The 326457-nt window shown below is 62.4% G+C and carries 298 protein-coding genes, 7 tRNA genes, 3 rRNA genes, 2 pseudogenes and 3 riboswitches (1 of these 313 cut by a window edge); of the genes and pseudogenes, 207 read left to right on the top strand and 103 right to left on the bottom strand.

Features of this window, described 5'->3' with window-relative positions:
• The first annotated feature begins 384 nt into the window (after positions 1 to 384).
• The 4 genes from rpmH to yidC all read left to right on the top strand — a co-directional run bounded on the left by rpmH (position 385) and on the right by yidC (position 3041).
• Complete coding sequence (rpmH, locus tag QEN71_RS29680; RefSeq protein WP_004198824.1) at positions 385 to 519, top strand: 50S ribosomal protein L34; 135 nt, start codon at positions 385 to 387, stop codon at positions 517 to 519.
• Between the two features lie 25 nt (positions 520 to 544).
• Positions 545 to 1054 (top strand): ribonuclease P protein component, encoded by a 510-nt coding sequence (rnpA, locus tag QEN71_RS29675; protein WP_201648771.1) that lies wholly within the window; start codon positions 545 to 547, stop codon positions 1052 to 1054.
• A gap of 73 nt (positions 1055 to 1127) precedes the next feature.
• Positions 1128 to 1358 (top strand): membrane protein insertion efficiency factor YidD, encoded by a 231-nt coding sequence (yidD, locus tag QEN71_RS29670; RefSeq protein ID WP_007581797.1) that lies wholly within the window; start codon positions 1128 to 1130, stop codon positions 1356 to 1358.
• 30 nt (positions 1359 to 1388) lie between these two features.
• Complete coding sequence (gene yidC, locus QEN71_RS29665; RefSeq protein ID WP_201648772.1) at positions 1389 to 3041, top strand: membrane protein insertase YidC; 1653 nt, start codon at positions 1389 to 1391, stop codon at positions 3039 to 3041.
• A 101-nt stretch (positions 3042 to 3142) separates the two neighbouring features.
• On the opposite strand, the gene QEN71_RS29660 is transcribed toward yidC, so the two are convergent.
• Positions 3143 to 3565, bottom strand: a complete 423-nt coding sequence (locus tag QEN71_RS29660; protein ID WP_201648773.1) for a transcriptional regulator — start codon at positions 3563 to 3565, stop codon at positions 3143 to 3145.
• 348 nt (positions 3566 to 3913) lie between these two features.
• On the opposite strand from QEN71_RS29660, the gene mnmE reads away from it, so the two are divergent.
• Both mnmE and QEN71_RS29650 read left to right on the top strand, forming a co-directional pair.
• On the top strand, positions 3914 to 5314 hold the full coding sequence (mnmE, locus tag QEN71_RS29655; protein ID WP_201648774.1) for a tRNA uridine-5-carboxymethylaminomethyl(34) synthesis GTPase MnmE: 1401 nt from the start codon (positions 3914 to 3916) through the stop codon (positions 5312 to 5314).
• A 114-nt stretch (positions 5315 to 5428) separates the two neighbouring features.
• Entirely contained in the window at positions 5429 to 6607 is a 1179-nt protein-coding gene (locus QEN71_RS29650) for a tyrosine-type recombinase/integrase (protein ID WP_201648775.1), read from the top strand.
• A gap of 236 nt (positions 6608 to 6843) precedes the next feature.
• Here the strand turns inward: QEN71_RS29650 and QEN71_RS29645 are convergent, their stop codons facing one another.
• The 4 genes from QEN71_RS29645 to QEN71_RS29630 all read right to left on the bottom strand — a co-directional run bounded on the left by QEN71_RS29645 (position 6844) and on the right by QEN71_RS29630 (position 8496).
• Positions 6844 to 7122 carry a hypothetical protein gene (locus tag QEN71_RS29645; RefSeq protein ID WP_201648776.1) on the bottom strand — a complete coding sequence of 93 codons (279 nt, stop codon included), beginning with the start codon at positions 7120 to 7122 and terminating at the stop codon, positions 6844 to 6846.
• A 260-nt stretch (positions 7123 to 7382) separates the two neighbouring features.
• Positions 7383 to 7514 (bottom strand): hypothetical protein, encoded by a 132-nt coding sequence (locus QEN71_RS29640; protein WP_267909476.1) that lies wholly within the window; start codon positions 7512 to 7514, stop codon positions 7383 to 7385.
• Positions 7515 to 7550: 36 nt separating this feature from the next.
• Positions 7551 to 7718 carry a hypothetical protein gene (locus tag QEN71_RS29635; RefSeq protein ID WP_028363935.1) on the bottom strand — a complete coding sequence of 56 codons (168 nt, stop codon included), beginning with the start codon at positions 7716 to 7718 and terminating at the stop codon, positions 7551 to 7553.
• A gap of 151 nt (positions 7719 to 7869) precedes the next feature.
• Positions 7870 to 8496: a LysE family translocator gene (locus tag QEN71_RS29630; protein ID WP_201648777.1), complete on the bottom strand. Its 627-nt coding sequence runs from the start codon at positions 8494 to 8496 to the stop codon at positions 7870 to 7872.
• A 540-nt stretch (positions 8497 to 9036) separates the two neighbouring features.
• Between QEN71_RS29630 and sap1 the strand changes: the two genes are divergently transcribed.
• Positions 9037 to 9378 (top strand): surface attachment protein Sap1, encoded by a 342-nt coding sequence (gene sap1, locus QEN71_RS29625; RefSeq protein WP_201648778.1) that lies wholly within the window; start codon positions 9037 to 9039, stop codon positions 9376 to 9378.
• Positions 9379 to 9898: 520 nt separating this feature from the next.
• A complete protein-coding gene (locus QEN71_RS29620; RefSeq protein ID WP_201648779.1) occupies positions 9899 to 10477 on the top strand; it encodes a YaeQ family protein in 579 nt (192 codons plus the stop codon).
• Positions 10478 to 10532: 55 nt separating this feature from the next.
• Here the strand turns inward: QEN71_RS29620 and QEN71_RS29615 are convergent, their stop codons facing one another.
• Entirely contained in the window at positions 10533 to 10946 is a 414-nt protein-coding gene (locus QEN71_RS29615; protein WP_201648780.1) for a VOC family protein, read from the bottom strand.
• 367 nt (positions 10947 to 11313) lie between these two features.
• On the opposite strand from QEN71_RS29615, the gene ada reads away from it, so the two are divergent.
• The 5 genes from ada (at position 11314) to QEN71_RS29590 (ending at position 16852) form a co-directional block, all read left to right on the top strand.
• A complete protein-coding gene (gene ada / locus QEN71_RS29610; RefSeq protein ID WP_201648781.1) occupies positions 11314 to 12444 on the top strand; it encodes a bifunctional DNA-binding transcriptional regulator/O6-methylguanine-DNA methyltransferase Ada in 1131 nt (376 codons plus the stop codon).
• Positions 12441 to 13364, top strand: coding sequence for a DNA-3-methyladenine glycosylase family protein (locus QEN71_RS29605; RefSeq protein WP_201648782.1), 924 nt, complete (start codon positions 12441 to 12443; stop codon positions 13362 to 13364). The genes ada and QEN71_RS29605 overlap by 4 nt, the downstream gene beginning before the upstream one ends.
• 332 nt (positions 13365 to 13696) lie before the next feature.
• Positions 13697 to 15310: a glutamate--cysteine ligase gene (gshA, locus tag QEN71_RS29600; RefSeq protein WP_201648783.1), complete on the top strand. Its 1614-nt coding sequence runs from the start codon at positions 13697 to 13699 to the stop codon at positions 15308 to 15310.
• Between the two features lie 236 nt (positions 15311 to 15546).
• Positions 15547 to 16023, top strand: a complete 477-nt coding sequence (locus tag QEN71_RS29595) for a hypothetical protein (protein WP_201648784.1) — start codon at positions 15547 to 15549, stop codon at positions 16021 to 16023.
• Positions 16024 to 16126: 103 nt separating this feature from the next.
• The gene (locus QEN71_RS29590; protein ID WP_201648785.1) at positions 16127 to 16852 is read left to right on the top strand and encodes an OmpA family protein; all 726 of its coding nucleotides are present in this window, start codon (positions 16127 to 16129) and stop codon (positions 16850 to 16852) included.
• 33 nt (positions 16853 to 16885) lie between these two features.
• Here the strand turns inward: QEN71_RS29590 and QEN71_RS29585 are convergent.
• Both QEN71_RS29585 and QEN71_RS29580 read right to left on the bottom strand, forming a co-directional pair.
• Positions 16886 to 18448, bottom strand: a pseudogene (locus QEN71_RS29585) (DHA2 family efflux MFS transporter permease subunit).
• Between the two features lie 200 nt (positions 18449 to 18648).
• A pseudogene (locus QEN71_RS29580) lies at positions 18649 to 19099 on the bottom strand (MarR family winged helix-turn-helix transcriptional regulator).
• Positions 19100 to 19349: 250 nt separating this feature from the next.
• Between QEN71_RS29580 and QEN71_RS29575 the strand changes: the two are divergent.
• Both QEN71_RS29575 and QEN71_RS29570 read left to right on the top strand, forming a co-directional pair.
• Complete coding sequence (locus tag QEN71_RS29575) at positions 19350 to 19715, top strand: hypothetical protein (RefSeq protein ID WP_201648786.1); 366 nt, start codon at positions 19350 to 19352, stop codon at positions 19713 to 19715.
• Positions 19716 to 20011: 296 nt separating this feature from the next.
• The gene (locus QEN71_RS29570; RefSeq protein WP_201648787.1) at positions 20012 to 21613 is read left to right on the top strand and encodes an efflux transporter outer membrane subunit; all 1602 of its coding nucleotides are present in this window, start codon (positions 20012 to 20014) and stop codon (positions 21611 to 21613) included.
• 100 nt (positions 21614 to 21713) lie between these two features.
• Here QEN71_RS29570 and QEN71_RS29565 read toward each other — a convergent pair whose 3' ends face one another.
• The 8 genes from QEN71_RS29565 to gspG form a co-directional block, all read right to left on the bottom strand.
• Positions 21714 to 22493 carry a type II secretion system protein N gene (locus QEN71_RS29565; protein ID WP_201648788.1) on the bottom strand — a complete coding sequence of 260 codons (780 nt, stop codon included), beginning with the start codon at positions 22491 to 22493 and terminating at the stop codon, positions 21714 to 21716.
• 22 nt (positions 22494 to 22515) lie between these two features.
• Positions 22516 to 23019, bottom strand: a complete 504-nt coding sequence (gene gspM, locus QEN71_RS29560; RefSeq protein WP_201648789.1) for a type II secretion system protein GspM — start codon at positions 23017 to 23019, stop codon at positions 22516 to 22518.
• Positions 23016 to 24404, bottom strand: coding sequence for a type II secretion system protein GspL (gene gspL / locus QEN71_RS29555; RefSeq protein ID WP_201648790.1), 1389 nt, complete (start codon positions 24402 to 24404; stop codon positions 23016 to 23018). Before gspL ends, gspM begins: the two co-directional genes overlap by 4 nt.
• 28 nt (positions 24405 to 24432) lie before the next feature.
• Positions 24433 to 25536 carry a type II secretion system minor pseudopilin GspK gene (gene gspK / locus QEN71_RS29550; protein WP_223964355.1) on the bottom strand — a complete coding sequence of 368 codons (1104 nt, stop codon included), beginning with the start codon at positions 25534 to 25536 and terminating at the stop codon, positions 24433 to 24435.
• A 9-nt stretch (positions 25537 to 25545) separates the two neighbouring features.
• On the bottom strand, positions 25546 to 26250 hold the full coding sequence (locus QEN71_RS29545; protein ID WP_201648791.1) for a PulJ/GspJ family protein: 705 nt from the start codon (positions 26248 to 26250) through the stop codon (positions 25546 to 25548).
• Positions 26228 to 26581, bottom strand: coding sequence for a type II secretion system minor pseudopilin GspI (gspI, locus tag QEN71_RS29540; protein WP_407675474.1), 354 nt, complete (start codon positions 26579 to 26581; stop codon positions 26228 to 26230). The genes QEN71_RS29545 and gspI overlap by 23 nt, the downstream gene beginning before the upstream one ends.
• A gap of 77 nt (positions 26582 to 26658) precedes the next feature.
• Entirely contained in the window at positions 26659 to 27267 is a 609-nt protein-coding gene (locus QEN71_RS29535) for a GspH/FimT family pseudopilin (RefSeq protein ID WP_201648793.1), read from the bottom strand.
• On the bottom strand, positions 27242 to 27718 hold the full coding sequence (gene gspG, locus QEN71_RS29530; RefSeq protein WP_290370882.1) for a type II secretion system major pseudopilin GspG: 477 nt from the start codon (positions 27716 to 27718) through the stop codon (positions 27242 to 27244). Before gspG ends, QEN71_RS29535 begins: the two co-directional genes overlap by 26 nt.
• 169 nt (positions 27719 to 27887) lie before the next feature.
• On the opposite strand from gspG, the gene QEN71_RS29525 reads away from it, so the two are divergent.
• Complete coding sequence (locus tag QEN71_RS29525; protein ID WP_201648794.1) at positions 27888 to 28301, top strand: type II secretion system protein N; 414 nt, start codon at positions 27888 to 27890, stop codon at positions 28299 to 28301.
• A 90-nt stretch (positions 28302 to 28391) separates the two neighbouring features.
• On the opposite strand, the gene gspF is transcribed toward QEN71_RS29525, so the two are convergent.
• From gspF to gspD, 3 genes are read right to left on the bottom strand one after another with little or no spacing between them, the layout of a single operon-like run.
• On the bottom strand, positions 28392 to 29609 hold the full coding sequence (gene gspF / locus QEN71_RS29520; RefSeq protein ID WP_201648795.1) for a type II secretion system inner membrane protein GspF: 1218 nt from the start codon (positions 29607 to 29609) through the stop codon (positions 28392 to 28394).
• 4 nt (positions 29610 to 29613) lie between these two features.
• Positions 29614 to 31185 (bottom strand): type II secretion system ATPase GspE, encoded by a 1572-nt coding sequence (gspE, locus tag QEN71_RS29515; RefSeq protein WP_201648796.1) that lies wholly within the window; start codon positions 31183 to 31185, stop codon positions 29614 to 29616.
• Complete coding sequence (gene gspD / locus QEN71_RS29510) at positions 31182 to 33560, bottom strand: type II secretion system secretin GspD (RefSeq protein ID WP_233471712.1); 2379 nt, start codon at positions 33558 to 33560, stop codon at positions 31182 to 31184. The genes gspE and gspD overlap by 4 nt, the downstream gene beginning before the upstream one ends.
• A gap of 517 nt (positions 33561 to 34077) precedes the next feature.
• On the opposite strand from gspD, the gene QEN71_RS29505 reads away from it, so the two are divergent.
• Complete coding sequence (locus tag QEN71_RS29505; RefSeq protein WP_201648797.1) at positions 34078 to 34533, top strand: lytic transglycosylase domain-containing protein; 456 nt, start codon at positions 34078 to 34080, stop codon at positions 34531 to 34533.
• Between the two features lie 137 nt (positions 34534 to 34670).
• Complete coding sequence (locus QEN71_RS29500) at positions 34671 to 35948, top strand: GTP-binding protein (RefSeq protein WP_201648798.1); 1278 nt, start codon at positions 34671 to 34673, stop codon at positions 35946 to 35948.
• 107 nt (positions 35949 to 36055) lie between these two features.
• Here the strand turns inward: QEN71_RS29500 and QEN71_RS29495 are convergent, their stop codons facing one another.
• On the bottom strand, positions 36056 to 36334 hold the full coding sequence (locus tag QEN71_RS29495) for an HU family DNA-binding protein (RefSeq protein ID WP_007581741.1): 279 nt from the start codon (positions 36332 to 36334) through the stop codon (positions 36056 to 36058).
• A gap of 164 nt (positions 36335 to 36498) precedes the next feature.
• Positions 36499 to 36804 carry a hypothetical protein gene (locus QEN71_RS29490; RefSeq protein WP_201648799.1) on the bottom strand — a complete coding sequence of 102 codons (306 nt, stop codon included), beginning with the start codon at positions 36802 to 36804 and terminating at the stop codon, positions 36499 to 36501.
• Here QEN71_RS29490 and mnmC point away from each other — a divergent pair.
• The 8 genes from mnmC to QEN71_RS29450 all read left to right on the top strand — a co-directional run bounded on the left by mnmC (position 36803) and on the right by QEN71_RS29450 (position 46951).
• Positions 36803 to 38770: a bifunctional tRNA (5-methylaminomethyl-2-thiouridine)(34)-methyltransferase MnmD/FAD-dependent 5-carboxymethylaminomethyl-2-thiouridine(34) oxidoreductase MnmC gene (mnmC, locus tag QEN71_RS29485; protein WP_201648800.1), complete on the top strand. Its 1968-nt coding sequence runs from the start codon at positions 36803 to 36805 to the stop codon at positions 38768 to 38770. The genes QEN71_RS29490 and mnmC overlap by 2 nt on opposite strands.
• Positions 38771 to 39663: 893 nt before the next feature.
• Positions 39664 to 40866: a cation:proton antiporter gene (locus tag QEN71_RS29480; protein WP_201648801.1), complete on the top strand. Its 1203-nt coding sequence runs from the start codon at positions 39664 to 39666 to the stop codon at positions 40864 to 40866.
• Positions 40867 to 40995: 129 nt separating this feature from the next.
• Positions 40996 to 42111 carry a YbdK family carboxylate-amine ligase gene (locus QEN71_RS29475; protein ID WP_201648802.1) on the top strand — a complete coding sequence of 372 codons (1116 nt, stop codon included), beginning with the start codon at positions 40996 to 40998 and terminating at the stop codon, positions 42109 to 42111.
• 664 nt (positions 42112 to 42775) lie between these two features.
• Complete coding sequence (locus QEN71_RS29470; protein WP_028363966.1) at positions 42776 to 43420, top strand: MarR family winged helix-turn-helix transcriptional regulator; 645 nt, start codon at positions 42776 to 42778, stop codon at positions 43418 to 43420.
• Positions 43421 to 43565: 145 nt separating this feature from the next.
• Positions 43566 to 44279 carry a glutamine amidotransferase gene (locus tag QEN71_RS29465; protein ID WP_201648803.1) on the top strand — a complete coding sequence of 238 codons (714 nt, stop codon included), beginning with the start codon at positions 43566 to 43568 and terminating at the stop codon, positions 44277 to 44279.
• A gap of 9 nt (positions 44280 to 44288) precedes the next feature.
• Positions 44289 to 45020 carry an MOSC domain-containing protein gene (locus tag QEN71_RS29460; RefSeq protein ID WP_201648804.1) on the top strand — a complete coding sequence of 244 codons (732 nt, stop codon included), beginning with the start codon at positions 44289 to 44291 and terminating at the stop codon, positions 45018 to 45020.
• A 94-nt stretch (positions 45021 to 45114) separates the two neighbouring features.
• Positions 45115 to 46227: an NADH:flavin oxidoreductase/NADH oxidase gene (locus QEN71_RS29455; protein WP_201648805.1), complete on the top strand. Its 1113-nt coding sequence runs from the start codon at positions 45115 to 45117 to the stop codon at positions 46225 to 46227.
• 241 nt (positions 46228 to 46468) lie between these two features.
• Positions 46469 to 46951, top strand: a complete 483-nt coding sequence (locus tag QEN71_RS29450) for an SET domain-containing protein (RefSeq protein ID WP_028363969.1) — start codon at positions 46469 to 46471, stop codon at positions 46949 to 46951.
• A gap of 50 nt (positions 46952 to 47001) precedes the next feature.
• Here QEN71_RS29450 and QEN71_RS29445 read toward each other — a convergent pair whose 3' ends face one another.
• Positions 47002 to 48501 (bottom strand): sensor histidine kinase, encoded by a 1500-nt coding sequence (locus QEN71_RS29445; RefSeq protein WP_201648806.1) that lies wholly within the window; start codon positions 48499 to 48501, stop codon positions 47002 to 47004.
• A gap of 203 nt (positions 48502 to 48704) precedes the next feature.
• Positions 48705 to 49391 carry a response regulator transcription factor gene (locus tag QEN71_RS29440; protein ID WP_007581727.1) on the bottom strand — a complete coding sequence of 229 codons (687 nt, stop codon included), beginning with the start codon at positions 49389 to 49391 and terminating at the stop codon, positions 48705 to 48707.
• Positions 49392 to 49508: 117 nt separating this feature from the next.
• Here QEN71_RS29440 and QEN71_RS29435 point away from each other — a divergent pair, with 117 nt between their 5' ends.
• Positions 49509 to 49739 (top strand): DUF3717 domain-containing protein, encoded by a 231-nt coding sequence (locus tag QEN71_RS29435; RefSeq protein WP_028363971.1) that lies wholly within the window; start codon positions 49509 to 49511, stop codon positions 49737 to 49739.
• 95 nt (positions 49740 to 49834) lie between these two features.
• Here QEN71_RS29435 and QEN71_RS29430 read toward each other — a convergent pair whose 3' ends face one another.
• On the bottom strand, positions 49835 to 50131 hold the full coding sequence (locus QEN71_RS29430) for a 4a-hydroxytetrahydrobiopterin dehydratase (RefSeq protein ID WP_201648807.1): 297 nt from the start codon (positions 50129 to 50131) through the stop codon (positions 49835 to 49837).
• A gap of 116 nt (positions 50132 to 50247) precedes the next feature.
• The gene (phhA, locus tag QEN71_RS29425; protein WP_201648808.1) at positions 50248 to 51138 is read right to left on the bottom strand and encodes a phenylalanine 4-monooxygenase; all 891 of its coding nucleotides are present in this window, start codon (positions 51136 to 51138) and stop codon (positions 50248 to 50250) included.
• Positions 51139 to 51270: 132 nt separating this feature from the next.
• On the opposite strand from phhA, the gene QEN71_RS29420 reads away from it, so the two are divergent.
• Positions 51271 to 51762, top strand: coding sequence for an Lrp/AsnC family transcriptional regulator (locus tag QEN71_RS29420; RefSeq protein ID WP_201648809.1), 492 nt, complete (start codon positions 51271 to 51273; stop codon positions 51760 to 51762).
• 19 nt (positions 51763 to 51781) lie between these two features.
• Here QEN71_RS29420 and QEN71_RS29415 read toward each other — a convergent pair whose 3' ends face one another.
• Positions 51782 to 52312: a class IV adenylate cyclase gene (locus QEN71_RS29415; RefSeq protein ID WP_201648810.1), complete on the bottom strand. Its 531-nt coding sequence runs from the start codon at positions 52310 to 52312 to the stop codon at positions 51782 to 51784.
• A gap of 259 nt (positions 52313 to 52571) precedes the next feature.
• Positions 52572 to 53471: a LysR family transcriptional regulator gene (locus QEN71_RS29410; protein WP_201648811.1), complete on the bottom strand. Its 900-nt coding sequence runs from the start codon at positions 53469 to 53471 to the stop codon at positions 52572 to 52574.
• A 159-nt stretch (positions 53472 to 53630) separates the two neighbouring features.
• Between QEN71_RS29410 and QEN71_RS29405 the strand changes: the two genes are divergently transcribed.
• The 27 genes from QEN71_RS29405 to QEN71_RS29275 all read left to right on the top strand — a co-directional run bounded on the left by QEN71_RS29405 (position 53631) and on the right by QEN71_RS29275 (position 84368).
• Positions 53631 to 55148, top strand: a complete 1518-nt coding sequence (locus tag QEN71_RS29405) for a CoA-acylating methylmalonate-semialdehyde dehydrogenase (RefSeq protein WP_201648812.1) — start codon at positions 53631 to 53633, stop codon at positions 55146 to 55148.
• Positions 55149 to 55190: 42 nt separating this feature from the next.
• Positions 55191 to 56885: a GMC family oxidoreductase gene (locus QEN71_RS29400; protein ID WP_201648813.1), complete on the top strand. Its 1695-nt coding sequence runs from the start codon at positions 55191 to 55193 to the stop codon at positions 56883 to 56885.
• A gap of 243 nt (positions 56886 to 57128) precedes the next feature.
• The gene (locus QEN71_RS29395) at positions 57129 to 57908 is read left to right on the top strand and encodes an ABC transporter ATP-binding protein (RefSeq protein ID WP_201648814.1); all 780 of its coding nucleotides are present in this window, start codon (positions 57129 to 57131) and stop codon (positions 57906 to 57908) included.
• A complete protein-coding gene (locus tag QEN71_RS29390; protein WP_201648815.1) occupies positions 57905 to 58660 on the top strand; it encodes an ABC transporter ATP-binding protein in 756 nt (251 codons plus the stop codon). Before QEN71_RS29395 ends, QEN71_RS29390 begins: the two co-directional genes overlap by 4 nt.
• A 60-nt stretch (positions 58661 to 58720) precedes the next feature.
• On the top strand, positions 58721 to 59935 hold the full coding sequence (locus tag QEN71_RS29385) for an ABC transporter substrate-binding protein (RefSeq protein ID WP_201648816.1): 1215 nt from the start codon (positions 58721 to 58723) through the stop codon (positions 59933 to 59935).
• A 138-nt stretch (positions 59936 to 60073) separates the two neighbouring features.
• A complete protein-coding gene (locus tag QEN71_RS29380; protein WP_201648817.1) occupies positions 60074 to 60958 on the top strand; it encodes a branched-chain amino acid ABC transporter permease in 885 nt (294 codons plus the stop codon).
• Complete coding sequence (locus QEN71_RS29375; RefSeq protein ID WP_201649001.1) at positions 60958 to 61929, top strand: branched-chain amino acid ABC transporter permease; 972 nt, start codon at positions 60958 to 60960, stop codon at positions 61927 to 61929. The genes QEN71_RS29380 and QEN71_RS29375 overlap by 1 nt, the downstream gene beginning before the upstream one ends.
• 491 nt (positions 61930 to 62420) lie before the next feature.
• Entirely contained in the window at positions 62421 to 63587 is a 1167-nt protein-coding gene (locus QEN71_RS29370; protein ID WP_201648818.1) for an ABC transporter substrate-binding protein, read from the top strand.
• Between the two features lie 249 nt (positions 63588 to 63836).
• Positions 63837 to 64997, top strand: a complete 1161-nt coding sequence (locus QEN71_RS29365) for an ABC transporter substrate-binding protein (protein WP_201648819.1) — start codon at positions 63837 to 63839, stop codon at positions 64995 to 64997.
• Positions 64998 to 65217: 220 nt separating this feature from the next.
• On the top strand, positions 65218 to 66273 hold the full coding sequence (locus QEN71_RS29360) for a branched-chain amino acid ABC transporter permease (protein WP_201648820.1): 1056 nt from the start codon (positions 65218 to 65220) through the stop codon (positions 66271 to 66273).
• A gap of 4 nt (positions 66274 to 66277) precedes the next feature.
• On the top strand, positions 66278 to 68062 hold the full coding sequence (locus QEN71_RS29355; protein ID WP_201648821.1) for a branched-chain amino acid ABC transporter ATP-binding protein/permease: 1785 nt from the start codon (positions 66278 to 66280) through the stop codon (positions 68060 to 68062).
• The gene (locus QEN71_RS29350) at positions 68062 to 68823 is read left to right on the top strand and encodes an ABC transporter ATP-binding protein (RefSeq protein ID WP_201648822.1); all 762 of its coding nucleotides are present in this window, start codon (positions 68062 to 68064) and stop codon (positions 68821 to 68823) included. The genes QEN71_RS29355 and QEN71_RS29350 overlap by 1 nt, the downstream gene beginning before the upstream one ends.
• A 176-nt stretch (positions 68824 to 68999) precedes the next feature.
• Positions 69000 to 70958, top strand: a complete 1959-nt coding sequence (gene mnmG, locus QEN71_RS29345) for a tRNA uridine-5-carboxymethylaminomethyl(34) synthesis enzyme MnmG (protein WP_201648823.1) — start codon at positions 69000 to 69002, stop codon at positions 70956 to 70958.
• Positions 70955 to 71632, top strand: a complete 678-nt coding sequence (gene rsmG, locus QEN71_RS29340; RefSeq protein WP_201648824.1) for a 16S rRNA (guanine(527)-N(7))-methyltransferase RsmG — start codon at positions 70955 to 70957, stop codon at positions 71630 to 71632. The genes mnmG and rsmG overlap by 4 nt, the downstream gene beginning before the upstream one ends.
• Positions 71633 to 71680: 48 nt before the next feature.
• Positions 71681 to 72451 (top strand): ParA family protein, encoded by a 771-nt coding sequence (locus tag QEN71_RS29335; protein ID WP_147234165.1) that lies wholly within the window; start codon positions 71681 to 71683, stop codon positions 72449 to 72451.
• Between the two features lie 38 nt (positions 72452 to 72489).
• The gene (locus QEN71_RS29330; protein WP_201648825.1) at positions 72490 to 73380 is read left to right on the top strand and encodes a ParB/RepB/Spo0J family partition protein; all 891 of its coding nucleotides are present in this window, start codon (positions 72490 to 72492) and stop codon (positions 73378 to 73380) included.
• An 11-nt stretch (positions 73381 to 73391) separates the two neighbouring features.
• Positions 73392 to 74540, top strand: a complete 1149-nt coding sequence (locus QEN71_RS29325; protein WP_201648826.1) for a sodium:proton antiporter — start codon at positions 73392 to 73394, stop codon at positions 74538 to 74540.
• 282 nt (positions 74541 to 74822) lie between these two features.
• On the top strand, positions 74823 to 75368 hold the full coding sequence (locus QEN71_RS29320) for an ATP synthase subunit I (RefSeq protein WP_201648827.1): 546 nt from the start codon (positions 74823 to 74825) through the stop codon (positions 75366 to 75368).
• 145 nt (positions 75369 to 75513) lie between these two features.
• Positions 75514 to 76365, top strand: a complete 852-nt coding sequence (gene atpB, locus QEN71_RS29315; RefSeq protein WP_201648828.1) for a F0F1 ATP synthase subunit A — start codon at positions 75514 to 75516, stop codon at positions 76363 to 76365.
• A gap of 87 nt (positions 76366 to 76452) precedes the next feature.
• Positions 76453 to 76722 (top strand): F0F1 ATP synthase subunit C, encoded by a 270-nt coding sequence (gene atpE, locus QEN71_RS29310; RefSeq protein ID WP_007180033.1) that lies wholly within the window; start codon positions 76453 to 76455, stop codon positions 76720 to 76722.
• Between the two features lie 136 nt (positions 76723 to 76858).
• A complete protein-coding gene (locus QEN71_RS29305; protein ID WP_012402379.1) occupies positions 76859 to 77329 on the top strand; it encodes a F0F1 ATP synthase subunit B in 471 nt (156 codons plus the stop codon).
• Between the two features lie 2 nt (positions 77330 to 77331).
• The gene (locus tag QEN71_RS29300; protein ID WP_201648829.1) at positions 77332 to 77871 is read left to right on the top strand and encodes a F0F1 ATP synthase subunit delta; all 540 of its coding nucleotides are present in this window, start codon (positions 77332 to 77334) and stop codon (positions 77869 to 77871) included.
• Positions 77872 to 77929: 58 nt separating this feature from the next.
• Complete coding sequence (gene atpA / locus QEN71_RS29295) at positions 77930 to 79471, top strand: F0F1 ATP synthase subunit alpha (protein WP_201648830.1); 1542 nt, start codon at positions 77930 to 77932, stop codon at positions 79469 to 79471.
• Positions 79472 to 79561: 90 nt separating this feature from the next.
• Positions 79562 to 80449: a F0F1 ATP synthase subunit gamma gene (gene atpG / locus QEN71_RS29290; protein ID WP_201648831.1), complete on the top strand. Its 888-nt coding sequence runs from the start codon at positions 79562 to 79564 to the stop codon at positions 80447 to 80449.
• 91 nt (positions 80450 to 80540) lie between these two features.
• On the top strand, positions 80541 to 81935 hold the full coding sequence (gene atpD, locus QEN71_RS29285) for a F0F1 ATP synthase subunit beta (protein ID WP_201648832.1): 1395 nt from the start codon (positions 80541 to 80543) through the stop codon (positions 81933 to 81935).
• A gap of 77 nt (positions 81936 to 82012) precedes the next feature.
• Entirely contained in the window at positions 82013 to 82438 is a 426-nt protein-coding gene (locus tag QEN71_RS29280; protein WP_028364002.1) for a F0F1 ATP synthase subunit epsilon, read from the top strand.
• Positions 82439 to 82637: 199 nt separating this feature from the next.
• On the top strand, positions 82638 to 84368 hold the full coding sequence (locus QEN71_RS29275) for an AMP-binding protein (protein ID WP_201648833.1): 1731 nt from the start codon (positions 82638 to 82640) through the stop codon (positions 84366 to 84368).
• A 788-nt stretch (positions 84369 to 85156) separates the two neighbouring features.
• Here the strand turns inward: QEN71_RS29275 and QEN71_RS29270 are convergent.
• Positions 85157 to 85969 (bottom strand): transporter substrate-binding domain-containing protein, encoded by an 813-nt coding sequence (locus QEN71_RS29270; protein WP_201648834.1) that lies wholly within the window; start codon positions 85967 to 85969, stop codon positions 85157 to 85159.
• Positions 85970 to 86144: 175 nt separating this feature from the next.
• Here QEN71_RS29270 and hemE point away from each other — a divergent pair, with 175 nt between their 5' ends.
• From hemE to QEN71_RS29250, 4 genes are all read left to right on the top strand, one after another.
• A complete protein-coding gene (hemE, locus tag QEN71_RS29265; protein WP_201648835.1) occupies positions 86145 to 87248 on the top strand; it encodes a uroporphyrinogen decarboxylase in 1104 nt (367 codons plus the stop codon).
• A 442-nt stretch (positions 87249 to 87690) separates the two neighbouring features.
• On the top strand, positions 87691 to 89949 hold the full coding sequence (locus tag QEN71_RS29260; protein WP_201648836.1) for a primosomal protein N': 2259 nt from the start codon (positions 87691 to 87693) through the stop codon (positions 89947 to 89949).
• Between the two features lie 174 nt (positions 89950 to 90123).
• Complete coding sequence (locus tag QEN71_RS29255) at positions 90124 to 91548, top strand: YeiH family protein (protein WP_201648837.1); 1425 nt, start codon at positions 90124 to 90126, stop codon at positions 91546 to 91548.
• Positions 91545 to 91784 (top strand): hypothetical protein, encoded by a 240-nt coding sequence (locus QEN71_RS29250; RefSeq protein ID WP_201648838.1) that lies wholly within the window; start codon positions 91545 to 91547, stop codon positions 91782 to 91784. Before QEN71_RS29255 ends, QEN71_RS29250 begins: the two co-directional genes overlap by 4 nt.
• Before the next feature lie 54 nt (positions 91785 to 91838).
• Here QEN71_RS29250 and QEN71_RS29245 read toward each other — a convergent pair whose 3' ends face one another.
• A complete protein-coding gene (locus QEN71_RS29245; RefSeq protein WP_201648839.1) occupies positions 91839 to 91997 on the bottom strand; it encodes a hypothetical protein in 159 nt (52 codons plus the stop codon).
• Between the two features lie 307 nt (positions 91998 to 92304).
• Here QEN71_RS29245 and putA point away from each other — a divergent pair, with 307 nt between their 5' ends.
• Both putA and QEN71_RS29235 read left to right on the top strand, forming a co-directional pair.
• Positions 92305 to 96246: a trifunctional transcriptional regulator/proline dehydrogenase/L-glutamate gamma-semialdehyde dehydrogenase gene (putA, locus tag QEN71_RS29240; protein ID WP_201648840.1), complete on the top strand. Its 3942-nt coding sequence runs from the start codon at positions 92305 to 92307 to the stop codon at positions 96244 to 96246.
• 88 nt (positions 96247 to 96334) lie between these two features.
• Positions 96335 to 97483, top strand: coding sequence for a branched-chain amino acid ABC transporter substrate-binding protein (locus QEN71_RS29235; protein WP_201648841.1), 1149 nt, complete (start codon positions 96335 to 96337; stop codon positions 97481 to 97483).
• Between the two features lie 774 nt (positions 97484 to 98257).
• Here the strand turns inward: QEN71_RS29235 and QEN71_RS29230 are convergent.
• From QEN71_RS29230 to gcvT, 6 genes are all read right to left on the bottom strand, one after another.
• Positions 98258 to 99958: a thiamine pyrophosphate-binding protein gene (locus QEN71_RS29230; RefSeq protein ID WP_201648842.1), complete on the bottom strand. Its 1701-nt coding sequence runs from the start codon at positions 99956 to 99958 to the stop codon at positions 98258 to 98260.
• A 74-nt stretch (positions 99959 to 100032) separates the two neighbouring features.
• Entirely contained in the window at positions 100033 to 101421 is a 1389-nt protein-coding gene (locus tag QEN71_RS29225) for an L-serine ammonia-lyase (RefSeq protein ID WP_201648843.1), read from the bottom strand.
• Positions 101422 to 101542: 121 nt separating this feature from the next.
• Entirely contained in the window at positions 101543 to 102679 is a 1137-nt protein-coding gene (locus QEN71_RS29220; protein WP_201648844.1) for an alginate lyase family protein, read from the bottom strand.
• Between the two features lie 136 nt (positions 102680 to 102815).
• Positions 102816 to 105746 carry an aminomethyl-transferring glycine dehydrogenase gene (gene gcvP, locus QEN71_RS29215; protein WP_201648845.1) on the bottom strand — a complete coding sequence of 977 codons (2931 nt, stop codon included), beginning with the start codon at positions 105744 to 105746 and terminating at the stop codon, positions 102816 to 102818.
• A gap of 64 nt (positions 105747 to 105810) precedes the next feature.
• On the bottom strand, positions 105811 to 106191 hold the full coding sequence (gene gcvH / locus QEN71_RS29210; RefSeq protein ID WP_201648846.1) for a glycine cleavage system protein GcvH: 381 nt from the start codon (positions 106189 to 106191) through the stop codon (positions 105811 to 105813).
• 114 nt (positions 106192 to 106305) lie between these two features.
• Entirely contained in the window at positions 106306 to 107424 is a 1119-nt protein-coding gene (gene gcvT, locus QEN71_RS29205) for a glycine cleavage system aminomethyltransferase GcvT (RefSeq protein WP_201648847.1), read from the bottom strand.
• A gap of 83 nt (positions 107425 to 107507) precedes the next feature.
• Positions 107508 to 107647: riboswitch (glycine riboswitch) on the bottom strand.
• Positions 107648 to 107698: 51 nt separating this feature from the next.
• Positions 107699 to 107808, bottom strand: a riboswitch (glycine riboswitch).
• A 235-nt stretch (positions 107809 to 108043) separates the two neighbouring features.
• On the opposite strand from gcvT, the gene QEN71_RS29200 reads away from it, so the two are divergent.
• The gene (locus QEN71_RS29200) at positions 108044 to 108862 is read left to right on the top strand and encodes a hypothetical protein (RefSeq protein WP_201648848.1); all 819 of its coding nucleotides are present in this window, start codon (positions 108044 to 108046) and stop codon (positions 108860 to 108862) included.
• A gap of 18 nt (positions 108863 to 108880) precedes the next feature.
• Here the strand turns inward: QEN71_RS29200 and QEN71_RS29195 are convergent, their stop codons facing one another.
• Positions 108881 to 109240, bottom strand: a complete 360-nt coding sequence (locus tag QEN71_RS29195) for a hypothetical protein (protein WP_201648849.1) — start codon at positions 109238 to 109240, stop codon at positions 108881 to 108883.
• Between the two features lie 212 nt (positions 109241 to 109452).
• Positions 109453 to 110502, bottom strand: a complete 1050-nt coding sequence (locus QEN71_RS29190) for an oxidoreductase (protein WP_201648850.1) — start codon at positions 110500 to 110502, stop codon at positions 109453 to 109455.
• 341 nt (positions 110503 to 110843) lie between these two features.
• On the opposite strand from QEN71_RS29190, the gene QEN71_RS29185 reads away from it, so the two are divergent.
• On the top strand, positions 110844 to 112931 hold the full coding sequence (locus tag QEN71_RS29185; protein ID WP_201648851.1) for a UvrD-helicase domain-containing protein: 2088 nt from the start codon (positions 110844 to 110846) through the stop codon (positions 112929 to 112931).
• An 82-nt stretch (positions 112932 to 113013) separates the two neighbouring features.
• Here QEN71_RS29185 and QEN71_RS29180 read toward each other — a convergent pair whose 3' ends face one another.
• Positions 113014 to 113973, bottom strand: coding sequence for a c-type cytochrome (locus QEN71_RS29180; RefSeq protein WP_201648852.1), 960 nt, complete (start codon positions 113971 to 113973; stop codon positions 113014 to 113016).
• A 353-nt stretch (positions 113974 to 114326) separates the two neighbouring features.
• On the opposite strand from QEN71_RS29180, the gene QEN71_RS29175 reads away from it, so the two are divergent.
• The 5 genes from QEN71_RS29175 to QEN71_RS29155 all read left to right on the top strand — a co-directional run bounded on the left by QEN71_RS29175 (position 114327) and on the right by QEN71_RS29155 (position 118595).
• Positions 114327 to 114402, top strand: a tRNA-Arg gene (locus tag QEN71_RS29175).
• Positions 114403 to 114784: 382 nt separating this feature from the next.
• Positions 114785 to 115477 carry a class I SAM-dependent methyltransferase gene (locus QEN71_RS29170; protein WP_201648853.1) on the top strand — a complete coding sequence of 231 codons (693 nt, stop codon included), beginning with the start codon at positions 114785 to 114787 and terminating at the stop codon, positions 115475 to 115477.
• A 22-nt stretch (positions 115478 to 115499) separates the two neighbouring features.
• Positions 115500 to 116696 carry an aminotransferase class I/II-fold pyridoxal phosphate-dependent enzyme gene (locus QEN71_RS29165; protein WP_201648854.1) on the top strand — a complete coding sequence of 399 codons (1197 nt, stop codon included), beginning with the start codon at positions 115500 to 115502 and terminating at the stop codon, positions 116694 to 116696.
• Positions 116693 to 117874: a DegT/DnrJ/EryC1/StrS family aminotransferase gene (locus QEN71_RS29160; protein ID WP_201648855.1), complete on the top strand. Its 1182-nt coding sequence runs from the start codon at positions 116693 to 116695 to the stop codon at positions 117872 to 117874. Before QEN71_RS29165 ends, QEN71_RS29160 begins: the two co-directional genes overlap by 4 nt.
• A 1-nt stretch (position 117875) precedes the next feature.
• On the top strand, positions 117876 to 118595 hold the full coding sequence (locus QEN71_RS29155; protein WP_201648856.1) for a WbqC family protein: 720 nt from the start codon (positions 117876 to 117878) through the stop codon (positions 118593 to 118595).
• Between the two features lie 8 nt (positions 118596 to 118603).
• Here the strand turns inward: QEN71_RS29155 and QEN71_RS29150 are convergent, their stop codons facing one another.
• The 3 genes from QEN71_RS29150 to QEN71_RS29140 form a co-directional block, all read right to left on the bottom strand.
• Positions 118604 to 119590, bottom strand: coding sequence for an aspartate aminotransferase family protein (locus QEN71_RS29150; RefSeq protein ID WP_201648857.1), 987 nt, complete (start codon positions 119588 to 119590; stop codon positions 118604 to 118606).
• 62 nt (positions 119591 to 119652) lie between these two features.
• Positions 119653 to 120729 (bottom strand): DegT/DnrJ/EryC1/StrS family aminotransferase, encoded by a 1077-nt coding sequence (locus QEN71_RS29145; RefSeq protein ID WP_233471719.1) that lies wholly within the window; start codon positions 120727 to 120729, stop codon positions 119653 to 119655.
• 367 nt (positions 120730 to 121096) lie between these two features.
• Positions 121097 to 122800 carry a glycosyltransferase gene (locus QEN71_RS29140; protein WP_201648859.1) on the bottom strand — a complete coding sequence of 568 codons (1704 nt, stop codon included), beginning with the start codon at positions 122798 to 122800 and terminating at the stop codon, positions 121097 to 121099.
• A 445-nt stretch (positions 122801 to 123245) separates the two neighbouring features.
• Here QEN71_RS29140 and QEN71_RS29135 point away from each other — a divergent pair, with 445 nt between their 5' ends.
• The 7 genes from QEN71_RS29135 to QEN71_RS29105 are packed head-to-tail and all read left to right on the top strand — an operon-like array spanning position 123246 to position 134962.
• Positions 123246 to 123935, top strand: a complete 690-nt coding sequence (locus QEN71_RS29135; protein WP_201648860.1) for a glycosyltransferase family 2 protein — start codon at positions 123246 to 123248, stop codon at positions 123933 to 123935.
• Positions 123936 to 123969: 34 nt separating this feature from the next.
• Complete coding sequence (locus QEN71_RS29130) at positions 123970 to 126096, top strand: O-linked N-acetylglucosamine transferase, SPINDLY family protein (RefSeq protein ID WP_201648861.1); 2127 nt, start codon at positions 123970 to 123972, stop codon at positions 126094 to 126096.
• A complete protein-coding gene (locus QEN71_RS29125) occupies positions 126093 to 127973 on the top strand; it encodes an O-linked N-acetylglucosamine transferase, SPINDLY family protein (protein WP_201648862.1) in 1881 nt (626 codons plus the stop codon). Before QEN71_RS29130 ends, QEN71_RS29125 begins: the two co-directional genes overlap by 4 nt.
• Complete coding sequence (locus QEN71_RS29120) at positions 127970 to 128911, top strand: UDP-glucuronic acid decarboxylase family protein (RefSeq protein ID WP_147234191.1); 942 nt, start codon at positions 127970 to 127972, stop codon at positions 128909 to 128911. The genes QEN71_RS29125 and QEN71_RS29120 overlap by 4 nt, the downstream gene beginning before the upstream one ends.
• Positions 128908 to 130113, top strand: coding sequence for a class I SAM-dependent methyltransferase (locus tag QEN71_RS29115; RefSeq protein ID WP_201648863.1), 1206 nt, complete (start codon positions 128908 to 128910; stop codon positions 130111 to 130113). The genes QEN71_RS29120 and QEN71_RS29115 overlap by 4 nt, the downstream gene beginning before the upstream one ends.
• Positions 130114 to 130132: 19 nt before the next feature.
• Positions 130133 to 132505 carry a tetratricopeptide repeat protein gene (locus QEN71_RS29110; RefSeq protein ID WP_201648864.1) on the top strand — a complete coding sequence of 791 codons (2373 nt, stop codon included), beginning with the start codon at positions 130133 to 130135 and terminating at the stop codon, positions 132503 to 132505.
• Between the two features lie 15 nt (positions 132506 to 132520).
• Positions 132521 to 134962 (top strand): tetratricopeptide repeat protein, encoded by a 2442-nt coding sequence (locus tag QEN71_RS29105; protein WP_201648865.1) that lies wholly within the window; start codon positions 132521 to 132523, stop codon positions 134960 to 134962.
• 149 nt (positions 134963 to 135111) lie between these two features.
• Here QEN71_RS29105 and QEN71_RS29100 read toward each other — a convergent pair whose 3' ends face one another.
• The 3 genes from QEN71_RS29100 to QEN71_RS29090 all read right to left on the bottom strand — a co-directional run bounded on the left by QEN71_RS29100 (position 135112) and on the right by QEN71_RS29090 (position 137849).
• Entirely contained in the window at positions 135112 to 135408 is a 297-nt protein-coding gene (locus QEN71_RS29100; RefSeq protein ID WP_223961299.1) for a flagellar protein FliT, read from the bottom strand.
• Positions 135409 to 135433: 25 nt separating this feature from the next.
• Positions 135434 to 136861, bottom strand: coding sequence for a flagellar filament capping protein FliD (gene fliD, locus QEN71_RS29095; protein ID WP_201648866.1), 1428 nt, complete (start codon positions 136859 to 136861; stop codon positions 135434 to 135436).
• Between the two features lie 169 nt (positions 136862 to 137030).
• Positions 137031 to 137849, bottom strand: a complete 819-nt coding sequence (locus QEN71_RS29090; RefSeq protein WP_201648867.1) for a flagellin domain-containing protein — start codon at positions 137847 to 137849, stop codon at positions 137031 to 137033.
• Between the two features lie 244 nt (positions 137850 to 138093).
• Between QEN71_RS29090 and QEN71_RS29085 the strand changes: the two genes are divergently transcribed.
• Both QEN71_RS29085 and rpsU read left to right on the top strand, forming a co-directional pair.
• Entirely contained in the window at positions 138094 to 139035 is a 942-nt protein-coding gene (locus QEN71_RS29085; protein WP_201648868.1) for an aldo/keto reductase, read from the top strand.
• Positions 139036 to 139334: 299 nt separating this feature from the next.
• The gene (gene rpsU / locus QEN71_RS29080) at positions 139335 to 139547 is read left to right on the top strand and encodes a 30S ribosomal protein S21 (RefSeq protein ID WP_007581560.1); all 213 of its coding nucleotides are present in this window, start codon (positions 139335 to 139337) and stop codon (positions 139545 to 139547) included.
• A gap of 145 nt (positions 139548 to 139692) precedes the next feature.
• Here rpsU and QEN71_RS29075 read toward each other — a convergent pair whose 3' ends face one another.
• Both QEN71_RS29075 and QEN71_RS29070 read right to left on the bottom strand, forming a co-directional pair.
• Positions 139693 to 140118, bottom strand: a complete 426-nt coding sequence (locus QEN71_RS29075) for a hypothetical protein (RefSeq protein ID WP_201648869.1) — start codon at positions 140116 to 140118, stop codon at positions 139693 to 139695.
• Positions 140119 to 140568: 450 nt separating this feature from the next.
• A complete protein-coding gene (locus tag QEN71_RS29070; RefSeq protein WP_201648870.1) occupies positions 140569 to 141222 on the bottom strand; it encodes a DNA-3-methyladenine glycosylase I in 654 nt (217 codons plus the stop codon).
• A 97-nt stretch (positions 141223 to 141319) separates the two neighbouring features.
• On the opposite strand from QEN71_RS29070, the gene QEN71_RS29065 reads away from it, so the two are divergent.
• Together QEN71_RS29065 and QEN71_RS29060 are read left to right on the top strand one after the other, a co-directional pair.
• Complete coding sequence (locus tag QEN71_RS29065) at positions 141320 to 142204, top strand: BadF/BadG/BcrA/BcrD ATPase family protein (protein ID WP_201648871.1); 885 nt, start codon at positions 141320 to 141322, stop codon at positions 142202 to 142204.
• Between the two features lie 113 nt (positions 142205 to 142317).
• The gene (locus tag QEN71_RS29060; protein WP_201648872.1) at positions 142318 to 143139 is read left to right on the top strand and encodes a Cof-type HAD-IIB family hydrolase; all 822 of its coding nucleotides are present in this window, start codon (positions 142318 to 142320) and stop codon (positions 143137 to 143139) included.
• An 88-nt stretch (positions 143140 to 143227) separates the two neighbouring features.
• Here QEN71_RS29060 and QEN71_RS29055 read toward each other — a convergent pair whose 3' ends face one another.
• A complete protein-coding gene (locus QEN71_RS29055) occupies positions 143228 to 143530 on the bottom strand; it encodes a hypothetical protein (RefSeq protein WP_201648873.1) in 303 nt (100 codons plus the stop codon).
• A gap of 369 nt (positions 143531 to 143899) precedes the next feature.
• Positions 143900 to 144649, bottom strand: coding sequence for an aquaporin Z (gene aqpZ, locus QEN71_RS29050; protein ID WP_201648874.1), 750 nt, complete (start codon positions 144647 to 144649; stop codon positions 143900 to 143902).
• Positions 144650 to 144938: 289 nt separating this feature from the next.
• Between aqpZ and QEN71_RS29045 the strand changes: the two genes are divergently transcribed.
• The gene (locus QEN71_RS29045; protein WP_201648875.1) at positions 144939 to 145241 is read left to right on the top strand and encodes an H-NS histone family protein; all 303 of its coding nucleotides are present in this window, start codon (positions 144939 to 144941) and stop codon (positions 145239 to 145241) included.
• A 302-nt stretch (positions 145242 to 145543) separates the two neighbouring features.
• Here QEN71_RS29045 and QEN71_RS29040 read toward each other — a convergent pair whose 3' ends face one another.
• The gene (locus QEN71_RS29040) at positions 145544 to 146608 is read right to left on the bottom strand and encodes a glycosyltransferase family 4 protein (protein WP_201648876.1); all 1065 of its coding nucleotides are present in this window, start codon (positions 146606 to 146608) and stop codon (positions 145544 to 145546) included.
• A 675-nt stretch (positions 146609 to 147283) separates the two neighbouring features.
• On the opposite strand from QEN71_RS29040, the gene flhD reads away from it, so the two are divergent.
• The 20 genes from flhD (at position 147284) to QEN71_RS28940 (ending at position 169489) form a co-directional block, all read left to right on the top strand.
• Entirely contained in the window at positions 147284 to 147604 is a 321-nt protein-coding gene (gene flhD, locus QEN71_RS29035; protein WP_201648877.1) for a flagellar transcriptional regulator FlhD, read from the top strand.
• A 129-nt stretch (positions 147605 to 147733) separates the two neighbouring features.
• Positions 147734 to 148345 carry a flagellar transcriptional regulator FlhC gene (gene flhC / locus QEN71_RS29030; protein WP_201648878.1) on the top strand — a complete coding sequence of 204 codons (612 nt, stop codon included), beginning with the start codon at positions 147734 to 147736 and terminating at the stop codon, positions 148343 to 148345.
• A 171-nt stretch (positions 148346 to 148516) separates the two neighbouring features.
• On the top strand, positions 148517 to 149377 hold the full coding sequence (gene motA, locus QEN71_RS29025; RefSeq protein WP_201648879.1) for a flagellar motor stator protein MotA: 861 nt from the start codon (positions 148517 to 148519) through the stop codon (positions 149375 to 149377).
• Between the two features lie 12 nt (positions 149378 to 149389).
• Positions 149390 to 150502 carry a flagellar motor protein MotB gene (motB, locus tag QEN71_RS29020; RefSeq protein WP_201648880.1) on the top strand — a complete coding sequence of 371 codons (1113 nt, stop codon included), beginning with the start codon at positions 149390 to 149392 and terminating at the stop codon, positions 150500 to 150502.
• Positions 150503 to 150571: 69 nt separating this feature from the next.
• Positions 150572 to 150934: a response regulator gene (locus QEN71_RS29015; RefSeq protein ID WP_201648881.1), complete on the top strand. Its 363-nt coding sequence runs from the start codon at positions 150572 to 150574 to the stop codon at positions 150932 to 150934.
• A gap of 73 nt (positions 150935 to 151007) precedes the next feature.
• Positions 151008 to 153323 carry a chemotaxis protein CheA gene (cheA, locus tag QEN71_RS29010; RefSeq protein WP_201648882.1) on the top strand — a complete coding sequence of 772 codons (2316 nt, stop codon included), beginning with the start codon at positions 151008 to 151010 and terminating at the stop codon, positions 153321 to 153323.
• A 40-nt stretch (positions 153324 to 153363) separates the two neighbouring features.
• Positions 153364 to 153891: a chemotaxis protein CheW gene (locus QEN71_RS29005; RefSeq protein ID WP_201648883.1), complete on the top strand. Its 528-nt coding sequence runs from the start codon at positions 153364 to 153366 to the stop codon at positions 153889 to 153891.
• 76 nt (positions 153892 to 153967) lie between these two features.
• Positions 153968 to 155767 carry a methyl-accepting chemotaxis protein gene (locus tag QEN71_RS29000; protein ID WP_201648884.1) on the top strand — a complete coding sequence of 600 codons (1800 nt, stop codon included), beginning with the start codon at positions 153968 to 153970 and terminating at the stop codon, positions 155765 to 155767.
• Positions 155768 to 156015: 248 nt separating this feature from the next.
• A complete protein-coding gene (locus tag QEN71_RS28995; protein WP_201648885.1) occupies positions 156016 to 156957 on the top strand; it encodes a CheR family methyltransferase in 942 nt (313 codons plus the stop codon).
• Positions 156954 to 157730 carry a chemoreceptor glutamine deamidase CheD gene (gene cheD / locus QEN71_RS28990; protein WP_201648886.1) on the top strand — a complete coding sequence of 259 codons (777 nt, stop codon included), beginning with the start codon at positions 156954 to 156956 and terminating at the stop codon, positions 157728 to 157730. Before QEN71_RS28995 ends, cheD begins: the two co-directional genes overlap by 4 nt.
• Positions 157731 to 157735: 5 nt before the next feature.
• Positions 157736 to 158836 (top strand): protein-glutamate methylesterase/protein-glutamine glutaminase, encoded by a 1101-nt coding sequence (locus QEN71_RS28985; RefSeq protein WP_201648887.1) that lies wholly within the window; start codon positions 157736 to 157738, stop codon positions 158834 to 158836.
• Positions 158837 to 158909: 73 nt separating this feature from the next.
• The gene (cheY, locus tag QEN71_RS28980) at positions 158910 to 159305 is read left to right on the top strand and encodes a chemotaxis response regulator CheY (RefSeq protein ID WP_028364056.1); all 396 of its coding nucleotides are present in this window, start codon (positions 158910 to 158912) and stop codon (positions 159303 to 159305) included.
• A gap of 1 nt (position 159306) precedes the next feature.
• Positions 159307 to 160026 carry a protein phosphatase CheZ gene (gene cheZ / locus QEN71_RS28975; RefSeq protein WP_201648888.1) on the top strand — a complete coding sequence of 240 codons (720 nt, stop codon included), beginning with the start codon at positions 159307 to 159309 and terminating at the stop codon, positions 160024 to 160026.
• A gap of 287 nt (positions 160027 to 160313) precedes the next feature.
• The gene (locus QEN71_RS28970; protein WP_201648889.1) at positions 160314 to 160871 is read left to right on the top strand and encodes a DUF2844 domain-containing protein; all 558 of its coding nucleotides are present in this window, start codon (positions 160314 to 160316) and stop codon (positions 160869 to 160871) included.
• Between the two features lie 16 nt (positions 160872 to 160887).
• Entirely contained in the window at positions 160888 to 162150 is a 1263-nt protein-coding gene (locus tag QEN71_RS28965; protein WP_201648890.1) for a DUF3443 domain-containing protein, read from the top strand.
• 200 nt (positions 162151 to 162350) lie between these two features.
• Positions 162351 to 163559, top strand: coding sequence for a flagellar biosynthesis protein FlhB (flhB, locus tag QEN71_RS28960; protein WP_201649003.1), 1209 nt, complete (start codon positions 162351 to 162353; stop codon positions 163557 to 163559).
• Positions 163556 to 165655 (top strand): flagellar biosynthesis protein FlhA, encoded by a 2100-nt coding sequence (gene flhA / locus QEN71_RS28955; protein WP_201648891.1) that lies wholly within the window; start codon positions 163556 to 163558, stop codon positions 165653 to 165655. Before flhB ends, flhA begins: the two co-directional genes overlap by 4 nt.
• A gap of 331 nt (positions 165656 to 165986) precedes the next feature.
• Complete coding sequence (gene flhF, locus QEN71_RS28950; RefSeq protein ID WP_201648892.1) at positions 165987 to 167870, top strand: flagellar biosynthesis protein FlhF; 1884 nt, start codon at positions 165987 to 165989, stop codon at positions 167868 to 167870.
• Positions 167863 to 168732, top strand: a complete 870-nt coding sequence (locus QEN71_RS28945) for a MinD/ParA family ATP-binding protein (protein ID WP_201648893.1) — start codon at positions 167863 to 167865, stop codon at positions 168730 to 168732. Before flhF ends, QEN71_RS28945 begins: the two co-directional genes overlap by 8 nt.
• Positions 168733 to 168754: 22 nt before the next feature.
• Entirely contained in the window at positions 168755 to 169489 is a 735-nt protein-coding gene (locus tag QEN71_RS28940; RefSeq protein WP_201648894.1) for an RNA polymerase sigma factor FliA, read from the top strand.
• Between the two features lie 790 nt (positions 169490 to 170279).
• On the opposite strand, the gene QEN71_RS28935 is transcribed toward QEN71_RS28940, so the two are convergent.
• From QEN71_RS28935 to flgA, 3 genes are all read right to left on the bottom strand, one after another.
• A complete protein-coding gene (locus tag QEN71_RS28935) occupies positions 170280 to 170726 on the bottom strand; it encodes a flagella synthesis protein FlgN (RefSeq protein ID WP_201648895.1) in 447 nt (148 codons plus the stop codon).
• 97 nt (positions 170727 to 170823) lie between these two features.
• A complete protein-coding gene (flgM, locus tag QEN71_RS28930; protein ID WP_201648896.1) occupies positions 170824 to 171162 on the bottom strand; it encodes a flagellar biosynthesis anti-sigma factor FlgM in 339 nt (112 codons plus the stop codon).
• A gap of 106 nt (positions 171163 to 171268) precedes the next feature.
• Complete coding sequence (flgA, locus tag QEN71_RS28925) at positions 171269 to 172573, bottom strand: flagellar basal body P-ring formation chaperone FlgA (protein ID WP_201648897.1); 1305 nt, start codon at positions 172571 to 172573, stop codon at positions 171269 to 171271.
• Between the two features lie 239 nt (positions 172574 to 172812).
• On the opposite strand from flgA, the gene flgB reads away from it, so the two are divergent.
• The 10 genes from flgB (at position 172813) to QEN71_RS28875 (ending at position 181717) form a co-directional block, all read left to right on the top strand.
• A complete protein-coding gene (gene flgB / locus QEN71_RS28920; protein WP_201648898.1) occupies positions 172813 to 173304 on the top strand; it encodes a flagellar basal body rod protein FlgB in 492 nt (163 codons plus the stop codon).
• 107 nt (positions 173305 to 173411) lie between these two features.
• Positions 173412 to 173837, top strand: a complete 426-nt coding sequence (flgC, locus tag QEN71_RS28915) for a flagellar basal body rod protein FlgC (protein WP_012402298.1) — start codon at positions 173412 to 173414, stop codon at positions 173835 to 173837.
• 11 nt (positions 173838 to 173848) lie between these two features.
• Entirely contained in the window at positions 173849 to 174559 is a 711-nt protein-coding gene (locus tag QEN71_RS28910; RefSeq protein WP_201648899.1) for a flagellar hook assembly protein FlgD, read from the top strand.
• A 33-nt stretch (positions 174560 to 174592) separates the two neighbouring features.
• Positions 174593 to 176101, top strand: coding sequence for a flagellar hook protein FlgE (locus QEN71_RS28905; RefSeq protein ID WP_201648900.1), 1509 nt, complete (start codon positions 174593 to 174595; stop codon positions 176099 to 176101).
• 22 nt (positions 176102 to 176123) lie between these two features.
• The gene (flgF, locus tag QEN71_RS28900; protein ID WP_201648901.1) at positions 176124 to 176882 is read left to right on the top strand and encodes a flagellar basal-body rod protein FlgF; all 759 of its coding nucleotides are present in this window, start codon (positions 176124 to 176126) and stop codon (positions 176880 to 176882) included.
• 51 nt (positions 176883 to 176933) lie between these two features.
• The gene (gene flgG, locus QEN71_RS28895) at positions 176934 to 177722 is read left to right on the top strand and encodes a flagellar basal-body rod protein FlgG (protein WP_201648902.1); all 789 of its coding nucleotides are present in this window, start codon (positions 176934 to 176936) and stop codon (positions 177720 to 177722) included.
• A 35-nt stretch (positions 177723 to 177757) separates the two neighbouring features.
• Positions 177758 to 178468: a flagellar basal body L-ring protein FlgH gene (gene flgH, locus QEN71_RS28890; protein WP_201648903.1), complete on the top strand. Its 711-nt coding sequence runs from the start codon at positions 177758 to 177760 to the stop codon at positions 178466 to 178468.
• Positions 178469 to 178470: 2 nt separating this feature from the next.
• The gene (locus tag QEN71_RS28885; RefSeq protein WP_233471714.1) at positions 178471 to 179652 is read left to right on the top strand and encodes a flagellar basal body P-ring protein FlgI; all 1182 of its coding nucleotides are present in this window, start codon (positions 178471 to 178473) and stop codon (positions 179650 to 179652) included.
• A gap of 12 nt (positions 179653 to 179664) precedes the next feature.
• A complete protein-coding gene (flgJ, locus tag QEN71_RS28880) occupies positions 179665 to 180597 on the top strand; it encodes a flagellar assembly peptidoglycan hydrolase FlgJ (RefSeq protein WP_201648904.1) in 933 nt (310 codons plus the stop codon).
• A gap of 370 nt (positions 180598 to 180967) precedes the next feature.
• The gene (locus QEN71_RS28875) at positions 180968 to 181717 is read left to right on the top strand and encodes a flagellar brake protein (protein WP_201648905.1); all 750 of its coding nucleotides are present in this window, start codon (positions 180968 to 180970) and stop codon (positions 181715 to 181717) included.
• A 486-nt stretch (positions 181718 to 182203) separates the two neighbouring features.
• Here the strand turns inward: QEN71_RS28875 and QEN71_RS28870 are convergent, their stop codons facing one another.
• Positions 182204 to 182428 carry a hypothetical protein gene (locus QEN71_RS28870; RefSeq protein ID WP_290468228.1) on the bottom strand — a complete coding sequence of 75 codons (225 nt, stop codon included), beginning with the start codon at positions 182426 to 182428 and terminating at the stop codon, positions 182204 to 182206.
• A gap of 62 nt (positions 182429 to 182490) precedes the next feature.
• On the opposite strand from QEN71_RS28870, the gene flgK reads away from it, so the two are divergent.
• A complete protein-coding gene (gene flgK / locus QEN71_RS28865; RefSeq protein ID WP_201648906.1) occupies positions 182491 to 184464 on the top strand; it encodes a flagellar hook-associated protein FlgK in 1974 nt (657 codons plus the stop codon).
• Between the two features lie 14 nt (positions 184465 to 184478).
• Positions 184479 to 185699, top strand: coding sequence for a flagellar hook-associated protein FlgL (gene flgL / locus QEN71_RS28860; protein ID WP_201648907.1), 1221 nt, complete (start codon positions 184479 to 184481; stop codon positions 185697 to 185699).
• A gap of 640 nt (positions 185700 to 186339) precedes the next feature.
• Here the strand turns inward: flgL and fliR are convergent.
• The 13 genes from fliR to fliF all read right to left on the bottom strand — a co-directional run bounded on the left by fliR (position 186340) and on the right by fliF (position 198779).
• Positions 186340 to 187122, bottom strand: coding sequence for a flagellar biosynthetic protein FliR (fliR, locus tag QEN71_RS28855; protein ID WP_201648908.1), 783 nt, complete (start codon positions 187120 to 187122; stop codon positions 186340 to 186342).
• Between the two features lie 25 nt (positions 187123 to 187147).
• A complete protein-coding gene (fliQ, locus tag QEN71_RS28850) occupies positions 187148 to 187417 on the bottom strand; it encodes a flagellar biosynthesis protein FliQ (protein WP_012402292.1) in 270 nt (89 codons plus the stop codon).
• 27 nt (positions 187418 to 187444) lie between these two features.
• Positions 187445 to 188215, bottom strand: a complete 771-nt coding sequence (gene fliP, locus QEN71_RS28845) for a flagellar type III secretion system pore protein FliP (protein ID WP_223961269.1) — start codon at positions 188213 to 188215, stop codon at positions 187445 to 187447.
• A gap of 110 nt (positions 188216 to 188325) precedes the next feature.
• Positions 188326 to 188952 (bottom strand): flagellar biosynthetic protein FliO, encoded by a 627-nt coding sequence (gene fliO, locus QEN71_RS28840; RefSeq protein WP_201648910.1) that lies wholly within the window; start codon positions 188950 to 188952, stop codon positions 188326 to 188328.
• On the bottom strand, positions 188949 to 189413 hold the full coding sequence (gene fliN, locus QEN71_RS28835) for a flagellar motor switch protein FliN (RefSeq protein ID WP_201648911.1): 465 nt from the start codon (positions 189411 to 189413) through the stop codon (positions 188949 to 188951). The genes fliO and fliN overlap by 4 nt, the downstream gene beginning before the upstream one ends.
• The gene (fliM, locus tag QEN71_RS28830) at positions 189406 to 190404 is read right to left on the bottom strand and encodes a flagellar motor switch protein FliM (protein WP_201648912.1); all 999 of its coding nucleotides are present in this window, start codon (positions 190402 to 190404) and stop codon (positions 189406 to 189408) included. The genes fliN and fliM overlap by 8 nt, the downstream gene beginning before the upstream one ends.
• 65 nt (positions 190405 to 190469) lie before the next feature.
• A complete protein-coding gene (gene fliL / locus QEN71_RS28825; protein ID WP_028367379.1) occupies positions 190470 to 190973 on the bottom strand; it encodes a flagellar basal body-associated protein FliL in 504 nt (167 codons plus the stop codon).
• A gap of 686 nt (positions 190974 to 191659) precedes the next feature.
• Complete coding sequence (locus QEN71_RS28820; protein ID WP_201648913.1) at positions 191660 to 193177, bottom strand: flagellar hook-length control protein FliK; 1518 nt, start codon at positions 193175 to 193177, stop codon at positions 191660 to 191662.
• A 64-nt stretch (positions 193178 to 193241) separates the two neighbouring features.
• Positions 193242 to 193691: a flagellar export protein FliJ gene (gene fliJ / locus QEN71_RS28815; protein WP_201648914.1), complete on the bottom strand. Its 450-nt coding sequence runs from the start codon at positions 193689 to 193691 to the stop codon at positions 193242 to 193244.
• A gap of 14 nt (positions 193692 to 193705) precedes the next feature.
• Positions 193706 to 195349, bottom strand: coding sequence for a flagellar protein export ATPase FliI (gene fliI / locus QEN71_RS28810; RefSeq protein ID WP_201648915.1), 1644 nt, complete (start codon positions 195347 to 195349; stop codon positions 193706 to 193708).
• On the bottom strand, positions 195343 to 196023 hold the full coding sequence (gene fliH, locus QEN71_RS28805) for a flagellar assembly protein FliH (RefSeq protein WP_201648916.1): 681 nt from the start codon (positions 196021 to 196023) through the stop codon (positions 195343 to 195345). The genes fliI and fliH overlap by 7 nt, the downstream gene beginning before the upstream one ends.
• Entirely contained in the window at positions 196010 to 197005 is a 996-nt protein-coding gene (fliG, locus tag QEN71_RS28800) for a flagellar motor switch protein FliG (RefSeq protein ID WP_201648917.1), read from the bottom strand. Before fliG ends, fliH begins: the two co-directional genes overlap by 14 nt.
• Complete coding sequence (fliF, locus tag QEN71_RS28795; protein WP_201648918.1) at positions 196995 to 198779, bottom strand: flagellar basal-body MS-ring/collar protein FliF; 1785 nt, start codon at positions 198777 to 198779, stop codon at positions 196995 to 196997. The genes fliG and fliF overlap by 11 nt, the downstream gene beginning before the upstream one ends.
• A 237-nt stretch (positions 198780 to 199016) precedes the next feature.
• Here fliF and fliE point away from each other — a divergent pair, with 237 nt between their 5' ends.
• The 5 genes from fliE (at position 199017) to QEN71_RS28770 (ending at position 202242) form a co-directional block, all read left to right on the top strand.
• Positions 199017 to 199352, top strand: coding sequence for a flagellar hook-basal body complex protein FliE (fliE, locus tag QEN71_RS28790; protein ID WP_201648919.1), 336 nt, complete (start codon positions 199017 to 199019; stop codon positions 199350 to 199352).
• Positions 199353 to 199698: 346 nt separating this feature from the next.
• A complete protein-coding gene (gene fliS / locus QEN71_RS28785) occupies positions 199699 to 200133 on the top strand; it encodes a flagellar export chaperone FliS (protein WP_201649005.1) in 435 nt (144 codons plus the stop codon).
• Positions 200130 to 200459 (top strand): flagellar protein FliT, encoded by a 330-nt coding sequence (locus QEN71_RS28780; protein WP_201648920.1) that lies wholly within the window; start codon positions 200130 to 200132, stop codon positions 200457 to 200459. The genes fliS and QEN71_RS28780 overlap by 4 nt, the downstream gene beginning before the upstream one ends.
• 68 nt (positions 200460 to 200527) lie before the next feature.
• A complete protein-coding gene (gene fliK / locus QEN71_RS28775; RefSeq protein WP_201648921.1) occupies positions 200528 to 201910 on the top strand; it encodes a flagellar hook-length control protein FliK in 1383 nt (460 codons plus the stop codon).
• Positions 201907 to 202242 carry an EscU/YscU/HrcU family type III secretion system export apparatus switch protein gene (locus QEN71_RS28770; RefSeq protein WP_201648922.1) on the top strand — a complete coding sequence of 112 codons (336 nt, stop codon included), beginning with the start codon at positions 201907 to 201909 and terminating at the stop codon, positions 202240 to 202242. Before fliK ends, QEN71_RS28770 begins: the two co-directional genes overlap by 4 nt.
• 9 nt (positions 202243 to 202251) lie before the next feature.
• Here the strand turns inward: QEN71_RS28770 and QEN71_RS28765 are convergent, their stop codons facing one another.
• Positions 202252 to 203670, bottom strand: coding sequence for a coniferyl aldehyde dehydrogenase (locus tag QEN71_RS28765; protein ID WP_201648923.1), 1419 nt, complete (start codon positions 203668 to 203670; stop codon positions 202252 to 202254).
• Between the two features lie 46 nt (positions 203671 to 203716).
• On the bottom strand, positions 203717 to 205390 hold the full coding sequence (locus tag QEN71_RS28760) for an isovaleryl-CoA dehydrogenase (RefSeq protein ID WP_201648924.1): 1674 nt from the start codon (positions 205388 to 205390) through the stop codon (positions 203717 to 203719).
• Positions 205391 to 205708: 318 nt separating this feature from the next.
• On the opposite strand from QEN71_RS28760, the gene QEN71_RS28755 reads away from it, so the two are divergent.
• Together QEN71_RS28755 and QEN71_RS28750 are read left to right on the top strand one after the other, a co-directional pair.
• Positions 205709 to 207388, top strand: coding sequence for a GMC family oxidoreductase (locus tag QEN71_RS28755; RefSeq protein ID WP_233471715.1), 1680 nt, complete (start codon positions 205709 to 205711; stop codon positions 207386 to 207388).
• A gap of 121 nt (positions 207389 to 207509) precedes the next feature.
• On the top strand, positions 207510 to 209282 hold the full coding sequence (locus tag QEN71_RS28750) for an OmpA family protein (RefSeq protein WP_201648925.1): 1773 nt from the start codon (positions 207510 to 207512) through the stop codon (positions 209280 to 209282).
• A 62-nt stretch (positions 209283 to 209344) separates the two neighbouring features.
• Here QEN71_RS28750 and QEN71_RS28745 read toward each other — a convergent pair whose 3' ends face one another.
• Positions 209345 to 210304, bottom strand: coding sequence for a LysR family transcriptional regulator (locus QEN71_RS28745; protein ID WP_201648926.1), 960 nt, complete (start codon positions 210302 to 210304; stop codon positions 209345 to 209347).
• Positions 210305 to 210428: 124 nt separating this feature from the next.
• On the opposite strand from QEN71_RS28745, the gene QEN71_RS28740 reads away from it, so the two are divergent.
• The 13 genes from QEN71_RS28740 to QEN71_RS28680 all read left to right on the top strand — a co-directional run bounded on the left by QEN71_RS28740 (position 210429) and on the right by QEN71_RS28680 (position 224485).
• Complete coding sequence (locus QEN71_RS28740) at positions 210429 to 210920, top strand: CidA/LrgA family protein (RefSeq protein ID WP_201648927.1); 492 nt, start codon at positions 210429 to 210431, stop codon at positions 210918 to 210920.
• Between the two features lie 24 nt (positions 210921 to 210944).
• A complete protein-coding gene (locus QEN71_RS28735) occupies positions 210945 to 211667 on the top strand; it encodes an LrgB family protein (RefSeq protein WP_201648928.1) in 723 nt (240 codons plus the stop codon).
• Positions 211668 to 211758: 91 nt separating this feature from the next.
• Positions 211759 to 212574 carry a glycosyltransferase family 2 protein gene (locus tag QEN71_RS28730; protein ID WP_201648929.1) on the top strand — a complete coding sequence of 272 codons (816 nt, stop codon included), beginning with the start codon at positions 211759 to 211761 and terminating at the stop codon, positions 212572 to 212574.
• 50 nt (positions 212575 to 212624) lie between these two features.
• Positions 212625 to 212739, top strand: a riboswitch (S-adenosyl-L-homocysteine riboswitch).
• 32 nt (positions 212740 to 212771) lie between these two features.
• Positions 212772 to 214184, top strand: a complete 1413-nt coding sequence (ahcY, locus tag QEN71_RS28725; RefSeq protein ID WP_201648930.1) for an adenosylhomocysteinase — start codon at positions 212772 to 212774, stop codon at positions 214182 to 214184.
• Positions 214185 to 214334: 150 nt separating this feature from the next.
• A complete protein-coding gene (locus QEN71_RS28720; RefSeq protein ID WP_201649006.1) occupies positions 214335 to 214688 on the top strand; it encodes a phage holin family protein in 354 nt (117 codons plus the stop codon).
• A 20-nt stretch (positions 214689 to 214708) separates the two neighbouring features.
• Complete coding sequence (gene metF, locus QEN71_RS28715) at positions 214709 to 215539, top strand: methylenetetrahydrofolate reductase [NAD(P)H] (protein WP_201648931.1); 831 nt, start codon at positions 214709 to 214711, stop codon at positions 215537 to 215539.
• Between the two features lie 180 nt (positions 215540 to 215719).
• Positions 215720 to 217363: an ABC transporter substrate-binding protein gene (locus QEN71_RS28710; protein ID WP_201648932.1), complete on the top strand. Its 1644-nt coding sequence runs from the start codon at positions 215720 to 215722 to the stop codon at positions 217361 to 217363.
• Positions 217364 to 217548: 185 nt separating this feature from the next.
• The gene (locus tag QEN71_RS28705; protein WP_201648933.1) at positions 217549 to 219180 is read left to right on the top strand and encodes an ABC transporter substrate-binding protein; all 1632 of its coding nucleotides are present in this window, start codon (positions 217549 to 217551) and stop codon (positions 219178 to 219180) included.
• A gap of 154 nt (positions 219181 to 219334) precedes the next feature.
• A complete protein-coding gene (locus QEN71_RS28700) occupies positions 219335 to 220348 on the top strand; it encodes an ABC transporter permease subunit (RefSeq protein WP_028367403.1) in 1014 nt (337 codons plus the stop codon).
• Between the two features lie 5 nt (positions 220349 to 220353).
• On the top strand, positions 220354 to 221271 hold the full coding sequence (locus QEN71_RS28695) for an ABC transporter permease subunit (protein WP_201648934.1): 918 nt from the start codon (positions 220354 to 220356) through the stop codon (positions 221269 to 221271).
• A 1-nt stretch (position 221272) separates the two neighbouring features.
• Positions 221273 to 222277, top strand: coding sequence for an ABC transporter ATP-binding protein (locus tag QEN71_RS28690; protein WP_201648935.1), 1005 nt, complete (start codon positions 221273 to 221275; stop codon positions 222275 to 222277).
• Positions 222274 to 223299, top strand: a complete 1026-nt coding sequence (locus tag QEN71_RS28685; RefSeq protein WP_201648936.1) for a peptide ABC transporter ATP-binding protein — start codon at positions 222274 to 222276, stop codon at positions 223297 to 223299. The genes QEN71_RS28690 and QEN71_RS28685 overlap by 4 nt, the downstream gene beginning before the upstream one ends.
• Complete coding sequence (locus QEN71_RS28680; RefSeq protein ID WP_201648937.1) at positions 223292 to 224485, top strand: TraB/GumN family protein; 1194 nt, start codon at positions 223292 to 223294, stop codon at positions 224483 to 224485. Before QEN71_RS28685 ends, QEN71_RS28680 begins: the two co-directional genes overlap by 8 nt.
• Here QEN71_RS28680 and QEN71_RS28675 read toward each other — a convergent pair.
• The 6 genes from QEN71_RS28675 to pxpB all read right to left on the bottom strand — a co-directional run bounded on the left by QEN71_RS28675 (position 224479) and on the right by pxpB (position 229741).
• Entirely contained in the window at positions 224479 to 225081 is a 603-nt protein-coding gene (locus tag QEN71_RS28675) for a tetratricopeptide repeat protein (protein ID WP_201648938.1), read from the bottom strand. The genes QEN71_RS28680 and QEN71_RS28675 overlap by 7 nt on opposite strands.
• Before the next feature lie 214 nt (positions 225082 to 225295).
• Positions 225296 to 226252, bottom strand: coding sequence for a DUF979 domain-containing protein (locus QEN71_RS28670; protein ID WP_201648939.1), 957 nt, complete (start codon positions 226250 to 226252; stop codon positions 225296 to 225298).
• Complete coding sequence (locus QEN71_RS28665; RefSeq protein WP_201648940.1) at positions 226249 to 227004, bottom strand: DUF969 domain-containing protein; 756 nt, start codon at positions 227002 to 227004, stop codon at positions 226249 to 226251. The genes QEN71_RS28670 and QEN71_RS28665 overlap by 4 nt, the downstream gene beginning before the upstream one ends.
• A 265-nt stretch (positions 227005 to 227269) precedes the next feature.
• Positions 227270 to 228022 carry a 5-oxoprolinase subunit PxpA gene (pxpA, locus tag QEN71_RS28660; protein WP_201648941.1) on the bottom strand — a complete coding sequence of 251 codons (753 nt, stop codon included), beginning with the start codon at positions 228020 to 228022 and terminating at the stop codon, positions 227270 to 227272.
• 16 nt (positions 228023 to 228038) lie between these two features.
• Entirely contained in the window at positions 228039 to 229091 is a 1053-nt protein-coding gene (locus QEN71_RS28655; protein ID WP_201648942.1) for a 5-oxoprolinase subunit C family protein, read from the bottom strand.
• Positions 229088 to 229741, bottom strand: a complete 654-nt coding sequence (gene pxpB / locus QEN71_RS28650) for a 5-oxoprolinase subunit PxpB (RefSeq protein ID WP_201648943.1) — start codon at positions 229739 to 229741, stop codon at positions 229088 to 229090. Before pxpB ends, QEN71_RS28655 begins: the two co-directional genes overlap by 4 nt.
• A gap of 200 nt (positions 229742 to 229941) precedes the next feature.
• Here pxpB and QEN71_RS28645 point away from each other — a divergent pair, with 200 nt between their 5' ends.
• Positions 229942 to 230454: a winged helix DNA-binding protein gene (locus QEN71_RS28645; RefSeq protein ID WP_201648944.1), complete on the top strand. Its 513-nt coding sequence runs from the start codon at positions 229942 to 229944 to the stop codon at positions 230452 to 230454.
• 156 nt (positions 230455 to 230610) lie between these two features.
• On the opposite strand, the gene QEN71_RS28640 is transcribed toward QEN71_RS28645, so the two are convergent.
• Entirely contained in the window at positions 230611 to 231216 is a 606-nt protein-coding gene (locus QEN71_RS28640; protein WP_201649007.1) for a 5-formyltetrahydrofolate cyclo-ligase, read from the bottom strand.
• Positions 231217 to 231247: 31 nt separating this feature from the next.
• On the opposite strand from QEN71_RS28640, the gene QEN71_RS28635 reads away from it, so the two are divergent.
• From QEN71_RS28635 to QEN71_RS28620, 4 genes are all read left to right on the top strand, one after another.
• On the top strand, positions 231248 to 233221 hold the full coding sequence (locus QEN71_RS28635; protein WP_201648945.1) for a lytic transglycosylase domain-containing protein: 1974 nt from the start codon (positions 231248 to 231250) through the stop codon (positions 233219 to 233221).
• 95 nt (positions 233222 to 233316) lie between these two features.
• Positions 233317 to 234273 carry a complex I NDUFA9 subunit family protein gene (locus QEN71_RS28630; protein WP_201648946.1) on the top strand — a complete coding sequence of 319 codons (957 nt, stop codon included), beginning with the start codon at positions 233317 to 233319 and terminating at the stop codon, positions 234271 to 234273.
• Between the two features lie 33 nt (positions 234274 to 234306).
• On the top strand, positions 234307 to 234954 hold the full coding sequence (locus QEN71_RS28625; RefSeq protein WP_201648947.1) for a glutathione S-transferase family protein: 648 nt from the start codon (positions 234307 to 234309) through the stop codon (positions 234952 to 234954).
• Positions 234951 to 236210 carry a multifunctional CCA addition/repair protein gene (locus tag QEN71_RS28620; RefSeq protein ID WP_201648948.1) on the top strand — a complete coding sequence of 420 codons (1260 nt, stop codon included), beginning with the start codon at positions 234951 to 234953 and terminating at the stop codon, positions 236208 to 236210. The genes QEN71_RS28625 and QEN71_RS28620 overlap by 4 nt, the downstream gene beginning before the upstream one ends.
• A gap of 15 nt (positions 236211 to 236225) precedes the next feature.
• Here the strand turns inward: QEN71_RS28620 and QEN71_RS28615 are convergent, their stop codons facing one another.
• Positions 236226 to 236420 (bottom strand): DUF2905 domain-containing protein, encoded by a 195-nt coding sequence (locus QEN71_RS28615; protein ID WP_012402247.1) that lies wholly within the window; start codon positions 236418 to 236420, stop codon positions 236226 to 236228.
• A gap of 15 nt (positions 236421 to 236435) precedes the next feature.
• Positions 236436 to 237629 (bottom strand): class I SAM-dependent methyltransferase, encoded by a 1194-nt coding sequence (locus QEN71_RS28610; protein WP_201648949.1) that lies wholly within the window; start codon positions 237627 to 237629, stop codon positions 236436 to 236438.
• Positions 237630 to 237642: 13 nt separating this feature from the next.
• Between QEN71_RS28610 and QEN71_RS28605 the strand changes: the two genes are divergently transcribed.
• The 5 genes from QEN71_RS28605 to glmS all read left to right on the top strand — a co-directional run bounded on the left by QEN71_RS28605 (position 237643) and on the right by glmS (position 243319).
• Positions 237643 to 238473 (top strand): SDR family oxidoreductase, encoded by an 831-nt coding sequence (locus QEN71_RS28605; RefSeq protein ID WP_201648950.1) that lies wholly within the window; start codon positions 237643 to 237645, stop codon positions 238471 to 238473.
• A gap of 50 nt (positions 238474 to 238523) precedes the next feature.
• Positions 238524 to 238916 carry a dihydroneopterin aldolase gene (locus QEN71_RS28600; RefSeq protein ID WP_201648951.1) on the top strand — a complete coding sequence of 131 codons (393 nt, stop codon included), beginning with the start codon at positions 238524 to 238526 and terminating at the stop codon, positions 238914 to 238916.
• Positions 238917 to 238919: 3 nt separating this feature from the next.
• On the top strand, positions 238920 to 239948 hold the full coding sequence (ttcA, locus tag QEN71_RS28595; RefSeq protein WP_201648952.1) for a tRNA 2-thiocytidine(32) synthetase TtcA: 1029 nt from the start codon (positions 238920 to 238922) through the stop codon (positions 239946 to 239948).
• Between the two features lie 131 nt (positions 239949 to 240079).
• A complete protein-coding gene (glmU, locus tag QEN71_RS28590; RefSeq protein WP_201648953.1) occupies positions 240080 to 241441 on the top strand; it encodes a bifunctional UDP-N-acetylglucosamine diphosphorylase/glucosamine-1-phosphate N-acetyltransferase GlmU in 1362 nt (453 codons plus the stop codon).
• A gap of 60 nt (positions 241442 to 241501) precedes the next feature.
• Positions 241502 to 243319, top strand: a complete 1818-nt coding sequence (gene glmS, locus QEN71_RS28585; RefSeq protein ID WP_201648954.1) for a glutamine--fructose-6-phosphate transaminase (isomerizing) — start codon at positions 241502 to 241504, stop codon at positions 243317 to 243319.
• 125 nt (positions 243320 to 243444) lie between these two features.
• On the opposite strand, the gene QEN71_RS28580 is transcribed toward glmS, so the two are convergent.
• On the bottom strand, positions 243445 to 244257 hold the full coding sequence (locus tag QEN71_RS28580; protein ID WP_201648955.1) for a class I SAM-dependent methyltransferase: 813 nt from the start codon (positions 244255 to 244257) through the stop codon (positions 243445 to 243447).
• 680 nt (positions 244258 to 244937) lie between these two features.
• On the opposite strand from QEN71_RS28580, the gene QEN71_RS28575 reads away from it, so the two are divergent.
• Positions 244938 to 245204: a hypothetical protein gene (locus QEN71_RS28575; RefSeq protein ID WP_201648956.1), complete on the top strand. Its 267-nt coding sequence runs from the start codon at positions 244938 to 244940 to the stop codon at positions 245202 to 245204.
• Between the two features lie 691 nt (positions 245205 to 245895).
• Here QEN71_RS28575 and QEN71_RS28570 read toward each other — a convergent pair.
• Together QEN71_RS28570 and QEN71_RS28565 are read right to left on the bottom strand one after the other, a co-directional pair.
• Entirely contained in the window at positions 245896 to 247050 is a 1155-nt protein-coding gene (locus QEN71_RS28570) for a Gfo/Idh/MocA family protein (RefSeq protein ID WP_201648957.1), read from the bottom strand.
• An 18-nt stretch (positions 247051 to 247068) separates the two neighbouring features.
• Complete coding sequence (locus QEN71_RS28565; RefSeq protein WP_201648958.1) at positions 247069 to 248265, bottom strand: phytanoyl-CoA dioxygenase family protein; 1197 nt, start codon at positions 248263 to 248265, stop codon at positions 247069 to 247071.
• A 100-nt stretch (positions 248266 to 248365) separates the two neighbouring features.
• Between QEN71_RS28565 and QEN71_RS28560 the strand changes: the two genes are divergently transcribed.
• Positions 248366 to 249415: a LacI family DNA-binding transcriptional regulator gene (locus QEN71_RS28560; protein ID WP_201648959.1), complete on the top strand. Its 1050-nt coding sequence runs from the start codon at positions 248366 to 248368 to the stop codon at positions 249413 to 249415.
• Between the two features lie 13 nt (positions 249416 to 249428).
• On the opposite strand, the gene QEN71_RS28555 is transcribed toward QEN71_RS28560, so the two are convergent.
• Positions 249429 to 250379, bottom strand: a complete 951-nt coding sequence (locus QEN71_RS28555) for a GGDEF domain-containing protein (protein ID WP_201648960.1) — start codon at positions 250377 to 250379, stop codon at positions 249429 to 249431.
• 278 nt (positions 250380 to 250657) lie between these two features.
• A complete protein-coding gene (locus QEN71_RS28550; protein ID WP_233471717.1) occupies positions 250658 to 252268 on the bottom strand; it encodes a diguanylate cyclase in 1611 nt (536 codons plus the stop codon).
• Between the two features lie 347 nt (positions 252269 to 252615).
• Between QEN71_RS28550 and QEN71_RS28545 the strand changes: the two genes are divergently transcribed.
• From QEN71_RS28545 to QEN71_RS28535, 3 genes are all read left to right on the top strand, one after another.
• Positions 252616 to 253791 carry a YbfB/YjiJ family MFS transporter gene (locus QEN71_RS28545; protein ID WP_201649008.1) on the top strand — a complete coding sequence of 392 codons (1176 nt, stop codon included), beginning with the start codon at positions 252616 to 252618 and terminating at the stop codon, positions 253789 to 253791.
• A 265-nt stretch (positions 253792 to 254056) separates the two neighbouring features.
• Entirely contained in the window at positions 254057 to 254254 is a 198-nt protein-coding gene (locus QEN71_RS28540; protein WP_201648962.1) for a hypothetical protein, read from the top strand.
• Positions 254251 to 254517 (top strand): hypothetical protein, encoded by a 267-nt coding sequence (locus QEN71_RS28535; protein WP_201648963.1) that lies wholly within the window; start codon positions 254251 to 254253, stop codon positions 254515 to 254517. The genes QEN71_RS28540 and QEN71_RS28535 overlap by 4 nt, the downstream gene beginning before the upstream one ends.
• A gap of 39 nt (positions 254518 to 254556) precedes the next feature.
• On the opposite strand, the gene QEN71_RS28530 is transcribed toward QEN71_RS28535, so the two are convergent.
• The gene (locus tag QEN71_RS28530; protein WP_201648964.1) at positions 254557 to 255492 is read right to left on the bottom strand and encodes a DMT family transporter; all 936 of its coding nucleotides are present in this window, start codon (positions 255490 to 255492) and stop codon (positions 254557 to 254559) included.
• 334 nt (positions 255493 to 255826) lie between these two features.
• Here QEN71_RS28530 and QEN71_RS28525 point away from each other — a divergent pair, with 334 nt between their 5' ends.
• Positions 255827 to 256036 carry a hypothetical protein gene (locus QEN71_RS28525; protein ID WP_201648965.1) on the top strand — a complete coding sequence of 70 codons (210 nt, stop codon included), beginning with the start codon at positions 255827 to 255829 and terminating at the stop codon, positions 256034 to 256036.
• Between the two features lie 130 nt (positions 256037 to 256166).
• Here the strand turns inward: QEN71_RS28525 and QEN71_RS28520 are convergent, their stop codons facing one another.
• The gene (locus QEN71_RS28520; RefSeq protein ID WP_201648966.1) at positions 256167 to 256454 is read right to left on the bottom strand and encodes a hypothetical protein; all 288 of its coding nucleotides are present in this window, start codon (positions 256452 to 256454) and stop codon (positions 256167 to 256169) included.
• A gap of 81 nt (positions 256455 to 256535) precedes the next feature.
• Positions 256536 to 257291 (bottom strand): Mut7-C RNAse domain-containing protein, encoded by a 756-nt coding sequence (locus QEN71_RS28515; protein WP_201648967.1) that lies wholly within the window; start codon positions 257289 to 257291, stop codon positions 256536 to 256538.
• Between the two features lie 101 nt (positions 257292 to 257392).
• Here QEN71_RS28515 and QEN71_RS28510 point away from each other — a divergent pair, with 101 nt between their 5' ends.
• The gene (locus QEN71_RS28510; protein WP_201648968.1) at positions 257393 to 258262 is read left to right on the top strand and encodes an NAD(P)-dependent oxidoreductase; all 870 of its coding nucleotides are present in this window, start codon (positions 257393 to 257395) and stop codon (positions 258260 to 258262) included.
• A gap of 148 nt (positions 258263 to 258410) precedes the next feature.
• Positions 258411 to 259067: a LysE family translocator gene (locus tag QEN71_RS28505; RefSeq protein WP_201648969.1), complete on the top strand. Its 657-nt coding sequence runs from the start codon at positions 258411 to 258413 to the stop codon at positions 259065 to 259067.
• A gap of 237 nt (positions 259068 to 259304) precedes the next feature.
• Here QEN71_RS28505 and QEN71_RS28500 read toward each other — a convergent pair whose 3' ends face one another.
• The 6 genes from QEN71_RS28500 to QEN71_RS28475 all read right to left on the bottom strand — a co-directional run bounded on the left by QEN71_RS28500 (position 259305) and on the right by QEN71_RS28475 (position 266067).
• A complete protein-coding gene (locus tag QEN71_RS28500; protein WP_201648970.1) occupies positions 259305 to 260138 on the bottom strand; it encodes an OmpW/AlkL family protein in 834 nt (277 codons plus the stop codon).
• A gap of 199 nt (positions 260139 to 260337) precedes the next feature.
• Positions 260338 to 261585: a DUF2957 domain-containing protein gene (locus QEN71_RS28495; RefSeq protein ID WP_201648971.1), complete on the bottom strand. Its 1248-nt coding sequence runs from the start codon at positions 261583 to 261585 to the stop codon at positions 260338 to 260340.
• A gap of 117 nt (positions 261586 to 261702) precedes the next feature.
• Positions 261703 to 263097, bottom strand: coding sequence for a DUF2957 domain-containing protein (locus QEN71_RS28490; RefSeq protein WP_201648972.1), 1395 nt, complete (start codon positions 263095 to 263097; stop codon positions 261703 to 261705).
• Between the two features lie 540 nt (positions 263098 to 263637).
• Positions 263638 to 264585: an N-acetyl-gamma-glutamyl-phosphate reductase gene (gene argC, locus QEN71_RS28485; protein ID WP_201648973.1), complete on the bottom strand. Its 948-nt coding sequence runs from the start codon at positions 264583 to 264585 to the stop codon at positions 263638 to 263640.
• A 167-nt stretch (positions 264586 to 264752) separates the two neighbouring features.
• Positions 264753 to 265328, bottom strand: a complete 576-nt coding sequence (locus QEN71_RS28480) for a flavodoxin family protein (RefSeq protein ID WP_201648974.1) — start codon at positions 265326 to 265328, stop codon at positions 264753 to 264755.
• A gap of 109 nt (positions 265329 to 265437) precedes the next feature.
• On the bottom strand, positions 265438 to 266067 hold the full coding sequence (locus QEN71_RS28475; RefSeq protein ID WP_201648975.1) for a YbhB/YbcL family Raf kinase inhibitor-like protein: 630 nt from the start codon (positions 266065 to 266067) through the stop codon (positions 265438 to 265440).
• Between the two features lie 265 nt (positions 266068 to 266332).
• On the opposite strand from QEN71_RS28475, the gene QEN71_RS28470 reads away from it, so the two are divergent.
• Positions 266333 to 267040, top strand: a complete 708-nt coding sequence (locus QEN71_RS28470) for a response regulator (RefSeq protein WP_201648976.1) — start codon at positions 266333 to 266335, stop codon at positions 267038 to 267040.
• A 113-nt stretch (positions 267041 to 267153) separates the two neighbouring features.
• On the opposite strand, the gene QEN71_RS28465 is transcribed toward QEN71_RS28470, so the two are convergent.
• Positions 267154 to 267840 (bottom strand): orotate phosphoribosyltransferase, encoded by a 687-nt coding sequence (locus QEN71_RS28465; protein WP_201648977.1) that lies wholly within the window; start codon positions 267838 to 267840, stop codon positions 267154 to 267156.
• Positions 267841 to 268186: 346 nt separating this feature from the next.
• Here QEN71_RS28465 and QEN71_RS28460 point away from each other — a divergent pair, with 346 nt between their 5' ends.
• Positions 268187 to 269419 (top strand): MFS transporter, encoded by a 1233-nt coding sequence (locus tag QEN71_RS28460; RefSeq protein ID WP_201648978.1) that lies wholly within the window; start codon positions 268187 to 268189, stop codon positions 269417 to 269419.
• A 296-nt stretch (positions 269420 to 269715) separates the two neighbouring features.
• Positions 269716 to 272001 (top strand): NADP-dependent malic enzyme, encoded by a 2286-nt coding sequence (locus QEN71_RS28455; protein ID WP_201648979.1) that lies wholly within the window; start codon positions 269716 to 269718, stop codon positions 271999 to 272001.
• A gap of 76 nt (positions 272002 to 272077) precedes the next feature.
• On the opposite strand, the gene QEN71_RS28450 is transcribed toward QEN71_RS28455, so the two are convergent.
• The gene (locus tag QEN71_RS28450) at positions 272078 to 275695 is read right to left on the bottom strand and encodes an indolepyruvate ferredoxin oxidoreductase family protein (protein WP_201648980.1); all 3618 of its coding nucleotides are present in this window, start codon (positions 275693 to 275695) and stop codon (positions 272078 to 272080) included.
• A 347-nt stretch (positions 275696 to 276042) separates the two neighbouring features.
• Here QEN71_RS28450 and QEN71_RS28445 point away from each other — a divergent pair, with 347 nt between their 5' ends.
• Complete coding sequence (locus QEN71_RS28445) at positions 276043 to 276231, top strand: hypothetical protein (protein ID WP_028367453.1); 189 nt, start codon at positions 276043 to 276045, stop codon at positions 276229 to 276231.
• A gap of 122 nt (positions 276232 to 276353) precedes the next feature.
• Here QEN71_RS28445 and hppD read toward each other — a convergent pair whose 3' ends face one another.
• Positions 276354 to 277451, bottom strand: a complete 1098-nt coding sequence (hppD, locus tag QEN71_RS28440; protein WP_201648981.1) for a 4-hydroxyphenylpyruvate dioxygenase — start codon at positions 277449 to 277451, stop codon at positions 276354 to 276356.
• A gap of 153 nt (positions 277452 to 277604) precedes the next feature.
• On the opposite strand from hppD, the gene QEN71_RS28435 reads away from it, so the two are divergent.
• Positions 277605 to 278120, top strand: a complete 516-nt coding sequence (locus QEN71_RS28435; RefSeq protein WP_201648982.1) for an Lrp/AsnC family transcriptional regulator — start codon at positions 277605 to 277607, stop codon at positions 278118 to 278120.
• Between the two features lie 83 nt (positions 278121 to 278203).
• Here the strand turns inward: QEN71_RS28435 and QEN71_RS28430 are convergent, their stop codons facing one another.
• The 8 genes from QEN71_RS28430 to paaA form a co-directional block, all read right to left on the bottom strand.
• A complete protein-coding gene (locus tag QEN71_RS28430) occupies positions 278204 to 278869 on the bottom strand; it encodes a GNAT family N-acetyltransferase (protein WP_201648983.1) in 666 nt (221 codons plus the stop codon).
• Positions 278870 to 279117: 248 nt separating this feature from the next.
• Positions 279118 to 279747, bottom strand: coding sequence for a TetR/AcrR family transcriptional regulator (locus tag QEN71_RS28425; RefSeq protein WP_201648984.1), 630 nt, complete (start codon positions 279745 to 279747; stop codon positions 279118 to 279120).
• Positions 279748 to 279764: 17 nt separating this feature from the next.
• A complete protein-coding gene (locus QEN71_RS28420; protein ID WP_201648985.1) occupies positions 279765 to 280580 on the bottom strand; it encodes a DUF1835 domain-containing protein in 816 nt (271 codons plus the stop codon).
• A gap of 199 nt (positions 280581 to 280779) precedes the next feature.
• Positions 280780 to 281868 carry a 1,2-phenylacetyl-CoA epoxidase subunit PaaE gene (gene paaE / locus QEN71_RS28415; protein WP_201648986.1) on the bottom strand — a complete coding sequence of 363 codons (1089 nt, stop codon included), beginning with the start codon at positions 281866 to 281868 and terminating at the stop codon, positions 280780 to 280782.
• 1 nt (position 281869) lies between these two features.
• Positions 281870 to 282430, bottom strand: a complete 561-nt coding sequence (gene paaD, locus QEN71_RS28410) for a 1,2-phenylacetyl-CoA epoxidase subunit PaaD (protein WP_201648987.1) — start codon at positions 282428 to 282430, stop codon at positions 281870 to 281872.
• A 28-nt stretch (positions 282431 to 282458) separates the two neighbouring features.
• Positions 282459 to 283262 (bottom strand): 1,2-phenylacetyl-CoA epoxidase subunit PaaC, encoded by an 804-nt coding sequence (paaC, locus tag QEN71_RS28405; protein ID WP_201648988.1) that lies wholly within the window; start codon positions 283260 to 283262, stop codon positions 282459 to 282461.
• A gap of 18 nt (positions 283263 to 283280) precedes the next feature.
• Positions 283281 to 283565, bottom strand: a complete 285-nt coding sequence (paaB, locus tag QEN71_RS28400; protein WP_201648989.1) for a 1,2-phenylacetyl-CoA epoxidase subunit PaaB — start codon at positions 283563 to 283565, stop codon at positions 283281 to 283283.
• Between the two features lie 24 nt (positions 283566 to 283589).
• Positions 283590 to 284588, bottom strand: coding sequence for a 1,2-phenylacetyl-CoA epoxidase subunit PaaA (gene paaA, locus QEN71_RS28395; protein WP_201648990.1), 999 nt, complete (start codon positions 284586 to 284588; stop codon positions 283590 to 283592).
• Positions 284589 to 284758: 170 nt separating this feature from the next.
• Here paaA and QEN71_RS28390 point away from each other — a divergent pair, with 170 nt between their 5' ends.
• The 52 genes from QEN71_RS28390 to QEN71_RS28135 form a co-directional block, all read left to right on the top strand.
• Positions 284759 to 286027, top strand: coding sequence for an SGNH/GDSL hydrolase family protein (locus QEN71_RS28390; protein WP_201648991.1), 1269 nt, complete (start codon positions 284759 to 284761; stop codon positions 286025 to 286027).
• Positions 286028 to 286485: 458 nt separating this feature from the next.
• A 16S ribosomal RNA gene (locus QEN71_RS28385) occupies positions 286486 to 288016 on the top strand.
• A 64-nt stretch (positions 288017 to 288080) separates the two neighbouring features.
• Positions 288081 to 288157 (top strand) — tRNA-Ile (locus tag QEN71_RS28380).
• Between the two features lie 60 nt (positions 288158 to 288217).
• Positions 288218 to 288293, top strand: a tRNA-Ala gene (locus QEN71_RS28375).
• A 305-nt stretch (positions 288294 to 288598) separates the two neighbouring features.
• Positions 288599 to 291479 (top strand): 23S ribosomal RNA (locus tag QEN71_RS28370).
• A 198-nt stretch (positions 291480 to 291677) separates the two neighbouring features.
• A 5S ribosomal RNA gene (gene rrf / locus QEN71_RS28365) occupies positions 291678 to 291791 on the top strand.
• Together the 16S, 23S and 5S rRNA genes with 5 tRNA genes alongside form the textbook arrangement of a ribosomal RNA operon.
• 142 nt (positions 291792 to 291933) lie before the next feature.
• Positions 291934 to 292019, top strand: a tRNA-Tyr gene (locus QEN71_RS28360).
• Between the two features lie 45 nt (positions 292020 to 292064).
• A tRNA-Gly gene (locus tag QEN71_RS28355) sits at positions 292065 to 292138 on the top strand.
• Between the two features lie 20 nt (positions 292139 to 292158).
• Positions 292159 to 292233, top strand: a tRNA-Thr gene (locus QEN71_RS28350).
• Positions 292234 to 292298: 65 nt separating this feature from the next.
• The gene (tuf, locus tag QEN71_RS28345) at positions 292299 to 293489 is read left to right on the top strand and encodes an elongation factor Tu (protein ID WP_028371383.1); all 1191 of its coding nucleotides are present in this window, start codon (positions 292299 to 292301) and stop codon (positions 293487 to 293489) included.
• 69 nt (positions 293490 to 293558) lie between these two features.
• Positions 293559 to 293634: transfer RNA gene (locus QEN71_RS28340), tRNA-Trp, on the top strand.
• Between the two features lie 35 nt (positions 293635 to 293669).
• Positions 293670 to 294050 carry a preprotein translocase subunit SecE gene (gene secE / locus QEN71_RS28335; protein ID WP_012402206.1) on the top strand — a complete coding sequence of 127 codons (381 nt, stop codon included), beginning with the start codon at positions 293670 to 293672 and terminating at the stop codon, positions 294048 to 294050.
• Position 294051: 1 nt separating this feature from the next.
• Positions 294052 to 294609 (top strand): transcription termination/antitermination protein NusG, encoded by a 558-nt coding sequence (nusG, locus tag QEN71_RS28330; protein ID WP_007578364.1) that lies wholly within the window; start codon positions 294052 to 294054, stop codon positions 294607 to 294609.
• A gap of 150 nt (positions 294610 to 294759) precedes the next feature.
• Positions 294760 to 295191 (top strand): 50S ribosomal protein L11, encoded by a 432-nt coding sequence (rplK, locus tag QEN71_RS28325; protein WP_035988788.1) that lies wholly within the window; start codon positions 294760 to 294762, stop codon positions 295189 to 295191.
• On the top strand, positions 295192 to 295890 hold the full coding sequence (rplA, locus tag QEN71_RS28320; protein WP_201655279.1) for a 50S ribosomal protein L1: 699 nt from the start codon (positions 295192 to 295194) through the stop codon (positions 295888 to 295890).
• 304 nt (positions 295891 to 296194) lie between these two features.
• The gene (gene rplJ / locus QEN71_RS28315; protein ID WP_201655282.1) at positions 296195 to 296692 is read left to right on the top strand and encodes a 50S ribosomal protein L10; all 498 of its coding nucleotides are present in this window, start codon (positions 296195 to 296197) and stop codon (positions 296690 to 296692) included.
• A gap of 75 nt (positions 296693 to 296767) precedes the next feature.
• On the top strand, positions 296768 to 297145 hold the full coding sequence (gene rplL / locus QEN71_RS28310) for a 50S ribosomal protein L7/L12 (protein ID WP_035988792.1): 378 nt from the start codon (positions 296768 to 296770) through the stop codon (positions 297143 to 297145).
• Between the two features lie 369 nt (positions 297146 to 297514).
• On the top strand, positions 297515 to 301621 hold the full coding sequence (gene rpoB, locus QEN71_RS28305; protein WP_028371057.1) for a DNA-directed RNA polymerase subunit beta: 4107 nt from the start codon (positions 297515 to 297517) through the stop codon (positions 301619 to 301621).
• Between the two features lie 21 nt (positions 301622 to 301642).
• Positions 301643 to 305884, top strand: coding sequence for a DNA-directed RNA polymerase subunit beta' (rpoC, locus tag QEN71_RS28300; RefSeq protein WP_201655285.1), 4242 nt, complete (start codon positions 301643 to 301645; stop codon positions 305882 to 305884).
• A 212-nt stretch (positions 305885 to 306096) separates the two neighbouring features.
• Positions 306097 to 307944, top strand: coding sequence for a DNA helicase RecQ (gene recQ, locus QEN71_RS28295; protein ID WP_201655288.1), 1848 nt, complete (start codon positions 306097 to 306099; stop codon positions 307942 to 307944).
• A gap of 220 nt (positions 307945 to 308164) precedes the next feature.
• A complete protein-coding gene (gene rpsL, locus QEN71_RS28290; RefSeq protein WP_006053290.1) occupies positions 308165 to 308545 on the top strand; it encodes a 30S ribosomal protein S12 in 381 nt (126 codons plus the stop codon).
• A 178-nt stretch (positions 308546 to 308723) separates the two neighbouring features.
• Positions 308724 to 309194, top strand: coding sequence for a 30S ribosomal protein S7 (gene rpsG, locus QEN71_RS28285; RefSeq protein ID WP_006053291.1), 471 nt, complete (start codon positions 308724 to 308726; stop codon positions 309192 to 309194).
• A 137-nt stretch (positions 309195 to 309331) separates the two neighbouring features.
• On the top strand, positions 309332 to 311434 hold the full coding sequence (fusA, locus tag QEN71_RS28280; RefSeq protein WP_201655291.1) for an elongation factor G: 2103 nt from the start codon (positions 309332 to 309334) through the stop codon (positions 311432 to 311434).
• Between the two features lie 48 nt (positions 311435 to 311482).
• Positions 311483 to 312673 (top strand): elongation factor Tu, encoded by a 1191-nt coding sequence (tuf, locus tag QEN71_RS28275; RefSeq protein ID WP_028371383.1) that lies wholly within the window; start codon positions 311483 to 311485, stop codon positions 312671 to 312673.
• 127 nt (positions 312674 to 312800) lie between these two features.
• Entirely contained in the window at positions 312801 to 313112 is a 312-nt protein-coding gene (gene rpsJ, locus QEN71_RS28270) for a 30S ribosomal protein S10 (protein ID WP_006998489.1), read from the top strand.
• Positions 313113 to 313300: 188 nt separating this feature from the next.
• Complete coding sequence (rplC, locus tag QEN71_RS28265) at positions 313301 to 313960, top strand: 50S ribosomal protein L3 (RefSeq protein ID WP_028367650.1); 660 nt, start codon at positions 313301 to 313303, stop codon at positions 313958 to 313960.
• Positions 313960 to 314580: a 50S ribosomal protein L4 gene (gene rplD, locus QEN71_RS28260; RefSeq protein WP_201655294.1), complete on the top strand. Its 621-nt coding sequence runs from the start codon at positions 313960 to 313962 to the stop codon at positions 314578 to 314580. Before rplC ends, rplD begins: the two co-directional genes overlap by 1 nt.
• Positions 314577 to 314891: a 50S ribosomal protein L23 gene (rplW, locus tag QEN71_RS28255; RefSeq protein ID WP_007730525.1), complete on the top strand. Its 315-nt coding sequence runs from the start codon at positions 314577 to 314579 to the stop codon at positions 314889 to 314891. The genes rplD and rplW overlap by 4 nt, the downstream gene beginning before the upstream one ends.
• 2 nt (positions 314892 to 314893) lie before the next feature.
• Entirely contained in the window at positions 314894 to 315721 is an 828-nt protein-coding gene (rplB, locus tag QEN71_RS28250; protein WP_201655297.1) for a 50S ribosomal protein L2, read from the top strand.
• Positions 315722 to 315731: 10 nt separating this feature from the next.
• Complete coding sequence (gene rpsS / locus QEN71_RS28245) at positions 315732 to 316007, top strand: 30S ribosomal protein S19 (protein ID WP_006998484.1); 276 nt, start codon at positions 315732 to 315734, stop codon at positions 316005 to 316007.
• 12 nt (positions 316008 to 316019) lie between these two features.
• The gene (rplV, locus tag QEN71_RS28240; protein ID WP_007730533.1) at positions 316020 to 316349 is read left to right on the top strand and encodes a 50S ribosomal protein L22; all 330 of its coding nucleotides are present in this window, start codon (positions 316020 to 316022) and stop codon (positions 316347 to 316349) included.
• A gap of 11 nt (positions 316350 to 316360) precedes the next feature.
• The gene (gene rpsC / locus QEN71_RS28235; protein WP_012402193.1) at positions 316361 to 317155 is read left to right on the top strand and encodes a 30S ribosomal protein S3; all 795 of its coding nucleotides are present in this window, start codon (positions 316361 to 316363) and stop codon (positions 317153 to 317155) included.
• Positions 317156 to 317157: 2 nt separating this feature from the next.
• Positions 317158 to 317574 (top strand): 50S ribosomal protein L16, encoded by a 417-nt coding sequence (rplP, locus tag QEN71_RS28230; RefSeq protein ID WP_012402192.1) that lies wholly within the window; start codon positions 317158 to 317160, stop codon positions 317572 to 317574.
• 10 nt (positions 317575 to 317584) lie between these two features.
• On the top strand, positions 317585 to 317779 hold the full coding sequence (rpmC, locus tag QEN71_RS28225; protein WP_075159014.1) for a 50S ribosomal protein L29: 195 nt from the start codon (positions 317585 to 317587) through the stop codon (positions 317777 to 317779).
• Positions 317776 to 318048: a 30S ribosomal protein S17 gene (rpsQ, locus tag QEN71_RS28220; protein ID WP_012402190.1), complete on the top strand. Its 273-nt coding sequence runs from the start codon at positions 317776 to 317778 to the stop codon at positions 318046 to 318048. Before rpmC ends, rpsQ begins: the two co-directional genes overlap by 4 nt.
• Positions 318049 to 318339: 291 nt before the next feature.
• Positions 318340 to 318708: a 50S ribosomal protein L14 gene (rplN, locus tag QEN71_RS28215; protein ID WP_012402188.1), complete on the top strand. Its 369-nt coding sequence runs from the start codon at positions 318340 to 318342 to the stop codon at positions 318706 to 318708.
• Positions 318709 to 318717: 9 nt separating this feature from the next.
• Complete coding sequence (gene rplX / locus QEN71_RS28210; RefSeq protein WP_201655300.1) at positions 318718 to 319026, top strand: 50S ribosomal protein L24; 309 nt, start codon at positions 318718 to 318720, stop codon at positions 319024 to 319026.
• Positions 319027 to 319042: 16 nt separating this feature from the next.
• Positions 319043 to 319582, top strand: a complete 540-nt coding sequence (gene rplE, locus QEN71_RS28205) for a 50S ribosomal protein L5 (RefSeq protein WP_201655303.1) — start codon at positions 319043 to 319045, stop codon at positions 319580 to 319582.
• 7 nt (positions 319583 to 319589) lie between these two features.
• Entirely contained in the window at positions 319590 to 319895 is a 306-nt protein-coding gene (gene rpsN / locus QEN71_RS28200) for a 30S ribosomal protein S14 (protein ID WP_007730586.1), read from the top strand.
• A gap of 14 nt (positions 319896 to 319909) precedes the next feature.
• On the top strand, positions 319910 to 320305 hold the full coding sequence (gene rpsH, locus QEN71_RS28195) for a 30S ribosomal protein S8 (protein WP_007730595.1): 396 nt from the start codon (positions 319910 to 319912) through the stop codon (positions 320303 to 320305).
• Between the two features lie 19 nt (positions 320306 to 320324).
• Positions 320325 to 320855 (top strand): 50S ribosomal protein L6, encoded by a 531-nt coding sequence (gene rplF, locus QEN71_RS28190; RefSeq protein ID WP_028367646.1) that lies wholly within the window; start codon positions 320325 to 320327, stop codon positions 320853 to 320855.
• Between the two features lie 12 nt (positions 320856 to 320867).
• Positions 320868 to 321233 (top strand): 50S ribosomal protein L18, encoded by a 366-nt coding sequence (rplR, locus tag QEN71_RS28185; protein WP_008923336.1) that lies wholly within the window; start codon positions 320868 to 320870, stop codon positions 321231 to 321233.
• Positions 321234 to 321247: 14 nt separating this feature from the next.
• A complete protein-coding gene (gene rpsE / locus QEN71_RS28180; protein ID WP_007730604.1) occupies positions 321248 to 321766 on the top strand; it encodes a 30S ribosomal protein S5 in 519 nt (172 codons plus the stop codon).
• A gap of 10 nt (positions 321767 to 321776) precedes the next feature.
• Positions 321777 to 321959: a 50S ribosomal protein L30 gene (rpmD, locus tag QEN71_RS28175; protein ID WP_004202755.1), complete on the top strand. Its 183-nt coding sequence runs from the start codon at positions 321777 to 321779 to the stop codon at positions 321957 to 321959.
• A gap of 30 nt (positions 321960 to 321989) precedes the next feature.
• Positions 321990 to 322424 (top strand): 50S ribosomal protein L15, encoded by a 435-nt coding sequence (gene rplO, locus QEN71_RS28170; RefSeq protein ID WP_028367645.1) that lies wholly within the window; start codon positions 321990 to 321992, stop codon positions 322422 to 322424.
• A gap of 46 nt (positions 322425 to 322470) precedes the next feature.
• Complete coding sequence (gene secY, locus QEN71_RS28165; RefSeq protein WP_152767452.1) at positions 322471 to 323817, top strand: preprotein translocase subunit SecY; 1347 nt, start codon at positions 322471 to 322473, stop codon at positions 323815 to 323817.
• An 8-nt stretch (positions 323818 to 323825) separates the two neighbouring features.
• Positions 323826 to 324044, top strand: coding sequence for a translation initiation factor IF-1 (gene infA, locus QEN71_RS28160; RefSeq protein WP_004521905.1), 219 nt, complete (start codon positions 323826 to 323828; stop codon positions 324042 to 324044).
• Positions 324045 to 324064: 20 nt separating this feature from the next.
• The gene (gene rpmJ / locus QEN71_RS28155; RefSeq protein WP_004199844.1) at positions 324065 to 324181 is read left to right on the top strand and encodes a 50S ribosomal protein L36; all 117 of its coding nucleotides are present in this window, start codon (positions 324065 to 324067) and stop codon (positions 324179 to 324181) included.
• A gap of 41 nt (positions 324182 to 324222) precedes the next feature.
• Positions 324223 to 324588: a 30S ribosomal protein S13 gene (rpsM, locus tag QEN71_RS28150; RefSeq protein ID WP_013589830.1), complete on the top strand. Its 366-nt coding sequence runs from the start codon at positions 324223 to 324225 to the stop codon at positions 324586 to 324588.
• Positions 324589 to 324616: 28 nt separating this feature from the next.
• Entirely contained in the window at positions 324617 to 325021 is a 405-nt protein-coding gene (gene rpsK / locus QEN71_RS28145) for a 30S ribosomal protein S11 (protein WP_006052224.1), read from the top strand.
• A gap of 146 nt (positions 325022 to 325167) precedes the next feature.
• The gene (gene rpsD / locus QEN71_RS28140; protein WP_201655306.1) at positions 325168 to 325791 is read left to right on the top strand and encodes a 30S ribosomal protein S4; all 624 of its coding nucleotides are present in this window, start codon (positions 325168 to 325170) and stop codon (positions 325789 to 325791) included.
• A gap of 124 nt (positions 325792 to 325915) precedes the next feature.
• Positions 325916 to 326457: the 5' portion of a DNA-directed RNA polymerase subunit alpha gene (locus tag QEN71_RS28135; RefSeq protein WP_007730697.1), read on the top strand. Its footprint extends 436 nt past the window's final position; only the first 542 of its 978 coding nucleotides appear in the window; its start codon is at positions 325916 to 325918; its stop codon lies off the right edge, out of view.

Raw genomic sequence — 326457 nt, 5'->3', positions numbered from 1 at the left:
CAAGTTGCTATCGTTATGTTTGCGACGCGATCCGCCGGCGCTCTGGTCGCGGGATACGCGACGAGGCCCGAAGCTGCCAGGCGGAAAAGCCCCAGACGCTTGTGCCACAAGGGTTTGCGGGGTCAAGCGGGCCGGGGCGGCGTGCAGGATTCTTGGGAAGTAAGGCGAGATTCTACCGCCAAAACGGCAGTCAAAGTGAGTTATCCACAGGGCCCGATCAAACAATGCCGACTAAGATCGCCTGTGGATCATTGCCCTAAACTATTGACGGCTCAGAGAAAACCGGTTTAAATAGCGGGTTCCGCGAAAACCAATTTTCGAACCTCCGGCCATTGCACTTTCAGCGATGCTCGCGCGGTTATTTCTCAAACAAGTGAGAGCAACATGAAACGTACTTACCAACCTTCCGTGACGCGCCGTAAGCGCACCCATGGCTTCCGCGTTCGCATGAAGACCGCTGGTGGCCGCAAAGTCATCAACGCACGCCGCGCAAAGGGCCGCAAGCGCCTCGCCATCTAAGGCAGGCGTATAACGGTCAAGCCGAGTGCGCGCTGTGTCCGAGACCCGCGACGCTGCGGGAACGGCAGACGCGCCGCATCAGAACTCTGTTCCGTTGCAGGTGTCCGCAGCCTTTCCCAAAGCCGCAAGGCTGCTAAAAACGGATGAATTTTCATCCGTTTTTCGTTTGCGCCCGTGGCGCCGGACGGCTCACTTCGTCGTGTACGCGCGGCCAACGGGCAACGAAGCGCGCCTCGGCCTCGTGATCGGGAAGAAGTACGCGCCGCGCGCGGTGACGCGCAATCTGGTTAAACGCCTCGCGCGCGAAGCGTTTCGTCTGCGGCGCTCGGAATTCGGCGGTTGGGACGTGCTGCTGCGTTTGCACACCAAATTCGACAGGAAGGCGATGCCCAGCGGATCGTCGCCGCCGTTGAAAACACTGTGCCGCAGCGAAATCGATACGCTGCTCGACAAGGTAGCGCGAGAAATCGCCCGTCGCGAAGCGCCGGCAGCGTCGGCTCCTCAAGCGGCGGACACGCCGCCCGCCACGCCATGACAGCCACGCAGCGTCGAGGCGCGGCTGTCTTACAGCGCTCCACACCGGGCGGCGCAGTCTGGCCCCACTAGTCATGCAAACGGTACTGTTCGCTTTGCTGCGTTTCTACAAGATTGCCGTGAGTCCCATGCTCGGCAATCGGTGCCGTTTTTATCCCTCCTGTTCGGATTACGCGCGCGAAGCAATCCAGTATCATGGCGCCGCGCGTGGTACTTACCTCGCCGCAAGGCGCCTGTGCCGCTGTCACCCGTTTTCGGCGGGCGGCATCGATCTTGTCCCGCCTCCCACTCCTAAGAAGCGCTGACGCGCTGTGCCATCGACACTGAGACAACGCATGGATATCAAACGCACCGTCCTATGGGTCATCTTCTTCATGTCAGCTGTCATGCTGTTCGACAACTGGCAGCGCGACCACGGACGCCCGTCGATGTTCTTCCCGAGCGCGACGCAGACCAAGACGGCGGCTCCCGCCGCGCCGGGCTCGTCGGCGACGGCAAGCCAACCGGCCGATTTGCCGCAGACCACGGCAGCCGCACCGGGTTCGACGACACCCGCCGCGCAGCAGGCGCAACTGGTTTCGTTCAACACTGACGTCTATCGCGGCCAGATTGACACGCGTGGCGGCACGCTGTCGAAGCTCACGCTGGTCAAGCCGGGCGAGGGCAAGCAGCCCGATCAGGTGATCACGCTGTTCGACCACACGGCCGACCACACGTATCTGGCGCGTACGGGCCTGCTCGGCGGCGATTTCCCGAACCACACCGACGTGTTCACGCCCGTTCCCGGTCAGGCGACCGACATGACGGGCAACACGCTGACGCTGTCGTTCCAGTCGCCGGAAAAGGGCGGTCTGAAGGTCGTGAAGACGTACACGTTCACGCGCGGCAGCTATGTGATCAACGTCGACACGAAGATCCAGAACGTCGGTACGACGGCCGTCAAGCCGACCGCGTACATGGAACTCGTGCGCGACAGCCAGCCCGTCGAGACGCCGCGCTTCTCGCACACGTTCATCGGACCGGCTGTCTACACGGAGCAGCATCACTTCCAGAAGCTGACTTTCGGCGATATCGACAAGAACAAGGAAGACTACGCAAAGTCGGCCGACAACGGCTGGGTTGCGATGGTGCAGCACTATTTCGCGTCGGCGTGGATTCCGCAGCAGGGCGCGAAGCGTGACATCTACGTCGAGAAGATCGATCCGTCGCTGTATCGCGTGGGCGTCAAGCAGCCGCTGCAGTCCATCGCTCCGGGACAGACAATCGACGTGTCCGCGCGTCTGTTCGCCGGTCCGGAAGAAGAGCGCATGCTCGAAGGCATCGCGCCGGGTCTGGAACTGGTGAAGGACTACGGCTGGGTGACGATCATCGCGAAGCCGCTGTTCTGGCTGCTCGAAAAGATCCACGGCTATGTCGGCAACTGGGGCTGGGCGATCGTGCTGCTGACGCTGCTGATCAAAGCCGTGTTCTTCCCGCTGTCGGCCGCGAGCTACAAGTCGATGGCGCGCATGAAGGAAATCACGCCGCGTATGCAGGCGCTGCGCGAGCGCTTCAAGGGCGATCCGCAGAAGATGAACGCGGCTCTGATGGAGCTGTACAAGACTGAGAAGGTGAATCCGTTCGGCGGCTGTCTGCCTGTCGTGATTCAGATTCCGGTGTTCATTTCACTGTACTGGGTGCTGCTGTCGTCGGTGGAAATGCGCGGCGCGCCGTGGGTTCTCTGGATTCACGATCTGTCGCAACAAGATCCGTACTTCATCCTGCCAGTTCTGATGGCCGTCTCGATGTTCGTTCAGACGAAGCTCAACCCGACGCCGCCGGATCCTGTGCAAGCCAAGATGATGATGTTCATGCCGATCGCATTCTCGGTCATGTTCTTCTTCTTCCCGGCCGGTCTCGTGCTGTACTACGTCGTGAACAACGTGCTGTCGATCGCACAGCAGTACTACATCACGCGCATGATGGGGCAGAAGAGAAAGGCTGCCTGATCGGCTATTCGGATCGGATGAGCGTTCGTCCGATTCGATGCCGGAAAAAACAAAAACCGCCCGGTTCCAGCCGGGCGGTTTTTTTTGTGTCTGTGATTTTTCTAGGAGTTGTCGGCGTCGCCGTAGAGCTGTGCGATCAGTTCCTGCACCAGATACCGATGATGCGGAGTCAGCGACTCGATTTTCGACGCCAGTTCGAGCGTCTCAGGTGAAAGCGGATATTTCTCACCGCGCGCCAAAGGCTTCGGAACATTCCGTGTCGATCCGTTCGGCGAAGGTCCGTAGTGCAGCCAGTGGACGTCTACTTCGAACCAGGCCGCGAGCGTGCGAAGCTTGTCGTCGGTTGGGATCGTGCGGCCGCTCAACCACTTGTGCACCGTCTGCGGCGACACGGGCTGGTCGCCGTGATGGCGTAAGTTGAAATGCAATGCGAGATCGGTCCCGCCCTTGAGTTTCTCGGGGGCGCGTCTCATCGCGAATTTGAGTCGCTCGGCAAAGGCCGTTTTTTCTTCGACGGTTGGCATCCGCAAATTGTGCAGCCCGACGCGTCGCAGGTAGACAACTGTACACGCTACATTTAGCGTGTCTGAGTTTCGCCTATCTTGTGGTGATGACAGGTCGGAATCGTCGATCTTTAAATCACGACATCCGCATTTCCCTTACTGGTGTAGGGATCAGGCTACACGATGAGTCGGAATTCTTCTATCTTGGGTTAGCTTGCGTCTTAACGCGTACAAGATAAATCTGAAGGCTAAGTCTTGCCTGTCGCGAGAGCGCAGCCGCCAAGGCGCCACAAACGTCCGCGTTACAATGCCAGGCGTTCAGCACACGCCCGTGCGCGTCCTATTCACACGTCTCCGCCCGTTTCCGCCATGCTCGCCACAGATTCCGATCCGATCGTCGCCATCGCCACCGCACCCGGCCGCGGCGGGATAGGTGTCGTGCGCATCTCGTTCGGGCGCGCGGGTGAAGCCGCGGCGCAGCCCATGATGCAGGCGTTGACCGGCCAGGCGCTCGCGCCGCGCCACGCCAGCTACGTGCCGTTTCTGGATAGCGGCGGCAACGCGCTCGATCGCGGCATCGCGCTGTATTTTCCGGCGCCGCATTCGTACACAGGCGAGCATGTGCTCGAGTTGCAAGGACACGGCGGCCCGATCGTGCTTCAGCTGGTTCTGCAACGTTGCATCGATGCCGGGCGCGCGTTCGGCTTGCGTCTCGCGGAGCCGGGCGAGTTCACGCGGCGCGCATTTCTCAACGACAAGCTTGATCTCGCCCAGGCCGAGGCCGTCGCCGATCTCATCGAAGCGAGCACGGAAGCGGCCGCGCGTTCCGCAGGCCGTTCGCTGGACGGCGCGTTCTCGCGCGACATCCATGCGCTGGTCGAAGACGTGATCACGCTGCGGATGCTCGTCGAGGCGACGCTGGATTTTCCCGAAGAAGAGATCGATTTTCTCGAAGCCGCCGACGCACGCGGCAAGCTCGCGCGTATTCGTGAACGTCTCGCACTCGTGCTCAGCGAAGCGCGGCAGGGCGCGTTGCTGCGCGAAGGGCTGTCCGTGGTGCTGGCGGGGCAACCGAACGTCGGTAAATCGTCGCTGCTCAACGCGCTGGCGGGTGCGGAACTCGCGATCGTCACGCCGATTGCCGGCACGACGCGTGACAAGGTCGCGCAGACGATTCAGGTCGAAGGCATTCCGTTGCATGTGATCGACACGGCAGGGCTGCGCGAGACGGAGGACGAAGTCGAGAAGATCGGCATCGAACGGACGTGGGGTGAGATCGAGCGCGCGGACGTCGTGTTGCATCTGCTCGACGCGCGTTCGGGCATGACGGGCGACGACGAAACGATCGCCGCACGTTTTCCGAGGGGCGTGCCTGTCGTGCGCGTCATCAACAAGACGGATCTGACGGGTGTCGCGCCGGACGTTGCGAAGTTGAACGGGTCAGGAGATGCCGATTTGTCCGAAGTTCGCCTGTCCGCGAAGATGGGCGACGGGATCAGTCTGCTGCGCGGCGAGTTGCTGCGCATCGCCGGCTGGCAGGCGGGTGCCGAAAGCGTCTACCTGGCACGTGAGCGGCATCTGATCGCGCTGCGCGCCGCACAGAATCATCTCGGACTTGCCGCCGAGCACGCAGATCAAAACTCGCAAGCGCTCGATTTATTCGCAGAAGAACTTCGACTCGCCCAGGATCAACTCAATTCGATCACCGGCGAATTTACCTCCGACGATCTGCTCGGTGTTATTTTCAGCAGGTTCTGTATCGGCAAGTAAGCGGGCATATTGCCCGCTGATTCGCGCTGTAAATCTACCGACGGCGAGCTTGTTTTCGGTACACAGACATGTAAACTCGGCTTTCGCCGCCCTCTGTGTACCGAAACCGCCGACATGCCCAAACTCGCGACGCCGCTCAGCGAATCCCACATCCGCAGCTTGCAGCCCCGCACGACGCGCTATAGCGTCGCTGATGGCAAAGGCCTGATCCTCGAGATCATGCCGACCGGAAAGAAAGTATGGCGATTCCGCTATACGCTCGACGGGAGTCGGCAGCCGATGGTCACCATCGGCGACTATCAGTTGATGTCGTTGCGGGTCGCGCGGGCCCGCGCGCAGAAGTACGCGGAGATGGTGGCGAAGGGCCTGTCGCCCGTTTCGATCGCGAGGCAAGATCGTGGGGCCGAAAAACGTGTCGACGTACTGCGGGATGCCGCCGAACTGTACGTGGCGGTGGCAATCGCCCGCAAATCCGACGAATATCGCCGCACGACGCAACGCGCGCTCGACAAGGACATTCTGCCCGCAATCGGCCACAAGCCGATCGCGCAGGTCACGACGGAAGACATCCAGTGCATCTGCGATGCGATCAAAAGCCGGGGCGCGCCGCAAATGGCGCTGCACACGCGCAACGTCGCGAAGCGTCTGTTTGCGTTCCTGATCTCGCGGCAACTCGCAACCGTCAATCCCGCCGAATCCATCGCGGCGCGCACGATCGCGACGCAAGACGGGCGCACACGCGTCCTGAATGCGAGCGAAATTGGCACGTTGCTGCATTCGATCTACACGTCGAGTATCAGGCGCCCGTTGAAGCTCGCGCTGCATCTGCTCGTGCTGACGATGGCCAACAAGTCGGAACTGATCGAAGCGACGTGGCGCGAGTTCGATCTCGACGGTGGCGTCTGGACGATTCCCGCTTCACGCGCTGCTAATGGCCGCACGCGTCGCGTGCCGCTTTCGAGCCAGGCGCTATCGATGCTTCGCGAGCTACGCGACATGAAAAGCAGCCGCACGTACGTCTTTCCGTCGACACGCGGCGACGATGATCGTCCGATCGCCAAGGGCACGCTGAATCAGGCGGTGAAGTCGCTTGAGCTGGATGTCGAGCGCTTCGTGCTGGGCGATTTCCGCCGCACGGGTTTGCATCATCTGCGCGACGGTTTGCAGTCGGAGACGGGAGAAGAGGCGCTTGTCGAACCCTACGGCGCTGTCACTGCGTATGCAATGCAACGCTGGGCGGATTTCGTCGAGACACAGGTCGGTGTGCAGCCGCTTGGGAAAAACCGAAGCTAGCGACTCCGCAGCGGGACTTTTTGGTACACAGACTTCAGCACACCATAGTCAAGGCTTGACGGATAAGGGAAGAGACGAAAATTTAATAGGTTCTGCGACAGGTGCTGCGCCATTCCTTTTTGGTACACAGCACTTCATCGACCCCGCCTCAAGCCAGATAATCAAACGCATCGGCGGCTAAAAATGAAGGTTATGGCAGCGAAACCGTACTTCACCTTCACGGCAGCCGCACAGTATTACCCGTGCAAGGCCACCGGTTCAGCGGTGCGCTCGGAGCGATCGTCGGCAGGCGTCGAATACGCATCCGGTCCGCGTCGATCGTAGTGATCGAGTCGCAGCAACAGGCTGTCGAGCGCGCACAACTGGACTTTGGTGAGAGACGGCGCATCGAGCAGCGCGTGCAGGCGCATGCGCCAGTACTCCGAGGAGAGAATCGCGCCGCCCATGTCTCCGAGCAGCGATGGCCACATCACTCGCGAAATGTGCGCGATTTCCTGATCGATCAATCGGTTCATGCCGTCCCCCGTGACGTCTCGACAAGGCCAAAGTTTCTTTACATCTGATGATTAACTTTAGCCGGATTTTAGCCAGTTATTACCTATAAAAACAAATAGGTATGCCGGCGATGTCGAGCGGTGAGGAAGCGACATCGCATGAGTTGAAGCGTACGCATGCGGGTCGCATCACAATCAAGGGAACAGAACGATGTTTGGGCGTCAATTTGGTGACGCATCCAATGACAGAGATCGCGAAGTGAGGGAGAAGCGTCGCAGGTTTACACGTCATCGTCGTGCGGCTCGCGCACACCCGGCACCGAACCGCACAGCGACGTCAGCGCGACGCTGATCAGAATCAGCGCCAGCATGAACAGCCAGTATTCCGTCCACGAAAAAGAGAAGGCCAGCATGGCAGCCTCCATTCGCTCCGGATGCCGTCGACCTGCCTAGTGATGCAACAGGCTGCGAATCGGATGCCGCCAGTCCATCCGTCTGTGATGGTCGTCATCGTGCAAAGCCTGGCGATGTTCCTGCCAGAGTTCGTCGGAAAACAGAAACGCGACGATGAGAAGCGGCACGATCAAAAACGCGCCCAGAATCAGATGCTCGATCACAGTCAACCTCCTGATCGATGGAACAGCGACGATTTAATTGTAGGCGTGTTGGTAGCCACTGCGTGTGATCCACCGCGCACACCCTGTACGCGGATCGATAGATGCAAGTGGCGCGCCTGGTTCGTCGAATGTCCCTTCGATCAGAAGAAACTCATGCCGCCGATTTCTTCCACGCCACAGCCAGAAGACCCGCGCCGATCAACAACGTTCCGCCCGTGCAATTGACGCTGCGCTGGACACGCGGACTGCGGATCGCACGCCGCGCCGCCGACGCCAGCACGGCATAGCCGAGCGCATTCAAGGTACCAAGCGCGACGAAAGTCGCTTCGAAGACTGCGATCTGCGACCAGGTGGCGACCTGCGTGTCGATGAATTGCGGCACGAATGCCACGAAGAACACGATGCTTTTCGGATTGAGCGCCGTCACCGCGTACGCATGCGCGAAGATGCGGCTCGTGCGCGTTTCGCCCACGGCCGGCGCCTCGCCCGCCGACACGGGCGCACGCCACAGCTTGATGCCGAGATAGATCAGATACGCCGCGCCGACCCACTTGAGCGCAGTAAACAGCGTCGCGGATGCCGCGAGGATCACGCCGAGCCCGAGCATCGACGCCGTCATCGACGTCAGATCGCCGAGCGCGACGCCTGCCGTTGTTACCAACGCATAGCGTCGTCCGTGGCCGAGTGCATAAGAAATTACAAGCAGCACGGTGGGGCCGGGAATTGCCACGAGAATCGCCGAAGCGATCGCAAAGGGAAGCCAGTGTGCAAGCGTCATGAGAGTCTCCTGTCGACGGGAGCGGGCGCTTCTTCGCTCTCGCCTGATGAAAGGTGGTTGTTTTGGGCCGGTCGATTTATCCACGAACGCGGCGCTCGCGCAAGGGCGACATGCATTTTGTCGCGCCACGGTCCGCCGGCTTGCAGTCAGGCATCCTTTTTATTCTGCAGACGCTTCAATAGGTCGCCACCTTTGATGAGTCGCGCGAATGACTTTGTGTGCGACGCATCAACTCGCCATTCCGTAATCGCTAATCGCTTAAAACCGGTTAAGCGTAAACGCGAATAACGACGGCAAAGGGTTGTTGGGTATTGGTCTGCGTCCCCTATTACCTTTTGCTTTGCGTCGAATAAAAGCGGAATTGCGTCATAAGGGCGGCATCAATCGCATGCGGTCGACGATGCGACAATTCGCCACTGTTGCGAGCGCACACAAGTTGTGCTTGCTCTTCAAAGCAGGTCTCCTAAATTGAAAAGCGTGTCTGTTTTCTGGCAGTTAAATGCATAGCTAAACCGAGCAATAACCCGCACGGAGGTAACCATGAACAAGCGAGTCGCCATTCTTTTGGCACTGACGGGTTTCGTCGCAGCAGCAGGCGCGCAGGCGCAGGACGTCGTGATCAAACCTCAGCAGACAGTGCAATTCAAGGCGAATTCATATGGCTGCCTGTCAAGGGATAAGCTCGACGCCGTCACCCAGCATGCGCAAGCTGGCGAGCAACAGAAAATGCAGGAATTCTTCTCAGGCTTTGAGTGCATTTCTACGCCGGAGCATTCGGATTTCCGCGTCGTCCGCGTGGTCGGGCATGACGTGGAATTCGTGAATGCCGGCAATAGCGATACGCAAGGTCTTTGGACCAACGATCGCTTCATCAAGCAATAAGCATTTAAAGTTGGACGCCGCCCGACACGCAGTGTCGGGTGAAAACCAACGTCTGAACGAAAAGAATCTTTTCCGGGGTTCGGCACGGCCGGGTTTAAAACCCGGCTATTTTCGTTTCCGTCTGAGCATTTCGCCCGGCACCTCTCTGTCGGCGCACGCCAAAAGTCGTTCCGCTCATTCCGCGCTCGCATAGGCGCCGCGACGGCCGCCACATCAGGCTGTCATACCGTCCCCGCATATTCGGTATCATCACGCTCCCACCTTCGCAGTTCGAGGCGACGTCTTTTTGCCTCGACAGCGCCGATTCGGCACGCATGTTGCTGCTTTCATGACAAGCGAAAGCAGGAAGGTTGATGGGACAAAGGGCTGACGGTCCGATGTCTCCGCAACCCGACAGATGTGTTTCACCGGCGAGACGCGCGACCGAGGCGTGACCGCAGCAAGGCAGGGGACGATCATGGCAAGGTACGCCGATTCTCTATTCACTATCCGGTCCGCGTTTGCGGGACCAGGTTGCAGCATGGCTCTCAAATCGACAATTTATAAGGCTGAACTTCAGATCGCCGATATGGACCGGCACTACTACGCCGACCATTCGCTGACGATCGCCCTCCATCCATCCGAAACCAACGAACGGATGATGGTCCGCGTCGCCGCATTCGCGCTCTTCGCGCAGGAACGCCTCGAATTCTGCAAGGGCCTGTCGGACATCGACGAGCCGGATCTCTGGGCCAAGGATCTGACGGGCGCGATCGACACCTGGATCGAAGTCGGCCAGCCCGACGAGCGCCGCATTGCCAAGGCAAGCGGCCGTGCGAACGAAGTGATCGTGATCGCTTACGGCGGCCGGACTTCCGACATCTGGTGGCAGGGCGTACGCAACAAGGTCGAGCGCATGCGCAACGTGACGGTATGGTCGCTTGGCGAAGATGTCGCACCGGCGCTCGGCGCTCTGGCCGAACGGACGATGCGCCTGCAATGCACCGTTCAGGACCACGCAGCGTGGCTCGGCAGCGAAACCGCCGATGCCGTTCCGATCGAGTGGACTGTTCTGAAGGCTGCAGCGGACACGCGTCCGGCGGCGCACGGCGGACGCTGATCGGCCCGCGCGCAGCGTACCGCTCGTACTGTGTACCTAAAAATCAAAGTGAAAATCAGGCCGTGGAAGCGGGCGGCCCTTTGAGTTCGACCATATTGCCCTCTGGATCGAACAGATACAGCGACGGTCCATAACCATCTGCGCCATATCGCGTCGCCTGCTCGCCGATGCGCACGTCCTGCGCGGTGAACCAGGTTTTCAGCGCTTCGGCGTCGAAAGGCTCGACGCGCAGACAAACGTGATCCATGTTGCGTCCCGCGCCCGGCTCACCACTTTCCGGCCGATCGATACGGCCGCCGACCTGCAGCAGATCGATCAGCGAGCGTCCCGCCCGCAACTGGATCAAGCCAAGATCGAGCTGCTCCTTCTCCAGCGCGCAGCCGAGCACATCGCGATAAAAGCGCGTCATCGTGTCGAGATTGGCGGCACGGATGACGACGTGATCGATATCGAGAATCTGGAAGTTCATGGCGGCGCATCCCGTCTCTGGAGTTCGGTGGAGAACCCAGTTTAGAAGGTATCGCGCGTGGAGATCGTCGCGGGCATCAAGCGACAAGGCAAAAAAAAGCCCGCTCGACTTGGAGCGGGCTGAATCCATATCAGGAGGAGACATGGAGGAGACAAGAACCACTATACACGCGGGGTTGATGCGACGCAATAACTTTTTAAGGGAAAACCCCAACTTTTTTGGGGCGGAATGACTCCCGATATCTGGGAAAAAGCCGGTTCGCGGGCAGCCCAAATGACATAGCAAGAAGCGGAGCGTACTGTGTGAAGGTGCCCGCTAAAGTGGTAAGCATCAAAACCGTCCTCCGGGGCACATGATGAACACAGCGATGAACACAGCCTTCTCTCACGCCGCACCCGCCGCGTTCGACAGCGAAGATGACCGCTGGACGGCCGTACTGAAACGCGACATGTCCGCCGATGGCGCCTTCTTCTACGGCGTCCGGACGACGGGCGTCTTCTGCCGTCCGTCATGCGCATCGCGATTGCCGCGTCGTGAAAACGTCGACTTCTTCGAATCCGCCGACGACGCCCGCGCCGCCGGTTATCGCGAATGCAAGCGCTGTCAGCCGGGCGGCCTGCCGCGCGAGCTCGAGATCGTGAACCGCGCCTGCGCGGCGCTCGACGCCGATCCGCAACAGCGCCTCACGCTCGCGCAGTTGAGTGACGCCGTGCACGTCAGCCCGTTTCACTTGCAGCGGCTTTTCAAGCGCGTGGTCGGTGTGTCGCCGCGGCAGTATCAGGCCGCACAGCGTGGCGCGGCGTTGCGCGACGCGCTTCAGCGAGGCGCGGACGTTACGCGCGCGACCGTCGATGCCGGCTTCGGTTCGCCATCGCGGATGTACGACACGGCCGCGGCGGAACTGGGCATGGCGCCGTCCGAGTATCGGCGGAAGGGCGCCGGATTGCGCGTGCACTATGCGAGCGCGCCGACGTCGCTCGGCCTCGTGCTGGTCGCGACAACCGACAAGGGCATCTGCAAGATCGCATTCGGCGACGCCGAAGCGCCGCTCGTCGACGATCTTCGCGCCGAATTCGCGAGCGCGGAGCTGGTCGGCGATCCCGTGCGGCTCGCGCCGTTCATCGAACAGATCGACGCGTATCTGCAAGGCAAGCGCGAGCGCTTCGATCTGCCGCTCGACATCGCGGCGACCGCATTCCAGCAGCGCGTGTGGGAAGCGCTGCGGCGCATCCCGTACGGCGAGACGCGCAGCTACTCGCAGATCGCCGAAGCGGTCGGTTCGCCGCGCGCCGTGCGCGCCGTCGCCAACGCGTGCGCATCGAATCCGGTCGCGCTTGCGATACCCTGCCATCGCGTCGTGCAAAAGGGGGGCGCGCTGTCGGGCTATCGCTGGGGCGCCGCGCGCAAGGCGACGCTGCTCGATACGGAAGCGCAGCGCGAATCCCGCCATGGCGACAAACCCACTGAAACCACCGCCGACATGGATCACGCCGCTTGAGCCCCACGCCGACCGCCACACTCGAACTTCCGTTCAAAGCTCCTTATGACTGGCCGCGCATCCTCCGGTTTTTCGGAGGACGCGCGACGCCCGGCGTCGAATCGGTCGAAGACGGCGTCTGGCGCCGCGCAATCGGCTGGAATGGCGACAACGGCACGCTCGCCGTCCGCAAGCATCCGCGCAAACACTGCATTGTCGTCACGCTCGACGGCGCGGTGAGCCGTCACGCGGACGCGCTCGCCGCGCCGATCGCGCGCATGTTCGATCTGCACGCCGATCCGAAGTCGATCGGCGCGAGCCTTGCCGCCGATCCATGGCTCGCTCCGCTGGTCGCCAACGCGCCCGGCCTGCGCGTGCCCGGCGCGTGGTCCGGGTTCGAGCTCGTCGTGCGGGCTATTGTCGGCCAGCAGGTCAGCGTGAAGGCCGCGACGACGATCATCGGACGGATCGTGCAGCGCGCCGGCGAGCGGATCGACGGCCATCCGCACGAAAGCACCGCCTGGCGCTTCCCGACGCCCGCCGCGCTCGCCGCCGTCGATCTCGCGCAGATCGGCATGCCGGGCAAGCGCATCCAGGCGCTGCAAGGGTTCGCGCGGGCCGTGGCGGACGGCGAGGTGCCGATCGACAGCATCGGCAGCGCTTCGTTCGACCTCGCGCAACTGCGAACCTCGCTGCTCGCGCTGCCGGGCATCGGTCCGTGGACCGTCGAGTACGTGGCGATGCGCGCCTGGCGCGACGCCGACGCATGGCCCGCGTGGGACCTCGTGCTGATGCAGGCGATCGCGGCGCGCGACCCGGCGCTCGTGCGTCCCAACCAGCAGCGCGCCCGCACCGACGCCTGGCGACCGTGGCGCGCGTATGCGGCGATGCACCTATGGAACGAGGTTGCCGACCGCGCCGGTGCGGCGCGTGGCGGTTAGCGGCCTTCGTACGCGACGATGCATCTGTGGAATGAAGTCGCCGATCGCGCGGGCGCAGCACGCGGCGGCTAGCGGTCTTCCGCACATATCGGCGGTCGGCGGCAATCGACTTTGCGGACCCGCGCGGCGTACAGTGAGAGGACGCGCGCGAACCTCGCGAGCCCCATCGGAAGCGGCGGGAGAGCGGCGCGGGACGGGCCTGAGGCAACGACAAGCAGCCGTTTCGGCGAGATGTTAAAGTGCCCGCTACTGAAAATTCCGCCGAACGTTGTCGGCCGCGCTCGAGCAGTACCGTGCGGCGCATGGCGGCCGACCATGTTCGACCCGCATCAATGCCAAACACGACACCCACCCGCACGACCGACGCGCTTTTGCATCGCCTGTCCGTGCTGACTTCCGGTCCGCAGCGCGAAGCGCTGACGACCGGTTTGCGCGGCATCGAAAAGGAAAGCTTGCGCGTCCTGTCCGACGGCCATCTCGCGATGACGCAGCATCCGCGCTCGCTTGGCTCGGCGCTCACGCATCCTTCGCTGACCACCGACTATTCGGAAGCGCTGCTAGAGCTGATCACGCCCGCCGAGCACGACGCGTCGACGACGATCGAACGCCTCGATACGCTGCATCGCTTCGTCTATTCGGTCATCGGCGACGAAGTGCTGTGGAACAACTCGATGCCGGGCCTCTTGCCCGAGGACGACCAGATTCCCATCGCGCGCTATGGCACGTCGAATATCGGCAAACTGAAGTACGTGTATCGCGTGGGACTCGCGCTGCGTTACGGACGCACGATGCAATGCATCGCAGGCATCCACTACAACTATTCGTTGAACGAAGAAGTGTGGCGGCTGTTGCGCGCCGATCAGAAATCGACGGCCAATGCCGTGGATTTCCAGTCCGAGCGCTATCTCGCACTGATCCGCAATTTCCGCCGCACAGCCTGGCTGCTGATGTATCTGTTTGGCGCGTCGCCGGCGCTCGACCGGCGCTTCCTGCGCGGCCGTCAGCACACGCTCGAAACGTTCGACGCCGATACGCTCTATCGTCCGTACGCGACGAGTCTGCGCATGAGCGATCTCGGCTATTCGAACACGACCGCGCAAGCCGCACTTCACGCCGACTACGACACGCTGCCCGGCTATCTCGACGCGCTCGCGAAAGCCGTCAGCCAGCCGTATCCGCAATACGAGGCAATCGGCACGCAGCGCGACGGCGAATGGGTGCAGATCAACACGAACGTGCTGCAGATCGAAAACGAGTTTTATTCGACGATTCGCCCGAAGCGCGTCACGTATCCCGGCGAGCGCCCGTTGCATGCGCTCGCTGCGCGTGGCGTGCAGTACGTCGAAGTGCGCTGCATGGATATCGATCCGTTCGAACCGACGGGCATCGCGCTCGAAACGGCGCGTTTCCTCGACGCCTATCTGCTCGTCTGCGCACTCGACGACAGCGCGACGCTGCCGCCGCCCGCGTACTGCGAGGCGAACCAGAACTTCGGCCGCGTGACGATGGAAGGGCGCAAGCCGGGCCTCGAACTGGTGCGCGACGGACAACCCGTCAAGATGCTCGACTGGGCCAACGAGCTGCTCGCGAAAATCGATCACGCGGCCGGCGTGCTCGATTCGATTCGCGGCGACGACAGCCACGCGCGCTCGGTTGCGGCGCAACGCGCGAAGCTCGCGGACGCGTCGTTGACGCCGTCGGCTCGCGTGCTGCAGATCATGCACGACAAGAAACAGAGCTTCCTCGAATTCGGTCTCGCGCAGAGCATCGCGCATGCGGAGTTTTTCCGCGCGCGTCCGCTCGACGAAGCGCAAACGCAAGAGTTCACTGCGCTTGCCGCCGAATCGCTCGCCGAACAGACGAAGCTGGAGCGCGAAGAAGTCGGTTCGTTCGATGCATTCGTCGCCGCCTATCGCGCGTATACGTTGAACCGCTTCAGCGTCTAAGGAAACTACGGCGCGCAGTTCGCGCTTTGGGTGTCGCAAGAAGAAAGGGCAGCTTCGCGCTGCCCTTTTTTGTGAGCACGGAGCGGGGCCGGAAATTGCTGCGACGGACGGTGCGCTGCCCGAACATCGCTGCCGCTTCATGCGCGCGGTATGAAACGCACCGGCGACGTCGCGGTCCAACCCTGTATAACGCAGCGCTTTGCCGCTCGAACAAATGCCAGGGAGGAAACCGGGTTATGAACAAGAGTCTGATAGTCGCGCTTTGTGTCGTGGCGGCCGGCTGCACGACGCGCGGGCAGGTGAATCCCGACGTGATGCAGATCGCCACCGCGCCGCTGACATGCACGAGCAAGAGTCAATGCGATGTGTGGTGGGCGCGCGCGCATACGTGGGTCACGACGCATTCCCGCTACGAAGTCGCGACTTCGACGGATACGTTGATCCAGACGGCCGGTCCGGACGGCGGCAAACGCGATCTCTCATTCGAAATGACCAAGACGCCGAACAACGACGGCACTTCGACGATCGGCTTCGCCGCGCATTGCGACAGTTCGCTCGGCTGTAAACCGAATCCGTGGGAAGCAGGCGCCGATTTCAAGGCGTTCGTGCGAAGCAGTTCGGCTGGTGCGACGACATCCGGCCAGTCGGCGGGATCTGCGGGATCAGGTGGGCAGTCGACAACCTCGCCGACGGGCGAGCCCGTTTCGCAATAGAACGGAAGCATCCCGCGCAACGCCTCCTTTAAGACTTCTCCGATTGGTGTTGACGCTCTCCTCATATCGTCTCGTCACTTCAATTTACTCTACGAGAAGTCTCATGTTTTTTCGCATTCTCACAGCGATGGCCTGCGCCGCCGGCATCGCAGGCTGCACTGCGTATTCTGGTCTCGCCCACAACACCGATGTCGTCGTGCTGCCCAACGGCACTCAAGCGTACCGCGTGCAATGTCTCGGATTGCTGGAAAGCTCCAAGACCTGCATGAACGAAGTCAAGCGCGTTTGCGGCGACAAGCCGGCTACGCGCATCACGTCGGTCGATCACATGACGTCGGATCTCAAAGGTGAAAACGATCCGCGCGAAATCACCTTCCAGTGCTCGACGCCGGTCGTCGAGGAACCGGTCAAGCCGGTGCCCGTCGTCGTTGCGCCCGTCGCTGCACCCACGCCCGCACCGGCGCCCGTTCGCCATGCACCCATCCGCAAGATCACATTGCAAGGCGACGCGACCTTCGCAGTCGGCAGCGCCACGCTCACGCCGATCGCAACGACCAAGCTCGACGACTTCGTCGCGGCGAATCAGGGCGTCGACATCGATCGCCTGACGATTGCCGGTTATACCGATTCGACGGGTTCGGCCGAGTTGAACAACCGTCTGTCCGCGGCACGCGCTCGCTCGGTCCAGGGCTATCTCGCGACGGCAGGCCTGCGTGCTACGAAGTGGGACGTCGAAGGCTACGGCAGCGCCTCGCCTGTTGCGCCGAACAAGACGGCTATCGGCCGTGCGAAGAATCGCCGCGTCGAGATCCAGGTCGACGGCAAGTAATTCTTCTTCCCCGAAGTATCCGCAGCGGCGGCGTCAATGACCCATTGACGCCGCCGCGCCTTTTTGTGGCTTCGTTATCCACACGAGACAGGCAAGCACGACGAAAGCCGCGCACGAAATGCGGAAGAAATCGTTGGTCGCCATCATGTAGCCCTGCTGCGTGACGATCTCATTCAATTGCGCTGTCAACGCCTGTCCCTTGAAGCCCAGCGACGTGAGCAGATCGCTATAAGACGCCGTATTCGCCGAATAGGCGCTCGCCGATTCCGACAGCACCGCGTGGTGATAGATCGCGTCGTTTTCCCAAAACGTCGTACTGATCGCCGTACCGATTGCGCCCGACAGCATGCGCAGAAAATTCGATAACCCGGATGCGCTCGCGAGCCGCTCGTCGGAAATGCTGGAGAGCGTGATCGTCGTCATCGGCACGAAGAAGCAGGCGACGCCGATGCCCTGTACGAGTCGCGGCAGGATCACGTGATTGAACGGCACATCGAGCGTGAACGTCGAATTCCATATCGACACGAGCGCGAACACGACGAACGCGAAGCTGGCCACGATCCGCAGATTGAGCCGATGCATGTTGCGTCCGATCAGCGGCGACAGAACCAGCGCGAGGAGACCGACGGGCGCCGTCGCGAGGCCGGCTTTGCCCGCCGTGTAGCCCATCACCGTCTGCAGCCAGAGCGGAAAGATCACCACAGACCCGAAAAACGCCATAAAGCCGAACGAGATGATCAGCGCGCCCAGCGCAAAGTTGCGGTCCTTGAACAGCGACAGGTCGACGACGGGCTCCTTCTCCGTCGTTTCCCACACGATCATGAACGCAAGCGACGTCACGGCGATGATCGCGAGCGCGACGATGAACGTCGAATTGAACCAGTCGCGGTCCTTGCCGAGATCGAGCACCATTTGCAGACACGCCACGCCGATCACCAGCAAGCCGAGGCCGATGCCGTCGATACGCTGTGTCGACTTCGGCGTTTCGCGTCCGCGCAGCAGAAAGTAGGCGCACGCCGCCGAAAAGAGGCCGATCGGCAGGTTGATGTAGAAGATTCACGGCCAGGTGTAGTTGTCGGTGATCCAGCCGCCCATCACGGGACCGAAGATCGGCGCGACGATCACCGTCATCGCCCATAAGCCGAGCGCGAGGCCGCGCTTTTCCAGCGGATAGGAGCGCATCAAAATGGTCTGCGACAGCGGCACCATCGGACCGGAAACCAGCCCCTGAAGCAGACGAAACGCGATCAGCGACTCGAAGTTGTGCGCGAAGCCGCAAGCCGCCGACGCGATCGTGAAAAGCAGCACTGACAGCGTGAACAATCGCACCTCGCCGACCCGCCGGGCGAGCCAGCCCGTCAACGGCACGGCAATCGCCGATGCCACCGAGTACGACGAGATTACCCACGTCCCCTCGCTGGTCGCGACGCCGAGACTGCCGGAGATGGTCGGCACGGCGACGTTGGCAATCGACGTGTCGAGCACTTCCATGAACGTGCCGAGCGCGAGGCCGACCGTCAGCAGCGCGAGCGTGCCGCCGGTGAGCGGAGCCGGGGCCGGAGCAGGGGCGGCCAGTTGCGCGGGCGTAGCGGCGATGGGCGGCGTCGAATCGGCTGTTGTATCGCCGGGAGCGGATACCGAAGCATTCATGCGCGTGCTCTCCTGATCACGTTGAGCCGTCAGAAACTTGTCATGACATGAAAATGACAGCGACCTTCGACGCCACTTTCATGTTCCGACACTCTCTGCCCAGACAGATAAATCGATAAAACAAAGGCGCGCATCGGCGCGGCCGCTTATTGTTCTTCGCCCTGAATCGACGAACCGGGTTCTTCGTCCGACGGCATGCCCGTTCCGCATCCGCCCGCGCCATTGCCGCCGCCGATGCCATTTGCAATGAAACGGCTCAGCAAATCGATCAATGTCGTGAGGTCGGTGTCCGAGAACCCGCGCAACTGTTCGTTCAGCACGTCCGCGCCGATCTCCGGCAGTTGCGATGCAGCGTGCTGGCCCTGCGCCGTCAGGCCGAGTTTCACGACGCGCCGATCGGTGTCGCTGCGCGAGCGCGCGATTAACCCTTTCTTTTCAAGGCGATCGAGCATCCGCGTCATCGATCCGCTGTCGTACGACATGGCCCGCGACCGCGCGATCCGTTCGCTCGACCAGCACGTTGCGCGCTTTGGTCAGGTAATAGCCGAGGCTCGACTCGAGGTGAATCGATTCCGGCTGATAGGGACCGTCCGTCATGGAAGCTTTTGAAATCGCCTGAGTAGCGCGTCTCGCGCGGATCGCCCGGATTCTATCTGCCCAGGCAGTGAAGTCAAATCGAACGCTAAAAAACAACACAAGACCATGCTGCGACGCACAGTATCTTGAAAATTGGTTGCATGGTCAATATTATGACAGACAACGAGTTACGCAATCCGCGTCATCGGAGATCATGTTCTGACCGCACTTGGGTGCGCCTACTTTTGCCGGCGCACAGAGGATTCCCGCGATGCTGTACCTGAAAAACACCCTTGGCGGCTGGGGCCGCTCATTTACCGACTCCGCGCTGCAAACTTTCCAGGGAGCCAACCGCTGGTGGAAAGTGGCTCTGTACGCGGTGATTTTCGTCCTGCCGGGCGGGTCTCTCGGGGTGTTGCTCTTCGCGTGGTTCGAACATCGGCGCTCCCGCAGCGCCAAAACGCGGGCCGTGAAGCCGATCGCACTGCTCACTGCGCCGCTCAAAGCCCGTTCAGCGGGCAATCATCAATCGATCGCGCCTGCCGCGACGGTTTGCCAGACACGCACCGATGCGCCGGCTTGCCGCGCCGCCGCAGGCAAACAGGCGCGCCACACGAGCGCCGATCCGCGCGTCTGAACGCGTCGCACGTCACCTTGTCATGAAGGCCGCCCAACGGGCGGCTTTTTTGCTGCTTTTTGCTTCCACGACCGACACGGCGCCGACCCGCGAACCGTGGCGTAACAGCGCGTAACCGTCACTTCACCGTCGGTAACACACGCCGGGCGTGCGCGGCATTACTCTTCTGGTTTCCTCGCCGCGCGACGCGTGAGCTACCATTCGGCCAACGCGAACAGCACCGGACATCGCGCGAGCGGCCGCTTGGCGATCGTCCCGGCGCATGGCGCCATCCGAATCGACAGGAATTCATTTGCATGCAGTTTGATCGAACTTCGCGCGCACGCGCCGCTGTCGCGAACGTCGCGGGGCCGCGCGTCCTGAGCATCGCTGTTTCCGCCGCGTTGGTTTTCGCGCTCGCCGGCTGCGCGGTCGGGCCCGACTACAAGCGGCCGTCCGTCGACATTCCCGCTTCGTACAAGGAAGCCGCCGACGGCTGGAAAGTCGCGCAGCCCGCCGACCAGCAGGACCGCGGCGCATGGTGGTCCATCTACAACGATTCGCAGCTGAACGCGCTCGAAGAGCGGCTCAACGCATCGAACCAGAGCGTCGCCCAGTTCGCCGCCGCTTACCGGCAGGCGCGCGCGCTGGTCGGCGAAGCGCGCGCCGCGTATTTCCCGGTGATCAGCGCTTCGGCGGATGCGTCGCGCTCGCGCACGCCCAGCCGCAGCTTCAGTGGCTCGGTGACGGGCGGAGGCGGCGGCACGACGTCGTCGCTGAGCAGTTCGGGCACGATCAGCAACAGCTACAGCCTGTCGCTCGACGCCACCTGGGAACCGGACCTGTGGGGCAAGGTGAGCCGAACGGTCGCCGGTCAGCAGGCCGGACAGCAGGCGGCAGCCGCCGATCTCGCGAACGCTCGCCTGTCCGCTCAGGCGACGCTCGCGCAAACCTACTTCAACACCCGTTCGCTCGACGCACAGCAAAAACTGCTCGACGACACCGTCGCCGCGTACCAGCGCTCGCTCACGCTCACGCAGAATCGCTACGCGCAGGGCGTCGCCGCCCGTTCGGACGTGATTCAGGCGCAAACGCAGCTGCAATCGGCGCAGGCGGCCGCGATCGACAACGGCGTCGCCCGCGCACAGAACGAACACGCGATCGCCGTGCTGGTCGGTGAGCCCGCGTCCACGTTCTCGTTGCCGCCCGCGCCGCTCGATGCCGTGCCGCCCGGCGTTCCCGCGCAGCTGCCGTCCGCGCTACTCGAACGGCGTCCCGACATCGCTTCTGCCGAACGCAAGGCGGCGGCGGCAAACGAACAGATCGGCATCGCGATCGCCGCGTTTTTCCCGACGCTGACGTTGTCGGCGAGCGGCGGCTTCGAAAGCTCGGTGTTCTCGCAATTGCTGCAAATGCCGTCGCGCTTCTGGACGCTCGGACCGCAACTCGCGGGCACGATCTTCGACGCCGGTCTGCGCAAGGCGCAGACGGACGCCGCGCGCGCCGCCTACGATCAGGACGTCGCCACGTACCGGCTGGCGGTGCTGACGGCGTTCCAGGATGTCGAAGACAATCTGGCGTCGCTGCGAATCCTCGAGCAGGAAATCGACGTGCAGGAGCAGGCCGTCCAGTCTGCCCAGCAGGCGCTCGATATCGTCACAAACCAGTACAAGTCCGGCACCGTCGATTACCTGAACGTGCTGACGGCGCAAACCACCGCGTTCACGGCGGAGCAGAAGCTCGCGAGCATCGCGGGTCAGCGGATGGTGTCGTCGGTTGGGCTCGTGAAGGCGCTCGGCGGTGGCTGGGACGCATCGCAGATGAACCGCGAAACGGGCGATATCGCGGCGCCCGCGCCCGCTTCCGCGCCTGCGGCACCTGTCGTGCCGGTCGCAAAGGCAGCAGCCTCCGCAGGCTGAACGGAACGCACGCAACCTAACCACCGCAATGCAAACGGCCGCCATGCGCAAACATGGCGGCCGTCGTTTTTTGAGGCGGCGAATGAAGTCAGGAGCGAAGTCAGTGAGCGAAGGTCAGCGCAACCTGGCCGGGCCCCATCGGACGTCCTAACAGATTTAGCAGTCCCGCGAGATTGTCGACGGCGTCGGGCGTCGTGCTCGCGACGCCCGTGAAGGACGTCGACGCCTCGCTGACCGTGCCATGACCGTTGAGCAGCAACGGTCCTTTCGTCGTCGACAGATCGAGCGCACCGGACGCGCCCTGCGCCTGAAAGACCACGCGATACGACCCGAGCGGCTTCACACGCGACACACGCGAGCTCATATCGTTGAGCGTGACGATCAGCTGGCCGAACGCCTGGCGATTGAAGCTGCGCCAGTCGGTCCATGTGAGCCGCACGTCGCCTTGCAGATCGAGCGTATTGAAGGGCGCACCGAGGCCGGCGAGCAACGACGCCGGCACCGCAATGCTGCCGCCCGACAGCGTCGCGTTGCGCAGCGTCGCATCGACGACCACGGGGTCCGGCATCGCTTCGCTTTGCCGCATCTGCATGTGGACGCGGCCCATGAAAAGCGGCCAGAACGACGTGCGCCATTCGATCCGCCCCGGCAGCAGCGTCGCCGCTTCCGAGCCGGGCCCGGCGGCGAGCATCAGCGAAGCCGAGCCGTGCCACAGCGACCCCGAAGGGTCGACGAGATTGACATGCCCCTGCGTCGCCTTCGCGAACTGCGGCGTGACCCACGCGGCGGGCGCCATCACGAGCAACACCAGAACGTTCGCGATCAGCGCGACGACGAGCCAGGGCAGCGCGGCGCGCAATCGCCGCATCCAGAAACTCATGCGTGATCCCGTGGCAGCGCCGTCATTTGATGGCAGCCGGCTGCAGCGACGCCGTCAGATCGACCTGTCCGTCCTGCTTGAGCCCCGTCACGTGCGCCTCGGACACCTGCACCTTGAACTGCTTGCGCGCGTCGTCGAGCCATTGCGTCCACGCGGGGAACGACGCGTTCTTCAACTGGATCTGCACCGCGTTGCCGATCACCTGCACCTGCGTCGCCGCAAGGCCATGATCGTTCAGCGACGCCGTCAGCGCGTCCTTCAGCGCACCGCCCGTCGGCGCCACGCCTTGTGCCGACGCCGACAGCGCACGCGCTTCATTCGCGTCCGCCGTCATCTGCGAAAGCTGCCGCTGCAGGCTCGGGATCGATTCGCGCAGCCGTGCGCGGCCTTCCTGTGCAGGCGCCCACAGCACCGACCAGACGATGACCACCGCGAGCACCACGCCGCCCCACGTCAACAGCCCTTTTTCGCGTACCGTGCGCGCTTCCCAGAAGCCGGCCCACGTGTTCAACAGTTCTGCTTTCATTGTCCTTTCCTGATCGTCCACTTGCCCGTGTTGCTGTCGATCGCGCCGTTCAGGCCGTTACGCGTCAGACGCTGCTGAAACTCCGGGTCGACCTTGACCTCGGGCTTGAACGTCACGTCGACGCGCCGGTCGTGATAGTCGAGCGCGGCAAGACCGTTGACGGGAATCGGCCCGAGCGAGCGAGCAAGGCCATCCGCCAGCGACAGGAAATCGTCCGGCGACAGTTCTCCCGCCGCGACGCGCAATTGCTGCAACTGGCGCGCCATCTGGTCAGGCGCGTCGAGCACGACCGTCGTCTTCGGAAACGTGTTGAGCAGCAGTTCCGTCATCTGCGCGCTGATCGCATCGCGCTGACGCGACAGCATCAGCCACTGCAGATTCGCGCCGATGATCGCGACCACCACCGTGCCGACCAGCAGCCACAGCGGCAGGCGCAGACGGCGCAGTGTCGCGCGATCGAGCCGCCACGGCTGCACGGCGAATTCGAACTGCGCGAGATCGAAGCGGCATTGAATGGCATTGCGCGCCAGCGTTTCGAACGACAACGGCAGCGCGCCCGCGATGGTCGGCCGTCCCGGCTGTGCGGTCGACGCCATGCGCGGCTCGCTGCCGGGCATATCGACGAGCGTGTAAAGCGTGACGGGCGCATTGCCGGCGAGCGCCGCGACGGTCGCGCCGACAGCCGCTTCGGGAACGGCCAGCCCTTCGCCGAGCGGGCCGCGCGCGAGCGCCAGTTCGACGCGAGGCGGCGTGGCGTCGATGGCGCCTTCGCCGAGTACGGCTGCCGTCGACGACACGACATGGCCGAGCACGGCGGCAACGACAGGCGTGATGTCGACGGCGGACGGTTCTTCGGGCGGCGGTGGGGCATCGGCGCCTGCAGCGACAGCTTCTTCCGCGTGCACTGCCGTGGTGGCCACGTTAGAAGCAACCGCTGCGGCAACCGGCTGCGGCAGACAGCGCGCGACGGGGACCGCCTTCACATTGCGATGGCCCGCCGCCGCGAACGTCTCGACGATAAAGCGGAACCAGCCGCGATCGACGATCGCGAGCACATGGCGTTTGCCGTCCAGCGACTGCGGATCGAGCGCGATGTGCGTCGTCTGCGGATCCTGGATCAGTTGATCTTCGACGACGTTCGGCAACGCCTGACGCAAGCGCGGGCCCTTGAGCGGCGGCACCGTCGCGGCGAGCATCAGGCAGTCGCGCGCAGCGAGCATCAGCACGGTCGACGTGGCGCGCGGCAGCAGACCGGGCGCCGAGCGGCCGGCGCGCTGGATGCGCCCCGATTTGTCGAGCAGCAGAAACGGCAGCTCCGGCAGTTGCCATTCCTGCGACGGCACCGCCGGATCACGCGGCGGCAGAAGAACGATCAGCGTGCTCAAAGGCCACTCTCTCGGGAAAATGCGTTGTTCATAGTTGATCTCGTCCCCATACGATACGCGTCGTATGCGTCAGTGCGTCGCGATAGACGAGGGTCGTGCGATCGACTTCCGCCCGCTCGTGCTCGACGCGTCCGTGGACGAGGAAGTAGCTGGTATTGACGTCGAGCTGGTTCGGATCGAATACGAGCTGCTGCACGCCCGAGCCGCGCAGTGCGAGCTGCACGTCGCCGACGTTGTGAAAGAACACCGTCTCGCGGCGCGCGACGAAAGCCTGCGCACTCGACAGACTCATGCCCGGCACGACCGCCGCGACCACTTCGGCGGGCGCGGTGTTCATGTTGACGGGCGTCGCCGTGGGCAGCACGGTCACGAATGGACGCAGCCGCGCGACCGTCTCCGGTGTGAAGCCCGGCACGTCGAGCAACGAATCGACGCCCGTCATCTGCAGCGGCGCGACAGGCGCGTTCCCTTCGGTGTCGTCGATGCCAGGCTGATTCGTGTAGTTGCCGCCGCCTGCGGCGCCGCCTTGCACCTGCTGCGTGGGATCGACGGGGGTACCGGGATTGACGGCCGTCTGAAAGCGCGTCGCCGACTGCCGCAGACCCGCGCGCAACTGCAACGCCGTGTTTTTCGCGAGCTGTCCGTTGATGCCGAGCAGCTGGAGCAGGCGCTGGAACGCCTCGATCTGCTGGAGATTCAGCGTCAGCGCGCCGGGGACGGCCGTCGAAACGAGGTTGCGCAGATTGAACTTGGCCTGCGCGTCCTCGATGGAACCGGAGATGTAGGTAGCCGCGCCTTCCTGCGCGCGGACTTCGCCGATCTGGCCGAGAAAGTCCGACAGCCGCGTCCGCGCAATCGGCACGCCCCAGACACCGCCGAGATACGTGATCCCCGCCGACGTATCGCCTTCCGAGCGCAGAATCAGCCGCGTCCAGTCGAGCGCGCCGCGCGACACCCAATGCGCCTGCGCGAGCAGCCGCTGGTTTTCGATGCGCCGGATCTGCACCTGCTGCCGCCACAACATGCCCGAGACGAGAATCGCCGACAGCGCGACGACCAGCAGCGCGCTGATGATCGCGGCGCCGCGTTGCGCGGAACGCGTCGAACGGGAACGGGCAGGGCGAAAGCGCATGATCAGATCTCACTCTCCCACGAGAAAAACCCGCGTCACGGGCCGCGCGAGCGAATTCGCGCCGATGCTCACCTCGAGCCCCGTCACCGACCTCGGCAGCGGCGCATTGCCGAGCTGAGGCACCTTCAGATTATTGTCGTTCTCCGTGATCGCCGCCTGCACGTCTTTCATCTGCGTCGTCCAGCCGACTTTCGGCACGTACATCCGCGCGGAAATCGCGCCGACGCCGCCGATCAACGGCACCGAATTCCAGTCTCCGTTCTCCGACCCGCCGAGCGCGCGGCGCACTTCGCCGATGTTCGCGAGCGGCGGCGACGCATAGCGGATGATGCGCCCTTCGGCGATCCTGTACCGCACCACCACCAGCCGCGGCGCCACACCCGGCGTGCGCATGTATCGCACGATCTGCAGCGCATTGCCGTTGACTGCGACGGCGGGTTCGCCCGCTTCGTCGTCGGAGGCGGCGTTGCGCACGTCGATGCGCACCTGGTCGAAGAACTGCGCGAACACGCGCTCGTCTTCCATTGCATTCGTGATCGTCTGCCGTCCGCGGATGATCTGATCCAGTCCACGCCACGACAGCACCGCGATCACGGCCAGAATCGCAATCGCGACGAGCAGCTCGATCAGCGTGAAACCGCCCGCTGTCTTTCTCGACAGCAGCGAACGGCGAACGCGCGGCACCTCGTGCTCAGAGCGAGCGATTCGTTTCATTCGCGATCACCGTCACCATCTGCGCGAGGTTGCCCGGCCGGCCGGGCGACGTCACTGACACCTCGACGCGTCGAAACACCGGGTTCGGCGTCGCGCTCACGTTTTCCGTGCACATCAGTTGCAGGTTGCCCTGCGAACAGTCGAAACTCTGCGACCCGACTTCGGGCCATGCATGCGTCAGATGCAACTGGGCGAGCGCGTTGTCCGCGCTCCAGCCCGCCAGCAGCCGTCGATGCAGATCCGCCTCGCCCGTCGCAAGACTGCCGACGGCGCGCAGCGAAGCGGCCAGCGCCACCGCGATGATCGTCAGCGCGACCAGCACTTCGATCATCGTGAAGCCTTTGGACTGGCTCGCGCCGACGTTATGCACAGCGCCGCGCACGCGGCGAACCCGAAGCGCGCGCGGCATCAGCGGACCTCGTAACGGCCGTTGCCCGTGCCGACGATCGTCACGCGCCCCACGGAGGAGAACAGCGTGACCTGCACGGGCGCATCGATGCTCTCGGTGCCGAACACGATGCGATCCGCCTGCGTGTTCGAACCGGGATAGTCGATTGCTACGCCCGTCACGCCGCCTTCCCAGCGGCGCGGTCCGAGCAGGTCGTCGCGCAACGGACGCCAGCCGTCGTTCGTATGGATATCGAAACGAAAGCCGCCTTCGAGCGGCAGCCACGAAATCGGGCGCGCGCGCACTTGCGCTTCGTCGCCCGCCGATTCGAACAGCAGCGCGAGCCGCTGCGCTTCCTCGTTCAGATCCGTGCGCGGATTGCGATTCAGCGACAGCGACGCCAGCGATACCAGCAAACCCGCGATCACCAGCACGACAAGCATTTCGAGCAGCGTAAAGCCGCGCTGACGTCCGCCCGATGCATGCTGCTTCGCACGACCGCCGGCGCCATCGGCGCTGACGGTGTCGCGGGATGCATAGGGCATGCAGTCGTGCAGTCGCATGGTGCCGGTTACGATCGATATCGATGCAGTCCGAAGCCGCTTATTGCCAGGAGCCGACGTCGGCATCGTTGCCTTCGCCGCCCGCCTTGCCGTCCGCGCCGTAGCTGAACACGTCGATCTCGCCGTGCACGCCCGGGTTCAGGTACTGATACTGGTTGCCCCACGGATCGTTAGGCAGACGCTCCAGATAGCCGCCGTCCTTCCAGTTGTTCGGCACGGGATCCGTCGACGGCTTTTCGATCAGCGCGCGCAGTCCTTGCTCCTGACTCGGATAGCGGCCATTGTCGAGACGATAGAGTTTCAGCGACTGCATGATCGTGCCGATGTCCTGCTTCGCGGCGACGCGGCGTGCTTCGTCCGGACGGCTCATGATCTTCGGCACGATCAGCGCAGCCAGAATGCCGAGAATCGCAATCACGACCATGATTTCGATCAGCGTGAACCCGCGTTCACGGCGGGCGCGCACGCCCGCGCGCATGGCCGCGATCTCGTTGCGGCGTGTGGTCCACATTTGCATAGCTTGCTACCTCTCCAGGATTAGGGGTCGATCGATCGGACGTCACGTCATGCGTCGAGAATGGAGCACTCTGCACGTCCGGTCGGTCATTTTAATGTCATGCAGTTGAAGGGTTCCGTTCGTCGTTCCCTATACCGCAAAATTCACAATAATCCGTACAATGACACGCATGAACGCACTCCAGATCCGCCTGATTTCGCTAGCCGTCTTCGCGGTGTTCTGCGCGACGCTCACTTACTGGATCGTCACGCTCACGTCGCATGGCGGCGCGCCCGTGCCCGCTGCCGCCGTGCGCCCGCCCGTTTCGACGGACCAGGCGGCAGTGCTGTTCGGCGGCCAGCTGGCACGCACCGCGAATCAGGACATTCATCTGTTCGGCATCCTCGCCCTGCGCGAAGGCGCCGCCGCGATCATCAGTACCGGTGGCGAACCGCCGCACGCCGTCTCGCTCGGCAGCAACATCATGCAGGGCGTGAAGCTCGGCGAAGTGCGCGCCCGCTCGATCATCATCGACCGCAACGGCTCGCGCTCCGAAGTGTTTCTTCCGCAGAACCCGCCCGGTCCCACCATCTACGTGCGCTGATTTCATTCTCTGCCGCGCCGATGCAATCTGAAAGCATCGGCCCGGCTTGCAACACTTTCGCGCGCTTACGCTGACGGCGCGTCCGCGCCGTCATTGCACCAGGTTGTTCAACTCGATGATCGGCAGCATCACCGCGAGCACGATCACCAGCACCACACCGCCCATCGCCAGGATCAGCAGCGGTTCCAGCAGACTCGTCAGGAACATCGTGCGACGTTCGAGTTCGCTCGCTTCGCCTTCGGCCGCGCGGTCCAGCATCGACGTCACGTCACCCGTCGCTTCGCCCGAACGGATCAGGTGCACCAGCACAGGCGGAAACGTCTTCGTGTTGCCGAGCGCGCGCGACAGCGACGTGCCTTCGCGCACGCGCACGATGGCGTCGTCGATATTGCCGCGCATCGCGCGATTGCTGAGCGTCTCGCTCGCGGCCTGCAATGCGCGCAGAATCGGCACGCCTGCCGCCGTCAGAATGCCGAGCGTGCTCGCGAAACGCACCGTGTTGTAGCCGCGCACGAGCTTGCCGACGAGAGGCGCTGTCAGCGTCCAGCGATCGAACGCGAGACGCGGGCCCGGCTGCGAGAGTATCGAACGCACCACCAGCACAACGATCACCACGGCGATCAGCATCGCCCACCAGTAACTCCGCACGAAGCCGGACAGCGCCATCATCATGATGGTGAGAAACGGCAGTTGCTGCTTCGTACTCGCGAACACGTTGACGACTTGCGGAACCACATAGCTCAGCAGGAACGTGACGATGCCGAACGCGATGATCGTGACGATCGTCGGATACGTGAACGCGAGAACGATCTTCTGCTTGAGCGCGTTGCGTTGCTCGATGTAATCGGCGAGACGCGACAGCACGAGGCCGAGCTTGCCCGTATGTTCGCCCGCTGCGACGAGCGCGCGGTAGATGTCGGGGAAGTCTTTCGGATGCTGCGACAGCGCATTCGCCAGCGAATGGCCGCCGAGCACTTCCGCGCGGATCGCGGCCATCAGTTCGCGGATGTAATCGCGCTCGGATTGCTCGGTGAGCACGGACAGCGCTTCGTCGAGCGGCAGGCCGGCGATCAGCAGACTGGCAAGTTGGCGCGTGAGAATCGCCTGTTCGCGTTGCGACAGCTTGCGTCCCAATGACAGCCGCTGGCTGCGTTCACCGCGCGTGCGCGTCGCCGCGGGTTCGACGACAAGCGGCGTCAGGCCTTGCGTGCGCAACTGCGTGCGCGCGCCGCGCGCGCTGTCGGCGTCGAGCACGCCTTTTTGCGCCTTGCCTGCGGCGTCGATCGCTTCGAAGCGGAATGCGGGCATGCGCTCAGACCCCGCCTGTCACGCGTATCACTTCTTCGAGCGACGTCATGCCCGACGCGAGCCATCGTTCGCCGTCCTCGCGCAACGTACGCATGCCCTGGTGACGGCCGGCTTCGGCGATTTCGGCATCGGCGGCATTGCGGTGGATCAGCGAGCGAATCGACTCGTCGACGTTCAGCAGTTCGTACACGCCGCGCCGGCCGGCATAACCCGAGTGCCCGCACTTGTCGCAACCCACGGGATGCCACACCTTGCGGCCGCCTTCTTCTTCGCGCGCTTCCTTGCACACAGGGCACAGCCGTCGCACGAGACGCTGCGCAAGCACGCCGAGCAGCGACGACGCGAGCAGATACGGTTCGACGCCCATGTCGGTGAGACGCGTGACGGCGGACGCGGCGTCGTTGGTGTGCAGCGTGGCGAGCACGAGGTGACCCGTCAGCGATGCCTGCACGGCAATCTGCGCCGTTTCCAGATCGCGGATTTCACCGATCATGATGATGTCGGGATCCTGACGCAGAATGGAACGCAGCGCGCGGGCGAACGTCATGCCGATCCGCTCGTTGACCTGTGTCTGGCCGATGCCGGACAGATCGTATTCGATCGGGTCTTCGACGGTCATGATGTTGGTCGTCGCCGTTTCGAGGCGCGACATCGACGCATAGAGCGTGGTCGTCTTGCCCGAACCCGTCGGACCCGTCACGAGCACGATGCCGTGCGGACGCGAGATCAGCTTGTCGAATTGCCCGAGCGTGTCGGATGCCATGCCGAGCGCTTCGAGATTCAGACGCTGCGCGTCTTTTTCCAGCAGACGCAGCACGGCGCGTTCGCCGTGGCCCGTCGGCAGCGTGGACACACGCACGTCGACCGGTCTTCCGCCGACGCGCAACGTGATACGGCCATCCTGCGGCAGACGCTTCTCGGCGATGTCGAGCTGCGCCATGATCTTGATCCGCGAAATCAGCGCGCCGTGCAGCGCCTTCTTCGGACGCACGACATCGCGCAGCGTGCCGTCGACGCGAAAGCGCACCACCGACGCATTTTCGAACGGCTCGATGTGAATATCCGATGCCTGTTCGCGCGCGGCCTGCGTGAGCAGCGCGTTGATCATGCGGATGATCGGTGCGTCGTCTTCGGATTCCAGCAGGTCTTCCACTTCGGGAATGTCCTGCATCAGACGCGAGAGATCGACTTCGCCTTCCACTTCGCCGACCACCTGCGCGGCGCTGCCGTCCTGGCGCGCGTACGCATGGTTGATCGCTTGCGCGAGTTCGTCCGCCGCCATCCTCACCACGGAAATCGCGCCGAAATTGCGCGCGACTTCGGCGAGCGCGGCCTGGCTGGTGCGCTCGCTGATCCACACTTCGATCGAATCGGCGTGCTGATGCGCGACGAGAATCTGCCCGCTCTTCGCGAAGCCGTACGGCACGAGCCGCGCGGCGAGCGCAGAGGGCGCATCGCGTCCTCCGCCTGCTTCGGGCGGGGCGTCGCGCCCGGTTTGAGCGGGTGTTTCCGGCGCGTCGCGCACGCCTTCGGGCGAGGCCGATGCGTGTGGACCGGAAAGCGGCGTGGTGCTCACTGCGTGGCTCCTGGCGATGCTGTCGTGCCTTGTGGCGCAGCACCTGGCGTGCCTGTACTGGTTCCGTTCGGGGTCGTGGTCGGCGTGCCCGTCGGGGTTCCATACGTCGCGCCGTTCGTGCCTGGCGGCACGTTGGCGGGCGCCGGTTGCGGCACGCCCATTATCTGCTCACGCCGCATCTTGTCCAGGTCGAACAGGTTCAGCGTCGATCCGCCCTCATTGGGGCCGACCGGCATCGGCGGCACGACGGGGTCGTCCTTGTCCTTGATCAGGTTGTTGTCGGACTTGTACGCGCCCGTCACACCCTGAATATAGTCGTAACGGTTCGCCGTCACCGCCTGCGCCGTTGCGCGGTCAGCGATGATCACGGGACGCAGGAACACCAGCAGATTCGTTTTCGCGCGAATCTTGTTCTCCGAGCGGAACAGCTGGCCGATCCACGGAATGTCGCCGAGCAGCGGCACCTTGCTGTTGGTGACCTGATAGTTGTCCTGCATCAGGCCGCCCAGCACGATGATTTCGCCGTTGTCGGCCAGCACGGTCGACTGGATCGAGCGCTTCGTGAATTCGGGGCCGGCCGGATTGGTCGTCACGTTGGTCGTGCCGGCCACGATCGCCGAATCTTCGGTGTACAGCTGCAGTTTCAGGATGCCGCCATCGGTGATTTGCGGCTTGATATGCAGCGTCAGGCCGACGTCGATACGGTCGAAGGTATTGAACGCCGTGGTCGCCGTGCTGCTCGTCAGGTTCGAATACGAGCCCGTCTGGATCGGCACGTTCGTACCGACGACGATCTTCGCTTCCTGATTGTCGAGCGTGATCAGATTAGGCGTGGACAGCACGTTGGCGTCGGCCGTCTGCGACAGCGCCTGCAGCAACGCGCCGAGCCCCTGCACACCGAACAGGTTGTGCACCCAGCCGACGTTCAAGCCCTGCTGCAGATTCGACGCCGCGAGCCCGGTTGCCAGTCCGCCCGTGGCGGCGTTGGCTGCCGCTGCCGCCGTCAGGTTGATGATGCTGTTGCCGCTGCCCGTGGCAAGGTTGGTGCCCGCGAGCAGGTTGCCGCTGCCGATCTGCCACTGGATACCCAGGTTGGCGTTCGTATTCGAGTTCAGCTCGACGATCAGCGCTTCGATGTAGACCTGCGGACGGCGGATGTCGAGCTGGTCGACCACGGCGCGCAGGTTTCGGTAGACGGGATCGGCCGCGGTGATGATCAGCGAGTTCGTCGCCGCATCGGCCTGGATCATGCCGCCTGGCTGATTGTCTTCGTTGTTGCTGCCTTCCTTCTCGCCGAGGAAATCCGAATTGTTGTTGTTGCCCTGGCCGCCGTAACCACCGCCGCCTGCACCCAGCGGATTGTTACCCAGCCCACCCGACGACTGACCGCCCATCGACCCCGATGGCAGCGGCGGGTTGCCCGAGCCACCCGTCGACGACGGCGAGTTGTTCTGGTTGAACGAGTTCGCCGCGTTGTTGCCGCCTGACGACGAACCCGATTCGTTGCCGCCGCCGCCCTTGCCGAGCATGCCGCGCAACGTCTTCGCAAGACGCACGGCGTCGGCATTGCGCAGCGACACGACGTGCATGTTGCCCGGCTGACCGGTCGCGGCATCGAGTTGCCTGGCGAGCGATTTCGCCGCCGCGAGACGCCCGGCGTTCGACGCGCGCAGCAGCAGCGAATTGGTGCGCGGATCGGCCTGCACGGAAACCTTCAGCGTTGCATCCGTGTTGCCGATCGTGCCGGGGTCGAGCATCTTCGACATCTGCGTCGCGACGTCGATCGCGTTCGCGTTCTTCAGCGGCACGACCTGCACCTGCTGGCCTGCCGCCGTATCGACACCCTGGATGATCTGCGCGATGCGGCGAACGTTATCCGCGTAATCGGTAACGACGATCGTATTGTTCGACGGGTAGGCCGCCACCGTATTGTTCGGCGAGATCAGCGGACGCAGCACGGGCAGCAGGTTGTTCGCCGATTCATTCTTCAGCTGGAACACCTGCGTGATCACCTGATCGCCGCGCGCCGCAGGCGCGTTGCCGACGTAGGTGGGCACGCCCTGCAGCTTCGCGTCCGCTTCGGGCACGACCTTCAGCACGCCATGATCCTGCACGAGCGAAAAGCCCTGCATCCGCAACGCGGATTGCAAGGTCTTCAGCGCCTGATCTTCAGGAACCGGGTTTTCGGAAACCAGGTTCAGTTGTCCTTTCACACGCGGGTCGACGATGATCGTTTTTCCCGTCGCCGCGCCAATCGCGCGCGCCACCTGATCGATGTCCGCGTTGACGAAGTTGAGCGTCACCTGTGCGTGCGCGAGTTGCGAGGTGATCGTTCCAGCGACCAGCAACGCCATCGCGACGCGACGCAATGCCATACGATTTCTTCTCATGGATATGAATTCGAAGCCGACGTTGTGATCCGCCGACGGTCATGCACAGTGGACGACCGGCCGACACCCCGGCATCCTCGGTTTGAACAAAGGCTCCCATGGCAGCCAGTGCCAAGGATATGCCTTGCCTCCCTGTAACCGAAAACAACGAACAGTAACAGCTTTTCGTGTCGGAAATGTCACAAAACGGCTGGGTCTCGTGAGATTCCTCTACCGATTGCGCTCTGGGGTCCATCCGATTGCGCAAAATGTTACGTCGTTGAAAGTTTTGCGCCTTGGTCCGGTAACTATTCGGCCGCTGCCTTTGGCCGCAAGTTACTGGCTTATGTCGGTTGGCCAACTTTGAGGCGCCTTCTACTGCCGGTATCATACGGGCGGATCGACAGTTCGAGTAACCCCAAAGAAGCGGGTTTTCCCGAGTACAGCCCCGTCCCATAAGGGTTTCGTGTCGTCTTTACCGTTCCGTTAATTAGGAATCGAACATAGTTCGTCATCTTGACCGATGAAGCTGACCGCCATCACTGCCGCCGTTGGATTCGCAGCGCTCTTGGGCGCCGGTTCCGCACGCGCCGACTGTTTCGATGAAGCGGCCAGCTATCAGAAAGTCAATCCGCTGATCCTTCGCGCCATCGCCTGGCAGGAATCGCACAACCGTCCCGCCGCTGTCCACAAGAACGCCAACGGTTCGACCGATTACGGCGTCATGCAGATCAATTCCGTTCATCTGCCCGTGCTCGCGCAATACGGCATCTCGCAGGGCACGCTGATGGAGCCGTGCAAGAACGTGTACATCGCCGCGTGGCATCTTCGGCAGAAGATGAACAAGTACGGCAACACGTGGGCGGCTGTCGGTGCATACCATTCGGAAACGCCCACGCTGCGCGACGAATACGCGCGGCAGATCGTGGCGATTCTCCGCAAGTGGAATCTGATGCCTGTCCATCAGCCTGCCCGATAGTTGGGCAACTTCGTTCAGAAGCGCCATCCCCTCATTCCAGTTGATGCACAATGCGGCTTCGTGCTGCTGTCGTCGATCGTCCGTGCGAACGATCGACGGCGCATGCGTCATTCACCTTCTAGCTTTCCCGTACCGCGATGAACCAGCCGCTTTTGCCCGTCACCGTGATCTCCGGTTTTGTGGGCGCCGGCAAGACCGCGCTCGTCGAACAGATTCTGTCGAACCGCAATGGCCCGCGCGTCGCGGCGCTCGTCACCGATCTTGCGGCCGTGCGCCTCGACATCGACAACGCGGCGCCCGCGTCGTCTGCCGCGCTGCGCGTCGATCTGCCGAATGGTTGTGCCTGCGTCCAGGCCGATGAGGACGTGCTCGAACAGTTGGCCGCACTCGCTGCGGAACATCGCTTCGACGCGATCGTCGTCGAATCGGCCGCGACGGATGAGCCGCTCAATCTCGTCGAATCGATTCTCGAAGACGAATCGCTGGCGACGCTCGTGCGTGTCGACACGGCTGTGACGGTGCTCGATGCAGCCGCTTTTCTGCGCGACTATGCATCGACGGATGCGCTGTCCGAGCGCGGCATTGCCGCTTACGAAGACGACGATCGCACGATCGTCGAAGTGCTGATCGAACAGGTCGAGTTCAGCGACGTGTTCGTGATCAACAAGGCGGACCTCATTTCCGCCGACGATCTCGCGCATCTGCAAGCCGTGCTCGTGGCGCTCAATCCGCGCGCCGCGCAGATCGTGAGCAGCTACGGCAATGCGCCCGTCGAGGAAGTGCTCGGCACGGCGCGCTTCGATTACGACGTGACGTCGAACGCGGCGGGCTGGCTTGCGTTGCTGCACGATCCGTCGAGCCACGAAGAAAAGAGCGGTGGGCAAGGCGTCGGGCATGTCGTGTATCGCGCGCGTCGGCCGTTCCATCCCGAGCGTCTTTGGGCGCTGCTGCATGAAGAGTGGAAGGGCGTGTTGCGCGGCAAAGGTTTCTTCTGGCTCGCGACGCGCAATGAGATCGGCGGCTCGCTGTCGCAAGCGGGCGGTGCTTGCCGGCCCGCGCCTGCAGGCACCTGGTGGGCCGCGCAGGATCGCAGCGAATGGCCCGAGGGCGATGACGAACTGCTCGAAGAGATCGCAGCCGACTGGTATGGCGATGCCGACGACTTCACGATCGGCGACCGTCGTCAGGAGCTGGTGCTGATCGGCGTGGATATCGATCCGGCGCAATGGCGCGCGAAGTTCGATGCGTGTCTGTTGACCGATGCCGAATACGCGTTGGGTGCAGAAGGCTGGCTAGCACTCGCCGATCCGTTCCCCGCGTGGGATCTCGAAGACGACGATCATGACCACGACCATGGCCACGATCATCATCATCACGATCACGACGATGACGGCCATCATCATCACCATCATTGAGCGTGATGAATGAGCGTGATGAACGCCTGACCCGACACCCGTCGTAAAAAACGCAGACGAAAAAAAACCCGCCGATGGCGGGTGTCAACAACTCAAGCTGCTGATGCTTAGCGCTTGTTGACTGCGTCCTTGAACGCCTTGCCAGCCGTGAACTTGACGGTCTTTGCGGCCGGAATCTTGATGGTTTCGCCCGTCTTCGGGTTGCGGCCCGTACGTGCTGCGCGCTTGCCCGAACCGAAGCTGCCGAAGCCGATCAACTGGACTGCATCACCCTTCGCCACAGCCTTCTTGATAACTTCAAGCAGCGTGTCCAGCGTTTCGCCGGTTTGAGCCTTGCTGGCGCCCGTCTGACCTGCGACGGCGTCGATCAGTTCCTGTTTGTTCATTAAGGTTCCTTTCTGGTTTAGGTTGACACGAACAGCGCGAACGCGCCGATTATACGTGCGCGCGCCGCGCCGTCGAGCAGCGACGGCTCGGGAATACCCCCGACTCCCGCAGCGCGCCAGGCGCGGCGCAGAGCACCGTGCTGCCGCTTCCCTCGCGGCGCTTGCTATGATAGCGCAGCGCAAACCCAATCTGGATAAGGGTTTCGAAGAATTACACGCTGCAACGCCTGATACAGCATGGAAAACAGCATTTTTGCCATGTCGGGCATCGAATAGATGCGATCCGCGTGGCTCAAAGCCCCGCCAGCGTTGGTTTTTGCCAACGTTCGGCACCTGTCGAACGGGCTCTGAACCCCGTCTGGACAGGCTGTGACGGCAGTCGACATGTCATCGGCGCGGCGCAACGATGCGTTCAAAGTGCCCTTTGCGGTCGCCCGAACCTCTTCCTCGCATAGCATTTCATCGCGCATGACCGACCCGCTCGTCCCCGCCGTCCTTGCGTTTCGCGACAACGGCACGCCTTATTCGCCGCTCCATGACGACATCTATCACAGTGCCGTCGGCGCGCTCGCGCAGGCGGAATACGTCTTCCTGAAAGGCAATGATCTGCCGTCGCGCTGGCAGCAGCGGCGCCTCTTCACCGTGCTGGAGACGGGCTTCGGCATGGGTATCAGCTTCCTCGTGACGTGGGCGGCATGGCGCGCGGATCCCGATCGGTGCGAGCGTCTGCACTTCGTCTCCATCGAAAAGCATCCGTTTTCACGCGAGGATCTGATCGCGGCAAGCGCGGCGGCCGTTGCGGACGCATCGATCGCACCGCTCGCGCGACAGCTCGCCGACGCATGGCCCATGCTCGTGCCCGGCACGCACCGGCTCGAGTTCGAAGAAGGCCGCGTGATCCTCACGCTCGCGTTCGGCGACGCGGTTCAAGCGCTGTCCACACTCTGGTTGCGCGCCGACGCGTTCTATCTCGACGGCTTCTCGCCCGCGAAGAATCCCGAGTTGTGGACGCCCGCAATCTTCAAGTCGCTCGCGCGGCTCGCCGGCGACGACGCCACGTTCTCCACCTACACGAGTTCGGGCGATGTGAAACGCAGCCTGCTGCAAGCGGGATTCGAATACAAGAAAGTGGATGGTTTCGGATGGAAACGCGCGATGCTCGTCGGGCGCTTTGCGCCGCGCTATCGTGTGCGGCGTCATGAGCCGCCGCTTCCGCTTGCTGTCGAGGAACGGCATGCCGTCGTGATCGGCACAGGACTCGCGGGTTGCGCAGCCATCGAACGGCTGACGGCGCGCGGCTGGCGTGTCACGTCGCTCGAACGGCATGCGGGCGTCGCGCGCGATGCGTCGGGCAATCCGGCAGGCGTGTTTCACCCGATGATGTCGCGCGACGACAGCGTCGGCTCGCGCATCACGCGCGCGGGCTTTCTGTATGCGCTGCGGCAATGGTCAGCACTCGAACGACGTGGGCTTCATCCATCGCGTGGTCCGGAAGGCCTGCTGCAAATCGCCGCCGATGACGACGAAGCGTCGGCGATGGCGCAGACGTTCGCATCGTTTGCCTATCCACAAGACTATGTGACGCCCGTTTCCCGCGACGATGCACAGCGGATTGCCGGCATGCGCGTCGCACGCGGCGGCTGGTTGTTCCCGCATGGCGGCTGGATCGATCCCGCGTCGTTGTGCGCGGCGCAGTGCGAAGCGGCGGGCGGTTTGCTCGAACGGCGCTTCAACGTCGCCGTGGCGCGAGTCGAACGCTTCGAGAATCAATGGATTGTGTTCGATGAAGACGGCGTCGCCGTCGCGAGCGCGCCGGTCGTCATCTTTGCGAACGCGCATGAAGCGGCGCGCATCGCGGGCTTGCGTCATGCGACGACACGCAGCGTGCGCGGGCAATTGACGCTGCTTCCCACCGATCCCGCCAACACGCTTCGCCTTCCCGTGATCGGCGAAGGCTACGCCGTACCTTTGCCCGACGGTTTCACGCTGACGGGCGCAACCTACGACATCGACGATCCCGAGACCCGCTTGCGCGAGGATGCGCACATCGAAAACATCGAGCGCGTGGCTCAGATGCTGCCCGATATGCCCGATTCGATTGGCGCCCATGCGGGCGCTTCGCTGACAGGGCGCGTCGCGTTTCGCTGCGTGACGAGTGATCGTCTGCCAATGATCGGCGCATTCGCCGACGAAGCCGCCGCAATCCAGGACGCCGACAAGTTGCGCGGCGCCAGGCCGCTCGATCTGCCACGCGCGGATGGGCTGTATGGCGCGTTCGCGTTCGGATCACGCGGACTGGTGTGGGCGTCGCTCGGCGCGGAACTGATCGCTTCGCAAATCGAAGGCGAGCCGTGGCCCATCGAACGCGATCTTTCCGAAGCACTCGATCCCGCGCGTTTTCTGTTGCGCGCGCTGCGCCAAGGCACGGCGACCTGACCTGACGCCTGTGGAAAAGTTATCCACGGCGTGCTGTGGATAACCGGGGAAATTGCGGGCGAAACTCGTGTGGAATCGATGTGGACGTAAACGGGGTAACTCGGCAGACGTTAACGCAGCCCCAAAAGTTATCCGAAGAACACCGACGGGCGCACACATCAAACGCATCCGGTTATGCGTTCGGCAAAGCGCTGATTCGTTTCGGTAAACCTTGGTTATCCACAGAAAAGCAGTGCCTTTGTTAACTTCTACTACGTATACATACAGGTAAACCTATTGTTGAGAAGCCCGTGGTCGGCTGGCGGCAACATCTTTGGATCTTGCATGTACAGAACCGCACTTCCCGGGCGAACCGTTCTGTTCATACTCGGCCGAAAACCGGAACGCCCGGCCTCGGCGACACTCAAACGCAAGCACCCCCGCCCATCCAGCGTCCGAAGGCGGATCCAGCCGTACAACAGCGCCAGGAACAAGCCGTTTTCCGCCGAAATGCGCGCTATTTCCGGTCGCTTTTTCCTGTTGTCATCGAGTTAGCGTACGTTTTACCGCTTTGAGCGCTTGTTCGACGCTTTTCCGTCAAGTGCAAAGAAGCTATGGCACAATCGCCGTTCTTCCGCGTCGTGTTTTGCCCCCGCAACCGACGCGCCAATGGAACGGTTGCCGGACCCCAAGAATCTGATTCAAAAGTCGACGGCGCTCTTTTCACTCACGTCGTGCCGCCTGTAGTCATGCGGCATCGGTGTAGTCGTTTCAGTTTTCATCCGATCGTTGACAACTCGCAACGCCGGCGAACGCGAACCGATCGCGGCAATGGATGCGGCCCACGGCTTGCGTGCTGGCGGCGTCTGCCCGTTCGCGTTGCCTGCCGTTGCTGCAAAGGAGAAGCCACCACGATGAAGTCGGCGTTTTCATTTTTTCCAGGCTGGCCGCTCACGCCCGATGCCATTTTCTGGGCAGGCCTCGCACTGCTCGCCGCAGGTCTCGTCGGCGAGCTGTGCTATCGCGCGTGGCATTTGCCGCGCATTTCCGGCTATGCAGTGATCGGCCTGATCGCCGGCGCGGCGGGTTCGGGCGTGATCGACGCGGATTCGGCTGCGACCGCGCGTCCGCTGCTCGATGTCGCGCTCGGGCTGTTGCTGTTCGAGCTGGGAAGCCGGCTGGATCTGCGGTGGATTCGCCGCAATACGTGGCTGATCGTGTCGAGCGTCGCTGAATCGACGCTGACGTTCGTGCTCGTGCTGCTGGTGCTGCTGTTCCTGAACGTATCGACGGTGACGGCGCTCGTGCTCGCGTCGATCGCGATGGCGACGTCGCCCGCGATGGTGATCCAGCTGAAAACGGAACTGCGCGCGGAAGGGCAGGTCACGCAGCGCCTGATGACGCTCACGGCGCTCAACAGCATGTACGCGGTGATCATCGAAAAGCTCGCGTCCGGCTGGCTGCATCAGGAGGCGTACGGCAATCTGCTCGCGACGATTCTCCAGCCGCTTTATCTGCTGATCGGTTCGCTGATCCTCGCGTATCTGCTCGCGCGCACCATCACGTTCTTTTACAAGCGTGTGAATCTGCAGGACGAACACTCGTTTGTCGCGCTGTTCGGCCTCGTGCTGCTGGCGATTGCGCTGGCGCATATCTTCAAGCTGTCGACCATTCTGAGTCTGCTCGCGGCCGGCATCATCGTGAAGAATCTGGAAGCGCGTCCGCAGTTGTGGCCGGCGCATTTCGGCACGGCAGGCTGGCTGCTGACGGTGATTCTGTTCGTGCTCACGCTGACGACCTTCGAGTGGCGCGACATCGCGATAGGCGGTCTCGCTGCATTGGGGCTGATCGTCGCGCGGCTGATCGCGAAGCTTGTCGGTGTGCTGGCGTTCGCCAAACCGAGCGGCTTGAACATGAAGCAGGGCGTGGCGCTCGGTCTGTCGCTGTCGCCGATGTCGGCGCTCGCCTATCTGCTCGTCGACGACACGTACCAGCTCTATCCGAATTTCGACCCGACGCTGCGCGCCGTCACGATGTGTTCGATCGTCGTGTTGCAACTCGTCGGACCGTGGCTCGTGTACCGCTCGCTTGCGCTCGTGGGCGAGCGCCGCGAGTGACGCGCCAGTCCGCGCGACACCACACGTTTTACCCGCAGCTCGCGCGTCTAGCTGCAGCATTCGACAGTCACTCCGGCCGGGCGCCGTCAGCAACGGGCGCGCCTGCGCCGACATGAATCAGGAAACGCCATGTCACTCGAAGCCTTCATCGATTCGAAACCGTTCACCTTCGGTGTCGAACTCGAGATGCAGATCGTCAATACCCATGACTATGATCTGACCAAAGCGGGGACCGACCTGCTCCGGCTCATCAAGGACGAAAAGATTCCGGGCAACATCACGCCGGAAATCACGGAAAGCATGATCGAGCTGTCGACGGGCATCTGCACGACGCACGAACAGGCCGTCGCGGATCTGCGCAGGATTCGCGATGTGCTCGTCGCCGCAGCCGACCGCCTGAACGTCGGGCTGTGCGGCGGCGGCACGCACGCTTTCCAGCAATGGAGCGAGCGGCAGATCGTCGACACGCCGCGCTTTCAGTACCTTTCGGAACTCTACGGATACCTTGCGAAACAGTTCACGGTGTTCGGCCAGCACGTGCACATCGGCTGTCCGGATGCCGACAGCGCGTTGTTCCTGCTGCATTCGATGTCGCGCTTCATTCCGCACTTCATCGCGTTGTCGGCGTCGTCGCCGTTCGTGCAGGGCGTCGATACCGGCTTTCACTCGGCACGCCTGAATTCCGTGTTCGCGTTTCCGTTGTCGGGCCGCGCGCCGTTCGTCCTCACGTGGGACAGCTTCGAAGAATACTTTTCGAAGATGGTGCATACGGGCGTCGTCAACAGCATGAAGGACTTCTACTGGGACATCCGGCCGAAGCCCGGTTTCGGCACGATCGAAGTGCGCGTGATGGATACACCGCTTTCCGTCGATCGCGCGGCCGCGATCGCTTGCTACATCCAGACGCTCGCGCGTCATCTGCTGCTCGACAAACCGCTGACGCCGAAGGAAGACGACTACCTCGTCTACACCTTCAACCGCTTCGAGGCGTGCCGCTTCGGTCTTGCCGGCACCTGTATCGATCCGCAGACGGGCGAGCGTCGCACGATCTCCGAAGACATCATTCAAACGCTCGAGCGCATTGCGCCTCATGCGGATGCGCTGGGCTCGGGCAAGGCGCTCGAAGAGATCGGCGCGATTGCGCGCGGTCAGGTGAACGATGCAACGTGGCTGCGCAACGTGGTCGAACAGGAAAAGTCGCTGCACGAAGCGGTTCGTCAGCAGTGCCTGCAGTGGCGCGCATGATCCGGACAACGCAGTTCGCTGTTTTGCTCCCGCAAGCAACTGCCTTGCGAATGAGCGAAGCTTGAAGAAACCTGCTTCTGGCGGGTTTTTTTTTTCGAATTCCGGTAACGCGTCCTTAAGCTTTTCTCAAAGTTTACGTATACAAACGTAGTAGTAGTTAACAAGCATTGCGTTTGCCTGTGGACAACCGAATAATTTCCTGCAAACTCAAGGGGCTGCGTAAACGATAACCATGCGGATCGGCCGTGCATCGCGAGCCGGAACCTGGGAGAACGATTCTCAGAACTGGCGCAGTCGCATGGGTTATCAAGAATCGGCGCACAAGTCGTCCCCTGTCTTATCCCGTGGTTATCCACAGATTGCATTGGATAACTTAGCTGTACGATTCGCCGCTCTCGCATAGAATGACGTTTTTCATCGTTGCGGCCTGCCAGGGATCACGTTCATGCGTGGCCCGAACCAACAGGGCTCGCAACAGACGGAGCGTGTGCAACGCCTGCGTGACCGACCGGAACAGGCCGGCATCACAGGAAATTTTTGAGATAGTAGGATTCGGCGAGCCGGGTGATCCGGCGAAGCTTCCCCCCACAGACTGCCGGCGCGCGGGCATCGGATATCGGGTGTCGACGGGCGACGGCATGCTGTCAACAACGAACGAAAGACTATGAGCGAAGGCGTATACGGAGAGCAGGCAACCGGGCGGGTGACCCACAGCCTGCTGCGACTCAGCACGGCCATGCGGAGCCAGGCATGGGAATGGGCGGAAGGCGCAGGCCTGACGCCGACCCAGGGCGAAATCCTCGTGCTGCTGATGCAGCGCAAGGGGCCGATGCGTCTCGGCGAAATTGCCCGCGAAACCGCGCTGACGGCCGCGACCACGAGCGATGCCGTGAGCACGCTGGAAAGCAAGGGCCTGGTGGAAAAGCGCCGTGCACTCGACGACGGACGCGCGCTCGCCGTGCGTCTGACGGCACGCGGCCGCACGGCGGCGAAGCGCGCCGCGCAATGGCCGGATTTCCTCGCGAAGGCGGTCGGCACGCTGCGCGACGAAGAGCAGTCGATTTTCTATCGCACGCTGCTGAAGACCGTGCGTCAGCTCGAAGTGCAAGGCCATATTCCGCCGCATCGCATGTGCGTGACGTGTACGCATTTCGAGCCGAGCAAGAACCCGAAGAAGACGCCGCATCGCTGCATGCTGCTCGATCTGTCGATGTCGGATACCGATCTGCGTCTGGATTGCTCGGTGCACGAAACGGCCGACGCCGCCACGCAGAAAAAGACCTGGAAGATCTTCGCGCAGCAAGCCTGAGTCGGCTAAACTGCTGAGCCGGCCGCCGCTCGCGGGTATTCGCGTGCGGCGTCGGGTGAACTTGCGCCGTCTTGCGCATCGGCAGACGGCGTGTCTTCCAGCACGCCTGTGGCGTGTCCAGTCAACCTGACGGTGGGATTCGCCGATGCTTCACGAAGTTCTGGCCATACGCCACGTGCACTTCGAGGATCTGGGGAGTCTCGAACGGGTGCTCGGCGAACGCGGGCGTCCCGTGCGTTATCTCGACGTCGGCTTTGCGCGTATCGAAGCGCCCGACCCCGTGATGCCGTCGCTGATGGTGATTCTCGGCGGCCCGATCAGCGCGTACGACGACGATCGCTATCCCACCATCGCGCCGCTCGTCGCGATGATTGAAAAGCGCATTGCAGCCGGCCTGCCTACGCTGGGCATCTGTCTGGGCGCGCAGTTGATTGCGCGCGTGCTGGGCGCGAAGGTCTATCCGTCCGGCCAAACCGAAATCGGCTGGACACCGCTCACGCTCACCGATGCCGGCAAGCAGTCGCCGCTGCGTCATCTGGACGCGGCGCACACGTCGATGCTTCATTGGCACGGCGATACATTCGATCTTCCGCAAGGCGCCGTGCATCTCGCGTCCACGCCTGCCTGTGAGAATCAGGCGTTTGCGTGGGGCAAGCATGTGCTCGCCCTGCAATGCCACCCTGAAATCCGCACCGACCGTTTCGAGCCCTGGCTGATCGGCAATGCCGGCGAGATCGCCGGTCACGGTATCGACGTCCGCACACTGCGCGCCGATACCGCGAAACACGGCCCGAAGCTCGAAGCCGCCGCCACCAGCATGTTCGGCGAATGGCTCGATCAGGTGGCCGCGCAACCCTGAACGTCCTGAATGAGTGCAGTGGATCACCGCGTTTTTACCGTCGATACCGTGCTGACCGGCAAGATCGCGCCGCTCGGCGATGAAGCCTCGAACAAGACGAGCGCGATTGCCAAGTCGCCCGTCGATGGCCGCGTGTGGCTCGGCGAGACAGGACTCGAAGGTGATCAGCAGGCCGAACTCAAGGTACACGGCGGCCCGGAAAAAGCGCTGCATCACTATCCATTCGATCACTACGCGACCTGGCGACACGAATGGCAAGGCAGCACCTCCCGTCTCGCGACGCTCGATCAGGCTGGCGCTTTCGGCGAAAACATCAGCACCTCGGGTTTGACGGAAGCGGATGTGTGCGTCGGCGATGTTTATCGGATCGGCGGAGCGATCGTGCAGGTTTCGCAGCCGCGGCAACCGTGCTGGAAACTGAACCTGCGATTCGCGCGCGCCGACATGTCGCGCGCCGTGCAGAACACGCGCCGCACGGGCTGGTACTACCGCGTGCTCGAAGCGGGCGAAATCGGTGCGGGCGATACGATCGAGCGGCTTGCACGTCCGCATGCGCAGTGGAGCATCGAGCGGCTGCTGCGCGCGCTGTATGTAGATCGCGACGACCGGCAGGCGCTCGAAGGCATGGCGCAACTCGACACGCTGTCGCCGTCGTGGCGCAAAACAGCAACGAAGCGGCTGGAAAGCGGCGAAGTCGAATCGTGGACGAAGCGTCTCGACGGACCGGTCAACGCGAGCTAGATCCGCGCCTGCAAACGCGCCAGGCCGTCTGCAGCAATTCGGACCCGGTGCTATGCTCGATCGCTCTTGAGTTCCCGTGAGCATCTCCCCAACCATGAGCGCACTTTTCACTCCGCTCACGCTGCGTAGCGTGACGCTGCCGAACCGCATCGTCGTGTCGCCGATGTGCCAATACTCCGCTGAACGCGGCGAAGCGACGGCATGGCACATGATTCACCTCGGCCATCTCGCGCTGTCGGGCGCGGGCATGCTGTGCATCGAGGCAACGGCTGTCGAACCCGATGGCCGCATCACACCCGCCGATCTCGGCTTGTGGGACGACGTGACGGAAGAAGCGCTGAAGCCCGTGATCGCCGCGATCCGCAAGTATTCGAAGGTACACATTGCGATGCAGTTGTCGCACGCGGGGCGCAAGGCATCGAGCGAAGTACCGTGGAGAGGCGGACAACTGATTCCTGTCGCCGACGGCGGCTGGTTACCGCACGCGCCGTCCGCTCTGCCGCACAAGGCAGGCGAAGAAGCGCCGCTCGCGCTCGACAGTGCCGGTCTCAACCGCATTCGCGAAGCGTTCGCAGCGACCGCGCGACGTGCCGCGCGTCTCGGCATCGATGCGCTCGAAGTGCACGCTGCGCATGGTTATCTGCTGCATCAGTTCCTGTCGCCGCTCGCGAACCAGCGCACGGACGAATATGGCGGCTCGCTCGAAAACCGCATGCGTTTCCCGCTCGAAATCTTCGATATCGTGCGCGCGGCATTTCCGGCAGATAAGCCAGTTGGCGCGCGCGTGTCGGCGGTCGACTGGGTCGAAGGCGGCATCACGATCGAAGACACCATCGCGTTTGCAAAGGAGCTGAAGAAGCGCGGTTGCGACTGGGTCGATGTATCGTCGGGCGGCGTTTCGCCTTTGCAGAAGATTCCCGTTGAACCCGGCTATCAGGTGCCGTTCGCGAAGGCGGTCAGGGAAGCGACGGGTTTGACGACGGTCGCCGTCGGTCTGATCACGGACCCGGAGCATGCGAACCAGCTGATCGAAGAGGGCGACGCCGATCTCGTCGCGATGGCGCGCGCGATGCTCTACGATCCGCGCTGGCCGTGGCACGCGGCCGCGAAGCTCGGTGCAACCGTCGAGGCGCCGCCGCAATACTGGCGCTCGCAACCGCGTGAGCAGAAGGCGCTATTCGGCGATATTTCGTTCGGTCAGCGCTGATTGCCACTCACGCGCAGTGTCCCTTCGACGTCAATCAAGCATTGACGGTTGAACGAAACTGCATCATCCGTGTACGATTTCGGTTGTGACGTTGCAAGCGTCACATGTCGACGCGGCGCCAGCAAGGCGCCGCGTTTGCTATCCGCGTCAGAAAAGCCATGCATCCACGGATCTGGCGCGAAACGCGGAAGCATCGGCGAACAAGAGTTTGCTCATCCACCGTTCTACAAGGATTGATTCAATGAGTTCACGCAGGATCGCTGTGCGTCAATCGGGCGTGCACGGCAAAGGCGTGTTTGCACTCGAACCGATCGCGGCCGGCGAGCGGCTGATCGAATACAAGGGCGAACGGATTTCGTGGAAAGAAGCGCTGCGTCGGCATCCTCATAATCCGGACGAACCGAATCACACGTTCTACTTCGCGCTCGACAGCGGCGACGTGATCGACGGCAAGATCAAGGGCAACAGCGCGCGCTGGATCAACCACTCGTGCGCGCCGAACTGTGAAGCGGAAGAGATCGACGGCCATGTCTATATCGACGCGCTGCGCGATATCGACGCCGGCGAAGAGCTGTTCTACGACTACGGGCTCGTGATCGACGCGCGGCAGACGAAGAAGCTCAAGAAGGAATACGAATGCCGCTGCGGCGCGCGTAAGTGCCGCGGCACGATGCTTGCGCGGCCGGACAAGAAAGACGAGAAGAAATCGAAGAAGAAGAAGTGATTCAGACGTGCTGCCATGTACGTGGCAGCACGCTCATCGATTGATGAACTTCAGGGATCGACCGGCGCATGCGCCGGTTTTTTTGTTTCGCGAGCCTGTTCGGGTTCGCGCAGCACGGCGCCCGTCGCGACGGGCAACCGCACGATAAAGCGTGCGCCGCCTTCGACGGCATCTTCGTAATGCACGCTGCCGCGATGCAGCGCCATGATGTCATGCACGATTGCGAGGCCGAGACCTGCACCGCCGTCCACGCTGCTGTCGCTTTGCCCCTGACCGTCACCGCGGAAGAAGCGCTTGAACAGTTCGGGCTGCTGTTTCGGCGGGACGCCTGAGCCGTTGTCCTCGACGGCGACTTCCGCCATCGCGACGCCATCCACGACCACTTGCGCGACCGTCATCGTGATACGTGCGCCATTGATGCGGGACGGCGGCACGTACTTCAGCGCGTTATCCAGCAGATTCGCGATCACTTCGCGCAGCAGCACAGGATTGCCGCGCGCGACCAACGGATGATCGTTCGATGGATCGTCGAGCCGCTGGAAGCCGAGATCGACGTGCACGGCGAGCGCACGCGGCACCCATTCGGCGCCCGTATCGAACGCGAGCGACGCGACATCGAGATTCACAAAACGCGCGGCCTGTTCGCCTGGCTCGGCGCGCGCAAGCGACAGCAGCTGATTCGACAGACGCACCGCGCGATCGGCGGCCGCACGCAGTTCCTTGACGGCCGCGAGCGTCTGCTGCGGATCGCGGGCGACGACCGCCTGCTCCGCGTGCAGCTTGATCGCGGTGAGCGGCGTGCGCAGTTGATGCGCGGCGTCGGCGATGAATTTTCGCTGCGCGTCGAGGGCAGACTTCAGACGGTCGAGCAGGCCGTTCAACGCGCCCGTCAGCGGACGGATTTCGACGGGGACGAAGGTTTCGTCGACAGGTTCCAGCGACGTGTGTGTCTGCCGGTTCAATGAATCGGCGAGATCGGTCAGCGGATTCAATTGCTGGTTTACGACGCGCCACACGATCACCCAACCGGCGAGCAGCAACAGCAGCAGCGGCATCATGATCGCGATCAGGAACTCGGCGGCGATGCGGAAGCGGTGATGTACAGGCTGCCCGACTTCGATGACGACGGGATTGCCCGTCGGCTGATCGACGCGAACCTGCGCGACGCGCACTGCCGTGCCTTCGTGCTGCGTCTCGAACACATACGCGTAATGCATGCGCCGCACGTTCGTGCCTTGCAGCGGCAGCTTCGGATCGCCGGCGATTTCGGTTTCGCCGTTGCTGATGCGGTAGACCAGCTGTTCGACGGGATCGGAGAACATCGCCTGCGCGAGCGGCGGGACCGTGATGGGCGCCTCGGGACCGGCGATCTGGATCTGCTTCGAAATGGCGGTAGCGAGATCGGCGAGCGAACGGTCGACGACGTGCTGCGTGTATTGCCACGCGAGCCAGTACGCGATGAGGCCGCTCATCAGCGCGAGCAGCGAAAGGGGAGCGGCGAGCCGGCGCAGCAACTGGCGGCGCAGGCTATTCGCGGCGGGATAGTTCATGGTCGAACCCGCGATAAAAGACCGACGCCGACGGATGATCGACTGCGTCAGTCACACATTCAAGATGCGGTTCAGATTGCAGTTCAGACGGCGGGTTTCGGCCGGGCTGAATGACAAGGCGGCCGCCGCGCATACGATGATGCACGTGCGGCCGCCCGTCGAACGACCCGGACGCCGTCAGACCACAACGGTCTCGACGACCATTATGACGCCTGGCGGATTTCCTGGAGCAGATAGCCGAAGCCGCGCACCGTGACGATTTCGACGCGGCAGTTTTCGAGCTTCTTGCGAACGCGGTGCACATAGACTTCGATCGCGGTATCGCCGAGATCGCCGCCGAAGTGCGTCAAATGATCTTGCAGTTGCGCCTTGCTGACCACGCGGCCATGACGCAGCAGCAGCATTTCGAGCACGGCGAATTCGCGCGGCGACAGTTCGAGCGGCTTGTCGTCATTGAAGATACGGCGATCGACGCCCGACAGGCGCACGCCACCCAGCGACACTTCCGGACGCGGCATGTCGCCATGCGGACCGCTGCGGCGCATCACGGCGCGGATACGCGCTTCGAGTTCGGCGGGTTCGAACGGTTTCAGCATGTAGTCGTCCGCGCCGGAATTGAGGCCTTGCACGCGGTCGTTGAGTTCGTCGCGCGCGGTCAGCACGATCACGGGTGTATGACGGTTGCTCTGGCGGAAACGCGAGAGCAGCGTCATGCCGTCGATACCGGGCAGGCCCAGATCGAGGATCACGAGTTCGTGGCGGTTTTGCGTGAGGGCCTGTTCGGCGAAGATGCCGTCGTGGACCATGTCGACCGTGAAGCCGGCTTGTTCGAGACTGCTTTGGATGCCGCGTGCGATGGGGCGGTCATCTTCGATCAGAAGGAGTCGCATGGATTTCGCTCAAGTACAATGGGTTTAGGCAGGGGGCACGCGGTTCGCCGGGGCGCCTGCTGCACAGAATGCCGTGCGGCGTGCCGTTCGATGCGGCCATCAACAGACCAGCCAGCCATGTCCGATATTACGATCTACGAACTGGAAGCCGCGATCAATTTCTGGCGTACCCGCTCGCCTTCGAGCGGCGACGAACTCGTTCTGTGCAAGGAGGCAAGCGCGCTCTCCAAGCCGTATGCGCTGATGATTGTACAGCGACAGACCGCGCTGCCGCAGGAAGGATTGGACGAGATTGCCCGCGCCGCGTGGGATTCTTACGTGTCCCTTAAAAATGGCCTAATGAAGTGAAGGTTTGGTGGCCTGATTACCTGCAATACGCTTTCAGCGCGGGTTTTCCTCTGAGTTTTTAGCCTGATCGGGTTTCTCCCGATCCGCCGTTCTCGTCACTTTCCGGCAGTTATTTCATCGATAAAACGCGCGAGCCGAATGTCGCGCTCGGTGATTCCGTTTGCATCGTGCGTCGAAAGCGTGATCTCGACGTTGCTGTAGACGTTGAACCATTCCGGGTGATGGTCCATCTCCTGAGCCTTGATTGCGACGCGCGTCATGAAGCCGAACGCTTCGTTGAAATCGGCGAACTTGAATTGCCGCTTGATCGCGTCGCGGCCTTCGACGTTTTGCCAACCGTTCAGTTGCGCGACTTGCTGCGTGCGTTCTTCCGAAGTTAGTTTCTGGATCATCGTGTCACCTTTAAAAGCTGTGCGCGACCGCGTCGATGCCGGCTGCATGGACGCGCCGCGCGCATGCGCAGTGGTTCTATTTTTTCACGCTTGAACGGGTGTTGCAGGGTGCCAGGTCAGACGTCGGCGTCCGTTGCCCAGCCTTCGCCCGTGCCGCGCGTGATGACGGTGTCAGTGTCGCGCACATCGCCGGCTGCGAAAGGCTTTGCGTCTGCGAGCTTGTTCAGCAGCGGCGCGAAATCGGTGCGCGCGACGTCGAACAGCTGCGAGAAATCGTCGATCACGAAGTAGGTCTTCTGGAACGTGTCGATCCGGTATTGCGTCTGCATCACGCGTTCGAGATTGAACGCGATGCGGTTCGGCGCGTCGCTTAGCTGGCTGTACAGCGTTTCGCCCTTGCTCGACACGATGCCCGCACCGTAGATCTGCACGCCGTTCGGACTCGCTTCGTCGCGGATCAGGCCGAACTCGACCGTGTACCAGTAGAGCCGCGCGAGCAGCGGCAGCGCGTTCGCATCGTGTGCGGCGAGCGCTGCGCGGCCGTATGCGTGCATGTAGTCGGCGAATACAGGATTGATCAGCAGCGGCACGTGGCCGTACAGATCGTGGAAGCAATCGGGTTCCTGCAGATAGTCGAGCTGATCCGGCCGACGCATCCACCATGTAACGGGAAAGCGGCGATTCGCGAGATGTTCGAAGAACACCTGATCGGGCACGAGCCCCGGCACGGCGACGATCTGCCAGCCCGTCGCGGGCATCAACTGCGCGTTGATCGCGTCGAACGACGGCACGCTTTCCGGCGACAGATTCAGCCGCTCCACGCCTTCCAGGAACGCGTCGCAGACGCGCCCCTTGAGCAGCGCCGTCTGCCGCGTATAGAGCTGATTCCAGACCGCGTGATCGACCGCACCGTAGCGATGCATAGGCTGGTCGATGGTGAAGTCGGCGCGGGTTTCGAGGCCTGCGTCGAATTGCTCTTTGAGCTTCGCGGTGTTCGGAACAGACATGACTTGCAGCGGAGAAAGGAGAAGATGCAAGTCTAGAGCGGCGAACGCGCGGCAAGGGCGCATGTTTTCCGGAATGCACGGTGTGAATGCGATAATCGCGCATCAAAACGCAATTGCATGCGGAGAATTTACATGGTGGAACTCGATCACTTCGATCTGGCGCTTCTCGACGTCCTGCAGCGCTTCGGGCGCGCAACGCACCAGCAACTCGGCGAGCAGGTGCCGCTGTCACCGTCGCAGATCGGGCGGCGTCTTCAGCGGCTGGAGGCGATCGGTGTGGTCGACGGTTATCGCGTCGTGCTGCGGCCGGAGAAACTCGGGCTCGGCGTGATGGCGTTCACGAGCCTGAAACTGAAGCACCACGGCGATTCGATCATCGAGCAGTTCCAGCAGCAGATCGACGTGCTGCCGGAAGTACTCGAATGTCACGCGGTGGTGGGCGATGCCGATTATCTGCTGCGCATCGTGGCGCCGGATCTGAACGCGCTGTCGTCGTTCGTGATGAAGAAGCTGATGCGGGTGCCGGGCGTCGACAGTGTGCGCTCGAACATCGTGCTGACGACGTTCAAGCGCAACGGCCCGCTGCCGCTCGGTCATCTGACGCCGGGCGCGCCGGCTGTCTGACCGCGCAGCGTGTGACGAATCACGCGGCCTTCAACGGCTCCTGATTCAGCATATCCACATACGCGACGGCGACGAGGTCCGATTCCGGCACGCCGAGTTTCGCAAACACTTCATGCGCTTCGGTTTCGCCGCCTTCTTCGTCGTCATCCTGCGCGAGCACGACTTCGAGTTCGACGAAATCGCCGAGACCGTCGACGCGATCCAGATGAATCCGCGTACGCCCGACGATATACACGTGACGTTCCTTCGTGACGATGCCGCGCGTCGTGAGCGCGGTTGCGAGCAGCGAGTGCATCGCTTCGGGGTTCGTCACCGGGCTGCGCGTGTAGTACGACGCCTTCGGACCGTCGCGGTCGTCGCGCTGATAGAAGATCAGTTCGGCAGGCGTGCCGTCGTCGAACTGACGCAGCTTCAGACGGCCGCGCGGCACGTCGTAGAAAAAGTCCTGCTGGCGAAAGATCAACGGAGCGTCAGGCGCAAGAGCGGCCGCGCGCTCGCGAAGCTGCTCGAACTGCTGCGCGCGGGCTTTGATTTCGATGTTGCGTGCCATGTGAAGCTCCTGTCGAAAGTGAACGTGAACGGCTTCTGACGACGACGGGACCGGCGTCGCTGGCCTGCGTGAGCAAGCTGCTCGTCAGAGACCGAAGGACATACGGATTACAGCGGGGAAATCGGGCAAAGCGTCAATCTAGCAAAAAGCCCGTGACGATGTAGTTAAAGCCCACGGCGTGCGAAGGGGACAGAAAACGGTTGCCGAAGCGGCCGTGTCATGAGGTCGGCTCATATCGCACGACGCGCATGCGCGTCGCTCAAGTCGACCATTGCAGCTCGATCAGTTTCAACGCCGCGGCGATGGCCGGCTCGTCCCTGTGCGCGGCGAGCGTGATGAACGTCAGCTCCGTCGGCACCGTCACGTCTTCGACGATTGTCAGCGCGTGCGCGTGCGCTTCGGCGAGCGCAATCGAATCGCGCGCGAGCGTGAGCCCGATGCCGGATTTGACGAGATCGAGCATCGACGGTTCCTGATCGACTTCGGCGACCTTGATGGGCTTGACGCCGGCATCGGCGAAACGGCGCGTCAGCAGGCGGTTGTGCGCGGACGCGGGGGGCGTCCAGATCCATGGAAACGAAGCGAGCGCGCGCCAGTCGCGCGCGCCCTTCATGCGGTCTTTCCAGCCGGGCGGCGCCAGCACGCGATATTGGAAGTGCGTGAGCGTGACGGCATGAAAGATCGGCGCGTCGCGCGTGTCGTCGTCATCTGGCTGGCCGATGTAATAGCCGACGTCCAGTTCGCCCGCGCGCACCTGATCGCGCACCCAGCCCGACATGCCGTGCCGAAGCTGCGTCTCGACATGCGGCCACGTTTCGACCAGCTGCTTCAGAAAGCCGCCGAGTCGCAGGAACGTCGGATCGAGAATCGTGCCGATGCGCAGACGTCCGCGCACTTCCTGACGCAGCGTGGCCGCCGCGCGTTCGACATCGCTTGCGGCCGCGAGCGCGCGCTCGGCATGTGGCAACAGCGCCTGACCGTCGCGCGTCAGCGCGAGCCCGTGCGACGTGCGCGTGAAGAGCGTCACGCCGAGCGCAGTCTGCAGGTTCTTGATCTGCAGACTCACGGCGGGCTGGGTCAGATGCAATTGCGTCGCGGCGCGCGTCAGATTGCCTTCGCGTGCGACCGTTGCAAATGCGCGGAGCAGGGTGAGATCCATCCGCTGATATTAACGCGCCTTATATCGCATTTGAGCATTACTCATTGGATTTGCTGCGCGGCTCGCGATTACGCTAGGCAACATCATGCGAAGGCGTGACGCATTGCGCTGCAGCATCGACCAACACAAAGTCCCAAGGTCCGATTCCCAGGAGACATCATGAGCGAGACAGATCAAAGCAAGGTGCGCGCGCTGACGCACGCGATCAACGGCCAGCCCGTCGATGGCACGAGCCAGCGTTTTGGCGACGTGTTCAATCCCGCGACGGGCGACGTCACTTCGCGCGTGCCGCTCGCGAGTGTTGCCGAAGTCGATGCAGCTGTTGCTGCGGCGAAGGCCGCGTTTCCCGCATGGAGCGAAACGGCGCCGATCAAACGCGCGCGCGTGCTGTTCAAGTTCAAGGAACTGCTCGACCGACATCACGACGAACTCGCCGAACTGATCACGCGCGAGCACGGCAAGGTGTTTTCCGATGCGAAGGGCGAAGTGATGCGCGGCATCGAAATCGTCGAGTTCGCATGCGGCATTCCGAATCTGTTGAAGACGGACTTCACCGATCAGATCGGCGGCGGCATCGACAACTGGAATCTGCGTCAGCCGCTCGGCGTCGTCGCGGGCATCACACCGTTCAACTTCCCGATGATGGTGCCGTGCTGGATGTTCCCCGTTGCGATCGCGTGCGGTAACACGTTCGTGTTGAAGCCTTCGGAACGCGATCCGTCGGCATCCGTGCGACTCGCCGAACTATTGAAGGAAGCGGGCTTGCCTGACGGCGTGTTCAATGTCGTGCATGGCGACAAGGTGGCCGTTGATGCACTGCTCGCACATCCTGATGTGAGCGCGTTGTCGTTCGTCGGCTCGACGCCGATTGCAGAATACATCTACACAGAAGGCACGAAACACGGCAAGCGCGTGCAGGCGCTGGGCGGCGCAAAGAATCATCTCGTCGTGATGCCGGATGCGGATCTCGATCAGGCCGTCGATGCGTTGATCGGCGCGGCCTATGGCTCGGCGGGCGAGCGCTGCATGGCGATCTCGGTTGCTGTGGCCGTCGGTCATATCGCCGACGAACTGATCGAGCGACTCACGCCGCGTGTGAAGTCGCTGAAGATCATGAACGGCATGGAAGGTGAAGCCGAAATGGGTCCGCTCGTGACGGCAGCGCATCGCGAGAAAGTGTCGGGCTATATCGAAGCGGGGGTCGATGCTGGTGCGAAGCTGGTCGTCGATGGGCGTGGTCATCAGGTGGCCGGTCACGAGAAGGGCTTCTTCCTTGGCGGCACATTGTTCGACGATGTGAAGACCGATATGAAGATCTACCGCGAAGAGATTTTCGGGCCTGTGCTGTGCGTGGTGCGTGTGCCTGATTTCGCTTCCGCTGTCGAACTGATCAACAAGAACGAGTTTGCGAATGGCGTCTCGCTGTTCACGTCGGATGGCGGCGTTGCGCGTGCGTTTTCGCGGCAGATTCAGATCGGCATGGTCGGCATCAACGTGCCGATTCCGGTGCCGATGGCGTGGCATTCGTTCGGCGGCTGGAAGAAGTCATTGTTCGGCGATCACCATGCTTATGGCGAAGAAGGCGTGCGCTTCTATACACGCTACAAGAGCGTGATGCAGCGCTGGCCGGACAGCATCGCGAAGGGCGCCGAATTCACGATGCCTGTTGCGAAATAAAGCAGCGAAATAAAAGCGACGAAGTAAAAGCGGGAGACGACGGTGAGCACGACAGCAAGAAAACTCGAAGGCGAGTTCGACTACATCATCATTGGTGCGGGCACGGCGGGTTGTGTGCTTGCGAATCGGCTCACCGAAGATCCCGACGTCAGCGTGCTGTTGCTCGAAGCAGGCGGCAAAGACGATTATCACTGGATTCATGTGCCGGTCGGCTACCTCTATTGCATCGGCAATCCGCGCACCGATTGGCTCTATAAAACGCAGGCTGAACCGGGTTTGAATGGTCGCGCGTTGTCGTATCCGCGTGGCCGCGTATTGGGCGGCTGTTCGTCGATCAACGGCATGATCTACATGCGCGGTCAGCGCGAAGATTACGACGAATGGGCGCGCGTAACGAACGATGCATCGTGGTCATGGGATGCCGTGCTGCCAGTCTTCAAACGCAGCGAAGATCATCACGGCGGCGCCAATGAATTTCACGGCGCGGGCGGTCAATGGCGTGTCGAGAAGCAGCGCCTCAAATGGAAGATTCTTGAGACGTTCGCCGAAGCCGCAACAGAAACCGGCATACCCGCCACCGACGATTTCAATCGCGGCAACAACACAGGTGTCGGTTATTTCGATGTGAACCAGAAGCGCGGCATTCGCTGGAATGCATCGAAGGCGTTTTTGCGGCCTGCGTTACAGCGATCGAATCTCACCGTCATCACGGGCGCGCACACGCAACGCGTCGTGTTCGAAGGCAAGCGTTGCGTCGGTGTCGAATATCGCGGCGACAACGTCGAGTACATCGCGAAGGTGCGTATCGAAGTGATCATGAGTTCGGGCGCGGTGAACTCGCCGCAATTGCTCGAACTGTCGGGCGTCGGGAATGGCGCGCGTTTGCAGAATCTCGGCATCGAGGTCGTCAAGGATCTGCGCGGCGTCGGCGAAAATCTGCAGGATCATTTGCAGTTGCGCATGGCGTATAAGGTGCACGGCGTACGCACGTTGAACACGGCGTCAGCACACTGGTGGGGCAAGATGATGATCGGGCTGCAGTATCTGTTGATGCAGAGCGGACCGATGTCGATGTCGCCATCGCAACTGGGCGCGTTCGCGAAGTCGGACATGAACGACAGGTCATTGACGCGTCCCGATCTCGAGTATCACGTGCAGCCGCTTTCGCTCGACAAGTTCGGCGAGCCATTGCATCGTTTCAATGCGTTCACCGCATCCGTGTGTCATTTGCGGCCCACGTCGCGCGGCAGCGTGCACATCGACTCGCGCGATCCGCATGCAGCGCCGCTGATTGCGCCGAATTATCTGTCGACCGATTACGACCGTCATGTGGCTGCGAACGCATTGCGTCTCACGCGACGCATTGCAGCCGCGCCTGCGTTGCAGCGCTACAGGCCCGAAGAGATTCTTCCCGGCATCCAGTTTCAGACTGAGGAAGAGTTGCAGCGCGCGGCAGGCAATGTCGGCACGACGATCTTCCATCCTGTCGGCACGTGCCGGATGGGCACGGCGGACGATCCGGGTGCAGTCGTCGATAGCCGCTTGCGTGTGATTGGCGTCGAAGGTCTGCGTATCGTGGATGCGTCGGTGATGCCGACGATCACGTCGGGCAACACGAACTCGCCGACGCTGATGATCGCCGAGCGTGCAAGCGACATGATTCGCGCCGACCGTCGCGCGCGTGCAGACAGTCTCTCAATCGAGACACGCGCTGCATCGCCAATGTCGGTTGCATGACACGCAACGTTTAACGTTTTGCGCCGCGAAGGTCGCATCAAACACTAAGTGCAAATCCCAATGATTGCGCTGCATCATTGGCGCGACAATGGCGCCATGCTGCGTGGTGCGGCATGGATTACCGTCCTCATTGGTGCACCACGCCACGATTGGCACGGGGGTGTCATCGCCAATAACAGTCGCGCCGAATCTGCGCGGTACAGAACGCGGTAGTGCTTCGCCTTACTTCGCATGGAAGGGAACATGATTCTCGGCGATACGATACTCGAGACGCGCGGGCTCACACGTGAGTTCAAGGGGTTTACCGCAGTCAATGGCGTGAACCTGCGCGTGAAGCGCGGCTCGATTCATGCGCTCATCGGCCCCAACGGCGCAGGCAAAACCACCTGCTTCAATCTGCTCACCAAGTTTCTCGTGCCCACTGCGGGTCAGATCGTCTTTAACGGCGTCGACATCACGAGCGAGCGTCCCGCGCAGATCGCGCGTCGCGGCATCATCCGTTCCTTCCAGATTTCCGCTGTGTTTCCGCATCTGACGGCATTGCAGAACGTTCGCATCGGTTTGCAACGTCAGCTCGGCAGCGCGTTTCACTTCTGGAGAAGCGAGCGCACGCTGCATCAACTCGATGACCGCGCAATCGATCTGCTGACGCAAGTCGGCCTGACCGATTTCGCCGATGTACCCGCCGTCGAACTGTCGTACGGCCGCAAGCGCGCGCTCGAAATCGCGACGACGCTCGGCATGGAACCCGAACTCATGCTGCTCGACGAACCGACACAAGGCATGGGACATGAAGACGTCGACCGTGTGACCGCGCTGATCAAAAAAGTATCGGCGGGCCGCACGATCCTGATGGTCGAACACAACATGAATGTGATTGCCGGCATCTCCGACACGATTACCGTCCTGCAACGCGGCGAGGTGCTCGCCGAAGGCACGTACGCGGAAGTCTCGAAGAACCCGCTCGTCATGCAGGCCTATATGGGCAGTGCGGACGCAGCGCTTGCCGGAGCGCATGCATGAGCACAGTGAGCGAACAGGAAAACGCAGCGGTCAGTGTCGTGAGCGGCGAACCCGCGCTGGAGATCGCCGGGCTGCAGGCGTGGTACGGCGAGTCGCACATCCTGCATGGCGTCGATCTGACCGTGAACCGCGGGGAAGTCGTCACGCTGCTCGGCCGCAACGGCGCGGGCCGCACCACGACGCTGCGCGCGATCATGGGCCTGACGGGGCGTCGCACGGGCTCGATCCGCGTCGGTGGACGCGAGACCATATCGATGCCGACGCATCGGATCGCACATTGCGGCGTCGGTTATTGCCCGGAAGAGCGCGGCATTTTTTCGAGCCTGTCGTGCGAAGAAAATCTGCTGTTGCCGCCGCCCGTCGGCGACAAGTCGTTGATGATGTCGATCGACGAGATCTACCAGATGTTTCCCAATCTCCAGGAACGGCGCATGAGCCAGGGCACGCGTCTGTCTGGTGGCGAGCAGCAGATGCTGGCCGTCGCGCGCATTCTGCGCACGGGCGCGAACCTGCTGCTGCTCGATGAGATTTCCGAAGGTCTTGCGCCGGTGATCGTGCAGGCGCTCGCGCGCATGATCGTGACGCTGAAATCTCGCGGCTACACGATCGTCATGGTCGAACAGAACTTCCGCTTTGCCGCGCCGCTCGCCGATCGTTTCTATGTGATGGAGCACGGTCGTATCGTCGAGCATTTCGGGGCGAAGGAACTCGAAAGCAAAATGCCGGTGCTGCACGATTTGCTCGGGGTATGAGCCGGGGAGTGCGGACCTGATTGCCTCTGACAACCACAACGCAGAACGAAGGAGACAGTAATGAAAAGGAAGACACTCGCGCGGTTCACGTCAATCTGTTTTGCGGCAGCCGCAGGCGTCGCATTGACGGCGGGCAGCGCGCGGGCTGCCGACGATGCAGTGAAGATCGGTTTCATCACGGACATGTCGGGTCTTTACGCCGACATCGACGGGCAGGGCGGTCTCGAAGCGATCCGCATGGCAGTGGCCGATTTCGGCGGCAAGGTGAACGGCAAGCCGATCCAGGTCGTCTATGCCGACCACCAGAACAAGGCGGATATTGCAGCGTCGCGCGCGCGTGAATGGTTCGACCGCGATGGCGTCGACATGCTGGTGGGCGGCACGAACTCGGCAACGGGTCTGTCGATGAACCAGGTCGCGGGCGAAAAGCACAAGGTCTACATCAGCATCGGCGCAGGCGCCGATACGCTGACCAACGAGCAATGCACGCCGTACACGGTCCACTATGCGTACGACACGACGGCGCTCGCCAAGGGCACCGGTTCGGCCGTGACGAAGCAGGGCGGCAAGACGTGGTACTTCCTGACGGCTGACTACGCGTTCGGCAAGGCGCTGGAAAAGAACACCGCCGACGTCGTCAAGGCGAACGGCGGCCAGGTGCTGGGCGAAGTGCGTCACCCGTTGTCGGCATCGGACTTCTCGTCGTTCCTGTTGCAGGCGCAAGCGTCGAAGGCCCAGATTCTCGGCCTCGCGAACGCGGGCGGCGACACGATCAACTCGATCAAGGCCGCGAAGGAATTCGGCGTCACGAAGACGATGAAGCTCGCGGCACTGCTGGTCTTCATCAACGACATCCACAGCCTGGGCCTCGAAACGACGCAAAACCTCGTGCTCACGGACAGCTGGTACTGGAACAAGGACGCCACGACGCGCAAGTGGTCGCAGCGTTACTTCGACAAGATGAAGAAGATGCCGTCGAGCCTGCAGGCCGCCGACTACTCGGCAACGATGACATACCTGAACGCCGTGAAGGCGGTGGGTTCGACGGATGCCGACAAGGTGATGGCGCAACTGAAGAAGCAGAAGATCGACGACTTCTATGCGAAGGGCTACATCCGTCAGGACGGCAGCATGATCCACGACATGTACCTGATGCAGGTGAAGACGCCGGCCGAGTCGAAAGAGCCGTGGGACTACTACAAGATCACCGCCACGATTCCGGGCGAGCAGGCGTTTACGACGAAGCAGGAAACGCGCTGCGCGCTGTGGAAATAAGCGGCGCCGAGGATCGCCTGCTGGTTCGTATCGTGTAGATACAGCGGGCGTCGATGTTCTGCGTGCTGGACGTGTCGGGTCTTCAGCTGATTGAAGATCCGGTGCGTGCATGCCGCTTTCACTTTGACGACGGCTTCAATGGATATCTTTGGCATTCCGCTACCGGCGATGCTCAGCCAGTTGCTGCTCGGTCTCGTGAACGGTTCGTTCTACGCGATCCTGAGTCTGGGTCTGGCCGTGATTTTCGGTCTGCTCAACGTGATCAACTTTGCGCACGGCGCGTTGTTCATGCTGGGCGCGATGCTCACGTGGATGGGCCTGTCGTATTTCAGTCTGCCGTACTGGGTGATGCTCGTGCTCGCGCCGATTCTTGTCGGGCTGTTCGGCATCGTGATCGAACGCTCGATGCTGCGCTGGCTGTACAAGCTCGATCACCTGTATGGATTGCTGCTCACGTTCGGACTCACGCTCGTCGTCGAAGGCGTGTTCCGTTCGATCTACGGCTCGTCCGGTCAACCGTATGACGTGCCGTCGGCGCTGTCGGGCGCGACCAATCTCGGCTTCATGTTCCTGCCGAACTACCGCGCGTGGGTGGTCGTCGCGTCGCTGATCGTCTGTTTTGCGACGTGGTTCGTGATCGAGAAGACGCGTTTGGGCGCGTATCTGCGCGCGGGCACGGAGAACCCGAAGCTCGTCGAAGCGTTCGGCGTGAACGTGCCGATGATGGTCACGCTCACGTATGGCTTCGGCGTCGCGCTGGCCGCGTTTGCGGGTGTGCTCGCAGCGCCCGTGATCCAGGTGTCGCCGCTGATGGGCCAGCCGATGATCATCACCGTGTTTGCCGTCGTCGTGATCGGCGGCATGGGCTCGATCATGGGCTCGATTCTCACGGGCCTGCTGCTCGGCGTGATCGAAGGGTTCACGCGCGTGTTCTATCCGGAAGCCTCGGCGACCGTGGTCTTCGTGATCATGGCGCTCGTGTTGCTCGTGCGTCCGGCGGGTCTCTTCGGCAAGGAAAAATGATGCAGAGAAAAGCGCTCTACGTTCTGCTGCTGCTCGCGCTCATCGCTGCGCCGTTCGTCGGCGCGTATCCCGTGTTCGTGATGAAGGTGCTGTGCTTCGCGCTGTTCGCGGCCGCGTTCAATCTGTTGATCGGCTATACGGGTTTGCTGTCGTTCGGTCACGCGATGTTCCTCGCGACGGCCGGCTATGTCACCGGCTACGCGATCCAGACGCTCACGCTGTCGCCCGAACTCGGCGTCGTTGCCGGGACGGTCGCGGCAACGCTGCTCGGTCTTGTCGTCGGACTGTTCGCGATTCGTCGACAGGGCATCTACTTCGCGATGGTGACGCTCGCGCTCGCGCAGATGGTCTACTTTGTCTTTCTGCAGGCGCCGTTCACGCATGGCGAGGACGGTCTGCAAGGCGTGCCGCGCGGCAAGCTGTTCGGCGTGTTGAGTCTCTCGTCCGATCTGACGCTGTACTTCGTCGTGCTCGCGGTGATGGTGCTCGCGTTCCTGCTGATCGTGCGGATCGTGCATTCGCCGTTCGGGCAGGTGCTGATCGCGATCAAGGAAAGCGAGCCGCGTGCGATCTCGCTTGGCTATGATACGAACCGCTTCAAGCTGCTCGCGTTCATCCTGTCGGCGGGTCTGGCGGGCCTTGCAGGATCGCTTAAAGTGCTCGTGCTGGGCTTCGAGACGCTCGGCGATGCCTACTGGACGATGTCGGGTCTCGTCGTGCTGATGACGCTCGTAGGCGGCATGGGCACGCTCTTCGGTCCGCTGCTCGGCGCAGCGCTGATCGTCGCGCTGGAAGACCGGCTCGGCGATATCGGCGGCGGGTTGGCATCGATGACGGGCGTGGAGTGGTTCCGCTCTCTCGGAGAGTCAGCGACGATCGTGACAGGCCTCATTTTCATCGCGTGCGTGCTGGCGTTCAGGCGCGGTATCGTCGGCGAGATCGTGCAGCGGGTCAAACCGTTGCGCGCCTGAGTACGCTGCGAATTTGGTTCGCTATCCGAAGTAACGGCTTGCTGCTACGAAATGAGGCCAACACGGAGCGAAACTACAAGAACGTGCCCCAATTTTGTGCGGCACTGCACCACTAGGGTAAATGCTAGTTGCTCGCAAAGCTGCCCCCGTTTAATCTTCACACAGTTCTGATGCACCGAATTTTGCAGGTGGAGAACGAGGAGACATGAGGCACAAAAGTGCCCATACAAAAGCGCTGTTGGATTAGGTCCAACAGCGCTTTTTACTTTTCTGCTGTCCAAAGCCGTATTTTCAAGCGCTCATCGCGCGCCGCGCCACGTTGTAAATCTGGCGCTTTTCTTCCCGCCGCACACAGCGTTTTCCCCAAAGATTCAAAGCCTTCAAAGCGCTTGCCGCGCGTGGTATGCGTCCGCTACACTCGCCATTCGCCGACCATCGGGTCGGCATTTGGAATACTCGAATCAATTCGAACATCGGGGCAGAGGAGCGGAATGAAGTCGGCATTGCGGTGGATCAGCGCGGCACTCGTCGCGGCAGGCGTGTGCGCAACCTATAGCGGCGCGGCAAGCGCGGATGTGAAGATCGGCATGACGGTGTCGGCGACGGGTCCAGCGGCCTCGCTCGGCATTCCGGAGAAGAACACCAGCGCGCTTCTGCCGAAGGAAATCGCGGGCCAGAAGATCGACTACATCGTGCTCGACGACGCGACGGATTCGACGCAAGCCGTCAAGAACGCGCGCAAGCTCACCAGCGAAGATCACGTCGACGCAATGATCGGCTCGACCGTCGTGCCGAATTCGCTCGCGATGATCGACATCGCCAATGAAACGCAAACGCCGATGATCTCGATGGCTGCGGCGGCATCGATCGTCGAACCGATGGATGCGAAGCGTTCGTGGGTCTTCAAGACTCCGCAGAACGACATCCTGATGGCGACGGCTATCGCGCAACACATGTCCAATCACGGCGTGAAGACGGTGGCCTTCATCGGCTTCTCGGACGCATACGGCGAAAGCTGGTTCAAGGAATTCACCAAGGCCGCCGATCTCAAGAAGATCAAGGTCGTCGCGAATGAACGTTTCGCGCGAAACGATGCGTCGGTGACGGGCCAGGTGCTCAAGATGATGTCGCAGAACCCGGATGCCGTGCTGATCGCCGGCGCGGGCACGCCGGCCGCGCTGCCGGAGAAGACGCTGCGCGAACGCGGCTACAAGGGCAAGTACTATCAGACGCACGGCGTCGCGAATAACGATTTCCTGCGCGTGTGCGGCAAGGATTGCGAAGGCACGTATCTGCCCGCAGGTCCGCTGCTCGTCGCGGATCAATTGCCCGATTCGAATCCTGTGAAGAAGGCTTCGCTCGCGTACAAGCATGCGTATGAAGGCGCGAATGGCGCAGGTTCGATTTCGACGTTCGGTGGTCACGCGTGGGACGCTGGCCTGCTGCTGCAACATGCGATTCCTCTTGCGCTGAAGAAGGGCCAGCCGGGTACGCCGCAATTCCGTGAAGCACTGCGTGCAGCCCTTGAAGGCACGAAAGATCTGCCGGGCTCGCACGGCATCTTCAACATGAGCGCGAACGATCACGCGGGCCTCGATCAGCGGGCACGCGTGATGGTGCAAATCGTCGACGGCAAATGGAAGCTTGCTTCCGATTAAGCGAGGCGAATTAACGCATCCGAATTAACAAAAAAGACGCGAGCAGTTGACGCGTCTTTTTTATTGCATGCGAGATGTCTGAATAAGGTTGCAGAAGGGAGATCACTAAAGCGGTAGGGCCTGCGTTTGACGCAATTGCAACGAGCAGGGAAAACCATGCTTGGCAGGCTTATACCCGATAACTAGATTCAGTTACCCGGTTCTCGAACTGGATTACGACACGCATTTAAAGCGTTTGGAGACAAGCAAATGAAAAAGACAAAACTGTGGGTCCGTACTGCGATCGCGATGGCGCTCGTGTGCGGAACGAGTGCAGCGATCGCGCAGGTGAAGATCGGCGTCACGCTGTCGACGACGGGGCCCGCTGCATCGCTCGGTATCCCTGAGAAGAACACTATTGCACTGTTGCCGAAGGAGATCGCAGGCAAGAGCGTGCAGTACATCGTGCTCGACGATGCATCCGACACGAGCCGCGCCGTGCAGAACACGCGCAAGCTGATCGACGAAGATCACGTCGATGCGATCATCGGTTCGACGGTCACGCCGAATTCGCTCGCGATGCTCGATCCCATTTCCGAAGGCAAGACGCCGATGATCTCGCTCGCGGCGTCTGCGGCCATCATTTCGCCGATGGACGCGAAGCGTTCGTGGGCATTCAAGACGCCGCAGAACGACGGCCTCATGGCCGATGCAATCGCCGAGTACATGGAGAAGCACGGCGTGAAGTCGGTCGCGTTCATCGGCTTCGCGGATGCGTATGGCGAGAACTGGTACAACGTGTTCAGCAAGGCAGCGGAAGCGCATCATCTGAAGCTCGTCGCGAATGAGCGCTATAACCGTACCGATGCATCGGTGACGGGGCAGGTGCTGAAGATCGCTGCATCGAATCCGGATGCGGTGCTGATCGCCGGTTCGGGCACGCCGTCGGCGCTGCCTGCGAAGGCGCTCAAGGAGCGCGGCTACAAGGGCAAGATCTATCAGACGCACGGCGTCGCGAACAACGACTTCCTGCGTGTGTGCGGCAAGGACTGCGAAGGCGAATTGCTGCCCGCAGGCCCGATTCTCGTCGCCGATCAGCTGCCGGATTCGAACCCTGTGAAGAAGTCGTCGCTGGCCTACAAGAACGCATATGAGAAGGCCTATGGCGCAGGTTCTGTGGCGACGTTCGGCGGTCACGCATGGGATGCAGGCCAGATGCTCCAGCGCGCGATTCCCGAGGCGCTGAAGAAGGGCCAGCCGGGTACGGAAGCGTTCCGCGTCGCATTGCGCGAGGCACTCGAGAACGTCAAGGACTTGCCACTCTCGCACGGCATCATGAACATCACGACCACCGATCACAACGGTCTCGACAAGCGCGCACGCGTGATCGTCGAGATCTCGGATGGCAAGTGGAAACTCCAAAACGACTAAGAAGGTACGCGCCTCTCGCGCAAGGCGTGGCGACGAGCGTATGAGAAAGCTCTTAAGCCGCGCTGGCAATTCTGATCGATAACAATGGCAAGCTCTGCCGCGCCGTATCTTAGGCGCGGCAGTTGTTTTATGTGTTTCGGCTTCGCTTCGTGGCTGGCAGATGTTCGGCCGGCTCTCACTGTCTCTAAGTTTCGATTTCGACGTTTCAGGACGAGGAAGTATGGATCTATCAATTGCGGCGATCCTCGCGCAGGACGGCATCACGACCGGCGCGATCTACGCATTGCTCGCGCTTGCGTTGGTGCTGGTGTTCTCCGTGACGCGCGCCATTTTCATCCCGCAAGGGGAGTTCGTTTCGTACGGCGCGCTGACGCTCGCGGCCTTGCAGACGCAGAAGTTTCCGGCGACGTGCTGGCTGCTGATGGCGATGGGGCTCGCGTGCTTCGTCGTCGACGTGGTCGCTATGGCGCGGCATCCGGAGCGGCGGCGTCACGCGGCGCGCACGCTCGTGACGCTGGTCGGCAAGTATCTGCTGTTTCCGATCGCCGTCTATGCCGTCACGCGTGGCGTCTTCATGCAACCGCTGCCGATGGTCGCGCAGATCGCGCTGACGCTGCTGATCGTCGTGCCGATGGGGCCGTTCGTCTATCGCCTCGCCTACGAGCCGGTTGCCGAAGCGACGACGCTGTTGCTGCTGATCGTGTCCGTCGCCGTGCACTTCGCGATGGTTGGACTCGGGCTCGTGATGTTCGGCGCGGAAGGCTCGCGCACCAACGCCTTCACCGATTCCACGTTCAACATCGGCAGCCTGTCGATCTCGGGACAGAGCGTGTGGGTGATCGGCGTGGCCATCGTGATGATCGGCGTGCTGTACGTGTACTTCGATCGCTCGATCTCCGGCAAGGCGCTGCGCGCGACGTCGGTGAACCGGCTTGGCGCACGGCTCGTCGGTATCGGCACGACGCAGGCGGGGCGGCTCGCGTTCACGCTCGCAGCAGGCCTCGGCGTGCTGTGCGGGATCCTCGTCGCGCCGCTGACGACCATCTATTACGACTCGGGCTTCCTGATCGGTCTGAAGGGCTTCGTGGGGGCGATTATCGGCGGGCTGGTCAGCTATCCGCTGGCGGCTGCGGGATCGATCCTCGTTGGTCTGCTGGAGTCGTATTCGTCGTTCTGGGCCAGCTCGTATAAGGAAGTGATCGTGTTCACGCTGATCATCCCCGTGCTGCTCTGGCGGAGTCTCGCCAGCCCGCACGCGGAAGAAGAGGAGGAGTGACGCGATGAACCGCATCATGAAAAACAAGTTCTTCTGGATTTTCCTCGTCGTGATGTTCGCGCTGCCCGTGCTGCCGCAGCCGATCCGCGTGCCTGAATACTGGGTGACGCTGCTCAACTACATCGGGCTGTATTCGATCGTGGCGATCGGGCTCGTGCTGCTGACGGGTATCGGCGGAATGACGAGCTTCGGGCAGGCCGCTTTCGTCGGCGTCGGCGCCTATACGACCGCGTATATGACGACGCAGCTCGGCGTGTCACCTTGGCTTGCACTGATCGCCGGCGTCGTGCTGACGGCCCTGATAGCGCTGCTGTTAGGCGCCGTCACGATGCGGCTGTCCGGGCACTTCCTGCCGCTGGGGACGATCGCGTGGGGCCTCGCGCTGTTCTTCCTGTTTGGCAACATGGAGATGCTCGGCAAGTACGACGGCATCAACGGCATTCCGGTGTTGAACGTGCTCGGCATCAATCTGGAGTCCGGCCGACATATCTACTACCTGATCTGGGTCGTCGTACTCGTCGCTGTCGTGTCTGTTCAAAACTTGCTTAATAGCCGGCCGGGGCGGGCGATTCGCGCGCTGCGCGGCGGCGGGCTGATGGCGGAAGCGATGGGCGTGAATACGGCGTGGATGCGCGTCGTGATTTTCGTCTATGCAGCGGTGCTGGCGGCGATTTCGGGCTTTCTCTACGCGCATCTGCAGCGTGCGGTGAACCCGACGCCGTTCGGCCTCAATCACGGTATCGAGTTTCTGTTCATGGCGGTGGTCGGCGGCGTGGCGCACGTGTGGGGCGCGGTGCTGGGCGCGGCGATCCTGACCGTGTTGCAGGACTATTTGCAGACGCTGCTGCCGAAGCTGCTGGGTGAGAACGGCAACTTCGAAATTATTGTCTTCGGCATTCTGATGGTGCTGCTGCTGCAATACGCACGGCAAGGCGTTTGGCCGTTCGTGGCACGCATCTTCCCGCGCGGCCCGCGTGCGCATGTGCCGGATCACGCCGATGCGTTGCCGCAGCGCAGCAAGCCTGCAACCGGCGAGTCGCTGCTCGTCGTCGACAAGGCGCGCAAGCAGTTCGGCGGACTTGTCGCCGTGAATGACGTCAGCTTCGAGGTGAAGGCGGGGCAGATTATCGGTTTGATCGGCCCGAACGGCGCCGGCAAATCGACGACGTTCAACCTGGTCACGGGCGTCCTGCAAGCGACCAGCGGCGCGATCTCGTTCCGCGGTGAGCGCATCGACGCGCTCAATTCACGTGAAATTGTTAAACGTGGCATCGGTCGGACGTTCCAGCACGTCAAATTGCTGCCAGGGATGACGGTGCTGGAGAACGTCGCGATTGGCGCGCACCTGCGCGGTCATGCGGGCGTATGGCGCAGCGTGGCGCGTCTGAACGCGGCGGAGGAAGCGCGTCTGATGGCGGAAGCGGCGCGGCAGATTCGCCGGGTAGGTCTCGAAGAGCATATGTACGACGAGGCAGGCAGTCTCGCGCTTGGCAAGCAGCGGATTCTGGAAATTGCGCGGGCACTGTGCTGCGATCCGACGCTACTGTTGCTCGACGAACCGGCGGCCGGTTTGCGTTATCAGGAGAAGCAGCAGCTTGCGACGCTCCTGCGCAAGCTCCGCGAGGAAGGCATGAGCGTATTGCTCGTCGAGCACGATATGGATTTCGTGATGAATCTGACGGATCGGCTGGTGGTGATGGAGTTTGGGACGCGAATTGCGGAAGGTTTGCCACAGGACGTGCAGAACGATCCCGCGGTGCTGGAAGCCTATCTGGGTGGGGTGGAGTGATGGCAGATCAGACAACGGCATCGCCGATTCTCGAAGTGAGCAGCCTTTCCGTCCGCTACGGGAAGGTCGAAGCGTTGCACGGCGCGAAGATTGCGGTGCGCCCGGGGCAGATCGTCTCTGTCATTGGTCCGAATGGCGCCGGCAAGTCGACGCTGCTCAACGCGATCATGGGTGCGTTGCCGGTGACCGGACACGCGAAGGGCGCGATCATGTATCGCGATGAAGACGTGAGCCACGTGCCCGTCGAAAAGCGTGTCGCGCGCGGCATGTGCCTCGTGCCGGAGAAACGCGAGTTGTTTGCCGCGATGACGGTCGAAGACAACCTGATTCTCGGCGCGTATCGGCGCAAGCGGGCTGGGGAGCGCAACTTTCTCGACCAGCTGGAGCCCGTTTTCCAGTTGTTTCCGAGGCTGAAGGAGCGCCGCAAGCAGGCGGCGGGAACGCTGTCCGGCGGAGAACGGCAGATGCTGGCAGTCGGCCGGGCGCTGATGGGCAAGCCGGACCTGCTGATGCTTGATGAACCGAGCTTGGGCTTGGCGCCTTTGATCGTGAAGGAGATTTTTCACATCATTAGCGCGCTGCGGCAGACAGGCGTTGCCACGCTGTTGATCGAACAGAATGCGCGCGCCGCACTGCAGATTTCGGACTATGGCTATGTTCTCGAGACCGGTGAGCTGGCGCTGGAAGGGGAGGCCAATGCGCTGGCGCAAAACCCGCGTGTGATCGAAACCTATCTGGGGCTGACGAAGAAAGTCGCGTAGTCGAAGGATCTTCTGGCGGTTTAGCTGTCAAACGAGCGGCGTGTTTCACGTGAAACACGCCGCTTTTTTTTGTCTTATGCCGATCGGACGGAATTCGGGCCGAAAGCGAACCCGCTATAATTTCGCCCATACTTTTTCTTTTTTAGGCTCACGCTGGATCCTGCGTGAGATCCGCGATGCTTTATCCCACAGAGTTTGACGTAATCGTCGTTGGCGGCGGTCATGCCGGCACGGAAGCCGCACTGGCGTCCGCGCGCATGGGCAACAAGACCCTCTTGCTGACCCACAATATCGAAACCCTCGGCCAGATGAGCTGCAATCCGTCGATTGGCGGCATTGGCAAAGGCCATCTGGTGAAGGAAGTCGACGCGCTTGGCGGCGCGATGGCGGCTGCCACCGATGAAGGCGGCATCCAGTTCCGCATCCTGAATTCGTCGAAGGGGCCTGCTGTTCGGGCCACGCGCGCTCAGGCTGACCGCATTCTGTACAAGGCGGCAATCCGTCACCGGCTCGAAAATCAGCCGAATCTTTGGCTTTTCCAGCAATCCGTCGATGATTTGATGGTCGAAGGCGACCGTGTCGTCGGTGCTGTGACGCAGGTTGGCGTGCGATTCCGCTCGCGTGCGGTGGTTTTGACCGCTGGCACGTTCCTCGATGGAAAGATCCACGTCGGCCTGAACAACTACACGGGCGGACGGGCAGGGGATCCTGCGGCCGTGTCACTGTCGGCACGCCTGAAGGAGTTGAAGCTCCCGCAAGGGCGCCTGAAGACGGGGACGCCGCCGCGAATCGACGGACGCACGATCGATTTCTCGAAGCTCGAAGAGCAGCCGGGCGATCTCGATCCGATCCCGGTTTTCTCGTTCCTCGGTCGAGTCGAACAGCATCCGCGACAGGTTCCGTGCTGGGTCACGCACACCAACGCTCAGACGCACGACATCATCCGCAGCGGTTTGGACCGCTCGCCGATGTACACGGGCGTTATCGAGGGCGTTGGACCGCGTTACTGCCCATCGATCGAAGACAAGATTCATCGCTTCGCATCCAAGGAATCACACCAGATCTTCCTGGAGCCGGAAGGGCTGACCACCAACGAGTTCTACCCGAACGGTATCTCGACGAGCCTGCCTTTTGATGTCCAGCTGGAGCTGGTGCGTTCGATGGTCGGTCTGGAGCATGCGCACATCCTGCGTCCCGGCTACGCGATCGAGTACGACTACTTCGATCCGCGCGGATTGAAGGCGTCGTTGGAGACGAAGGTGATCAACGGCCTGTTCTTTGCCGGCCAGATCAACGGAACCACGGGTTACGAAGAAGCGGCTGCGCAAGGCTTGCTGGCAGGTATCAACGCCGGTTTGTACGTCCAGGGCAAGGACGCGTGGTGCCCGCGCCGCGATCAGGCGTATCTGGGCGTGCTGGTGGACGATCTGGTGACGCGCGGTGTTTCGGAGCCGTATCGCATGTTCACCAGCCGTGCGGAATACCGCTTGAGCCTGCGTGAGGACAACGCAGACATGCGTCTGACGGAGATTGGTCGTGAGCTGGGTGTGGTCGACGATGTCCGCTGGGACGCGTTCAGCCGCAAGCGCGACGCTGTTTCACGTGAAACAGAGCGACTGCGGACGACTTGGGTGAATCCGAAGACGCTTTCGTCTGAGGAAGCGACTGCTTTGCTCGGCAAACCGATCGACCACGAATACAGCCTCGCCGACCTTTTGCGGCGCCCCGGCGTGTCCTACGACGGCGTTTGCGCGTTGCGCGAAGGCACCTGCGGGCCCGCTGAAACGCTTGCGGACGACGATGTGCTGCTGGCGCAGATCAAGGAGCAGATCGAGATCGGCGTCAAATATCAGGGGTATATCGAGCGACAAGCAGGGGAGATCGAGCGCAACGAAGCACACGAGAACACCCGGCTGCCGGAAAATCTCGATTACGCCGAAGTGCGCGGATTGTCGTTCGAAGCACGCCAGAAGCTGACGCAATTCCGGCCGGAAACGATCGGGCAGGCGTCGCGCATTTCGGGCATTACACCGGCCGCGATCTCGCTGTTGATGGTCCATCTGAAGCGCGGTCTCGGCCGACGCGCGCAGAAACCCGCGGATGCTGGCACCGACAACTCGCCGGTGGCTCAATGACGGCGCGTTCCAACACGGCGGCGGGGCGGGATGCGCTCGCCGGTCTGCTGGACGAAGGCCTGCGTGAGTTGGGCATCGACCTGAGCCCGGAGCAAAAGGCCAAACTGCTCGACTACGTTGCATTGCTGGCGAAATGGAACGCCGTCTACAACCTGACGGCGATCCGCGATCCGCGGCAAATGCTGATTCAGCACATTCTGGATTCCCTTTCGATCGTTCCGCATCTGGCTGCGCTCGGGCCTGCCTCGGCGCTGGATGTCGGCTCGGGCGGTGGATTGCCCGGTATCGTGCTGGCGATCGTATTCCCGGAATGGTCGATCACGGTCAACGACATCGTGCAGAAGAAATCGGCCTTCCAGTCGCAGGCCAAGGCGGAACTTGGTCTGACGAATCTGTTTGTGGTGACCGGCCGCGTCGAAAGTCTGCAGCCGGGCGTCGAGATTCCAGAAAAGTTTGATGTGATCGTCTCGCGCGCATTCGCAGAACTCGCGGATTTCGTTACACTGGCCCGTCACCTCGTTGCGGACAACGGCGCGATCTGGGCGATGAAGGGTGTTCGACCGGATGGGGAAATCGAGCGCTTGCCGGAAGGCGCGCACGTCAAGCAGGTGATTCGTCTCAAAGTGCCATCGCTGGAAGCCGAACGGCATCTGGTCGAAGTCACGGTAGGCTGAATACCAATCGGGATTTCATTAAACAGGCTGCAAAGGGACACCTAAAAGATGGCAAAAATCTTCTGCGTTGCGAACCAGAAGGGGGGAGTCGGCAAAACGACGACCGCGGTCAATCTCGCCGCGAGCCTCGCATCGCAGGGACAGCGGGTTCTGCTCATCGATCTCGATCCTCAAGGCAACGCCACGATGGGCAGCGGCATCGATAAGGCCGCCTGCGAGAACACGGTGTACGAAGTGCTGGTCGACGGTGTGTCGGTCGCCGATGCACGCGTCAAGCCGGAATCCGTTTCCTATGACGTGTTGCCAGCCAATCGCGAACTGGCGGGCGCCGAAGTCGAACTCGTTAGCATGGAAAACCGCGAGCGACAGCTCAGAGAAGCGCTCGCGCACGTCGTGCAAGACTACGACTTCGTCCTGATCGACTGTCCTCCCGCGCTCTCGCTGCTCACGCTCAACGGCCTGTGTGCCGCGCATGGCGTCGTGATTCCGATGCAATGCGAATACTTCGCGCTTGAAGGCCTGTCGGACCTCGTCAATACCATCAAGCAGGTTCACGCCAATCTGAATCGCGACCTGAAGGTAATCGGCTTGCTGCGCGTGATGTTCGATCCGCGCATCACGCTGCAACAGCAGGTATCGGATCAATTGAAAGAGCATTTTGGCGACAAGGTGTTCGACGTCGTCATTCCGCGGAACGTGCGACTTGCCGAGGCGCCGAGTTATGGCTTGCCGGGCGTCGTGTTCGACCGCGCGTCGCGCGGCGCGCAGGCTTATGTGCAGTTCGGCGCCGAAATGATTGAACGGGTGCGTGCGCTATGACGCAGCGACTATCATCCAAAGCCGATCGAGGAACCACGATGAACGCAGTAGCACGGAAGAAAGGGTTGGGCAGGGGGCTGGAAGCGCTGCTCGGCGGAAGCGCGGACATCACGGAAGCGGTAAAGATCGACGGCGCGCCGCACACGCTGCCGCTCGACAAGATGCAGGCGGGCAAGTACCAGCCGCGCACGCGCATGGACGAGGGCGCGCTGCAGGAGCTGGCGGCCAGCATCCGCGCGCAAGGCTTGATGCAGCCGATTCTCGTGCGGCCCGTTTCACCGGAAAAATTCGAGATCATCGCCGGCGAGCGGCGCTTTCGCGCGGCGCGTCTGGCGGGTCTCGACGAAGTGCCCGTGCTGGTGCGCGATGTGCCCGATCAGGCTGCGGCCGCGATGGCGCTCATCGAGAACATCCAGCGCGAGGATCTGAACCCGCTCGAAGAGGCGCAAGGCATCCAGCGTTTGCTCGACGAGTTCAGCTTCACGCATGAACAGGCGGCTGAATCGGTTGGACGCTCGCGCAGCGCGGTGTCGAATCTGCTGCGTCTGTTGAACCTGGCTTCGCCCGTGCAGACGATGCTGCTCGCCGGCGACCTCGACATGGGCCATGCGCGCGCGCTGCTCGCCGTCGATGCCGCCACGCAGATCACGCTCGCCAATCAGGTGATCAACAAACGGATGTCCGTCCGCGAAACGGAAAAACTGGTCACGACGACGACGAAGGCTGCGCCCGCCGTGAAAGCGAAAGCGAACAACGACGGCGGCCGCGATACGCGCCGGCTCGAAGAGGAGCTGTCCGATCTGCTCGCCGCAACGGTGAAGATCAAGCTCGGTCGACGCGGGCGAGGCCAGGTGCAGGTCGATTTCGGCGACCTCGACGCGCTCGAAGGCATTCTCGCCCGCCTGCGAGGCAACACGACGACGGCATAAGAAGCTTCCCGATGCCGGCTGCCGAGCGAACGCTAAAACCTAATCGAAACCTGCTGCGCACGATCACTCACTATGTGGCGAAAGAGCCGGTGCTTACCGTGCTCGTCGCTGCATTGATCGCGCTGCAGGTTTTTCATCCGCGTCCATTCACATCGCTGCCTGCGCTGGTCGACTGGCAAACAGTGATGACGCTCGCGGGACTTCTGATTTTGACGAAGGCCGTCGAATATTCAGGATTCCTGATGTGGCTTGCGCATCGCGTCGTCCATCGCATTCGATCGCAGCGCGCGCTTGCCTATTTGCTGATCGGGTTGGCGGCCGCGCTGTCCACATTGCTGACCAACGATGTCGCGCTGTTCGTCGTTGTGCCGCTCGCGTTGTCGCTGAACGAGTTGACGCCGCTGCCACTCAAGCGGCTCGTCATTTTCATCGCAATCGCGGTGAATGCCGGTTCGATACTCACCCCGCTGGGCAATCCTCAAAATCTGTTTCTCTGGCAGACGAGTGGTGTCTCGTTCGGCGGATTCGTGGTCGCGCTCGCGCCGTTGTGCCTTGTGCTGATGGTCATGCTGTATGTGTTGGCCGCGGTGTCGTTCAAACGCATCGAGCTGGATCTGTCCAAAGACACCGAACCGCATCCTGTCGATCGGCCGTTACTTGGCGTCGCGGCCATACTGTTTGCTGCATTCGTCCTGCTCGCCGATGCGCATCGCGCAGGCATCGGACTGATCGGCGTCGCCCTCGGATTTATCTTCTGGCGTCCGCGCATTGTTCTGAAGATCGACTGGCTTTTGCTGCTGATCTTCGTGTTCATGTTCATTGTGTTGAGAAGTGTCGCAGCGTTGCCTTGGGTGCATGACGCCATCGGGCAGTTGCATCTCGCGACGCCGTTGCGCGCCTATGCGGCGGGCGCCGTGCTCTCGCAGGTCATCAGCAATGTCCCCGCGGCCATCATGCTGGCCGAATTCTCGAAGGATTGGCGAGCGCTCGCGTTTGGGGTGAGCGTCGGCGGATTCGGTTTCGCGATCGGTTCGCTCGCGAATCTGATTGCAATGAGGCTGTCAGGAGAGCGCGGCATGTGGACGCAGTTTCACCTGTTTTCGGTGCCGTTTTGGGTCGTCGGCGGCGTGATCGGCGGGTGGTTGCTGTTGCATTTTTGACACTTGTGCGGACGACGAAAATGCGCATTGAAACGCGTCGTCATAGCACAGTCCGGCACCCATTTCCCGGTCTCCCGCGACCGCCTTACATTTCTCGTCCGATGCCCTGAAAATAGGCATTTTCCCGTATCCTGAAGTGACGTTTCATGCCGGTTATTGACCGGGCTAAAGTCTTGAATTGCCTGCAACTATCGCTTACAATCGCCCGGATTTATTTGCTAGGCAATCCCGTAAGCGGTGCGAAAGCTCGCGGGCTGAACAGGACTCTGCGGAACCACTGCGATGGCGGTCAAAGCGTCGAACCAAACGCCGCAACAACGGCACGACGAACACCGCGACAATCGCACCGGTTCGCGAACTCCCGACGATCAGCGCGCAGCGCATGACGACTCATGGGATGCCGAGCAGCAAGATAACAATATCGTTCCGCTCACGCGGGCTGAGGCCGAAAAGCTGTTTGGCCCGAATGTGAGTCGTCCATCGCGCGTTACACCGTTCAAGGTCGTAGTCGCGCAAATGGTTTTGTCCCTGGGTGCGACGCTGTTGTGGTGGCTGTTCTACAAGCCGCCGGGCGATGCTGCGCTGTCCGCCTTCCTGGGAGGAGCGATTTGCTGGGTGCCGAGCGCATTGTTCGCGGCACGTCTTAAGAAGTTGAGCGGCGCCGAAACGGCGATGAGCTGGATGATCGGCGAAGCGCTCAAGATGGGGACAACGATTGCGATGTTTACTGCCATCGCATTCTGGTATCACGACGTACGGTGGATTCCGTTGCTCGTCACGTACCTCATCGCTCTCAAGACGTACTGGATCGCGCTCGCCTGGCGTTGAAGCAAGCGAGACACTAGGCTGACGCAAGGCGTCAGCAACGAGGCGCGCGGGTTGGACAGAGACCCGCGCTGGCGTGTTCCCGCAAGACAGTATTGCGGCGGGAGCGGCCCGGAAGATTTTCGACAATTTGGGTGGCATTAACGATATGGCAGCTAGCGAAGGAACGCGCGCTCTGGATCCGTCCGAGTACATTGCGCACCACTTGCAGAACTTTTCCACCGCTCATCAGACGTCGATTTTCGACATCCACGTCTGGAATCTCGATACGCTCTTCTGGTCGATCGTATGCGGTCTCGTCACCATCTTCATTTTGCGTCTCGCTGCACGTAAGGCGACGTCCGGCGTGCCGGGCCGTTTCCAGTGCGCGATCGAAATGCTCGTCGAAATGGTCGAGGATCAATCGAAGTCGATGATCCACGGCAACCGCGCATTCATCGCACCGCTCGCGCTGACCGTGTTCGTCTGGGTCGCGCTCATGAACGCTCTCGACTTTCTCCCCGTCGACCTGCCGGGCCGCGTGATCGACGTGCTCGGTCTGTCGGGCGTCATCTCGCACCACCGCATCGTTCCGACGGCCGACCTGAACGGCACGCTCGGCATCGCACTCGGCGTGTTCGTGCTGATGATTTACTACAACTTCAAGATCAAGGGCGCCGGCGGCTTCGTGCACGAACTGCTGTCCGCTCCGTTCGGCGCGCATCCGCTGCTGTGGATCCCGAACCTTGCACTGAACATCATCGAGTTCGTCGCGAAGACGGTCTCCCTCGGCATGCGGCTGTTCGGCAACATGTACGCGGGCGAACTGCTGTTCCTGCTGATTGCCCTGCTTGGCAGCATCTGGAACTTCGGTGCGGACACGACGGTGCTTGGCTTCATCGGCCACGTGATCGCAGGCAGCGTGTGGGCGATCTTCCACATCCTGATCGTGCTGCTGCAGGCGTTCATTTTCATGATGCTGACGCTGGTGTACATCGGCCAGGCACACGACACCCACTAACCCGGCGCGTCGTAGAAAGAATCAGAGTTTCAAGAATCGTAGTTTTTTAAATCCCAGTTCCAAAAAGACTTTTCACAAGGAGTGATCATGCAAGCTTTCATCGCCAACATCCAGGGTCTGACCGCCATCGGTATCGGCATCATCATCGGCCTGGGTGCTATCGGCGCCTGTATCGGTATCGGTCTGATGGGCGGCAAGTACATCGAAGCATGCGCTCGCCAGCCGGAACTGATGAACCCGCTGCAAACCAAGATGTTCCTGCTGGCTGGTCTGATCGACGCGGCGTTCCTGATTGGCGTTGGTGTGGCAATGCTGTTTGCGTTCGCGAACCCGCTGCTGTCGAAGCTGGCAGGCTGAGGTTCCTCGGAAGTGCGCGCCTGACCTATAACTGGTAAGGGCGCAAAGCGGAACGGGCACTAAGGCGCTGATCGAGCACTGTCGATGAGCGCCTTGCCGTTTCCCCCTCCGATCAAGCAACGTTTAAGGAAACACCGTGAATCTCAACGCAACCCTGTTTGCGCAAATGGTCGTGTTCCTGATCCTCGCGTGGTTCACGATGAAGTTCGTGTGGCCGCCGCTGATCAACGCCCTCGACGAGCGCTCGAAGAAGATCGCTGACGGTCTTTCGGCCGCTGAAAAGGGCAAGCTGGAACTCGAAGCCGCGCACAAGCGCGTCGACCAGGAACTCTCGCAGGCTCGCAACGAAGGCCAGCAGCGTATCGCTGACGCCGAAAAGCGTGCCGTCGCGGTCGCCGACGAAATCAAGGCACAGGCTCAAGCCGAAGCTGCGCGCATCATCGCTCAGGCAAAGGCTGACGCCGACCAGCAGATCGTGAAGGCGCGCGAAGCGCTGCGTGGCGAAGTCGCCGCGCTCGCCGTGAAGGGTGCCGAACAGATCCTGAAGCGCGAAGTCGACCAGGCGGCTCACGCCGACCTGCTGAATCAACTCAAAGCCGAGCTCTGATCATGGCCGAACTTGCAACCATCGCCCGTCCGTACGCAGAAGCGCTGTTTGGCGTGGCCGAAGCTGGTGACATCGCCGCGTGGTCCGAATTCGTGCAGGAGCTGGCACAGGTTGCGCGTCTGCCCGAAGTGCTGTCGATTGCCTCGAGCCCGAAAGTCAACCGTGCCCAGATCAGCGACCTGCTGCTGGCCGCGGTGAAATCGCCGCTCAAGGACAATGCGCAAGCGAAGAATCTGGTTCAGATGCTGGTCGACAATCATCGTCTGCCGCTTCTGCCGGAAATCGCCACGCAGTTCGAAGAGTTGAAGAACGCCCGCGAAGGTGCGGCCGATGCGTTGATCGTCAGCGCATTCCCCCTCGAAGGTGCGCAGCTGGACGGCCTCGTCGCAAGCCTCGAACGCAAATTCAAACGCAAGCTGAAGCCGACGGTCCAGGTGGACTCGTCGCTGATCGGCGGCGTTCGCGTGACGGTCGGCGACGAAGTGCTCGATACCTCGGTCCGCGCGCGGCTCGCCAGCATGCAGACGGCTCTGACCGCCTGAAGCCCTCACGTGGTTGTGGCGGCTGGCACGCAACAGAATTGACTATCAGGAGCGAATAATGCAACTCAATCCCTCTGAGATCAGCGAGCTGATCAAGAGCCGGATCCAGGGCCTTGAAGCGAGCGCAGACGTTCGCAACCAGGGCACCGTGATCTCCGTGACCGACGGTATCGTGCGTATCCACGGCCTGTCGGAAGTGATGCAGGGCGAAATGCTCGAATTCCCGGGCAACGTGTACGGCCTCGCGCTGAACCTCGAGCGCGACTCGGTCGGCGCCGTGATTCTGGGTGAGTACGAAACCATCTCGGAAGGCGACATCGTCAAGACGACGGGCCGCATTCTCGAAGTGCCGGTGGGTCCGGAGCTGATCGGCCGTGTGGTCGACGCACTGGGCAACCCGATCGACGGCAAGGGTCCCGTCAACGCGAAGATGACGGACGCGATCGAAAAGATCGCCCCGGGCGTGATCTGGCGTAAGTCGGTGTCGCAGCCGGTGCAAACGGGTCTGAAGTCGATCGACTCGATGGTGCCGATCGGCCGTGGCCAGCGCGAGCTGATCATCGGCGACCGCCAGTGCGGCAAGACGGCCGTCGCTGTCGACGCGATCATCAACCAGAAGGGCAAAGACCTGATCTGTATCTACGTCGCGATCGGCCAGAAGGCTTCGTCGATCATGAACGTGGTTCGCAAGCTCGAAGAAACGGGCGCGATGGAATACACGATCGTCGTCGCCGCTTCGGCTTCGGAATCGGCAGCGATGCAGTACCTCGCACCGTACGCCGGCTGCACGATGGGCGAATACTTCCGCGACCGCGGCCAGGACGCCCTGATCGTTTATGACGACTTGACCAAGCAGGCTTGGGCATATCGCCAGATCTCGCTGCTGCTGCGCCGTCCGCCGGGCCGTGAAGCCTACCCGGGCGACGTGTTCTATCTGCACTCGCGTCTGCTGGAACGTGCTGCTCGCGTCTCGGAAGAGTACGTCGAGAAGTTCACGAACGGCGAAGTGAAGGGCAAGAGCGGCTCGCTGACGGCACTGCCCGTCATTGAAACGCAGGCAGGCGACGTTACGGCATTCGTTCCGACGAACGTGATCTCGATTACCGACGGCCAGATCTTCCTGGAAACCGACCTCTTCAACGCAGGTATCCGCCCGGCAATTAACGCCGGCGTGTCGGTGTCGCGCGTTGGTGGTGCGGCTCAGACGAAGGTCGTGAAGAAGCTGTCGGGCGGTATCCGTACCGACCTCGCACAGTACCGTGAACTGGCAGCGTTCGCGCAGTTCGCATCGGACCTCGACGAAGCAACCCGCAAGCAGCTCGAGCGCGGCCGCCGCGTGACGGAACTGCTGAAGCAGCCGCAGTATCAGCCGCTGCAAGTGTGGGAACTGTCGGTGTCGCTGTTCGCAGCGAACAACGGCTACCTCGACGATCTGGAAGTGTCGCAAGTTCTGGCCTTCGAAAAGGGCCTGCGCGATTTCCTGAAGTCGAAGCATGCTGACCTGGTCAAGCGCATCGAAGACAACAAAGACTTGTCGAAGGACGACGAAAGCGCGCTGCACGCCGCGATCAAGGACTTCAAGAAGTCGGGCGCTTATTGATCCGCGAGTGATCCGCAAGGCATAAACGGACCTTGAAGCAGCATGGGCGCGTGAAAGCGCATCTGTGCTGCTTCGATCAAGGAGCAAGCAATGGCTGGAATGAAGGAAATTCGCGGGAAGATCAAGAGCGTGCAAAACACGCGCAAGATCACGAAAGCGATGGAGATGGTGGCCGCATCGAAGATGCGCCGCGCTCAGGAGCGCATGCGCGCTGCTCGCCCGTACGCCGAAAAGGTCCGCGATATCGCTGCGCACATGAGCAGTGCGACGCCCGAGTACCGTCACCCGTTCATGGTGTCGAACGAAGGTGCGAAGTCGACGGGCTTCATCCTTGTCACGACTGACAAGGGTCTGTGCGGCGGTATGAACACGAACGTGCTGCGCGCTTCGCTCCAGAAGTTCAAGGAGCTGGAAGGTCAGGGCAAGACGGTCGAAGCGACGGCAATCGGCGGCAAGGGTCTGGGTTTCCTGAACCGTCTGCGCGCGAAGGTCGTGTCGAACGTCGTGCAACTGGGCGACACGCCGCACCTCGAGAAGCTGATCGGCGCGGTGAAGGTTCAGCTCGACATGTACTCGGAAGGCAAGGTCTCGGCTGTGTATCTCGCGTACACCCGCTTCGTCAACACGATGAAGCAGGAGCCGGTGATCGAGCAGCTGCTGCCGCTGTCGACGGAACAGTTCGAGCGCAAGGACGAGAGCGGTAGCCCGACGCCGAAAACGTCGTGGGACTACATCTACGAGCCGGACGCGCAGACCGTCGTCGACGAACTGCTGGTGCGTTATGTCGAAGCGCTGGTCTATCAGGCCGTCGCGGAGAACATGGCGTCGGAACAGTCGGCACGTATGGTCGCAATGAAGGCCGCTTCGGACAACGCGAAGACGGTCATCAACGAACTGCAGCTCGTGTACAACAAGAGCCGTCAGGCAGCGATCACGAAGGAACTGTCGGAAATCGTCGGTGGCGCCGCGGCAGTCTGACGCTGACGTCGACACGCGGAAGCGCCATCAGGCGAGTCCACCGGAACTGCGCCCTGCGCGAGTGAAGAATTGAGTATCTAAAGGAAAAGCGATGAGTACTACTGCTTTGGTAGAAGGCAAGATCGTACAGTGCATCGGCGCGGTGATCGACGTGGAATTCCCGCGTGAAACCATGCCGAAGGTTTACGACGCGCTCATTCTCGAAGGTTCGGAACTGACGCTCGAAGTCCAGCAACAGCTGGGCGACGGCGTTGTCCGTACCATCTGTCTGGGTTCGTCGGATGGTCTGCGCCGCGGCGTGATCGTCAAGAACACGGCGAAGCCGATCAGCGTGCCTGTCGGCAAGCCGACGCTCGGCCGCATCATGGACGTGCTGGGTCGTCCGATCGACGAAGCTGGCCCGATCACGAGCGAAACGACGCGTTCGATCCACCAGAAGGCTCCGGCGTTCGACGAACTGTCGCCGTCGACGGAACTGCTCGAAACGGGTATCAAGGTTATCGACCTGATCTGCCCGTTCGCAAAGGGCGGCAAGGTGGGTCTGTTCGGCGGTGCTGGCGTGGGCAAGACCGTCAACATGATGGAGCTCATCAACAACATCGCGAAGGAGCACGGCGGTTACTCCGTGTTCGCGGGCGTGGGCGAGCGTACCCGTGAAGGGAACGACTTCTATCACGAAATGAAGGACTCGAACGTTCTCGACAAGGTCGCGCTGGTGTACGGCCAGATGAACGAGCCGCCGGGCAACCGTCTGCGCGTCGCGCTGACGGGTCTGACGATGGCTGAGCACTTCCGTGACGAAGGCCTCGACGTTCTGTTCTTCGTCGACAACATCTACCGTTTCACGCTGGCCGGTACGGAAGTGTCGGCACTGCTGGGCCGTATGCCTTCCGCAGTGGGCTATCAGCCGACGCTGGCTGAAGAAATGGGCAAGCTGCAAGAGCGTATTACGTCGACGAAGACGGGCTCGATCACGTCGGTTCAGGCCGTGTACGTCCCTGCGGACGACTTGACGGACCCGTCGCCGGCTACGACCTTCGGCCACCTGGACGCAACCGTCGTTCTGTCGCGTGACATCGCTTCGCTGGGTATCTACCCGGCAGTGGACCCGCTCGATTCGACCTCGCGTCAGATCGACCCGCACGTGATCGGCGAAGAGCACTACAACATCACGCGTGGCGTTCAGCAGACGCTGCAGCGCTACAAGGAACTGCGCGACATTATCGCGATTCTGGGCATGGACGAACTGTCGCCGGAAGACAAGCTGTCGGTCGCGCGCGCTCGTAAGATCCAGCGTTTCCTGTCGCAGCCGTTCCACGTCGCTGAAGTGTTCACAGGCTCGCCGGGCAAGTACGTGCCGCTGAAGGAAACGATCCGTGGCTTCAAGATGATCGTCGACGGCGAGTGCGATCACCTGCCAGAGCAGGCGTTCTACATGGTCGGCACGATCGACGAAGCCTTCGAAAAGGCCAAGAAGATCCAGTAAAGGTTGGGTGTTTTGCGGCGGACTTTGGCTGAGTGGCCGAGGTCCGCGAACCACACTCACCTCAGGAGTCGACACATATGGCAACCATCAAGGTAGACGTCGTCAGCGCGGAAGAGCAGATCTTCTCGGGCGAGGCGAAGTTCGTTGCGCTCCCGGGCGAAGCGGGCGAACTCGGCATTCTGCCGGGCCACACGCCGCTCATCACGCGGATTCGTCCGGGTGCAGTGCGCATCGAATCGGAAAACGGCGAAGAAGAGTTCGTGTTCGTCGCCGGCGGCATTCTCGAAGTCCAACCGGGCGCAGTGACGGTTCTGGCCGACACGGCAATCCGCGGCAAGGATCTCGACGAAGCGAAGGCCGAGCAGGCTCGCAAGCGCGCAGAAGAAGCGCTGCAAAACACCGGCTCGAACCTCGAATACGCCACTGCGCAAGCGGAACTGGCGTATGCGACGGCTCAGCTGGCCGCGATCCAGCGTCTGCGCAAGCTGCGCGGACAGCAATAAGCAGCGCAATCGAAAGCAGCCCTCGTGGCTGCTTTTTTTATCGTCTACTTGACGTTTACGGAAAGGTCAGCAAAATCATACCGACGCCCGGAACAGCTAGAAAGCTGCGGGTAAGACTTGATGCCGGCTGAATCGGCGCCGGGGCACAATCGGTCGCAAAGTCATCTCAATACTCGGATTCACCTCTGGAGACAGGATCATGGCAACGCAAGCTGCAGGAGAGGGTGCACTCATCGAACCGAAAGGCGGACTCTCGTACGTGCGCGGTTCGACCGACGTGCCGCTCAGCGAGTCGACCGTCGGGCAGTTTCTCGTCGACACGGCAACGCGCTTTCCTGAGCGCCCCGCAGTGGTGTTCCGTGAGCAGGAAATTCGCTGGAATTGGCGGGAGTTTCAGCAAGAAGTCGATATTTTGGCAGCCGGTTTGCTGGAGTTGGGGATCGAGAAGGGCGATCGGGTCGGCATCTGGTCGCCGAATCGCGTCGAGTGGCTGATGACGCAGTTCGCCACGGCGCGCATTGGCGCTGTGCTCGTCAACATCAACCCCGCATATCGTCTCGCCGAGCTCGAATACGCGCTGAACAAGGTGAATTGCAAGGCGATCATCTCAGCGGAAAAATTCAAGTCGTCGATGTACCTGCAGATGCTTCAGGAACTGGCGCCGGAACTGGCGACGGCTACTCCAGGCGATCTGCACGCTGCACGCTTGCCCGATTTACGTATCGTGATCCGCATGTGCGACACCGAAACGCCTGGCATGCTGACGTTTTCGGATGTCGTCGAGCGCGGCCGTGCCGCGTTCGATCCCGCGAAACTCGACGCAATCGGCGCGACGCTCGATCCGAACGACCCGATCAACATCCAGTTCACGAGCGGCACGACCGGCAACCCGAAAGGCGCGACGCTGACGCACCGAAACGTGGTCAACAACGCGCGCTATATCGCGATGGCCATGCGGCTGACGGAAGAAGACTCGCTGTGCATTCCGGTGCCGCTGTATCACTGTTTCGGCATGGTGCTCGCGGTGTTGGCGTGCGTCTCCGTGGGCGCCGCGATGGTATTCCCGGGCGAAGCATTCGAGCCGGGCGCGACGCTACGAGCTGTCTCCGAAGAGAAGTGCACGGCACTGCACGGCGTGCCGACCATGTTCATCGCTGAACTCGATCACCCGGATTTTTCGACGTTCGATCTCACCCGCTTGCGCACGGGCATCATGGCGGGCTCGCCGTGTCCGATCGAAACGATGAAGCGCGTCGTCTCGCAAATGCACCTGGCGGAAATCACGATCGCTTACGGAATGACTGAGACGAGTCCCGTGTCCTTTCAAAGCTCGACAACCGATCCTTTGGACAAACGGACCACCACAGTCGGACGGATTCAGCCGCACCTGGAGGTGAAGGTGGTCGATCCGCTCGGCGAGATCGTGCCCGTCGGCGAAACGGGCGAACTCTGTACGCGCGGTTATTCCGTGATGAAGGGCTATTGGGGCGATGAAGCCAAGACGCGGGAAAGCATCGTCGATGGCTGGATGCATACCGGCGACCTCGCGACGATCGATGCCGATGGTTATTGCAACATTGTCGGTCGTCTGAAGGACATGCTGATTCGCGGCGGCGAAAATATCTATCCGCGCGAAATCGAGGAATTCCTGTTCCGCCACCCGAAAATTCAGAGTGCGCAGGTGTTCGGCGTGCCGGACGCGAAGTACGGCGAGGAGGTGTGCGCGTGGGTCGTGTTGCGCGCGGGCGAGTATCTGACGGCCGAAGAGGTGCAGGAATTCTGCCGAGGCCAGATCGCGCACTACAAGATTCCGAAATACATCCGTTTCGTCGACGAGCTGCCGATGACGGTGACGGGCAAAGTCCAGAAATTCGTGATGCGCGAGCGAATGATCGACGAGCTTCACCTGAAGGAAGACAAGACCGCCTGATTCACCGGTTTGGATCTTCCCGAAGCAAAACCAAAAACGCCGTGCGCATGTCACACGGCGTTTCGCTTTGAGAGGAAGGGTGCCTGTTCGCGCACGGCAGCTAGATGATGCGCAAACGTTTGGCGAGGCAAAAAAAAAGCGGGCCTGGAGCCCGCTAAAAACCACACGCTACGGGGTTAGCGCGAGGAGACCATTGGAGGAATCGACAACCGGCGCGATCGACGCCGATCACGACTCCAGCAGAGATGCCCCTTGGAAGAGCTTCGACGCTTGCGTCGACCGGCCTTGGAATGTGTCCGCAGACACTACTACCCGGCCGCATCCTTGCTGAACCCGTGAAAGGCATTGTGGGCGAATTACCCGGCGCGCGCGGTAACAAAGTGTTTCAGGTTGTAACGCCCGTCAGATAAGGCGCTGAGGGATTTTTTGCAAAGCAGAAAAGTGCATCCAGCAATTATTACCGATACTTTTCGAGTCGATTCCAACAGCTTTCGCGCGACCGTTCGCAACGTATATTGCGGTGCGCTATATCGCCGAAACCACCTGTTGCTCCGCTCTTTTGGCGCTCTGGGATCGTTGAGGTCAAATACTCATACGGATCCCGCACTTACGCGTTTGAAACTACCGTTTGCCGGCGACGCAAGCACATGTTGCGCCGCCGCATTAACCGACCGTCCCGAACGGACTTATGTCGCATCGGGCGAGCGCGCCGACACGGTCGACGCGCGTTCCGGCATCCGCCCGAATGAATCGGTAAGTGCGACTGCCCGGCCGTCACAAACTCGGCGTCATTTCAGCCATTTGTCGGATATGGACTGGTATTCACCCGTCGCGCGCGCGAGGTGCAGCCACTGGTCGACATATTGCTGAAACACCACATCGCCGCGCGGCACCAGCCACGCCTTCTCCCCGTACTGGAACGGCTTGTCGGGGTGCACCGAACAGAGACCCGGGTTGAGTTTCTGTTGCAGCAAGGTTTCCGACGCGTCCGTCACCATCACGTCGGCCTTGCCGGCGAGGATCTGCTTGAAGATGGTCACGTTATCCGGGTACAAGGTGAGATTCGCGTGCGGGAAGAACTGCCGCGCGAATCGCTCATTTGTACCGCCCGGATTGAAGATCACGCGTGTGGACGACTGATCGATCTGGGCGACCGTCTGGTATTTGTCGACGTCATCGCAACGCACGATCGGCGATTTGCCGTCGATCTGGTACGCGACCGTGAAGAATGCCTTCTTTTGTCGATCCAGCGTGGTCGACACCCCGCCGACGCCGACGTCGCACTTCGAAACAAAGTCGTTCATCAGATTCGACCACGACGTCTTCACGAATTCCGCTTTCACACCGAGCGACTTCGCCAGCGACTCGGTCATGTCGATATCGATTCCCTCGAACTTGCCGTCCTGCCTGTAGAACGAATACGGCTTGTAGTCGCCCGTCGTGCAAGCCCGCAGCGTGCCCCGAGCGAGGATTTCATCCAGTCTCGACGTAGTCGCAGGTGCAGACGCAGACGCAGCTGTCGCCGCAGGTGCGGCACTTTGCGCATGGACCGCGCCGGCACAGCACAGCGCGCTGACAAGAACCACCGTGGCTTTTTTCATTGAGTCTCCTTTATCGTTGTTTATCGTGATGCAACGGAATCGATCATAGTCCGCGCGACTATCCGTGACCATTGTTCTAAAGGCATAGGACAAACAGCAATTGCCAGGATTACGCAGGCGTCGTCGGACGCTCAGCAGGTAAAATGCGCTTTTGCCTTCTTCAGTCGCGAGCAACGTGGCCCACAACCTCCTCAACGACACCTTCCTGCGCGCGTTGATGCGCGAACCGACCGAGTACACGCCGATCTGGCTGATGCGCCAGGCGGGACGCTACCTGCCGGAGTACAACGCAACGCGCAGCCGTGCGGGCAGCTTTCTTGGGCTCGCGAAGAACCCGGATTACGCGACGGAAGTCACGTTGCAGCCGCTCGACCGCTATCCGCTCGACGCCGCGATTCTCTTCTCCGACATCCTGACGATCCCCGATGCGATGGGTCTCGGCCTGGATTTCCAGGTCGGCGAAGGGCCGAAGTTCGCGCGCCCGGTGCGCACCGAGGAAGATGTCGCGCGTCTTGCCGTGCCCGATATCGACGCCACGCTGCGCTACGTGACGGACGCCGTGCGCCAGATCCGCAGCGCGCTGACCGACGCGCAAGGCCGTCAGCGCGTGCCGCTGATCGGCTTCTCGGGCAGTCCTTGGACGCTCGCTTGTTACATGGTCGAAGGTGGCGGTTCCGACGATTTCCGCACCGTGAAGTCGATGCTGTATGCCCGTCCGGACCTGATGCATCGCATTCTCGACGTCAACGCGAAAGCCGTTGCCGCGTATCTGAACGCGCAGATCGAGGCCGGCGCGCAAGCCGTGATGATTTTCGATACATGGGGCGGCGCACTCGCTGACGGCATCTATCAGCGTTTCTCGCTGCACTACATCCAACAGGTCGTCAGTCAGCTGAAGCGCGAGCACGAAGGGAACCGAGTGCCTGTGATCACCTTCACGAAGGGCGGCGGCCTGTGGCTCGAAGAAATTGCCGCGACGGGCGTCGATGCGGTCGGTCTCGACTGGACGGTGAATCTGAGCAAGGCGCGGGAACGTGTCGGCGGAAAAGTCGCGCTTCAGGGCAATATCGATCCGTCCGTGCTGTTCGCGCCGCCGTCGACGATCCGCATCGAAGCGCGCGCCGTGCTCGACAGCTTCGGCAATCATCCGGGGCACGTGTTCAATCTCGGCCACGGCATCTCCCAGTTCACGCCGCCGGAGCATGTGGCCGAGCTGGTCGATGAAGTGCATCGGCACAGCCGCGCAATCCGCGCGGCGAGCGGCACAGGCACAGTCTGAACCGATTCCGGATTGTGACGTTTGTGTTGCATTGCAGCGACGTGGGCTCGCGGCCAAAGGGGAAAATAGCGTTCCACAGGCCGCCCCGAGGCCCTCTTCGCGTTGTCAAGACTTGACTTATGCACATTTGTCACGCTGCGGCGCGGTAGAGGGATGGATCGTCGCAGGTGCCTTGAAAAGTACGTAGAAATCTGGTCTGTGCCTTAAGCGATAAGGGTTTCCGGGTTCTTAAGACGAATGTGCGCTATCCCACACAGAGGCCCGTTTGACGCGGTCTGCGGGCCATCCGGGCTGAGTTCTCAACAAAGTTATCCACAGGCAGGCGAGGCTGGGCGCAATTGTCGATGCAAATTCAAAACTTAGCGCCGAAATTGAAGTTTTACTTTAAGTTTGGCGGCCGCAGCATCGAGCCTGTGAATAACTCTCTCTGCCGACATCGTTCATGCAGGTCGAAGCGCTGACCGACACCTACGTCCGCGTCGCGCTCGATCATCCGCTGCCGACGCTCTTCGATTACCGCTGCGACGCCGCTTTGGCGCCGACGCCGGGCATGCTCGTCAGCGTGCCGTTCGGCAAGCGGCACATCGTGGGGCTCGTCATGGAAGTGACCGCTCACAGTGATGTGCCCGCCGACCGGCTGAAATCGGTCCACAGTATTTGCACGGCCTGCCCGCCGCTGTCCAAACATTGGCTGCAACTCGCGCAATTTGCCGCCGATTACTACCAGCGCGGCATCGGCGAAGTCGCGCTGCCCGCGCTGCCGCAGGCCTTGCGCGACGCGGCGCGCTGGACGCGCCTGTTCGCACCCGAGGAGCGTTATCGTCTGTTGCCGGCCGGTCGCGCCGCTTTGCCCGATGCGCTTCCTGCACGCGCGACCGCGCTGCGTCGCCTGGCGGCGGCGCTGGCGGAAACCGAATCGCTGCCTGCGGTCGACGCCCGCGCGCTTCACGCGAAGGCCACCGCGACGCTCGAGGCGTGGCAAGCCGAAGGCTGGGTCGCGCTCGACGTGATCGATCCCGCTGCGCCTCGTCTGTCGCTAGATCACTCGCCGCAAAACGCGTCGCTGCCGACGCTCACCGACGAACAGACGACCGCCGTCGAAGCGATCCGCGAAGCACAGGGCTTCGCCCCGTTCCTGCTACACGGCGTGACGGGCAGCGGCAAAACCGAGGTCTATCTGCGCGCGCTGGCGGGATTGCTGGCCGCTAATCCGCAGGCACAGGCGCTCGTTCTCGTGCCGGAAATCAATCTGACGCCGCAGTTCGAGGCGGCGTTTCGCGCGCGTTTCGCGTCGATGGACGATTCCGAAATCGTCACGTTGCACAGCGGCCTGGCCGAAGGTGAGCGCGCCCGCAACTGGTTCGCCGCGCACACGGGCCGCGCGCGCATCGTGCTCGGCACGCGGCTCGCGGTGATGGCGTCGCTGCCGCATCTGGCCATCATCGTCGTCGACGAGGAACACGATCCCGCCTACAAGCAGCAGGAAGGCCTGCGCTATTCCGCGCGTGATCTCGCGATCTGGCGTGCGAAGCAGCTTGCCGTTCCCGTCGTACTCGGATCGGCGACGCCTTCGCTGGAAAGCTGGTGGCAGGTCGATCAGGGCCGCTACAAGCGGCTCACGTTGTCGCGCCGCGCCGTCGCCGATGCCGTGCTGCCGACCGTCCGGCTCGTCGATCTGGAAGACGAACGGCGGCGTGGGCGCGCATCGGTGGAAGGTCTGTCGGGCCCGCTGATCGCGGCGCTGAAAGCGCGACTCGAACGCGGCGAGCAAAGTCTCGTGTTCCTGAACCGTCGCGGCTACGCACCGCAACTCGCGTGCGATGCATGCGGGTGGGTTGCAGGCTGCCCGCGATGCAGCGCCTACGTCGTGCTGCATAAGCCGGAACGCGCGTTGCGCTGCCACCACTGCGGCTGGGAAGCACGCATTCCGCGCTCGTGCCCGGAATGCGGCAATGTCGATATCGCGCCGCTCGGACGCGGCACGCAGCGTATCGAAGAAGCGCTCGCCGGTGCGGTGCCGGGCGCACGCGTGTTGCGCATCGACGCCGACAGTACGCGCCGCAAGGGCAGCGCGCAGGCGCTGTTCTCGGACGTGCACGCGGGCGAAGTCGACATTCTGGTCGGCACGCAGATGATCGCGAAGGGACACGATTTCCGTCGCGTGTCGCTGGTCGGCGTGCTGAACGCGGACACGGCGCTCTTTTCCCACGATTTCCGCGCCAGCGAGCGCCTATTCGCGCAGTTGATGCAGGTGAGCGGCCGCGCGGGCCGCGCCGGTCTGCCCGGCGAAGTGCTCGTGCAGACGCGTTATCCGACGCACGCGCTGTATCACGCGCTCGCTCGCCAGGATTACGTCGGTTTTGCCAATTCGACGCTTTCCGAACGGCGCGACGCGCATCTGCCGCCGTTCGTCTATCAGGGGATGCTGCGCGCCGAAGGTCGCACGCTCGATGCCGCGCTCACCTTTCTGCAGCAGGCAGCGGCGGCGCTATCCGAGATTCCCGCTGCGAGCCGTGTGACCGTCTACGACGCCGTGCCGCTCACCATCGTCAAGGTGATGCACGTGCATCGCGCGCAATTGCTGGTCGAAAGTGCGTCGCGCGCCGCGCTGCAGGCGACGCTGCGCGCCTGGCAACCGCTGCTGCGCACGATGAAAGGCGTGCTGCGGTGGAGCATCGAAGTCGATCCGCTCGACATCTGAGTCGCGCGCCACTGCGATCTCGCGGCATCTTCGCGCAAATCCATTTAAGTCATATCGATCAAACGAAAGGTCGTTTCGTTTGCCGGCATCGCTCGACTATATTTCGCCGAATCGGCGCATGAATTCCAACAATCGACAGCGCGTGCGCCGCCATCTCACTTCCGGGGCACTTCAATGAGCGATACGAGACATACCTTGCCGGCGGGCGCACAGCCTTCGCGACAGGCAAGCACGACAGGCGGCGGCGGACTCTTCTCGACGGAAGACTGGTGGGCTGTGTGGGTCGGCCTGCTGGTGATCGTGGTCGCGTGGGGGTTGTTCGCGTCGGGCAGCAGCATCAAATGGCTCGCGACGGCACCTGCGAAATGGTCCGACCTCGGTGCAGCCGGGCAAGATCTGGCGAAGCATCTGCCGAACTACGTCGCGCTGTTCGTCGTGTTCGCCGTGCTGTTCGGCGTCAGCCTGAGCGTGCTGAAGCAGCGGATCGCGCACTTCCTGCCGTCGTTCGCGATTCTGTTCGTCGCGTCGGTGCTGATCTTCGAAGTCGGCGCGTGGGCCAATGCGTCGAAGTACAACCTCGAGCCGCCGCTCGTCGCGCTGGCGCTCGGTCTGCTGATCTCGAACGTGTTCACGCTGCCCGAGTGGTTCTCGGCGGGATTGCGCGTCGAGTTTTACATCAAGGTCGGGATCGTGCTGCTCGGCGCGACGCTGCCGTTCACGCTGCTCGTCTGGGCCGGTCCCGTCGCAGTCGGACAGGCGACGATCGTGTCGCTCGTCACCTTCTTCGTGATCTTCTTCGCGGCCAAGGCGCTCGGGCTCGACAAGCGCTTCGCCGCGGTGCTCGGCGTGGGGGGCGCGGTGTGCGGCGTGTCGGCGTCCATTGCGATTGCGGGCGCGGTGCGCGCGAAACGCGAGCATGCGTCGGTGGCGATCACGCTCGTGATCCTGTGGGCGATCGTGATGATCTTCGTGCTGCCGTTCGTGTCGCGTTCGCTGGGATTGTCGACGGCCGTCGCGGGCGCGTGGATCGGCACATCCGAATTCGCCGACGCCGCCGGGATTGCCGCCGCGCAGGCCTACGGCGATTTCGCGAAGCACGCCGGCGGCGCGATCGCCGGCTCGCCCGAGGCGTCGCTTCAGGCGTTCACGCTGATGAAAGTGGTGGGCCGAGATATCTGGATCGGCATCTGGGCGTTCCTGCTGGCGATCGTCGCGACGACACGCTGGGAATCGGGCGAAAACGGCGTCGCCGCGAAAGCCGATGCCCGCGAAATCTGGGCACGCTTTCCGAAGTTCGTAATCGGCTTCGTGATCGCGTCGGCGCTCGTGACGTGGATCGCGAGCCACTACTCGCTGGCAGATTACCGCAAGGTCGTCACGCCGGAGTTCGTCGCGCCGATCACGGCGCTGCGCACGTGGGCGTTCATCTTCTGCTTCTTCAGCATCGGACTGACGACGCGCGTCCGCTCACTCGCGGCCACGGGCATCAAGCCGTTCATCGCGTTCACGATCGGCGTGGCCGTCAATATCGCCATCGGCTACGCGCTGTCCGCGCACGTGTTCGCACCGTATTGGAATAACTTGGGGCAGGGCTCGTGAGCGCGCCCGCCGTTCTCGACGACGACATCCACTCGCAGCCCGACGCGCGCCGGCCATGCTGTGCCGATTGCCGGTTTCGCGCCGACGATCGGCATTCGCTTGAGCAGAGCATTCCGGGCCTCGTTGTGTTCTCTTCCGGCTTTGGCGCCAGTGTCGCCGACAGCCGCCTGTGTCTTTTCCACGATCAGCTCGTCGCGCCGCGCGACAGTTGCCGGGCGTTCGCGCCGCTGCGCTGATCTTTCCTGCCGCCAGGCGCGCCCGCCGCAAGCGGGCGCCGCATCATCGAACGGTTAGCCGCGAAACGATTCCCGCGCGTTGTCGTGCTCGTCGTCGCGCACTTCGATCGGCACGAGTTCGTTGCGCGACGGCCCCGTCGCACCGCGAATGAACAGCACCATGCACGTCGCGAACATCATCCAGACTCCCGTCACTACCAGCCACTTTTCCATTTGGTCACCCCGTATAGCGAGACTTCGAACCCCGTACCGTGCGTCAGTGCGCATCTCATGACCGGTATAACGGCGCGATTTCGGATTCGATAAGGGTTGCCCGAAAATAAACCGATCCAGGGAAAACACCGAGCGCAACCGCGTGCATCCGGAAGGTGCACATTTTCCGCAAACGCTTGTGCGACAAGGCTTTCAGAAGGGTGCAACCATTTCTTGCGGCTGGTTGCACCTTTTTATTGGGAGGGGTACGATTCGGCCAACTTTTTAGTCTTTGGCCGGCGTCCGCCCGGCGCATAAAGAAGGAACCATGGCGAGCACCACCCTTGGCGTCAAAGTCGACGACCTGCTGCGTACCCGGCTGAAAGATGCCGCCACGCGCCTCGAACGCACTCCCCACTGGCTGATCAAGCAGGCGATCTTCGCGTACCTCGAAAAGATCGAGCACGGCCAGCTTCCCGCCGAACTCTCCGGTCATCACGGTGCAACCGAACTGGCCGACGGTGCCGCCGATTCGGACGATACCGACGGCCTGCATCCGTTCCTCGAATTCGCGCAGAGCGTGCAGCCGCAGTCGGTGCTGCGCGCAGCGATCACGGCGGCGTATCGTCGGCCCGAGCCCGAGTGCGTGCCGTTCCTGCTCGGCCAGGCGCGTCTGCCCGCCAACATCGCGAACGACGTGCAGGCGATGGCGAGCAAGCTCGTCGAAGCGCTGCGTTCGAAGAGCACGGGTGGCGGCGTGGAAGGTCTGATCCACGAGTTTTCGCTGTCGAGCCAGGAAGGCGTCGCGCTGATGTGTCTCGCGGAAGCGCTGCTGCGCATTCCCGACCGCGCGACCCGCGACGCGCTGATCCGCGACAAGATCAGCAAGGGCGACTGGCGTTCGCACGTCGGCCATGCGCCGTCGCTGTTCGTGAACGCGGCGACGTGGGGCCTGATGATCACCGGCAAGCTGGTGACGACGAATAGCGAAACGGGTCTGTCGTCGGCGCTGACGCGCATGATCGGCAAGGGCGGCGAGCCGCTGATCCGCAAGGGCGTCGACATGGCGATGCGCCTGATGGGCGAACAGTTCGTCACGGGCGAAACGATTTCCGAAGCGCTGGCGAACAGCCGCAAGTTCGAGGCACGCGGTTTCCGCTACTCGTACGACATGCTCGGCGAAGCCGCGACGACGGAAGCCGACGCACAGCGCTACTACGCGTCGTACGAACAGGCGATCCACGCGATCGGCAAGGCAGCCGGCGGCCGTGGCATCTACGAAGGTCCGGGCATTTCGATCAAGCTGTCGGCGCTGCATCCGCGCTATTCGCGCTCGCAGCAGGAACGCACGATGAGCGAGTTGCTGCCGCGCGTGCGTGCGCTCGCAATCCTCGCGCGCCGCTACGACATCGGCCTGAACATCGACGCGGAAGAAGCGGACCGTCTGGAAATTTCGCTCGATCTGCTCGAAGCGCTGTGCTTTGATCCCGAACTGCAAGGCTGGAACGGCATCGGCTTCGTCGTGCAGGCGTATCAGAAGCGCTGCCCGTTCGTGATCGACTACATCGTCGATCTGGCGCGCCGCAGTCGTCACCGCATCATGGTCCGTCTCGTGAAGGGCGCGTACTGGGATACGGAAATCAAGCGTGCACAGGTGGATGGTCTTGAAGGTTATCCGGTGTACACGCGCAAGATCTACACGGACGTGTCGTACGTCGCATGCGCGAAGAAGCTGCTGGGCGCGCCTGATGCCGTCTATCCGCAGTTCGCGACGCACAACGCGCATACGCTTTCCGCGATCTATCACCTCGCGGGCGGCAACTACTATCCCGGCCAGTATGAGTTCCAGTGCCTGCACGGCATGGGCGAACCGCTGTACGAAGAAGTCACGGGCCGCGACAAGCTGAACCGTCCGTGTCGCGTGTATGCGCCCGTCGGCACGCATGAAACGCTGCTCGCGTATCTCGTGCGTCGTCTGCTGGAGAACGGCGCGAACACGTCGTTCGTCAACCGCATCGCCGATGAAACGGTACCTGTGAAGGACCTCGTCGCCGATCCCGTCGACGAAGCCTCGAAGATCGTACCGCTCGGCGCGCCGCACGCGAAGATTCCGCTGCCGCGCAGTCTGTACGGCGCGGAGCGCACCAATTCGATGGGCCTCGATCTGTCGAACGAGCATCGTCTTGCGTCGCTGTCGTCGGCGCTGCTGGCGAGCGCGAATCATCCGTGGCGCGCGGCGCCGATGCTCGAAGACAACGAGATCGCCGTCGGCAATGCGCGCGATGTGCGCAATCCGTCGGATCATCGCGATCTCGTCGGCACGGTCGTCGAAGCGACGCCCGAACATGTGAGCGCCGCGCTCGCGCATGCCGTGGCCGCCGCGCCGATCTGGCAGGCGACGCCTGTCGAAGCGCGCGCCGATTGCCTCGCGCGTGCCGCCGATCTGCTCGAAGCGCAGATGCATACGCTGATGGGTCTCGTCGTGCGCGAAGCGGGCAAGTCGCTGCCGAACGCCGTCGCTGAAATCCGCGAAGCGATCGACTTCCTGCGTTACTACTCGACGCAGATCCGCGAAGAGTTCTCGAACGATACGCATCGTCCGCTCGGTCCTGTCGTATGCATCAGCCCGTGGAACTTCCCGCTGGCGATCTTCATGGGTCAGGTTGCCGCCGCGCTCGCCGCTGGCAACACGGTGCTCGCGAAGCCCGCCGAGCAGACGCCGCTGATCGCCGCGCAAGCCGTGCGCATTCTGCGCGAAGCGGGCGTGCCCGCAGGCGCGGTGCAACTGCTGCCGGGTGATGGCGAAACGGTCGGCGCAGCATTGGTCGCCGACGCGCGCACGCGTGCCGTGATGTTCACCGGCTCGACGGAAGTCGCGCGTCTGATCAACAAGACGCTGTCGAACCGTCTCGATCCCGAAGGCAAGCCGATTCCGCTGATCGCCGAAACGGGCGGCCAGAACGCGATGATCGTCGATTCGTCGGCGCTCGCCGAACAGGTCGTTGCCGACGTGCTGCAGTCGTCGTTCGATTCGGCAGGTCAACGTTGTTCCGCGCTGCGCGTTCTTTGTCTTCAGGACGACGTCGCGGATCGCACGCTCGAAATGCTGACGGGCGCGATGAAGGAACTGGCGGTGGGTAACCCGGATCGTCTGTCGATCGACGTCGGTCCTGTGATCGACGCGGAAGCGAAGCGCGGCATCGACGCGCATATCGCATCGATGCGCGAGAAGGGCCGCAAGGTTACGCAGATGCCGACGCCAGACGGCTGCAACGCCGGTACGTTCGTGCCGCCGACGCTGATCGAACTCGACAGCATCGACGAACTGAAGCGTGAAGTGTTTGGTCCGGTGCTGCATGTCGTGCGTTATCGCCGCAGCGCGCTCGACAAGCTGCTCGAACAGATTCGCGCGACGGGTTACGGGCTGACGCTCGGCATCCATACGCGTATCGACGAAACGATCGCGCATGTGATCGGCCGCGCGCACGTGGGCAACATCTACGTGAACCGCAACGTGATCGGCGCAGTGGTTGGCGTGCAGCCGTTCGGTGGCGAAGGGCTGTCGGGCACGGGTCCGAAGGCGGGCGGCGCGCTGTATCTGCAGCGTCTGCTCGCGACGCGTCCGGCCGGTTTGCCGAAGTCGCTCGCGCAGACGCTGATGGTGGAAGGCTCGCAAGGCGCGGCCCAAAACGGCATTGCGACAAGCGATAATCCTGCCGCTGCGTTGACGACGCTGCGCGACTGGCTGATCGCGGAACGCGAGCCGGTGCTGGCTGCACGTTGCGACGGTTATCTGTCGCACATTCCGGCGGGCGCGACGGCTGTGCTGACGGGTCCGACGGGCGAGCGCAACACGTACACGCTCGGCGCGCGCGGCACGGTGCTGTGCGTCGCGTCGACGGCGAGCGGTGCGCGCGTGCAGTTCGCGGCGGCGCTGGCGACGGGCAACAAGGCGCTGTTCGAAGGCGCGGCGGGCGAGCAGCTGTATGCTGCGCTGCCGGCATCGCTCAAGCCGTATGCGAGCGTGAAGAAGAATGCTGAAGCATCGTTCGATGCCGCGCTCTTCGAAGGCGACAGCGACGAGCTGCTGACGCTCGTGAAGGACATCGCGAAACGCGCGGGTCCGATCGTGTCGGTGCAGGGCGTTGCGGCGCGCGCGCTCGAAAGCGGCGACGAGGATTACGCGCTCGAACGTCTGTTGACGGAACGTTCGGTGAGCGTGAATACGGCAGCAGCAGGCGGTAATGCGAATTTGATGACGATCGGCTGAGCGAACCTCGCTCGATCGATTCAAAAAAATGGCGCGAGACGGCGACCCCGATCACCGCGCCGTCCACACCTGGTACCAAGGAGAAGATATGCAACACACGATGAAAAAGCTGGCAGGCGCGACGCTGTTCGCTGCCATGTCGCTGGCGGGGACTGCGCATGCACAGCAGGTCGAGGACGTGAAGATCGGCTTCGCCGGCCCGATGACGGGCGCGCAAGCGCACTACGGCAAGGACTTCCAGAACGGCATTACGCTCGCAGTCGAAGACATGAACGCGACGAAGCCGACGATCGGCGGCAAGCAGGTTCGCTTCGTGCTGGACGTGGCCGACGACCAGGCTGACCCGCGCACGGGCACGACGGTCGCGCAGAAGCTGGTCGACGACAACATCAAGGGCATGCTCGGCCACTTTAACTCGGGCACGACGATCCCGGCATCGCGCATCTACGCGAACGCGGGCATTCCGCAGATCGCGATGGCGACGGCACCGGAATACACGCAGCAAGGCTTCAAGACGACGTTCCGCATGATGACCTCGGACACGCAGCAAGGCTCCGTCGCGGGCACGTTTGCTGTGAAGACGCTGGGCATGAAGAAGATCGCGATCGTCGACGACCGCACGGCATACGGCCAGGGTCTCGCCGACCAGTTCGAGAAGGCAGCGAAGGCTGCGGGCGGCACGATCGTCGACCGTGAATTCACGAACGACAAGGCTGTCGACTTCAAGGCGATTCTGACGAAGCTGAAGTCGGTGCAGCCGGATCTGGTTTACTACGGCGGCGCCGATTCGCAGGCTGCACCGATGGTCAAGCAGATGAAGACGCTGGGCATCAAGGCACCGCTGATGGGCGGCGAAATGGTCCACACGCCGACGTTCCTGCAAGTTGCAGGCGACGCGGCTAATGGCACGGTGGCTTCGCTGGCTGGCCTGCCGCTGGAAGAAATGCCGGGCGGCAAGGACTATGTTGCCAAGTACAAGAAGCGTTTTGGTGAAGACGTGCAGACGTACTCGCCGTACGCGTACGACGGCGCGATGGCGATGTTCGACGCAATGAAGAAGGCGAACTCGACGGATCCGGCGAAGTATCTGCCGCTGTTGGCCAAGACGAACATGGCTGCTGTTACGACCAAGGATCTGGCCTATGACAACAAGGGCGATCTGAAGAACGGTGGTATCACGCTGTATAAGGTTGTCGACGGTAAGTGGACGACGTTGCAGAGCGTGGGTGGGAAGTAAGGGTTTTTTGCTCGCGGCGCGCGTTTGGGTTTTTGGTTTGCGAGCGCTGCTGAGTCTTTGGGTTGTATTCGGCCTCGTGGAGTTTTTTGCTCTGCGAGGCTTTTTTTATGTGGTCCGCTTTGTTGTTGTGCTGGCATCCGCGAATTCGTATCGGTGCTTCAATCGTTGCCCCTGTGCGGGGCGGCACCTACTTTTCTTTGCAGCGGCAAAGAAAAGTAGGCAAAAGAAAGCCGCTCTTGAACCTCCGGTGCCTGCCAGAATAACGCTACGGCACAGGTTCTTTGAGCTGTCGCGCAGCGACGTCCGCACTCCGTAGAAAGCCCGCAGTCAACCGCGCACGGCGCGAAAACCCCACACACAGTCTGGAGCACATACCGCCGCAATTGGGCCGACGGCAAACGCACAAAAATCAAGTCGACCGGATGTGCCCCAACTGGATGTCATCTTTCGCGCCGCGCGCGCCTCATTACGTGCTTTCTACGGAGTGCTTGCGTTGTTGCGCGACGGCTCAAAGAACGTGTGCCGTAGTGTTGTCCTGGTCGGCACCGGAGGTTTGAAGCCGCTTTCTTTGGTTACTTTCTTTGCGGCGGCAAAGAAAGTAACTGCCGCCCCGCACAGGGGCAACGCATGAAGCACCGCTACGAACCCGCGGATGCCAGCACCCCCCAAAGCGGCCCAAACAAAAAAGCCTCGCAGAGCAAAAACCCCACGAGGCCCGACAACCCCATCAGCAGCGCTCAGCCAAAAATCCAAAAAGCGCCTCAGGCAAAAAAACTACTCGCCGCGCAATTTCCGCCCCTGCTCCCGAACCTGTTCAAGCGTAGCCCCTGGCGTGCTCGCGTCCTGAATCATACGAACCTCGATCACAGCAGGCAGCTTCGACTCCTGAGCGCGCCTGAACGCAGGCATAAAGTCCTCCGTCCGCTCGACGGTCTCCCCATACGCGCCGAACGACTTCGCGAACGCGGCAAAGTCGGGATTGGTGAGCCCCGTTCCATGCACGCGATTCGGATAATGCCGCTCCTGATGCATACGAATCGTGCCGTAGTGACTGTTATTCACGACGACAAAAATCACCGACAAGCCATACTGCATCGCCGTCGCGATTTCCGACGAAGCCATCATGAAGCACCCATCACCCGCAAACGCGACCACGGTCCGATCCGGATACAGAGACTTCGCCGCAATCGCGGCAGGCACGCCATAACCCATCGCACCACTCGTCGGCGCAACCTGCGAACGGAAATGCCGATAAGCAAAGTGCCGATGCAACCACGTTGCGTAATTGCCCGCGCCGTTCGTGAGAATCGCGTCTTTCGGCAGATGCTCGCGCAATTGCAGCATGATCTCGCCGAGTTGCACGTCGCCCGGCACCTTGCGCGGCTTGCGCCACTCGAGGTACGCGTCGTGCGCTTCCTTTGCGCTGCCCGACCATGCAGGTTGTGCCGAAGGCTTCAGCGCTGCCAGCATCGACGCGATCTCCGGCATGCCCGAGACGATCGGCAAGTCGGCGGCATAGACGCGGCCGAGTTCGTCCGCGCCCTGATGCACGTGGATCAGCGTCTGTTTCGTCTTCGGGATGTCGAGCAGCGTGTAGCCGCCCGTCGTCGCTTCACCGAGTCGCGGTCCGAGTGCGAGCAGCACGTCCGCATCCTGAATGCGTTTGGCCAGCGCCGGATTGATGCCGAGGCCGACATCGCCCGCATAGTTCGGATGCTCGTTGTCGAGCGTGTCCTGGAAGCGGAACGCGAGGCCAATCGGCAACTGCCAGTTCTCGATGAACCTGCGCAGGTCTTCGCACGCTTCCGGCGTCCAGCCGCTGCCGCCCGCGATCACCATCGGTTTCTTCGCGCCTTCGAGCAGACCGCGCAAACGCTCGATCTGCTGCGGCGCAGGCGCTGCCGCCACGCGTTGATAAGCGGGCGCGCCCGGCATCGCGGCGCATGCGTCGCTCAGCACGTCTTCCGGCAGCGACAGCACGACGGGGCCGGGACGGCCCGACGTCGCGACATGAAACGCGTGGCTCATATATTCGGGAATACGGCGCGGATCGTCGATCTGCGCGACCCACTTCGCCATCTGTCCGAACATGCGCCGATAGTCGATTTCCTGGAACGCTTCGCGGTCCAGATGCTCGCGCGCGCATTGGCCGATCAGCAGGATCATCGGCGTCGAATCCTGAAACGCGGTGTGCACGCCAATCGATGCGTGCGTCGCGCCCGGTCCGCGCGTGACGATCGCGATGCCCGGCCGGCCTGTCAGCTTGCCGACGGCTTCCGCCATGTTGGCCGCGGCCGCTTCGTGGCGGCACACGACTGTCTGAATCTGCGAAGTCTCGTCGTGCAACGAATCGAGGATCGCCAGAAAACTCTCGCCAGGCACACAAAACACGCGCTCGACGCCATGCGTCAGCAGCGCGTCGACCATGAGCCGCGCGCCCGTGGTCATATTTGAAGCATCGGAAGACAGCGACATTGCGAACACACCTCCAGTCAGAAGAGCTTCGACAGCTTACGCCGAGACCCTTGCCGATGTCATTCGCAAAAGCGTCAACATTCGATGATGTTCACCGCCAGCCCGCCGCGCGACGTTTCCTTGTACTTGGTCTTCATGTCGGCGCCCGTTTCGCGCATCGTCTTGATGACGGAATCGAGCGACACGTAATGGCTGCCGTCGCCGCGCAGCGCCATGCGCGCCGCGTTCACCGCCTTCACCGAAGCCATTGCGTTGCGCTCGATGCACGGAATCTGCACCATGCCGCCGACGGGATCGCACGTGAGGCCGAGGTTGTGTTCCATGCCGATTTCGGCGGCATTTTCGACCTGCAGCGGCGTGCCGCCCATCACGGCCGCGAGCGCGCCCGCCGCCATCGAACACGCGACGCCCACTTCGCCCTGACAGCCCACTTCCGCTCCGGAAATTGACGCGTTCAGCTTGTACAGAATGCCGATCGCGGCGGCCGTCATCAGGAAGTCGAGCACGCCTTGCTGGGTCGCGTGCGGCATGAAGCGCGTGTAGTAATGCAGCACGGCGGGAATGATGCCCGCGGCGCCGTTGGTCGGCGCGGTGACGACGCGGCCGCCCGCCGCGTTTTCTTCGTTGACGGCGATCGCGTACAGATTGATCCAGTCGACCATCGACAAAGGATCCTGCAACGCGCGCTCCGGATTACCCGTCAGCCCGCGATACAGCTGCGGCGCGCGGCGCTTCACCTGGAACGGGCCGGGCAGATTGCCGTCGGCATCGGGATTGTTGATCCCGCAGCCGCGCGCGACACACGATTGCATCACGTCCCAGATCTTCAGCAGGCCGGCGCGCGTCTCTTCGTCGGTATGCCATGCGCGCTCGTTTTCCCACATCAGCTGCGCGATGCTCTTGCCCGTGTTCTTGCACATCTCCATCAGTTCGGCGCCCGTGCGGAACGGATGCGGCAACTGTTCGACGGCTGCGAGCACCTTCGTATTCGGTGCGCCCGCCGTCACGACAAAACCGCCGCCCACCGACAGATACGTCGCTTCACGCAGCGTCTCGCCGTTGGCATCGAAAGCGCGCAGTTTGAGGCCGTTCGGATGCTCGGGCAGCGCCTGCCGGTAGAACGAAATGTGTTCCTTCTGCACGAACGGAATGACGTGCGTGCCGAGCAGCGCCAGCGTGCGCGAGGTGCGCACCTGGTCGAGGCGAGCCGCGATCGTTTCAGGATCGACGGTATCGGGCGCGTCGCCAAGCAGGCCGAGCATCACGCCGCGATCGGTGCCGTGGCCTTTGCCCGTCGCACCCAGCGATCCATACAGATCGACTTTCACCGATGCCGTGTTCCCGAGCAGCCCATCGCGCTCGAGCCCTTGCGCGAACATCAGCGCTGCACGCATGGGACCGACCGTGTGAGAACTCGACGGACCGATGCCGATTTTGAAGAGATCGAATACGCTGACTGCCATCACTGCTCCTGCAAGCTTGAATTTCGTCGATGCTGCACTGCGTGGGTAACGCGGCAGCGGAGTGCGCCGGGTAAGGCGCGGCACAACATGAGCGCCAGAGCGCTCGATGCACAGCGCGTGATCAACGCGCCGGCAAAGGCAGACACACGGCGAGCCACGCGGGCGGCGTCGGTGCCAGTTTCAGCGCGACGGGCGTGTAGCGGCCGTCGAGCCGCGCGGCGAGGTGATACAACTCGGCCGCATTCTTCGGATCCCACTGTCCACTATAGCCAGGCAAACCGGCTTCGCGACGTTTCGCATCGAACGGTACGCTCGAACGCACGAATTCGTCGTGAGTCTTCTCGCCCGTTGCGTACGGCGTGAGCCAGTTCAGCGCGGCGGCGAGCGTTGCACCGCCCGGCGCGCGCTCGTTGAGCCAGTTGCGGTTGTGGCGGCGCGCTGCGAGCGCGGCTGTCACGAGCGGCTGGAGATCGTAGGTCACATAATGCAGCGCATCGCGTTCGCTGAAATCGACGGTCGTGCCGTCGGGCGCGATGTTGTCGTTGACGTGCTCGATGTAGAGACGTTGCGCCGCTTCGATCATCTTGCGGTTGTCGAGCGTGAACGCCGCCATCGCAATCAGCTTCACACGATGACTTTGCCAGTTGTTCCGGAACGTGCCCGAAAGCGGCCGCTTCTGCGCGTCGATTTGCGCGATGTAGCCGTTCGCGAGTTTCGTCAGAAACGCCATCGTCGCGTTGCGGGTCTTCACGGGCAGCGCGCTCGCCGTCATGTCGTAGGCGAGGATCAGCCCTTCGAACGGCGTTTCATCGATCGGATTGAACGACGGCTCGTAAGTCGTGACCCACGCATACAGCAGCCGGTCGACGAGCTTCAGGTAACGATCGTCGCTGGTCGCGCGCCAGGCGAGCGCGGCGTCGCGCAACAGGTCGAGATCTTTCTCGGCTTCCTTGCTCTGATCGTAAATGCCTTCGTGCGGCAGCGTGCCTTCCGTATGCAAGCGACGCACCGCATGCGCCGGCTCGCTCAATTGCGCCTGCACATTGCTCACCAGTGCCTTGACGCCCGGATCGGCGTTGGTGCGTTCGCTGGTTTGCAGTGCGGGCGCGGCGCAGAGATTCATCGCTGCATGGGCGGATTGCGCGCAGAACGTGACGGCCGCCATCAACAGCGCGGCCAGCGGGAAAGCGGGAGAGGGGTGTTGCGGCGCACGCGTACGGTGTGTCGGGGGTTGCATCATTCGCACCTGTCGCACCATGCGAAACTCCTTCGTTGGGCTGATTCGGTGTGAGATGGTAACGGTTTGACGCGCGGAGCAACAGGACTGCGGGCAGAACCGTGCACCGCTCTCTGAAAGAGCGGCGCGCGGTTCACACTACTTCAACACATCTGTCTTATTCGTAATCGGCGACAGGCACGCACGAGCAGAACAGATTGCGGTCGCCATAGGCGTTGTCCGCACGGCCGACAGGCGGCCAGTACTTCTTCGCGACCAGCGTCGGCAGCGGATACGCCGCCGTTTCGCGCGCATAGCCATGCTTCCAATCGTTCGCGACGACGACAGCCGCCGTGTGCGGCGCGTGCTTCAGCGGATTGTCTTCGCGATCGCTGCGGCCTTCCTCGACTTCACGGATTTCGTTGCGAATCGCGATCATCGCTTCGATGAAACGATCCAGCTCTTCCTTCGATTCCGATTCCGTCGGCTCGACCATCAGCGTGCCCGGCACCGGGAAGCTCATTGTCGGCGCGTGGAAGCCGTAGTCCATCAGGCGCTTCGCGACGTCGTCGACGGAGATGCCGCTCGTTTCCTTGATGGGACGCAGATCGAGAATGCACTCATGCGCGACGAGTCCACCGGGGCCCGAGTACAGCACCGGGTAATGCGGCGCGAGCTTGTTCGCGACGTAGTTCGCGTTGAGGATCGCGGTTTCCGTCGCGGCCGTCAGGTTCTTCGCGCCCATCATCGCGATGTACATCCACGAGATCGGCAGGATCGACGCCGAGCCGTACGGCGCAGCGGAAACGGCACCGATGCCGTTCGCATCGCGCTCGTAGCCCGTCGACGTCTGATTCGGCAGAAACTTCGCCAGATGCGCGCCGACCGCGACAGGGCCGACGCCCGGTCCGCCGCCGCCGTGCGGAATGCAGAACGTCTTGTGCAGGTTCAGGTGCGAAACGTCGCCGCCGAACTGGCCGGGCGCCGCGAGACCGACCATCGCGTTCATGTTCGCGCCGTCCACATAAACCTGGCCGCCGTGCGCGTGCACGATTTCGCAGACTTCGCGTACGTTCTGCTCGAACACGCCGTGCGTCGACGGATACGTGATCATGATCGCCGCGAGCTTGTCCGAATGCTGTTCGGCCTTCTTCTTCAGGTCTTCGACATCGATGTTGCCTTGCGCATCGCACGCGACGACGACGACCTGCATGCCCGCCATCTGCGCCGACGCCGGGTTCGTGCCGTGCGCCGAAGCGGGAATCAGGCAGACATTGCGATGACCTTCGCCGCGCGACTCGTGATACGCGTGGATGATCAAGAGCCCCGCGTATTCGCCTTGCGAGCCGGCATTGGGTTGCAGCGACACAGCGGCGTAACCGGTTGCGGCGACCAGCATCTGTTCGAGCTGATCGATCATTTCGCGGTAGCCGACGGTTTGCTCGGCGGGCGCGAACGGGTGAATCTGACCGAACTCGGGCCACGTGACGGGCAGCATTTCCGACGTCGCATTCAGCTTCATCGTGCACGAGCCGAGCGGGATCATCGAGCGGTCGAGCGCGAGGTCCTTGTCCGACAGGCTGCGCAGATAGCGCAGCATTTCCGTTTCCGAATGGTGACGGTTGAACACGTGATGCGTCAGATGCGCGCTTTCGCGTTCGAGCGTCGCCGGGAACGTGTTCGACTGACCGAGCTTCGCATCGAGTTCGTCGATTTGCGGCACGGCTTCGACGAACGCGGCTTGCGCGAACGCGGCGAGCAGATCGGCGAGATCGGCGCGCGTGGTGGTTTCGTCGATCGAAATGCCGACGCGCGTGTCGCTCACGCGGCGCAGGTTGATGCGGCGCGCCGTTGCGGCGTCATGCAGCGCTTGCGTGCGCGGACCCGTTTCGAACGTGAGCGTGTCGAAGAAATGCTCGTTGACGAGCGTGTAGCCGAGTTGCTTCGCGCCTTCTGCGAGCAGCGCAGCGATGCGGTTCACGCGCTGCGCGATCATCTTGAGACCGCGCGGACCGTGATAGACGGCGTACATGCTGGCCATGATCGCGAGCAGCGCCTGCGCCGTACACACGTTCGACGTCGCCTTTTCGCGGCGGATGTGCTGTTCGCGCGTTTGCAGCGCGAGACGCAGCGCGGGGTTGCCTTGCGCGTCGACGGTCACGCCGACGAGACGACCCGGCATCTGGCGCTTGAACTCGTCGCGCACGGCGAGATACGCAGCGTGCGGGCCGCCGAAGCCGACGGGCACGCCGAAGCGCTGCGAGTTGCCGACTGCAACGTCCGCGCCCCATTCGCCCGGCGGCGTGAGGACGGTCAGCGCGAGCAGATCGGCGGCGGCGACCACGTGGCCGCCCGCTGCGTGGATCGCGTCAGCGAGCGCGCGGTAGTCGCGCACGTCGCCGTTCACGCCGGGGTATTGCAGCAACACGCCGAATGCATTCGACGTCGCCGCTTCCGCAGCCGGACCGACCTTTACTTCGATGCCGACAGGCGTCGCGCGCGTCTTCACGACTTCGATGGTTTGCGGCAGCACGTCGTCTGCCACATAGAAAATGTTCGACTTCGGCTTGCCGACGCGTTGCAGCAGCGTCATCGCTTCGGCGGCGGCCGTCGCTTCGTCGAGCAGCGAAGCGTTCGAGATCGCGAGACCCGTCAGGTCGACGATCATCTGCTGATAGTTCAGCAGCGCTTCGAGACGGCCTTGCGAGATTTCCGGCTGATACGGCGTGTATGCCGTGTACCAAGCCGGATTTTCGAGCACGTTGCGCAGGATGACGGTGGGCGTGTGCGCGTTGTAATAGCCCTGACCGATGTACGAGCGGAACACCTGGTTCTTGTCCGCGAGTTCGCGCAGCGCGGCGAGCGCTTCGGCTTCGCTCTTCGGCTGGCCGAAGGGGCCGAGCGGCAGCGCGTCCTGGCGGCGGATCGACTTCGGAATCACCGCGTCCATCAACGCGGCGCGCGATGCGAAGCCGAGGGCTTCGAGCATCGACTGCTGATCGGCGCCATCCGGGCCGATATGCCGTTCAGCGAAGGCGTCATGCACTTCGAGCGCGGCGAGCGAGAGGGGAGTGCGGTTCATCAGACGATCCGGGTGTTCGAGCTTCATGGAGTGTTCCTGCCGGCGCGGCGTTCTTCAGTCGTGAACGCCGCGCGCTTCGTGAGTAAGTGGCTTATTCGCCGATCGACTTGCCGTACGCGGCGGCGTCCATCAGACGGTCCTGCGATGCGCCCGCAGCCGGCTTGATCTTGAACAGCCAGTTGTCGTACGGCGCGCTGTTGACGGCGTCGGGCGTGTCGGCGACGTTCGGGTTGGCTTCGATGATCTCGCCCGAAACGGGTGCGTAAATGTCCGAAGCGGCCTTCACCGATTCGATGACGGCGACGGTATCGCCCGCCGACACGGTCTGGTTCAGTTGCTGCACTTCGAAGAAGACGATGTCGCCGAGCGCTTCCTGCGCGTGGTCGGTGATGCCGACCGTCAGCGTGCCGTCTGCTTCGGTGCGGACCCATTCGTGCGATTCGGTGTATTTCAGATCGGCCGGGATGCTCATCGGATGCTCCTATACGGTAATTCGGTTAATTTAAATGGTGGGACGCACGCGACGTTTTCGTGTCCATCTGGTGTCTGTCCGGTGTCTGTCTCGTGACGCTCATCGCGTGACCGATCAGCCGACGAGCACTTTGCCGTTGCGCACGAATGGCAGTTTAACCACGCTGGCGGGAAGTGCCTTGTCACGTATCTGGACGTGCACCACGTCGCCGGGCTGCACGCCTTTCGGCACGCGCGCAAAGGCGATCGATTCCTGCATGGTCGGCGAGAACGTGCCGCTCGTGATTTCGCCTTCGCCGTTCGGCGTAACGACCTTCTGATGCGCGCGCAGCACGCCCGCCGCCTTGCCGTTGTCCTTGTGCAGGATCAGGCCGACGAACGACTGCTGCGAACCGTCCGCTTCGAGCTTCGCGCGGCCGATGAAATCGCGCGGCGCGGACAGATCGACTGTCCAGGCGAGACCGGCGTCGAGCGGCGACACGTTGTCGTCCATGTCCTGGCCGTACAGGTTCATGCCCGCTTCGAGACGCAGCGTGTCGCGCGCGCCGAGACCGGCCGGGCGCACGCCTTGCGCCTGCAGCGCGTTCCACAGCGCTTCGACGTGATCGGCGGGAACGATGATTTCAAAGCCGTCTTCGCCCGTGTAGCCGGTGCGCGCGACGGTCAGCTCGCCGAACGGCGTATCGCCGACGCGCGCTGCGTTGAACGGCTTGAGGGCTTCGCTGGCGGCGCGTGCGTGGGGCACGGTCGCCCAGACTTTTTCGCGCGCGTTCGGGCCTTGCACGGCGACGATCGCGTAGTCGCGGCGCGGTTGGATGGTGAGGCCGAAGCCTTCTTCGTCATTGAGCTTGCTGAACCACGCGACGTCTTTCTCGGCCGTGCCCGCATTCACGACGACGCGGAAGTGTTCTTCGCCGAAGTAATAGACGATCAGATCGTCGATCACGCCGCCTTGCGGATTCAGCAGACAGGAGTAGAGCGCCTTGCCCGGCGTTTGCAGCTTGCCGACGTTGTTGGCCAGCGCGCGCTCGAAGAAGGCGCGCACGCGTTCGCCCGTGAAATCGACGACACACATATGGGACACGTCGAACATGCCGGCGTCCGTGCGCACGGCGCGATGCTCTTCGATCTGCGAGCCGTAGTTGACGGGCATATCCCAGCCGCCGAAATCGACCATGCGGGCATTGAGCGCGCGGTGCGTGGCGTGGAGCGGGGTGTGTTTGAGTTCGGTCATCGGGGCCTCGGGCATCGCTAAACAGGAAAGGCCATGCGGCGAAACCCCTCGCGATCCCGATCCGGGTCAACGAGCGATAACTGCATGCCCCCTCTGTCCTCGATACCTGAGAGATTGCGCTGCCGTCAGCGAGTGCTGGCGGACGAGGCGCGCGCCCCTTCGGTGGGCAGCCTGCGCATGCATTCGTGCATCTGCGCTACTGCCGCTCTCCAGAGTGCGAAAAACGGGTGCTCATTCGAACGAGGTCACGATGACCGGAAGAAGAGCGGGTTTTTCGACGCGTTCGGTCCTTTTGCCTGAGAGTTTGCGGGTGTGCCCCTTCGGCGGCGCTGCGTGCTGTGCACTACGGACGACAGCAAACGGCGCGCTCTCCCGACGCGTGCGGCGAATGTACGCGAGGGCTGGAGGGTTGTCAAATCGGGGCGGCGGGCGTTGATCGGCGGCGATGAGCGCGGTTTTGCGGTCAAAAAAAGCATGTCCCACAAGGTGCGTCGATTGGGCGAACTGATGCGGGATCCATATGCTGATTGGGCAATTGCCTTGCACGCTCGCCGCCGATACTTGCAAAACGGCGCCATGCGGCCGTTGTTCGTCCACTAAAAAACCAGGATTCCAACCGATGTCGAGCGCGTATATCTATCAGATCTTCTATTCGGAGCAGACCCGAAGCACGCTGGACAAAGGTTTCATTCCGCTCGACAACATCGGTCAGCGGCCGGACTGGCGCGAATACTGGCCGATCCGCAACTTCCTGCTGAACAACGCGTTGGACGACGAGACGTTCTACGGCTTTCTGTCGCCGAAATTCGCAGCCAAGACGAATCTGGAGGCAAGCGACGTCAGCGCGTTTCTCGCCGCGGTGCCGGAATCGACGGATGTCGTGTCTTTCTCGCCGTTTTTCGATGCGGGCGCGCTGTTCACGAACGTATTCCTGCAAGGCGCGCAGGGGCATCCGAACGCGTGGGGACCGTTCGAAGAACTGGTGCGGCTGATCAAGCCGGATGTCGAGCTGAGCACGCTGGTCATGGATTCGTCGAACAGCGTGTATTGCAACTACTTCGTCGCGAAGCCGCGCTTCTGGCGGCATTGGCTGAGCCTCGCTGAAACCATCTTCGCGATCGCCGAGGCGAACGGCACGCCGCTCGCTTTCGCGCTCAACGCCGCGGCGCGTCACGCGCAGGGCGACACGCCCGTCAAGACTTTCCTGATCGAGCGGCTTGTCTCGCTGATCCTCGCCACCGAAAAACACTGGCAGGTCGCATCGTTCAATCCGCTGCAGTTGCCGCTCGTCTATCCGGGCGCGACGCAGGTCGCGCAGGAACTCGTGATGCTCGACGCGCTGAAGCGCGCCGCTGTCGGCAGCGGCCGCGCCGAGTACATGACCGTCTGGTCGCAGCTGCGCGAGCGCGTCGTCGCGTCGATGGCGGCGGCGCGCTAGCGTTTGATCAACGGCAGATCAGCGGTTGATGGCCGCCGACGCCGTATCCAGTTCCTGATTCAGCACGCGCTGTTCGTCGCCCGTGAGGCCGCCGCCGTGCTGCGCGGCCATGTCGTGCGATTCCTGGCGGATCGTGTCGAGCCGGCGATGCAGCGCAGCGCCTTCGGGCGGCGGATAGTGGCCCTGATTCACGCGGGCGTCGATGTGACGGCCCATATTGTCGATTCGGCCGTCAACCTGTTCGAGGCGCTGCACGGCCATTTCATGCGGATTCTGTGCGGGACGCGATTCGGCGATCTGCTTCGACGGTGAGACCACGCACGCGGCCAGCGATGAAACCAGTGCACAACAGCCAAGCGCGCGAACGATACGTTGCATAGATGTTTTCCTTACGACGGGTAATGTTCCGACAAGACGGACGACCGACTGCACGAGATGACACCGTACGAGCGCACGCCGGTGTCCGTCGATTACGAATAGGATCAGTGCTGGAAAGGGTTTCGCGTGCGGCCGAAACCCTATGAAGGCGCAATGAAGGCCGGAGCGAAAACCAGCCCGAATCGACACGAACGCGGAATGTTATCCGCTCGTCACGCCCCGCGCTTGAACTGCAACCGCACGCCTTCCTTCTCGCTCCGATCCGCCAGCTCGATGATCGCCATCACATCGACGGCGTCCTGCGCGTTGATCGGGAACGGCGCGCCATCCTGAATCGACGCCGCCAGCGCGCGATAGAAATCCGCATAAGCGCCGTCGCGCGTCGGCAATTCGCGCTGCACTTCCTGCTCGCCTTCCAGCACGCGCAGCGTGCCCGCTTCATTGCCGCCGCCAAAACCCGCATCGCCCGGACGCAAGCCCGCTTTCAGCTGGTCTTCCTGCGTATCAAGACCGTACTTCACATAACTGCCGCGCGTGCCATGTATCGTGTAGCGCGGCGCGACGATCGCCGTCAGCGCGCTCGCGTGCAGCACGACTTCGTGGTTCGCGTAGCCGAGCAGCAGATGCACGTAATCCGGCGCGCTCGCGTTGTCGCGATACGCCTTCACCGTTGCATAGACCGTTTCGGGCACGCCGAACAGCGTCAGCGCCTGATCGATCAGATGCGGCCCGAGGTCGAACAGCAGGCCGCCGCCGCGCGACGCCTCTTCGCGCCAGCGCTGCCGGATGCCCGGACGAAACCGGTCGAAATGCGATTCGAAATGCGTGAGGCGGCCCAGTTCGCCGCTCGCGAGCAGATCGCGCACGGTCATGAAGTCGCCGTCCCAGCGGCGGTTGTGGAACGGCGCGAACAGCAGTCCTTTGCTTTGCGCGAGATCGGCGAGCGTACGCGCATCGGCGGCGGACAGCGTGACGGGCTTGTCGACGACGACATGCTTGCCCGCCTCGAGCGTGCGGCGCGCGAGGTCGAAGTGCGTGTCGTTGGGCGTCGCGATCACGACGCATTCGATCTCCGGCAACGCAAGCAGCGCATCGATATCGGCGACGATCTTCGCATCCGGATAGTCGGCGCGTGCCTTGTCCGGTTGTCCCGTGGCGATCGCCGCGACGCTCGCGCGTCCGCAGTGCGCGATCACCGGCGCGTGAAAGGTGGCACCGGCAAAGCCGTAGCCCATCAAGCCAATTTTCAGCGATGAAGACATGCGTGTTCCCTGCAAAAGCGGCGCGCCGCGGGGGCAGCGCGCAACGTTGTAATTGTGGCACGGCCGCGCTTCGCTCCGTGGCGTACCGGCGGGCGTGCGCCGGATTTTGCATCGACCGGATGGCATAAGCCGGGGCATCGGCGAGGGCATTCGTGTTAACATCGCGGCTCTCACGCGAACGGCAAAAAGCGCATGGAATCAATTGCGTGGCGCATGGGTGGACAGTGCGGCAAGTCCCGCGCAGCCGCCCGCCACCGCTGCCCAGCAAGCGCCGTTTCGCTGCATGTTCTCGGGCCGTTCCTCGTGCATCGCGCCCTCAATCGATTACTCATCCACACACGATGTCCGCAGGCCTGAATTCCGCCCAAAGCGAAGCGGTGCGCTATCTCGACGGTCCTTGCCTCGTGCTCGCGGGCGCGGGCAGCGGCAAGACGCGCGTGATCACGCAGAAAATTGCGCATCTGATCGAAAACAAAGGCTTCGAGCCGCGCCATATCGCCGCCGTCACCTTCACGAACAAGGCCGCGGCCGAAATGCGCGAGCGCGTCGGCAAGCTGCTCGAAGGCAAGACGCTCACGGCGCCCGGCAAGGAAGGCCGCAAGGTGCCCGTCAACCAGCTGACGGTGTGCACGTTCCATTCGCTCGGCGTGCAGATTCTGCGGCAGGAAGCGGAACATGTCGGCCTGAAGCCGCAGTTCTCGATCATGGATTCCGACGACTGCTTCGGCATGATCCAGGAACAGGTCGGGTCGACGGACAAGGGCTTCATCCGCAAGGTCCAGTCGATCATCTCGCTGTGGAAGAACGGCCTCATCATGCCGGACGAGGCGATGCGGATCGCGTCGAACGAGGACGAGCATCAGGCCGCGATCGTCTACCGTAATTACGTCGCGACGCTGCACGCGTATCAGGCCGTCGATTTCGACGATCTGATCCGTCTGCCTGCCGAACTCTTCAAGAACAACGAGCAGGTGCGCGACCGTTGGCAGAACAAGCTGCGCTATCTGCTGATCGACGAGTATCAGGACACCAACGCGTGCCAGTACGAACTGGTGAAGCTGCTGGCGGGGCCACGCGCGGCGTTCACGGCCGTGGGCGACGACGATCAGGCGATCTACGGCTGGCGTGGCGCGACACTCGAAAATCTCGGGCAGCTGAGCAAGGACTTTCCGAAGCTGCACGTCGTCAAGCTGGAGCAGAACTATCGCTCGACGGTGCGGATTCTGACGGCGGCGAACAACGTCATCGCCAACAACCCGAAGCTGTTCGAGAAGAAGCTGTGGTCCGAGCACGGTATGGGCGACACGATCACCGTCACCGGTTGCAACGACGAGGAGCACGAGGCGGAGTCGGTCGTGTTCCGGCTGTCGGCGCACAAGTTCGAGCGGCGCGCGCAGTTCCGCGACTACGCGATCCTCTATCGCGGCAATTTCCAGGCGCGCATCTTCGAACAGGTGCTGCGGCGCGAGCGGATTCCATACGTGCTGTCGGGTGGCCAGTCGTTCTTCGACAAGGCCGAGATCAAGGACATCTGCGCGTATCTGCGCCTGATCGCCAACGCCGACGACGATCCCGCGTTCATCCGCGCGATTACGACTCCGCGGCGCGGTGTCGGCAATACGACGCTCGAAGCGCTGGGCTCGTTCGCGGGACAGGCGAAGGTGTCGCTGTTCGAAGCCGTGTACATGGGCGGCATCGAGGCGCGATTGTCGGCGCGTCAGGTCGAGCCGCTGCGCGTGTTCTGCGATTTCATGCAACGTCTTCGGGATCGTGCGGACAAGGATGCGGCGACATCCGTGCTGAACGACATGATGGAGGCGATTCACTACGAAGCCTACCTGTACGACGCATTCGACGAGCGCCAGGCTCAGGCGAAATGGCAGAACGTGCTGGAGTTTCTGGAGTGGCTCAAGCGTAAGGGCACGAAGCCTGAGCCGGAAGCGGGCACGGAACAGACGGGCTACGACAATGCCGACGGTCTCGCCGATACCGGCAAGAATCTGCTCGGACTGATTCAGACGGTCGCGCTGATGTCGATGCTCGAAGGCAAGGATGAAGATCCCGATGCGGTGCGGCTGTCGACGGTGCACGCGTCGAAGGGACTCGAATATCCGCACGTGTTCCTGGTCGGCGTCGAGGAAGGCATCATGCCGCATCGCGGCGGCTCGGAAGACGATGCCCCGATCGACGACGAACGCATCGAGGAAGAACGCCGCCTGATGTACGTCGCGATTACGCGCGCGCAGCGCAGCCTGCATCTGAACTGGTGCAAGAAGCGCAAGCGGGCGCGCGAGACGGTGGTATGCGAGCCGTCGCGCTTCATCCCCGAAATGGGACTCGACGAAGCGCCGCCGCCAACGGCTGAAGAAGCGCCGATGTCGCCGAAAGATCGGCTCGCGAGTCTGAAGGCGCTGTTGCAGAAGGCTTGATGCGCTTACATTGCATAACGCATAAAAAAATCCCCGCTCGAAGCGGGGATTTTTGTTGGTGCTGCCGGACGATGCGCGCTGCTTATTTGGCCGCGCTGATCATGTAATCGACGGCGGCCTTCACGTCGGCATCCGATGCGTTCGATCCACCCTTCGGCGGCATCGCACCCTTGCCGTGCAGCGCGTAGTTGTAGACCGTGTCGATCGGGTCTTTCAGACGCGGCGCCCACGCTTCCTTGTCGCCGAACTTCGGCGCGTTCAGCACGCCCGCCGCGTGACAGGCCTGGCAGACCTGCTGGTACAGCGCCTTGCCTGCCTGCGATGCGTCCGCGCTCTGCGCGCCGCCCGACGCGGGCGCTGCGCTTTGCGGCACGTTGGCCATGGCGGCCATCGCGGCGGCGGCTTGTGCGCCCGCTGCGTCGGAAGCGCCTGCCGCGCCCGATGCACCCGAAGCCGGCGCAGCACCCGACGCCGCTTCGGCACCGGAAGCGGCCGCAGCACCCGACGCGCCCGCCGGACCTGCTGCCGGTTGACCCGGCACAGGCTTCGGCGGATCGGCGAATTTCGCGCCCGCGTTGTTCGCCATGTACGCGACGGCGAGACCGATTTCGTAGTCGCTATAGTCGTCCGGGCTCGTGCCGCCGCGCGCGGGCATCGCGCCCTTGCCCGTCAGTGCGTTGTGCCACAGCGTATCGAAACCTTCGGCGATGCGCGGCGCCCAGTCGCCCGTATTGGTGAACTTCGGCGCGCCTGCCGCACCTGCCGCGTGACACGCCGAGCACACGGCCTTGTAGACTTCCTCGCCCGTCTTGTAGACACGCGGTGCGTTGGCGTCGCGGATGTCGACTTTGGCGAGAGGAGCGGTGCGTGCGTCGGTTGCGGCGTCGGACAAACCGTCGGTACCCGCGCCCGTGCGGGTCGAGTTGTCGACGTAATAGGCCAGCAGAATGATGATGATGATAGGGACAGCAAAACCGGCGATGACTGCGGCAATCAGCTGTCCGGGGGTCTTGATCGGGGCTCCGTGTGGTGCTTCGCTCATGCTTGTCTCGTCTCCCGTGGGTATTGTGAGCGGTACAGCGCGACGGCAACAACCTTGTTCTTGATCAGCCACGACCGATTATAGACGGAAGGTTTCGGCATCGGCGAGCAGGCCCGGAAGGTGTTCAGTAGGCGTTTACGCGAACATTTTCAGACTTTGGGTCGTTTATGTTGCGTGGTGGATCGGGCGTTTGAGCCGATTGCGGAAGCGTCCGAGGGCGTGCAGCGCCTTGTATCGCCGGACGCGCGGTGGACGGACAGCCCGAAACCGGGTATTCTCTCGGTCTCGCTTTGGCGCCGCATTTCGCATCAACCTTGTGATTTTGCAGCGCTTTTGCCGAATCTTTGCCGCATGCGCCCGTAGCTCAATGGATAGAGTACTGCCCTCCGAAGGCAGGGGTTGCTGGTTCGATCCCAGCCGGGCGCGCCAATCTCCAGCGTGAACGTGGTCAGTCCTGATTGATTGTTGACCGACATCGTCACCGCTTCGCTTCATCCAGTTCTCCCAACGTCCTCGTTTCGCCGCTTTCCGTCGATCCACCTCACGGCCTCTGCTTCGCGGTCCCACGGCCGAATCGCTTTGCCGCTCGCGATCCGGCAACCGTTCGCGACGAAATGGCACCGAAACCCGATTCTTTTCACCTGATTGGCGTTCGGCGATCGCCGTTATGCTCGAAACCATTGAAATTCCGCCGCTGCGATCTTTGCCGGCGGCGCTCAACTGCGAGTTCGCGAGACGAATGTCATCTAACGTGCATCGCTCGCTCGTCACTCTTTTCGCGTGATCCTCCTTCTTGAATAGCCTGCATCGTATGGAATATCCGAAATCCGACTACAAGGAGTATCCGAAGACCCTGCCTCCTGACGACCTCTGGGGGCAAGTGCGTCGCACGGTCTATGGGAAGCCGGTTTCGGACGAACAGATCCAGATGATCGTCGATTCGATTCGCGGCGGGCTGGCACTGAACGGCGAAGACCGTCTGCTGGAGTTCGGCTGCGGCAACGGCGCACTCTCGCAATTTCTGTTCGATGGATGCAGTGAGTTCGTCGGCGTGGATTTTTCCGACTATCTGATTTCAGTCGCGCAGCGCAAATTCCAGCGGGCCGGTTTCAGCTTTTTCGCGGGCGACGCGCTGGCATACCTCGCGGAGGAAGCTCGTCCCGAGCGCTTCAGCAAGGCGCTGTGCTACGCAATGCTGTCCTATTTGAGCGATGAGCAGGCGCAAGCGTTGCTGACGAGCCTGTTCGACCGCTTCACAGGCATCGAGACCGTCTTTCTCGGCAATTTGCCGGATCGCGACCGCGCGCATCTCTTCTTCCACGACGGCAAGGACTTCAGCGCCGAACTCGACGATTCAGCGTCGCAGATCGGCAAGTGGCGCTCGCCGGCGCAGCTCGAGGCGCTGGCCGCCCAATGCGGCTGGCGCATGCGCGTCGAACTGATGCCCGAGAATTTCTATCAGGCGCATTACCGCTACAACGCCGTGCTCGAACGCGCACGCTAACCGCATCAGGGGTAACTCATTCATGTTCAGCAAGACTCTGCCTGCTGATCTCGCAATCTTCGGCGGCTCACCGCTTTTCGATACCGTCCGCTCGATTTCCAATCTGGTTCAGCCCGATGTCGAGCAGTTCCTGTCGTATTCGAAGCTGTTCCACGACGCTCGCCAATACACGGACCACGGACGCGTCGAGCAGATGCTCGAACGCCGGCTTGCCGAATTCCACCAGGTCGAGCATTGCGTTTCTTTCGCAGGCGGCTTCTGGGGGCTGGTGCTCTCGATGAAATGCCTCGCACTGCCTGGCAAAACCGAAGTGGTGATGCCATCGCTAACGTACCGGCGGCTCGCGGACATCGTCGCATGGGCCGGTCTCGTTCCGCACTTCTGTGAGGTCGATCCCGCCACGCTTTCGATTACGGCTGAAACAGCGGCGCCCTGCATCAACGAAAACACGGCACTGATCCTGGGTGTACATCCCATCGTCAATTGCTGCGATGTCGAGGGTCTCGAACGACTGTCGGCGCAGACAGGCATCCCGCTGCTGTTCGATGCCGTCGAATCGGTCTACGAAACCTACCGCGGGCGCAAGGTCGGCTCGTGCGGGCGGGCCGAATGCTTTTCGATGCAGTCGAGCAAACTGTTCAATGCGTTCGAAGGCGGCTACGTGACGACGAACGACAGCGCGCTCGCAGCGCGGCTGCGCGACATGCGTCACTTCGGCCTTCGGGACGACGGCTCGCTCGACGAGATCGGTATCGACGCGAAGCAGAACGAGATTCACGCGGCGATGGCGCTGGCCGCGATCGACGACGTCGACGCGCAGGTACTTCGCAATCGCGACCGCTATCGCGCCTACCAGCGGCTCATACCGACTGTGCCCGACATGCGGCTGTTGCCGTTCGACGAGAGCGAACGCTGCGGCTACAAGAACATCGTGGTGGAACTGAAGGATGGCTGGCCCGTCAAGCGCGAGCGCGTACTCGCGATTCTGCACGCCGAACACATGCTCTCGCGTCCGTATTACTTTCCGGCACTGCACCAGAAGCGCGTCGAATACCCGACTGTCGCGGGCGATCTGCATGCGACGGAACAGCTGGCGGAGCGTTTCCTGATGCTGCCGTGCGGCCATTTCGTCGACGAAGCGGACATCGAGCAGATCGTCGCGCTGCTGAACTTCATTCATACGCACTCCACTGAAATCAACGAGCGCTATCCGACATGAGCACGAGCATTTCCACCACCGACAACCTCGCGATCTTTGGCGGTGTTCCGGCGCTTGAGCAACGGCTCGCGCTCGGTCAGCACAATTTCCCCTCATGGGATCGCTACGAGGCTGCATTCCGGGACATCTTCGCCCGGCAGTACTACACGAATCACGGGCCGCTCGCGCAGGCGCTAGAGGCTCGCCTCGCGCAGCGTCTCAACGTGCGTCACGCGATGTGCGTGACCACGGCGACGATCGGTCTCGCGCTGGCAGCGCAGGCGCTGGGGCTGAAGGGCAAGGTCATCGCGCCGGCTTTCAGCTTTGTGAGCACCGCGCAGTCCCTCGCCTGGGCCGATGTCGAGGTCGCTTTCTGCGATGTATCTCGCGCAACCGGACATCTGAGTCCGGAAACGGTCGAGCCGCTCATGACGGAAGACGTCAGCGGCATCCTGGGCGCCAACCTGTGGGGCGATGCCGCCGATATCGAAGGTCTGGAGCATCTGGCGGCGCGTCATGGCGTCGAACTTTATTTCGACTCCGCACAGGGCTTCGGGTGTGAGCTGGCAGGCAAGCCGCTCGGCGGCTTCGGCCGGCTCGAAGTCATCTCGTTTCATTCGAGCCAGATTCTCGGCGCGACGGAAGGCGCCGTTATCTGCACCAACGACGACGACCTTGCCGCGCACATCCGCAACATCCGCAGCAACTACGGCATGGGGCGTCCCGTGCCCGTCGGCAAGACAGGCAACGGGCGGCTCTCGGAAGCCCAGGCCGCGGTTGCGCTGATGAACCTCGACGATCTGCCCGAACTCATCGCACGGAACCGACGCGTGTTCAACGCGTACGAGGCGTTGCTCGCCGACGTGCCGGGTCTGCGTTTGCGCAAGCCGCAACAGGTCAGCGCGAGCAATTTCCAGAACATCGTCTACGAGATGGACGCGCACGAATTCGGCTTGTCGCGCAAGACGCTGATCGACGTGCTTCGCGCGGAGAATATCGAAGCCGGTGCGGACCGCGGCCTTGGCGCGCGGCGTCAGGACGCCGGCTATGCGTTGCCGAATACTGAGTACTGGTGCGAATCGATCCTGCAGTTGCCGACAGGCGCTCAGGTCGACGAAGCGGTCGTCGAACGTATCGCCACGGTGATCCGTACCGCGCAACGTCACGCCGGGCGCATTGCGAAAGCCTTGGGAGCTTGATGTGAAGCTCGGGATCATGCAGCCGTATTTCTTTCCGTACCTGGGGCATTTCGCCTTGATTGCCAGCACGGATGCCTGGGTGGTATTCGACATCACGCAGTACACACCCAAGACCTGGATGAATCGCAACCGGGTTCTGCATCCGAAGGAAGGGTGGAATTACGTCAGCGTCCCGTTGTCGAACTCGTCGATCTCGATTGCGACGAGCGAAGCTCGCGTACTGAATGTGGCCGACACGCGTCGCAGCGTGCTCGGCAAGCTGAGCCACTACCGAAGCAAGGCACCGTACTATCGCGCTGTCGAGGGACTGGTGCAGGCCGCCATGGCCGACGACACGGACGACCGGCTCACGCACCTGAACGCGCGCGGATTGCGACTTGTCTGCGAATACCTTGGTTTGCCGTTCAACTACCGGATCTGCTCCGAACTGGGCCTGGACCTGCCGGAGAAGCTCCCGCCCGGCGGCTGGGCGCCCGCGATCTGCTCGGCGCTGGGGGCGAGCGGCTATGTCAATCCCGTCGGCGGCCGGGACCTGTTCGATCCCGCGGACTTCACATCGCGCGGTATCTCGCTGGAGTTTCTTTCCTTCGAACTCGGCGCGTATGACACAGCGCCTTATCAGTTCGAACCAGGACTTTCGATTCTCGACGTCCTGATGTGGAATTCGCCGCAGACAGTCGTCGACATGCTGCGCGCCGGCACGACGCTGTTACCGCAATAACGCGCGTCTCAATCCTGACCCGCTGCGCCGGCTTCGCGCAGCGCGGCTATCACCTGATCGATTTCCACTTCCCCATAACGCTGATCGCAGGGCAACGCGAGGCACTCGGTCGACAGGCGGAACTCCAGGTCGTCTGCCATGCCGCTGCTGCCGCGTGTGTGCGGCCAGTACCTGGGGACGAAGATGCGCTTCGCAGCCAATGCCGCGTGCAAGTCGGTCCGGTGATTCCAGAAGGGATAGCAAAGCGGCGCCTGAACTCGCGCGTCGAACGATGCAAGTGCGTTTTCGCTGCCGAGCATCTGATGATAGCGAGCGAAATTCCGGCTGCGGCGTTCGAAGGCGCTGTCGTAGTCGAGATGGGCGAGCAGGCGTCGAGTGAGCGTGGACATGCGCTTTGGCTGCTGGCCGCGCAACGTCGCGCGTGCGGCACGAATGCCTTCATAGCCCGCCTCAGGCCCTTGATCGATACGGATCAGCAACGGCTGCATTCGTTCGATCGATCCGGTGTCCTGTTCTTCGGGCTCGTCGACGGGCACCTGGGTGATCAGATAGCCGCCGTCGGGAATGCCGAAGAACTTGCGTGGCGAATAAAGCGTGGCGAGGCAGGCTGCCGGAGGAGAAAAGAACGCCTGCGAATTGTCGATCACGACCTGCGTATGCGGGAATCGCGAGCACACCCGTTCGACCTGGGCGTCGCATACGCCGAAGTAGTTGACGTAAAGAAGCCAGTCGTTTTCGCCGAGAACGATGTCGTCGGCAATGTCGAAATTCGCGTCGATCCGGTATCGCCGCACTTCGATGCCGGCCATCTCGGGCGGTTCGAGCATCGTTTCGCAGTTGTACCAGGGCATCCAGATGCGCCCGGGCCGGCCCGCGTTCAGCAGGGCGAGAAATGCAGCGCGGGCAGACTGGAAGCGCTGCGCATCGGGATAGCGCTCGCCGTTGCCCGGCGGCAATTCCAGTTCGAGGTATCCGCCGATTGCGTCGCTATTCATCGTCCTGCCTTTGAGGTCGTGAGGAATCGGCTATTGTCCGGTTCCTCACGGAGAGTGTTCGTTCAGCTCGCGCGACGATTGCGCCATGCACACGCGAGGATCACTTCGATGATGCGTTCCTGTTCCTCCTGTTCGAGCGCCGGGTAGATCGGCAGGCACAACACCTGGCGCGACAGCGCAGTCGCAACGGGCAGATTCTGCGCGTTGGAGGACGGCAGGCCTCGGTACATCGGGAATTCGCTGATGAGCGGGTAAAAGTAGCGGCGCGCCGCAATGCGATGCTGCCTCAACTCTTCATACAACTCGTCGCGATTGAGCGGAAACTCGGGCCGAACGAGCAGAGGAAAGTACGAGTAATTCCTCGTGCAGTATTCGGGCACGTCATGCATGGAGAGACCATTGACGTTGCGAAACGCCTTGCGATAACGCTCGTCGATAGCGCCGCGCTGTGCGAGCACCTGATCCATGTATTTCAGTTGAAGCACGCCGAACGCGGCCTGAACCTCGTTCATCTTTCCATTGATGCCGGGCGCGACGACGGTCGTTTCGTCGACGAAACCGAAATTCTTCAGGTTGTCGATGCGACGCTTGGTTTTCTCGTCCCGGCAGATGATCGCTCCGCCTTCGAACGTATTGAACACCTTGGTGCCGTGAAAGCTCAGCACCGACATGTCGCCGTATTCGAGAATCGAGCGATCGCGAATGCGAACGCCGAACGCATGCGCTGCGTCGTAAATGACGCGCAGGCCATAGGTATCCGCGATTGTTTCGATACGCTCCACGTCGCAGGGATTGGCGTACACATGAACGGGCAGGATCGCGGTGGTCTGTGGCGTGATGGCGGCTTCGATCTTTTCCGGATCGAGATTCATGGTGACGGGATCGACGTCGGCGAACACCGGTTTGATGCCGTTCCAGTGCAGCGCATGCGTCGTCGCGACGAAGCTGAACGGCGTGGTAATCACCTCGCCCGTAATCTTCATCGACTGCAACGCGGTGATGAGCGCCAGCGTTCCATTGGAGAAAAGCGACAGGTGTTCGACGCCGAGATACTCGCACAGCTGCTTCTCGAGTTCGCGATGGAAGACGCCGTTATTCGTCACCCATTTGCGTTGCCAGATTTCCTCGAGGTACGGCATGAATTCTTCGAGGGGCGGCAAATAGGGCTGCGTGACGGGAATCGGACTGCCAGGCGCGCCGAGTCCGGATACGGTATTTGCCGCGTGGCTGGCGAGCTGCTGCGCGTCCTGCCCCGAAAGGGCTCCAGCCACCTCGCGGTTGGCAAACAGGGTGTCCGTGGTCATGAGGGGGTGCGCCTCGTCAGTCGTTGTCGTCCGGGTCCGCGACGCGGAGCAGGAAACATCGCCTTCGAACGGGATCGAAGGCGGGCTGGTTCAAGTGTGTCACCGACACATGTGATGCAGTCGGTGAATAAGGGGGGCGAATAGGTTTCAATTCGCCGGAAAGACGGCATACGCTGCCGTCCCGATGCGTTCGACAATGTCTTCAGTTCACGAACACGGGCGCCTGTCCCTTTGCGAACAGGAAGAACGGCTCGCGCTCGTTGCAGCCACACGCGGCTGGGTCGATATCGCCGAGCACGGTCGTGTGCGGATACAGGTCGCCGTCCAATCCTGCGGCGCGAATGCGGCCCGGAAGATCGGTGCCGAACAGCCGCACATGGTCGTTCTGCCCAAAGTAATGCGTTGCAAAAGGCTGCGACGGCGGAAGGGTGAGTTCGAACGTATGCTTGATCAGCGGCGAATAAGGCGTTTGCGCAACCAGATGCCCACCGGGGGCGAGGCATCGGGCGAATTCGGCGAGCGCCTTGTCCGGGCTGTCGACGTGTTCCAGCACGTGATTGCAGATGATCAGATCGAAATAGCCGTCGGGAAAACCGATCCGCTCCACGTTGATCGCGCGGTGATCGGGCTTTTTCGGAGAGAGATCGCCGGCGACGTACTCCAGCGGCGCAAGCGCGCGCAGGCGTTGCTCAATACCCGCCTCGGGCGCGATGTGCAGGATGCGTTTCTGGCCGATGTCGTTGAGAATCCGGGTGCGGCCGAAGTAAAGCCACAGGTGCCGCTCGCGATCGTTGCAATTGCAGTTCGGGCACAGATGGTTCTCGAGCGTCGAGCCGACCGCACCCATCTGCTGCATGAATTCGCGGTTGCCGTTGACGTCGGGATGCGGAATCCAGCTGCTTACCGGGGTCTCGCAGACGGCGCAGAATTTCTCTGCTGACGGGGCCGCGGCGGCCTTGCGGCGTGCGGCGATCCGCGCACCGAGGGCCTGTCGCGCATGCGCGAGATCGGTCTGGAACTGGCTCGAATCGAGCAGCTCGCTCGGATCGCGCTGGATCAGTTCGTCGAGATTGGCGGCGAGGCGCGCGATCTCCGGCAACCGGATGGCCCACATCGCGTAAAGCTGCGCCAGTTGACGCTTCACGCCTTCAAGCGCGACGCCGCTCAGGTTTCCGGCGGCGGCTTCGCTGCGCGCCAGCAATTCCCATTCGTACAGGCCTGCGCTGATGTGCGGGCTGAACTGATTCGATGCCTGGTCCGCGTGCCGCCTGAATGCACTCAGGTATCCGCCGACGGCAACGATCGGCGCCTGCTCGGACGCGTTCAGATAGGTCGCGACATCGCCCAGGAAGTCGAGCCGCTGCGACCGGTAATGAAAGAGCTGCGCCGGATCGAACCGCTCGCGATCGAGCATCACGTTGCTCGGCTCGCCGACGAAGTTGTTCAGCAGGCCGACCATGTTCTGCACGAGGAACGCGCGATCGACGCGGGCCGTCTTGCCGTCGTCGAGAAGACGCGGCGGCGCGGACGTGACCTTGTCGTCGGCATCGACATACACGCGCTCGTGAAAGGCCAGCACCGAATCCGGGTTGGCCTGCAGCGCGGCGACCAGCGCTTCGACCGACGTCGGCAAAAGCGCGTCGTCATCGAAGAGGAACTTGATGTATTTGCCTTGCGCGCGCTCCCACAGCGCGAGAATGTTGCGCGTGCCCTTCTGGAAGCCGTGATGGAAGTACTGGACGCGCGGATCGTCCATGCTTTTGACGATTCCCTCGAGCTTGCCATCGGGCGTGTCGTCGCCCACGAGAATCTCGATGTCCGTGAACGTCTGATTCCGCGCGCTTATGATCGCCCGCGCGAGGTACTGCGGCTTGTACGCAGGAATCAGGATACTGACCGTTGCCATTAAAACGAACTCTCCGTATTCAGTCTGGTGGTGGGCGTCGCGGGCTGGGCCGGCGGCAGGCCGTCGAACGGCGTGCAGGCGGGCGCGGATGGACGCAGCTTTCAGCAATGCGTCGAGACTAACGCCGATCGCCGCGCTTTAATCCGGGAAACAGACCAGCATTTAGCGGGTATTTCGCACCGTTCGGCGTCAACGCATGCAGGTGGCGCACGGTCCGGCGCGCGCCACAGTGCGGGGAATAGCGACCGTTTTCGCGTCCTTATCCACCGATCAGGTGCGACGGGCGGCAATCAGAATAGACGTCAAGATTCATGTGTCGGTAATGCGCAGTTCTTCTTCGTGGCGATGCTGCGTGGCGAAGCACGAGTGCGCGTTGATAGCCGGTACCGTGCCGGCGCAACCCGATGACGCCTGGACTCATCGTCTTTTTCTGGACCACCTGTTTATGAAGCCCATTCGCCTGGTTTGCGGCACGCGCGCCTCTTACGACGACTTCTCACAGAAGACGGCACTCGGCCGCTCGCTCTCGCTGTTTCGCCACGCGACGCCGCCGCAGTTGATGCTGTTCGACAACAACCGGGCCGGTCTTTCGTCGATCTACAACTACGCGATCGAACAATCCCGCAACGATCCGGCGATCCTCGTGTTCCTGCACGACGACCTGCATCTGTGCGACTTCTACTGGATGGACCGCATCCGCGACGCCGTGACGCAATTCGACATCGTCGGGCTGGCGGGCAATACGCGCCGCCTGCCGGGCCAGCCGTCGTGGTTCTTCAAGGACGCGACGTTCACGCGCGACGATCCGCAGTATCTGAGCGGCGTCGTCGGTCATGGCGACGGCTTTCCGTGCTCGAACATGTCGATCTACGGCCCGCCCGGGCGCGAATGCAAACTGCTCGACGGCCTGCTGCTCGCCGCGGATAGCCAGCGGCTGATCGAAAGCGGCCTTACGTTCGACGAACGCTTCGAGTTCCATTTCTACGACCTCGATTTCTGCCGCCAGGCCGAGTCGCGCGGGCTGCGTATGGGAACGTGGCCGATGAGCGTCGTCCACGAAAGCGGCGGCTCGTTCGGCAGCCCCTCGTGGCGCGGCGGCTACGAGCGCTACATGCAGAAGTACATGGGCGTGTAAGCGCGCCGTTATCCGCGTCACGTCAGAACCAACGATGCAAGCGCCAGCCGATCACGAATCGAAGACGCACGGCGACGTCCCAATGGACGGGACGTCGCACGCACCGCTTCCCGCTTTCGATGCCGCCGCCGCATTGCAGGCCGCTTTCGCGCATCATCAGGCGGGCCGCACGGCCGAAGCCGCCGATCTGTACAAGCAGATTCTCCAGCACGACGAAACGCACGCCGATGCGCTGCATTTTCTCGGCGTGCTCGCCTGCGATGTCGGCAATCTGCCAGCGGGCCTCGAACTGATCGAGAAGTCGATCCAGTTGCATCCGAACGCGATCTATCTGAACAATCTCGGCAACATGCGGGGCCGCGCGCGCGACCAGCAGGGTGCGATTGCCGCCTATCGAGCGGCGCTGTCGCTCGCGCCCGACTATGCGGACGCGCTCAGCAACCTCGGCTACGTGTTGCGTGAAACGGGCGACTCGCTGGGTGCGATCCGCTGCTGCAAGCAGGCAGTCCGCCTCAATCCAGCGCATGCGCAAGCGTGGATCAACCTCGGCAACGCGCTGCTCGATTTCGGCAGCGACGAAGAGGCGCTCGACAGCTACATCAAGGCGCTCGCGCTGAACCCGAACGACGCGAACGCGCACAACAACGTCGGCAACATCCTGGAAAAATACGGCCGCGCGGCAAGCGCCGCCGAGTCGTATCAGCGCGCGCTCGCACTCGAACCGCACCGCGCGTCGCTGCACAACAATCTCGGCAACGTGTTGCGCGATCAGGGCCAGCTCGATCAGGCCACGGCGAGCTACAAGCAGGCCGTCGCGCTCGATCCCGGCTTCGCGCAGGCGCACAGCAATCTGCTGCTGCTGCTCAACACGCGGCCGGACGTGAGCCTGAACGAGCAGTTCGATGAAGCGCGCAAGTTCGGCGAGCGGCAAACGGCGAAAGCGCAGCGCTTCGAGCATGCAGCAAGCGCGAGCGAAGCGGGCAAGCGTCTGCGCGTCGGCTTCGTGTCGGGCGATCTGAACTCGCATCCCGTCGGCTTTTTCCTCGAAAGCGTGCTCGGCCATCTGGACCGCGCGCGCATCGAACTCGTCGCCTACGCGACGCGCAATCGCGACGACGCCGTATCGCAACGGTTGCTGCCGCAGTTCAGCGCGTGGCACGACGTCTCGCGCCTGGACGACGCAATCTGCGCGCGCCGTATCCGCGACGACGCGATCGATATCCTCGTCGACCTGTCCGGTCACACGAATCACAACCGCTTGCCCGTGTTCGCGTGGAAGCCCGCGCCCGTGCAGGCGACATGGCTCGGCTACTTCGCGACGACGGGCCTTGCATCGATCGATTACGTGATCGCGGATCGTCACGTGCTGCCGCTCGACGAAGCGTCGCAATTCCTCGAAGCGCCGTGGCACCTGCCCGACAGCTATCTGTGCTTCACGCCGCCGCCGTTCGATATCGCGGTCGGCCCGCTGCCTGCGAACGCGATCGCGAATGGCGCGATCACGTTCGGCTGCTTCAACCATCTGGTGAAGCTCAACGATGCCGTCGTCGCACTGTGGGCGCGCGTGCTCGACGCCGTGCCCGGTTCGCGTCTCTTGCTCAAAACCCGGCAACTCGACGATCCCACCGTGCAGCAGGCCACGCTCGATCGCTTTGCTGCGCACGGCATCGACGCGAAGCGTTTGATTCTCGAAGGCCAGTCGCCGCGCGCCGAACTGCTCGCGGCTTATAACCGCGTTGACATCGCGCTCGATCCGTTCCCGTACGCGGGCGGCACGACGAGCGTCGAAGCGTTGTGGATGGGCGTGCCCGTGCTCACGCGTCGCGGCGAGCGCTTTCTGTCGCACGTCGGCGAAAGCATCGTGAATACGGCGGGTCTGCCCGACTGGATCGCAAGCGACGACGCGGACTACATCGCCAAGGCCGTCAGTTTCAGCGCACAGCGCGACGAACTGGCGGCGCTCAGAAGCACGTTGCGCGAACGCCTGCTGGCTTCGCCGCTGTGCGACGCGCCGCGTTTCGCGCGCCATCTCGAAGACGCATTTCACGGCATGTGGGCGCGCCACGTCGCATGCCATCAAGTCAACGACGGGCATCCCGCCCAACCGGATCGACATTCATCAGGGGACGCCCGCCACGCCGCGGAGCGCAATTTCGCATGACAGACTTCAATCAGAACCACAACGGCTCGTGGCAGCGCATTCCGACGCCCGCCAACTTCGGCGCGGCGCCGGCACAAGCAGCGCCCGACGCAGCCGCGCAGGAGCGCGTCGCGTCGATGCTGCAAGCGGCCGTCGAGCATCACGAAGCCGAGCGCTTCGATGAAGCGGAAACGCTGTATCGCCAGATTCTTGCGATCGACCCGAATCACGCGGATGCGATGCATCTGCTCGGCCTGATCGCGTACGAGTTCGGCCAGTACCAGACGGCGTGCGATCTGATCATGGCGGCCATCACGCGCACGCCGAACGCGTTCTATTACTACAACCTCGGCAACGTGATGCAGGCGTACAACCGGCCTGCCGCTGCAGCCGAGTGTTTTCGCCAGGCGCTCACGCTGCAGCCGGATTACGTCGACGCGCACAACAACCTGGGCAATGCGCTGCGCGCGCTGAAGGATCATCACGCGGCCGTGCAGTCGTTCTGTCAGGCGATCAACCTGAAGCCGGATCACGCGCGCGCATACAACAATCTCGCGAACACGCTGATGGAGCTCGATGAGCTCGAAGCCGCGATCGAAGCATGGCGCAACGCGATCGCGCTGCGTCCCGATTTCGCGGAGCCGCGCAGCAATCTGCTGTTCGCGCTGAACTATCAGCAGCAGACGACGCCGCAAACGTATCTGGAAGAAGCGCTGAAATTCGGCGATGAAATGGCCGCACGCGCCACGCCGTTCGATACGTGGCTCGTCGATGCGGGCACGCGCGAAGGCCGTCCGCTGCGCGTGGGCATCGTGTCCGGCGATCTGAAGAAGCATCCGGTCGGATACTTCATCGAAAGCGTGCTGGCGAATCTGGATGCGTCGCGCGTGCAACTGGTTGCGTATCCGACGCGCGATGTCGAAGACGAACTGACGGCACGCATCAAGCCGTCGTTCTCGGCGTGGACGAGCCTCGCCGGTGTCAGCGACGAAGCCGCCGCGCAGCGCATCCGCAACGACGCGATCGATGTCCTGATCGACGCGTCGGGTCATAGCACGCATAACCGTCTGCCGCTCTTCGCATGGAAGCCGGCGCCCGTGCAGGTCACGTGGCCGGGCTACTTCGCGAGCACGGGCGTGCGCGAGATCGATTACATCCTCGGCGATGCACACGTGCTGCCCGAAGCGGAAGAAGCGCACTTCGTCGAAAAGCCGTGGCGTTTGCCCGACAGCTATCTGTGCTTCACACCGCCGACGGATCACGTCGAAACGGGCGCGCTGCCGATGCTCGCGAACGGTCACGTCACGTTCGGCTATTTCGGCAACGTGACGAAGATCACGGATCACGTCGTCGGCGTGTGGTCGACGCTGCTGCAAAAGGTGCAAGGCTCCGTGCTGTTCCTCAAGTCCGGCCAGTTCGACGACGCGCACGTTCGCGACGCGTTCCTGCGCCGCTTTGCGACGCGCGGCATTCCGGCGTCGCGACTGATCATCGAAGGCCGCTCGGCGCGCGGTGAGTACCTCGCCGCCTACCGTCGCGTCGACATGATGCTGAGCCCGTTCCCGTACGGCGGCGGCACGACGACGGCGGAAGCGTTCTGGATGGGCGTGCCTGTGCTGGCCCGCCACGGCGACCGCTTCGTCACGCATATCGCGGAAACGATCTGCCACGCGGCCGGTCTCGCCGACTGGATCGCCGCCGACGATACCGACTACGTCGAAAAAGCCGTCGCGTTCGCAGCGGATAGCGAACGTCTGTCGACGCTGCGCGGCGGTCTGCGCGCGCAACTGCTCGACTCGCCGCTGTGCGATGCGGCTCGCTTCGCGCGCAATCTCGAAGCGGCGCTGCACGGCATGTGGGAACAACGCGTGGCGCAAGCAGTGGAGGCCGCGCAGTGAACGCACAGTCGGTCCTGATCACGGGCGGCGCAGGGTTTCTCGGCTCGCATCTGTGCGACCGGCTGGTCGCGGCCGGTCACGACGTGATGTGCGTGGACAACTTCCACACGGGCAGCAAGCAGACGATTCACCACCTGATCGGCAAGGTGAATTTCGAAGTGATCCGTCATGACGTGTGGCTGCCGCTGTATGTGGAAGCGGACCGCGTGTTCAACATGGCGTGCCCCGCGAGCCCCGTGCATTACCAGAGCGATCCTGTCTCGACGGTGAAGACGGCCGTGCTCGGCGCGATCAACATGCTCGGGCTCGCGAAGCGCTGCGGCGCGCGCATCCTGCAGGCATCGACGAGCGAAGTCTACGGCGACGCGCAGCAGCATCCGCAGCGCGAAACGTATTGGGGCAACGTCAATCCGAATGGTCCGCGTGCCTGCTACGACGAAGGCAAGCGCTGCGCAGAAACGCTGTTCTTCGATTATCACCGTCAGCATGGCGTCGACATTCGCATCGCGCGGATTTTCAATACGTACGGTCCGCGCATGCGTCCCGACGATGGCCGCGTGGTGTCGAACTTCATCATGCAGGCGCTGCAAGGCGAGCCGATCACGCTATACGGCGACGGCTCTCAGACGCGCTCGTTCTGCTATGTCGACGATCTCGTCGACGGGCTGCTGCGCCTGATGGATCACGAAGGCGAGCCGGGGCCGTTCAACATCGGCAATCCGAGCGAAATCACGATCCGCGAGCTCGCGGAAACGGTGCTGCGTCTGACAGGTTCGCGCTCGCGCATCGAGTACCGGCCGCTGCCGTCGGATGATCCTGTGCAGCGTCGTCCCGATATCACGAAAGCCCGCGAGCATCTCGACTGGCAGCCGGGCGTGACGCTCGAAGACGGTCTCAAGGAGACCATCGCGTACTTCAAAAAGGTAGTGAAGCAATGACTTGCGATCTGATCGAAGCGGTTTGTCCCGTTTGCTCGAACACGGTTGCCGCGCGCTTTTTCCCGGCGGGCGAACAGACGCTGGCGACGCTCGCGTGGCCCGATTCCGCGCACGCCGCGCAGGCGCTGCCGCGTCACGCGCAGGATTTCGTGCAGTGCCCGTCGTGCACGCACGTGTGGAATCACCGCTTCGAGTACGACGCGATTCCGTATCAAAGCAATCCGAACCGGATGTTCAACAACGGCAGCATCTGGAAAGGGCATCTCGCGCAGACGCGCGACCTCGTGCTGTCGCGTTTGCCCGATGCGCCGAACGTCGTCGAAATCGGCTGCGGCGAAGGGCATTTCGTGCGCGGACTCGCGCAGTCGCGTCCCGCAGGCCGCTTCATCGGCTTCGATCCGAATGCGACGCCGGAGACGGGTTTGGGCGTGGAGTTTCATCCGCGCCTGTTCGAACCGCTCGCCGATATGAACGCGTTCAAGCCGGATGCAGTCGTGATTCGGCATGTGCTCGAGCACCTGACGGAACCGGCACGTCTGCTCGAAGCGCTCGCGTGGGGCGCGATGTCGGCGGGCAACGATTGCTGGCTGTTCGCAGAAGTGCCGTGTATCGACCGCGTGTTCGAGACGCATCGTCTCGCCGATTTCTTCTACGAACACGTGTCGCACTTCACGACGGAATCGTTCCGCACGCTGATGTCGCGCGCCGGCGAAATCGTCACACTCGATCACGGCTACGACGGCGAAGTCGTCTATGCGCTCGTGAAGCTGGCGGTGCCCGCGAAGGCACGCTCGCGCGCGGAAGCGGCGGCGCGTTTCGCGGCACGCACGGTCGAAAGCCGCGCGACGATTGCGCAGCAGCTGTCGCAACTGAGCGCGTCGGGCCAGCGCGTCGCGATCTGGGGCGGCACTGGCAAGGCAGCGGCGTTCATCCATCATTTCGGCGCGGATGCCGAGCGCTTTCCGCTCGTCGTCGATTCCGATCCGGGCAAGGTCGGCACTTTCGTGCCGGGCACGGGCCAGCGCATCGAGTTCCGCGACGTGCTGAAGCAGACCGATGTCGACGTGATCGTGATTCCGACGCAATGGCGTGCGCGCGACATCATCGCCGAGATGACGCGCGAAGGCATCGCGATGAAGAGCGTGATGATCGAGCACGACGGCGGTCTCGTCGATTTCTTCGCGCAGTCGCATCCTTATTGAACGGCTGGAACGCTTGACCATGCACGACATTCCGGGTCTTCTGAACGCCGCGCTGACGCATCATCAGGCGGGACGTCTCGCCGACGCGCAGGCGCTCTACGACGCCATTCTGCAGACCGAGCCGGCGCAATCGGATGCGCTGCATTTCTCCGGGCTGCTCGCGTGCCAGACGAATCGCGCGGACGCGGGCATCGCGTTGATGCGCGCGTCGATCGCCGCGAATCCGAATGCCGTCTACTACAACAATCTGGGCAACGTGCTGCTCGGACGACGTCAGCTGGGCGAAGCGATCGAGGGCTACCGGCAGGCCGTGAATCTGCGTCCCGATTACGCGGAGGCGCACAACAATCTCGGCAATGCGCTGCGCGAAGCGGGCGACGCGAATGCGTCGATGATGAGCTGCGCGACGGCGATCGAACTGCGTCCCGGCTACGCCGAGGCGTACAACAATCTCGGCAACGCACTGCGGGATCTCGGTGATCTCGGCAATGCGGTGCTGGCGTATCAGAAGGCCGTGTCGTTCAGGCCTGACTACGCGGACGCGTTCGGCAATCTTGCACGCGCGGAGGCCCGGCGCGGTAATGCGGATGCATCGATTGCCGCGTTCCGTCATGCACTCGCGCTCGATCCGACCCGCGTCGACAATCACGACACCCTCGCGAAGCTGCTGCACGCACGCGGCGAAATCGACGCCGCAATCGACGTGCTGCAACAGGCGGCACAACGCGCGCCCGCCGATGCCGCGCGTCATCGCATGCTCGCGCAATGGCTCGGTAGCCGTCAGCGCTGGGACGAAGCGGCGCATGCATTGACGTCCGCAGTCGAACGCGCGCCGAACGACGCATCGGGTTATCTCGAACTCGGCGACGCGTATCAGCACGCCGACAAGCTCGACGCGGCGATTCTCTGCTATCGGACGGCAACCGAACTCGCGCCGCGGGATGCGTCCGCGCATCATCGGCTGGCCGTTGCGCTGCTCAAGCAGCGCCGCGCCGACGAAGCGCTCAAGAGCGCGCAAATGGCTGTATCGCTGGAACCGCATTCGGCCGTGCCGCATGTGAATCTCGGCGACGTGCTGAGCATGCTCGGCGACGCAGACGGCGCGATTGCGAGCTACCGGCGCGGCATCGCGCTCGACGGCGAAATGGAACTGGCGCACAACCGCCTGCTGTTCGATCTCGCGACGCACGCACCGACGCCGCCCGCCGTCACGCTCGCGACCGCGCGCGAATTCGGCGCGCGCATGGCCGCGCGTGCGCGCCGCTGCGAGCATCCGGCTCGGCATCATGACGGACGCAAGCTGCGTATCGGCTTCGTATCCGGCGATCTGCAACTGCACCCCGTCGGTATCTTTATCGAATCGGTGATGGAGCATTTCGCGGACGGCAGCTTCGATCTGATCGCCTATTCGACGCGCGCGAGCGAAGACGACATCACCGCGCGGCTGAAACAGCGCTTCACCGCGTGGCGCAGCCTCGTGAATGTGCCCGACGAACAGGCCGTGCAGATGATTCGCGACGATCGCATCGACATACTCGTCGATCTGTCGGGGCATACCGTGCATAACCGCTTGCCCGTGTTTGCGTGGAAGCCCGCGCCCGTGCAGGTGAGCTGGCTCGGCTACTTCGGCACGACAGGTCTCGCCGAAATGGACTACGTGCTCGGCGATCCGTACGTTCTGCCCGTCGCCGAAGAGTCGCACTACGTCGAGAAAACCTGGCGTCTGCCCGACAGCTATCTGTGCTTCACGCCGCCGAAAGACGACGTCGCAGTCGGCCCATTGCCGATGACGCGCAACAGTCACGTGACGTTCGGCTATTTCGGCAAACTCGTGAAGATCACGCCGAATGTGATCGCCGCATGGTCGCGTCTTCTGCATGCAGTGCCGGGCGCGAAGCTGATGATGAAGTCGCACGAACTCGGCGCCGCGCATGCGTGCCGCTCGACGACTGCGCAATTCGCAGCGCAAGGCATCGACGCGTCGCGTCTGATTCTCGAAGGCGGCTCGCCGCGTCACGAATATCTGGACGCGTATAACCGCGTCGACATCATGCTGAGCCCGTTTCCCTATCCGGGCGGCACGACGACGGCGGAAGCGCTGTGGATGGGCACGCCCGTCGTCGCGCTCGAAGGCGATCGCTTCGTCACGCATATCTGCGAGAGCGTGCTGAACGCGGCGGGACTCGCCGGGTGGATTGCGCGCGACGAAGATGAATACATCAAGCTCGCGAGCGCGTGGGCCGCGCAGCCTGAGCACCTGGCTGCGTTGCGCGACGGTTTGCGTGCGCAGACGCTGGCTTCGCCGCTGTGCGATGCGCGGCGTTTCGCGACGAATCTGAAAGCGGCATTCGATGGCATGTGGACGCAGTACGTCGACTCGCACGCTGCATGAATCAAAAGGATCACAGTGGATCACGCTAATCTTCTCAACACCGCGCTCGCGCATCACCAGGCCGGCCGGCTCGCCGAAGCCAAGGCGATCTACGACGAGATCCTGCGCGCCAATCCCCGGCATTCCGATGCGCTGCATTTTCTCGGCCTGCTCGCGTGCCAGATTCAACAGTACGACGCGGGCATCACGCTGATGCGCCAGTCGATCGCGATTCTGCCGAACGCGATCTATCACAACAATCTCGGCAACGCGTTGCGCGAGCATGGCCAGCTGAAGCAGTCGATCGATTCATATCGCGAGGCCGTGACGCTCAATCCGGGTTATGCCGAAGCGCATAACAATCTCGGCAATGCGCTGCGAGAAGATCGTCAGCCGGATGCCGCGATGCACAGCTGCGCGCACGCAATCGAACTGCGTCCCGGTTACGCCGAGGCGTACAACAATCTCGGCAATGCGCTGAAGGATCTCGGCGAGACGGATAGCGCGGTGCTCGCGTATCGCAAGGCGATTTCGTTCAGACAGCACTACGCGGACGCGCACAACAATCTCGGCAACGCGTTGACGGAGCAGGGCAAATACGACGAAGCGATCGCCAGCTATCACAGCGCCATCGCGCTCGATCCAAACCGCGCGCTGATACATAACAGTCTCGGCACGCTGTACCTCGCGCGCGGCGAACTCGCCGAAGCGGCGGCGAGTCTGCGACGCTCGGTCGAACTCGATCCCGAGCGGCCCGGTGTCCACAACAATCTCGCGAACACGTTGCGCGATATGGGCGATCTCGAAGCCGCACGGGCGCATTACGCGAAAGCGTTGCAATTGGCCCAGGCGGTCGTGGACGCCTATCAGACTGGCGGCGGTGCGACGTCGCTTGCACACCTCCGTTTCCCCAAACCGCAATTGACGCTCGCCGAAGCGTTCGCGACACTCGGCAACGCGTGGTATGGCCTTTATCGCTACGAAGAGGCCATCGAAAGTTATCTGCGAGCCGTCGCGCTCACGGACGACGACGCCGAAGTGCATCACAATCTCGCCGTCGCTTATCTGAAAACCGAACGCGCGAATGAAGCGCTGCGCTACGCGCGCAAGGCGCTCGAGTTGAAGGACGGTTCATCGCGGATGCACATCAATCTCGGCGATGTGTTGCGCTCGCTGGGCGAACTGGAAGCCGCCGTGAACAGCTATCGGAGCGCCATTGAACGGTCTCCGGATGCCGACGTTGCTCATACCGCACTGCTGTTTTGTGAGGCGAGCATGTCACAGCGCCCGGTCGAGGAGTTCCTGGCCGATGCGATCTATTTCGGCAAACGGATGGCCGCGAACGTCACGCCATTCGCACATACGCGTGCGCCGCGCGGCACGCGGCCGTTGCGTGTCGGTTTCGTGTCCGGCGATCTGCGCACGCATCCCGTCGGCATTTTCACCGAAAGCGTGTTGCGTCATGTCGATCCATCCCGGATCGAACTGATCGCCTACCAGACCAACGATGTCGAAGACGAGACGACGCAACGGCTCAAGCCGCTCTTCGGCGAATGGACGCAACTGTGGAAGCTTTCGCGCGAGGCCGCGGCCCAGCGGATTTTCGACGATCGCATCGACATCCTGCTCGACATGTCGGGCCATACGGCGTTCAACCGGTTGTCGGTGTTTGCGATGAAGCCGGCGCCCGTTCAGGTGACGTGGCTTGGATTTTTTGCGTCGACGGGCATCGCGCAGATGGATTATGTGCTCGGCGACCGTTACGTGTTGCCGCCCGAGGAAGCGCATCACTTCATCGAAAAGCCGTGGCATCTGCCCGACGGCTATCTGTGCATGACGCCGCCGGAGCATGATGTGTCGGTGGGGCCGCTGCCGATGCAGGCAAATGGCTTCGTCACCTTCGGCTATCTCGGCAAGCTCGCGAAGATGACGGATGAGGTGCTCGATCTGTGGGTGCGCGTATTGCGTGAAGTGCCCGACTCGCGTCTGCTCATCAAGGCGCACGAACTCGATCGCAAGCATGCCGTCGACGCAACGCTCCAGCGCTTCGCAGAGCGTGGGATCGACGCGTCGCAACTGATTCTCGAAGGAGGATCGAAGCGCGGCGAGTACTTCAAGACATATCATCGCGTCGATATCGTGCTGAGTCCGTTCCCGTATCCGGGCGGCACGACGACGGCGGAATCGCTGTGGATGGGCGTGCCCGTCGTCGCGATGAAGGGCGATCGTTTCCTCGGCCACATCTGCGAAAGCGTGCTGCATTCGGCGGGATTCGGCGAGTGGATCTGCGACGATCAGGCGAGCTACGTCCAGAAGGTTCGAGAACTCGCGTCGAGTGTCGAATCGCTGGCAAAGTTGCGCGCAGGCTTGCGCGAACATGTGCTCGCTTCACCGATGTGCGATGCGCACCGCTTCGCGCGCAACTTCGAAGATGCGCTAGAAGGCATGTGGAGCGCGTACGAAGAAAGCGGCAACTGAAATCAGTCTCGATGTCCGCATTGCGCCTGCGCGGCGCAATGCGGACATTTGCTTTTGTACAGGTGAAAAAAAAGCTGCATCGCTGCAGCTTTATCAATCCGCGCAGTTCTTGTTGACTACGGCGCGCGGCGTTCTTCAGATTCGATAACTCAGAGCATGCCCGTCGTGTGATACAGGCTCACCGACTTGATGCGGCGAAGCGCGTCGCCGTGACGCTCGGTGAGGCGGTCCATGCCGTTGCGCGCATGCATGCTGATCCCTGCGTCGATATGCTGGATCATGCGGATCTTTTCCAGTGCTTCGGGCGTTTGCTGCGGGCTCAGCGACATCAGCAGCGGCGAGCGCTCTTCGACGATCGCCGACGCGCGCGGCCAGTCTTGTTGCGAAACCGCGTCTTCGAGAGCGCGGGTCAAATCCAGTGCGCGGGTCAGCGAATCGTTCATCATGAGTTCCGTTTAGCGGGTATCCGCGTTACTTCGAGTTCAGCGAGCCCGACAGGCCGCCTCCGCCGAACAGCTGGTTCAGGTAGGCCGTGTTGTTCTGCATCGTCGTCATCAGCGTGTTCAGCGCCGAGAACTGCGCGTTGTACTGATCGGTCAGCGTGCTCTGATAGTTCGTGAGCTGCGTGGCCTGATCCGACAGATTGCTCAGGTCGGTGTTCAGCGCCTGCGTGCGCTGATCGATCGTGCCGCTCGACTGCGTGTACGTGTTGATGAAGTTGTTCAGCGTCACGCCCATGCCGTTCGTCGTGTTGAACGCGGCCGCGACGGTGGAACTGTTGCTCGACAGCGCATTTTCCAGCGTCGTCGAATCGACGGACAACGTGCCGTCGTGTTGCAGGTTGATGCCGATCGACGACAGGCTGATCGTCTTGCCGCCGACGCTGATGCCGCCGCCGACCAGCGCGCCGAGCGTGTTCGTGATCGTGTTCGTCATCGAGTCGCCGAGCAGCGGGCCGGCCTGCGAGCCCGTCGCCTGCGTCGAGTCCCACGTCAGGCCCGTGGCCGTCGTGACGTAGTTGTTGTACGCGGTGACGAAGGCGTTGATGGACTTTTCCGACGCCGACGTGTCGTTCGTGATCGAGATGGTCTGCGTGCTGTTCGCGGTCGCGTTCGAGATGTCGATGTTCACGCCCGTCAGCGCCGACGTGATGACGTTCGTCGAGCTGGTGATCGCGTTGCCGTCGATCGAAAAGTTTGCGTCCTTGCCTGCCGTGACCTGCGTGAAGCTGGCCGTGTTCAGGCCGGAGCTGAGGCCCGCGCCTGCCGAAACCGACACGGTGTTGGCCGCGCCCGTCGCCGTCGAGGTCAGCACCAGATGCTGGCCGTCCGCTGCCGTGATGACGGCTGCCGAGACGCCAGGATTGTTGTTCGCCGTGTTGATCGAGTTGGCGATGGTCGCCAGCGTGTCCGTCGACGACACGTTGATCTGCATGGAGTTGCTGCCCACACCGACCGTCAGCGTGCCGCTGCCGAGGCTCGCGCCCGAGGCGTAAGCCTGCGAAGAAATCTTGTTGGCGGTCGCAATATTGGTGACGGCCAACGTGTAGTTGCCTGCCACCGCGCCCTTGCCGGTTGCCGTCGATGCCGTGACGCCCGTGCCGCTGACGGCGACTGCGAGCTGATTGAGCGCCGTGCCGTCGGACAGGCCGCTGATTGCCGTCTGCAGCGACGAAAGCGCCGATTTGATCTTGCCGATTGCGGAGAGCTCGGCGTTGTCCGAGGTCTGCTTGGTCGTGATCGCCGACGATTGCGCCGCAGTCTTCGCCGTCACGAGCGCCGACACCAGTGAATTCACATCGAGGGTCGACTTGGTCGAGCCGCTGATGATGGACTGCGCTGCCTGCTGTAGCAGGGAAGTGACGTCAGTGGATGAAGTCGAAGTCGACGTGGTGGTCATGCGGTGCTCCGATTGGCGAAACGGACTGCGTTGGGTTCTCGGCGTTCAAATGCATGATGGGAGGCGAACCTCCCAGGCATGCGATACAGCTGTTTTTTTATTCGCCGAAGCCGGGCGAGAGCCGCGGCTTCGGGTGCGGCGCCGGACTGCGCGCCGTCTGTCGTTACTCTTACTGGAGGAGCTTCAGAACTTGCTGGGGCATCGAGTTCGCTTGCGCCAGAACCGAGATACCAGCTTGTTGCAGAACCTGAGCCTTCGACAGGTTCGCCGTTTCCGTCGCGAAGTCTGCGTCGGTGATCTGCGAACGTGCTGCGCTCATGTTCGTTGCTTGCGTGTTCGTCGTCGAGATTGCAGCCTGGAACGTGTTCTGCGTTGCGCCCAGCGTTGCCTGGAACGTATTCACGCTCGTCAGAACCGTGTCGATCGTGCTCATTGCTGCCTGAGCGCCCGAAGCCGTCGAAACCGACACGCCGCTCACGCCGAGGCTGGACGCGTCCCACTTCTGCGAACCGAAGTTTGCCGTGATCTGCTGGCCGTTGAACGCGCCGATCTGGAAGTTGACCGAACCGATACCGTTCAGGACGGACTGGCCGTTGAACGTCGTTTGTTGCGCAACGCGCGTGATTTCCGTCAGACGGGTCGACACTTCCGACTGGAGGTTAGCCAGTGCGTTCGAGTCGAGCGAGCCGTCGCCTGCTTCCACTGCCAGCTGGCGGATACGTTGCAGGTTGTCGACGACCGACTGCAGTGCGCCGTTCGTGGTTTGCACCATCGAGATGCCGTTGTTGGCGTTGGCAGCACCTTGCGTCAGCGCGTTGATCGACGCCGTTTGCGTCGTCGAAATCGCGAGACCTGCCGCGTCGTCGGCAGCGGTGTTCACACGCTTGCCCGACGACAGGCGGTTGATCGCCTGCGACAGTGCGCTTTGCGAACCCGACAGGTTGTTCTGCGCGGTCAGCGAAGCGATGTTGGTGTTGATATTCAGCATTTTGCGTCCTCGTTTGTAAAACGCCTCGGATGTAGGAGGCTGTTTTGGCTCGGCGTCGCGCCTTACTGTGTGCATTGCGTCGCCGCCTGTCCTGGTTGACGGCGTGGTCAGAAGAAAACTTTAGGGGCGATCTTGCGAAATTTGGGGGCGCATGGATGCGGGCGGCACGCTGCCGGGGGCGTCTGTGACGATCGGGAAGACGGCGTATCCTTGATGGCCCGCTTCCTTTGCTCGTGGAGATGTCATGCAGAAACGCAAGCTCGGCACGTCGCAATTGCAAGTCGCGCCGCTGATGTTCGGCGGCAATGTATTCGGCTGGACGGCCGACGAAGCCACGTCGTTTTCGATCCTCGACGCATTCGCCGACGCGGGCCTGAATTTCATCGATACCGCCGACGTCTATTCGGCATGGGTGCCGGGCAATCAAGGCGGCGAATCGGAAACGATCATCGGCAAGTGGTTCGCGAAGTCGGGCAAGCGCGACAGGATCGTGCTGTCGACGAAGGTCGGCATGCTGGGAAATCGCAAGGGGCTGTCGGCGGGCAACATTCGCGCGGCCGTCGAAGATTCGCTGCGACGCCTGCAGACGGACTACATCGACGTCTACTTTTCGCATCTCGACGACGAGGAGGCGCCGCTGGCGGAGACGCTCGGCGCGTACCAGCAGCTGATCGAAGCGGGCAAGGTGCGGGTGATCGGCGCGTCGAATTATGGCGGAGCGCGTCTGCAGGAAGCGCTGCAGATCGCGCGCGACAACGGCCTGCCGCAGTATCAGGTGATCCAGCCGGAGTACAACCTGTACGACCGCGCCGCTTACGAAACCGACCTCGAGCCGATCGCACTCGCCGAACGTCTGGGCGTCGTCTGCTACTACAGCCTCGCGAGCGGGTTCCTGTCGGGCAAGTATCGTTCGCGCGACGATCTGTCGAAGAGCGCGCGCGGCCGCAAGGTCGAGGCGTATCTGAACGAGCGCGGCTTCGCGATTCTCGATGCACTCGAAGAAGTGGCAGGGCGGCACGGCAGCACGCCGGCTTCGGTGGCACTCGCGTGGCTGATCGCGCGTTCCAGCATCACCGCGCCAATTGCCAGCGCGACATCCGTCGAACAGTTGGAGAGCCTTGTCGAGGCGGTGCATCTGACGCTCACGGACGCCGATTTACGCGCGCTGAACGACGCAAGTGCCTGATCGTAAACGTCAAAAAGCTGGTCGGAAGGGTGCTTTCCTGATATCATCGGGAGTGAATTGAGATCTTTGCTCGTTTCGTCATGGGTTACTGGTGGCGAAACGCTAGCTAGGCGCGGCGCCGCAACAACGTGCGCTGCCCGCGTTTCGCGGTGTACTCCCACCTCTCTTTTCCGGCCTCCGTGGCCGCATCGCCTCTCGTTTCAGTTGTGCTTTGCCAGTTCTGGAACGACCGGAGGGCCGGCGCGTGAGTGGGCTAACCGCCACGCCATTAAACCGTATCAAGCGTTTTTAGGAATTACATGACGACGATTCTTCTGAAGGAAAATGAGCCGTTCGAAGTGGCAATCCGCCGCTTCCGCCGCGCAATCGAAAAGAATGGCCTGATCGCAGAACTGCGTGAACGCCAGGCATACGAAAAGCCGACGACGGCTCGTAAGCGCAAGAAGGCAGCTGCAGTGAAGCGCCTGCACAAGCGCCTGCGCAGCCAGATGCTGCCGAAGAAGCTGCACTAAGCACGCTTCCAGGCACGCGAAAGCACGCCAACGGCGGTGTGAGCTTCGAAAGAAGCCACACCGCCGTTTTTTATTTGGGTTTTGCGTTTGGAGAATCAGCAAGCGCGCGTGGATTTCCGCGCGGCTGGATGTTGGGAGTGAAGAGTCAGGCGGCCGTTCGGACGCGTTCGTCGGAAAGGCCGAACTGACGGGCGATCGAGCGCAGCCGGTCGCGCCATTCCCACGTGCCGAAAACGTCGTGAACGTTCTGCAGGCAACTGAGCAGGTCGACGGTGACGGGATCGTAGATATTCAGGCGGGAGCGAAGCAGCGCCTTCTTCAACGCGGACACGCCGACGTCCATATACATCGGCGTTTCACCCGGCGTTTTACCAATGAATCGCACGGGAATGCCTTCCATCGCCGTCATGTAGTCGCGCGGATGGATAAAGCTGCCGACCGGGCAACCGCCGCAATAGCCGCGGTAGGCGCCGCCGCCGCGCGGAAGCAGCGCGGGGCGGCCCTGACCGAAGAGATGATCGACTGCCCGGTCGTAAATTTCCTGATGTGTCAGGAAGTTATGGTTTTTCATGTTGGTCTCCCCCCGCGCACTGCGCAGCGGTCATTCGTTTCTGGTGCAAGGGTCGACAGTATCCTTCGACAGCCACGCCACCTAAGCTTCGACTAGGACGTCGATTACCGTCCAATTCGCGGTTTGCGGATAGCGCGCGTTGCACCAGCGCTGCCGCCGACGCCCGGCTGACTCCCCGTCCGGGGGCGCGTCTAACGACATCGCATGCATCAGTTATAACGAGCGAAATGCGAAAAAGGTCAGCCGATGTGTTGGCTAGCGCTCAGTTCTGGCGGCGGACAACTACAAATGGTATTCGAGCCATGCGGTCGATTACGCGGGGCGCCTTTGCAGAAGCGGCTCTGCCTATGCCGCATCGCAAACGCCGCTTTCCTTCGAAGGCGAACTCGATTCCGCCCTGTGTTGCAATCGCGCGACACGCATCCACAGACGACGCATTGCGCGCGCCCATCAATTCGCGCTCTTCTTGCGCCCCTTCTTGCCGAGCGACGCGCACCGCGAATAGCAGGTGCAGTCGGTCTGATGATCGTTGACCATGCCGACCGCCTGCATGAACGCATAGCAGATGGTTGTGCCGACAAATTTGCAGCCGTAGCCCTTGAGCGCTTTACTGAGCGCATCCGACACGTCCGTCGAGGCGGGCGCGTGCTTGTAGCTCGTCCACGCGTTCTGGATCGGCACGTTATCGACGAATGACCACACGAAATCCGCGAGCGAGCCGTGCTCGGCCTGAATCTGCCTGACGGCTTTCGCGTTGAGAACCGTCGACTCGATCTTGCCGCGATGGCGCACGATGCTCTCGTCGAGCACGAGCGCGTCGATCTTTTGCGGCGTATAGCGGGCGACTTTGTCGATATCGAAATTGGAGAATGCACGCCGGTATCCGGCGCGCTTGTTCAGGATCGTCGACCAAGACAAGCCCGCCTGCGCGCCTTCGAGCACGAGCATCTCGAAGAGATGCTGGTCATCTCGCGAAGGGACGCCCCACTCGGTGTCGTGATAGTGTGCGAGCGCTTCGCTCGTCGCCCAGTTGCATCGTTGTTCAGCCACGTTCAGGCTCCTGCATGGTCGGTTGATCGCCCGTCGATCGGGCCACGCCAGCATAGCGGAACGAGGTCGAGCCGCAACCTGGCCGATCGGCCAATTGTCGCGGGCGACGAGACCTGCCACGCTATGCGGTAACACATCACTGAGCGAATCGATGAAACAAGACCTCTATCTGATCGGCGTCGACGGCGGCGGCACGGGCACGCGTGTCGTGCTGGCGGACGCCGATGGGCGGGAACTGGCGCAAGGCACGGCGGGGCCGTCGGGTCTGGGCCTCGGCGTCGAGCGCGCGTGGGAATCGATCCTCGCGGCCAGCGCACAAGCGTGCGAGATCGCCGGCGTACCGGCCAACTGGCCGCGTTTCGTCTTCGGCTGCGGGCTGGCGGGCGTCAACAACCGGGACTGGCTGTCTGCGTTCCACGCGAAGGCGCCGGCGCTCGCCGGCCTGTCTGTCGAACACGACGCCTATTCCACACTGCTCGGCGCGCACGGCGGCGAGCCGGGCGTGATCGTCGCGCTGGGGACGGGCAGCGTGGCGGCCGTGCTAGACCGCGACGGCGAGTGCCGCACGGTCAGCGGCTACGGCTATCCTTCCGCCGACGAAGCGAGCGGCGCATGGCTTGGTCTACGCGCGATCGTGCACGCGCAGCAGGCGCTCGACGGCCGCGTTCCCGCCGACGAACTCTCGCAGGCGCTGATCGACCACGTCGGTGTGTCGGATCGCGAAGGGCTCGTCGTCTGGCTGTGCGATGCGAATCAGACGGCTTACGCGAGCATTGCGCGCGTCGCGGTCGAGCATCGCGAGCATCCGTTTGCCGCGCGGTTGCTGCGGGAGGCCGGTCAGGAAATCGGCAAGATGATTGCGGCGCTCGATCCGTCCGGAACCTTGCCCGTCGCGCTGTGCGGCGGGCTCGGCAAGCCGTTGAGTGAATATGTGCCCGAGCCGTACCAGGATCGGCTGCGCGCGCCGCTTTCGGATTCGGCGCACGGCGCGTTGCAACTGGCCCGGCGGGAGGCCGCGCGGATCGGCGGCGCATGACGAACCTGGCGCCAACAAAGCGCGACTCCTGGCGGAGCGCGGGCGGAAACGGAAAGCGGCGCTGCCGGAGGCGATAAAATAGACGCTTTCCGACGCCGCCTGTCCGCCTACCCATGTACAAAGTCATCGCCAGTGATCTGGACGGAACGCTGCTGAACAGCAACCACCAGGTCGACCCCTTCACGATCAGCACGGTGCGCGCACTCGAAGCGCAAGGCATACACATCGTGATCGCGACGGGCCGTCACTATTGTGACGTCGCGGGCATTCGCGACGTGCTGGGTATCCGGCCATATCTGATCACGTCGAACGGTGCGCGCGTCCACTCGCCCGACGACGAAATGATCTTCGCCGACGACCTTCAGGCCGACGCCGTCAAGCAACTCGTGAAACCGGCGCTGGTGGGCGAACATGGTCGCGTGATCGTCAATCTGTTCGCCGACCGCGAATGGCTGATCGATCGGGATGCGCCCGAGCTGCTGCGCTATCACCAGGATTCTGGCTTCACCTATAACGTGACGGATCTGCAACAGCACGACGGCGCGGACATTGCGAAGGCGCTGTACATCGGCGACCCGAAAGATCTGGCCGTGGTGGCGGCCAATCTCGAGCGCACGTTCGGCGATGCGCTGTATGTCACGTACTCACTCCCGGACTGTCTCGAGGTGATGACGGCGAATGTATCGAAAGGGCGTGCGCTGCAGTTCGTGCTCGACCGGTTGAATGTGCCGGCGGCGAAGTGCGTCGCGTTCGGCGACAACATGAACGACATCGACATGCTGGAAACGGCTGGCCATCCGTTCATGATGAACAACGCCAATCCCGATCTGATCAAGCGCCTGCCGAACGTGCCGCGTATCGGCAATAACTTCGAAGCGGGTGTCGCGCATCATTTGCGCAAGCTGTTCGCACTCGACGACGAACTGACGGCGTAAATCCCGAAGCCAAAATGCACATGGCGCGTTCCCTATTCGGGAAACGCGCCATGCAGCGTCAAACCACCTGTAGCCGATCTACACGACGTTAGTCGCGATATCCGCCGCCGCGATGGTTCTCGTTCCAGCGATTGCCGTAGTTGTTGTTCCAACGATTATCGTGATCCCAGCGGCCACGGTCCCAACCGCGATCGCGTCGATAGCCATCGTAACGATGGTCTCCCCAGTACCGATTCCCGTAGTAGACCGGTTGCGGCGCAGGCGCGACATAGGCCGGCGCGGGCGTCCCGAGCGACAGGCCGATGTTCAGATTCGCGTGCGCCTGTGCGACACCGCATGCGCCAGCGGCGAGGCCAACTGCAACGAGCATGTGAGTGACGATGCGCTTCATTGTGCTTCTCCTGTGAATGCGGCGTGCTTGCCGTACAGGTTCAATCTACGCGTCGGCGGTGCGTATCGCTGCGACAGGATGTTACGAAGTGAAAGCATGCAATGCCTGTATTCGCAGCTGTAATCGGACGTTCAGCAATCCCGCTGAAGCGCGGCATCACGAGGCGTCAGGCGCTTTGCCTATATACCGCGGGGTCGCGCGAGTCGGCGTTTGAGAAGACCGAAAGACATTCTTAAAGATGGTGAATGCGACCGTAAACCAACCTTACATTTGAACCATCTATTAATCTAGGAAAGCGCGTCTTTTCCGACGCCATAAAGAAACGGGGCGCCGAAGCGCCCCGTTTTCATTCAGGCCGGATGGTCGCAATCACGCCGTTACGCGCTCGCGCTCAACCTCTACGGCGTGCTGCGCACTGCCGGCGACCAGCGGATACACGATGCCGGCGATCACGGCGCCGAGAATCGGCGCGACCCAGAAGAGCCACAACTGATCGACAGCCGCGCCGCCGACGAACAGTGCCGGCCCCGTCGAGCGCGCCGGATTCACCGACGTATTGGTGACGGGAATCGAGATCAGATGGATCAGCGTGAGACACAGGCCGATGGCGATAGGTGCGAAACCTGCGGGTGCGCGTTTGTCGGTGGCGCCGAGGATGACGAACAGGAAGAAGGCCGTCATCACCGTTTCGCACACGAACGCCGCCGGCAACGCATAGTGGCCCGGCGAGCGGTCGCCGTAGCCGTTGCTTGCGAAGCCGCTGGCGACAAGGTGGAAATCCGGGTTGCCCGAAGCAATGACGGACAGCACATACGCGCCGAGCACCGCGCCCAGCACTTGCGCAACGATGTACGGAACAAGGTCGCGTGCCGAGAAACGTCCGGCGACGGTCAAGCCGACGCTGACGGCCGGATTCAGATGGCAACCGGAAATATGCCCGATCGCATACGCCATGGTGAGGACAGTCAGGCCGAAAGCGAGCGACACGCCCACGAAGCCGATGCCGAGACCATGAACCGGGCCGGCGAAATTTGCCGCGAGGACGGCGCTGCCGCAACCTCCTAGTACGAGCCAGAAGGTGCCGAACAGCTCCGCTGCAAGGCGCTTGGAGAGGTTCATCGTGTGTAATCCTAATAAGTACGGGGATTCAAGGACGAGAGCGCATGCGCTGCCCGGCACTTGCGAGCGCAAATTTTAAGCAACGTTGCACTAATGCACTGTCAAGAATTGTCATTCACGAACGCGGAATTATTTCGTGATAAACCGCCGGCCGTTTGAACGATTCAGCGATCTTTTATAAATACTCAGACGATATCTTTTGATAGCGCCGTATTAGCCGCCATTGCGAATTTCGTTGGCAACGGCTAATCTCCGTGCTAACCACTTTTAGAAAAAGAGGGGAGCCCAAATGTCACAATACGCAGATCTCAAGGCGCAGATCGCACGTCTCGAAGCGGAAGCGGCAGAAGCGCGTCGCAATGAAGTGGGCAATGTGATTGCCGAAATCCGCCAGAAAATCGTCGATTACGGACTTAGCGCGCACGACCTCGGTTTTGCCGAGGCGGTACGCCGCGGACGCCCGCCGAAGAAGGCGCCACTGCCCGCGAAGTATCAGGATCCGAAGTCGGGTAACACGTGGAGCGGCCGGGGAAAGCCGCCTAAGTGGATTGCCGGCAAGAACCGCGAGCGCTTTCTGATCGGCCAGGCGTAATTAGGACAAACGGCGAAAGCCGCTTGAAGGTGTTCTGGCTGAATGCGCCACTTTTCGGAATCGGTTAATGCGCGGTAAGGCACAGAAGCACGGGGATAGCTTCATTCAGTAAAAGCGCATTGCCGCCGATTGAAGAAAGCGCTTCCATTGCCCGCCGCGTCTTGAACGACGCAAATGAAAAAGCCGCCTGGGGAGGCGGCTTTTTACTGCGAGCGATCCGAAAACCGGCTTTGAACGCTCGCGCAAACGATTTACATGAACAAATTACGTGTCAATCGCCGTATCGGCAGAGTTGACCGTCATCAGCCCACTGCCACGCGGCGCAGTACCGGGCGACGCGTCGCTTCGAGCAGCGCGGTGTAGCTGTCGACGTAGTTCTGCGCCATGATCTTCGAGCTGAAGCGGCGTTCGAACTGATTGCGGATTTCCGTGCGCGACAGCTCGTCGATACGCTGCAGCGCGGCCACGGCACCCTGCACGTCTTCGCAGATGTAGCCCGTCACGCCGTGGTCGATCACTTCCGGCACCGAACCGCGGTTGAAGGCGATCACCGGCGTGCCGCACGCCATCGATTCGATCATCACGAGGCCGAACGGCTCCGACCAGTCGATCGGGAACAGCAGCGCCTTCGCGCCCGACAGGAATTCCGGCTTCTGCGCCTCGTTGATTTCGCCGACGAATTCAACGTGCGCCTGCGACAGCAGCGGCTCGATTTCCGTCTTGAAGTATTCCTGGTCGACCTTGTCCACCTTGGCGGCGATCTTCAGCGGCAGACCGCTTTGCGCAGCGATCTTGATGGCCGTATCGACGCGCTTTTCGGGGCAGATACGGCCCAGAAACGCCAGGTATTCCGGCTTCTTGCTGGTTTGCGGCGTCAGCAGCTGATCGGGCAGGCCGTGATAAATCGTGTTCAGCCAGTTCGCCTGCTGCAGCGGCAGACGCTGCGAATCCGAAATCGAGATCACGGGCGCATCTTCGAACGTGTCGAACACCGGCTGCAGTTCCGGCAGATCCAGACGACCGTGCAGCGTCGTCACGAACGGCGTGTCCAGCGTCGAAAACAGCGGGAACGGCAGATAGTCGAGGTGAAAGTGCAGCACGTCGAATTCGTGCGCGATCTTTCGCACCCGCTCGAGCAGCAGCATGTGCGGGGCGAGCGCGTCGCGGATCGTCGGATCCAGACGCAGCGCGCGCGGCCAGGCGGCTTCGAGTTTCGCGGACGTCACCGAATCGCCGCTCGCGAAGAGCGTCACGTCGTGACCGAGATCGACCAGCGCCTCAGTCAGATACGACACGACGCGTTCTGTGCCGCCATAAAGTTTCGGTGGTACAGCTTCGTACAACGGTGCGATTTGTGCGATTCGCATGCGTGATCTCCTTATGCAAAGGGGCTTCGCGCTGCGCTGCCGTGCGTGTGGCAAAAAGCGGAAGCATGTCGGACGGTTGGGCGCGGTGTGCCGCCGCCCGTGGCCAGGAAGCCCGATGGGGTTATCCCTAGGTGTCATTATCGGGATCGCGGGCGCCAATTCGAGCTATTTTTCAAACACTTAACGTTGTTACAGCGCGAAACATGATGCGTAACAAGTGCGCGTATGTCCTCGGAAAGCTCGAAGCGATGGGCTTCCAGGCAATATCCGCCGCACTTTGGGCCATACGGCGCAGCATCTTGCGCAGCCGTTTCGTCCGATCAATTTGTGCGCTGCCCAACGTATCGATGCGAATTTCGCTTTATTTCTGCTCAAGGATGGGCGCATAATCCGCTTCCCAAACCTTTCACGCGAGTTCTCGCGTGTAATCGGGCAGCGTTTTTCGCGCGTCAATGTCCGTCAAAATTCCCCGACTCAAAAATTTGTAGGAAAAAGTCCTACAGAAATCCTGGATTATTCCGTCAACCAGATGGGGCGAGTGTCCGATTTTCGTTAGCGCCTCCTTTCGCGAAAATGCACGCTAACCATAAGCGTGCCGTTCGTGGTTTTTTTTAACCCGAGCGAGCAAACGTTTTACGACGGCCTGACCAGCCAGATTCAAATCGGGGGAATTCAATGAGCACCCAAAGTGACATGCTCAATGAAATTAGGGAAGTGAACCTGTCCTATCTGCTACTCGCGCAGCGCCTATTGCGTGAAGACAAGCCAATGGGCATGTTCCGCATGGGCATTTCGGAGCAGCTGGCCGACGTGCTCGCCAACCTGTCGCTCGCGCAGACAGTCAAGCTGGCCTCATCGAACCAGGTGCTGTGCCGCTTCCGCTTCGACGATCACCAGATCCTCTCGTCGCTCGCTGACAAGGGCAAATCGACAGCCGTTGCCCAGGCGCACTCCGCCATCCTGATGGCGGGCCAACCCGTCGCGCAGATCGGCTGATATCGGCCGACGGCCGACGACGGGCGCTTCGGCGCCCGCACTGAGCCAACCTACGCGCGCCGGCGACGGCGCTTCAACCGTTTCTCGCGCTTGCGGGAGGAACGGCAACGGACGCGGGAAGCGAGGCGGATGGCACAAAAAAGCGTGGTGCTCGAAGTCAGGGAAATCACCCTGGCGATCGAACTGATCGAACTCGGCGCGCGTCTGCAGTTGCTCGAAGCTGAGACGACGCTGTCGCGCGACCGGCTGATCAAGCTGTACAAGGAAGTGAAGGGCATGTCGCCGCCCAAGGGCATGCTGCCGTTTTCGACCGACTGGTTCATGACGTGGCAGCCGAACATACACTCGTCGCTGTTCTACAACGTCTACCGTTTCATGTCGGGGCTCGGCCGATGCGAGACGATCCAGTCGATCGTCAAGTCATACCGGCTGTACCTCGAACACGTGCGGATGCACCACGACGAGCCGGCGCTGAGCCTGACGCGCGCGTGGACGCTGGTGCGTTTCTTCGACTCCGGCATGCTGCAGATGACCACATGCACGCGCTGCGGCGGACATTTCGTCGCACATGCGCACGATCCGCAGCACGGCTTCGTATGCGGATTGTGTGCGCCGCCGTCGCGCGCAGGTAAGACCCGGAAAGCCGCCGACGCCCGCTGCGAAGCGCCGCAGGCAGCCCTTTGCACGCCGCTCGACGAAGCGCTCGAAGCCTTGTCCGACGGCGTCGCCGCGCCTGTCTGAGCGCCGTCTGAGCGCCCATCGGGAGGCCCGCCGCGCGGGCTTTCCCGGCGCTTCCGATGCACTCTGGTTAACACCGTCTCCATCGCGCGCGCATTCCGCCAAAGTTTTCCGACCGCTTGCCGTAAACCTGAATAACGACGGTCTCCCGTCGCTTTTAGTGAGGGCTCGGCAGTGCTGATTTTCGTGGGAACACTCGTTACGCTGTTGTCCGTCTTCGGCGGTTATGCCATGGAGGGCGGCCATCTTGGCGCGCTCATGCAACCGGTCGAAGTGCTGATGATTGCAGGCGCGGGAGTCGGCGCATTCATCCTCGGTAACGGGATGAAAACGATCAAGGCCACACTGCGCGTGATTCCGACGCTGTTCAAAGGCGCCAAGTACAACAAGGACGTCTACATGGAGCTGATGGCGCTCCTGTACGTGCTGTTGGCGAAGGCGCGCAAGGAGGGCACGCTGACGCTCGAAGCGGATATCGATGATCCGCAGAAGAGCCCGATCTTCACGCAATACCCGAAGATTCTCGCGGACCATCACATCGTCGAATTTCTGACGGACTATCTGCGCCTGATGGTCGGCGGCAACATGAACGCGTTCGAAATCGAAAGCCTGATGGACGAAGAAATCGAAACGCATCATGCCGAAGGCGAAGCGCCCGCGCATGCGTTGATGAAGGTCGGCGACGCAATGCCGGCATTCGGTATCGTCGCGGCCGTGATGGGCGTGGTGCACACGATGGCGTCGGCCGACAAGCCGCCCGCCGTGCTCGGCGAGATGATCGCGCAGGCGCTCGTCGGCACCTTCCTCGGCATTCTGCTTTCGTACGGTCTGATCGGACCGCTCGCGAGCGTCGCGGAACAGCGCGTCACGGAATCGACCAAGATGTTCCAGTGCATCAAGGTGACGATTCTCGCGAGCCTGAACGGTTACGCGCCCGCCATCGCCGTCGAATTCGGCCGCAAGGTTCTCTTCTCGACCGAACGCCCGTCGTTCGCCGAGTTGGAAGAGCACGTGCGCCGCGTGAAGGCGAAATAAGGAACGCCGGCGATGAGCAAGGACAAAGACCGCGCAATCGTTGTCAAGCGCGCTGCGCCGAAGAAAGGCGGCCACCACGGTGGCGCCTGGAAGCTCGCGTATGCGGACTTCATGACGGCGATGATGGCGTTCTTCCTGCTGATGTGGCTGCTCAGCTCGGCCTCGACGGTTCAGCTGAAGGGCATCGCCGATTACTTCAATCAGCCGCTGAAGATCACGCTGTGGGGCGGCGATCGCAGCGCGATCGATTCGAGCCAGATTCCCGGCGGCGGCCGCGACATCTCGACGGACAAGGACGGCATCACGCGTCAGACGGACGGCTCGATCAATCGCGCCGAACACACGGCCGCGCGTGCCGACGACCAGGCGTTGCAGCAGTTGCAGGGCGCGGTCGAACGACGCGAACAGGTTCGACTGCACGACCTGCAGGTGAAGCTGATGGCCGCGATCGAAGCGAACCCGGTGCTGCGTCAGTTCAAGCAGCAGATCCGCATCGACTCGACGCTGCAGGGCTTGCGCATCGAAATCGTGGATACGCAGAAGCGCCCGATGTTCGCGACCGCGCAGGCGATCGTGCAGCCGTACATGCACGACATCCTGCAGGCGATCGGCTCGACGCTGAACGACGTGCCGAACCGCATCGTCGTGCAGGGCCACACGGACGCCGTGCCGTACGCGGGCGGCGACAAGGGCTACAGCAACTGGGAGCTGTCGGCGGACCGCGCGAATGCGTCGCGACGTGAGCTGATCGCGGGCGGCATGGACGAAGCGAAGGTGCTGCGCGTGCTGGGTCTCTCATCGACGCAGAACCTGAACAAAGCCGATCCGCTCGACCCGGAAAACCGGCGCATCAGCATCATCGTGCTGAACAAGCGCTCGGAAGACGCGTTGATGCAGGACGACACCAGTTCGACGACGTTGTCGAACGACGCAGCGGGCGCCAGCAAGCCGCTGCTGCAGAAGATTACCCAGCCGGTTTCGCCGCCTGCTGCGCAGCCTCAGTCGCCGTCGGCCAAAGCGCCGCACGCGATGCAGAAGAGCGCGGCAGGAATGGTCGAAGCGGCCTCGGTCGCGCCGCAGGACGCGGCTGACAAGAGCGCGGCGCCTGCCACGGCGACGCAATGACAGACAGCGGATGGCGGGCGCGCGCAACGAGGCGCAACCGCAATCCATCGTGAGCGCAGTGAGGATTGAATGATCAGGCACATTCTGGCAATCGACGATTCGGCAGCGATGCGGCAAATTCTTGCCGCGACGCTGACAGGTGCCGGCTATGAGGTGACGCTCGCGGCCGACGGCGACGAAGGGCTCGAAAACGCGCTCGCCATGCCGTTCGACCTCGTGCTGACCGACCAGCACATGCCGGGACGGACCGGCCTCGATCTGATCGCCGCACTGCGCGGCAACCCTTCGTATCGCGACACGCCGATCCTGGTCCTCACGACTGAATCCGGCGAGCCTTTCAAGGCAGCGGCGCGCGACGCGGGCGCGACGGGGTGGATCGAAAAACCGCTCGACCCCGACATGCTGACCGAACTGGTCGCGGCGCTCGCCTGAGCGCACCGGACAGGCAACAGCAACCGATATTTGGAAGTGGCATAGCAGCCAGGACTCTCGCGGTGACACACGCATGACACTCGACATCACTCAGTTCTACCAGACGTTCTTCGACGAAGCGGACGAACTGCTCGCGCAAATGGAGCAGCTGCTCCTGAACCTGGACGTCGGCCATCCCGATCCCGAGGATCTGGCCGCGATCTTTCGCGCGGCGCATTCGATCAAGGGCGGCGCGGCGACGTTCGGCTTCACGGCGCTGACCGAGACGACGCACATTCTCGAGTCGCTCCTCGACCGCGCGCGCAACAACGAAATCAAGCTGCGCAAGGACATGATCGACACGTTCCTCGAAACCAAGGACGTGCTGTCCGGCCAGCTGGCCGACTACCGCGCGAGCGCGGAGCCCGACGGCGCCGTCGCGGCCGCGATCTGCGCGAAGCTCGAACGGCTGCACGCGGAAAGCAGCGGCGCGGCAGCAGCGCCCGCCGCCGCACCCGCGGCAGCACCGGCAGCAGCCGAGCTCGTGGCGGAAGGCCATGCGCCGGAGCATGTCGTCGAACAGGCAGTAGAAGCCGCAGGCGAATGGGCAGAGAACGAACCGGCACAGACCGGCGCTGCTTCGTCCGATGCGGCTGCAGGACCCCATCTGAAAATTACGCTACGGGGCGTGGGGGAAAAGGACCAGGAACTCCTGACCGAAGAGTTGGGCAACCTGGGCCGAATCGTTGGACAGGTGAAGGCGGGCGGCGACATCACGCTGTGGCTGGAATCCGATGTGTCGTCCGACGACATCACGGCCGTGTGCTGTTTCGTGATCGACGAAAGTCAGATCGTGATCGGCCGCGGCGCAGCGCCGGCAAGCGGCGCGGAGCAAGGTGCACCTGGAGCATCCGAATCCGCCCAGTCCGAGCCGGCGCAGGCAGTACAAGCGGGGGGCACGGCGAGCGGCGGCGCGGGGGCGCCTGCCGCAGTCGTGCAGGCGGCGCCTGTCGCCGCACAGCCTGCCGCGCAAGCGGCAGCTCAACCCGCAGCACAAGCGACGCCTGCACCGGCCGAGGCCGCAATCGTTACACCGGCAGCGGCAGCGCAGCCGGAAGCGAGCGCGTCCGCACCGGCAGCGGCGCCCGCGGCAAAGGCCGCGCCTGCATCCGCCGAAGGCGATCGCAAGGCGCGTCCGGCAGCGGCCGCGAATGCAGGCGAAGGCAGCTCGATCCGCGTGGGCGTCGAAAAGGTCGACCAGCTGATCAACCTGGTCGGCGAACTGGTGATCACGCAAGCGATGCTGGCCGAGACCACCAGCACGTTCGATCCGGCGCTGCACGACCGCCTTTTCAACGGCATGGCGCAACTGGAGCGCAACGCGCGCGATCTCCAGGAAGCCGTCATGTCGATCCGCATGATGCCGATGGATTACGTCTTCAGCCGCTTCCCGCGTCTCGTGCGCGATCTGGCGGCGAAGCTCGGCAAGCAGGTTGAACTCGTCACCTTCGGTCAGGCGACCGAACTCGACAAGAGCCTGATCGAACGTATCATCGATCCGCTGACTCACCTCGTGCGTAACAGCCTCGACCACGGCATCGAAACGGTCGAAGCGCGCAAGGCGGCGGGCAAGGATTCGACGGGCCAGCTGGTGCTGTCGGCGGCGCATCACGGCGGCAACATCGTGATCGAAGTGAGCGACGACGGCGCGGGTCTGCGCCGCGACAAGATTCTCGCGAAGGCCGCGAAGCAGGGCATGTCCGTCAGCGACACGATGACGGACGACGAAGTCTGGAACCTGATTTTCCTGCCGGGCTTCTCGACGGCGGAGCAGGTCACGGACGTGTCGGGCCGCGGCGTCGGCATGGACGTGGTGAAGCGGAACATCCAGTCGATGGGCGGTCACGTCGAAATCACGTCGCAGGCGGGCAAGGGCAGCACGACACGCATCATTCTGCCCCTCACGCTGGCGATTCTCGACGGCATGTCGGTCAAGGTGGGCAGCGAGATTTTCATCCTGCCGCTGAACTTCGTGATGGAGTCGCTGCAGCCGCAAGCCGACGACATCTACACCGTGGCGAACGGCGAACGCGTCGTGCGCGTGCGCGGCGAATATCTGCCGCTCGTCGCGCTGCACGAAGTGTTCTCGGTCGACGGCGCGCGCACGGAACCGACGCAGGGCATCGTCACCATCATGCAGACGGAAGGACGCCGCTTCGCGATGCTGATCGACGAACTGGTCGGCCAGCAGCAGGTGGTGGTGAAGAACCTCGAAACGAACTACCGCAAGGTACACGGCATTTCCGCCGCGACCATTCTCGGCGACGGCAGCGTCGCGCTGATCGTGGACGTGGCTGCATTGAACCGCGAGACGCGGGCGTCGCACGGTGCGGCGCTCTCGCTCGCCTGAAACTGAAATTCAACTCATCCCAACCGTTTTGGGGGCAAACGTGGCAGAAGTCCAATCCATCAATTCGAACGGCGTAGCCGGTTCGATCGGCCGCCGCGACGCGCAAGCCGACGCGAGCGGTCAGGAATTCCTGATCTTCACGCTCGGCGCCGAAGAGTACGGCATCGACATCCTGAAGGTGCAGGAAATCCGCGGCTACGACAGCGTGACGCGCATCGCGAACGCGCCCGAGTTCATCAAGGGCGTGATCAATCTGCGCGGCATCATCGTGCCGATCGTCGACATGCGCATCAAGTTTCACCTCGGCCGCGTCGAGTACGACCATCAGACGGTGGTGATCATCCTGAACGTCGCGGGCCGCGTGGTCGGAATGGTCGTGGACGGCGTGTCGGACGTGCTGACGCTGGCCGTCGACCAGATCATGCCGGCGCCGGAATTCGGCGCGACGCTGACGGCCGAGTACCTGACGGGCCTCGGCACCGTCGACGGCCGCATGCTGATCCTGATGGACATCGAGAAGCTGATGACCAGCCGGGAAATGGCGTTGACGGAAACGCTCGGCCGGTAACAGGCAGGTAGCGACGCAAGCAGGGCGGGACGCAGGAACGCCGCAGGGACCAGACAGGTAATCAGGGAGTAGAACAATGCTGAGCAGATGGTCGATCCGGACGACGCTGACGATCGTAGGGGTCATTCTGGCTGCGCTGACGGTGATCGTCGGGGCGCTCGGGCTCACCGCACTGAGCCGCTCGGGCGATGCACTCGACAGCATGGCGCATGGCGACATGGTCGCGATCCGCACGCTGAACGACTCGTCTTCGTTCCTGTTGCGCTCGCGCGTTTCGCTCGACCGCGTCAACGCACTGACGGCGGCGGGCGAGATCGAGCAGTCGAAGCAGGTGCTCGACCGCGCGGCCGAACTGCTCGGCAAATCGAACGAAAACTGGCAGGCGTTCCTGAACACCCCGAAGAACGGCATCGATCAGGCATTGATCGACGCCGTGGTCGCGAAGCGCGCGACGCTGATCAACGACGGCGTGAACCCCGAGTTCACGGCGCTGCGCGCAAGCGATCTGTCCGGCTATCACGCGATCGCCGACACGAAGATCAGCCCGATGTTCGTCAGCTACGACAACGCGGCGTCGCCCGTCGTCAAGGCGTTGCAGGCGCACGCGGACCAGCAGCAGGAAAACACGGACGCGCAGATGAAGATGCTGCGCGCAGCGATCATCGCCGTGATTGCAGTGGCGCTCGTGCTCGTCGTGGCGATCCGATTCGCGATGCGCGGCATGATCGTGCAGCCGCTGAACGACGCGGTGGCGTGCTTCGAGAAGATCGCGAAGGGCGACCTCACGCAGCAGGTGGACACGACGGGCAGCAATGAAATCGGCCGCCTGTTCAAGGCCGTCAAGACGATGCAGGACAGCCTCGCGACGATGATCAAGTCGGTGCACACGAGCGTCGAGTCGATCGACACGGGTGCGCGCGAAATCGCGATGGGCAACACGGACCTGTCGCAGCGCACCGAGCAGCAGGCGGCGTCGCTGCAGGAGACGGCGTCGAGCATGGAGCAGTTGACGGGCACCGTGAAGCAGAACGCCGATAACGCGCGCCAGGCGAGCCAGCTTGCTGTGAACGCATCCGACATCGCGATGCGCGGCGGCGAAGTGGTCAGCCAGGTGGTGAGTACGATGCAGGACATCGCGACCAGCTCGAACAAGGTCGTCGACATCATCAGCGTGATCGAAGGCATTGCCTTCCAGACGAACATTCTCGCGCTGAACGCAGCCGTCGAAGCAGCGCGCGCAGGCGAACAGGGCCGCGGCTTCGCGGTCGTCGCAGGCGAAGTGCGCAGCCTCGCGCAACGCAGCGCGAGCGCGGCGAAGGAAATCAAGGAACTGATCGGCGACTCCGCCGACAAGGTCCAGAGCGGCTCGGCGCTCGTCGGCCGTGCAGGCGCGACGATGGACGAGATCGTGCAGGCCGTGCGCCGCGTGACGGACATCATGGGCGAGATCAGCGCGGCATCGGAAGAACAGTCGGGCGGCATCGAGCAGGTCAATCGCGCCGTCGTGCAGATGGATGAAGTGACGCAGCAGAACGCGGCGCTCGTCGAAGAGGCTGCGGCTGCTGCCGCGTCGCTCGAAGAGCAGACGCGCACGCTGCAGTCGGTGATCGGGCAGTGGCGTGTGCAGGGCGGCGCGAAGAGCGTGTCGCCGGTGAATACGGCAAACACGGCGAAGAGCCGCGTGAAGGCAGCCGTTGCGCATGCGGCTAAACCGGTGGCGCCGGCGCAGCCAGCCGCCGCAAAGACGGAAGCGGCAACGGCAGCAGCAGCCCCCGCACGCGTCGAACCGGCAGTGAAGAAAGCATCCGCCGAACCCGCGCCGCGCAAGACGGCGGCCGTGGCTGCGTCGTCGGATGCCGATTGGGAAACGTTCTGACGAACGGTGGATGGCCATGCGAACTCCCGGCACATCGTCCCGAGGCGGACGTTTCCGCGCGACGCGTCCTGATGGCGCGAGCGCAGCGGGCTATGAATTTGCAGTGGCAGCAGAGTTGAAACAGCAAGTGAAACAGGCCGCGGCGCTGGCGACAGCGCTCGCAACATCGCAGGCAGTATCGAAGGCAACAGCGGCATTGGCAGGATCGACGGGCGGTGCGGCGCTCCTTATGGCAGACGGAAGACATCATGATGGCAACGCGCGCGCAATCACGCCCTGAGCGGGCAGAGCCGGTTCGAACCGGCGAGCAGGCACGCGACTTCGAGTTCACTTCGGCGGATTTCGCCCGGATTCGTGAACTGATTCACCGCAGCGCAGGCATTTCGCTGTCCGATCACAAGCGGGACATGGCATACAGCCGTCTCGCGCGCCGTTTGCGCGCGCGCGGGCTGGATACGTTCCGCCAGTATCTCGACATGCTCGAAGCGGACAACGATCCCGCCGAGTGGGAAGCCTTCACCAACGCGCTCACGACGAACCTCACCGCGTTCTTTCGCGAAGCGCATCACTTTCCGATTCTCGCCGAGTTCGTCTCGCGGCGGCCCGCGCCTGTGTCGGTGTGGTGCTCGGCGGCATCGACGGGCGAGGAGCCGTATTCGATCGCGATGACGCTGATCGAAGCGCTCGGCGATCACGCCGCGCGTCAGGCGACCGTGCTCGCGACGGACATCGACACTCAGGTGCTCGCCAAAGGCGAAGCGGGCATGTACCAGTTCGATCAGGTCAAGCATCTGTCGCCGGAACGTCTCAAGCGCTTCTTTCTGAAGGGCACGGGCGCGCACGCAGGCATGGTGAAGGTGCGCCCCGAAGTGCGCGCGATGATCCGCTTCGAACAGCTGAACCTGACCGATCGCGACTACCGGCTGAACTCGCAGTTCGACGCGATCTTCTGCCGCAACGTGATGATCTATTTCGACAAGCCGACGCAGGCGCAGGTGCTGTCGCGCTTCGATCCGCTCGTGAAGCCGGGCGGTCTGCTGTTCGCCGGGCACTCGGAGAACTTCACGTACGTCACGCAGGCGTTCCGTCTGCGCGGCCAGACCGTCTATGAACTGACGCGCGACGCAGGCACGGGCCGCACGGCTGCGCGTGCGTCGAGCCATGCTGCGACGAGCGGGGTGCCAGCATGAGCGGCCTGCCGATCGCAACCAATCTGTATTTCGACAACCACTTCCAGCGCCCCGGCGTGAAGCTGCTGCCGAACGAGTTCTACACGACGCACGAAGACATGGTGCTCGTCACGGTGCTCGGCTCGTGCGTGGCGGCCTGCATCCAGGATCGCACGGCGGGGATCGGCGGCATGAATCACTTCATGCTGCCCGACGACGGCGCCGATGTCGCGCAGGCGGCCTCCGATTCGATGCGCTACGGCGCGTACGCGATGGAAGTGCTGATCAACGAACTGATCAAGGCGGGCGGCCGCCGCGAGCGTTTCGAGGCCAAGGTGTTCGGCGGCGCGGCCGTGCTGGCGGGCATGACGACGATGAACATCGGCGATCGCAATTCGGCGTTCGTGCGGCGTTATCTCGCGCTCGAAAAGATCCGCATCGTCGCCGAAGACCTGGAAGGCAAGCATCCGCGCAAGGTCGCGTTCATGCCGCGCACCGGTCAGGTGATGGTGAAGAAGCTGCGTCTGCAGCAGGAAGAAGGTGTGGCCGAGCGCGAACAGGCGCTCGCCCGGCAAACGGCCGAAGAACGCGCCGAGCGGCTCGCGAGAGCGCGTGCGCGCGTCGAACTGTTCTCGGCTCCCGCTGCCGCGAAACCGCGTATCGAACTGTTCGGCGCGAGCGGAACGGCTGCTGGCGCGGCGCGTCCTGCCGGCACGAAACCGCGTATCGAATTATTTGGCGCCACTGCGCGCCCGAACCAATCAACAAACGCCAGGACTGTAGAGGAGGCGTGAGCGCTGTGCAAAAGATCAAAGTATTGTGCGTCGACGATTCGGCGTTGATTCGCAGCTTGATGACGGAAATCATCAACAGTCAGCCCGACATGACGGTCGTCGCCACCGCGCCGGATCCGCTCGTCGCGCGTGACCTCATCAAGCAGCACAACCCGGACGTGCTGACGCTCGACGTCGAAATGCCGCGCATGGACGGCCTCGACTTCCTCGAAAAGCTGATGCGTCTGCGTCCGATGCCCGTCGTGATGGTGTCGTCGCTGACCGAGCGCGGCTCGGAAATCACGCTGCGCGCGCTCGAACTCGGCGCCGTCGATTTCGTCACGAAGCCGAAGGTCGGCATTCGCGACGGCATGCTCGACTATTCGGAAAAGCTCGCCGACAAGATCCGCGCAGCAGCCCGCGCACGCGTGCGTCAGGCGGCGCCCGTGCAGCACGCGGCGGCGTCCGCGGCCGCTGGCGCGGCGGCTCACGCGCCGTCGCACGCACCGCTCTTCAACAACCCGCTCGTGTCGACGGAAAAGCTGATCATCGTCGGCGCGTCGACGGGCGGCACGGAAGCGATCCGTGAAGTGCTCGTGCCGCTGCCGCCCGATGCGCCCGCTGTGCTCATCGCGCAACACATGCCGCCCGGATTCACAAAATCTTTTGCACAACGCCTTAATGGTTTGTGCCGGATTACCGTTAAAGAGGCAGAGCACGGCGAACGCGTGTTGCCGGGTCATGCGTATATCGCGCCCGGCCATGCACACCTCTTGCTCGCCCGTAGCGGTGCCAACTATATTGCGCATCTGTCAGACGACCCGCCCGTCAACCGGCATCGTCCGTCTGTCGATGTGTTGTTCCGCTCGGCGGCGCAGCATGCAGGGAAGAACGCTGTCGGCGTGATTCTCACGGGCATGGGGCGCGATGGCGCCGCGGGCTTGCTGGAAATGAGGAAAGCGGGCGCATACACGCTCGCGCAGGACGAAGCGAGCTGCATTGTTTTCGGCATGCCGCGCGAGGCCATCGCGATGGGCGCCGCGGACGAAATCGCGTCGCTGTCGGAAATGAGCCGCCGCGTGATGACGCGCCTGGCTTCAATGGGCGATCGCGTTCAGCGCGTATGATGCGGGCCTCGGCGCAATTCTGAGATAAGCCGAAGACCACCGCACATCTGGATTGGGGAAAAAGGAACAGGAAATGGATAAGGGAATGAAGATTCTGGTTGTGGACGATTTTCCGACGATGCGCCGGATCGTTCGCAATCTGCTGAAGGAACTGGGCTACTCGAACGTCGACGAAGCGGAAGACGGCGCAGCCGGCCTCGCGCGTCTGCGCAGCGGCGCGTACGAGTTCGTGATTTCGGACTGGAACATGCCGAACCTCGACGGTCTCGCGATGCTGAAGGAAATCCGCGCGGACGCGACGCTCTCGCATCTGCCCGTGCTGATGGTCACGGCGGAATCGAAGAAGGAAAACATCATTGCGGCGGCTCAGGCTGGCGCAAGCGGCTATGTGGTGAAGCCGTTCACGGCTGCGACGCTCGACGAGAAGCTCAACAAGATTCTCGAGAAGATGGCAAAAACGGGGAGCTGATGTGAACCCACCGATCAACGAGCAAGGCGCCCGGGAAGACGGCACCGACCTCGCGACCGACCGCATCCTCGCCCGCATCGGACAGCTGACGCGCACGCTGCGCGATTCGATGCGCGAGCTGGGCATCGACAAGCATGTCGAGCGCGCGGCGGAAGCGGTGCCGGATGCACGCGACCGTCTGAAGTACATCGCGACGATGACCGAGCAGGCCGCCGAGCGCGTGCTGACGGCGATCGAGGTCGCGAAGCCGATGCAGGAGCAACTGCAGCAGGACGCAGCGGAACTCGACGCGCGCTGGGAGCAGTGGTACGCGGCGCCCATCGAGCGTGAGGAAGTGCGCGCGCTGATGAACGACACGCGCACCTTCCTGCGCGGCGTGCCGGAGCTGACGACGGCGACCAACGCGCAGATGCTCGAGATCATGATGGCGCAGGACTTTCAGGATCTGACGGGCCAGGTCATCAAGAAGATCACGGACGTCGTGTATCTGATCGAGCAACAACTGCTCGGCGTGCTGATCGACAACATCGCGGCCGAGCGGCGCGAGCAGTTCGCGGCAACGGCCCAGCAGCTCGCGGCGGAAGCCCAGCAAGAGCCGCTGTCGCCGACGGGCAGCCCGCAGAGTCTGCTGAACGGTCCGCAGATCAATCCGGAAGGCAAGACGGACGTGGTGCAGGATCAGGGTCAGGTGGACGATCTGCTCGCAAGCCTCGGTTTCTGAGGCAGCGCGCCTCGCTTTCCCTCTGACGCTTCGCGCGTCATTCCGCCTGGACCCGGTGCCCGCCGATGCAAGCTGCATCGGCGGGTGCTCCGTCGCACAATTAGTAACGGATCGCTGTCATCATCCACTGGCATACTACGGCCAGGGGAGGACGGTTCGCGGCCCGACACAAGGCGTCGCCTTGCACGCGCAGATGTCGTGCGCTGCGCCGTTTGCTCCTGAAATCAACAAGTCGGGCCCGCGGATTGCGGGTACTGTCCGCTGTCGATTGGGGGAGGTGTCAAACCATGTCGATCCGCTTCAGGCGTGCTGTCGTTGCTTCAGCGCTTGCATTCTCCAGTTCTCTGCTCGTTCCGCTGACTGCCAGTGCGGCGTTGGGCGGCAACCCGATGACGCCGCCCACCGGGGCGAGCGCCACCACACGCACCGTGTCCCCGCCGACGTCGAATGGCCTCGCAGTGATGCGCAGCGCATCCTCGGCCGGTTCCGGCACGACCGCTTCTTCCGCAACGTCTACCACTTCGGCCTCGTACTCCGTCAACGAAACGACGCTCGGAAACGGCACGGTGATCCGCGAATACGTGTCGTCGGCGGGCAGCGTGTTCGGTCTTGCGTGGAGCGGACCGCAGATGCCCGATCTGTCCGATCTGCTCGGCAGCTATTTCCCGCAATACGTCGCGGGCGTGACGAAAGCGCGCCAGTTGCGCGGTGGCGGCCACGGGCCGGGCGTCGTACAGGACAGCGGGCTCGTCGTGCATTCGGCCGGCCATATGGGCGCATTCTCCGGCCAGGCGTATCTGCCGCAGGCATTGCCGGCTGGCGTCAGCGCCACCGACATCAAATGACGACGGGAGACCCATTATGCGATTTGCGTTGAAGCTCGAAGCAGGCGTGCGCGTCGTCAAGGGCGTGCTGGCCGTGTCCGTCGTCGCGATGACGGCGTTCGTCGCGGCCTGCGGCGGAGGCGGGGGCTCGTCGTCGTCGAACAACAACAGTAACAGCGGGCCGAACCAGCAGCCGATTGCCGCGAACGCGGCGAACACGCTGGCCGTGACGGTCGGACGCGGCGTGAAGGGCGTGATCAACATACCGACGGTCAGCGTGATCGTGTGCGCACCGAACACGACGAACTGCACGACCATCGACAACGTGCTGCTCGACACGGGTTCGTATGGTCTGCGCATCGTCAACAGCAGCGCGGTGGCGGCGCTCAATCTTCCCGTCCAGACGGCGACGGCGGGCGGCCAGCTGGCCGAATGCACGCATTTCGCAGACGGCTTCACGTGGGGCACGACGCGCACGGCGACCGTGAAACTCAGCGGCGAAACGGCGAGCAATATCCCGATTCAGGTGATCGGCGATCTGGCCGATTCGACGGTTCCGTCGAGCGGCTGCGTCAACGGCAGCAACGAGAGCACGGCCGATGCGCTCGGCGCGAACGGCATCCTCGGGCTTGGCGTGGCGCCCGTCGATTGTGGCGACGCATGCGCGGTGCAGGCGAACGTTGCGCAGTTCAGCAACTACTACGCATGCCCGAACGGCGCGAACTGCACGCGCACGCTGGCGGAAACCACGAAACAGGTTGCTAACCCGATTCCGAAATTCGCCGTCGACAACAACGGCGTGATCGTGCAGATGGCGCCCATTTCGTCGAGCGGCGCGGCGTCGGCGACGGGGACGGTGGTGTTCGGCATCGGCACGCAGTCGAACAACGGCAATGCGGCGGGCGCGACCTATACGACCGATGCATCCGGCGATTTTCCGTCGCGTGGCCAGTCCAACACCGTGTTCCTCGATTCGGGGTCGAACGGCTACTTCTTCCAGGACAGTTCGATACCGATGTGCACGGGCAACCTCTCCGACTTCTACTGCCCGAGTTCGACTCTGCAGCGCACGGTGAACCTCACGGGCGCGAACGGCGTGACAGGCACGGCGACGATCAACATCGCGAACGCCCAGTCGCTGCTCAGCAACGCGAACAACTATGCGTTCAACGACCTCGGCGGCCAGGTCATGTCGCTGACGGGGACCGATCTCGGCCTGCCGTTCTTCTTCGGCCGATACGTCTACTACGGGATGGACAAGCGCGCATCGGGCGGCGCGGCGCCGTTCGTCGCGTTCTGATCCGGCGAGGCGGCCCGTTTCAAAGCGGGCCGCCGCCTCGTTCCGCTCCGCCCGCCAGGCAGCCGACGCGCGATTACACCGCCCGATCGGTTGAAATACCCCGGTTTCCCCGCCCTTATCCGTCAATCGCCCCTCGACGTCTGCAGGAATAATCGCTCTCACTGAAAAAGGGCATGTCGCCCGATCAGATGGAGAGCACGTTGGCAGAGGATAGCGACCTCGAAAAAACCGAATCAGCCACCCCCCGGCGCCTCGAAAAGGCGCGCGAGGAGGGGCAGGTTGCGCGTTCGCGCGAGCTGGCGACGTTCGCCCTCGTCGCGGCGGGCTTTCTCGGCGCGTGGGGCTTGTCGGGTTTGATCGGCGAGCACGCGCAGTCGATGCTGCGCACCGCCTTCACCTTCAATCACGACACGGTATTCGATCCCAAGCGCGCCTTCATCAGCGCCGGCTCCAACGCGCGCGAGGCCGCATACATGCTGCTGCCGCTGCTCGCGATGCTCGGCCTCGCCGCGCTGCTCGCGCCGATGGCGATGGGCGGCTGGCTGCTGTCGACCAAATCGCTGTCGCCGAATCTCGAGCGCCTGAACCCGATCTCGGGTCTCGGCCGCATCTTTTCGATCAACGGCTGGATCCAGCTCGGCATGTCGATGGCGAAGATCATCGTGGTCGGGCTGATCGGCGGGCTGTCGATCTGGCATCGCCGAGAGGACATCCTCGCGCTCGCCACGCAGCCGCCGCACGTCGCGCTCGCGAACGCGGGCCATCTGATCGCCGTGTGCTGCGCGATGACGGTCGCGGGCATGTTCCTGCTCGCGGCGATGGACGTGCCGTACCAGCTGTGGCACTTCCACAAGAAGCTGCGCATGACCAAGGAAGAAGTGAAGCGCGAGCATCGCGAAAGCGAAGGCGATCCGCACGTGAAGGCGCGCCTGCGCTCGCAGCAGCGCTCGATGGCGCGTCGCCGGATGATGGCGAACGTGCCGAAGGCCGACGTCGTCGTGACCAACCCGACGCACTTCGCGGTCGCGCTGCAGTACTCGGACGGCGAGATGGGCGCGCCGAAGGTGGTCGCAAAGGGCGTGAACCTCGTGGCCGCGCGCATCCGCGAACTGGCCGTCGAGAACAACGTGCCGCTGCTCGAAGCGCCGCCGCTCGCGCGTGCGCTGTATCACAACGTCGAATTGAATCGCGAGATTCCGGGCGCGCTGTACGGCGCCGTCGCGGAAGTGCTCGCGTGGGTTTATCAACTGCGCCGCTTCAAGGAAGACGGTGGCGTTGCGCCTGTCGCTCCGACGGAACTCGACGTTCCGGCGGAACTGGACAAGGGCGGCGTGTCGGATGACGACGCCGACCAGGAAGCCGCCGATGCACTCGGTGGCGACAATCAAAGTAATGGAGTATCAGCATGAACGCCCGCGCAGGTTTCCTTTCACGACGGCCGGAGGCGCTGAACGGCACCAACCTCCGGGCACTGGCGGGCCCGCTTCTGATCTGCATGATCCTCGGCATGATGATTCTGCCGTTGCCGGCGTTCCTGCTCGATCTGCTGTTCACGTTCAATATCGCGCTGTCCGTGATGGTGCTGCTCGTCAGCATGTACACGATGAAGCCGCTCGACTTCGCGGCCTTCCCGAGCGTGCTGCTGTTCTCGACGCTCCTGCGGCTGTCGCTGAACGTCGCGTCGACCCGTATCGTGCTGCTCGAAGGCCACACGGGCCCGGGCGCGGCGGGCGCGGTGATCGAGGCGTTCGGCCACTTCCTCGTGGGCGGCAACTTCGCGGTCGGTATCGTCGTGTTCGTGATCCTGATGGTGATCAACTTCATGGTGATCACGAAGGGCGCGGGGCGTATCGCCGAAGTGTCCGCGCGCTTCACGCTGGACGCGATGCCCGGCAAGCAGATGTCGATCGACGCCGACCTCAACGCCGGCATGATCAACGAAGATCAGGCTCGCAAGCGCCGGATGGAAGTCTCGCAGGAAGCCGAGTTCTACGGCTCGATGGACGGTGCGAGCAAGTTCGTGCGCGGCGACGCGATCGCCGGTCTGCTGATCATGGTGATCAACATCATCGGTGGGTTGATTGTCGGTGTCGTGCAGCACGGCATGGATTTCGCCGACGCGGGCAAGACCTACACGCTGCTGACCATCGGTGACGGCCTCGTCGCACAGATTCCGTCGCTCGTGATTTCGACGGCAGCGGGTGTGATCGTGTCGCGCGTCGCGACTGACGAAGACATCGGCACGCAGCTGACGGGTCAGCTCTTCACGAATCCGCGCGTGCTGATGATCACGGGCTCGATTCTCGTGCTGATGGGCCTGATTCCGGGCATGCCGCACTTCGCGTTTCTGCTGCTCGGCGGCGGCGCGATCCAGCTTGCCCGCACGATGAAAAAGCGCGCAGCGCAGAGCAAGACGTCGACGGCGCTCGCCGAAGTCGCACCGCAGGCGCTCACACCGTCGGAAGCGACGGAAGCCAGCTGGGACGACGTGACGATGATCGACGCGCTCGGCCTCGAAGTCGGCTATCGCCTGATCCCGCTCGTCGACAAGAACTCGGACGGCGAACTGCTGAAGCGCATCAAGAACATCCGCAAGAAGTTCGCGCAGGAAATCGGCTTTCTGCCGCCCGTCATTCATATCCGCGACAACCTCGAATTGCGGCCGAACGGTTACCGGATCGCGCTCAAGGGCGTCGAAGTGGGTGTCGGCGAGGCGTATCCGGGCCAGTGGCTCGCGATCAACCCCGGCCAGGTCACGGCCGCGCTGCCAGGCACGCCGACCACGGATCCCGCGTTCGGGCTGCCTGCGATCTGGATCGACACGAATCTGCGCGAACAGGCGCAGGTGTACGGCTACACGGTGGTCGATTCGAGCACGGTCGTCGCGACGCATTTGAACCACCTCGTCGTCACGCACGCTGCGGAACTGCTCGGTCGCCAGGAAGTGCAGGCGCTGATCGAGCGCATGCAGAAGGACGCCGCGCCGCTCGTCGACGATGTCGTGCCGAAGATGCTGCCCGTCGCGACGCTGCAGAAGGTGCTGCAGAACCTGCTCGAGGAAGGCGTGCCCATCCGCGACATGCGCACGATCCTCGAAGCGCTGTCGGAACATGGCGGCAAGATCACCGATCCGCACGATCTGACGGCCGCCGTGCGCCTCGCGCTCGGCCGCGCGATCACGCAGCAGTGGTTCCCCGGCAACGGCGACATTCAGGTGATGGGTCTCGACTCGAATCTGGAGCGGCTCTTGACCCAGGCGCTCGCGACGGGCGTCAATCCCGGACTCGAGCCGGGCCTCGCGAACACGCTGCTGATGGAGACGCAGAAGGCGATGACGCGCCAGCAGAACCTCGGCCTCACGCCGGTGATGCTCGTCCAGCATTCGCTGCGTGCGATGCTCGCGCGCTTCCTGCGGCGCAGCCTGCCGCAACTCAAGGTGCTGTCGTATGCGGAAGTGCCTGATACGCGGCACGTGCGCGTGGTGAACGTGATCGGCGCGCACTAATCGGCGCGCACTGAGCGCCGCGCGACTCTCTCGCGCGGTTTCATCCGCGTCTGGTTTCCCGAAGGCCGGTCCGCATCTCGCGGCCGGCCTTTTTCACTGGAGCGCGCACGGGGCCTTGATACACAAGGCTGCGCGCGTTGTGCGGCGCGGCGCGGCGTTGCCCGCCGGTCAAAATTCCCGAGGTTTCGGGCCGTTGCATGTGCACCGAATGCCTGAATTGCCAGCGTTTCACCGTCTTTATTGCCCGATGGTGGTTGGACGTCTTTCGCAATAATTCATCTCATCGGGAAACGGTATGTCGCCGGTCCGCGTAGCTCATCGGAGAATCAGCTTGAACATTCGCAAATTTGTCGGTGCAACGAGTCGTGACGCACTGCGTCTCGTCCGTGAGGCATTGGGCTCCGATGCAGTCGTGTTGTCGAATCGCACCAACGAAGACGGCACCGTCGAAATCGTCGCCGTGGCCGACAGCGATCTGAGCGCAATTACGCCGCGCAGCCAGGAAGGCGCCGCAGCAGGCGCTAACGCAGCAGCCAGCGTCGGCATGAACGCAGCAGCAGGCGGCGCACGTGCGCTGATGGCGCCCACCGCATCGTCCGCGCCGTCGATGTCGGTCAATCCGTATGCGAGCGGAATGCCTGACGTGTTCTCGTCGGTGTTCGGCGCGAGCCCGGAAGCAGGCACGGAGCGCATGGCCGCCGCGAGCGAAGAGAAGGCCGAGCCGCAAGCGGCCGCCGCCGCGAGCGCAGCAGCCGAAGCGCCCGCCGCACGCGCAACGGATGACGTGCGCGTTGAACTGCGCGCAGAAGCACGCAGCGAACTCCCCGCAGCGCCTGCCGCCGCCGCGAAGTCGGCCGCGCCCGCGATGCCCGAAGCACCCGTGCGCCAGCGCACGATGGCTGAAACGAATCCGTGGCTGATCGATCACGCGCGCCGCATCGCGGCCAAGGACGTGGTTCCGGCAGCCAATCCGACGATGACGCCCGCCGCTGCAGTTGCGCGTGGTCTGGGCGCACCCGTCGACGCCAGCAGGGAAGACGCGAAGCCCGACTGGGCGCGCGAAGCCGCGCAGGTCGCCGCACGCCGCGCCGCGCAGAAGAACAACATCGTGCCGACCGTGGCGGAAGGCGCGAGCGACATCAACACCCGCGACGGCCGCAAGAGCGGCGCCGCCGACATCACGCCGAAGGTCGCCGCCGCGCTGACGGATTCGATCCAGTCGCGCATCGAGCAGATGGTCAACGAGACCGTGATGCAGGAACTCGGCGCGATGCGCGGCATGATGGAAGAACAGTTCGCCGGCCTGCTGTGGGCCGACCGCCAGCGCCGCAGCCCGACGCACGCCACGCTGACCAAGCATCTGTTCGCAGCCGGTTTCTCGGCGCAACTGGTGAAGATGGTGATCGACAACCTGCCGGAAGTCGAAGGCATGGAAGACGGCATGGAGTGGGTGAAGACGGTGCTCGAATCGAACGTGCCCGTGATGGAAAACGAAGACGCGCTGATGGAGCGCGGCGGCGTGTTTGCGCTGATGGGCCCGACGGGCGTTGGCAAGACCACGACCACGGCCAAGCTCGCGGCGCGCTGCGTGATGCGCTTCGGCGCCAGCAAGGTCGCGCTGCTCACCACCGACAGCTACCGGATCGGCGGTCATGAGCAGCTGCGCATCTTCGGCAAGATTCTCGGCGTGTCGGTACATGCCGTAAAGGACAGCGCCGACCTGACGCTCGCGCTCTCCGAACTGCGCAACAAACACATCGTGCTGATCGACACGATCGGCATGAGCCAGCGCGATCGCCTCGTGTCCGACCAGATCTCGATGCTGTGTCGCGCCGGTCAGCCCGTGCAGCGCCTGCTGCTGCTGAACGCGACGAGCCACGGCGACACGCTGAACGAAGTCGTGCAGGCGTATCAGAACGCGCCGGACCAGCAGCCGCTCGCCGGCTGCATCCTGACCAAGCTCGACGAAGCGACCAATCTGGGCAGCGTGCTCGACACGGTGATCCGCTACAAGCTGCCCGTGCATTACGTATCGACGGGACAGAAGGTGCCGGAGAACCTGTACGTCGCCACGAAGAAATTTTTGATCAAGAGCGCCTTCTGCATTCCGCGCGACAACTCGCCGTTCGTCCCGCAGGACGAGGACGTGCCGGCGCTGCTGTCGGCCCTGTCGGCCCGTTCGACCGCCGATCTGCACGAGGTTCGCTTTGGATAAGTTCGTGCTGGATCAGGCTGAAGGACTGAGGCGCCTGCTGGCGCGCTCCGGCTCGCGGATCGTGGCCGTCGCTGGCGGCTCGCATGGCGTGGGCGTGACGACGACGGTGGTGAATCTCGCCGCCGCGCTCGCGGAGCAGGGCAAGGACGTACTCGTGATCGACGAGTCGCTCGGCGAGCGCTCGGTGAGCGCGATGCTGGGCGGCGTGCGCGGCGCAGGCAATTTCGCCGCGGTGATGCGCGGCGAGATGACGCTCGATCAGGCGGCTGGCCGTCACGCGCTGGGCTTCGCGGTGCTCGCAGCATCGCGCGGCAATCGCGAAAGCTGCACGCCGGAACAGATGGGCGTGGTGCTGAGCGGGCCGGCCGATGTCGTGCTGATCGACGCGCAGGTGGATCGCGAAGGCTCGCTGTCCGCGCTGGCGATGCAGTCCCACGACGTGATGGTCGTGACGCGCGTCGCGGCGCAGGCGATCACCGATGCGTATGCGTGCATGAAGCGTTTGCACTTCGCGCATGCGATTGCGCAGTTTCGTGTGCTCGTGAACCACGTGCAGAGCGTGGCCGATGCGCACACCGCTTTTGAAAATCTGGCGGGCGTGGCGGGGCGTTATCTCGCTGTGTCGCTGGAAGATGCCGGCTGCGTTGCAGCCGATCCTTTGATGGCGCGAGCCACGGATTTGTCGCGTTGTGTCGTCGATGCTTTCCCATCGGCACCTGCTGCGCGCGATTTCCGTCATATCGCAGCCGAACTGCAGTACTGGCCGATGCGGCCAGCGATTTCGTCACGGACGCATGGCGTGCCGCGGACGACCGTAACTACGGCGCAATTCGCCGATCAACCGTCTGCGCAGCACGCCTGAGGGCAAGGATAAGGGGAGCACGATGTACAACGCTCAAGGAAAAATTTCGCAAGCCGACGTTTTGACGAAATACGCACCGCTGGTGCGCCGTCTCGGTTTGCAGCTCGTCGCCAAGATGCCGGCGAGCGTCGATCTCGACGATCTGATTCAGGCCGGCATGATTGGCCTGCTCGACGCGGCGAGCCGTTACAAGGAAGACCAGGGCGCGCAGTTCGAGACGTACGCGAGCCAGCGGATTCGCGGCGCGATGCTCGACGAGCTGCGCAGCAACGACTGGCTGCCGCGTAGCTTGCGCCGCACGTCGCGCGAGGTCGAAAGCGCCGTGCATCAGGTCGAGCAGTCGCTGGGCCGTTCGGCGAGCGAGACGGAGATTGCCGAGCATCTGAAGATGCCGCTCGACGAGTATCAGTCGATGCTGCAGGATCTGCACGGCAGCCAGCTGATTTACTACGAAGACTTCGATCGTTCGGCGGATGACGAGCCGTTCCTCGACCGTTATTGCGTCGATCATTCGGATCCGCTGTCGGCGTTGCTGGATGAGTCGCTGCGCGGTGCGCTGGTCGAGGCGATCGACCGGTTGCCCGAGCGGGAGAAGCTCCTCATGTCGCTTTACTATGAGCGCGGGTTGAATCTGCGTGAGATTGGAGCTGTGATGGAAGTGAGCGAGTCTCGCGTTTGTCAGTTGCATTCGCAGGCTGTTGCTCGGTTGAGGACTCGCTTGCGCGAGCAGGCCTGGGCTTCGGCTGAGACTAGCTAAGGTTTTTTCTTTGCCCGGCGGGCGGCTTTCTCGGGTCGTTCGCTGTTGCTTCTTTTCTTCGAAAGAGCTGATCTTTTTTTAGGTCGGCTCTTTTTGTTTTTGTGCCTTTGCCTTTGCCTTTGCCTTTGCTTTTGCTTTCGCTTTCGCCTTCGCTGGCATCCGCTCTATCGTTTTGGTTTATTAGCGTTGCCCCTGTGCGGGGCGGCAGTTACTTTCTTTGCCGCCGCAAAGAAAGTAACCAAAGAAAGCGGCTTCACACCTCCGGTGCCTGCCAGGTTCGCGCTGGGCCATGCCGCAGTTGAGCTGTCGCGCAGCGACGCCAACACTCCGTAGAAAGCCCGCAGTCGGGCGCGCGCGGCAGGAAAGATGACATCCACTTGGAGCACATTCGGTCGGCTTGTTTTTGTCCGTCTGCCGTCGGTCCAATGGCGGCGGTATGTGCTCCAGACTGTGTGTGGGTTTTCGCGCCGTGCGCGGTTGACTGCGGGCTTTCTACGGGGTGTTGGCGTCGCTACGCAATAGCTCAACCGCGGCACGCGGCAGCGTTATCCTGGCAGGCACTGGAGGTTCAAAGCGGCTTTCTTTTGCCTACTTTTCTTTGCCGCTGCAAAGAAAAGTAGGTGCCGCCCCGCACAGGGGCAACGCTAGCAAACCGATACGTCAACGCGGATGCCAGCAAAAGCAAAGGCAAAAACCAAAAACCGAAAACCCAAAAAACAAAACCGGCACCAAAAGGCACCGGTCCGGTAGAGAACAGAAGGGGATCCAAAGGGGCGAAGCCCCTTAAAAATCAAACCCCAAAAGCAGGAACCCGCCCATCGGGCCCATAAAGCGCACCACGCTCCGGCCCAACGGCCACATTAAGAGCAGCAAGCGCCCGCCGGTTGTACTCCATCCGAGTACGAATCAGCGCACCGTTCGTGGTATTGAACCGCTTGGCGCGCTCAACAGCCTTCTGCAACAAGGACCACTGCGTCGCAAGACGCGAATCGTTGGCGACGGCCAGTTCCATGCCCTTCCATCCGGCAGGATAGCCAAGCTGCGCCAGCTGCGTGTCGCGCACCTTTTCAAGCGTGGAGAGTTTGTCCACCAGCTCCATCTTCTTTTCGACGATGGGCGGCAGCGTGTCGATGGGGTGCACCGTGGTCAGTGCTCGCTCCTCGGCTGCGAGGACGGAGGCAAACAGCTCCACAGCGGAATATTCGTCGATGACGGTGGCAAGCAGGGCGTCTTTCATCACAAAGCAACTCGCTAGGCACCGGATTGCGTCGACCGCAAACCGGATTTGTCACAAATACCGCCCGGCACCCTGCGCACCGCTCATCGGTGCGTCATCAGTTGCCGGACTGGCTCTTCTTTTGCAGCAGGTCGCGCGCCGTTGCCAGCACGCCATCGGCGATCTTGCCGGAGTCGATCGTCAACGTACCGTCCTTGATCGCCTGCTTGATCGACTCGACATGCGCCGTATCGATATCCGACGAACCGGCGCTAGCGAGGCTGTGCAACTGCGACGACAGCCCCGACAGATTGACATTCGCGGCGCCCGACGTGCTCGCGCCCGTCGACGTTGCCGTGCCTGCGCCGCCCGTCGTGGCGGCGTCACTTTGCTGCGGGCGCTGCAGCCCGTCTTTCAACGTCTGCAGGCCGGAATGGTTAGTGGAATCAACTTTCACGATTGGCTTCCTGTGCGATTTGAATGTAATAACGGCATTCACCCATCGAACTTTAGCTCAACCGATCCGACACGTTTTTCAACTTGTAACGGCTGGAAACTCCGCGTCAGAGCTGGATTTCGACCGTCCCGGCGTCCTTCACGATGCCCTGGATGATCTGTCCGTTCGCCGTCTTCACCCGCACCGGCTGACCCGGCGCCGCGTTGTTCATCGCGCTGCCTTCCGCCGAAATCGCGAAGCCCGGACCCAGCGCAACCACTTTCACGCTCTGGCCGATCGATACGGCCTCGGCGCTCTTCAACATGTCGCGGCGCAGCGGCAAGCCCGCCGACACGCGCATCAACGCGACCGAGCCGACCGCCTGCGCCGGATCGGTGATCACGGCTTGCGGCAGCAGCGTCAGATCGCCGTCGCGCGCGATGAGATCGGCGGCGGACAGCAGCTCGCCCGGCGCAATCGCGCGCGCGGCGAGGAAATATGTCGCGTGAATCGAAACCTTGGCCTGCAGATACAGCGTCCACGGACGCTCGCCCGCGCAGCGCACGCCGACCGTCGTGCGGCCCCAGACGCGCGCGCCCGTCGGCAGGAACGGCTCGAGCGTCGTGCACGCGGCGAGACCGCGCGGAAACACCGTCGCGACGGTGATGTCGACCTTGCCCGGCAAGCCCGCCGACTGCTGCTGCAAATAGGCAAGCGCCGCGCGGCGGATCGCTTCGCCGTCCTGCTGTCCTGCGGGTACGGGCGCGGCGGGTTGAGCCGCAGCTTGTGCGGACGGCTGCGCGGGAGCCGGTGCAGCGGCAGGCGTTGCCGCAGCCACGCCATTGCGTGCGGTAGCGTTGCGCAGTTGCGCGGCAGCGGCATTGCCAGCGGGCGGATTGACGGCGATCGGCTGAACGGCTGCTGCCTGACGCGCGGCGGCCGGAGCCGGCGCGACCATCACGGGCATCACCTGACGCGCGGCCGGTTGCAGGCTCACGCGCATCATGCCTGGCGCACTCGTATTCATATTAGCGGCGGCAACGGGCGCAGCCTTCTGCGCCGTCGCGTCGCCCGCGCCCGGAATCACAATCGCGCCATCGGCATGCGCGGCTTGCGCGAAGCGGTCCGCATCGCCGCGCGGATTCGCGGCAAGCGTTGCGGGCGCAACGGTCGGCGCATTCGGAACACTCGCGCGCGGCGCGGCAGCAGGCGCCGGCGCATTGATGCGCTCGGCCATCGCCTGCAGATCGGCGGGATTCTTCTCGCCGGGGCCGGCGATCACGATCGGTCCGCCATTCGACGAACCGCTTTCCTGTGCATGCGCGACGGATGCGGCGGCGCATGCGCCGACCAGCGCCATCGCCGACAGCGTCCGGACAGCGCGCGAACCCATACGGCGAGCTTCGCGCGAAGCGTTAGCGGGCAAGGGCATGGTCGTTTCTCCTTCATTGATGCATCGGTACGCATCGCATTCTAGAGATCGCGCCTGTCGTGCAAACGGTGAATAGAGGCGTCCTTTCCCGGCTATTCGTCCGATTAAGTCTTGCGCCCCGCCCGCACAATGCGTCACATGCAAAAAGGCCTTCTGGCCGACACAGTCGAAACGCTTCTTACCGAACAAGGCGGATCGACAGTGCGGACGAGGCCTCGGACCGTTCCACGGAGAACCCAATGCTGGACAAACTCGATGCCGAATTTGCCTTTGGCCGCCAGGCGCTCGATGTGCGCGCCTATCGCCAGGAATTGCTGTCGTCGAACATCGCGAACTCCGATACGCCGGGCTACAAGGCTCGCGATATCGACTTCGCTTCGTCGCTCGCGGGCGCGCTGAAGAAAAGCGGCGGCTCGACGGCGGGCGCGTCGAACAACGCGCCGCTCGCCATGACGCAACCGGCCGGCGTGTCGCAAGGCATGTCGATGGCGTCGACCGAGCCGGGCCACATGGCCGGCAAGGCGCGCCTGATCGCCACGGGCGGCCCGACCGACGACTTCGGCCGCGTCGCCTACCGCATTCCGGCGCAGCCTTCGCTGGACGGCAACACCGTCGATCTGGACGCCGAGCGCGTGCAGTTCGCCGACAACTCGCTGCACTTCGAGTCCGGCATGACGGTGCTGTCGCAGCAGATCAAGGCCATGCTGTCGGCGATCACGTCGAACGGCTGATGAACTGCGCTGCCGTTCATACGGAAGGCAGCGCGCTGGACCAACGCTAGAAACCAAAACGCTACGGGATTAGACGCCGGTGCACCGGCAAGAGAGGTCGAAAAGCCATGCCATCCCTGATGAACATTTTCAACGTCGCCGGTTCTGCGATGTCCGCGCAGTCACAACGTCTGAACGTGACCGCCTCGAACCTCGCGAACGCCGACAGTACGACGGGCCCCGACGGCAAGCCATACAAGGCGAAGCAGGTCGTGTTCGCCGTCAATCCGATCGGCGGCGCGCGCACGGGCTCGGGCCAGCAGGTCGGCGGCGTGCAGGTGACGGGCGTCATCGACGATCCGACGCCGATGAAGACGTCGTATGAACCCGGCAACCCGGCCGCCGACGCAAACGGTTACGTCCAGTTGCCCAACGTCGACCCCGTGCAGGAAATGGTCAACATGATTTCGGCATCGCGCTCTTACCAGGCCAACGTCGAAACGCTCAACACCGCGAAACAGCTGATGCTGAAGACGCTCACGATCGGAACCTGAGGAGAACCTCCTTGACTACCAGTACCACTATCGGCAACAACGGCGCGTCCGTTTCGCAGACCCTGCTCGACACGATGAACGGCACGAACAGTGCGTCGTCGAGCAGCTCGTCGAGCGCGACGTCGGGCAGCGACCTGCAGAACACCTTCCTGCAGCTGCTCATCGCGCAGATGAAGAACCAGGATCCGACGAGCCCGATGGACAGCTCGCAGATGACCTCGCAGCTCGCGCAGATCAACACGGTGACGGGTATCGGCCAGCTGAACACGTCGCTGACCTCGCTCGCATCGCAACTGACGACGAGCCAGCAGACACAGGCCGCGAACCTCATCAGCTCGACGGTGCTCGCACCGGGCAACGGCTTCTCGGTGGCATCGGGCAAGGCGACGGGCTTCGGCGTCACGCTCGCGAGCGACGCGACGGACGTGCAGGTCACGGTGAAGAACTCGGCCGGCCAGATCGTCAACACGATCGACCTCGGCAAGCAGTCGGCGGGCACGATTCCTATCGGCTGGACGCCCGTCGACAAGAGCGGCAACGCGCTGCCCGACGGCAACTACACGTTCACGGCAAGCAGCACGACGGCCAACGGCACGGGCGCGCCCGCCACGCTGTCGGCAGCGACCGTGCAGGGGATCATCAAGCAGCCGGACGGCTCGCCTGGTCTCGTCCTGTCGAACGGCAAAACGGTCGGCCTCACGTCGGTCGCCGCCATTATCTAAACGCATTCAGCATCACCAGATACGGAGACCGTCATGGGTTACCAACAAGGATTGAGCGGACTGGCAGGCGCATCGAGCGACCTCGACGTCATCGGCAACAACATCGCGAACGCGAACACCGTCGGCTTCAAGCAGGGCGCGGCGCAATTCGCGGACATGTACGCGAACTCGGTCGCGACGGCCGTCAACAACCAGATCGGCATCGGCACGCGCATGTCGGAAGTCGAGCAGAACTTCTCGCAAGGCACGATCTCGACCGACGACATCGCACTGCACGTCGCCATCAACGGCAACGGCTTCTTCCAGATGTCGAACAACGGCTCGCTGACGTACTCGCGCAACGGCGTGTTCCAGCTCGACAAGAACGGCTACATCGTCAACGCCGACGGCCTGAAGCTGATGGGCTATGCAGCGAACGCGAACGGCATCATCAACACGGCCGGCACGGTGCCGCTGCAAGTGCCGACGGCGAACATTCCGCCGACGGCCACGAAGACGATCACGGCAGGCCTCAACCTGAACGCGCAGGACGCGCTGAAGCTGGGCACGCCCGCCGTCACGTTCGGCGCCACCAACACGGGTAGCCTGACGAACAACGGCGTGTCGATCACCGACGCGACGCAAGGCACGAACGCGAACACGTACACGGTGTCGTTCACGAGCCCGACCGCCTACACGATCACGGGCAGCGACGGTTCGAGCACATCGGGCACGTACTCGGCCAACTCGCCGATCAAGCTCGGCAACGGCGAGACGATCACGCTGGCAGGCACGCCGGCAACGGGCGACTCGGTGACGGTGGCCCCGACCTCGCTCGCATTCGACCCGACCAACAGCGCAACGTACAGCTACTCGACGTCGGTGCCCGTGTATGACTCGCTGGGCGGCGAACAACAGGTCGACATGTACTTCGTGAAGACGTCGGCCGGTTCGTGGGACGTGTACGCAGGCAAGGACGGCAGCGTCCCGACGACGAAGGTCGGCACGGCGAAGTTCGACACGTCGGGCAACCTGGTCAGCACGCTGGATAACGCGGGCAACCCGACCTCGACGCTGTTCGCATTCAACTTCTCGATCCCGAACTCGGACGGCTCGGCCACGCCGCAGAGCCTGACGCTGAAGATCGGCGGCACGACGCAGTTCGGCAGCAAGGACGGCACGAACTCGCTGACGCAGGACGGCTTCGCAGCCGGCCAGCTGACGAACTTCACGGTCGGCACCGACGGCACGATCACGGGTAACTACTCGAACGGTCAGACGGCAGCGCTCGGCCAGGTCGCACTCGCCACGTTCGCGAATCAGAACGGCCTGATCAACCTCGGCAACAACGAGTTCCAGGCAACGGCCGCTTCGGGCGTCGCAGTGGTTGCAGCGCCGGGCTCGACGAACCACGGCTCGCTGCAAGGCGGCGCGACGGAAAACTCGAACGTCGACCTGACGAGCGAACTGGTGAACCTGATCACCGCGCAACGCAATTACCAGGCGAACGCGCAGACGATCAAGACCCAGCAAGCCGTCGACCAGACGCTCATCAACCTGTAATAGCTGACGTACCGACACCATCATGGACCGGCTCATATACACCGCGATGTCGGGCGCGACCCAGGCGCTCGAACAGCAGGCAGTGGTCGCGAACAACCTCGCGAACACCTCGACCACGGGTTTCAAGGCCCAGCTCGCGACGTTCCGCGCCGTGCCGATGGCGTTCGGCGACGGCAGCACGATTCAGGACGACACCACGCGCACTTTCGTGCTGTCGTCCACGCCGGGCGCTGACTACACGCCCGGCCCGATCCAGCAGACGGGCAACCCGCTCGACGTGGCGATCGAGGGTCCGGGCTGGCTGTCCGTCCTGACGGCCGACGGCCAGGAAGCCTACACGCGTGCGGGCAACCTGCACGTCGACGAAAACGGCCAGCTCGTCACGGCCAGCAACCAGCAGGTGGTGGGTGGCGGCGGCCCGGTGGCCGTGCCGCCCGGCGCGCAGGTGACGATCGGCAAGGACGGGACGGTCTCGGCACTGATGCCGGGCGACCCCGCCACGACGATTGCGCTCGTCGACCAGCTGAAGCTGGTCAATCCCGCTCCCGGCGCGCTCAAGCGCGGCGACGACGGGCTCTTTCATACGACGGACGGCAACCCCGCCGACGCCGACCCCGGCGTGGTCGTCGCGGCTGGCGCGCTCGAAGGCAGCAACGTGAACCCGGTGTCGGCGATGGTCTCGATGATCACCAACGCCCGCCAGTTCCAGATGCAGACCAAGATGATCGAGTCCGCCGACCAGAATGAACAGTCGGCCAACAAGCTGCTGAACTTCAGCTAATCCCGACGCAGATTTAACGGAACGCGCCAAGCTGCGTTCAGGAGAAACCAAGTGAACCGCTCACTCTATATCGCCGCCACTGGCATGAATGCGCAACAGGCGCAGATGGACACGATCTCGAACAACCTGGCCAACGTCAGCACGAACGGCTTCAAGGGTTCGCGCGCCGTGTTCGAAGACCTGCTGTATCAGACGATCCGCCAGCCGGGCGCGAACTCGACGCAGCAGACGGAACTGCCGTCGGGCATCCAGCTCGGCACGGGTGTGCAACAGGTCGCGACCGAGCGTCTGTACACGCAGGGCAACCTGCAGCAGACGGGCAACTCGAAGGACGTGGCGATCAACGGCCAGGGCTTCTTCCAGGTGCAGATGCCGGACGGCACGACGGCCTACACGCGCGACGGCTCGTTCCAGACCAACTCGCAGGGCCAGCTCGTGACGTCGAGCGGCTACCAGGTGCTGCCCGCGATCACGATTCCGCAGAACGCGACGTCGCTGACGATCGGCAGCGACGGCGTGGTGTCGGTGTCGACGGCAGGCTCGACGGCGACGACGCAGATCGGCTCGCTGCAGATCGCCACGTTCATCAACCCGACGGGTCTCGATGCAAAGGGCGAAAACCTGTTCGCGGAAACGACGTCGTCGGGCACGCCGAACGTCGCGACGCCGGGCCTGAACGGCGCAGGCACGCTGAATCAGGGTTATGTCGAAGCATCGAACGTGAACGTCGTGCAGGAACTGGTGAACATGATCCAGACCCAGCGCGCATATGAGATCAACAGCAAGGCCGTGACGACTTCCGACCAGATGCTGCAGACGCTCAGCCAGATGCCGGTTTAAGGCTGGTAGTCGGAAACATTCAGGCGGTAATCAAGATGTCGCACTCCACTCGTACCCAGGTCCCTCAGCGCGGCGCGCGAGCAGCTTCGATGCTCGCATGCGCCGGCGTGCTCGCAGCCGCGCTCGGCGGCTGCGCGCTCGTGCCGAGGCAGCCGATCACCCAGCAACCGATGACGGCCGTGCCGCCGCCGCCGCCGTCGCTGCAGACGCCCGGTTCGATCTACAACCCTGGGTACGCTGGCCGTCCGCTGTTCGAAGACCAGCGGCCGCGCAATGTCGGCGACATCCTGACCATCGTCATCTCCGAAAACATCAACGCGACGAAGTCGTCGGGCGCGGCCACGAACCGCAACGGCGAAACCAAGTTCGGCGTGCCGACGGCGGGCTTCCTCGGCGGTCTGTTCGGCAAGGTGAATCTCGACGCGACGGGCGCCAACACGTTCAAGGCGACGGGCGGCGCGAACGCGTCGAACACGTTCAGCGGCGTGATCACCGTCACGGTGATCGGCGTGCAGCCGAACGGCAATCTGCTCGTGAGCGGCGAAAAGCAGATGCTGATCAACCAGGGCAACGAGTTCGTGCGTTTCTCGGGTGTCGTCAATCCGAACACGATCAGCAGCCTGAACTCGGTGTACTCGACCCAGGTCGCGGACGCGAAGATTGAATACTCGGCCAAGGGTTATATCAACGAAGCCGAGGACATGAGCTGGCTGCAACGCTTCTTCCTTAACGTCGCGCCGTTCTGATCATGCGTAACACTTCCTTCTCCCGCCTCGTTTCCGGTTTCGCTGCGCGCGCCGTCGCCGTGTTTGCGCTCGCATGCGCCGCGCTGCCCGTTACGGCGCCCGTCGCTCACGCCGAGCGCCTGAAAGACCTCGTGCAGATCCAGGGCGTGCGCGACAACCCGCTGATCGGTTACGGCCTCGTCGTCGGTCTCGACGGCACGGGCGACCAGACCACGCAGACGCCGTTCACGACACAGACGCTCGCGAACATGCTTGCGAACCTCGGCATCTCGATCAACAACCAGCAGGCCGGTTCGAGCTCCAGCAACAGCTCGCTCTCGAGCATGCAGCTGAAGAACGTTGCAGCCGTGATGGTGACGGCGTCGCTGCCCGCATTCGCGCGTCCCGGCGAAGCGCTCGACGTGACGGTGTCGTCGCTCGGCAATGCGAAGAGCCTGCGCGGCGGCACGCTGCTCCTGACGCCGCTCAAGGGCGCGGACGGGCAGGTGTACGCGCTGGCTCAGGGCAATATGGCCGTCGGCGGCGCCGGCGCCAGCGCGAACGGCAGCAAGGTGCAGGTGAACCAGCTTGCTGCGGGCCGCATCACGGGCGGCGCGCTCGTCGAGCGCTCGGTGCCGACCACCATCTCGCAGGCGGGCACGATGCAGCTCGACCTGAACGACATGGACTACGACACGACGCAGCGCATCACGTCGGCGATCAACAACGCATTCGGCTTCGGCACGGCAGTCGCGCTCGACGGCCGCACGATCCAGCTGCGCGCACCGACCGATCCCGCGCAGCAGGTGCAGTTCATGGCGCAGTTGCAGAACCTCGACGTGAAGCCGGGTCAGGCCGCCGCGAAGGTGATCCTGAACGCGCGCACGGGTTCGATCGTGATGAATCAGATGGTGACGCTGCAGAATTGTGCAGTCGCGCACGGCAATCTCTCGGTGATCGTCAACACGCAGCCGGTGGTGAGCCAGCCGGGCGCGTTCTCGAACGGACAGACGGTGGTCGCGCAGCAGTCGCAGATCGCGCTGAAGCAGGACAACGGTGCGCTGAAAATGGTGAGCGCGGGCGCCAATCTCGCTGAAGTCGTGAAGGCGCTGAATGCGCTCGGCGCGACGCCCGCGGATCTGATGTCGATTCTCCAGGCCATGAAGGCAGCGGGTGCGCTGCGAGCCGATCTCGAGATCATCTAAGGAAGAACAAGAATGAACTCCGATACGACGCGCAACGCCGCGAATGATCTGACCAACCGCTTCGCGCTCGACACGCAGGGCTTCGACGCGATGCGCGCCCAGGCGGCTGCGAATCCGCGCGAAGCGATGAAGTCGGCTGCGAAGCAGTTCGACGCCGTCTTCACGCAGATGATGTTGAAGAGCATGCGCGATGCGACGCCGCAAGACGGCCCGTTCGATTCGCACGATTCGGCGACGTTCACGTCGATGATGGATCAGCAGTTGTCGCAGCAGATGTCGTCGAAAGGTATCGGCGTCGCCGACGCGATGCTCAAGCAGTTGATGCGCAACTCGGGCATGTCCGCGGACGATTCGAACGCGGGCAACAACGTCGCTTTGAATGCGCTCGCGAAGGCGTATGCGAATCCGGCGAACAACGGCGCGCTGAAGATGGGCCGCGGCTACACGGCGAACAGCGCGCTGACGCCGCCCGTGCGCGGCGACGGCTCGTCGGACAAGGTCGACGCGTTCGTCGACAAGCTGGCTGCTCCGGCACAGGCCGCGAGCGCCGCGACGGGCATTCCGGCGCGCTTCATCATCGGCCAGGCCGCGCTCGAATCGGGCTGGGGCAAGCGCGAGATCAAGAAGTCGGACGGCTCGACGAGCCACAATATTTTCGGCATCAAGGCCACCGACGACTGGAACGGCAAGACCGTCGCGACGGTCACGACCGAGTACGTCCACGGCCGTCCGCAGCGCGTGGTCGAAAAATTCCGCGCGTACGATTCGTACGAGGAAGCGATGACGGACTACGCGAGCTTCCTGAAGTCGAATCCGCGCTATGCGCAGGTGATCAATTCGTCGCGCGACGTGAATGGCTTTGCGCAAGGCATGCAGCGCGCCGGTTATGCAACCGATCCGCACTACGCGAAGAAGCTCATTTCGATCATGCAGAAGATGGTGTGATGGTCGGCGGCACGCGGCGGGCCTGAGTCTGTCGCGGCGCGACCTTGTGCAGTTATTCCTTCGATAGCATCGCATCGGCGGTCGGCCCCGGCCGCTTTCCCTTCTCTTCAGTCTTTTCCGCTTTCCAGCCGCGCACGCGGTTTCGCGTATCCTGTCTTCGTTGCGGTGTCAAACGTTTGCGAAAAATATTTCGTAAAACCGGGCTAAACTTTGATCCGACGCTGCCGCTAAACAGACAGACCCGATACCGGAAAGCCGTAAAAAAGTCCGGTCCCATGCGTGTTTCGCGACCCTGGCAGGCCGGGCAGAGACCTGGCTGGCCGTGTTTTGCGCGACGTGCCCGCAAGAACGAAGAGAAATTGGCAAGGCCATGAATACCACCCAGTCGAATGGTGACAACCGCGAGACGGAAGGCGTCGACTTCGGCCGCCGCAATCCGCTAGAGATCGGTGTGCAGCTGCGCAACCTGCTCAATCGTGGCGATTTTCTGACCGTGCAGTACAAGGGCGGCCAGCTCGTGACGAAGATCCTCGAAGTGGACGTGCGCGAGCGCACTTTCACGTTCGACTGGGGCGCGCTCGCCGAGCAGAACCGTGGTCTGCTGTCGTCGCCCGAGGGCCATTTCCACGCGACGCCTGACGGTGTGCGGGTTCACTTCGCCACCACGACGCCGCGCGAGACGACGTTCGAAGGCCGTCCGTCGTTCGAAGCCGATTTCCCTGAAGTGCTCTACTACGTGCAGCGCCGCGAGTATTTCCGCGTCGATGCGCCGCTGCTCGATCCGTATATTTGCCGCGGCCGGCTGCCGGATGGCGAGGGTTTCCGCTTCGAGGTGCAGGATCTGTCGCTGGGCGGTATCGCGATGCGTACGAGCGATGCGCGCGTGACGGCGCTCGAGCATGGGGTGCAGTTGATCGATACCGAAGTGACGCTTGGGGCGCTGGGCACTTTGCAACTCGATCTCGAGTTGATGTCGAATCGGATTATTGATTTGCCTAATGGCACGCAGCGTTACACGCTTGGGTTTCGGTTCTTGTCCCTGCCCGGGAATGCTGAGAATACGCTTCAGCGGCTCATTACTCAGCTTGAGATGAAGCGGCGCTCTTTGGCGCGCGTGTAAGCGGTTTTTTCTGTCTGCGACGCTAGTCGCGATTTTGGTTTTTTGGGCTTTCGCTGGCATCCGCGTTTTGTCTCTGGTTCGCTAGCGTTGCCCCTGTGCGGGGCGGCACCTACTTTTCTTTGCAGCGGCAAAGAAAAGTAGGCAAAAGAAAGCCGCTTTTGAACCTACGGTACCTGCCAGGATAGCGCTGTAGCGTGCCGCAGTTGAGCTATTGCGCAGTGACCTCCGCGCTCCGTAGAAAGCCCGCAGTCAACCGCGCACGGCGCGAAAACCTCACATAGTCCGGAACACATGCCGCCGTAAGCCGACGGCAGACGCAAAAAACAAGCCGACCGAATGTGCCCCTGGTGAATGTCATCTTTCGCGCCGCGCGCGGTTGACTGCGGGCTTTCTACGGAGTGTTGCGTCGCTGCGCGACCGCTCAAGGAACGTGTGCCGTAGCGTTATCCTGGCCGGCACCGGAGGTTTGAAGCGGCTTTCTTTTGCCTACTTTTCTTTGCCGCTGCAAAGAAAAGTAGGTGCCGCCCCGCACAGGGGCAACGCTTGAAGCACCGCTACGAAATCGCGGATGCCAGCAAAAGCAAAAAACAAAAAAGCAAAAGCAAAAACAACAACGCAAAAGCAGGAAGCCAAACCGGCATAGCCTGCGCCGCAACGGCAAAAAACCCACATTCCCGCCCTCAATGTTCCGCCGACCAGGCCGTTATACAAAGTGTTCGGTCAACCTGGCGATGCTCACGCATTGCCCCTTACGCCGTCTTTCAGGATGACGCATGTCCAGTAACCTCTTTAGCATCGGCCTTAGTGGACTCAACGCAGCCCAATGGGGCTTGACGACTACGGGTCAGAACATCAGCAATCAGGCGACGCCCGGCTATTCCGTCGAGCGTCCCGTCTACGCGGAATCGAGCGGTCAGTACACGGGCTCCGGCTATATCGGCAGCGGCGTGTCGACGACCACCGTCCAGCGTCAGTACAGCCAGTACCTGACGACGGAGCTCAACAACGCTCAGTCGCAGTCCGGCTCGCTCAACACGTACTACAACCTGATCGCCCAGCTCAACAACATGGTCGGCAATCCGACCACGGGTATTTCGAGCGCGATCACGAGCTACTTCACCGGGATGCAGAACGTCGCGAACGATGCGTCGAATCCCGCTATGCGCCAAAGCGCTATCAGCAGCGCGCAATCGTTGGCGGACCAGATCAACGCGGCGGGCGACCAGTACGACCAGCTGCGCGCGAACGTCAACACGCAGATCGGCGATACGGTCAAGCAGATCAACACGTACAGCTCGCAGATCGCGCAGTTGAACTCGCAGATCCAGTCGCTCAGCGCACAAGGTCAGCCACCCAACCAGCTGCTCGACCAGCGCGATCTCGCCGTGTCGAACCTGTCGCAACTCGTGGGCGTGCAGGTCGTGCAAGGCGATAGCGGTTACAGCGTGTTCATGGGCAACGGCCAGCCGCTCGTCGTCGCCGACAAGAGCTTCAACCTGACGACGGTCACGTCGCCTGCCGATCCGACGGAAACGTCGGTCGCCTACGCCGGTCTTTCGAGCCTTGCTGGAACGACGACGCCGCAAATCCTGCCCGACAGCTCGCCGCTGGGAGGACAGATCGGTGGGCTGATGACGTTCCGCAGCCAGACCCTCGATCCCGCCGAAGCGCAACTCGGCGCGATCGCAACGAGCTTCGCCGCGCAGGTCAACGCGCAGAACGGGCTCGGTATCGACCTGAACGGCAACAAGGGCGGCGCGCTCTTCACGGTCGGCAATCCGACCGTCTACGCGAACGCCAACAACACGAGCAGCGCGACGCTCGGCGTCACGCTGTCGAATCCGTCGCAGCCGGTGACGGGCGACTACTCGCTGTCGTACGACGGCACGAACTACACGCTGAGCAACCGCGCGACGGGCCAGGTCGTCGGCCAGGCCGCGAACCTCACGAACCCGATCGGCGGCATGCAGTTCAACCTGACGGGCACGATGAACGCAGGCGATTCGTTCACCGTCCAACCGACGCGCGGCGCGCTCAACGGCTTCGCGCTGACGACCAGCGACGGCTCGGCGATCGCGGCTTCGTCGCCGGTTCTGGTGTCGGCGGGTACGTCGAACACGGGTACGTCGTCGGTGACGCAAGGCACGGTGTCGGCGGGCTACACGCTGCCGAGCACGACGACGACGCTCACGTACGACTCGACGACGGGTTCGCTGTCCGGCTTCCCGGTCGGCTCGACGGTGACGATCGACGGCACGCCGCCGACCAGCTACAACATCACCGCCGCGAACACGCCCGTGCCGTACAACCCGGCCAAGGGCGCGTCGATGACGATCACGGGCACGACGATCAACAACGTGTCGCTGCAGATCACGGGCTCGCCCGCGAACGGCGATACGTTCAACATCGCGCCGAACCCGGCGGGCGGCAAGGACGGCCGCAACGCGCAGCAGATCTCGAATCTGGTGACGGCGAAGGCGATGGGCAACGGCACGTTGACGCTGACCGACTCGTACGCGAATTACGTGAACGACATCGGCAACCAGACGAACCAGATCCAGACGTCGAACAAGTCGCAGACCGCGCTCGTGACGCAGATCACGACGGCGCAACAGGCGATTTCCGGCGTGAACATCAACGAGGAAGCCGCGAACCTGCTGCAATACCAGCAGCTGTATCAGGCGAACAGCAAGGTCATCCAGACGGCACAGACGCTGTTCCAGACGATCCTCGGCATTTTCAATTGAGGCGTTGAACGCATATGCGCATCTCTACTTCGCAATATTTCGGCATGAACGTCCAGACGATGGACGATCAGCAATCCACGCTCGCGTCGCTGTATCAGCAGCTGTCGAGCGGCGTGAGCCTCGCGACGCCGTCGGACAATCCCGTCGGCGCGGCGCAGGCTGTGCAGCTGAGCATGCAGGGCGCGGCGCTGTCGCAATACTCGAGCAACCAGAACACCGCGCTGCAGGCGCTGCAATCGGAAGACGGCTCGCTGTCGAGCGTCAACAACGTGCTGACGTCGATCAACACGCTGCTCGTGCGTGCCGGCGACGGCTCGCTGAACGACGGCGACCGCGGCGATATCGCGACGCAGCTGCAAGGCATCCGTAGCCAGCTGATGGGTCTCGCGAACGGCACGGACGGTTCGGGCAACTATCTGTATGCCGGCTATCAGGCGTCGACGCCGCCGTTCTCCGTCGATGCGAGCGGCGCCGTGCAGTACAACGGCGACAACGGTATCCAGCACGTTCAGGTGACGGGCACGCGCAACATAGCGATCGGCGATACGGGCCGCGACGTGTTCCTGGGCATTTCGCCTGCGGGCAGCACGGCCGTGACGGCGGGCAATTCGGCGAACACGGGTTCGGGCACGATCGGCAACGTGTCGGTGACCAACCCGACCGATCCGACGAACCAGGACAAGTACACGATCAACTTCACGTCGGCGACGACGTACACGATCACGAACGTCACGACGGCGACGACGGGCGCACCGCAGACGTACGCGGCGGGCCAGGCGATCACGCTGGGCGGCGGCGGTCAGAACGTGACGATTTCGGGCGCGCCGAATGCAGGCGATGCGTTCTCGGTGACGCCTGCGGCGCAATCGAGCACCGACGTGTTCGCGAATCTGGACAGCGTGATTGCCGCGTTGCAGACGCCCGTTTCGGGCTCGGGCGGTCAGGCGAATCTGACCAACGCGTTGGGCACTGCGATGACGCAGCTGCATAACACGATGAACAACGTGACGTCGATTCAGACGTCCGTCGGCGGACGTGAGCAGGAGATTGAGGCGCTTCAGACTGTCACGCAGACTAATTCTCTGCAGACTAGTAGCAATCTTGCTGATCTCACGCAAACCGATCTGACTTCGACGATCTCCAAGTACACGATGACGCAGTTCTCGTTGCAGGCTGCGCAGCAAGGCTTCTCGATGATCCAGAAGCTTTCTTTGTTCGACTATATCGGGAATTGATTTCCGGGTTCCCCGGAAGGTTTTTTTGTGTCTCGGCGACGCCTGGCTCTTTTTTTGAGGGTCGGGCGTTTTTGTTTTTGTTTTTGCTTTTGCTTTTGCTTTGGGCTGGCATCCGCGAATTCGTATCGGTTTGCTAGCGTTGCCCCTGTGCGGGGCGGCACCTACTTTTCTTTGCAGCGGCAAAGAAAAGTAGGCAAAAGAAAGCCGCTTCACACCTCCGGTGCCTGCCAGGATAACAGCACGGCACACGGTGTTTGAGCGGTCGCGCAGTGACGCAAACACTCCGTGGAAAGCCCGCAGTCAGGCGCGCGCGGCGCGAAAGGTGACATCCACGTGGGGCACATTCGGTCGGCTTGTTTTTGTGCGTGCGCCGTCGGGTTGGGGCGGTATGTGTCCAGACTGAGTGTGGGGTTTTCGCGCCGTGCGCGGTTGACTGCGGGCTTTCTACGGAGTCCGGACGTTGCTGCGCGATAGCTCAACTGCGGCACGCGGCGGCGTTATCCTGGCAGGCACTGGAGGTTCAAAAGCGGCTTTCTTTTGCCTACTTTTCTTTGCCGCTGCAAAGAAAAGTAGGTGCCGCCCCGCACAGGGGCAACGCTAATAAACCGATACGAATTCGCGGATGCCAGCGAAGAAAAACCTACCGCAACCCTGCGGCAACGCGCGCCATCTGATCGATACCGCTTTCAAAGACACGAGCAAAGAAAGGCATCATATTCGGCAGCATAAGCTGAATCAAAAGCAGACCGGTGATGACGGTAACAGGCAGCCCGACCTGAAAAACACCGACCTGCGGCGCAGCCCGATTAAGAATCCCGAGCGCGAGGTTGGTGATAAGAAGCGCGGTAACGATAGGCAAGGACAGCAGCAAGCCAGCGCTAATAACAGTGCTTCCCCATCCAACAAGCGTCCGCCAGCCATTCGCCCCAAGCACATTGGCAGAAACCGGCAGAGCCTGAAAAGTCTGAATAAGAGCAGACAGCACCTGCAGGTGCCCATCAAAAGCGAGAAAGGTAAGAAGGGCGATCATGTTCACATAGCGTGACATGACATCGGTGGACCCCGCAGCATGCGGATCGAAGAACGTGGCGAAGCCGAGGCCCATGCTCATGCCCATGATGTCGCCCGCGGCCTGCACCGCGCCGAACACCAGTTGCATCGTGAAGCCGAGCGCCGCGCCGATCAGGAACTGGTTGACGATGATCCACACGCCCTGCGCGGAAAACACCGTCGCCTGAGGCAACGCGCCGATAGTCGGCGCGACGATCAACGTGATGAATCCGGCGAGACCGATCTTCACGCGATTGGGCAGCGACTTGTCGCCGAATGCCGGCGCCGTCGCCAGCAACGCGAGAATCCTCACGAACGGCCACAGGAACGCGGTGAGCCAGACGTTCAGCTGTGCGTAGGTGACGGAAAACATCGCGCGTCGATAGAAAGAAGAAAAGTCAGCCCGCGAGCGTCGGGATGCTCGTGAACATGTGGCGCATGTAGTCGAGCATCTTCGCGAGCATCCACGGACCGATCAGCACCAGCGTCACGGCAATCGCGAACAGCTTCGGAATGAACGACAGCGTCGCTTCGTTGATCTGCGTCGCGGCCTGGAACAGGCTCACGATCAGACCGACGACGAGCCCCACGAACAGCGGCGGCGCGGCCAGCAGCAATGCGATATACATCGCTTCGTGCGCAAGGGTGGTGACGGTTTCCGGCGTCATGACGTAACTCTCCCGGCGATGCTGGACTTAAACGAAGCTCTGCGCGAGCGAACCGACAATCAACTGCCAACCGTCGACCAGCACGAACAGCATCAGCTTGAAAGGCAGCGAAATCGTCGCGGGCGAAATCATCATCATGCCCATCGACATCAGCACGCTCGCCACCACCATGTCGATGATCACGAACGGAATGAACACGGTGAAGCCGATCTGGAAGCCCGTCTTCAGTTCGCTCGTCACGAACGACGGCACCAGCAGCGACAGCGGCACATCTTCCGGACCTTGCATCGGCGGCGCATGCGAAATGCGTGCGAACAGCGCGAGATCGCTTTCACGCGTCTGCTTCAGCATGAACGACTTGAACGGCGCGACGCCGCGCTTCACGGCTTCGTCCATCTGGATCGTGCCATCCGAGAAAGGCTTGTAGCCGTCGTTATAAGCCTTGTCGAGTACGGGCGACATCACGAACAGCGTGAGGAACAGCGCGAGACCGACCAGCACCTGGTTCGGCGGCGTGGTCGGCGTGCCGATCGCCTGACGCAGCAGCGACAGCACGATGATGATGCGCGTGAAGCTCGTCATCATCAGCACCATCGCGGGCAGGAACGACAGCATCGTGAGCAGCAGCATCGTCTGCACGCTCAGCGAGTACGTCGTGCCGCCGTTCGGGCCGGGGCTCGTGTTGAAGGCGGGCAGACCGTTGGCCTGCGCATGCGAGAGCGTCGGTACGGCGAGCATCAGCGCAGGCACCGCGAGCGGCGCGGCAAACGCGACACCTTTCAGAATGCGCTTCTTCATCGAAACGGGAGTCTTCGTGGAGGCGTGAGACAAGGCGTGGGACGAGGCGTGAGACGAGGCGTGGGAAATCACAGCGCCACTGCGCTGCGCGTCAGATCGGTCGTACTGCATTACTGTTCTCCGCTGTCGCGTCGCTGGAAACGTCGGGATGCTTCGTGTTTGAGCGCGTCGCGAAAGCGTTGTCCGAAGGTGCCGCTCAACTGATCCGGGCCGCCGGCGGGGTTGACGCCGGTTGTGCCCGGTTCGCCGGGCGTGCCGGTGAAAGAGTTGCCCTTGGTCGACCCAGCGGGCATCGTATGCAAGAGGCGTACGTTGCCGGGCGCTGCGCCCAGCACGAGCCACGTATCGCCGACTTCGACGACGGCCACGCGCTCCTTGCCGCCGAGCGACGTGCCGCCGATCGTCTTCACGACCCCGCCGCGCTGGCCGGGTTGCAGGCCGAAGCGGCGCGCAAGCCAGGCGAAGCCGAATACCAGGCCGATCACGACCGCGAGGCCGACGATCGTCTGCAGCACGGCGCCGACGCCGAGAGCAGGCACGGCCGTTCCCGCGCCGACGCCCGAGGCGATCTTCGCGGCATTGTTGACAGCATTCATGTCGGCGGCATGCGCAAGATTCGCGCACAGCGTGACGGCAGTCGTTACAACTGCCGACACGACCGTCGACATGACACGGGCGCGGCGCGGAAGCGGCTGGCCGCTCCCGTGTATCGCGGCCCGAAGTACAGCAAGTTTCATCGATTCAGTTTCCGGATGCGCTCGGACGGCGTGATGATGTCGGTCAGGCGGATGCCGAACTTGTCGTTCACGACGACCACTTCACCTTGTGCAATCAGGCAGCCGTTCACGAGCACGTCCATCGGCTCGCCGGCCAGACCATCCAGTTCGACGACGGAACCCTGCGCAAGTTGCAGCAGATTGCGAATAGCAATTTTCGTGCGCCCCAGTTCGACGGTCATCTGGACGGGAATGTCCAGAATCATGTCGATGTCGTTGCGCGTCGTGGTCGGCTCGACCTTCGACAGCGGCTGGAACACGCCCGCCGTGCTTGCGCTGACGGCCGTGTTGTCGTTCTGCTCGGCGAGCGCGCTCGCCCAATCGTCGAGCGCGGCTTCTTCTGCGCCCGAGCCTGGCAACGGATCATTCACTTTCGATTCTTCCGGCATATCCATTTCGGGTGTCGAGTTCAACTCAGTCATATCCCGCTTCCTTCATCTGTTCCGCTGCGCTGATCATCTTCTGCACGCGCAACGCATATTGCCCATTGAAAATTCCGTAGCCGCATTCCATCACGGGCACGCCATCGACCTTCGCGGTGATGTGCTCCGGAATGTTGATGGGCAGCACGTCGCCCGCCTTCATGTTGAGAATCTCCTGGAACGTCACGGGGACCTGCGCGAGATCCGCCGTCAGTTCCACTTCGGCTGCCTGCACCTGCTGCGACAGCACGCGCACCCAGCGGCGGTCCACTTCGAGCGCTTCGCCCTGAATCGGCGAGGAGAGCACGTCGCGGATCGGCTCGATCATCGAGTACGGCATGCAGATATGCAGCGTGCCGCCCGTCGGACCGAATTCGATCGAGAACTGCGTGACGATCACGATTTCGTTCGGCGTGGCAACGTTTGCGAACTGCGTGTGCATCTCCGAGCGCACGTATTCGAACTGCAGCGGCCGCACGCTCTTCCATGCCGTCGTGTAGTGCTCGAACACGAGCCCGAGCAGCTTGCTGATGATGCGCTGCTCGGTCTGCGTGAAGTCGCGGCCTTCGACGCGCGTATGGAAACGCCCGTCGCCGCCAAACAGGTTGTCGACCACGAAGAACACGAGGTTCGGATCGAACACGAACAGCGACGTGCCGCGCAGAGGCTTCACGTGGACGAGGTTCAGGTTCGTCGGGATCGGCAGATTGCGTGTGAATTCGCTGTACTTCTGCACCTTCACCGGGCCGACGGAAATTTCCGCCGTGCGCCGCATGAAGTTGAAAATGCCGACGCGCAAGAGTCGCGCGAAACGGTCGTTGATGATTTCGAGGCCGGGCATCCGGCCGCGAACGATGCGCTCCTGCGTCGCGATGTTGTACGGGCGGACGCCGGCACGATCGGACTGGTCGGATTGCGAGTCGGACTCGCCGGTGACGCCCTTGAGAAGGGCATCGACCTCCTCCTGGGACATGAACTCTTCGTGGCCCATTCCTATTCCTCGTGCGTCCCTTCGATGGCGCGGTTCAAGATCAAATCAGTGAGCGCAAGGCGCGGTTACTGGACGACGAATTCGGTGAACAGCACGTCGGAGACGTGCACCGGTTGACCGTTGGCCTCAGTCGGCTCTTCGATCAGCTTTTCGAGTTCCGTGGCGAGTGCTTTCTTGCCGTCGAGCGTCGCGAGTTCCTCGGGATGCTTGTTCGACAGCGCGAGCAGCACGCGGCTGCGGATCTCAGGCATATGCTCGGTCAAATGTTCCTGCACCTTCTGGTCGGTCAGCTTCAGCGTCAGACCGATGCGCAGATAGTGTTGCTGCCCGTCGTCCGACTGCAGGTTCACCGTCATCGATTCGAGCGGGAAGAAGATGGGCGCGGGTGCGGGAGCGGGTGCTGCAGCCGTTGCGGCGGCGGGCGCGCGCTTCGACATGAAGAACCAGACGCCTGCACCGGCTGCGCCGGCCGCGACCAGTACGATCAGCAGGATCAACACAATGCGCTTGACGAGGCCCGGGGAAGAGGGCTTCGCAGTTGCTTGCTGGTTTGCGGTCGTGGATGCCATGGAATTGAGTGCCTATATGCTGTAGGTGAATTTTCAGGTTTCTTGCGATGCAGCGATGGGTCGAAAAGAAGGGAAATTCGGGGTTAGCTCGTTTATTTGCCTGCCGGGGCGGGTTTGTTTTGTCTGGCGTTCGCTGGTTTTTGCTGGCATCCGCGATGCGTTTTCGCTCTTCACGCGTTGCCCCTGTGCGGGGCGGCAGTTACTTTCTTTGCAGCGGCAAAGAAAGTAACCAAAGAAAGCCGCTTCAAACCTCCGGTGCCCGCCAGCGCACCACCACGGCATCCCGCAGTTGAGCTATCGCGCCGCGACGCGAACACTCCGTAGAAACCCCGCAGTCAACCGCGCACGGCGCGACAACACCACGCAACCTTTGCGCACATACCGCCGCAAACCAGGCCGACCCATGTGCTCCGGTCAGGTGTAATTTTTGACGCTGCGCGCACCCGATTTCGGGCTTTCTACGGAGTGTTTGCGTCGCTGCGCGACAGCTCAACTGCGGCATGCCGAAGTGCGAACCTGGCAGGCACCGGGGGTTTGAAGCCGCTTTCTTTGGTTACTTTCTTTGCGGCGGCAAAGAAAGTAACTGCCGCCCCGCACAGGGGCAACGCTAATAAACCGAAACGATAGAGCGGATGCCGCCAGAGGCAACAAGCGCACCGATGGGCCATGCGCCCAGCATCAAAAGATCACGCAAACGTATCGACAAGCCCAACCGTGCGCCGCACAGGCACCCGCACGCTCGTCGCGCCAGCGTCCACAACATCGACACCCACGTCACCGCGGCCACTGCCGCCCCGCCCGCTACGAGAACCGCCGCTCTGGTCCTGACCCTGCTGGCTGGTCTGCCGGGCAAAGCCGTCGCTGACGCTCGCGCTTCCCAACCCGATGCCGCCTTGTTCCATCGCTTCGCGTAGTTTCGGCAGCGCGGCTTCGACCGCGTCGCGCACCTGCTGATGCTGCGAAACAAAAAGGGCATGTGCATGGTTATCGGCAACCTGGAGGACGACCTGTAGAGGCCCGAGGTCGCGCGGGTTGAGCGTGAGTTCCGCCGTCTGCTGATGCGCGTTGGTGAGGAACACGACCTTCTGGCTGAAGGCGTCTTCCCAGTCGTGTGCGCCGACTTGCGGCGCGATCGCGTTCGCCATTGCGGCCGTTGTCGGATTCGCGCCTTGCGTCAGCGTGGTCGTTGCGCTCGCGGCAGCGGCCGCCGATGCAGCCTGGGTCGCGGCGAGCGCTGCGTTCGTGTCGGCCGCTGCGGCGGGGACGGGCGCCGCCTGTGCGGCGTTCGCGCCGGCAGCGGCTGCGGCGAGCGTTTCGGCCGGGCTCGGCTGCGCGGCTGCGCCGGCAGCCGGTGCTGCTGCGGCGGTCGCGTTCGACGCCGTTGCGTCGCCCTTCGCCGCGTGCAGGTCGCCGAACGTCAGGCCCTTGCCTGCACCCGCGCCACGTCCGCCGAGCGTCGCATCGCCGGTGACGGCCGCGCCGCTCGAACTTGCAGACGCCGTTGCGCCCGCTGCGGGCGCGACGCCCTGGCCGCTCGCCAAAGCAGCGAACGCAGCCTGCAACGCGTCTTGAGTCTGTTTCGGATCGAGCGATGCGATTTTCTTCGACGGCGTCTGGATCACAGGCGTGGTCGTGTTGCCCACGACGGGAGTCGAAGCGGGCGTCGACGGCTGCGCCGCGGCATTCGCTGCGTCCGCAGCATCGCTTGCCTGGGCTTGCGCCTGTGCGGCGGCAGCGGCTGCTGCTGCGGCGGCTGCCGTCTCAGCGGCGGCGGCGTCCTTGGTCGGCGCGGCGTCGTTCGACTTCGAAGCCGTATCGGTCTTGTCCTTGCCGCTCGTGCCGTTCGCACCATTGGCGCCGTTCGCCGCGCCGCTTTGCTGCGTGCTGTCGCTCTGGCTCGCGGACTTCGTGCTGTCGGTGCTGTTCGAGCTATCCGACGCGCTGGTGTTCTTCGACGAATCGTCGGCGGGCGGCGCGTCGTGCACGCTCGAACCGTTCGATGCCGATGGCGACGGCGTCGGTGCAGGCGCGCTCGGTGCCGGCGAAGGCGCGGGCGCGGCGGCCAGGTTCTGCGCGTTGATGCTCTGCTGCAGCGTGGTCGAGAAGGGCAGTGCGCTGCCGGCGTTCGCGCCGTTCGACGCGCTGCTGCCCGATGAGCCGCTCGTCGAGCCGAGCAGCGAGTTGATCAGTGAAAGAGGCGACATGCTGGATCTCGTGTGGTCGTGTCAGTCCCGATGCGCGCCGCATCGTGTGCGGCGGGCGGCGTGTTCACGCGCCTTCTGCGCGCATCCGGAGAATTCGTGCGCCGTATTCGTCGGCGTCCCGTTGATCGCGGCGGGCCGCGACCTTGGCTTCGGCGGCGATGCCGCGTGCTTCCAGTACTTCATAAGAGCCGAGCTTCTGCTTGCTGCGCTGCCATTCCGGCTTGGCCGCTTCGACGCGCGCCGTCGCCGTCGCCAGCAACTGACGCTGCTGGTCGATCGCGGCGTCGAGCGTGTCGATGAACGCCTGAAAGTTGCGCATGTTGCCGGCGGGCATGCCTGCCTTCGCCGTCTCGGTGAAACGGCGGTGATATTCGTCGCGGTACTCGACGAGCGAGTTCAGCTGCGCTTCGACTTCGTTGCGCTCGCGCTGCACGCGGCCGAGCTTGCGCGCGGCGGCGTCGACGTCGTCCTGCGCGAGACCAATCAGCGTCTTGATCGGGAAGTGCTTGCTCATGCGTCTGTTACCTCCTAGCCGAACAGCGAGTCGAGGTGCGCCACGCTGGCATCGAAGCCCGCGCTTTCGCGAAAACCTTGCTGCAAAAATGCTTCCATACGCGGATACAGCGCGATGGCCTTGTCGAGCACGGCGTCGCGCCCCGCCGAATACGCGCCCACGTTGATCAGATCGCGGTTGCGCTGGTAGCGCGACAGCATCTGCTTGAACTGGCGCGTGCGGTCGAGATGCGCGTCGTTGATCAGCGCCGTCATCGCGCGGCTGATCGATGCTTCGATGTCGATCGCGGGATAGTGGCCCGCTTCGGCGAGTGCGCGCGACAGCACGATGTGGCCGTCGAGAATCGCGCGCGCCGAGTCGGCGATCGGGTCCTGCTGGTCGTCGCCTTCCGTCAGCACCGTATAGAACGCGGTGATCGAGCCGCCGCCTTCGGGACCGTTGCCCGTGCGCTCGACGAGCGCCGGCAGCTTCGCGAACACGGAAGGCGGATAGCCCTTGGTCGCGGGCGGTTCGCCGATCGCGAGCGCGATCTCGCGCTGCGCCATCGCGTAACGCGTCAGCGAATCCATCAGCAGCAGCACGTGCTTGCCCTGATCGCGGAAATATTCGGCGAGCGACGTCGCGTAGGCGGCGCCCTGCATCCGCAGCAGCGGCGAGACGTCGGCAGGCGCGGCCACCACGACCGAGCGCGCGAGACCTTCCTCGCCGAGAATCTGTTCGATGAATTCCTTCACTTCGCGGCCGCGTTCGCCGATCAGGCCGATCACGATCACTTCCGCGCTGGTGTAGCGCGCCATCGTGCCGAGCAGCACCGATTTACCGACGCCCGAACCCGCGAACAGGCCCATGCGCTGGCCGCGTCCGACGGTGAGCAGCGCGTTGATCGCGCGCACGCCGACGTCGAGCACCTTGTGAATCGGCTCGCGATGCAGCGGGTTGATGGTCGGCGCAGTGAGCGGCGCGTCGTTGCGCGAGTTGAGCGGACCGAAGCCGTCGAGCGGCTTGCCCGACGCATCGACCACGCGGCCGAGCAGTTCCCAGCCGACGGGCAGACGCTTCGCGCCCGCCATCGGATCGGCGATGGGCGCGACTTCCAGCGGATAGACGCGCGCGCCGGGCAACAGACCGGCGACTTCCGTCGTCGGCATCAGAAAGAGCTTGTCGCCGTGAAAGCCGACCACTTCGGCTTCCGCCATCGTGCGCGTGCTGCCGGGCGGCAACTCGATCATCACTTCCGAACCGACGGCGAGACGCAGGCCGACGGCTTCGAGCACGAGACCGGCCGCGCGCGTCAGACGGCCGCACGCGCGCAGCGGACGGGCAATCTGGTTGCGCTCGCGCAGGCCAGTCAGGCGATTGCGCCACGCTTGCAGATGCGGATTGTCGAGCAGCGCGGGATCGGGCGTGCGCTTGGGCGCGGGTGCCAATTCGCGGCTCGCGGGCGCGGCTTCGGGATGCGGCGCGCTCGCTTTGGGTTCGTCGGAAGACTTCGCGTCGGCGCCCGCGTGGGCATCCGAAATCGCGGATTCGAGCGCCGCGAGCGACTCTTCCATCTGCGCGACGGTGAGCGCTTCCGCGCCGAACGATGCCAGCGCCAGCTCGCGTTCGAGCGGCGTGAGATCGCTGTGCTGAATATCTTCGATGGTCGGCTTTACCATGTGCTTGCCTTGCCGAGTGCAGCGGTGACGCGCTCCCAGCGCGTCGCGATGCCGGCGTCTACTTCGCCCGTCGTGGATACGGCGCGGCAACCGCCGCGTTCGATCGCGGGGTCGGTGCGCACGTTCCAGCCACGCGTCTGCAGTTCTTCCAGCAGATACGCTTCGACGACGGGCAGATCGGCAGGACTCACGATCAGAGCAGGCGCGCCGACCAGCGCCGGTTCTGTCGCCATCACTTCACGCGCGGCGGCGATGAGCGCCGTCGGGTCGTGTTGAACGTGCTGGCGTACGACTTGTTGCGCGATGTCGAGCGCGAGCGCGACGATCGTTTCCGACAGTTCGTGCTGCGCGTTGTCGAGCGCGGCCTTGAACGTTTCGGCGAGTGCGGCGAGCTGCGAGGCTTCCGCGCGCGCTTCCGCCTGACCCTGCTCGAAACCTTGTGCGCGGCCCTGCTCGTAACCGGCCTGATAGCCGAGCGCCTGGCCGGCCACGTGGCCGGACGCGACACCTTGCGCGTGCGCGGCGTCGCGCAGGCGCTGCAGTTCCGCTTCGAACGCGCCGTCGTCGATTTCTTCGGGCTCGGGTTCCGGCACCGGGTCGAACGAGGCCATCTCCCAGCGCTGGTAGGCCGAGAGGCTTTCCTTGCGCGTGGAGTCGTGGTCAGACATATGCATCTTCTGCCTTGCCGCCGATCACGATTGCTCCCGATTCGGCGAGATTGCGCACGACCTGGAGGATCTTGCGCTGTTGCGTTTCCACTTCCGACACGCGGACCGGGCCGCGTGCGTCGAGGTCTTCCGCGAGCAGCTCGGCTGCACGCTGCGACATGTTCGACAGGAACTTCTGGCGCAGCGCGGGCTGCGCGCCCTTCAGCGAGATGATCAGCGTCTCGGACTCGACTTCCTTCAGCAGCAGCTGGATCGCGCGGTCTTCCAGGTCGATCAGGTTGTCGAACACGAACATCTGGTCGATGATCTTCTGCGCGAGTTCCGCGTCGTACTGGCGGACGTTGTCGATGACCGACTCTTCGTGATTGCCCGGCAGGAAGTTGAGAATTTCCGCTGCCGTGCGAATGCCGCCCATCGGGCTGCGCTTCAGGTTGTCGCTGCCCGAGAGCAGGCCCGTCAGCACGTCGTCGAGTTCGCGCAGCGCGGCGGGCTGAATGCCGTCGAGCGTCGCGATCCGCAGCAGCACGTCGTTGCGCAGACGTTCCGTGAAGCAGGCGACGATTTCCGACGCCTGATCGCGGTCCAGGTGCACGAGGATCGTCGCGATTATCTGCGGGTGCTCGTTCTTGATCAGTTCGGCGACAGCTGCCGAATCCATCCACTTCAGACCTTCGATGCCGCTCGTATCGCTGCCTTGCAGGATACGGTCGATGATCGCGCCCGCCTTGTCGTCGCCGAGCGCCTTCGTCAGCACGGAGCGGATGTAATCGTTCGAATCGAGCGACAGGGCAGTGTGCTTGTCCGCCTCGGAGACGAACTCGTGCAGCACCTCGTCGATCTGTTCACGCGTGATGTTCTTCAGCGACGCCATCGCGACGCCGATCTTCTGGACTTCACGCGGACCCAGAAACTTGAATACCTGAGCCGCCTCTTCCTCGCCAATCGACATCAGCAGGAGCGCGCTCTTCAATACGCCTTCAGTGCTCATCGGACACCCAGCTCTTCACGACGGTTGCAACAATCTTCGGATCCTGACGCGCGATCTGACGCGCATATTCGAGGTTCCGCTCATATTTGGCCTTGTCGCTTTCCAGCGAGACCAGCGATCCTTCGACTTCCTCTTCCGCTGCCACGGCTGCCGCGCTCGGCAGGCCGTCGAGCACCGGTTCATCCGGCGACGGCAGTGCAGCGACGACTTCCGGCGGCGGCGGGAACGCGCGGCGCAGGGCCGGCTTCACCATCACGAAGTACAGGAACAGGGCGACCAGACCGATGCCGGCGTACGTCGCGATCTGCTTGTACATCGCGATCATGTCCTTCGTGCGCCACCACGGCAGGTCGGCATCCGGATCGGCGATCTGCTGGAACGCGCTGCTGATCACCTTGACCGTGTCGCCGCGCGCCTGGCTGTAACCCATCGCTTCCTTGACCAGCTGATCGACCTGCGCGAGCTTGTCGGCGGAAATGGGCTGCATCGTCGCGTGACCCTTTGCGTCGACGACACGCATGTAGTTCACCACCACGGCCACCGACAGGCGCTTGATGCCGCCAACCGCCTGCTCCGTGTGGCTCACGGTCTTGCTCAGCTCGTAGTTGGTGGTCGAGTCCTTGTGGTCGCTGACGGGCGTCGTCGTCACGCCGCTGGCGCCATTCGCGCTCGCCGTGATCGGTGCGGACGCCGGCTGCGGCGGCTGATTCGACAGTGCGCCCGGCACGCCCGACGCACCGCTCTGCGACATTTCGGTTGCCGTGCTGGTCTGCTGGCTGCGAATCGAGGCCTGCTGCGGATCGTTGTTCGGGGCATACCGCTCCGAGGTCTGCTCGTTCTTCGAGAAATCGATGTCCGCGCTCACCGACGAATGCGCGTTGCCCGAGCCGAACATCGGTCCGAGGATCGCGTCGATGCGCTGCTGCGTGTTGCGCTCGATCTGCTGCACATACTTGAGCTGCGTCGCGTCGAGGCCAGCGCCGTTCGCACCCGCCTGCGTGAGCAGGTTGCCGTCCTGGTCGACGATCGTCACGCCGCGCACGGGCATGTCAGGCACGGCGGAAGCGACCATATGCGTGATGGCCACGACCTGGCCTTCGTCGAGCATGCGGCCCGGATACAGATTGACGAGCACGGACGCCGACGGCGCTTCGCGGTCGCGCACGAACACGGTCGGCTTCGGAATCGCCAGATGGACGCGCGCCGTTTTCACCGTCGAGATCGATTCGATCGTGCGCTGCAGTTCGCCTTCCAGCGCGCGCTGGTAGTTGATCTGCTCGGCGAACTGGCTGATGCCGAACTTCTGGTTGTCCATCAGTTCGAAACCGACCGAGCCGCTCTTCGGCAGACCCTGCGACGCCAGGCGCAGACGCATTTCGTGCACCTGATCGGCGGGGATCAGGATCGCGCCGCCGGCATCGGAAAACTTGTAGGGAACGTTTGCCTGCTGGAGTGCGGCAACGATTGCGCCGCCATCCTGATCGGATACGTTGCTGTACAGCACCTTATAGTCGGGTGCACGCGACCAGAGAATCAGTCCCGCGACGACGGCGATCAGCACCGCGACCGCGAAGATCAGCGGCGCGCGCGGGTTGCCGCGCATCTGCGTCAGCGAAGCGGGCAGACCGGGGAAGCGCGAGGCAAAGCCGCTGCCCGAGCCGCCGAGGTCGAGGCCCGCTGCGCCCGCCTGGGCGGCTCCCGCTGCGCCGGGCTGTGCGCCGGCGAGGCCCATGCGGGCGTCGGGGGTCATTAAAGAGTTGGCTGACGAATCCATGCGTCGGGTTTCTCCGGAATCCTTTTGCGTTCTGCCGCTTACGCCGCCTTACCAGCAACGTCTGTCGACAGAGACTTTCACGCTAGGGATTATCCGCATGGGCAGGCAACCCGATGCGCCGAATAGCGGGGGGTTTCCCCCTTACTTTCACGGCTTTCGGAAAAGGGCCACTGCTATGCTTCCTGTCCAATTGGTGCATGGCGCGAACGCTCGCCGGCATCTCACTCAGGAGAGAACATGACAGCGCCCATCAATCCGCTCCAGTCGGCCCTGCAACAGATGCAGGCGATGGCAGCACAGGCCACGGGCGGCAGCGCCCAGGTGGCCAACGAATCTGGCGCCGCCACGGCGGGCGGCTTCGCGTCGGCGCTGAAGGCGTCGATCGACAAGATCAGCGGCGACCAGAAGGCTGCCGTCGGCGAAGCTCACGCATTCGAAATCGGCGCGCCGAACGTGTCGCTGAACGACGTGATGGTCGACATGCAGAAGGCCAACGTCGGCTTCCAGTTCGGCTTGCAGGTGCGCAACAAGCTGGTGTCGGCCTACAACGACATCATGCAGATGGCCGTCTGACGTAAAAAGCGAGCGCGCCGCAGGCGTTCGCGGGCATGCCGCCTTTCCTCTGGGCGGCGGCGCGCGGATTCATGCGCGGCGCATCGGCTTCCCGCCTCTTTTTTGTGCACTGTGCTGGTGCAACGGACCTGCCGCGCGTGGCAAACCCACGCGGCGCGCGGCCCCGGGGCGCCATGCCGTGGTGCATTTCTGACGCTTCCTTCCAGCGGGCTAAAGCTTTATTCGTATGAACCGATAACCTTGATACAAGGGCTGGCTGGAAAGCGCGCGGCAAAAGGTGACGCAGCGTCCCGGCAAGCCGTCCGCTGTCAGTCCGACCGTTATCTGCAATACAGGAGGAGCGCCGATGTTTTCCCCGGGACACTCTGGAGCCAATGCTTACGCTCGCGTCGGCGTGGAGACAGGGGTGATGGGTGCAAGCCCCCATCGCCTGATCGTGATGTTGTACCAGGGGGCGCGCAAGGCAGTTGCGCAGGCGCGTATGCATCTGCAGCAAGGCGATATTGCGGCCCGCGGCGAGTCGATCGGCAAGGCCATCCAGATCATCGGCGACGGATTGCAGCAGGCGCTCAATCTCGACGCCGGCGGCGAAATCGCGGGGCGTCTGGATGCGCTCTATAGCTATATGACGCGGCGACTGCTCGAGGCGAACCTCAAACAGAGCGAGGCGATGCTCGTCGAAGTCGACGGGTTGCTGGCCACGCTCGAGGAAGCCTGGATCGGAATCGCACCGGAGATTGCGCGGATGGCGATGCAGTCGTCCGCCGAAAGCATGAGATGAGTTCGAACGCAGACTATTTCGCCCGCTACGAGGCGATCGCAGCGATTTCAGTCCAGATGGTGATGGCAGCGCGAAACGCGCTTTGGAACGATCTCGTCCTGTTGCAGGACGAGTACCGGCATCTCGTCGACGCGCTGAAACACGCGGAAGACGGCGTGCGCCTGTCCGACGACGAGCGCTCCCGCAAATTCGACCTGATCCGCCAGATCCTCGCGAACGACGCGACGGTCCGCGATCTCGCGAATCCGCGCATGGCCAAGCTGCAGGCGCTGTTCGCGCCGAGCCGCCCGGCCATCGTGCTGACAGAACTTTACCAGGCGCGCTGAGCGCTTTCACACAGCTTCATATGAGCCGCTAGCGGCTACGCAGCGTCAATGCGCGAGAGGATGCGGGCATGAACGGAATCGACACGGCTGTGGCTGCACTGCTGGCTAGCCGCATCGACAGCCTGCTTCCCGTCGGCGCGCGCGCCGGCGCCACCGCATCTCAGGCGGACGCCTCTCTCAACGTCAAGACCCCGCCCGTTTCGCCCATTCCGGCGACGCCCGCGCCATTGCCTGCGTCCGCGCAGACGGCGCTGTCGGCCGTCGCGCTGACGCTCGATGCCATCACGCGTTACGGCGGCGAAGCGACGCCCGCGCTGGTCGGGCAGATGCCCGTCTGGCCCGCCGCGCCCGCGATCGATATCGCACCGCTGCTGGTCGATACGGGCGCGAACGCGCAGCAGGCGGCGGCTTCGGGTAACGCGCCCGCACAAAATGCAAGCGGGGCGAACGCCGCGCAGGGTACGAACGCGGCGTCGAATATCGTCGCCGCGCCGGTGCCCGTCGCCGAGCTGGCGGCCGCGCTGCAACGCACCGTCGCCGAAAGCGGGCTGTTCTACGAATCGCATCTCGCGCAATGGCTGTCGGGGCAACGTCCCGTCGAGTCGCTCGCGGGCGAGGCGCAGAATCGGCTGGCCGATGCCGCGTCCCAACCGCAGTCCGACGCCGGCCAGGATGCCGACGACGCGAATGCGTGGACGCAAGGCCGGCCATCCGGCAACACGGGCGCCGCGGCGTTCGCTGCCGCCGTCGCCGCCGCGCGTGGCGAACCGGAAGGACCGCAAGGGCCGCACAATCAGTCGGCGCGCTTCACGACGTTCGATCTCGCGACGCACGACATCATCGACATGCCCGCCGAAAACGCGCGCTCCTCGCAGCAGGCTGCCATGACGCACGCGGCGGGCGACGATCCGAACACACCGCAACAGCAATCGATGCAGGCTTCGCTGCATCCCGCGACGATTCCCCTCGTGCGCCAGCAGCTCGATCTGCTCGCGACGGGGCAATTCCGCTGGACGGGCGAAGCGTGGCCGGGCGCGCGGCTCGACTGGACGATCGAACAGGACGGCGACGAATGGCGGCGCAGCGGCAATGGCGCTTCTTCCGCCGACGATGAGTATCCGTGGCGCACGCGCCTCACGCTGTCGCTGCCGTCGCTCGGCACGGTCGACGCCGACCTCACGCTGACGGGCACGCGTCTCGTCGCGCGGGTGCAGGCGAGTCCGGGCGGCGCGGCGCGTCTTGCCGCGCAGGGCGAGACGTTCAGGCAGCGGCTCGCGCAGGCGGGCATCGAACTGAGCGGCCTGTCGATTCGCGAGATCGGCGGAAGCCCGCCGGCTGGCGGCGCGGCGGCTGCGGCGGCGGCGGCGGCATCGGCGTATGCACGCTCGACGGCGGACAAGCCCGCACAGCATGACGCCGGCCACGATGATTTCGACTGGGACATGCAATGAGCCGCACGCATCGACGGAGCGCGGCGGCGCTCGTCTACGATTCCCACGGTCACGACGAAGCGCCGCGCGTCATCGCGAAGGGTTATGGGCTCGTCGCCGACATGATCGTGCAGCGCGCGAAGGAAGCGGGCCTGTACGTGCACGAATCACCCGAAATGGTGTCGCTGCTGATGCAGGTCGATCTCGATTCGCGCATTCCGCCGCGGCTGTATCAGGCCGTCGCGGAACTGCTCGCGTGGCTGCATCGGCTGGAAAGCGGCGCCGCCGACGATCCGCCTGTCACCGACGTTGTCGTCGCCTCCCCAGCGCCGGATACACCCGGCGAGCTTTGAGGCTCCACGTCAGAAACGCATCATCAGACTGAGCAGCGCCCGCACGCGCCGGCCGTACGGCGGCGCGATCAGGCCGCGCGCGTTGAAGCGCGCCTGCGTCAGCACCGGCTTCATCTTCGAAAACGTGACGAAGCCTTCATACCCGTGATACGCGCCCATCCCGCTCGCGCCGACGCCGCCGAACGGCAGGCTTTCGCACGCGAGATGCATCAGCGTTTCGTTGATGGCCATGCCGCCCGCGATCGTTTCGTGCGTGACGCGCGCGATCGTCGCCTTGTCGTCGTCGTACAGATAGAGCGACAGCGGACGCGGGCGCGCGTTGATGTAGGCGATTGCGTCGTCGAGCGAATCGTAGGGAATCACGGGCAGCAAAGGCCCGAAAATTTCTTCCTGCATCAGCGTGGACGAGTCAGGCGCCTGTGTCACGGCGACGAGCGGAAAGCGGCGCGCGGCGGCATCGGGCGCGGCGTCCGTCAGCGCGTGCAGTTGCGCGCCCTGTTCGCGCGCTTCGTCCGCGAGACGTTGCAGGCGGGCGAAATGGCGCGGCGAAATGATCGACGTGTAATCGGCGTTGCGCGCGAAGTCCGGATAGAGGCGCGCCATGCGCACGCGCGCTCGTTCGATGAACGCCTGCTCCTTGCCGCGCGGCACGAGCACGTAGTCGGGCGCGACGCACGTTTGCCCCGCGTTGAGCGTCTTGCCCGCGACGATGCTGTCGACGGCGTAGTCGAAGCGCGCCTGCGGTCCGACGATTGCGGGCGACTTGCCGCCGAGTTCCAGCGTGACGGGCGTCAGATGCTCGGCGGCGGCGCGCATCACGTCGTGACCGACCTTCGTCGAGCCGGTGAACAGCAGATGATCGAACGGTTGCGCGCTGAAGGCGGCCGCGAGCGCGGCGTCGCCATTGACGACGGCGACGTGATCGCGCGAAAAGGTCTGTGAGATAAGCTGCTCGAACAGCATCGACGTGCGCGGCGTCAGTTCCGACATCTTGATGATCGCGCGATTGCCCGCCGTGAGCGCGCTGATCAACGGACCCGCCGCGAGCAGCACCGGATAGTTCCAGGGCACGATGATCCCGACGACGCCGAGCGGCTGCGGCACGACCTTCGCGCGCGCGGGCAGCAGCCATTTGTTCGCGCCGCGCCGCTGCGCTTTCATCCAGCGCTTGCCGTGACGCAGCGCGCCGTCGATTTCCTCTTTGATGAGCAGAAATTCGGCCAGCAGGATTTCTTCTTTCGCGCGATTGCCGAAGTCGGCGTGCATCGCGTCGGCGAGCGCATCGCGATTGTCGAGCAGCACTTCGCGCAACGCTTTCAATTGCGCGGCGCGCTGGTCCCACGATGGATACGGCGCGCGCAGATACGCAGCGCGTTGCTCGCGCAACAGCGCGCCGAGTGCCGCGATCTCCGGCAGATCGTTTTTCATCTGGTCGTCTCTCCCTGTTCTTGTTTATGTAGTGCTCGTGGTGTGGTCAGTTCATGAACGCGCGCTCGACGATCGCGGCGTGATCGTACGCGGCGGGCAGCGTGCCGTACACGCGACCGCTTTCGCCGCAGCCTTCGCCGAGGCGCGTCGCGATGAACGCATCGGCGACGAACGACGGCGCATGCTGCACGAGCAGCACGGCCTGCGCGATCAGCACGATTTGCTGCGCGATACGGCGCGCCGATGCTTCGCGTGTTTCGGGCGCCGACGTCAGCGCTTGCGTCAGCCAGTCGAGCGCGGCGTTCAGCGCGGGATGTGCTTGTGCCTCTGCGCGCCACGCGGCAAGCAAGGCCTGCGCGGCGTCGGGCTCGCGCTCCATCGCGCGCAGCACGTCGAGACACATCACGTTGCCCGAGCCTTCCCAGATCGAGTTGACGGGCGCCTCGCGATAGAAGCGCGCCATCGGTCCTTCTTCGACGTAGCCGTTGCCGCCCCAGACTTCCATCGCTTCGCCCGTGAATTCGAGCGTGCGCTTGCAGACCCAGTACTTAGCGGCAGGCGTGACGAGGCGCCGCCATGCGCGTTCTTCGGGCGCGTTCGTCGTGTCTTCGAAGGCGCGCGCGAGGCGCATGAACAGCACGGTCGCGGCTTCGGACTCGAGCGAAAGATCGGCGAGCACGTTGCGCATCAGCGGTTGATCGGCGAGATGCCGGCCGAATGCGCTGCGATGGCGCGCGTGGTGAATCGCCTGCACGAGCGCCGCACGCATCAGCGCCGCACTGCCGATCACGCAATCGAGCCGCGTGTAGTTCGCCATTTCGATGATGGTCGGCACGCCGCGCCCTTCGTCGCCGATCATCACGCCCCACGCGTCGAAAAACTCGACTTCGCTGCTCGCGTTCGAACGATTGCCGAGCTTGTCCTTCAGACGCTGGATGCGAACCGCGTTCTTGCTGCCGTCCGGCGCGAAGCGCGGCACGAAGAAGCACGACAGACTTTCGTGATCGTCAGTGCGCGCGAGCACCAGATGCGCGTCGCACTGCGGCGCGGAGAAAAACCATTTGTGTCCGACGAGCCGATAGCCCGCGCCACGTCCACTGCCGCTCGCCGCGAACGCCTGTGTGCGGTTGCTGCGCACGTCGGAGCCGCCTTGCTTTTCCGTCATGCCCATGCCGATCATCATCGACGTCTTCTGATCGAGCGGCAGGTCGCGCGAATCATGCTCGCGCGAATACAGCTTGTCGCGCAATGTCGCGAAGAGTTCGGGTTCGCGTTGCAGCACGGGAATGCTGGCGAAGGTCATCGTCAGCGGACACAGCGAGCCGGATTCGAGTTGCGCGTGCAGAAAATAGCCGGCACAACGCGCGACCATCGCGCCGGGCTGCGGATCGGAGAAAGGCAGCGCGTGCAGTCCTTCCCGACGCAACAGGCCGAGCAGCGTATGCCATGCAGGGTGGAATTCGAGCGCATCGATGCGTTCGCCGCGCGAGCTGAACGACGCGAGTTCGGGCGTGTGGCGGTTCGCGAGATCGGCGAGTGCGAGGATGTCGGGTGTCGTCAGCGCGGCGCCGTCGCGCGTGAGCGTCTCGCGATGCCATCCCGCGCCTTCGCGCTCGACGCCGGAGACAAGCGCGGCGTCGCTCGAAAACAGGTTGTAGTTCGCGAGCGGCGGAACCTGATTGGTCACTTCATGCGTCATGCCGGGGCCGAACCGTTCCATCTGATGTCTCCGTTCGATGCACGCGCGCCGTCCAGTGTCCGGGCCGCTGTTTTATGTGAGCGCGCAAGCCGAATGAGCAGAAGGGCAGCACGCAGAAGACCGTGTTTGAACGACGTCCGCACGCCAGAAATAGCGCGCGCGGGATCTTTCATCATAGGGGCGCGGCGCGGGTTCCGTTTAGAGGGATCGCTCTGACGTCGACGGCGCGAGATCGTCCCGCGCTCCCTACAATGCGCAGACAGCGCATGTAGACAAGTGTGCACGAGACAGATGCCGCCAGCAACGCGCGGCGACAATAGCGTGGGACAGGAGGAGCGGATGCAATACGACTACGTCATCGTAGGCGCGGGTTCGGGCGGCTGTTCGCTCGCCGGGCGTCTCGCGGAGCAATGTCCCGACGCGACCATCGCGCTCATCGACGCGGGTCCGCACACCGAACGCAATCTCTTCGTCAACATGCCGCTCGGCGTCGCCGCCGTCGTGCCGTTCAAGCTCAAGACCAACTACGGCTATCTGACGACGCCGCAACCCGGTCTCAACGGACGGCGCGGTTATCAGCCGCGCGGACGCGGCTTCGGCGGATCGAGTGCGATCAACGCAATGGTCTACACGCGCGGCCATCCGCTCGATTACGACGACTGGGCGCGGCTCGGCTGCAACGGCTGGTCTTTCGACGACGTGTTGCCGTACTTTCGCCGCGCAGAATGCAACGAGCGCAACAGGCACGGCGCCAATGCGCTGCATGGCGCCGACGGTCCGCTCAACGTCGCGGATCTGCGGTTCCAGAATCCGTTTTCCCATCGCTTCGTGAAGGCCGCCGTCGAAGCCGGCTTTCCGCGCAACGACGATTTCAACGGCGCGATGCAGGAAGGCGTCGGCTTCTACCAGGTGACGCAGCGCGGCGGCCAGCGCTGGAGCGTCGCGCGCGCGTACATCTACGGACGCGCGCGTCCGAATCTGCACACCATCGCCGATGCCGCCGTGTTGCGCGTGCTGTTCGACGGCAAGCGCGCGACGGGCGTCGAAGTGATGCGCGGCGGCGCGAAGGAAATCATCGAGGCGCGCTGCGAAGTCGTGCTCGCGGCGGGCACCTTCAACTCGCCGCAACTGCTGATGTGCTCGGGCATCGGTCCCGCGGAGCATCTGCGCGCGTTCGGCATTCCCGTGCTGCACGACGCGCCCGAAGTCGGGCGCAATCTCACCGATCACGTCGATTTCACGATCAACAAACGCGTGCCGTCGACGAAACTCACCGGCTTCTCGCTGCGCGGCTTCGCGAAGATGGTGCCGGGCTTCTACTCGTATCTGCGCAGCGGACGCGGCATGCTGACGAGCAATGTCGCGGAAGCGGGCGGCTTTCTGAAAAGCCGTCCGACGCTCGACCGGCCCGATCTGCAATTGCACTTCTGCACCGCGCTCGTCGACGATCACAATCGGCGGATGCATTGGGGGCATGGCTATTCGCTGCACGTGTGCGTGCTGCGTCCGCATAGCCGCGGTTCCGTGACGCTCGCGGGCAGCGATGCGCGCGAGGCGCCCGTCATCGATCCCGCGTTTCTCACCGATCCGCGCGATATGGATCTGCTCGTCGAAGGCGTGCATCTGTCGCGGCGCATTCTGGACGCGCCGTCGCTCGCGCTGTGCGGCGGCCGCGAACTCTACACGCGGCACGGACAGACGGATGCCGAATTGCGCGCGACGATCGCCGAACGTGCCGACACGATCTATCACCCCGTTTCGACATGCAGGATGGGCGGCGACGAGCGATCGGTCGTCGATCCGCAACTGCGCGTGCGCGGCGTAACGGGCTTGCGGGTAGTCGACGCTTCCGTGATGCCGACGCTGATCGGCGGCAACACGAACGCACCTACGGTGATGATCGGCGAGCGCGCCGCGGATTTCATCGCAGCGACGCGGCGTGGTGCTGTCGCCAGTCAGCCGCTCGCCGACGAGCTCAGGCCACTCGTCCGTCGTGATGCCGAACAACACGCAAAATAAGAGTAATCCTATAAAGATCCAAAATCGTTCATCGCTTCATTTCTGAGATTTTCACGCTCCTATAATCGCGCCCCAACGAAGGGCGCACGGGCGCGCGTTCGAAATTCAGGGAAACGAATCGATGAGTGTCAATGTGATTCAGTTGGTCCGGTCTGCATTGCCGGACGCGGTGGTTCGACAGTTGTCGAATTGCCTCGGGTTGCCGCCGGAAGCGACGGCGAAAGTGATGGATGTCACCGCGCCGGCGCTCGTCGCCGGCCTGTTGCACAAATGCGCGACGCTCGACGGCGCGCGTGCGCTGTTCGCGACCGTACTCGGGCAGGAAGTCAGCGCGGATATCGCCGAACAGCTGCCGCGAATTTTCTCGAGCACGACGGGCGTGACGCAGTTGTCGTCGACGGGTCGTCAGCTGCTCGAACATCTGTTCGAGCGGCGCATCGACGGATTGAGCGACACCGTGTCGATGCAGACGGGCGTGCCCGCGCACGCGACGCACGCCATTTCGGGCATCGCTGGCGGCGTGATGATGGGCGTGCTCAAGCGCCACGTTCTCGATCATCAGGGCAATATCGGCCAGCTGCCGACGCTGCTCGGCCAGCAGTTGCCGCACATCGCGCCGTTCCTGAACGACGGTCTGACGATGGTGCTTGGTCTGGGCGGCGCGGCAGCTTTCGCGCAGACGGTCGGTTCGCAGGTGCGCGCGGTGTCGTCGCATTTCGATCAACCGGTTGCAGCGCCTGCACCCGTGCGCGGTCCCGCCGAGCCGACGCTGTCCACGAATGCGTCAGCCGCCGTGCAGCCCGCCCGCGAAGTGCGCGAGGTGCGCCATGTCGGTCTGAAGGCGAAGCATTGGCTCGGCGTGACGGCGTTGTCTGCGCTGATCGGCGCGTTGGCCGCGATGCTGACGTGGATTGCGTTGTCGTACTGTCCGGCGGCGACCGGTTTCCTCAGCCGCAACGTGGTCGCAGCCGAGCCTGTCGCAGCGGACGCGTCGGCCGCGCAAGCCGATACCCAGCCGGTTCCGCAGCCCGCGCACGACGATTCCGCGAGCACTTCGGGCCCGGTGCAGACGGACGCGGCGCCCGCCGCCGCGAAGGACTCGCAACTGATCGTCTCCGTCGATAAAAACGGCAAGCCGACGATTACCGCAACCGTTCAGAACGTCGCCGAAAAGTCGCAACTGCTGAACGCGCTGACGAAGAAATTCGGTGCGGGCAACTTCAACGCCGACATCACGCTCGACGACAGCCGTAAGGCTGCTGACTGGCTCGCGCATCTCGACGCGCTGCTGCCGCTGCTGGCGACGCCGGGCGCGGAGATGAAAATCGACGGCACGCAGGTCGAACTGAGCGGTGCGGCCGCCGATGCAAAATCCGGCTGGCTCGACCGTCTGAAATCGCTGTTCGGCGCGTCGTATCAGGTGAGCGCGTTTAATCCGGCGCAAGCCGTCGCGAACGCCGCGCAGTCGTTCAGGAACGCGGCGAAGTCGCTGCTCGCGCCGGGCGCATCGTGCGCGTCGGCGGATCTCGTCAGGACGCTGAACCTGCAGGTCGTCAATTTCGCGTCGCGCGACGCGCGCGTGCCGCAGTCGGCATTCGACGATCTGAACCAGTCCGCGCAATTGCTGCAATCGTGCGCGAAGAGCGGCCACGCGCCGAAGCTCGAAGTGGCGGGCTACTCGGATAACGTCGGCGGCGAATCGGCGAATCTGGAGTTGTCGAAGGAGCGCGCCGAAGCCGTGCGCGCGTTCCTCGTGAAAGCCGGCGTGCCCGCCGACGCGCTCGTCGCGCACGGCTACGGCAATGTGCGCCCCGTGGCGAGCAACGCGACGGAAAGCGGGCGTTTCGCGAATCGGCGGATCGAATTCACTGACGCGCAGGCGCAGCCGCAGTAACACGCAAGAGGTCGAACGAAGTCGGAACCCGATGCCGCCCGGTGCAAACCGGGCGGCATTTTTCATTTCGGCTGCGGTTTCGCGCGATCCGGTTGCGCGGCGGGGAGATCGAAGGTAGGCGGGTGCGTGAAGTTGTCGGTTGTGAGGCCCGGCAGCGTTTCGCGCGCGACTTCGAGCCACGCGCGCGCCGCATGCGACAGATAGCCGTTGCGCCGCCAGCCGATCGCCATTTCCCACGGAATCTCCGGCGCGACGACGGGCCGGCAGGTGAACTGCGCGGCATCGAGCCGCCGGCAATACGGCGCGGGCAACAGCGCAATGCCGACGCCCGCCAGCACCAGCGCCGCCATGAAGTCCCAATGCCCGCTGCGTCCGACGATGGTCGGCGCGAAGCCCGCCGTGCGGCACGCCGTCAGCACGACGTCGTTCAGCGCGAGGCTTTCGCCGTAGAACACGAACGGTTCCTGCGCGAGATCGGCGAGCGGCACTTCCTGCAGCGCATCCCAGCGCGAGCCGTGACGCGCGACGAGCCACAGCACCTGACGGGTCATCGGCAGCACGTCGATCATGTCGTCGACAGGCTGAAGCACGCCGCCGAGTTCCAGTTCGCCCGAAATCAGCGCGGCCTCGATTGCCTTCGAACCCTGCTCGAACAGCTTCAGCTCGACCTTCGGATAACGCTGCCGGAATGCGGCGATCGCGGGCGTGAAGAGCGACCCGCCCATCGGCGGAATGCCGATGGTCAGCTCGCCGCGCCCGAGCTTGTCGAGATCGTTCAGTTCGGCCTGCAATTGCGCGTAGGCGGCGATCACATCCTGGCCGCGCTGATAGACGATCCGGCCGGCGTCCGTCAGCACCATCTGCCGGCCGTCGCGCAGCAGCAGCGGCGAGCCGATCTCGTCTTCCAGCGCCTTCACCATCTTGCTGATGGTCGGCTGCGTGACGAACATCTGCTCGGCCGCGACGGTGAAGCTCTGCTGCCGTACGACCTCGACAAAATAGCGAAGCGCGCGCAGTTCCATGTTCGTAGCCCTCTTCGTTAGCCTCAATTCCAATTTGGAATGAAGCGGATAATTCTAAGTCATTATATTTATGCTGCACCGCACCCTATACTGAATCTCATCCAAAAGTCACCTAGGGTTTGCCATGATCTCGCCGCTGATCGCCCGTCTCGCCGCTTCCATCCGCCTCGATGCGACGTCGCCCGTCGCGAAGATCGGCCGGATTGCCGTGCAGAGCGCGGCCATCGCCGGAGTCTGGTTCGCCGCCGATTACATCGTGCGCCGTTTCGGTCTGCCTGTGCCGGGCGGCGTCGTGGGTCTCGTCGCGCTGCTGGCGCTGCTGTTCTGCGGCGGCGTCGCGCCGCGCTGGGTGAAGGCGGGCGCCGACTGGCTGCTGTCGGACATGCTGCTGTTCTTCATTCCCGCCGCCGTCGCGGCCGTCCAGTACGGCGGCCTGTTCCGCGAAGACGGATGGCGCCTCGCACTCGTCGTGATCGCGGGCACGCTGATGGTGATGGTGGCCGTCGCGTTTGCCGTCGAACAGGCCGCACGGCTCGAACGCCGTCTCGCGCTGCGTCGCGTGATGGTTCAGCGCGCGCCCGTCGAACGCCGTGCTGCCGGTCGCAACTTCCTCTAATCCACGTTCCGGATCGTTTCGTTCATGAGCGCCTTCTACTCGTCCCTTTTCGTCGACGACGCTTCCCGGCTCATCGCCGCGGGCTGCTTCGTGCTGACGGTGGCGCTCTATTTCGCGTCGAAGGCGTTGTACGCGCGCTTCCGGTCGCCCTGGCTCACGCCGCTGCTCGCTGTGCCCGCGGTGCTGGCCGCGATCGTCGTCGTCGCGCGGATTCCTTATGCCGTCTACTTTCAGGACACGCGCTGGCTGATGTGGCTGCTCGGCCCGGCGACCGTCGCGTTCGCTGTGCCCATCTACGAATACCGCGAACTGCTGAAGCGCCACTGGATTTCGCTCACCGTCGGCGTGACGGTCGGCATCGTGGTCGCCGTGGGCGGATCGCTGGCGCTGTCGAAGCTGCTGCATCTGTCGCCGGAATTGCAGCGCAGCCTGATGACGCGCTCGGTATCGACGCCGTTCGCGCTCGCCGTGTCCGACAAGATTCACGCGCCGAAAGATCTGACCGCGCTGTTCGTGATCGCGACGGGCGTCTGCGGCATGCTGTTCGGCGAGATCGTGCTGGCGCTCGTGCCGCTGCGCACGCGGCTCGCGCGTGGCGCGCTGTTCGGCGCGGCGGCGCACGGCGTCGGCACGGCTAAGGCGCGTGAACTCGGCAGCGAAGAGGGCGTCGTCGCGAGCCTGACGATGATGATCGCGGGCGTCGTGATGGTGCTGCTCGCGCCGCTGTTCGGGATGCTGCCGCTTTGACCTGCAGCCGGACTGAGCCTATTTTGGGATGAGTGGCGGCGCGCGCGCTTTATGATCGCCGGCGTCATTCACTCCGAGACCGGATCAGGCGATGCATCCCATCTCCATCATCATTCCCTGCTACAACGCCGAAGGCACGCTCGCCCGCACGCTCGAGAGCTGCGTCGCGCAACCGGAAGCGGCGCAGATCGTCGTAATCGACGACGGTTCGCAGGACGCTTCACGCGACATCGCCGCGCAATTCGCTCAGCGCTATCCGCACATCGAACTGCTGGGCATGCCGCAAAACGGCGGCGCGGCGCGCGCGCGGAACTGGGGCGCGATGCATGCGCGACATCCGCTGCTCGCCTTTATCGACGCCGACGACGAGTATCTGCCCGGCGCGCTCGCTGCTGCCGCCCAATTCCTGCACGATCATCCGCGTCAGCCGTCGATCCGTTTCGACGTCGAGTATTGCGGCTTTCCCGCCGAGATCACCGGGCATCCTCAATTCGCCGAGCACGCGGCGACGCTCAGCAACACGGTGCCGAGCAGTCTCGTGATCCGGCGTTCGCTGTACGCGGCGTTCGGCGGTTTTCCGCTCGATGACGTGTTCCGCCGCCACGGCGGCGAAGACGGCGCGTTTTCGCTCGCGCTGCTGAACATCTTCGGCAATCCGCGGCTCGACGACTGCAAGCGCGTGCGCATGCACTATCACCCGAATATCCACGCGGAGCGGTATTTCCGCATTTCGATGGGCATGCTCGCCGCACCCGACGAACTCGTCGACGCGACGCGTGAAGCGTCGTGGCGCTTCGTGCGCCACGCGTACGAAGCGATCACCGAATTGCGCGACGCCGACCTCGCGCCGCATCTGACCGCGCAAGCCGCACAACCCGCGCAAACCTCGCCGAATCAATCGGCATAGGCTGAATCGCCGTACCCGCTCGTCATCCCGTTTTGCTACAATCGCCGTTCGTCTTCGAGGAGCGTTGCGACGGGTTCGGCCCGCCAGGCTCGAAGGCTTTCAATCGGAAGGAATGAACGCGCGCCGCGCCTACAAACCAACCGCATCGAACGGCGCTCACGTCACATTTCTAGGTCTTTTTTAGAAAGGAGGGCGTGATGAACGCCGCAGTTATCGATTCCCAAGACTACATTGTTGCCGACATGTCGCTGGCCGACTGGGGCCGCAAGGAACTCACCATCGCCGAGACCGAAATGCCCGGTCTCATGCAAACGCGCGAAGAGTACAAGGCCCAGCAGCCGCTGAAGGGCGCACGCATCGCTGGCTCGCTGCACATGACGATTCAAACGGGCGTGCTGATCGAGACGCTGACGGCGCTCGGCGCCGACGTCCGTTGGGCATCGTGCAACATCTTCTCGACGCAGGACCACGCCGCTGCCGCGATCGCGAAGGGTGGCGTGCCCGTGTTCGCATTCAAGGGCGAATCGCTCGACGAATACTGGGAGTTCTCGCACCGCATTTTCGAATGGCCGAACGGCGAATTCGCGAACATGATCCTCGACGACGGCGGCGACGCAACGCTGCTGCTGATCCTCGGCTCGAAGGCCGAGAAGGATCGCTCGGTCATCTCGAAGCCGACCAACGAGGAAGAAGTTGCGCTGTACAAGTCGATCGGAAAGCATCTCGACATCGATCCGACGTGGTACTCGAAGCGCCTCGCGCACATCAAGGGCGTGACGGAAGAAACGACGACGGGCGTGCATCGCCTGTATCAGATGGAGAAGGAAGGCCGTCTGCCGTTCCCCGCGATCAACGTCAACGACTCGGTCACGAAATCGAAGTTCGACAACCTGTACGGCTGCCGCGAGTCGCTCGTCGACGGCATCAAGCGTGCAACCGACGTGATGATCGCCGGCAAGATCGCGGTCGTCGCAGGATACGGCGACGTGGGCAAGGGCTGCGCGCAATCGCTGCGCGGTCTGGGCGCAACCGTGTGGGTCACGGAAATCGATCCGATCTGCGCGCTGCAAGCCGCGATGGAAGGCTACCGCGTCGTGACGATGGAATACGCCGCCGACAAGGCCGACATCTTCGTGACGGCAACGGGCAACTACCACGTGCTGAACCACGATCACCTGAAGGCGATGCGCCACAACGCGATCGTCTGCAACATCGGCCACTTCGACTCGGAAATCGACGTTGCGTCGACGCGCCAGTACACGTGGGAAAACATCAAGCCGCAAGTCGACCACATCATTTTCCCGGACGGCAAGCGCGTGATCCTGCTGGCTGAAGGTCGCCTCGTGAACCTCGGCTGCGCGACGGGCCACCCGTCGTTCGTGATGTCGAACTCGTTCACGAACCAGACGCTCGCGCAGATCGAACTGTTCGTCGAAGGCAGCAAGTACGAGAACAAGGTCTACGTGCTGCCGAAGCAACTCGACGAGAAGGTCGCGCGTCTGCACCTCGCGCGCATCGGCGCGAACCTGACGGAGCTGACGACGGAACAGGCTGGCTACATCGGCGTCGACAAGAACGGTCCGTTCAAACCGAACCACTACCGTTACTAAGTCGATCGATAAGTCGATCAACAAGCCGAAACAAGTCGGCATGAAGGATGAAGCACACGGCCGATGCGACGCACTGCATCGGCCGGTGCTTCACGCGTGCCCTTCGAGTTCAACCCGGACTACACGCCCACAGGCGATCAGGAGCTGTTCATGACCGTATTGCTGACCTGGCTGGTCAACGCGCTCGCGCTGTTGATCATCACCTACATCGTGCCGTCGATTCACATCCGCAGTTTCGGCACTGCGCTGATCGTCGCGCTCGTGCTCGGGCTCATCAATGCCGTCCTGCGGCCGGTGCTGATCCTGCTGACGTTGCCCGTCACGATTCTCACGCTCGGGCTCTTCATACTCGTGGTGAACGCGCTGTGCTTCTGGCTGTGTGCGTCGCTGCTGAAGGGCTTCGAAGTGTCGGGTTTCTGGTCGGCGTTCTTCGGCTCGATCCTGTACAGCATCGTTTCGTGGCTGCTGTCCGCGCTCATCTTCGGTAACCGCAGCTTCGGCTGACGGGTTACCAACAGAGGATCATGAACCCCATCGAACTTTCATTCGAATTCTTCCCGCCGAAGACGCAGGAAGGGCTCGAGAAGCTGCGTGCGACGCGCACGCAGCTTCTGCCGCTCAAGCCCAAGTTCGTGTCCGTCACGTTCGGCGCCGGCGGTTCGACGCAGCAAGGCACGCTGGATACCGTGCTCGATCTGTCGAAAGACGGCCTCGAAGCGGCGCCGCACCTGTCGTGCATCGGCTCGTCGAAGGACAGCCTGCGAGCGATTCTCAACGAGTACCGTTCGCATGGCATCCGTCATATCGTCGCGCTGCGCGGCGATCTGCCGTCGGGCATGGGCGAAGTCGGCGAGCTGCGCTATGCGTCAGAACTGGTGAGCTTCATCCGCGCCGAGTTCGGCGACTGGTTCCGCATCGAAGTCGCGGCGTATCCCGAGTACCATCCGCAGTCGCGTTCGCCGAAGCATGATCTCGAGAACTTCGCGCGCAAGGTGAAGGCGGGCGCCAATTCGGCGATCACGCAGTACTTCTTCAATGCGGACGCCTATTTCCGCTTCGTCGACGATGCGCACAAGCTGGGTGTGGATGTGCCCATCGTGCCGGGCATCATGCCCATCACGAACTTCTCGCAACTGATGCGTTTCTCCGAAATGTGCGGCGCGGAAGTGCCGCGCTGGGTCGCGCGCCGGCTGGAGAGTTTCGGCGACGACCGCGAGTCGATCCGCGCGTTCGGTCTCGACGTGGTGACGGACCTGTGCCGCCGTCTCGTCGATGCCAAGGTGCCGGGGCTGCATTTCTACACGCTCAACGGTGCGGCTGCATCGAAGTCGATTTGCGAGCGGCTGGGCGTCTGACGTTTCTGCTTCTGCAATGAAAGCGGCGTGCGCGCAAGCGTACGCCGCTTTTTTATTGCGTACGCGCAGGCGTGCATTCATTGCGTTGTCATGCAACCGGGGTGAAAACCCATATTGAATCTGAATATTGGCTGACTATGATCCAAAGGCACTCGACCCAGCTGCCTCGCGGAGAACAACATGCCAATGTCATCGACGCTGTCTGCAGTCCGCAAGTCCTGTTTGCCCGTCCTGTCCGCCGTCGCGATCGTCGCGGCGTGCATCGCGCCCAATCTGAGCGCCGCGGCGTCGCTGCCCGACAAGACGGTCGTCTTCTGCTCCGAAGGCAGTCCCGCCGGTTTCGATACCGCGCAGTACACGACGAGCGTCGAGTTCAGCGCCGGCTCGTACACCGTCTATAACCGGCTGGTCGAGTTCGGCCACGGCAGCACCGACATCGAACCGGGCCTCGCCGAAAAGTGGGACGTCTCCAGCGACGGCCTGCAATACACGTTTCACCTTCGCCACGGCGTGAAGTTCCACACGACCTCGTACTTCAAGCCGACGCGCGAATTCAATGCCGACGACGTCGTGTTCACGTACACGCGCATGCTCGATCCGGAGCAACCATTCCGCAAGGCGTACAACGTGCCGTTCCCGTACTTCAACGATCTCGGGCTCGCGAAGAACATCAGCAAGGTCGAGGCGCTCGATCCGTACACCGTGCGCTTTACGCTGAAGGAAGTCGACGCGCCGTTCCTGCAGCAGATCGCGATGCCGTTCGCGTCGATCCTGTCGGCGGAATACGGCGACCAGCTGCTGAAAGCGGGCAAGGCGTCCGACATCAACCAGTTTCCCGTCGGCACGGGGCCGTTCATCTTCCGCAGCTACACGAAGGACGCGACGATCCGCTACGACGGCAACCCGGACTACTGGAAGCCGGGCGTCGTGAAGATGAGCAAGCTGATCTTCGCGATCACCGTCGATCCGTCCGTGCGTCTGCAAAAGCTGAAGCGCAACGAATGTCAGGTGATGAGCTATCCGAAGCCCGCCGACATTCCGCAGATCCAGTCGGATACGTCGCTCGCGCTGCCGCATCAGGTGGGCTTCAATCTGGGCTTTATCGCGTACAACACGACCAAGAAGCCGCTCGACAACGTGCTCGTGCGACGCGCGCTCGATATGGCCGTCAACAAGAAGGCGATCATCGATTCGGTGTATCAGGGCGCGGGCCAGGCGGCGACCAATCCGATGCCGCCGACGCAATGGGGCTACGACAAGAGCCTGAAAGACGCGCCGTATGACGTCGACAAGGCGAAGGATCTGCTCAAGCAGGCAGGATTGCCGGACGGCTTCGACCTGACGCTGTGGGCGATGCCCGTGTCGCGCCCGTACAACCCGAACGCGCGCCTGATGGCCGAAATGCTGCAGGCGGACTGGGCGAAGATCGGCGTGAAGACGAAGATCGTTACCTACGAGTGGGGCGAGTACATCCGCCGTGCGCACAGCGGCGAGCACGAAGCGATGCTGATCGGATGGACGGGCGATTATGGCGACCCGGACAACTGGCTCGGCGTGCTGCTCGGCTGCGACGCCGTCAACGGCAGCAATTTTTCCAAATGGTGCTACAAGCCGTTCGACGATCTGATCAAGCAGGCCCGCAGTACGACCGACATGGCCGTGCGCACCAAGGACTACACGGAGGCGCAGCAGATCTTCAAACAGGAAGTTCCTTTCACTCCGATTGCACATTCGACGGTATACCAGCCGCTGTCGAAGGCGATCACCGGGTTCAAGATCGATCCGTTTGGCCCGACCCAGTTCTGGAACGTCGGCCTGAAGTAGCCAACTGGCCGCTTCTTATCCTAAATACGCTGAAATTCTGGACAGCTGCCGCGCACTGCGCGGCAGCGCCGTTTTCGGCGGGTTCGTCTACTTAACAAAGTTAATTTCCTCCAATTGCGGCCCCTGGCAAAACTCACTAATATCGCGCTACGCTGGTTTTTGCCGGCGCTGAACCTGGAGGAAACATGAAGCAAAACAAACTGTTGCGCGCGGCACGGCTCACGATGCTTGTCGCGACGGCAGCGGCATCGATGGCGGGGACCCAACTGGCAAACGCCGCCGATATCCCGAACAAAACCCTCGTTTACTGCTCGGAAGGCAGTCCGGCGGGCTTTGATCCGGCGCAGTACACCACGGGCGTGGATTTCACGGCCAATACGTTCACGGTTTATAACCGCCTTGTCGAATTCGAACGCGGCGGCACGAAGGTCGAGCCGGGCCTCGCAGAGAAGTGGGATGTCTCGCCGGACGGCAAGACGTACACGTTCCATCTGCGCCACGGCGTCAAATTCCACACGACGTCCTGGTTCAAGCCGACTCGCGAATTCAACGCGGATGACGTCGTGTTCACGTTCCAGCGCATGCTGGATACGAACCAGCCGTTCCGCAAGGCCTACCCGGTGCAGTTCCCGTACTTCACGGACATGGGCCTCGACAAGCTGATCGACAAGGTCGAAAAGGTCGACCCGTACACGGTCAAGTTCACGCTGAAGGAAGTCAACGCGCCGTTCATCCAGAACCTGGCGATGGAATACGCATCGATCCTGTCGGCTGAATATGCGGATTCGCTGATGAAGGACGGCAAGGCCGCCGACATCAACCAGAAGCCGGTCGGCACGGGCCCGTTCATCTTCCGCAGCTACACGAAGGACGCGACGATCCGTTTCGACGGCAATCCGGATTACTGGAAGCCGAACACGGTCAAGATCTCGAAGCTGATCTTCTCGATCACGCCGGATCCGGGCGTGCGCGTGCAGAAGCTCAAGCGCGACGAATGTCAGGTGATGAGCTACCCGCGTCCCGCCGACATCGCGCCGCTGAAGGCCGATTCGAACATCGACATGCCGTCGCAGCCGGGCTTCAACCTGGGCTATCTGTCGTACAACGTCCAGCACAAGCCGGTCGACAAGCTCGAAGTGCGTGAAGCACTCGACATGGCGATCAACAAGAAGGCGATCATCGACTCGGTCTATCAAGGCGCAGGCCAGGCCGCGACGAATCCGATGCCGCCGACTCAATGGTCGTACGACAAGAACCTGAAGATGCCGACGTACGATCCGGAGAAGGCCAAGGCGCTGCTCGCGAAGGCCGGCTTCCCGAACGGTTTCGAGATCTCGCTGTGGGCGATGCCCGTGCAGCGCGCGTACAACCCGAACGGCCGCCTGATGGCGGAAATGATCCAGGCCGACTGGGCCAAGATCGGCGTGAAGGCGAAGATCGTCACGTACGAATGGGGTGAGTACATCAAGCGCGCGCACGCGGGCGAAGACGACACGATGCTGATCGGCTGGACGGGCGACAACGGCGACCCCGACAACTGGCTCGGCACGCTGCTCGGCTGCGACGCGGTGAACGGCAACAACTTCTCGAAGTGGTGCTACAAGCCGTTCGACGATCTGGTGAAGAAGGGCCGCGAAACCACGGCTCAGGCTGATCGCACGAAGGCTTACACGCAGGCTCAGCAGATCTTCGCGCAACAACTGCCGTTCTCGCCGATTGCTCACTCGACGGTGTATCAGCCGGTGAGCAAGAAGGTCGTCGATATGCGTATCGAGCCGCTGGGCTACGCGCGCTTCGACGGCGTGAGCATGAAGTAAATCTCGCGATGCGGCGGCTTTCGTTGCCCGCCGCGTCCCAGACGCAGTACGCTTTTCGTTCGGTTAGAAGACTGGTCGAAATGGTCCGGCGACCGGGGTCACGAGCCCTCGTCGCCGGTTGCGTTTTTTCTCACCAAGACCATAGGGACGAACCATGTTCCGATTCGTTTTGCGCCGCATCGGGATGGTCATACCGACTTTCATCGGTATCACGATCCTCGCGTTCGCGCTCATTCACCTGATTCCGGGCGACCCCATCGAAGTGATGATGGGCGAACGCGGCGTCGACCCTGCCATGCACGCAGCCGCGATGCACCGGCTCGGGCTCGACGAACCGCTGCCCATCCAGTACCTCCACTACGTCGGCCATGCGCTGCAGGGGAACCTCGGCACGTCGATCATCACCAATACCAGCGTGATGGACGAATTCCTGGCCCGTTTCCCCGCCACCGTCGAACTGTCGATCTGCGCGATGCTGTTCGCATTGATCGTCGGGTTGCCGGCGGGCGTGTTCGCGGCGCTGCGGCGCGGCTCCGTGGTCGATCACGGCGTGATGGGAACAGCCCTCACCGGCTATTCGATGCCGATCTTCTGGTGGGGTTTGATCCTCATCATGTTCTTCTCGTCGAAGCTCGGCTGGACGCCCGTCTCGGGCCGCATTGCCGTCGAATACGACATTCCGCACGTGACCGGCTTCCTGCTGATCGACTCGCTGCTGCCCGGCACGGACGAAGGCTCGTTCCGCTCGGCGCTGTCGCACCTGATCCTGCCGTCGATCGTACTCGGCACGATTCCGCTCGCCGTGGTCGCGCGGATGACGCGTTCGTCGATGCTCGAAGTGCTGCGCGAAGACTACATCCGCACCGCGCGCGCGAAGGGTTTGTCGCCGGGCCGCGTGATCGTCGTGCATGCGCTGCGTAACGCGCTGATTCCCGTCGTCACCGTGATCGGTCTGCAGGTCGGCACGCTGCTTGCGGGCGCCGTGCTGACGGAAACCTTGTTCTCGTGGCCGGGCATCGGCAAATGGCTGATCGATGCGATCGGCCGGCGCGACTATCCCGTCGTGCAGGGCGGTATCCTGATGATCGCGACTCTTGTGATCGTCGTGAACCTCGTCGTCGATCTGTTGTACGGCGTGCTGAATCCACGCATTCGCCATACGAGGTAAAAACCGTGGCAGACATTCAAAATACAGTCCCCCAGGCAGTCACGCCGCCCAGCGGCCGTGCACTTGCCGCCCGTGAATTCTGGTCCAACTTCTCGCGCAATCGCGGCGCCGTCGCGGCGGGCCTCATCGTGCTGGCCCTGATCTTCGTCGCGATCTTCGCGCCGCTGATCGCGCCGCACAGCCCGATCGAGCAGTACCGCGATTCCGTGAAGATTCCGCCCGCATGGCTCGACGGCGGCAACTGGAAGTTCATTCTCGGCACCGACGAAGCGGGCCGCGACATCCTCTCGCGTCTGATGTACGGCGCGCGTCTGTCGTTCTGGATCGGCTTCGTGTCGGTGATCCTCGCGCTGATTCCCGGCATCGTGCTCGGTCTGATCGCGGCATTCTTCGAGAAGTGGGCCGACACGCCGATCATGCGCATCATGGACGTGCTGCTCGCGCTGCCGTCGCTGCTGCTCGCAGTGGCCGTGGTCGCCATCATCGGTCCGGGTCTCGTGAACACGATGCTCGCTATCGCGATCGTCGCGTTGCCGGGCTATGTGCGTCTGACGCGCGCGTCGGCGCTCGGCGAACTGCACAAGGAATACGTGATGGCCTCGCGCGTCGCGGGCGCCGGCACGGCTCGCCTGATGTTCTCGCAGGTGCTGCCGAACTGCACGGCGCCGTTGATCGTGCAGGCCACGCTCGGCTTTTCGTCGGCGATTCTCGATGCCGCCGCGCTCGGCTTCCTCGGCCTCGGCGTGCAACCGCCGTCGGCAGAGTGGGGCGCGATGCTCGCGTCGGCACGCGACTACATCGACAGCGCATGGTGGATCGTCACCATGCCCGGTCTCGCCATCCTGATCTCGGTGCTCTCGATCAACCTGCTCGGCGACGGGCTGCGCGACGCACTCGACCCGAAACTCAAACGGCTGGCCTGACATGAGCAACGGTAACCTTTTGACCATCCGCAATCTGGCGGTGAACTTCGGCGGCCTGCCCGCTGTGGATCGAATCAATCTGAACGTGGCGCCGGGCGAAGTGGTCGGCGTCGTCGGCGAATCGGGCTCGGGCAAGAGCGTGACGATGATGGCGCTGATGGGCCTCATCGACGCGCCCGGCAAGGTCACCGCCGACGAAGTCACCTTCGACGGCAAAGATCTGCTGAAGGCGTCGCCGAAAGCGCGCCGCAAGATCATCGGCAAGGATGTCGCGATGGTGTTTCAGGACGCGCTGACGAGCCTGAACCCGAGCTACACGGTCGGCTATCAGATCAAGGAAGTGCTGAAGCTGCACGAAGGTCTGCGCGGCGACACGCTGAACAGGCGCGCGCTCGAACTGCTCGACCAGGTCGGCATTCCCGACGCGAAGAACCGCATCGACACGTTCCCGCATCAGATGTCGGGCGGCATGAACCAGCGCGTGATGATCGCGATGGCTGTCGCGTGCAACCCGAAGCTGCTTATCGCCGACGAGCCGACCACGGCGCTCGACGTGACCATTCAGGCGCAGATCATGCAATTGCTCGTGCAGTTGCAGAAAGAGCGCGGCATGGCGCTCGTGCTGATCTCGCACGATCTGGCCGTCGTGTCGGAAGTCGCGCAGCGCGTGGCCGTGATGTACGCGGGCGAAGTCATCGAAACGAACCGCGTTCCCGACATCTTCAAGGCGCCGCATCATCCGTACACGGAAGCGCTGCTCGCCGCGATTCCCGAGCACAACGTCGGCGCGGTGCGGTTGTCCGCGTTGCCGGGCATGGTGCCGGGGCGCGACGATCGTCCGAAAGGGTGTCTCTTCGCGCCGCGCTGCAAATATGTGGTCGACGACTGCAACAAGGCGCGGCCCGCGCTCGCGCCGCTGGCCGATCACGACGCCGCAGCGCAAGTCCGCTGCATCAAGCCGCTGAACCTGGTTCGCGATGCCATTCAACACGGAGGCGCACGATGAACGCAGTACCCGAAACGCGGCGCTCCGATACGAAGTCCGCAGGCGATCACGTGCTGGTCGCCGACAACCTCGCGCGTCACTACGACGTGAAGCGCGGCATGTTCGGCCACGGCACCGTGAAGGCGCTGAACGGCGTGTCGTTCCAGCTGGAACGCGGCAAGACGCTCGCGGTGGTCGGCGAATCCGGCTGCGGCAAATCGACGCTCGCGCGCCAGCTGACGATGATCGAATCGCCGTCGGCTGGCCGTCTGCTGATCGACGGCGAAGACGTGGCGGGCGCAAGCCACGAGAAGATCGCGCAACTGCGCCGACGCGTGCAGATGGTGTTCCAGAACCCGTTTGCGTCGCTGAATCCGCGCAAGACCGTCGAGCAGACGCTCGGCGAGCCGCTCGCGATCAACACGCAACTGAGCGCGACCGAGCGCACCGAACGCATCGCGCACATGATGCGCACGGTCGGCCTGCGTCCCGAACACGCGAAGCGTTATCCGCATATGTTCTCGGGCGGCCAGCGTCAGCGTGTCGCGATTGCGCGCGCGATGATTCTCGATCCGCAGATCGTCGTCGCCGACGAACCCGTTTCCGCGCTGGACGTGTCGATCCAGGCGCAGATCCTGAACCTGTTCATGGATCTGCAGGACGAGTTCAAGACGAGCTATGTGTTCATCTCGCATAACCTGTCGGTGGTCGAGCACATTGCGGACGACGTGATGGTGATGTACTTCGGCGGCATTGCCGAACTCGGCGACAAGAAGCGCATCTTCAGCAAGCCGCGTCATCCGTACACGCGGGCGCTGATGTCGGCGACGCCGTCGATCTTCGAAGCCGATCGCCGCATCCAGATCAAGCTGCAAGGCGAAATGCCGTCGCCGCTCAATCCGCCGTCGGGCTGTACGTTTCATCAGCGTTGCCCGTATGCTATCGAGCGTTGCCGACAAGAAGAGCCGAAGCTACGTGAAGTGGATGGTCGTCAAGTCTCGTGTCATCGCGCCGAGGAGGTGGGAGAAGACACGAATGCATGATGGGGTGGCGGCGCGTGGTCCTGCGCGCCGTCACGCGCGTCGTTTGCATGTGAAGCATGCGGGCGGCGCGCGCGTTGCGTCTTCGTATCGGCGGGTTGCGCGTGTGTTGGCTGGCGCGTTGCTCGTCGTGGCGGCGCAATGTCCACTGCTTTCATTCGACGTAATCGCCCCGGCGCATGCCGCGGGCGCCGCAGCGAACACGCCTGTGCAAGCCGCGCAGGCGAATCAGGCCGGCCGCCCGGCCGTCCCTGTGCCGCGCGATACGTCGCAGCCTCGCGCGACGCTTCCCGGTTTCAACCCACCGCCTTCCTACGCCAGCGGCACGACCGCGAGCGGGCCGGTGCGCACGCAACCGGCGCGCATGCCGTTCTATGTCGCGACACGCGGCAGGACGACCATCTATCTGCTCGGCACGCTGCACGTCGGCGATCCGAACGACTATCCGCCGAATCATCCGTTCCGTGCGCCGATTCTCGGTGCGCTGGCCGCGTCGCCGACACTTGCGCTCGAACTGTCGCCCGACGATCTGCTGGTCTCACAGGACGACGTGTCGAAGTACGGCGTCTGCTCGTACCAATGTCTGCCGAAGCTGTTGCCCGAGCCGTTGTGGCACAAGCTGGAAGCGCGTCTGCGCGGCAATCCCGCCGCGCTCGATGAAATCCGCAAGATGCGGCCGTGGCTCGCCGCGTTGCTGGTCGAAACCTACGATTCACTTTCCGCCGGTCTGCAAACCGAATACGGCACGGAAGCGCAGCTGCAGAACGTGTATTTGCGGCAGAAGGGGAGAGTTGTGGGACTGGAGCGGCTGGCTGAACAGATGCGGGCGTTCACAGGTCTGTCGCTCGCGCAGCAGCGCGAAATGCTCGCGCAGGATCTCGTGCAGACGCCCGCCGAAAATGTCGCCGACGTGCGGACCTTGCACCGCTTGTGGCGTGTCGGCGATGCCGATGCGATTGCCGCGTGGGAAGCCGCGAAGTCGGAGAAACTTGCGCGCGACAAGCGCATTTCCGCGCAGGTCGACAACAAGATCGTGTTCGATCGCAACCGGCGCTTCGTCAGCCGGATGCTGGCCATTTCCGCGCCGAACAAGCCCGTGTTCGTCGCGATCGGCGCGCTGCATCTGGGCGGGCAGAAGGGCGTGCTGCAACTCCTGCGTCAGCGCGGCTTCGTCGTCGAGCCTTATTGACGCGGCTGCAAGCCGTTCATCTTCAGACAGACATTGACCGTCCGCGCATTCAGCGACAGCAGCGCGCGATAGTGCTCGTCAGCGTCGTCGAACTGCATCAGGCGGTCGAGCGCCGAGCCGAGATTCAGATGCACGTCGGCGAGCGTCGGGTCGATCTTCAACGCCTCGCGATAGTGATGCACTGCTTCGTCGACCTCGCCTCGCGCTTCGAGCGCAACGGCGATGTTGTTGTGTGCATCGGGTGAATGCGGATCGAGCGCCAGCGACACGCGGTAGCAACGCAAGGCCAGCGCCTTGTCGCCGAGCGCGTCCGCGATGAATCCGCGATCGTTCCAGCATTCCGCGCTGTCCGGCTCGAGTTCGAGCGAGCGGTCGATATAGTCGAGCGCTTCCGCGTGATGGCCGCGCTGATGCTTCAGCACGCCGAAGCAGTGCAGCGCAAGCGGATGGCAGGGGCTGATGTCGAGTGCTTCGCGATACAGCGATTCGGCTTCGATGAAACGGCACGCGCGATGCGCTTCGAGCGCGAACGCGAGCGTGACGGGGACGATGTGAACGGCGGGGGAAACTGACGCGGCTGCGGGATGCGCTTGCATGACGATGCTCTCCAGACTCTCGAAAGAGCCGGCGCGCGACCTTCTGAGCGCCGGACCCTGTGAACGATGTGACAGTCACAGGTTAGGTCCGGGGCTTCGGCCAAACTATCAGATGCATCCTAAAAAGCGCCGCACGCCTTTCGAGAGGCGGCGCACGGACGGATCGCGAATCCCGAAAATAGGCTCTCGCGAACCGTCCGCAGAGGCGAACTCCCTACAGGAACATCAGGAAGTTGAGCAGGAAGATGTTCACGACGAGCAGCGTCAGTGCCGTCGGAATCTGCACCTTGATCACCGCGTTCTTGTCGGGCAGTTCGAGCAGCGCGGCGGGCACCATGTTGAAGTTCGCGGCCATCGGCGTCATCAGCGTGCCGCAGTAGCCGGAGAACATGCCGATCGCGACCATCACCGCCGGGTTGCCGTGAAACACGTTGACGAGGATCGGCACGCCGACGCCGCCCGTCATCACCGGGAAGGCCGCGAAGCCGTTGCCCATCACCATCGTGAAGAGCGCCATGCCGATGCAGTACACAGCCACGGCGATCAACCGGTAGTCGAGGCTGATGTAGGCGGTGGTCACGTGCGCGACCGCCTTGCCTACGCCCGCGTCCGAGAACACGAGGCCGAGCATGCCGAGCATCTGCGGCAAGACGGCGGCCCACGACAGCGCATCGACGAGACGGCGCGCTTCCTTCATCGACTGGCCGACGGTGTCGCGCGTCATCACGCAGGCGAACGCCAGCGCGATCACGCAGCCGATGCCGAAGCCGATCAGCGTGACGTTCTTCTGCTCGATCAGCGGCGTGCCGCCGAACACCAGATGGCTCGCCGTCAGCGTGATGATCACCGTGACGACGGGAATCGTCAGCGCGGGGACGAAGAGCTTGTTGCGCAGGCGCTCGGCGCTCGCCTTGCGCGCCGCTTCCGACAGCACCTTCGGTTTCGCCGCCGTTACGCCGCCGAAGCCCGCGATCAGCGCCATCACGATGACGAGCGCGCCGACCAGTTCGACGGGCAGTTTGTCGCCGACCAGGAAGATCAGCGCGTAGATGATCCAGAAACCGCCCGCCGTGAAACGGCGCGGATGGTCGCGATCGGTGACGATCATGCCGCCGATCACCAGCAGCACGATACCGAGCAGCCAGAACAGATAGTTGATGGTGAGTGTCATGCCTGGTCTCCCGTCGCGGTCTTGTTGCCGATTGTCGAAGCGGCTGCGCTCTGTGAGCCCGCGTTGCCGCGCAATTCACGTTCGAGCCTGCGATCCAGCAGCCAGAGCCGGAAGCCGTGAATCAGGAACGCGCAGATGGCCGTCGGAATGCCCCACACGGCGACGTGCATCGGCTCGACGGTGATGCCCGCTTCCTTCAGGAACGTGACCATCAGCACGATCGCGCCGAACGCGACGAAGATGTCCTCGCCGAAGAACAGGCCGACGTTGTCGGTCGCCGCCGAGAACGCGCGCAGCTTGTAGCGCACGGCGTCGCTGAGCTTGCCGAAGCGTGTTTCCGTCGCGCCTTCCGCCATCGGCGCGATCAGCGGACGCACCATCTGCGGATGACCGCCCAGACCCGTCAGACCGACGGCCGCCGTCAGCTCGCGCACGAGCAGATAGACGATCAGCAGACGGCCCGCCGTCGCGGCCTTGATGCTCGCGATCCACGTCTGCGCGCGCTCGCGCAGCCCGTGCCGTTCGAGCAGGCCGATCACCGCGAGCGGCAGCAGGATGATGAGAGGAATGTTGCGTGTCTTGATGAAGCCGCTGCCGATCGCGGCGAGGATCTTGTCGGGCGGAAAATGCGCGGCGATGGCGGTGATGACGGCGGCGGCGGCCACGATCAGCATCGGGTTGAAGCGCAACACAAACCCGACGATGATGACCGCGACTCCAATGAGCGGCCATAGGTTGACGGTTGACTGCATCTAGATCTCCAGAGGTGGTCCTGCATTGGGACACCGCTCGTGGCGGCGAACTGTAATGAAGCCGGGCGATGCGTGTCGGCCCGGTTGCCCTCGTTGCGTGCGGCTTCTGTGGCCGCCTCGTGTACTTCCCTGTGGTGCTGCCAGTGCTGCTGGGTACTGCCGAACTTGTGATGCATCAAAAAGCCATTGGCAACGCCTGCTGTTGCTTTTGGCAAACGCCCCGCAAAAAGCGGGGCGTCGACTGCTGTCTGAGCGGGTCCGCGAATCAGACGCGCGCTGCGTTGGCTGCGTGCACAGCGATTCCTGCAGCTTCGAGCGCGTTGCGAATGCGCTGCGCGAACGCGAGCGCATGCGGGCCGTCGCCGTGCAGGCAGATCGTCTGCGCGTTGAGCGGCACCCATTCGCCGCTCACGGCCTGCACGCGCTGCTCGCGCACCATCGTCAGCGTGCGCGCGAGCACTTCGTCTTCGTCTTCGAGCAGCGCGCCCGGCTCCTTGCGCGGCACGAGCGAACCGTCCGCGCGATAGCCGCGATCGGCGAACACTTCCTCGATTGCGACGAGGCCGACGTTGCGCGCCGCCGTCACCAGTCCGCTGTTGGCGAGCGCGAACACGGCCACGGACGGATCGAAGTCATGCACGGCGGAGACGATCGCATCGGCGATCTGCGGATCGCGCGCGGCCTGGTTGTAGAGCGCGCCATGCGGTTTCACGTGCGCGATCCGGCCGCCTTCCGCCTGCGCGATCGCCGACAGCGCGCCCAGCTGATACAGCACGCCAGCGTAGATCTCGCCTGCGGGCAGATCCATTTCCTTGCGGCCGAAGTTTTCCGGGTCGTTGAAGCTCGGATGCGCGCCGATCGACACGCCTTTCTGCACCGCCCAGCGCACGCATTCGCGCATCGCGTTCGGTCCGCCCGCATGCCAGCCGCAGGCGATGTTCGCCGAGCTGACGAGATCGAGCAGCGCCTCGTCGGAGCCGCATCCTTCGCCGAGATCGGCGTTCAAGTCGATTTCCATGATGTCCTCTTAGGTCTTACACCGCTGCGGGCGCGGCAAGGCGCGCGCAGCGTTCTTCATGCATGCCGATGGCGGCGTCGATCTGCCGCAAGTATTTGCGTTCTTCGATCAACGCCTGACGCGCCTCGTAGGGCGTGGTCGGAATGAAGCGCACCGCGCCGTTCAGGCGCACCTGCGCGAGCTTCCACAAATCCGCGTGAATCACGGCGCCGATCTTCGGATAGCCGCCCGTGGTTTGCGCGTCGCTCATCAGGATGATCGGCTGGCCGTTCGGCGGCACCTGGATCGTGCCGGGCATCACCGCGTGCGACAGCAGATCCGCCTTGTGCGTGCGCTTCAGTTCCGTGCCCGACAGCCGGTAGCCCATGCGGTTGCTGTTCGGCGTGACGAGCCATTCGTCGTTCCAGAAGGCTTGCTGCGCGTCGGGCGTGAAGCTGTCGTACTCGGGGCCCGTCAGTACGCGAATGGGCGGCGCCCACGCGACGCCCGACGGATGACGGCCGCGCCGCACCGGTTCCTCGACCAGCACGAACTTGCACCACGCGGGCGCTTTCACGCCGAACTCGGGCGCGTCGGGCGAAAACCCAGAGCCCACGCCAGCGCGCGGCGCGGCGATGGGCAGCCGGTCGCCGTCGCGCAGCGCGCGGCCGCCAAGTCCGCCGAAACCCGCTTGCAGATCGGTACTGCGCGAGCCGAGCATCGGCAGCACGTCGATGCCGCCCGCGATGCACACGTAGCCGCGCATCCCGCGTTTCGCCGCGTTCAGCGTCAGTTCCTGGCCGGCCTTCACGGGCAGGCTCCAGTACGAATAGACGGGCTTGCCGTCGAGCGTCGCGCCGAAGTCGGTGCCCGTGATCGCGACGCGCGTCGCGCGCGGGAAGCGCAGCACGGTCGGACCGAAGGTGATTTCGAGTCCGGCGGCGTCGGGCCGGTTGCCGACCAGCCGGTTGCCGACTTCGAGCGACAGCCGGTCGAGGGCGCCGCACATCGCGACGCCGAGATGCCGGAAGCCATGCCGGCCGAGATCCTGGATCGTGGTCAGAAGACCCGCGCGTATCACGTCGATCATGCGTGCAGCCCCGCGATGGTGAAGCGGACGCGATCGCCCGGTTGCAGGAGAGTGGGCGGATTGCTCGACGGATCGAAGAGCTTCTGTGCGGTGCGGCCGATCAGCTGCCAGCCGCCCGGCGACGTCGCCGGATAGATACCCGTCTGCGCGCCGCCGATGCCGACCGAGCCCGCGGGCACTTCGAGTCGCGGCTCGCTGCGGCGCGGCGCGTGCAGGGCTTCTTCGAGCCCACCCATGTACGCGAAGCCTGGCTGGAAGCCGAGAAAGAACACGACGTAATGGCCGCCCGCATGTCGTTCGACGACTTCCTTCACGGAAAGGCCGGTGTGATCGGCGACTGCCTTCAGATCCGGGCCGTACTCGCCGCCGTACTGCACGGGAATCTCGACTTCGCGACCTTCGGCGGATGCGGCGCTTGCCGCGTCCCAGGCGGCCTTGAGCCTTGCCGACAGATCGTCGGGATCGGCTTCGAGCGGGTCGAAGATCACGGTCAGGTTGTTCATGCCGGGCACGACTTCGAGCACGTGCGGCCAGTCGCGCGCGGCCTGCGCGGCCGACCAGACGCGGCGCTGGCAATCGAGCGTGGCGGGCGGCGGCGCCTCGCAGACGAGGGCGGTGTCGCCGAGCGGGAAGATGCGAGCTTCAGTCATCGCGGGTTGGAGTCATCGTTCCTGGGTTGGTGCGAAAAGAGGACGCTCATCTGACGATGGATCGGCCACAATCTCGCGATAGCGTACATTCTCAATAAAATATCGACAATTTATCAATAAGCGATGTCCCCAGGCTCGCCCGCGTCGGATGGAAGTCGTACACTTCGGACAACCATCACGCTTACCTAAGAAAAACCATCATGGCGCGTCATCCGACCAAAATCGTCTCATCGGAACATCTTGTTTCTGAGTTCAGCGCGGAATTGTCCGAACTGGAATATGGACTGATCATGGCGAGCAACGCGTTCAACCGCTGGATGGTCCGTTGCATGGCGGCGGCCGGGGACAAGGACATGACGGCGATTGAGGTATCGCTGCTGCATCATGTGAGTCATCGTGAGCGACGCAAGAAGATTGCCGATATTTGCTTCGTGCTGAACATAGAGGACACGCACGTCGCGACGTATGCGCTCAAGAAGCTCGTAGCTAGAGGGTATGTAAAAAGCGAAAAGACCGGCAAGGAAGTGTTCTTTTCCGCGACGCAGGCGGGGCGCGATCTGTGTATGAAGTATCGGGAGGTGCGCGAGAGTTGCCTCATCGCTACTTTGAAAGAGAGTGGGCTTACTAATGAGCAGATTGGGGAGGCCGCGCAACTGATGCGGAACGCCTCTGGGATTTATGACACCGCTGCGCGGGCCGCTGCTTCTTTGTAGGTGTTTGTTTGCGACGCTAGTCGCTGTTCAGGTTTTTTGGTTTTGGTTTTGGTTTTGCTGGCATCCGCGTTTTCATATCGGTGCTTCATGCGTTGCCCCGCACAGGGGCAACGCTAGCAAACCGATACGAACCCGCGGATGCCAGCGAGAAAAAAATCAGCAAGCCCGCTCGGGATACCACCGAACATCGGTAATCACAGCATCGAGCGGAATATCATGCGCTTCACGCAAAAGCGCATCTGTACGACACGCTTCATACGCAACACCGACGGTAACCGGCACCTTGCCGCCGCCAGCGCGAAACCGGGATAAAGTGCGGTCGTAGTATCCGCCACCATATCCAAGCCGATACCCATCAGCATCAAACCCCACGCACGGCACGAACAAAAGATCCGGCACGATGACCTCACCGGAAGTCGGCTCATGAATCCGATGCTCGCCGACCTGCATCGTCATATCAGGCGTCCAGACATGAAACTCGAGCGGTTCACCGCGACCCGTGATAACAGGCAAAGCAGCGCGCCGCAAAACATCGCCCGATAACCACACGCCTATCGCATCGCGAATATCGAACTCACCAGATAAAGGCCAGTACAACCCTACACTTGCGGGCGCATAGACCGTTAACGCATCCAGCACGCGACGGCTCAGCGCATCGTTGTTCGCTGCCTCGCGAGCCGCATGCAGACGTGCTTCCAGCAGTGTTGCGCGCAGTTCCTTTTTCGATTTCGCCGCGGGGTTGCATGCTATGCTTGAGTTCAATTCGCGCTCCAGAAACGCTCTAGAAATAACGATGTCCAAACGCCTCTTCCGAGTATATCGCGCGGCCAGTCTGGCGCTCGCCGCGGCGGCACTCGTCGCGTGCAGCACGGCCTCCGCCGTCAAGCCGCTCCAGCTTTCCCAACTCACTAACGACGACCAGATTTTCGTGCAGTTGCGCGAGGCAGCGCGCAACAACGACGCTGGTCGCGCCGCGCAACTCGCGGCGATGATTCCGGATTACCCGGCGCCTTCGTATCTGGAATATTTCCAGCTGAAGCCGCAACTGTTCGACGGTTCGGGCCATCCGCGCATCGACGCGAATGACGCCCCCGTGCTGTCGTTCCTGCAACGCTACGACGGCCAGGCCATCGCGGACCGCATGCGCAACGACTACCTCGTCGTGCTCGGCGCGCGTCACGACTGGCGCAACTTCGATCAGCAATATGCGCGCTTCGTCCTGAACGACGACACGCAGGTGAAGTGCTACGCGCTCGAATCGCGTGCGGCGAAAGGTGAGAACGTCACCGACGCAGCACGCGCGCTGCTCGTCGATCCGCGCAATTACGGCGACGGTTGTGTCGACCTGATCACATCGCTCGCGATCAACCAGCAGTTCTCGACCGACGACGTCTGGCAGCAGATCCGTCTCGCGTACGAACAGAATCAGACCAGCACCGGCGCGAAACTCGTCGACGCGCTCGGCAACAACCGTCCCGATCCGACGCTGTTCGATCAGGCAGCAAGCACGCCGCCGCTGCTGCTCGCGCGTGGTGTCGGTGCCGATCCGCAATCGCATCAGCTCGCGCTGCTCGCGATCACGCGCATGGCCCGCAACGATCCCGCAATGGCCGCCGCAACGTTCGGCTCCGTCGCGCCTTCGCTGACCTCGCCCGAGCGCGCGATCGGCTGGGGCACAATCGCGTATCAGGCCGCTGCGAAGCAGATGCCGGGCGCCGTCGACTGGTACCGGCTGTCGGCGAACGCGCCGCTGTCCACGCCGGCTTACGAATGGCGCACGCGCGTCGCGCTGCTCGCCGGCGACTGGACGATGGTGCGCTGGTCGATCGAACAGATGCCGCCTTCGCTGCGCAGCCAGCCTTCGTGGACGTACTGGCACGCGCGCGCGCTCAAGCAGGCGGGCGACGTGACGACGGCCAATCAGGAATTCGAGTCGATCGCGCAGCAGTACAACTTCTACGGCCAGCTGGCCGGCGAAGAACTCGGCCAGAAGATCGTCGTGCCGCCGAAGACCACGGTCACGGACACCGAAGTGCAGCAGGCGGGCAACACGCCGGGCTTTGCGCTTGCTCAGAAGTTCTATCAGCTGAATCTGCGGCTGGAAGGCAACCGCGAATGGAACTGGCCGCTGCGCAGCATGACCGACCGCCAGCTGATCGCCGCCGCCGAATACGCGCGCCGTATCGAACTGTATGACCGCGCGGTGAACACGGCTGATCGCACGAAGACCGAGCATGATTTCTCGCTGCGCTTCCTGTCGCCATTCCGCGATATCGTCGAGCGCGATGCGCAGTCGAACGGGCTCGATGTCGAATGGGCATATGGTCTGATCCGTCAGGAGTCGCGCTTCATCATGAACGCGCGCTCGGAAGTCGGTGCGAGCGGGCTGATGCAGCTGATGCCGGGCACGGCGCAACTGGTCGCGAAGAAGATCGGTCTGGGCACGATCTCGCGCGCGCAGATGAACGACATCAACACCAATATCCTGCTCGGCACGAACTATCTGTCGATGATCTACAATGAGTTCGACGGCTCGGCGGTGCTTGCCACGGCAGGTTACAACGCAGGTCCGGGTCGTCCGCGCAACTGGCGCGCGTCGTTGCCGCGCGGTGTCGAAGGCGCGATTTTCGCGGAAGCGATTCCGTTCCAGGAAACGCGCGACTACGTGAAGAACGTGCTGTCCAACACGGTCTACTATGCGGCGTTGTTCGAAGGCCGTCCGCAATCGCTGAAGGCGCGTCTGGGTTATATCCAGCCGTTGCAGTAACGATGCGCCATGCCGCCGCCGCGTGATCACACGTCACGCGAACGGCGGCATTCGAACTTCAGCCGTTGCCGCGGCTTCCATCAGGGAGTCGAAAAATGCGACATCAAACCATCGCAATCGTCGGCGGTTCCGGCTTTATCGGAAGTCATCTCGTCAACGCGCTCGTCGAACTCGGCAAGACGGTGCGCCTCGCCACCCGTCGCCGCTATAACGCGCGGCATCTCACGCTGCTTCCCATCGATGTGGTCGAAACCGATGTGTTCGATCCCATTCAGCTCGCGCGTTTCGTCGAAGGCGCGGATGCCGTCGTCAATCTGGTCGGCGTGTTGCATGGGCATCGCGGCGATCCGTACGGACCGGAATTCGCGAAAGCGCACGTCGAACTGCCGACCAAGATCGTCTCCGCTTGCGAAGGCAAGGGCGTGCACCGGCTGATCCATATCAGCGCGATCGGCGCCGATCCGCGCGGGCCGAGCATGTATTTGCGTTCGAAGGGCGATGGCGAGCGCGCGATTCACGCATCGTCGATGTTGGCGTCGACGATCTTTCGTCCTTCCGTCGTGTTCGGTCCCGAGGACCAGTTCCTCAACAAATTCGCGTTCCTGCAGCGCATGTTCCCGGTGATTCCGCTGGCGAAAGCCGATGCGCGCTTTCAGCCGATCTTTGTCGGCGATGTCGCGAAGGCAATCGTCAATGTGCTCGACCTGGATGCATCGACGGGCCGCACGTATGAACTCGGCGGTCCCTCCGTCTATACGCTCGAAGCGCTCGTCGACTATTGCGGCGAGGTGATCGGCAAGCACGCGCGCATCATGCGTCTGCCCGATGCGCTGGCGCGGTTGCAGGCGCTGTCGTTCGAACTCGCGCCCGGCGAACCGGTCTTGTCGCGCGACAATCTCGATTCGATGAAAATCGACGCCGTGCTGAGCGCGCCGCTCGCGCCTGAACTCGATATCGAACCCGCGAGCATCGAAACGATCGCGCCCGTGTATCTGACGGGCTCGTCGTTCCGCTCGCGCTTCAACGCGTTCCGCGCGAGCGCGGGCCGTTAAACTGTCCCGTTTCACCCACTTACTTGCGAAGCAATGAAACTCGTTATCGGTGACAAAAACTATTCGTCGTGGTCGATGCGGCCGTGGCTCGTGCTCAAGCACTTCGGCATCGCGTTCGAAGAGATCGTGATTCTGCTGTTCGAAGAGCAGTCGAAAGCGTCGATTCTCGCGCATTCGCCTTCGGGCAAAGTGCCGAGCCTGCTGACGGACGACGGCGTCACCGTGTGGGATTCGCTCGCGATCTGCGAGACGCTCGCCGAACGTTTTCCCGAGCACGCGATGTGGCCGCGCGATGCTGTCGCGCGTGGCCGTGCGCGCAGCATCAGCGCCGAGATGCATTCGGGTTTCGGCGATCTGCGCTCGAACATGTGGATGAACATCCGCGCGTCGTTTCCTGGCAAGGGTGCGACGCCCGGCGCGCTCGCCGACATCGCGCGCATCGATGCAATCTGGAGCGAATGTCTCTACACATACGGCGGTCCGTTCCTGTTCGACGACTTCACGATTGCCGACGCGATGTTCGCGCCCGTCGTGATGCGCTTCAACACTTGGCAGCCGAAGCTGTCGGAAACGGCGGCCGCGTACGCGCGCCGTGTGACCGAGCATCCGGCCGTCGCCGCATGGATCAGCGATTCGTTGCGCGAAGGGCACGACATCGCCAAATACGACGTTTGCGAATGAATATCTACGCTGTAGGCGGTGCGATCCGCGACGAACTGCTCGGCATGGCCGTGCAGGATCGCGATTACGTGGTGGTCGGCGCGACGCCCGAGCAGATGATCGCGCAGGGCTTTCGTCCTGTCGGCAAGGACTTTCCCGTTTTCCTGCATCCCGACACGCACGAGGAATACGCGCTCGCGCGTACCGAGCGCAAGACGTCGGCCGGTTATCACGGCTTCCAGTTTTTCTATGCGCCCGATGTGACGCTCGAAGAAGACCTCGCGCGCCGCGATCTGACTGTCAACGCGATGGCGCGTGAAGTCACGCCGGACGGAAAGCTGATCGGACCCGTGATCGATCCGTTCAACGGTCAGGAAGATCTGAAGCATCGCATTTTCCGGCATGTCAGCGACGCGTTTCTGGAAGACCCGGTGCGGATTCTGCGCGTCGCGCGCTTCTCGGCGCGCTTTACCGATTTCACCGTCGCGCCCGACACGCTCGCGCTGATGCAGAAGATGGTCGCAGCGGGTGAAGTGGACGCGCTCGTGCCCGAACGCGTGTGGCAGGAAGTGTCGCGCGGCCTGATGGAGAAGAAGCCGTCGCGGATGTTCGACGTGCTGCGCGACTGCGGCGCGCTCGCGCGGATTCTGCCGGAGATCGACGCGCTGTACGGCGTGCCGCAACGCGCCGACTATCACCCGGAAGTGGACACGGGCGTGCACGTGATGATGGTCGTCGATCACGCTGCCGCGCAGAACTATGCACTGGCCGTTCGCTTCGCGGCGCTCACACACGATCTTGGCAAGGCGACCACGCCCGAAGATGTATTGCCGCGTCACATCGGCCATGAAGGGCGCAGCGTCGATCTGCTCAAGCCGCTGTGCGAACGTCTGCGCGTGCCGAACGAATGCCGCGATCTCGCGGTGCTGGTGGCGCGCGAGCACGGCAATATTCATCGCGTGACGGAGACTAAGGCGGCGGGCATCGTGCGGCTGTTCGAGCGTTGCGACGCGCTGCGCAAGCCCGCGCGTTTCGCCGAAGCGCTTCAGGCCTGCGAAGCCGACGCGCGGGGCCGGCTTGGCTTCGAAGCGAACGCGTATCCGCAGGCGGAGCGTCTGCGTCAGGCGCTCGTCGCGGCGCGCGCCGTCGATGCGGGCGCGATCGCGAAGTCGTACGAAAACAATCCGGCGAAGATCAAGGACGCCGTGCATCGCGAGCGCGTGCGTGCGGTCGCGAAGGCGTTGGGCGAGGCGCCGTCGGAGTCGGAAGACAACTGATTCCGAAGCGAAGACTCAGAGCAGCCGGGCGATCAGCGACAGCAGCATCGACAGCACCAGCGTCGACATGAACGGAAACGGGTATTCCTTTCCGAACAGCCGCAACGTGACGTCGCCCGGCAATCTGCCGATTCCCAGCTTGCGCAGCCACGGCCAGCACGACGACAGCACGGCCACCGCGATGAAGGTAGTCAGCAGCCAGCGGATCATCGTGTCGGCCTCGATTCAGAGCGTGTGCGTGCGGTCGCCGCGCGCGAAGGCATCGAGCGTATCGTCGATACCGCGCGAAAACGCGATCACCTTGAACAGCTCGCCCATCTCCGCTTCCGACAGCAGCTTCTGGACCGCGTTCGCGGCGGGCAGGAAGTTGGGGATGTCGGACGGATCGATGGTGCTCAGCGCATCCGTGATGCCCGCGTTCATCAGAAAGCGCGCCTGCGACGTATAGCCGAGCAGATCCGCGCCCGTGTCGACACCCGCTTCGGCGATGCCCGTGAATTCGACGTGCGCGGTGATGTCCTGCAAGCCCGGATAGAGAAACGGATCGCCGTGCGCGCGATGCCGGTAGTGGCACATCAGCGTGCCCTGCGCGCGTTGCGCGTGGTAGTACTCGTGACGCGGAAAGCCGTAATCGATCAGAAACACCGCGCCGCGCGTCAGCATCGTGCAGACGGTGCGCGTGAAGGCGAGCGCGGCTTCGTGCGTTTCCGTCACGTAATCCTCGTCGCCTTCTATTTCCAGATCGCGCAGAAAAGCGGCATCGTGCGTTGATTGAACAGGGCGGTCTTCGAAGCGCAGCGCGCCGTCCAGCGCCGAAACGCCGCGCTCGTGCCACGTTCCGCCGCTACGCGCGAAGAGCCGCACGGGCATCGCGTCGAGCACTTCGTTGCCGACCACGACCCCTTCGAACTGTTCCGGCAACGCGTCGAGCCAGCGCACGCGGGCGGCGAGCGCGGGCGCATGCGCCTCGATGGTGTCACGCTGACGCTCGCGCAATTCGCCCGACAGATCGACGATCGAGTAGGTGTCGAACGGCGCGTCGAGTTCGAACAGCGCATTGAGCAAGCCGGACGCCAGCTTGCCCGTGCCCGCGCCGAATTCCATCACGTGACGTGTGCCGCTCGCTTCGAGCGCCTGCGCGATGGGCCGCGCGAGCGTTTCGGCAAATAGCGGCGACAGTTCGGGCGCCGTCACGAAGTCGCTTCCGTCCTCGGCGCGACGCCCGAATTTGACCGAGCCGCCGCTGTAATAGCCCAGCCCCGGCGCGTACAACGCGCGCTCCATGTAGCGATCGAACGGCATCCAGCCGCCGTTTGCGTCGATCTCCGCGCGAATCCGCGAAACCAGCGCTTCCGACTGCGCGAGCGCGGTCGGGCCGGGAGCAGGTAAACTATCGGGTTGGTGAGCTTTCGGATTCATCCCCGCATTGTAAATGACCGTCTCGAACGATACTTCCGCCGCCCGCGCCCAGCCTGACCGGCCCGCCCGCACCGTGCTCGTCACGGGCGCCGCGCACCGGATCGGCCGTGGGCTGGCCGTCGGGTTCGCCGCGGCGGGCTGGAACGTGGCAGTGCACTACGGCTCGTCGAAGGAACAGGCCGACGGCGTGGTCGCGGAAATCGCCGCGTTGGGGCGGCGGGCCGTCGCGCTGAAGGCGGACCTGTCCGTCGAGGCGGAAGTCGAGCGGCTCGTGCCCGATTGCACGGCGGCGCTCGGGCGTCCGTCTTGCATCGTGAACAACGCGTCGCTGTTCGACGAGGACACCGCGCTCGACGTCAGCTACACGAAGCTGCTGCACATGACGTCGATCAACCTCGGTGCGCCGCTCGTGCTCGCGCGGATGCTGCACGACGTCACGCCGGAAGAGGCGCGGCACGACGAAGCGCTGCGCACTTCGGTGATCAACGTGCTGGACCAGAAGCTGTACAACATGAACCCGGATTACCTGTCGTACACGCTGTCGAAGGCCGCGCTCGGCACGGCGACCGTCGCGCTCGCACAGGCGCTCGCGCCGAAGGTCCGGGTCGTCGGTCTCGCGCCCGGTCTGACGCTGCAATCCGGCGATCAGACGGCGGCCGCCTTCGAGAGCGCGCACAAGGTGACGCCGCTTGGCCGTGCGTCGCGCGTCGAGGATCTCGTCGCGGCGGCGCTGTATCTCGCGGATGCGCGCGGCGTGACGGGCACGACGCTGGTTGTCGACGGCGGCCAGCATCTCGTGCCGCTGCCACGCGATGTGATGTTTTTGACGGGCGCCGACCGCTAGACGGCGCGCCCAACTGCAACTTACGCAGCAACTTTTGTACTGGAACGAACATGTCCGCCTTGCTTCATCCCCGGCTTGCTGATTGCCGCCGGCTCTTTCTGCGCAACTACGAGGTGCACATCAACATCGGCGTGCATGATTTCGAAAAGCGCGGCGAGCAGCGCGTGGTGATCAATGTCGAACTGTTCGTGCCGCTCGCGCAATCGACGCCCGTCGAAGACAAGCTGCGCGAAGTCGTCGATTACGACTTCATGCGCTCGACGATCGCGAAGCGCGTGAACCAGGGGCATATTCATCTGCAGGAAACGCTCTGCGACGACCTCGCGACCGCGTTGCTCACGCATCCGCAAGTGCGCGCCGTGCTTCTGTCGACGGAAAAGCCCGATGTTTATCCCGACTGCGATGCCGTGGGCGTCGAAGTCTTCCGTATCAAAGAGGACTGAGCGATGAACGCTCCCGAAACCCTGACGGGCCTTGAGGCCGATACCGCGAACGCGCCCGTCGCTGACGCGCCTGTTACCGACGCGCCCGCCACCGAAGCCGAGCGCAAGCGCGCGCACACGCGCCGCGAGCAGAAAGAACAGTACGAGAACAACAAGCTGTTCAAGCGCCTCGCGCGCCAGGTCGGCCAGGCGATCGGCGACTTCAACATGATCGAGGAAGGCGACAAGGTGATGGTGTGCCTGTCGGGCGGCAAGGACAGTTACGCGATGCTCGACGTGCTGATGCGCCTGCGCGAGCGCGCGCCGATCCACTTCGACATCGTCGCCGTGAATCTCGACCAGAAGCAGCCGGGCTTCCCCGAACACGTGCTGCCCGAGTATCTGAGCAAGCTCGACATTCCGTTTCACATCGAGAATCAGGATACGTACAGCATCGTCAAGCGCCTCGTGCCCGAGGGCAAGACCACGTGCTCGCTGTGCTCGCGCTTGCGCCGCGGCATTCTGTACCGCGTGGCGGGCGAACTCGGCGCGACCAAGATCGCGCTCGGCCATCATCGCGACGACATCCTGCAGACGCTGCTGCTGAACCTGTTCTATGGCGGCAAGCTGAAGGGCATGCCGCCCAAGCTGCAATCCGACGACGGCAAGAACGTCGTGATCCGTCCGCTCGCGTACGTGAAGGAGACGGATCTGGAGAAATACGCGGAACTGCGTCAATTCCCGATCATCCCGTGCAATCTGTGCGGCAGCCAGCCGAATCTGAAACGCGCGGAAATGAAGGCGCTGATCCGCGAATGGGACAAGCGTTTCCCGGGCCGCGTCGAGAACATGTTCAATGCGTTGACCAACGTCGTGCCGTCGCATCTGATGGATCACAAGCTGTTTCCGTTCGCGTCGCTGCGCGCAACAGGCGAAGCCGATCCGCAAGGCGATATCGCTTTCGACGAAGAACCGTGTTCCACCGATTCCGCATCGAACGAGACGCAGCGGGGTTCGCAAACGGTTTCCTTCGTCCAGTTCGACGATATCTGACACTTCGCAGTGCCCCGCAAAGCCTTTTAAAACAGGCATTTGCGGGGCGAAATCGAGTTGATGGGCCACGTTGCAGTCACATTCAGCGTGCTAGAATCGCCCACTCCAAACTCGTCAAATACGCCCACGTCATGAACATCGTGATCCTGGCGGCAGGCACCGGCAAGCGCATGCGTTCGGCATTGCCCAAGGTGCTTCATCCCCTGGCCGGTCGGCCGCTTCTCGCTCATGTCATCGATACTGCCCGCACGCTGAATCCGTCGCGACTCGTCGTCGTGGTCGGTCACGGCGCGGAACAGGTACGCACGGCTGTCGCCGCGCCCGATGTGCAATTCGCGGTGCAGGAACAGCAGCTCGGCACGGGCCACGCGGTGCAGCAGGCCTTGCCGCTGCTCGATCCGTCGGCGCCTACGCTCGTGCTGTACGGCGACGTGCCGCTCACGAAGGCCAGCACGCTCAAGCGTCTGACCGACGCGGCGGGCCACGACGGCTACGGCGTGCTGACCGTGACGCTCGACGACCCGACGGGCTACGGCCGCATCGTGCGCGATGCGCAGGACAAGGTCGAGCGCATCGTCGAACAGAAGGACGCGACGCCCGACCAGCTGAAGATCGCCGAGATCAACACGGGCATCGTCGTGATGCCGACGAAGCGTCTGGACGCATGGCTGTCGTCGCTGAAGAACGACAACGCGCAGGGCGAGTTCTATCTCACCGACGTCGTCGAACTGGCGATCGAAGCGGGCATCGAAGTTGTCACCGCGCAGCCGGACGAAGAGTGGGAAACGCTCGGCGTGAACAGCAAGCAGCAGCTCGCCGAACTCGAACGCATTCATCAGCGCAACGTCGCGGACGAACTGCTCGTCGCGGGCGTGACGATCGCCGATCCGGCGCGCATCGACGTGCGCGGCACGCTCGAATGCGGCCGCGACGTGTCGATCGACGTGAACTGCGTGTTCGAAGGCAAGGTGACGCTGGCCGACAACGTGTCGATCGGACCGAACTGCGTGATCCGCAACGCGTCGATCGGCGCGGGCACGCGCATCGATGCGTACACGCATATCGAAGGCGCGCAGATCGGCGCGCAGGCCGTGCTCGGTCCGTACGCGCGTCTGCGCCCCGGCGCGACGCTCGCGGACGAAACGCATATCGGCAACTTCGTCGAAGTGAAGAACGCGGTGCTCGGTCATGGCTCGAAGGCGAATCACCTGTCGTATATCGGCGATTCGGACGTCGGCGCGCGCGTGAACATCGGCGCGGGCACGATCACCTGCAACTATGACGGCGCGAACAAATTCCGCACGGTGATCGAAGACGACGTGTTCGTCGGCTCGGATACGCAACTGGTGGCGCCCGTGCGCGTCGGCCGCGGCGTGACGATCGCGGCGGGCACGACGGTCTGGAAAGATGTCGAAGAAGGCCTGCTGGTGCTCAACGAAAAAAGCCAGATTGGCAAGACGGGCTACGTGCGCCCGACGAAAAAGAAAAGCTGAAGGGAAACGCGCGCGCGTGGCGCGCGCCTCGATCCCTAACTTTGCAAAGGACCATTGAATATGTGCGGCATTGTCGGCGCTGTTGCGCAGCGAAATATTGTTTCCGTTCTGATCGAAGGACTGCGTCGCCTCGAATATCGCGGCTATGACTCATGCGGCGTCGCCGTGCTGGCGAACGGCGAGCCGAAGCGCGCGCGCAGCGTCGCTCGCGTGGCCGATCTCGACGATCAGGTGCGCGAGACGCGCCTCGAAGGCATTACGGGCATCGCGCATACGCGCTGGGCCACGCACGGCGCGCCCGTCACCGACAACGCGCACCCGATCTTCTCGCGCAACGAACTGGCGCTCGTTCACAACGGCATCATCGAGAACTACGAGACGCTGCGCGAGATGCTGCGCGGCAAGGGTTACGAGTTCGTCTCGCAGACCGACACGGAAGTGATCGCGCATCTGATCCATAGCATGTATCGCGGCGACCTGTTCGCGGCTGTGCGCGAAGCGACGGCGCAACTTCACGGCGCGTACGCGATCGCCGTGCTGCACAAGAACCAGCCGAATACGGTGGTCGGCGCGCGTCAGGGCTCGCCGCTCGTCGTCGGTCTGGGCGAAGGCGAGAACTTCCTCGCGTCCGACGCGCTCGCGCTGGCGGGCAGCACCGACCGCTTCATCTTCCTCGAAGAAGGCGACGTCTGCGAACTGACGCTCGAGAAAGTGCGCGTGTTCGATCGCGACGGCAAGCCCGCCGATCGCGAAGTGCGCCAGGTCGCGGCGTACGGCGGCGCGGTCGAACTCGGACCGTATCGTCACTTCATGCAGAAGGAAATCTTCGAGCAGCCGCGCGCGATCACCGACACGATCCCGCAAGCCGACGCATTCGATGCTTCGCTGTTCGGCGAGAACGCGCAGCAAGCGTTTTCCGAAATCGACAACCTGCTGATTCTCGCGTGCGGCACGAGCTACTACTCGGGGCTGACGGCGAAGTACTGGCTCGAATCCGTGGCAAAGATTCCGACGCAGGTCGAAATCGCCAGCGAGTACCGTTATCGCGATTCGGTGCCGAATCCGAAGTCGCTCGTCGTCGTGATTTCGCAATCGGGCGAAACGGCCGATACGCTCGCGGCGCTCAAGCACGCGCAGTCGCTGGGCCACAAGCACACGCTGTCGGTATGCAACGTCGGCACGAGCGCGATGGTGCGTCTCACCGAGCTGTCGTTCCTCACGCACGCGGGCCGCGAAATCGGCGTCGCGTCGACGAAGGCATTTACGACGCAGCTGGTCGCGCTGTTCGTGCTCGCCGCGACGCTCGGCAAGATGCGCGGTCACGTCAGCGCCACGCAGGAAGCGGACTACATCCGCCAGCTGCGGCATCTGCCCGCCGCGCTCAACAGCGTGCTGGCGCTGGAGCCGCAGATCATCGCGTGGTCGGAAGAATTCTCGCGCAAGGAGAACGCGCTGTTCCTCGGTCGCGGTCTGCACTATCCGATTGCACTGGAAGGCGCGCTGAAGCTGAAGGAAATTTCGTACATTCACGCCGAGGCTTATCCGGCGGGCGAACTCAAGCACGGGCCGCTCGCGCTCGTCACGGAAGCGATGCCCGTCGTGACCGTCGCGCCGAACGACGCGCTGCTCGAAAAGCTCAAGTCGAACATTCAGGAGGTGCGCGCGCGTGGCGGTCAGCTGTACGTGTTTGCCGATTCCGACACGAAGATCGTCAACGACGAAGGCCTGCACGTGATCCGCATGCCGGAGCACTACGGTCTGCTGTCGCCGATCCTTCACGTCGTGCCGCTGCAGATGCTCGCGTATCACACGGCGTGTGCGCGCGGTACGGACGTCGACAAGCCGCGCAATCTCGCGAAATCGGTGACGGTGGAGTAAGCGCTTTGCCTGGTATGTTGCTTTTGTAGTGTTTCAAACGCATTCTGGATACGCCGCCGCGCTCGCGGCCGTATCCAGAATCTGCCAGCTTCAAATCCCCTCTGTTTTCCTTTTCCGGCGTCCGCTCAAGGCTTCGTCGCGTAGGCCAGCACGCACGGCATCGGTATGCTGACTTCGCCGTTGCTCGCATACCGCGCGGCGCCGTCGCGCACCGTCTTGCTGATTGCATCCAGCGCCTGCGGCGTTTGCGCGTTCAGAATCGCCGACACCCGCACGCCGCCGCGCATCAACATCTCGAACAGCGCGTCGGGCGAGGGCGCGTGCAGCGTCTGCTCGACTTCCTCCACATGCGGATCGCGAAAGCCCGCCGCCAGTAACACACGCTCGCATTCGGCCCAGTCGCTGAAGCGGAAGAACGGCGGTCCGGGAGGCAGTTGCACGTCCATGCGGCCATGCGTCTCGATGGCCTTCAGGACGATCGAGAAGCCGACGGCCTTATCGGCTGCAGCCCAGACCGTGAAGCCGACCTTGCCGCCCGGCTCGAGCACGCGGAACGCTTCTTCCAGCGCTTTCTCGGGATGCGAGAAGTGCAACATGCCGAAGCTGATGCCGACGGCATCGAAGCCATCGTCGGAAAAGGGCAGGTCTTCCGCGCTGCCGATCCGAAAGGTTAGCGAAGGATAGATGCGCCTGGCCTGATCGACCATCGAATCCGCGAAGTCCACGCCGACGACATCCGCGCCGCGCTGCGCCGCCGCCGCGGCGAGGTAGCCGGGGCCCGACGCGACATCGAGGAAACGCACGCCGCGCCGCACGCACAGCGCATCGAGCAGCGGAGCATGCGACTGGATCGTCAGGTTGCCAAAGTACGCGTGATACGGCTGAGCGACGCGCTCCCAGCCCCGATGTTCGAAGGCGCTGAATTCGTCTTCTTTCATGTCGGTGTTCCTCTCTTGTTGCACGCCCTTTCCGTTATAGGAGCCACGCGTCAGAGGTCAAATCAATCGCCGGGAGTCGATCGCGGCGAAGCGCGCGCGGCAGTCGCCTCGACATCCAGATGTCCACACGATGCTATGGACAACATGGGGATATCGCGGAGGCGTTTGCTGTGGGCAGATTCTGGGTAAACACGCGCCGAGGCCGAATGTGGACAAAGTTATCCAAGCTTCCGGCACGCGCTCCCTCATTTATGCGCAAGGGTATCCATTTGACAATCCGTTGAACGGAAAGCGGATTTGGCCGTTGTCCACAGATGGCGAAGGTGCTTGTTAACTGCTACTACGTATACATATTTATCAATTGAAAAGCAGTGGGTAAAACGCGCGCGCCGCGTACAGACAGATCAGGCGATGAATCTGCCTGCAGGATGAACAGGACCGGCGGGTGACATGCGATGTCGGATTTGCTGCGGACACGAACGCGATGTGTCTGCCGTGAACCAACATTTTCGGCACGCGGATTCGACTGCGGGACGCGGTCTCGCGCGTCGACCTGTCCGTCAGGCCTCGCACCGCAAGCCGTGCGGCCTGGGGATGGCCCACAGGCATACACATTGCTCTTCAGAGGCGCGCCCGCTCAATCAGGCGGACACCACCCGACATACACACCGGAGGCGATCGTGCTGGCTACAAAACCGTGTACTGCGACATGTGTCATCGATGGAATCGCGGTCACGCTGACCTTTTTCCCCGACACCGGCGTTCTGCGCATCACCGACAGCACAGGCAGCCGCCTGAGAGAGACGCGCTGGTCCGCGTCATGGCAGAGCCTCGTCGCGACGTTCCGCGAACTGAGTGAGACGCCCGTCGAAGACCGCGCCGATCCCGATGTGCTGTTCGGCAGCCACTATCGTTCGCATGCGTTGAGCGGCCGCTACGCGAACTGAGCATCGACGCGATACATGCCTTCCACGCGCGTGCGGACAAACGGGCGAACTGGGCCGCGAATCGCCCTCGCTTCCGCCGATTGAATGTGCAGCCTCGCTCCTATACTTCTTTTCATGGAGCGACGGAACAACGAGCCCATCGACGCGGTTCCCCTCTGCGTCGTGCATGACCGCAGGTTGCCAGCAGTCGAAGTAGCCGTAACGGAAGCATGAGCAGTCGTAGTGATCGAAGTGGCAGGTCGCAGTACATGAAGTACATGCAGCACGCGTAGTAGCGGGATCAGCAGTTTGAAGCCGCAGTTTGAAGTTCCAGTCGCAATTGCAGTGGCAGTCGGTTGTCGATGTAGGTTTCGTATTCAGTTTTTGAAGTCGGTTTTCGCAGTCGGTTTTTGAAGTCGCAGTCGATTCTCGAAGCAACAGTAGCTCTCGCAGTAGCAGACGTTTTCGTTTTCGCAATCGCAGTAGCAGTACCGGCAGTAGCAACCGGTTCACCGTTTTTTTGAATGCAGTTGGGGTTAGCAGCAAGGAGTAGGCGCGGGGCCAATCGAAGCAAAACAGACGTTCACCAATAACAGCTTCACGTGATGAGGTAGCAGTCGGCAAGCATCCACGCGCCTGTTCGATATGTCTCATCCACCGAGCCCTGTTCCCCCGCGGAACAGGGCTCTTTTTTTTCTTCCAGCGAGCGAACCTAAGCGCGCTCGACGTCCTGCCATCCACCCGTCGCCATGCTTTTCACCGATGCCGCGACGAACGCGAGTCCTTTCACGCCATCGCTGACACCGGGAAAGAGCGTCGGCCGGTCACCGCCTGGCTTTCCATCGATCCGTGCCGCGACGCGCTGTGCGAACTCCGTATAAAGATTCGCGAACGCTTCCAGATAACCTTCGGGATGACCGATTGCGATGCGCGTCGAACGCTGCGCGCCTTCGCTCGTCGACGGACCGAGGCGGCGCGTGATGATTTCCTCGAACGCATCCTGCCGCCGATGAATCAGCCGGTTCGGTTCCTCCTGATGCCATTCGAGTCCGCCCTTGTCGCCGTGAATGCGGAAGCTCAGTCCGTGTTCCGAACCGGCCGCGGCATTCGTCACCCAGAGCGAGCCGCGTGCGCCGTTCTCGTAGCGCAGCAGCGCGGACACGTAATCGTCGACGGTGCGGCCCGGAATCGCCGAACCGACATCCGAACACAGACTTGCGATGTCGAGCCCCGTGACGAACGCGCCAAGGTGGAACGCGTGCGTGCCGATATCCATCAACACGAGCGAACTGCCGGCGCGGCCCGCTTCCGTGCGCCAGCCGGCGGGCAGATCGTGCGGCGCCAGATAGCTCTGCACGTATTGCAGATGCACCTGGCGAATCTCGCCGAGTTCGCCCGCGCGAACCATGTCGCGCGCCTGACGCACCATCGGAAAGCCGGTGTAGCAATAGGTCACGCAGAACTCGGCGTTGGTCGATTTCACGCGCGCGGCGATTTCGCGGGCCTGCGCGAGATCGTTCGCGAGCGGCTTGTCGCAGATCACGTGAAAGCCCAGATCGAGCGCCTGCATGCAGATCGCGTGATGCGAGTCGTTGGGCGTCATCACCGCGACGGCATCGATGCGATCCGCGCGGGCCGCTTCCGTTTCGAGCATCTGTTGCCACGACGCATACGCACGTTCACCGTCGATGCCGAGATCGAGCGCCGCCTGTCGCGCGCGTTCGGGATTCGACGACAGCGCCGCCGCGACGATGTCGTACTGGCCGTCGAGCCGCGCCGCGATCCGATGCGTTTCGCCGATGATCGAACCCGGTCCGCCGCCGATCAAACCCAGCCGGATGCGCCGGCCGATTGTGCTTATCACCATGTCGTCGTCTCCTTCAGGCTAGTGCGTTGAATTGCGGAATTCGAGGTCGCGCAACGCGGCGGCGAACTGTTCGTCCGACCAGCCTTCACTGAGCGCCGCCGCGAAAAGTTGCTGCTGGCTTGCGGGCGCCAGTCCGCCGACGGGCGGATTGCGGTCGAGGTTCGTCGGGAACGCATAGCCCTCCGCGCACGACGCGAGCACGGCCGCCAGTTGCGCGGCATCGAGCGTGTGTTGCGCATGCATCGCCCGCAGCACGGGGAAGACGGCGTTGCACATCCGCATGCGGTCGAGTGATTCCATCGCGCGTCCATACGCCGACGACACTTGCAGCAGATTTGCCATCCGCTGCACATCGCTCGTTCGATTCGAGCCCGCTGCATGAAAGAGCGCGGGGTTGAAGAACAGGGCGTCGCCTTTTCGCAGCGGCAATTGCGCGTAGTGCGCTTCGAAATACGCGCGGAAGTCGGGTCGCCGCCACGCGACGTAACCTTGCGGATAGCGCTGTGAAAACGGCAGCAGCTTGGTTGGACCGCTTTCGACGGACATGTCGGTGTGCGCGACGGCGCCTTGCAGCGTCAGCAGCGCCGACATCGTGTGCACATGTGCCGGAAAACGCTGCGCTTCATCGACGGTGAGAAAGCCGAGATGGAAATCGCGATGCGCCTGCTGCGCTTCGCCGCCCGGCCGCACGACATTGACCTGCGACGTCATCTGATAGCCGGGTCCGAGCCACGCCTCGGCGGCCGCCATCAGCACGGGATTCGCGAAGTAGCGGACGAACACGTCGGGCGCCGCGAGACACAGCTTTTCTTGCGCGTTCCAGATGCGGTCGTTCGCGCCCGCTTTCGCGAAGTGATCGGCGCCGCCGCCCGACTTGCGCTCATCGCGGATGATCGACTCGAAGATCGCGGTCGCGTCGTCGATGGCGCTTGTATCTTCGTATGCGCGTTGCAGCACGAACACGCCCGCGCCGTCGAGCAGCACGCTCGCCCATTCGGCGAGCAGCTCGGGACGGCGCGACGGATCGGACAGGATGGGCCGCAGCGCGTCGCAATCGTAGATGGGCACGGCTTGCGCGAGATCGGCAGCAAGGCGGGGTTTCGGATGCGTGTCGCGCGACGTTTCGATCAGCGTCGCGAAGTCGTCGACGGAACAGTCCGCTTCGCGAAACCAGGTCTGCGCGCCGTGAACCGGTTGCTGAGCTTTCGGGTTCATCTCGTCTGCCTCCATGTTTGCAAACCAGCTTATCCGCAAATTCCGGCGCTGCGTTACCATCGAAACATCAAAAACACATCAAAAACGGGCGGCGTTGTCGATGGCGCATCCATTTCTGATCAAGGAAATCGCGTTGCAGGCGGGGCTCGGCACGGCGACCGTCGATCGCGTGCTGAACGGCCGCACGCACGTCCGCGAACACACGCGGCGGCGCGTGCAACAGGCGATAAAAGAACTGGAAAAGCAGCAGCTGACGATGGCAACGAGCGGGCGCAAGCTCGTCGTCGATGTGATCGTCGAAGCGCCGCGCCGTTTCGCCGACGAGATCCGCGACGCGCTCGAAGACACCGTGCCGAGCCTGCATCCCGCGATTTTCCGTCCGCGCTTTCTGATGCAGGAAACGATGACGACGGCGCAAGTCGTCGATGCGCTGCACGCGATCGCGCGGCGCGGCTGTCACGGCGTCTTTCTGAAGGCGCAGAACGTGCCCGCGATCACGCAGGCTATCGCCGAGCTCGAGCAGCGCGAGATTCCCGTCGTGACGATGTTCACCGATATTCCTGCTTCAAGGCGCATCGCGTATGCGGGGCTCGACAACCGCGTTGGCGGCGCGACGGCGGCTTATCTGATCGGCCATTGGCTCGGCAAGCGCGCGAGCAACGTACTGGTGACGCGCAGCAACGAGCGCTTTCGTGGCGAAGAGGAACGCGAGGCGAGCTTTCGCGCGACGCTGCGCGAGCGCTATGCGCATCTGACGCCGATCGATGCGAGCGGCGGGCAGGGACTCGATGCGGAAACGGAAGAGCGTGTGCGCAAGGCCGTCGGCGCGGGGCAGAAGATCGCCGCCGTGTATTCGATGGGCGGCGGCAACGCGGCCATTTTGCGCGCGCTGAAGGCGCTGAACCAGCATCCGAAGTGCTTTATCGGACACGATCTGGATCGCGAAAACGTGCAGTTGCTACGCGAGCACGCGATCACCGCGATTCTGCATCACGATCTGCGTCAGGACATGCGGTGTGCGTGCCAGCATGTGATGAGCTTTCACAAGCTGCTGCCGGTGGCGGCAGTGAGCGCGTCATCGTCGGTGATGGTGGTGACGCCGGAAAATATTCCGCACGAGGTGATTGCGCGGTTTTCTGAGCGTGGCTAGTGGCGAGCCGCGCTTACTGAAACGGCGCCGACCACGTGACGGTGCGATTGCGTCCTTCGCGCTTGGCCGAATACAGCGCGCTGTCGGCGCGCGCTAGCGTCGTGTTCAGGTCGTCGCTCAGTTCGACCTTGCACACGCCCGCCGAAAACGAATAGCGGATGGCCTGATCGTCGGCGACCTGCACGCGGCGGCTCATCACCTGGCGGCGCATGCGCTCGACGGCCGACACGCCATGCTCGACCGACGTCGACGGAAACACCACCAGAAATTCTTCGCCGCCGATACGCCCCGCGATGTCCGTTTGCCGCGTCGCGTGACGGCACACTTCGCCGAAATCGCGCAGCACGGCGTCGCCTGCAGCATGACCGTGCGAATCGTTGATCTGCTTGAAATGATCGAGGTCGACGAGTGCGACCGTGAGCGGCGTCTCGGTGCCTGCAGCGGCCGTGATCGCCAGTTCGAGCGACGACATCGAATGACGCCGGTTCGCGAGGCCCGTCAGCACGTCGGTGCGCGCTTCCTGCACGGCGCGTTCGTGTGCGCCGATCCACGCCTGCTCGCTGGAGCGCAACGGCGAAATGTCGGAGCCTGTCAGCACGATCCAGTCGTTTTCGAGCAGCGATTCCGTCATCCAGAACCAGCGACCGTCGATCAGTTCCGTCGCGAAGCTGCGCTGCCCGGCGCCTTCGCGGCGCGCGGCGATCGCGTGGTCGATCACGGCCGACGCGTTGTCGCCTTCGATGCGCGTGCCGCATTGCCCGAGAATGCCTCGCAGCACGAGATCGGCGAACGTGATTTCGCCGCGTTCGCGGTTGAGCCGGAACGCGTGCTTGAACGCGCTGTTCGCAAACATCAGCCGGTCGCTCGCGTCGTAGATCGCGACCAGCTGGGTTCTGCCGTCGAGCGCGCCGAGCAACGCTTCACAGGCGATGTCGTCAGTGCGCAGATCCTGAATCGATTTCATGGCTTATCGGTGCAGATGAGTCTCCGGACCGGCCGTTTGTTGAGGCGCGGCCGCATGTCCCGTCGGTTCGCCGTGCCGCGCAATAAAATCGCCACGGACGTTGCCGTGGCGCGAAGCGTCCCGATGATTCTGACTGCGTGAAGAATCACGGAGAACGTGGAGACAGGATCAAGTCTACGTCCGCAAAACACGGGGCTATCGAATGAATAGTGAGCAAATTTGCCCGCAATTCCAGGCGTCGTTTGCGTTTTGCATAGCCGCCCGGCGTGGCCGGATGCTTACGCTTCGCGGTTTGCCGGATCCGTGTGACCGTGCAGGCTGTCGGGCTGGGTTTGCGGCTGGGTTTGCGTCTGCGTCAGCGTCCAGTCGACCGATTTCACCTGATTGCGGCCAGCCTCTTTGGCCGCGTAAAGCTGCGTGTCGGCGGCGGCGATGAGTTCTGCCGCGTTATGTCCGTCCGCCGGCCGTCCCGTCGCGCAGCCGACGCTCACCGTGACGCACGGCAACGGCTGGATCCGCATCGCCTCGATCACGCGGCGGATTTTTTCGGCGGCATTCGCCGCGGCGGCCGACGCCGTATCCGGCAGCACGACCGCGAATTCCTCGCCGCCGTAGCGCGCGACCACATCGATCGAACGCCGCGCCACCGACGCGATGCAGTCGGCCACGGCCGCCAGCACGTCGTCGCCGGCGGCGTGGCCGTAGGTGTCGTTGAAGCGCTTGAAGTGATCGATGTCGATGAACAGCACCGACAGCAGCGCGCCGTTGCGCCGTGCGCGGCGCCATTCCTCGTCGAGATGGCGGTCGAGCGTGCGGCGGTTGCTGAGCTTCGTGAGGGGATCGGTGGCCGCGAGTTCGGCGAGGCGCGATTGCGCGCGCACCTTGTCGCGCAGCGTGAACGCGAGCGTCCAGCAGACCAGCACGACGACCGCGCCGAGCATGAACGTCAGCCCGCCCGCGACGGCGCTGCGCTTGCGCCACGGCGCGAGCACGTCGTCGACGGCGGGCGCGACGATCACGACGAGCGGCGTGCCGGGCACGTGCGCGTACGAAAAGATGCGCCGCACGTGATCGATGGGCGATTCTCCGATGTACGAGCCCGCCGATCCCGTGTGCAGCATCCGGTACTCGGGAAACTGATCCATATCGATGCCGATGATGTCCTCGACGTAAGGCTTGCGCGCGAGGATCGTGCCGTCGGCGAGCAGAATGAACGCCGTGCCGCCGCGGCCCGTGTTCACCTTGTCGAGCAGCCGTTGCAGATAGGCGATGCGCACGGCGAGCAGCGCGACGCCCGCGAACGATCCGTCGCGCGCGTCGATGCGGCGCGACAACGCGAACGAAAGCTCGTGGTCGCGCAGCCGCGAACGGAACGGATGCGAGACGAACAGGCCCGCATTGGCGCTGCGCTGATGGACGATAAAGTAATCGCGGTCGTCGAACTTCACGCCTTTGTTGATGGGCCCTTCCTGCGTCGCCTTCAGCACGCCGTGTTCGTCGATCACATATGCGCCGCCGAGATACGCGGCCAGTGTCGCGCGATCGAACAGCACGGTGCGGCGCAGTTCGTCGGGCAGGTGCCAGACGGTCGGCTCCTGCGAGCGATGGACGATTTCCTGCAGCGACAGGTCGTAAATCTCGACGTTGCGGGCGAGGTCGCTCGAAATCAGCGAAACCAGATTCGCCGAAGTTTCGCGTGCGTGGTTCAGCGCATCGGTGCGGCCCGAGTACAGCGTGGCGAGTGTCAGGCCCGCCATCGCCGTGGCGATCAGCGTGCCCGCGATGCCCGTCAGAAACGGGCGATTGCCGACCGCTTGCGACACGGCCGCGCCCCGCTTTCGCGCGATATGGCGAAACCGTTGACGCAGCACCAGAAGCGGATTCAACACGAGCGTGCTCTCCGTCGTGATCGGGCCGTGAATGTGCGGTGAATGTACCTCGCATGTGCCACGCATGTGCCACGCATGTTGCCACCAGGCTAGCAGGCTCGCGAAGCGCGCGGCCAAACGCAGGTTCGCGATGTACAGTGATAGCCCATTCGATCGATACAAACAACGACATGACGACTGGTTTCGCCCGACGCGTGGTTTCCTGGTCCAGCAGCATGAACAATCTCGCGGGCGCGGAACGAAGCCCGCGGCGCGCGCAACACGGTTCGACTGCGCACGCTACGGACACCGATGCCGCCGGTTCGCCGCGGCGCGGGCCGACGCTCTGGCTGGCCGTGAGCCTGTCGATGGGCAGCGCGATCGCGCTGGGACTCGCGCGCTTTTCCTACGCACTGCTGTTGCCGCCGATGAAGGCCGACCTCGGCTGGAGCTTCGCGCAATCGGGCGCGATGAATACGGCCAATGCGCTCGGCTATCTGCTCGGCGCGCTCGCGTTTCCGCGCCTGTCCCGTCGATGGTCGGCGGGTGTGCTGTTCGTGGCGGGATGCGTCGCGACGGCGTTGCTGATGGCCATGACAGGCATGCTCTCCGATACCAACGCGCTGTTCGCGCAGCGCGTCGCGACGGGCATCGCGAGCGCCTTTATTTTCGTGAGCGGCGGCGTTCTCGCGGCGCGGCTCGCGACGTCGCATCCGCGCGATGCCGGGCTCGTTCTTGGTCTGTACTACGGCGGCACAGGGTGGGGCATCGTCGCGTCAGCGCTGCTCGTGCCGCTCTCGCTCGCTTCCTTGTCCGCCGTGCAGCGCGCGCATGGCTGGCAACTCGCGTGGTTCGCGCTCGCGGCAGCGTGCGTCGCGTTGTCGTTGATCGCGGGCAGGGCGGCGCGGCGTATCGACAGCCAGCATGTGCTGCGTAAGGACGCGGCGGGCGCCGCATCGACGAACGAGCGCGCCGCGCCGATGCTGCGTTATGCATTTGCGCTCGCCGGTTATGGATTGTTCGGCGTCGGCTATATCGGCTACATGACGTTCATCGTCGCGCTGCTGCGCAATGACGGCATGAGCGAAGGCGTCGTCACGGGCTTTTATCTGCTGCTGGGCGTCGCGACGATCGTGTCGGCGCGCATCTGGTCGAAGCTGCTCGACCGCATGCGCGGCGGCCAGGCGCTCGCCCTGCTCAATGCGTTGCTCGCGCTCGCGACGCTGATGCCCGCGATCGTCACGCATCCTGTGATCGCGTTCGCGTCGGGCTTGCTGTTCGGCGCGACGTTTCTGTCGGCCGTGGCATCGACGACGGCGTTCGTGCGACACAATCTGCCCGCTGCGCACTGGGGACGCGGCATCAGCGCGTTCACGATCGTGTTCGCGTTCGGACAGATCGTCGGACCGACGGTGATCGGCTGGGTGTCCGACGGCGTGGGCCTCGAGCGCGGGCTGATCTATTCGGCATGCGTACTGGCGGCGGGCGCGGCGCTTGCGGGAATACAGAAAGCATTGAACGCAACGCGCCCTTCGGTGAACTGACGTTTTTTAGCCAAAGCGCCGCACAACGGACGACCGCATATTCAATGCCACTTGAAGCGCCGCGCGGCCCGCGCACTTGCTGCGTTGCGGTCGCCAGCGCACAGAACACGCGCGTTGCCGGGAGCACGATGAAAACCGACGAAATACTCAGTCATCCAATTCGAATTTGAGTGTTGCTATTTCGTCAAAACAACTAGAGACACAAGACATCAAAGCCTAAAGTTAAAGTGCTTTCTCAAGTCTTTTGTGCGGTGCGGGGGTGCTTATGAAACGCAGAAACGCGCGACAACTGGTCCGGCTGCTGTCGGACATGCGGCACGCGGCGGATTGCAGGGCGCTGCGAGCGGCAGCAACGCAACGGGCGATCGAGCTCGCGGCGGAAGAGGCGGCAGAGGCGGAGCAGGACGAGCGGGACACGTCGCGCGATAACCCTCGCGGCAAGACGACGTGGAGAACATCATGAGAAACGCCACGGAACAGTCGCTGCGATTCCTGGTCGAGAAATGGCTCGGGCCAGTCACGGAGCCGGTGCACGTCACGCAGTTCGGTCGCACGAAATGGGACAACACGCGTTACGTGCGCGTCGAGACGACATCGCCGGATGGCACGCGCTCGCTGTTCTTTTTCCGTCACGACGACGGCTGCTGGTGTGTGTTTCCGCCGACGTCGTATAAACACCGGCCCGTCGAAAGCTGGCGGAGCATGGTGGCGCAGGTGGCGGCTTAAGCGGTGCTGGCGGCGGTGTGTTAATAGCAGCGCCAGCGTTCAGGCCGGTTCCGCCGAATCCGACGAGACACCTCGCCGTGCCGTCCACATCGGCATCACCTGACACACGATCAGTCCCGCGAGCATCAACGCGCATCCGAGCAGCGCGCGCGGCGCGAGCGTTTCGCCCAGCACGAGCCAGCCGGCCAACGCGGCGAACACACCTTCCATGCTGAAAATCACGGCTGCGTGCGCAGGCGCGGCGTCTTTCTGCGCGACGACCTGAATTGTGTACGCGACGCCCACGGACAGCGCGCCGCCATAGAGAATGGTCGGCGCGGCGCGCACGATGTCGCCGATGCGCAGCGGATCGACGACCAGTCCAATTGCGAGACTGACGACGCCGCAAACGACGAACTGCACCAGTGCAAGCGCCAGCGGATCGTGACGGCGCGCAAAGCGGCTGACGAGCACGACCTGCGCGGAAATGACGAGCGAGCCCGCAAGCTGGAACCAGTCGCCGTACAGAATCGAAAAGTGTTCGTCCACGCTCAGAAAGTACATGCCGAGCGCGGCCAGCAGCGCGCCGAGCCACACGCCGATGCCCGTCTGATGGCGCAGCACGACGCCCAGCAGCGGCACGATCACGACATACAGCGAACTGATGAAGCCGGCATTCGCCACTTTCGTGTATTGCAGGCCGATCTGCTGACAGGAAATCGACACGGCGACGAGCAGGCCGAGCACCGCGCCGTCGCGCCAAAGCGTCGAACGGGAAACGCCGGCGTCGCGCGCGGGCACCGGCTTGCGACGCCGTGCAATCGACCACACGATCAGGACAACGAACGCGCCCAGCAGAAAGCGCAGCCCCGTAAAAAGAAAAGGTCCGATCGAGTCGAGGCTCAGACGTTGCGCGACAAATGCGCTGCCCCAGATCATCGCGGCGACGAGCATCAGAAGATTCGCGCGCAGGTGTTGGCGAGTGGCGGTTTTCAAGCGGAAATTCCTGGCAAGACGGATCGTTTCGTGCGACTGGCGGCGAACATTCGCAGGCGCTAAATGCGCCTCTGGTCAGACGAAACAACGTGCATGAATGGCAGCCGACATGATACCTGCGCACGCTGTCGGGGAAGCGTCGATACGTCGAAAGCTATCAGTAAGAAAGCTGTCTCCCGGAAAATACATATCGAACTTTATGGGATGACAAACCGCCTACGCTGCGTGATACTCCCCGCGGGGAGCCGCACGGCGCAACGGCCGGGCTGCTTCACCATCATGCGGTTCTAATTCACATTTGACTTAAATGTCGTCAGGTTTGGGGATAACACACATGAAGAAGATCATCGCCTCGCTCGTCACCGCCTCGCTCGCGCTGGTGTCCGTTCAAGCTTTCGCACAGGCATCCGACGCAGCGCCGGCAGCAGCTAGCGCCGCGAAGCCAAAGCACGCCCACAAGCAACTGAAGACGCACGGCAAGCGCGCTGGCGTGTCGTCGGCAGCTTCGGCTGCTGGCACGAACGACAAGGGCACGGCAAACTAAGCTGCCCCGTTCGCCACGCCGGCTGCTGTAGAGCGATGCCGGCGCAGCAACAAGAAAGGCCGAAGCAGATGCTTCGGCCTTTTGCATTTTGGGCGCGTCCGCTTTCCGGTGAAAGCGACAGGAACGCCGCTCAGGCGCTGGCGGCGAGCCCGTTGACGAGCAATTCGGCGATCAGCCCGTTCATGCCCTCGGGATGCGCCGCGGCGCGCTCCTTCAACTGTTCGACGAGCGTCTCGGGCAGCTTGCAGGCAAACGGGACGAGGCCTTTCGCCTGATCGAGCTTGCGCTGTTCGCGGCGGTCGAGTTGCGGCTGTTGCGACGAGCCTTTGCCGAAGCGGTCGGCGGCGAGCGACTGTTTCATGTCGTTGCCGAGTTTCAGCGCCTTGTTCTTCTCAAGGTCGAATTTCTTCATTGCCATGCGGAAAACCTCAAACGGGTAAGCAATCCAATATTGTACGCATCGCGCGGCGCTTGAACGGCGGGGCCGCGTAAGTCCGAGCTATTTCGCCGGCGTCGGCGCGCCCGTCACGCTGTCCATCAGCGCGCGCATGCGCCGCCAGTGCGAGCCTTCCCAGAAAACGCGCCGGCATACGTCGCAGGTGACGAACTGCGAATGCCGTTCGAGCACGCCCTCAGGCGCGCGGCCGATCGCTTCGTCTTTCGCTATGCGCCGCAGCGGCACGTTGCAGGTGAGGCACAGACGAAACGGCCGCGCGCTGCGCGCCAGATCGAGCCGGTCGAACATCTCGCGCAACTGCGCTTCGGGCTTCAGCGCGCGCACGTAGCAGCCGTGCGTGATCGAGCGGCGTTTCAGCAGTTCGCGGTCGCGGGTGAGTACGATACGGTCTTCATCGGATGCAATCGATTCGATATGCGAATCCGCGTAGTGGTTGTCGTAAAGTGTGTCGAAGCCCGCGAGCCGCAGCAGTTGCGCGAGCCCGCCGAGATGCGCATCGGCGACGAAGCGCACGACCCGCAACGGCCGCTCGCGCACACGCAGAACAGGCTGGATGTCGAGCGTCTCGAACTTCGGATAGACGGCCACGCGATCGCCTTCCTGCAACTGATGATCGAAGCCGACCGATTCGCCGTTCACGAGGATCAGTTCGACTTCCGTGTGCGGCACGCCGAGCGCCTCGATCATGTGTTTGGCCGACGCAGACCGTGCGCATTCGTAACTGAACGACTGCCGGCGCAGTGGCCGCGCCAGGAAATCGTTCAATTCTTCGTAGAAGCGGAAAGTCGCGGTGACCATGATGCCAGTATCGCACCGCACGAAGCGCCGCGCCGATGGGCAATTACCTGCACGGCGCGCGCGGCTGTGCTCTACTTCGGGTTCTTGAACAGGAGCTATTGATGGACATCGGTTTTATCGGTCTCGGCGAAATGGGTGCGGCGATGGTCGCAAACATGTTGAAAGCCGGGCACAGCGTGCGCGTCTGGAACCGCTCGGCGGAGAAGGCACAACCGCTCGTCGGGCTGGGCGCGCAGGTGGTCGGTTCGCCCGCGGAAGCCTTCGCGGGCGACGCCGTCTTCTCGATGCTCGCCGACGATGCCGCGCTGCGCGATGTCATCAGCGCGTCGCTGCTCGAGCACGCGCCGCGCGGGCTGATCCACGTGAACATGGCGACGGTTTCCGTGGCGCTGGCCGAAGAACTGGCGACGGCGCACGCGGGCCGCGGCCTGCATTACGTCGCGGCCCCCGTGATGGGCCGGCCCGACGTCGCCGCTGCGGCGAAGCTGACGATCGTCGCCGCCGGACCCGCTGAAGCCATCGACCGCGTTCAGCCCGTATTCGATTCGATCGGTCAGAAGACATGGCGGATCGGCTCGCTGCCGCAGCAGGCGAACGTCGTGAAACTGGCGGCGAATTTCATGCTGGCGGCAGCCGTCGAGTCGCTCGGCGAGGCGTCGGCGCTGCTCGGCGGCCATGGCGTCGCGATGCAGGATTTTCTCGATGTCATCACGAACAGCGTGTTTCCCGGCCCCGTTTATCAGGGCTACGGCAAGATGATCGCGGAACAGCGTTACGAGCCGGCGCTTTTCAAGGCGCGTCTCGGTCTGAAGGACGTGCGCCTCGCGCTGGCGGCCGCCGAGTCCGTCTCGACGCCGCTTCCGGTGGCGAGCGTCGTGCGCGACAGCCTGATCGAAGCCGTTGCTCACGGCGACGGTGAGAAGGATTTCGCGGTGCTGGGTCAGGTCGCGTCGCGTCGCGCGGGGCGTTGATGGATCAGCAGTAAGGCATTGGCTTCGGCCGATTGTCGATGCTTGCGGTTATCCGCATCGGCAGGCAGCGCGAACCGGCATCGTAACGGGCGGGGCGGGCATAATGTCCGTCCCGCCCGTTTTCCTTTTTCAGCGAGCAATACGCATCATGAGTCTGCATACCTGGTGGCTCTATCTGGCCACGATCTTCGTCGTTTGCGCGATTCCCGGCCCGAACATGCTGTTGATGATGACGCACGGTGCCCGTCACGGCATGCGTCAAACTACGGCCACGATGGCCGGCTGCCTGATGTCGCTGATGTTGATGCTGGCCGTTTCTGTCGCGGGCCTCGGTGTGCTGCTGCAAGCATGGCCGACGATGTTCAACGCCTTGCGCCTGCTCGGTGCCGCGTATCTGATCTGGCTCGGTGTAAAAGCGTGGCGCGCGCCCGTCAGCGAAGCCGCGGCGGCGCAGGTCGAGGCGTCACCGGAGGCTACGGGCGGAATCGGCGGGAAGCGTGCGCCGTCGCGCGGCGCGTTGATGCGCAATGGTTTTCTCGTGGGCAGCAGCAATCCGAAGGCGATTCTGTTTTCGGCTGCGCTGTTGCCGCAGTTCATCGACGCCTCGCGTCCGACGCTCCCGCAATTCGCGATTCTCGTCGCCACGACGGCGGTGATGGAAGTGAGCTGGTACGTCGTGTATGCCGCGTGCGGCACGCAGATCGGCGCGAAGCTGAAGAGCAGCAGCGTCGCGAAGGCGTTCAACCGGCTGACGGGCGGCGTGTTCGTCGGCTTCGGCGCGATGATGGCGCTGGTGCGTCACTGAGGCGAACTCGCCTGCTCGTCGTCATGATGCAAGGCACAAAAATGCACCTGAACGGTGCGCTGCGACGTTTTGTCACCCTTATGCATCGTAGAACCGACGCTCTAACGTCATATGTTGCGACGCACCAAGTGTTTTGCTATAGTCTGACTTGTCTCCTCCATGTCTCCTCTGATATGGATTCAGCCCGCCACCTTGGCGGGCTTTTTTTTCGCCTGTCGTTTGTCACGGTCGCCGAGCTCAGAATTTGTACGACACGGCGAGATACGTGATGATCGGATTGGCCTTCAATTCCGACTTCGACACGCCCAATTCCGTCCCGTCGGCCGCCTTGATGATCACCGACGAAGTCGTCTTCAGCGGAATGTAGGTGACGGAGGCCGTGATGCCCCAGTGGTCGGTGACGTTGTAGATCGCGCCCGCATTGAAGACGGGTGCCCACGACGACGACGCCTTCGCTTCCACCGTCGTTTTCCCCGGCTTGCCCGCGCCCGCGGCGAGAATTGCGCCGAGGTTGTCCTGCGTCGACGTGACGAAATTGTTGTTCAGCTGGATGTCGCTGAACCAGTTGTACGACACGCCGATGCCGAGAAACGGCCGGAATTTCGCGGTCGACGAAGCGAAGTAATACTGGAAGATCAGCGCCGGGCTCCATTGCCGCACGCTCTTGACGATCGGATTGACGGCGGGATCGCCGATATCCTGCTTGCCGAGCGCGCCCGCCGGGCCGGGCGGCTGAATCGCGCCGTGTCCGTAGATCTGGAACTTCGGCGGAATGCCCGCCACCGACGTCACGGCGATATGGTCCGTGACGAAGTGCGAGAACACGAGCCCTGCCGTGTCGGCGTTGTTCGTCGAGAGACTCGTGCCCTGCGACGTGAACGAATTCGGCAGGCGCAGCGGCGTGTTGATCGGCACGGGCGCAACGTGCGTCGTGAGCGGCGTGCTCGAATCCTGCGGCATCACGTGAAACCAGCCGAGCGTGACGAGGTTGTCGCCCGCCTTCTGCGCGTACGCACTCAGCGATGCGAAGGACAATGCAGCAGCCAAAGCCGCTATCAGGTGCTTTCTCATTCTGTTCCTCCTGAGCGGGCGGCCTGCCTTGCGGACGACGGCGTTATCGATGCCGTCTGCTCGCTTCCCAACCGCTCCCCTGCGTGTAATCAGGGAAGCGGCCCGGGCGGCGGTCGCCTCGTTGCGTTCTAAGCAGTGAACTTCGCGGTGAAGTGCGTGGTGACGTGCGCGATGAAGTGCGTCGAGAAACTCGCGCTCATCACTGAACGAAAGCGCCGATCGTGAAATACGGCGACGACGCGTTCGACAAGTCCAGGTAGCCGAACACGCCTCCCGTGAAAATGAACTTGCCGGTCGGCGCGCTGCCTGCCGCCGCGCTCGTGTACGTCGACGTCACGACGCCGGGCACGCTCTGCGTGAAGTCCAGATTCAGCGCCTTCGTCAGCGAGGCCTGCGACGGATTGAACGGATCGAGCAGCGTTGCCTGCGTGCCGACGAGCGCGTTGGTGCGGTAGTCAAACTCGCTATCGACGCCGATGTACTCACCGTTCTGCGAGTTGACCGCGACGTTCGACTGCGGCGCGAGAATCGAGATGCCCGATTCGTCGTCGGCGACGGGCAGCAACACGCCGCTGGTGGGGTCCGAGGCCAGCGTCGACGTCGCGTAGCCGGTGCGAATCAGGATCGGCACGTTCTGGTTGCGCAGCTTGCCGACGATCATGAAGCCCTTGCCCGCCGGCGACGACGCCTGAGTCGGCTTGCCTTGTCCCTGGAAGTTGTCGGTTTCGAACGCGCCGCTGCCGTCCGACGACTGCACCCAGTTCGTGCCTGGCTGCTGGCACTTGCCGGCGTTGACGCCCGCGTTGTCGCACTCCGTCCAGGTGCCGTCGGCGTTGATCGTGATCTTGGTATCGACGACGGTCGGCGCGAAGTTTTGCGACGGAATCTGGTGATAGCCGAGCTGGTTGTACGTGCCGGCAACGTTGGCCAGCTTTGTCTCGATCGTCGAAAAGCCGATGAACGGGTAGTACGGAAATTTCGTATCGGGCACCTTGCCCTGGCCAAGAACGCCGCCGAACGAGATTTCAGCGCCCGGAATCGTGCCGCCCGCGACGCCTTCGCCGACAAAGATACGCGCCGGCCGGTTCGGATCGAGACTCGCGCCGTTCAGGTGGAACGCGCACTGGTTGAGCTTGCTGGTCGGAAGCAGCGTCTCTTGAGTCAGCGTGCCCGAGGCCGTCTGGCCTTTGCGCGTCGGCTCGACGGTGCCCGTCGTGGCGGGAATCGGCGATTCGACGTAGTTGACCTGCCAGGTCATCTTCGCCGTATCGAGTTGCAGCTTCACGAGTTCGCCGTCGCCGCCGCCGCCCGTGAAGGTCGTGTTGTAGTCGAGCGAGGCGGGACACAGGCGCGCTTCCACAGGCGGCGCGCCTTCGCTGCCCCCGCCGCCGCACGCGCCGAGCAAGGGCGCTGCAAAGGCCAGCGCCGAAAGGATCTTCCAGTTCATCGTGCCTCCAGTCTTGTTATGGGCGGCCAGCTCCCAGTCCAGCCGCCTCTCGGTCTTGTGATCTAGCGATGCTGCGTGCCTGCTGTCATTGCCTCCTGCCGTGCAGCGTTTTGCGACTTACTTGCTGATCTGCGCGCCGACGCTGAAGTACGGCGAATTGACGGTGTCGGCGTTGGCGGAACTCGGCGCGACGCCGCCGTTTTCCGTTCCGTTGATGAAGATCGCGTACAGGCCGCCCGCGGCGATCGCGAGACCAGGATTGCCTTGCCCGTCGGCGACGGTGACGAGCCCGTCGCTGCTCTGGCCGTACGTGAGCGAGAAGCCGCTTTCGGCTGCCTGGGTGGTCGGATTGATGAAGCTGCCGAGGCCGCCCGAAATCAGCGACGCCGTGTACCGGAAGTTCGAGTCCGCGCCGACATAGCCGCCGTTGAAGCCGCCCGACGCGAGCGGCATCGCGCTGGTGAGCAACGCGATGCCGGATTCGTCGTCGATGGCGAGCGTCAGCGGGTTCGTGTTGACGTTGCCTGTGCGGACCACGACGGGGACGGTCGCGCCGTTGAGCTGGCCTAGGACCATGTGGGCTTTAGCCGACTTCCCCGTCGGGACGCCGAGAACCCCGTACTGAGCCTCGATCTGCGGCGCCGTGCTGCTGTCGAAATAGCCGTTGGCGTTCAGCGTGTAGGCGCTGCCCGTCGTCAGGCATCGCGTCGTCGGGTCCGGCGAACTGGGCGAAGCGGTGGACGTCGACGGATTGGTCGGCGCGTTGCACGTGCCGTTCGCGTCGAACGTTTCAATCGTATTGATGGCGCGCGCCGCGAACTGCGCGGTCGGCTGGATGTGATAGAGCAGGCCGTTGTAGGTGCCCGCCAGCTTCGACAGATCGGTCGACGTGCTCGCGAAGCCGAGGAAAGGATAAAAGTCGAAGGTGCGCGAGTTGACCGAGCCGATGCCGAGCGGGCCCGAGTACGAGATCGTCGCGCCCGGAATGCCGCCGCCCGCGACGCCTTTGCCGACGAACACGATGGGCGGATTGGTCGACGAGAAGGGCGTCGTGTAGGTCGCGCCCGTCGACGGCGCCGTGCCCGACGCGGGCGTCAGCATGAACGCGCAGCGCGTCTGTTCGGCGTTCGGCAGCATGCCTGCGGGCGGGTGCATCACGGCGCCCGTCACGGTCGTGTTGGCGCGCGTTTGATCGACATTGCCCGCCGCCACGGGAATCGGCGAATCGAAGAACGTCAGCGTGTACGTCATCTTCGTGGCGTCGATGTTCAGCGAGACCACTTCGCCGCTGCCGGCGCCGCCGAGGTACGTGCTCTTGACGATGTCGGCATCGGCGGGACAAAGCGTGCTGTTGTCCGCGGCTTGCGACGGCGGCCCTTGCACGCCGCAGCTCGAGCCCGAGCACTGGTTCGTCTGGATCGAGCCGGGGTCGCCTGCCTTACCTCCTCCGCAGGCGATCAGAAACGGCACGCTGGCAATAGCACATGCCAGCCCTTTTGAAATGGCGTCCATGCTGCTGTCTCCCTGTGTCGACTCGAGCCGACGTTTTTCACGCCTGACTCTCGTCCCTTCGATTTATGGCAAGCGTCTAATTTGCGAGCTAATTTCGCCGCGCGATTTAAAACTGTCAATTGAACGAACCGTCTAAAAAGCCCGATTCAAACAGTGCATTTTTCGCGGAGAGTCGCATGGCGCTTCAAGGCGCGCGCTTTAAAACAAAAACAGTATTTGTGCGTCAGACGCATTTCGTTGCGTTGTCGCCCGAGCCTTGATGGGCGGGCAAACGGGCAAAACGCATCTATCATCTTCGAACGCTCGTTCGCAAAAAAATCGGGTGTATCCCTATGCGGTAATAGATGCCTTTAAGAAAAAGAATTCAGGCATTAAATACCTGATATCAGGACTGCTGCAGATAGTGGGAAAATCGAAAGGCTTATCGCGCGTTTAATAAGCCGTTTTAAATCGCGGATGGATAAGCCAAAAAGAAAAAGCCGGCGTTTGAATGCCGGCTTTCGTGGGATACGGGACGGAGCAAGCCGTCCGCAGGATGCTTTAGCGCGTGAGACCCGCGGCTTCGTCTGCGCCGATCGCGAGGTTCATACACTGGATCGCGGCGCCCGACGCGCCCTTGCCGAGGTTGTCGAGCCGCGCGACCGTGACGAAGCGCTCTTCGTTGCCGAACACGAACAGGTCGACGCGATTCGTGTCGTTGTTCGCCTGGACGTCGAAGAAGCCGCTGTCGAGGTTCTCATCGGCGTTGAACGGTGCGACGCGCACGAACTGCTCGCCGCTGTAGTACTCGGCGAAGAGCGCCTGCACGTCTTGCGGCGTGGTCGGCTTGGCCAGCTGGCCAGGCGTGAAATACGTCGTGACGGCGAGACCCTTGAAGAAGTTGCCGACGATCGGCGTGAAGATCGGCGCGTTCTTCAGGCCCGTGTGCGCAGCCATTTCGGGCAGATGCTTGTGCGCGAGGCCGAGCGCATACGGACGCGGGCTGTCGAGCTTCGCGTTGCCGCCCGCTTCGTAGTCGGCAATCATCTTCTTCCCGCCGCCGCTGTAGCCGGTGATCGAGTAGCTGTGCGCGGCGAAATCGGCCGGCACGACGCCCGCTTCGACGAGCGGACGCATGGCCAGCACGAAAGCCGACGCGTGGCAGCCCGGCACGGCGATGCGCTTCGCCGTGCGCAGACGCTCGCGCTGCGCGCGGGCCAGTTCCGGCAGACCGTACGCCCAGTCGGCGCTGGTTCGAAACGCCGTGCTCGCGTCGAGCAGCACCGTGCGGTCGTTCTCGACGAGCGACGCCGATTCTCGCGACGCGACATCCGGCAGGCACAGGAACGTGACGTCGGATGCATTGATGAGACGACGGCGCTCGTCGAGATCCTTGCGCTTCGCTTCTTCGATGCGGAGGATTTCAACGTCTGCGCGCTGCGACAGGTATTCGAAGATCTTCAGGCCGGTGGTGCCTTCCTGTCCGTCGACAAAAACTTTCGTGCTCATCTCAATCTCGCTGGCTGGTAAAACGGCGGAAAACGGGGCGCTCGCGGCGCCGGAACGATATTTTAAGACCGTGAGTGTGTGCGTGCTCGGAATCGGCAGAAAAACACGTTGCGCCGCAACAGTGACAGCGGCATGACAGGCAAGGTTCCCGCGCGCGCCGGGCGCATTTACACAGGCTGTCCGGCCTTCCAGCGCGCCGTCACGGCGGCGATGCGCGCCCCGAACACCTTCGCCGTTTCGATGTCGCCGGGCAGCGGCGCTTCATCAGGCGAGGCATCGGCGGGCGACTGCGACAGCAACCCCGCATAGCCGCCGACGTAGTTCAGGTCGTTGCGCGTCGCTGCCTTCGTGTTGGCGGGCAAGAGGCCGAGTCCCGCCCAGATCATGCCGTGCTGCATCGCGAGCGTGATCAGGTACTGGATCGTCGAAAACTTGTCGCCGTTCATCGACGCCGAGTTGGTGAAGCCGGCGGCGACCTTGTCCTTCCACTTCTGTCCGACCCACGGTTTCGAGCTGGCGTCGGCGAACTTCTTGAAGTCGGCGGACGGCCCGCCCATGTAGGTCGGCGCGCCGAAGATGATGGCGTCGGCCGTGTCGAGTTCGGCCCAGGCCGCGTCGTCCAGTTCGCCGACGGCCACGAGCTTCGCATCGGCGCCGCCGTCCAGCGTGCCCGCGAGCACGGCTTCAGCGAGCTTTTTCGTATGGCCGTAGCCGCTGTGATACACGATGATGATTTTGGACATGGAGGGTTCCACCGTTGCGAAGATTGTTGTATCTGTGATGAGCGAAGCCGCGCAGCGTTCAGACGCAGCGAGAAAAAGCCGGCGTCGCTCCTAAGGCGGCCGACGCAGACTAGCGACCATACGTGACGGTCATGCGTGCGTAGCCGAGTGTCGCGGTGCTGATTTCATGGTCGAACATCAACGACGGCCGGCCCTGCGCGAGCCTCAGGTTGGACGTGTTGAGTGCGTACACCGTGATTACATATCGATGCGGCTTGCCTGGCGGCGGGCAAGGGCCGCCATAGCCGTCGATGTCGAAGTCGTTGCGCGCCTCGACGGCGCCGAGCTTCTTAAGAAAGCCGGACGCGCTGGCATTTTCCGGCAAGCGATCGACGGTAGCAGGAATGCCGACGACGGCCCAATGCCACCAGCCGCGTCCGGGCGCGTCAGGATCGAACATCGTGACCGCAAAACTGCGCGTGCCCTCGGGCGGATTGTGCCAGCCGAGTTGCGGCGAACGGTTCTGTCCTTTGCAGTCGTAGCGGTCGAGCACCTGCGCGTTATCGACGGTGCCGCCAGCGCGGAGGTTGGCGCTCGTGACGGTGAACGCGGTATCTGCATGAGCGGCCGGGGCGCTGAGCGCGAACGCAACAGCAATGAACGAAATGGCGAACGAAATGGCGCGCGTCGGCGCGAAATTCAGAAACGGCAGGAACGAACGTAACGAAGCGGGCGCAACGACCAGGCAACGCAAGCGCATGTGCCGAATCTCCTGTCAGGCTCGTAAAGAAATATCTTTACGAGGGATTGTTGTCCTTTTTAGTGCCCAAGCGACGAATCGAGTCTAACATTACATCTTATGCAGCCATTTGTGCTCGACGAGGGGCCGGTACGCCGCGAAATCGGCTATAGTCGCTCCAGTCGTCCGCAGTGGTAAGCAAGCAGACAAGTCCGAGAAATTTAGAACTAAGAACGGTTGCATGACTGAAGTTTCGGAGCGTGGATTGTCAGTTGAAGGATGGGCCATGCAAGATCCCATCAGGGTCGTGGTCGCCGATGACCATCCAGTAATTCTCTTTGGCGCGGAACAGGCGTTGCTCAAGTTCCAGGGCATTCGTGTGGTCGCGCGCGCAAAGCAGTCCACCGAACTGGTGAAGATATTGCAGACGACGCCGTGCGACGTGCTCGTCACGGATCTCGCAATGCCCGGTGGACAATACGGCGACGGCTTACCGTTGATCGGCTATCTGCGTCGGAATTTTCCCGACTTACCGATAGTTGTCCTGACTATGCTCGAAAACGCTGCGTTATTGAAGCGTCTGAATGAGCTAGGTGTGATCTCGGTCGTCAACAAATCGGACGACTTGAGTCACATCGGTCTTGCGGTGCAGCACGTCAGTCGACACATCGAGTACATGAGTCCGTCCGTCAAACAGGCGCTCGACACGCTGCGCATGAACACGGGTGGTAAGAACGACGAAGTGATTCTGTCGAAACGTGAACTCGAAGTCGTACGACTCTTCGTTTCGGGCATGACGATCAAGGAAATTTCTGAGCAACTGAATCGCAGCATCAAGACGATCAGTACGCAGAAGAACACGGCGATGCGAAAGCTCGGACTTGAACGGGATTCCGAACTATTTCAATATGCGCAGAGTAATGGCTTGATGAACCTGTCGTCGTACGCGCCGGGCGAGGCCGATACGGGTGCAGCATCGCCGGAAGGTTCTTAGGCGGTAGGGGGAATCTGAGCGTCAGAGGCTGAATAAAAAACGCCGCCTGTCCGAAAGACAGGCGGCGTTTTCTTATGCTGGCTGCGCGCGAGGCGCTGGCGAAGACGGCCCGCTTATTGCGGTGCCGACGTCGCGCCGCCGTGCGCGGCCGACCATTCGGCCGGTGCGTGCAGGAATTTTTCGACTTCGTCGAGCGTCTTCGTTTCGAAGTAACCCTGTTCCTTCGCGACGCGCAGCACGTCCCACCACGTGGCGAGCGCGTGCAGATCGACGTCGATGTCCTTCAGCACGGACACGCTTTCCTTGAAGATGTTGTAGTGGAACAGCACGAAGCAGTGGTTCACCGTCGCGCCCGCCGTGCGCAGCGCATTGATGAAGTTGATCTTGCTGCGGCTGTCGGTGGTCAGATCTTCGACCAGCAGCACGCGCTGGCCTTCCGTCAGCAGGCCTTCGATCTGCGCGTTACGGCCGAAACCCTTCGGCTTCTTGCGCACATATTGCATCGGCACCATCAGTCGGTCCGACAGCCATGCCGCGAACGGGATGCCTGCCGTTTCGCCGCCGGCGACGGCGTCGATCTGCTCGTAGCCGACGTCGCGCAGGATCGTCGCTTCCGCCATTTCCATCAGGCCGCGACGAACGCGCGGATACGAGATCAGCTTGCGGCAGTCGATATACACCGGGCTCGCCCAGCCGGAAGTGAAGATATACGGTTTTTCCGCGTTGAAGTGCACTGCCTGGACTTCCAGCAGCATTTTGGCGGTCGTGTCGGAGATCGTCTGGCGATCGAAGCCTGTCATGGGCGAATCCTTCGAGGTGGTGAGCTGGGAGGGCGGGCGCGCGGCCCGGTGGCGCAGCAGGCGTAACGTTTCGCGCCCTGGTGGGCGAAACATGCCGGACGAGCTGAGAAGCCGGCCGGATTGCTGCGCGCGTAGCCCGCGATTTTACCCGATTCGGACTCTTCCCAGGGCGCCGACCGGCAATAGCGGGTAGGCACGACGGACGGTTCACCTGACGGCCGTGCATTCGGCCTATAACTTCTGGCCGGGTTGTGACGTCAATGCGCGGCCTTTACACTCACGCCAAATTTCCCCGGAAGGCCTGACAGACGGCCTTTCCGCTAACGTCTGCATCAGGCTGCCGCCCATGAACACCGCTTCGCCTTCCACACCCGCCGCCCAGCAGACCCGTCCCGGCTACGCCGCGCGAGCGCTGATCGCGTCGGTGCTCGGCTATGCGATGGACGGCTTCGATCTGCTGATTCTGGGCTTCATGCTGCCCGCCATCGCTGCCGACCTGCACCTTTCGTCGACGCAAGCGGGCTCTCTGGTCACGTGGACATTGGTCGGCGCGGTCGCCGGCGGCGTGATTTTCGGCGTGTTGGGCGACTATTTCGGGCGCGTGCGCATGCTCACGTGGACGATCCTGATCTTCGCCGTCTTCACGGGCCTGTGCGCGCTCGCGCAAGGCTATGGCGATCTGCTGGCGTATCGGACCATCGCGGGAATCGGGCTGGGCGGCGAGTTCGGCATCGGCATGACGCTGGTCGCGGAAGCGTGGCCGGCGGCGCAGCGGGCGCGGGTGTCGTCGTATGTCGGGCTGGGCTGGCAGCTCGGTGTGCTGGCGGCGGCGTTGCTTACGCCGCTGCTGTTACCGGTGATCGGCTGGCGCGGCATGTTCGCGCTCGGGCTGCTGCCCGCTGTCGTGTCGTTTTTCGTGCGGCGGCGTGTCGAGGAGCCGGCGCTGTTCACCGAACGCATCGCGCGCGGCAAGCGCAAGGCGCCGATCAAACTGCTCGTTGCCGATGCCCGCACCGCGCGCGCCAGTGTCGGCGTCGCGATTCTCTGCTCGGTGCAGAACTTCGGCTACTACGGCCTGATGATCTGGCTGCCCACGTATCTGTCGAAAACCTTCGGCTATTCGCTGACGCGCTCCGGACTCTGGACGGCCGTCACGGTGCTCGGCATGGCCGCCGGTATCTGGCTGTTCGGCTCTGCAGCCGACCGCTTTGGCCGCAAGCCGGCGTTTCTGTTCTATCAGGCGGGCGCCGTTGTGATGGTGTTCGTCTATTCGCAGCTTGGTACGCCGTTCGCGCTGTTGATCGGCGGCGCGGTGATGGGCATGTTCGTGAACGGGATGATCGGCGGGTATGGCGCGCTGATCTCCGAGTTGTATCCGACTGAAGCCCGCGCAACGGCGCAAAACATGCTGTTCAACATCGGCCGCGCGGTCGGCGGTTTCGGCCCCGTCGCGGTTGGCGCGCTGGCCGCGCAGTTTTCGTTTGCGGCGGCGCTCGGCGTGCTCGCCTCGATCTATGTGCTCGACATCCTCGCGACGCTCTTTCTGATACCCGAACGCCGCGGCGCAGCGCTCGAATAACGCGCGCCGTCGCTCGGCAGCGGCGCGTGTGGAACCGCTTTATGTCGCGCTGCAGCAAGCACTGGCGCGGCTCCGGCTTATCCATCCGGTACAAAACCTACCCCCGAACTGACTCATTCGGGGTGTACACTGGTCGACCCGAAAAAGCTCAGCGCCGCCTGCTTTCCGCTGAGGTTTGACGCCGCGCCTAACCGGCGCCCGCGAGAATCGCCGCCGTCGAGCATCCCGTCGACATTGGCCAGCGCAGCACGTGACATTGAGCAGGGCCCAATTATCAACGTCTCGCAGGTTAAAAAATGGACGAACAACTGAAGCAAAGCGCTCTCGCATACCACCAGAATCCGAAGCCCGGCAAGATTTCGGTTACGCCGACCAAGCCGCTTTCGAACCAGCTGGACCTGTCGCTGGCGTATTCGCCGGGTGTCGCGGCCGCGTGCATGGCCATTTACGACGAACCGCTCGACGCGCAGAAGTACACGTCGCGCGGCAACCTGGTCGGCGTGATCACGAACGGCACGGCCGTGCTGGGCCTCGGCAACATCGGGCCGCTCGCCGCGAAGCCGGTGATGGAAGGCAAGGGCTGTCTCTTCAAGAAGTTCGCCGGCATCGACGTGTTCGATATCGAGTTGAGCGAGTCCGATCCCGACAAGCTCGTCGAAGCGATCGCGATGCTGGAGCCGACGCTCGGCGGCATCAACCTCGAAGACATCAAGGCGCCCGAATGCTTCTACATCGAGAAGAAGCTGCGCGAGCGCATGAAGATTCCCGTTTTCCACGACGACCAGCACGGCACGGCGATCATCGCTTCGGCGGCCATTCTTAATGGCCTGAAAGTGGTCGGCAAGAAGCTCGACGAAGTGAAGCTGGTGTGCTCGGGTGCGGGCGCGGCGGCGATTGCCTGTCTGGATCTGCTCGTGCATCTGGGCCTGAAGAAGTCGAATACGCTGGTGATCGACTCGAAGGGCGTGATCTACGAAGGGCGCGGCAATCTGGATGCGTCGAAAGAGCGCTATCAGGCAAGCACCGACGCGCGCACGCTCGGCGACGCGATGCACGGCTGCGACGTGTTCCTCGGTTGTTCGAGCGCAGGCGTGCTCAAGCCGGAAATGGTCACGACGATGGCCGACAAGCCGCTGATCCTGGCGCTCGCGAACCCGGAGCCGGAAATCCGTCCGGAAGAAGCGAAGAAAGTGCGTCCGGACGCGATTATCGCGACGGGCCGTTCGGACTATCCGAACCAGGTCAACAACGTGCTGTGCTTCCCGTTCATCTTCCGCGGCGCGCTGGACGTCGGCGCGACGACGATCACGGAAGAAATGAAGCTCGCGTGCGTGCGCGCGATCGCCGAACTCGCGGAAGAAACCGATCAGGGCGATGAAGTCGCGAAAGCGTACGAAGGCCACTCGCTCGAATTCGGTCCGGACTATCTGATTCCGAAGCCTTTCGACCCGCGTCTGATCATCAAGATCGCGCCCGCCGTCGCGCAGGCCGCGATGGATTCGGGCGTCGCCACGCGTCCGATTCAGGATATGGACGCGTATCGCGAGCAACTCGGTGCGACCGTCTATCGTACGGGCATGGTGATGCGTCCCGTGTTTGCGGCAGCGAAGGCGCAACCGGCGCGCATCGTGTTCGCGGAAGGCGAAGACGAGCGCGTGCTGCGCGCTGCGCAATTCGTGCTGCTCGAAAAGATCGCGAAGCCGATCCTCGTCGGCCGCCCGAGCGTGATCGAGATGCGCCTGAAGAAGATGGGCTCGAAGCTCAAGTGCGGCGAAGATTTCGAGATCGTCAATCCGGAAGACGATCCGCGTTATCAGAAGAGCTGGCAGGCCTATCACGAAATCGGCGCGCGTGAAGGCGTGACGCCGGAAGTCGCGAAGGCCGCGATGCGCAAGTTCAACACGCTGATCGGCGCGATTCTCGTGCATCTCGGCGACGCGGACGGCATGATCTGCGGCCTCATCGACACGTATCACGAGCATCTGAAGTTCGTCGAGCAGGTGCTGGGCAAGGCCGCGAGCGTCGACAACTTCGCCGCAATGAACCTGCTGATGCTGCCGGGCCGCAACCTCTTCATCAGCGACACGTACGTGAACGAAGTGCCGACGGCCGAACAGCTCGCCGACATGACGATTCTCGCCGCGCGCGAAATCGAGAAATTCGGCATCGCGCCGAAGGTTGCACTGCTGTCGAATTCGAACTTCGGCAGCGTGCCGGGCTCGTCGTCGGCACGCATGGCGCAGGCTCGCAAGCTGATCGCCGAACGCGCGCCGCAACTCGAAGTGGACGGCGAAATGCACGGCGACGCGGCGCTGTCGGAAGCGGTGCGCAAGGCCGCATTCCCCGGCACGACGCTGACGGGCGAAGCGAACCTGCTGATCATGCCGAACGTCGAGGCGGCGAACATCACGTACAACCTGCTGAAGATGATCGGCGGCGAAGGCGTGACGGTCGGCCCGTTCCTGCTCGGCGCGGCGAAGCCGGTGCACATCCTGACGCCGGCCGCGACCGTGCGCCGGATCATCAACATGACGGCCGTCGCTTCGGCGAACGCCAGCGTGGACCGTCAGGCCGCGAAGTAAGCGCACTTTCTTCGGCTTGCTGAAGTGAAAAAGGGCACCGCGAGGTGCCCTTTCTCTTTGCTGCAGCGAACGACGCTTATGCCACGTGCCGCTCGGCTCCGCCTTCGGGCGCGCGCCACTTCGCGAGCAACGACGCCCACTTCGCCCGCACGCCCTTCAGGTTGTTGTCCTTCACGTGACCGTAGCCGCGAATACCGTCCGGCAGATTCGCAAGCTCGACGGCCAGCGCGCGCTTCTCGGCCGCTTTCTCGGCCGTCAATCCGCCGATCAGTTCGCGCACCAGCACCTCGTACTCGACGATCAACGCGCGTTCGGTGCGACGCTCTTCCGTCTTGCCGAACACATCGAGCGCCGTGCCGCGCAGGAACTTCATCTTCGCGAGCACGTGCATGGCGTTGAGCATCCACGGACCGTACTGCTTCTTCACCAGATGGCCATGCGAATCCGTCGTCGCCGTCGCGGGCGGCGCGAGGTGGAACTTGAGCTTCCAGTCGCCTTCGAAATTCGCCTTGAGCTTCTCGATGAACGCCGGGTCCGAGTAGAGACGCGCGACTTCGTACTCGTCCTTGTACGCCATCAGCTTGTGCAGATTCTTCGCGACGGCTTCCGTCAGCGGCATCTGGCCATCGGCGGAATCGAGCTTCGTTTCGGCGGCGCGCACTTCGTCGACCAGCTTGCGATAGCGACGTGCGTACGCGTCGTTCTGATACGCGGCCAGATACTGCGCGCGCTTGTCGATCAGCGTGTCGAGCGCCTTCGGCGTGTGCAGCGAAACGATCTTGCTGCTCGCGGCATTCGCCGTGTTGCCGTCGTCGATCCGATCCTGGATTTGCGCGAGCTTGCGAACGGCTGCGAGATCGTGCGCCGCGCGGCGGCCCCATTCGAACGCCGCGCGATTCTTTTCGACCTGCACCGCGTTCAGTTCGATCGCGCGAATCAGCGACTCGTGCGTGAGCGGCAGCCAGCCTTTCTGCCAGGCGTAGCCGAGCACGAACGGGTTCGTGTAGATCGCGTCGCCGAGCAGCGCGACGGCGAAGTGATTCGCGTCGACGGACGAGACGCTGTCGTCGCCCGCTGCCGCGCGCACGTCGGCGTCAGCACTCGCGCCGGGGAAGCGCCAGTTCGGGTTCTTGATGAACTCGGCCGTCGGCGTCGGCGCGCTGTTCAGCACGACGTGCGTGCGGCCAGCCTGCATGCGGGACACGCATTCGTCGCTGGCTGTCACGATCGAGTCGCAGCCGATCACGAGATTCGCTTCGCCCATCGCGATACGCGTCGCGTGGATGTCGGCGGGCTGGTTCGCGATCTGCACGTGGCTCATCACGGCGCCGCCCTTTTGCGCGAGACCCGTCACGTCGAGCACGGTCACGCCCTTGCTTTCGAGGTGCGCGGCCATACCGAGCAACGCGCCGATCGTCACGACGCCCGTACCGCCGACGCCCGTCACCAGCACGCCGTACGGCCGCGCGATCGCCGGAATGTCGGGATCGGGGACGGGTGGCATCGCGTCACTCGCGACACCCGACGCCTTCGGCTTGCGCAACTGACCGCCTTCGACCGTCACGAAGCTCGGGCAGAAGCCCTTCAGACACGAGTAGTCCTTGTTGCAGGTCGACTGGTTGATCTGCCGCTTCGTGCCGTACTCGGTTTCGAGCGGCTCGACGGACAGACAGTTCGACTGCACCGAGCAGTCGCCGCAGCCTTCGCAGACCGCCTCGTTGATCACGACGCGCTTCGCCGGGTCGGGATACGCACCGCGTTTGCGGCGGCGGCGTTTTTCGGTCGCGCAGGTCTGGTCGTAGATCAGGATCGTCGTGCCTTCGATCTCGCGCAGTTCGCGCTGCACGTCGTCGAGCTTGTCGCGATGATGAATGTCGATGCCCGGCGCGAGGCCGACGTTCGCGTCGTACTTCTCGGGCTCGTCGGTGACGATCACGATTTTCTTCGCGCCTTCGGCGGCAAGCTGATGCGTGATCTGCGGCACGGTCAGCGTGCCGTCGACGGGCTGGCCGCCCGTCATTGCGACGGCGTCGTTATAGAGAATCTTGTACGTAATGTTCGCTTTCGACGCGATCGCCGCGCGAATCGCGAGCAGGCCCGAATGGAAGTACGTACCGTCGCCGAGGTTGGCGAACACGTGCTTGTCGTTCGTGAACGGCGCCTGGCCGACCCACGCGACGCCTTCGCCGCCCATCTGGCTGAACGTGCTCGTGCTGCGGTCCATCCACACGGTCATGTAGTGGCAGCCGATGCCCGCCATCGCGCGCGAGCCTTCGGGCACGTTCGTCGACGTGTTGTGCGGACAGCCGGAGCAGAACCATGGCTTGCGCTCGATCGCGACCTTCGGACGCGCCAGCGCTTTTTCCTTCGCTTCGATCACAGCGATGCGCGCGGCGATGCGGGCGCGCACGTCGGACGGCAGATCGAACTTGTCGAGACGCGTCGCGATTGCCTTCGCGATCAGCGCCGGCGACAGTTCGTAGTGAGCGGGCAGCAGCCAGTTGCCCATCGGCACCGACCATTCGCCGCCTGCGCCATCCTTTTCGTCGAACTTGCCGAAAACGCGCGGGCGCTGCGCATCGGGCCAGTTGTACAGCTCTTCCTTGATCGCGTATTCGAGAATCTGGCGCTTCTCTTCCACCACCAGAATTTCCTGCAGCCCGCGAGCGAATGCCTGCGCGCCTTGCGCTTCGAGCGGCCACACGCAGCCGACCTTATAGAGACGAATGCCGATACGCGAGCAGGTTTCGTCGTCGAGTCCGAGATCGGTCAGCGCCTGACGCACGTCGAGATACGCCTTGCCGCCCGTCATGATGCCGAAGCGCGCGTGCGGCGAGTCGATCTCGATGCGGTCGAGCTTGTTCGCGCGCACGTAGGCGAGACCCGCGTACCACTTGTAGTCGAGAAGACGCGCTTCCTGAACGAGCGGCGGATCGGGCCAGCGAATGTTGAGGCCGCCTTCGGGCATGTCGAAGTCGCCGGGCAGAATGATCTGCGTGCGGTGCGGATCGATATCGACGGAAGCCGACGATTCGACCACGTCGGTCACGCACTTCATCGCTACCCACAAGCCGGAGTAGCGGCTCATCGCCCAGCCGTGCAGGCCGAAGTCGAGATATTCCTGCACGTTCGACGGAAACAGCACGGGCAGGCCGCAAGCCTTGAACAGGTGTTCGGACTGGTGCGCGAGCGTCGACGATTTCGCTGCGTGGTCGTCGCCGGCGAGCACGAGGACGCCGCCGTGACGCGACGAGCCGGCCGAGTTGCCGTGCTTGAACACGTCGCCCGAGCGGTCGACGCCGGGGCCTTTGCCGTACCACATCGAAAACACGCCGTCGTATTTGGCGCTGGGGTAGAGGTTGACCTGCTGCGAGCCCCAAACGGCTGTCGCGGCGAGGTCTTCGTTGACGCCTGGCTGGAACACGACCTGGTGCGCGGCGAGATGCTGCTTCGCCTTCCACAGCGACAGGTCGAGACCGCCGAGCGGCGATCCGCGATAGCCCGAGATGAATCCGGCCGTATTGAGCCCGGCGGCCCGGTCGCGTTCCTGTTGCAGCATCGGCAGGCGGACCAGCGCCTGGATGCCGCTCATGTACGCGCGGCCGCGTTCGAGCGTGTATTTGTCGTCGAGCGTGACGGAATTCAACGCGGCTTCGAGCGAGGCTCGCTGGCCGGCGTCTAGCGGGGCATTCATTATGTGTACTCCTCCACCCAGTTTGGGATCACCAAAATCTGCTTGGCCTCGGCATCTTGTGAATGCTTCGGCCGGGGTCGCCATGTTGACGGCTTTTTTGGGATGGTAGCACTGGTAAAAACCCGCCGCCTATCGTCGAAAACACCACAATGCGGGTTGGATCACGAATGAAAATGTCAGCCCGATGACCACGCGTGAACTTTTTCGTGTGTCGCTGTTACGAGGTGTAAAAGCATGAAACAGGCGGAACCGCTCTTGAAATGACGGTCTAAACTCCCCACTTGCACGAATCGCAACGTTCCGCATGCTGCGGAGCTTCGCTGTGCTGAGTCGAAAAAGGAGTACGCATGAACACGAAACACATCCAGACCTTTCTGATGGTCTCGGCAGCATTTTTCGCGATGAGCGCACCGATGCGCCCGAACAGCGCCAACGCGCTCGCGAATGCTGTCACCCGCACGACGCAGGTTGCCGCGACGACGGTCGCCGTGAACCAGCGGCGCTCGTCCGAAGACGAATCGGAGCAGCGTGGCTGACCCGCTCGGGGCGGATCGTCCGCAGTGGGCGACTGACGATAACCGCCCGTCTGAATACAAAAGGCGAGGATCGAATCGATCCTCGCCTTTTTCTTTGCCGGGTCTAAACGTCTGAGCGCGTGTTAGGCCTTGTCTTGCACGACACCGCGGCGAATCTGATCCAGTTCGATCGATTCAAAGAGCGCCTTGAAGTTGCCTTCGCCGAAACCCTGATTGCCCTTGCGCTGGATGATCTCGAAGAAGATCGGTCCGATCTGGTTCTCGGTGAAGATCTGCAGCAACAGGTCGTCGTGTGCGCCGTCGATCAGAATCTTCCGCTTGCGCAGTTCTTCGAGCGGCTCGCCGTGATTCGGCACGCGGCGGTCGACGAGTTCGTAGTAGGTGTCGATCGTGTCGAGCAGCGTGATCTTCGAACTGCGCAGGCCGTCGACCGTTTTGTAGATGTCGCTCGAACCGAGCGCGATGTGCTGGATGCCCTCGCCGCGATACGCGTCGAGATATTCCTGGATTTGTCCCGCCGTTTCCGAGCCTTCCTCGTTGATCGGAATGCGGATCTTGCCGCACGGCGACGTCATCGCCTTCGACTTCACGCCCGTCACCTTGCCTTCGATATCGAAGTAACGCACTTCGCGGAAATTGAACAGGCGCTCGTAGAACTCGGCCCATTCCTGCATGCGGCCGCGATGGACGTTGTGCGTCAGGTGATCGATATAGGTGAGGCCGTGGCCGGCCGGATTCGGATTCGCGCCGGGAATCGGCTCGAAATCGACGTCGTAGATGCTGATGTCGCCGATGCTGTTCGGCGTCGCGCCGTTCTTGCCGCGCCAGCGGTCGACGAAATAGATCAGCGAATCGCCGATGCCCTTGATCGCGGGAATGTTCAGCTCCATCGGGCCCGTCTTGTTGTCGAAGCCCCACGCGCCGAGGTCGAGCGCGCGCTTGTACGCTTTCGCGGCGTCCTGCACGCGGAACGCGATCGCGCAGATCGACGGACCATGCAGACGCGCAAAACGCTGAGCGAACGAATCGGGCTCCGCGTTGACGATGAAGTTGATGTCGCCCTGACGGTACAGCGTCACGTCCTTGTGACGATGCTTCGCGATCGCCGTGAAGCCCATCTGCTCGAACAGCTTGCCGAGCGCGACGGGATCCGGCGCGGTGTATTCGATGAATTCGAAGCCGTCGGTGCCGACGGGGTTCTCCCAAGTTGAAACCTTCATGTCTGTCTCCTGAATGGCGGGGTCCGCTTCGCGTTGCGCGATCCGATGAAGAACAGTGTAGTTGCCGGTTCGCGAAGAAAACTTGCGAAATTAAGCGCTCGCTACTAGGCTTCGGCTATTTTCTGGCGTCTTAAAAGCTCGGAATGGCAGAACATGGCTCAAATTGAGATAGATGCAATCGACCGACGCATTCTCGCGATCCTTCAGGAGAATGGCCGGCTGTCGAATCAGGAGATCGCCGAACGTGTGAATCTGTCGCCGAGCCCATGTCTGCGGCGCATTCGGAGGCTGGAGGAAATCGGCGTGATCCGCGGATACGTCGCGCTGCTGGATTCGCAGATGCTCGGCCTCGATCTGCTCGCGTACGTGAACGTGCGGCTCGAAAAGCGCGGCGGCCCGGTGCTCAGCGCGCGCGCTGACGGCACGACGGGTCGCGCGGGCGCGACGCATTCGGAACTGTTTCGTGTGGCCGTGCAGGGCTGGCCGGAAGTGGTCGCGTGTTACGCGATGACGGGCGAGATGGACTATCTGCTGCGCGTGCAGGTGCGCGACATGGCGCATTTCTCGCGCTTCGTGCAGGACCAGTTGCTGCGGCATCCGTCGGTGATCGACGTGAAGTCGAGCTTTTCGCTGGAGAAGTTCAAGGAGACGACGGCACTGCCGCTGTGAGCGGCGAGCTGCCGTTCGCGCAAAGAAAAAGGGCGGCTCGTTGAAGAGCCGCCCTTTTTAGTTTTCTATCGAAACCGCTGAGGTTACGCAGCGATCGCGGTCGGAATGAACGATTCGATCAGCTTCGACGTGCTGCGCGCCTGGCGCTTGAGCACATAGTCGAACACGGCGGCCTGCTCCTGCAGCATTTCCGAGATGATGCTGTTCTGATCCGCGGGCGTGAGCGTCAGATAGGCATCCGCTTCGCCGTATGCGTATTCGATCTTCATGCCGGCCTTCTTGGCGATGTGCATCATCGTCGAGTTGCGCGACAGGCAGTGGATGTACAGCGTTGTCACGTGCGTGTTGCGGCTGCGGATGGCTGCGCGTTCGAACAGCTTCGTGCCGATGCCCTGGCCGCGCACGCTTTCCGACACCGACACGCCGAATTCAGCCGTGCGCGTGTCGCCTTCTGCGGGCAGATAAGCCAGATGGCCGACGCCGACCAGTTGCAGCTGACGATCGAACACGCCAAACACGGTGTCGCGGTTGAAATCCAGCGTGCGAACGTAGTTTTCGATGACGTGATCCGGCGTGACCTGGCCGAAACGCAGCAGACGATCGTCTTCGCCAAGTTCGATGAAGTGGGCGAGCAGAAGTGCGCGGTCTTTCTCGCCGAGTTCCCGGACCAGAACAGGCGCGCGACCGGCGACATTCAACAAGCGATCGACAGCGATCGGCTCGGCGGCGCGGATGGTTAGCTCAGTCATGGTGGGTTCTCCTATAGCAAAGCGGCATGATGCGCCGCAAAAAGCATTCTAATGGAAAACCCGAAGTCTCACTAGGGAAAACCCTGTGATGAATCGAATGCGCAGTCTAAAAATATGCGCGCAGGTTTTTATCTATTTGATTTTAAACGATTATTTATAGAATGATCGTGCGATACCGTTGCGTCGCCTTGTCGCAACGGCGGCACGATAGTTGCTGCGGAACAGCATGGTTTTCGGACGAAAAGCGGTCAGCTAGCGTTAGCGCGGCCCGCCGACGCCGCAGCGAGCAGCCCGTGATCCACCATGCCGATCACCTGCTCCGCGAACTCCCGGTAGCCCATCTTGCCGCCCGGCTTCAGCCAGGTGAACGTCCAGTTGATCATGCCGAAAACCATCATCGTGAGGGCGGTCTGGTTTTCGCGTGATACGCGTTCGGGGTACGCGCGTGCCAACTGGCGAGCGAACGCGGCAACCACGTCACGTTGCCGGTTCAGAACGATCTCGCGCTGCGACTCGACCAGATATTTGACGTCGTTAAGCAGCGCGACGTGCCGGCTGTGCGATGTCTCGTATTCAGACAGGAACGCGCGGATCAATTCGGCGAACGTCTCGCGCTCGGTGAGTCCGCGCCGCTGGCTCGCGCCTTCCACCTCGGCGATGATCAGCATCAGCCGCTTCGTGTAGCGGTCGAGCAGGTCGAACAGAATCGCTTCCTTGCTCTCGTAATAGTGATAGAGGCGCGCTTTCGATGTGCCGCTCGCCGCGGCCAGATCGGCCATCGACGTGCTCGGATAGCTCGTCAGAGCGAATTTCGCGGCGGCCAGTTCGAGGATCTGGTCGCGTTGGCTCTCGTGATCGGGGGCTCGTGTACGGGCCATGATTGTTCTAGTTTGTCTCAAGCAGGGGAAAGGGTTGCACGCGTGACGTTCATCTCCAGCGAACGCCACATCTCCGTCTCTCCGCGCAATTGCAGCTCGCCCGCGGCGGCGAGTTCACGGAGTCGCCACAGCAGCATGCTGTCGCTGACCAGCAGGCCGTTGTCCGCCGCCATCACCTGGGCAGCAACGCGCGCGGCGGACTGCCAGCCTTCGGCGGCATACTCGAAGATCAGCGCGTCCAGTTCGGCGAAGTGTCCGCTCGTGAACATGTTGTCGCGCCAGCGACGCAGTTCGGCGTCGGCGAGTTTCACTTCCTGCCATTCGAGCGCGAGCCGGCCGATACGCAGCACCGAAATCGGCGCGGCACTCGGCAGACGCTTCAGCAGCAGATCGGGCGCGAACATGCCGACGGACGTCGCCTGATCGGGACGGCGTAGCGGCGCGCTGGCATCGCCCGTCAGATCGTCGATCGACAGGCGCACTTCGTTGAGCCGTTGCGGCATTTCGCGCAGGTGAAAACATGCGCGGCGCAGCGTCAGCTGATCGGCGGCGCTTTGACCGTGCCACACGACAACGTGCGTCGACGCCTCGACCACGGCTGTGATGTCGGCCGCCTGCGTTTCGAATTCGCCGACGAAATCGCGCGCGTCGTCGCCGCTGACGCGTTGCCAGAAATCGGCGCGCGTCTGCGGCGTATCGTCGATGCCTTGCAGCGGACCGACGGCCAGATCGTCGCGCAGGGCCAGCACGGCGTCGGTCCGGCCGGCCTGGTCGAGCGCCTTGCGCAGCGAGTCGGCGGCAACGTCGCCGTTGGTGATATGGATCGTGCTCATTGTCATTGACGCGTTCGGACGCCCATCGAGCGCAATCGAAGCGCGGTTCGATCAGAAAACGGAAAAGGCCGCGCGCCGCAGGAAGACTTTCCTATGACGAGCGGCCCCTAGTGTAAGCGGATCGCGTGTGTGCCGAAAGCGACGACGCGCACATACGGCGCATGGCGTGCGGCGCATGCCGCTCACGCCGCGCGCAGTATCAACGTTCGTCGTAACTAACGACGATCTTGTCGCTGATGGGGTGACACTGGCAGGTCAGCACGAAGCCGTCCTTGATCTCGTGCTCTTCCAGCGTGTAGTTCTTCTCCATCTTCACTTCGCCTTCCAGCACCTTCGCGCGGCACGTGCAGCAGACGCCGCCCTTGCACGCATACGGCAGCGCGAGACCCGCACGCAGGCCGACGTCGAGCACGCTCAAACCCTGATACGGCAAACGCAGCTTGCGCTTCTTGCCGTCGAGCACGATTTCGAGGTCGGCCGTCGGCGTGTCGTCGGTGATTTCGGCGGCGGGCACGCCTGCTTGCGGCAGCGGCGTGCCGAATCGCTCGACGTGCACCTTTTCCTGCGGCACGCCCGCGTCCTTCAGCGCGGCTTCGGCGGCATCCATCATCGGGCCCGGACCGCAGATGAACGCTTCGTCGATGGCGTCGGCGGGCATCAGCGTTTCGAGGAACGACGCGCATTTCGCCTGATCGAGCACGCCGTTGAACAGCTCGACGTCCTGGATGTCGTCGGACAGCACGTGATACAGCACGAAGCGGTTCATAAACCGGTTCTTCAGATCTTCGAGCTCTTCGGCGAACATGATCTGATCGACGCTGCGGTTGCCGTAGATCAGCGTGAACGTGCTGCGCGGCTCGATTTCGAGCGTCGTCTTGACGATCGCCAGCACGGGCGTGATGCCCGAGCCGCCCGAAAACGCGACGTACTGCTTGCCGAGGTCGGCGTTCAGGTGCGTGAAGAAACGGCCGTCCGGCGTCATCACGTCGATCGTGTGGCCGGGTTGCAGCGTATCGAACGCGAAGGTCGAGAAGCGGCCGCCGCGCACGCGCTTGATGCCGATGCGCAGTTCGCCGTCGCGGTCGTAATCGGTGACGCCAACGCAGATCGAATACGAGCGGCGCGTTTCCTCACCGTCGATATGCGTCTTCAACGTGACGAACTGGCCCTGCGTGAAGCGAAACTGCTCGCGCAGTTCGACGGGGACTTCGAAGGCGACGGAAACCGCATCGGCGGTTTCGGGCCGCACTTCCCGGATGCGCAGCGGATGAAATTGCGGGGTGGCCATATCAGTACGGTTTGAAGTAGTCGAAGGGTTCGCGGCAGTCGACGCAGCGGTACAGCGCCTTGCAGGCCGTCGAGCCGAATTGCGCGAGGCGTTCGGTGTGTTTCGAGCCGCAGCGCGGGCAGGCGGGCGCGGGCAGCGAGCGCGGAACGAAGCGGATCACTTTCTGTTTCGTTCCGGCGTTCGGGTCGGGCTCTGCGCTGCCGCAGTTGCCCGTCGGCGGCGCGATGCCGTACGCGCGCAGCTTTTCGCGGGCGTCGTCGGTGATCCAGTCGGTGGTCCAGGCGGGCGCGAGCACGGTTTCGACGCGGTACGGCGTGAAACCGGCGGCGTCCAGCGCGATGCCGATGTCTTCCGCGATCTGCGACATCGCCGGGCAACCCGAGTACGTCGGCGTGATGACGACTTCGAGCGCGCCGTCGGCAGCGCGGCGCACGTCGCGCAGAATGCCCAGTTCGCGGATCGACACGACGGGGATTTCAGGATCGGGCACGGCCTCGAGCACGGCCCACGCCTGTTCGAGCACGCGGTCGTGGGCTTCGGCTGTTTGAGCGATCGAAGTCATCGTTGAACTCACCTGTTGGATCGACGGATTACCAGGTCGCGCCCGGGTGCTGCCGCGCGAGGCTCTGCATTTCGGCGAGCAGGAAGCCCATGTGCTCCGAATGCTCGCCGTGCTTGCCCGTCGTGATGTGCTTGACGGGCTCGGGCAGCGTCAGCGTCGCTTCGTCCAGCGCGGCGCGCACGTCTTCGAGCCACGCGGCTTCGAGTTCCGACGTCTTCGGGCCGATTCCGGCTTCGGCGATCGCGTCTTCCGTCGCGTCGTTACTGAAGAATTCGCGCGTGTACGGCATCAGGTAATCGAGCGCGGCCTGCGCGCGACGATGCGACTCGTCCGTGCCGTCGCCGAAGCGCACGAGCCATTCACCCGCGTGATGCACGTGATACTGCGTTTCCTTGATCGACTTCGCCGCGATGGCAGCCAACTGCGCATCCGACGAGCCCGTCAGCGCCGACCACATATGCAGCATCAGCGACGAATACAGGAAGTTGCGCACGATCGTGACGGCGTAATCCTTGTCCGCGTGCGCCGTGCCTGCGAGCGGCCCGACATGCGGCAGCTCGGCCAGCGTGTAGTTCGCGAACTCGCGCTCGGCGCGGAAGAACGCGTAGTCGTCTTCCGTGCGGCTCGTGCCAGTCAGCGTCTTTTCCAGTTCGGCCGCGTGCGTGTACAGCAGACGCGCCTGGCCGATCAGGTCGAGGCTCATGTTCGACAGCGCGATGTCTTCTTCGAGAATCGGGCCGTGGCCGCACCATTCCGCGTTGCGCTGTCCGAGGATCAGCGCTGTGTCGGCGAGGCGGAGCACGTAGGCGAGGTGTTGGGGCGTGATATCCATATCAATGACGCGGCGCGCTTACATGTGGTTGACTTCGTCGGGCAACTGATAGAACGTCGGATGGCGGTAGATCTTGTCGCCAGCCGGTTCGAACAGTTCCGCTTTGTCGTCAGGCGCCGATGCCGTGATCGCCGACGACGGCACCACCCAGATGCTCACACCTTCCTGGCGGCGCGTGTAGACATCGCGCGCCATGCGCAGCGCCATCGACGCGTCTGCTGCGTGCAGACTGCCGCAATGCTTGTGATCGAGTCCCTGCTTGCTGCGCACGAAGACTTCCCAGATCGGCCATTCCTTGTTCATCTCAACGTCTCCTGTCTGCGCCGCTCAGGCGGCGTGTTGCTGCGCGCGCTGGCGCTGTTTTTCGGCATGGGCGAGGGCGGCTTCGCGGACCCAGGCGCCGTCGTCGTGCGCTTTCACGCGGGTCGCGAGTCGTTCCTTGTTGCACGGGCCGTCACCGTTGACGACGCGCCAGAATTCGTCCCAGTCGAGGTCGCTGTAGTCGTAGTGACCGCGTGCTTCGTTCCACTTCAGGTTCACGTCGGGCAGCGTGACGCCGAGCACCTTCGCCTGCTCGACGGTGGCGTCGACGAATTTCTGACGCAGATCGTCGTTCGTGATGCGCTTGATGCCCCACTTCGCCGACTGGTTGCTGTGGACGGAATCCTTGTCGCTCGGGCCGAACATCATCAGAACCGGGTACCACCAGCGGTTCACCGCCTGCTGCACGAGTTCGCGTTGCGCGTCGGTGCCTTTCATCATCGCGAGCAAGGCGTCGAAGCCCTGACGCTGATGGAACGACTCTTCCTTGCAGATGCGGATCATCGCGCGCGCGTACGGACCGTATGTGCAGCGGCACAGCGGAATCTGGTTCATGATCGCCGCGCCGTCGACCAGCCAGCCGATCACGCCGACATCCGCCCAGGTCGGCGTCGGGTAATTGAAGATGCTCGAGTACTTCGCCTTTCCCGAATGCAGCGCGTCGATCATCTCGTCGCGCGACACGCCGAGCGTTTCGGCCGCGCTATACAGATAGAGACCGTGACCGCCTTCGTCCTGCACCTTCGCCAGCAGAATCGCCTTGCGCTTCAGGCTAGGCGCGCGCGAAATCCAGTTGCCTTCCGGCAGCATGCCGACGATCTCCGAGTGCGCGTGCTGAGAAATCTGGCGAACCAGCGTCTTGCGGTACGCGTCGGGCATCCAGTCTTGCGGCTCGATCTTGCCGTCGGCGTCCATCACTTCATCGAAACGGGCCTGCTCGGTCGAGCCGGTGGCCGCATCGAGCGGGGCGACGTTGCCGGGAATGTCGAGGGATTGCGTGTACATGTCGAACGCTCTCGTCATGAGTGGTGTGTGTTCGGCAGTATAAACCAACCGGCCGGTCGGTTAATAAATTTTTCGAGATAGGTTGGTAGGGGTTTGCACTATGCAATCGTGCACAATGAGCGGCTTGTGTCCCGGCACACCTCCTTCATCTTTTTCATCGATCAGTCGCAATGACCACTCGTTCTCTGGCCGCCTTACGTGGCGCGGTCTTGTCTTCCGTTCTGCTGGTTTCCGCCCCCGTTTTTGCTGCGGACGCGCAATCGCCTTGGGTGACCGCTTGGGCAACGGCGCTTCAGCCGATTCCCCAGATGTCGAACCCGCCGCCGCTGTACCGCGCGCCTGATGTCGCGGGGCGCACGGTTCGGCAGATCGTATATCCGACGTTGTCGGGCGAAGTCGCGCGCATCCATATTAGTAACGCGTACGGGAAGGCGCCGCTCGTGATCGAGGATTTGCGGATCGCGCGTGCTGGCTCTGGGGCGGGCGTTGAGGGCGGAACGGCGGCGCGCGTGACGTTCGGTGGGAAGGCAGGCGTTAGCGTGCCGCCGGGTGGGGAGATCGACAGCGATCCGGTGAGCACCGGGATTTCAGCTGGTGCACCGTACGCCATCAGCAGTTATATGGGGCGCGAGCAGAAGCTGGTTGCGTGGCATCGCGTGTCGAGTCAGGTCAACTATGTGTCGACTCCCGGCAATCACGCCGACGACGCTTCTGCAGATGCCTATCGCCAACGGTTCACGCAATTCGCATGGGTGACGGGACTGCAGGTCGAGGCGCCGTCGTCATCGACGATCGCCGCGATCGGCGATTCGATCACCGACGGCATGCGCTCGAGCCTGAATCAGAATCGTCGCTGGCCGGATGCGTTGGCGCGTCGGGTTTCGCAGAGCGGCGACAAATCGGCGGGAGTTGTGAATCTGGGGATCAGCGGCAACCGGCTGTTGAGCGACTCGCCATGTTATGGAGATGCACTCGCGACGCGCTTCGGGCGGGACGTGCTGGCGCAACCCGGCGTGAAAACGGTGATCCTGCTGATCGGCATCAACGACATCAACTTCGCCGCGATGCCGCCGCACGGCGGGCTGGATTGCGATTCCCCGCACACGCAGGTGACGGCGGATGGATTGATCGCCGGGTACAAGCGGGTGATCGCGGCCGCGCACACCCGAGGACTGCGGATTTTCGGCGCTACGCTGACGCCGGCTGCGCTTCCGCCGCAGCGCGAGGCGATTCGCGCGGAGGTGAATCAATGGATCCGGACGAGTCATGCGTTCGATGGCGCCGTGGATTTTGACGCAGCGTTGCGCGATCCCGCCGAGCCCACCCGGCTGCGGCGCAATTTCGACAGTGGAGATCAGATTCATCCCAGCGACGCCGGTTACGCGGCGATGGCGGATGCGATTCCTCTGCAGGCGGTTGTTGGTACGGGCAAGAAGTGACCCCGAAAAAACTTGCGTCACGCTCTTGTCATGAAGCGCGGGATGGCCTAAGATTCGCGTCCTCGTTCGGGAGCACGGTGTGGTGTGCGACAGAGCGGGGCCGCGACAGAAACGGCGCGGTGGTCGGGTCAGCAAGGTTTTTCAGGCGATGCTAAAAAAACCGGTTGACGAGACGAAAAAGGTTCTTCATAATCTCGTTTCTCTGCTGCTGACGCAGCAACGCGGTGAAAGCAAGGCGCTTCCTGCGAATGTTCTTTAAAAACTAACAGCCGATAAGTGTGGGTGCTCGATGGCGGCGCACGGTGATCTTCGGGTTGCCGGATAGCGAAAGTAATCGAGTCTCACACGGAAGAAATTGAGGAAGGTTTGATGGAGTCGAAAGACTTGATCGAATCATCTGTCAGTGATTTTGAGTGAGCGACCGGGTTCGAAAGAGCCCGAAAAACAGTAACAGGTTTGAACTGAAGAGTTTGATCCTGGCTCAGATTGAACGCTGGCGGCATGCCTTACACATGCAAGTCGGACGGCAGCGCGGGGGCAACCCTGGCGGCGAGTGGCGAACGGGTGAGTAATACATCGGAACGTGTCCTGGAGTGGGGGATAGCCCGGCGAAAGCCGGATTAATACCGCATACGCTCGGGAGAGGAAAGCGGGGGATCTTCGGACCTCGCGCTCAAGGGGCGGCCGATGGCAGATTAGCTAGTTGGTGGGGTAAAGGCCTACCAAGGCGACGATCTGTAGCTGGTCTGAGAGGACGACCAGCCACACTGGGACTGAGACACGGCCCAGACTCCTACGGGAGGCAGCAGTGGGGAATTTTGGACAATGGGGGCAACCCTGATCCAGCAATGCCGCGTGTGTGAAGAAGGCCTTCGGGTTGTAAAGCACTTTTGTCCGGAAAGAAAACTTCGTCCCTAATACGGGTGGAGGATGACGGTACCGGAAGAATAAGCACCGGCTAACTACGTGCCAGCAGCCGCGGTAATACGTAGGGTGCGAGCGTTAATCGGAATTACTGGGCGTAAAGCGTGCGCAGGCGGTTCGCTAAGACCGATGTGAAATCCCCGGGCTTAACCTGGGAACTGCATTGGTGACTGGCGGGCTAGAGTATGGCAGAGGGGGGTAGAATTCCACGTGTAGCAGTGAAATGCGTAGAGATGTGGAGGAATACCGATGGCGAAGGCAGCCCCCTGGGCCAATACTGACGCTCATGCACGAAAGCGTGGGGAGCAAACAGGATTAGATACCCTGGTAGTCCACGCCCTAAACGATGTCAACTAGTTGTCGGGTCTTCATTGACTTGGTAACGTAGCTAACGCGTGAAGTTGACCGCCTGGGGAGTACGGTCGCAAGATTAAAACTCAAAGGAATTGACGGGGACCCGCACAAGCGGTGGATGATGTGGATTAATTCGATGCAACGCGAAAAACCTTACCTACCCTTGACATGTACGGAATCCTGCTGAGAGGTGGGAGTGCCCGAAAGGGAGCCGTAACACAGGTGCTGCATGGCTGTCGTCAGCTCGTGTCGTGAGATGTTGGGTTAAGTCCCGCAACGAGCGCAACCCTTGTCCCTAGTTGCTACGCAAGAGCACTCTAGGGAGACTGCCGGTGACAAACCGGAGGAAGGTGGGGATGACGTCAAGTCCTCATGGCCCTTATGGGTAGGGCTTCACACGTCATACAATGGTCGGAACAGAGGGTTGCCAAGCCGCGAGGTGGAGCCAATCCCAGAAAACCGATCGTAGTCCGGATCGCAGTCTGCAACTCGACTGCGTGAAGCTGGAATCGCTAGTAATCGCGGATCAGCATGCCGCGGTGAATACGTTCCCGGGTCTTGTACACACCGCCCGTCACACCATGGGAGTGGGTTTTACCAGAAGTGGCTAGTCTAACCGCAAGGAGGACGGTCACCACGGTAGGATTCATGACTGGGGTGAAGTCGTAACAAGGTAGCCGTATCGGAAGGTGCGGCTGGATCACCTCCTTTCCAGAGCTAGCGTTTCAAAGTTGAGCGCTCACACTTGTCGGCTGTTGTTTGAAGACAGGCTCAGGGGTCTGTAGCTCAGTCGGTTAGAGCACCGTCTTGATAAGGCGGGGGTCGATGGTTCGAATCCATCCAGACCCACCAACGCCTTGTCTGGTGCGGTTGATGATAACCGGCTGGAATACCTCTGTGCGCTGTATGACTGGGGGATTAGCTCAGCTGGGAGAGCACCTGCTTTGCAAGCAGGGGGTCGTCGGTTCGATCCCGTCATCCTCCACCAATTCCCAATGCACAGTGTTCTGCTGAAGCAGAAGACTTCGCATTGGCAATTGAGCCAGTCAGAGCGGTATCTGGCAGTAGCGGATATCGGCTGTCGTTCTTTAACAATCAGGAAGAAGTAGTAAAGAGATTCACGAAAGTGTACTTAGAGATGGGTGCATGAGTAGGTGAATCAGGGTTGTGATTGTATCGAAAGTATTTTTGAGTTCATCGAAAGACGAACCTGGAATACGGCACAACGCGAAAACTCAACCTGTAGCGGATGATCTTGCAGTGAGCAATCATTGGGAGACACACCCGTTATAGGGTCAAGCGAACAAGTGCATGTGGTGGATGCCTTGGCGATCACAGGCGATGAAGGACGCGGTAGCCTGCGAAAAGCGGAGGGGAGCTGGCAAACGAGCTTTGATCCTCCGATATCCGAATGGGGAAACCCGGCCCGAATGGGTCACCCGCAGCTGAATACATAGGCTGTGTGGAGCGAACGCGGTGAACTGAAACATCTAAGTAACCGCAGGAAAAGAAATCAACCGAGATTCCCAAAGTAGTGGCGAGCGAAATGGGACCAGCCTGTACTCTTTATCTTCGTTGTTAGCCAAACGCTCTGGAAAGTGCGGCCATAGTGGGTGATAGCCCCGTAGGCGAAAACAGCGAGGAAGAACTAGGTGTACGACAAGTAGGGCGGGACACGTGAAATCCTGTCTGAAGATGGGGGGACCATCCTCCAAGGCTAAATACTCGTGATCGACCGATAGTGAACCAGTACCGTGAGGGAAAGGCGAAAAGAACCCCGGGAGGGGAGTGAAACAGATCCTGAAACCGCATGCATACAAACAGTCGGAGCCTCGCAAGGGGTGACGGCGTACCTTTTGTATAATGGGTCAGCGACTTACATTCAGTGGCGAGCTTAACCGATTAGGGCAGGCGTAGCGAAAGCGAGTCCGAACAGGGCGATTCAGTCGCTGGGTGTAGACCCGAAACCAGGTGATCTATCCATGGCCAGGATGAAGGTGCGGTAACACGTACTGGAGGTCCGAACCCACTAACGTTGAAAAGTTAGGGGATGAGCTGTGGATAGGGGTGAAAGGCTAAACAAACCTGGAAATAGCTGGTTCTCTCCGAAAACTATTTAGGTAGTGCCTCGTGTATCACCTTCGGGGGTAGAGCACTGTCATGGTTGATGGGTCCATTGCGGATTACGTCGCCATAGCAAACTCCGAATACCGAAGAGTGCAATCACGGGAGACAGACATCGGGTGCTAACGTCCGGTGTCAAGAGGGAAACAACCCAGACCGCCAGCTAAGGTCCCCAAATATGACTAAGTGGGAAACGAAGTGGGAAGGCTAAAACAGTCAGGAGGTTGGCTTAGAAGCAGCCACCCTTTAAAGAAAGCGTAATAGCTCACTGATCGAGTCGTCCTGCGCGGAAGATGTAACGGGGCTAAGTCATATACCGAAGCTGCGGATGCACATTTATGTGCATGGTAGGAGAGCGTTCCGTAAGCCTGCGAAGGTGCGTTGAAAAGCGTGCTGGAGGTATCGGAAGTGCGAATGCTGACATGAGTAGCGATAAAGGGGGTGAAAGGCCCCCTCGCCGTAAGCCCAAGGTTTCCTACGCAACGTTCATCGGCGTAGGGTGAGTCGGCCCCTAAGGCGAGGCAGAAATGCGTAGCTGATGGGAAGCAGGTCAATATTCCTGCACCAGTGTGAAATGCGATGGGGGGACGGATCGCGGAAGGTTGTCCGGGTGTTGGAAGTCCCGGTCGCTGCGTTGGAGAAGGTGCTCTGGCAAATCCGGGCACGGGATTCAAGGGCGTGGCGCGAGCTCCTTCGGGAGCGAAGCAATCGGAAGGGGTTCCAGGAAAAGCCTCTAAGCTTCAGTTTCACATTGACCGTACCGCAAACCGACACAGGTGGGCGAGATGAGTATTCTAAGGCGCTTGAGAGAACTCGGGAGAAGGAACTCGGCAAATTGGTACCGTAACTTCGGGATAAGGTACGCCCCTGTAGCTTGACGCCCCTGCGGGCGAAGGGTGAAGGGGTTGCAATAAACTGGTGGCTGCGACTGTTTAATAAAAACACAGCACTCTGCAAACACGAAAGTGGACGTATAGGGTGTGACGCCTGCCCGGTGCCGGAAGATTAAATGATGGGGTGCAAGCTCTTGATTGAAGTCCCGGTAAACGGCGGCCGTAACTATAACGGTCCTAAGGTAGCGAAATTCCTTGTCGGGTAAGTTCCGACCTGCACGAATGGCGTAACGATGGCCACACTGTCTCCTCCCGAGACTCAGCGAAGTTGAAGTGTTTGTGATGATGCAATCTCCCCGCGGCTAGACGGAAAGACCCCATGAACCTTTACTGTAGCTTTGCATTGGACTTTGAACCGATCTGTGTAGGATAGGTGGGAGGCTATGAAGCGTGGACGCCAGTCTGCGTGGAGCCGTCCTTGAAATACCACCCTGGTTTGTTTGAGGTTCTAACCTTGGCCCGTGATCCGGGTCGGGGACAGTGCATGGTGGGCAGTTTGACTGGGGCGGTCTCCTCCCAAAGTGTAACGGAGGAGTACGAAGGTACGCTAGGTACGGTCGGAAATCGTGCTGATAGTGCAATGGCATAAGCGTGCTTAACTGCGAGACCGACAAGTCGAGCAGGTGCGAAAGCAGGTCATAGTGATCCGGTGGTTCTGTATGGAAGGGCCATCGCTCAACGGATAAAAGGTACTCTGGGGATAACAGGCTGATACCGCCCAAGAGTTCATATCGACGGCGGTGTTTGGCACCTCGATGTCGGCTCATCTCATCCTGGGGCTGTAGCCGGTCCCAAGGGTATGGCTGTTCGCCATTTAAAGAGGTACGTGAGCTGGGTTTAAAACGTCGTGAGACAGTTTGGTCCCTATCTGCCGTGGGCGCTGGATATTTGAAGGGGGCTGCTCCTAGTACGAGAGGACCGGAGTGGACGAACCTCTGGTGTACCGGTTGTCACGCCAGTGGCATCGCCGGGTAGCTATGTTCGGAAGAGATAACCGCTGAAAGCATCTAAGCGGGAAACTCGCCTTAAGATGAGATATCCCCGGGGCTTCGAGCCCCTTGAAGGGTCGTTCAAGACCAGGACGTTGATAGGTCAGGTGTGGAAGCGCAGTAATGCGTTAAGCTAACTGATACTAATTGCCCGTAAGGCTTGATCCTATAACAGGTGTGTTTCGTTTCGGGTTAGCGCTTTAGCGCTTAGCCGGAACAACCCCCGAAGGGGGCACGGAATGCAGGATGTTTGAGAGATCGTTGTTGTGCCAGACTAAACAACACATCCCACACTCTTTACGCTTCTTCCAGATTGGCTGTGGCGCCAGGTTGACTTCAACCCGCGCGACGCAGCAACCCGTCATGCCTGATGACCATAGCGAGTCGGTACCACCCCTTCCCATCCCGAACAGGACCGTGAAACGACTCCACGCCGATGATAGTGCGGATTGCCCGTGTGAAAGTAGGTAATCGTCAGGCTCCTTACCCAGACAAGACCCCGCCCTCAAAAGCGGGGTCTTGCCGTTTGTAACCTCACTATAAGTGAGAGCCTATGGGTTTCGAGCGGTCAAGAAATACTTGACAAGTCATAATCGCTCCCCCATAATCATCAGTTCTCTGCGGAGGGGTGCCCGAGTGGCTAAAGGGGGCAGACTGTAAATCTGTTGGCTTACGCCTACGTTGGTTCGAATCCAACCTCCTCCACCAGATTTCAAAAGCTGTAAAGCAGTTGTCGGGAATCGATAGATCCTTGCGGGTGTAGCTCAATGGTAGAGCAGAAGCCTTCCAAGCTTACGACGAGGGTTCGATTCCCTTCACCCGCTCCAGCAAGCAAAGTAGATGTAGCGCCCATGTGGCTCAGTGGTAGAGCACTCCCTTGGTAAGGGAGAGGTCGGCAGTTCGATCCTGCCCATGGGCACCAGCTAGTACCAAAGTGATTGTTTGCGCCCGGCGCAACGTACGGAAAAATCCTCTTAGGAGTCGAAAATGGCCAAAGGTAAGTTTGAGCGGACCAAGCCGCACGTGAACGTCGGCACGATCGGTCACGTTGACCACGGCAAGACCACGCTGACGGCAGCGATCACGACGGTGCTGACCGCGAAGTTCGGCGGCGAGGCAAAGGCTTACGACCAGATCGACGCGGCGCCGGAAGAAAAGGCACGTGGTATCACGATCAACACGGCACACGTCGAGTACGAAACGGCTAACCGCCACTACGCACACGTCGACTGCCCGGGCCACGCTGACTATGTGAAGAACATGATCACGGGCGCAGCGCAGATGGACGGCGCAATCCTGGTGTGCTCGGCCGCTGACGGCCCGATGCCGCAAACGCGTGAGCACATCCTGCTGGCACGTCAGGTCGGCGTTCCGTACATCATCGTGTTCCTGAACAAGTGCGACATGGTCGACGACGCCGAGCTGCTCGAGCTGGTCGAAATGGAAGTGCGCGAACTCCTGTCGAAGTACGACTTCCCGGGCGACGACACGCCGATCATCAAGGGTTCGGCGAAGCTGGCGCTCGAAGGCGACAAGGGCGAGCTGGGCGAAGTGGCGATCATGAATCTGGCCGACGCGCTGGACACGTACATCCCGACGCCGGAGCGCGCAGTTGACGGCGCTTTCCTGATGCCGGTGGAAGACGTGTTCTCGATCTCGGGTCGTGGCACGGTGGTGACGGGCCGCGTTGAGCGCGGCATCGTCAAGGTCGGCGAGGAAATCGAAATCGTCGGTATCAAGCCGACGGTGAAGACGACCTGCACGGGCGTGGAAATGTTCCGCAAGCTGCTCGACCAGGGTCAGGCAGGCGACAACGTCGGTATCCTGCTGCGCGGCACGAAGCGTGAAGACGTGGAGCGTGGCCAGGTTCTGGCGAAGCCGGGTTCGATCACGCCGCACACGCACTTCACGGCTGAAGTGTACGTGCTGAGCAAGGACGAAGGCGGCCGTCACACGCCGTTCTTCAACAACTACCGTCCGCAGTTCTACTTCCGTACGACGGACGTGACGGGCTCGATCGAGCTGCCGAAGGACAAGGAAATGGTGATGCCGGGCGACAACGTGTCGATCACGGTGAAGCTGATCGCTCCGATCGCCATGGAAGAAGGTCTGCGCTTCGCAATCCGCGAAGGTGGCCGTACCGTCGGCGCAGGTGTCGTTGCCAAGATCATCGAGTAAGTTTTTGCCAGTCTCGTTGATCGAGTAAGCGGTTTCAGGGTTGGCGATGCCGCCAACCCAAAATGGTTTAGGGGTATAGCTCAACTGGCAGAGCGTCGGTCTCCAAAACCGAAGGTTGGGGGTTCGATTCCCTCTGCCCCTGCCAATTCTCGCGTCACTTGTGACGCTCGTTAAGGTGTTATGGCGAATCCTTCCGTCGAAACTGTTAATACTTCCAGCGACAAGCTGATGCTCGTTGCCGGCGTATTGTTGGTCTTGGCCGGGTTCGTGGGGTTCTTCTGGCTGAATGGCCAAGAGTGGTACGTCCGCGGAGCAGCTCTCGCTGTCGGATTGATCGCAGGCGTCGCAGTCGGTCTTCTCTCAGCGCCCGGCAAGGGTTTTATCGCGTTCGCCAAAGACTCGTACAAAGAAGTTCGCAAGGTTGTCTGGCCGACCCGCAAGGAAGCAAGCCAAACGACTCTGGTGGTTTTCGGCTTTGTGCTGATCATGGCGGTGTTCCTCTGGATTTGCGACAAATCCATCGAGTGGGCGATTTTCTCGGCGATTCTGGGTTGGAAATGATATGAGTGATATTCCGGCATCCCCGAGCGGAAAACGTTGGTATGTGGTGCACGCCTACTCCGGCATGGAGAAGAGCGTGCAACGTGCGCTTCAAGAGCGCATCGAACGTGCTGGCATGCAAGACAAATTTGGTCAGATCCTCGTGCCGACCGAAGAAGTCGTCGAGGTGAAAGGCGGACACAAGTCCGTGACCGAGCGTCGTTTCTTTCCGGGTTATGTGCTCGTCGAAATGGAAATGACGGACGAAACATGGCACTTGGTGAAAAACACGGCCAAGGTAACCGGTTTCGTGGGTGGTGCGCGCAACCGTCCAAGCCCGATTTCCCCGCGGGAAGTCGAGAAAATCATGTCGCAGATGCAGGAAGGCGTCGAGAAGCCGCGCCCGAAGACCCTGTTCGAAGTCGGCGAGATGGTGCGTGTAAAGGACGGCCCGTTCACAGACTTCAACGGCAGCGTCGAAGAAGTGAACTACGAAAAGTCGCGTGTCCGTGTTTCTGTCACGATTTTCGGTCGCGCGACACCGGTCGAATTGGAATTCGGCCAGGTCGAGAAGCTGTAATTCAGTTTTTGCGGATCGCGCCACACGGCGCGATCCGTCTTTCGCGCTTACGGTCCGCGTAATGGCCGTTGAGGAGCGTCGATAGTCGAAGGTTGATGAAGGCGCGCTACTACTCACCGAACGCAACTGCGTTCCAAAGAGGTTTTCAACATGGCAAAGAAAATCATCGGCTTTATCAAGCTGCAGATTCCTGCAGGTAAAGCCAATCCGTCGCCGCCGGTTGGTCCGGCACTGGGCCAGCGCGGCCTGAACATCATGGAGTTCTGCAAGGCGTTCAACGCGCAGACTCAAGCATTGGAACCAGGTCTGCCGATTCCGGTTGTCATCACCGCGTTCGCTGACAAGAGCTTCACGTTCGTTCTGAAGACGCCGCCGGCAACGGTGCTGATCAAGAAGGCTGCGAAGCTCGACAAGGGTTCGAGCAAGCCGCACACCGACAAGGTCGGTAAGATCACGCGCGCTCAAGCTGAAGAAATCGCGAAGACCAAGATGCCTGACCTCACGGCAGCTGATCTGGACGCAGCGGTCCGTACGATCGCTGGTAGCGCCCGCTCGATGGGCATCACCGTGGAGGGCGTGTAAATGGCCAAGCTTTCGAAGCGTCTGCAAGCATTTGCAGCCAAGGTTGATCGTCAAAAGCTGTATGCGATCGAGGAAGCCCTGTCGCTCGTGAAGGAATGCGCAAGCGCGAAGTTCGACGAGTCGATCGACGTCGCAGTGCAACTCGGCATCGATGCAAAGAAGTCGGATCAAGTCGTTCGCGGCTCGGTCGTTCTGCCGGCAGGTACGGGTAAGTCGGTTCGCGTTGCTGTGTTCGCGCAAGGTGAAAAGGCTGAGCAAGCTCGTGCAGCGGGTGCAGAAATCGTCGGTATGGAAGACCTGGCTGAGCAAGTCAAGGCCGGCAACCTGAATTTCGACGTCGTGATCGCTTCGCCGGACACGATGCGCGTCGTTGGTACGCTTGGTCAGATTCTCGGCCCGCGTGGCCTGATGCCGAACCCGAAGGTCGGCACGGTTACGCCGGACGTCGCGACGGCAGTGAAGAACGCGAAGGCTGGTCAGGTTCAGTTCCGCGTCGACAAGGCCGGTATCATCCACGCAACGATCGGTCGCGCTTCGTTCGAACCGACGGCTCTGCGTTCGAACCTGAATGCGCTGGTCGAAGCCCTGCAAAAGGCGAAGCCGGCGACGAGCAAGGGCGTGTACCTGCGCAAGATCGCACTGTCGAGCACGATGGGTGTTGGCGTGCGTGTCGATCAGGCAACGCTCGCAGCACAGTAAAAGTTTTAACCGCCTTGGTCGAAAGGCCGGGGCGGATTTAAGGGCTTTGGGCGGTCGCAAGATTTGCAGTCTGAATCGAGCGGCCGGTTGTCAAAGACCGTTGGTGGGAACGCAGCATTCGGGTGTTTCCTTAATTCAAGCCAACGCAGATGGCGAACCCGAAAAGGTTTTGAAGTGATGAAGCCGTTTGATTCCCGCAGCCATGCGGACCTCGAATGGTTGAAATACTCCTGACTGGTCGGACGCCGTTGTTGAACGCGACGCATCAAGCATATGCCCAGTGCGTCGAATCTGGAGGTTAACCGTGCCACTGAACAAAGAAGGTAAGCAGGCCGTAGTGGCTGAGGTTTCCGCGCAAGTCGCGAAAGCCCAGACCATGGTTCTGGCCGAGTATCGTGGAATCGCGGTTGGCGATCTGACCAAGCTGCGCGCGAAAGCGCGCGAGCAACAGGTGTATCTGCGCGTGTTGAAGAACACGTTGGCGCGTCGCGCTGTTGAAGGTACCCCGTTTGCTCCGCTGGCTGAGCAGATGACCGGTCCTCTGATCTACGGCATCTCGGAAGATGCAATTGCTGCTGCTAAGGTCGTCAACGACTTCAGCAAGGGCAATGACAAGTTGGTCATCAAGGCTGGTTCCTACGAAGGCAAGGTGATGGACAAGGCAGGCGTGCAAGCGCTGGCCAACATCCCGAGCCGCGAAGAGCTGCTCTCCAAGCTGTTGTTCGTTATGCAAGCGCCTGTTTCTGGCTTTGCGCGCGCTATGGCCGCGCTGGCAGAAAAGAAGCAGGGCGAAGCTGCGTAAGCAGTGCATCGACGTACTTCAGTCGGGCGTAATTGATCGCTGGCTGTATCCGAATTCAATTTAGGAGTATTTCAAATGGCAATCGCAAAAGAAGACATCCTCGAAGCCGTAGGCGCGATGTCGGTTCTGGAACTGAACGAGCTGGTTAAGGCGTTCGAAGAAAAGTTTGGCGTGTCGGCTGCTGCTGTTGCAGTTGCTGGCCCCGCAGGTGCAGGCGGCGGCGCTGCTGCAGCTGAAGAGCAAACCGAGTTCACGGTTATCCTGACCGAAACGGGCGCGAACAAGGTTTCCGTGATTAAGGCAGTTCGTGAACTGACGGGTCTCGGCCTGAAGGAAGCGAAGGACCTGGTCGACGGTGCACCGAAGCCCGTTAAGGAAGCGGTGCCGAAGGCTGCTGCTGAAGAAGCCAAGAAGAAGCTGGAAGAAGCCGGCGCGAAGGCTGAAATCAAGTAATTTTCAGCGCGCTGTGCGAAGGCTGGCGGTTTCACACCGCCGGCCTTTTTGTGCTTTGTGGGAACGACGTTTTCGCTTGCTTGCATCGGCAAAAACGTCCTCCCAGAAGCCAAAGAAAATCGCCGTTCGGCAAGTTCGACTGGCGCTTCTCTTTGTCTTCTGAAGCGACTGCAGAAGGCAAGTTTGGTCGGGTAGCGGGCAACACAGGCATCCGCTGCCGTCAGCCAGCGGTTGGTAGCGGCCAACCACCAAGCTTCAAGGCTCGTTCAAGCCATAGGACGGCCAACGGGTCTCAGTCGGTGAACACTCGGGTTGTCACATCAAGGTATCCCGCCTCGACAACAATGCCCGCCGTGATTCGGAGATCGTATGCAATATTCCTTCACCGAGAAGAAGCGTATTCGCAAGAGTTTCGCGAAGCGCCCCATCGTTCACCAAGTACCTTTTCTGCTGGCTACCCAGCTTGAATCATTCAGCACGTTTCTGCAAGCAGATACGGCCACTGCGCAGCGCAAACCGGAAGGTCTGCAGGCTGCGTTCACCTCTGTTTTTCCCATTGTTTCGCACAACGGCTTCGCTCGTCTAGAGTTCGTCAGCTACATGCTGTCGCCGCCGGCATTCAACATCAAGGAATGTCAGCAGCGCGGTCTGACTTACTGCTCGGCGCTGCGTGCCAAGGTGCGTCTGGTTCTGCTCGACAAGGAATCGCCGAGCAAGCCCGTCGTCAAGGAAGTGAAGGAGCAGGAAGTGTACATGGGCGAAATTCCGCTCATGACGCCGACCGGCTCGTTCGTCATCAACGGCACGGAACGTGTGATCGTGTCGCAGCTGCACCGTTCGCCTGGCGTGTTCTTCGAACACGACAAGGGCAAGACGCACAGCTCCGGCAAGCTGCTGTTCTCGGCACGTATCATTCCTTACCGTGGTTCGTGGCTCGACTTCGAATTCGACCCGAAGGACGTGCTGTACTTCCGCGTCGACCGTCGCCGCAAGATGCCCGTCACGATCCTGCTGAAGGCTATCGGCCTGACGCCGGAGCAGATCCTCGCGAACTTCTTCGTGTTCGACAACTTCACGCTGATGCCGGAAGGCGCGCAGATGGAATTCGTGCCCGAGCGTCTGCGTGGTGAAGTCGCGCGCTTCGATATCACGGATCGCGACGGCAAGGTCATTGTCCAGAAGGACAAGCGTATCAACGCGAAGCACATTCGCGACCTCGAAAACGCGAAGACGAAATTCATTTCGGTTCCCGAAGACTATCTGCTCGGCCGCGTGCTGGCGAAGAACGTTGTCGACGGCGACACGGGCGAAGTGATCGCGAACGCGAACGACGAAGTCACGGAAAGCGTGCTCGACAAGCTGCGCGAAGCGAAGATCAAGGACATCCAGACGCTCTACACGAACGATCTGGATCAAGGTCCGTACATCTCGTCGACGCTGCGTATCGATGAAACGGCCGACAAGATGGCCGCGCGTATCGCGATCTACCGCATGATGCGTCCGGGCGAACCGCCGACGGAAGAAGCCGTCGAGGCGCTGTTCAACCGTCTGTTCTATAGCGAAGAAGCGTACGACCTGTCGAAGGTGGGTCGTATGAAGTTCAACCGCCGCGTCGGCCGTGACGAAATCGTCGGCCCGATGACGCTGCAGGACGACGACATCCTCGCGACGATCAAGATCCTCGTCGAGCTGCGTAACGGCAAGGGCGAAGTGGACGACATCGACCACCTCGGCAACCGTCGTGTGCGTTGTGTCGGCGAACTGGCGGAGAACCAGTTCCGCGCAGGTCTCGTGCGTGTCGAACGTGCTGTGAAGGAACGCCTCGGCCAGGCCGAAAGCGAAAACCTGATGCCGCACGACCTGATCAACTCGAAGCCGATTTCGTCGGCGATTCGCGAGTTCTTCGGTTCGTCGCAGCTGTCGCAGTTCATGGACCAGACCAACCCGCTGTCGGAAATCACCCACAAGCGCCGCGTGTCGGCACTTGGCCCGGGCGGTCTGACGCGCGAGCGCGCTGGCTTTGAAGTCCGCGACGTGCACCCGACGCACTATGGCCGCGTGTGCCCGATCGAAACGCCGGAAGGTCCGAACATCGGTCTGATCAACTCGCTGGCTCTGTACGCGCACCTGAACGAATACGGCTTCCTCGAAACGCCGTATCGCAAGGTCGTGGACAGCAAGGTCACGGACCAGATCGACTATCTGTCGGCAATCGAAGAAGGCCGTTACGTGATCGCTCAGGCGAACGCGGCGGTGGCGGAAGATGGTTCGCTGACCGACGAACTCGTGTCGTCGCGTGAAGCAGGCGAAACGCTGATGGTCACGCCAGACCGCATCCAGTACATGGACGTGGCGCCGTCGCAGATCGTGTCGGTGGCTGCATCGCTGATTCCGTTCCTCGAGCACGACGACGCGAACCGTGCATTGATGGGTTCGAACATGCAGCGTCAGGCTGTGCCGTGTCTGCGTCCGGAAAAGCCGGTCGTCGGTACGGGCATCGAGCGTACGGTGGCTGTCGACTCGGGCACGACCGTGCAGGCGCTGCGCGGCGGTGTGGTCGATTACGTCGACGCAGGCCGTATCGTGATTCGTGTGAACGACGATGAAGCGGTTGCCGGTGACGTCGGTGTCGACATCTACAACCTGATCAAGTACACGCGTTCGAACCAGAACACGAACATCAACCAGCGTCCGATCGCGAAGGTCGGCGACAAGGTTGCCCGCGGCGACGTGCTGGCTGACGGCGCTTCGACGGACCTCGGCGAACTGGCTCTCGGCCAGAACATGCTGGTCGCGTTCATGCCGTGGAACGGTTACAACTTCGAAGACTCGATCCTGATCTCGGAGAAGGTTGTTGCGGACGATCGCTACACGTCGATCCACATCGAAGAACTGAACGTCGTTGCTCGTGACACGAAGCTCGGACCGGAAGAAATCACGCGCGATATTTCGAATCTCGCTGAAGTGCAGCTTGGCCGTCTCGACGAGTCGGGCATCGTGTACATCGGCGCGGAAGTCGAAGCAGGCGACGTGCTGGTCGGCAAGGTCACGCCGAAGGGCGAAACCCAGCTGACGCCGGAAGAAAAGCTGCTGCGCGCGATCTTCGGCGAGAAGGCATCGGACGTGAAGGATACGTCGCTGCGTGTGCCGTCGGGCATGAGCGGCACGGTTATCGACGTGCAGGTGTTCACGCGCGAAGGCATCCAGCGCGACAAGCGTGCGCAACAGATCATCGACGATGAACTGAAGCGCTATCGTCTCGACCTGAACGACCAGCTGCGTATCGTGGAAGGCGACGCGTTCCAGCGTCTGGCACGCATGCTCGAAGGCAAGGTCGCGAACGGCGGTCCGAAGAAGCTCGCGAAGGGCACGAAGATCGAACGCGCTTACCTGGAAGATCTGGATCACTACCACTGGTTCGACATCCGCCTCGCGGACGAAGAAGCAGCGGCGCAGCTCGAAGCGATCAAGGATTCGATCGAACAGAAGCGTCACCAGTTCGACCTCGCGTTCGAAGAGAAGCGCAAGAAGCTCACGCAAGGCGACGAACTGCCGCCGGGCGTGCTGAAGATGGTCAAGGTGTACCTGGCAGTCAAGCGCCGCCTGCAGCCTGGCGACAAGATGGCCGGCCGTCACGGTAACAAGGGTGTCGTGTCGAAGATCGTCCCGATCGAAGACATGCCGTACATGGCCGATGGCCGTCCGGCTGACGTCGTGCTGAACCCGCTCGGCGTTCCGTCACGGATGAACGTGGGTCAGGTTCTCGAAGTGCATCTGGGCTGGGCCGCGAAGGGTCTGGGCTGGCGTATCGGCGAAATGCTGCAGCGTCAGTCGAAGATCGAGGAAGTTCGCGCATTCCTGACCAAGATCTATAACGAGTCGGGCCGCGCGGAAGAGCTGGAAAGCTTCTCCGACGACGAGATCCTCGAACTGGCGAAGAACCTGCGCGAAGGCGTGCCGTTCGCAACGCCGGTGTTCGACGGTGCGACGGAAGAAGAAATGTCCAGCATGCTGGACCTCGCCTTCCCGGACGACATCGCGCAGAACCTCGGCATGACGAAGTCGAAGAACCAGGTGCGTCTGTACGACGGCCGCACGGGAGAAGGCTTCGAGCGTACGGTTACGGTCGGCTACATGCACTACCTGAAGCTGCATCACCTGGTCGACGACAAGATGCACGCGCGTTCGACGGGCCCGTACTCGCTCGTCACGCAGCAGCCGCTGGGTGGTAAGGCGCAGTTCGGTGGCCAGCGTTTCGGTGAAATGGAAGTGTGGGCGCTCGAAGCGTACGGCGCATCGTACGTGCTGCAGGAAATGTTGACGGTCAAGTCGGACGACGTGACAGGCCGGACCAAGGTTTATGAAAACCTGGTCAAGGGCGATCACGTCATCGACGCGGGCATGCCGGAATCCTTCAACGTGCTGGTGAAGGAAATCCGCTCGCTCGGTATCGACATCGACCTCGACCGCAACTAATCGGACTACGGAGAGAAAGCAATGAAAGCTCTGCTCGATCTATTCAAGCAAGTCCAACAGGAAGAAGTTTTTGACGCGATCAAGATCGGTCTGGCCTCGCCGGACAAGATCCGTTCGTGGTCGTTCGGTGAAGTCAAGAAGCCGGAAACCATCAACTACCGCACGTTCAAGCCGGAGCGGGATGGTCTGTTCTGCGCGAAGATTTTCGGTCCGATCAAGGACTACGAATGCCTTTGCGGCAAGTACAAGCGCCTGAAGCACCGTGGCGTGATCTGCGAGAAGTGCGGCGTCGAAGTGACGCTCGCGAAGGTGCGTCGCGAACGCATGGGCCACATCGAACTGGCCTCGCCTGTCGCGCACATCTGGTTCCTGAAGTCGCTGCCGTCGCGTCTGGGCATGGTGCTCGACATGACGCTGCGCGACATCGAGCGCGTGCTGTACTTCGAAGCATATGTGGTGATCGATCCGGGCATGACGCCGCTGAAAGCGCGGCAGATCATGACGGAAGAGGATTACTACAACAAGGTCGAAGAGTACGGTGACGAATTCCGCGCTGAAATGGGCGCGGAAGGCGTGCGCGAACTGCTGCGCGCGATCAACATCGACGAACAGGTCGAAACGCTGCGTTCGGAGCTGAAGAACACGGGTTCGGAAGCGAAGATCAAGAAGTACGCGAAGCGTCTGAAAGTGCTCGAGGCATTCCAGCGTTCGGGCATCAAGCCCGAGTGGATGATTCTCGAAGTGCTGCCCGTGCTTCCGCCGGAACTGCGTCCGCTGGTTCCGCTGGACGGCGGCCGTTTCGCGACCTCGGACCTGAACGACCTGTATCGCCGCGTGATCAACCGTAACAACCGGTTGAAGCGCCTGCTCGAACTGAAGGCACCTGAAATCATCGTCCGCAACGAAAAGCGGATGCTGCAGGAAGCCGTCGATTCGCTGCTCGACAACGGCCGTCGCGGCAAGGCGATGACGGGCGCGAACAAGCGTCCGCTGAAGTCGCTCGCCGACATGATCAAGGGTAAGGGCGGTCGCTTCCGTCAGAACCTGCTGGGCAAGCGCGTCGACTACTCGGGCCGTTCGGTCATCGTGGTCGGCCCGACGCTGAAGCTGCACCAGTGCGGTCTGCCTAAGCTGATGGCGCTCGAACTGTTCAAGCCGTTCATCTTCAACAAGCTGGAAGTGATGGGTGTCGCTACCACCATCAAGGCTGCGAAGAAGGAAGTCGAGAACCAGACGCCGGTGGTGTGGGACATCCTGGAAGAGGTGATCCGCGAGCATCCGGTGATGCTGAACCGTGCGCCGACGCTGCACCGTCTTGGCATTCAGGCTTTCGAGCCGGTGCTGATCGAAGGTAAGGCAATCCAGCTGCACCCGCTCGTTTGCGCGGCGTTCAACGCCGACTTCGACGGTGACCAGATGGCTGTTCACGTTCCGCTGTCGCTGGAAGCGCAGATGGAAGCGCGCACGCTGATGCTGGCGTCGAACAACGTGCTGTTCCCGGCCAACGGCGATCCGTCGATCGTGCCGTCGCAGGATATCGTGCTCGGCCTGTACTACGCGACGCGTGAAGCGATCAACGGCAAGGGCGAAGGCATGACGTTCACGGGCGTGTCGGAAGCACTGCGCGCCTACGAAAACAAGGAAGTCGAGCTGGCCTCGCGGGTCAACGTGCGGATCACCGAAATGGTCCACAACGAAGACACGTCGGAAGGCGCGCCGAAGTTCGTGCCGAAGATCACGCTGTACGCGACGACGGTCGGCCGCTCGATCCTGTCGGAGATTCTGCCGCCGGGTCTGCCGTTCTCCGTGCTGAACAAGCCGCTGAAGAAGAAGGAAATTTCGCGTCTGATCAACACGGCATTCCGCAAGTGCGGTCTGCGCGAAACGGTGATCTTCGCCGACCAGCTGATGCAGTCGGGCTTCCGCCTGGCAACGCGCGCCGGTATCTCCATCTGCGTCGACGACATGCTCGTGCCGCCGCAGAAGGAAACGATCGTCGGCGACGCCGCGAAGAAGGTGAAGGAATACGACCGCCAGTACATGTCGGGTCTCGTCACCGCGCAGGAACGCTACAACAACGTGGTCGACATCTGGTCGGCAACGTCGGAAGCGGTCGGCAAGGCGATGATGGAGCAGCTCGCCACGGAACCCGTGGTCGATCGCGACGGCAACGAAACGCGTCAGGAATCGTTCAACTCGATCTACATGATGGCCGACTCGGGCGCGCGGGGTTCCGCAGTCCAGATCCGTCAGTTGGCGGGGATGCGCGGCCTGATGGCGAAGCCGGACGGTTCGATTATCGAAACGCCGATTACCGCGAACTTCCGCGAAGGTCTGAACGTGTTGCAGTACTTCATCTCGACCCACGGTGCACGTAAGGGTCTGGCTGATACGGCACTGAAGACCGCGAACTCGGGTTACCTGACGCGTCGTCTGGTCGACGTCACGCAGGATCTCGTGGTGGTCGAGGACGATTGCGGCACGTCGAACGGCGTGGCGATGAAGGCCCTCGTGGAAGGTGGTGAAGTCGTCGAAGCGCTGCGCGACCGTATTCTCGGCCGTGTCGCGGTGGCAGACGTCGTTAATCCGGAAACGCAGGAAACGCTGTACGAAGCGGGCTCGCTGCTTGACGAAGATTCCGTCGAAGAGATCGAGCGTCTGGGCATCGACGAAGTGCGCGTGCGCACGCCGCTGACCTGCGAAACGCGTTACGGTCTGTGCGCGTCGTGCTATGGCCGCGATCTGGGCCGTGGCTCGCTGGTGAACGTCGGCGAAGCAGTGGGCGTTATCGCTGCTCAGTCGATCGGTGAGCCGGGCACGCAGCTGACCATGCGTACGTTCCACATCGGTGGCGCGGCATCGCGTGCGGCAGTGGCGTCGTCGGTCGAAGCGAAGTCGAACGGTACGGTGCGTTTCACGGCGACGATGCGTTACGTGACGAATGCAAAGGGCGAGCAGATCGTCATCTCGCGTTCGGGCGAAGCGCTCATCACCGATGATCACGGCCGCGAGCGCGAGCGTCACAAGGTGCCGTACGGCGCGACGCTGCTGCAACTCGACGGTGCGCAGATCAAGGCAGGCACGCAGCTGGCCACGTGGGATCCGCTGACGCGTCCGATCATCACCGAGTGGGGCGGTACGGTGAAGTTCGAAAACGTCGAGGAAGGCGTGACGGTCGCGAAGCAGATCGACGACGTGACGGGTCTTTCGACTCTGGTCGTGATCGACGTGAAGCGCCGCGGTTCGCAGGCTTCGAAGAGCGTGCGTCCGCAGGTCAAGCTGCTCGACGCGAACGGCGAAGAAGTCAAGATCCCGAACTCGGAGCACTCGGTTCAGATCGGCTTCCAGGTCGGCGCTCTGATCACCGTGAAGGACGGTCAGCAAGTGCAGGTCGGTGAAGTGCTCGCACGTATCCCGACGGAAGCGCAGAAGACGCGTGACATTACGGGTGGTCTGCCGCGTGTGGCGGAACTGTTCGAAGCACGTTCGCCGAAGGACGCAGGTATCCTGGCGGAAGTCACGGGTACGACGTCGTTCGGTAAGGACACGAAGGGCAAGCAGCGTCTCGTTATCACGGACCTCGAAGGCAATCAGCACGAGTTCCTGATCGCGAAGGAAAAGCAGGTTCTGGTCCACGATGGTCAGGTCGTCAACAAGGGCGAAATGATCGTGGACGGACCGGCGGATCCGCACGACATCCTGCGTCTGCAGGGTATCGAAGCGCTGTCGCGTTACATCGTGGACGAAGTGCAGGACGTGTACCGTCTGCAGGGCGTGAAGATCAACGACAAGCACATCGAAGTGATCGTGCGTCAGATGCTGCGTCGCGTGCAGATTTCGGACAACGGCGATACGCGCTTCATCCCGGGCGAACAGGTCGAGCGGTCGGACATGCTCGACGAGAACGACCGTATGAACGCGGAAGACAAGCGTCCGGCAACGTACGAGAACATCCTGCTGGGTATTACGAAGGCGTCGCTGTCGACGGATTCGTTCATCTCGGCAGCATCGTTCCAGGAAACGACGCGGGTGCTGACGGAAGCCGCAATCATGGGCAAGCGCGACGATCTGCGTGGCCTGAAGGAAAACGTGATCGTCGGCCGTCTGATTCCGGCCGGTACGGGTCTCGCGTTCCACAAGGCGCGCAAGACCAAGGAAATGGCGGATCGCGAGCGTTTCGACCAGATCGCTGCCGAAGAAGCCTTCGAGTTCGGTACGCCGGAAAATCCGGCCGCCGAGCAAACGCCGCATACCAACGAGTAAGCGGGCTGGCGGCGCAAGCCGCTATCTCACGAGCGTAGTTGGCAAAACCGCCCGGTTTCGACCGGGCGGTTTTTTTTCGCCTGCGATTTTTCTTATGCCATTTGGACTCTGCCGGATGGCCAGTTGCGCGACAAACACCAGGCGAAACGCGATTGGGTTGGTAAAATTCGTGTCACCCGTTCCGCGCTCTTTTTCTCTATCCGCTCTCCTTCATGTCCCGTTCGCTCCAGATCCTCAACGAAGTTTTCGGTTATCCCGCGTTCAGAGGGCAGCAGGGCGAAATTGTCGAACACGTTTCATCGGGCGGCGACTGTCTGGTGCTGATGCCGACGGGCGGCGGGAAGTCGCTCTGTTATCAGATTCCGTCGCTGGTGCGACGTGAGGCGGGTTTGGGCGCGGGCATCGTCGTGTCGCCGCTGATTGCATTGATGCAGGATCAGGTGGCGGCGCTGACGGAAGTCGGCGTGCGCGCGGCGTATCTGAACTCGACGCTGTCGGGCGCCGAGGCCGCTGCAACGGAACGCGCATTGCGCGAGGGCGAAATCGATCTGCTGTACGTCGCGCCGGAGCGTTTGATGACGCCGCGCTTTCTCGATCTGCTCGAACGCGCGCGCATCGGCCTCTTCGCGATCGACGAAGCGCATTGCGTGTCGCAATGGGGCCACGATTTCCGGCCGGAGTACATCCAGCTCTCCGTCCTGCACGAACGCTTTCCTTCGGTGCCGCGCATCGCGCTCACTGCGACCGCCGACGCGATCACGCGCGATGAAATCATCCATCGTCTCGCACTCGACGACGCGCGCGTGTTCGTGTCGAGCTTCGACCGGCCGAACATTCGCTACCGGATCGTCGAAAAGGACAACGCGCGCTCGCAGCTGCTCGACTTTATCCGCGCAGAACATTCGCGTCCCGATGGCACGACCGACGCGGGTGTTGTGTATTGCCTGTCGCGCCGCAAGGTCGAAGAGACAGCCGAGTGGCTGAAGGCGCAGGGCGTACGCGCGTTGCCGTATCACGCCGGGATGGAGTTCGAGGTGCGCCAGAAGCACCAGGAAATGTTCCAGCGCGAAGAGGGCATCGTGATGTGCGCCACGATCGCGTTCGGCATGGGTATCGACAAGCCGGACGTGCGCTTCGTCGCGCATCTGGATTTGCCGAAGAGCGTCGAAGGCTATTACCAGGAGACCGGGCGCGCAGGCCGCGACGGTCTGCCGGCGAACGCGTGGATGACTTACGGACTCGGTGACGTCGTGCAGCAGCGCAAGATGATCGACGAATCCGAAGCCGACGATGCGCACAAGCGCGTGCAGACGGGCAAGCTCGATGCATTGCTGGGTCTGTGCGAAACGGCCACGTGCCGGCGCGTGCGCTTGCTCGCCTACTTTGGCGAAGAGGGCAAGCCGTGTGGCAACTGCGATACGTGTCTTGAGCCGCCGGCGTCATGGGACGCGACGCGCGAATCGCAAATGGCGCTGTCGTGCGCGTTCCGCGCGCAGCGCGCGAGCGGATTCAACTTTGGCGCAGGACATCTGATCGACATTCTTCGCGGCAACCGCAACGAGAAGATTCTGCAGCGCGGCCACGAAAAGATAAGTACGTTCGGAATCGGCGCGGCGTTGTCCGAGCATGAGTGGCGCGCAGTGTTTCGCCAGTTGGTCGCGTTCGGATTTCTCACCGTCGATCATGAGGGTTTTGGCTCGTTGGTGCTGACAGAATCGAGCAAGCCTGTATTGAAGGGCGAACAGACGGTGACGATGCGCCGTTATGTGAAGCCTGCGCGGACACGTCAGTCGTCTGGCCGAACGAGCGAGCGCGCCGATCCGACGGCAGGCATGAACGCGCGCGAGCGGGCGCGCTGGGACCGGCTGCGCACTTGGCGCACCGAAACTGCGAAAAGCGACGGCGTGCCGGCCTATGTCATTTTCCACGACGCGACGCTGGCGGAGATCGCGCGGAATTGCCCGGAATCGCTCGAAGATTTGCGACACATTCCCGGCATGGGCGCGCGCAAGCTCGACCGTTTCGGCGACGAACTGCTGGAAGTTGTCGCCGCGGACTGACCTCCGGCGGCTCTCGAACCCTTTCGAATCCACGCAACCTGTTGACTCGCTTAGGATTTTCGGAATATGATGCTAGGTTCCGGTTCTTGGCAGGGTTGCGCGCGGCGTAAGTGCGTCGCCAGTCCAGCAAGGCTGGAAGTCAGCAGTAGTCAGAAACGGGTTCGTTTTTGCTTTGCCCAGAAACGAACACGTTGATTTTGTTCAATTTCAGGAATAAACAATGCCAACCATCAATCAACTGGTTCGCAAAGGCCGCACGTCGGAAACGACGAAGAGCAAGTCGCCGGCCCTGCAGGACTGCCCCCAGCGTCGCGGCGTGTGCACCCGTGTGTACACCACGACGCCGAAGAAGCCGAACTCGGCACTCCGTAAGGTCGCCAAGGTTCGTCTGACGAACGGCTTCGAAGTCATTTCGTACATCGGTGGTGAAGGCCACAACCTGCAAGAGCACTCGGTCGTGCTGATTCGCGGCGGCCGTGTGAAGGACTTGCCGGGTGTGCGTTACCACATGGTTCGCGGCTCGCTGGATACCCAGGGCGTCAAGGATCGTAAGCAGGCTCGCTCGAAGTACGGTGCGAAGCGCGCCAAGGCTGGCAAGTAATAGCCGGTCGAGCAGTAACAGGTCGCTCGCAAGAGCGGTTTAGCGGTGGTGCCGGAAAGCCGGTGCTGTCGAGTAAGTGGTCACCCGACCAGGCTGGTAAGTCGTAATGGATGAATCGGGTTAGTTGGTGGCCGCGGGGCAGAAGAACTGCTCCAACTGAAAAGTCAAAGGAAGAAACATGCCGCGTCGTCGCGAAGTCCCCAAGCGGGAAGTGTTGCCGGATCCGAAGTTCGGTAACGTTGATGTAGCAAAATTCATGAACGTGCTGATGCTCTCCGGCAAGAAGTCGGTTGCCGAGCGCATCGTGTACGGCGCTTTCGAACAGATCCAGACCAAGGGTGGCAAGGACCCGCTGGAAGTGTTCACGGTAGCGCTCAACAACGTCAAGCCGGTGGTCGAAGTGAAGAGCCGCCGCGTTGGTGGTGCGAACTATCAGGTTCCGGTCGAAGTGCGTCCGTCGCGTCGTATGGCATTGGCGATGCGTTGGTTGCGCGAAGCCGCGAAGAAGCGCAGCGAGAAGTCGATGGCTCTGCGTCTCGCTGGTGAACTGTCGGAAGCGGCTGAAGGCCGTGGTGGCGCAATGAAGAAGCGCGACGAAGTTCACCGGATGGCAGAAGCCAACAAGGCGTTCTCGCATTTCCGTTTCTAAGCATCCCGTCCCCGGGTTAGCAGTAAAGCGGAAAGAAATTCCGGGCGGGTGCGCTTCTAAAGCGCCTCGCCCGTTTGTGTTAGGGCGCGATGGACGGATTTCCAGTTTCCATCGTGTCATCCCAATAGAGGATCAAAGTGGCTCGCAAGACTCCTATCGAGCGCTACCGCAACATCGGTATTAGCGCTCACATCGACGCCGGCAAGACGACGACGACCGAGCGCATCCTGTTCTATACCGGCGTGAACCACAAGATCGGTGAAGTGCACGATGGCGCCGCCACCATGGACTGGATGGAGCAGGAACAGGAACGTGGTATCACGATCACGTCCGCTGCTACCACGGCGTTCTGGAAGGGCATGGCAGGCGATCGCGCCGAGCACCGTATCAACATCATCGACACCCCGGGTCACGTCGACTTCACGATTGAAGTCGAGCGCTCGATGCGCGTGCTCGACGGTGCGTGCATGGTCTACTGCGCAGTGGGCGGCGTGCAACCGCAGTCGGAAACGGTGTGGCGCCAGGCTAACAAGTACAAGGTGCCCCGTCTCGCGTTCATCAACAAGATGGACCGTACCGGCGCGAACTTCTTCAAGGTCTACGACCAGCTCAAGCTGCGTCTGAAGGCGAACCCGGTTCCCGTCGTCGTGCCGATCGGCGCAGAAGAGAACTTCACGGGCGTCGTCGATCTGATGAAGATGAAGGCGATCATTTGGGACGAAGCGTCCCAAGGCACCAAGTTCTCGTACGAAGAAATCCCGGCAGAACTCGTCGACACGTGCAACGAATGGCGCGAGAAGATGATCGAAGCTGCGGCTGAGTCGAACGAAGACCTGATGAACAAGTATCTCGAGTCGGGCGAACTGACCGAAGCGGAAATCATCAAGGGTCTGCGCGACCGTACGATCGCTTGCGAAATCCAGCCGATGCTGTGCGGTACCGCGTTCAAGAACAAGGGCGTGCAGCGCATGCTCGACGCCGTGCTCGACTTCCTGCCGTCGCCGATCGACATTCCCCCGGTCACGGGCGAACTCGAAAACGGTGAAAAGGCTGAGCGTCGCGCATCGGACGACGAAAAGTTCTCGGCACTCGCGTTCAAGATCATGACGGACCCGTTCGTCGGTCAGCTGATCTTCTTCCGCGTGTACTCGGGCGTCGTCAATTCGGGCGACACGGTGCTGAACGCGACGAAGGACAAGAAGGAACGTCTGGGTCGTATTCTGCAGATGCACGCGAACCAGCGCGAAGAAATCAAGGAAGTGCGCGCGGGCGACATCGCTGCTGCTGTGGGCCTGAAGGAAGCGACGACGGGCGACACGCTGTGCGACCCGGCGAACCCGATCGTTCTGGAACGCATGATTTTCCCGGAGCCGGTTATTTCGCAGGCCGTCGAGCCGAAGACGAAGGCCGACCAGGAAAAGATGGGCATGGCGCTGAACCGTCTGGCTCAGGAAGATCCGTCGTTCCGCGTTCAAACGGACGAAGAATCGGGCCAAACCATCATTTCGGGCATGGGCGAACTCCACCTCGAAATTCTGGTCGACCGGATGAAGCGCGAGTTCAACGTCGAAGCTACCGTTGGCAAGCCGCAAGTTGCGTATCGTGAAACGATCCGCAGCACGGCAGCTGACGTCGACGGCAAGTTCGTCAAGCAGTCGGGCGGTCGCGGCCAGTACGGTCACGCTGTCATCACGCTTGAGCCGAACGAGCAGGGCAAGGGCTACGAGTTCCTCGACGAGATCAAGGGTGGTGTGATTCCGCGTGAATACATCCCGGCGGTCGACAAGGGTATCCAGGAAACGCTGAAGGCCGGCGTGCTGGCAGGCTTCCCGGTCGTCGACGTCAAGGTTCACCTGACGTTCGGTTCGTACCACGACGTTGACTCGAACGAAAATGCGTTCCGCATGGCCGGTTCGATGGCGTTCAAGGAAGCAATGCGCAAGGCGAGCCCGGTTATCCTCGAGCCGATGATGGCCGTGGAAGTCGAAACGCCTGAAGACTACATGGGCAACGTGATGGGCGACCTGTCGGGCCGTCGCGGTATTGTCCAGGGCATGGAAGACATGGTGGGCGGCGGCAAGATCGTCCGCGCTGAAGTGCCGCTGTCGGAGATGTTTGGCTACTCGACGTCGCTGCGCTCGCTGACGCAAGGCCGCGCAACGTACACGATGGAATTCAAGCACTACGCAGAAGCACCGCGTAACGTGTCGGAAGCGATCATCAACGCGAAGTCGAAGTAAGACCTCGCATAGTCATTCATCGAACAACTTTTTTGAAAGAAGAGAAACATGGCTAAAGGTAAATTCGAACGGACCAAGCCGCACGTGAACGTCGGCACGATCGGTCACGTTGACCACGGCAAGACCACGCTGACGGCAGCGATCACGACGGTGCTGACCGCGAAGTTCGGCGGCGAGGCAAAGGCTTACGACCAGATCGACGCGGCGCCGGAAGAAAAGGCACGTGGTATCACGATCAACACGGCACACGTCGAGTACGAAACGGCTAACCGCCACTACGCACACGTCGACTGCCCGGGCCACGCTGACTATGTGAAGAACATGATCACGGGCGCAGCGCAGATGGACGGCGCAATCCTGGTGTGCTCGGCCGCTGACGGCCCGATGCCGCAAACGCGTGAGCACATCCTGCTGGCACGTCAGGTCGGCGTTCCGTACATCATCGTGTTCCTGAACAAGTGCGACATGGTCGACGACGCCGAGCTGCTCGAGCTGGTCGAAATGGAAGTGCGCGAACTCCTGTCGAAGTACGACTTCCCGGGCGACGACACGCCGATCATCAAGGGTTCGGCGAAGCTGGCGCTCGAAGGCGACAAGGGCGAGCTGGGCGAAGTGGCGATCATGAATCTGGCCGACGCGCTGGACACGTACATCCCGACGCCGGAGCGCGCAGTTGACGGCGCTTTCCTGATGCCGGTGGAAGACGTGTTCTCGATCTCGGGTCGTGGCACGGTGGTGACGGGCCGCGTTGAGCGCGGCATCGTCAAGGTCGGCGAGGAAATCGAAATCGTCGGTATCAAGCCGACGGTGAAGACGACCTGCACGGGCGTGGAAATGTTCCGCAAGCTGCTCGACCAGGGTCAGGCAGGCGACAACGTCGGTATCCTGCTGCGCGGCACGAAGCGTGAAGACGTGGAGCGTGGCCAGGTTCTGGCGAAGCCGGGTTCGATCACGCCGCACACGCACTTCACGGCTGAAGTGTACGTGCTGAGCAAGGACGAAGGCGGCCGTCACACGCCGTTCTTCAACAACTACCGTCCGCAGTTCTACTTCCGTACGACGGACGTGACGGGCTCGATCGAGCTGCCGAAGGACAAGGAAATGGTGATGCCGGGCGACAACGTGTCGATCACGGTGAAGCTGATCGCTCCGATCGCCATGGAAGAAGGTCTGCGCTTCGCAATCCGCGAAGGTGGCCGTACCGTCGGCGCAGGTGTCGTTGCCAAGATCATCGAGTAAAATCGAAGATTGATGTAGCAGTATGCAGTGCCCGGGTCTGGGCACTCGCCCTCCGCGGGCGCCCAGACCTACGTTCTTTTACTCATCGGCGGTGCAATATCGCCTCGCTCTTTCCAAGGAATTCGTCATGCAAAACCAGAAAATCCGCATTCGCCTGAAGGCTTTCGACTATCGTCTGATCGACCAATCGGCAGCTGAGATCGTCGACACGGCAAAGCGGACTGGCGCAATCGTTCGCGGCCCGGTGCCCCTGCCGACCCGCATCCAGCGTTTCGACATCCTGCGTTCGCCGCACGTGAACAAGACGTCGCGCGATCAGCTCGAAATCCGCACGCACCAACGCCTGATGGACATCGTTGATCCGACGGACAAGACCGTCGACGCACTGATGAAGCTGGACCTGCCGGCTGGCGTGGACGTCGAAATCAAGCTGCAGTAAAGGTTTCGAGCGGCATCCAAACTTTCGGATGCCGCTAAGTCTTTGATTGCTTGCAGAAAACGAAAAGCCTCGCTATAATGCTAGGCTTTTCGCGCATTTGCGTAAAAAAGTCGTTGTACTTCACCCTTGAAGTGCGCGGCATTTTGTAAATTAGCCCCGACCAATCGCAGTCGGGAATGGAGAAAACGATGAGCCTTGGACTCGTAGGTCGCAAGGTTGGCATGACCCGTATCTTCACGGCTGAAGGGGATTCGATTCCCGTCACCGTGCTGGACGTGTCCGACAACCGCGTGACGCAGATCAAGACTGTTGAAACCGACGGCTACACGGCCGTTCAGGTTGCCTTCGGTACGCGCCGTGCATCGCGTGTGACGAAGCCGCTGGCAGGTCATCTCGCCAAAGCCGGTGTTGAAGCCGGTGAAATCCTCAAGGAATTCCAAATCGACGCCGCCAAGGCTGCCGAGTTGTCGAGCGGCGCCGTGATCGGTGTGGATCTCTTCGAAGTGGGCCAGAAGGTCGACGTGCAAGGCACCTCGATCGGTAAGGGCTACGCCGGTACCATCAAGCGTTACAACTTCGCTTCGGGCCGTGCATCGCACGGTAACTCGCGTTCGCACAACGTGCCGGGTTCGATCGGTATGGCGCAGGATCCGGGTCGTGTTTTCCCGGGTAAGCGCATGACGGGTCACATGGGTGACGAGACGGTCACCGTGCAAAACCTCGAAATCGCACGTATCGACGCAGACCGCAAGCTGCTGCTCGTCAAGGGTGCTGTTCCCGGCGCGAAGGGCGGCAAGGTTTTCGTGACGCCGGCAGTGAAGACGCGTGCCGTGAAAGGAGCGAAATAATGGAACTTAAGCTCCTGAATGCCAATGGTCAGGAAGGCTCAGCAGTCAACGCGTCGGACGTCGTGTTCGGCCGTGACTACAACGAAGCCCTGATCCACCAGATCGTCGTCGCTTACCAGGCGAATGCACGTAGCGGCAACCGCGCTCAGAAGGACCGTGAGCAGGTCAAGCACACCACGAAGAAGCCGTGGCGCCAGAAGGGTACGGGCCGTGCTCGTGCCGGTATGTCGTCGAGCCCGTTGTGGCGTGGCGGTGGTCGCATCTTCCCGAATTCGCCGGAAGAAAATTTCTCGCACAAGGTCAACAAGAAGATGCATCGCGCAGGTCTCTGCTCGATCTTCTCGCAGCTGGCCCGCGAAGGCCGCATCGCGGTTGTCGACGAGCTCACGCTCGAAGCGCCGAAGACGAAGCTGCTGGCCGAAAAGTTCAAGGCAATGGGTCTCGATTCCGTGCTGGTCATCACCGACACGGTTGACGAAAACCTGTACCTCGCGTCGCGCAATCTGGCCCACGTGGCCGTTGTCGAGCCGCGTTACGCCGACCCGCTGTCGCTGATCTACTTCAAGAAAGTGCTGATCACGAAGGCTGCGGTCGCCCAGATCGAGGAGTTGCTGTCATGAGCGAAGTCCGCAAAAACGATCATCGTTTGATGCAAGTTCTGCTCGCGCCGGTGATCTCCGAAAAGGCGACGCTGGTGGCCGACAAGAACGAGCAAGTCGTGTTCGAAGTTGCGCCGGATGCTACGAAGCAGGAAGTGAAGGCTGCTGTCGAGCTGCTGTTCAAGGTGGAAGTCAATTCCGTCAACGTGCTGGTCCAGAAGGGCAAAGCAAAGCGCTTTGGCCGCTTCATGGGCAAGCGCAAGGACGTGAAGAAGGCGTACGTCTGCCTGAAGCCCGGCCAGGAAATCAACTTTGAAGCGGAGGCCAAGTAATCATGGCAATCGTGAAAGTTAAGCCGACTTCGCCGGGTCGCCGCGCGATGGTCAAGGTGGTCAACAAGGATCTGCACAAGGGCAAGCCGTACGCACCGCTGCTCGACGCGCAGAGCTCGACCGCCGGCCGTAACAACAACGGCCACATCACCACGCGTCATAAGGGTGGTGGTCACAAGCAGCACTATCGTATCGTCGACTTCCGTCGCACGAAGGATGGCATTCCGGCAAAGGTTGAACGCCTGGAATACGATCCGAACCGTAGCGCGAACATCGCGCTGGTCGTGTACGCAGATGGCGAACGCCGCTACATCATCGCTCCGAAGGGCGTGACGGTTGGTCAGCAACTGATGTCGGGTTCGGAAGCTCCGATCCGCGCAGGCAACACGCTGCCGATCCGCAACATCCCGGTCGGTACGACGATTCACTGCATCGAAATGCTGCCGGGCAAGGGCGCGCAGATGGCGCGTTCGGCTGGTACGTCGGCGATGCTGCTGGCTCGTGAAGGTACGTACGCACAGGTCCGCCTGCGTTCGGGCGAAATCCGCCGCGTTCACATCGAATGCCGCGCGACGATCGGTGAAGTGGGCAACGAAGAGCATAGCCTCCGTCAAATCGGTAAGGCTGGCGCGAACCGCTGGCGCGGTATCCGCCCGACGGTGCGTGGCGTTGCAATGAACCCGGTCGATCACCCGCACGGTGGTGGTGAAGGCAAGACGGCTGCAGGTCGCGATCCGGTGAGCCCGTGGGGCACGCCGACGAAGGGTTATCGTACCCGCAGCAACAAGCGCACGACGAGCATGATCGTCCAGCGCCGTCACAAGCGTTAAGGAGTAGGCAATGGCACGTTCTATTAAAAAAGGTCCGTTCTGCGACGCCCATTTGCTGAAGAAGGTTGAGGCGGCTGCAGCATCGCGCGACAAGAAGCCTATCAAGACCTGGTCGCGTCGCTCGACGATCCTGCCGGACTTCATCGGCCTGACGATCGCCGTTCATAACGGCCGTCAACACGTTCCGGTGTATGTCACGGAAAACATGGTCGGCCACAAGCTTGGCGAGTTCGCATTGACCCGTACGTTCAAGGGTCACGCGGCCGACAAGAAGGCCAAGAAATAAGGGGCAATCAAGATGGAAGTGAAAGCAATTCATCGCGGTGCCCGCATCTCGGCGCAGAAGACGCGCCTTGTGGCTGACCAGATCCGTGGTCTGCCGGTCGACAAGGCGCTGAACGTTCTGACGTTCTCGCCGAAGAAGGCGGCGGGTATCGTCAAGAAGGTCGTGCTGTCTGCGATCGCGAATGCGGAGCACAACGAAGGCGCCGATATCGACGAGCTCAAAATTACGAGCATTTACGTCGACAAGGCTGCTTCGCTGAAGCGTTTCACCGCGCGCGCCAAAGGCCGCGGTAACCGCATCGAGAAGCAATCCTGTCACATCACTGTGACGGTCGGGAATTAAGGAGCCATACGATGGGACAGAAAATTCATCCGACTGGCTTCCGTTTGGCCGTCAGCCGCAATTGGGCTTCGCGTTGGTACGCGAACAACAACAATTTCGCGGCGATGTTGCAGGAAGACATCGGTGTTCGTGAATACCTGAAGAAGAAGCTGAAGAACGCGTCCGTCGGCCGCGTCGTGATCGAGCGTCCTGCAAAGAACGCACGTATCACGATTTTCAGCTCGCGTCCGGGTGTCGTGATCGGCAAGAAGGGTGAGGACATCGAACTGCTGAAGTCCGAGCTGCAAAAGCGCATGGGCGTTCCGGTTCACGTCAACATCGAAGAAATCCGTAAGCCGGAAACCGATGCACAACTGATCGCCGATTCGATCACGCAACAGCTCGAGCGCCGGATCATGTTCCGCCGCGCGATGAAGCGTGCGATGCAAAACGCAATGCGTCTGGGTGCTCAAGGCATCAAGATCATGAGCGCAGGCCGTCTGAATGGTATCGAAATCGCTCGTACGGAGTGGTACCGCGAAGGCCGCGTGCCTCTGCACACGCTGCGTGCTGATATCGACTACGCAACTTCGGAAGCGAAGACGACGTACGGCATCATCGGCGTGAAGGTGTGGGTCTACAAGGGCGACACGCTCGGCCGCAACGACGCTCCGGTGGTTGAAGAAGTCGCCGAAGAAAAGCGTCCGCGCCGCAACGCACGTCCGGGCGACCGCCGCCCGCGTCGCGATGGTGAAGGTGCACCGGCAGGTGCTCGCCGTGGTGCTCCGCGCCGCGGCGGTGCCGGCGACGGTAAGACTGGAGAATAACGATGCTGCAACCGAAACGCAGGAAGTATCGCAAAGAGCAGAAGGGTCGTAACACTGGCGTCGCAACGCGTGGTAACGCGGTGTCGTTCGGTGAATACGGTCTGAAGGCTATCGGTCGCGGCCGCCTGACCGCGCGTCAGATTGAAGCAGCGCGTCGTGCAATGACGCGTCACATCAAGCGCGGTGGCCGCATCTGGATTCGCATTTTCCCGGACAAGCCGATCTCGCAAAAGCCGGCTGAAGTGCGTATGGGTAACGGTAAGGGTAACCCTGAGTACTACGTCGCTGAGATTCAACCGGGCAAGATGCTGTACGAAATGGACGGTGTGTCCGAAGAACTGGCACGTGAAGCGTTCCGTCTGGCTGCAGCGAAGCTGCCGCTGAAGACGACGTTCATGGTTCGTCAGCTCGGCGCCTAAGGAGTGAATGATGAAGGCATCCGAACTTCACCAGAAAGATAAGGCCGCGCTCAACAAGGAGCTGTCGGACCTGTTGAAGGCGCAATTCGGCCTGCGCATGCAACTCGCGACCCAGCAGCTCACGAACACGAGCCAGCTGAAGAAGGTTCGTCGCGACATCGCACGTGTGCGGACCGTCCTGACTGAGAAGGCGAACCAGAAATGAACGATAGCGTAAAAACCTCGCTCAAGCGGACGCTGGTCGGCAAGGTCGTCAGCAACAAGATGGACAAGACGGTTACCGTCTTGGTCGAGCACCGCGTGAAGCACCCGATCTACGGCAAGTACGTCGTACGTTCGAAGAAGTACCACGCTCACGACGAAGCGAACACCTATAACGAGGGTGACCTCGTCGAAATCCAGGAAACTCGTCCGCTGTCGAAGACGAAGGCTTGGACGGTGTCCCGTCTAGTCGAAGCTGCTCGCATCATCTAAAGCAGCTGGGCAAGAGAAGTAATTGAAATCGCAGTAGATTTCGCTTGCAAGACCGAGATTATTTGTTATAATCTCGGTCTTCCCTCTTTGTGGGAGCCCCATCGCGGGCGAAGTCGTAGGTGGGGGAAGCGACTAGGGCGCCAGTCCTTGTCGACAGATTCACCGGATTGCGATGGCGGGTTTCGTTTGCCGTCGCTGCTGTTCTAACCCAAGCAGCCGTTGGCTGACGGGACCAAGACTGACCGAATGCATCATGGTGGTGCGATCGGATTAAGTTGGGAAAGATAAACCATGATCCAGACCGAAACTCGGCTCGAAGTGGCCGACAACACGGGTGCACGTGAAGTCATGTGCATCAAGGTGCTCGGCGGCTCGAAGCGTCGTTATGCCAACATCGGCGACATCATCAAGGTGAGCGTCAAAGAGGCAACGCCGCGCGGGCGCGTGAAGAAAGGCGAGATTTACAACGCTGTGGTGGTTCGCACCGCCAAGGGCGTGCGCCGTCAAGACGGCTCGCTGATCAAGTTCGACGGCAACGCCGCCGTGCTTTTGAATACCAAGCTCGAGCCTATCGGCACCCGCATCTTCGGGCCGGTCACGCGTGAGCTGCGCAGCGAGCGCTTCATGAAGATCGTTTCGCTCGCGCCAGAAGTGCTGTAAGGAGCCGAGATGAACAAGATTCGTAAAGGTGACGAAGTCGTCGTCATCACCGGCAAAGACAAGGGCAAGCGCGGTGTCGTGCTGGCCGTTGGCGAAAACCGTGTGACCGTCGAAGGCCTCAATATCGCCAAGAAGCATGTGAAGCCGAACCCGATGAAGGGTACGACGGGCGGTGTGGAAGCGAAGGCAATGCCGTTGCAGATTTCGAACGTCGCGCTGGTCGACGCGAACGGCAAGCCGTCGCGTGTCGGCATCAAGGTCGAAGGGGACAAGAAGGTCCGTTTCCTGAAGACGACCGGTGCTGTTCTGAGCGCCTGACGCTGCGGAGTAAAAAATGGCACGTTTGCAAGAATTTTATAAAGAAAAGGTCGTTCCTGGCCTGATCGAGAAGTTCGGTTACAAGTCGATCATGGAAGTGCCGCGCCTTACCAAGATCACCCTGAATATGGGTCTTGGTGAAGCCGTCGCTGACAAGAAGGTCCTTGAGCATGCTGTTGGCGACCTCACGAAGATCGCCGGCCAGAAGCCGGTTATCACGAAGTCGCGTAAGGCAATTGCGGGCTTCAAGATCCGTGAAGGCTACCCGATCGGCACGATGGTCACTTTGCGTGGCCAGGCAATGTACGAATTCCTCGACCGTTTCGTGACGGTTGCGCTCCCCCGCGTGCGCGACTTCCGCGGCGTGTCGGGCAAGGCGTTCGACGGCCGTGGTAACTACAACATCGGTGTGAAAGAGCAGATCATTTTCCCCGAAATCGACTACGACAAGATCGACGCGCTGCGTGGGCTGAACATCAGCATCACGACGACTGCGAAGACTGACGACGAAGCAAAGGCACTGCTCGCCAGCTTCAAGTTCCCGTTCAGAAACTGAGGTTACCGTGGCTAAATTGGCACTGATCGAACGTGAAAAGAAGCGTGCGCGCCTGGCTGCCAAGTTCGCACCGAAGCGTGCTGAGCTGAAGGCAATCATCGACGACCAAAGCAAGTCGGAAGAAGAGCGTTATGCAGCTCGCCTCGAGTTGCAGCAACTGCCGCGCAATTCGAACCCGACCCGTAAGCGCAACCGTTGCGCGATCACCGGTCGCCCGCGTGGCACGTTCCGTAAATTCGGGCTGGCTCGTAACAAGATTCGTGAAATCGCGTTCCGCGGCGAGATCCCTGGCCTGACCAAGGCGAGCTGGTAATAGGAGAAACATAAATGAGCATGAGTGATCCTATCGCCGATATGCTGACTCGCATCCGCAACGCGCAGATGGTTGAGAAGGTTTCGGTGACGATGCCCTCGTCGAAAGTCAAGGTTGCGATCGCGCAAGTCCTGAAGGATGAAGGCTATATCGACGATTTCGCAGTGAAGGCTGAAGGTGCGAAGTCGGAATTGAACATCGCGTTGAAGTACTACGCTGGCCGTCCGGTTATCGAGCGCCTCGAGCGCGTTTCGAAGCCCGGTCTGCGCGTGTACCGCGGCCGCAACGACATCCCGCAGGTCATGAATGGCCTGGGCGTTGCGATCGTTTCAACGCCGAAGGGTGTGATGACCGACCGTAAGGCGCGCGCTACTGGCGTCGGCGGCGAAGTCATCTGCTACGTCGCTTAAAGCCGAAGGGAGAAGAAACATGTCTCGAGTAGGTAAAAGCCCGATCGCGCTGCAAGGCGCAGAAGTGGCCCTGAGCGACGAGCGCATTACCGTCAAGGGCCCGCTGGGTTCGATTTCGCAGAACGCGAATCGCCTGGTGAAGGTGGTGAACGACAACGGCACGCTGAAGTTCGAGCCGGTTGACGAGAGCCGCGAAGCAAATGCGATGTCGGGCACGATGCGCGCGCTGGTCGCGAACATGGTGCACGGCGTGACGAAGGGTTTCGAGCGCAAGCTGACGCTGGTTGGCGTTGGTTATCGTGCGCAAGCGCAAGGCGACAAGCTGAACCTGTCGTTGGGTTTCTCGCACCCCGTGGTGCACCAGATGCCGGAAGGCGTCAAGGCTGAAACCCCGTCGCAAACCGAAATCGTGATCAAGGGGATCGACAAGCAGAAAGTTGGCCAGGTCGCTGCAGAAGTGCGCGGCTATCGTCCGCCGGAGCCCTATAAGGGCAAGGGCGTGCGCTATGCCAACGAGGTTGTGATCCTCAAAGAAACGAAGAAGAAGTAAGGGTGCGCAATCATGGATAAGACTCAATCTCGCCTGCGCCGCGCTCGTCAGACGCGGATCAAGATCGCTGAGCTGCAAGTCGCGCGTCTGGCCGTGCATCGCACGAACACGCACATCTATGCGCAAGTGTTCTCGCCGTGCGGCACTAAGGTGCTCGCAAGCGCATCGACGCTCGAAGCCGAAGTGCGTGCGCAACTGGCTGACCAGTCGGGCAAGGGCGGCAACGTCGCCGCTGCAACCCTGATCGGCAAGCGCATCGCAGAAAAGGCTAAGGCTGCCGGCATCGAATCCGTCGCCTTTGACCGCTCGGGTTTCCGCTACCACGGCCGCGTGAAGGCGCTGGCTGATGCGGCGCGCGAAGCCGGGCTCAAGTTCTAAGGAAGGAATTCGTCATGGCAAAGATGCAAGCGAAAGTTCAGGCTGACGAACGCGACGACGGCCTTCGCGAAAAGATGATTTCGGTCAACCGCGTGACCAAGGTCGTGAAGGGTGGCCGGATTCTCGGCTTCGCCGCACTGACCGTGGTTGGCGACGGTGATGGCCGCGTCGGCATGGGCAAGGGCAAGGCCAAGGAAGTTCCGGTCGCTGTTCAGAAGGCAATGGAACAGGCCCGCCGCAACATGTTCAAGGTGCCGCTCAAGAACGGTACGTTGCAGCACGAAGTGCACGGTAAGCACGGCGCATCGACGGTCCTCCTCGCTCCGGCGAAGGACGGTACCGGCGTGATCGCTGGCGGCCCGATGCGCGCAGTGTTCGACGTGATGGGCGTGCAAAACGTCGTGGCCAAGAGCCACGGTTCGACGAACCCGTACAACCTCGTTCGTGCGACGCTGGACGGTCTGCGCAAGCAGTCGACGCCGGCTGACATCGCGGCGAAGCGTGGTAAGTCCGTCGAAGACATTCTGGGCTAAGGTGGTCACCATGTCTGAAAAAACTGTCAAGGTTCAGCTCGTCAAGAGCCTGATTGGGACCCGCGAATCGCACCGCGCTACGGTGCGCGGTCTTGGCCTGCGTCGCCTGAACTCGGTTAGCGAGCTGCAGGACACGCCGGCTGTGCGCGGCATGATCAACAAGGTCTCGTACCTCGTTAAGGTCATCGGCTAAGCGGCCGTTCGGGCACTCAAGGAGTTGATAATGGAATTGAATAACCTGAAGCCGGCTGAAGGCGCGAAGCACGCAAAGCGTCGCGTGGGTCGCGGCATCGGCTCCGGCCTCGGCAAGACCGCTGGCCGTGGTCACAAGGGTCAGAAATCGCGTTCGGGTGGCTTCCACAAGGTCGGCTTCGAAGGCGGTCAGATGCCTCTGCAACGCCGTCTGCCGAAGCGTGGCTTTACGTCGCTGACGAAGGAATTCGTCGGTGAAGTGCGCCTCGGCGACCTGGAAAAGCTGCCGGTCGACGAAATCGATCTGCTGGCACTGAAGCAAGCCGGTCTGATCGGCGAGATGATGACCAGCGCCAAGATCATCGCGACGGGCGAGCTGAAGCGCAAGGTCGTTGTGAAGGGTCTGGGTGCGACGAAGGGCGCGCGCGCTGCGATCGAAGCAGCGGGCGGTTCTTTCGCCGAGTAACGTGCAAGTCGATTGCCGTCACTAGCATTTGCATCGGAGAAGGTACTTGGCTAACAGCCCGAGTCTCGCAAAACCCGGTCGAAGCGCGGCGAAGTTTGGCGATCTGCGTCGGCGGGCAGTATTCCTGCTGCTGGCGCTGGTCGTCTACCGTGTTGGCGCGCATATTCCGGTGCCGGGTATCGACCCGGACCAACTGGCAAAGTTGTTCCAAAGCCAGTCGGGCGGCATCCTTGGCATGTTCAACATGTTCTCGGGTGGCGCACTTTCGCGGTTCACGATTTTCGCGCTGGGGATCATGCCGTACATCTCGGCGTCGATCATCATGCAGTTGCTGGCGATCGTCTCGCCGCAGCTGGAAGCGCTGAAGAAGGAAGGGCAGGCAGGACAGCGGAAGATCACGCAGTACACGCGTGTCTTCACGGTGGTTCTGGCGACGTTCCAGGCTTTCGGTATCGCTGTTGCGCTGGAAAACCAGCCGGCATTGGTGATCGATCCTGGCATGGTCTTCCGGCTGACGACGGTTGTGACGCTCGTGACCGGCACGATGTTCCTGATGTGGCTCGGTGAGCAGATCACGGAACGCGGTCTGGGTAACGGCATTTCGATCATCATTTTCGGCGGTATCGCGGCGGGTTTCCCGAACGCGATTGGTGGTCTCTTTGAACTGGTTCGCACCGGCTCGATGAGCATCATCTCGGCGATCATCGTGGTCGCGCTGATTGCTGCGGTAACGTATCTGGTGGTGTTCATCGAACGCGGCCAGCGCAAGATCCTTGTGAACTACGCAAAGCGGCAGGTTGGCAACAAGATTTACGGTGGACAGTCGTCGCATCTGCCGTTGAAGCTGAACATGTCGGGCGTGATTCCGCCGATCTTCGCATCGTCGATCATCCTGTTCCCGGCAACCATCCTGAACTGGTTTAGTTCTGGATCGCGGACTGGCTGGTTCGCGGACACGTTGCACAATGTGGCCGAAGCGCTTAAGCCCGGTCAGCCGGTGTACGTGTTGCTGTATGCGTTGGCGATCGTGTTCTTCTGCTTCTTCTACACCGCGCTGGTGTTCAACAGCAGAGAGACGGCCGACAACCTGAAGAAAAGTGGTGCATTCGTCCCGGGTATCCGTCCGGGTGACCAGACGGCACGCTATATCGACCGCATCCTGACGCGTCTTACGTTGGCCGGTGCGATCTACATCGTGTTCGTTTGCTTGCTGCCCGAGTTTTTGGTGCTGCGCTGGAATGTGCCGTTTTATTTTGGTGGAACGTCGCTGCTGATCATTGTCGTCGTCACAATGGATTTCATGGCGCAGGTGCAGTCGTACGTTATGTCGCAACAGTATGAGTCGCTGCTGAAGAAGGCAAACTTCAAGGGCGGCGGCGTCCCGATGCGTTGAAAGGACTTATGGCCAAAGACGATGTAATCCAGATGCAGGGCGAGGTTATCGAAAACCTCCCCAATGCTACCTTCCGGGTGAAGCTGGAAAACGGCCATGTCGTATTGGGGCATATCTCCGGCAAGATGCGGATGCACTACATCCGTATCCTTCCGGGCGACAAGGTGACGGTTGAATTGACGCCTTACGATCTGTCGCGTGCGCGGATCGTGTTCCGGGCGAAGTGATTTAGAAAAAGGGTAATATCATGAAAGTGATGGCATCGGTTAAGCGCATTTGCCGCAATTGCAAGATCATCAAGCGCAAGGGCGTCGTTCGCGTGATTTGCAGCTCTGATCCGCGCCACAAGCAGCGTCAAGGCTGAACGCCGCGCTTTTGTTTGCGCTTTTTGTTTGAGGAAAAACAATGGCTCGTATCGCAGGGGTTAACATCCCGAATCACCAGCATACCGAAATCGGCCTGACGGCTATTTACGGTGTTGGCCGCACGCGTTCGCGCGACATTTGCGTCGCAGCTGGTGTGGCATTTTCGAAGAAGGTTAAGGACCTGACCGACGCAGACCTCGAAAAGCTGCGTGAAGAAGTCGGCAAGTTCATCGTTGAAGGCGATCTGCGCCGTGAAACGACGATGAACATCAAGCGCCTGATGGACCTCGGTTGCTATCGTGGCGTGCGCCATCGCAAGGGCCTGCCCCTGCGTGGCCAGCGTACCCGTACGAATGCTCGTACGCGCAAGGGTCCGCGTCGTGCAGCACAATCGCTGAAGAAGTAAGCGAGACTGACAGTTACAGGAAAACGTAATGGCTAAGGCTTCGAACAACTCCGCGGCGCAACGCGTTCGCAAGAAGGTCAAGAAGAACGTCGCCGAGGGCGTGGTTCACGTTCACGCGTCGTTCAACAACACCATCATCACGATCACCGACCGTCAAGGCAATGCATTGGCCTGGGCAACGTCGGGTGGCCAGGGCTTCAAGGGTTCGCGTAAGTCGACCCCGTTTGCAGCTCAGGTCGCAGCCGAATCGGCTGGCCGCGTGGCGATGGAATACGGCGTGAAGAACCTCGAAGTGCGGATCAAGGGCCCCGGTCCTGGCCGCGAGTCCGCGGTGCGCGCGCTGCATGGTCTTGGCATCAAGATCACCGCGATCTCCGACGTGACGCCGGTTCCGCACAACGGCTGCCGTCCGCCGAAGCGTCGTCGTATCTAAGACGCTTGCTCCGCATGCGCCTGTTGCCGCTAAAGGCGGTAGCAGGCTGCTTGCGTTATTGAATTAACTAAGCCCACCGTTCGACCCAAAGGGCTCGGACTAGCGTGAATGAAAGTTCACGTGATTAATCATAGAAGGAATGCAAAGTGGCACGCTATATCGGCCCTAAAGCCAAGCTGTCTCGCCGTGAAGGCACCGATCTCTTCCTGAAGAGCGCACGTCGTTCGCTCGCTGACAAGTGCAAGCTTGACAGCAAGCCGGGTCAACATGGCCGCACGTCGGGCGCTCGTACGTCCGATTACGGCACGCAGCTGCGCGAAAAGCAAAAAGTGAAGCGCATCTACGGCGTGCTCGAGCGCCAATTCCGCCGTTACTTCGCTGAAGCCGACCGTCGCAAGGGCAACACGGGTGAAAACCTGCTGAAGCTGCTCGAGTCGCGTCTGGACAACGTCGTGTATCGCATGGGCTTCGGCTCGACGCGCGCTGAAGCGCGTCAGCTCGTGAGCCACAAGGCAATCACGGTGAACGGCGTCGTCGCGAACATCCCGTCGCTGCAAGTGAAGGCAGGCGATGTGGTCGCGGTGCGCGAGCAGTCGAAGAAGCAGGCGCGTATCCTGGAAGCCCTGTCGCTGGCTGAACAAGGTGGCATGCCGAGCTGGGTTGCTGTCGATTCGAAGAAGTTCGAAGGCACGTTCAAGGGTATGCCGGAACGCAGCGACATCGCTGGCGACATCAACGAAAGCCTGATCGTCGAATTGTATTCGCGCTAATCGGATTAACGGCCGAGGTTCCCTGATTGCGTTAGGCAAGGGAGCACCTCGGCTGTTTATTTTCAGGTTGTTACCGGTCAGCCTTATCGGTGTAACGAGCCGAGGGTATTGAAAAGGAAAACCTATGCAAACCAGTTTGTTGAAACCCAAGATCATCGCAGTTGAATCGCTTGGCGAAAGCCACGCGAAAGTGGTCATGGAACCGTTTGAACGCGGTTATGGCCACACCTTGGGTAACGCGCTTCGGCGCGTGCTGCTGTCGTCGATGGTGGGCTATGCGCCGACCGAAGTGACGATCGCAGGCGTCGTGCACGAATACTCGACGCTCGATGGTGTGCAAGAGGACGTGGTCAACCTGTTGTTGAACCTGAAGGGCGTGGTGTTCAAGCTGCATAACCGTGATGAAGTGACGGTTACGCTGCGCAAGGAAGGCGAAGGCGTCGTTACGGCCGGCGACATCGAACTCGCGCACGATTGCGAAGTGATCAACCCGGATCACGTGATCGCGCATCTGTCGAAGGGCGGCAAGCTCGACGTGCAGATCAAGGTCGAAAAGGGCCGTGGCTATGTGCCGGGCAACGTGCGTCGTTACGGCGAAGAGTCGGCCAAGATCATCGGTCGTATCGTGCTGGACGCGTCGTTCTCGCCGGTTCGCCGTGTGAGCTA

Origin of the sequence: Paraburkholderia sabiae (assembly GCF_030412785.1) — a bacterium.
GTDB lineage: Bacteria > Pseudomonadota > Gammaproteobacteria > Burkholderiales > Burkholderiaceae > Paraburkholderia > Paraburkholderia sabiae.
This window is presented reverse-complemented; position numbering and strand designations above follow the sequence as displayed.

Coding starts and splice junctions, on each gene's coding strand:
- rpmH (WP_004198824.1), top strand. CDS start 385: ATGAAACGTACTTACCAACCTTCCGTGACGCGCCGTAAGCGCACCCAT.
- yidD (WP_007581797.1), top strand. CDS start 1,128: ATGCAAACGGTACTGTTCGCTTTGCTGCGTTTCTACAAGATTGCCGTG.
- yidC (WP_201648772.1), top strand. CDS start 1,389: ATGGATATCAAACGCACCGTCCTATGGGTCATCTTCTTCATGTCAGCT.
- QEN71_RS29660 (WP_201648773.1), bottom strand. CDS start 3,565: ATGCCAACCGTCGAAGAAAAAACGGCCTTTGCCGAGCGACTCAAATTC.
- mnmE (WP_201648774.1), top strand. CDS start 3,914: ATGCTCGCCACAGATTCCGATCCGATCGTCGCCATCGCCACCGCACCC.
- QEN71_RS29650 (WP_201648775.1), top strand. CDS start 5,429: ATGCCCAAACTCGCGACGCCGCTCAGCGAATCCCACATCCGCAGCTTG.
- QEN71_RS29645 (WP_201648776.1), bottom strand. CDS start 7,122: ATGAACCGATTGATCGATCAGGAAATCGCGCACATTTCGCGAGTGATG.
- QEN71_RS29640 (WP_267909476.1), bottom strand. CDS start 7,514: ATGCTGGCCTTCTCTTTTTCGTGGACGGAATACTGGCTGTTCATGCTG.
- QEN71_RS29630 (WP_201648777.1), bottom strand. CDS start 8,496: ATGACGCTTGCACACTGGCTTCCCTTTGCGATCGCTTCGGCGATTCTC.
- sap1 (WP_201648778.1), top strand. CDS start 9,037: ATGAACAAGCGAGTCGCCATTCTTTTGGCACTGACGGGTTTCGTCGCA.
- QEN71_RS29620 (WP_201648779.1), top strand. CDS start 9,899: ATGGCTCTCAAATCGACAATTTATAAGGCTGAACTTCAGATCGCCGAT.
- QEN71_RS29615 (WP_201648780.1), bottom strand. CDS start 10,946: ATGAACTTCCAGATTCTCGATATCGATCACGTCGTCATCCGTGCCGCC.
- ada (WP_201648781.1), top strand. CDS start 11,314: ATGAACACAGCCTTCTCTCACGCCGCACCCGCCGCGTTCGACAGCGAA.
- gshA (WP_201648783.1), top strand. CDS start 13,697: ATGCCAAACACGACACCCACCCGCACGACCGACGCGCTTTTGCATCGC.
- QEN71_RS29595 (WP_201648784.1), top strand. CDS start 15,547: ATGAACAAGAGTCTGATAGTCGCGCTTTGTGTCGTGGCGGCCGGCTGC.
- QEN71_RS29590 (WP_201648785.1), top strand. CDS start 16,127: ATGTTTTTTCGCATTCTCACAGCGATGGCCTGCGCCGCCGGCATCGCA.
- QEN71_RS29575 (WP_201648786.1), top strand. CDS start 19,350: ATGCTGTACCTGAAAAACACCCTTGGCGGCTGGGGCCGCTCATTTACC.
- QEN71_RS29570 (WP_201648787.1), top strand. CDS start 20,012: ATGCAGTTTGATCGAACTTCGCGCGCACGCGCCGCTGTCGCGAACGTC.
- QEN71_RS29565 (WP_201648788.1), bottom strand. CDS start 22,493: ATGAGTTTCTGGATGCGGCGATTGCGCGCCGCGCTGCCCTGGCTCGTC.
- gspM (WP_201648789.1), bottom strand. CDS start 23,019: ATGAAAGCAGAACTGTTGAACACGTGGGCCGGCTTCTGGGAAGCGCGC.
- gspK (WP_223964355.1), bottom strand. CDS start 25,536: ATGCGCTTTCGCCCTGCCCGTTCCCGTTCGACGCGTTCCGCGCAACGC.
- QEN71_RS29545 (WP_201648791.1), bottom strand. CDS start 26,250: ATGAAACGAATCGCTCGCTCTGAGCACGAGGTGCCGCGCGTTCGCCGT.
- gspI (WP_407675474.1), bottom strand. CDS start 26,581: ATGATCGAAGTGCTGGTCGCGCTGACGATCATCGCGGTGGCGCTGGCC.
- QEN71_RS29535 (WP_201648793.1), bottom strand. CDS start 27,267: ATGCCGACGTCGGCTCCTGGCAATAAGCGGCTTCGGACTGCATCGATA.
- gspG (WP_290370882.1), bottom strand. CDS start 27,718: ATGCAAATGTGGACCACACGCCGCAACGAGATCGCGGCCATGCGCGCG.
- QEN71_RS29525 (WP_201648794.1), top strand. CDS start 27,888: ATGAACGCACTCCAGATCCGCCTGATTTCGCTAGCCGTCTTCGCGGTG.
- gspF (WP_201648795.1), bottom strand. CDS start 29,609: ATGCCCGCATTCCGCTTCGAAGCGATCGACGCCGCAGGCAAGGCGCAA.
- gspD (WP_233471712.1), bottom strand. CDS start 33,560: ATGGCATTGCGTCGCGTCGCGATGGCGTTGCTGGTCGCTGGAACGATC.
- QEN71_RS29505 (WP_201648797.1), top strand. CDS start 34,078: ATGAAGCTGACCGCCATCACTGCCGCCGTTGGATTCGCAGCGCTCTTG.
- QEN71_RS29500 (WP_201648798.1), top strand. CDS start 34,671: ATGAACCAGCCGCTTTTGCCCGTCACCGTGATCTCCGGTTTTGTGGGC.
- QEN71_RS29495 (WP_007581741.1), bottom strand. CDS start 36,334: ATGAACAAACAGGAACTGATCGACGCCGTCGCAGGTCAGACGGGCGCC.
- mnmC (WP_201648800.1), top strand. CDS start 36,803: ATGACCGACCCGCTCGTCCCCGCCGTCCTTGCGTTTCGCGACAACGGC.
- QEN71_RS29490 (WP_201648799.1), bottom strand. CDS start 36,804: ATGCGCGATGAAATGCTATGCGAGGAAGAGGTTCGGGCGACCGCAAAG.
- QEN71_RS29480 (WP_201648801.1), top strand. CDS start 39,664: ATGAAGTCGGCGTTTTCATTTTTTCCAGGCTGGCCGCTCACGCCCGAT.
- QEN71_RS29475 (WP_201648802.1), top strand. CDS start 40,996: ATGTCACTCGAAGCCTTCATCGATTCGAAACCGTTCACCTTCGGTGTC.
- QEN71_RS29470 (WP_028363966.1), top strand. CDS start 42,776: ATGAGCGAAGGCGTATACGGAGAGCAGGCAACCGGGCGGGTGACCCAC.
- QEN71_RS29465 (WP_201648803.1), top strand. CDS start 43,566: ATGCTTCACGAAGTTCTGGCCATACGCCACGTGCACTTCGAGGATCTG.
- QEN71_RS29460 (WP_201648804.1), top strand. CDS start 44,289: ATGAGTGCAGTGGATCACCGCGTTTTTACCGTCGATACCGTGCTGACC.
- QEN71_RS29455 (WP_201648805.1), top strand. CDS start 45,115: ATGAGCGCACTTTTCACTCCGCTCACGCTGCGTAGCGTGACGCTGCCG.
- QEN71_RS29450 (WP_028363969.1), top strand. CDS start 46,469: ATGAGTTCACGCAGGATCGCTGTGCGTCAATCGGGCGTGCACGGCAAA.
- QEN71_RS29445 (WP_201648806.1), bottom strand. CDS start 48,501: ATGAACTATCCCGCCGCGAATAGCCTGCGCCGCCAGTTGCTGCGCCGG.
- QEN71_RS29440 (WP_007581727.1), bottom strand. CDS start 49,391: ATGCGACTCCTTCTGATCGAAGATGACCGCCCCATCGCACGCGGCATC.
- QEN71_RS29435 (WP_028363971.1), top strand. CDS start 49,509: ATGTCCGATATTACGATCTACGAACTGGAAGCCGCGATCAATTTCTGG.
- QEN71_RS29430 (WP_201648807.1), bottom strand. CDS start 50,131: ATGATCCAGAAACTAACTTCGGAAGAACGCACGCAGCAAGTCGCGCAA.
- phhA (WP_201648808.1), bottom strand. CDS start 51,138: ATGTCTGTTCCGAACACCGCGAAGCTCAAAGAGCAATTCGACGCAGGC.
- QEN71_RS29420 (WP_201648809.1), top strand. CDS start 51,271: ATGGTGGAACTCGATCACTTCGATCTGGCGCTTCTCGACGTCCTGCAG.
- QEN71_RS29415 (WP_201648810.1), bottom strand. CDS start 52,312: ATGGCACGCAACATCGAAATCAAAGCCCGCGCGCAGCAGTTCGAGCAG.
- QEN71_RS29410 (WP_201648811.1), bottom strand. CDS start 53,471: ATGGATCTCACCCTGCTCCGCGCATTTGCAACGGTCGCACGCGAAGGC.
- QEN71_RS29405 (WP_201648812.1), top strand. CDS start 53,631: ATGAGCGAGACAGATCAAAGCAAGGTGCGCGCGCTGACGCACGCGATC.
- QEN71_RS29395 (WP_201648814.1), top strand. CDS start 57,129: ATGATTCTCGGCGATACGATACTCGAGACGCGCGGGCTCACACGTGAG.
- QEN71_RS29390 (WP_201648815.1), top strand. CDS start 57,905: ATGAGCACAGTGAGCGAACAGGAAAACGCAGCGGTCAGTGTCGTGAGC.
- QEN71_RS29385 (WP_201648816.1), top strand. CDS start 58,721: ATGAAAAGGAAGACACTCGCGCGGTTCACGTCAATCTGTTTTGCGGCA.
- QEN71_RS29380 (WP_201648817.1), top strand. CDS start 60,074: ATGGATATCTTTGGCATTCCGCTACCGGCGATGCTCAGCCAGTTGCTG.
- QEN71_RS29375 (WP_201649001.1), top strand. CDS start 60,958: ATGCAGAGAAAAGCGCTCTACGTTCTGCTGCTGCTCGCGCTCATCGCT.
- QEN71_RS29370 (WP_201648818.1), top strand. CDS start 62,421: ATGAAGTCGGCATTGCGGTGGATCAGCGCGGCACTCGTCGCGGCAGGC.
- QEN71_RS29365 (WP_201648819.1), top strand. CDS start 63,837: ATGAAAAAGACAAAACTGTGGGTCCGTACTGCGATCGCGATGGCGCTC.
- QEN71_RS29360 (WP_201648820.1), top strand. CDS start 65,218: ATGGATCTATCAATTGCGGCGATCCTCGCGCAGGACGGCATCACGACC.
- QEN71_RS29355 (WP_201648821.1), top strand. CDS start 66,278: ATGAACCGCATCATGAAAAACAAGTTCTTCTGGATTTTCCTCGTCGTG.
- QEN71_RS29350 (WP_201648822.1), top strand. CDS start 68,062: ATGGCAGATCAGACAACGGCATCGCCGATTCTCGAAGTGAGCAGCCTT.
- mnmG (WP_201648823.1), top strand. CDS start 69,000: ATGCTTTATCCCACAGAGTTTGACGTAATCGTCGTTGGCGGCGGTCAT.
- rsmG (WP_201648824.1), top strand. CDS start 70,955: ATGACGGCGCGTTCCAACACGGCGGCGGGGCGGGATGCGCTCGCCGGT.
- QEN71_RS29335 (WP_147234165.1), top strand. CDS start 71,681: ATGGCAAAAATCTTCTGCGTTGCGAACCAGAAGGGGGGAGTCGGCAAA.
- QEN71_RS29330 (WP_201648825.1), top strand. CDS start 72,490: ATGAACGCAGTAGCACGGAAGAAAGGGTTGGGCAGGGGGCTGGAAGCG.
- QEN71_RS29325 (WP_201648826.1), top strand. CDS start 73,392: ATGCCGGCTGCCGAGCGAACGCTAAAACCTAATCGAAACCTGCTGCGC.
- QEN71_RS29320 (WP_201648827.1), top strand. CDS start 74,823: ATGGCGGTCAAAGCGTCGAACCAAACGCCGCAACAACGGCACGACGAA.
- atpB (WP_201648828.1), top strand. CDS start 75,514: ATGGCAGCTAGCGAAGGAACGCGCGCTCTGGATCCGTCCGAGTACATT.
- atpE (WP_007180033.1), top strand. CDS start 76,453: ATGCAAGCTTTCATCGCCAACATCCAGGGTCTGACCGCCATCGGTATC.
- QEN71_RS29300 (WP_201648829.1), top strand. CDS start 77,332: ATGGCCGAACTTGCAACCATCGCCCGTCCGTACGCAGAAGCGCTGTTT.
- atpA (WP_201648830.1), top strand. CDS start 77,930: ATGCAACTCAATCCCTCTGAGATCAGCGAGCTGATCAAGAGCCGGATC.
- atpG (WP_201648831.1), top strand. CDS start 79,562: ATGGCTGGAATGAAGGAAATTCGCGGGAAGATCAAGAGCGTGCAAAAC.
- atpD (WP_201648832.1), top strand. CDS start 80,541: ATGAGTACTACTGCTTTGGTAGAAGGCAAGATCGTACAGTGCATCGGC.
- QEN71_RS29280 (WP_028364002.1), top strand. CDS start 82,013: ATGGCAACCATCAAGGTAGACGTCGTCAGCGCGGAAGAGCAGATCTTC.
- QEN71_RS29275 (WP_201648833.1), top strand. CDS start 82,638: ATGGCAACGCAAGCTGCAGGAGAGGGTGCACTCATCGAACCGAAAGGC.
- QEN71_RS29270 (WP_201648834.1), bottom strand. CDS start 85,969: ATGAAAAAAGCCACGGTGGTTCTTGTCAGCGCGCTGTGCTGTGCCGGC.
- QEN71_RS29260 (WP_201648836.1), top strand. CDS start 87,691: ATGCAGGTCGAAGCGCTGACCGACACCTACGTCCGCGTCGCGCTCGAT.
- QEN71_RS29255 (WP_201648837.1), top strand. CDS start 90,124: ATGAGCGATACGAGACATACCTTGCCGGCGGGCGCACAGCCTTCGCGA.
- QEN71_RS29245 (WP_201648839.1), bottom strand. CDS start 91,997: ATGGAAAAGTGGCTGGTAGTGACGGGAGTCTGGATGATGTTCGCGACG.
- putA (WP_201648840.1), top strand. CDS start 92,305: ATGGCGAGCACCACCCTTGGCGTCAAAGTCGACGACCTGCTGCGTACC.
- QEN71_RS29235 (WP_201648841.1), top strand. CDS start 96,335: ATGCAACACACGATGAAAAAGCTGGCAGGCGCGACGCTGTTCGCTGCC.
- QEN71_RS29230 (WP_201648842.1), bottom strand. CDS start 99,958: ATGTCGCTGTCTTCCGATGCTTCAAATATGACCACGGGCGCGCGGCTC.
- QEN71_RS29225 (WP_201648843.1), bottom strand. CDS start 101,421: ATGGCAGTCAGCGTATTCGATCTCTTCAAAATCGGCATCGGTCCGTCG.
- QEN71_RS29220 (WP_201648844.1), bottom strand. CDS start 102,679: ATGGTGCGACAGGTGCGAATGATGCAACCCCCGACACACCGTACGCGT.
- gcvP (WP_201648845.1), bottom strand. CDS start 105,746: ATGAAGCTCGAACACCCGGATCGTCTGATGAACCGCACTCCCCTCTCG.
- gcvH (WP_201648846.1), bottom strand. CDS start 106,191: ATGAGCATCCCGGCCGATCTGAAATACACCGAATCGCACGAATGGGTC.
- gcvT (WP_201648847.1), bottom strand. CDS start 107,424: ATGACCGAACTCAAACACACCCCGCTCCACGCCACGCACCGCGCGCTC.
- QEN71_RS29200 (WP_201648848.1), top strand. CDS start 108,044: ATGTCGAGCGCGTATATCTATCAGATCTTCTATTCGGAGCAGACCCGA.
- QEN71_RS29195 (WP_201648849.1), bottom strand. CDS start 109,240: ATGCAACGTATCGTTCGCGCGCTTGGCTGTTGTGCACTGGTTTCATCG.
- QEN71_RS29190 (WP_201648850.1), bottom strand. CDS start 110,502: ATGTCTTCATCGCTGAAAATTGGCTTGATGGGCTACGGCTTTGCCGGT.
- QEN71_RS29185 (WP_201648851.1), top strand. CDS start 110,844: ATGTCCGCAGGCCTGAATTCCGCCCAAAGCGAAGCGGTGCGCTATCTC.
- QEN71_RS29180 (WP_201648852.1), bottom strand. CDS start 113,973: ATGAGCGAAGCACCACACGGAGCCCCGATCAAGACCCCCGGACAGCTG.
- QEN71_RS29170 (WP_201648853.1), top strand. CDS start 114,785: ATGGAATATCCGAAATCCGACTACAAGGAGTATCCGAAGACCCTGCCT.
- QEN71_RS29165 (WP_201648854.1), top strand. CDS start 115,500: ATGTTCAGCAAGACTCTGCCTGCTGATCTCGCAATCTTCGGCGGCTCA.
- QEN71_RS29160 (WP_201648855.1), top strand. CDS start 116,693: ATGAGCACGAGCATTTCCACCACCGACAACCTCGCGATCTTTGGCGGT.
- QEN71_RS29150 (WP_201648857.1), bottom strand. CDS start 119,590: ATGAATAGCGACGCAATCGGCGGATACCTCGAACTGGAATTGCCGCCG.
- QEN71_RS29145 (WP_233471719.1), bottom strand. CDS start 120,729: ATGCCGTACCTCGAGGAAATCTGGCAACGCAAATGGGTGACGAATAAC.
- QEN71_RS29140 (WP_201648859.1), bottom strand. CDS start 122,800: ATGGCAACGGTCAGTATCCTGATTCCTGCGTACAAGCCGCAGTACCTC.
- QEN71_RS29135 (WP_201648860.1), top strand. CDS start 123,246: ATGAAGCCCATTCGCCTGGTTTGCGGCACGCGCGCCTCTTACGACGAC.
- QEN71_RS29130 (WP_201648861.1), top strand. CDS start 123,970: ATGCAAGCGCCAGCCGATCACGAATCGAAGACGCACGGCGACGTCCCA.
- QEN71_RS29125 (WP_201648862.1), top strand. CDS start 126,093: ATGACAGACTTCAATCAGAACCACAACGGCTCGTGGCAGCGCATTCCG.
- QEN71_RS29115 (WP_201648863.1), top strand. CDS start 128,908: ATGACTTGCGATCTGATCGAAGCGGTTTGTCCCGTTTGCTCGAACACG.
- QEN71_RS29110 (WP_201648864.1), top strand. CDS start 130,133: ATGCACGACATTCCGGGTCTTCTGAACGCCGCGCTGACGCATCATCAG.
- QEN71_RS29100 (WP_223961299.1), bottom strand. CDS start 135,408: ATGATGAACGATTCGCTGACCCGCGCACTGGATTTGACCCGCGCTCTC.
- fliD (WP_201648866.1), bottom strand. CDS start 136,861: ATGACCACCACGTCGACTTCGACTTCATCCACTGACGTCACTTCCCTG.
- QEN71_RS29090 (WP_201648867.1), bottom strand. CDS start 137,849: ATGCTGAATATCAACACCAACATCGCTTCGCTGACCGCGCAGAACAAC.
- QEN71_RS29085 (WP_201648868.1), top strand. CDS start 138,094: ATGCAGAAACGCAAGCTCGGCACGTCGCAATTGCAAGTCGCGCCGCTG.
- rpsU (WP_007581560.1), top strand. CDS start 139,335: ATGACGACGATTCTTCTGAAGGAAAATGAGCCGTTCGAAGTGGCAATC.
- QEN71_RS29075 (WP_201648869.1), bottom strand. CDS start 140,118: ATGAAAAACCATAACTTCCTGACACATCAGGAAATTTACGACCGGGCA.
- QEN71_RS29070 (WP_201648870.1), bottom strand. CDS start 141,222: ATGCTGGCGTGGCCCGATCGACGGGCGATCAACCGACCATGCAGGAGC.
- QEN71_RS29065 (WP_201648871.1), top strand. CDS start 141,320: ATGAAACAAGACCTCTATCTGATCGGCGTCGACGGCGGCGGCACGGGC.
- QEN71_RS29060 (WP_201648872.1), top strand. CDS start 142,318: ATGTACAAAGTCATCGCCAGTGATCTGGACGGAACGCTGCTGAACAGC.
- QEN71_RS29055 (WP_201648873.1), bottom strand. CDS start 143,530: ATGAAGCGCATCGTCACTCACATGCTCGTTGCAGTTGGCCTCGCCGCT.
- aqpZ (WP_201648874.1), bottom strand. CDS start 144,649: ATGAACCTCTCCAAGCGCCTTGCAGCGGAGCTGTTCGGCACCTTCTGG.
- QEN71_RS29045 (WP_201648875.1), top strand. CDS start 144,939: ATGTCACAATACGCAGATCTCAAGGCGCAGATCGCACGTCTCGAAGCG.
- QEN71_RS29040 (WP_201648876.1), bottom strand. CDS start 146,608: ATGCGAATCGCACAAATCGCACCGTTGTACGAAGCTGTACCACCGAAA.
- flhD (WP_201648877.1), top strand. CDS start 147,284: ATGAGCACCCAAAGTGACATGCTCAATGAAATTAGGGAAGTGAACCTG.
- flhC (WP_201648878.1), top strand. CDS start 147,734: ATGGCACAAAAAAGCGTGGTGCTCGAAGTCAGGGAAATCACCCTGGCG.
- motB (WP_201648880.1), top strand. CDS start 149,390: ATGAGCAAGGACAAAGACCGCGCAATCGTTGTCAAGCGCGCTGCGCCG.
- QEN71_RS29015 (WP_201648881.1), top strand. CDS start 150,572: ATGATCAGGCACATTCTGGCAATCGACGATTCGGCAGCGATGCGGCAA.
- cheA (WP_201648882.1), top strand. CDS start 151,008: ATGACACTCGACATCACTCAGTTCTACCAGACGTTCTTCGACGAAGCG.
- QEN71_RS29000 (WP_201648884.1), top strand. CDS start 153,968: ATGCTGAGCAGATGGTCGATCCGGACGACGCTGACGATCGTAGGGGTC.
- QEN71_RS28995 (WP_201648885.1), top strand. CDS start 156,016: ATGATGGCAACGCGCGCGCAATCACGCCCTGAGCGGGCAGAGCCGGTT.
- cheD (WP_201648886.1), top strand. CDS start 156,954: ATGAGCGGCCTGCCGATCGCAACCAATCTGTATTTCGACAACCACTTC.
- cheY (WP_028364056.1), top strand. CDS start 158,910: ATGGATAAGGGAATGAAGATTCTGGTTGTGGACGATTTTCCGACGATG.
- QEN71_RS28970 (WP_201648889.1), top strand. CDS start 160,314: ATGTCGATCCGCTTCAGGCGTGCTGTCGTTGCTTCAGCGCTTGCATTC.
- QEN71_RS28965 (WP_201648890.1), top strand. CDS start 160,888: ATGCGATTTGCGTTGAAGCTCGAAGCAGGCGTGCGCGTCGTCAAGGGC.
- flhA (WP_201648891.1), top strand. CDS start 163,556: ATGAACGCCCGCGCAGGTTTCCTTTCACGACGGCCGGAGGCGCTGAAC.
- QEN71_RS28940 (WP_201648894.1), top strand. CDS start 168,755: ATGTACAACGCTCAAGGAAAAATTTCGCAAGCCGACGTTTTGACGAAA.
- QEN71_RS28935 (WP_201648895.1), bottom strand. CDS start 170,726: ATGAAAGACGCCCTGCTTGCCACCGTCATCGACGAATATTCCGCTGTG.
- flgA (WP_201648897.1), bottom strand. CDS start 172,573: ATGCCCTTGCCCGCTAACGCTTCGCGCGAAGCTCGCCGTATGGGTTCG.
- flgB (WP_201648898.1), top strand. CDS start 172,813: ATGCTGGACAAACTCGATGCCGAATTTGCCTTTGGCCGCCAGGCGCTC.
- flgC (WP_012402298.1), top strand. CDS start 173,412: ATGCCATCCCTGATGAACATTTTCAACGTCGCCGGTTCTGCGATGTCC.
- QEN71_RS28905 (WP_201648900.1), top strand. CDS start 174,593: ATGGGTTACCAACAAGGATTGAGCGGACTGGCAGGCGCATCGAGCGAC.
- flgF (WP_201648901.1), top strand. CDS start 176,124: ATGGACCGGCTCATATACACCGCGATGTCGGGCGCGACCCAGGCGCTC.
- flgH (WP_201648903.1), top strand. CDS start 177,758: ATGTCGCACTCCACTCGTACCCAGGTCCCTCAGCGCGGCGCGCGAGCA.
- QEN71_RS28885 (WP_233471714.1), top strand. CDS start 178,471: ATGCGTAACACTTCCTTCTCCCGCCTCGTTTCCGGTTTCGCTGCGCGC.
- flgJ (WP_201648904.1), top strand. CDS start 179,665: ATGAACTCCGATACGACGCGCAACGCCGCGAATGATCTGACCAACCGC.
- QEN71_RS28875 (WP_201648905.1), top strand. CDS start 180,968: ATGAATACCACCCAGTCGAATGGTGACAACCGCGAGACGGAAGGCGTC.
- flgK (WP_201648906.1), top strand. CDS start 182,491: ATGTCCAGTAACCTCTTTAGCATCGGCCTTAGTGGACTCAACGCAGCC.
- flgL (WP_201648907.1), top strand. CDS start 184,479: ATGCGCATCTCTACTTCGCAATATTTCGGCATGAACGTCCAGACGATG.
- fliR (WP_201648908.1), bottom strand. CDS start 187,122: ATGTTTTCCGTCACCTACGCACAGCTGAACGTCTGGCTCACCGCGTTC.
- fliQ (WP_012402292.1), bottom strand. CDS start 187,417: ATGACGCCGGAAACCGTCACCACCCTTGCGCACGAAGCGATGTATATC.
- fliP (WP_223961269.1), bottom strand. CDS start 188,215: ATGAAGAAGCGCATTCTGAAAGGTGTCGCGTTTGCCGCGCCGCTCGCG.
- fliO (WP_201648910.1), bottom strand. CDS start 188,952: ATGAAACTTGCTGTACTTCGGGCCGCGATACACGGGAGCGGCCAGCCG.
- fliN (WP_201648911.1), bottom strand. CDS start 189,413: ATGACTGAGTTGAACTCGACACCCGAAATGGATATGCCGGAAGAATCG.
- fliM (WP_201648912.1), bottom strand. CDS start 190,404: ATGGGCCACGAAGAGTTCATGTCCCAGGAGGAGGTCGATGCCCTTCTC.
- fliL (WP_028367379.1), bottom strand. CDS start 190,973: ATGGCATCCACGACCGCAAACCAGCAAGCAACTGCGAAGCCCTCTTCC.
- QEN71_RS28820 (WP_201648913.1), bottom strand. CDS start 193,177: ATGTCGCCTCTTTCACTGATCAACTCGCTGCTCGGCTCGACGAGCGGC.
- fliJ (WP_201648914.1), bottom strand. CDS start 193,691: ATGAGCAAGCACTTCCCGATCAAGACGCTGATTGGTCTCGCGCAGGAC.
- fliI (WP_201648915.1), bottom strand. CDS start 195,349: ATGGTAAAGCCGACCATCGAAGATATTCAGCACAGCGATCTCACGCCG.
- fliH (WP_201648916.1), bottom strand. CDS start 196,023: ATGCATATGTCTGACCACGACTCCACGCGCAAGGAAAGCCTCTCGGCC.
- fliG (WP_201648917.1), bottom strand. CDS start 197,005: ATGAGCACTGAAGGCGTATTGAAGAGCGCGCTCCTGCTGATGTCGATT.
- fliF (WP_201648918.1), bottom strand. CDS start 198,779: ATGGATTCGTCAGCCAACTCTTTAATGACCCCCGACGCCCGCATGGGC.
- fliE (WP_201648919.1), top strand. CDS start 199,017: ATGACAGCGCCCATCAATCCGCTCCAGTCGGCCCTGCAACAGATGCAG.
- fliS (WP_201649005.1), top strand. CDS start 199,699: ATGTTTTCCCCGGGACACTCTGGAGCCAATGCTTACGCTCGCGTCGGC.
- QEN71_RS28780 (WP_201648920.1), top strand. CDS start 200,130: ATGAGTTCGAACGCAGACTATTTCGCCCGCTACGAGGCGATCGCAGCG.
- fliK (WP_201648921.1), top strand. CDS start 200,528: ATGAACGGAATCGACACGGCTGTGGCTGCACTGCTGGCTAGCCGCATC.
- QEN71_RS28770 (WP_201648922.1), top strand. CDS start 201,907: ATGAGCCGCACGCATCGACGGAGCGCGGCGGCGCTCGTCTACGATTCC.
- QEN71_RS28765 (WP_201648923.1), bottom strand. CDS start 203,670: ATGAAAAACGATCTGCCGGAGATCGCGGCACTCGGCGCGCTGTTGCGC.
- QEN71_RS28760 (WP_201648924.1), bottom strand. CDS start 205,390: ATGGAACGGTTCGGCCCCGGCATGACGCATGAAGTGACCAATCAGGTT.
- QEN71_RS28755 (WP_233471715.1), top strand. CDS start 205,709: ATGCAATACGACTACGTCATCGTAGGCGCGGGTTCGGGCGGCTGTTCG.
- QEN71_RS28750 (WP_201648925.1), top strand. CDS start 207,510: ATGAGTGTCAATGTGATTCAGTTGGTCCGGTCTGCATTGCCGGACGCG.
- QEN71_RS28745 (WP_201648926.1), bottom strand. CDS start 210,304: ATGGAACTGCGCGCGCTTCGCTATTTTGTCGAGGTCGTACGGCAGCAG.
- QEN71_RS28740 (WP_201648927.1), top strand. CDS start 210,429: ATGATCTCGCCGCTGATCGCCCGTCTCGCCGCTTCCATCCGCCTCGAT.
- QEN71_RS28735 (WP_201648928.1), top strand. CDS start 210,945: ATGAGCGCCTTCTACTCGTCCCTTTTCGTCGACGACGCTTCCCGGCTC.
- QEN71_RS28730 (WP_201648929.1), top strand. CDS start 211,759: ATGCATCCCATCTCCATCATCATTCCCTGCTACAACGCCGAAGGCACG.
- ahcY (WP_201648930.1), top strand. CDS start 212,772: ATGAACGCCGCAGTTATCGATTCCCAAGACTACATTGTTGCCGACATG.
- QEN71_RS28720 (WP_201649006.1), top strand. CDS start 214,335: ATGACCGTATTGCTGACCTGGCTGGTCAACGCGCTCGCGCTGTTGATC.
- metF (WP_201648931.1), top strand. CDS start 214,709: ATGAACCCCATCGAACTTTCATTCGAATTCTTCCCGCCGAAGACGCAG.
- QEN71_RS28710 (WP_201648932.1), top strand. CDS start 215,720: ATGCCAATGTCATCGACGCTGTCTGCAGTCCGCAAGTCCTGTTTGCCC.
- QEN71_RS28705 (WP_201648933.1), top strand. CDS start 217,549: ATGAAGCAAAACAAACTGTTGCGCGCGGCACGGCTCACGATGCTTGTC.
- QEN71_RS28700 (WP_028367403.1), top strand. CDS start 219,335: ATGTTCCGATTCGTTTTGCGCCGCATCGGGATGGTCATACCGACTTTC.
- QEN71_RS28690 (WP_201648935.1), top strand. CDS start 221,273: ATGAGCAACGGTAACCTTTTGACCATCCGCAATCTGGCGGTGAACTTC.
- QEN71_RS28685 (WP_201648936.1), top strand. CDS start 222,274: ATGAACGCAGTACCCGAAACGCGGCGCTCCGATACGAAGTCCGCAGGC.
- QEN71_RS28680 (WP_201648937.1), top strand. CDS start 223,292: ATGCATGATGGGGTGGCGGCGCGTGGTCCTGCGCGCCGTCACGCGCGT.
- QEN71_RS28675 (WP_201648938.1), bottom strand. CDS start 225,081: ATGCAAGCGCATCCCGCAGCCGCGTCAGTTTCCCCCGCCGTTCACATC.
- QEN71_RS28670 (WP_201648939.1), bottom strand. CDS start 226,252: ATGACACTCACCATCAACTATCTGTTCTGGCTGCTCGGTATCGTGCTG.
- QEN71_RS28665 (WP_201648940.1), bottom strand. CDS start 227,004: ATGCAGTCAACCGTCAACCTATGGCCGCTCATTGGAGTCGCGGTCATC.
- pxpA (WP_201648941.1), bottom strand. CDS start 228,022: ATGGAAATCGACTTGAACGCCGATCTCGGCGAAGGATGCGGCTCCGAC.
- QEN71_RS28655 (WP_201648942.1), bottom strand. CDS start 229,091: ATGATCGACGTGATACGCGCGGGTCTTCTGACCACGATCCAGGATCTC.
- pxpB (WP_201648943.1), bottom strand. CDS start 229,741: ATGACTGAAGCTCGCATCTTCCCGCTCGGCGACACCGCCCTCGTCTGC.
- QEN71_RS28645 (WP_201648944.1), top strand. CDS start 229,942: ATGGCGCGTCATCCGACCAAAATCGTCTCATCGGAACATCTTGTTTCT.
- QEN71_RS28635 (WP_201648945.1), top strand. CDS start 231,248: ATGTCCAAACGCCTCTTCCGAGTATATCGCGCGGCCAGTCTGGCGCTC.
- QEN71_RS28630 (WP_201648946.1), top strand. CDS start 233,317: ATGCGACATCAAACCATCGCAATCGTCGGCGGTTCCGGCTTTATCGGA.
- QEN71_RS28625 (WP_201648947.1), top strand. CDS start 234,307: ATGAAACTCGTTATCGGTGACAAAAACTATTCGTCGTGGTCGATGCGG.
- QEN71_RS28620 (WP_201648948.1), top strand. CDS start 234,951: ATGAATATCTACGCTGTAGGCGGTGCGATCCGCGACGAACTGCTCGGC.
- QEN71_RS28615 (WP_012402247.1), bottom strand. CDS start 236,420: ATGATCCGCTGGCTGCTGACTACCTTCATCGCGGTGGCCGTGCTGTCG.
- QEN71_RS28610 (WP_201648949.1), bottom strand. CDS start 237,629: ATGAATCCGAAAGCTCACCAACCCGATAGTTTACCTGCTCCCGGCCCG.
- QEN71_RS28605 (WP_201648950.1), top strand. CDS start 237,643: ATGACCGTCTCGAACGATACTTCCGCCGCCCGCGCCCAGCCTGACCGG.
- QEN71_RS28600 (WP_201648951.1), top strand. CDS start 238,524: ATGTCCGCCTTGCTTCATCCCCGGCTTGCTGATTGCCGCCGGCTCTTT.
- ttcA (WP_201648952.1), top strand. CDS start 238,920: ATGAACGCTCCCGAAACCCTGACGGGCCTTGAGGCCGATACCGCGAAC.
- glmU (WP_201648953.1), top strand. CDS start 240,080: ATGAACATCGTGATCCTGGCGGCAGGCACCGGCAAGCGCATGCGTTCG.
- glmS (WP_201648954.1), top strand. CDS start 241,502: ATGTGCGGCATTGTCGGCGCTGTTGCGCAGCGAAATATTGTTTCCGTT.
- QEN71_RS28580 (WP_201648955.1), bottom strand. CDS start 244,257: ATGAAAGAAGACGAATTCAGCGCCTTCGAACATCGGGGCTGGGAGCGC.
- QEN71_RS28570 (WP_201648957.1), bottom strand. CDS start 247,050: ATGGTGATAAGCACAATCGGCCGGCGCATCCGGCTGGGTTTGATCGGC.
- QEN71_RS28565 (WP_201648958.1), bottom strand. CDS start 248,265: ATGAACCCGAAAGCTCAGCAACCGGTTCACGGCGCGCAGACCTGGTTT.
- QEN71_RS28560 (WP_201648959.1), top strand. CDS start 248,366: ATGGCGCATCCATTTCTGATCAAGGAAATCGCGTTGCAGGCGGGGCTC.
- QEN71_RS28555 (WP_201648960.1), bottom strand. CDS start 250,379: ATGAAATCGATTCAGGATCTGCGCACTGACGACATCGCCTGTGAAGCG.
- QEN71_RS28545 (WP_201649008.1), top strand. CDS start 252,616: ATGGGCAGCGCGATCGCGCTGGGACTCGCGCGCTTTTCCTACGCACTG.
- QEN71_RS28540 (WP_201648962.1), top strand. CDS start 254,057: ATGAAACGCAGAAACGCGCGACAACTGGTCCGGCTGCTGTCGGACATG.
- QEN71_RS28535 (WP_201648963.1), top strand. CDS start 254,251: ATGAGAAACGCCACGGAACAGTCGCTGCGATTCCTGGTCGAGAAATGG.
- QEN71_RS28525 (WP_201648965.1), top strand. CDS start 255,827: ATGAAGAAGATCATCGCCTCGCTCGTCACCGCCTCGCTCGCGCTGGTG.
- QEN71_RS28520 (WP_201648966.1), bottom strand. CDS start 256,454: ATGGCAATGAAGAAATTCGACCTTGAGAAGAACAAGGCGCTGAAACTC.
- QEN71_RS28515 (WP_201648967.1), bottom strand. CDS start 257,291: ATGGTCACCGCGACTTTCCGCTTCTACGAAGAATTGAACGATTTCCTG.
- QEN71_RS28510 (WP_201648968.1), top strand. CDS start 257,393: ATGGACATCGGTTTTATCGGTCTCGGCGAAATGGGTGCGGCGATGGTC.
- QEN71_RS28505 (WP_201648969.1), top strand. CDS start 258,411: ATGAGTCTGCATACCTGGTGGCTCTATCTGGCCACGATCTTCGTCGTT.
- QEN71_RS28500 (WP_201648970.1), bottom strand. CDS start 260,138: ATGAGAAAGCACCTGATAGCGGCTTTGGCTGCTGCATTGTCCTTCGCA.
- QEN71_RS28495 (WP_201648971.1), bottom strand. CDS start 261,585: ATGAACTGGAAGATCCTTTCGGCGCTGGCCTTTGCAGCGCCCTTGCTC.
- QEN71_RS28490 (WP_201648972.1), bottom strand. CDS start 263,097: ATGGACGCCATTTCAAAAGGGCTGGCATGTGCTATTGCCAGCGTGCCG.
- argC (WP_201648973.1), bottom strand. CDS start 264,585: ATGAGCACGAAAGTTTTTGTCGACGGACAGGAAGGCACCACCGGCCTG.
- QEN71_RS28480 (WP_201648974.1), bottom strand. CDS start 265,328: ATGTCCAAAATCATCATCGTGTATCACAGCGGCTACGGCCATACGAAA.
- QEN71_RS28475 (WP_201648975.1), bottom strand. CDS start 266,067: ATGCGCTTGCGTTGCCTGGTCGTTGCGCCCGCTTCGTTACGTTCGTTC.
- QEN71_RS28470 (WP_201648976.1), top strand. CDS start 266,333: ATGCAAGATCCCATCAGGGTCGTGGTCGCCGATGACCATCCAGTAATT.
- QEN71_RS28465 (WP_201648977.1), bottom strand. CDS start 267,840: ATGACAGGCTTCGATCGCCAGACGATCTCCGACACGACCGCCAAAATG.
- QEN71_RS28460 (WP_201648978.1), top strand. CDS start 268,187: ATGAACACCGCTTCGCCTTCCACACCCGCCGCCCAGCAGACCCGTCCC.
- QEN71_RS28455 (WP_201648979.1), top strand. CDS start 269,716: ATGGACGAACAACTGAAGCAAAGCGCTCTCGCATACCACCAGAATCCG.
- QEN71_RS28450 (WP_201648980.1), bottom strand. CDS start 275,695: ATGAATGCCCCGCTAGACGCCGGCCAGCGAGCCTCGCTCGAAGCCGCG.
- QEN71_RS28445 (WP_028367453.1), top strand. CDS start 276,043: ATGAACACGAAACACATCCAGACCTTTCTGATGGTCTCGGCAGCATTT.
- hppD (WP_201648981.1), bottom strand. CDS start 277,451: ATGAAGGTTTCAACTTGGGAGAACCCCGTCGGCACCGACGGCTTCGAA.
- QEN71_RS28435 (WP_201648982.1), top strand. CDS start 277,605: ATGGCTCAAATTGAGATAGATGCAATCGACCGACGCATTCTCGCGATC.
- QEN71_RS28430 (WP_201648983.1), bottom strand. CDS start 278,869: ATGACTGAGCTAACCATCCGCGCCGCCGAGCCGATCGCTGTCGATCGC.
- QEN71_RS28425 (WP_201648984.1), bottom strand. CDS start 279,747: ATGGCCCGTACACGAGCCCCCGATCACGAGAGCCAACGCGACCAGATC.
- QEN71_RS28420 (WP_201648985.1), bottom strand. CDS start 280,580: ATGAGCACGATCCATATCACCAACGGCGACGTTGCCGCCGACTCGCTG.
- paaE (WP_201648986.1), bottom strand. CDS start 281,868: ATGGCCACCCCGCAATTTCATCCGCTGCGCATCCGGGAAGTGCGGCCC.
- paaD (WP_201648987.1), bottom strand. CDS start 282,430: ATGACTTCGATCGCTCAAACAGCCGAAGCCCACGACCGCGTGCTCGAA.
- paaC (WP_201648988.1), bottom strand. CDS start 283,262: ATGGATATCACGCCCCAACACCTCGCCTACGTGCTCCGCCTCGCCGAC.
- paaB (WP_201648989.1), bottom strand. CDS start 283,565: ATGAACAAGGAATGGCCGATCTGGGAAGTCTTCGTGCGCAGCAAGCAG.
- paaA (WP_201648990.1), bottom strand. CDS start 284,588: ATGTACACGCAATCCCTCGACATTCCCGGCAACGTCGCCCCGCTCGAT.
- QEN71_RS28390 (WP_201648991.1), top strand. CDS start 284,759: ATGACCACTCGTTCTCTGGCCGCCTTACGTGGCGCGGTCTTGTCTTCC.
- tuf (WP_028371383.1), top strand. CDS start 292,299: ATGGCCAAAGGTAAGTTTGAGCGGACCAAGCCGCACGTGAACGTCGGC.
- secE (WP_012402206.1), top strand. CDS start 293,670: ATGGCGAATCCTTCCGTCGAAACTGTTAATACTTCCAGCGACAAGCTG.
- nusG (WP_007578364.1), top strand. CDS start 294,052: ATGAGTGATATTCCGGCATCCCCGAGCGGAAAACGTTGGTATGTGGTG.
- rplK (WP_035988788.1), top strand. CDS start 294,760: ATGGCAAAGAAAATCATCGGCTTTATCAAGCTGCAGATTCCTGCAGGT.
- rplA (WP_201655279.1), top strand. CDS start 295,192: ATGGCCAAGCTTTCGAAGCGTCTGCAAGCATTTGCAGCCAAGGTTGAT.
- rplL (WP_035988792.1), top strand. CDS start 296,768: ATGGCAATCGCAAAAGAAGACATCCTCGAAGCCGTAGGCGCGATGTCG.
- rpoB (WP_028371057.1), top strand. CDS start 297,515: ATGCAATATTCCTTCACCGAGAAGAAGCGTATTCGCAAGAGTTTCGCG.
- rpoC (WP_201655285.1), top strand. CDS start 301,643: ATGAAAGCTCTGCTCGATCTATTCAAGCAAGTCCAACAGGAAGAAGTT.
- recQ (WP_201655288.1), top strand. CDS start 306,097: ATGTCCCGTTCGCTCCAGATCCTCAACGAAGTTTTCGGTTATCCCGCG.
- rpsL (WP_006053290.1), top strand. CDS start 308,165: ATGCCAACCATCAATCAACTGGTTCGCAAAGGCCGCACGTCGGAAACG.
- rpsG (WP_006053291.1), top strand. CDS start 308,724: ATGCCGCGTCGTCGCGAAGTCCCCAAGCGGGAAGTGTTGCCGGATCCG.
- tuf (WP_028371383.1), top strand. CDS start 311,483: ATGGCTAAAGGTAAATTCGAACGGACCAAGCCGCACGTGAACGTCGGC.
- rpsJ (WP_006998489.1), top strand. CDS start 312,801: ATGCAAAACCAGAAAATCCGCATTCGCCTGAAGGCTTTCGACTATCGT.
- rplC (WP_028367650.1), top strand. CDS start 313,301: ATGAGCCTTGGACTCGTAGGTCGCAAGGTTGGCATGACCCGTATCTTC.
- rplD (WP_201655294.1), top strand. CDS start 313,960: ATGGAACTTAAGCTCCTGAATGCCAATGGTCAGGAAGGCTCAGCAGTC.
- rplW (WP_007730525.1), top strand. CDS start 314,577: ATGAGCGAAGTCCGCAAAAACGATCATCGTTTGATGCAAGTTCTGCTC.
- rplB (WP_201655297.1), top strand. CDS start 314,894: ATGGCAATCGTGAAAGTTAAGCCGACTTCGCCGGGTCGCCGCGCGATG.
- rpsS (WP_006998484.1), top strand. CDS start 315,732: ATGGCACGTTCTATTAAAAAAGGTCCGTTCTGCGACGCCCATTTGCTG.
- rplV (WP_007730533.1), top strand. CDS start 316,020: ATGGAAGTGAAAGCAATTCATCGCGGTGCCCGCATCTCGGCGCAGAAG.
- rpsC (WP_012402193.1), top strand. CDS start 316,361: ATGGGACAGAAAATTCATCCGACTGGCTTCCGTTTGGCCGTCAGCCGC.
- rplP (WP_012402192.1), top strand. CDS start 317,158: ATGCTGCAACCGAAACGCAGGAAGTATCGCAAAGAGCAGAAGGGTCGT.
- rpmC (WP_075159014.1), top strand. CDS start 317,585: ATGAAGGCATCCGAACTTCACCAGAAAGATAAGGCCGCGCTCAACAAG.
- rpsQ (WP_012402190.1), top strand. CDS start 317,776: ATGAACGATAGCGTAAAAACCTCGCTCAAGCGGACGCTGGTCGGCAAG.
- rplN (WP_012402188.1), top strand. CDS start 318,340: ATGATCCAGACCGAAACTCGGCTCGAAGTGGCCGACAACACGGGTGCA.
- rplX (WP_201655300.1), top strand. CDS start 318,718: ATGAACAAGATTCGTAAAGGTGACGAAGTCGTCGTCATCACCGGCAAA.
- rplE (WP_201655303.1), top strand. CDS start 319,043: ATGGCACGTTTGCAAGAATTTTATAAAGAAAAGGTCGTTCCTGGCCTG.
- rpsH (WP_007730595.1), top strand. CDS start 319,910: ATGAGCATGAGTGATCCTATCGCCGATATGCTGACTCGCATCCGCAAC.
- rplF (WP_028367646.1), top strand. CDS start 320,325: ATGTCTCGAGTAGGTAAAAGCCCGATCGCGCTGCAAGGCGCAGAAGTG.
- rplR (WP_008923336.1), top strand. CDS start 320,868: ATGGATAAGACTCAATCTCGCCTGCGCCGCGCTCGTCAGACGCGGATC.
- rpsE (WP_007730604.1), top strand. CDS start 321,248: ATGGCAAAGATGCAAGCGAAAGTTCAGGCTGACGAACGCGACGACGGC.
- rpmD (WP_004202755.1), top strand. CDS start 321,777: ATGTCTGAAAAAACTGTCAAGGTTCAGCTCGTCAAGAGCCTGATTGGG.
- rplO (WP_028367645.1), top strand. CDS start 321,990: ATGGAATTGAATAACCTGAAGCCGGCTGAAGGCGCGAAGCACGCAAAG.
- infA (WP_004521905.1), top strand. CDS start 323,826: ATGGCCAAAGACGATGTAATCCAGATGCAGGGCGAGGTTATCGAAAAC.
- rpmJ (WP_004199844.1), top strand. CDS start 324,065: ATGAAAGTGATGGCATCGGTTAAGCGCATTTGCCGCAATTGCAAGATC.
- rpsM (WP_013589830.1), top strand. CDS start 324,223: ATGGCTCGTATCGCAGGGGTTAACATCCCGAATCACCAGCATACCGAA.
- rpsK (WP_006052224.1), top strand. CDS start 324,617: ATGGCTAAGGCTTCGAACAACTCCGCGGCGCAACGCGTTCGCAAGAAG.